Here is a 460,255-nt window from a genome sequence, read left to right on the forward strand (position 1 = left end):
GCCACCGTGCGGCCGAGGCTGATGTCCTCCGCGCGGTAGACGCGCGCCATCCCGCCCTCGCCGATGCACTCGCCCAGCCGGTAACGGTCATCGAGCAGGGCGGCCGTGCCATCGGCATCCATACCGCTCACCGCTCCTCCCTCCGTCGCGGCTCGGGTGCTCGCGACGACCTCCCCAAAACTAACCTGTCGCGGCCCCTCACACCGGTGGCTTGACGCGGCAGCGCCGCCCCCTTCGTCCCATGAGATGCCAGACTGGAACATATTTCCCTGAATACATCAAGCCCTGCCAGCGATAGTCGATCATCGACTAGGGTTCGGGATATGACCGCTCACATCGCCGACGGAATGCAGCTGGAACGCGGCCTTCTGTCCGACCAGATCTACGACCAGCTCAAGGCGATGATCAAGGACGGGCAGCTGCTGCCCGGCGAGCAGGTCGTCGAGTCCAAGCTCGCCCGCAGCTTCGGCGTCAGCCAGGCCCCCGTACGCGAGGCGCTCAAGCGACTCGCTCACGACGGTCTCATCACCCACGTCCGCCACCACGGCAACTTCGTCACCGAGTTCTCGCAGCACGAGGCCGAGCAGGCCCGCGTCGCCCGCGTCGCCCTGGAGGCCGTCGGCGCGCGCGTCGCGTGCACCCGCGTCACGCCCGAGATGCGTGCGAGCCTGCTGAGCATCGTCGACGCCATGCACGCGGCGGCCGACCGCGACGACATCGCCGACTTCCGCGAGAACGACTTCCGGTTCCACCGCATGGTCATCGAGTCCAGCGGCAACGTCTACCTGCCGCGCATGTGGGACATCGTCGAGCCCAGCCTGCGCTCCATGCATGTGCTGTCGGACCCGATGTACGAAGGCGACTGGCATGTCATCGCGGAGAGCCACCGGAAGCTGCTCGACGTCCTCGAGGAGGGCGACGTCGAGGCCGCCGTCGATGCGTTCATGAATCACGCTCTCGGCCTGAGCTCGAAGCCGGAGCGTCCGAGCCTGCCCGCACTCGACCGGCTCATCGAGCGGGCCGCTCGGCCCGCGGACTGACCCAGCCGGTACACGCGGGCGTGTGCAGCAGTCACGACCGTCCCGCGACGGTCACCAGTCGTGGACGGTGCCGTCGGCGAGCCGGTTGAAGGGCAGGTACGCCTGCTCGTACGGGTACTTGCCGGCTGCGTCGACATCCAGTTCAACACCCAGGCCTGGAAGATCGCCGGGGTGCAGCATCCCGTCCGTCCAGGTGAAGGACTGCTGGAAAACCTCGTTCGTGCGGTCGCTGTGCTTCATGTACTCCTGGATGCCGAAGTTGTGGATCGACAGCCCCAGGTGCATGGCGGCGGCCATGCCGACCGGCGAGATGTCGGTGGGCCCGTGCATGCCCGACTTGATCTGGTACTGCGCGGCGTAGTCGAGGGTCTTCTTCAGGTGGCTGATCCCGCCCATGTGGGTGACGGCACCGCGCACGTAGTCGATCAGCTGCTCGCGGATGATCTGCTGGTAGTCCCACACCGTGTTGAAGATCTCGCCGATCGCGAGGGGCGTGGTGGTGTGCTGACGGACCAGGCGCAGCGACTCCGGGTTCTCGGCCGGCGTGCAGTCCTCGAGCCAGAACAGGTCGTACGGCTCGAGCGACTTGCCCAGCTGGGCGGCCTGGATGGGCGTCATGCGGTGGTGGCCGTCGTGCAGGAGCGGAAGCTCCGGGCCGAACTCGTTGCGGACGGCCTCGAACACGGTGGGCACGTGACGGAGGTAGGAACGCGTGTCCCAGTCCTCTTCCTTGGGCAGCGCGCCGCGGACGGCCGGCTCGTAGTCGTACCGGCCCTTCTTCCCGCTGCCCGGTTCGTAGGTCGCGTTGGAGGCGATGCCGTAGATGGACTTCAGGCCCGGCACCCCGGTCTGCACGCGGATCGCCTTGAAGCCCTGCTCCTGGTGCGATCGCACCGAGTCGAAGAGCTCCTCGTTCGAGGTGCCCGAGGCGTGACCGTAGGCCAGGAGGCCGGTTCGCGACGCGCCGCCGAGCATCTGGTACACCGGCATGCCGGCGGCCTTGCCCTTGATGTCCCACAGCGCCATGTCCACCGCGGCGATCGCTGCCATGGTCACCGGCCCCCGGCGCCAGTAGGCGCTGCGGTAGAGGAACTGCCAGGTGTCCTCGATGCGGTGCGCATCGCGGCCCAGCAGCAGCGGCACGACGTGGTCCTTGAGATAGGCCACCACGGCCAGCTCGCGGCCGTTGAGGGTCGCGTCGCCGATGCCGACGAGACCGTCGTCGGTCGTCAGGCGCAGCGTGACGAAGTTGCGGCTCGGGCTCGTGACGATGACTTCAGCTCTGTCGATGATCATCGGGTGTCCTTTCGTGTCGCGCTCGGCGCGCTCTGTGTGGTCGTGATGGCTGCGCCGAGGCGCGTGAGAAGGGAGTCGGTGAGGTCGCGGAAGTCATCGTCTGCACCGAGCACCGGATCGAGATAAGTGATGAGGGAGCGGGTGCCGACACCCGCTGCGGACCCCGCGGGTGCCGGGTAGAGCCCGGATCGGACGGCGACGATCCATGCGGCGACGGCCGTCGCGCAGCCCTCCGCCGCACGGCCGGCGGCGCGTTCGCGCAGCGCGACGGGGACGATCCGCAGCTTCACCTTGGTCGCCGCGTCGCCGCCGATCTGCACGAGGCGGTGCTCGATGCGGGCGTTGGAGAACCGCTCGACGAGCGCGGCGCGGTAGGCGTCGGTGTCGACGCCCGGGAGGTGGCGCGCGTCCTCGTCCCACAGTCGCTCGACGGCGTCGCGGCACGCGGGGTCCGCGATGGCTTCGCTCACCAGCGAGTGGCCACGGAGCGAGCCGAGGGATGCCAGGAGGGTGTGGGCGCCGTTGAGCATCCAGAGCTTGCGCAGCTGCCACGGGGCGATGTCGTCGACGAACCGCGCACCGGCGCTGGCCCAGTCCGGGCGACCGGAGGGGAAGTCTCCCGAGAGCACCCAGTCCGAGAACGGCTCGGTGACGACGGCCGCCTCATCCGTCCATCCGGTGGCGGCTGCCGCGTGTGCGCGGTCGTCGGCGGTCGGCTGCGGCGTGATGCGGTCGACGCTCGTGGACACGACCGAGATCCCGGTGGGCAGCCAGCGGTCGAGCTCCGGGCTGATCGCGCGGGCCAGGGTCTCGAGGGCTCGGCTGAGTACGGCGCCGTTGTCGGGGAGGTTGTCGCACGGGACGACCGCGAGACCGCCGGCACCGGCGCGGCGCCGCGCTTCGAGGCCCAGCACGACCCGTCCGAGCGACGTCGCCGGCTCGAGCCGCCCGAGGTCGATCCGGTCGGCGATCCCCTCGCGAAGGAGCGCGATGTCGGCCAGGGTCCCCGGGTCGGCCGGGTCGAGCAGCCCGTTCGGGTCGAGGCGGTAGCCTGCTTCGGTGATCGTCAGGGTCAGGACGGCGACGGCGGGGTCGGCCACGAGCGCGACGAAGGCCGGCAGATCGGACCCGGGAAGCGCGCGGACGATGTTCGCGACGAGCTCCCAGCGATCGCCCTCGGGACCGCGCTCGACCAGCGTGAAGACGCCGTCCTGTGCGGCGAGCTGCTCGGCGGCGAGCGGCGAGCGGCCGGTGAAGGCGGCGATCCCCCACTCCCCCGCGTCGGAGGCATGCGCGGTGTACCAGGCCTGGTGCGCGCGATGGAACGCGCCGAGTCCGACGTGCACGATCCGCACCGGCGGGGCGACGGCCCGAGCGGCGTCGAGAGCGGAGCGGTTCAGCCGGGGGACGGTCAGGGAAGCGCTCACAGTTTGAACACCTCTCGCGGGATGGCGCTGACCAGATCATCGGCGATGCGCTCGGCGAGCCGCAAGGGCACGCGGCCCTCGGCGACGAGGCGCGCGAGGAACGCGGCATCCGCTCGACGCGCAGTGTCGTGCCGCGCCGGGATAGACAGGAACGCACGCGTGTCGTCGATGAAGCCGGAGGTCCGGTAGAAGCCGGCAGTCTCGGTGATCGCCGAGCGGTAGCGGGCCATCGCGTCGGGGGCGTCGAGGAACCACCACGGGGCGCCGGCGTACACGCTCGGGTAGAACCCGGCCAGCGGCGCGAGCTCGCGCGAGAAGACCGTCTCATCGATCGCGAACAGGACGACGTGGAAGCCCGGCTCGAGGCCGAACGCCTCGAGCATCGGACGGATGCCGCGCGTGAAGGAGGTCTGCACCGGGATGTCGTGCCCCGAGTCGGCGCCCAGCCGGCGCAGGGTCTCGCTGCTGTGGTTGCGGAAGACCCCCGCGTGGATCGTCATGACGAGGCCGTCCTCGACGCTCATGCCCGCCATCTGGAAGAGCATGTGACCCCGGAACAGGCGCCGCTGTTCGGCATCGGCCGTCCCTGCGAGCACGGCCTGGAAGAGCCGCTCCGCCTCGTGCGGGTACAGCGCGGCCGTGAACGCCTCCTCCACCCCGTGGTCGGTCGAGACCGCGCCGTGCCGCACGAAGTGCTCGCGCCGGGCGCGCAGCGCATCGAGGTATCCCGCGAAGGTCGTAGCCTCGCCGGTCGCGGCGAGAAGGGCCGCGACGTTGCCCGCGAAGCCCGCCGCATCGGGATCGACGTAGCGGTCGGGACGGAAGGTGGGGACCACGCGGCCGCCCAGGCCGCTCGCGGCGAGGGCGGCGTGCGAGGCCAGGTCGTCCAGCGGATCGTCGGTCGTGGCGAGGAACTCGATGCCGAACCGGCGGAACAGCGCGCGGGGCCGGAACTCCGGCTCGGCCAGCCGGGCGCCGATCTCGTCGAAGATCGCGTCGGCGGTCTCGGGCGACAGCGACGAGCGGATGCCGAGCACCTCGTGCAGCTCGGATTCGAGCCAGAACGCGCTCGAGGTGCCGGCGAAGCGGTGCCAGTGATCGGCGAGCGTGCGCCACACCTCGCGCGGGTCGCACGTCGTCCCGTCGGTCGTGGTGCGCACGTTGACGCCCGACGCGTGGAGCAGCCGGGTGACGTAGTGGTCCTCGGTGACGAACAGCTCGGCGGCGTTGGGGAATGCGCGGTCCTCGAGGAGGAGACCGGGCGCGACGTGGCCGTGGGGCGAGATGATCGGCGCCGTCGCGACGCGCGCGTACAGGTCGCGCGCGATCGCCCGCGTCGACGGATCGGCGGGGAAGAGGCGGTCGGGATCGCGCCGCACAGGGTCGGCAGTCATTGCCGGGTCAAGTCCACTCACGCGACTCAGTATGAGGATGCGGCATCCTTTTGTCAATCGGTTGCCAACTCCCGAATCCGCCGCCGATGTGCGAGCATGGCTCAAGAAGTCAAGAAGGGAGCACTGCCGTGGCGACAACGGATCCCTCGCGGGGACCGCAGGATGGCAACCGGAAGCCAATCCCCACTATCTACGACGTCGCGCGCGCAGTCGGCGTCAGCCCGTCCACGGTCTCACGCGCGCTGAACAAGCCTGGTCGCATCAATGCGAAGACGGAGGAGCGCATCCGCGCGGCGGCGGAGAGCATCGGCTACCGCCTGAATCCCATGGCCCGCGCACTCCCCACGGGTCGCACCTCGACCATCGCGCTCATCGTCTCCGACATCACGAACCCGGTCTACTTCGACGTCATCCGCGGCGCCGAGCGGGTGACCACCGAGCACGGCCTCACCCTGGTGTTCTCCGAGTCGCAGGAGTCCGTCGAGCAGGAGCTGCACGCCGCCCGCCGGCTGCAGTCCGCGGCCGACGGCCTCATCCTCGTCGCCTCCCGGCTCTCCGACGACGAGATCCGGGACCTCGCCTCCGTCAAGCCCGTCGTCCTCGTGAACCGGCTCGTGCCGTCGATCCCCGCGGTCACTCCGTCACTGTCTCCGGGCGTTGAGGCCGCGGTCGAGCACCTCGAGCGACTGGGGCACCGCTCCATCGCGTACCTGTCCGGGCCCACGACGTCCTGGACCAACCGCATCCGGTGGAGCACGCTCTTCGCCTGCGCGGTGCAGCGCGGCCTGTCCATCGTCGAGATCGGTCCGGGTCAGCCCACGATGCAGGGCGGGCAGGACCTGCTGCCCCGCCTGCGCGCGTCCGGCGCGACCGCCGCGATCGCCTACAACGACCTGATGGCCCTCGGCGTGATGCAGGCCTGCCGCACGGCCGGAATCGAGATCCCGAGGGACCTCAGCCTGATCGGCTTCGACGACATCTTCGGCGCGGCGCTTCCCACTCCGGCACTGACGACGGTGCGGATTCCGCTCGCGGAACTGGGGCAGTCGGCGGCCCGGATGCTGGTAACCGGCGACTACGGCTTTGACGAGCAGTCGCTGGCCACGAGCCTGGTGACGAGAGAGTCCACAGGACCGATTCCGAGTTAATCATTAGCGATAGTCGATTATCGGGTACCGTAGAGGTATGTCCGAGTCCGCTGAGCGCATGCCGGGTCTGGAGAAAGGCCTCCTTTCCGACCAGATCTATGCGATGATCCGCGGCATGATCACGGACTCCACCCTCGAGCCGGGACACCAGCTGGTCGAGTCGCGGCTCGCACGCCAGCTGCAGGTGAGCCAGTCCCCCGTCCGCGAAGCGCTGCGCCGGCTGGCCCATGACGGGCTGGTGACCCAGGTCCGCCACCACGGCTCTTTCGTGGCCGATCACTCCCGGCAGGATGCCGAGGCCGCCAAGACCGCCCGGGTCGCGCTCGAGGAGATGGCGGGCCGCTTCGCCTGCGGCCGTCTCGACCAGGAGTCCACGAACGTGCTCGAGTCGCTGATCGACGACATGTCGGGAGCCGCGGCGCGGGCCGACGTCACCATGTTCCGCGAGCTGGACTTCGCCTTCCACCGTGCCGTGATCGCCGCGAGCGGGAACTCGTACCTGCCGCGCATGTGGGACGTCCTCGAGCCGAGCCTCCGTTCGCTCCACGTGCTGTCGGACCCCGACTTCGACGGCGACTGGGGCGACGTCGCCGAGGCCCATCGCGATCTGCTGCGGTCGCTCGAGAACGACCGGCCTCAGCAGGCGGCCGAGAAGTTCCGCCGTCATGCCAGCGGCGACTCGCAGCTGGAGCGGCGCCGGAAGGTGAGCCGATGAGCATCCGCGCGATCCGGACCCGGCTCAAGCCCGGCATGGAGCAGTCGTACGAGGCCCTGCACGCGACGGTCCCGGACTGGCTCGCCACCGATCTCGTGCGGCGCGGCAACAGCGAGTGGCTCATCTTCCGCCACGGCCAGGACCTCTTCCACGTGATCTTCAGCGATGACGCCGACGCCGTGGCCGGTCCCCCGATCGAGCACGATCCCGCCTGGCACGCCGCCGTCGCCGAACACCTCGAGCCCGTCGAAGGCGACGCGGTCAGCGTCCCGCTCGAGCTCGTGTGGAGCCTGAGCGAGAACGGCGGCCACCCGCCGAGGCCCTGACTGGGGCTCCGCCCCAGACCCCCGGCTTGCTGACGCGAGGCCCTAACTGGGGCTCCGCCCCAGACCCCCGGCTTGCTGACGCGCGCCCCTAACTGGGGCTCCGCCCCAGACCCCCGGCTTGCTGACGCGCGCCCCTAGGTGCGGCAGACACCCCGGCTCACTCGCCGCGGGAGATCGTGACCATCTCGTCGCGCGGCACGACCTTCACCCGCGCGCGTCCGTGCGGGGCGCCGAGGCCGACCTCGTGCTCGTCCAGCAGGTGCCAGCCGTCCAGATCGGTCCATCGCACACCGCGCTCGGCGAGCAGTGCGGGGATCGCCCCCTCGGACGGATCGGCCGGCTGCCACCACGACCCCTGGTCGTTGATGATGTGACGCACCGTCTCCATGGCGTCGGACTTGGTGTGCCCGATGAGCCCCACCGGGCCGCGCTTGATCCAGCCGGTCGCGTACACGCCGGGGACGCGCTCGTTGGAGTCCTTGTGCAGCGCCTGGCCCTCGTGGTTGGGGATGACGCCGTGACGCTTGTCGAACGGCACACCCGGCAGCGGCGAGCCGAAGTATCCGACCGCGCGGTACAGGGCTTGGATGGCGATCTCGCGGATCTCTCCGGTGCCGACGACCCCACCCTCGCCGTCCGGGCGCGTGCGCTCGTACCGGAATGCCGCGACGCGGCCCTCGGCATCCTTCACGATCTCCAGCGGCTTCGCGTAGAAGTGCAGATGGAGGCGGCGGGATGCATCGCCTCCGGCGTTGTTGACGCTCGGGCGCTGGCGCCACGACTGCAGCACGCGGTCGATGACCAGCACCTGCTTGTTGCTGGCGATCGCCGCTTTCGAGGCCTCGTCGTAGTCGAAGTCCTCGTCGTAGACGACCATGTCGACGTCGCGCAGCTCGCCGAGCTCGCGCAGCTCGAGCGGGGTGAACTTCACCTGCGCGGGTCCGCGGCGACCGAAGACGTGGACGTCCGTCACGTTGCTGGCCACGAGCCCCGCATGGACGTTCTCGGGGATCTCGGTGGGCAGCAGATCCTCCGCGTGCTTGGCGAGCATGCGGGCGACGTCGAGGGCCACGTTGCCGTTGCCGATCACGGCGACGGACTCGGCGTCGAGGGGCCACTCGCGCGGCACGTCGGGGTGCCCGTCGAACCAGCTCACGAAGTCGGCGGCGCCGTACGAGCCGGCGGCGTCGATGCCGGGGATGTCGAGACCGGTGTCGCGGATCGCGCCGGTGGCGAAGATCACCGCGTTGTAGTGGTGCTTCAGGTCTTCCAGCGTGATGTCCTGGCCGAAGCGCACGTTGCCGAACAGGCGGATGTCGCCGCGGTCGAGCACCTCGCGCAGCGCCGTGATGATGCCCTTGATGCGCGGGTGGTCGGGTGCCACGCCGTACCGGACCAGTCCGTACGGGGCCGGCAGCTGCTCGAACAGGTCGATCGAGACGTCGAACTTGCGCTCGGCCTTCAGCAGGATGTCCGCGGCGTAGATGCCCGCGGGGCCTGCGCCCACGATCGCCAGTCGGAGCTTGGTCATGGTGGTCCTTTCGGCGAGCCTCAGCTCGAGCGGTCGGCGACGGCCTGGGCGAAGCGGGTGAGCGCCTCGCGCACCGCGCCGTCGGGGAGAGGTTCGAGGGCGTCGACGGCTTCGCGCGACCAGGCGTGGGCGAGGTCGAGGGTGGCCTGCGTGGCCTCGTGCTCGCGGAGCTCGGCGAGCGCGTCGTCGAGGATGGCGGGATCTGCGCCGTCGGCGATGCGGGCGACGCCCTCGTCGATGCGGTCGCGCAGGTCGCGCGACGACGCGTCGGTGCGCTGACCCAGCACGAGGTACGGCATGGTCGGCACGCCCGCGCGCAGGTCGGTGCCGGGCACCTTGCCCGTCTCGTCGGGGTCGGCCGAGAGGTCGATGACGTCATCGAGCAGCTGGAACGCGACGCCGGCCTTCTCGCCGAAGGCGATGAGCGGCGCTTCGTACTCCTCGGGACCGTTGGAGAAGATCACGCCGGCCTGCGCGGCGGCGGCGATGAGCGACCCGGTCTTGTCGGAGAGCACCTGGAGGTAGAACGCGACGCGGTCCTCGCCCTCCTTCGGTCCGACGGTCTCGTGCATCTGCCCGAGCACGAGGCGCTCGAAGGTGTCGGCCTGCAGGCGGATCGCGCCCTCGCCGTGCCGCGCCATGATCTGGCTCGCGCGGGAGAACAGCAGGTCGCCGGTCAGGATGGCGACGTTGTTGCCCCAGATCGCGTGTGCGCTGGGCACTCCGCGGCGCTTGTCCGCGGCATCCATCACGTCGTCGTGGTACAGCGAGCCCAGGTGGGTCATCTCGAGGGCGGTGGCGCCGTCGATGACGCGGTCGGTGGCGCCGTCGCCGAGCTGCGCGGTGAGCAGCGCGAGCATGGGGCGGACGCGCTTGCCGCCGGCCTCGTACAGGTACCGGCTCGTCGCGTCGGCGAGCGAGTCGGCGACGCGCAGCTCGTTCTCGAGCGCGGCGTCGACACGCGCGAGGCCCGCCTCGACGACCGAAAGGAGCTTGCGAGACCTCGGCCCGGCGAAGACGCGGTCGGAGAGGCCCAGCTTGCCCGCAATGCGCGAGCCCGGCGCTGAGGGAGTCACCAGGCCAGCCTACCGGCCGGGCTTGACGGCTCGGTGCAGAGCGACGATGCCCATCGAGAGGTTGCGGTGGGCGACATCGGTCCACCCGGCCTGACGGATCCAGGCCGAGAGCTCCCGCTGATCCGGCCAGTCGCGGATCGACTCGTTGAGGTAGTCGTAGGCCTCGGCGTTCGAGCTCATGGTCTTGGCCACCACCGGCAGCACGCGGTCGTTGTAGAAGCGGTAGAGCCCGTTGAAGGTCCGCGACGGCGGGTGCGAGAACTCGCAGACGACGAGCCTGCCGCCGGGGCGCGTCACGCGCAGCAGCTCGGCGAGCGCCTTCTTGGGCTCGTTGACGTTGCGGAGCCCGAACGACATCGTGACGGCGTCGAACTCGCCGTCCTCGAACGGCAGATCGGTCGCGTCGGCCTCGACGAAGGACAGATTGCGGATGCCGCCGCCCGCCGCCCCGCGGCCGTACCGGCGCTCGCCCTCGGCGATCATGCCGGGCGAGAAGTCGGCGGCGACGACGGTCGCTCCGCTGCGGGCGAGGGCGACGCTCGAGGCCCCGGTGCCGGCGGCCAGGTCGAGGATGCGGTCACCGCGGCGCGGCGCCACGGCGCGCGTCGTGGCGGCCCGCCAGAAGCGGTCGTTGCCCATGCTCAGCACGGTGTTCGTGCGATCGTAGGCGGGGGCCACCTGGTCGAACATCCCGCTCACGCGCGAGGGGTCCTTGCGCAGATCGGCGCGGTTCGGCTCGTGCTCTGAGGGGTGGGCTGCCACCCGTCGAGTCTAGGCCGCGGGCGGAGCGTCGGCCTTGCTCAGCTCTTCGAGCCGCTCGAGCCAGACCGCGGCGGTGCCTTCGTCGAACGGTGCTTCGCCGGACGAGACCCGCCGCTCGAGGTCGGCGGCGAGGGCGTCGAGGTGCTCGACGACCTCGGCCGGGTACGCATACGCGACGCGGTGCTCGTCCCATTCATCGCGGTCGTCGATGTAGATCCCGCGCTCGGCGTGGTCGACGACGTCGAGGTCCATGTCGATGCCGGTGGGCTCGCCGTCCTGCCACCGCAGGTCCCACGCGAGGTCGATGTACGTGCGCGTGCGGTGCGGGGCCGCGTTGCGGGTGAACGCGTAGTCGCCGGTCGGCGGAACGAGGGTGACGTTCGGATGCTGCGGCTCGAACGTGCGTCCGGGACGTGAGCTGTCCCACCCGGGGAGCTGGCCGAACCAGTCGCCCCACTCGTCGCTGCCGAGGTAGACGCACTCGTGCACCCAGTGCGGCCCGCCGTCCCATTTGCGCCAGCGGAACATCAGCCGGGTGCCCGGCTCGGGCCTCGCGGAGACGGCGTTGTCGGTCACCCCGCGAGTCTAGGCTTGAGGGGTGACCTTCCCGCGCCGCCCGCCCCGTCTGGTGGTGCAGACGCGCGAGATCGACCCGGTCGACGACCTCCTCGCGTTCACGGACCCCGCCTCGCCGCTCGCGTGGTTGCGCCGGGGCGAGGGCATCGTCGGCATCGGGAGCGTCGGCGGGTACCAGGCCGGCGGTGCCGGCAGGCCCGATCCCGGCGACGACGCCCGCATCTCCCCGGCGGACTGGTGGCGGGCCGTCTCGGCCGAGGCCGACATCGACGATCCGGTCGGCCTGCATGGCACCGGCCTCGTGGCCTTCGGCACCCTCGTCTTCGACCAGCGCTCCGCCGCCTCGAGCCGCCTGATCATCCCCCAGGCGATCATCGGCCGGCGCGACGGCCGCTCCTGGCTCACCCGGATCCGCTCGACCGTCGCCGACCTCGAGGAACCCGCGGTCGAGCCGGTCCCCTACGGTCCGTACTGGTCGGCGACCCTCGGTCCCGGCGAGCTCAATCCCGAGGGATATCAGGCGGCGGTGCGCGCCGGGCTCGACGCGATCGCCGCCGGTGAGGTGGGCAAGGTCGTCCTCGCGCGCGACCTGGTGGGCACGGTGCCCGCCGGGGCCGACCTGCGCCGGCTGGTGCGTGCTCTCTCGCGGGACTACCTCGACACCTGGACCTTCGCGGTGGACGGGCTCATCGGCGCGAGCCCCGAGACGCTCGTCACGGTGTCGGGCGGCGACGTGACCGCCCGCGTGCTGGCCGGGACGTTCCCGCGCGGAGCCGACTCGGACGATGACGCCGCGGCATCCTTCCGCCTCTCGCACAGCGGCAAGGACCTCGACGAGCACCAGTACGCGGTGCGCAGCGTGCTCGATGCCCTCGCCCCGCACACCGGAACCCTGAGGGCCGACGACGAGCCGTTCGCGCTCGAGCTGCCGAACCTGTGGCATCTCGCCACCGACGTCGCCGGCGAGATCGCCGACCACGCCTCTGCGCTCGACCTGGTCGCGGCGCTGCACCCCACAGCCGCCGTGGCGGGAACACCGACGGATGCCGCGATCGAGGTCATCCGGAGGATCGAGCCCTTCGACCGACGTCGCTACGCCGGCCCGGTCGGCTGGGTCGACGCTGCCGGCGACGGCGAGTGGGCGATCGCCCTCCGGTGCGCGCAGATCGGCGCCGAGCCGTCGCACCGCTTCGCCGAGTACAGCGACACCATCCCGGTGGTCGCCCACGCCGGAGCCGGGATCGTGGCCGGCAGCGACCCCGAGACCGAGCTGCTCGAGACGCGCGTCAAGTTCCGCCCGATCGTGGACGCACTGGCGTGAGCGGATTCGGCGTGCCCGCCGGCCTGCCCCCGGGCGGCAGCCTCACGCTGACGAATCTGCAGCTGATCGACGGCAGCGACACCGGTCCGCGAGAGCACCTGGCCCTTGTGATCGAGGACGGCGTGATCGCCGACGTCGTGGCTGCGGCATCCGTCCGCCCGACGTCCAGGACTTTCGACCTCGGCGGCGCGTACGTCATGCCAGGCCTGGTCAACATGCACAACCACTTCTCGCTCTCGCTGCCGGGACCCGGCGGCGACGCGGTGAGCGCTCTCGGGCCCCACGAGCTGGCGCTGTACATGGCGGATGCCGCACGCCGGACGCTCCTGGCCGGAGTCACGACCGTGCGATGCGTGGCCGAGAAGGCCGGGGCGGACTTCGCCCTGCGACGCGCGATCGACGCGGGATGGACGGCGGGGCCCCGCATCCGCACGGCCGGGCGGGCGCTGTGCTGCACCGGCGGTCACGGTCACGAGACCGAGGACACGATCGAGTGCGACGGCGCGGACGAGTTCGCGCGCGGGGTTCGCGGCCAGATCGCACTCGGCGCCGACCTCGTCAAGCTGATGATCTCGGGCGGGATCGCCGGAGAGCACGAGCAGATCACGACGGCGCAGCTCACCCCCGACGAGACGGCCGCCGCGATCTCGACCGCGCACGCCTGGGGCCGCAAGGTCACCGCGCACGCCGGGCCCGCCGAGGTGATCGCCCAGGCGGTCGAGCTCGGCCTGGACTGCGTGGAGCACGGTTACGAGCTGACTCCCGAGGTCGCGAGGCTCATGGCCGAGCACTCTTGCGCGCTGGTCCCGACGCTGGTCGTCACGAGCGCGCAGGCGTTCTTCGACGACCTCGGCGTCCCGCCGTGGATGCAGGCTCGGTCGCTCGGCGCGGCGGAGCGCCACCGCGCGTCGTACCGATACGCCCTCGATGCGGGCGTCGAGGTCCTCCTCGGCAGCGACATGCCGCCGTACTGGGACTTCGAGGGCACGACGGCCGTCGTGCGCGAGCTCGAGCACATGGAGGCCGGCGGGCTCGCACCCGCGAAGGTCGTGCGCGCCGCCACCGCCGGACCGGCGCGCTGGCTGGGCGACGAGTCGGTGTACGGGATGCTGCGCCCGGGCCTCGCCGCGGACCTGATCGCGATGCCGGACGATCCCACCGCCGGCATCGGCGCCCTTCGGGGACTCGATCTCGTCATGAGCGGCGGCGTGGTCGTGCGCGACGACCTCGGCCGCACGCGCGCCTAGGCGCGCGCCGTCAGCAGCTCGCGCAGCGGGTCGAGGCCCATCGGCCCGAGCGCGAGCGCGTCACGGTGGAAGTCGCGCAGCGAGAAGTCGTCGCCGAGCTGCGAGCGCCTGACGGCACGCGCCTCATTCCACAGGCGGGCCCCGACCTTGAAGGCCAGCGCCTGCCCGGGCCAGCCCAGGTAGCGGTCGACCTCGAACCCGGCGAGCGCCGGCTCGACCATGGCGAAGTCCACCAGCATGCGCCGCGCGAGCTCGGGGGTCCAGTCGCCGGCGGGCACCAGCGGGTTGGACGGCACCGGCATCCCGGTGTGCAGGCCGATGTCCGCGACGATGCGCACGGAGCGCCAGATCTGCCCGAGCACCAGACCGAGCCGCTCGGCGTCGTCGCGCACGAGCCCGAGCTCGTCGGCCAACTGCTCGGCGTAGTGCGCCCAGCCCTCGGCGTACCCGTGGATGTGACACAGGTGCCGCTGCCACGGGTGCAGCTCGGGGTACGAGGCGGTGAGCACGAACTGGAGGTGATGGCCCGGCACGCCCTCGTGGTGCACGCTCGTCACCTCCTGCCACGTCGCGGCCACCGGCACACCGCTGGGTATGGTCCAGACCACGCGGCCCGGCGTCGAGCCGTCCGGAGCGCCGGGCGAGTAGTAGACCACGCCCGCCGACGACTCCGATACGAGGCATTCGACGTCGTGCACCGACGACGGCAGATCGAATGCCGGGCCGACCGCGTCGATGCTCGCCCCAACGCGCTCGGTGAGCCATGCGCGGATCGCGTCGACCCCCTCGAGCCGGTAGCGCGGATCGAGATCGAGAGCGGATGCCGCGGCACGCACGGGGTCGTCGCCCGAGCCGCCGAGACCGCTCGCCAGCACGCGGGCCTCGGTGACAAGCCGCTCGAGCTCGACCCACCCGTACCGGTACGTCTCTGCCACGTCGATCTGGGCGCCGAGCATCGCGGCGGCGATGTCGGCGTACGCGGCCGCCCCGACGCCGTCCGCCGAGGCGAACGACGGCAGCTCCTCCCGAAGGACACGCACGAGCTCGCCGAGCGCCCTCGCCGTCTCGACGCCCGCCGCGCGCACCCGGTCGGCAGCCGGCGCGGCGGCTTCCGGCGACACCGGAACCGACCCGAACCAGTCCCCCGCGATCCAGGCCTCGACCTGGGCGGCGAGGGTGTCGAGCTGGCGCACCGGGGCGACGCCTCCCGCAGCGAAGCGGGCGGAGTGGTCACGGGCCCAGCGCAGTGCCTCGATGTACTGACGCACGGCGGCGGGCACGGCCTCGAGGCGGCGCAGCAGCGCATCGCCCGCGGCATCCGGGGTGACGGTCAGACCCTCGACCGCGTACTTCACCAGATGGACCGGCGTCGCCAGCCCCGCGACCAGGCGCGGCGTGAAGCCGGTGTCGAAGAGCAGTCGCTCGCGCTCCAGGCGCTCGCGCAATGCGAGCCGGAGCACCTCATCGCCCGGGCCGGTGGCCGCCAGCGCTTCGAGGGTCTCGCCTTGCAGCTCGTACTTGCGCTGCAGCCACTGCGGGCCGAGATCGGGGAGCGGCGGTCCGTCATCGAGTCCGAGCGCCTGCGCCGCGTCGGGCTCGTGGTCGGCGAGCTCGCGGACATAGGCATCGGCGACGGCGTGGACGGGATCGGGGGCGCGCACCGGATCAGCCTAGGCCGCCCGGTGCGCGCCCCGCGGGGTCACGCCTTCTTGTCGGGAGCGAAGAGCATGCGGGCGAGCAGCAGCATCATGGCGGCGAATCCGCCGACGAAGGCCAGGGGCGCCCACCACCAGCCGACCGTGAAGACCAGCACCACGATCACGGCGAACGTGACGAGCCAGATGACCGCGGAGTAGATGCCGAAGCGCGCCGCCGTCTCGGGTTCCTCCTCGAAGCGGTTGCGGACGCGGGAGGCGTCGTGCTGCGCCTGCCGCACCCAGGCCTTGTGGCGATTGGTCTGCGAGGCGAAGAGGAACGCGAACAGGATGATCGCGCCGATCACGCCGACAGCGGCGAAGACGATACACCACAGTGGAAGGGCCGCCAGCGCCACCAGCACGCCGATGCCCAGCCCGTACGTGCCGATGAGGGTGGCGAGGAAGTAGCCCGCGGCACGGTTCAGCGGCATCGGGTGATTCGTGGTCGTCTCCTGCGACAGCGAATCGCCGACCAGGTACGCCAGGCCGGTCGACGCCACGCCCATGAGCCCGATGGTGAGCTGCACCGGCAGCGGAAGCACCCCGGTCGCGATGAGGATCGCGACCGTCGCGGCGACGACGAACATGAGCGACCACACGACGGCCCGGACGACGAACCCCGCCTTCGGCTTGACGTGGTGTCTCTGCTGCAGCGCGGCGTAGTCGCTGCGGGCGCGGGGTGCGGCATCCGTGTCCTCGTCGAGGAGATCGCGGACGTCTCCCAGCTCGGCGATGGCCTGACGCGCGGCCTGGGCGGGGGTGCGACCCGCACTCTCGAGCTCGGCGGCACGCGCCATCAGGTTGGCGCGCACCTCCTCCTTGAGGTCCTGCGCGTCGGGCGTCATCGCGACGCCGGCGAAGGCCTCGTCGAGCAGGCGATGGATGTCGGTGTTCTCGGTCATTTGTCCGTGCCCTCCAGGAGCGAGTCGATGATGCGCCGCGTCGCGGTCCAGGCCGCGACGTTGCTGCCGAAGACGGCGCGGCCGGCGTCCGTGATGCGGTAGTACTTGCGGCGGCCGCCCTGGCTCTCGTCGCCCCAGTAGGACTCGACGAGGCCGTCCTTCTCGAGACGGCGATAGGTGGCGTAGAGCGTGGCCTCTTTGATCTCGTGGGCCCCGCCGGTCGCATCGCGGATCGCCTTGTAGATCTCGAAGCCGTACGCGTCGCCACGCCGTAGCACGCCCAGCACGATCGTGTCGGTGTGCCCGCGCAGCAGGTCGGCCGCGAAGGCGTCGTCCTTTGTCATGTCGAGTACTGTATCACATCAAGTACCTGACGACGACTGCATCTATACGCGATCGACCTCTCGCCCTAGACTGCCCGCATGTCGTTCGACGTCGCCGCCGAGGCGTACGACCGGTTCATGGGCCGGTACTCGCAGCCCCTCGCCGGCGTGTTCGCGGATTTCGCCGGCGTGCCGGAATCGGGCCGGGCGCTCGACGTGGGCTGCGGCCCCGGCGCTCGATGGCCGTGCTCAGCGCGAGGCTCGGTCAGGACGAGGTCGCCGGCGTCGACCCCGCCGAGAGCTTCGTCGCCGCCGCGCGGGCCCGCTTCCCGTGGGCCGACATCCGCCATGGCACGGCCGAGGCGCTGCCGTTCGACGACCACGCCTTCGACGCGGTGCTCGCCCAGCTCGTGGTTCATTTCATGACGGATGCCGCGGCCGGCGCCCGCGAGATGGTGCGGGTCGCGCGGCCCGGAGCCGTCGTCGCCGCGTGCGTGTGGGACTTCGCGGGCGGGCGGGCGCCGCAGAGCGCGTTCTTCCGCGCCCTTCGGTCGGTCGTGTCCGGCGCCGACGACGAGACCGATCGAGTGGGGGCTCGAGCGGGCGACCTCGGCGCGCTGCTCGAAGACGCCGGCTGCGCGGGCGTCACCGAGTCCGAGCTGTCCGTCGACGTCGACTACGCGACCTTCGACGACTGGTGGGATCCCTACACGCTCGGGGTGTCGCCGGCGGGCAAGCAGCTCGCCGCGCTCAGCGACGCGGATCGCGAACGGGTCAGGGCGCAGTGCCTCGACCTGCTCCCGCCGGCGCCGTTCACGGTGACCGCGACGGCCTGGAGCGCCCGCGGCACCGCCTGACGGAACGCCGCGATACCCTTTCAGGTCGCGGCGAGACGCTTCTTCTCGGCCTCGACGTCGAAGGTGGCGACCGGCCAGTGCGGGTCGATCCCCTCGAGCGCCTCCAGCAGCAGGTGCTGCACCGCGGTGCGCGCGTACCATTTGCGGTCCGCCGGCACCACGTGCCACGGCACGTGCTCGGTGGAGGTGCGCTCGAACACCTGCTGGTAGGCGTCCATGTACTTCGGCCACAGCTCGCGCTCGTCGACGTCGCCGGGGTTGTACTTCCAGTGCTTCTCGGGGCGATCGAGCCGCTCGGTCAGGCGCGCCTTCTGCTCGTCGGCCGAGATGTGCAGCATCACCTTGACGATGCGGGTCCCGGCATCCGTCAGCTGCTTCTCGAAGGTGTTGATCGCCCCGTAGCGTCGCTCGATCTCGTCGCGGGGGGCGAGCTCGCGCACCCGGCCGATGAGGACGTCCTCGTAGTGCGAGCGGTCGAACACCCCGATGATGCCGGGCTCGGGCACGCGCTTGGCGACCCGCCACAGGAAGTCGTGCTCGAGCTCCTCGGGCGTGGGCTTCTTGAACGCGGTGATCTCGACGCCCTGGGGATCGACCGACCCGACGACGTGCCGCACGATGCCGCCCTTGCCCGCCGAGTCCATCGCCTGCAGCACCAGCAGCACCGAGGCATTCGTCGCATCGACCCGGCTCTGCGCGAACAGGCGCTCCTGGTACTCATCGAGCTGCACGGCGCCCGACGCCAGGTCCTCGGCGGCGTGCACCTTGTCCTTGACATATCCCGGAGTCGATCGGGTGTCCACGTCGGCGAGCACGAACCCCTCGCCCACGCGCAGCAGCTCGCCCACGTCCCCGGTCCAGTGCTTCTGGCTGATCGCAGTCATGTGCCCATCATGCCGACCCGGCAGGTGCCGCGGCGAGGAGATTTCCGGCTACCGCTCCAGCGGGACCTCGATGAGCTGGCGGCCGCCGGCGGACGAGGTGAGCACCTGATCGAGCGCGGACCTGGTGGTGCAGCGGTGGTACTCCCACCCGTAGGCCGTCGCGAGCTGCTCCAGCCGCACGGAATGCGGCGTGTACAGGACGCGGTCCATGGCGTCGGCACCCGCGACACCCGCCACTTCGAGGCCGTCGAAGATCGTCCCGCCGCCGTCGTTCCCGACGATCACCTGCAGGCGCGTCTCGTCCTCGGCCGGCGGCAGGAGCAGGGCTCCGGCATCGTGCAGCAGTGCGAGATCGCCCAGCAGCACGCGGGTCACGCCCGGCCGGCCGTCCGCCTGACTCGCGATCGCTATCCCGGTCGCGGTGGCCACGGTGCCGTCGATGCCCGCGAGCCCGCGGTTGGCGTGGACGGGCACCTTCTTGCCGCCGAGTACGTCGTCGGCCACCCGGACCAGGCGGGACGACCCGAACACCAGCCGGTCGTGCGGCCACGTGGCCCGCCAGACGGCATCCACGAGCGAGGCCCGGTCCAGCGGCGCCCGCACCACGCTCAGCTCAGCGGCGATGGCCCCGAGGCGCTCCTCGGGCACGGCGGAGGTGAGTCCCTCCGGGTCGGGTGCCGGAGGGGAGAGATCGACGGATGCCGCGCGCGACGCCTGCAGCCACGACCCGAGCCACGCGCGGTCGGCGTCGCCGACGGCGACCCCCACGGTGTCGACCGCGGTCGTGGCGCCGTTGAGGTTGAGGGGCTCCCCCGGTCCGCGCAGGGCGAAGACCTCGACGTCGGGATCCGACAGCAGGGCCGCGACCTCCCGGCTGAGGGTCGGATGCCCGAGCACCACGACGCGCTCGATGCGTCCGCCCAGCTCGGGATCTCGCAGCAGCGCACGGTAGCCGTGCACCAGGTTGCGGCCGAAGCGCGCCCCGCTGACGACCTCGGCCACGAGGGGCCAGCCGCCGGCGTGTGCGAGGGCCTCGGCATCCGGTCCGGCATCGGCGCCCGCCACGACGAGCGTGCGCGGACCCCGCTCGAGCAGGAACGGGAGGTCTTCGGGCGCGTCCGGCAGATCGGACTCGCCGATGCCGCCGCCGCCCTGGTAGAGCGCGCCGGAGGCCTCGTCCTCGACCGGCGCCTCGACCGGCGGACCGTCGGGGTGCTCTCCCCCGGCGGAGCCGAGCTCGGCGGTCGGCACACCGAACCACTCCGGCAGGTCGCCGGCGAGCGGCTCGCGGTAGGGAAGGTTCAGGTGCACCGGGCCCGGCGAGCGGAGGCCCGCTCCGAGCGCGGCGGCGTAGGCCTCGTCGGCCACCGCACGCAGCATCGCGCTCTGCTCGTCGTCGCCCGTCGCGTCGGTGGTCTCGGGAACGGGCAGGTCCGCCTCGAACCGGACGCTCGGCGCGAACAGGCCCGGCTGCCGGGTCGTCTGGTTGGCGCCGACCCCGCGCAGCTCGGGAGGCCGGTCGGCCGTGAGCAGCAGCAGCGGCACACCGGCGTGGTGCGCCTCGAGCGCGGCGGGGAGCAGCCCCGCGACGGCGGTGCCCGACGTGCAGACGACGACGGCGGGCGCGCGCGTCTCGCGGCCGATCCCGAGAGCGGTGAAGCCCGCGACGCGCTCGTCGATGCGCACGTGCAGGGTGATGGCCTCGCGGCGCTCCAGCTCGGCCGCGACCAGCGCGAGAGCCTGGGATCGGGATCCGGGGCTCAGGACGACGTGCCTCACGCCGAGCTCGACGAGGCGGCCGAGGAGCGCGGCGGCGGCGTCGGTCGCGGCGGAGGAGAGTCCGCGGGGTTCAGCGCCCACCGTCAGCTGACGGCGCCGCGCTGGCCGCGCTCGTCGTCACCGTCGACCGGGCGGGTCGGCGGGTCGGCCGGCCGCGCAGGCGGGTCGGCCGGGGCATCCGGTGAACCGGCGGTGGAGGCACCGGGAGCCGAGGTTCCGGGCTCGGGGGTCCAGCGCGGATCGTCGTCCTCGGCGTCGAGCTGGGCGAGCTCCTCCTCGAGACGGCGGATGCGTTCGTCCTGGTCGGAGATGACGCCGATGCGGCCGAGGAACTCGGGGTCGTCGTCGGGTGCGCGGCGGGCGGCGGCCGTGGAACGGCGGACGCGGCCGACGATCAGCCACAGCAGGCCGCCGAGGACCGGAAGCAGCACGACGATGAGCAGCCACACGGGCTTGCTGACACCCCGGTGCCGGCTGGGCGGCTGCACCGCGCAGTCGACGATGGTGAAGACCCAGAACGCGGTCGCCACCAGGGCCAGAATCAGCAGCACCCGAGGCATGCCCCCATCCTAGGCGGCGTGGCGGGACAGCGGCCGCCTCGTGACCGAACCGTCGCCGGTGGGGGCCGCGGCGGCGCTTCGCTCCGGCCGCTCGCTTACGATGGACGGGTGAAAGCCCGCTCCGCCCTCGTGTACACGGTGCTGCGGCTCCTCGCGTTCCTGGTGCCGTTCGGCCTGCTGATGCTGCTGCCGATCATGCGGGAGTACTACTGGCTCGCCGCGATCTTCGCTGCCCTCATCGGTCTGAGCCTCTCGGTGCTGTTCCTGCGCCGGCCGCTGGACGACCTCACGTCCGGCCTCGCCGAGCGCCGCGCCCAGGCCCGGACGACGGTCAGCGACGAAGACGCCGAAGACGCGGCGAGCGACGCCATCCGCCCGACGCCGACCGACTGAGCCGCGCCGGTCGCGGCATCCGCTCGGCGCGCCCGTCAGAGCGGCGAGCCGACGAACGCCCACGCCAGGATCGCGCCGTAGGCGACCGAGGTGAGCGAGGTGAGCCCCAGGGCGACGACGAGCTCACGCGGGTCGCGGTAGGTCCACACGATCAGGATGGCCGGCAGCGCGGCGAGCAGCACCAGCAGCGTCAGCCATGCGATGGGGTAGACCAGCGCGAGGAACGCCGCGATCGCGAACGCGAGCAGCACGAAGATCGTGAACAGCCACCGGGTGGCGGTGCGTCCGATCAGCACCGTGAGGGTGCGCTTGCCCGACGCCCGGTCCTGGTCGATGTCGCGCAGGTTGTTCGCCAGCAGCACCGCGCAGGCGAGGAGGCCCGCGGCGACGGCGCCGAACCATGCCTCCTGGGGCAGCGAGAAGGCCTGCACCCACGTGGTGCCGAGCGTGGCGACGAGTCCGAAGAAGACGAAGACGAAGACCTCGCCCAGCCCGTAGTACCCGTAGGGCCGCTTGCCCCCGGTGTAGAACCAGGCCGCGAGGATGCACACCGCGCCCACGGCGAGGAACCACCACTGCTGCGTGCGGATGGAGATCGCGAGACCGGCGACGGCGGAGATCGCGAAGAAGACGAGGGCGACCGTCAGCACCGCGCGCGGCTTCACCTTGCGCGAGGCGGTGAGGCGGGCCGGGCCCACGCGGTGGTCGTCGGTGCCGCGGATGCCGTCGCTGTAGTCGTTCGCGTAGTTCACGCCGATCTGCAGCGATACCGAGACGATGAGGCAGAACAGCGCGATGACCCAGTGCAGCTCGTCCGTCACGAGCAGAGCGGCGCCCGTTCCGATGAGGATCGGGGTGATCGCCAGGGGCAGCGTGCGCAGGCGCGCCGCGGCGATCCAGTCGGCCGTGGTCGCCGGCGCGATCGCGCGCGGGTCGCCGGACTGATGCACCTTCTGAGGGTTTCCCCGCGCCGGCTGCTTCTTCGGACCGGGGTGCTTGCGCTTCTTGCTCGGAGTTCCTGCCACGAGTCGCCATCCTAGGGCTTCGGCTCCGCGTCAACCCTCTGGCACCTCGGAACACGCGGAGCCAGACTGCCCGTCATGTTGACCATCGGAAGCATCGTGCTGACCGTCGAGGACATCGAGCGCGCCGCGCAGTTCTGGCGCGGCGCGCTCGGCTACGTGAACCGGAGCGAGCCGAGCGACGACTGGCTCATCCTCGATCCGCCGGGCAAGGCGAACTGGGCCGCGCCGGGAGCGAGCCTCGCCCTCTCGGTCACGGGATACCCGCAGCACTATCCCCCGCGCATCCACCTCGACCTGTACGCCGAGGACCAGGCTGCCGAGGTGCAGCGCCTGCTGGGCCTCGGCGCGCGCGAGGTCGACTGGGACGACTATCCCGACGACGCCGATTGGATCGTGCTCGAAGACACCGAGGGCAACCGGTTCTGCGTGGTCGACACCGGCGAGTACCCCGCCGGCTGACCTCTCCGGCAGCCAGTCTCAGTGCAGCGCGGCGACCGTCCGGCGGATCGTCTCGCGGTCGGGCTTGCCCGAGGCCAGCATCGCCAGCTCGTCCACGATGATCAGCCGCGAGGGCCGCGCGTGCGGGCCGATCGACTCCTTCACCGCGGCGCGGGCCTCGTCGAGCTGGACCGACTCGCTTCGTCGGAGCACCTCGCCCCGGGGTGCGACGATGACGGATGCCTCGCCCCAGCGCTCGTCCGCAACGCCCACGACGACGGCATCCGACAGCCCGGGAACGGAGCGCACGATGCGCTCGACGCGATCCAGCGAGATGTTCACGCCGCCCGAGACGATGACGTTGTCGAGCCGTCCGTGGACGCGCAGGACGCCGTCCTCGACGAGGCCGGCGTCGCCGGTGCGATACCAGCGCGTGCCCGCGTGGTCGCGGCGGAACGCGGCATCCGTCAGCTCCCGATCCCCCAGGTAGCCCTCCGCCAGCACCGGCCCGGCCACCTGCACCTCGCCGTGCTCGATGCGCACCGACACGCCCCGCAACGGCGTCCCGTCGTACACGCAGCCGCCGGCCGTCTCCGTCGAGCCGTAGGTCCGCACAACCCGGGCCCCCGCGTCCTGCGCGCGATCGAGCAGGGCCGGAGGCATCGCCTGACCGCCCACGAGGATCGCCTCGAACGACCCCACCGCTGTGCGCACCGCGGAATCGTGGTCCGCGGCGTCCAGCAGCCTCGCCAGCTGCGCGGGGACCAGCGAGGTGTACGACGGGGCTCGCGCCGCCCCGAGCATGGCCAGCGCCGCGTCGGCGAAGGCCTGCGGCGAGAACGCCCCGGCGAGGACGCGGGGCTCGCGACCGGCCACCAGCGAGCGCACCAGCACCTGGAGACCTGCGACATAGCTCACCGGCAGTGCCAGCAGCCAGGCGCCGTCGCCGATGCGGTCGGCGGTGGCGAGCGCGCTCGCAGTGAGGGCGTCGCGGCTGAGGATGACGCTCTTCGGGATGCCGGTCGATCCGGAGGTCGTGACCACGACAGCGGTGCCGGGGCGCACCTCGACGGGGAGCTCCCCCACCATGCCGAGGCCGAGTGCCGGTCCGTCGCCGTCGACCGCGGCGCGCAGCGCCCGGAAGACGTCTGCGGGTTCGTCGCCGAGGACGGGCTCGAGCCTCATGTCAGCGCCACCGGGCGCGGGTCAGTAGTGCCACGGGTACGGGGACCAGTCCGGATCGCGCTTCTCGAGGAACGCATCGCGGCCCTCGACCGCCTCGTCGGTGCCGTAGGCGAGCCGGGTGGCCTCGCCGGCGAAGACCTGCTGGCCGACCATGCCGTCGTCGACGGCGTTGAAGGCGAACTTGAGCATGCGGACGGCGGTCGGCGACTTGGTGAGGATGGTGCGGGCCATCGCCACCGCCTCGCGTTCGAGCTCGGCGTGCGGCACGACCCGGTTGACGGCGCCCATCTCGTAGGCGCGCTGCGCCGAGTACTCCTCGGCGAGGAAGAACACCTCGCGGGCGAACTTCTGCCCGATCTGCCGCGCGAAGTAGGCCGACCCGTAGCCGGCGTCGAACGAGCCCACGTCGGCATCGGTCTGCTTGAACCGGCCGTGCTCGGCGCTCGCGATCGACAGGTCGCACACCACGTGCAGCGAGTGCCCGCCGCCGGCCGCCCAGCCGGGGATCACAGCGATCACGACCTTGGGCATGAACCGGATGAGCCGCTGCACCTCGAGGATGTGCAGGCGTCCGGCTCGCGCAGGGTCCGCTACCGATGTCTCGTCGTCGGAGTACTTGTACCCGTCTCGCCCGCGGATGCGCTGGTCACCACCCGAGCAGAAGGCCCAACCGCCGTCCTTGGCGCTGGGACCGTTGCCGGTCAGCAGCACGACGCCGATGCGCGGATCCTGCCGGGCGGCGTCGAGCGCCCGGTACAGCTCGTCAACGGTGTGCGGGCGGAACGCGTTGCGCACCTCCGGGCGATCGAACGCGATGCGCGCGATCCGGCCGTCCTTCGAGACGTGGGAGGTGATGTCGGTGAAGTCGGCGGCGTGCGGGGCCGGCATCCACTCGTCGTCGTCGAACAGCTCGGAAACGGTCACCGGGACAGCCTACGACCGCGGCGCGTCGGCCGTCTCGCCGCACAGCGTCACAGGGCCGTTGCGCCGGTGTCCGGGGCTTTAGCCTGGTTCGGTGACCTCGACTCTTCGCTCCCTGACCGCGGCTGCCGCCGCGGCTCTCCTGCTGACCCTCGCCGCCTGTTCCTCGCCCGCCACCACGACGGCAGAGCCCTCGTCCTCCGCCGCGGCCCCCGCCGCCGAAGGCGAGTGCGCGGGCGTCACGATCGTCGTCGACGCGAGCGCGCTGGAGGGCGACGACGACGTGTCGCTCGAGGAGTGCGTCGAGACCGACGAGGCCGTCGCCGCCGCCGATGCCCTGGCCGAGGCGGGCGTGGAGACCGAGGGAACCGTCGAGTACGGCGACCAGGTCGTGTGCCGCGTGAACGGCGCCCCGGCAGCCGATACCGTGCTGGCCGCCGACGACGGCACCGAGTACAGCGAGACCTGCGAGTCCATGGCCCCCGCCTTCGCGTACTGGTCGCTCTGGGTGAAGACCGCCGAGAGCGAGTGGGACTACGCCCAGGAGGGCCTCTCCACCCTGCAGGTGGAGCCGGGCGATTCCGTCGCGCTGCTGTTCACCCTCAACGGCGAGCCCGCCGCGCCGACCACATAGGCCATGACCCTCCGACCCGGACCACTGCGCGCCGCGGCAGCTCTCGCCGCCGGCTTCGTGGTGGTCCGAGTGGTCTACCGGGTGCTGTTCCACGGTGCCGACGGCTCGGGACCTGTGCTTCTGGCGCTTCCCGAGTACCGGCTGCCGCCGCCGTTCGGGCACGTCGTCATGCTCGGGCCGGTCACCACCGGCGGACTGTGGGATGCCGCGGCCAGCGCCCTTCCGATCGCCCTGACGATCCTCGCCTTCGGTGTGCTGAACGCCGCGGTCGACGTTCCCCGGCTCTTCGCCCGCGGCGCCCGGCGCGGACCGCTGCGCGGCGTCGCCCGCACGCTGGCGGTCGCGTGGGCCACCCTCCCCGCGCTGGCCGAGGCCGTGCGCGCGGTGCGATTCGCGCAGCGCCTGCGCGGCGAGCGCAGCGGGGTCCGCCTCCTCGCACCGGTGCTCGCCCGCACACTGGCGCGGGCCACCGCGCTGGCGGCCGCGCTCGAACTGCGAGGACTCGCCGGCCATCCCGTCTCGGGCGACTGCCTGGCTCCCGTCGAGACCGAAGGACTCGTGCTGCGCCACGGCGACGGGGCGGCCATCGAGGTGCCCGACCTGGCCTTGCGCCCGGGTACGCTCACCGTGGTCACGGGAGCGACCGGGGCCGGCAAGTCCACGCTCCTGCGCGCGCTCGCCGGGCTCCACACCCACGTGGACGGCGGCAGCGCGAGGGGCACGGTGCGCGTCGTCGGCCACGATCGCCTCGCCGTGCCGCCGCGCGACACCGCCCAGCGGGTGGGCGTCGTGCTGCAGCACCCGCGCGAGGGCTTCGCGACCGAGTCCGTCTGCGACGAGATCGGCCTCACTCTCGAGCTGCGCGGCGTCGCGCCCGCGATCGTCGCCGCCCGCGTCACGGAGGTGGCCGAGCGCGTCGGCATCGCCGACCTCGTGCCCCGCACCCTGACCGGCCTCTCGGCCGGCGAGGCCGTGCTCGTGGCGATCGCGGCCGCCATCGTCGAGCACCCGATCCTGCTGCTGGTGGACGAGCCCCTCGCCGACCTCGACGCCGCCAACCGCGAGCGGATCGTGACGCTGCTCGGCGCCCTCGCCAGGGACGGCGGCGTCTGCGTCGTCGTCGCGGAGCACCGGGCGACCGAGCTTGATCGGGTCGCCGATGCGCGGGTCCCTCTGGAGAGCGGTGTGCTCCCGGCACCGGCGACGCCGCCGGCCCCGCCCCGGCGGGCCTCGGCGACGCTCGCCGCGGCCGAGCCCGTGCTCCGCGTGGAGCGTCTCGACGTCCGCCGCGGAACCCACCTCGTCGTGGACGGCGCCACCCTTGCACTCGACCCCGGCGGCGTCGTCGCGCTCGTCGGACCCAACGGCGCCGGCAAGTCGAGCCTGCTGGTCGCCCTCGCGACGGATACTGCGGCCGCGACCGTGGCCGGCGATGCGCCGCGCCGCGGGCGAGGCGTCTCCGGCGTCCGGCTGGTCCCCGATGCGTCCGACGACCTGTTCGTCTGCGACACCGTGGCGGCCGAGTGCGCGCACGCGGACCGCCGTGCCGGCAGCGCCCGCGGCACGACGCTGAGGCGGTGGGCCGAGCTCATGGGCGATCCGCAGCAGGCGGGCAGCCGGCTCGGGGCGCGGCATCCGCTCGATCTCTCGGCGGGTCAGCGGCGCTGCCTCGCGATCGCACTCCAGCTCTCGTCGCGGCCGCGCGTGCTGCTCGTCGACGAGCCGACCCGGGGATTGGATGCCGCGGCCCGCGCCCTCGTCGCCGGAGCGATCGGCGACATCGCGTCGTCGGGAGCCGCCGTGCTCGTCGCCACGCACGACCAGGAGTTCGCAGGCTCCGTCGCGGACGCCGTGCTGCCCATGGCGGACGGTCGGGTCGGGGCGCCGCGTGCCCTCGTGCCGGCCGCAGTCTCGGTCGGCGCGGCTGCGGTCGGCACGACCGCCGCGCGCGATGCGATCGCCGTCCCGGGCGTCGAGCCGCACGTCGGAGCCCGGCGCGCGGGCCCGGACCGCAGGGATGCGCCCACGGCGGCGCCGCCGGCCACGGCGGCCCGCGGCATCCGGAATCCGCGACCGGGAGTTCGCCTGACCGCAGTCGCCGCCGCGAACCTGGTCGCGCTGGCCGCCTTCAGCTGGCCGCTCGTGGCCTACGCGGTGCCGTCGCAGGCTCAGGCGGCCGTGCCGGTCGCCGCCTTCGCGCTCGTGCCGCTCGCCGCGCTCGTGATCTTCGGCGCCCTCGACCGGAGCGTCCGCAGCGCCCACACCCTCGCGCTGCTCGGCACGCTCGCCGCGATCGGCGCGGCCATCCGGATCGTCGGGACCGGCGTCGGCGGGATGGAGGCGGTGTTCATCCTGCTGATCCTCGGCGGACGGGCCCTCGGCGCGCGGTTCGGGCTGCTGCTCGGCCTCTCCACGATCCTGCTGTCGTCCGTCGTCACCGGAGGCATCGGGCCGTGGACCCCCTTCCAGATGTTCGCGTGCGCGTGGGTCGGCGCGGGAGCCGGACTGCTGCCCCGACGGGTGAGCGGGGTCGCGGAGGTGGTGATGCTGTCCGTCTACGGGGTCGCGGCGTCGTACGTCTTCGGGCTCATCATGAACCTGTGGTTCTGGCCGTTCGCCGTGGGCGGCGGCACGGGCATCTCGTACCAGCCGGGCGCTCCGATCGGCGAGAACATCGCCAGCTTCGTGCTGTACTCGCTGCTCACCTCGAGCCTGACGTGGGACACCCTGCGCGCGATCGTGACCGTGGTCGGCGTGGTCGTCGTCGGCCGCGCGATCCTCATCGCCCTGCGCCGCGCGAAGCCCGTCGCCTCACGACACTGATCCCGCGACTCAGACCGAGAAGTACTTGGCCTCGGGGTGATGGAACACGAACGCGTCCGTCGACTGCTCGGGGTGCAGCTGCAGCTCCTCGCTCAGCTCGACGCCCATCCGCTCGGGCCTGAGCAGCTCGACCACCTTGCGGCGGTCCTCCATCTCGGGGCACGCCGGGTAGCCGAGCGAGAACCGGGCGCCGCGGTACTCGAGCTTGAACAGCCCGGCCGTGTCGGCCGGGTCCTCGGCGGCGAAGCCGAGCTCCGACCGGATGCGCGCGTGCCAGAATTCGGCGAGCGCCTCGGTCAGCTGCATCACGAGGCCGTTGAGCTCGTAGTAGTCGCGGTACCGGTCCTCGGCGAACAGCTTCGCGGTGACGCCGTCGATGTTCGCGCCCGCCGTGACCAGCTGCACCGGCATGACGTCGACCTGACCCGACTCGCGCGAGCGGACGAAGTCGGCGAGGCACAGGTGGCGATCGCGGCGCTGACGGGGGAAGTGGAAGCGCAGACGCTCCGCGCCGACCTCACCGCCGGAGCCGCCGTCGGGAGCGAGCAGCCCTGCCGGCCCGAGCAGACCGGAGCGGTCGTCGCCGTGGTGCAGCACCACGACGTCGTCGCCCTCGGACACCACCGGGAAGTAGCCGTACGCGACGGACGCGTCGAGCATGCCCTCGCCGAGGATCCGGTCGAGCCAGTAACGCAGGCGCGGCCGGCCCTCGAGGTCGACCAGCTGCTCGTACGACAGCCCGTCCTCGCCGCGACCGGGCTTGAGTCCCCACTGCCCCATGAAGGTGGCACGCTCGTCGAGGAACGCGGCGTAGTCGGCGAGCTTGATGCCCCGGACGATGCGCGTGCCCCAGAACGGCGGCGCGGGCACCGGGTTGTCCCCGGCGACGTCCGATCGCGCCGGCATGGCTTCGGGCTCCGTGAGCGTGAGCTTCGAGCCGACCGCGTGACGCCGCTTCTTCAGCGCCGGCAGCCCGACCTCATCCGGCGAAGCCCCGCGCGCGATCTTCACGAGCGGCTCCATGAGCGTCAGCCCCTCGAACGCGTCGCGGGCGTAGCGGACCTCGCCGTCGAAGATGCTCGCGAGATCGTCCTCCACGTACGCGCGCGTGAGCGCGGCGCCGCCGAGGATCACCGGCCACTTCTTCGCCAGGTCGCGCGACTGCAGCTCGAGCAGGTTCTCCTTCATCACGACCGTGGACTTCACGAGCAAGCCCGACATGCCGATCACGTCGGCATCGTGCTCCTCGGCCGCGGCGATGATGTCGGCGATCGGCTGCTTGATGCCGAGGTTGATGACGTCGTACCCGTTGTTGGTCAGGATGATGTCGACCAGGTTCTTGCCGATGTCGTGGACGTCGCCGCGGACCGTCGCGAGGACGATGCGGCCCTTGCCCGAGGCATCCGCCTTCTCCATGTGGGGTTCGAGGAGCGCCACCGCGGTCTTCATCACCTCGGCGGACTGCAGCACGAACGGCAGCTGCATCTCGCCCGAGCCGAAGCGCTCGCCGACGATCTTCATGCCCTCGAGCAGGTGGTCGTTGATGATCTGCAGCGGGGTGATGCCGTCCGCGCGGGCGAGGTCGAGGTCGGCCTCGAGCCCCTTGCCCTCGCCGTCGATGATCCGGCGCTCCAGGCGTGCGCCGACCGGCAGCGAGGCGAGCTCCGCGGCGCGCTGGTCGCGCAGCGCAGCGGTGTCCACGCCCGCGAACACGTCGAGCATGCGCGCGAGCGGGTCGTACGTGATGTTGCCGTCGGCGTCGTACTCGCGGCGGTCCCACACGAGGTCCAGCGCCACCTTGCGCTGCTCCTCGGGCACCGAGGCCAGCGGCACGATCTTCGCGGCGTCGATGATGCCCGAGTCGAGCCCCGCCTCGGCGGCCTCGTGGAGGAACACCGAGTTGAGCACGCTGCGGGCGGCGGGGTTCAGGCCGAACGACACGTTCGAGACGCCGAGCGTCGTGTGGATGCCCGGGTACTTCGCGTTCAGCCGGCGGATCGCCTCGATCGTCTCGATCGCGTCGCGCCGGGTCTCCTCCTGGCCGGTGGCGATCGGGAAGGTCAGGGTGTCGACGATGATGTCGGACACCTTCATCCCCCACTCCTCCACCAGGCTGTCGACGAGGCGCGAGGCGATCCGCATCTTGTCGTCCGCGGTGCGGGCCTGCCCCTGCTCGTCGATCGTGAGGGCGATGACGGCGGCCCCGTGTTCCTTGACGAGCGGCATGATGCGGCCGAAGCGGCTCTTGGCGTCCTCGCCGTCCTCGTAGTTGACCGAGTTGACGACCGGACGGCCGCCGATGAGCTCGAGGCCGGCCTGGATGACTGCGGGCTCGGTGGAGTCCACCACGAGCGGCAGCGTCGAGGCGCTCGCGAACCGCGACACGATCTCGCGGATGTCGGCGACGCCGTCGCGTCCGACGTAGTCGACGCACACGTCGAGCAGATGAGCGCCGACGCGGATCTGGTTGCGGGCGATCTCGACGCAGTCGTCCCAGCGGCCCTCGAGCATGGCCTCGCGGAAGGCCTTGGACCCGTTCGCATTGGTCCGCTCGCCGATCGCGAGGTACGAGGCATCCTGATCGAACGGCACGTGCTGGTAGAGGCTGGCGACGCCCGGCTCGCTGATCGGCGTCCGCGCCGGCGCGGGTGCGGCCGCGCGCAGGCGCTCGACGACGGCTTCCAAATGCTCGGGCGTGGTGCCGCAGCATCCGCCCACCAGGCCGAGGCCGAACTCGCGCACGAACTGCTCGTGCGCGGTGGCGAGCTCGGCCGGGCCGAGCGGATAGTGGGCGCCGTTCGCGCCGAGCACCGGCAGGCCGGCGTTCGGCATGCACGCGATCGGCACGGCGCTGTGGCGCGAGAGGTGACGCAGGTGCTCGCTCATCTCGGCGGGGCCGGTGGCGCAGTTCAGCCCGATCGCGTCGACGCCGAGGGGCTCGAGCGTCGTGAGCGCCGCACCGATCTCGCTGCCCATGAGCATGGTGCCGGTCGTCTCGACCGTCACCTCGACGAAGATCGGCAGACGGATGCCGCGCTCGACGATCGCCTGCTTGCACCCGTTGACCGCGGCCTTGGTCTGCAGCAGGTCCTGCGACGTCTCGACGAGGAAGGCATCGGCGCCGCCGTCGATGAGTCCCTGCGCCTGGAGTGCGAAGGTCTGCTTGAGGTTGTCGTACGAGGTGTGCCCGAGGCTCGGGAGCTTCGTGCCGGGTCCCATCGACCCGAGCACCCAGCGCACGCGGCCGTCGACGGCCTCGGCCGAGTCGACGCGCTCGCGGGCGATCCGAGCGCCGGCCTCGGCGAGTTCGGCGATGCGGTCCTCGATGCCGTAGTCGCCGAGGTTGGACCAGTTCGCGCCGAAGGTGTTCGTCTCGACCGCGTCGATACCGACAGCGAGGTAAGCGTCGTGGATCGCGGCGACCACATCGGGGCGCGCGACGTTGAGGATCTCGTTGCAGCCCTCGTGGCCCTCGAAGTCCTCGTCGATCGACAGGTCGTAGCGCTGCAGCATCGTGCCCATCGCACCGTCGGCGATGACGACGTCCGACCGCACGGCGTCGAGCAGCGCCTGGGCGCGGGCGGGGCGGGGAACGCCGTCGATGTCGAGGGCGAACCGGGGTTCGAGGATCTGACCGGTCACCAGTGGAATTCTAGTGATCGGCCGGATGCCGCGTCGCCGTGTGTCAGGCGTTCTTCGAGTCGCGCCAGCGCAGCCACGACCGCACCAGGTCGTAGTCCCAGTCGGGGCCCTCGAAGCCGAGCGTGAACAGCCGCACGCCGGCGTCGTAGAGGTCGTCGGCGAAGCCCTCACCGCGCTGGTGCAGCTCGTTCGAGATGATGAGGCCCGAGGTATCGCGCTCCTCCTTCTCGGCCCAGCGCTCGATCACGCCGATCTTGTGGGCGAGCTCGTCGGGGCGCACGAAGCTGTGCCAGATGTCGGCGTGCCGGGCGACGAGCCGGAGGGTCTTCTGCTCGCCCTTGCCGCCGATCATGACCGGGATGCGGCGCGTGGGCGCGGGGTTGAGCTTCTCCCATCGGGCCTCGATGCGGGCCATGCCGGCGGCGAGGTCGTCCAGGCGCGAGCCCGCGGTGCCGAACTCGTAGCCGTACTCCTCGTAGTCCCGCGCGAACCAGCCCGACCCGGTGGCGAAGATGAACCGGCCGGTGCCGTCCTTCGCCGAGATGTGGTCGATGGTGCGGGCCATGTCGGCCTGCAGATCGGGGTTGCGGTAGCTGTTGCAGTTGACGAGCGACCCGAACTCGACGCGCTCGGTCTGCTCCGCCCACGCGGCGAGCATCGTCCATGACTCGAAGTGCATGCCCTCGCGGTCGCCCGACAGCGGGAAGAAGTGGTCCCAGTTGAACAGGATGTCGACGCCCATGTCCTCCAGGCGACGGACGGCGTCGCGGAAGGCGGAGTACGGAGCGTGCTGCGGCTGCAGCTGCACGCCGAGGCGCACGGGGGTGTCCAGAAGCATGGGGTTCAGCCTAAGTCCCGGTCGGGCGGCCCGGGCCGGCGCGGGTCGTGCCGGGGTCCGGCTCGAGCGGATGCCGAACCGAGGGATTCCCGTCGAACCCGATGGCGACACCACCGGGTTCAGCGGGAATCCCCTGGTTCGCGGCGCGTGGAGGGGCGGGGCGGGGCCTGCCGGATCAGCTCCGGCGGGCGCGCACCGCCTTGACCGCGGCATCGATCGTGTCCCAGACCGCGATCGCCACGATGCCGAAGCCGACGACCACCGTGACGATGCTCTGCACCTCGGCTCCGCTCTCGCCGCCGATGATCGTCGGGAAGTACTCCGGGTTGATCAGCTCGCCCTGCATCAGCAGCCACACCGCGGGAACGGCGATCGCGATGTTCAGCAGCCCGTTGACGATCGCGAGCCCGATCGTCCAGCGGCGGAAGGCGTAGACCGCGATGGCGAGACCCGCCTCGAGCGCCATGAGGCCGAACAGGATGAAGATGCCGGTCGGCCAGAGACCGGGGTTGAGGAACGACAGCCCGGGCTCCGTCGGGACGAAGCCCACGAACAGGTCCCACAGGATCGCACCGGCGCCGGCCGCGAGGAAGACGAGCGAGCCGACCATGTCGCCGAACCCGGCGCCGCGCGAGCTGGGCTCGGGCAGCTGGTCGACGGTCCATGGCGTGAGCGGGGTCTTGCGCTCGCCCTTCGTGGTGCGCTCGACGATCGCGAAGACCAGGACCGTCCAGAACCCCAGGTGCACGGTGACCGAGAGGAGCACCGGGATGACCGTTCCGATGACGACTCCGACACTGTCGGCTCCGGCGAGCACCTGGGCCAGCGTGATGCCGAAGGCGGCGCACGGCAGGACGATCCACAGCAGCAGCTTCAGCAGCCGCCACCAGTCGAGGAAGTAGGCCGGGCCGATGAGGTAGAGAGGCCGTTCGGTGTAGCCCGCGGCGAGCTTGTCGGGGTCGCCGAGGTCGGTCAGCACCGCGCGTTCGGCGACGTCGGGCGCCTCGCCCTCGGCGACGCGCGCCTCGACCTGGTCGTCGATCGAGCCGCGCAGCTCGGCGGCGAGGTCGGCACGCTGCGCCTCGGGCACGGTCCGCATGGCCGCATACACGTAGCGGTCAGTGAGGGTGGTGGCAGTGGTGGCGGTCATGTCAATCCTCCTGGGGAAGGCCGTCGATCGCGGCGGCGATCGAACGGAAGTCGTCGGTGAGAGCGTCTGCCAGGCGGGTGCCGGCGGCGCTGGTGCGGTAGAACTTGCGAGGCCGGGCCTCGTCGGTGTTCCACTCGCTCGTGAGGTGGCCCTGCTTCTCGAGCCGCCGGAGCAGCGGGTACAGCGTGTTCGCGTCGGTGGGGAAGCCGTGCGCCCCCAGCTGCTCGAGCAGGCCATAGCCGTACCCCGGGTTCTCGAGCAGCCGCAGGCACGCGAGCACGATCGTGCCGCGCCGCAGTTCCTGCAGGTGCGTGTCGAGGATCTCGGATTCGCTCATGTCCCACACTGTACTGTGTGTCACACACTATCGTCAAGCGCACATTGTCATTGTCGACACCTTGATGGTGTCAGCCGGCTCCACGCAGCCCGCAAGTGGCTTGAACCCGTCCGTCACCCACCGAAGACTCGGGTCATGCCCTTCGTCGGATTCCATGCCTCCCACGAGCAGCTGCCCCCCAGCGCGCTCCTCCACGCCGTCACCCGCGCCGAACGCGCCGGGTTCGACGGTGCGATGTGCTCGGACCACCTCGAGCCCTGGGGCGTGCGCCAGGGCGAGTCGGGCTTCGCCTGGTCGTGGCTGGGCGCGGCGCTGGCCTCGACATCCTTCTCGCTCGGCGTGGTGACAGCGCCCGGCCAGCGCTATCACCCCGTCGTCACCGCTCAGGCGATCGCCACCCTCGAGGAGATGTTCCCCGGCCGCTTCTGGGCGGTGCTCGGCAGCGGCGAGGCCATGAACGAGCACGTCACGGGCGACCCCTGGCCGCCCAAGGACGACCGCAACCAACGCCTGGACGAGTCGCTCGGCGTGATCCGCCGGCTGCTCGCCGGCGAGCAGGTCGAGCACGTCGGCCTGGTGCGGGTGCACAAGGCCCGCGTGTGGTCGCGGCCCGCGACCCCGCCGCCGCTGCTCGGCGCGGCCGTGAGCGCCGAGACCGCCGGCTGGCTCGCGGGCCGTGTGGACGGGCTCGCCACCGTCGCCCAGGAGCCCGCCGCGCTGCGCCGGGTCGTCGAGGCGTATCGCTCGAACGGCGGCGAAGGACCGTGCGTCCTGCAGGTGCACCTGTCGCTGGCGGAGACGGATGCCGCGGCCCTCGCCCTGGCGAAGGACCAATGGCCCAACGGGCTCATCGGTCCGCCGCGCGCCTGGGACTTCGACCAGCCCGAGGACTTCGACGCCGCGGTCGCGGACCCCGACGAAGGCGAGCTGCGCAAGGCGGTGCTCGTGGATGCGGACGCCGCGGCGCTCGCCGAGCGCATCGCCGAGCTCGCCGCGATCGGCTTCGACCGCGTGTACCTGCACCACGTCGGCAAGAACCAGGACGAGTTCCTCGATCGCGCCGAGTCCGACCTGCTCCCGGCCCTGCGGAGGACCCTGTGAAGATCACCGACACCAGCGACCTGTGGTGGAAGACCAGCGTCGTCTACTGCCTCGACGTCGAGACCTACCTCGACCACGACGGCGACGGCGTCGGCGACTTCGCCGGTCTCGCGCAGCGCATCGACTACCTCGCCGATCTCGGGGTCACGTGCCTGTGGCTGATGCCGTTCTATCCGACGGCCGACCGAGACGACGGGTACGACGTCACCGACTTCTACGGCGTCGACCCCCGGCTCGGCACGCACGGCGACGTGGTGGAGGTGATCCGGACGGCGCGGGATCGCGGCATCCGCGTGATCGTCGATCTGGTGGTGAACCACACCGCCGATACGCACCCGTGGTTCGTCGCGGCACGGCGCTCGCGCAACTCGCGCTACCGCGACTACTACGTGTGGCGTGACGAGCCGCCCGCGAACAACGTCAACACCGTGTTTCCGGGCGAGGAGACGACGCTGTGGGAACTCGACGAGAAGAGCGGCCAGTACTACCTGCACACGTTCTACCGCCACCAGCCCGACCTCAACATCGGCAATCCGGCGGTGCGCGACGAGATCGCCAAGACGATCGGCTTCTGGCTGCAGCTGGGCATCTCGGGCTTCCGCGTGGACGCGGTGCCGTTCCTCATCGAGGTGCCCGAGGGCGAGGATCTCGCCGACCCGCACGAGTACCTGCGCGACCTGCGGCGGTTCCTGCGCCGGCGCTCGCGCGAGGCGGTGCTGCTCGGCGAGGTGAACCTGCCTTACAAGGAGCAGCTCGACTACTTCGGCGACAATCAGGGCGAAGAGCTCACGCTGCAGTTCGACTTCATCGGGATGCAGGCGCTCTATCTCTCGCTCGCGCGCTCCGATCCGCGCCCCCTCGCGAAGGCGCTCCGCGCACGCCCCGCGATCGCACCCGAGGCGCAGTGGGCGAACTTCGTGCGCAATCACGACGAGCTCACGCTCGACAAGCTCACGGATGCCGAGCGCGAGGAGGTGTTCGCCGCCTTCGCGCCGGACGAGCGGCAGCGCGTCTACGGTCGCGGCATCACGCGGCGGCTCCCCACGATGCTCGGGGGCGACCCTCGCCGCATCCGCATGGTCTACAGCCTGCTCTTCTCGCTCCCCGGCGTGCCGGTGCTGTTCTACGGAGAGGAGATCGGCATGGGCGAGAACCCCGACATCCTCGGGCGGACCTCCGTGCGCACGCCCATGCAGTGGTCGGACTCCCGCAACGGCGGGTTCTCCCCCGCCGCACCGTCGCGGCTGACCTCCCGTCCGCCCGAAGGCGGGTATGCGCCCGAGCACATCAATGCGTCCCAGCAGCTGAACGACGACGAATCGCTGCTGCACTTCATCCGCAAGCTCGCCGCCCGCTACCGTATCTCCCCCGAGATCGGCTGGGGCACGGCGGAACTGCTCGAGCATGACGCACCGTCCGTGCTGGTGCACTCCGTGCGCGCGGACGTCGGCCGGATGGTGGCGCTGCACAACTTCGCGGACGAGCCGGCGCGGGTCCGGCTGGCCCTCGAGGACGAGCCCGAAGGCGCCGAGCTGACCGACCTCTTCGGACCGGATCGCCTCGCGCTCGGCCCCGCGGGCCGGGTCGAGCTGGATCTGCCGGCGTACGGCTGGCGGTGGCTGCGCGTGGCGCGGCCGGGCGACGGGCGCCTCGGCTGACCCGATCCGCCCGTTCGGGGCGCCGGACGGGCGCGGCGCGCCGGGCGCCCCGGCGTGGCGTTGCGGGATCGCGCCCCGAACGGACCGGCCAAGGCGGTGCGTGGGGCGGCAGTCGGGCGGCGCGTGCATGATGGACCCGTGACCATCGCTGCGCACGCCCCCTCGCTCGACGACCTCCTCGCGACCGCCCGGGTGGTGAGCCTTCCGCTGGTCACGCGGTTCCGCGGCATCGACGTCCGCGAGGCGATGGTGTTCGAGGGGCCCGAAGGCTGGACCGAGTTCTCGCCGTTCCCCGAGTACGCCGACGAGGAAGCGGCCACGTGGCTGGCAGCGGCGATCGACTACGGATGGATGCCGCAGCCCGCGCTCCTCCGTTCGGAGATCGCCGTCAATGCCACCGTGCCGGCCGTGGCCGCGGCATCCGTCCCCGACGTGCTCGCCCGCTTCGACGGGTGCCGCACGGCGAAGGTCAAGGTCGCGGAGGCGGGTCAGCGGCTCGCCGACGACGTCGCCCGCGTGGCCGCGGTGCGGGCAGCCATGGGCCCGGAAGGGCGCGTCCGGATCGACGCGAACGGGGCGTGGAACGTCGATGAGGCCGAGCACGCGATCCACGCGCTGGCGGAGTTCGACCTCGAATACGCCGAGCAGCCGTGCGCGAGCGTCGAGGAGCTGGCCGAACTGCGCCGCCGTGTGAAGTACATGGGCATCCCGATCGCCGCCGACGAGAGCGTGCGCAAGGCCGCCGACCCGATCGCGGTCGCACGAGCGGGTGCGGCCGACCTGCTGGTGATCAAGGCGCAGCCGCTCGGCGGAGCCCGGCGCGCGCTGGAGATCGTCGCCGAGGCGGGGCTGCCCGCGGTGGTCTCGAGCGCGTTGGACACGTCGATCGGGCTCGCAATGGGCCTCGCGCTCGCCGGCGCACTGCCGAACCTCGAGTACGACTGCGGGCTCGGCACAGCGGCGCTGCTCGCGGCCGACGTGGTCTCAGAGCCCCTCGTGCCCCGTGGCGGAGTGCTGCGGGTCGGACGGGTCAGCGCCGACCCGGCACTGCTCGAGGCGCACGCGGCGAGCGCGGAGCGTCGCGACTGGTGGATCGAACGACTTCGCCGCTGCCACGCCGTGCTCAGCGCGTAGCGACGAGTTCCTGCCGAAAGCGCACGAACGACGAGACCCCGGATGCGGCGCCCGTCGTTCGTGCACTCTGGGCCGCCCTTCGAGGAGGGGGCGGCCCGCGCTCAGCGCGCGGGCGGCTCGATGAGCAGCTGCGCGACGCGCGCGAGCTCCTCGTTGGTGCGGCGGCACATCTCCTCGTAGTCGAGGCCCGCCATGACCGCGCGCACCGAGGCGCCCTCCCAGACGGTGAGCATCACGCGCGCCGCCTCCTCGGCCGGCAGCCGGAACCGCAGCACGTTGGCGCGGCCGATGTCCTCGATGATCTGCGCCACGCTGCGGCGCATCTCGTCGTCCTGCGCCAGGTACGCCCGGGCCAGATCGGGGTTGCGCAGCGCGTGGATGCGGATCTCGCTCATCAGCAGGACCCCGAGCCGGTCGTCGGCCGAGACGTCGAGCACCTGCTGGATGATCGCGAACGCGTCGGCCGGAGCGTGCTCGAACGAGCCCAGCTTCTCGAGCTCGCCCACCCGGCCGCGGACCGCGGCGACCCGCTCGCGGGCCACTCGTCCGGCGAGCTCGAGGAACAGCTCGTCCTTCGTCTCGAAGTTCGAGTAGAACGCGCCGCGGGTGAAGCCCGCGCGATCGCAGATGGCTTCGACGGATGCCGCGTCCAGCCCCACCTCGGCGAACACCTGGGCGGCGGCATCCAGCAGTTTCTGGCGCGTGGCTTCGCGGCGGCGCGAGGTCACGGCGACGGCGTCGGTCATCCGTACTCCTCTCGGCCATCTTCACACGGACTGCCCAGGTTCACTGGGCCAACCCGGCCTACGATACACTCATGTATCCGATACAGCGCTGTATCGAAAATCCCTGATCCCGTCCTGCGGAGGCGCTGTTGTCCACCCTGCTGTATGCCCTCGGGCGCTGGTCCTACCGTCACCCGTGGCGCGTACTCGTTTCGTGGCTGCTCCTGCTCGGCATCGCCGGCGGCGGCGCGCTGGCGTTCAACCAGGGCACCGACAACTCCTTCACGATCCCCGGCACCGAGGCCCAGGCGGGCCTCGAGCAGCTGAACCGGACGTTCCCGCAGGTCAGCGGCACCAGCGCCCAGATCGTGATCGTCGCGGCCGACGGCGAGTCCGTCGCCGATGAGCCCTACGCCGGCGCGATCGGCGACGCCGTGGCCGAGCTCGGCGACATCGACGGCGTTCTGGGCGTCACCGATCCGTTCGACGACATGGTCTCGGGCCTGGTGAACGAGGACGAGAACGCCGCCATCGTGCGCCTGCAGTTCGACGGACAGGCCACCGACGTCACGCCCGAGTCCAAGGCCGAGCTCACCGCCGTGGCGGACGAGCTCGAGGCCGCCCTCCCCGACGACGCGCAGGTCGCGCTCGGCGGCGACCTCTTCTCGATGTCGGTCCCCGGCATCACCATCACCGAAGGCATCGGCATCATCATCGCGCTGCTCGTGCTCATGGTGACGTTCCGCTCGTTCCTCGTCGCGGGGCTTCCGCTGGCCACCGCCCTGGTGGGCGTGGCGCTCTCGATGGCGCTCATCCTGCTGTCCACCGCCGTCGCCTCGATCTCGTCGACCACGCCCCTGCTCGCCCTCATGCTGGGCCTCGCGGTCGGCATCGACTACGCGCTGTTCATCGTCGCGCGACATCAGGACCAAGTGCGCGGCGGGATGGACCCCGAAGAGTCCATCGCCCGCGCCAACGGCACCGCCGGCTCCGCCGTCGTCTTCGCCGGCGTCACCGTGCTGATCGCGCTCATCGGCCTGGGCTTCGCGAACATCCCCTTCCTCACGACCATGGGCATCGCAGCCTCGGTGGCCGTCGCGATCGCGGTGGCCGTCGCCGTCACCCTGACTCCCGCGATGCTCGGCTTCATCAAGGGCCGTGTGGTGGGACGGATGCCGCGTCCCCGCCGCGTCTCGTCGCGCTCCGCTCGCTCGGGCGCTGCAGCTGAGACCACCGAGACCGCTCCGAAGGTGAAGCGCGGCTTCGCCTCCCGCTGGGTGGGCATGGTGACCAAGCATCCGGTCGTCACGACCATCGCCGTCGTGCTCGGACTCGGCATCCTCGCGATCCCCGCATCGAGCCTGGCCCTGGCGCTCCCGAACGCCGGTGTGCAGCCGGAGTCGTCGCAGGCGCGCGTGAGCTACGACCTCGCCGCCGAGCACTTCGGCCCCGGCTTCAACGGGCCGCTGATCATGACGGGCACCATCGTCACCTCCAATGACCCGCTGGGCCTGATGGAGGACCTCGCCGCCGAGGTCGAGGACGTGCCCGGCGTCAAGGAGGTCGCCCTCGCGACCCCGAACGAGACGGCCGACACCGGCATCATCCAGGTGATCCCGACGACCGCGCCCGACGATCCCGCCACGGCCGAGCTCGTCCGCGAGCTGCGCGAACTGGCGCCGGAACTGGCCGACGAATACGGCGTCGATCTCACCGTCACCGGCTTCACCGCCGTGGCGATCGACATCTCCGACCGGCTCGGCGCGGCGCTCGTGCCGTTCGGCATCTTCGTGGTCGGGCTCTCGTTCATCCTGCTGATGATCGTGTTCCGCTCGATCGCCGTGCCGCTCACCGCGGCCCTCGGCTACCTGCTGTCGGTCACCGCGGCCTTCGGCGTCGTCGCCGCCGTCTTCGAGTGGGGCTGGTTCGCCGACCTCCTCCACGTCGCCCGCACCGGGCCCGTGATCAGCTTCATGCCGATCGTGCTCATGGGCGTGCTGTTCGGCCTCGCCATGGACTACCAGGTGTTCCTCGTCTCGCGCATGCGAGAGGACTACGTCCACGCCGTGCGCCGCCAGGGCTTCAGCGACCGAGCCACCTCGGTCGACGCCATCCGCTCCGGCTTCACCGCGTCCGCGCGCGTCGTCACGGCTGCCGCGTTCATCATGTTCGCCGTCTTCGCGGCGTTCGTGCCCGAGGGCGACGCGTCGATCAAGCCGATCGCGCTCGGCCTCGCCGTGGGCATCGCGATCGACGCGTTCCTGGTGCGCATGACACTGATCCCGGCGCTCATGGCGCTGCTCGGCGAGAAGGCGTGGTGGATGCCGCGCTGGCTCGAGCGGATCCTCCCGCGCGTCGACATCGAAGGCGAGGCGGTCGAGCGCGAGATCGCCCTCACCGACTGGCCCGAGCCGAACACCACGGCCGTCGTCGTCGGCGAGGACGTCGCGGTGCGCGCGGACGGCGGCACCGCCGGCGACGTGTCGCTCGTCGAGGACGCCACCTTCCGCGTCGAGGACGGCGGGACGCTCATCGTCACGGGCGACCCTCGCGCGGCTCGCGCGTTCGCGCTGCTCGTGGCAGGCCGGCTCGCGCCGAGCGACGGTCGTGTCCGCATCGCCGGGCACCTCCTGCCCGAGCGCGCGGCATGGGTGCGGGCTCACGTCGGGGTCGCGCTGCTCTCGGGCTCGGACGACCGCGTCGGCGAGCTCCGCCGTGCCCTCAGCGGGCGGGCGAGCCTCGTCGTGATCGACGGCCTCGACACGTTCGACGCCGCCGAGCGCGACCAGGCCGCGGCGCTGCTGAGGGATGCCGAGGCCGCCCTCCGCGCACGGCCGGACGCGGCATCCTCCCGCCTGACCGTCGTCGCGACCGCGAAGGCCGACGGTCCGGCGCTCTCCCTCCTCGCCGACGCACACCGACCCGACGTGACCTCGCTCACGCTCCGGTCGGGCTCGGCGCCCGCTTCCACCACCGTCTCCGAGGTGAACGCATGACCCTCCACATCGAACGCGCGCGCTCGCGCCGGCCCGTCACCTGGCTGACGATCCTCGGCGTGCTGCTGCTCCCCGTCGTGATCGGCGGCATCCTCGTCGCCGCGCTGTACAACCCGGTCGAGCGTCTCGACGGCCTGCAGGCCGCCATCGTGAACGAGGACGAGGCGGTCGACATCGACGGCCAGCTCGTGCCCCTCGGCCGCCAGCTGACCGCCGGCCTCGTCGAAGGATCGGACGAGCAGCCAAGCAACCTGACCTGGACCATCTCGAACGCCGACGACGCGGCGGAGGGCCTCGCCGACGGCACCTACACGGCCGTCATCACGATCCCCGAGAACTTCTCGGCCGCCGCGACCTCGACCCGTCCGGGCGAGACGCCGGAGCGCGCCACCATCGAGGTGCAGACGCCGCCGGACAGCCTGATCGTCGACGACGCCATCACTGCTCAGGTGACGACGGCGGCGGCATCCCTCATGGGAGACCAGCTGTCGCAGGTCTACCTCGAGAACGTGTTCCTCGGCTTCACGACCCTCGGCGACCAGCTCGGCGAGGCCGCCGCCGGAGCGAGCGACCTCGCAGACGGGGCCGGCCAGGCCGGCGACGGCGCACAGGCCCTTGCCGACGGCTTCCCGCAGCTCTCGAGCGGTGCGAGCGGCCTCGCCGACGGCGCCGGCGCGCTGCAGAGCGGGCTGGGAACGATCGCGAGTGGAACACGGGATGCCGCGTCCGGCGCCTCGCAGCTCGCAGCCGGGCTGAACCAGGGGGCCGCCGGACTCGAAGCCACCGGGCTCGTGCCGGCTCAGCTGACTCAGGCCGCGGGTGGCGCCGCTGCGTTGACCGGTGCGGCTGCGACGTCGGCGAAGGCGGCTTCGGACAGTCTCCAGACCCTCGCAGACTCGTGCACCCAGTCCGAGGCGTTCTGCGATCAGCTCGACGCGGCCGCGGCTTCTGCCGCCACGGCGTCCGGGGCGTTGAACGGCGACGGCACGCAGCAGAACCCCGGTGCCGTGGCGCTGACGGCAAGCACGTCGGCGGGTCTGACGCAGCTCAACAGCGAGGGAACCGCGAAGTTCGCCGCGCAGTTCCGCACGATCGCGGGCAACGTAGCGGCGCTCGGCGGCGGGCTCACGCAGCTCGCGAGCGGCGTCGACCAGTCCGCGGCCGGCGCCGGCCAGCTCTCATCGGGAGCGTCGCAGCTCGCGGGCGGGCTCGACGAGGCCGGCACGGGTGCGACCTCGCTCGCCGATGGCGTCGCGGCCATCGCTGACGGAACGGCGACGCTCGCGGACGGCCTGGATCAGGCATCCACCGCCCTGCCCTCCTACACCGACACGGAGGCCTCGAGCCTCGCCGACGTGGTCGCGAACCCGGTCGCCGCAGACGGCGTCGGCACGTCGCTGTTCGGCGCCTCGGCCATCCCGCTCCTGTCGATGCTGGCGCTGTGGTTCGGCGGCCTGGGCACCTACATCGCCGTCCAGGCAGTCTCGCGCCGGGCGCTCACCGCGCGCGAGCCCTCGGCACTGCTGGCGCTCCGCGCCTTCGCGCCGGGCGCCGCGATCGGCGCCGCGCAGGGCCTGCTCGTCGCGGGAGTCGTGCAGCTGGCCGCCTCGTACGAGTGGGGTCAGTGGTGGGCGTTCGCCGGCGTGAGCGTCGTGGCGGGCATCGCGTTCGCCGCAGTGAACCAGGCGCTGGTCGCCGTCTTCGGCGGCGCGGGCCGCTGGGTCTCCGCTCTGATCGGCGTGCTCGCCGTAGCCGCCGGAGTCGTGTCGACCGTGCCGGGCGCGCTGTCCGGCCTTGCGGGACTCATGCCCACTTCGCCCGCCTACGCGGGAATGGTGTCCGCGCTGACGGAGACCCCCGGCGTCGGCGCGGCGCTGGCCGGCCTCACCATATGGGCGGTCCTGTCATTCGGGGCCACCGTGCTGGCCGTCGTGCGCCGCCGCACCACGTCGGCGCGCGCACTGCTGACGGCCGTGCCCGCCGCGGCCTGACACCTGGGCCGCTCTAGCGCTGCAGATTCCTGCGAGTGCTGCGTCGCAAGACGCGGCACTCGCAGGAAACTGGCGCTCGCATGCACCGAGCTCAGCCGAGCAATCCCCTGGTCGCAAGGGAAACGGTCACATGCCCGATCTGGCATGTGACGCGAGATCCGCGTCAGCTCAGGCCGGAGTAGGCGTGGAGGCCCTTGAAGAACATGTTCACGATCGTGAAGTTGAACATGACCGCGGTGAAGCCGATGATCGACAGCCAGGCCGACCGCGACCCGCGCCAGCCGCGCGTCGCACGGGCGTGGATGTAGCCGGCGTAGAGCACCCAGACCACGAACGTCCAGACTTCCTTGGTGTCGAAGCCCCAGTAGCGACCCCACGCGTCGTTGGCCCAGATGGAGCCGGCGATGAGCGTGAAGGTCCAGAAGATGAAGCCGAGGATCGCGAACCGGTACGCCAGCGACTCGAGGGCGTCGGCGCCGGGCAGCGTGCCGAGGAAACGGGGTCCGCTCTTCGGCGGAGCGGTCCCCACGCCCCCTCCAGGCGCCGCTGACGCGTCGCCGGGAGCCTCCGGGCGCGTGGGCCCAGCCGCGGACGCGGCCTCAGCCTCGACCTCGGCCGCCGCGGTGATCCGGCGCTCGCGCCGCGCCTGCATGAGCTGCAGCACCGAGAGGCCGAACGCGAGGGCGAACAGCGCGGTGGCGAGCGAGGCGACGAAGACGTGGATGACGAGCCACACCGACTTCAGCGGATCCATCAGGGGCACGATCTCGACGTAGAAGGCGAGTGTCGCGCCGCCGAGGAGCACCACGACCAGACCGGTGATGAAGGTGCCCAGGAAGCGCAGGTCGTAGCGGAACAGCACGCCGAGGTAGACCGCGACGATCAGCAGCGTGCCGGTGAGGGCGAACTCGTACATGTTCGACCACGGCACGCGTCCGGCCGCGATGCCCCGCGTGACGTCGCCTGAAAGGTGGAACAGGAATCCCAGGACCGTGAGCGAGGTGCCGATGCGCGCCCAGACCAGTCGCTGACGCTGCCCTATCGGGGCGTTGAGCGCGGCATCCGCCTTCGTCTCCTGTGCCGTCATCGACGGGATGATGCCCGCCCGGCCGGCGCCGACGAGCTCGCGCTGGGGCACCTGGGCGTCGACGGCGACCGCGCCGCGCCGCGCCAGGTCGACGGCGTATGCGATGAAGGCCAGCGCGTAGACGGCGATGGCCGTCCACACCAGCAGAACCGAGACCGAGTCCAGCGAGAGTCCAGTCGTTTCGGGCATGATCCTCAGTCTACGCGGGGGTATTTGGAGGCCTGGAGAGAGGCCAGGTGGCGCTGCGCGAACTGCGTCACCGCGTCATCGAGAGTGGGATCCTCGCCGCGCGCGAGGCCGGCGTACTCGAGGCGCAGTGCGCCGTCATCGGCCGTCACCTTGACCCACAGGCGGCGGCGCGGCACGAACAGCGCCGCGAGCAGGCCCGCCGTCGCGAGCACGGCGAACGCGAGCACCCAGCCTGCGGCGTCGTCGCGGTGGATCGACAGCGAGACGTAGCGCTTCACGGCGCCGTCGTAGCCCTCGGCACCCTCAGGCGCCTCGTTCTCGAACGTGATCGAGCCGTAGCCACCGGGCAGGTCCGCGGTCTCGCCGGGGGCGAGCTCGATCGACTCGACGTCGGTTCCGCGTCCGGAGAGCTTGTCCATGCCGGTGGGGTCGAGCGTGTACACCGAGCGGGGCGTGCCGTCGTCGATGCCGAGGTCGCCCGCGTAGACGTCGAGCGAGACGACGGGCAGGCCGAGCGCCGGGTAGGCCGAGGTGAAAGCCCCCGTGTGCAGCTCCGCCTGGGTCGGGTAGAAGAAGCCGACGAGCCCGAGCTGATCGGCGAGGCCGTCGGGAACCTTGACGACGCCGAGCGAGGTCATGTTGTTGTCCTGCGGCAGGAACGGCACGGACTCCGAGAAGACGATCTCGCCCTCCGGATCGCGGATCGTGAGGGTGGGCGCGTAGCCGTTGCCCATGAGGTAGATGCGGTCGCCGGCCATCTCGAGGGGATGATTGACGCGCACCTCGCCGGACTGCGGCTCGCCACCCGAGTGCTCGGTGGTGAGGTTCGCGACGAAGTCGCCCGCCTGCCCCTGACCCTGCGCGCCGAGCGGCTGGTAGGTCACGTCGAACCGGTCGAGGGTCAGCGCATACGGAGCCAGGGTGTCGCCGTCGACGAAGCGCCCCGGATTGAAAGAGGTGTAGTCGAGCAGCGTGTTCACGAAGGTGCGGCCTTCGATGATCACGGTCTGCCCGGTGTAGGTGAAGCCGCCGCCGATGCCGACCGCCAGCAGCACGCCGACCAGGGCGCCGTGGAAGACCAGGTTGCCCGTCTCGCGCAGGTAGCCCCGCTCCGCCGACACCGACAGCGCCGAGCCGCTGTCGTAGCGCTCGACCCGGTAGCCGCTCTTCTTGAGCTGCTGCTGCGCCGCCTCGATGGCAGCGGATGCCGCGGCCGCGGCATCCTCCCCGGAATTCAGCTCGAGCGTCTCGGACCGGTGCACGTCGAGGCGCGCCAGTCGCGCCGGCGTGCGCGGTGGCCGGGCGCGAAGGGCCTTCCAGTGGTGCGCGGTGCGCGGGATGACGCAGCCGATGAGCGAGATGAACAGCAGGATGTAGATCGCCGAGAACCAGGGCGACGCGTACACGTCGAACATGCTCAGCGCGTCGAGCACCGGTGCGAGGTCGGGGTTGTCGGCGAAGTACTGGGTGACGCCGTTGGGGTCGGCACTGCGCTGCGGCACGAGCGAGCCGGGCACGGCCGCGATCGCGAGCAGCAGCAGCAGCACGAGGGCCGTGCGCATCGAGGTGAGCTGACGCCAGCCCCAGCGGATCCAGCCGACGAACCCGAGTGCGGGGTTGGTGATGTCGCCGGATGCCGCGGTGTCGGCGTGGTCCGACGGCCGCAGTGGATCGCTCACGGCGGAGTCGGCGTCAGAGCGGGAGGGGGACACTCGCGAACACCCCCTGCAGCGCCGCCATCATCTCGGTCCAGATGCCCGTCACCATCAGCAGCCCGACGACGATGAGCAGCGCTCCGCCGACGATGTTGACGATGCGGATGTGGCGGCGCACGAAGTCCACCGAGCGCGTCGCCCAGCCGAAGCCGAGCGCGAGCAGGATGAACGGGATGCCGAGGCCGAGCGAATAGGCGACGCCCAGGGCCGCCGCGCGCGCGGCCGAGCCGGAGTCGAAGGCCATCGTGAGGATCACGGTGAGCGTCGGGCCGATGCAGGGGGCCCAGCCGATGCCGAGCGCGATGCCGAGCAGCGGTGCACCGACCAGGCCGAGGTTGCCGCGCACCTGCGGGCGCGCGATGCGCTGCGCCAGGCCGAAGACCCCGATGAAGACGAGCCCCATGGCGATGATGACGACGCCGAGCACCCGCGTGATGAGGTCGGCGTACTCGATGAAGAACCGGCCGAGCGTGCCGCCGAGCATCGCGACGCTCACGAAGACGAGCGTGAACCCGGCGATGAAGAGCACGACGCCGAGAAGCAGGCGCCCGCGTGGCGGGGCCTCGGTCTGGGTGCTTCTCGTTTCGGTCGTTGAGCGAGCGGAGCGAGACGAGACGCCGCGGTCGGTCTCGGGCCGCGCCGACACCGCTCCCCCGATGAAGCCGAGATAGCCCGGCACGAGGGGCAGGACGCAGGGCGACAGGAACGACAGCAGCCCGGCGAGCACGGCGATCGGGATCGCGACGAACAGCGAGCCGTCGGCCACGAGGTCGGCTGGGCTCACGACTCCTCCAGCGCTTCGCTCACGAGCGTCTTCAGGATCGACGCATCCTCGAGCTGGCCGATGAGCCGGGCGGCGACCCGGCCCTCCTTGTCGAGCACGAGGGTCGTGGGCGTGGCGTTGATCGGGGTCTTGTCGGCGAAGGCCAGCTTGATCGCCCCGTCGCGCGCGGCCATCAGGCTCGGGTAGGTGACGCCGTACTTCTCGGCGAAGGCGGCCGCCGTCTCGGGAGCATCGCTGGTGTTGATCCCGAGGAACGTCACCGGCTCGCCCTCGAACGACGCGTGCGCCTCCTCCAGTGCGGAAGCCTCGGCACGGCAGGGCCCGCACGCGGCGTACCAGAAGTTGATCACCACGACGTCGCCGGCGAGGTCGGCGCTCGAGACGTCGTCGCCGGTCTCGGTCGTCCCCTCGAACTCGACGGGCCCGGTGCGTTCGGCGGCGGGGATCTCGACGGCCTCGAAGCCGTTCGCGGCGATGAAGTTCTTGTTGTCGCCGGCGCGGTACTGGTCTGCCAGCGGGTCGTTCGCGCAGGCCGCGAGCCCCGCGATCATCGTGACCGCGAGCAGCGTGCCCACGCTGCGGCGTACCGAACGGTGCAGGCCCCTCATCACACGGCTCCCACGTCGACCGAGCCCGACAGCGAAGCCGGCTCGGCATAGGCGATCTCGGTCCACTTCTTGTCGACCATCTCGAAGCTGGTCACGCTCGACAGCGCACAGCGGCGCTCGCGCGGATCGTGGCGCAGCGGCAGGCCCGCGACAGCGAGGTGCGTGATCCAGATCGGCAGCTGGTGCGAGACGATCACGACGTCACCGGACTCCGCGGCATCCCAGGCCTGGGTCATGGCGGCGTTCATGCGCCCGACGACGTCGGCGTAGGGCTCGCCCCAGCTGGGGAGCGCGGGCTTGCGAAGGTGGCGCCAGTTCCACGGATTCACGAGCGCCCGCGCCATACGGCGGCCCTCGAAGACGTTGGTCGGCTCGATGACGCGCTCGTCGATCTGAGGCTCGAGGCCGAAGAGCTCGGTGAACGGCTCGGCCGATTCGCGCGTGCGCTGCAGCGGCGAGCAGATGAGCGAGGTGACCGGACGATCGAGCGACTTCACGTACTCGGCGGCCTGCCCGGTCATCGTTCGGCCGTCGACGCTCAGCCCGAATCCGGGAAGGCGCCCGTAGAGCACGCGACCCGGGTTGTGCACCTCACCATGGCGCACGAGGTGGAGGCGGTCGGCGGGCACCCGACCAGTCTACGTCGGCCGGTTCTGTGGGGCCGCTGAGCATCAGCGGCTGCGCGAGCTGTCCAGCTCGCGGTCCGGAGTCTGCTCGACCGGCTCGGCATGCTCGGCATGCTCGGCGCCCCGCTCGCGCGACGCCGAGATCAGCGAGCGCGTCCGTGCGAACACGAACCACGCCACGGCCAGCGCGGCGACCCCGATCACGATGTACTGGAGGACGTCGACGTACTGCTCCACGACGTGCCACGACTCGCCCAGCAGGAACCCGGCCATCACGAACACGGTGTTCCACACCAGGCTTCCTGCCGCGGTGAGCAGCGCGAAGCGCCACAGCGGCATGCGCGTCACCCCGGCGGGGATCGAGATCAGGCTGCGGAAGATGGGGATCATCCGGCCGAAGAACACGGCCTTGCCGCCGTGACGCCGGAACCACCCGACCGTGCGGTCGATGTCCTCGGCGTGCAGCAGCGGAACGCGCACCGCGATGCGGCGCAGCCGGTCGATGCCGAGCCAGGCTCCGAGGCCGTACAGCAGCAGCGCGCCGACGATCGAGCCCGCGGTCGTCCAGGCGAGCGCCTCGAAGAGGGTGAAGGATCCGTTGCTGGCGGCGAGCCCCGCCATCGGCAGCACGACCTCGCTCGGCAGCGGCGGGAACAGGTTCTCCAGGGCGATCGCGATGCCGGCGCCCGCCGGACCCACCACGTCCATGAGGGAGACGGACCAGTCCAGCAGCGCGGACAGCCAGGAGCCGTCGGAGGAGATTTCGGTCATCGGGGGCTTCGCTCTCGGTGATCGGGATGCCGCAGCCCGGCCAGGCACGACCCTTCTACGCTACGGAACCCCGATGAACGGTTCCTGGGGGCTGACCCCCGAATGCCCTGGGAGGTCACCCCGAGGTACCGAAAAGGAAGGCGGCATCCCCCGCGTAGACTGCTCCCTCGTGAGTGAACGCGTACTGGTCAACCAGCTCAAGGGTCTCGACGAGGGCCCCGTCTCCGTCTCCGGATGGGTCGAGACCGTCCGAGACCAGAAGAAGGTGCAGTTCGTCATCCTTCGCGATGAGACGGGTGCGGTGCAGCTGGTCAACCCGGCCACGCGCCCGGCAGAGGACGGCTCGGAACAGGATGCCGCGGCCCTCGCCCTCACCGACACCATCTCCGCTCTCGCGACCGGCACGTTCCTGACGGTCACGGGCCAGCTCAAGCACGACGAGCGCGTCAAGCTCGGCGGCGTCGAGATCAAGATCGGCGACCTCGAGATCGCGGCAGCAGCCCTGCCCGAGACGCCGATCGCCGCGGACAGCGCGCCCGACAAGCGCATGGACTGGCGCTTCCTCGACCTGCGTCAGCGCCGCAACAACCTCATCTTCCGCGTGCAGACCACCCTCGAGCACGCGATGCGTTCGTACTGGATCGAGCGCGACTACATCGAGGTGCACTCGCCGAAGCTCATGGCCACGGCATCCGAATCCAATGCCGAGCTGTTCGAGCTGGAGTACTTCGGCGACCAGACGGCGTACCTCGCCCAGTCACCTCAGTTCTTCAAGCAGATGGCCCAGGTCGCCGGCTTCGGCAAGATCTTCGAGATCGCTCCGGCGTTCCGCGCCGACCCGTCGTTCACCTCGCGCCACGCGACCGAGTTCACCTCGATCGACGCCGAGATCAGCTGGATCGACTCGCACGAAGACGTCGCCACCATGCAGGAGGAGCTTCTCGCCGCCGCGATCGGCGCGGTCAAGGAGAAGCACGGCGCCGAGATCGAGGAGCTGTTCGGCCTCGAGATTCAGGTGCCCGCCGTGCCGTTCCCGCGCATCCCGCTGGCCGAGGCGCTCGAGATCGTGAAGAGCCGCGGCTACGAGGTGCCCCGCACCGACGGCGACCTCGACCCCGAGGGCGAGCGCCAGATCTCGGCGTATGTCGAGGAGACCTACGGTCACCAGTTCGTGTTCATCACGGACTACCACCCCGAGATCCGCGCTTTCTACCACATGCGCAACGAGGAGACCGGGCTCACCAAGAGCTACGACCTGCTCTTCAAGGGCGTCGAGATCACGACCGGCGCGCAGCGCGAGCACCGCGTCGACGTGCTGATCGAGCAGGCCAAGGAGAAGGGCCTCGAGCCCGAGCACCTCGAGTTCTACTTCGACTTCTTCCGCTACGGCGCCCCGCCGCACGGCGGGTTCGGCATGGGTCTCGCCCGCGTGCTCATGCTGCTACTCGGCGAGTCGTCGATCCGCGAGGTCACCTATCTCTTCCGAGGCCCCACGCGCCTCGCCCCCTGAACCGCAGCGCGTCCTCCCTGACCCGTCGCGGGTCCCTCACCACGCGTGCCCCTTCGTCGAGACCGCACGAACGCACCCTCCTCGGCCCGAATCCGGTGCATTCGGGCGGTCTCGGCGCGTGGCGCGGCCGTCGCGTCTGGCACCATGGGCGCATGATCGAAGGCCTGCAGAACTTCCGCGACACCGGCGGCACTCCCCTTCGTGACGGCGGCGAGACGCGCTCCGGCGTGCTCTACCGGTCGGAGGCGCTCAGCGCCCTGACGCCCGCGGGTCTCGACAGCTTCGCTGCGACCGACATCGGCGTGATCGCCGACTTCCGCACGGGAGCCGAGCGCGGCATGGCCGCCGACCTCCTGCCGGACTCGCGCCCGTTCACCGTGGTCGAGCTGCCGCTGCTCGAAGGCGCCCTGACCGGAATGGCCCAGCAGGCCCCGATCGCCGACGACCCCGACGCCGCGAAGGCCGCCATCGCGGCCGCGGTCTCGCGGATCCCGGCCCTCGGCGACCTGTACGTCTCGATGCTCGGACAGGGTGCGGCATCCTTCGCGCGGCTCGCGCGCTTGGTCGCCGCGGCGACGGACGACCCGCCCACCGCCGTGCTGGTGCACTGCACGGCCGGGAAGGACCGCACCGGTGTCGCCGTCGCGCTCCTGCTCGAAGCCGTCGGGGCCGATCGCTCCGCGGTCGTCGCCGACTACAGCTCGTCCGCGGCCAACCTGGCCGGGCCCTGGGCGGATCGCATGCGCGCGATGGTGACCGCGATGGGCGTGCCGCTCACCCCGGCGGTCGACACCCTGCTGACCGGCACGCCTCCGGCCGCCATCGAACAGGCGCTGACCTGGGTCGACGCGCAGGGCGGGGCCGCCTCGTACCTGCAGTCCGGCGGTCTCACCGGCGACGAGCTGGCAGCGCTCCGCCTGCGTCTGGTCGCCTGAGGGATTCAGCGGCGCCGTCAGCCGGCGGGGATCGTCTCGGCGAGCGCGGCGCGCAGGCGGTCGGGCGAGACGCGCCAGTGGCCGTGCAGCGATCCGTCGATGAGCACCACCGGGATCTTCTCCCACCAGGCGGCGTACAGCGCGGGGTCGTCGGCGATCGAGAGCTCCTCGACCTCGACGGCGTCCTCGGGCAGCTCCGCCACGACCGTCTCGACGACCTCGCGCGCGACGTCGCAGAGGTGGCAGTCCGGCTTGCCGATGAGGGTGAGGGTCGTCACCCGCCCAGTCTAGAAGCGGGATCGGATGCCGCGGCTCAGGCCTCGACGGGATACCCGGCGGCGATCCACTCGTCGGTGCCGCCCTCGACGTTCGTGACGTCGTAGCCGCGCGCGGCCAGCGCCTCGACGACGCGTCCCGAGCGTCCGCCGACCTTGCAGATCACGTCGAACGCGCCGTCGGGAAGCTCGTCGAGGTGCTCGCCGATCGTCGACATGGGCAGGTTCACGGCACCGGGCACGCGGCCGGTCTCGAACTCCCACGTCTCGCGCACGTCGATCAGCGGCGTGCCGCTGCGCTCACGGAGCTGGTGGACGGTGATCGTCTGCATGGGGGCCTTTCTCGGCGGGAAGCGGGATACACGAAGCGCCCCCATCGACAGGTCAGGACCGGTCGGGGGACGCTTGGTGTCGTTTTGCCGCTTACTTCTTGTTGCGGCGCTGGTGGCGCGTCTTGCGAAGCAGCTTGCGGTGCTTCTTCTTCGCCATGCGCTTGCGGCGCTTCTTGATGACTGAACCCACGGAAAACCTCACAATGTCGGGGTCTGGGCGCAGCTCGTGCGCGCCCGGGTCGGGCAGATCGGAAAATGCCTCGGGACAGTCTAGCCGACGTCGGAGATCGGCCGATGCAGGGCTTCGGTCACCGCCGATTCGGGAACACGGTAGCTGCGACCGAAGCGCACCGCGGGAAGCTCGCCGGAATGCACGAGGCGGTAGACCGTCATCTTCGAGACGCGCATCAGCTCCGCGACCTCGGCGACGGTGAGGAAGCGCACGTCGGGCAGCTCCGCCATGTCAGTCCTTTCCCCAGAGTGCTGTCCACACTGTAGAGCGCCCGAGGGACGCGTGTAAACCGCTGTGACTGGTGGGATTCGTGAGATGTCGGCCGCTCAGCCTGCGGCCCGCCCCCGCGCGAGGCGTTCGCGGGCGTCTCGAGCGGCCTGCCGCTCGATCTTCTGGGCGTCGCGGAGGGCCTTCTCGGCTTCGCGCACGGCCTTGCGCGCCTCGCGGAACTTCTTGTCGGCGGCGATGTCGGCGTCCTCGGCCGCCTGCCACGGCGCGGCCGGTTCGGGCCGCCCTTCGGCGACCGCCGCCATGTAGGTCGCCACGCCGTCGAGCCCCCGCGCGATGCCGAACGAGAACGGGTCGGACGTGTCGAGGAATACGCCGGCATCGATCGCCGCGCGAAGCTCGGGGTACTCGTCGGCGGTAATGAGCTGGCGATAGAGGCCGTCCTCGCGCTTCGCGATGTCGAGGTCGTTCTCGCCCGTGGCCCGCTCCGTGCGCGCGTACCCGGCGAGCACGATCCCGGTCCAGCGCGCGTGCCCGGTCACCAGCAGCACGACGGCGAGCCGGTCGTTGTGCGAGAGCGGGGTGCCGGCGAGCGCGGTGAGTCCGGCATCCATCCACGCGGCGCTGTTGGGGGTCGCCGGCGATCCGCTGATCGGTACGTCGAGCACCCACGGGTGCCGCAGGTACTGCTGCACCTGTGCGTGATACAGCTTCTCGAGTCGCTCGCGCCAGTTCCCCTCGCGCAGGTCGGCCGGCGGAACACCGGTCGCCTCCTCCTGCATCAGCAGGATCAGGTCGTCCTTGGCGGTGACGTAGCGGTACAGCGACATCGGGGTGAAGCCCAGCTGCGCCGCGACCGCGGCCATCGACACGGCGCTCAGACCGTCGGCGTCGGCGATCTCGACCGCCGCCTCGACGATGCGCTCGACGCTCATCTCGCGTTTGGGCCCGCGCTGCGGGTTGGCGGCGACGCCCCAGGCGAGGGCGACGCCTCGCGGGAGCTCGATCTCGGCGTCATCCGTCATGCCGTCAGTCTAGGACTGTATATGAGGTAAACAGTGTGTTACCGTCATAAACAGTTTCACCCATACACACACGTTTCGTAAATACACAGAAGACGGGATGCCGCCATGTCACCAGCAACTCCACAGCCCGCCATCGACGTGCGGGGAGTGCGCAAGTCCTTCGGCCAGCAGATCGTGCTGGACGGGCTTGACCTGACCGTTCAGCGGGGCGAGGTCTTCGCGCTGCTCGGACCCAACGGCGCGGGCAAGACCACCACCATCAACGTGCTGACCACCCTCGCCCGCCCGGACGCGGGCACCGCCACGGTGGCCGGCATCGACGTCGTGCGCGACCCCGCGGGCGTGAAGCAGCGCATCAGCCTCACCGGGCAGTCGGCCGCCGTGGACGACGTGCTCACCGGCGCCGAGAACGTCGTCATGCTCGGACGACTCTCGGGCCTATCCGCCCGCGGCGCCAAGCGCCGGGCAGTGGAGCTCCTCGAACGCTTCGATCTGGCGGATGCCGCGACCAAGCGCGTCGGCGCCTACTCCGGTGGCATGCGGCGGCGGCTCGACCTGGCGCTCAGCTTCGTGGTGACGCCCGAGGTGCTCTTCCTCGACGAGCCGACCACCGGCCTCGACACCCGCAGCCGGCGCGAGCTGTGGGACGTGATCCGCTCCCTCGCCGCTGCCGGCACCACGGTCTTCCTGACCACGCAGTACCTCGAGGAGGCAGACCAGCTGGCCGACCGCATCGCCGTCCTCGACGGCGGCCGCGTCGTCGCCACCGGAACCGCCGCGCAACTGAAGTCCCGCGTCGGCGGCGACACCGTCGAGCTGCACGACGCTCACGGCGACCTGCTCCGCGAGGTGCCCACCGACGGCACCGTATCGGATCTCCGCCGCGCGCTGGACGTGCTCGACGAGTCTGGAGCCGAGGGCATGGTGAGCCTGCGCCGCCCCAGCCTCGACGACGTGTTCCTCGCCCTCACCTCGCCCGCCACCCGCTCCGCGGCATCCCTGAAGGAGACAGCATGACCGCCCTGACCCTGTCCACCGACGCACCGTCGCTGCGCCCGCGCATCTCGGGCCTCCTCGCCGAACGGGTGTTCGTCGAGCGCAGCCTCCGCCACTCGCTGCGCGACGGCGAGTCCCTGCTGATGGCGATCATGCTCCCCGTGATCCTCATGCTGACGTTCACGTGGGTGTTCGGCGGCGCCATCGATCCCACCGGCAGCTACGTCGACTACGTCGTGCCCGGCATCATCCTGCTGTGCGCGGGCTTCGGCGCCGCGAGCACCGCCGTCTACGTCGCCAGCGACATGAAGGCCGGCATCATCGACCGGTTCCGCACCATGCCGGTGCGGGCGAGCGCCGTTCTCACCGGGCACGTGATCGCCAGCCTGGCGCGCAACCTGGTCGCCACGGCGCTCGTGGTGTGCGTGGCCCTGCTGGTCGGCTTCCGGCCGACTGCGGATCTCGGCGGCTGGCTGGGTGCGCTCGGCATGATCGCGCTGTGGATCCTCGCGATCACGTACCTGTTCGCGGCCCTGGGCCTCGCGTCGAAGAGCCCCGAAGGCGCGAACGCCTACGGCTTCGTCATCCTGTTCCTGCCGTACCTGTCGAGCGCGTTCGTGCCCGTGGACACCATGCCGAGCTGGCTGCAGTGGATCGCCGACAACCAGCCGGTCACGCCGATCATCGAGACGATCCGCTCCCTGCTCATGGGCACCCCGATGACCGGGCAGGCCTGGTGGGGCGTCGGCTGGTGCCTGGCGATCCTCGTGCTGTCGTTCGCGTGGGGGGCCTGGCTGTTCCGCCGCAAGGCCGGGCGCCGCTAGGGGTCAGGCCTTGTCGCTACGCGGGCGGCCGGGCGAGCGACTCGGCCTCGGGCTCTGGTGGGATCAACGGCCGGGGAGCTTCTTGAGGGCGCTCTCGATGGCGTGCTTCGCGGATGCCGCGGCGCGACCCACCACATCGGCGGCATGCGCGGCCGAGTCCGTCAGCCCCGACCCGGCGTACTGCGGGGCGTCGTCGTCGCCGAGGAACGGGACGAGCCAGTCGTCCACCTCGTCGAGCGGCTCGGCCGACAGGCTGTAGTACCGGTGCTGGCCCTCCTCGCGCACGGAGACCAGGTGCGCTTCGCGCAGCACCTTGAGGTGCTTGGACACCGTCGGCTGACTGGCACCGAGCTCGTGCACGATGTGCGACACGCTGGTGCCTCGTTCGCCGGCGGTGGCGCGATCGAGCAGGAGCCGCAGGATGTCGCGACGCGTGCCGTCCGCGATCACGTCGAAGATGTCCGCCATGTGCTCAGATTAGTCGGGAGCCCCGCGGAGTACCATGACGGGAGTCTCGCAGCGAAAGGGGCGACGGATGGCGACTGACCCGGCCGGGTCGATCGTGCGCCGCGTGCCCTTGGCACTGAAGGCCGCATGGGACCGCTTGCGCAATCTGACGACGTCGTCGCCCGCGCGATTCGCGGTGCTCGTCTTCGTGATGCTGATCCTGCTGTTCACGGCATTGCTCTCGCTTCCGGCGGCCTCCACGAACGGCCGGCGCCTGCCTCTGGCGGACGCCGTCTTCACCGCCGTCTCGACGATCTGCGTCACCGGCCTCACCACCGTCGACATCGCGACGACCTTCTCACCCTTCGGCAAAGTCGTCATCTTCCTCGGGGTCAACATCGGCGGAATGGGCGTGCTGACGCTCGCCTCGATCCTCGGTCTCGTCATCTCCAAGCGCCTGGGCCTGCGCGCCAAGCTCATCGCCGCGAGCGACTCCAACCCGCTCCGCACCCACGGCGGGCCCGTCAACGAGGGCCAGACCGTCCGCCTCGGCGAGGTCGGCACGCTGCTGCGCACCGTCGCCCTGTCGACGCTCCTCATCGAGGCCGTCGTCGCCCTGGCGCTGTACCCGTCCCTCATCTTCGCCGGCATCAGCCCGCTCGAAGCCCTGTGGGAGGCGCCGTTCTATGCGGCCATGGCGTTCACCAACACCGGCTTCACCCCCAACCCGGGCGGGCTCGTGCCGTTCGCGGACGACTACTTCCTGCTGACGGTGCTCATGGCGGGCGTCTTCCTGGGCAGCATCGGCTTCCCGGTGATCTACGCCCTCTGGAAGCACGTCTGGCACTTCCGCAAATGGGGGCTGCACACGAAGCTCACCATCATCACGACGGTGCTCCTGTTCTTCGCGGGCGCCGCGGCGTTCCTGGCCCTCGAGTACAACAACCCGAAGACCTTCGGATCGATGGACGCGTGGGACACGACCTTCCAGGCGTTCTTCCTGTCGGCCATGACCCGCTCCGGAGGCTTCGCCGTCGTCGACGTAGGCGAGCTGTACGGCTCGTCACTCATCGTCGGTTCCATGCTCATGTTCGTCGGCGGCGGATCGGCCTCGACCGCCGGCGGCATCAAGGTCACGACCCTGGCTGTGCTCGCCCTGGCGGTGTGGTCCGAGGCCAAGGGGCGCCAGTCCGTCGAGGCATTCGGCCGCCGCATCCCGAGCGATGTACAGCGCGTCGCGCTGTCCGTCGTGGCGTGGGGCGCGACCATCGTGGCACTGTCGACGATCACGATCGCCCAGATCAGCCAGGCGCCCGTCTCGGACGTGCTCTTCGACGTGATCTCGGGCTTCGCCACGGTCGGCCTGTCGACCGGGCTCACGGCGGAGCTCAGCGACCCGGGGGTCTATGTCATGGCCTTGACGATCTTCATGGGGCGCATTGGTACAGTGACACTCGCCGCGGCGGTGGCCGCGACATCCCGTTCGCAGCTCTACTCGCTGCCGGTGGAAAGGCCGATCGTTGGTTGAACGGATCCGCAGCGACGCTCCCGTCCTGGTGATCGGACTCGGGCGCTTCGGCGCGGCCTGCGCGGGCGAGCTCGATCGCCTCGACCGCGAGGTGCTCGCCATCGACGACAACCTCGAGCTCGTGCAGAAGTGGTCCGAGCGCGTCACCCACACGGTGCAGGCGGACGCGAAGAACATCGACTCGCTCAAGCAGATCGGCGCGCAGGACTTCCAGGTCGCCGTGGTGGCGGTCGGCTCGTCGATCGAGGCATCCGTCCTGATCACCGCCAATCTGGTCGACCTGAAGGTCCCGCAGATCTGGGCGAAGGCGGTCTCGCAGTCGCACGGCAAGATCCTGGCCCGCGTGGGCGCCAATCACGTGATCTACCCCGAACGCGAGGCCGGCGAGCGCGTCGCGCACCTGGTGAGCGGCCGGATGCTCGACTTCATCCGCTTCGACGACGACTTCGTCCTCGCCAAGATGTACCCGCCGAAGTTCATCCGGGGCGTGGGCCTGAACGAGTCGGGCGTGCGCTCCAAGTACAACGTCACCGTCGTCGGGGTGAAGAGTCCCGGCAAGCCCTTCCGCTACGCCGAAGCAGCCACGGTCGTCACCAACCACGACCTCATCATCGTGTCGGGCACCAACTCCGACATCGAGCGGTTCGCGGCCCTCGACCGCTGATTCGGTCGGGTCCGCTGCGTGGCGGGGTGCCCGACCGCTCCGCTGAGCAGTCGGGGTGAGTCGCCGTCAGGCGCCGGCGGCGAGCTCCTTCGCCCGGGCGAGCGCGGCGTCTGCGGCGCGTGAGAAGACGTCGTCGAGACGCGCCTCCTGCAGCACCGCGATGGCCCGCTCGGTGGTGCCCTTGGGGCTGGTCACGCGCCGCCGCAGCTCTGCGGGGTCTTCTCCGGACGCCGCGAGCAACGCCGCCGCACCGATGAAGGTCTGCTCCGCCATCAGCCGCGCCTCGGCCTCGGCGAAGCCCTGCGCGCGAGCGGCCTTGGTGAACTCTTCGACCACGAGGAAGAAGTACGCGGGACCCGACCCCGAGATCGTCGACAGCGGGTCGATCTGCGCCTCCGGCACCTCCACGACGGTCCCGACGGTCTCGAACAGCCTCCGCACCACCGCTGTCTGCACGGGGTGGGCGTGAGTGCCTGCGGCGAGCCCGGTCACGCCCTTGCCGACGAGCGACGGGGTGTTCGGCATGGAGCGGAGCACCGCGACGTCGTCACTGAGGATTCCCTCGAACGTCGCGATCGTCACCCCTGCGGCGACGCTCACCACGATCGTGCCGGGACGCAGCACCGGAGCGATCTCCCGCAGCAGGTCGGGGACCATGGCCGGCTTGACACCGATCAGCACGACGTCGGCGGAGGCCGCGGCATCCCGATTCCCGTCCGGCTGGTCCTCCAAGGCGACGCTCGTCACGCCACTCAGGTCCGCGAGCTCGGCGGCCTTCGCCGCGGTGCGGTTGGTCACCGTCACACCGCCGGCCGCGAGACCCGACTCCACGAGCCCCTGCAGGATGGCACCGCCCATCGAGCCGGCGCCGAGGATCGCGATGGGGGGCAGCGGGGCGGAATCGGTCATGGCGCAATCCTACGAGGGCGCGCGTCAGCAAGCCGGGGGTCTGGGGCGGAGCCCCAGCAGGACCGCGCGTCAGCAAGCCGGGGGTCTGGGGCGGAGCCCCAGCAGGACCACGCGTCAGCAAGCCGGGGCGGTTCCGTTCACTCCGGCGTCGCCCGCGGCTATAGTCGGGATCACCGGGGCGAGGACGTCTCGCAGGCGGACTAGGGGAGGTCTGGCATGTCTCTCTTCGACGGCATCACGGCGCGAGTCATCGAGACGTCCCGCCTGAGCGTCAACATCCTCGAGCGCGTCGGCGATGACCCGGCGACACCGCACGACCGCACGGTGATCCTCGTCCATGGAAACGTGTCGTCGTCCCTGTTCTGGCAGCACCTCATGCAGGACCTGCCCACCGATCTGCGCGTCATCGCGATCGACCTGCGCGGCTACGGCGGCACCGAGCATGCCCCCATCGACGCGACGCGCGGCCTGCGCGACTTCAGCGACGATGTCCACGCCACGCTGGAAGCCCTCGGCATCTCGCGCGCCCATCTCGTGGGGTGGTCGATGGGCGGCGGCGTCGTCATGCAGTACGCGATCGACCACGGCGCGCTCAGCCTGACGCTCGAATCCCCGCTCTCCCCCTACGGGGTCGGGCCCACCCGGCGGGACGGGTCGCGCCTGACCGACGACGACGCCGGGTGCGGCGGCGGAGGCGCGAACCCCGACTTCGTCCGGCGGCTCATCGATCACGATGCCTCGGACGAGGCTCCCACGTCGCCCCGCAACGTGTTCCGGGCGAGCTACGTCGCCCCCGGCTTCACGACCGAGGACGAGGACGTCTGGGTCGCCTCGATGCTCTCGACCTCGACGGCGACCGGCAACTACCCCGGCGACAGCGCGCCGAGCGAGAGCTGGCCGGGCTTCGCCCCGGGAACGATCGGTGTGCTCAACGCGATGGCTCCGAAGCACTGCGACCTGTCGGGCATCGTCGACATCGCCGACAAGCCACCCGTGCTGTGGGTGCACGGTGCGCTCGACCCGATCATCTCCGACGCCTCGCTCTATGACTTCAACAACCTCGGCAAGCTCGGCATCGTGCCCGGGTGGCCCGGCGATGAGGCCGCCCCGCCGCAGCCCATGGTCACGCAGATGCGCGACGTGCTGGCCCGCTACTCCGCCGCCGGGGGCGACGTGACCGAGCGCGGCCTCGACGATGTCGGTCACACCCCGCACCTCGAGCGTCCGGCCGAGTTCCGCCATGCCCTGCTGACCGTGATCGGGTACGTCGGCCGTCCCGCTGATCCCGCTCCGACGACCGAGGCCATCTTCTTGAGATCCGAGAACTGACACCTCGTCAACCCGGATGCCGCAGCCCGCGCCATCCGTAGACTCATGGCATGAGTGCTTCCGGCGGCGGCAAGGCGATCATCGCGGCGTTCCTGGCGAACATGGGCATCGCGGTGGCGAAGTTCATCGCCTGGGGCCTTTCGGGCTCGGCATCGATGCTTGCGGAGGCGATCCACTCCGTCGCCGACTCGTGCAACCAGCTGCTGCTCCTGCTGGGCGGGCGGCGCGCGAAGCGCGCGGCCGACCGCGAGCACCCGTTCGGCTACGGACGCGAGCGGTACGTCTACGCCTTCGTCGTCTCGATCATCCTGTTCTCCGTCGGTGGGCTCTTCGCCATCTACGAGGGCGTCGACAAGCTGCGGCACCCGCACGCGCTCGACGAGAAGTGGTGGTGGCTCCCGATCGTGGTGCTCGTCGTCGCGATCGTCCTCGAGTCCTTCTCGCTGCGCACCGCGGTCACCGAGAGCAATCACGTGCGCGCCAAGGGCCAGTCGTGGGTGTCCTTCGTGCGTCACGCCAAGGCCCCCGAGCTTCCCGTCGTGCTGCTGGAGGACATCGGGGCGCTCATCGGCCTCGTCTTCGCCCTCTTCGGCGTCGGACTCACCGTGATCACCGGCAACACGGTCTTCGATGCCATCGGCACCTTGATGATCGGCACGCTCCTCGTCCTCATCGCGATCGTGCTCGGCTTCGAGACCAAGAGCCTGCTGGTCGGCGAGGGTGCGACCGAGGACGACCACGCGCGGATCGTCGACGCGATCACGACCGGCCCCGAGGTCGACAAGCTCATCCACATCAAGACGCTCTACCTCGGACCCGACGAGCTGCTCGTCGCGGCGAAGATCGGGTACACCTCCGACAAGTCGCTCGCGGCGGTCGCCGCCGATATCGACCGGATCGAGACCCGCGTGCGTGCGGCGGTGCCCACCGCCCGGGTCATCTACCTCGAGCCCGACATCTACCGCCCGAGCGCCGATCCGGCACCGGCCACCGAGGAATTCGTCATCCGCTCGACGGACTGACTCCTTGCGCCCTCAGGTCCGCGCCGGCGGCAGCCGGTAGGACGGCAGGCCCCGGCGGCGGATGAGCCACTCTGCGAAGACGAGGTTGGGCAGCCAGGCGACGAACGGCACGGCAGCGTAGGCGTTGTCGAAGTCCGGCGTCTGGCCGACCAGCAGTGGGGCGAAGATCATCAGCGGCAGCCAGATCCGCAGCGTCACCGCCGAGTACGTCAGGGCATAGTTGCGGATCATCCACGCCTGGTGGCTCGCGACATCGCGCCGCCGGATCGCACGGTACGCCCGCCACCCCGTGACGAGCCACAGCACCGCGAGCGTGCTGAATCCGAAGAAGCCGACGAAGCCGGCGGTGCTCGTCGGAGCGATCACCAGGCCGCCGAGGCTGCCGACGGCGACGCCGAGCAGATAGATGCGTCCGATCCAGCGATGCACGCGCGGAGCACGGGTCCGCAGGCCGCGCCAGAACTGCAGGGCGCCAAGCGCGAGAGCCGTCGCGCCACCGGCGATGTGCAGATAGAGCGCCGCCAGCACGAACGCCGGCTTGCCGACGTAGTCCGCGGCAAGGCCGGGGGCCTCGGAGAGAGCCTCGAGCGACGCCGTGAAGTACGGCACGGCGGCATAGGCGACGATGGCCAGCGCGGTGAGCAGGACGAACGTCCAGCCGATGCGCGGTGCGACGCGGCCGGTGGGCGTGGTCACCGGGGCGGTGCGGACGGGTTCGATGAGGCGAGTCACGCCTGTCACGGTAGGGCTGGCCCGGACACCGCGGGCAGGGGGCAGGCCCCCGCATGCCAGGGGGCAGACCCCCTGAACTCGGGGCGCGCTTCAGCGCCTCGCGTCGAAGAAATCCCGCAGGAGAGCGGATGCCTCGGCCTCGCGCAGTCCGCCGACGACCTCGGCCCGGTACGGCAGCCGCCGGTCGCGCACGACGTCGTAGACCGAGCCGGCCGCGCCGGCCTTGTCGTCCCACGCGCCGAAGACGAGCCGCGACACCCGCGACTGCAGGACGGCTCCCGCGCACATGACACAGGGTTCGAGGGTGACCACGAGGGTGCAGCCCTCCAAGTTCCAGGAGGCGAGGGATGCCGCCGCCTCGCGCAGCGCGACGACCTCGGCGTGCGCGGTCGGGTCGTGCGTGATCTCGCGCCGGTTCGCACCTTCGCCGATGATCCGTCCGGCGGCATCGACGACGACAGCGCCGACCGGGACGTCGCCGGCGAGCGCGGCGGCTTTCGCGAGGGCCAGCGCGCGCTCCATGGCGTCGAGGTCGGCCGGCGCTGAGGTCACAGCACGAGCGTACGACCCCACGCACTACCCTGGGCGTATGCGCCTGCACGTCGCCGATCATCCCCTCATCACCCACAAGCTCACGGTGCTGCGCGACAAGCGCACCTCGTCGCCGGTGTTCCGCCAGCTGACCGAGGAGCTCGTGACCCTTCTGGCCTACGAGGCGACGCGCAACGTGCGCGTCTCGCCGATCGAGATCGAGACGCCGGTCACGACGACCACGGGCGTCAAGATCAGCGAGCCGCGACCCCTCGTCGTCCCGATCCTGCGTGCCGGTCTGGGCATGCTCGAAGGCATGGTGAAGCTGGTCCCGACCGCCGAGGTCGGCTTCCTGGGCATGGTCCGCAACGAAGAGACGCTCGAGCCCTCGACCTACGCCGAGCGCCTGCCCGACGACCTCAGCGACCGCCAGTGCTTCGTGCTGGACCCGATGCTCGCCACCGGCGGCTCGCTCGGCGCGGCGATCGAGTTCCTCTTCGCCCGCGGCGCGCAGGACGTCACCGCCATCTGCCTGCTCGGCGCTCCCGAGGGGGTCGCCGCGCTCGAGAAGCAGGTCGACGGCCGCGACGTCACCCTGGTGCTGGGCGCCATGGACGAGCGGCTGAACGAGAAGGGCTACATCGTCCCCGGTCTCGGCGACGCCGGCGATCGGCTCTACGGCACGGTCTGATCCCGCGCACGCAGGGTCACGCGACACTCGTCTGTGCGAAATGGTCTCTCCCGCGCCCGCGGAGATCGCACTCGCACAGATGAACCCGCGCACGGCAAGGCCTGCCGCAGACGTGACGGTGCGGCATCCGCCCCTCGCCGAACGAATGCCGCACCCGCGTCTATCCGACGCCTCGCCAGGCTACGGTGACGCGTGAACCCTACGTACGGGGTTGACATGCCGCTCCACGGCGTCTAGTCCGACCGTCAGGTGTCGAGCAGCGGCCCTTGGGGGTTGCGGCGGCCGGTCTCCTGCTCCCAGAACTCGAGCTGCTGAGTGAGCGCCTTGGCCAGCTCGAACACCTGCTCGGGGGGAATCCGGATGCGGCTGACCACGCGTGCCGGGACGACGGTGTGGTGCTCGCCCGTCTCGGGATCGACCTGATCGCGCGGCGGCTGCGCCAGCGTGAGGAAGTCCATCACGAACACCGTCGGCGTATGCCACACGTTCGCGAAGTCGGCGTAGTTGCCTGCGATGTGCTCGGGAGGCAGGTCGATCTCGAACTTCCGGGGCGCCTCGTCGGCCATGGATTCCTCCTGGGGTCGCTGTGTGCGCGAGTCTACGCGCGGCTCAGCCGCGGCCGACCAGGCGGGCGAACCCGCTCAGGCGCGCGACTCCCTCCGGCGTCCGCGGCAGGTCGTCGAGCAGCGCGGGCGAGTGCACCAGGTAGGCGGTGTGCTTGGCGCGCGAGATCGCGACGTTGAGCCGGTTGCGCAGCAGCAGGAACTCAAGCCCCCTCGGGGCGTCGCGTCCCGACGACGCCGCCAGCGACACGATGGCGACCGCCGCCTCCTGACCCTGGAACTTGTCGACCGTCCCGGCGGGCACGTCGGGGAACCCGGCGGCGGCGAGTGCCTCCTCGACCGCGACCTGCTGGGCGTTGTACGGCGTCACGACGATGATGTCGCTCTGCTCCAACGCGCGCGGGGCGACCGGCGTGGTCACGCCGTCATCCTCGATCCGGATGTCGGACCACGAGCGTCCGATGACGTCGCGCACGATCTCGACGACGGCCGCCGCCTCTTCGCGGGACTGCGTCGCGTTACCCCGGTGACGAAGCGGAACCGGCCGCACGCCCGCCTCGACGCCGTCGAGTGCGCGCAGGGCCGTCGACGGGTGCGCGGCGAGCTCGCCGCGGTACGACAGCTTCGACACCGGTTCGGCGACGGCGGGGTGCATGCGCCAGGTGCGCGCCAGGAAGTAGCCGTACTCGGGGGGGACGACGTCGGCGCCGTCCATCACCCAGCCGAGCGCCGACGTGTCGACGGGTTCGGGGTGGGTGCCCTGACTCACCTGCGGCAGCTGCTGCGGGTCACCGAGCAGAAGCAGGCGCGGCGCCGCCAGCGAGACCGCGATCGTCGAGGCGAGCGAGAACTGCCCTGCCTCGTCGATGACGAGCAGGTCGAGGCTGCCGCGCGGGATGCGGCCCTCGTGGCTGAAGTCCCAGGCGGTGCCGCCGAACACGAACCCGGACTCCGCGTGCTGGGCGGCGAACTCGGCGACGCCGTTCTTGCGCAGCGGCGTGAAGCAGTACGTCTCGCGCTCGGTCTTGGGCGCTTTGCCGACGAGCTCTTTCGCCACGCCGGCGGCGACGATGCGCTCGAGCATGTTCTCGACCACGGCGTGCGACTGCGCCACCACGCCGACCTTGAAGCCGCGCTCGCGCACGAGCCGGGCGATGACGTGCGACCCGACGTAGGTCTTGCCCGTGCCGGGAGGACCCTGAACGGCGAGATAGCTCCGGTCGAGGTCCTGGACGGCGCGCACGATCGCGTCGACGTCGTCACCCGTGGAGGCGGGCAGGGCGCCGGTGAGCGTGCGAGGGGGCAGGCGTCGCAGGATGTCGGTCGCCGGGTCGGCGGGCAGGGGCGGCGCCGCGTCGATGACGGCATCCGCCCACGCATTGATCGCGGACTGCTGGTTGCCGGCTGACGGCGGCGCGGCCGGCGTGATCGCGAGCGGCAGCGGCGACCAGGTCACGCCGTCGACGGCGGTCTCTTCGATGAGCACTCCGTCGTCGAGGACCTCGAGCACCGTCACCGACCGGGCGGAGTGGATCCACCGCGGCGAGGCCTCGGACGGGTACGGCGCGGGCAGCTCGTAGAGGACGAAGGGGTTCGTGCCCACGCTGAAGCGCGTGCCCGGTGCCAGCTCGCCCCGGAGCTCGATCGTGCGTCGCTCACCGCCCCGGCCGCTCTCGAGGAAGTGCCAGTCCTCGACCACGCGGGAGCGGGTCGGGTCGACCACGGCGACGTCGCGCGTCTCTTCCCACAGCGGCACGGGCTCGCGCAGGCGGAGGAAGTGCGTAGCCCAGAACGATTTGGACTCGCGCGGGTAGTAGTCGATCGCCGCCGCACCCAGCCGAAGCGCCTGCGACTCGCTCGAGTCGGCCCCGTGCTCGCCGGCCAGCCGCTCGAGGGCGAGCGCCCGGGGCGACGGCTCGTAGGCGCGCTCGTCCGGTTCGGGGTTGGGAGACGGCAGCAGCTGAGCGGCGCGCGCGCGATCAACGAGCCAATCGCGCAGGCGCCGCGTCGACACGCAGTCGTAGCGGTTGTAGTCCGCGAGATCGTCCAGGATCGCGCGGGACCCGGCGTCGTCACCATCGGCGCCGAGCGCACGGGCTTCGACGTAGCGGACGATGGAGTCGTCCCCCTTCTGCACATCGCTCGTGCGCACCTCGTCGCCCATGTAGAGCGGCTCGAGCTTCTTGATCGAGTAGGACCGCGACCCGACCCGCAGCGCGCGGCGCACGATCGGGTAGAGGTCGACGAAGACGCCGTCGCGCAGCAGCCGGTCGACATCGGTCTCGCGCACGCCGTGACGAGCGGCCATCGCCAGCAGGTGCGTGGGCTCGTAGGGGGCGTAGTGGTAGATGTGCATGCCCGGATGCTGCTGGCGGCGCAGGTTGACGATGTCGACGAACGTCTCGAGCGCCCGCTTCTCGTCCGCGAACGAGTGCGCCCACAGCGCGGTGTACTGCTCGCGCTCGTCGACCCAGCCGAACAGATAGTCGATGCCCCACTGCACCGGCTCGCCCTCGCGCCCGGGCGGCTGCGGCTCGGTGTGCAGCGGGTCGCCCTCGAAGTCGAAGAACAGGTCGCCGTGGTCAGGACGGGGAAGCGCCCCCAGCGCGGTCGGCGCGACGACTTCGAAGGTGGGCACCGGCGGCAGGCTGCCATTGGACGACGGCGTCGACGTGAGCGGCGGAGTGCCGGCGGGGCTCTGCAGCTGCAGCCGTGCCTGCGTGCGCAGCATGCCGAACGTGTCGGGGTTCATGCCGGCCGGCCCGGTCGGCGCGACCGCGAGGTCTTCGATCGTGCCGAACCCGGCGGCGCGCAGGCGATCGCGCTGCACCGGCCGCATGCCGGCCACGAGCAGCAGATCGCGCGAGGCCACGACCTCGCTGTCGCACGTGGCGCAGCGTCCGCACGCCACGACGTCGAGGTCGCCGCGCGGGTCGCCCCAGGCGATGGGCGCACCGTCGACGCCGAGATCGATGCGCCGATCGGCGATGAGCGCAGCGAGGCGCTCGCGACGGAGGGCGAACACCGGCATGAGGTCGTCGACCTCGTGCACGCTCGTCGAGCCGTCGCCGAGCAGAAGCTCGACCCGGTCGGCGCGTGCGACGCCGAGGCGGTCGAGCTGATCGACGTACGCCGCCAGCTGCATCAGCGCCGTCACCCGCGCGTGGCGCGCGAGCTTGGTGTCCTGCACGATCCAGCGGCCCTGGTCATCGCGCACCAGGAAGTCGGCGAAGCCGACGAAGTCGCTCGTCGAGAAGGCCGCCTGATAGACGACGTCGGCATCCGAGGCGAGCGCCGCGTTGGTGAGCGCGACCGCTTCGGCCAGGGCCGCGGCATCCGAAGAGCGCGTCTCGGGGATCTCGACGACCCCGCTGCCGAACCGCTCGACGTACTCGGCGAGCACCCGGAGCTCGTGCGCCGTGCCCAGCCGCCCGGCGCGCTTGAGCGTCTCGTCCTCGGGCTCTTCGATCGCCACGATGCGCCCGAGCTTGGCGTCGATGGAACGCACCCACGCGAACTCGCACTCCGCCGCCGCCTTGAGGTCGCTCGCGCTCCATACGACCCGGCCTTCGCCGCCGCCGTCTCCCGGGATGTACCGCATGCCACCGCCTTTCCCCACGACCCTAGCCGCGTGGACCGACAGCACCGTCGCTGTGGAGGGCAATCGCACCGCGGCGGGGAGCCTCCTGCCAGACTGGGGGCATGAGCACGAGCCTCCCCTTCGAGAGCGCGTACCGGCACGGGTTCGCGCGGGTCGCGGCCTGCACGATCCCGCTGACGATCGCGGATCCGGCCGCCAACGCCGACGCGGTCCTGGCCACCGCGCGCGAGTGCGACGCCGAGTCCGTCGCGGTCGCGGTCTTCCCGGAGCTGTGCCTGACCGGGTACTCGCTCGAGGATCTCGTGATGCAGGATGCCGTGCTCGACGCCGTCGAAGGAGCCATCGCGCGACTGGTCGAGGCATCCGAGGATCTCTTCCCGATGCTCGTGGTCGGTGCGCCGCTGCGTCATCGCAACCGCCTCTACAACTGCGCTGTGATCATCCACCGCGGCGAGCTGCTCGGCGTCGCCCCCAAGTCGTACCTGCCGACGTACCGCGAGTTCTACGAGCGCCGCTGGTACGCCCCGGGCGACGACCAGGCCGGTGAGTACGTCCGGGTCGGCGAGCTCGAGGCGCCGTTCGGTCCCGACCTGCTCTTCGAGGCGATCGACGTGCCCGGCCTCGTGGTGCACGCGGAGGTGTGCGAGGACGTCTGGGTGCCGATCCCCCCGTCGGCCGGTGCCGCGCTGGCCGGGGCGACCGTGCTGCTCAACCTCAGCGGCAGCCCCATCACGATCGCCCGCGCCGAGGACCGCAAGGACCTGTGCAAGTCGCAGTCGCTGCGCTGCCTGGCCGCCTACGCCTACGCAGCGGCGGGCATGGGCGAGTCCACGAACGACGTGTCGTGGGACGGTCAGACCATGATCTACGAGGGCGGCAACCTGCTCGCCGAGACCGAGCGCTTCCCCGACGGACCGCGCCGGTCGGTCGCCGACGTCGACCTCGACCGCCTGCGGCAGGACCGCCTCCGGCAGGGCACGTTCGACGACAATCGCCGCACCTACGACCCGCAGTTCCGCGTCGTGCACTTCGAGCTCGACCCGCCCGCGACGGACGTCGGGCTGCGGCGCGCCCTCGACCGGTTCCCGTTCGTCCCCGACGACCCCGCACGGCTCGCGCAGGACTGCTACGAGGCGTTCAACATCCAGGTCTCGGGCCTGGTCCAGCGCATGCAGTCCATCGGCGCGCCGAAGCCCGTCATCGGCGTGAGCGGCGGCCTCGACTCCACGCACGCGCTGCTCGTGGTCGCGCGGGCGATGGACCGCATGGGACGCCCGCGCAGCGACATCCTGGCGTACACGATGCCGGGGTTCGCTACGAGCGACCACACCAAGTCGAACGCGATCGCCCTCGCGGAGTCGGTCGGCGCCTCGATCGAGACCATCGACATCCGGCCCGCCGCGACCGAGATCCTCGAGGGCATCAAGCATCCGTTCGCGGGCGGCGAGCCGGTGTACGACGTGACCTTCGAGAACGTGCAGGCCGGCATCCGGACGGACTTCCTCTTCCGCCTCGCGAACCAGCACGGCGGCATGGTGATCGGCACGTCCGATCTCTCGGAGCTCGCCCTCGGCTGGGCGACCTACGGCGTCGGCGACCATATGAGCCACTACGCCGTCAACGCCGGCGTGCCCAAGACCCTGATCCAGCACGTCATCCGCTGGGTGATCGCGCACCGAGAGGGCGTCGACGACGCCGAGGCCGCGGTGCTGCAGTCCGTGCTCGACACCGAGATCTCTCCCGAGCTGGTGCCGGCCGGGCAGGACGGCAAGATGCAGTCCACCGAGGACCGCATCGGACCGTACGCGCTGCACGACTTCGCGCTGTACCACGTGCTGCGATTCGGCTTCCGTCCGTCGAAGATCGCGTATCTGGCGTCGCAGGCGTGGGGCGACAAGGATGCCGGAGCCTGGCCTCCCGGCTTCCCCGCCGAGGACCGCTTCGCGTACGACCTCGCCGCCGTGGCCAAGTGGCTGCAGGTGTTCCTGCGGCGCTACTTCGCGTTCGCGCAGTTCAAGCGCTCGGCGATCCCCAACGGGCCCAAGGTCTCACCCGCGGGGTCGCTGTCGCCGCGCGGCGACTGGCGCGCGCCGTCGGACGGCAACGCCAACGCCTGGATCGCAGAGCTCAAGGCCGCACTCCCCGAGCTCGTCGAGGAATGATCGAGCGGATGCCGCGGCTGATGGGCCCACACCCCGGAGGCTCCGCGCAGCGCGTAGCGATGCGTGGAGAAGGGTGGGGAGCATCCGGATCATCCGGCGTCAGACCGGCGCGGCCCCGTAGGCGAGCGTGATGATCCAGCTGTCGCGCGAGAGATCGGCGAGCTGGTAGTAGACGCGACGGTCCGGGATCCAGCCCTTGGTCAGCGGCGAGTCGAGGCGGACGTGGTCCGCAGCCACCCGGGCACCGCGCCCGTCGGCGTCGCGGACGGCTTGCACCCGCGTCCAGTGCGCGAGGCGCTTGCCGAGGTCGGCGTCTTCCAGCAGGTGCGAGTGACGCTGCATCTCGTGCAGGGTGGCGTCGTCGGGGTGCGCGTCCCGCAGGTCCAGCCCGAGCGGCACCGCGGGATCGGCGACGGCCACCACGGTCGCGGCCCGGAAGTTCGCGTTGCGGATGTGCAGCGGGACCTCCTTCCCCTCGACCTCGGCGATGAGATGGGTGTGGAAGCCGAAGTCGCGGGGCGCCTCCCGCTCGATCCGCACCGCCCGCTCGTCGACACCGAGCTGCGCGGCCACGATCTCCCGGGCGAGCGCGCGCTTGCGGTCGTGCTCGGGAAGCTTCGGGTCCCAGCCGAGCCGGACCGTGATCCCGGCAGGAGCGTCCAGCAGCACAGATTGCATGATCCACCTCTTCCCGCGGACCCTCCGCTCCTTCATCCTGGCCGCGCGTGCGCCGCGGCGGAAGAGACGCGCCGCGTTCCCCTGCGGCGCCGATTAGCCCCCGACCGGGCGCCGCGCAAGACCGTGGCGGCCCCCGATCGTCGCCGCGACCATGGAGGCCATGGACGGGTTCGCGGCGGTCGACTTCGGGTTCGCCCGAGAGGTCCTCCAACGCGGGATCGCCGCGCTGTACCTCGTCGCTTTCGTCTCGACGCTGAACCAGTTCCGGCCGCTCCTCGGCGAGCACGGACTCCTCCCCGCTCCGGAGCTGCTCCACTGGGCGCGCACGTCCCCGCGGGGCCGGCTGCTGCATCCGACCCTCTTCCGTCATGTCGAGTACACCGACCGGCGTCTGGCCGCCCTGTGCTGGGCCGGCATCGCCGTGGCGGCGGCGGTGGTCTGCGGCATCCCTCAGCTGTTCACGCCGTGGGCGCCGATGGCCTGCTTCCTGGCGCTCTGGCTCGGCTACATGTCGGTCGTCAGCATCGGCCAGACCTTCTACGGCTTCGGCTGGGAGATGCTGCTGCTCGAGGCCGGGTTCCTCGCCGCGTTCCTCGGCTCGGCCGCAGAGCCGCCGCCGACGGTGGTGATCGTGCTGCTGTGGTGGCTCGTGTTCCGGCTCGAGTTCGGCGCCGGCATGATCAAGATCCGCGGCGGCCGGGAGTGGCGCGACCTCACGGCGCTCACCTTCCACCACGAGACGCAGCCGATGCCCGGGCCGCTCAGCAGGCAGGCGCATCTGCTGCCCCGCTGGTTCCACAAGGGCGAGGTCCTCGGCAACCACTTCGCGCAGCTCGTCGTGCCGTGGTTCCTGTTCGCGCCGCTGCTCGGACTGTGGGTGCCCGGGCCGGTTCCCGCGAGCATCGGAGCCGTCGCCGCCGGCATCGTCATCGCGACCCAGCTCTGGCTCATCGTCACCGGCAACTTCGCGTGGCTCAACTGGGCCACTGTCGTCCTGGCCTTCTCCGCCGTCGGGCTGCCCGGCATCGGCTCTCCCGTCGCGCCGCCGCGGCAGGATCCGCCGTGGACGATCGACGGGATGCCGCTGCCCTGGCTTCTCGTGACCTCGGCGGTCGGCGTGCTCTACCTCGTGCTGAGCTGGCCAGCGGTGCGCAATCTGTTCGCGCGCCGGCAGCTCATGAACGCGAGCTTCAACCGCTGGCAGCTGGCGAACGCGTACGGCGCCTTCGGAACCGTGACGAAGGAGCGGATCGAGATCGTCGTCGAGGGCACCACCGACGTGGACCCGGACGGCGCCACCTGGCAGGAGTACGAATTCAAGGGCAAGCCCGGCGACGTGCGGCGGATCCCCCGGCAGTTCGCGCCGTACCACCTGCGGCTGGACTGGCTCATGTGGTTCCTGCCGCTGGGGCGGTCGCTCGAGGACTGGTTCACGATGTTCCTGCTGCGACTGCTGGAAGCGGATGCCGCGACCCTGCGCCTGCTCGCCGCGGATCCGTTCTCCGGCGAGCGGCCACGCTGGGTGCGGGCGGTGTCGTACCGCTACCGCTTCGCCACCCGCGAGGAGCTGAAGGCGGACGGCGTGCGGTGGGTGCGCGACCGGCGGCGTCCGGTGATGGGACCGGTGTCGCTTCGCGGGCGGTGAGCCGCGGCATCCGAGCCGTGAGCCTTCGCCGGGGCAACGCCCAGGCGACCCGGCGACAATGGAACGGTGAAGCTTCTCGTCGCCGCCCTCGATGCCGAACTCGTCGCGTTCCCCGCCGACCTCCCCGGGTTCGACCGGCTCGTCACCGGCCCCGGCAAGCTGCAGGCCACCTATGCGCTGACCCGCGCGCTCGATGCCGCCGAGTACGACGAGATCGTCGTGGTCGGCACCGCGGGCGCGATCGACGCCCGGCTCGACGCCGACGTCTACGAGATCGGCGCCGCGATCCAGCACGACGTGACCGACATCGACGGGATCGTCGGCCAGCACGTCTCGCTGCCCCCGCGCATGGCCGTGACTGACGGCGGCGTGACGATCGCCACCGGCGACCACTTCGTCGACGACTCCGAGGCGGTCGAGGTCATCCGTCCGCTCGGCGCGGGCCTGGTCGACATGGAGACCTACGCCTACGTCTGGGTCGCGGAGCGCTTCGGAGTGCCGATCCGGGTGCTCAAGGCCGTCTCGGACCGCGCGCAGGACGACGCGATCACCGACTGGCGAGCCGCCGTCGCCGCGTGCAGCGAGCAGCTGCGCGCCCGCATCCGCGCCGACTACGGCGTCTGAGCCGTCACCGCTCGCGCGCGAACACGCTTCGCAGGACGAAGAACACGATCGCGGCGACCACGAGGACGACCACGAGCTTGCCGATGAACCACAGCAGCGAGAACAGGATGTTCACGAGGAACCAGGCGATGAGGATCGCCACGACGACTCCGACGATGGTCCAGACCGTGTTCCTGTTCACGGGAACAGCCTAGATAGTCTGGAGTGCCGCGAGGAGCACGTTCCCGTTCTCGCATCCCCCGACTTCTCGCAGCAAGGATTCCGCATGTCCGATCCCACCTCCCCCACGCCTCCTCAGCCCGGCGAGCCCGAGCGCACCGACTCCAGCGCTCCGGTCTCCCCCGATGCCCAGCCCACCGAGGCGTACGACGCACCCGCGGCCCAGCCCACCGCGGCCTACCCGCCGTCGGACTTCCAGCCCACGGAGGCATACCCGCCGGCCGCCCAGGGTGCCTACGGGCAGCCCGGCGCGGCGCCCTACGGCCAGCCCGGCGCGCCTGCGACGGCGTACGCCGACCCGGCCTTCGCACAGGCGCCCGCCGGCGCGACGCCTCCCGGCTCGCCCGATCAGCGTCCGCGTACGCTCGGCTGGATCTCGCTGGCCCTCGCCGTCGGCGGTCTCGCGCTGGTCGGCGCCGCGTACATCCCGCTGCTGTGGGTCTCGGTGATCCTGGCCGTCATCGGCGGCCTGCTGCTGCTGGTCGCGCTCGTGCTGGGCATCGTCACCCTCGCCAGCAAGAAGCAGGGCGGCAAGGGCCTCGGCCTGGGCGCCGTGATCGTCGCGGTGCTCGGCGGCCTGGCCTGGATCGGCGCCATCTCGCTCGCGCTGCTGTTCGTCGGGCTGGATGCCGCGGCGAACAACTCCGCCGCACCCGAGAGCACGCCCTCGTCCTCCGCAGAGGCGACGCCCGATGCCGATGAGGACGACGCCGAGGAAGAGGCCGAGGAGCCCTCGGGCGCCTACGACGAGGCCGCGTATCTCGCCGAGGTCCGTCCCGGGCTCACCGCCATCCTGCAGGAGGTCGACCCGTCGATCACCGAGGAGATGCTCGGGCAGATCTACACCGACGAGATGCTGATCGAGCTGGGCACGACTCTTCTCTCCGCAGACGAGGCCACGCGCGAGATCATCATCAGCTCGCTCGCCTCCAGCGCCGAAGGGCTGTTCACCGAGGAGCAGGCACAGCGGTTCTTCGACGTGATCCTCGTCGCCGCCGAAGCGCACCTCCAGTAGCAGCGATTCCCCCGATGGCGGCGGCCCCTCGGGTCGCCGCCATCGTCGTTCCTGCGGGGCAGAGGGTCACGCGGTTGCCCGCGGGTATCCGTCAGCTCAGGACGGCGCTCCCCTGCCGCACGATGCTCGGACCGTGACCCGTCGCCTGCACGGTCAGCTGCGCCGGCAGCTGCTCCTTCATGGCGGCGACGTGGCTGATCACGCCGACGGTGCGGCCGCCCTGGCGCAGCTCGTCGAGCGTGCGCATCGCGAGTTCGAGCGTGTCGTCATCGAGCGAGCCGAAGCCCTCGTCGATGAACAGCGTGTCGAGCCGTACTCCGCCTGCGCGCGCCGTGACCACTTCGGCCAGGCCGAGCGCGAGGGCCAGGGAGGCGAGGAACGTCTCGCCTCCGGACAGCGATTGAGCCGGCCGCGCCTGCCCGGTGTGGGCGTCCATGATCTGCAGGCCCAGCCCGCTCGAGGCACCGCGTGCGGCGAGAGCGTCGCTGTGCTGCAGCCGGTAGCGGCCCGACGACATGTCGGACAGCCGCAGGTTCGCCGCCTCGACGATCTCTTCGAGCTCGGCGGCGAGCACGAACGACTCGAGCGTCATGCGGTGGGTGTTCGGCGCCCGCCCGGCCACGGTATCGGCGAGCCGCGCGATCACGGCGTGGTCGGCGGCGAGCCCGGCGCTCTTCTCGTGCCCTGCGGTCGCGCGCGCGACGAGCTCGGCCACGCGGGCCGCGGTCTGGGATGCGGCCGCCGCGGCGTCGACGGCGGTGCTCCACCGCTCGCGGGCGTTCGCGAGGCGGGCCGCGGCGGCCTCGACGTCGACGAGGTCCTCCGGCTCGCCGGCGAGCTCCAGCTCGAGGTCGCGCAGCCTGTCGCGCTCCGTCCGCAGCGCGACCTCGTGGTCACGGATCGCCTCCTCCAGCTCGGTGCGCTGCGCGGATGTCCGCAGCGCGGCGGTCGCCTCAGCGGTGTCGTCGAATCCGGATGCCGCGATGCGCCGGTCCCGGTCCTCCGCCGAGCGCTCGGCCGTCGCGCGTGCCGCCTCTGCCGCGACCAGCGCCCCCGCGAGATCGCTCGCCAGCGTACGGCGCCGCTCGGCGTCGGCGATCCGCCCGGACACCGATTCGAAGGGGCCTCGGGCGTCGTCCACGGCCCGGCGCGCCGCCTGCGCATCGGCCGTGACGGCCGCGAGGCGCAGGCGCAAGGCGGTCACCTCGGCGGCGACGGCCTCGCGTTCGATCCGGGCGGCATCCTCGGCGGCGGTCAGGGCCTCGCGCTCTGCGGTGAGCCGGTCGCGATCCCGCACCGCCGTCGCCGCACGGTCGACGGCCGCCTCGGCGGCGTCGCGCCCGGCCTCGAGCGATTCGACGGCGGCCCCGCCAGCTCGCGCGGCCGCGGCGGCGTGGGCCTCGCGGGCGCTCCTGGCCCGTTCTGCCGCCTGGAGCTCCGCGGTCGCCGCCAGGTCGCGCTCGGTCTCGGCGGCGGCGATCTGCTCATCCGACACTCCGTCGTCGGCGGCGGGCGCCGGCGCGGGATGTTCGAGGGAACCGCACACGGCGCACGGCTCGCCGTCCACGAGCGCCGCGGCGAGCTCGCCGGCGTGGCCGGCCAGGCGCCGGCGCAGCGCTTCGGTGACGAGACGCCGGGCGCCGTCGTGACGCTCGCTCGCGGCCAGGTACGCCGCCTCGGCGTCGCGCAGCCCGGACGCCAGCCGGACGGCCTCGCGAGCGGCGGACAGCCTCTCGGCCACGGCGTCGCGCTGGGTGACGGCGCCGTCGATTCCGCCCGCGGCCGCCTGAGCGGCTGCCAGTTCGGTCTCGAGCTGGGCCAGGCGCGCCGGAAAGGCCGCCCGGACCACGTCGAGTTCAACGAGGAGCTGGTCGAACTCGGCGATGCGTGCGGTTCCCGCCGCGAGTTCGTCGCTCATCGCGTCGAGCTCGCGCTCGCGGACCCGCGCCGTCTTCCACACCGCGATGTCACCGGTGAGCTCATCGACCACGGCCCCGAGCGCCGCGACGTCGGAGGCCTCCGCGCCGTCCGCCACGGACTGCCACCCCTCGAGCGCGCGGGCGACATCGGCCAGCGCCGCGTCGGCGACAGCGGCAGCGGCGGTCGCCGCGTCGATCGACGTGCGCAGACCCTCGGCCTCCAGCGCACGGGCGAGCGTCTCGCGTTCGCGGCGGATGAGCGGCTCGGCTTCTTCCAGCGTCGCGAGCGCCAGGCGTGACCGCACCCGGAGCTCCTGCTTCTCACGGAGCGCACGCGTCGCGCGATGCGCACCCTCGGCCGCGGCGTGCACGGCGTCGGCCTCGTCGCGTTCGCGAACCAGCGTCTCGACCCGGTAGTCCGCGCGCTGGACCCCGACGGCGGCGGTCTCCAGGCGTGCCGCGACGTCGGGAGCGGCCGCTGTCACAGCCTCCGCCGCCCCGGCTGCGCCGGACAGCTCGGCAGAAGCCAGCACCCGCTCTGCCTCGTCCAGCAGCAGGATCACTCCGTCGCCGGCGGCGGAGAGCTCCCGCTCGGCGTCACGGCGCCGCTGGTCGAGCGCGACCTGGTACGCCTCGTAGGTGCGGGTGCCGAACAGCCGGCGCAGCAGCCGCTGCCGCTCGTCGTTCTTCGCGAGCAGGAACTCTGCGAACCGGTTCTGGGCGAGCAGGATCACCTGCAGGAACTGCTGCTGACTGAGGCCGAGGATCTCGTCGAGCTCGCGTGCGACGTCCACCGGTCGCGCCGCGATCCCGGTCCACTGATCGCCGAGGAGCTCGTCGAGCTGGGCACGATGCGGCTCGGTCGTCATGCCCGTGCCGCGCTGCTTGGGGCGCTCGTACTCGGGCGAGCGGGTGACGCGGAATCTGCGGCCGCCCGCCGAGAACTCCACGCTCACGCTCGTGGGGTCCTCGGGCGCGCAGTGGTCGCTGCGCAGCCGCCGTTCGGCCCCGTCGTAGCGGGGCACACCGCCGTAGAGCGCGAAGCTCACGCCGTCGAGCACGCTGGACTTGCCGGCGCCGGTGCGCCCGGCGATGAGGAAGATGCCGTCGTCGGCGAAGGCGTCGAAGTCGACGACCTGCCGTTCACGGAACGGCCCGAACCCCTCGAGCTCGAGGGAGTGCAGCCTCACGTGCGCGCCTCGGCGAGCGTGTGCTCGCCGATCACGCCACGGATGACCTCGCTCTCGCGCTCCGACGCTCCCTCGCCCTCGCGGACGTGGGACAGGAAGACGTCGATGAGCTCGGCATCCGATCGGGCGGCCCGCACCCGCAGTGCGTACGTGGAGCCGTCGTCGCCGCGCGCGCCGACGGGCGTGTGCATCACCGTCGCGCAGAACGGGAAGCGCTTCTGCAGCCGCCGCATGGGATCGGACTGGGGAGTGGCATCGGTGTACTGGGCGCACACCCAGTCCGTCTCGACGTCGCCGAACCGCTCGTCGGCGAGCAGCTCATCGAGCGTGCCCCGGATGGTCGACAGCCGGCGCGGCACGGGCAGCTCGAGCCACTCGACCCCCGCCAGGCCGGCGGCGTCGAGGTCGACGAGCCAGGAGCCGCGCGGCTTGTCGGCCTCGCCGAAGCTGTAGTGCAGCGGGGCACCGGCGTAGCGAACCCGTTCGGACAGCCGCTGCCGGCCGTGGATGTGCCCGAGGGCGACGTAGTCGGGGCCGTCGAACGCCGATGCGGGAACGACGTCCAGGCTCCCCTGCCGGATCTCGCGTTCGACGCCGGGGGTGGCGTCCACCCCGGCCGCGAAGCAGTGCGCCATCACCACCGAGCGTCCGCCGCGCACCGCGGCGTCGGCCCGGACGAGTCCCATCGCGTGCTCGATGGTCTGACGCTGAGAGCGCAGCTCGGCGCCCGGCCACAGGTGGCGCACCAGCGCCGGCTCGAGGAACGGGATGCCGTAGATGTGCACCGTCCCGTGCTCGTCATCGAGCGTGATCGGGGTTCCGGTGCTGAGCGGATCCGTCACGACGTGGATGCCGTCGCGCAGCAGCGACGCCTGGAAACCGAGGCGCGCGGCCGAGTCGTGGTTGCCGCTGGTCACGACGACGGTGGCGCCGGTGTCGGACAGTGCCCGGAGCGTGTCGGTGAGCACCGCGTAGCAGGCGGCGGCGGGCGCCGCAGAGTCGAAGACGTCGCCCGCGACGAGCACCACATCGACCTCGTTCTCGCGCACCTGCTCGACGAGCGCGTCAAGCACGCCGCGGAGCGCATCGAGCGTGGCGTGGCCGTGGAACGACCGCCCGATGTGCCAGTCCGAGGTGTGCAGGATGCGCATGATCACACCGTACGTTCGAGTGCCGACATCCCGGCCGAGACAGGCCGCAACGGGCCCGCCCGGACGTATCGTGGACTATGGCGCCGTCATCCGGATCCGCACCCGCCACGGTCGTCGCGCTCGTCGGGACGGGCAGCGATGCACTGCTGAGCGACCTCGGCGACCTGCCCGGCGTGCAGGCTCTCTCCCTGCGGGAGAGCGAACCCGCAGCCGCCGCCAGGGCCGTGGCCTCGGCATCCGCTCCGTACGTCGTCCATGATGCCGACCCGCTCGAGCACGTGGCCGCGGCCTGGGTCGAGCTGTTCGAGGAGCGCGCCACCCTCGGCACCCTCGAGATCGAGGTCGAGACGCTGCTGGGGCTGTTCCAGTCGGGAGAGGCGCTCATGCCGGACTACTACGTCGTCGTCGGGCCGGAGGACATCGAGGGCACATGGCGGCACTGGTGGCTCGGGGCGCTCGCGCTTCGCGCGCCGTCTCGCGTCCTCCCCGTCGAAGCGGCGGCTCCCGCCCTGCGGGCCCGGCTGCGCGCACTCCCGTCGTCGCGTCCCTGGCCTGATCCCGGCTGGCTGCGACGCGTGCAGTTCGAGATCCCCGACCGCGTCGGCCTGCGCGACCAGCTGGGCGCGGCGTGACACCTGCTCGATTACGCTGAACCCGTGCCCCACGCTCGCGAATTCAGCTTCGCCGGGAGCACGCTCGTGGCCGAGCGCCACGGCAGCGGGAGCCCGCGCTACGTGCTGATCCACGGCATCGGCATGGGCAGGAGCGTGTTCAGCGACCTCGTCTCGCAGCTGGACGGATCGGGCGAGGTGATCTCGATCGACCTGCCCGGCTACGGGGAGGCTCCCGAGCCGCCGCGCGTGCTCACGATGGAGCGGACCGCCGATCTGGTGGCCGCTTTCCTGCGCGCGCGGGTCGGTGCGCCGGCGGTGATCATCGGCCACTCGATGGGGGCGCAGGTCGCGCTGGAGATCGGTGCCCGCCATCCCGAGACGGTCTCGGGGCTCGTGCTCGTCGGCCCCACGGTGGATCCTGCGGCGCGCACCGCCCCCAGGCAGCTGTCGCGACTGCTGCGCGACATCGCCGTCGAGAGTCCGAAGGTGATCGCGCTCGGCGCGCGCGAGTACGTCCGTGCAGGGCCGAGACTGCGCCTGAAGTTCCGCGCGATGCTCGTCCATCGGCCGGAGGACGTGCTCGCCGAGGTGGCCGCGCCGACCCTGGTGCTGCGGGGCGAGGACGACCTCGTGACCCCGCGCGCCTGGTGCCGCACGATCGTCGACGGGCTGCCGGACGGGCGGCTGGCAGAGGTGCCGGGCCACGGTCACGAGGCGATGATCCGGGATGCCGCGGCCGCCGCCGCGCTCATCCGCGAGTTCGCGCGCGACCACTGACCGACTGCCGCGTTCCCTCCGATTCCTGCCACCTGTGACCGACCCGGCAATGTCGGAGCCCCGGCGTACGTTCGAGTCATCGGAACCAACGGAGGAAACTATGCTCTCGCTCGTCACCGCCGCCGAACAGCAGTACCGTCACGAGTCCAGCGTCCGCGAACGCGAACACGCGATGCTCGTCGCCATACGCGATCGACGCGCGGGCCTCGCGCTGATCGATCAGCCGGTCACCGTCGTCGCCGCACGTCCGCAGCGCACACCGTGGGCCCGGCCGATCGGTCTGCGTCTCACCGCCGACGATCCCTGCCCCACGGCCTGCGCCATCGCATGAACGAGCCCGCCCCGAGGGCGGGCTCGTCCATGTCACGATGCTTTCACGTCACCGCGAAGGGGCCGCTGAGTCACCCGTCGAGATCTGGCGAGCGAGCTCATCGACCTCCTCGTCGGGGAGGTCGACGCCCGCCTGCTCGAGGCGCTGATGCAGGACTTCGGCGATCCGCTCCTGCGGTTCGGTGCCGACATCCGAGCGCGTCTGCGCCACGATGCCGGCGACCTTGTCGATGGTCGAGGCGTCGTTCTGCGACATGGCGGGGAGCCGCTGCTCCTGCTCGCTGCCGAGTCCGCCCGGTGTGCGCTGGGCGGCGCTGGCCGTGAGCGTCTCACGGCCCTCGTCCTGGCCGTGATGATCCGTGCCGTCCTCCGAGCCGATCACGCCGATGCCGACGGCCTCGTGGTCGGGCTCGGCGGCCGCCGGCGTCGCCGCGCGGTCGTCGAGGGCATCGGGCTCACGGTCGTTCGCAGTGCTGTTCATCACGGCTCCTCATCTCCACGGGTGGTGCTCAGTCCCAGGTCGGGGTCGGCGCCCTGGCGGGCGTCTTCGCCTTCCACCGGGTCATCCGGCTGCAGCGCAGCATCGGTCAACAGCTCGGAATCAGCAGCCGCGGCGCTGCGCTCGGCAGCCTCCGCGTCTCCGGTCTGGTCCCATCCGCCGGGCGGGTCGGCGTTGATCACGCCGTCGGGCAGCTCACGATCCATGAGTCGGTCCTCTCGTCACCCTCCACCCTGGCGGCACTCACGGCCGGGGTGCAGGGGGTTGACAGGCGAATTCAGGTCGGGTCGGGGCCGGCCTTGCGGGCCGCAGCGCGATCGCGCGCGACGGCATCGCCGATCAGCTGACCTCCGCTGGTGAACATCGCGCGCCGCCAGGGGAGGACGCCCTCGATCTCGATCTGGATCGACATCGACAGCAGAGTACGGATGAGGACGATGAGACCGAGGATCGCGGCATCCTCCAGCGAGGGTTTCGACGTGATGGTGCGGATCAGATCGGCCGCGACGAGCACTTCGAGGCCGAGCAGGATCGCCGCGCCCAGGGTCGTCCGCAGAACCGTGAACGCCGCCTGCCCGCCCTCCTGGCGCAGGAGCGAGCGGACACCCAGCACGACGGCGATGGCGAACCCGATGATCATCGCGGCCGCGCCGACGGCCTCGAAGCCGATGGCCACCGCGGTGAAGACTGCCTCCATGTGCACGCGGCCAGCCTAGGGCGGCGGAGGCCGAAGTCGGTCGATCCGCTCAGGCGGACCGGCGCGTCGTGAGGATCCCTCGCCGGGCGGGGTTCGCCTCGAACCAGTCGGCGACGTACCAGCACACCGGAATCACAGTGCGTCCCGGGCCGCGTTCGAGCTCGGTGACGGCCCGGTCGACGAGTTCACCGGCATACCCGTGTCCGCGGAAGGAGGGCACGGTGTAGGCGCGGGTCATCGCGACGGTCCGCCCGTCGTCACGGTAGTCCAGGACGCTCACGAGGTCGTCGCCGCGGTGCAGCGTATAGCGCGAGGCATCCGGTTCATGGGTGAAGCGCAGCTCGGTCACGTCGCCAGGCTAACCCCGGCCTCCCCCACCGGGGCGCACGCGACCGGGATGTCGAAGCGTTCACCCGGCTGCCTCCCGGCCCGCGCTCAGGCGGGCAGGACGCCGGTGCGAGCGAGCTCCGAATACCAGTGGCCGCTGTCCTTGACCGTGCGCTCGAGACTGTCGAAGTCGACGCGGACGATCCCGAAGCGCTTGGCGTAGCCGTAGCCCCACTCGAAGTTGTCGAGCAGCGACCACACGAAGTACCCGCGCAGGTCGACGCCCTGCTCGATTGCGCGGTGGGCGGCGGTGAAGTGACGACGCAGGTAGTCGAGGCGCTCGGCGTCGGGCACGGACCCGTCCTCGGCGACGACGTCGTCGAACGCCGCACCGTTCTCGGTCACCATGAGCGGCTGGTCCGGGAACTGCTCCTTGAGCGAGAGGAGCAGCTCCTCGAGGCCCTCGGGCGCGATGTTCCAGCCCATGGCCGTGTACGGTCCGGGCTGCTCGACGAACTCGACAGCCTGGTCGCTGCCGGGCCAGGCGGTTCCGCCCGCGGTGCCCTTGTGGCCGTCGTTCATCTGCTTCGGCGAGACGCCGTCCCACAGCCGCACGGTCGCCGTGGAGTAGTAGTTGACGCCGAGCACGTCGATCGGCTGGTTGGTCGCCGCGAGGTCTCCGTCGCGGACGAAAGACCAGTCGGTGACGGATGCCGTGTCCTCGAGCAGGTCCGCCGGGTACTCGCCCCGCAGCAGCGGGTGGGTGAAGGCACGGTTCGCGAGTCCGTCGATGCGACGCATGGCCTCGGCCGCACCGTCCCCCACTCCGCGAAGGACGTGGAAGTTGAGCGTGATCGAGTAGTCGGGGTCGCCCGTGGACGTCGCACGCAGCGCCTGCACGGCGCGACCGTGCGCGAGGTTGAGGTGGTGCACCGCGGCGAGCGCGGCGGCCGGCTCGTGACGACCCGGAGCGTGCCCGCCCTGGCCGTAGCCGAGGTAAGCCGAGCACCACGGCTCGTTGAGGGTCGTCCAGGTGTGGACGCGGTCGCCGAGCGCGGCGCCCATCACCTCGGCGTACCGTTCGAACGCGTCGGCGGTCGCGCGGACCGGCCAGCCGCCGGCATCCTCCAGCGCCTGCGGCAGATCCCAGTGGTACAGCGTGGCGACCGGACGGATGCCGCGGTCGAGCAGGCCGTCGACGAGCCGGGAGTAGAAGTCGATCCCGGCCTGGTTCACCTCGCCGGTGCCGGTGGGCATGATCCGCGGCCATGCGATCGAGAAGCGGTACGCGCCGAGCCCGAGGTCCTTCATCAGATCCAGGTCGGCGTCGAGCCGGTGGTAGTGGTCGCACGCGACGTCTCCGGTGTCGCCGTTCCACACCTTGCCCGGCGTCTTGCTGAAGGTGTCCCAGATGGACGGCCCGCGGCCGTCCTCGTCGAACGCGCCCTCCACCTGGTACGACGCCGTGGCCGAGCCGAAGGTGAACCCGGGCGGGAAGACGAGGCCCGAATCGCGGTAGTCCGGCGAGCCCTGGACGGCGGTGGTAGCGGTCACGGAATTCATCGTGTCACCTCGCCGAGGTCGGCGGTGAACTGTTGCGACCTGCCGTCGGGCGTCGTGACGGTGATCGTCCGCTCACCCGCTCCGCCGGGGAAGACCCGCAGCGCGAGGCCGTCGAGGTAGTCGTAGTCGGGCCGGTCGGTGCGCGCGCCCCAGGGCAGCACCGTACCGGGCAGCACGTACAGCGGCAGGCTGTCGAACCCGTGGGTCTCGCGACGCCAGGCGCCGCCGGTGACCGTCTCACCCGTCAGCAGGCTGGTCCATTCACCGGCCGGCAGGTAGAACTCCACCTCGCCGTCCGCCGAGAACACCGGCGCGACGAGCAGGTCCGCGCCGAGCATGTACTGCCTGTCGAGGTGGCGCACCGCGGGATCGTCGGGGAATTCGAGCAGCATCGGGCGCAGCAGCGGCACACCGGTGGCCGCGGCATCCACCCCCGCCTGGAACAGATACGGCATCAGCCGCATCTTGAGGTGCGTGAAGATCCGGGTGACCTCGACGGCCTCGTCGTCAAACGCCCACGGCACCCGGTACGAGCCCGAGCCGTGGAAGCGGCTGTGGCTGCCGAGCATGCCGAAGGCGGTCCAGCGCTTGTAGACCGCGGCATCCGGCGTGCCTTCGAAGCCGCCGATGTCGTGACTCCAGTGCGCGAACCCGCTGTAGGCGAGCGACAGGCCGCCGCGGAGGGTCTCGGCCATCGACGCGAAGGTCGACGTCGAGTCGCCGCCCCAGTGCACCGGCATCGTCTGGCCGCCGGCGGTGCCCGACCGAGCGAACAGCACCGCGTCGCCCTCGCCGCGGGCCTCCACGAGCACCGCGTGGACGGCCTCGTTGTAGAGCTGCGCGTAGAGATTGTGCATGCGCTGCGGGTCGGCGCCGTCGGCCCACTCGACGTCGACGGGGATCCGCTCGCCGAAGTCGGTCTTGAAGCAGTCGACGCCCTGATCGATCAGGCGGCGCAGGTGCGCCTGGTACCACGCCGTCGCGGCGGGGTTCGTGAAGTCCACGAGCCCCATGCCGGCCTGCCACAGGTCCCACTGCCACACCGAGCCGTCGGCGCGCTTCACGAGGAAGCCCTGGTCGGCGGCCTCGTCGAACAGCGGCGAGCGCTGCCCGATGTAGGGGTTGATCCACACGCTGACGCGGAGGTCCTTCTCGTGCAGGCGCGCGAGCATGCCGTCCGGGTCGGGGAACGTGCGCGGATCCCACTCGAAGTCGCACCAGTTGAACTCGCGCATCCAGAAGCAGTCGAAGTGGAACACCGAGACCGGCAGCTCACGGGCGGCCATCTCGTCGATGAACGAGGTCACGGTGGCCTCGTCGTAGTCCGTCGTGAACGACGTCGACAGCCAGAGGCCGTACGACCAGGCCGGCACGACCGGCGGACGCCCGGTGAGGGCGGTGTACCGCGCGAGCACGTCCTTGGGCGTCGGGCCGTCGATCACGAAGTACTCGAGCACCTCGCCGGGCACCGAGAACTGCACGCGTTCCACAGCCTCGGAGCCGATCTCGAACGAGACGTGCCCGGGATCGTTGACGAGCACGCCGTAGCCGCGATCGCTGAGATAGAAGGGGACGCTCTTGTACGCCTGCTCACTCGAGGTGCCGCCGTCGGCGTTCCAGATCTCGACGCTCTGGCCGTTCTTGACCACGGGGCCGAACCGCTCGCCGAGGCCGTAGACGAGCTCGCCGACACCGAGGTCCAGCTGTTCGTGGATGAACACGCGCTCGACCGGCGCGGGCGCTCCCGTGCGGGCGTTGTCGACGATGCCGGTGTCGACCTGCGCGTCGGGGGTGAGCCGGATGTAGCCCTGCGACTTGTGGCCGCTCGCGGTGACGACCTGGCCTTCTCGCTCGAACGAGAGCGACCACGGCTCGCCCGCCGCGATGCGCGCGGTCAAGCCGCCGGTGCTGAGGACCCCTCCTTCAGAGGAGACGGATGCCGCGCCCGCGCCGCCTGCGACGGCGCCGGGCAGTGTGAACCCGCCGTGCCAGGCTCCGCCGGTGTGGTGGGCGATGCGCACGCGCACCACCCCCTCGAGCGGCGACGACAGGGTGACGGTGAGGACCGGGCGGTTCAGGGTGTCGCCGCGCTTCGCGATCGCCATCGTCGGTGCGGTGACCACCAGTCCCGGGCCGTCGGGGGTCGCGTCGGTCTCCCAGACGTCGTACGCCTCGTGCGCATAGAGGGCGGTGACTCCGGGCCGGAGCTGCCAGAACCCGTCGGTGAACTTCATTACTTGACTGCTCCTGCCGTGATGCCCCGGGTGAGGGTGCGCTGGAAGATGAGGAAGAAGATGATCGTCGGGATGATGCTCAGCAGCGCCGCTCCCGCCGTCGTGGTGACGTCCATGAGCCGATCGCCGGTCAGGACGCTGACCGCGACGGGAACCGTCTGCGAGGCGTTCGACGGAAGGAACGTGAGGGGAATGAGGAACTCGTTCCACGTCCAGATGAAGAAGAAGATGAGCAGCACCGAGAGCGTCGGGCGCGTGATCGGGTAGACCACCCGCCACAGGATCTGCCAGCGGGAGGCTCCGTCGATCGAGGCCGCCTCGAGCACTTCCTTCGGGAAGGTGCCGAGCACCGACGCGAGGAGGTAGGTGCCGAACGCCGCCTGGATCACCGTGAACACGATGATGACCGACCACACGTTGTCGTAGAGGCCGACGGACTTGAACATGTAGTAGAGCGGGTAGAGCAGCGCCTCCTGCGGCAGCAGGTTCGCCATCAGGAACAGCAGCACGATCCACGAGCGTCCGCGGACCCGCCCGATGCCGATCGCGAACGCGTTGAGCAGCGAGATGACCACCGCGAGCACCGCGACGATGCCCGAGATGAAGATCGAGTTCCAGACCTTCTGAGGGAAGTTCACGCGCTCCCAGAAGGCCTGGATGCCGCTGAAGTCGATCGCCTGCGGCAGAGCGAACGGACCCGACGTCGCGTAGTCGACGGGCGACTTGAAGGCGTTGACGAGGATCAGGTAGAAGGGCACCATCACGGCGAGGGCGCCGAGGATGACGGCGACGAACAGCAGCCAGTCGATCGCACGCTTCTTCGTCATGCCGCCGCGCGGACGCACCCGGGTCCTGCCCTGCGTGATGATTGCGGTCGTCGCGGCCATCACAGGCCCGCCCTTTCCTTGCGCTCCATCGAGTTCTGCACCCGGATGAAGATGATGGAGACCACCACGACGAGGATCGTGAGGACCGTTGCGATGGTCGCGCCGTAGCCGATGTCCCGCTTCGTGAAGAACTCGGTGTACGCGTAGTACGCCGGCACGAGCGTGGCGCCGGCCGGACCGCCCTGCGTGATGATGTACACCGGCCCGAAGACCTTGAGCGCCGCGATCGTGCACGTCAGCGTCACCACGAAGATCTCGGGCCTGATGATGCTCATCGTGATCGCCGAGAACCGCTGGAACCAGTTCGCACCGTCGAGCTCGGCGGCCTCGTAGAGCTCGGGGTCGACGCGCTGGAGCGCGGCCATGAACACGACGATGGGGTAGCCGAGCTGGACCCAGACGAGGACGCCCATCAGCACGAGCAGAGCGGACGGCATCTGCCCCAGCCAGTCGTAGGCCGGCAGGCCGAACACCGCGAGGATCTGGTTCACGGACCCCGTCGCACCGGGGCGGAACATCCAGCCGATCACGATGCCGGCGACGGCGATCGGCAGGATCTGGGGAAGGTAGTAGGTGGCCCGCAGGAAGCTGCCGACCTTGCCGCCGAACTTGCGGCCGACGACGTCGAACAGCAGGGCCGCGACGACGAGCCCGATCGTCGTGGGGATCACGACCATCGCGAGGACCATCCAGACGGAGTTCGTGAAGGAGGTCCAGAAGTCTTCGTCCGTGAAGACCTTGAACCAGTTCTCGAGGCCGATGAACTCGGGGGTCCGCACGCCGCGCCACTCGGTGAACGTCAGATAGACGTTGAAGACGAGCGGGATGATGACGATGACGAGGAGGAGGACGAACCCCGGCAGAAGATAGAGCCAGTACCCCGCGGTGCCGCCCTTTCGCTGCGGGATCGAGGGCTGTTCGGGGGGAAGCTTCGTGCGCGCGCCCGGTTCGGCGCGGGTGATGACGGACATGGTGCGACTCCTTCTGAGGGCGGTGGGTGGCGTCGCCGCCACCCACCGCCGATCGATCAGCGGAAGTCCGCTGTGCCTTCTTCGTACTCGGCGCCGAGGTTGGCGTTCGTCGTCTGCGCGTCCTGGGTGCCCGTCACGAGACCCTGCAGCTCACGGACGATGACGTCGTAGAAGCCGGCGGCGGGCCAGTCGGGGTAGAACGAGAGGCCGTCGTTGTCGAGGATGCCGTTGAACGTCGCGATCAGTTCGGCGCTCTTCTCGTCGGTGATGTCGTCGGGTTCTGCAGCGACGGGCACGCCGCCGTTGTTGCCGATGATCGCCTGGATCTCGGGGCGCATCGTGATGTCGATGAACTCGTACGCGAGCTCCTTGTTGGCCGCGTTCTCCGGCACGACCCACAGGTTGCCCGACGACCCGAGCGAGAGCTCCGCATCCGGGAACGCCTGCAGCGTCCAGTCGAATCCGGCCTCCTCGACGAAGCGTCCGTACCACCAGGAGCCGGAGACGAAGATGGGGGCGGTGCCGTTGATGAACGACACACCCGCGTCCTCCGCCTTGACCGAGGAGACGTCCGAGGCGATGTAGCCCTTGTCGACGTACTCCTGCAGGGTCTCCGTCGCGGCGGTGAACTCCGGACCCTGCCAGTCGACGGGGTTCTCGTAGAGCTGGTAGTCGTCGACGAACTGGCGGTCCGCCTGCGCCAGCGCGAGCTGGTACCAGAGCTGGCCGAGGGGGTACTCGGCGCCCGCCTCGGCGAGCGGGGTGACCCCCTGAGCGACGAACGCGTCGAGCACGTCGACGAACTCGTCGTAGGTGGTCGGGATCTCGAGCCCCGCCGCGGCGAAGGCCTCTTCGTTGTAGTACACGCCGACGAATTCGCCGTAGTTCGGGATGCCGTACCAGGTGTCGCCGCCCATGACGCCGTCTTCGGAGTACTTCGCGGTCGTCTGCAGCGAGGGCGCGAGCTTGTCGTCCCAGCCGTACTCGTCGACCGCGTCCGAGATGTCGGCGATCAGGCCGGTCGAGGCGAGGAACCCCGCGGTGGCGTTGCCCTTGTTGAACTCCATGAGGTCGGGAGCGGCATCCGAGTCGAGCACCTGGCTCGCGGTCTTCTGGATCTGCTCGAACGACTTCTGCTCGAACTCGACGGTCGCGCCGGTCTCCTCCTCGAAGATCGTGATCGCCTCGTTCCAGGCCTTGGCCATGGCGCTGTCTTCGCCCTCGTAGTGCCAGAGCTTGAGGGTGTCGCCGGACTCGGCCTCGCCCGCGCCCGCCGAGCAGCCGGCCAGCGCGACGGCGCCGATCGTCAGGGCGGCGGCGGCGGTGAGGCCGCGCCGGGTGTTCTTGTGTGTGATGGGTGCCATCGGTGGCATTCCTTTCTCAGTGACCAGCGTTGGTCGAAGGGGGTGGGATTCAGTTGTCGAAGCGCTTCGATAAACGGCGTGAAGCGATGATCGGATGCCGCGGCCTCAGTCCGCTGCGACTCCCGACGATTGCGAACTCGGCGGGGCGACCGACCCCGCCGGGCTGTAGGTAGGGGGAATGAGCCGCACGCCCGGGTCGGGCCTGTCTGCGCTCAGGCACTGGAGTGCGAGGTCCACGGCGAGGTCGCACGATGCCTCGGGCACCAGCGGGATGGAGTCGATGGGGGTCGGCAGCGCGGTCGTGTCGAAGGTCGCTCCGACCGAGATGACCGAGACGTCCTCGGGCACGCGGAGTCCACGCTCGTCGAGCTCGGCGAGGACCGCCGCGTGCGCCTCGTCGGCGCAGTGCAGGATGAGCGCTGTCGCGCCGCCGTCGAGGAGCCGGGCGGCCGTCGCGCGCGCTGCCGCGCGGTCGGCGCGCTTGCCGCCGGACGTGCCGTAGGCCACAGCGGCCCCGCGCTCGGCGCCCCGCGAGATGACGCTCGCTCGCACCCTCGGGGGGAAGTTGGACTTCACGTAGGCGGTCTCGGCCTGCCCGACGAGCCCGATCGCGGTGTGGCCGGCGTCGACGAGCAGATCGACGGCACGAGCGGCAGCGGCCTCGAAGTCGAGATCGACGCAGATCAAGCCGTCGCGGTCGTCGGGGATCCCGATGAAGACCGTTGGGGTGGAGATCTGGCGCGCGAGCGCGACGCGGGCGTCGTCCGGCGCGACGTCGAGGACGAGGATCGCGTCGACGAGCCCGTTCGCCGCCACGCGGCTCATCCCCGCCTGCGCCTGCTCGTCCGTGAGGAGGAGGACGTCGTAGTCGTTGCGGCGCGCGGCGATGGCGGTGGCGAGCACGAACGCCATGTGGGTGGGCGCGTGCGTGTCCTTCCGCAGCGGCTCGGTCAGAGCGAAGATCTGCGTGCGCGACCCTGCGAGCATGCGGGCGCCGGCGTTCGGGCTGTACCCCAGCTCGACCACGGCGGCCTCGATGCGCCGGCGGGTGTCGGGCGCGACAGGGCGCTTTCCACTCAGCGCGTAAGAGACGGTGCTGATCGACACACCGGCGGCCTCAGCCACCTCGTTGATGTTCGCCACGTCGACCTCGTCGTCTGTCGGAAGTTGGTACTCGAAGCGCTTCGCGGAAACGCTTCGACACGCATGTTAGGCAGACTTCCGCCGGGAGCGCAACAGATTTGTGGAATTGAGCAACATATCTGTGCGTCCGAGGTTTGTTCGCGCCCTATACCGAACCCTGAGCAGACTGTTACGTTTTACATCCTTGGACGTCCTCATATTGGGCGATTTGACGCATTGCGACGATCTCAGTCATAATCGGGCGCATGACTGATAACGCACGCTACCTGTCCGCCCGGGAGGCGAACGGAGCTGCCGGCATGATGATGGCCGGCCGCGTTGTCATGTGTTGTCGAATGTGCCACTAGCACGGTGACCCCCGTCGGACCCGCCTGCCGCTTCTGAAACAACGTCAGAGCGAGTCCCCGAAGCACCGGATTCGTGCGTTGATCACGCGCACCCGGATGCCTCGCACATCGCCCGATGAAGGGCAAAGCCCGCCCGGGCTCAGCCCTTCTGTCAGGGCTTCAACACACCCGAACCCTCTTTCGGCCCGTCAGCTGGCCGGGGTTCTCTCCCGCTTAGGACCATCATCATGTCGACCACCGCTCTCCTGGACCGTCCCACCACCACCGAAGCTCCCGTCCGTCACCTCCGCGCCGTGACCCGCCCGGCGCACCCCGCCGATACGACGGCGCCCGCTGCGCCGGCTCCGGCCCAGCGCAACCTGCCCCCGGGCACCGCTCCCCGCGGCTTCGCGCTCTACGTCGGAATCGACGAAGCGAAGGCCGCGGCATCCGGTGTCAGCCTCGGCGTTCTCGTCGACGCCCTGCGTCGCACGCTGGGCGAGCTCGCTCCCGACGCCGAGACGTACGCCACCGTCGCCCTCGCTCCCGTCGGCGCCGGCGGCCGTGACGTCGACGTCGTCCGCCTCGCGCTGCACGAGCCCTCCGCCATCGCCCGCACCAAGCAGGAAGAGCCCGAAGACGAGGACCGCGCCGGCGGCGGCGTCGTCGTCGACATCTCGCGCAAGCGCGTGCTCATCGACGGCGAGTCCGCGGCCTTCACGTTCAAGGAGTTCGAGCTGCTGCAGTACCTGGTGCTGCGCGAGGGCCGCACCATCGAGCGCACCGAGCTGGTGACGTCGCTGTGGCAGGGCGCCACCGAAGAAGAGGCACCGGGCGAGCGCACGATCGACGTGCACGTGCGGCGGCTGCGCGCCAAGCTCGGCCGCTACGAGGACATCGTGCGCACCGTGCGCGGCGTCGGCTACCGCTTCGACCGTCACGCCGACGTCGTCATCCGCTACGGCCACGGCACGCCGTCGCCCGACCGGTTCTGACTCCTCCGCAGCTCGTCTGTGCGGAATCGACCTTGGCGACGCTCGCGACGGTCGTATTCGCACAGATGAGAAGCAGCGGACGGATGTCGGAGCCCCAGGCGTAGGGTGAGGCCATGACCTCCGTCGCGCCCGTGCCGCTCCGCGCGGGCGAGGTCCGCGCGGGTACGCGCGACACCGGGGCCGGCGCTCGTCCGCTCGAGACGGAGTACCGGCCGAGGCATCCGCTCGACCTTCGGCGCACGGTGCTGTTCCTGCGCCGCGGTGCGGGCGACCCGACCATGACCACGGCGGGCTCGGTCATCTGGCGGGCCAGCCGCACGCCCGAGGGCGTCGCCACCCTGGCGATCCGCGAGACGTCTCCCGGGGTCATCCGCGCTGCCGCGTGGGGGCCCGGGCGCGAGTGGGCGCTCGACCAGCTGCCGGCGCTGTGCGGAGCGGACGACGACCCGTCGCCGTTCGACGGGTCGCGGCATCCGCTGATCGCCGAAGCCCACCGCCGCAACCCCGGTCTGCGCCTCGCGCGCACCGGCCTGGTCTTCGACGCGCTCGCCTGCGCGATCTTCGAGCAGAAGGTCACCGGCATGCAGGCCTTCGCCGCGTGGCGCCGGATCGTGTCGTGGCACGGCGAGCAGGCCCCCGGGCCGACGCCGCGGCCCATGTTCGCCCCGCCGTCCATCGAGGCGTGGCAGCGGGTGCCGTCGTGGGCCTGGCATCGGGCCGGGCTCGAACCCCCGCAGTCCAAGACCGTCGTGCGCGCGGCCCGTCGCGGAGACGCGCTGGTGCGAGCGGCGCTCCGCGCCGAGGACGGCGAGGCCGTCGACCGGGTGCTGGTCAGCCAGGCGGGGATCGGGCCGTGGACCTCTGCCGAGACGCGCATCCGCGCACTGGGCGACGCCGACGCCGTGAGCGTCGGCGATTTCCACCTCGCTCACGAGGTGGGCTACGCGCTCACCGGCACACGCGTCGACGACGATGGGATGCTGCGGCTCCTCGCCCCGTGGGCGGGGCAGCGTCAGCGCGTCATCCGCCTGCTCTACGCCAGCGGCGTCAGTGAGCCGCGGCGCGGTCCGCGCCTGCACCCCGAGGACCACCGCGACCGCTGAGAGCCTTGCCGATGTCGGAGGCCACGACGACACTGGACTGGCCACGCGGCCGGGCGCGGCATCCGTCATCCCCCTGACAAGGAGACCGCTATGGCCAGCCTCAATCCGTACCTCTCGTTCCAGAACCAGGCGCGCGACGCGATGACGTTCTATCAGGGCGTCTTCGGCGGCGACCTCGACATCTCGACCTTCGGACAGTACGAGGGCATGGTGCAGGATCCGGCAGAGAACGACCTCGTCATGCACGCCCAGCTGACGAGCCCCGACGGATTCGTGCTGATGGGCGCCGACACCCCGACGGGCATGCCGTACAGCACGCCGGCGGGCATGTCGGTGTCGGTGAGCGGCGACGACGAGGCGGCGCTCCAGGGCTTCTGGGACAGGCTGGCCGACGGCGGCACGGTCGTCATGCCCTTCGACACCCCGCCGTGGGGCGGCCGGTTCGGCATGCTGACCGACCGGTTCGGCATCGACTGGATGGTCGCGCTCAACGCTTCGCAGGGCTGAGCGCGACGACCCTGCCGCGGTCGGCGCTAGGCTCGGTCGGGCATGGATGAGACCCGCATCATCGCCTGGGATCGAGAGCTGCGCGCCGCGCACGCCAAGCTCCGCGCCGCGCTCGAACTCGCGCGCGAGAGCATCGAGGCGGAGACGTACGGGCCACCCGACACCGGCTCGGACCTCATGTTGTTCTGCATCGGCTTCTGCTCGGCGCTCGACGGGCACCACCGCAGCGAGGACGCCGCACTGTTCCCTCAACTGCGGGCGCAGCGTCCTGAGCTCGGAGACGCGATCGACAAGCTGATGCAGGACCACTCGATGCTGTCGCACCTGCTGGCTTCACTGCGGGCAGCCGTGGAGGCGGGGGACGACCGAGACTCTCTGAGCCGCCATCTCGACGGCATCTCGGCGATCATGGAGTCGCACTTCGCCTACGAGGAGCGCGAGATCCTGGCGCCGCTCGCCGCCCTGCGCAGCGACACGTCGACGACCGCGATGCTCGGCCCGCTCTGAGCCGCCCTAGGCTGTCCCCATGAGCACACCTCCTCGCAGGCGCTGGACGCGCGGGCACTCCGGCTGGGCCTTCGGGACCGCGCTGATCTTCGCCGTCGGCATCATCTTCGGCATGATCTGGGGACAGCTGCTCGTCGGCCTGTTCCTCGCCTTCGCGGTGTCGATCGGCTGGCTCATCGCCTACGAGTCGTGGCGAGGACGCAGCGTCGGCCTCGAGAACCGCGACGACAACGGCGCCCAGCTGTAACAGCCGGCACCTACCCCTCGCGCCTCACGCGTCGTATCGTGAGCGCGAGGAGGTGATCCCATGAAAGCCAGTGTCGGCGACCGCGTGATCATCCACGGGCGGACCGTCGGGGCCACCGGGCGCGCCGGTGAGGTGATCGAAGTCCGAGGCGACGGCGACACCCCGCTGCTCGTCGTCCGCTACGACGACGGTCACGAGGCGATCCTCTCGCCTGGCAGCGACTGCGAGATCCGCCACGAGTCCTGACGGACCGGCGACCTTCAGCCGAGCAGTTCCGGGCGCCGCGGCTCCTCGCCCAGCACGCGCTCCGCGAGGAAGGCGAACACCGTCTCGTACCAGATGACGGCATGCTGCGGCTTGAGGATCCAGTGGTTCTCGTCCGGGAAGTATAGGAACCGGTGCGGCATCCGGCCCTCGTCGTCCGCGTGGTGCTCGGCGAGCTCGGACCACAGCCGGAGCCCTTCACCGATCGGGACGCGATAGTCCTTGTCGCCGTGGACCACCAGCAGCGGCGTCCGGATGTCGCGCACGAACCGGTGCGGCGAATGCTCGTGCATCGCCTCGGGAGTGAAGATCTCCTGCCAGTACACCGATAGATCGGTGGTCCCCGCGAACTGGTCGAGCGCCCACAGGCTGGCGTGCGTCACGATCGCCCGGAACCGGTCGGTGTGGCCTGCGATCCAATTGGCCATGTACCCGCCGAAAGAGCCGCCCATCGCGGCGGTTCGGGTCTCGTCGATGTCGGCACGCGCCTCGACGGCGTCGGTGATCGCGAGCAGATCGGTGTAGGGCGCTGCTCCCCACGCGTTCCAGCCGCGCGCGATGAAGTCGAGCCCGTACCCGGTGGACAGCGCCGGGTCGGGCAGCAGCACGGCGTAGCCGCGCGCGACGGCGAGCAGCGGCGCCCACCGCCAGCTCCACGCGTTCCAGCTGTTCAGGGGGCCGCCGTGGATCCACAGCAGCAGCGGCGCCGGGGCTTCCGCCGATGCACCCTCGGGCAGCACGAGCCAGCCCCTGATGCGTGCGCCGTCCGCCGCCGTGGTCTCCACCTCGGTGATCGATCCGGGCGCGGCCGGGGCTGCGACCGGGCTCACCAGCTCCGTGATCGCACGGTCGCGACCGATCCGAACGGGATGCGGGGGCACCACCCACGACGAGCGCAGTGCGACGATGTCTCCGGTCGTCCGGTCGATCGACACATGCGAGTAGGTGAAATCGTCGTCGATCAGTCGCTCGGGCTCACCACCGTCGAGCGGCAGGCGAAAGATCGGACCGCGGCCGTCATGGTCTGCGGTGGCCACGATCGCCTCGTCGGCGGCGTCCCAGGCGAGACTCGTCGCCCACCGGTCCCATCCGCCGGCAAGGCGACGCGCGTTGCCGCCATCGAGGTCGGCGATCCACACCTCCACGTCGGTGGGGCCCGCGGGTGTCGCCTTCTCGGTGCGGCGGTAGACGATACGGCGACCGTCGTGACTGACGACCGGACCCTCGAAGTCGACGCCGACCTCGTCGAACAGCGGGGTGTGCGCTCCCGTCTCGGTCTCGATGGACACGATCGCCTGGCGCCCGCCTCGCTGCTCGGGACGCTGCAGAGATGCGATCAGGGTCGAGCCGTCCGGTGTGAGCGAGGCCCCGGCGATGTCGGCCGTCCGGCCCGGCTTCGGGGTCAGATCGCGGGGACGCGGCAGCGTCTGCGGGTAGGGCTTCTCCTCCGGGTCGGAGTTCTCGCCGGTCGTCCCGTCCGCGGAGGCTGCGACGGCGGCGTCTTCCTCCACCTCAGCGGCCGCATCGGCGACCGCCGCCGCGATCGTGTCGGCGAGCGCGTCGATGTCGATCGCCAGGAGGTGCGGTTCAGCCGGACCCAGGTCGTGATCCCAGTACCGGACGGGGTAGCTCTCGTGCAGGATCGCCGAGACCTTCTTCTCCTTGCGCCGCGCGCGCAGCCGCGCCTCTGCCTCGAGGCTGGATGTGCCGGAGAGGAGGGATGCCGTGACGACGACCCGATCGCTCGCCTCGGCGGTCGCGGCGAGCGCATCGACTCCGCCGGCGAGCCGCGTGACCGGCCGGGCCTCGCCACCCGCGCGCGGCAGCAGCCAGAGCTGCCCGGACTCGTCATCGGGCTCACCCTCGGCATCGGGCCGCGCCGACACGAACAGCAGATCTCCGCTCCCGGTGAACGCGGCTCCCGTCTCGCCCTTCGCCGATCGGGTGAGGCGCCGCGGCGCACCGGATCCGTCGACGGGAACAGCCCACAGAGACCGCTCGTACGCCGTCGCGTCCTTCTTGAGCGCGGCGACCGTGAGGACCGCCGTCCGTCCGTCCGGTGAGAGTGCGAGCGCCTCCACCCGGGGAAGCGCGATGTAGTCGTCGAGGGAGTCGAAGGGCGTCGCCATGAGTCCACGCTAACGGGCGCCGCCGCGGTCGGGTCAGTGCCAGAGCGTGAGCTTGTCGGGGTTGCGGACGATGTAGACGTCGGTGACGCGGCCCGCGGCCACGACGAGCGAGATCACGGCATCGGCTCGGCCGTCGATCCGCACCAGGAACGCGAGCCCGTCCGCCGACACCGTCGGCTCGACCGTCGCGGTGGGCTGCAGGTGCGGCAGGCCGAGCAGGAAGCGGGCGACGCGGTCGGCGCCGTGCACCGGCCGCCGCGCGGCCGAGACCCGTCCGCCGCCGTCGGCGCGCAGCACGACGTTCGGATCGAGGACCGACACCAGCGTCGCCAGATCGCCGGTCGCGGTCGCCACGGCGAAGGCCTGCGCCACGGCGTCATGCTCGGCGCGGGTGGATGCTCCGGCCCGGCGCTCGCGGACCCGGCGCCGAGCCTGCGAGGCGAGCTGGCGCACGGCATCCGGACTGCGCCCGACCGTCTCGGCGATCTCGGCGAACGGAACCCCGAAGACGTCGTGCAGCACGAAGGCGACCCGCTCCGCGGGCGTGAGCGACTCGAGCACCACGAGCAGCGCGGTCGAGACGGAGTCGTCGAGGCTGACGCGGTCCAGAGGATCGACCGGGACGGATCCCGCGATCGCGGACTCCCCCGGCAGGGGCTCGGGCAGCCACTCGCCGACGTAGCGCTCGCGGCGGGCGCGGGCGGAGCCGAGCATGTCGAGGCACACGCGGCCCGCGACGCGCGTGAGCCAGGCCGCGGGATTGCCGATCGCGGCCCGCTCGTCCTCGGTCAGCCGGTACCAGCGGACATACGTCTCCTGCACCGCGTCCTCGGCATCCGCCACCGTCCCGAGCAGGCGGTACGACAGGCCGAGCAGGCTTCGCCGCTCGCGCTCGAGCAGATCGACGTCGTCCATCTTCGGCATCCCTCCCGCATGATCGACGATGCAGCTGCATCGAATGTGAGCCGGCACCTCACATTCTGGGGCGCCGCGTCGTCGAATGGGTGAAGCGGCACCATCGCTCGGAAAGGAAGTGGATCGGATGAGGATCGCCATCGCAGGAGGAACCGGCACGGTGGGCGCACCCACCGTCGACGCGGTGAGAGCCGCCGGGCACGACCCCGTCGTGCTCAGCCGGAGCAGCGGAGTCGACCTCGTCAGCGGAAGAGGACTGGACGAGGCGCTCGACGGGGTCGACGCGGTGATCGACACCGCCAACGTCTCGACGCTGTCGGCCGACGAGGCGACGGCGTTCTTCACCAAGGCCTCGGGTAACCTGATCGGCGCCGCCGCCCGCGCCGGGGTCCGCCACGTCGTTCTGCTGTCCATCGTCGGCATCGACCGCATGCCTCACGACTACTACGCCGGAAAGGTCGCGCAGGAGCGGGTGGTCGAGGCGTCCCCCGTCCCGTGGACGATCCTGCGGGCGACGCAGTTCCACGAGTTCGCCGGGCAGCTGTTCGAACGCGCCAAGCTCGGGCCGCTGCACGTCGCCCCGCGCGCTCGCGTGCAGCCGATCGCGGCGAGCGCCGTGGCCGAGCACCTCGCTGGCCTCGCGGCCGGCGCGGCTCAGGGTCGCACCGCCGACCTCGCGGGACCGCGCGAGGAGAAGCTCGACGAGATGGTCAAGGCGTTCGCCCGGCATTCCGGCACGCGCGGCTGGATCCCCTCGATCAGCCTTCCCGGCGCGCAGATGAAGGGCATGCGAGCGGGGTACGCCCTGCCCCGGCCGGACGCCGTGCTCGCCGGCGAGACCTTCGCCGAATGGCTCGCGGCGCACAGGCACTGAGCTCTCGAGCAGCACGTGCCGGGGCGATGTATCTCGCACCCGGGCCGATGTCTCCATCCCTGTGAGAAGCGGCTCGGGCGCGGGCTCTCCCCCGAGCGTGTCCGAGCCGTTTCTCGCCTTTCGCGTGGCGCTACATCTCCTCGTGCGTCAGGGGATCGCCGTCCCACAGGCGGCCGCGCTCGAGGGCCGAGATCGCCTCGACGTCGTCGTCGGTGAGGGCGAATCCGAAGACGTCGGCGTTCTCGCGCTGACGATCGGCGTCGGCGGACTTGGGGATCGGGGTGCTGCCGACCTGGACGTGCCACCGCAGGACGACCTGGGTGGGCGTGACGTCGTGCACGACGGCGAGCTCCTGCAGCAGCTGCTCGGTGAGCAGCTCGCTGCGGCGGGCGAGCGGACTCCAGCTCTCGGTGCGGATGCCGTGCTCGGCGTGGAACGCGCGCAGTGGGCCCTGCGGGAAGTAGGGGTGCAGCTCCACCTGGTTCACGGCCGGGGCGACCCCGGTCTCGTCGATGAGCTCGGTGAGCATGGCCTCGGTGAAGTTCGACACACCGATGGAGCGCACGAGCCCGCGCTCGCGCGCCTCGATCATCCCCCGCCACGTGTCGATGTACTTCCCCACGCTCGGGTTCGGCCAGTGGATGAGCTGGAGGTCGATCCGGTCGAGCCCGAGCATCCCGAGTGAGCCCTGAATGCTGTCGATCGCCTGCTGGAAGCCGTGATGGCGTCCCGGGATCTTCGACGTCACGACCAGCTCGTCGCGGTCTATCGGACTGCGACGGACCGCCTCGCCCACCTCGCGCTCGTTCTCGTAGTTCACGGCGGTGTCGAGCAGCCGGTAGCCGGAGTCGATCGCGGCCACGATGGCCTCGATGCCGTCCTCGCCGCGGAGGTTGTACGTGCCGAGGCCGAGCTCGGGAAAGGGCGAGCCGTCGTTGAGGGTCACCGTGGGAATCGAGATCATGCTTCCATCCTGGCGCGGTTGGTCGGCTCGGGGGCGACCCGGCTCAGGGCCGGTCGTCGACGTCGCCGTCGAGCGTGCCCTCGGTCGCCGCCCGTTCGTCGGCCTCGGCGCTGTCGAGCGAGTCGTCGTCGAGATCGGGGTCGAGCGGGGCGTCGTCGCCGCCGGCCAGGATGTCGGGACGGTCGGCCAGGTCGTCGTCACCGTCGTTCGGGACGATGGGAGGGAATGCGGGGTTCGACATGATGCGCTCCGATCGGTCGGTTTCGAGGCGAACGTAACGCGCCGACGACCGAGCGCGCACGGGGGTTGCGAAGCACCCACGGATCGGGGTAGCCGTTGCATGCGTCGGAGGTCGGCGCTAGCGTCGCCTCGCGCGGGCAGAGGCTCGCGGGCGAGGAGGGTGGCCATGACCGACGGAACGACAGAAGCGGTCCCCACGCCCAAGCGGATGACCGCTGCGGCGTTCCATGCGTCGGCGGGCGTCGAGGACTGGCGGGTGCTCTTCTGGGGAGCGTTCGCCTTCTACCGCACGTCGTCCTTCGCCGAGGGAGCGCAGTTCGTCGCCGCCATCGCGGAGGTCGCCACCGCGGTCGGGCACTACCCGGACGTGGATCTGCGTCCCGACGGGGTCACCGTCCGCACGACCACACGGCGCAATGGCGCGCTCAGCCCCATCGACGCCGAGCTTGCCGCCCGGGTGTCGCTCGAGGCGCAGCGCCTCGGGCTCGCCGCCGACCCGTCCAACCTGCAGATGGTGGGAATCGCCGTGGCCCAGCACGAGGGCGTCGACACCCGCCCGTTCTGGACCGCTGCGCTCGGCTATGAAGACCTCGGCGACGAGGACGCGCTCGATCCGAACATGCGCGGCCCGCACCTGTGGTTCCACGAGCTGGACCCCCCGAAGCCCGGCCGCGGACGCACCCACATCGACGTCTCGGTGCCGCGCGAGGTGGCCGAGCGCCGCGTCGCCGCCGCGCTCGCGGCCGGCGGGCGGCTCGCGGCCGACAACGGCCCGTCGTCGTGGACGATCGCCTCGCCCGACAACCACGGCGTCGACATCGCCGCCTGGCCCGACTTCGAGGACGGCGAAGAGGGCTGATCCGAGCCGGGTCAGTCGGCCGTGACCGATCGGATCCGTTCGCGCGAGCCCGGGATGCCGTTCTCGACGCGCCGCCAGCCATCGTCGGTGCGCACGTCGTACGCCGTGAACGCGCACGCGATGCCGTTCGCCGTCATGAGATCGGCGGAGTCCATCAGCTGGAAGTGCAGGTGGGGTGACGTCGAGTTGCCGGTGTGGCCGACGCGCCCGAGCACGTCTCCGGCGTCCACGCGCTGCCCGGTCTCGACGGCGAGGGTGCCCGGCGCGAGGTGGGCGAAGCCCGCGTAGACGTCGCCGCGACGCAGGATGACGTGGTTGCCCAGGATGGACGGGATCTTCTCCGGGCGGAACGTGACGCCGTTCCAGATCATGCGCGCCGCCTCGCGGAACGGGTTGATCCACCTGCGCTCGGCCACTCCGTCCACCGCGGTCACGACCTCGGCGTCGAACGGCGTGTGGATGCTCGCTCCCCAGGCATAGCACTCGTCCGTGCGCCCGCCGATCGTCGATGCCATGAGCGTCGAGGTGGGATGCACGTGGACACCCGGGCGATCGTCGACCCGCACGAAGTCGTACGCGTAGCGCTGTCCGAGGATGTCGACGCCGTGGCTGGGCACCCGAGCGGCCGGGGTGGTCACGGCCATCCAGCCTTCACCGCGAAGCGGGAATTCGACGGCCACCGGGTTCTCGAGCTCGTGCGGCACCGTCCGAGCGTAGCGAAGCGCTCAGCCGCGCTGCATGGCCGAGACCTCGTCGCTCGGCACCTCGTCGTCCGGCGCGTCGGCGGTCGCGGCATCCGAGGGATCCGCATCCTCGCCGGCGTCGTCGTCGGTGTGCAGCGACGGCGGCGCGGTGGCGTACGCGGTGGAGAGTTCACGGTACGGCTTCGAGATGAAGGCGAGGAGCACGACGATGAGCAGCAGCGCGCTCGCGCCGAGGAACGCGAGCGCGATGCCGCGCGCCTCGCCGGGGCCGAGAAGCCAGCCGAACGTGTCCTGACCGCTCTGCGTGTTCATGTACGGGATGAGCCAGAACTGCGCGATCGGGCCGATGAGGAATGCCGAGATGGGCGCGGCGGCCGACTCGACGCTGGCGGCGAAGCCGAAGACCCGGCCCTGCTTCTCGAAGGGCACCACGCGCTGGACGATCGTCTGCTCGGACGCCTCGGCGATCGGCATGAGGCACATGAATACCAGGATGCCGAGGGCGTACAGCCACCACCACTCGCGGATCGCGAAGGTCATGCCGAGCACCGCGATGCCGATGTTGACGAGCAGCATCGTGCGAACCGGGTTCTTGCCCAGGCCGAACCGGGCGACGAGACCACCGCCGATGATGAACCCGAAGCTCGTGATGCCCAGGATGATGCCCCACATCTCGACCGAGAACAGCGTCAGCCCGTAGGGGTCCATGAGCGCCATGAACACCCCGCCGACGAGGTTGTTGAACGTCGAGAAGAGGATGAGCGCGAGCAGGCCCGGCACCGCGACGACGGCCGGGATCACTCCCTTGAAGCCGAACCCCTTCGGCGCGCCTTCGACGTGCGCGATGCCCTTCTCGGGGATCGGCACGAAGAGCAGGTGGACGAGGGCGAGGGCGGTCGCGGCGATGGCGATCACGACGGTCCACCCCATGCCGAGCAGGCCGATCGACAGTCCGGAGAACACGCTGGTGACCATGAACGAGATGCCGTGGACGGCGCCGACCAGACCGTTCGCCTTGTCGCGGCGGTCAGCCGGGACCAGCAGGGTCACGGTGGTCGACAGCGCGATGTTGCGCAGGTTCTCGACCACGCCGCCGATGAGGATCACCCCAGCGAAGACCCAGAACCACGGGCCTCCCCAGTCGACCAGGACGCTCTCGGGGAACGAGAGGTAGAGCGCGCCGGCCAGCAAGTAGGCCGAGAGCGTGATCGCGCTCGAGAGGACCATGACGGCCTTCTTCTTCATGTGATCGACGATCACGCCGAACACCACGCCGAACACGGCCACGAGCAGCATGTACGAGCCGCCGATGATGGCGGTGGCGAGCACGGAGCGCGTCTCGAGGTAGGCCCAGAAGGTGAGGCCCCACCAGAGGTAGCTCGTCGTGACGTTGGCCACCGCGGTGTTCGCGAGGACCTGATAGAAGGCGCGCACCGTGCTCGGGCCGGGACGCGCCTCGACGGCGTCGTCGTTCGCGTGCGCCGGGGTCGTCGGCTGGCTCATGCGTGATCCTTCTGCGTGGGGTCGTCGGGGGTGATCGCTGCCGCTGTACTGTCGATGTTGACAGCGTGTACATTGATGTTCACACCGTACACATTCAGACGAGGTGATGCAATGGCACCGCAGGCACGCACCTATCATCACGGTGACCTCCGACGTGCACTCGTCGAAGAGGGCTTGCAGCTCGCCCGCGTCGGCGGGCCGGGCGCCGTGTCGCTGCGCGAGGTGACGCGCGCCGTCGGCGTCTCTCCGAACGCGGCCTATCGCCACTTCTCCGACCGCGACGCCCTCGTCCACGCGGTGGCCGGCGAGGCGCAGCAGGCACTCGCCCACGCGATCGTCGATCGGGTCGCCGCCACCCCACCAGGACTGCCCGAGGCCGAGGCGTCCATCGAACGCCTGCGCCGGGTCGGACTCGCGTACATCGACTTCGCGCGCGCCGAGCGCGGCTGGTTCGAACTCGCCTTCGCGACGCAGGATGCGCAGCCGAGCGAGGCGATCGTCACTCTCGACGACGAGGTGGTCGAGCCCTTCCGCCTGCTGCTGGACACCCTCGACGCGATGGTCGAGACCGGTGCGCTGTCGCCGGAGCGGCGCCCGCACGCGGAGTGGACCTGCTGGTCGGTCGTGCACGGCTTCGCCGACATCGCGGTGCACGGGCCGCTGCAATGGCAGCCTCCGGCGGTGATCGACGCGCTCGCCGCCGCCGTCGTGGAGGGCGCCATCGTCGCCGTCCGCGGGACGACCGAGCCGGCGGGCCTCACTGCCGGCACAGCCTGACGTCACGGCTGGGCCCACGCGCCCGGAGGCTCCGTGTGGCGCGTCGGCGCCGCGTGGAGTGGGCGTGGGGACCGCGTCCGCTTGCCCTCGGCGCACGGCGCGCGCCACACTCGAACGACACAGGGAGGCAGCATGCCAGGCTCACGGACCACGGCACCGGATGCGCCGGCGCGTGACTGACGCGGCTGCCGAGGCATCCGCTCGCCCGCCCGGACGCCTCACCCGCGCCGTGTGGTGGGCGAACGACTACATCTATGCGGCCCGGCGCCAGGCGGCCGTGCTCGCTCCGCCCTGGACCATCGGCCGCCGTCGCAAACCGCTCGCATGGCGGACAGGGTCCGCCGAACTGCCCGAGATCGTGCTGCTGCCGGGCGTGTACGAGCACTGGACCTTCATGCGCCCGCTCGGCGACGCGCTCGCCGCCGCCGGGCATCGCGTGACCGTCGTACACGGGCTGGGGGTCAACCGCGGAGACATCGGCGCGACGTCCGACCGGCTGGGCGAGGTGCTGGCCGACGAGCCGGCGCCCGAGGCCGGCCGCGTGCTCGTCGCCCACAGCAAGGGCGGCCTGGTCGGCAAGCACCTGCTCATCTCATCGGGAGCGGCCGTGGCTGCGGCCGTCGAGGCAACCGCGGGCGGCGACCCCGCCGAAGCCGCGGCGAGCGCTCCGGCCGAACCGGGCACGCCGGCCCTGGGCCTGCTCGGGCTGGTCGCCGTCGCCACGCCGTTCGGGGGCGCCCGTCGCGCGCGGATCCTCTTCGCCGACCCCAGCATCCGAGCCTTCCTGCCCGATGATCGCACGATCGTCATGCTCGGCCGCGAGACGTCGGTGAACGGCCGGATCGTCTCCATCTTCGGGCCGTTCGACCCCCACATCCCCGAGGGCAGCGCACTCGACGGGGCGACGAACATCGCGGTGCCGACGCCCGGGCACTTCCGCGTGCTCGCGTCGAGAGAGACGCTGGCCGCCGTGCGCGAGGGCATCGCCCTGCTGTCGGCCGGGTGACACCGGCGACCCGGACGGGGGATCAGGATGCCGCGGCCGGCCGCCACACCATGGTGTGACCGGTCGCGGCGAAGGACTCGTTGCCTGCGAGCTTGCCGGTCTTCGTCGACTCGAGCACGAAGCCGAGCGCCTCGTAGAACGAGCGCGCCGCATTGCCGTCGAGGACCTCGAGGCTTACCGGACCGCGCGCGCGGCTCAGCATGTGCGCGACGAGGGCCCGGCCCACACCCCGGCGGTACAGCGCGGGATCGACGTACGCCCACGTGATCTCGTCCGCCGAGCCGGCGATGAAGCCGGCGACGCGGCCATCCACCTCGGCGACCCACACCTCCTCGTCGAACAGTCCCTCGTTCTCGAAGGTGGCGGCAAGGTCGAGATAGGCGTCGAGCAATCCCGCGCCTCCCAGCTCGTCCAGCCGCGCGGCGTCGTGGATGCGTGCGATGTCGTCCCAGTCACGAGCTTCGTAGGGACGGATGCCGATGCTCACGTCTCGGCTCCCCCTGCCGGACCGGTCCCGCGCCAGGCCCCCAGGATCTCGATGTGACGCAGCAGGAAGGCGCGCTCGTCGAGCCGCTTGCGGCGCAGCCACCCGGTGACCTCGTCGTTGCTCTTGCTGGCGTTGCATGAGCGGCAGGCCGGCACCACGTTCTCGAAGGTGTATCTGCCGCCGCGCGAGATCGGCAGCACGCAGTCCTTCTGGAGCGATCCGTCGCCGGCTCCGCAGTACGCGCAGGCGCCCCAGGCCTCGACCAGCGAGGCCCATTCGTCGAGGGTGAGGTCGTTGTCGGCGGCGGCCACTCTGCGCGCGCGGCGGCGGGACGCGCGGGCGCGACGGGACTGACTGAGGGCCACTCGGCGAGCGTACCGGGGTGCGCGGACGATGGCTGCGAAGGGTGCCGCGGGCCGCGGCATCCCTGGTCTGACGACGCCTCCGCGGGCCTGTGATCAGGCCTTTCTCAACCGGCCACACTCACGCTTCTGCCAGCCAAACCAGGGGATTCGTCCAGACGGACTGCGCAGACTCGATGTTTTGCGCCCGACCCGAGGGCGCGCGGCGCCGCTCTGCCGGCGCGAAGACCCGAAGGATCCAGCGCTTCACCATGCTCGAGAACCCGTCGTCCACGCCTGCCCGCCCGACCCTCCGCCGCCGCCTCGCCTCGATCGGCATCGGCACCGGCCTCGCCCTCGGCATCGCCACCGCCGCCTGCCTCGCCGCCGCGACCCCGACCTCCGCGGCGCAGGCTGTGGCGGCCGGAGTCGCACCCTTGGGCGCCGCGACCCCCACCGCCCTCGCGGCCGGCGCCGAGTCGCTCACCGGCATCACCTCCGAAGCCCGCATGGCACTGGGCGCGGCGCGCGCCACCCTCGCCGCTGCAGGCGCCGTGCAGTCGGACGTCGCCACCTCGGGGCTCGACCTCGGCGCGGAGAGCACCGCGATCGACACCCTCCCGCTGCTGGAAGCGACGGCGAGGCTCACGGACTTCGAGCAGCTCCCTGTTCTTCTCCTCCCGAGCGCGGCCGACGACGCCATCACCCAGACGAGAGCGGTCGCCGAGCGCGTCGCCGAGCTGCGGGAGCGCCTCGACGTCGCGATCGAGAAGAAAGCGGCCGAGGAGGCCGCCGCGCAGGCGAAGCGCGAGGCCGAGGCAGCAGCGGCCGCAGCCGCCGCAGCGGCGGAAGCCGCTGCTCAGGCGAACACCGTCGCGGGCGCTCAGGCAACGGCGGCGCGCCTGGCCTCGGCGAACTACGGATGGGGCGCCGACCAGTTCTCGTGCCTGTCGTCGCTCTGGGACAAGGAGTCGGACTGGAACTATCAGGCCTACAACGCCGGCAGCGGCGCGACCGGCATCCCGCAGGCCCTTCCCGGCAGCAAGATGGCGAGCGCCGGCTCGGACTGGCAGACCAACGCCACCACCCAGATCACCTGGGGCCTGCAGTACATCGCCTCCGCATACGGCACGCCGTGTGCCGCGTGGGGGCACTCACAGGCGACCGACTGGTACTGATCGCCCGCCTCTCGACGCGGAAATCGATCGATTCACCGAGAATCACAAAAAGATAACGGCAAACCCTTGCCGCCGTTACCCGGCCGTTATAGAGTTATCGCACGGTAACTGTTTTGCTGTGGCAGGTACCGACATGTGATTGCAGGACACTCTTGGTGCAAGGGACAAGGGCCGGTCGGAAGCCTCTCCGACCGGCCCTGACTTGTTCCCGGGCGACCTCTCGGGCGGTCCGGTCAGACGCCGCCGCCGCCTCCCCCGCCACCGCCGCCGCCCGCTGACCCGCCGCCGCTCGAGCCGCCAGAGGTCGATGAGGACGACGCCGTGCTCGCCGAGAGCGTCGAGATGCCCGACGAGAACGCCGCGGCGTCGAATCCGCTCGAGCCGACGTACCAGCCGGGATTCGAGCCGGGGCCGTAGAGGACGGCGAGCTCCCGCGCCCACTCCTTCTCCTGCCCGAAGACGACGGCGTACGGCAGGAGCGTCTCGTACAGCCGCAGCATGACGCGCGGATCGTTCGTGTCGACCGGCATCCGCTCCGCACCTGCGGGTGACTGGAGCATGCGGATGCGGTCGGCCTCGGCCCACTCGATGAACTCCTTGAGCCCGGCGAGGTGGTCCCGCGTCTCGGCTCCCTTGGCCGTGAGCGGCTTGCGCGAGACCAGACCTATGACCACGATCGTCGCGATGCCCGATCCGACGATGAGCGCGATCGGCACCAGTGCGAAGACGCCGTTCTCGAGTGCGGCGATGCCGAACACGAAGATCAGGACCGTCGCCGCGATCGCGGCCAGCAGCGGCCAGACGCGCACCCGGGCGGGCACTTCACGGCGTAGGCCGCGGTTGACCAACTCCTGGTTCGCCGCCTTCAGGATCGACTGGGCGGCGGACGAGAACCGCGTGTCGGAGCGCCCGAACTCGAACTCCTCGCCCGGCCTGCCCGATGGGAAGAGGCCCTGCAGCAGCATCCTCCCGTCGCCGTCCGCACGTTCCGGGTTGATGAGGACGGCCTTGAGCTTGGTCCCGCCGAAGAACTTGCGCTCGCCTTCGACGATGCGGATGCTGCCGCCCACGGCCTGCTCGAGCACCTCCGCCGGGATCGCCTTGGTCGTCAGGCCCAGGAGCACCGCGCTCTCAAGGGCGTCGACGGCGAGCGGCGGTGTGTACTCGGCGATGATCGTCGGCCGGCCGGGCTCGTCACGCAGCCACCGCGTCCTGGCGACGCTCGCGAACACGATGGCTCCGGCGAGGCAGAGAGCGGCGAGCGCCTGCAGCCAGCCCCACACCGAGGCGAAGTACGACGAGTCGAACGGCGTGAACGTCCCCTGCTCGAAGCCCACGGCGATGGTCATGGTCTGGAAGGGCAGGACGTTGGCGGCGGATGCCTCGACAGACGCGCCATCGGCCGAGATCTGGCACGACTGGGTGGAGCCCTCGTACCCCACGTAGCAGGCTTCGGCGCCGGTGAGGGCTTCGGCGAGGTCAGGGCTCATCGTGACGCGGGCCGTGACACGGCCGAAGCTCTGCGGCCACTCGGTGCCGTTGACGTTCCAGTAGAACTCGTCCGAGCCGGTGTCCGTGAAGAACCGGGTCACGTTCTCGAGCGTGTAGGTGAACACGTACGTCTGCCTGCCGTGGACGAAGTCGCCGGCCCGCGAGGTCATGACGTAGTAGTCCTCGTCCTCCTCTGCCTCGGCCTCGCGCTGCCTTCCCTCGCCGTCGGTGATCGACACCAGTTGCGGCCGTACCGGGGCGCCGAGGTAGGAATCGGGGATGCTGCGACGCATGCCGCGGTTCTGGTCGAACTCCGGGAACAGGGCGACGAAGGTCTCCACCACCGTCAGCGTGCTCGTGCCGTCCTCGGCGGTGCCGAGCTGATACTCGACGTCGAGGCTCTCGAAGGTGAAGTCCTCCACGCCGGCGTGCGCGGGCGCGGGCGGGAAGCCGGCGAACAGGAGGCCGGTGATCACGGCGACGACCGCGGCGACCCTCGCAGCCCAGGTCACCCGGCTCGTCGACACGGCCGGCGCGGAAGTCCCCATCATGCGCCTCAGCCTAGGGGTCGCGCATTGGTCGTAATCTTGTCGCTATGACCGACCGTCGCCTCGCCATCGATGCCTGGGAGAGCCTCTTCCGCGCGCAGCACGAGGTGTTCGGCGACATCAGCCAGGACTTCCACGAAGACACGCTCAATCAGGCGGAGTACGACGTGCTCCTCACCGTCACCCGCGCGGACGACATGACCGCTCGCCTGCGTGACGTCACGGCGAACATGCTGATCAGCCAGCCGAGCGTTTCGCGTCTCGTGGACCGCATGGTCTCGCGCGGCCTGATCGACAAGTGCGCCGATCCCGAAGACGGCCGCGGCGCGCTGGTGAAGGCGACGGATGCCGGGGCCTCTCTCTTCCGCAAGCTCGCGAGCGCGCACGGCCGCGTCATCGCCGAGCGGATGTCGCTGCTCAGCGACGACGAGCTGACCCAGCTGCGCGACCTCACCCTCAAGCTGCGCAAGCACCGCCCGGAGTGCTGAGACCGCGCCTTGGTGACGCCACGACTGCTCGGATGAGGTCTGCGAGCGGCGCGGGCACCCGGTCGAGGGGCATCGCAGCGGCGAGAAGACCCGCGTAGCGAAGCTTGTTCCCACTCCTCCCGCCGAAGAAGCGCTCAAGCTGCGCCTCGACGGAGCGACCACGCTGCGCCGGCTGATTCTGGAGACGCCGGAAGGACTCGAGCTCTCCCTGCTCAGCGATGACGGCTTCGACCGCGTCGACACCGAGCGCTCGGACGAGCTCGCCTTCCAGATCGGGGTCGCACACGTAGACCCGCTCGATCACGCGCTCGAACAACGCCCGCTCGTTGGCGTCGACCAATCCCACGACGCTATGATCGCTCAGTCCGGAGATCGCTCGACGCGCCCCGCTCGCACCACCGACCGTCACGATCCTCGGAAGTTCAACTCCCATACGCGCGCCGAGGATCTCGAGCGCGACGCGATCGCTCTCACCTTCGACGATGATGACCGTCATCGGCTACGGCGTGCGGCGTCGCAGCGTCAGCGAAGCGAGGATCAGCGCGCCGACGAGGAAGGCGGCGACGATCAGCAGCGGGCCGTACACGTCCCATCCCTCGTCTCCCGCGGTGACGGCGGTGATCGCGTCGATGGCGTAGCTCAACGGCAGCCAGTCCGAGATCGCGTACAGCGCCGGCGGCATGTCCTCGCGAGGCATGAAGAGCCCGCCCAGCAGGATCTGCGGGAAGACGATGAGCGGCATGAACTGCACAGCCTGGAACTCCGTCCGGGCGAATGCGCTCGCGAGCAGACCCAGAGCCATGCCGAGGACAGCGTCGGTGACGGCGACGAGGCCCAGCTGCCACACCGGCCCCTCGGTCTCGAGCCCGCACACCCACACCGCGAACGACACCGTCACGACGGCCTGCAGCATCGCCATCTGCCCGAACGCGATCGCGTAGCCGACGATGAAGTCAGCCTTGCCGAGCGGGGTCGTCATCAGTCGCTCCAGCGTGCCGGACCGGCGTTCGCGCAGCGTCGTGATCGACGTGATGAGGAACATGATGATGAACGGGAACAGGGCAAGGATCGGCGGCCCGTAGATGTCGAACACGCCCTCCTGTTCGCTGAACAGCCAGGCGAACAGGCCGACGAGAAGGCTCGGCGCGACGAGCATCAGCGCGATCGAGCGCGGGTCGTGCGTCAGCTGACGCAGGATGCGCGTCGCCGTGGCGAGCATGCGAGTGCCGTTCATTCGCCGGCCTCTTCTCGCGCTTCGCGCCGGCTGGCCGGATGCCGATCGGCGGCGCCGGCGACATCGCGCTCGATGAGCGTGAGGAACGCGGCATCCGGATCCGTCGCCCCGGTCTCGGCGAGCAGGCCGTCCGGAGTCGTGTCGGCGATGATGCGCCCGGCCCGCATCAGGATCAGCCGGTCGCAGCGGAGCGCCTCGTCCATCACGTGACTGCTGACGATGATCGTCGCGCCGGTCGCCGACAGCCCGCGGAACAGCTCCCAGAGCTCGGCGCGCAGCACCGGGTCGAGCCCGACCGTCGGCTCGTCGAGCACCAGCAGCTCAGGGCTTCCCAGCATGGCGACCGCGAGCGAGACGCGGCTCTCCTGCCCGCCGCTGAGCGAGTCCACCGTCTGACGCGCCTGGCCGCTGAGCCCCACCTGCTCGATCACCCGATCGACGTCGGAGCGAGGTGCGCCGATGATGCGCGCGAAGTACCGCAGGTTCTGCTCGATGGTGAGATCGCCGTAGACGGAGGCGGCCTGCGTGTCGTAGGCGACGCGGCGCCGCTGCACGGCTGTACCCGCCGGGGCACCGAGCACGGTGACGGTGCCGCCCGCGACCTTCTGAACCCCGACGATCGAGCGCATCAGCGTGGTCTTGCCGCACCCCGACGGCCCCATCAGCCCGGTGATCTGACCCTGCGGGATGTCGAAGTCGAGGCTCGTGAACACCTCGGTCGTGCCGCGGCGCACGTGCAGTCCGCGCACTTCGACGGCGTTGCCGGAGGATTTATTCATCACACGATGAATTATTCGCCCGCGCGAGCCTGCGGTCAAGGCCTCTAGGAGTCGGGGTTGGTCGCCTTGCCGTCCAGCCAGAGCGTGTCGGAGGCATCGGAGTGGGCCGTGCCGGTGCCGACGTGCTTCGAGCTGATCTTGTCGCCCTTCGTGATCACATGCACCAGCGCCATCGCGTGACCGCGCCCCAGCCCGTAGTCCTCGGCCAGCCAGCTCACGATCTCACCGGACTTCGTGCCCGGCCCGAAGCCCTTCTCGGACGCGAGGTCGACGAACTGGCGGGGGGTCAGCCCCGTCTTCTCCTCGATGTTGTCGAGGTATGCCTGGAACGTCATAGGTCTCCGTCTCCTCTTACTCGTACAGGTAGCGCTGGATGGTGGGCGCGACGCGCGACACAAGATCGTCGACGGATGCCTCGGCCAGCGCCGGCAGCTTCAGCACGTATCTCGCGATCAGCATGCCCGCGACCTGCGACGCGACGAGGGATGCTCGCAGCTCGGCATCCGGCACGTCGAGGGACCGGGCGATCCGCGAGAGCAGCTCCCGAGAGAGGAAGCCCGCGAGCAGCGGCGTCGTGAGCTTGTTGCCGAGGGCCGCCCGCATGAGCACCACTCCGCGGCGTCGCACCTCGGGCTGCTCCCACGCGCCGAGGACGAACCGCATGATCCGCTCGCCGACCTCCTCGCGAGGACCGGCCAGGATCTCGGGGAGGGCGAGGTCGGGCCGCATCGGGGCGCCGATGGCCGCGCCGAACAGGTCGGCCTTCGTGCCGAAGTGGTGGTGGACGAGCGCGGAGTCCACCCCGGCCCGTGCCGCGATACCTCGAATGGTGGCGCCTTCGTAGCCGGCGTCGGCGAACTCGTCGATCGCGGCCGCCATGATGCGCTCGCGGGCGTCGGACTCCCCCGCGCGCGGCCGACCGCGACGCCGCTTCGGCGCAGGCATGACGTACTCGACCACGGGGTCAGCCTACGACCGTGGTGCATGATGAGGCATGCCCTTCGGGATGACCCGCGACGTGATGCGTCCACCGGATTCGCCGCGCACGGATCGCGTGACCTACGTCGAGCTGTTCTTCGACCTGGTGTTCGTGTTCGCGCTGACGCAGCTGTCGGCCTATCTGTACGACAATCAGAGCGGCCTGGGTGCGCTCGAGGGCGTCATCATGGTGTGCGCCCTGTGGTGGGCGTGGGTGTCGACCACCTGGGTGACCAACTGGCTCGATCCGGTGAAGCTCCCCGTGCGGGGCGCGGTGATCGCTCTCGCGTTCGTCGCCCTGGTGATCAGCGTGTCGATCGCCGAGGCGTTCGGCGACCGGGCGTGGGCGTTCGCCATCGCGTACGTCGTGCTGCAGGTCGGCCGGACCGGCTTCATCGTGTGGGCGATCGCGCGCCACGATCGCGCGGTGTCGAAGGACTTCACTCTGGTCCTCATCTGGACCGTCGCCGGAGGCGCTCTGTGGATCGTCGGGGCCCTCCTGCCGCTCCCGTGGCAGCTCCCCCTCTGGGCCGCTGCGCTCGGCCTCGAGCTGCTGGGAACCGTCCTCGGGTTCCCTGTGCCGGGCCGAGGCCGGGTGCTCATCGGAGCCTGGGACCTGTCGGGTCCGCACATCGCCGAGCGCACCGCGCTTTTCGTGCTCATCACCCTCGGCGAAGGGCTGCTGGTCACCGGCTTCGCCTTCGCCGCGAAGGAGTCCTCGCCCGAGACGATCATCGCCCTCGCCGCCGCGTTCGTCGCCGCGGCCGCGACTTGGTGGATCTACTTCGACCACGGCGAGCGGATGGGGTCCGAGGCCATCGAAGCGTCGGACGAACCCGGACGCCTCGCGCGGACGGCCTACACGTGGGTTCACCTCGCCATCGTGGGCGGCCTGGTCCTGGTGAGCGTCGGCGACAAGGAGGCCCTCTCGCACCCGCACGAGCACGGGGTGGCTCCGACCCTCGTCGTGCTGGGCGGTCCGCTCCTCTTCCTCGTCGGCACGGTGCTGTTCCGCTGGGTGCTCGACCAGCGCTGGGCCCGCGCACAGCTGGCGGGCGTCGTCGCGCTCGCGGTGCTGATCACCGCCGCGCTGCTGTGGGTCCCGCTCGATGCGCTGACCCTGTCGGTCGCGGCATCCCTCGTGCTGGTCGGAGTCACGATCGGCGAGACCGTGGGCCGCCTGCGCCGAGGCCGACGCAGCGGCGGCTGACCCGGCTGCGGCGGACGCGGCATCCGCTCACCCGTCGTTCAGCGGGTCAGCACTCGATCACATTGACCGCGAGACCGCCCTCGCTGGTCTCCTTGTACTTCGTCGACATGTCGATGCCGGTCTGGCGCATGGTCTCGACGACCGTGTCGAGCGACACGTAGTGCGAGCCGTCGCCGCGGAGCGCGAGCCTGGCCGCCGTGACCGCGGTCGAGGCCGCGATGGCGTTTCGCTCGATGCACGGGATCTGGACGAGACCGCCGACGGGGTCGCACGTGAGTCCGAGGTGGTGCTCCATCGCGATCTCGGCGGCGTTCTCGATCTGGCGGTTTGTCCCGCCCATGACGGCGGTCAGCCCTCCTGCGGCCATCGCGCACGCCGAGCCGACCTCGGCCTGGCAGCCGCCCTCGGCGCCCGAGATGGAGGCGTTCGCCTTGAAGAGCGACCCCAGCGCCGTGGCCGTGAGCAGATAGCGACGGATGCCGCGCCTCCGGTTCGCCTCGGCGACCAGGGGTTCGTCCAGGCCGGCGTCGGCGGCCGGCGCGACCTCGCCGCCGAAGCCGAGGAGCGCACTGCCCACGAGCTCGCCGTACGGGGTCACCGCGTTGCCCGCGCCGAGGCCGGAGTCGGCCATGAACCGCCACCAGTACATCGCCACGGCCGGCACGATGCCGGCGGCGCCGTTGGTCGGCGCCGTGACGACACGGCCGCCCGAGGCGTTCTCCTCGTTGACGGCGAGCGCGAATGCGCCGAGCCACTCGCCGGGCAGCTCACGGCGGCCCTCGGCCTCGGCGTCGTCCAACTGTGCGCGGATGGCACCGGCGCGCCGCTTGACCTGCAGCATGCCGGGCAGGACGCCGTCGGCGTGCAGGCCCGCCTCGACGCAACCGGCCATCGCGTCCCAGATCGCGTCGAGTCCGGCGGCGATCTCCTCGTCGGAACGCAGGGCCTGCTCGTTGCGGCGGGCGAGCTCGGCGATCGTGAGGCCGTGCTCATCGCACAGCGCGAGAAGCTCTTCGGCGCTGCCGAAGTCGAGCGGGAAGCCGTGGGCCTGCACGCGCGGCGGCTCGCCGTCGCGGCGGATGAAGCCGCCGCCGACGGAGTAGTACGTCTCCCGCAGAACGAGGTCGGCGTCATCGACGGGCACGGCTCGGCTCGGCACAGCCAGTGCGAAGGCGGTTCCGGTCTCTCGTAGGAGGGGCGCGGATCCCGTCAGCGACCGCGCCGGACCGGCATCCGATGTCGTCCATGCCTCGAGCGTCATGGCATTGGGGTGCCCCGGCAGCCGGGTGCGCGGCTCGAAGGCGATGTCGGCCCGCGAGAACGGGACTGGACGGGTTCCGCCGAGCATCAGCTCGCGGCCGTCGGTCCACGCGCTCCAGGCCGAGCGCACGGCATCCGGGTCCACGCTCTCGGGCGCCTCCCCGCGCAGCCCCGCCACGATCGCGTCGGGAGTTCCGTGGCCGATCCCGGTCGCTCCGAGTGAGCCGTACAGCGTGCAGGTCACCCGAGCCACACGATCGAGAAGGCCCTCAGCACGCAGGCGCGCGACGAAGTCGAGGGCGGCCCGCATGGGTCCGACCGTATGGGAGCTCGAGGGTCCTACACCGATGGAGAACAGCTCGAACGCCGAGACGTAGGCGCTCACTCCTCCAGCGTACGCTCCCGCGGGTGCAGACTGCGCGTCAGATCAGACGGCACATCATCAGGATGCCGCAGCCGACCGCCACTTGGCGGGCACTCTGCTCGTCCTCAGTGACCGCCGGTGAAGAAGTCGACCGCAGCCTGACGGAAGACCCGTGAGCCGGGGGCGTTGAAGTGGTGTCGATCGGGCAGTTCCACGAAGTCGCCGTGCGGCGTGGCCGAGGCGAGAAGGCGCGACCGCTCGAGGATCGCGTCCTCGGATCCGGTCGCGAAGAGGATCCTCTGCTGCGGCGGGTGTGCGGGGTCGGGGTCGGCATCCCCCAGCCGCATCCCCTCGGCCAGCGCGACCAGCGCGCTGAGGTCATTTCCGGGAACGCGTTCGGCGAGGGTGACGTAGTTGCGCGTGACCTGATCCTCGACCGGCGTCCCGTGATCGGCGTAGGCGCGAGCCTGTTCGAGCTGCAGCCGGGCCAGCGGACGGCCGTCGGGGATGCCGCCCAGCACCGCCCGCTCGACGTGCTCAGGCGCGCTGACCGCCAGCTGCCAGCCCACCCGGGCGCCGAGCGAGTAGCCGGCGTACAGCACGGTGTGGAGCAGATACGTGTCGAGCACGGCGACCAGGTCTGACGCGAGCGACTCCATGCCGTAGGCACGCGGGTCCGTCGGCTTCTCGCTCTGGCCGTGGCCCCGCTGGTCCACCCCGAGCACCCGGAACCCGGCACGCGTCAGATCGCGGACCCAGCCGGTGTTCACCCAGTTGTCACGGCAGCTCGACGCGAACCCGTGCACGCACAGCACCGTCGGCGCGGCCTCGTCGCCCCACGAGTACGTGGCGACGCGATAGCCCTCCGGCGTCATCACGAACTGCGGTGCGGGCATCTCGGTGAGGGCGGGGATCGCGGCATCCATTCGGCCATTGTCCACCCCGAGCGGCGGTACTTCGGCTCGATCAGGGCGTCTGGAACGCGACCAGCCCGACCGTGTTGCCCTCGGAGTCCTTGATGAACGCCTGCCACTCCTGATGCCCGGCGGGTCCGAGCGTGTCGTCCTCGTGCGTGAAGATGACGTGCGGTGGCGAGACGACGTCGACCATCCCCGCCATTCGCTCGAGCGTCCGGTGGACGTTGTCGACCCACAGATAGACGAGCGAGGTCGGCGCGTTGCGGTCGAGCAGCAGCCTCACGCCGTCGAGATCGAAGAACAGCAGCCCGGGCGGATCGAACCTCGCCACCGGGGGCGACTCGAGCAGCACCGTATAGAAGTCGGCGGCGCGGTCCAGGTCCTCGGCGCGCTGCGCGATCTGCACGAGTCTCATGCGCTCATTCTGGCCCGCGCAGCGGAAAAGCAGAACGGCCTGCTTTCGCAGGCCGTTCCGTCACTGTCTCAACACAGTGTGCGCCCGAAGGGACTCGAACCCCTAACCTTCTGATCCGTAGTCAGATGCTCTATCCATTGAGCTACGGGCGCCCGGCCCGCACTCTCGCGCAAGCCAGCGTCCAGAATACCCGACGGCGTCCCCCGGAGCGAATCGGCGCCGGGATGCCCGGATCCCGGGCGTGTCAGCGGTCAGGCGCCGGGCTCGGCGGCGGCGTTCTCGGCCTCGGGGTCGGGTTCGGGCACGCGCCTGCGGTGGGCCGCCAGCCGGGGCAGATCGACGAGCCGGAGGGACTGCATCCGGGCCGCGCGCATCTTCGCGTAGTCCGGATCCAGGTCGGGGCGCATCCCCTCGACCAGCAGCCTGCGCTGCAGGTTCGCCTCGACGTCGCCCCATGCGGCATCCCGTGCCTGCTCCACGAGGGCGCGCACCGCGTGCGGGTCCTCGGCGATGCGGCGCAGCTCTTTGGCGACCCCGCGGTACTGGTTGTGGCGCCGGCGCAGGTTGCGGGTGTCGCGGTCGCGGTAGTCGTGCGTGCCGTCGGGGTCGGTGAACTTGCCCCAGGCCTTCTTTCGCTGGCGCTTCGCCAGGTCGGCCGCTTCTTCCTGCTCGGCGGCGAGCGCTACCAGGGTGTCGTGCGCGAACGGCGCGAATGCGGCGACGTCGAACGGCTCATCGTGCGCGATCGTCTCGACGAGGATGTGGTTGCGGACGGCCATCCGTGCCGCGGCCGACGCGATGGACACGCCCTCTGAGATCGCCTCTGCGGTCTTGCCCATCACACCTCCTGCATCGAGGCTAGCGTCCGCCGGAGGCCGCCGAGTCCGCGACAATCGTAGGAGCAGGTCAAGGGCGACGAGGGGAACGGGCGATGGCCGGGATGCAGCGGCTCGAGGTACGCGGCAGGACGACGGTGATCACCGGCGCGGCCAGCGGGATGGGCGCGGAGGTCGCGCGCGAGCTGGACCGCCGCGGAGCCCGGCTGGCGCTGATCGACCGCAACGGCGAGGGCCTGTCCGCCCTGGCATCGGAGCTGGCCGGGACAGGTCATACGACGCATGCGGTGGACCTCACCGACGACGACGCGGTGTTCGCCCTCGCGGCCGAGATCGATGCGTCTCACCGCCACGTGCAGGCGCTGATCACGTGCGCGGGGTCATCGATGCTCGGCAGCATCGACCAGCTGACCATGGACGAGATGCGCTGGCTGATGGACGTCAACCTCTGGGGCACCGTGAACATCACTCAGGCGCTGCTGCCGGCGATGCGCCGAGAGGATGCCGCGCACATCACGCATCTGGTGAGCATCTACGGCCTCGCGGCGCCGGCCGGGCGCATCCCGTACGCGATGAGCAAGTTCGCCGTCCGGGGCTTCACCGAGGCGCTGCGGCACGAGCTCGAGCGCTCCACCGTGAGCGTCGGCGCCATCTATCCCGCCGGAGTCAAGACCGGCATCATCGGCCGCGGGCGGTACGCCGCCGCGATCGATCCCGCGGTGGCCGATCGGGCCGCAGCAGCGCAGGCTGCGATGTACCACACCGAGCCCGCCGATGCCGCGGTGCGCATCGTCGAGGCCACGATCCGGCGTCGGGCGCGCACGATGGTCGGCCGCGAGGCCCGCCTGGTCGACGTGCTGACCCGGATCACCCCGACCCGGTACTGGGGTCCGATGCGCCGGCCGCTGCGCGACGCGATCGACACGACCACGCCGATCTAGACATCCCGGAATTCAGTGGAATGACCTCGGATGCCGCGCCCGCCCTCCCTGGGCGCTTCCCTGTCCCCGGGTGCGCCCACCCGCGATAGCAAGCGCCGCCACCGCGCGCAACCCCTGCGCCCGGCGGCCGGTCGGCCCGTAGCGTGAGGAACGCAGTTCTTCGAGGAAGGAGCGGGTACATGGGTTTCATGGATGACGCCAAGGAGACGGCCAAGGCCGTCGGCGAGAAGATCAGCGACACCTGGGAAGACACGACGGACCGTGTCGGCGACAAGGTCGACGAGATGAAGGCGGATGCCGACGTCAAGAAGGCCGAAGCCGAACGCGACTCGGTGAAGACCCGCAACGACATCAAGGAAGACCTTCGGGACAACTGATCCCGCGAGTCTCGCCGCGGCTTGCGCGGCGGCCGGCAGAGGACCTTCGAGCTTGCTCGGGGTCCTCAGTCGTCTCCGGATCCGGCTCGGTCCAAACCGATCCCGACGGGACTCCGAACAACACACAGTCGCGGCATCCGCCGCCCAGAAAACAGGAGGAACGCTCATGCGCTCGTCACCGAACCGCCTCGTCGCCACCATCTTCGGTGCCGTCTACATCCTCGTCGGGTTGCTCGGCTTCGCCGTCACGAGCGGTGTGGGCTTCATCGCGACAGAGGGAGGCCTGCTCCTCGGAGTCTTCGAGGTCAATCCGCTGCACAACATCGCCCACCTGCTGATCGGTGCGGCGCTTCTCATCGCCGGGCTGAAGTCGGTGCCCGCGGCCAAGGCCGTGAACGTCACCGTCGGCGCCGTGTACCTGCTCCTCGGTATCGTCGGGTTCTTCCTCGTCGACACGGCCCTGAACATCCTGGCCCTGAACACCGCGGACCATTTCCTCCACCTCGCCAGCGCGCTGGTGCTGCTGGGTGTGGGCCTGGCCGCCGACCGGAACGTGCGCGCCGACGCGCCGGGCCGTACGGTCTGAGCCGGTTCGCATGACCTCCGCGATCCCCACGGCCGAGATGGCCCCCGGCGCGTCCGCACGGACGCCCCGGGCGCCGCTCGCGCTGCGCGGCGCTGCCCCTTCGTGGGCGGCTGTCGCGGCGTGGGGCGCGGGCCTCATCGAGGTCGCGCTCGGCGCCGGCGCTCTGATGCAGGACGATGCCGCCCGGGGGGCCGGCGTCGTGCTCATCGCGCTGGGAGCCGGGTCGCTCGTGTGGGGAGCCTGGACGCTCGCCCGTGGACGCATCGTCGTGCCACGGGCGGGCGTCGCAGGCGCACTGGCCGGGATCGTGGCCGCGGTCGCGGCACTCATGGCGGATCCCGCGCGCACGAGCGTCATAGCCGTCGCCGCGCTGACGGCGCTGCTGATCTCGGCGGCCATCGCCTGCGCGGGGCGTCTGCGCCGCCGCGGAGCCGGTGCGGACGATGCGCCACCCCGGCTCTGGGTCCTGCTCGCGGCCGCTGTCATCGTGGCAGCGCTGGTCACGCCGGCCCTCGCCGCGACCGAGGCCGGTCGCAGCGCGTCGCCGCACGGAACGCACGGCATCGTGGATCCGGGGCACCACTAGCGCAGACGACAGAGGAGATCCGCCGAACCGAGGAATGACTGGGGAGAACGTCCTCGTTTCGGCAGATCTCCTCTTCTGCGCCTGGCTCGCGGCAGTGAGATCGCGTGATTCGCCCGAGACTCGTGGCAATGCCCTGAGTCTCGGGCGAATGCGCGAGTCTCGGCGACCTCACGGAACGAGCCGCCCGGTCGTCGGGGTGGCGGCATCCATCCGTCGCAAGCGGTCGCCTGGTGCGCGGCGCGTCGACCACATGCGACGGCTGGGCGCCACGCCTGAAGTCAGCCGCGCGTCACGCGATCGCGGCGATGCGCCACGACGCCTCGGCGACGTCGCCGGGCTCGAGCGTGATGAGTCCGGCGTCGAACGAGTAGTTCGCCGCGTTGAAGGCGTCCGGTGCGCACGTCATCGGCTCGACGGCCAGGCCCAGGCGGCTGAGCGCGGCCTCGGGCTTGTCGGCGGTGTGGATCTGCACCCACGGGCACGCGGCATCCCACGACATCTCGACGCCGCTCCCTGACGGGTCGGTCACACGCACGACGGCGGCACCCGCCTCGTCGCGCACGAGGCCGGAGTAGGCGTGGTCGATGAAGGCGTCGCCGATCACTCGAGGCGAGCGGAAGTCGAATCGCTCCGGCTCGTCGGAGTCGACCGCGACGAGCTCGGTGGGGATGAGTCGGTCGGGGGTGACGGCGAGGACCTGGGCGGCGGGCAGCTCGAGCGTCCAGTCGTCGACGTGGCCGTCGCCGGCCTTGAGGTACGGATGCGGGCCGGTCCCCCACGGCGCGGCCTCGTCGCTGTCGTTGCGCGCCGTGACGGACTGCGTGAGACCGTCGGGGCCGAGCGAGAACGTGGTGGTCACCACCACGCGCCACGGGTAGGCGGTCTGCGGCTGGATGACCGCGGCCAGCGTCACGTGGTCGGGGCCCTTGTCGATCGCCTCGAAGTCCAGCCACGCGGCGAGGCCGTGCAGCGCGTGCGAGCGCGCCGGCTCGGTGAGGGGCAGCTGGTACTCGGCGCCCCCGAACGAGTATCTGCCGTCGACGACCCGGTTCGGCCACGGCGCGAGCGTCGCGCCGCGGTACGACGGACGGACCTCGTCGGAATCGAAAGGCACCACCAGGTCGCGGCCGAGGTGGGTGAGAGAACGCAGGGTCGCTCCGACGCTGGCGATCACCGCCTCGTAGTCTCCCGCGCGGAGCGCGTGCTGGATGCCGGACGTGGGGGTGCGTGCCATGGATTCAGATCCTCGGTCGGTGGGGTGGATGAGATCGCTCCCAGTATCCCGCGACGGCCGGAGGGCCCGCGACCATGTCACGGGCCCTCCGGTCGTGCGATCTACCGGCAGTCGGCGGCGGGCACGGTCACGCTGGAGGCGTGGGCGCGGCCGTCGGTGGCCGTCGCACTGACCGACACCGCGTGCGATGCGATCGATGCGGCGCGGGTGGTGAATGCCGAGGCGACGGTCTTGCCCGGCGCGACCGTGATGGTCTTGGTCCCGTAGGCGCCGGTGAGCGTGACGGATGCCGCGATCTCGTCGCCGTTGGTGACGCTGACGGTCTCCACGACCTTGCCTGCGACGCACCGGGTGGCGGCCGTGGCGGTCAGCTCGAGCGCGAACGACACCGCCGACGACGTCGACGTGCTGACGAGCGCGTCCCGGTAGCCGTCGTAGTGCGCGGTGACGGTGCCGACGCCTGCCGGAACCGTCACGGCGGCGGAACCGTCTTCGAGAGCGACCGTCTCGTTCCACTCGCCGCCCGAGAAGGTCACAGTGCCCACGACGTCGCCGCCGTCTGCCGCGGTGACCTCTGCGGTCGCGGTGCGACCCTCCGCCGTCAGGACGGTGGTCGAGGCGACCGCGGCGACCGGAGACCACGTGTTCAGTGCGGTGAGCACCGACTGCGACACGCTCACGAACGAACCGTGGCGCGGGCTCGCGGGCAGCCCGCCCTGGGGCCTGACGACCCACTCGGCCCGCTTCGACAGGCGGTCACCCTGCGCACTCGATGCGATCGCGTCTGCGTCCGTGAGGAAGGCGCGGTAGCCGCCGGCTCCGTAGTTGTCGACGAGGAAGACGTAGCCGTCACCCTCTGCCGTGTTGTTCGGGTCGCCGGCGTTGAGCTTGACGATCTCGGGGCCTTCGCCGACCTGGTTGGTCTCGAGCCTCGTCATGTTCGTGTCGGTCAGCTGCCACGTGGTGGTGGGGTCGGCGGTCCAGCTCGACTGCGTGGTGGGTGCGGTCAGCACCTTGGAGCGCTCGAGGAAGATGTCCTTGCCGGCCTCCAGCGTGCTGGCGGCGCCACCGTCCTCGTTCTTGGTGAACCGGTAGTAGTAGTCCTCGATCTTCGTGACCGTCGAGTCGATGCGCGCGTAGCCGGTGTCCTGCCACGTCGTCGGGGGGTACGTGAACGTCTTGAAGTCGCGCGTGAGCACGTAGAACATGCGGGCGTGCCCGGGGCCACTCGTGTGGGCGACATCGTCGTACAGCCGCGATGCGAAGAACACGACGTACGACTGGAGGTCGTCGTCCCAATACGCCTCCGGCGCCCAGGTCATCCCGGCTTCCGGCTGGTTGATCGTGATGCCCGCGTTCTGGCCGTTGGTGCGGACCCAGCTCTTCATGTCGGGCGACTCCCACACCTCGATCTTGAGGCTGCCGTTCGACTGCGCAGCTCCCCAGTCGCCGGTGCAGCCGATGCAGAGGTCCGTGGCGATCATGTAGTACTTGTCGCCCTCGGCGGAGCGGATCACGTACGGATCGCGGAGACCGGTGGTGTCGGCGGTCGAGACGATCGTCGGGGCACCGCCGTTGACCGGTGCGAAGGAGAAGAAGTCGTTGCCGGCTGTCGCCGCCTGGTAGATCTTCTCGTCGTTGTCGGCCTTGAAGTACGCGGCCGCGTAGCCCGCGTCGGGCGCCTGGCGACCCTTCTCAGCGACGGCCACGGTGAAGGTGCGCGACGTCGTGGCGCCGTTGAGCGTCGCGGTCGCGGTGAGCGTCACCGAGGCGTCGCCGGTGCCGTACGCGGGCCGTTCGATGAGCCCGCCGCCCTTGAACGGGTCGGGGGCGCCGACGGCGGGTGCCGTGTACGAGGGGTTCGTGGGCGTGACGAGCGCGGGGTCCGAGGACGTCCACGTGATCGGCGCGCCGTTGACGGAGCCCTTCGTGATGAGCGGCAGGTTCTCGGTCGTGCGCGTCGTCAGCGTGATCGCGTCGAGGTCTGCTGCGAGCACGGGGGCCTTCACGACCACCTCGAACGTGATCGTCGTGCCCAGCGACGTCGTCGCGGTGATGGTCAGCGGCGCGTCGCTCGTGAGGGTGCTGCGCGAGACCACTCCCGTGTTCGAGACCACGGCCGGGTTCGAGCTGGCCCACGTCAGCGTGACGCCGTTTGCGGATGCCGGGAACGTGAGGTTGCTCGTGACGCTGTCGAGAGACGGGTTCGCGCCCCGGACGGTCGACTGGATGTCGAGACGAATGATTCCGTCCGTCGTGGCGGCCTTCTGCGCTGCGGTCGGCATGCTGTCGGTGATCTCCTGGGGAGTGAGCGCGACGTCCCAGAACTTGACGTCCGACACGTCCGCCTTCACCAGCGCGTCGTTCGAGTAGAGGGAACGGCCGAGGTAGCCGAGCACGCCGGTCGAAGGCACGATCGCGCTCATCAGCTTCGTGTGCGTCACCGTCGAGATCTGCGCGCCGTCCCGGTAGAGCGTCAGGGTGTTGCCGTTGCCGACGAGCGTCAGCGTGGTCAGTCCGGGGTTGAGGCTTCCGCCGGCCGGAAGGCGGGTCTCACCGTTGCCTCCGTCGTAGACGCGGATGCCGGCGAGCACACGGCCACTCGGAGCGTCACTCGACCGCGGGTTGACGAACACGTGGTTGCCGAGCTGCGTCGTGTTCCAGGCGCCGATGCCGTTGCCGATGACCCACCCGAACTGGTTGCGGGCGGTCTGCGTCGTCACCGTGTACTCGACCGTGAAGTTGTTGTCCGTACCCGTGACGAGGCCCTGGGGAAGCGAGGCGTAGCCGTCGCCGTTGAACCGGAGGACACTGTCGCCGGCGACCTCGACGAAGGATGCGTCGGTCAGGGTGGTGAGGGCTGCGTGCCGGCCGTTGCCCGATACGTCGAGCAGGCTCGAACCCGAGTGGGACATGTCGTAGTGAGCGGTCGGCGCGGGGACCGCGGCCGCCTGCGCCGCCATCGGGGCGGTGAGCCCCAGCAGCGAGACGGCCAGCGCGGCGACGGCGGTCGAGGCGATCGCGCGGCGTACGGGTCGCCGCGCGTGGGTGCGCGCGGACTGGATCGAATGCGGTCTCATCGGCGAGATCCCTTCGGGTGGGGTGCGGGAACGCTCAGAGGCCCTGAGCGAGTCGGTAGTACGCCTGGTTCCACCGCAGTTCGCGCTGGAAGCCGCGCACGGTGGTGTCGTCGTCGATGACGACGAGCTCGGTCTTGGCGATCTCGGCGAAGTCGCGGAAGACGTCGATGCCCACGGCCGTCGTCATGACGGTGTGGTGGGCGGCGCCGGCGGCGAGCCAGCAGGCGGCGGAGGTGGCGAAGTCCGGTGCCGGCTCCCACACCGCGCGGCCGACCGGGAGGTTGGGCAGGTCGGGGGCGTCGACGTTCTGCACCACGTTGGCGACGAGGCGGAAGCGGTCGCGCATGTCGCTCATGGCCACCACGAGGGCTGGGCCGGGGTCGGCGGTGAAGACCAGACGCACGGGGTCGTCCTTGCCGCCGATGCCCAGCTGGTGGACCTCGAGGCGCGGCTTGGCGGTCGTGAGCGAGGGCGAGACCTCGAGCATGTGGGCGCCGAGGATGCGCTCCGAGCCGGGGACGAGGTCGTAGGTGTAGTCCTCCATGAGGCTCGCACCGCCGGGCAGGCCGGAGCCCATCACGTTGGCGACGCGCACAAGGATCGCGGTCTTCCAATCGCCCTCGGCGCCGAAGCCGTAGCCCTCGGCCATGAGCCGCTGCACCGCGAGACCCGGAAGCTGCTTGAGCGTGCCGAGGTCCTCGAAGGACGTGGTGAAGGCGCCGAAGCCGCCCTCCTCGAGGAAGGAGCGCAGGCCCAGCTCGATGGCGGCGCCGTCGCGCAGCGACTGGTGCCGGTCAGCGCCGGGGCGCAGCTCGTCGGCCACGTCGTACGCCTCGAGGTACTCGGCGACGAGGGCGTCGACATCCGCGTCGGAAGCCGCATCGACGGCCTCGACGAGCTCGTTCACGCCCCACGTGTTGACCTGCACGCCGAAGCGCAGCTCGGCCTCGGTCTTGTCGCCCTCGGTGACCGCGACGTAGCGCATGTTGTCGCCGAAGCGGGCGAGCTTGAGCGTGCGGGCGGCGGCCCAGCCGGCGGCGGCGCGCTCCCAGTCCTCGACCTGCTGCAGCACGGCCGGGTTGGAGACGTGGCCGACGACGGTCTTGCGCGCCACGCCCAGACGGGTCTGTATGTAGCCGAACTCGCGGTCGCCGTGCGCGGCCTGGTTCAGGTTCATGAAGTCGAAGTCGATGTCGGCCCAGGGCAGCTCGACATTGGCCTGCGTGTGCAGGTGCAGGAGCGGCTTCTGCAGGGCGTCCAGGCCCGCGATCCACATCTTCGCCGGGCTGAAGGTGTGCATCCACGCGATCACGCCGATCACGTCGTCACGCGAGTTCACCTCGAGCGCCAGGCGGCGGATCGAGTCGCTGTCCTTGAGGACCGGCTTCCAGACGACCTTCACCGGCATCCCGCCGAGGCCGTCGGCCACCGCCTGCGACTGCGTCGCCACCTGCTGGAGCGTCTCCTCGCCGTAGAGGTTCTGGCTGCCGGTGACGAACCACACCTCGTACGAGTCGAGGGAGGTGGCGAGTGGCTGACGGGTCATGACGGTGTCCTTTTGGATCTTGCGGGGGAGGGAGTGAACGGGTCAGAGCGCCTGCACGGCGGATCGCACCACGGCGAGTCCGTCGCGATAGCGCGAAAGGTAGGCGGCGAAGCCGGGGACGTCTTCGGGGTCGGGCTCCACGGTGTGGACCTGCGCGCCGGCGAAGACGCGGTCGCGGAGGAAGCCGTCGAGATCCTGCTCCGCTGCCGCGGACAGGTAGGCGGCCAGCACCGCGATGCCCCACGCACCGCCCTCGGATGCCGTCTCGGCGACGACGACCGGAGCATCGAGCGAGCCGGCGAGGAAGCGCTGGGCGACACCCGCGGTGCGGAACATGCCGCCGTGCGCGAACATGCGGTCGAGCTTCACGCCCTCGTCCGCGAGCACCCGCATGCCGAGGCTCAGCGTGCCGAAGACGCCGTAGATCTGCGCGCGCATGAAGTTCGCGAGCGTCAGCCGGCTGTCGGGAGTGCGCACGAACAGCGGCCGCCCCTCGGACATGCCGGCGATCGGCTCGCCCGCGAGGTGGTTGTAGGCGAGCAGCCCGCCGGCGTCGGGGTCGCCGTCGAGGGCCTCTCTGAACAGCGCCTCGAAGACGTCGTCCGACTTCAGGTCGCCTCCGCTGACCCCGGCGAACCGCGCGAACAGGCCGACCCAGGCGGCGAGCTCGCTCGCGCCGTTGTTGCAGTGCACCATCGCGACCGGGTCTCCCGCCGGAGTCGTGACGATATCGAGTTCGTGGTGGACGTTCGCCAGCGGCTGTTCGAGCACGACCATCGCGAAGATGCTCGTGCCCGCACTGACGTTGCCGGTGCGCGGCGCTACCGCGCAGGTGGCCACCATGCCGGTGCCGGCGTCGCCCTCGGGCGGACAGAGCGGGATGCCGGACTGAAGCACGCCGGAAGGATCGAGCAGCGCCGCTCCCGCAGGCGTCAGCTCGCCGGCCGACTGGCCTGCGGTCAGCACCTCGGGCAGAAGGTCCGCGACGTGCAGGCCGGGGGCCCGCTCGCCGACGAGGGAGTCGAACTTGCCGAGCATCGCGGCGTCGTAACCGCCGGTGGCGGGATCGATCGGGAACATGCCAGAGGCATCGCCGACGCCGAGCACCTTGCGGTCGGTGAGCTTCCAGTGCACGTAGCCCGCGAGGGTCGTGAGGAAGCGCACGTCCGAGACGTGAGGCTCCTCGTCGAGCACCGCCTGGTAGAGATGCGCGATCGACCACCGCAGCGGGATGTTCACGCCGAACAGCTCGGACAGCACGCCGGACGCGCGCCCGGTCGTGGTGTTGCGCCAGGTCCGGAACGGCACCTGCAGTTCGCCTGAGTCGTCGAAGGCCAGGTAGCCGTGCATCATCGCCGAGACGCCGATGGCCCCGACCGTCGTCAGCGTCGCGTCGTGCCGCTCGTCGACATCGGCCGCCAGGTCGGCGAACGCCGCCCGCAGCCCGCTCCACACGGCATCCAGCGAATACGTCCACACGCGGTCCTCGAACTGGTTCTCCCACTCGTGGCTGCCCACGGCGAGGACCGTCGACGGATCGTCGGCCAGCACGAGGCAGGCCTTGATCCGCGTCGAGCCGAGCTCGATGCCGAGCGCGGTCCGGCCATCGCGGATCGCGGCGGCCGCGGCATCCGCAGTCGTCTGCGCCTGTTCCGTCATCGCCGTTCGTCCCCGCTCTGGCCGTACACGTTCTGGTACCGGTCGTAGAGGCTGTCGATGGCCTCCTGCGGGATGGGGATGAGCGGGCCGGCCTCACGGGCGACCTGCACCGTGCGCGCGACGTCCTCGACCATGACGGCGGCCTTGACCGCGTCCTTGGCCGATGTGCCGATCGTGAAGGGTCCATGGTTCTGCATCAGCACGGCGCGGCTGCGGTGGCCCGAGAGGGTCTCGACGATGCCCCGGCCGATCGAGTCGTCTCCGATGATCGCGAACGGCCCGATCGGGATGGGCCCGCCGAACTCGTCGGCCATCGCCGTGATCACGCACGGGATCTCCTCGCCGCGTGCCGCCCACGCCACCGCGTAGGTGGAGTGCGTGTGCACCACTCCCCCGACCTCGGGCATGTTCCGGTACACGTAGGCGTGGGCCGCCGTGTCGCTCGAGGGACTGCGGTCGCTGCCGGGCGAACCCGGGATGACATTTCCGTCCAGGTCGCACAGGATCATGTTCTCGGGCGCGAGGTCGTCGTACGAGACGCCGGACGGCTTGATCACGAACAGGTCCGCGCCGGGCACGCGGCCCGAGACGTTCCCGCCGGTCCAGACCACCAGGCCGTAGCGGACGAGCTCACCGTGCAGCTTCGCGACGTCCTCACGGACGGCGTCGACAGATGCCTGGACCTCAGGCGTGAGCGCGGCCATCAGTCGGCCTTCCGCCGCGTGAGCGCGCGCTGCAGCAGCACGAACACGAGCAGGACCGCGCCGGTGATGATCGTGAGGTACTCGGGATTGATGGTGCCGTCCTTCGTGATGATGAGGCGCAGCGCCGCGATCACGAAGACGCCGACGACCGAGCCGAGCACGTAGCCGTAGCCGCCCGTGAGCAGCGTGCCGCCGATGACGACCGCCGCGATCGCATCGAGCTCCCAGCCGATACCGGTGACGTTCTGAGCCTTGCCGCCGACTTCGGCGGTGTACACGACCGCTGCCAGGCCGGCCAGTGCGCCCGAGATGATGTAGATCCCGACGCGGGTCCGCGCGACCGGGAGGCCCATCAGTCCCGCCGACGACTCGTTGCCGCCGATCGCGTAGACCGTGCGGCCGCTGCGGCTGCGGTGCATGTAGAACATGCCGCCGAGCACGACGAGCACGGCGATGATCAGACCGGGCGTGATCGTGAGGTCGTTGACCTTGGGTCCGTCGATGATCTTCCAGTCCGTGGCGAGCAGGTGGATCGGGGAGTCCTCGGGCGCCTGGACCGGCGTGGTCGAGAGGATCGATGCCAGTCCGCGCGCGAGGAACATCATCGCGAGCGTCGCGATGAAGGGCTGCACGTTGAAGTACTGGATCATGACGCCCGCGATCACGCCGAAGAGCGCTCCGAACAGGATCATGAGCAGCATCGAGGCCCAGCCGTTGATGCCGATGTTCATGAGCATCACGCCGGCGACCGAGCTGAACGCGACGACCGCGCCGACGGACAGATCGATGCCGCCCGAGACGATCACGATCGTCATGCCGACGGCGAGGATGATCGTCGGCGCGAAGCTGATGAGCAGGCTCGACATCGTGCCCGCGTGGAAGACGCGGCCGTAGGCGACCTCGGCGTAGATGAGCATGCCGAACAGCAGCACCAGGGCGGCGAGCGTGGGGATCAGCGTCTGATTGCGCTCCCACAGCCGCGACAGTGCAGCGCCGCTGGCGGTGTTCCTGCTCTCCGGCAGGTCGGGGATGGGGGGAACGGCATCGGCGAGCGTGCGTGAGGAGCTCATGCGACGACCTCCTTCGAGACGGGTGCGGCCGGTTCCGCTGCGGGCGGCGCGGGCGTGCTGGGCGTGCCCGGCGACTTCGCGCGGCCCATGGCCCACGAGCGCACCCGCTCGGACTGCAGCAGCACCAGGACGATGATGACGAGAGCCTTGAACGCCGGTGTCGCGGCGGCAGGGATGCCGAGGAACAGCACGGTCTTGTTCAGGGTCGCGATGAGGAGCGCACCGATCGTGGACCCCACGATGGAGAACTTCCCACCGGCGAGCGACGTGCCTCCGATGACCACCGCGAGGATGGCGTCGAGCTCCATCAGGTTGCCGGTGCCGCCGACGCTCACCGTCATGACTTCCGAGACGCTGAACAGGCCGCCGACCGCCGCGAGTGCCGCCGAGAGGATGTAGACGCCGATCAGGATCGGGCGGGGACGGATGCCGGCGAGCCGGCTCGCGTGCGGGTTGATCCCGATCGACTCGATCATCAGTCCGAGCGCGGTGCGCCGCATCGCCAGGGCGATGAGCACGACGATCGCGATGGCGAGGACGAAGCTCGTCGGGATGCCGAAGATCTGCCCGTTCGCGAGGAGGCGGAACGGCTCGTTCTTGGCGTCGGTGTTCTGGCCGCTCGTGATCACACGGGCGATGCCGCGCGCGGCGAGCATCATGATCAGCGTCGTGATGAACGGCTGCAGCCCGACGACGGCGACCAGGAAGCCGTTGATGGCGCCGAGCACGATCGCGAGCGCGAGTGCGAGGCCGATCGCGATCAGCATCTCGCCGACCGGCTGCGACCCGTCCATGCCCGACATGGTCTGCATGGCGACTGCCCCGCCGACCGCCATCATCGAGCCGACGGAGAGGTCGATTCCGCCCGTGGCGATGACGAAGGTCATGCCGAGGGCGATCATGATGATCGGCGCCGAGATGCGCAGGATGTCGAGGACGTTGCCGGTGAGCATCCCGGTCGTCGGGTTCACGCTGATCGCCAGGTATGCCGGATTCTTGATCGTGTTGATCAGCAGCAGCACCGCGATGCCCACGATCGCCCAGAACCAGGGCGTGCGCAGTGCGGACTTGACGCGATTCATGACGCGCTCCCTTCATGGTTGTCGGCGGTCTCTGCGGCGGTGACCTCTTCTGCGAGGGCCTCCGCGGTCTTCTCCGCCTCATCGCCCGACTCGGTGGCGATGACCGAGACGATGCTCTCGGCGGTGACTTCCGGTCCGTTGATGACCTCGCCCACCTTCTGATGATCCTTGAGGATGACGATCCGCTCGGAGAGCCGGACGACCTCCTCCAGCTCGGACGAGATGAAGACGACGCTCATGCCGCCCTCGGCGAGCTCGGCGACCGTCTCCTGGATGTCGGCCTTCGCGCCGACGTCGATGCCGCGCGTCGGCTCGTCGAGCAGGAGCAGATCGGGGTTCGTAGCGAGCCAGCGGCCGAGCAGCACCTTCTGCTGATTGCCGCCCGAGAGCAGGCGGATGGGGCGGTCGGGGTCGTTCGGCCGCACGCTGAAGCGCTCCATGTAGGTCTTGACCAGCTGGTCGACCTCGCGGGCGGGCACCCGGCGCATCCAGCCGCGGCGGGCCTGCACGGCGAGCATGATGTTCTCGCGGACGCTCAGATCGCCGACGATGCCGTCGTCGCGACGGCTCTCGGTCGAGTAGGCGATGCCCTGCGCGAGGCCGGCGACGGGAGTGTTCAGCGAGACCTTCTTGCCGCGCATGCGGGTCGTTCCGGTGTCGGCCTTGTCGGCGCCGGCGATGAGCCTGGCGAGCTCGGTGCGACCGGCCCCGAGGAGTCCGGCGAACCCGACGACCTCGCCGGCGTGGATCTCGAGATCCGTGGGCTCGATCGCTCCCTTGCGGCCGAGGTTCTCGGCCGCGAAGAGCGGAGTGACCGTGCGGTCGCGCTGCTGCGTCTGCCGGTTGGAGCCGAGGGCACGGAGGGCCTCGAAGTCCTTGCCGATCATCTTCGAGATGAGCTGCGTGCGGTCGAGGTCGCGTTTGAGGTACTCGCCGACGAACTGGCCGTTGCGCAGCACCGTGATGCGGTCGCTGATCGCGTAGACCTGGTCGAGGAAGTGGGAGACGAAGAGGATGGCGACGCCCTGGTCGCGGAGTCGGCGGATGACGCCGAACAGCACCTCGACCTCGTTCGCGTCGAGGCTCGAGGTCGGCTCGTCGAGGATGAGGACCTTGGAGTTGGTGACCATCGCGCGGCTGATGGCGACGAGCTGCTGGATCGCGATGGAGATCGACGACAGGGGAGCTCGCGGGTCGAGGTCGCCGAGACCCATGCGGGCGAGGGCTTCGGTGGCACGGGCGTAGGTCTTGCGCCAGTTGATGCCGGTCCAGTCGTGCACCTCGTGCCCGAGCATGACATTCTCACCGATGGTGAGGTTCGTGCACAGGTTGACCTCCTGGTAGACCGTGGAGATCCCTGCGGCCTGTGCGGATGCCGTGCCGTTGAAGTGGCGGACCTTGCCGGCGACGACGATCTCGCCGGAGTCGATCTGGTAGACGCCGGTGAGCGCCTTGATGAGGGTGGACTTGCCGGCGCCGTTCTCACCCATGAGGGTGTGGACTTCGCCGGGGAGCAGCCGGAAGCTGACGTCGTCGAGCGCCTTCACTCCTGGGAAGGTGATGGACGCGTTGCGGACCTCGACGATCGCGATCGGTTCGATCATGGCTTCTTCATTCCTCTTTGCTGCGGGGAATCCGTACTGGATGGAGACGAGCACGAGCGGGGGCCGCCGGAACGGCAACCCCCGCTCGCATCACTTCTCGTCTAGTCGAGACTGGGCTGGATCAGAAGCCCTTGCCCTCTTCGATCGCGGCCTGAGCGGCCTCGGGCGAGTTGAACGTCTCACCCTCGACGATGATGGTCTTCTCGACGTCGTCGCCCGCGAGTGCGTCGTTGACCGCCTGGACGGCCAGGTCGCCGAAGAACGGGTTGTACTGAGCGACGAAGCTCAGCTCACCGGCGGCGAGCGCCTCGAGCGCCGGCGTGGTGCCGTCGATCGTGGCGATCTTGACGTCGGTGCCCGGGGTGAGGCCGGCGGCCGTCACTGCGGCGGCAGCGCCGATGCCCATCTCGTCGTTCTGAGCGAAGATGAACTGCAGGTCGGGGTTCTCGCGCAGCACGGTCTCGATGACCGACTTGCCCTCGTCAGCGGTCCAGTTGGCGGTCTGAGCGCCGATCTTGTTCCAGCCGTCCTTGCCCTCGATGACGGCCTCGAAGCCCTCGTTGCGCTCGTTGACGACCGAGAGGCCGGGAACGCCCTCGAGCGTGAAGTAGTTCGCGCCCTCCGGGAAGCTCTCGACAGCCCACTCGCCGACGGTGCCGGCGACGTTCACGTTGTCGGGGGCGATGCGGGTGACGTAGAGCTCGTCGCTGGCGTCGACACCACGGTCGAGCAGGATGACGGGGATCTCGGCCTCCTGGGCGAGCTCGAGCGAGTCCTCCCAGCCGGAAGCCTCGGTCGCGGTGAGGAGGATCACGTCGACCTCGTCGTTCACGAACGTCGCGAACGCGTCGAGCTGCGACTTCTGGTCGGTCGGGCTCGCCGCGGGAGCGTACTTCAGGTCGAAGCCGGCGTCCTGCGTGAACGCGTCCTTGATCGCCTGCTCGTTGGCATCGCGCCAGCCGCCCTCGGGGCCGACCGCGACGAAGCCGACCGTCGTGAGGTCGTCCCCACCGGTGTCGCCCGAGTCGGTGTCGCCGTTGCCGCCGCCGGCGCAACCGGCGAGACCCAGGGCGAGCGCCCCAGCGCCGACGAAGCCGATAAGGCCGAGCATCCGCTTCTTGTTAGCCATGTCTTCTCCTCCTTGAGACTCCCCGACGCTCTCGGTCGGGGAGGAAGTCCCTGTGCCCCAGGCGGGACACTCTCGGGTGTGTGCGAGACCATTGTGCGCGCTAACATCGCTCCGCGCAACTAAATCCACGAGATTCGTTACGATCCCGTTACCGCGAACATTAACAGCCCGTCACCGTCGGCGGAAGTCCGGCTGGGAGCGCTCCCCCGTCGAGGTGGCTTTGCTCGCCTGGAGCGGTTTGTCGAACCGTCGCGAACGGTCGCCGGCCCGGCGCTCAGCCGACCACACGCGACGGACCGGTACGCGTTCGGGGTGACCGGCGTACCGGGTCAGGAGCGCGGAGCAGCGCTCGAACCGCGCACGATCAGCCGCGGCTCGATGATATCGTGCTCGGCGATGTCTTCGCCCTCGATGGCCGCGATGATGATCTGCAGCGCGAGCGCGCCGAGCGCCGTGAAGTCCTGGCGGACCGTCGTCAGCGGCGGCAGGAAGTGCCGCGCGTCGGGAAGATCGTCGAAGCCGACCACGCTGATGTCGCCGGGCACGGTGAGGCCCCGCTCCGAGAGCCCGTGCACGAGGCCGAGCGCCATCTGATCGTTGGCCGCGAACACGGCGGTCGCGTCGGCGAAGTCGTACGTCTTGCCGAAGCTGTAGCCGTAGTCGGAGGTCCAGTCGCCGACGACGGGCGGAGCGATCGTCAGGCCCGCGTCGGCGAGGGCGTCTCGCCAGCCCTGCTCGCGGGCGCGGGCGTCGTACCAGTCCAGCGGTCCGGACAGGTGGACGATCGAACGATGCCCGAGCTCGATGAGGTGCATCACGGCAGCCATCGCGCCCGCGCGCTGATCGACGGCGGCGGTGTGCATCTCGGCATCCGGTTCTGCCTTGATCACGAGTGTCGGGAGCCCCGTGCTCTGCTGACGGAGCATGTCCAGCGACGACGCGCGCGGTGCGATCACGCACAGCGCATCCACTCCCTGCGTGACGAGCTCGACCACGCCGGTGTCGATCTGCGACTCCTCGTCGTCCGAGATCGAGAAGGCGCTGATCGCGTAGCCGGCATCGCGCGCGGCGCTCTCGATCGCGCGGAGTGTGCTGTTCGGTCCCCACTGCACGGGGCTGTCCACGAGCACGCCGATGCGCATGGCGCGGCGGGTCGCGAGAGCGCGCGCGATCGAGCTGCGCGTGTAGTTCATCTCGTCGATGGCCTGGAGCACGCGCTCGCGCGTGGACTCGCGGATGTTGGGGTGGCCGTTGAGCACGCGCGACACGGTCATGTGCGAGACGCCGGCCTGCTTCGCCACGTCGTAGATGCTGGGCCGCTGCCAGCCCCGCGTCGCCTGTTCCGACATCCTGCTCCTCAATCGACCCTGCGGTCGCCGGCGGCTCCTCGCGACGAAGCCGTCATATGCGAGGAGGACGGCAGTCCGTCGTGCGCCTGGTGCGCGCGACGTCCGCTGACCACATCGTAAGGTGTCGCGGCGAGGCTCACAGGCGCCGCCCCGCGAACCGTCCGACCGCTCATGATCCGAGCCCGATCACGACTGCGCGCCTCGCCGTCCGCGACCGCGACGATCCAGTCGGCGGAGACCATCTGCGTTGCGGGCGCCGGAGCCGGAACGCGGCTTGCCTGGACCGCGCTGGCCCGAGTTGCCCGGCTGGCCATTGCCGTTGCCATTGCCGTTGCCGTTGCCGGGATGGCCCGGTGTGCCGGGTGCGCCGTTGCCGGGCCGAACAGGCTCACCTGGATCGCCCGGGTATCCCGGGTTTCCGTTGCCCGGATGACCCGGATGGCCGGGGTAGCCGTTCCCCGGATTGCCGTTCCCCGGGTTGCCGGGGTTGCCGTTCCCCGGGTTGCCGGGGTAGCCGTTCCCCGGGTTGCCGGGGTTGCCGTTCCCCGGGTTGCCGGGGTTGCCGTTCCCCGGGTTGCCGTTCCCCGGGTTCCCGTTCCCCGGGTTGCCGTTCCCCGGGTTCCCGTTCCCCGGGTTGCCGTTCCCCGGGTTCCCGTTCCCCGGGTGACCCGGGTGACCCGGGTGACCCGGGTGACCCGGGTTGCCGGGGTTGCCGGGGTAGCCGGGGTTGCCGGGATGACAGTGCTTCTCGCACTCGAGCGGGGCGATCTCGACGGAGACGCTGATGCCCTCGGAATCGGTGTCGAGCTCGTCTGCCGACGCCGACGATGCGAAGCCGAGCGTCAAGAGGGCAGTGAAAAGGATTGCTCCGCCGATCGCGCGTGGGATGCCGCTCATGAGGCGTCCGTCTCGGAGTCGGTGGAGATGGCGGCGGCTCGACGGCCTTCTTCCCGGGCCTGCTCCAGCGCCGTCGCGAGCTTCGCCTTCGAGCGCCGGCGACCCCACACGAGCGCGCCGATGATGAGGGCGATTCCCGCGAGCAGCAGAAGCTGCGGCCACGGTACGGCCCACACGAGCACTTCAGCCTCGACGGGCGTCATCGCCGTGGTCTCTCCGTCCATGGTGACGACGACCGGGCTCAGGACGACCTTCGTGGGCACGAGAAAGAAGGGCCACACGCCGTCGACGACCGCGGTCATCGTGCGGGTGTCGCCGGGCAGCAGCTCCTGCCGGATGTCGCCCTCGGCGGGGAAGACAGCCTGCTGCCCCCCAGCCAGGGTGACGCCTTCGGCGATCAGCCGGGTGTTGCCTTCGTTCACTACCTCGAAGGTCACCGTCATCTCGCCGGGCCGGAACGGATTCCACGACAGGGCATAGGTCGCCGCCAGCGATTCGACTGCCGCGGCGGGGGTGATCTCGCCGGTGACGCGGGTGAGCACGCGGAAGCCGACACGACTCTCGACGCCGACGCTCGCGCCGTCCTCACCGGACTGAACCGACAGGATGGAAGCGGTGATGCCGGCGGCGTGGTCGCCGGGCTCCGCGGTGTCGGGCACATCGATCTCGAAGGGGATGACGACCGTCTCGCCCGCGGGCACGGCGACCTCGTCGGGAAGCGAGATCCACGTGCCCGAGTCGACCGACTCCTGGTCGGCAGGGAGCATGTCGAAACGGCCGGTGCGGGTATAGAACCCGTCCGCGGCCGCGAGCCGGAACGTGACGTCGGCCTCGCTGACATTGCGGACCGCGAAGTAGTCGGACACCGACTCGCCGGGGTCGATGTCGTGCTCGACCGCAGTCCTTCCGTCAGGGCCGGACTCGTCAGCCGGAGTGACAGACCAGCGGATCGCGGGCTCGTCGGCGTCGTCCGCCGCGCTCGCCGGGATGGCGGCGGCCGACGTGAACGCTACGGCGAGGACGCCGCCCAGGATCGCGCGGCCGGCTCGGCCGATGCGCGAGGTCAAGTGAAACACGGTGGTGCGTCCAGACGTCAGGGTCGGGGCCGTGATTCACGGGTCAGCCGATGGGGTCTTCCCACAGCGTCAGCGTGATGGTCGCCTTGTAGGCACCGGGTGCCACGTCGACCGGCGTCTTCAGGAACAGGTTGGCGTTCGCCGTCCACGAACCGGTGGGAAGCTCGCCGAAGTTCGGTGCGATCGCCAGCAGTTCCTCACCGACGAGACCGACGGCGTTAGGGCCCTCATCGAGAACGGTGTCGACCTGCGGACCGGCTGCGACGTCACCGTCGCTGTCGTCGCTCGTCAGAGCAGGGGTCCAGCCGAGGTGCTCAGCGCCGATCTCGGGCAGGCCCGTCCCCGTGAACGCGGACGACTGTCCGTTGACGTACCAGAACGTGTCCGCCGGAACCTCTGCGCGGTCGTCGGTGACGGTGACCGTCGGAAGGACGCCGTCGAACTGGCGAACCTCGGGGTCACCGGAGTCGACCTCAGCCAGCGACGTCGAGCTCTGGGCGACGCTCATCGTGAGAGCACCGACGGGCTCGATCGCCGCGATGTTCACGTTGACGTCGACCTGGTCGTTGTCAGCCTCGTCTGCGAATGCGGCTCCTGCGACGCCGGCGAGCAGCACCCCTCCGACAGTGGCAACCGCGACTCGTGCGGTCATCGCCTTGGTCATCTTCATCGATCTACTCCAATCCCCGAACGGCTTCGGTGCCGTTGGATCTGCGAACGGTCGGACTGTCCGATCGTCTGGTCTATGCGCCGCTGTGCGCGACGGGCGGGTGTTTGAATGTTACCGGGAACAGTTAGCGGGAACAAGTGTCGAAATGGTTTTCGTCGATCAGTTGCACGACTGAGCTGCGTAGCTCGCCGAAACCGTCGCCGTGACCGGCTGTCCCTCCACCGTCGCCGTGGCCGTGACCGTCGCCGTTCCGGGCGACACCTGGGCCAGACGTGTGGTGAACGCGTGCGTCGTGCTCTTGCCGGGGTCCAGCGAAGCGATCTGCTTGCCGCCGAACTCCGTCGCGATCGAGAGGGCGACCGGCACCGCGGAGGCATTGGCTGCCTTGACGGTCAGCACCACCTTTCCGGCCACGCAGCGCGACGTGACGACAGCCGTCACCTCGAGCGGCGGCTCGGGGTCCTCACGCACGATCTCGATGCGATACGTCGAGCTCGTCGTGTGGTCCTGGGCGGTGCTGCGCAGCGTCAGCACGGTCGGCTCGTCTCCCGCGGCGAGCGCCACGGTCCGGGGAAGGGTGTCGTCGATGAGCACGTCGCCGACGAAGACCAGCCCGCTGGGCGTCGCCGGGTCTGCGTCGAACGTCGCTGTCGTGGCGTCGCTCGGCACGGTGGCCGTGTACGAGTACACGCCGTCCGCCAGCGCCGGTGTCAGCTCGCCGTTCTCGAACGAGAGCGTGACGAGATCGGCATCCGTCCCGAAGGTGGTCGTCGAGGCGGTGTACACGCCGTAGACGCCGCCGACGTAGCTCGTCCCGTTGCTCTGGAAGCGCACCGTGACGACCGGGATCTTCTGGCCGGCCTCGTCCAGGACGTACTGCCCGTTCTGGTCGCGCTTGTAGCTGTCGGCCGCCGGGATGCCGGCGAGCACCGCCGCGGGGATCTCGTCGTACTGCACGTACCAGCTGGTGGCACCGCCGGCGTTGGTGATCCGCTCGTGCTTGAGCAGCACGTCGTTGACGTAGACGTCGAAGGTGCGCCCGTTGTCGCCGCCGAAGTAGCGGACGCCCAGGTAGTTCTTCGGCAGCGTCGGGTCAACGATCATGTCGTACTGGAAGTACGCGTCGGCGGCTGTCTGCGCGTCGCGGTATCCCTCGCCCAGCCAGACACCCACGGCCGACTTGTTGACCTCGTAGTTCTTGTCGGCCTCGCTGTTGTTGTTGTCGAACGACGTCAGCGAGTCGATGGTCGTCTCGGCGATGCGCCGCTGCTCCTTCTCCTTGCGGATGAGGGCCTGCGCCTGCGCCGAGTCCGGCTCGACGAGGTTCATGTACATCGCGTAGCGGGCGTCGTACAGGCTGTACCAGGGCTCGAACGTGAGAGCTTCGGATGCCGCGTCGACGCCTTCGAGCGTGAACCTCATGGTGGTCATGCCGTTGAGGTTCGGACCATCCTCGATCCGCACCAGGCGCTCCTCGATCGCGGCCTTGAAGTCGTCGGCATCCGGAACGACGATGTCGTTGCTCACGGTCTTGTCGGCGGTGCTCATGCGCACGAGGACGCCGGCGGTGTACGTGGCCTCCACGTTCGTGCGGTTGAGCTCGGTCGCCAGCAGGACCGGGCCGTAGGTGAACGCCACCCAGTTCGGGTCCTCGGTCTCGTCGTTGACACGCACCTCGGCCGGCAGGACGTAGCTGAGCTCGTCCCCGGCCTCGACCGGCACGACGAGATAGCCCTCGGACTGGAGGGCGGCGACATCCTGCACCTGGCCGTTGACGCTCAGCGTCGGCGATCCCGCGATCCAGCCGGGTACGCGCAGGCGCAGGGTGGTCCCTTCCGCCAGCGCCCCGCCGTCGAGGGACTCGACCGTGTAGGTCGCGGTGTCTTCGGCGGGGATGTCGGCGGTCTGGGTCAGCCGCAGGTTCTGCTCCTCGGACGTGTACACCGAAGACCGGTACATGTTGACGTAGACCGTCGAGCCCTTGCGGAAGTAGATCGAGTCGCCGAGCTTGGTGAAGCTCTCGGTCGCCGTGCCGTGGTCGCACCAGAACTCGTCGTACGGGCGCCCGAAGACCTTCGCGTAGCCCGCCGTCATCGGCTGGAAGTACGTCATCATGCCGGTTTCGGGGTTCTGCTGCGCGAGGATCGTGTTGATGTACGTGTGCTCGTAGAAGTCCGCGTACTTCACGTTCGGTGCGATCTGGAACAGCGCCCGCGTGAGCTTGAGCATGTTGTACTCGTTGCACACCTCGGAGGTCGAGTTCTCGCCGTAGCCGGAGGTCGTGCCGTTCGTCGCGTGCTGGTGCAGCGTGTCGGGCGCGTGGAAGTGCTCGGAATGGCTGTTGCCGCCGTTGGCGTAGGAGTGGTCATCGACCACCATCTGCCAGAAGTTCTCGGCCGCGGCGCGGTACATCCCGAGGTTGCTCTTCTCCGTCGCCGTGAGCGTGGCGTACAGGTGCGGGTTGTCGGTGAACAGCGTGTAGCGCTTGAGCGCTCCGACGAGCTTCGGGATGGTGGTGTTGGCGTGCTTGCCGTTGAGCACGTCCTGCCCGGCGGCGAGCTGCTGGAACAGCGTGACCTCGTCGAAGTACTCGGCGGCGCGCTTGTGCGCGGGGTTCTCGGTGATGCTGAACAGCTCGTACAGCGCCTCGTTCATGCCGCCGTACTCGGTGTTCAGGATGGTGGCGGGGTTGGCCTGACGGCCCGCCCAGTCGCGCACCCAGGTGCCGAAGCCGCTCGCGACGGTGAGCGCCTTGGCGGCCACCGCCGGCGGTGCCTGCTCATGCGCCTCGAGGAGTCCGGCGAGCACCTTGTGCAGGTTGTAGAACGGCACGAGGAGTCCGCCGCCGCCGCTCGGCAGCACGCTGGTCGAGAACGGCGAGACGTAGCCGGCGTTCGCCGGGTCGATCGCCGCGTAGGCCTTCTGCGCCCGGTCGAGGCCGTCGACCGCGGTGGTCAGCTTGGCGAGCAGCGCCGCCTTGATCGCGGTGTCGCTCGAGCTCGCGTACGCCTGCGACAGCGCCGAGATGTAGTGGCCGAAGAAGTGGCCCTGGAACCGGGTGCCGCTCGTGCGCTCCCAGCCGCCGTAGGGCTCGGCGGTCGTCGGCAGGCCCGCCTGCGTGTAGAACGCGTGCAGGAACCGCTCCGGGTCGAGGCTCAGGAGGTATTCGACCATCTTCTGGTTGCCGTTGACGAGGTACGGGTCCTCGAGGAGCACCTCGCTCAGCGCGGTCGACTCGAGGTAGATGGACGTGGAGGCGCCTTCCTTCGGGACGGCGACCTGGAACGTCTTGGTCACGGGAGCGCTGCCTCCGTATGTCGCGGTCGCGGTGAGGGTGACCGTCGCGTCGGCCGCGGCCGGGCGGGTCACCGTGGCAGCACCGCCGTCGATCGCGATGACGCCGGCGTCGGAGGAGGCCCAGCTGATGCGCGCGCCGGTCACGGCGTCGGTGGTGAGGCCGAAGTCCGCGGCGACCGTGCTCGGCACCGACAGGGCGTCGAGCGCGGACTGTGCGACGGTCGCCGGGTCGAAGGCGGGGTCGCCCTGCTGCGTGAGCGAGACGACGTCGTCGATGGTCGCGACGCCGTTGTACAGCGTGTAGTCGTCGAGCAGGCCGTTGACGTGCGCGCCGTTGTACTGCGGGCCGTTGTAGCCGAGGGTCTTCACGGTGGTGCTCTCGCCCACGATGACGCCGGTGGCCGTGCCCGTGGCCGCGTACTTGACGGTCGAGATCTGGCGCACGCCGTTGCGGTAGAACGTCACGGCCTTCGTGGCCTGGTCGTAGGTCACGACGACGTGGGTCCACTGCCCGGCCGGGAAGAATCCGGCACGCGGGGTGTCGACGGCCACCTTGTAGGGCTGACCGGATGCCGGACCCACCGACAGCACGAGCGGCGACGTGTCGTTCTCCGACGTGAGGTACCACCCGGGCGAGTTGTAGGCGGCCTTGCTCCACGCGAAGACCTGCTCGCCGGTCATGGTCGCGCCCGGCTTGAACCAGAACGAGGCCGTGAGATCGGCGGGCTGGAGGTAGGCGGCGGTGCCCAGGCGGATGGCGTTCGAGCCGTTCAGGGCGAACGCCTGGCCGCGGACGCCGGTGCCGTAGCCGGCAGTGCCCTTCTGCATCGTCACGGAGGCGGCGTTCGTGCTCGCATCGACGAGGTCACCGTCGAAGCGGAGGTCGAGCACCTTGGCGGACTCGATCGACAGCGGAGCGGCCACAGCGGCCGTCGGGGTGACGACGGCGAGCAGGCCCGCGGTGAGGGCGGTGGCAGTGGCGAGCGCAAGGGCTCTGCGTACGGTGTTCATGGGTGCCGATCTCTTCAGGCGACGTCTTCGTCACGGCTCAGGGCTTCTTCGTCCTGCGACGCCCGCGTTCATGCTGTTAGCGGTATCAGGCGTACGGGGTTAATTGTTAGCGCGAACGAAGATCCACGTCAAGAGCGAGTCCGGTAACGATTCGAGCCTTGCCCCGACATTAGGTGAGCGCTAACATTCCCAGGCGCGCCGCCCGCACAGTCCGTGCCCGAACTCGCCGGCGCTCAGCAAAGGAGCTGGAGTGATTCCCCTGCCTCGTTCGCCTCACACCATCGAGGGACGACCCCCGCGCGGCCGCACCCGCGGTCTGCTCGCCGCCGCCCTCGGCTCGGCCCTCGTGATCACGGCGCTCTCCCCCGCCGCTGCGGCGCCCGCCGTCGAGCCCGGCGCGGTGCCCACCGCCGGGCTGATCGCCGACTACCTCTTCGACCAGACGACGGGCTCCAGCATCCCGAACCGCGTCAGCGGAGCGCCCGCCGCCACCGTCGTCAACGGCACCGACGCCCAGTGGACGGGATCGTCGCTGGTGTTCGCCGGTGGAGCGAAGACCAGCCCCACCGCGAACTGGGTGCGGCTGCCCGACAACGTGCTCAGCGGAAAGACGTCGGCCACGGTGACGATCGAGACCAAGCTCGACCCGACGATGAAGAACAACTGGAACTTCCTCTGGAACATCGGGAGCGACTCGACCACCCAGTACTACTTCGCATCGGTCCGCGACAACGCCCGCACCGCCATCACGGCGTCGGGCGGAGGCGGCGAGGTGAACGCGCGCTCGGGCTCCGCGCTCGACGCGGACCGCTGGTACAGCCTGAGCTCGGTCATCGACGGCGCAGCCGGGCGCATCAGCTTCTATGTCGACGGCGAGCAGGTCGCCTCCACCCCGACGACGCTGACTCCGGCATCCATCACGAATCAGACGCTCAACGCCATCGGACGTGCGCCGTACCCCGACCCGATGTACAAAGGCGAGGTGTCTTCGTTCCGCGTGTACGACCGCGCTCTGACGGCCGCCGAGGTGGGCGACGTGTCGGTGGCGGATGCCGCGCTGCACGCCGCCTCGCACCAGCAGGCCGCGCAGACCGTGGTCGACGGCGTCGCCGCGCTCACGCTCGACGAGCCGCTCACGACCCTGCCGGACTACGGCGGGCGCGTGAGCTGGTCGTCTGCGGACCCGGCCGTCGTGATCGGCGAGGACGGCGTCTCGGTCACGGCCGAGCAGCCCGCCGCCGGCTCGCCCGCGCTGCAGACGACGCTCACCGCGACCGCCACCGTGCGCGGAGCGGAGGCCACCCGCGAGGTGCCGGTGACCGTGCTCCCCGCCGCCGGCGAGGACGACCCGTACGGCTACGCGATGGTGCACTTCATCGAGGACTCCGCCGGCTACGCCGAGAAGATCTACCTCGACGTCTCACGCGGCGACAACCCCGAGCAGTGGGATCCGCTCAACGGCGGCAAGCCGATCCTGGCGTCGGACCTCGGCACCACCGGCATCCGCGACCCCTACCTGACGTACAACCCCGAGACGCAGACGTACTACATCATCGCGACCGACCTGCGCGTGTTCGGCGGCGACCGCGGCGTCGCCGGCTGCATGGACTGGTGCTACTGGAGCTCGAAGGGCAGCACGAAGCTCAACGTCTGGGAGTCCAAGGACCTCGTCAGCTGGAGCGACCTGCGCCAGTTCGACGTCGCCGTGTCGGACGGGGCGAAGGTCGCCGAGCTCGGCATGGCCTGGGCGCCCGAGGCGACGTGGGTGCCGGACTACTACGGTCCCGGCGAGGGCGGGTTCATCCTGTACTGGTCCTCGAACGTCTACGCGAACCCGGAGCACACGGGATCCTCGTACTCGCGCGTCCTGTGGGGCGCGACGCCCGACTTCACGCAGGCGACGTACGAGTACGGCGGGGTCTTCATCGACGCCGGCGGCAACACCATCGACACCACGATCATCCAGAACGAAGGCAAGACCTACCGGATCACGAAGGACAACTCCGCCGGCAAGGGCATCTACCTGGAGTCCACCGCGGCGGTCGAGTGGTGGAAGCCCGCCGCGGCCTGGACGCAGCTGCAGACGCGCATCGGCGCCGAGTGGTCCGGCGGCAACGCCGGCGGCGTCGAAGGTCCCGCGGTCTTCCAGCGCCACGGCGAGGACAAGTGGTACCTCTACGTCGACGTCATCCCCTCGACCGGCTACCGCCCGATGCAGACGACCGACCTCGACGCCGGCTTCACCCAGCTGGTGAGCCCGAGCTTCTCGATGGCACCGAGCACCAAGCACGGCGGCATCGTGGGGCTCACGAAGGCCGGCTACGACACGCTGCGCGAAGCGGATGCCGCGGCCGCCGTCACGACCGACCTCGGGTCCGTGGCGGTCGAGGCCGATGCGGTCGAGGCCGATGTGCGGTCCGCGCTCCCGGCCGTCGCCGAGGTCGTCATGGCCTACGGCCGCGGCACGGCATCTCAGCCCGTGGAGTGGGACCTGTCGGCCCTCGACACCGGCGCGCCCGGCACCTACGAGGTGACCGGCACGGTGCGCACCATCGGCGCGAACCTCAACCAGTGGGTCGGAACCGGCGGCTCGACGGCCTGGAACGCCCCCGGCAAGGAGCTCTACAGCTCGACCGCCGTGACGGTCACGGCCGACGTGATCGTCGCCGCGCCGGTGCTTCCGGTGACGGTGACCGCCGACACGCGCTGCGTCGCGGGCAAGCTCGTCGTGACCGTGCGCACCACGAACGACGGCGACGTCCCGGTGGCGCTGGCGGTCGCGACGGCGTACGGCTCGAAGTCGTTCGCGGCCGTGCAGCCCGGCAAGACCGCGAGCGCGGCGTTCTCGACCCGAGCGGTGTCCATCGGCACCGGCACGGCGACGGTGACCGTGAGCGCCGGCGGAGACAGTGCCGAGGCATCCGCCTCGTACGCTGCGGCAGCCTGCGGCTAGCTCTGGATCGCGCGAACGCCCCGTCGGCTTCGGCTGGCGGGGCGTTCTCGTGCGCGTGGTTGCGGCATCCCTCAACAGGAGAACCGTCCTTCCACAGGACTTCTCGCGCGGATTCCTCCTGTAGAGAGACCGAAGTCCTGTCGGGCGCGCGGGGCGCGGTCAGTGCCGGATGCTGCGACCGCGGCATCCCTCAACAGGAGAACCGCCCTTCCACAGGACTTCTCGCGCGGATTGCTCGTGTAGAGGGCACGAAGTCCTGTCGCGCGCGGGTGATTCCGGATGCCGCGGCCGCGGCATCCGCTCTGCACAGGCGAGGAGATGGGCGCTCGAGCGGAGCGATCACGGCGAGGAGTCCTCTCCTGCGCAGATCTCCTCGACAGCACGGACGCGCGACAGCGCGCCGCGGGGTTCGCACACACCCGCGACGCGCGTCGCATCGACCGCTTGCGCGGCCGGGTCTACAGGTCAGCCGCAGGCCACCGCAGGGTAACCGGCAGGGATGGTCACGGTCTCGCCGCCGGCCGTGGCAGTCACCGAGATCGTGCCGGGGAGGATCGCACCCAGGCGCGTGGTGAACGAGGCCGACGCGCTCTTGCCGGCTCCGACAGTCGCGAAGGTCTTCGTGCCGTACGAGCCCGCGGCCGTCGCCGAGACCGGAACGGATTCGCCGTTGGTCACGGTGAGCACCTGCACGACCTTGCCGGCGACGCACCGCGCCGTCACGACCGCCGTGACGTCCAGAGCCGGCTCGGGCTCGGCCTCGACGGTCACCGTGACCGACACCGTGCGGTTGCCGGGGGCGACTTCCTCGTCGGCCTCCATGTCGAACACCGGCAGGCCGTCGGCGGCCCAGTGGACGCGGCGGACGAACATGTCACGTCCGCTCAGTCCGTCGTGGTCGGTGCGCGCGTGGAAGACGTAGAGCAGGTTGTCGTCCTCGTCGTGCGACCACATGCCGTGACCGGTTCCCAGCTGCCAGGAGCCGTTGAAGACGCCGGACTTCTGGATGGGGTAGTTCAGCTTGGACCACGCTGCCGGATCGGTGAGGTCGGCGCCCGCGCCGGCCGTGGCGGTCGCCAGGCCCGTCGTGTAGCTGTCGCCGACCGTCGAGCCCGAGTAGATCAGGTACAGCACTCCGTCGTGGGCGAACACGTTCGGCCCCTCGGCGATCGTGTTGTCCCACGCGTACTCCGGAGCGAGGATGCGGACCGGCTCGGAGGTCAGCCGCGTCGGGTTCGCCGGATCCATCTTCGCGATGAAGAGCGAGCCGAGCATCTGCCAGATGTAGTACGACTGGCCGGAGTCCTCGAGGTAGGTCATGTCGAGCGAGATGCCCTGCACCGTGTTCAGTGCGCCGCCTCCGGAGCGCAGCACCTTCTGCGGCTTGCTCCAGTTCGCCGGGACGGCCGGATCCAGGTCGTTGCCCGCGGCATCCTGCTGCAGCTGCATGATGCTGGCGCGGCCGGTCCACATGTCGGGCTGCCCGTTGGCGCCGTTGTAGCAGGGCATGAAGAGAATCGACAGCTTCCCGCCGATGACGTGGTACTCAGGAGCCCAGAAGCACCCCGTCATGACGCCGCCGTCGGCATCCGTGTCGCCGCGGCGAAGCAGGTCGATCTCGACGTTGCGGCCGGCGTCGATCGCCTCGTCCGAGAGGTCCTCGATGCTGTCCGCGATGCGGATCGGCATGTGCCCGCCGCCCTGCGGGTTGATGTTGCCGCCGTAGATGTCCTCCGTGGCGATCATCAGGAACTTCTCCTGGCCGTTCCAGTCGTACCGGAACACGGACGGGTCGGCGCGCTCGTCGGCGAACGGCGTCGCGTACTCCGTCTGCTTCACCGTGCCGGTGACCTCATAGGTGCCGGGGGTGGAGGTGTCGACCGCGTCGACGGATGCCGCATCCCAAGCGATCGCCCGTGAGGCGTCCGAGCCGTCGTCGTACGACAGCCCGGCGCGCTGCGGCAGGTCGGCGGCGCTGAACTCGGCGCCCTCCTCGACGGTGACCGCGTCGAGCTCGGCAAGGCCGGTGTTCGCGATGCGTCCGAAGCGGACCTGCAGTGCGTCGACGGTGGCGGCGTCGACCGGAAGCGCGTTGCCGGTCGCGTAGTTCGGGATGCCGCTGCCGGCTGCGCCCGCGGTGGCCGCGATCGTGCCGCGCTGGGCGGTCGTCCGGCCCGCGCCGGTGGCGAGGTCGGTGAACGTCGTGTACATCGCAGCCCCCGCATCGGAGGTCCACGTGACGACGTAGCGATCGGAGGCGGTGTCGTACACCGCGGCCGGCTGGTTCACGCCGCTGGTGACCCCGAGGTCGATCATGCCGACCTCCTCGTACGAGCGCAGGTCCGCGCTGCGGGCGAAGAGGACCCGTGCGCTCTGCGTGCCGTCGGCGGCGCCGCCGCGCGCGGTGCGGGTCGCCACGACCCCGAACCCGCCGTCGGCGAGGCGGAAGAGGTGCGGATCCTTCAGGCTCCGGATGATGCCCTCGCTCGTGCCGTTGGCAGGCGGGGGCGTCGAGGTCTTGGCGAAGAAGATGCCGTAGTTCTCGTTCAGCGGGGTCCAGCCGTCGCCGTCCTCGAGCGCGAGGTGCATGCTGAGCGCGACGTCGGCGTTGTTCGCCTCGGTGACCGAGGTGGGAACGCGGTTGTAGGCCAGCAGCTGCGACGTGGTCGCCGCCGGAAGAACGCGCACGTCGAAGGTGCGGTCGACGGTGGCGCCTGTCGACTCGTCGGTGACCCGGACGGTGATCACGGCATCCGTCGCCTCGTCGGACTCCGAGACGATCGTGCCGTCCGCGGTCACGCCCGCGCTGACCGACGTGACCGCGACCGTCGCACCGTTCGGTGCGTCAGGAAGGGCGGTGCCCGATTCCACTACCGACGGGATGACGAAGCGACCGGCCAGGCGCTCCGCGCGCTGCTGCGCGGTCTCCGTCGAGGCCAGGACGGTGACGGTGATGGTCTTGCTCGCCGAGACGCCGCGGATCGAAGCGGTCGCGGTCAGCTGGGCCTGGGCAGCGGGCTCGCCGGCGAGCGGCGGCGCGACGGTGCCGTCCGCGGCCACGACGGCAGGGTCGCTCGAGGTCCAGGTCACCCGTCCGCCCGCGGTCGGCAGGTCGAGGTCGGAGCTGGTCTCGCGGTCGACGAGGCCGAGCCCGTCGACGATGGCCTGGGCCTGCGCCTGGAGCTCGGCGGCGTGCGCCTGCGCGTCGGCGGCCGAGACCTCGGCGACCTCGGCGGCCGAGAGCGCCCGGTCGTACACGCGGAAGGCCGAGACGGCGCCCTGGAAGAGCGGATCCGGCCAGGGGGCACGACCGATCGTGTTGAGGGACTGGTCGACGACGTCGGCGGGGGTCGCGGCGACCGAGCCCTGAGCGACGCGCACGCCGTCGATGTACAGCGAGGCCGTGCCCGTCGCGCCGTCCACCACCGAGGTGACGTTGACCCACTGGTTCGCGGTCACGCCGCAGGATCCCGACTGGACGAGCTGCTCGATGCCGCCGGCCTTGATACCGACCAGGGGCGAACGGCCCGAGCCGCAGTTGAGCGAGGCGAAGAAGTACTCGGTGGCCGAGGACTCGTTGCCGATGTTCCAGAGGAAGTGGAAGCCGTTCAGCATCGCGGCCGACGCCTTGACCTCGGCGACGACGGTGGCCGACTCCGCTCCGGACAGGATGTTGTCGGGCAGCTCGACCCAGTTGCCGGTCGACGTCTTCGCGCCGCCTCGCAGGGTGAGGGAGGATCCGGTCCAGTCGGCGGCCTGCACGTTGCGCACGGTCGCAGCCCCGAGGGCGGCATCCGGAGCGGTGTTGGGCACCGACGACCCGGTCGTCTCGTCGAATAGATACTCGGCGACGAGGCCGCCGGCAGGCACCTCGGCCACCGCGGGCGCCACGCCCATGCCGAGGACCATCGCTCCGGCGGCGGTGAGGACAAGGGCGCTTCTGCGAGCGCGTGAAGACAGACTCATTTCCACTCTCCGTCAAGTGACTGAACGTCATCGAACAGGCTGTTATCGCTCACATTAGCCGGAACGCGATGAGATTCACCAGTCGGAAATGAATCGTTCTTCGGGCGCGGCCGCGTGAGACCGCTCCCGCGCTGTTACCGATAACCCTTTTCTCTTGACAGTGGTCCGCCGACCGATCTACCGTGGGCGGACCGGTGAGTGTTTCCGGTAACACCAAGAGTCCGCAGACCGCACCAGCGCGGTCGCAAAGATTGCGCGATGACGCACAACGAGTCTGCCGAGACGGCGACGTCCACGGCCTGGGGTTCCTCGCATCGCCGCAGTCGACGAACAGCGAGGAAGCAGAGCGTGACAACGCGCACCCGATCCCGAATCCTGGCACGAGGTGGAGCGGTCGCCACCGCGATCGCCCTGGCCCTCACCGGAGCCGTCGCGCCGACGGCGGCCCACGCCGCCATCAGCGCAACGCCTCTCATCCACTACACCTTCGACGCGCCCGCGGGCACGACGATCACCGACTCGAGCGGCAACGGGCACGACGGCACGCTGCGTCAGAGCGGCGGCAGCGTTGCCGACGGCAGCCTCTCGCTGCCCGGCGGCGCGCGTGGCACCGCCGCGTACGTCGAGATCCCGACCGCGCCTCTCGTGGGCAAGAAGGACCTCACCATCTCGACGTGGCTCACGCCGCGATCCGGGCCCGGCAACACCGCCGCGGCATTCATCGGCGCGCCCGTCGCGTCGGGGGCCTCATTCTCGTCGGGCTACTGGCTGCTCAACCCCGCCAATCCGAGCGGCTACGTGAAGTCCGTCGTGACCAACGCCACCAATGCGGGTGCGCCGTGGAGCACCGAGGTCGGCGCGGGCGGAACGAACTCCGCCACGACCGGCGCCCGGACCCCGGCGGGACTCAGCCTCTACACGACGGTCATCGACGGCACGACCGGCCAGCTGCGCGTGTACATCAACGGCGCCCGCATCACGCAGACCGCGATCGTGCGGGATGTCGCGTCCTTCGGTTCCAGCCTTGTGGCGAGCCTCGGCCGCTCCACCTACAACGACACCAGCTGGAACGGTCTCGTCGACGACTTCGCGGTCTACGGGCAGGCGCTGACGGACGCCGACGTGCAGTCCCTCTACAGCTCGCAGGCGCTCGACCGCGCCGTCGCCGCCGTCTCGGTTCCCCAGACGGCCACGGCCGACTTCACCGTTCCGCTCACCAGCGCAGGAGTCGCAGTGGCATGGAGCTCGGACAGCCCCGCGATCGCGCTGAACGGGGGGACGGCCGACGTCACTCGCCCGGCCGCGGGCTCCGGCGACGCGAACGTGATCCTCACGGCCACCTTCACGGTGGGCAGCGAGACGCGGACGCAGACGTACGGTGTCCTGGTGCCCCAGGAGATCCCCGACGCCGAGAAGGTCGCTCAGGACCTCGCAGCCATCGAGATCCGGAACCTCGACAACATCCGCAGCAACTTCTCGGTACCCGCCGCGGGAGCGCAGGGTTCGTCGATCGAGTGGACCATCACGTCCGGTGCCGCGGGCGCCACGCTGCGTGACGGCGTGCGGGCTGACTCCCGCACGGTCGAGGTGCAGCGCCCGGCCGCCGGCTCGGAGGAGATCGTCGTCGAGCTCACCGCCACGGCCGTGAACGGCAGCGCTTCGGCCAGCCGCACCTTCACGGCGCGGATCCAGCCGATGCCGGGCGGCACCGACAAGACCGAGGCGTACTTCTGGACGTTCTTCACCGGCGAAGGTCAGGGCGCCGAGCGCGTCAGCATCGCCGCTTCGAAGGGCAACGACGCGCTCAGCTGGAACACCCTCAACGGGGGTCAGCCGATCTTCACGTCGACGGTCGGCACGGAGGGCCTGCGCGACCCGTTCATCATCCGCGCACCCGAAGGCGACCGGTTCTACATGATCGCCACCGACCTCAAGGTCGCGGGCCTGGCGGGTGGGTTCACCACCGCGCAGATCTCCGGCTCGAAGTACATCGAGGTGTGGGAGTCGGACGACCTGGTCACCTGGTCGGAGCAGCGCCACGTGAAGGTCTCCACCGACTTCGCCGGCAACACGTGGGCGCCGGAGGCGTACTGGGACGAGGAGCTCGACACGTTCGTCGTGTTCTGGGCCTCGAACCTCTACCCGACGACGAACACCGCGGACCGCACGGGTGTGACCTACAACCGCATGATGTACGCGACCACCGACGACTTCGTCACCTTCTCGGAGGCGAAGATCTGGACCGACGTCCAGCGCGGCACCGGCCGGGGCATGATCGACTCGACCGTCGCGAAGGTGGACGGCGTCTACCACCGCTTCACCAAGGACGAGGCGAGCATGACGATCCGTCACGAGAAGTCGACGGACCTGCTCGCGACGATCACCGGCACCCTTCCCGGCACGACCGGCGCGGCGGACCAGTGGACGCTCGTCAAGGATCGGGTCGCCAGCGGCCTGCCCAACGGTGAGCCCGGTGGCACGTACTCGAGCGGTGAGGGCGCGAACATCTTCGCGGCCAACGAGGGCGACGTGAACGGCCTCGACTGGTTCCTCTTCATCGACCAGCCGGACTACCACGGCGGACCGAACCACTACGTGCCGTTCGGGACGAACAACCTGAACGACGGCGACGCGTGGCAGCCGCTGGCCGCCAAGCTCCGTCAGGGTCTGCCGCAGAACGCCGACGGCGGCAAGCCGCGTCACGGCACGGTGATCCCGGTCACCCGCGCCGAGTACCAGAAGGTGCTCGAGGCGTATGCGCCGAACATCGCCGTCTCCTCGGTCGCCGCGATCGACGTCACGACGACCACCGGTGTCGCACCGGGCCTGCCGCAGGCTCACCTGACCAAGGCCGACGGCTCGCAGCAGACCGTCGACGTGGTGTGGGACGACATCCCCGCGTCGGAGTACGCAACCCCGGGCACCTTCACGGTGTCGGGCATCGCTCAGGACGACTCGCGCATGCCGGTCGAGGCGACGGTGACGGTCGAGGCCGCGATCGACGTCGACGTGACCACGGACTCGCGGTGCGTCGCCGGCAAGGTCGTGCTGACCGTCAAGGTCACCAACGGCGGAACGGATGCCGCGGCGATCGAGGTGTCGACCCCGTACGGCGTGAAGTCCGCGACCGTGGCGGCCGGCAAGTCGGCGTCGTACGCGTTCACCACCCGCCTGGCTTCTATGCCGGTCGACGAGGTGAGCGTGGCCGTCACGCAGGGCGAGGGTGCCGGCACGGTGACGGCGTCCTACACGGCGCGCAACTGCGGCTGAGCCAGCCCTGAAGGAACGAGGGGCCCGTCCGATCCGTCGGACGGGCCCCTCGTCGTGCGGTGCGCCGCGGCCGCGGCATCCGTCTTCCACAGGAGAACCGATCCACAGCAGGACGAATCCCCGCGAAGTCTCCTGTTGAAGCGCGGTTCTCCTGTCTTCGCGGGCGGGTGGAGGACCGCCCGGATGGATGCCGAGGAAGCACTTCCACAGGAGAACCGACCCACAACAGGACGAATCGCCCAGAATCCTCCTGTCGAGAGCGAGACCTCCTGCAGAACCACCTGGGCCGAGGCACACTGGCCCCGCGCACACGAGCACGCGGGGCCATCGCCGGGGCGGCGGGCGCCCGCGTCGGGAATTCAGGAGACACGCGGGCGAACCGGCCCGGCACGCCGCCCACCGACCGGATCTCCTGAATTCTCCACGCCGGGGCACGCGGAACGGCCCGCGATCCGAAGATCGCGGGCCGTTCCGGAGGGGATGCCTCAGCCGCAGCTGTGCGCCGGGTACGACGCCGTTCCCTCGTAGGTCGCGTCGTCGCCGGCCGATCCCGTGACCGAGACCTCGCCCGTTCCGATCGAGACGGTGCGGGTGCTGAAGGTCGTCGAGGTCGTCCCGCCGGCATTCACCGACGCGATCGTCTTCGACCCGTAGTCCGACGAGATCGTGACCTCGGCCGCGACGTCGTCGGCGTTGCGCACCGACACGACGAGGTAGACCTTGCCGGCCACGCACCGCTGGGTGACGGTCGGCTGGAGGTCGAGGGTGTCGCCCGTCAGCATCGGCAGCTCCACCGTGGCGTGCGTCTCGACGTTGCCCGCGGCATCCTGTGCCTGCACGTGCACGTAGCGGGGCTCCTCGGTGAGCTGCACCGAGAAGGGCTCCTCGTACGTGGCGTACATGTTGTTCGTCTCGCCGGTCGGAGAGGCGTCGGGCCCGTCCGACCACACGGTGCGCGTGACGCCCGAGCCGGGTTCGGCGTCGGTCGGCGTCAGCGTGACGAGAGCCGAGGTGCCGTCCACGACGATCCAGTCGATGCCGGTCTCGGGGGCGATCGTGTCGACCTTGATGGTCTCGGATGCCTCACCCACCGCGTCGTCCTCGCTCGTGGCACGCGCCGCGACCGTCACCTCGCCCTGTGCCGAGACCGCGAACGGCTCGGTGTACGGGGTCCAGGTCTGGCCGTCCAGCGAGTACTCGATGGTCTCGACCGGGCTCGCCGTCTCCTCGGCGGCGATGGTCACGGTCGGGGCGGTCGTGTACCAGCCCGATCCCTGCGGTGCCGAGTCGAACTCGATCGAGACGATCGGCTCGGCCTGGCTCAGCGGCTCGACGACGAACACGGTCGCGATCGCGCCGGGCTCGTACCCGTCGACCGCGCCCTCGACATCGAAGATCGCGTCGGCCGCGGCGTACTGCCCGGGCTCGATCGCGTCCCACACCACCGGGACCCCGCTGCTCGCGGTGCCGTCGTCGTACGTGGCGACGACCGTTTCGGGCAGCACCGGCTCGACGCCGGGGGTGGTGATCGTCACGGCGTACTCGACGTCCTCGATCACCTCGGACAGGGATGCCGCGACGTGCACGGTGGCGGTCACGGACTGCCCGTCGTAGCCGGCCGGATCCCCGAGCACCTCGAAGCTTCCGGCACCGGCATAGCTGGATGCCGCGACTGGCGCCCACTCCACGTCGACGTAGCGCAGCGGTCCGTTCTCGCCGATCACCCACAGGCGCTCGGGAAGGTCCGGGGCGGTTCCGGCGACCGTGCGGACCGCGACCCGCTCGGAGTCGATGAACGCGTTGGGGTCCTCGGGCTCGGGCTCTTCGATCGGGGCGTTGACTCCCCAGACCTCCCACTCGATGACGCTCGTCGCCTTGCGCTGGCCTGAGAACACCACGCGATCCAGCACCAGCCGGACGGCCGTGGTCGTCACGGGGTCGAACGTCGCCTGCACCGCGGGCTGCGACGTGACCGGGGCGGCCTCGTTCAGCACCGGCAGCGGATACGTCAGGCCGGCGCCGGTGACCGGAGCCCACTCGCCGGCGGCGTTGCGATACTCGATCTTCCACGCCGACGGGATCATGACGCCCGAGTCCCCGCCGGGGGTGAGGTGGTTCTGCCACAGAAAGAGCTTGGACGAGCTCACCGTCACCGCTCGCTCCCACGTGTAGGTCGCGATGTCCTGGGTCGGGCTGCCCGGAGCGCCCCACGTCCCCCACATCGCCGACAGCGTGTTGGTCGGAGCCGAGGCGCCGTTGTTCAGCGCGGCGGCCGAGTTCCAGCCCGGCACGTAGCTCACCTCGACCGTGGGCGGGTTCTCACCCGCGGCGAGCGCGACGTTGAACGGATCCTCCGCCGCCGTCGCGGGCGCAGCGACAGCGGCCGCGCCCACGAGGGCCAGCGTCACCGCGATCGCGAGCGCCATCCTCCGCACACCGGCCCGTCGAGCACCGATCGCTTGCGTGATCGTCGTCATGTCAGTTGCCCCCGTCGATCGGCGCCTGTCCTGCCGCGAGCAGGATCTTCTGTCGATTGCGGGCTGTCAGCAGCCCATCCGCCACGTAGGAGGCCGTCACCGAGCCGACGGCGCCCAGGAACGCCGATCTGCTCGCGAACGGCGCCTGCTCCCAGATGTCGTCGAGCAGCGTCGAGCCCGACCGGCGGGGGTTGGCCACACCGGCGTCGCGACCGGCGAAGGTCACCGTGGGCTCGTTGCGCTGGAAGTACATGTGGTACGCGACATCCCGTCCGTTGTAGGCCGGTTCGAAGCTCAGGCTGCCGACCGTGAACACGTTCGAGGCCGTCTTGGAGATGCCGCGGCTCACGCCGCCGGTGAGGTCGAGGCGATCGGCCAGCGACACCTTGAGGTAGCTCGTCGCGGAGCTGGTCGCCGTCAGCACGACCGGGCCGTACATCAGCGTCTGGATGTCGGCGCGGTCCGGAGCGGCCTCGACGCGCACGGCCAGCGGGATGCGGACCGTGAACGTGTCGCCGACGGCCCAGGCGCGGTCGATCGTCGCGTAGGTGCCCGGCTCGGCCGCGACGCCCGCGGGGGCGCCGTTGACCTGGATCTCGACTCCCGACGACCACGCGGGCACGCGCAGGTGCACGGTGAGCGGACCCGACGGCGCCGCCTTGACGGTCAGCGTCGAGGTCTCACCCTCGGGGTACGACGACGTCTGTTCCAGCTCGAGCCCCGTCTCCTCCCACGTGAGCGTCGAGGCGATGTAGAGGTTGACGTACAGCTCGCTCTGGTCGGCGGACCGGAAGTAGATGCCCTCCTGGTACTTGACGTGGCTCTCTAGGCCGGTGCCGCCGCAGCAGGTGCCGATGTTGCCGTTGCCGTACTCCTTGCGGGCACCGGGGTGGACCGGGAACATGTACAGGTTCTCCGGACCGCTGGTCGACTCCTGGTTGCGGCGTCCGCCGAGGATGTGATTCAGCACCGTGCGCTCGTAGTAGTCCATGTACTTCGGGTCCTGCTCGTTGAAGAACAGGTAGCTCGCGACCTTGAGCATGTTGTACGCCGCGCACGACTCGGCGTTGCGGGGTCCGATGTCTCCCGCGACCGCGCCTGCCGGACCCCACAGCTCGCCCTCGCCGGTGCCGCCGTGGGCGTACGACCGCCCGGGCACGACCATGTCGTAGAAGCCCTTGGTCGCGTCGAGGTAGTGGGCGTCGCCCGTCTCGGCGGCGAGCTTCACGTAGCCCGGGAACTGCGGGATGTGCTGGTTGGCGTGCTTGCCGTTGAGCGTGTCGGTGCCCGCGGCGCACGCGTCGACGAGTGTGTGCAGCGTGAACAGCTTCGCCGCCTCGAGGAATTCCGCCTTCTGCGGGTCTGCGGAGCGCCAGTAGAGCTCGACGAGCACTTCGTTCATGCCGCCGTATTCGCCGGCGATGTACGACCCCCACATCCGTGCCAGCTGCGCGGGCGTGCATTTCGACAGTCGGCTGAAGACCCAGTGGCCGATGCCCTCGGCGAGAGCGAGCGCCTGGTCGTTGCCGGCGAGGGCGTGGGCGTCGAGCAGCCCCGCGAGGATCTTGTGCAGCGTGTAGTACGGCGCCCAGATCTCGCCGTAAGGGGCGAACTCCTCGAGGGCCGAGAACTGCCACTCGCCGTAGGCCGACAGGAAGCCGGGGTGCGAGTAGCGCGGTGCGCCGTTGAACTCCTGGGCGGCGAGAGCCGCCCGGCACTCCTCGAGCCCGGTCACGATCGCGTTCACCTTGTTGAGCAGCGCGAGCTCGCCCGTCGCCGCGTAGGCCATCGAGATGCCGCTGAGGAAGTGGCCGCCGTAGTGGCCGCGCAGGCAGCCGCCGGCGCCCGCGGTGTTCTGGCCGCGGGTGTACTCGGCCGGACCCCAGCGCTGCGCGTCGGGGTTGGAGCCGTACTCCTCCCAGCCGCCGGGAGGCGTGGCGCCCTTGGTGTCGAGACCGGCGTTGCGGCGGAACACCGCGAGGATCTTGTCGACGTTGTAGGCGCGGTAGAGCAAGAGGTGCTGGTTCAGCGCGCGGGTGAAGACGCTCTGCCCGAGCTTCACCGAGGTCAGCGGGAACGGCCGGACGCTCCACGCGTCGGGATACACCAGCGTCTGGCCAGCACGCACGACCTGTGCCGAGCGGGCGATGCCGGCGGCGCGGAAGGGCGCCGCGTTCGCTGTCGAGGCGGCCGCTCTGGCCTGCGTGGGGTCGAGGAGCGCGACGGCGGCGGCCATGCCGGCGAGCGCGATCCCTCCACCCACGACGATCTTGCGTCGTGAGATCCCGGTGTCGATTTCGGGGGTCATCGTTGTTCCTCTCGATGGACGGATAGGACGGACGGGGTCGACGGATGCCGCGGCGCAGGGTCCTCGGACGGCCCGGCGCGAGCGGGCCGCAGGTCGCGGGAAGGTCTCGATCGTGGACCTCCTCGTGCACGACATCGGCGCGTCCCCGAAAGCGGTTTCGGAGGCGCGAACTTAACGGTAGCGCTAACAGTTACCGGAAACAATCCTGTGTTTCCGAAACGGTTTTCCGTCCTCGGGCCGTCGCGGCGTGCCAACCTGGATCCATGCGCATCGCTCTCACCGGGTCCACCGGCAAGCTCGGAACCGTCGTCGCCCGCGAACTCCGGGAGGCCGGCTACGACGTCGTCGGCATGGACGTGGTCGGCACCCGCGGCCCCTCATTCGTGCAGGTCGACCTCACCGACTACGGACAGGTCATCGATGCCTTCGGAGGCGTCGGCGACCGTCACGACGGGATCGACGCGGTGGTGCATCTCGGTGCGATCCCGGCGCCGGGCATCCGCAGCGACGTGGCCACCTTCCACAACAACATGGCCGCGACGTTCAACGTGTTCTGGGCCGCCGTGCGTCTCGGCATCCGTCGCATCGTCTACGCGTCGAGCGAGACGGTGCAGGGCTTGCCCTTCGACTCGGCGCCGCCGTACATCCCGGTCGACGAGGAATACCCGCCGCGACCCGAGTCGGTGTACTCGCTCGTGAAGACCCTCGAGGAGCAGCTCGCCGTCGAACTGGTGCGCTGGCACCCGGACCTGTCGATCACGGCGCTGCGGTTCTCGAACGTGATGAACCCCGAGGACTACGCCGAGTTCCCGTCGTTCGACGCTGACGCACGACTGCGCAAGTGGAACCTGTGGGGCTACATCGACGGCCGCGACGGCGCGCAGGCGGTGCGGCGGGCGCTCGAGGTCGCACCCGCCGGCTTCGATCAGTTCATCATCGCCGCGGCCGACACGGTGATGAGCCGCCCTAATGCCGAGCTGATCGCCGAAGTCTTCCCGGGCGTTCCGGTGACCGCCGGGGTAAGCGACCACGAGACGCTGCTGTCGATCGACAAGGCCCGGCGTCTGCTCGGCTTCGCGCCGCAGCATTCCTGGCGCGACCACGTGGGCTGAGCGCGGGGTTCGCAGACCCGGTTCCGTCGTAGGCTCGAAGCGGACCCTCGGCCCCCGGGAGGTGTGCGATGACCGAAGATCCGCGGGTGACTGCCGCCCGCTACCGCCAGGAGCGAGACGATCCGGATGCCGCGCCCTCCGAGGCCGAGACCGAACGGGCCGCCGCCGCCAACGCAGTGGACCGCGAGGCCTACGTCGAGACCGCGATCCAGCAGGCAATCCGGCGCGGTGAGTTCGACGACCTGCCCGGCGCGGGCAAGCCGATCCCCGGCCTCGGCGAGAGCCACGACCCGGACTGGTGGATCCGTCGCAAGATCGAGCGCGAGCAGTTGAGCGGCCTCGGGCCTCCCGCCCTCCGGCTGCGCGTCGAGGCGGCCGAGCTCGAGGACCGGCTCGACGCCTTCTCGCTGGAATCCGACGCGCGGGTCGAGCTCGAGGACTTCAACCGCCGCGTGATCGAGGCGCGCCGGCAGCTGCAGGGCGGTCCGCCCGTCGTGACACCGACCCGGGATGTCGAGGCCGACGTGTCCGCGTGGAGACAGCGCCGCGAGGAGCGCCTGCGGGCGGCATCCGTCGACGAGGAATCCACCGGTTCGCGAGCCTCCCGCCGCCGCTGGTGGCGACGACAAGCCTGACCAGCGACCTCTGCCTCGCCGAGTTGCCGGTCGACGTCGTTCTCACGGCCCCGAGCCCGCCTCGAGCGGCAACTCGCCGCGTGGCTCAGCGCCGCGTGGCTCAGCGCCGGGGGATCGTCGAGCCCCGGATGACCAGTCGCACGGGCGAATGGTGCTCGCCGCTGCCGATGTCGACGCCGTCGATCGCGTCGAACACCCGCTGCGCGGCCTGGCGCCCGAGCATCTGCAGATTGGCGTCGATGCTCGTGAGCTCAGGGCGCGAGTTGGTCGCGAGGACTTCCCAGTTGTCGTACCCGATGATCGCGAGGTCGTCGGGAACGACCCGGCCGAGGTCGCGCGCGGTGTCGAGCGCGCCGCGGGCGATCTGGTCCGAGCCGCAGAAGATCGCGTCGATGTCGGGGTGGCGCTCGAGCAGCATGGCCGCGGCATCCCTCCCCCAGTGCTCGGTCCACTCCGAGAACATCGGCTCGCCGACGAGCGAGAGCCCGGCGGCCTCGAGCCCGGCGCGGGCTCCGGCCAGGCGGTCCTGCGCGGCGGCGTAGGAGGGATCTCCGGTGATGTGGGCGACGCGGCTGCGGCCGCAGGCGAGGAGGTGCTCGACGGCGAGTCGCCCGCCGGCGTAGTTGTCGGGCGTGAGCGACAGGTCGCGCGGGTCGTCGGAGGGGGCGTAGGCGTAGACCACGGGCACGGGCAGCTCCTGTCCGAGCGACGGACGCGGGTCGGTCGCCCGGCCGACGACGATGATGCCATCGACCCGCCGGCTCAGGAGCGCCTTGAGGTGATGCTGCTCCCGGATGGCGTCGCCGCGCGCATCGCACAGGAACACGTTGATCTGCCCCGCCCCGAAGGCGTCCTCTGCGCCCATCAGGATCGGGATCATGAAGCGGCCCTCGAGGTCGCTCGTGAGCAGACCGACGGTCCCGGTGCGCCCGGCGAGCAGCCCCTTCGCCATCGCATTCGGCGTGAACGCGAGTTCATCGGCCGCGCGGAGCACGCGCTGGCGCGTCAGGACCGCCACGTCGTCGCGGTTGTTGAGCGCTTTCGACGCGGTGGCGATCGACACGCCTGCGCGCTTGGCCACATCGCTGAGCGTCGCGGCGCGCGACCCGATCTCGTTCGCTGTCACGTCGGCCTCCTCTGGTGCTGAAAGGTTATCGGAGAGGTCGCTTGACCTCGCGGCGATTCACACGATAACTTACCGAAAGGGGTTTCGTAGCTTTCGAACACGGGAACCCCTCACCCCCGCAGCGGTGCCGACTGGGGTCGGCGTCACCCGCTCGAAGATGAGCTGAAGGAGACTGTTCAATGATCACAACCCGACGCCGCGCGGCACTGCGCGCGGCCACAGCGTTCGTCGCGGCGGGCGCGCTCGTCGGCGGCCTGACGGCCTGCGCCGGCGGCGACGACACGCCCACCCCCGCCCAGGAGATCCCCGCCGAGGGCATCGACGACGGCTCGACGCTGACGCTGTGGACCCGCGCGCCCATGGAGCGTCAGGCCAACCTGCTCGTCGACGCCTACAACGCGTCGCATGAGAACCAGGTGGAGCTCACCGTGGTCCCCAACGACGACTACGTCGCCAAGGTCGGCGCCGCGGCCGGCTCGGACGGCCTGCCCGACCTGTTCGCCGCAGACATCGTCTACGTGCCGAACTGGGTGCAGCAGGGGCTGTTCACCGACATCACCGAGCAGATCGACGGCCTGGACTACAAGGACTCGATCAACAAGGGCCACCTCTCGGCGGGCACGTACGAAGGCAAGGAGCACGTCCTCCCCTTCGTGCTCGACCTCTCCATGCTGTTCTGGAACAAGGAGCTCTTCGCCGAGGCGGGCCTCGACCCCGAGAAGGCGCCCGAGACGCTCGCCGAGTTCGCCGATGCGGCCAAGGCCATCCAGGCGCTCGACAAGCCCGACACGTACGGCACGGCCTCCGGCCTCAACTGCGGCGGATGCCTCGTCTTCACGTGGTTCCCGTCGATCTGGGCCTCGGGCGACGAGGTCATGAACGAAGAAGGCACCGAGTCCCTGCTCGCCAGCGACACCGCGAAGGAGGTCTACTCCACGTGGAAGGACCTCTACGACGAAGGCGCAGTGCTGCCCGGCTCGGCCGAGGAGACCGGCCCCACCTGGACCGCGGCCTTCAGCGAGGGCAAGGTCGGCCTCATGCCGTTCCCGGCGACCCTGCTGTCGTCGCTCGAGTTCGACGCCGGCGTCGCGGGCCTGCCCGGTGTCGACGGCGGCGCCTCGACCTTCGTCGGAGGTGACGGCATCGGCATCTCGAAGGACTCCGAGCAGTCGCCGCAGGCGTGGAACTTCCTGCAGTGGATGATGTCGGAGGAGGCACAGGTCGACGTGCTCGCCAAGGACAACAACGCCGTCTCGCGCGATGACCTCGCCGACAACCAGTACGCCGCCGAAGACCCGCGCCTCGTGACGATCAACGAGGTCGCCGGCATGGGCGACACCCCCGTGGCCCTGCAGTTCCAGCAGGCCTTCAACGCACCCGGCAGCCCCTGGCTGACGCTCGTGCGCAACGCCGTGCTCGGCGACGACGACTCCGTCGACGCCGACAACGACGAGATCACGGCAGTACTGGCGCAGTAGCGCCGACACCCGGGGCGGCCGCCGGCCGGCGGCCGCCCCTTCTCTCCCCCGACCTCTCCGAGAAAGGCCGCGACATGGTCGTCAGTGCCCTCGCGAACACCCGCGTGCGCAACAGACGCGGGCGCAGCAGTCGCTCCGCCCTCGGCGGACCGCTGCAGGGCTGGCTCTACGCCGCCCCCACGGCGATCTTCGTCCTGCTGCTGTTCATCGTCCCGCTCGCGCTCGTCTTCCAGATGTCGGGCAGCGACTGGCCGCTCATGACCGGCAACCAGGGCCCGAACTTCCCCGAGAACTACACCGACGCCGTGAACCTCCGACTGTTCTGGGAGTCCATCCGCTTCACGCTGGTCTACACGGCGCTGACCACGGTCATCCTCATCGCCCTCGGCCTGGGCCTCGCCCTGCTCGTGCAGGAGTCCACGCGCTGGAAGGGCTTCCTGCGCACCGCGTTCCTCGTGCCGAGCGCGCTGGGCCTGGCCTCGGCATCCCTCCTCTTCTATGTTCTGTACTCGCCGATCGCCGGACCCTTCGCGGACCTCATGGCGTCGTGGGGCATCACCTTCCTCGGCACGCCCGAGGGCGCGCTCTGGTCGACGATCTTCCTCATCGTCTGGCGGTACGCCGGGTTCTACATGCTCCTCATGCTCGTCGGACTGCAGGGCATCCCCGACGACGTCTACGAGGCCGCCCGCATCGACGGCGCCTCGCGCTGGCAGACCTTCCGCGACATCACCGTCCCGCTGCTGCGCCCGACGTTCGCGCTGACCACGATCATGTGCGTGACCGGCTCCCTGCTGGCGTTCGAGCAGTTCTACATCCTCACCAAGGGCGGACCCGACAACAGCACGATGACGATCGTGCAGCTCATCTACAGCGTCGCCTTCCAGGGCCAGAACAACCTCGGCATCGCCGCGGCGCTGTCGGTGCTGGTGCTCATCGCGCTGATCGTCGTCAACGCATTCCAGCTGCGCGCGTTCCGCCGCCCCGAGGAGAGCTGAGCCATGACCCAGACACTGACGCGCACCATCGTCGCTCCGAACTCCAAGCCCACGCCGTACCGCCGTCGCCGGCACACGGCTGCGCGCATCGCGTTCGGCATCCCGTACTGGGTGTTCACCGCCGCGCTCGCCGTGATCTTCCTCTACCCGCTCATCTGGACCGGCGTCTCATCGTTCCAGCCGCTCGCGGGCACGAGCCAGACCGACGGCTGGGGCTTCGGCAACTACATCGCCCTCGCCGACTACCAGGCCGGCATCTGGGTGTACCTCGGCAACTCGCTGTTCGTATCGCTGCTGACCGTCGCGCTGACCCTGTTCATCTCGCTGCTGGGCGGCTACGCGTTCGCGCGCTTCTCGTTCCCGGGCAAGAACGTGCTGTTCCTGGTGACGTTGGCGATCCTGATGGTGCCCTACGCGACGCTGCTCATCCCGCTGTACGTGATCCTCAACGAGGTCGGCCTGCAGAACTCTCTCGTCGGGGTCGCCCTGGTCATCACGATGTTCCAGCTGCCGTTCTCGATGTTCATGATGCGGATCTCGTTCGAGTCGATCCCGCGCGAGATGGACGAAGCGGCGCTCGTGGACGGCTGCTCGAGCTTCGGCGCGCTGTGGCGCGTGCTGCTGCCGGCCGTCAAGCCCGGCCTCGTGACGGTGGGCCTGTTCGCCTTCCTCACCGCGTGGAACGACTTCATGGCGCCCCTCATCCTCATCAGCGACACCAACCGGATGACGCTGCCCCTCGCCGTCGCGAACCTCCGGGGTCAGGTGCAGGGCGTCGTCGACTACGGCGCGACCGAGGCGGGCGTGGTCGTCCTCGCCCTCCCCTGCATCGTGCTGTTCCTCATCCTGCAGCGGCACTACGTCCGCGGATTCATGTCTGGAGCGTTCAAGGGATGACCATCCACACCATCAGTCCGGCGCCCCTCGCACCGGCTGTCCCCACCCGCGGCCGCCTCCGGCCGCTCGGCCTCGGCGACGTCCGCATCACCGGCGGATTCTGGGGCGAGCGCCAGGACGTCAACGCCCGGCACACGCTGGCCCACATCGGCTCTCGTCTCGAGTCCGAGGGGTGGCTGCCCAACTTCGACCTGGCCGTCTCGGGCGGGCTGCCCGAAGGTCGGCGCGGGCGCGAGTTCTCGGACTCCGAGGTGTACAAGTACCTCGAGGCACTGGCCTGGGAGATCGGACGCTCGGACGACGACGAGCTCGAGGAGCGCTTCCGCGCCGTCGTCGCCCGCGTCGCCGCGGCGCAGGAGGAGGACGGCTACCTCAACACGAGGTTCGGCCGGCCGGGCCAGGGCGAGCGGTGGTCGGACCTCGAGTGGGGTCACGAGCTGTACTGCCTCGGCCACCTCTTCCAGGCGGCGGTCGCGCGCGAGCGCACGCGTCCGGGCTCGGATGACGGACTCCTCGGCATCGCACGCCGCGCCGCGGATCTCGTGTGCGGCGAGTTCGACGCCGATGGCCGTGACGCCATCTGCGGGCACGCCGAGATCGAGGTCGGCCTGGCGGAGCTGTCGCGCGTGACCGGCGACCGGCGCTACCTCGCCCAGGCGCGTCTGTTCATCGAGCGCCACGGCCGCGGGTCTCTGCGCGACATCGAGTGGGGCCGCAAGTACTTCCAGGACGACCAGCCCGTGCGCGAGGCGCGCGTGCTGCGCGGTCACGCCGTGCGGGCGAACTACCTGGCGGCGGGCGCGGTGGACGTCGCGGTCGACACCGGCGACGCCGAGCTGCTGAAGGCGCTGCGCCGCCAGTGGGAGCGCACCGTCGCGCGTCGCACGTACATCACGGGCGGACAGGGATCCCATCACCAGGACGAGGCCTTCGGCGACGACTGGGAGCTCCCGCCGGACCGCGCCTACTCCGAGACCTGCGCCGGCATCGGCTCGATCATGTTCTCGTGGCGGCTGCTGCTCTCCGGTGCCGACCCCCGGTACGCCGACCTGATCGAGCGGACGCTGTACAACGTGCTGGCGACCTCGCCCGCGCCCGATGGACGCTCCTTCTACTACGCCAACACGCTGCACCAGCGGGTGCCCGGCACGCCGGCCGACCCCGACGGCACGTCGCCGCGGGCATCGTCGTCGCTGCGCGCGCCGTGGTTCGAGGTGTCGTGCTGCCCGCCGAACGTCGCGCGCACCCTCGCGAGCCTCGACGCCTACGTGGCCACGACCGACGGCGAGGGCATCCAGCTGCATCAGTACGCGCCGTCGTCGATCCGGACGGTGCTCGACGACGGGCGCGAAGTCGCCTTCGACGTCGAGACGAACTACCCCGCCGACGGCCGGGTGACGATCACCCACACCGGCGATGCCGACAAGGCGTGGACGCTGAGCGTGCGCGTCCCGGCGTGGGCCGAGGGTGCCACCCTGCGGATCGTGACGGCGGACTTCGTGCAGCAGCGTCCGGTCGAGCCCGGGGTGGTCGACATCCGGCACGCCTTCCGCGCCGGCGACGTCGTGCAGCTCGACCTGCCGGTCACGCCGCGGATGTCGCAGCCCGACCCGCGCATCGACGCCGTCCGCGGCTGCGTGGCCGTCGAGCGCGGTCCGGAGGTGCTCGCCCTGGAGTCGGTCGACCTGACCTCGCTCCGCGTCGAAGACGTCGGCCGGGTCGCGATCGTACCCGGCACGGCGCCGGTCGAGCGCGACGGACGGGTGTGGGTGAGCGTCACGCGGCTGCCCGTCGGCGAGGGCCGCTGGCCCTATGGCGAGGAGCCGCAGAGCGCGCAGACGGAGCCGGTCGAAGTGGCGCTGGTGCCGTACCACGACTGGGCTCAGCGCGGTCCGTCGACCATGCGCGTGTGGATTCCGCTGGCGCCCTGACCCCCGCCCAGCCTCCGGCCAGGTGCCCCCGGTAGAGTAGGGGCACCATCCCGGATGTGTATCTACCTGGCCCGCTGCGGACCAAGGCGGCACGACGTGCCGCAGACCGCGGCGTACATACACAGGAATTCAGATGCACACCACTGCCGTCCTCGAGCGGCGTCCGAGCCTCATCCGTGAGGCCGGTTTCGCCTATTTCCCGATCGCCCTGATCGCCCGGCTGCCCTTCGCCATGATGGTCGTCGGCATTTTGACGCTCGTCGTCTCGGCCCGCGGCTCACTCGCCCTCGGCGGCCTCACGTCCGCGATGACGGGCCTCGGCACCGCCCTGATCGGCCCCCTGCTCGGCGCCGCGGCCGACCGTTTCGGTCAGCGCCGCGTGCTGCTCATCTCGGGCACGGTCAACAGCCTGCTGCTGCTCACGATCGCGTGGCTCGCGTTCGCGACGGTTCCGGATGCCGCGCTCCTGGTCGTCGCCTTCCTTATCGGCGCCTCGATGCCGCAGGTCGCGCCGCTCTCGCGCAGCCGCCTCGTCGGCATCATCGGCCGCACGTTCAGCAAAGCCCGCCGCGCCTCGGCCGTCGGCGGCACCATGGCGTACGAGTCGGCGGCGGACGAGATCGTCTTCGTCTTCGGCCCGGTCATCGTGGGCCTGCTCGCCACGACGATGAGTCCGGCCGCCCCGGTCATCGGCGCCGCCGTGCTGGCGCTCGTCTTCGTCAGCGCCTTCGCCCTGCACCCGACGGCCACGATCGCCGCCCCCGCGAACGGGGTCAAGCCGCCGCAGGCGCCCGCACGCGAGCTCGCCCGGCCGGCGCTGGTCGCCGCCGTGGTGGGCGCCCTCGGCATGGGGCTGTTCTTCGGCGCGATGCTCACCTCGCTGACGGCGTTCATGGCCGAGCGCGGCGCACCGGAGCAGGCGGGACTCGTCTACGGCGCGATGGGCATCGGCTCGGCCGCTCTCGCCCTGGGCGTGGCGCTGTTCCCGGCGCGGTTCACGCTGGCTGCGCGGTGGCTGGTCTTCGGCGGCATCCTGGTCGCCGGCACGCTCGCCCTCCCCTTCGTGCAGAGCGTCGGCGGGATGACGCTGAGCCTGCTCGCGATCGGGATCGGCATCGGTCCCACGCTGGTGACGCAGTACAGCATCGCCGCCGCGCGCAGTCCCCTCGGCCGATCGGCGACCGTCATGACGATGCTCGGGTCGGCGATCGTGGTCGGCCAGTCCGCGGCATCCGCTCTCACGGGGCTGCTCGCCGAGAACGCCGGCGCGACTGCGGCGCTCATTGCGCCGATCCTGGCCGCCGGGCTGGTCCTCGCCGCCGGCGTCGCGAACGCGGTGCTCACGCGCACGCGCTCCTGAGCCAGGACCGACTCAGAGGGCGGCGATGCGCGTCTTGAGCTCTTCGAGCGTGTCGGGCGGAAGCTGACCGCCCGCCATCTTGAGCACGGCCGCGGCGGGCATGCTCTTGGCGAAGCCGATCATGGGGTGGTCGGGCAGCTCGGGCACGAGTTCGACGATGATGCCCCGCGCCTCCGGATCGTCCAGCAGCTCACCGAGCGTCGTGGTCTCGAGGTCGTACTTGCCGGGCATGCGGTCCCCCTTGTGCGAAACCGGGCCGGTCGGCCCGGGGTCGCTACAGGATGTCAGACTTCGCGGCATCCGCCCACCGGTTGCGGGCCTCGGCCACGATGTGCTCCACCGGAGCGTCGATCGACACGACGGTGCCGTGCTCGTCGGCTTCGAGCGGCTCGAGCGTCGCCAGCTGCGAGGCGAGCAGCGCGGGCGGCATGAAGTGCTCCTCGCGCGTGGACATGCGGGCGGCGAGCAGCTCGGGCGGGCCGTCGAGGTGGACGAAGAAGACGTCTCCGCCGGCTTCGCGCAGCACGTCGCGGTAGCGGCGGCGCAGCGCCGAACAGGCGACCACGGCCAGGCGGCCGGCAGCGGTCTCGGCCGCGATCGCGGCGGCGACGAGGGCGAGCCACGGCATCCGGTCCTCGTCGGTGAGCGGGATCCCGGCGGCCATCTTCGCGACGTTCGACGCCGGGTGCAGGTCGTCGGCGTCGATGTACACGCCGCCGATCTCGGCCGCCAGCCCGATCGCGACGGTCGACTTGCCGCAGCCGGAGACGCCCATCACGACGACTGACATGGGGGTCTCCTTCATCGGCGGGCGAGCTGCCCTCGCATCCAGGCTACCCGCGCGATGGCAGCGGGCACGCCCCGTTACAGGCGCTCCCCGAGCCAGGCGCGGGCACGGATGAGCAGCTCTCGCGCGAGGTCGGTGTCGGCCGCGTACGCCTCGAATCCGTGGGGGACCCCCGACACCACGTCGAGCGTCACGTCGACGCCTGCCTCCTGCAGACGCCGGGCGTAGTCGAGGTCCTCGTCGTAGAAGAGCTCGACGTCGGAGGTGTAGATCCAGGTCGGCGGCAGGCCGTTGAGATCGGTCCGGCGCGCGGCTGCCGCGTAGGGCGGCAGCTCCGCCGCCCCGGGCTCGGCGCCGAGGTAGGAGCGCCATCCGACGAGGTTGGACCGGTTGTTCCAGACGAAGTGCGCGTCGGCGTCGCGCCCGCGGTCGGCGGCCGTGCGGTCGTCGATCATCGGGCACAGCAGCCACTGCCCCGCGAGCTTCACGCCGTCGTCGTGCAGGCGCTGCACGAGCGAGGCCGCGAGACCTCCGCCCGCGCTCTGGCCGCCGACCGCGAGCCGGGAGACGTCGAGCCCGAACTCGGACGCGTGGCGCAGCATCCATTCCCAGCCGGCGTAGGCGTCATCGAGGGCGGCGGGGAACGGATGCCGCGGCGCGAGGCGGTAGTCCACCGAGACGATCGTCACGCCGAGGTCGCGGGCGGTCTCCCCGGAGAACGTGTCGTCCATCGCCGCGGCGCCGAGCACGAGCCCTCCGCCGTGGATCCACAGGAGCCCGGCACCGGAGGGGTTCGGCGGCACGTACACCCGCAGCTTCAGCCCGCCATCGCGGATGACGCGACGCTCGACGCCGTCGACCCGCTTGCCGGGGATGAACCTCGACCCGTTGCTGATCAACGACAGCATCACGCGGTTCTCGAGGTTCAGCACAGGAGCCTTGGTGGTGGCCTCGCGGAGTGACGGGTCGATGCGGGCGATGTCCATGGGGCTCCTCGGGAAGGGACTGGCGGGACGGACCGGACAGGATAGTCCGGTCCACCTTTGCACAAGATCGGACGCCGCGCCGCCGGGGTGCTTGCCTCGACGTCGCACTGGGTCGAACGTGCTCACATGGCCTATTCCTTCCGCGGCGCGGCGCGCAGAGGCACCTTCTGGCAGCGGCACAGCCTCTCGCTGGTCCTCGCCGCGATTCTCATCGTCCAGACGGCGATCGCACTCTGGGCCGGGCACACGGTATGGGTGGGCGAGCAGGAGGCTCATGGCGTAGAGCTCGTCGCCGGCGACTTCTGGGTCTGGTTCATCTGGGAGTACAACATCAGCCTCGTCGCCGACACCTTCGGCGTGATCCTCATCGTCCTGCTGTCGAAGCGCCTCGAGGAGCAGGACAGCGCCGAGTCGACCCATGAGCAGACGGGCGGCGAAGACCGCTCTTGACCCCGGGTCGCGGCATCCGCGATCCTGACCACGCACCCTCCCCGACGACTTCCGTCGCGCCAAGTAGGACGCCGACTCCGGCCTGATCCGAAGGAACCCTCGCATGCTGCACAAGAAGGACGACGTCCGAGACGAACTGCTCGACGAGGTGTTCGCCTCGGGAGACCTGTCGGTCTCACTGCCGAAATACCGGATGCCGCAGAAGGAGCACTTGGCTTCCCACGCGTACCAGGTCGTCATCGACGAGCTGATGCTCGACGGCAACTCGCGCCAGAACCTCGCGACGTTCTGCCAGACCTGGCTGGAACCCGAGGTGCGGTCGATCATGGCCGAGACGCTCGACAAGAACATGGTCGACAAGGACGAGTATCCGCAGACCGCCGAGATCGAGGCGCGCTGCGTCCACATCCTCGCGGACCTCTGGAACTCCCCCGACGCCGAGAACACCCTCGGCACGTCGACCACCGGATCGAGCGAGGCGGCGATGCTCGGCGGCATGGCGCTGCTGTGGAACTGGCGGGCACGTCAGCGTGCAGCCGGCAAGCCGATCGACAAGCCCAACCTGATCTGCGGCCCCGTGCAGGTGTGCTGGCACAAGTTCGCCCGGTACTGGGACGTCGAGCTGCGCGAGATCCCCATGGAGGGCGACCGCTTCATCATGACCGCCGACGAGGTGATCAAGCGCGTCGACGAGAACACCATCGGCGTGGTCCCGACACTCGGTGTCACCTTCACCGGTCAGTACGAGCCGGTCCACGCGGTCAGCGACGCGCTCGACAACCTGCAGGAGGAGACCGGGCTCGACATCCCGATCCACGTCGACGGTGCGAGCGGCGGGTTCATCGCCCCGTTCACGATCCCCGAGATGGTGTGGGACTTCCGGCTGCCGCGCGTGAAGTCGATCAACACCTCGGGTCACAAGTTCGGACTGGCCCCGCTGGGTGTCGGCTGGATCGTCTGGCGTAATGCCGCGGAGCTGCCCGAGGACCTGATCTTCAACGTCAACTACCTCGGCGGGAACATGCCGACGTTCGCGCTGAACTTCTCTCGCCCCGGTGGCCAGATCGTCGCGCAGTACTACAACTTCGTCCGGCTCGGCCGCGAGGGCTATCGCAAGGTGCATCAGTCGTGCCACGACACCTCGATGTACCTCGCCGAGGAGATCTCGAAGCTCGGGCACTTCGACATCATCAACAATGGCAGCGCCGAGTCCGGCATCCCGGCGGTCTCGTGGAAGCTCAAGGACGGCGTCGACCACCCGTTCACGCTCTTCGACCTCGCCGACCGCCTGCGCACGCGCGGGTGGCAGGTGCCGGCGTACACGATGCCGGCCGATCGGCAGGATCTGCCGGTGCAGCGCATCCTGGTGCGACAGGGCTTCGGCCGGGACGAGGCGTCCCTGCTCATGAGCGACTACCGCGCGGCCATCGAGCACTTCGACAAGCACCCGATCGTCAACTCCATGACCGAAGAGGAAGCCGGCAGCTTCCACCACTGACCGGCGCGGGCCCGCATGGTCGCGGCGCTGCCGCTGGGCGAACGGACGCAACATGCCGCTACGGGAGCGCGGTGACGGCGTGTCGCGTCCGTTCGTCGCGACAGAGACGGATGCCGCGGCCGTCAGCGCTCGAGCACGACGGCGAGCCCCTGACCGACGCCGATGCACAGAGCCGCGACCGTGACGCCGCCGCCCCGGCGACGCAGCTCGTGCGCGGCGTGGCCGATGATGCGGGCGCCCGAGGCGCCGAGCGGATGCCCGATCGCGATCGCGCCGCCGTGGACGTTCACCCGCTCGGGGTCGAGCTCGGGCCAGCCGGCCAGGCAGGCGAGGCTCTGCGACGCGAAGGCCTCGTTCAGCTCGACGAGGTCGACGTCCGCCCACGTGCGTCCGGCGCGGGCCAGCGCGCGGTTGGCGGCCTCGACTGGTGCGACGCCGAACACGTCCGGATTGTTGCCGAAGACGCCTCGACCGGTGATGCGAGCCAGGGGCTCGGCATCCACTTCCCCCTCCGCCCCGAGCAGCACCGCAGCCGCACCGTCGTTGATCGGCGACGAGTTGCCGGCGGTGACGGTGCCGTCCGCCGCGAACAGCGCCTTGAGTCCGCCGAGCTTCTCGAGAGTCGTGTCGTCTCGGATGCCCTCGTCGCGAGCGAGCTCAGCTCCGGGGACCTGCACGATCTCGCCGTCGTAGGCGCCGTCCGCCCACGCCGCCGCGGCCAGGCGGTGGCTTCGGAGGGCGAAGGCGTCCTGCGCTTCGCGGGAGATGCTGTAGATGCCGGCGAGCTTCTCGGCGGACTGGCCGTTGCTGATGGTCCACTCCGCGGGCAGCCTCGGGTTCGTCATGCGCCAGCCGATCGACGTGTTCCACATCGTCGGGTTCCCGATCGAGGCGAACGGCCGCTGCGGCTTCTCGACGACGTACGGCGCGCGGCTCATCGACTCCACTCCGCCGGTGAGCACCACCGCGGCGTCACCGGTCTCGATCGCCCGCGACCCCTGCATCACGGCTTCGACGGACGATCCGCAGAGCCGGTTGACGGTGACGCCGGGGACCGTGGTGGGGAAGCCGGCGAGGAGGGCGCCCATCCGCGCGATGTTGCGGTTGTCCTCGCCCGCCTGGTTCGCGTCGCCGAAGATGACGTCCTCGATGCGTGCCGGATCGAGGCCCGTGCGCTCGACGACGGCCCGCATGACCACAGCCGCCAGGTCGTCGGGACGGACGCCCGACAGCGCACCGCCGGCACGCCCGAACGGCGTCCGGACGGCGTCGTAGATCCAGGCAGCGGGCATGTCGATCTCCTTCGAACGGCTTCCTCGAGAATACGTCCGCGGGGAAGTCGCCGTTTCTCCCGAGATCGCCACTTCGCAAGAGGAATTCGTGCGAATCCGGCTTGCGAAGTGGCGATCTCCTGCGAAGTGGCGGGCTGCCCCGGCCGGTGGTACGTAGGCAGTATTCTTGAACCCGGTCCAGATTCCCGCACCGAAGGCGAGACGTTGCTCCGCACCCTGCTCAAGTCCAAGCTCCATCGCGCGACGGTCACCGGCAGCGACCTGAACTACGTCGGGTCGATCACCATCGATGCCGACCTGCTCGACCTCGCCGACATCCTGGAGAACGAGCAGGTGCACGTCGTCGATGTCAACAACGGCGCGCGCTTCGAGACGTACACGATCGCCGGCGAGCGCGGGTCCGGAACCGTGCAGATCAACGGCGCAGCGGCACGCCTGGTGCACACCGGTGACATCGTGATCGTGATGTCGTACGCGCAGTACGACCGCGACGAAGTCGCCGTCCACCTGCCGACCGTGGTCGACCTCTCCGAGTCGACGGGCGAAGGCCTCAATCGCGCGGTGCGCGTTCTCAGCTCCGCGGGCTGACACACAGACCGGACAGTTACGTCCGAGTTGACACACGGCATCTCGTCATCCAAGTTAGGTAAGCCAAACCTAACCTAAGGAGTCGCTCCGGTGTCCGAAGTGCTGTCCCGTTCCACCGCCGACCTGTACCGCTCGCTCATCGCCCAGACTTCCACGGTCGTCGCGGATCGCTTCGCCTCCGTCACGCGTCCCGCGTCCGGCGCCTCGCGCGCCGAGCTGCAGCGACTGGTCGACGACGTCGACCTCGACGGCGCCGGAGTCGGCACCCCGGATGCGATCCGCGAGATCGACGAGCTCTTCCTGGAGCATGCGGTCTGGTTCCATCACCCCGCCTACGCCGCGCACCTGAACTGCCCAGTCGTCCTGCCCGCCGTCGCCGCCGAAGCCGTGCTCGCCGCCGTCAACACCTCGGTCGACACCTACGACCAGTCGGCGATCGGCACCCTCATGGAGCGCCGGCTCATCGACTGGGCCAGCGGCCTCGCCGGCTTCGACCATGGTGACGGCGTCTTCACCTCGGGCGGGACGCAGTCCAACCTGCACGCGCTGTTCCTCGCCCGCGAGGCCGCACTCGCCGGCATCGACGCACCTCGCTCCACAGCGATCGCGAGCCTCGTCGTCCTCGCCACCGCCTCGAGCCACTTCAGCGTCGCGAAGTCCGCGCTGCTGCTCGCCCTCGCCGACGACGCGGTCATCGCGGTAGAGGACGACGGCGAAGGGCGGATGGATGCCGACGCCCTCGACTCCGCGCTGCGGCGGGCCGCGGCATCCGGTCGTCTCCCGATGGCCGTCGTCGCGACGGCCGGGACCACCGACCGCGGCGTGATCGACCCGGTCGGAGCCATCGCGGCGGTGTGCGACGCTCACGACGTCTGGCTGCACGTCGACGCCGCGTACGGCTGCGGGCTGCTGGTGTCGCCGCGCCACCGCCCCCTGCTCGCCGGCATCGAGCGGGCCCGGTCGATCACGGTCGACTTCCACAAGAGCTTCTTCCAGCCGGTCTCGTCGAGCGCGCTGCTGGTGCGCGAGCCCCGCGACCTCGCCGCAGGCGCCTGGCACGCCGACTACCTCAATCCCGCCGACAGCGAAGAGCCCAACCAGGTCGACAAGTCGCTGCAGACCACGCGACGCTTCGATGCGCTCAAGCTGTGGGTGACGCTGCGAGCTCTCGGCGCCGACGGCATCGGCGACATGTTCGACACCGTGCTCGACCTGGCCGCTGCGGTCAGTGATGAGGTCGCCGCCGACCCCGAGCTCGAGCTCGTCGGCCGGACGCAGCTGAGCACCGTTCTCTTCCGCGTGCTGCCGGGCGCCGGCCCCGAGGTGCAGGACGCGCTCGTCGCCCAGGTGCGCCGGGTGCTGTTCGAGTCGGGTCGTGCGCTCGTCGCGAAGACGGTGATCGACGGGCGCCCTTGCCTCAAGCTGACGCTGCTCAACCCCGAGACGACGCTGGAGGATGTGCGCGCGATCCTCGCGATGGTCAAGGATGCCGCGGCCGCCCTCGCCGGGATGGACCCCGACCTCGACGACATCCTCGTGGGATCGGAGGCCTCGGTATGAGCGGGCACGTCCACGACGTCGTCGGCATCGGCATCGGGCCGTTCAACCTCGGCCTCGCGTGCCTGACGCCGCCGACCGGGCTGGACGCGGTGTTCCTCGACGGCGCCGACGGCTTCCGGTGGCACCACGGCATGATGATCGAGGGCGCGACGATCCAGGTGCCGTTCCTCGCCGACCTGGTGACGATGGCCGACCCGACGTCGGAGTACTCGTTCCTCAACTGGCTGAAGCAGACCGGGCGGCTCTACCCGTTCTACATCCGCGAGAGCTTCTCGGCCCTCCGCGTCGAGTACGACGCCTACTGCCGCTGGGCCGCGGAGCGGCTGCCGAACCTGCGCTGGAACTCCGAGGTCGTCGCCGTCGAACACGACGCCGCCGAAGACGTCTACGTCGTGCGCGTGATGCGCACCGACACCGGCGAGGAGAGCGAGGTGCGCGGCCGGCACGTCGTGGTCGGCGTGGGCACCCGCCCGGCCGTACCGCGAGCGCTCCAGGGACTGGCCGGCCCGGTGATCCACAGCTCGGAGTACCGCGAGCGTCGCGACGCGCTGCGGGCCTCCGGCTCGATCACGGTGGTCGGCAGCGGCCAGTCCGCGGCCGAGATCTACCGTGATCTGCTGGAGGGCACCCGCGCGGACGGGTATCGGCTCGACTGGATCACCCGGTCGCCGCGGTTCTTCCCGATGGAGTACACCAAGCTCACCCTCGAGATGACCTCGCCCGAGTACACCGACCACTTCCACGCTCTCCCGCTGGACGTGCGCAGCCACCTCGGCCGCGAGCAGCGCAGCCTCTACAAGGGCATCTCGGGCGATCTCGTCGACGACATCTACGACACGCTCTACCGGCTGAGCGCCGAAGGCCCGGTGCCGACGACGCTGCTGACGGACACCGAGGTGACCTCGGCCGAGTGGGACGGCGAGCGCTACCGGCTGCGCCTGCGCCACGGCACGCTCGACAGTGAGCACGAGCGCGAGACCGAGTCGCTCGTGCTCGCCACCGGCTATGCGGCCGAGACTCCTGCCTTCCTCTCCCTCGTCGCAGATCGCCTGGACTGGGACGCCCGCGGGCGCCTCGCGGTGGCCCGCGACTACAGCATCGACGGCGGCCGCGGTCGCATCTTCGTGCAGAACGGCGAGGAGCACACCCACGGCCTGACCGCACCCGACCTCGGCTTCGGGGCCTGGCGCAACTCCTCGATCCTCGCGTCGATCACCGGGCGCGAGGTCTACCCGATCGAGCGTCGGATCGCGTTCCAGGACTTCGGCGTGCCCGCCGATGCGAGCGCGCCCCGTTCGGCCGAAGGGCTGGAGGTCGCGCGATGACGACGCTCACCGGACTCGACGTCGCACTCGTCCCCGCCGACCCACGTCGCGACGCGTCGACCCTGCAGGGCTGGCTGTCCGACCCCCACGCGGCGTTCTGGGGCATGGGGGACCTCGACGTCGCGGCCGTGGCCGACTACGTCGCCGCCGTGGCGACGGACCCGTATCAGGATGCCTGGCTCGGCCTGGTCGACGGCGAGCCGACGTTCTTCGCCGAGACGTACGACCCCGCCCGGGTGCTGCTGACCGACGTGCACGACGCGCTTCCGGGAGACGTCGGCATGCACGTGCTCATCGCACCGCCCACCGGTCATCCCCGCCACGGGCTCACGGATGCGGTGTTCGCCGCAGTCATGTCGTGGTGCTTCGACGAGCTCGGCGCGCAGCGCGTCGTGGTCGAGCCGGACGTCCGCAATGCGGCCATCCGCCGCAAGAACATCCGGGCCGGGTTCACCGAGCTCGCGGTCGTGCTGATTCCGGAGGGCGCCGACCGCAAGACGGCCATGCTCTCGGTCTGCACCCGCGAGGACTTCACCGGCTCCGAACTGGCCCGCACCGAACGAGAAGGACGCGCATGATCGCCGCGGCGACGCACCTCACCCCCGACAACCTCGAGTCCGCCCAGCGGCACCTCGTCGCCAAGGCGATCGCCGAGTTCAGCCACGAGCGCCTGCTCGCTCCCGAGGGGCACGGCGACGGCTGGCGGATCGAGACGCCGCTCGGCGGCGCGGTCTACCTGTTCGACGCGGAGCGCACCGAGCTCGAGCACTGGGTCATCGACGAGGCGAGCCTGCGCCGGCTCGTGGACGGCGAGCCCGCGCCCCTCGACGCACAGGCGCTGATCCTCGAGCTGCAGCCGACGCTCGGCCTGTCCGACGCGCTGCTGCCCACCTACCTCGAGGAGATCGCGTCGACACTGGGCGGCGCCGCGTTCAAGATCGCCCGCGGCGGTCCGTCCGCTGCGCAGCTCACCGAGGCCGACTTCCAGACCGTCGAAGCGGCGATGACCGAAGGGCATCCAGGGTTCGTCGCGAACAACGGGCGGATCGGGTTCGGAGTCGCCGACCACGCGGCGTTCGCGCCCGAGGCCGGCCAGCCGTTCCGGATGGTCTGGGTCGCGGCCCGCCGGTCCGCATCGCATCTTGCCCTGGGGGCGGGCCTGGACGAGGCATCCCTCCTTACCACCGAGCTGAGCACCGCCGAATGGGACACCTTCCGCACGCGCCTCGAGGACGTCGGCGAGGATCCCGCGGACTTCCACCTGCTGCCGGTGCACCCCTGGCAGTGGGAGAACCGGGTGGCGATCACCTTCGCTCCCGACCTCGCCCGCCGCGATCTCGTACTGGTCGGCGAGAGCGCCGATGAGTATCGCGCGCAGCAGTCGGTGCGCACGATGTTCAACCTCACCCACCCCGAGCGGCACTACGTCAAGACCGCGCTCGCCGTGCAGAACATGGGGTTCCTCCGCGGGCTCTCGCCGGCGTACATGCGCGTCACGCCGGCCATCAACGACTGGGTCGCCGACCTGGTCGCGAGCGACGCCACTCTCAGCGATGCGGGGTTCCGCGTCCTGCGCGAGCGGGCGTCGATCGGCTACACGGGTGACGCCTACCACCGGACGCCGGCGCCGTCGGCACACCGGAAGATGCTCGCGGCGCTGTGGCGCGAGAGCCCCGTGCCGCTGGTCGCGCCGCACGAGCAGCTGGCCACCATGGCCTCGCTGCTGCACCGCGACGCCTCGGGCGCGTCGGTGGCCTCGGCGCTGATCGACGCGTCCGGCATCGCCGCGGCCGATTGGGTTCGCGCGTACCTGCGCGTGTACCTGCGGCCTCTCGTGCACTGCCTGCTGGCGCACGACCTCGCGTTCATGCCGCACGGCGAGAACCTCATCCTGATCCTCGACGGCCACGTGCCCACCGGCGTCTTCATGAAGGACATCGGCGAAGAGGTCGCCGTGCTCGCCGACCGCGACCTGCCCGAGCAGGTGCGGCGCATCGTCTCGCCGGTCGATGACCGAGAGAAGGCGCTGGCGATCTTCACCGACGTGTTCGACGGCGTGCTGCGCCACCTTGCCGGAATCCTCCACGTGGACGGCACGCTGCCCGAGACGGAGTTCTGGCGGATCGCGGCCGACACGGTCGACGAGCATGCGGCGCAGCATCCGGATCTCGATTCCCGCGTCGACCTGCGCGCCGACTCGTTCGCGCATTCGTGCCTGAACCGCCTCCAGCTGCGCAACACGTTGCAGATGGTGGACCTCACGAACCAGTCCGCGTCACTGATGTACGCGGGCACTCTCGCCAATCCGATCGCGCGCGTGCGCACCGGACGCGCGGATGCGCGGGAGTCCGTGGGAGTCTGACGGCATGGCGCAGGTGTACCGTGACGACCTCGGCATCCCCCACATCCGCGCGACGGATGCCGGGGACCTGGCCGAGGCGCAGGGCGAGGTGACCGCGCGCGACCGCGGATGGCAGATCGAGGTCGACCGGCTGCGCGCGTCGGGGCGCCTGTCGGAGCTGATCGGCGAGGCAGGCACGACGTGGGATGTGTTCGCCCGGCGTGCCCGCCTCGACGACACCGCGCGGCGCGCGTTCGCCGGGCTCGATCCGGAGACGCGCGACTTCGTACAGCGGCACACGGTCGGCGTGCGCCGGGGGATGGCGGATGCCGGGCGCAAGGCGACCGAGTTCGCGTCGCTCGACGCGCTGTTCGGCGATGCGGTCGCGCTGACACCCTGGGACGACCACGACCCGCTCGGCGTGCTGCACGTCGCGCACGCGCTGTTCTCGACGTTCCCCATCGTGCTGTGGCGGCAGCACGTCGCGCAGACCCTCGGCGACGACTGGGTGGAGGTGCTGGCCGGATACGGCGACGAGACGGTGCCGACCTCGGGCAGCAACGCGTGGGCGCTGCACGGGTCACGCACCGCGAGCGGTCTGCCCCTGCTGGCCGGCGACCCTCATCGCATCTTCGAGCTGCCCGGGGTCTACCAGCAGATCCGCCTGGCGTGCGACGAGTTCGACGTCGTCGGCCTGGCCTTTCCCGGGGTCCCCGGAGTGCCGCATTTCGGGCATGCCGGGCACGTGGCCTGGGGCGTGACCAACGCGATCGCCCACGCGGTCGACGTGTTCCGCGAACGGCTGCGGGTCGTGCCCGGCGGCTACGAGGCGCTCGGCCCGGACGGCTGGACCGCGGCGGATGTCGAGCGCTCCGTCGTGCGCGTGCGCGGCGGCGCGGACGTCGAGGTCGAGGCGATCGAGACCGAGCGCGGCACCGTCGTCACCGACCTGCACGAGGTCGGCGACGAACTCGTCGGCTGGAGCGTCCGCATGCCGGCGCGGGCCGACGCCGACCTCGGTGCACGCACACTGCTGACGCTGCTGCGCGCACGCACGGCCGACGACGTGATCGACGCCTTCTCGACCTGGGTCGATCCGGTCAACCGCGTACTCGCGGCCGATCGGGAGGGCGAGGTGCGGTCGGCGACCGTCGGACGCGTCCCCCACCGCGAGCCTGGTGCGCGCAGGCTGCCGCTGGACGGGGCCTCGACATCGCCGGTGCCCGATGCGCCGGCGCCCCCGCGCGCGGTGGTGCACGACATCGCCGTCGACGCGAACGAACGCCCCGCCTCGACGGACATCGACCTCGGCTGGGCCTATCCCTCGCCGCATCGCGCCCGCCGCATCCGCGAGCTGCTCGACACGACGCGACCGCGCACTGCCGCCGAGTTCGTTCCCGTGTGGGGTGACACCGAGAGCGGATCCGCGCGGGCGCTGCTGCGGCTCCTGCCCGCCGGCGACCTCCCACCCGAGGCCGCGCGCGTGCGCGACGAGCTCGCCGCCTGGGGCGGGCGAATGGATGCCGCATGCGCCGCCGCGGGCTTGTTCGGCGCCTGGCGCACCGCCCTCGTCCGTCGCGTCGCCGCGCACCCGGTGCTGGCGCCCCTGCACACGCCGCACGGGTGCGGGGCGGTCTTCACCCCCTGGCTCGGAGCGACCGCCCAGGTCGCTGCCGCACTCCCGCGCCTGCTCGCGCACCCCGCGCTGCGCGACGACGTGGCCACCCTGATCGTCGGCGCCCTCGAGGATGCGGCCACGGCCGGCACCTGGGGCGAGACCCACCGGCTCCTGCCGCTCCACGTTCTCGTCGACGTGCCCGGAGCCGCCGATCCCGGCGCGGACCTCGGCGTCGCGCTCTCGGGCGACGGCGACGCGGTGCGCTGCACCGGCTCGACTCCCGGCGTGACCGACCGCAGCTGGCGCGGCTCGGTCGCACGCTGGGCGTGGGACCTCGCCGATCGCGACAAGAGCCTGTGGAGCGTGCCGTTCGGCGCCTCCGGAGATCCCGCCTCACACCACTTCGCGGACCAGCTCGCGGCATGGGCCGATGTCCGGCCCACTCCCGTCGTGACCGACTGGGCGCGCCTGCGCCACGACGACCCCACCGGAGCACCATGACCGCCGCCCCTCCGTCGACCCAGCGCCTGGTCGCCGGCCGCGCCGGCGAGAGCGTCCACGTCATCCACGACGCCGAGCTCGGCGAGATCACCTTCACCGTGCTGGATCCGGATGCCGACCTCGATGTCGTGCACGCCTGGGTGAGCGCACCCGGCGCGCAGTTCTGGGGGCTCGCTGAGCTGCCGCGCGACGAGCTGCGGGACCTCTACGCGTACGTGGACGAACTGCCGAGCCACCACGCCTTCCTCGTCCGGCGCGATGGGCTGCCCATCGTGCTGCTGCAGACGTACGAGCCCGAGAACGATCCGCTCGGCGAGGTCTACGCGACCGAGCCGGGCGATGTCGGCATCCACTTCCTGCTCGGCGCGCGCGGCGCACCAGCGCGCGGCTTCACCACACGGATCGGGCACCTCATCGCGTCGTTCCTCTTCTCGCGGCCCGAGGTCGATCGCGTCATCATCGAACCGGATGTCGGGAACGACCGCGCGGTCGCCCGGGTGCGGCTCTTCGGCTTCGAGCTCGGCCCGCACGTCGAGCTGCCGCACAAGACCGGGCAGCTCGCGTTCCTCACGAGGGCCCGCTGGCGCGAGCTCAGCGCGAGGCAGGCGGGCTAGGAGCCCTGCCGCCGGACGATCTCGTTGATCCAGATGGGCGCGAAGGGGGAGGTGCAGCCCGGCGGGGTCGGATAGTCCTTGAGCACTTCGAGCCGCTCGCCGATGTCGAGCGCTCGCGCGCGCAGCGACGGGTGGTGGATGCCGATGGCCGCCAGGCAGCTGTTCATCTCCCACTGCTTGCGGGCAGGTGCCGTCTTCATCTCGGCCTCGATCGTGTCGAGCAGGCCGTCGAGGTCGAGCAGCTCCGGACGCTTCGCGACGGCGTCGGCGGTCAGCGCCCAGCCGGCGCTCGCGACGACGGGATCGGCATCCTGGATCCACAGCACCCGGAGCTCGTCGGCGTGGGGCCCCTTCTTCACGATGTAGTTCACGAGCCAGTCGTGGACTTTCACCGCACCGGCTTCGCGCAGCATCGCGTCGAGGTCCGCGGCGCTGTACGCCTTGGGCCGGCTGATGAGGAGCGCCACGAGCCGCGAGGGCGTCTCGCCGGTCGCCCACAGCCGCAGCGCGAGGTCCTGGTCGGTCTTCAGCGGCTTCGCCACCCCGCGCAGCTTGGTGAGGTTGACGCCGTGATCGTCGCCGTGCCGCTCGTTGACCTCGCGCATGCGGGGGTCTTCGAGGGCCGCGAGCTCCGCCCGGATCGCCTCGACCGTGGTGTCCGCCATGTTCTCCTCCATGAGTCGGAAGAAGCCTACGACGGCCGACTCGACGTAGGTTGAAGGGATGGCAGGCGCTGGTCACCACAGGCGACGCGGCCCCCTGGGCGAGTTCGCCCACGGGGCGGCGCTGCTCGGCCGCGGATTCTCGTACTGGCGTCGCAGGCCCGGCACGATGGCGCTCGGCCTCATCCCCGCCGCGATCGTGGGGGCGCTGTTCCTCGCGGGGCTCATCACGCTCGGCGCATTCCTGCCCGCGATCACCGAGGCCATGACGCCGTTCGCGGACGGCTGGCCAGGTGTCTGGGCGACGGTGATCCGCGTCACCGTGGGCACCGCACTGATGGGAGCCGCCCTGGTGCTCGTCGCGGTGTCGTTCACCGCGCTGACGCTCCTGATCGGCGAACCGTTCTACGAGCGGATCTGGCGAGCCGTCGAAGCCGAGCTCGGGACGGCTGACATCGACGCGCCGTACGGTTTCTGGCGTTCGGTCGCCGACACCCTGGCGCTCCTGGCCCGGGGCCTCGGGGTGGCGGCACTGGCGGCACTCATCGGTCTCGTGCCGGTCGTGGGCGGCATCCTCGCCACGGTCTTCGCCGTGCTGTTCACGGGGCACCTTCTCGCCACCGAGCTCACCTCGCGCGCACTCACCGCTCGCGGGATTCCGCCTGCTGCCCGGCGTGCCCTGATGAAGCGGCATCGCGCCCGTGTGCTCGGGTTCGGCGTCGCGACGCAGCTGTGCTTCATGGTTCCGCTCGGAGCAGTCGGGACGATGCCGGCCGCCGTGGCGGGCGCCACCGTGCTCGCGCGGTCACTGCTCGAGCCGGCTGTGGTCCCGGCGACCGGCCGCAGCTGAGCCCGGACGCACGATCGCGCCGGCCCCGCAGCGTGGCTGCGAGACCGGCGCGAGGGCCGTTGCGTCAGACGCGGTCGGTGCGACGACGCGCGACCGCGACGTAGATGCCGAGCACGATGACGGCGCCGATGATCGAGCCGATGATGCCGGAAGGCTGCAGGAAGCCGCCGTTGGGGTCCGCACCGAAGATGAGGAACCCGAGGAAGCCGCCTACGAACGAGCCGACGATTCCGAGGACGATGGTCATCAGGATGCCGATGCTCTGCTTGCCGGGGATGATGGCCCGAGCGAGAAGGCCTGCGATGAGGCCGATGATGATGAGGCCGAGGATGGTCCAGAGCATGATGTCTCCTTCATGTGATTCACGCCGCTTTGTGGACGACGCGCCGGGTGGTGCGCCGCTCAGGCTAGCAACGGCCCGGATTGCACGGCTCTGGCCTTGACAGACCCTTCCTTTCGGCGGTACGCGCGTCCGAGAGCCTCCTGCAAGGCACCGGACGCCCACATTTCGCTGGTTTGCACAACATGACGAAACATCTCAGGGCGCCTGTCGCCGCCGTCACCGGCTCAGCCACGCTCAGTTCATGAGCAACCTCATCGACACCTCGTCGCTGGCTGACGCGCTGTTCGCGCGCCAGAGCGTGCGACTGCTCGACGTGCGGTGGCGGCTCGATGCCCCAGAAGGGCGACCCGCCTACCTCGAGCGCCACATCCCGACGGCGGTATACGTCGATCTCGAACACGAGCTCTCGCGGCCCGGCAATCCGCAGGACGGGCGCTATCCGCTGCCCGACGTCGGCGAGCTCGAGACCTCGGCGCGGCGCTGGGGCATCAACGACGGCGAGCTCGTCGTGGCCTACGACGACAATGATGGGGTTGCGGCCGCCCGGGCGTGGTGGCTGCTGCGCCGGCGGGGAGTCGACATCCGCGTGCTCGACGGCGGCATCCGCTCGTGGATCGGCGCCGGGCTGCCGCTGCAGACCGGCGACTTCGTCCCGCGGCCCGGGAACGTGCGGCTGGCGAACGTCGACCCCGGCACCGTCACCCTGAGCGAGACCGCTCGCGCGCCGCATCTCGGCCACCTCGTCGATGCCCGCGCTCCGCACCACTACCGCGGCCGCGTGCAGGGTCAGGATCCCTACGCCGGGCACATCCCCGGGGCCGTGAACATCCCGACCGTCGCCCACATCGGCCCGGACGGCACGCTGCGCCACCCCGAGCTCATCCGGCAGACGTTGCGCAGCGCCGGCATCGACGACGACCGGCCCGTCGTGCTCTACTGCGGCGCCGGCATCGCCTCAGCCCTCTCGGCCCTGGCCTTCGCCGAGGCGGGGATCGAGACCCGGGTCTTCCCCGGGTCGTGGAGCCAGTGGTCCCGCACGCCCGGAGTTCCGGTCGCGGTCGGCGCGGCACCCGGCGACCTGTTCAGCCGCGAGCTCTGACCCGCCGCCCGCAGCGAGCGCGCCAGTTTCCTGCGAGCGCTGCGTCGCGCGACGGCGCGGTCGCAGCGAACTGTGGCGGTCGCCCAGAGCACGCGTGCACAACGTCGGCGATCCGCGACGACACGCCGGGAATCGGATGCCGCACCCGGCGTGTCCGCGGGAATCGCCGACGTTGTGCACATCGAGGCGGTCGGAGACCGGGTCAGGGCTGCTGCCAGGCCATCCGGTTCGCCCAGGCGTGGCGGTAGTAGTCGGCGAGCGCGAGCTCGGAAGCTGCGGCCTCGTCGACCACGACCGTGGCGTGCGGATGCAGCTGGATCGCCGAGCCGGGCTGCATCGCCGACAGCGGACCTTCCAGAGCCGCTGCCACCGCCCGGGCCTTGCGCTCGCCGAACGCGAGCAGCACGAGGTGCCGCGCGCGCAGGATGGTGCCGATCCCCTGGGTGATGCAGTGCATCGGGACGTCGTCGGGTGAGTCGAAGAACCGGGCGTTGTCGCTGCGCGTGGCCTCGGTCAGCGTCTTCACTCGGGTCAGCGAGGCGAGCGAGGACCCGGGCTCGTTGAAGCCGATGTGGCCGGTGCGGCCGAGGCCGAGGATCTGCAGGTCGACGCCGCCGGCGGCGAGGATGGCGGCCTCGTATTCCTCTCCCGCGGTGTCGATGGTCGCGGCATCGCCGTTCGGGACGTGCACGAGGGACGGATCAAGGCCGAGCGGCTCGACCACCTCTCGCGTGATGACCGAGCGGTAGCTCTCGGGATGCCCGGCCGGCAGCCCGACGTACTCGTCCAGCGCGAAGCCACGGACGTGGCGGACGTCGATCGACTCGTCGCGGATCCGCTGCGCGAGCGCGCGGTAGGTGCTCAGCGGCGTCGACCCGGTGGCGAGGCCCAGCACGGGCTGCGGCGTGGAGCGCAGCAGCTGGACGATGGTGTCGGCGACCAGGGCGCCCGCGGCATCCTGATCCTCGACGATGATGACTTCGGCCACGGCCTACTTCACGCTCCCTGCGGTGAGACCGCCCACGAGACGCTTCTCGATGAGCATGAACAGGACGACGACGGGGATGATCGCGACGAGCGAGACGCCGAAGACGTAGTGCCAGCTGGTCTCGTACTGCCCGACGAACTTGGTGAGCGCGACCGAGAGGGGCTGGTTGCCGGCGGTCGAGAGGATCACGAGCGAGGCGGCGAACTCGTTCCAGCAGGCGACGAACGTGAAGACGATCGCCGTGACGATGCCGGGCCAGACCAGGGGGAGGTTGATCTTGAAGAGCACCGTGAGCCGGCCGGCGCCGTCGATCTGGGCCGCCTCGTCGACCTCCTTCGGGATGCCCGCGAAGAAGGAGTGCATGATCCACACCGCGAACGACAGGTTGAACGCCGCGTTGATGAAGATCATCGCCGCCCAGGTGTCGACCAGGCCGAGGCTGACGAACTGACGGAACAGGCCCGAGGTGAGCACGGCCGGCTGCAGCATCTGCGTGATGATCACGAGGAACAGGAAGAACATGCGGCCCGGGAACAGGTACCGCGCCGTGTAGTAAGCCGCGGGCATGGCCACCAGGAGCACGAGCAGCGTCGCGACGACGGCGATGATGATCGTCGAGATCGTGTTCTGCAGCAGCGGCGTCTCGGGCGTGGACCACATGTTGACGTAGTTCTCCCAGTGCCATTCTGTGGGGAAGTACGTCGGTTCGACCGAGCGGATCTGCGCCTTGGTCTTGACCGAGCCGAAGAACATGATCGTGTACGGCAGCACGAAGATCAGCAGCACGACGAAGCCCGCGACCATGCGCAACACGACCTTGCCGAGCGGCACCTGGTCTTCGGTGTACCGGCGACGGCGAGCGGATGCCGCGGCCGGCGCGGCCCGGTCGGGAGCCGGTGCGGGAGGGGCGGTGAGCGTCATCGTCAGACCTCCTTCATCGGCTTGACGATCTTCACGTAGGCCGCGACGATCAGCATCACGATCAGGAAGGCCACGACCGACAGGGCGCTGGCGACGTCGACCTTCTGCTGGTTCTGGATGTATTTGAAGATCATCGTCATGATCGTGTCGGCGTCGTAGCCGGGTATCGAGCCGGTCATGACCTTGAGGATCGGCAGCGAGTTGAACACGTTGATGATGTTGATCAGCACGGCGACGGCGATGGCGCCGCGCAGCTGCGGCAGGATCACCGAGAAGTAGGTGCGGGTCGGGCTGGCGCCGTCCATCTTGGCGGCCTCGAGCACCTCGCCGGGCACTGTCTGCAGGCCGGCGAGGATCGTGTAGGTGGTGAACGGCAGCGACACGAACACGGCGACGACGATCGACCAGGCGAAGGCGGTCTGCGGATTGCGGGTCCAGCCGAAGCCCTCGGGGGTGTCGACGAGGCCGACGTCGACGAGGAACTTGTTGATGATGCCGAAGTACGGCTCCAGGCCGTAGTAGACGACCATCGTGGTCATGACGACCGAGGCGGCCCACGGGATGATCACGGCCAGGCGCACGATGCGCCGGCCGGGGAAGGCCTTGTTGAGGATCTGGGACAGGCCGAGCGAGATGATGACGGTCGCCGCCACCACCACGACGACCCACACGATCGTCCGCAGGAAGATCGGCCCGAAGTGGGGGAACGAGAAGACCTCGATGTAGTTGTCGAAGCCGACCGAGCCCTTGTCGAGGCCCGACACCGAGATGTCACGGGTGGAGTTGTAGAACATCACCGCGGCGGGGAAGACCACCACGCCCGCGATCAGCAGCAGGCAGGGTGCGATCCAGGGCAGTGCGTGAAGGAGATCGCGCCCGCTGGCCTTGGGCTTGTGGGGCTTGGTGCGCGGCCCGCCGGAGCGGGGGCGGCCCTCGGCCGCCCCCGCCTGGGGGATCGACGACGCGTCGGTCGTGGTGCTCATGATTCGGCGGTCACCGATCTCTCCGGGTTCGGTCGTGCGAGGTCGTGCGTCAGCCGGCGTCGGTCTGAGCCTGGACCTCGGTCAGCACTTCCTGTGCGGACTTCGTCTGGATCTGACCGAAGAGGGCCTTGAACGCGCCGTCGGCAGCCGACCACTGGGGGTTGGTGCTGGGGTAGAACTTCGCGTTGGGCAGCACGTCCAGGAACGGCTTGAGCGATTCCTCACCGCCGAGCGCCTCGGCGCCGGACTTGGTGGTGGGCAGGAAGCCCTCGGTCTGCACCCACGGCACGTACACGTCGGCCGAGTAGTAGTAGTCGAGGAACTTGGTGATGGCTTCCTTCTTGTCGCCGTCGTTCTCGAAGGCCATCAGCTGGTCCATGACGCCGACCGTGATCGGGTCGCCGCTCTCGGTCGGGATCGGGACGATCGAGTAGTCGAGGTCGGGGTTGCCCTCTTCGATCTGACCGACGGTCGGCGGCAGGCCCACCTGCATGCCGATCTTGCCCTGGACGAAGATGTCCATCAGCGGCGAGCGGTCCGTCGAGCCGGGGTCGGCCTGCGTCGCGCCGGCGTCGATCATCTTCTTGATCTGCTCGGCACCGGGAAGGTTCGACGGGTCGTCGATGGTGATCGCGTCGGCGTCGCCGAACGTGCCGCCGCCGCCCCACAGCCACACAGCGGCCTCGGCCTGAGCCTCCTCCGAGCCGAGCGGCATGCCGTAGCCGGCGACGCCGCCGCCGAGCGCGGACACCTTCACCGCGGCATCCAGCAGCTCGTCCCACGTCGTGGGCGCTGCCGCGACGCCGGCCTGCTCGAGCAGGGCGTTGTTGACGAACAGCGCGCGTGCGGACGCGATGAGCGGCAGCGCGTAGGCGGTGCCGTCGACCTCGGCGTTGGCGACGAAGGACTCCTGGAAGTCGCTGAAGGTCTCGGGCGAGACGACCTCTTCGGCGGGGTAGAGCAGCTCGTCGGCGGCGAAGCCGGCGAACGGTCCGCCGTTGTAGATGTCGGGGGCTTCGCCACCCTGGATCTTGGTGGCGATGACGCTCTCGAGGTTGTCCCACGACTGCACCTCGAGGTTGACCGAGATGTCGGGGTTCTCGTCCTCGAACCCGGCGATGACGTCTTCCCACAGCCCCTGGGTCGCGTCCGAGTAGCTGGGGACGAGGAGGTCGAGGGTCGTGCCGTCGGAGTCGGCGTCTCCGGATCCGCCGCCGCCGAACCCGCACGATGCGAGCGTGAGCGTGGCTGTGGCGGCGATCGCGATCGTTGCTCCCGCGCGTAGCGACTTCTTCATTCGTGTTTCCTCACTGTGTGGTGGATCACGGGCGCCGCTGTCGCCGCGCCGGTGCGGATGGCGGAGATCCGCCGATGCGTGAATCTGACGGAATGTCGTCAAACCAATCAGTACGCGTCATGCAATGGTCACGATGATGTCCTGCCGCACTCCCTGCGTCAAGTCGTTTCACGCGATCGTTACCGAAATTGTTCGGATGCCTCGCAAACTCCAATACGTCAGACACTTGATCGCTGGACAGATGTCCCAATCATTTGCAATCATGTAATCGCCCCATCTGCACCACCCGGAGGACCTTCATGACCACTCACATGGCGCGCGAGCTCGCGTCTCAGCCCGACACCTGGGCGCGCGCAGCCGGCCTGCGCGCGGAGCAGTCCCTCCTTCCGGCGCACGGGGCGCGCATCGCGGTCGCCGGCTGCGGCACCTCGTGGTTCATGGCGCAGTCCTACGCGTGGCTGCGGGAAGCGGGCGGGTACGGCGAGACCGACGCCTTCGCGGCATCCGAGGCGTTCGTCGATCGCGGGTACGACGCGGTGGTGGCCCTCACACGCTCCGGCACGACGACCGAGGTCCTCGAGCTCGTGGAACGACTCCGCGGGCGCGTGCGCACGGTCGGCGTCGTCGGCGACGCGGACTCGCCGCTCGTCGAACTCGTCGACGATGTCGTGACGCTGCCGTTCGCCGACGAGGAGTCCGTCGTCCAGACCCGGTTCGCCACCACGGCGCTGGCGCTCTTCCGCGCGTCGCTCGGCGAAGATCTCGGCCGGGCCGTCGACGACGCCCGCCGGGCGATCGACGGCGACCTCGACCCGGCCCTCATCGAGGCCGAGCAGTTCACGTTCCTCGGGACGGGCTGGACGGTCGGCCTCGCCCACGAGGCGGCGCTGAAGATGCGCGAGGCGTCCCAGTCCTGGACCGAGTCCTACCCGGCGATGGAGTACCGTCACGGTCCGATCGCCATCGCCGCCCCCGGGCGCGTGACGTGGCACTTCGGCGCCCCGCCCGCGGGCCTGGCCGACGACGTGGCCGCGACCGGTGCGCACTTCGAGGCCGACGCTCTCGACCCGATGGCCCAGCTCGTGAGCGCCCAGCGCGTGGCGCTCGCCCGCGCGCTGGCGCGCGGGCTGAACCCGGACTCGCCACGCAGCCTGACCCGCTCGGTCATCCTCGGGAGCTGACACGGTGACTTCCCCCGACAGATCGCGACCCGGTCTCGGTGCCGGCGAGGTGGTGCTGGCGTTCGACGTCGGCGGCACCGACACCAAGTCCGCGCTCGTCGACGCGGACGGCGTGGTGCGGGGACTCCGCCGCACCCCGACGCCGCTGGACGGCCCGCGGTCGGCCGAGTCGGTCGTGGCCCACGTCGCCGAGCTCGGCGACGCGCTGCGCAGCGCTCACCCCGGGACGACGCCGGTCGCGGCGGGGCTGCTCGTGCCCGGCATCGTCGATGCGGAGCGGGGCATCGGGGTGTACACGAGCAATCTCGGCTGGCGCGACGAGCCGATCCGCGATCTGGCGTCGGCGGCCTTGGACCTTCCTGTCGCGTTCCACCACGACGTGACGGCGGCGAGCTGGGCCGAGCATCGCCTCGGCGCGGCACGGGCGTTCGACGACGTCGTTGTGCTCATCATCGGCACCGGCATCGCCGGGTCGCTCATCCTCGGCGGACGTCCCCACCTGGGCGGCGGCTACGCCGGCGAGATCGGGCACTCGCCCGTGGCGGAGGAGCCGCCGTGCGTGTGCGGCGGGCGGGGATGCCTCGAAGCCATCGCCTCCACCGGGGCCATCGCTCGCCGCTACTCCGAGCGAGCGGGCGTGACCGTCTCGGGCGCGCGCGAGGTGCTCGAGCGTGCCGCGGCGGGGGATGCCGAAGCCGACGCCGTCTGGAACAGCGCGCTCGATGCCCTGGCGTTCTCGCTGGCGCAGATCACCGCGACGGTCGCTCCCGGCGCCATCGTCATCGGCGGCGGCCTCTCCCGGGCGGGCGACGCCCTCTTCGTGCCGCTGAGCGAGCGGCTGGACGCACGCCTGAGCTTCCACCGCCGCCCGCCGCTGCTTCCGGCCCAGCTGGGCGACGACGCCGGGCTGCTCGGCGCGGCCCTGATCGCGCGGGAGCGCGTGACCCGATGATCCTGACCCTCACGCCCAATCCGGCCGTCGACATCACGTGGCACGTGGATCATCTGACGCCGGGCGGCACGCACCGCGTTCCGCCGGCCGTCGCGCGGGCCGGGGGAAAGGGACTCAACGTGGCTCGCGTGCTGCACGCCTCGGGCGTTCCGGTCATCGCGCTGACGACGGCCGGCGGCGCGACCGGCGACCAGTTCCGCACCGAGCTCGCCGCGGCAGGCGTTCCGTGCGAGCTGGTGGCCACGGCATCCGCCACCCGCCTGTCCGCCGCGATCGTCGACGCCGGCAGCGGCGAGACGGTCGTGCTGAACGAGGTCGGCGCAGCCATGACCGCCGAAGAGGCCGCCGAGCTCGTCGCGACCGCTCTGCGGCTCGGGCGCGCCGCCGGGGTCGTCGCGATCAGCGGCAGCCTGCGCGACGGCTTCGGCCCGGACGAACTCGCCTCCCTCGTGGCATCGCTCGCCGGCGTGACGCGGGTCGTCGTCGACACCAGCGGTCCGGGGATGCTCGCGGCCGCACGCGCCGGAGCCCACGTGCTCAAGCCCAACCGAGAAGAGCTCGCCGCCGCGACGGGCCTCGCCGACCCCCTGGCCGGAGCGCACGCCCTGCTCGAGCTCGGCGCCGGACTCATCGTCGTCTCGCTCGGCACCGAGGGGCTCATGGTCGTGCCGCGCGACGGCGCGCCCGTTCGCGCCCGCCTGCCCCGGGTGCTGCACGGCAACCCGACCGGCGCCGGCGATGCCGCGGTCGCCGCAATCGCCGCCGCCCTCTCGGCGGGAGACGACCTCTTCTCCGACACCGCCGCTGCGCATCGCGCCCGGCTCGAGCTCGCCCGGCGGGCCACCGCCTGGTCGGCGGCGGCCGTGCTCATGCCCCAGGCCGGCGAGCTGAGCCCCGAGCACACGCGACTCGCCGGCGAGGTCGAGCTCACCACGATCGACGGGGACCCCCGATGACCCTCACTCCCACCCGGGTTCTCCTGGACGACGCGCGCGCGGCACGTCGCGGCATCGGCGCATTCAACGTCGTGCACCTCGAGACCGCCGAGGCGCTGATCGGCGGTGCCGAAGACGCCGGGCTGCCCGTCATCCTGCAGTTGTCGGAGAACTGCGTGGGCTACCACGGCGCGTTCGAGCCGATCGCCGTCGCCGTCCTCGCCGCCGCCGAGGCGTCGACCGTGCGTGTGGCGGTGCACCTCGACCACGCCGAGGAGGTCGAGCTCGCCTACCGCGCGATCGACCACGGCTTCGGCTCCGTCATGTACGACGGCGCGAAGCTCGAGTTCGCCGACAACGTCGCGAACACCCGGCTCGTGGTCGCGCGCGCGAACGCTGCCGACGTGCTCGTCGAGGCGGAGCTGGGTGAGATCGGCGGCAAGGACGGCGCCCACGCGCCCGGCGTGCGCACCGATCCCGCCGAGGCGAGCCGGTTCGTCGCCGAGACCGGCGTCGAAGCGCTGGCCGTCGCCGTCGGCTCGTCGCACGCGATGACGGAGCGCGTCGCCTCACTCGACCTGGACCTGATCGGACGGCTGGCCGCGGCGGTGCCGGTGCCGCTGGTGCTGCACGGTTCGTCCGGGGTTCCCGACGAGACGATCGTCGCCGGGATCCGCGCCGGACTGACGAAGATCAACGTGTCGACACACCTGAACGCCGCGTTCACCGCCGCGATACGCTCGCACCTGGCTCGGCATCCTGAGATCGTCGACTCCCGGAAGTACGTCGCAGCGGGCCGGGCCGCCGTACGCGAAGAGACTGCCCGGCTCCTCGCGCTGTTCGCCTCGGCCGACAAGGAGACCCGATGAACCGTGCCGACCGGCTCAGCGCCGTGCTCGATCTGCTCGCCGAGAACGGCCAGGTCGAGGTGGAGCAGATCGTCGAGCTGCTCGACGTCTCCCCCGCCACCGCGCGGCGGGACCTCGACGCCCTGGCCGAGCAGCAGCTCCTCACCCGCACGCGCGGGGGCGCCGTCGCCCACTCCGTCGCGTACGACCTGCCGATCCGGTACAAGAACCAGCAGAATCCCGAGGCGAAGGCGGCGATCGCCCGTGCGGCGAGCGCGATGGTTCCGCGCGGCGCCGTGATCGGGCTGTGCGGCGGCACGACGGCGACGGCCATCGCGGATGCGCTCATGTCGCGCGGCGACATCATGGAGCCCTCGCACGAGCCGAGCCTCACCGTCGTGACGAATGCCATCAACATCGCCATGCAGCTCGCGATGCGACCGCAGATCAAGACGGTCGTCACCGGCGGGGTCGTGCACGCGCGGTCGTACGAGCTCGTGGGCGCCTATGTCGACGCCGTGCTCGGCTCGATCACGCTCGACCTCGCCTTCGTAGGCGTCAACGGCATCGATCCGGTCCTCGGACCCACGTCGCACGACGAGCGCGAGGCGGCCGTGAACGCGCTGATGGCGTCGCGAGCGACGCACGCCGTGCTCGTCGCCGACTCGTCCAAGATCGACAAGCGCGCGTTCGCCGCGATCGGGCATCGCCGCATCTTCTCGACACTGATCACGGATGCCGCGGCCACGGCCGATCAGCGGCAGCGCCTGACCGACAGCGGCTACGAGGTCGTCATCGCGTAGCCTGCTCAGCTGTTGAACTGGGCGAGCTGCAGCAGGTTGCCGCAGGTGTCGTCGAGCACGGCGACGGTGACCGGGCCCATCGACGTCGGCGGCTGGGTGAAGACGACACCCTGCTCGACCAGGCGGTCGTGCTCGGCCTGCACGTTGTCCACGCCCAGCGTGCAGTAGGGCAGCCCGTCCGCGATCAGCGCGTCGGTGAACGCGACCGCGGCGGGATGGTCCTTCGGCTCGAGCGAGATCTGCGTGCCGTCGGGGCGGGCAGCTTCGACGACCGTGAGCCAGCGGAAGTCGCCGACGGGGATGTCGCTCGCCACGGCCAAGCCGAGCTTCTGCGTGTAGAACTCGAGGGCGCGCTGCTGATCGTCGACGAAGATCGACACGGTCTGGAGCTTCATTGGGATGCCTTTCGGAGGGGCCACCGCTGGGAGATCTCAGCGAGTGGCGCGGTGTCGATGGTGTGGAGCTTGTAGCGCCCCCGCCGTTCGGTGCGGATGAGGCCGGCCGCCTCCAGCACGTCCAGGTGCTGCGAGACCGCCTGCCGGGAGGGCGTCAGGTCGTGGTTCATCGCGAGCCGCGAGCACAGCTCGAACAGCGTCTGCTCGTTGCGCTGCATCAGCTCGTCGAGAAGCAGGCGCCGTGTCTCATCGGCGATTGCCTTGTAGACGTCGGCCACGGGCTCACCGTATGCAAGTATCCACTTGCCTGTCAACCCCGCGCATTCGAGGTGCACGAGCGTATTCACAGGTGCCGCACGTCTCCGCCGTGAGAGCGCGGGATATGACAGCCTTCAAGGAGCACGTGCTCGCGCGCGCCGGCGACTCGCCCTCACCAAGGAGACCCCATGACCGCACCCCTGGATCCCCGACCGGCGGAGCCCGCCGCCCCCGGCGTCAGCTCCGGCCGTCGCACCCTGCTCTACATCATCGTCGTCGGTCTCGCCGCGGCTGCGCTCGTCAGCGCCGGCTTCGTCGTCTTCGGCGACCAGAGCGCCATCGTCGCGCGCGCGCTGTGGACCGTGCTGATCCTCATGGCCTTCGCCCTCATCGTGCTCGCCGAGACGCGGTACCGCCCGGCCGAGAGCTGGATCGTGCCGCTGCGCGTCGGCGGCTGGGTCCTGTCGGCGTTCGTGGCGATGTTCAACACGTGGGACTACCGCACCGAGCTTTCGGACACCGTCTTCCTCCTGCCCGTCACGATCATCTCGATCATCGTCATCCAGCTCGCGGTGCTGTTCATCCAGCTCCACGGTCGCGCGTTCTGGAAGGACCCCTCGCCGATCGTCAGGATCTCGTCGCTGATCGCGACCGCCGGCGCGGCCGTGCTCGCCATAATGATCGTGCTGCCGCTCACCCTGCGGCCCGACGACCTCTTCGGCGAGACCTACTGGCGCATCGTCGCCGCCCTCGCGATCATCGGCGCGGTCGCGGCCATCATCAGTCCTCTCGTCCGCGCCATCACGCGCCCGCGCGAGCCTCGCCCGGCCTACGCACCCCAGCAGGGCTACACCGCGCCCGCCGTTCCGGTCGCGCCGGGCTACGGCGGTCCTGCAGCTCCGGCCGCGCAGGGGTACACCGGTCAGGCGGCCCCCGCAACCCCCGCGTCACCCGCTACCCCCGGGTACACCGCCCCGTCGGCTCCCGTCGCTCCCGAGTACACGGCACCGGCCGCGCCAGTGGCACCGGCAGCGCCCGCATACCCGCAGGCCTCCGCGCCGCTCCCGCCGTGGCCGACGTACTACGGCACGAACGTCCCGCTGCCCGTCATGCCCGACGGCCAGCCCGACTTCGAGGCCTACCGCACGGGCCGCCCCTCCCCGGGCTCACGCTCGTACTGACCCCTCCTAGCCGAAGGCCCCGAACGCCCTTGCGACCGGGGCCTTCGGCATCCCCGTCTCTTCTTCCCGCCCACCCGCCGAAACCGCACGAATGCACCGGAACCAGTGCGAGAACGGTGCATTCGTGCGGTCTCGGCGTCACGCCGATTCCGGATGCCGCCGACCGGCGTGTCCCGCGCGCGTTGTCGACGCCGTGCACGGCGCCCGACCCAGACCTGCCCAAGCGCCGAGATGCCACTTGATGCGGCCATCGCCGCGGTTGAGCCGCCGCGAGTGGCAACTGGGTGGAACCCCGGACGCTCATGCGACCGGGGCCTTCGGCATCCCGGGTCCTCCGCCCGCCCGCCGAAACCGCACGAATGCACCAGAACCGTTGCGAAGACGATGCGTTCGTGCGGTCTCGCGAAGAAGCGGCTACGCGGAGGGCAGGGAGACCGCGACCGTGAGCCCGCCTCCGGGCCGGGGACGGATCGCGAGACTCCCGTCGTGCGCCTGGGCGATGCTCTTGACGATCGCGAGGCCGAGACCCACGCCGGCTTGATCCTTGCGGATGCGCTCCGTGCCGCGCTGGAACGGCTCGGCCAGGGTCGTCAGCAGGGCCGGCGCGAGATCGTCCCCGGTGTTCTCGACGGTCAGGGTGGCGAGCCCGTCTTGAGCGGATGCCGTCACCCGGACGCCCCCGCCTGAGGGCAGGTTGTGCACGATGGCGTTGTGCAGGAGGTTCGTCGCCAGCTGCAGCAGCAGGGCCGGCGAGCCCGAGACGGGCGTGACGTCGCCGGAGGTCGTGACCATGACACCTCGGGCTTCGGCGAGGGGAAGAAGCGTCTCGGCGGCCTGCTCGGCGACCAGCGACAGGTCGACCCGCTCGCGCGCGAACGAGCGCTGGTCGGCGCGGCTGAGCAGCAGGAGCGCCTCGGTCAGCTCGATCGCACGCGCGTTCACCTCCTGCAGCCGGTCGATGAGGAGGTCGACGTCGCGGTCCGGGTCGTTGCGGGCCACCTCGAGCAGCGCCTGCGAGATCGCGAGTGGAGTGCGCAGCTCGTGCGAGGCGTTCGCGGCGAATCGCTTCTGCTCGGCCACGTGGGCCTCGAGGCGGGCGAGCATCGCGTCGAAGGTGTCGGCGAGCTCGCGGAACTCGTCGTTCCGTCCCGGAAGCTCGATCCGCTGCGACAGCGAGTCGTCCGTGACGCGGCGCGCGGCATCCGTGATCCGCGTCAGCGGAGCCAGCATCCGACCGGCGAGGATCCACCCGCCCAGCAGTCCGAACGCCAGCAGGAAGACGAGCGCCCACGCCGCCGGCCCGACGAAGGCACGCACGAGATCGCCGCGGTTCGGGATGAACGGGCCGCCCACGTTGATCGGTCCGGCGGGCACGTAGCGCAGCAGGAACATCCACACCACCGAGAGCAGGAGCACCCCCGCGACCATCAGGAATCCCGCGTAGCTGAGGGTGAGTTTGAGGCGGACGCTCGGCCCGGGCTCCCTAACCACGCGCGTCCCCGTCGTCGATGCGGTAGCCGACACCGGCGACCGTCGCGATCAGCCACGGCTCGCCCAGTCGCTTGCGCAGCGCGGAGACGGTGATGCGCACCGCGTTCGTGAACGGATCGGCGTTCTCGTCCCACGCGCGCTCGAGCAGCTGCTCGGCGCTCACGACGCCGCCCTCCGCCGCGACCAGCACCTCGAGCACCGCGAACTGCTTGCGGGTCAGGGCGACGTAGCGGCCGTCGCGGAACACCTCGCGGCGGAACGGGTCGAGCCGGAGCCCCGCCATCTCGTGGACCGGCGGCCTGCTGTGCGCGCGACGGCGGTCGAGGGCGCGCAGTCGCAGCACGAGCTCGCGCAGCTCGAAGGGCTTCGTGAGGTAGTCGTCGGCACCGAGCTCGAACCCCGACGCCTTGTCATCGAGCCGGTCCGCCGCGGTGAGCATGAGAATCGGGATGCCGCTCCCCGACGCCACGATCGCCTCGGCCACGTCGTCGCCCGACGGTCCCGGGATGTCGCGATCGAGGACGGCGATGTCGTACGCATTGATGCTCAGCAGCTCGAGCGCGGTGTCGCCGTCGCCCGCGATGTCGGCCGCGATCGCCTCGAGGCGGAGCCCGTCGCGGACCGCCTCCGCCAGGAGGGGCTCGTCCTCGACCACCAGCACACGCATGAGCCCATGCTACGAACCGCGCATATCGTCCGCGTATCGAGAACCGCATACGGCCTCGCAACGCGCCGCTTCGTTGACTGGGCGCATGACGAAGAATCGACAGGCGATCCGGCGCGCACGGGCAGGGGTCGTCCTCGGGGCGCTCGGCGTCGCGGCGGTGATCACGGGCACGCTGGCGATGCAGACCGCATCGACGGCGGCATCCGCGCCGTCCGCCCCATCCAGCATTTCTGCCGCGCCGATGGCACCGCCGACGGGCGAGATCCCACGCGGCGGAGCCGGCGTGCTGACCGAGAGCGACGGCTTGCTCCCGCCTGCCGTCTCGGTCTTCGACGACCGGTATCCGGCAGTGGGCAACCTCGAGCCCGCGCTGCTCGCGGCAGTGCGGCAGGCTGCGACCGATGCCGCGGACGAGGGCGTCGAGTTCGTCGTCAACAGCGGCTGGCGTTCCGCGCTGTACCAGGACAAGCTGCTGCGCGACGCCGTGTCGGAGTACGGCTCCGAGGAGGAGGCGGCGCGGTGGGTCGCGACTGCGGACACCTCTGCCCACGTGTCCGGCGATGCCGTCGACATCGGCTCGGACGACGCCCAGTCGTGGCTGGCCGATCACGGCTCCCGCTACGGCCTGTGCCGGATCTACGACAACGAGCCGTGGCACTTCGAACTGCGTCCGGCCGCGATCGACCAGGGCTGCCCTGCGACATACGACGATCCCACCCAGGATCCGAGGATGCAGCGATGACCGCTGTGGCCCGGCCGGCGGCCGGCGTTCCGTCGGCGCTGACCGCGACGCTGTTCGCGGTCTACCTCGCGGTGCTCACATGGCTCGTGGTGTTCAAGCTGCAGCTGCCCCACATCGGGCCGGACTCGGCGCGCGCACTCAAGCTGATCCCGTTCGTCGCCACGTCCAGCGCAGGAGCCAGCGCCACGTGGGAGGTCCTCGCGAACATCGTCGTTTTCGTCCCGTTCGGCGTGTACCTGGGCCTGCTCGTCCCGTCCTGGCCGTGGTGGAAGGCGGCGGGCGCGGCGGCCGGCGCGAGCGCGGCACTGGAGGTCGCGCAGTTCGTGCTGGCCACGGGGAAGACCGATGTCACCGACATCCTCATGAATGCGGCCGGAGGGCTGGCCGGGTTCGGCCTCGCTCTGGTGACGCGCCGGGCGTTCGCGGGTCGGGCCGCCGGCGCGCTGACCGGTGTCCTGACCATGGGGACCGTGCTCGTGCTGCTCGCGGCAGCGACGGTCGTCCTGGGGCCGCCGGGCGGTACCGCGCCGCCACGCGGGCCCGGGGTGATCGGCATCCACCCCTGACGCGCCGCGCGGCGGCGAAGGGCTCAGTCGAAAACGCGCAGCAGGCGCCGTTGGGACTGCTCGATGTGACGGCGCATGGCACCCTCGGCGGCATCCGGATCACCCGCGGCGATCGCGCCGACGATCGCCGCGTGCTCCCGCACCGTATCGGGCACGTACGAGCCGGTATACGCGAGACGGAACGTATGAAGGTGGCAGTGGGCACGGGCATAGGCCAGTCGGAGCGTCTCGTTCCTGGCGGCGACGAACACCCGGTCGTGCAGCCGGACGTCGTGGCGTGACAGCACGGCGTACGCGTCGTCCTCGTCGACGGCGGTGCGAGCGAGATCGATCTCGCCGCGGAGCACGTCGATGTCCTCCTGAGACCGGCGCTGCGCCGCGCGCGCGGCGCCGCCGGGCTCGAGCAGCAGCCGCAGTTCGAACAGGTCGACCAGCTCGTCACGGCTGAGCAGATCCGTCGTCCGGTACCCCTTGAGCGGATGCTTGTCGACGAGGCCGTCGGATTCGAGCCGGGCCAGCGCCTCGCGGATCGGAGTCGGCGAGACGTCGAACCGCCGCGCGAGCTCTCCGGCGTTGAGGCGGGCGTCCGGAGGGATGGTGCCGTCCATGATCGCCTGCTGCAGCAGGCCGTAGATCTCGTCGCCGAGCATGACGCGTGCGCTCTGGCCGAGAGCGGGCAGTTGGTCCATCGCCACGGGTACCTCCATCGTCATCGACTTGACAGGACGAGCATCTGGGATCACTATAGCGTTTGAAAGATCAAATACGATCTTTCAAATCACATTCAGTCATGGAGGACTTGGGATGAGAAACACACAGCGAGCGCGGGCAGGAGCGGCGCTTCTCGCCGCAGCCGCCCTGTTCACCCTCACCGCCTGCACGTCCGCGGCGGACAACGGCTCCGGCGATGGCGGCGCTGCGGGCGGACTGTCCGACGTCAAGGTCGCGCTGGTCCCCGGTGGCGCGCACCCCTACTTCCAGCCGTGGATCGAAGCCGGCGAGGAAGCAGCGGAGGAGTTCGGTCTCGGCGAGGTCATCTTCAACGAGACCGCCGAGTGGGATCAGACCAAGCAGAACGACGTCATCAACTCGCTCGTCGCCAACGGGTACAACGCATTCGGCATCTTCGGCGTCTCCCCCAGCGACATCAACTCGACGTTCGAGAAGCTCAAGGGCGCCGGCATCGCGGTCGGCTCGATCGCCTCCTGCCCGGCGGGCGACGAGAACCTCGCCGACTTCTGCCTGTCCACCGACACCGAGGAAGCCGCCTACCAGGCCGCAGTCGCGACGATCGAGGCGATCGGCGGCGAAGGCAACATCGTGCACATGACGGGCAACAACGTCGACTCGAACACGCAGCGCCGCATCACCGGCGTGGAGCGCGCCGTCGAGGAGACCGGCGGCAAGGTCACGCTGCTGCAGAACATCACCGACGTCGACACCGACCTCGCCACCGCGCAGAAGGCGGCATCCGACCTCCTGGCGGCCAACGGCGCCGAGATCGACGGAATCGTCACGACGGCGTACAACCCCGCCGTCGCCAGCGCCGAGGCCATCGCCGAGTCGGGTCTGCCCATCCAGCTCGTGGCGATCGACGATGACGAGATCATCCTCGAGGGCATCCGCGACGGCTCGGTCTACGGCACGGTCGCGCAGAACCCGGCCGGTCAGGCATACGTCGGCAGCTGGGTTCTCGCTCAGCTCGCCAGCGGCGCCTGCGAGGTCGCCGACCCCGGCGTGGTCGTCGACTCCGGCTCGTTCGTCGTGACGAAGGACAACGTCGAGACGTACGGCGACGAGCAGCGCGCGTTCGCCGAGGACACGCTCAAGAAGTTCGAGGACGAGCTGCTCACCTGCAGCTGATCCGTCCCCCACACCAGGAGATATGCCATGGGCCACACGATCACCGCCGCCAGCGCGAGACTCGTCGACATCGCCGTCGAGACAGAACGGACCGATGCCGTACAGAGCTTCGTCAAGCAGGAGACGATCTTCGTCGACGTCACCACCAGCGACGGGCTTCACGGCCGGGGCTACTCCTACACGATCGGAACGGGGGGTCGCGCAGTGCTCTCCATGCTGCGCGACCACCTGATTCCGCTCCTGATCGGCGAGGAAGCGGACCGGATCGAGGCTGTCTGGCACCGCCTCTTCGCCTCCACCCGCGCCACCACGACCGGCGCGATCACGTCCCTCGCCCTCGCTGCGGTGGACACGGCGCTGTGGGACGTCGCATGTCAGCGCGCCGCCCTGCCGCTGTGGCGTCTCGCCGGCGGCTTCCGCCGCGACGTGCCGCTCTACGACACCGAGGGCGGCTGGCTGCACCTGTCGACGGAGGCGCTCGTCGAAGGCGCGCTCGCGTCGCAGCGCACGGGACTCAACGGCGTCAAGGTCAAGGTGGGCAAGCCCCGCGGCTCCGAAGACCTCGAGCGGCTGCAGGCCGTCCGCGACGCCGTCGGCGACGACTTCGACATCATGGTCGACGCCAACCAGTCGATGACGTCCGCCGAGGCGATCCGTCGCGCGCACCTATGGAAGGACCTCGATCTCGGGTGGATCGAGGAGCCGCTCCCCGCCGACGACATCGAGGGCCACGCCCGGTTGACGCGATCCACGAGCACCCCGATCGCCGTCGGCGAGTCGATGTACTCGATCGCGCAGTTCCGCGAGTACCTCGACCGAGGTGCCGCCAGCATCGTCCAGGTCGACGTCGCCAGGGTCGGCGGCATCACGCCCTGGCTCAAGGTCGCGCACATGGCGGAGGCGTACAACGTCAGCGTGTGCCCCCACTTCCTCATGGAGATCCACGTGAGTCTCGTCGCCGCGGTGCCCAACGGGCGCTACGTCGAGCACATCCCGCAGCTGCGGGCCATCACCCGCACCGAGATGAGCATCGAGGACGGCCGCGCGCTGGCCCCGGAGTCCATCGGGCTCGGGATCGACTGGGACGACGACGCCATCGACGACAGGGTCGTGGAATGAACTCCGAACGCCTCCGCCACGCGGTGCAGGCCGAGCTGCGTTCGCCGCGGCCCCTGCTGGTCGTCCTGATCATCGTTCTCACGATCGTCTTCGCGATCCTCAAGCCGGCGTTCCTCAACGGCCCCTTCGTCATCGCACCCCTGCTGACGTCGATCGCGATCTTCACCGTCGTCGGGCTGTCGCAGATGGTCGTGCTCTCGGTGGGCCACATGAACCTGGCGGTCGGCCAGCTCGCCGGCATGGGCGCACTGATCACGGGGGCCTGCTTCGACAACCTCGGGCTGCCCCTCATCGTGGGCGTGCCGGTCGGGCTGCTCGCCGGCGCCGTTCTGGGCGCGCTCGCGGGCTGGATCATCGCCCGCACCGGCGTGAACTCCTTCATCGTCACGCTGGCCATGAGCTTCACGCTCATGGGCCTGATCCCCGTGCTCTACAAGCAGTGGAGCGTCGGCAACGCCTTCAGCGTCAAGCCGGCCGGGCTCGAGGAGATCGGCCGCGGCACGTTCGCAGACATCTGCTTCGGCGACGTGTGCGGCTCGGACGCCGTGCCGCTCATGATCCTTCCCGCCCTCGCCTGCATGGCGATCATCGGATACTTCTACGCGGCCACCCGCACCGGCCGCGAGGTGCTCGTCACCGGCAGCAATCCGCTCACCGCGGAGCTGTCCGGAGTGCCCACCGCCCGCCGCGTCATCCTGGCCCACGCGCTCTCCGGTGTGCTCGCCGCCGTCGCGGGCATCATGCTCGGCGCCAGCACGGGTTCGTTCACCCCGGCCATCGGCGGCGAATTCATGCTGCCCTCGTTCCTCGGGCCGATCCTCGGCGGCACGCTGCTCGCCGGCGGTGTGGTGTCGGTCATCGGCACGGCGCTGGGCATCACCCTGACCGCCGTGATCCGCAAGGGCCTCGAGCTGTTCGGCGTCGGCCTCGAGACCCTCAACGTGCTGCTCGGCGTGATCCTGCTGGCTGCGCTCGCAACGGACCGGCTTCGCGGCGTCTTCGCCCGGAAGCGCGCTCCTCGCGAAGAGGAATCGGCGGCGACCCTCGCCGCCGAGCTGAAGGATGCGGAGGGAGTCCGATGAGAAAGCTCGTCAGCGCCAACAACCTGCTGCTCATCGGCGTCGTCATCGTCGGCGCCGCGATCCTCGCCGTCGCGAGCTCGGGCCAGTTCCTCAGCCCCGTCTCGATCACCAGCTTCTTCCGTTTCGTCAGCGTCCCGATCCTCATCGGCCTCGCGCAGATGGTCACGCTCTGCGTCGGCCAGCTGAACCTCGCGGTCGGCGCCATCGGCGGGGTCGCCGCGTGCCTCTCCGGCGTCATGATCTCCTCGTGGGGAGTCAACCCCTGGATCGGCGCGCTTTTCGCGGTCGTGACCGGCGCGGTCCTGGGTCTGGTCAACGGACTCCTCATCGTGGGCACGCGCATCAACGGGTTCATCGTCACCCTCGCGATGTCGCAGATCCTCATCGGCCTCCAGTACGCCCTGGTCGGCACGAGCACCATCAGCCGCAGCGCGTGGCCGGAGGTCGCCGCCTTCGGGCGAGCCGAGATTCTCGGCATCCCGGTGATCTTCATCATGACGCTGCTCGTCGCAGCCGTCATCGCCCTCTTCTTCGCCCAGTCGGTCACCGGCCGTCAGCTGCTCGCCAGCGGCGGCAACTCGTCGGCGGCCCAGCTCGCCGGCATCTCGATCGACCGCTCGATCGTGATCGCCCACGCCCTGTCGGGCCTGCTCTGCGGTGTCGCGGCGTTCGTGAGCATCTCGTTCCTCCCAGGCGTGAACACGACGGTCGGCGGCGACTGGCTGCTGCCGAGCTTCGCCGCCCCGATCATCGGCGGAGTCGCGCTGGTCGGCGGGTCGGTCGCCGTCCTGGGCACGGTGCTCGCCGCCATGGTCGTGCGCCTCGTCGATGCGGCCAGCCCGATCTTCAAGTTCGACGCCGCGGTCGTCAACTTCGTGGTCGGCGCCGTGGTCCTCGGAACCGTCGCCCTCGGTCGACTGCGCGAAGTCCAGACCGCCCGACGCGTGAGCCAGCTGCGCGCACGCCGAGCCGAAGCCGCACTCGCGGAGGTGAACCGATGACCGCTGCACTCGAAGTCCGGGGACTGCGCAAGACCTTCCCCGGCGTCGTCGCGCTGGCCGATGCCAACCTCGTCGTCGAGCGTGGGTCGATCCACGCCCTGATGGGCGAGAACGGCGCAGGCAAATCGACCCTGATCAAGATCGTGACGGGCGTCCAGCCCGCCGATTCGGGCGTCCTCCTGCTCGACGGCGAGGCCGTGTCGTTCTCGAATCCGCTCGAGGCCATGAAGGCCGGCGTCGGCGTCGTGCACCAGGAGCGCAACGTCGTTCGCGGCTTCACCGTCGGCGAGAACATCGCACTGTCGGGGATGCCGCGCCGATCCGGGCGCGTCGACTGGCCCGGGGTCTGGCGTGAGGCGAAGCGCTGCCTCGACCTGCTCGAGCTCGACATCGATCCCCGCACTCCGATGCGGGACCTGTCGGCCGCCCAGACCCAGCTGGTCGAGATCGCGCGCGGCCTCTACCGCGATGCCCGCGTGCTGCTCCTCGACGAGCCGACGGCCTCGCTCAGCGTGGACGAGGCCGAGCGGCTGTACCAGGTCGTGCACCAGCTGAGCGCGAAGGGCACCGCGATCGTGCTCGTGAGCCACAAGCTCGACGAGGTGTTCACCCACTGCGACGCCATCACGGTGCTGCGGGACGGCAGCACGGTCATGGAGTCGCAGCCGATCAGCCTGACCACGCGCGACGAGGTCATCAGCCGGATGGTCGGTCGTTCGCTGGCGACCCTCGAGGCCGAGCAGCGCATCGTGGACCGGACCGGAGCTCCGGCGCTCGAGCTGCGCGGCGTCAGCACCGACGCCGGTCACCGCGAGGTGTCGCTGGCCGTGCACCCGGGTGAGATCCTCGGCATGTACGGACTGGTCGGCGCGGGACGCACCGAGCTCGCCCGCTCCATCCTGGGGCTCGATCGCGTGATCGCGGGCGAGGTGCGGGTGCAGGGCGAGCCCGTGCAGATCCGCTCGGTACGCGATGCCCTGGGCCGTTTCCGCATCGGCTACGTCACCGAGAACCGCAAGGAGGAGGGGGTCTTCCTCCTGCAGCCGATCACGCGGAACATCGCGGTGACGGTGTGGTCCACGCTCAGCCGCTTCCTCGGGTTCGTGCCGTACCGCAGCGAGCGCTCGACCGTGCAGACCTACGTCGACGCGCTCGACATCAAGATCTCGTCCCAGGACCAGCTGGCAGGGCAGCTCTCGGGCGGCAATCAGCAGAAGGTGTCGCTGGCCAAGTGGCTGGCGGCCCAGACGCGGATCCTCATCATCGATGAGCCGACGGTCGGCATCGACGTGCGCACCAAGCGTGCGTTCTACGAGCTGATCTGGAAGCTGGCCGACGAGGGCCTGGCGATCCTGCTGATCTCCAGCGACCTCGCCGAGATGGTCACACTCGCCGACCGGGTCGTGGTGATGGATCAGTTCATCGTCCGCGGCGAGGTCGACAACACCCACGACTACGACGCCATGAGCAAGGCGATCATCGACCACATCCACGGCACGGAGACCCACGTATGACCCGCATCACCGACGTCGAGATCCATGACCTCCGGTTCCCGACTTCGAAGACCGCCGACGGGTCGGACGCGATGAATCAGGATGCCGACTACTCGGCCGCCTACGTCGTGCTGGTCACCGATGAGCAGGTCCAGGGCGGGACGCTGCGCGGCCACGGATTCACGTTCACCATCGGACGCGGCAACGAGCTCTGCGCCCAGGCCGCGGGGCTCTACGCCGAGCGGCTGATCGGGCTCGACCTGGACAGCGTCGTCGACGACCTCGGCGGCGTCTACCGGATGCTGACCTCGGACTCGCAGCTGCGCTGGCTCGGCCCGGAGAAGGGCGTCGTGCACCTGGCGCTGGCCGCTGTGATGAATGCAGCATGGGACCTCGCCGCGCGCCGGGCCGGCAAGCCGCTGTGGCGCTATCTCGCCGAGCTCGACAGCAAGACGCTCGTCGATGCGCTCGATCTGCGCTACCTGTCGGACGAGCTCACGCGCGATCAGGCGCTCGCGATGCTCCGGGCGTCCGAGCCGCTGCGCGCGGCCAGGATCGCCGAGCTGGATGCCGCCGGCGGCTACCCCTGCTACACGACGAGCGCCGGATGGCTCGGCTACGACGACGACAAGATGGTGCGCCTGCTGCGCGAGGCCGTCGACGAGGGGTACCGCCACGTCAAGCTGAAAGTGGGTCGCGACCTGGCCGAGGACCGCCGCCGGGTCGCGCTCGCGCGCCAGACGGTCGGCCCGGACATCAAGCTCATGATCGACGCGAACCAGATGTGGGACGTCCCCGAGGCCATCGACTGGGTCCGCGAGCTGCAGGAGTACGACCTGCACTGGATCGAGGAGCCCACGAGCCCCGACGACGTGCTCGGCCATGCCGCCATCCGCCGGGGCGTCGCTCCGACCGGCGTCGCGACCGGTGAGCACGGCATGAACCGGGTGCTGTTCAAGCAGCTCCTCCAGGCGGAGGCGATCGACTTCTGCCAGATCGACTCGGCCCGGCTCGCGAGCATCAACGAGATCCTGCCCGTGTATCTCATGGCGGCGGGACGCGGCATCCCGGTCTGTCCTCACGCCGGTGGCGTGGGACTGTGCGAGCTCGTCCAGCACCTGTCGATCTTCGACTACGTGGCGATCACCGGGACGACCGAGGACCGCATCACCGAGTACGTCGATCACCTGCACGAGCACTTCACGGATCCGTGCATCGTGGAGAGCGCCCGGTATCGGATGCCGCAGCTTCCGGGCTACAGCGCGCAGATCTTCGCGGATTCGATCGCGACGTACCGCTTCCCCGAGGGCACGTACTGGGTGGCCGACGCGTCCTGACCCGACGGCAGTGGCAGACTCGTGCCATGGTCTCCATCCCGGAAGCGCGGCAGCTTCTCGAGGCGTACTTCGCCGAGCATCCGCCGGCGATCTCCGGCGACCTCTACATCGCACCGGAGTGGTACGAGGACGCGCAGGACTACCTGCCCGTGTGGGGTTCGCGGCAGTTCTACATCGACGGCGACACCTCGTTCGCCCGGTGGGACAACCTCGCGGTGTTCGTCGATCGCACCACCGGCGCCGTCCGGGTGGAGCTGCACACGCTGAACTTCGACAAGATCCGGCGCATGACCCCCGTCGCCGCGCCGGCCTGACTTCTCCGGCCGGCGTCGGCGACGGCGCGGCTTACGCCAGCCGTTCCAGCAGGGCGCGGGCCACGGACTCCGACGACTGCGGGTTCTGACCGGTCACCAGGTCGCCGTCGACGACGACGTGGTCCGCCCACGGCTCGGCCGCTTCGACCACGACGCCGCGCTCGCGCAGTGTCGACTCGAGCAGCCACGGCGCGCGATCGGCCAGACCCGCCTGGATCTCTTCGGCGTCGGTGAAGGCGGCGACCCGCCGGCCCGAGGCGGCCAGGGTTCCGTCGGGGCGAGCGGCGGCGAGCAGCGCGGCCACACCATGGCAGACGAGCGCGAGCGGCAGCCCGGCGTCCAGTGCGCTCACGAGGAGCCGGCCGGAGTCCTGGTCGACGGCGAGATCCTCCATCGGGGCGTGCCCGCCGGGATAGAAGACCGCGTCGTACTCGGACAGGTCGACTCGCGCGAGATCGAGCGGTGCGGCGAGACCTGCGATGGCGGCGAGCGCCGCGCGGTCGTCCTCTTCGTCCGCCCCGAACGAGGCCGGGTCGGCGACGGGAGCCAGGCCGCCGGGCGTCGCGAGGGCGACGGCGTGACCGGCCGCCGTCAGCACGCGGTACGGGGCCAGCAGTTCCTCTGCCCAATAGCCGGTGGGGTGTGCGGTGCCGTCGGACAGTGTCCAGGTGCGCGCGGCGCTGACGACGAAGAGGACAGAAGACATCGGGGCTCCTTCGGAGAGGGTGCGTCGCCCGGTCGGCCGACACAGAAGAGAACAGATGCCACTTCCCTCGCCTTCCGATACCTTCACGATGTGAGCTATAGCGATTCTGATGGGTTGTCGAGCCTGCCATTGTGGCGGACCTTCCTAGCCGTGCACATGACCGGGTCGCTGTCGGCGGCCGCCCGGTCTATGGGCATCACGCAGCCCGCCGTCTCCGCGCAGCTCCAGTCGCTCGAGCGCTTGGTGGGCGAACGGCTCTTCGACCGGGGCGCCCGTGGCGTCACGCCGACCCCGCGGGCCGACGAGCTCGCGACCCGGCTCGCGGTCCCTTTCGGGGCTCTCGCCGACGCTCTCGCAGGCGCTCGCCCGGCGGAGGCGCCGCACGAGCAGCCCGTCCGGCTCGGCGGCGCGTCCGAAGTCCTCGGCGAGGTCGTGGCCCCGGTGGTCGGTCCGCTGATCGCCGACGGCCTGCGCCTGCAGATCGTCCCGGGCCTGACTGACGCGCTCGTCGATGCGCTCCGTAGCGGCTCCCTCGATCTGGTCATCGCCTCCCAGCGCCCTCGCGGGCGCGCGCTCGTCGCCGCTCCACTGGTGGACGAGACTTTCGTCCTCGTCGCGAGCCCGGCGATGGCGGCTGGACTGCCGGCGGGAAGAGCAAGCGCGCTCCGCGCCGCCGACCTTTCGCGCGTGCCTCTACTGGCGTACGCGCATGATCTGCCGGTCCTGCGACGCTATTGGCGGCACGTCTTCGGTGACCGGCTGGAACGTGAACCGGCGCTGATCTTCCCCGACCTTCGCGCGCTGCGGGACGCCGCTATCGGCGGCGCGGGCGTCACGGCGCTTCCCAGCTACCTCTGCCGCGCCGCGCTGGACTCCGGCGCCCTGGTCGAACTGAATCCCACGGACGACCCGCCCATCAACACGCTGTATCTGCTGCGCCGCCCCGGCGGTCGGGCACTGCCGCACGTGCAGCGCGTCATCGACATGCTCCGCGGGCCGGTCGCCGCATCAGTGGCCGGCGACCGCTGAGAGGGTCCGTCCGATCTCGAGCCAGACCTCAGTCCGACCACGTGCGCACGGCGCCGGCGATGGCTTCTGCCGTCGCACGGTCCGGCTGGGCTCCGACGCCGCCGGCACCCCGCGTGGACGCGGTGCCGCAGGCGACGCCGAGCGCCAGGCTGCGATCCGTCGCGAGTCCCGAGAGCCGGCCGGCCAAGAAACCCGCGGCCAGACTGTCGCCCGCGCCCACGGTGTCGACGAGCACACCCGAGACCTCCGGAACGGCAGCATGCACACGGCTCACGGCGACGGAGTCCAGCGTCGCGGCGAGCGCGCCATCCGCTCCGAGCTTGCGCACCACGATCGCGCCGGCGGGCATCCGCTCCAGGAGAGCGCGGACAGCGGATTCGGGATCCGAGAGTCCCGTGATGCCCTCGAGCTCCTGCTCGTTGCCGAAGAAGACGTCGGTGTGCGCGATGACCTCCAGGATGCCGCGGTCCCACGTCTGGTCCGGGTCAAAGTTGCCGTCCAGCGACGTCGATAGACCGGCGGCCCGGGCACGGGCGAACAGCGGGGCGGCGTCCCCCCAGAGCGCGTGCTGCAGAAAGTAGCTGCCGACGTGCAGGTGCGCGGCGCCGGCGAAGTCTTCGGGAACGTCGGTCGCTGCGGTCATCCCGATCGAGCCCATCGCGGTCAGGATCGCCCGGTCGCCGTCCGGCCGCGTGAGGTGCGTGGATGAGCCGGTCGGCACAGAAGCGTCTACCCGGATGCGCGAGACGTCCATCCCGCGATCGGTCAGGGTGCGCACGATGTAGTCGCCGAAGTCATCCCGGCCGACGACGCCGACCATCGTGGTCGGCACGCCGGCAGCCGCGGCTCCGCATGCGGTGATCGCGGAGGAGCTGCCCATGGTGAGCTCAGTGAAGGGAACGAGCTGCTCGTGCTGGCCGAACCGGATCGCCTCTTCGGTGAGGCCGACAATGAGGTCGACGCACAGCTCGCCGACCACGAGCAGCCGATCCGTCACGGCGCCAGCGGCTTCAGCCATTGGGCCCACACTCCTTCGCACGTCACGTCGTTCCGCTCGCACCAGGAGCGGACGGATGCCTCAGCCGCCCGCATCGCCGACTCCATGTTCTCGCGTCCGCGGTCCGAGCCGTGCACCTTCACGAGGTGCCAGGTCGATACGGCGGCCGCGGCATCCGCTCCGCTCGTCGCACTCGCGCCGGTCGGAGTGTGCACGGCGATGACGTCACCGTCACCGAGCGAGAGCTCCCCCGCCACCTCAGCGGCCACCTCGACGAGCAGTTCGCCCACCGCGGCGTGAGGCGGGACCGCGACCGTGATGACCGGCATCAGCTCGTGGCGAGGACGGAGCGGTTGAGGAACGGCGGAGTGTCGGGGTTGCGCCCCACCTCGCGTGCGAGAGCGAGTGCGAGGCGGTGAGCCAGCACGAGGTTCGCCTGCGGGTCGAGGTCGTCCGTGTAGACAGTGGCACCGGTCGCGCGCACGTCATCGGCGATCACGTCTGGCAGATCTCCCAGCACCCAGACGAGCGAGTCGGGACCTGCGCACGAGATGGGGCCATGCTGGTACTCCCAGACCGGGTAGGCCTCGGTCCACGCGCCCGCGGACTCGCGCACCTTGAGCGCCGCCTCGTGGGCGAGCCCGACGCTCCAGCGGTGGCCGAGGAAGACGATGTGCTTCACGCGAGCGGGGTCCGCCGGAAGAGGAAGCTCGAGCGCGGTCCGGGCGTCGTCGACGAGGGTGTCGGGGATGAGCCCGATCGAGGCGCGCAACGTGGTGAGGACCGTCGTCGCGAAGCGCGTCTGCACGATGGAGGTCTCGTCGGCGAAGCCGAGGTGGATGACGCGGTCGCACAGCTCGCCCAACGGGGTGTCCAGGTCGCCCAGGATCGCGGTGACGCGGTGTGAGTCCTTGAAGCGCTCGACGATCTCGACGACATCGGCGGTCGTTCCCGAGCGTGAGATGACCACGATGTGCTCGTCGTCGTCCACCCAGTTCAACTCGGTGGGGATCGCGGCGCGGGTGCGGCCGAGTCCGGCGTCATTGCGCAGATAGGCGTAGGAGTCGCCGATGTAGTACGACGTGCCGCAGCCGATGACGATGACGTTCTCACCGTGCCGGGGAAGGAGATCGAGCTGCTCCGCAGGAAGCGCGATCGCCTGCGACCACATCTCGGGCTGGCTCGTCAGCTCCTGCTCCGTCACCAAGCCCAAAGCGGTTGCGTGATCGTTCATGCGGGTTCCTCCTGGATCGGACTCGACCCCGAGGGAACGAGCGAGTGAGCACATTCAACCAGAAATGAGCAGGCAGTGGAAGTTCTTGACTATTTGACGGAGATGGGTGAATACTTTCCATCCAAGAGGCGCAACGCAGCACCGCGGTCGCGCCGCACAGAATCCGAAGGGATCGCAGCGTGAATCTCACCACCAAGCGTGTTGTCGGCGGGGCGGCCATGCTCGCCGCCGGAGCACTCGCACTCTCCGGCTGCGCCGGTTTCGGCGGCGGGGGCGGCAACGACGACGCCGACTCGCAGTCGCTCACGTTCACCACGTGGGGCAGTGAAGCCGAGGAGATCCAGTTCACGGAGCTCATCGAGCAGTTCGAGACCGAGAACGAGGGCGTCGACATCAAGCTGAACGTCGTGCCCTACGACCAGATGTTCTCCAACATCGACGCGCAGCTCGCCTCGGGCGACGCTCCCGACCTGTTCCGCGTCGACTACGGCAACCTGGGCGTCTACTCGAGCCAGGACCAGCTCCTCGATCTCAGCGAGTACTTCACCGAGGACGAGGTGGATGACTTCGTACCCGCCATGTGGGAGGCCGTCTCATACGAGGGAGCCCCCTACGGCGTGCCCCACCAGACCGATGTGTCGGCCCTGCTGATCAACACGGCGATGGTCGAGTCGGCCGGCGTCGACCCGTCGACCTTCCCGACCACCCAGGAAGACGCCTGGACGTGGGACGAATTCGCGGAGGTCGCCGAGCAGCTGCGCGCCGGACTGCCGGAGGACAAGTACCCGTTCGTCTACAACTGGCAGCTGGGCGGCGCGCCGCGCTGGCTGAGCTGGCTGTTCCAGTCGGGCGGCACCTTCATCAGCGAGGACGGCACCGAGCCGACCATCGACTCCGCCGAGGGCGAGAAGGCGCTCGACTTCACGAAGAGCTTCTTCGAGAACAACTGGGTTCCGCCGACCAGCTCCACCAAGGGCACGGTCTACGCCGACAACCTGTTCACCGAGCAGAGCGCGGCCATGGCCTTCGTCGGATCGTTCCTCGTTCCCGACCAGGAGTTCCTCAACGAGTTCGAGTGGACCGCCATCCCGATGCCCCGCGACGAGCGCGGCGCGACCGATCTGGGCGGCAACGCACTCGTCGCCACGAAGGACGCCGCCAACCCCGAGCTGGCTGCGGACTTCCTGAAATTCATGGTCTCGGCAGACGCCATGTCGTCGTTCTGCGCGGCCACGAACGAGCTCCCGACGCGTCTGGACCTCGCCGGCGACGCGATCACCTTCGAGATCCGTCCCGACGTCATGCCCGTCTTCGTCGACCAGGCCGCGACCATCGAGGCGAGCGACGTCAAGCAGCTGACCTCTCCGGCCATGGCCGCGATCAACACCGCGCTGCAGGACCAGCTCGAGGCGGCCTTCATCGGCGGTCAGTCCACCGCGGACACCCTGGCCAACCTCACCACGGCGATCCAGGAAGCGATCAACTGATGAGCGTCGTGACCGCACCCGACCGGACGGATGCTCCGGCGCCCGTCCGGCCGGGTGCGGCGCGCCGCACCGCGCGCCTGAAGGAGTCCCTGACCGGATGGGCGTTCATCAGCCCGAACCTGATCCTGCTCGCGCTGTTCCTCTTCTTCCCGATCCTGTGGGCGATCCAGCTCTCGTTCCAGGAGACGCGGGGCTTCGGCGATCCGGAGTGGGTGGGCCTCGCCAACTACACCCGGATGATGACCGACCCGGTGTTCTGGCTCAGCATGGGCAACACCATCGTCTTCACGATCGTGACCGTGCCGGTCGTGATGGCGGCCGGTCTCGGCCTCGCCGTGCTGGTCAACTCGGTCCTACCCGCCCGGGGGATCTGGCGCACCATCATCGTGCTTCCCATGGTGATCTCGGGCGTCGCGTCCGGGATGATCGCGGTCGCGCTCTTCTACGAGAGCAACGGGCTCATCAACAAGGTCCTCGCCGCGATGAACCTCGAGCCGATCTCCTGGCAGTCCGACGGAACGGCGGCGATGATCTCCGTCATGATCGTCGCGGTCTGGCTGCGGGTCGGGTTCAACATGATCATCTACCTCGCCGGCCTCCAGGGAATCTCTCCTGAGCTGTACGAGGCCGCCCGCATCGACGGCGCGAGCCGGTGGCAGCAGTTCCGCTCGGTCACCATCCCGCTGGTGGGGCCCAGCTCGTTCTTCCTCCTGATCATGAACGTGATCGCGTCGTTCCAGGTGTTCGACCTCATCTTCGTGATGACCGGCGGCGGACCGGGCAATGCCACCTCCGTGCTCGTGACGTACGCCTACCGCAACGGCTTCCAGATCCGCGAGCCCGGCTACGGCGCGGCGATCGGCATCGTCATCCTTCTCATCACGCTCGTCTTCACCTTCATCCAGTGGAAGACCAGCCGTACCCGCGACATGGTCGAGTAGGGACCCCCGATGGCTCAGACAACCACCCTCCTCCAGATCGCCGAGACGGACATGCTCGGCGAGCGGAAGGCGAAGCGCCTGCAGCGACGTCGTCGCCGCTCGCAGGGCGACCGCAAGGGCATCGTGCTGAGGACGATCGTCGCGATCGTCGTCTGCGTGATCGTCGTCTTCCCGCTCTACTGGATGGTGGTGATGGCCTTCTCGCCCCGGGGCGAGGTGTTCTCCGAAGAGCTGCGCTTCTGGCCGAGCGAGATCACCTTCGACAACTTCGACCGGATCTTCCGGCGGTTCAACGTCGGCCTCTGGTTCCAGAACTCCGTCGTCATCGGCCTGTTCGTCACGGCGCTCACGGTGTTCGTGAACCTGCTCGCCGGGTACGCGTTCGCGAGGCTCCACTTCCGCGGCCGGAACACGCTGTTCCTCCTCACGCTCGCGACGATGATGATCCCCGTGCAGGCGATCATGGTCGCCCAGTTCAAGCTGGTGTCGGGACTGGGCATCTACGGCACCTACTGGGGGGTCATACTCCCGGGCGCGGCGGCGGCCTTCGGCATCTTCCTGGCACGGCAGTTCTTCATCGGCATCCCGGAAGAGATCATCGAGGCGGCGAGGATCGACGGCGCCGGACAGATGCGGATCTTCCTGCAGGTGGTGCTGCCACTGTGCAAGCCCCTGATCGCCGTGCTGACCCTGCTCACGCTCATGTCGAGCTGGAACGACTTCGCCTGGCCGCTCATCGCGCTGAAGGACAACGAGCTCTTCACGTTGCCGATCGGCCTGCTGTACCTGAAGAATCAGACGTCGCCGGACTACGAGTCGATCATGGCGCTCGCCCTCATCTCGGTCCTGCCGATGGTCATCCTCTTCCTGGTCTTCCAGCGCTACTTCGTCCAGGGCTTCGCCCGGAGCGGGATCAAATGACACTGACGTACCTGTGCACGCTGGGGCTGCCCGACCAGTGGTTCGCCGAGCTCGCCGAGCGCGTTCCCGGCGTGCGGATCCACCGGCTGGCCGCCGGCGAGCAGCCGACCGCCGAGCTGCTCGCCGATGTGGATCTGCTTCACACCAGCGAATGGTTTCCGGATGCCGCGGCCGTGCCGTCGCTGCGATGTGTGCAGCTCGACACCTCCGGCGTCGACCACGTGCGGCAGACGTCGCTGTGGGACACCGACATCCCGATCGCCACGCTCGGCGGGATCGCGCCGGTGCCGATGGCGGAGTACGCCCTGATGACGATCCTCGAGCTCGCACATCGGATGCCGCTCATCCAGCAGCTGCGCGACGGGCGGGTGTGGCCCTCCAACGCCGACCGCCTCGCCCGGCTGACGCCGCGCCAGCTGGCCGGTGCGACCGTCGGCGTCGTGGGGTACGGCCGCATCGGGCGCGAGATCTCTCGCCTGGCTTCGCCGTTCGGGATGCGGGTGCTCGGTGTGAAGCGGACCGTCTCGCCCACCGCCGCGAGCGGGAAATTCGACACCGGCCGGAGCACGGCGGACGAGGACCCGACCGAGGTGTTCCCGATGGACCGTCTGGACGACGTGCTCGCGCAGAGCGACATCCTGGTCGTGGTCGTACCGCTTACGGCGCTGACCCGCGGGATGATCGGCGCGGCCGAGCTCGATCAGCTCCCGCCCGGGGCGCTCGTGGTCAACATCGCGCGCGGCGGCATCGTCGACGAGCAGGCGCTGCTCGAGCGCCTGCGTGACGGCCGGATCGCGGGAGCGGCGCTCGATGTCTTCGACGACGAGCCCCTCCCGGCCGACTCGCCGTGGTGGTCGGAACCGCATACCCTCGTCACGCCGCACGTCGCCGGGCTCGCTCCGCAATATCATGCACAGACACTCGACCTCGTGGTCGAGAACCTGACCAGGCTCGCCGCGGGGCAGCCGGTACTGAATGAGGTCGACCGTGTCTCCGGCTACTGAACCCCTGCTCGGCGCCAAGCGCCAGCGCGAGCTGCTCAACTACATCCGCGCCTACGGTGCCGGATCGGTGACCGAGATGTCGCGCCTGCTGGGCGTCAGCGCGTCCACGGTGCGGCGCGACCTCAACGAACTTCAGGACAAGGGGCTGATCGAGCGCGTGCACGGCGGAGCCGCGCACGTGAGCGATGACGTCGAGCCGCTGCGCCCGCTGCGCGAGATCGCCTTCGCCGACGAGAAGCGACGCATCGGGCAAGCCGCCGCGTCACTGGTGTCCGACAACTCGACGGTGCTGATCACCGGAGGCACGACGACCGAGGCGATGCTCCCGTTCCTCGGCATGGCCACCGGCCTGACCGTGCTCACGAACAGCCTCAGCGTCGTCAATCGCCTGTCGCAGTACAGCGACATCGCCATCATCGTGCTCGGTGGCGTGCTCCGCCGGCAGGAGATGAGCCTGCTCGGCCACCTCACGATCGCGGGGCTGGACGAGTTCGGCATCGATCAGGTGTTCTCGGGCGCGTTCGGCATCGACCCCGACATCGGCGTCACGGGCACCAACCTCAACGAGACGCAGACGGACCGGTCGCTGATCTCCTCCGCTCGCGAGCTCGTCCTGCTCGCCGACCACAGCAAGCTCGCCCAGCGCGGCCCCGCCCGCCTGGTGCCGACGACTGCGGTGACGACACTGGTCACCGATGAGGGCGCCGACCCCGAAATCCTCGCGCGCTTCCGCGCGGCGGGGGTGACCGTCCGGACATGCTGACCACTGCTTCCCGCCTGCTGCAGGCGGGGGATGGCGGGAGCCTGCCCGCTATCGCCGCTTTCAACGTCATCACCCTCGAATACGCCGAGGGAATCGTCGCGGGCGCCGAGCGCGCCGGCCTCCCGGTGCTCCTCTCCGTCAGTCACAACGCGGTGCGCTTCCACGGAGCACTGGCACCGTTGGCGGCCGGGTGCCTCGCGCTGGCCGAGTCCGCCGGTGTGCCGGTCGGCCTGCACCTGGACCACTGCGAAGACGCGGATCTCGTCGTGGAGGCCGCGGGTCTCGGGTTCGGATCGGCGATGTTCGACGCCTCCACGCTCCCCTATGACGACAACGTCGCCGCGACGGCGGCCGTTGCGGAGCGCGGCCGTGAACTGGGGATCTGGATCGAGGCAGAGCTCGGTGAGATCGGCGGCAAGGACGGAGCCCACGCTCCCGGCGTCCGCACCGATCCGCTCGAGGCCGCGCAGTTCGTCGAAGCCACCGGCGTAGACGGGCTGGCCGTCGCGGTCGGCACGTCCCACGCGATGACCGAGCCCACCGCGCGCGCCGACACCGACCTGATCACCCGGATCGCCGCTGCGGTCCCCGTCCCTCTGGTGCTCCACGGCTCGTCCGGCGTCTCGGACGCCGGCATCCGGGCAGCCGTGGGCGCCGGCATCCGCAAGGTGAATGTCGGCACGCAGCTGTCGGCCGCCTACACCGGCGCTCTGATCGCGAGCCTCGGTCCCGGCCCCGACCCGCGCAAGGCGCTGCACGCCGCCCGCGAGGCGATCGCGGCGGATGTCGAACGCCTGCTGCGGGTCATCACGAACCCCTCCATCTCCTGAGCTCTCGAAAGGAGCATCCATGTCCGCAACCGTGAGCGGCCCGTCGTCCCACGAGGGCGAACCCACTGCCGCCCAGCTTCTCGAAGCCGGCGACATCGTCGGTCTCATGCGCGCTTGCCATGACCGTCGCCTCGAGCGCGAGGGCATCCCGATGGTCATCGGCTTCGTCGATGAGCGCGGCGCCATCCCCGCTTCCACAGACCCGAGGCAGCTCGCCGAAGGCGCCGTCTACGCCGAGGTGTTCGACCGGTACACCGCCGCGCTCGTGCCGTTCGCCCGCGACGAGGACGAAGGTGCGGTCATCGCCGCGATGCAGGTCGTCGCGTACACCCACTTCGCGCCCGGTGCGGCGCCGATCACCGAAGGAGCCTGACGTGACCCAGCCGTCTTTCACCGCCCAGCGCGAGCAGCTTCAGCGCGGGCACTTCATCCGTGTCGTCAACTACCACTCGACGCCGCGAGGCGCTCGCGGCGAGCTGGCGAAGGAGCTCGCCGGCTTCGCGCGGGACTACGCCCCGGTCACCCTCGAGGATCTCGACCGCCTGTTCGAGACGGGAACGTGGCACAAAGACAAGCCGGGACTCATCCCGGTGTTCTACGAGGGCTACCGCAACTCGGCGACGGTGGCCGCTCCGCTGTGCGACGAGTTCGGGCTCACCGGATGGTTCCCCATCGCCACGTCCTTCGTCGACTGCGATCCCGAGTACCAGGAGGCCTTTGCGCGCGCCCACTGGATCTCGCTGGTCGAGGAGGACACGCAGGGCGGCCGAATCGCCATGAACTGGGACGAGGTGCACGACCTCTCGCGCACGCACGTCATCTACCCGCACACCGCTCACCACGAGGGCTTCGACACCGTGCTGTCGGACGCTGACATCGAGCGGGAGGTCGTGGAGTCCAAGCGGCAGCTCGAGGCCGTCACCGGCCAGATCGCGCCGGCGTTCGTCTGGCTCCACGGCTCCTCCTACGGACAGAGTCCGCGCCATGACGCGGCGGTGAAGGATGCCGGCTACCGCTACCAGTTCGCCAACACGATGATCCACCGCGTCAACTGAGGGACGCCGAAGGAGCGCCGCCCGCGGGGCGGCGCTCCTTTTCGTGCTGTCAGAGCGTCGGCACGCCCAGATGGCGGATGGCGCCGGAAGCGTCGCGCCAGGTGAGCTCGGTCGTCCCTCCATCACGGGTCGACGAGGCGGATCGTGCGGTGCCGGGCTGGACGGTGTCGGAAGCGATACCGGCGTCGATGACGGCACCGGCGGCATCCTCGGGGAAGCCCGGGCCATCGACGGCCTCGAACCACCCGCGCGACGGATAGTCGGATGTGCACGAGACGAGGTGCGACCGTGCGCCGTCGACGCGCTCGACGGTCACGAACAGCGCGCCCTCGTCGTGCGTCGCGTGGAACCGCGCGACGGCGGTCGCGGCATCCGTCACGCGTCTTTGGAAGCCTGGTCCGGGCGACCAGAACCAGCTCTGCAGCACACCGTCCTCGGTGAGGGCCAGCACCTCGAGATGGTTCGGGCCAAGAGCGGACTGCAGGATCTGCGCGTCGACGTAGCGGTGCCCGGCAGCGAAGGCGAGTCCCGCGCTCCAGGACCCGGGCGGCACGTCGGGGGTTTCGAGCGGGTCCGTGTCGAGGTCGGCGTTGAACCAGAACACCCAGAGTCCGTCGCGGGCGTCACAGGCCAGCAGCTCCAGGTTTCCCCGGACGCCGTAGACGCCCTGGACCAGGCTCACCGGCCCGGCAGTCGGGCGCTCAGGGCCGACGAGATGAGGTTGTCGTGAAAGCATATGGACATTCTTGCTCATTTCTGCGCATTTGTGACAGACTGCTGACAAGCCATCTGGTCCGAAGGAGAATCATGAGAATCGCCCGCGCCGTCATCGACGGAAGCCCCCGCATCGTGGTGAAGGACGCGGCCACCGTCCGCGTCGCACCCCTTGTCGGTCCGGCTGACGCACTCCAGGCGATCGACGCCGTGCGCTCCGGCGCATCGGCCGAGTGGGAAGTCGTGGACGAGAGCTCGCTCAGCCTCACCTCGCCGGTCGCGACGGCCGGGAAGATGATCGCCGTCGGCCTGAACTACGCCGACCACACCAGCGAGACGGGCTTCACCCAGCCCGAGCGCCCGCTCACCTTCGCGAAGTACACCACCTCCCTCACCGGCCCGGACGACGACATCGTCATCCCGGGTCACCTCACCCGCCAGGTGGACTACGAGGCCGAGCTGACCGTCCTCATCGGCCGCCGGTGCGGCGGCACGACGCCCGCCACGCTCGACGACATCGCCGCCTACACAGTCGCCAACGACGTCTCGGCCCGCGACGTCCAGTTCGGCGACGTGCAGTGGACGCGCGGCAAGTCGTTCGACACCTTCACGCCGCTCGGGCCCTGGCTCGTCACCGCAGACGAATTCGGCGACCCGGCCGGCCACCGCATCTACACGACGGTCAACGGCGAGACGCTGCAGGACGACTCCACGTCCGAGCTCATCTTCGACATCCCCGCACTCCTCGCGTTCATCTCCGACGGAGTGACCCTCGAGCCGGGCGATCTGATCCTCACGGGCACCCCCGCAGGGGCCGGGGCCTTCCGCACACCCCCGCGCTACCTCCAAGATGGCGACGAGGTCGTCTGCGGCGTCGAGGGAATCGGCGAGCTCCGCAACCGCGTCACCGTCCGCTGACCGCTTCGACACAGGAGAAACGAATCATGGCCACTGACGCCCGCGTTCTCGTCCTCATCGGCGCCGGATCCGCCGTCTTCACCCGCGGCCTCCTCGCCGACCTCATCGGCGCCGACGACCTCGGCAGCTGGGAGATCCGGCTCGTCGACGTCGACACCGAGAACCTGAACATCGCCGCGGACCTCGCCGAGCAGATGGTGGCCGCCCGTGGCGCGGGCGACAAGATCCGCGTCACGCGCAGCACCGATCGCCGTGCAGTCCTCCCCGGCGCCGACTTCATCGTCACCTGCGTCGGCGTCGGCGGACGCCCGGCGTGGCAGCTGGATCACGAGATCGTCCAGAAGCACGGGATCTACCAGCCGGTCGGCGACTCGATCATGCCCGGCGGGATCTCGCGGCTGCTGCGCACGACGCCGGTCCTCGTCGAGATCGCGCACGACATCGCAGAGCTCGCCCCCGACGCCTTCTTCTTCAACTACTCCAACCCGATGACCGCCAACGTGCAGGCCATCCACCAGGAGACCGGCCTGGACGTCGTCGGCCTCTGCCACGGCATGCACCACATCCAGCGGGAGCTGGCGCAGCTGATCGATGCACCGTTCGAGCGCACCTCGACGCTGTACGCCGGCATCAACCACCTGACGTTCATCTACGACTTCCGCCTCGACGGCAAGGACGCCTGGCCGCAGATCCGCGAGCGCGTGCACCGCGAGCTGGCCGAGGCGCCGGACCCCGCCGACATCGGCAACATCTTCTACGAGAAGCCGACCGCATGGCACAACCCGTTCGCATGGGAGCTGTTCGACCGCTACGGCGCCTTCGCCGCAGCCGGCGACCGCCATGTCGTTGAGTTCTTCCCGGAGCGCTTCTGGCAGGGCGACTACTACGGCAAGAAGCTCGGCATCGACGCGTTCTCGCTGCCCGAGATCCTCGAGTGGGGCGAGGACCGCTACCAGGGCATGCGCCGGCAGGCCACCGGCGAGGAGCCGCTCGACGAGTCGATCTTCCACCGCTCCGGCGGCGAGCAGGAGCAGCTCATCGCGATCATCCGCTCGATCACCCTCGACTCCCGTGAGATGTTCAGCTGCAACGTCATCAACAACGGGCTCGTACCGGGACTGCCGGACTGGTCGGCCGTCGAGATCCCGGGCGTGGCAACGGCCCGCGGCATCCGTCCCATCTCGGTCCCGGATCTCGGCAAGCCGCTCACGTCGATCCTCGCCCGCCGGCTGACCTCGGTCGACCTCGCCGTCGAAGCCGCGCTCCAGGGCGACCGCAACCTCGTCATCGAGGCGATGATCGCCGACGGCGCCCTCTTCGACGCCGACAAGGCCGCCGCTCTCACCGACGACCTCATCGCCGCTCAGGCGCAGCACCTGCCGAGGTTCTCATGAGCGCCCGCAATATCGGCAAGGAGGAGCGCGAGGCCGCAGCCGCGACAGCGCCGGCCGCCGCTTCGGCCGCGGCGACCGACTCGGCGCTCGGCGTTCCCACGGCCGAGTGGGGCGAGGGGCTGCGGAGCCAGGTGTGGTTCGGCGACCCCGGCAAGACCGGGTTCATGCACCGCTCGTGGCTGCGCAGCGAGGGCCTTCCGGACGACACCTTCGAGGGTCGCCCGGTCATCGGCATCGCCAACTCGTGGTCCGAGTTGACCAGCTGCAACATCCACCTCCGCGCCCTGGCCGAGCACGTCAAGCGCGGCGTCTGGCAGGCCGGCGGGGTGCCCTTCGAGTTCCCGACGACGTCCGCGGGCGAGCCGCTCGTGCGGCCGACGGCGATGCTGCTGCGCAACCTCATGGCGATGGATCTCGAGGAGACCCTTCGCATGAATCCGCTCGACGGCGTCGTGCTGCTCGCCGGGTGCGACAAGACCACTCCCGCGTACCTCATGGGCGCGGCATCCGTCGACCTGCCCACCCTGCTGATCACCGGCGGGCCCATGCTCAACGGCAAGTACCGCGGCACCGACATCGGCTCGGGCACCTCGGTATGGCGCTTCACCGAGGCCTACCGCGCCGGCCAGATCTCGGCCGACGACGTGCGCGAGGCGGAGGGATGCATGGCCCGCAGCCAGGGCCACTGCATGACGATGGGAACCGCGTCGACCATGGCATGCGTGTCGGAGTACATGGGCATGCAGCTGCCCGGCACGGCGGCGCTCGGCGCGAACGACTCCCGCCGCGCGACCGCCGCCCACCTCGCCGGCCGCCGCATCGTCGAGATGGTCGCCGAAGATCTGCGGCCCTCGAAGATCCTCACGCGCGAGGCGTTCGAGAACGGCGTGCGCGCCAACGCCGCCCTCGGCGGATCGACGAATGCGGTCATCCACCTCCTCGCCCTCGCCCGTCGCGTCGGCGTCGAGCTGACGCTGGACGACTTCGACACGCTCGTGCGCGACATCCCGGTCCTGGCCGACATGATGCCCTCGGGCCGGTTCCTCATGGAGGAGTTCCAGGATGCCGGCGGCACGGCAGGCCTCGCAGAGACCCTCGGCGACCTCCTGCACCGCGACACGCTGACCGTCACCGGCGGAACGCTCGGCGAGAACTACGCCGGCGCCGAGGTCTGGAACCGCGAGGTCATCCGTCCGCTCGACAACCCGGTCAAGCCGGTCGGCTCGGGCATCGCGGTGCTGCGCGGCAATCTGGCCCCGCGCGGCGCGGTGATCAAGCAGTCGGCGGCGTCACCCGAGCTCATGGTCCACACCGGCCGGGCGTTGGTGTGGGACTCCCTCCAGCAGTACCTCGCACAGGCCGACGACCCCGATCTCGACGTCACGCCCGACGACATCCTCATCGTCCGCAACGTCGGGCCGAAGGGGTACCCGGGCATGCCCGAGGTCGGCAACATGCCGCTGCCGCAGAAGATCCTCGAAGCGGGCGTGATGGACATGGTCCGCATCTCGGATGCCCGGATGAGCGGCACCTCGTACGGCACCGTCGTGCTGCACGTCGCGCCGGAGGCCGCTGCCGGTGGACCGCTCGGGCTGGTGCGCACCGGCGACGTCGTGACGCTCGACGTGCCGAACCGCACGCTGTCGATGGCCGTCGACGACGACGAACTCGAACGCCGTCGCGAAGGATGGGCGCCGCCCGTCGTCGCCGGCAGCGACCGCGGCTGGACCCGTCTGTACGTCGAGCACGTCGTGCAGGCCGACGAAGGGTGCGACCTCGACTTCCTGCAGGGCCGCAGCGGCGCCGCCGTCGGGCCGCAGGCGTTCTGAATGACGACGCGCACGGTCCTGGTCATCGGCGCGACGGGCATCCTCGCACCGGCGGCCGGTGTGCTGCGCGAGCGGGGTGATGAGGTGATCGGGATGTCGCGCCACGGCGCAGACGGAACGATCGCCGTCGATGCGCAGCGGTGCAATGAGCTCGCCGCAACACTGGCAGACAAGCGGTGGGACGACGCGCTCGTCTACGGCCGGGCCGTCACGGACTCCTCGCTCGGGTACCTGCGTGCGGCGACGCCGGGCCGGTGCGTGCTCGTGCGGACGTCGGCCGCGGCCGATCCGGCGCACGGCATCCTGATCGTGCCGCGAGACACCGTGCAGCTGGGCTGGACGGCAGGCTCCGAGCACCGCTGGCACACGCCGGAAGAGGTCTCGGAGGCGGCGCTGACCGCGCTCGACGACGGCGATCCCCGCACACTGGGGACCGTGCGACCGTGGAGCGACCGACCGTGATCGTCGCGCTCGCGCTCTCCCCCAGCCTCGACGTCACCTACGAGGTCGACGAGCTCCGACGGGGGGAGATCACTCGCCCGACCACGGTGACACGGGTCGCCGGCGGCAAGGCGCTGAACGTCGTCCGCGTCGCGCATGCGCTCGGCGCGCCGGTGCAGGCAGTCGCGGCGCTCGGAGGTCACAGCGGCGCCTGGGTCGCGGAGCTGCTCGCAGCGGACGGAGTCCCAGCCGACATCATCACCCTCGCCGCAGAGACTCGCGTGAGCTCGGCGATCGTCGAAACGGGCGACGCGACCTCGAGCACCGACCTGTACGAACCGGCGACACCGCTTCGCGCTGCAGAATGGACCGCGTTCAGCGGTGCAGCCGTCACGGCCGCAGGCGATCGCGGTGCGTGGGTGGCGATCTCGGGGTCGCTCCCGGCCGGGGTCGGCGCGGACGACGTGGCCGGATTGCTCCATGCGCTGCGCGACTCAGGCGCTCGGGTAGCGGTCGACAGCTCCGGGGGAGGGCTGCGTGCGATGGCGCCCGCAGCCGACCTGATCAAGGTGAACCGTTCCGAGGCCGAGGCCCTGCTCGGCGAGATCCACCCCGATGCGGCGAGCGCTGCCCGTTCCCTCCACGAGCGGTACGGCTGCGATGCCGTCGTCACCGACGGAGTGCGCGGCGGCGCTGCCGTCTTCGACTCACACGAGTACGAGGTTCCCCGGCCGGGAGCGCTCGGCCGGTACCCCGCGGGCAGCGGCGACGCATTCCTCGGCGGACTTCTGACCGGCCTCGACCGCGGGGATGCGGCATCCGATGCTCTCGACCTTGCACGAGATGCGGCCGAACGCAACGCGCGCGTGGCCGGCCAGGGCATCCTGGAGCCATGAGCCCCTTCGACACGATCGTGGTCGGCGCGGGTATCGCCGGCCTCGCCGCCGCCCGCGCTCTGACGGATGCCGGTCGGAAGGTCGTCGTGCTCGAGGCGCGGGACCGCATCGGCGGCCGGGTCTGGACCGACCGCAGCGACGGGTTCGTCACCGACCTGGGTGCATCGTGGATCCACGGCGTCACCGACTCCCCCGTGGCTGTTGCGGCCGAGGCCTTCGGCATGCGGATGGTCGAGTTCACCGTCGGCGGGTATCAGCCCGACAGCCGCCCGATCGCCTACTACGGTCCGGACGGCACACGACTGACGGATGCCGCGGCCCGCCGTTTCGCCGACGACATCCGCGCGGTCGATGCCGCACTCGCGGGATTCGTGGCCGGTTCGGCTCCCGATGCCTCGTACCGCGACGTCACGGAGCAGGCGCTGGCCGCACAGGGGTGGGACGCCGAACGGACCGAGCGCGCGCGCGAGTTCCTCGAGCACCGCTCGGAGGAGCAGTACGGCGCCTGGATCGAAGACCTCGCCGCGCACGGACTCGACGACGACTCGATCGCGGGGGACGAAGTGATCTTCCCCGACGGCTACGACCGGCTGGCAGCCGGCCTCGCGGCCGATCTCGACGTGCGCCTCGGGACCGTCGTCTCGCGCGTCGCCTGGGCGGAGGGTGGGGTGACGGTGACGACGGATCGCGGCACGTTCTCGGCGAGGGATGCCGTCATCACCGTGCCCGTCGGAGTGCTGAAGTCGCCGGGCTTCGCGTTCGACCCGCCGCTGCCCGAGCCCAACGCGGGCGCGCTGGGCCGGCTCGAGATGAACGCCTTCGAGAAGGTCGTGCTGCGGTTTCCGGCGAAGTTCTGGGACGACGACGTCTACGCGATCCGGCAGCAGGGACCCGAGAGCCGCTGGTGGCACTCCTGGTACGACCTGACCGCGCTGCACGGAACCCCGGCCCTGCTGACGTTCGCCGCCGGGCCCGCAGCGGTCGCGACCCGTTCCTGGGACGACGACCGGATCGTCGAGTCCGTCCTCGCGCAGCTGCGGCGCCTGTTCGGCGCTCGTGTCGAGCAGCCGTCCCACGTGCACGTCACGCGGTGGCAGGACGATCCGTTCACGCTCGGCTCGTACGCCTACATGACGGTGGGCTCGACCACCGACGACCACGATGTGCTGGCAATGCCGATCGGCGGCATCCTCCACCTGGCCGGTGAAGCGACCTGGACCGACGACCCGGCGACGGTCACCGCGGCGATGGAGTCGGGGCGACGGGCAGCCGAGCGGATTCTCGGCCGCTCGATTTGAGACTTGAGACTCTCAGTCTCTAAAGTGACGAGAGTGCGAAGCCGGGGGGCGATTCGCACATGACGAGCCGCGCCGGATGCGCACCGTGCGGAACGGGTCGGTGCCGGGCTCTGGGGAGCCCGGCACCGCAACTCCCCGCTGCCTCGGCGAGGACGCAGGCAACGCGCTGTCGACGCAGCGATAATCGGAGCGTGCGGCAGTCCGAACCCCGATCACGGAAGCCCGCCAGCGAAACCCGGGCGCGGCTGCTGGCGGTCGCTGTCGACCGCGTCAGAGGCGAGGGCCTCCTGCTCGATTACTCGAACATCGAGCTGGAAGATCTGATTCGCGTCTCCGGCGTTCCGCGCTCGACCGTGTTCCGCATCTGGCCCGACCGCGTCGCCTTCGTGGCCGATCTCGTACGCGCGCTCTTCGAGGCCGATCCGGGATTCCAGACCGGGTTCGACGGCGAGACCCTCGAGCTTCTGGAAGGCACGCTCGCGCAAGCGGGCGACCGGGCACGATCCCAGGAGGATCAGCAGATCGCGCTGAGATCCATGGTGCAGGCGACGGTGGCTCACAACATCGTCGCAGTCGACGGATCTGTCGCGTGGCGCGCGTACAGGACGATGTCTGCAGCCCTTGCCAGCGGCGACTCCGTGCCGGGGGGCGCTGAGATCCGCGCGCTCCTCAGCGAGATCGAGGGCGCGTACGTCGATCGGATGGCAGTGATGTACGCGCGCGTGAACGGCGCCATCGGATTCCGGATGCGTCAAGGAGTCACAGAACGCGACCTTGCGGTCGCCATCATGTCCGTCATCGACGGCATGAGCGATCATCGCCGCATCGATCCGGCGTTCGTCGATGAACCTCGCTTCGTCGACATGGGGGCCGAAGGCGCGCAAGGGTGGCATCTCGCAGCCCTAGCCGTGTACGGCGTCTACTCCTGCTTGACCGAGCCGGTATCGAACGACACTGCGTGAGGGCTGACCGAGCGTTCCGGCATTCGCGAAGACCATGCACGGCAGGGCAGCGGCAGGTCCGACTCTTTCCTATCGACCGGTGGCGTCAGTCGTTGACCATCGGAGGTAGGCGAAGGGAGCGGCCGGCGGTCCGTCGTCGCGGGCCTCCCCTTCGGGCTGCTGATCCCTGCCTTCCACGATCACCCGTGCCCCGCTCAAGAGAGCGGCGCGGGCCAGTGCGTCCGCCGCCGGAACCGAGGCGATCACCGTCGCAGACAGCGAGTCCTCCTCGCCCAGCGACACCCAAGGCGGCGCATCGAGCGCGTCCAGTGAGCCGCCGGCGTCCGCCAGCCGCGCATCGAGGATCAAGGTGTCGACCTGAGCGGCCTGGAGCGCTTCGACGACCTCTTGGCGCCCCTCCGCGGCTGCGCGATGATCGCCGGCCGCTGCACGATCCCGCACGTCGGCGGCGGCATCCCGCAGCGTCCGCTCGATGGCGGCGTGGATCGAGTCCTCGAGAACGCTGTCATCGGACCCGTCCGCGCGGGTGTTCGCGTCGACCTCGACGAGGAGCTGCTTCGACTCGCGGTTGAGCCGATCGGTCAGCAGCTTGCGCGCGCGCATGTCGCCGGACAGGACGATGAAGGCCGGATGCCGCTGCCGGACGAGCTCGTCGACGACCTCGGCGACCTCGGTCTGGTTGTGCTTCCAGACTTCCTCGCTGCGTCGCTGAATGCCCGCCTGAGCCATGTTGCCCGCACGCACCTTGGTGATGTCGGTCGTGTCGCCCTCGATCTCCTCCGTCAGTTCCGGATGCCGCGTGCCGGAGCGCTCGAGATGCACGGTCGCGCCGTCACGGCTGGTCTCGACCACGAGATAGAGCACGCTCTCGTACTCCTCCTGCAGCAGCGGGAGAAGATGAGGAACCGGTCCATGGCCGAGCCGCTCAGGCCCGGTCCGTGCTCCGGCGAAGCTCTCGTCGACCTCGACCCGACCGTTGCGGATGAGCAGGAATCGGGCGGACGGACTCGCGAACCCGGTGCGCCGGGCGACCGCAGCAGTGGCGGCGTCCACGTCCGCTTCGGGTGCGTCGACCTCTTCGAGCCGGTCGCGGACGGAGCGCTGGCGCGCGAGTTCTTCCGGCTCGGGCTGGTCGCTCGGGCCGTCGATGTACGCGAACGTCCACGGCCCGGGATCCGCGATGAGCTCACTCACTCGGCCGATGTCAGGCATCGGATGCCTCCCGGGTGCCGTCGGCCGGCTCGCCGGCGTCATCGTCGGTCAGCTCGCCTCCGAACGCGCGCTCGACGTCGGGAGCATCGGTGTCGTCGGGGAGGGGTTCCGTCTCACGGAAGGGTTCGACGTGCGAAGTGCCGCCATGCCCCTGCACCATGGCGCGCGTCTCCTGCTCCATCTGCTCGTCGAGCGCGGGGCGTGCTTCGTGTTGCCTCGTTGTGAGTCAGTCATGTCTCTTCCTCCTGTTCGCCTTCCAGGCTTTCCCGGGTGCGAGAAGAGGCGCGACAGGGTTGACAAACCCGTGGCGACGGGCCAGGCGTGGAGTCCTGCCGAGTCGCTGGTGTCCCCCAAAGTGGGGACAGACACGCTCAGGTGCTTCGCGTAACCTCGATACAAGGTGTCCCCAGCACCTCGAGTGACGTGCCTACGGCACTCACTCTTCATCGCCAGACCGAGCGTCCGCAAGGACTGCTCCATCTCGACGGTGACAGGCCCCGCGAGTCCCCAGCTCCGGGGCCTTCTCCATTCCCGCGAGAAGCGTGTTCGCGAGCCTCTTACGCGCCATCGGCTTTTCTGGCTAGACTCACAAAGCGTTCACTGATCGTTCACCGGTCGCGCGATGTCCAGCTTGGGGCCGGACACCGCAGATGTATCACCAAAGCGGCCGTGATGCTCAGAGAACGTATCCGTGGGGGGGCCCACGGATCACTGGGGACAATCTGGGGATGCATCGATGCTTCGATGGTCGCGCGTTTTCGCGCTTTCAAATAATGGGGACAAGCGGTGAGCGCCGTCGAAAGCGCGCTCCCGGTCGGCCTGCGCGCTCTGCCCGTGCCGACTCTGGGCACCATCACCGCGCTTTCGCCGGGCGACCGAGCGGCGCCGCCGAGCACGGGCGTCACGCCCCGGTCGACGCCGACGCTGCAACGCCGTCTGCTGTGGGAACGGCGTTATGCCCGTCGACTGCGTGCCACCGACACCGGGGTGGTCCTCGTGGCCACGTCGGCGGCGACCTTCCTGCAGATGCCACTGTCTGCACCCCTGGGTCTGGTCGCAGCGCCGATCGTCTTGGTGCTGATCCCGGTGGTCGCCGCAGCGTTCTGGCTCGTCTTGCTGACCGCCTTCCACACGCGCGAGCGCCAGGTCATGGGAGCAGGGGCGACCGAGTACAAGCGCGTCGCCCACGCGTCCGGACTGGCCTTCGGCATCCTGGCGATCGCATTCGTCGTCTTCCAGTGGCAGGGGATCCGCGCCCAGCTCATGATCGCGGCGCCGCTCGGACTGCTGGGACTGCTGATCGGACGCTGGTCGTGGCGGCGGTGGCTTCGACTCCAGCGTCGCTTCGGGCACTACGTGTCGCGCACGCTGGTTGCGGGCAGCCGGGATGATGTCGAGTACGTCATCCGCACCCTCCAGCGCGACGGGCAGCTCGGGTACCTCGTGATCGGGACGACGGTCGCCGACTCCACCGATCAGGCGGTCATCGTCGACGGACACTCCTACAGCTCCGTCGGCGATCTCTCGAGCGTCGCGCAGACGGCGAGCGCACTGGGCGCGGACTCGATCATCATCGCGAGCCGACCCGATACGGATCCGGAGTACATCAAGCGCCTCAGCTGGGAGATCGAGGGAACCGCCGCCGAGCTCATCCTGTCGAGCCGGCTCGCGGACGTCGCCGGTCCCAGGATTTCGCTGCGTCCGGTCGACGGGCTTCCACTCATCCACGTGAACATTCCGGTGTTCGAAGGCGGCCGGCACACCCTGAAGCGGGCGATGGACATCGTCCTCGCGGCTGTCGCGCTCATCCCGATCGCGCTGATCACCCCGTTCATCGCGCTCGCGATCCGCATCGACTCGCGCGGTCCGATCTTCTTCCGGCAGACGCGCATCGGCCGCGACGGCCAGGAGTTCTTCATGATGAAGTTCCGGACGATGCGCGTGGGCGCCGAGTCGGAACTGGCCATGCTGCAGGCGCAGAACGAGGGATCCGGGCTCCTGTTCAAAATGAAGCAGGATCCGAGGATCACGCGGGTCGGGACGATCCTGCGCAAGTACTCTCTGGACGAGCTGCCGCAATTCTGGAACGTGTTCCGCGGCGATATGAGCGTCGTCGGCCCGCGGCCGCCACTTCCCCAGGAGGTGCGCGAGTACGACGGCAAGGTCTACCGGCGTCTATTCATCAAACCGGGCATCACCGGGCTCTGGCAGGTCAGTGGCCGCAGCGATCTTTCGTGGGAGGAGAGTGTACGGCTGGATCTCCTCTACGTGGAGAACTGGTCCGTCGTGACCGACCTGATGATCATGTGGCGCACCGCTAAGGTCATGATCCGCCCAGATGGCGCATACTGAGCCCATCGGCGAGTCCGGCGGGAGCCCCGTTCGCCGTGCGCGCTTCACACTCTGAACTTGGAAGGCCTTTCTCTCATCGTGGTTTCTACTGTCCGAATTCTCGGAACCCATGGGGTCCCCGCCGGTTATGGCGGATTCGAAACCGCAGCGGAGAACATCGGGCTGTACCTGCGAGACCGCGGGTGGGCTGTCGAGGTGTACTGCCAGCTCTCGGGCTCCGGTCCCATCGAGACCGACGAATGGAACGGACTGAAGCGGACGCTGATCCACGAGCCGAAGGAAGGATGGCGCGGAACGTCCGCCTTCGACCTCACGTCCGTGCGGCACGCGGTGGCCGCGCACGAGCCGGGCGATGTCTGGCTGACCTTCGGCTACAACACCGGCGTCTTCGACGTGGTGCCACGACTGCGCGGCATACCGAATGTCATCAACATGGACGGCATGGAGTGGACTCGCAGACGTTGGGGCCTGATCAAGCAGGGCATCCTGCTCGCCAATGAGCGGCTCGCCGGCTGGGTCGGCGATGTGCTCATCGCGGATCACCCGGTGATAGCGACCTATCTTCGGCGTCACTTCGGACGCCGGCGCGTGCACACGATCACGTATGGCGCACACGAGGTGACGGAGGCGACCGCTCAGCCTGTCGAAGAACTCGGTCTCCGTCCCGGTCGGTATGCGATGGTCGTCTGCCGCCCGATTCCCGAGAACTCCATTCTCGAGATCGTCACCGCCTGGTCCGCTCAGGAGCGCGGGATGCCGCTGGTGGTGGTCGGGCCGTACGGCCAGGAGGATCCGTACCACGTCCAGGTGCAGGCAGCGGCGTCCTCCGAGGTCGTGTTCCCCGGCGCGATCTTCGAGCAGGATCGGCTGCAGTCGCTGCGCTTCCACTCCGCGCTGTACATCCACGGGCACACCGTCGGGGGCACCAACCCCTCTCTCGTCGAGGCGATGGCCGCAGGAAACGCGATCGTGGCGCACGACAATGCTTACAACAGCTGGGTGGCCGGCCCCGAGAACGCATACTTCTCGGATGCCGAGGACCTGGCCCCCCTGCTCACGTCCTTGTTGGCCGATGAAGGCCGGCGCCTGAGGATGGGCCAGGCCAGTCGCGCTCGATTCCGAGCCGAGTTCACTTGGAGCAAGATCGGCGGCGAGTACGAGCGCGCACTGCTCACGGCACTCGAGCGCCATGGGCACGCGCCCCAGAAGATCGGAGTCACCCCGTGATCGATGTCGCCGTTGTCGGGCTCGGCAAGATGGGCCTGTCGCATCTCGCGATGATCAAGGCCCACCCAGATGTGAATCTCGTCGGGGTGTGCGATGCGACCGGGTATCTCCTCGACATCCTCGCGAAGTACACGGGCGTGAAGACCTTCAAAGACCTCGACAGGATGCTCGACGAGGCCGAACCTCAGGCGATCATCATCGCAACACCGACGCACCTCCACGCCGGCATGATCCGATCAGCGCTGGAGCGCGGCATCCACGTCTTCTGCGAGAAGCCGCTGGTCATCGATCCGGGCGAGAGCGTCGTGCTCGCCGAGGCTGCCGCCGCGCGGGGACTCGTCACACAAGTGGGCTACCACAACCGCTTCGTGGGCGCCTTCCGCGAGGTCCAGCGGCTCCTCGAACTCGGCGCCATCGGGCCCGTCAACACCGCCTTGGCGGAGGCGTACGGCCCCGTGGTGCTCAAGCCCTCGGGTCGCACGTGGCGCAGTCAGCGTTCGACCGGTGGCGGCTGCCTCTACGACTACGCCGCTCATCCGCTCAACCTCCTCACGTGGTATCTCGGAGCGCCCGAGTCCGTCAGCGGCAGCCAGCTGACGAGCATCTTCTCCGCTCAGATCGATGACGCCGTCGCCAGTACCCTCCACTACCCGGGCGGGACCGCGCAGATCGTCGCGAACTGGTCCGATGAGTCGCAGCGGAAGATGACCACGAAGGTCACACTGTGGGGTACGCACGGACGGATCTACGCGGACCGGCAGGAGATCCAGGTCTACCTGCGCGACACGGCGCCGATCCCCGAGGGTTACCGGGTCGGCTGGAACGTTCGGTACACCACCGAGCTCAGTGAGGCGCCCTGGTTCTACCTCCGAGGGGAGGAGTACAGTGCTCAGCTGGATTCGTTCGTCAAGCGAGTGATCGCAGGACAGGCCGACGGCGAGAACGACTTCACCTCGGCTGCGCTGACCGATCGGGTCATCTCGATGATCAGCGAGGACTCGGCGCGCGAAGAGACGCGCCTCACATCGGAGGTGTCCGCCACCTCACCGACGCCGGCACCGGCGTCGCGGCGCCGGATCGGCGCCGCGCTTCGCCGACTTCGGGTAGGGAAATGATGACAACGACTGCTGCACCCACAATGGACCGGCTCCTGTTCGGCGACAACCAGTTCTTCGGCGTGAACCACATGTCCGAGGAGAAGGCCCGCGCTCAGCAGATGCGGTTCCAGGACCTCGACTCCATCATGCGCGTGCTCGATGACGCATACGACGAGGGCGTCAGGACGTTCATGTGCACGACGCACGACCGCATCGCGGAGGTCACTGACCGCGTGCGGGCGAACCCCGAGCGCTATGCGCAGATGAAGTTCTTCCCGTGCATGCCTTATGCGCACAAGTACGCCAATGCGGTGACCGAGGACGGGTTCCTGGGCGCGATCCGCAAGTTCCTTCCCGAGGAGGGATTGCTCGACAGCATCGCGCGCGGCACCTCGTCACTGGCCCGCAAAGACATCGAGGGCGTGTCCACGCTGCTCGTCGACGCCGAGCTCAAGATGTTCGCCGGCCTGGAGACGCCGGTGATCTGGATGCAGAACGTCGTCGTCGATCTGCTGTCGGGGCTCGGCTTCACTGACGCGCTGCGGATCTTCGCCGATCACGTCCGCAAGCGCTACAACGCCGAGCCGGGATTCATCACGATGAATCTGCCGCGCTTGCTGGATGACCTGGATCGGGCCGGCGTCGAGAACCCGATCGTCTGCTCGAACATCAACAAGCTGGGGTTCCGCATGTCGGGCGGCGTCGACGCATACCTCGACGCAATGGACAAGCGTCCGTTCCGCGCCGTCGCGATGTCCGTTTTCGCCAGTGGCGCTCTGCCCGCACGTGAGGCGATCGAATGGGTGTGCGGGCTCCCCAACCTGGAGTCCATCGTCTTCGGCGCGTCCAGCCGCGGCAACATCGCCTCGACCGTGAACCTCGTGGACGAGTACTGGGCATCGCGCTGAGATGTCTCCCACCGGCGAAGAGCAGGCGGCCTCTCGCACTGTGCTGATCGCGAACCCGTCGGCGGATCTGTACGGTTCGGATCGCATGGTGCTCGAAGCCGTACGGGGGCTGACGGGGCTCGGCTGGCGAACCGTCGTCACCTGCTCCATCGACGGCCCGCTCGTGGCGCAGCTGCGCACCGCCGGGGCGGAGGTGCGGATACTTCCCGTCCCCGTGGTGCGCAAGAGCGCGCTGAGCGGGCGGGGCATGCTGGCGCTCACGCGCGAGGTCTTCACACAGCTTCCCGCCATGCGGCGTCTCATCAAGGACGTTCGGCCAGACGTGGTGCTCGCCAACACGGTGACGATTCCGTTCTGGACCCTCGCTGCACGCTGGTGCCGGCGGCCCGTCGTGGTGTACGTCCACGAGGCCGAATCCGCGCTCTCGCGCCCCGCGCGCACGCTGCTGACGGCTCCGCTGCGTTTTGCGAACGGGATCATCTTCAATTCGGAGACGAGCCGGCGCGTGTCCGGATCGGCGTGGCTCGAGAAACGCGACCGTGCACGCGTCGTGTCCAACGGCGTGCAGGCGCCCGCCGCCCCCAGTCCTGCCCGCGAGTCCCTCGACGGGCCGATGCGGATCGTCTATGTGGGGCGCCTGTCCCCTCGCAAGGGCGTCGATCTCGTCGTCCGAGCGGCAGCGCGCCTGCGGGATTCGGGCATAGAGCCCCGCGTGGAACTCGTGGGGGCGGTCTTTCCCGGCTACGAGTGGTACGAAGAAGAGCTCCGCGGGCTCGTCGCAGAGCTCGACCTCGGTGACATGGTGAGCTTCACGGGATTCCGCGAGGTGGTCTGGGACGAATTCGCCGCTTCGGACGTAGCGGTCGTTCCGTCACGGTTGGACGAGTCGTTCGGCAACGTCGTCATCGAGGCGCTCATGAGTGAACGTGCGGTCGTCGTGGCAGACCACACCGGGCTGCGAGAGGCGGCCGACGGCTTCGCGTCGGCCGTGCGGGTCGTGCCCGATGACGAGATGGCGCTGACCGAGGGACTGCGGCGCGTTCACGAGCACTGGGGCGACTTTCGCGGGCACGCCACTGCCGACGCCGAGCGCGCACGCCGGCTCTACGGCACCGGCACGTTCCACAGGCGTCTCTCGTCGGCCCTGGCCGAGCGCGCGACTGCCCCGCACTGAGGTTGCAGATCGGAATGTCGTCATTCCGAGATGAAGGGTGCGCGATCCGCCTTCGTGGCAGTATGCTGAGCCTGCTGGGGGTGTGGATCACTTTGGGGGTGATCCATCGAAAGTGCTCCGCTTCGCGCGGCGCCGGGGGAACCTCCAGCTCAAGACTGGGGAGTCTGCAATCGTGGGGATTGTACGAGCGTGCGCATCTATTGCCGCAGCACTGCTGTGCGTGAGCCTTGTCGCGTGCTCGAACGCATCGCCCGACGAGAGCACATCTGCGCCGGTGTCGAGCGCGTCAGCCTCGGCACCGGCGACGGATGAAACCCCGAGCCCGAACCCGAGCGACTCCGCGACCGAGGGGTCCGCCGCTCCCGACATCGACGCCGATCAGCCCGTTGCGAAGGTGATGCGGCCCGGATCCACCGAGGCGCCCAGTCACACGGCAGAACCCGCGTCCACGTCCGAGCCGGTCAGCTACACCGACGGCGTCACGCTGCAGATCATGGACGTCACCTGGGCCGAGGAGACCTCTCAAGGCCCAGGCAGCTTCCCGGGCCGCCCGTACGCCCGATTGACTCTCCGCTTGGCGAACGCATCCGACACCGCCATCGACCTCGGCACCGCCGTGCTCACGCTTCTCGATCAGACGAGCGGAGCGGTTCCCCGGGTCTACGCGGCGGAGGCCGACGTACAGGACTTCTCCGGCACCCTCGAGCCCGGTGAGACCACCACCGCCGTCTACGCCTTTGCGGTGCCTGATGAGTCCCGTTCCCAGATCACGCTCGTCGTCGACTTCGACGCGACGCACACATCCGCCGTCTTCCGCGGAGCTCTGAGCTGAGATGCCTTCGATCCAGGGTCACCCGTTCACAGCACCCGCATCACCTACCCGAGGAAGCTCCATGTCAGGCAACACCCCGGCACCACGGAGCACTCGTCTCCGCCGCACACTCGCTTCGCTGACGACCGCCGCCATCGTCCTCTCGGCCCTGGCGATGGTGGTCATGCCGCCTGAGCGGGCGACGGCCGCAGAGACCCCGGCGCTGCCCGCCACGGTGACTGCAGATGTGCTGCCCACCTGGCAGATCAACGGCGTGGTCTGGAGCCAGACCGTGGTCGGGAACACGGTGTACGTCACCGGCAGCTTCAGCAAGGCGCGCCCCCCCGGAGTGGCCGTCGGCGGCGCCGGCGAGATCGCCGCGAACAACGTGTTCGCGTTCGACATCCGCACGGGCAACCCGATCCCGAACTTCTCCCACTCCTTCGACGGACAGGGGCTCACGGTACGCGCGGCACCCGACGGCAGAACGGTCTACTTCGGCGGCGACTTCACCGCGGTCGATGGTCAGGCCCGTTCGCATGTCGCCGCCTTCGACGTCGCGTCCGGTGCGCTCCTCTCGTGGGCGCCCCGGACCGACGGCCAGGTGCGGGGCTTCGCCTTCTCGGGGACAAAGGTCTTCGTCGGCGGCAACTTCCGCTCCAGCGGCGGGCAGCCCCGCACCCAGCTGGCCGCCTGGGATTCCACGACGGAGGCGATCACCCCGTGGGCGCCCACGGCCACGGGCGACGGCTTCGTGTGGGACATGGTCTCCAGCCCGGACAGCTCGCGCATCATCGTCGCCGGAGGGTTCACGGAGCTGAACGGGCAGCCGGCCTACGGCATGGGCTCGATCGACGCGTCCACCGGCGCGGTGTTGCCTTGGGCTGCGGTCGACAGGATCAGGTCCGCCGGGCTGAACGGCGCGATCTCCAGCCTGAGCACCGACGGCGTGCAGGTCTACGGCACCGGCTACGCGTTCGGCGCCGGCGCATCGTTCGAGGGAACGTTCGCCGCGGACCCCTACACGGGCGAGATCAAGTGGGTGAACGACTGCCTCGGCGACACGTACTCGAGCTACCCGCAGGATCAGGTCCTCTACTCCGTCGGCCACCGCCACGATTGCACCGTCGTCGGCGGCTTCCCCGACACGAACCCGCGCGCCCGGTGGCAGAAGGCCACGGCCGAACCGACCTTCCCGATCGGCACGATCACGAAGAAGGACGCCTACGGCTGGGACTTCACGGGTCTTCCCTACTCCGGCCTGCTGCACTGGTACCCGGACCTCGAGTTCGGCACCTACACGTCCGCGAAGCAGGCAGCGTGGTCGGTCACCGGCAACGCGGACTACATCGTGCTCGGCGGTGAGTTCCCCAAGGTGAACACCACGGCACAGCAGGGTCTCGTGCGCTTCGCGAAGCGGGCGAGCTCGCCCCACGTCGTCGGCCCCATCAACAACGCCTCCTTCACGCCGGCGCCGTACTCGAACGAGTCGGGAGTCGTGGAGGTGCCCTTCGGCAGCGTGTGGGACCGCGACAGCGCGACGATCACCTATGACGTCTTCCGCAGCCCGGCGACGAAGATCGCGACGTTCACCCGCAGCGACAGCGAGTTCTGGTCGCTGCCGAACCTGAGCGTCACCGACACGGGACAGGTCCCCGGCAGTCAGGTCCGGTACCAGGTGCGGGCCAAGGATGCCGACGGCAACGTCCAGTGGAGCGCCTGGTCGCCCTACATCACGGTGTCCGCGGCTGCTCCCTCGGTCTACCGGTCGGCGATCCGCGACAGCGGCGCCACGCACTACTGGCGCCTGGGCGAGGCATCCGGAAAGCTCTACGACGACATCGGAGACGCGCCCGGAACACTGCTGAGCCTGACCCTCGGCACGGGTGGCGCGATCCTGAACGATACCGACAAGGCCGTGACGTCAGCGGGTGGCAGCAACCCCCGCATGACGACGACCGACGCCGTTCCCGCGGGCACGGCGACGACCGTCGAAGCGTGGGTGAAGACCACCAGCACGCGTGGCGGACGGATCGTCGGCTACGGCGACTCCGCCACCGGCACATCGACGTCGGGCAACACCGACCGTGTGCTCTACCTCGACACGTCGGGTCGCGTCAACTTCGCGATCCACAGCGGCTCGTACCGGACGATCTACAGCCGCTCCGGCATCAACGACGGTCAGTGGCACCACGTCGTCGGCACCGTCGGCGCCGGCGGGATGGAACTGTACGTCGACGGCGAGCGCGTCGGCCGCGACCAGAGCTACACGACTCCGAAGGCGCTGCTCGGCTACTGGCGGATCGGCGCGGACCAGATGACGGGCTTCGCGAACCGGCCGAGCGACGCGGCGCTGGCGGGCAGCATCGACGACGTGGCGGTGTACGACAAGGCGCTCGCGAAGAGCGAGGTGCAGTCGCACTTCCTCGCCAGCTCCCGCGCTGCGGGCTGGACCGCTGCGCCGACCGATGCCTACGGCGCAGACGTCTCGACCGACCAGCCCGACCTGTACTGGCGCCTCAACGAGACGGCCGGGACCACCATCGGCGACTTCGCCGCCGGCGGCACGACGGGCACGCAGGCAGGCACCGTCACCCGCAGCCAGGCCGGCGCGATCACCGGCGACACCGCGATGCGCTTCAACGGCACTTCTGCGGTCGTCGTCGCACAGGAAGCGTGGAACGCGCCGAGTGCGTATTCGGCCGAGGTCTGGTTCAAGTCCACCAGCACGAGCGGCGGCAAGCTGATCGGGTTCGGCAACACGACCAGCGGCCTGAGCAGCAGTTATGACCGCCACATCGTCCTGCAGAGCAACGGCCGGCTGAACTTCGGAGTCGACAACGGCTCGCGCGTGACGATCGTCAGTCCGACCGCCTACAACGACGGTCAATGGCACCACGTCGTCGCGACGCAGGGTTCGCAGGGGATGAGGCTCTGGGTCGATGCGCAGCTCGTGGCCAGCAACGACGTCACCGGGTCGCAGAACTACCGGGGCCATTGGCGGATCGGTGGCGACCGCACCTTCGGCAGCACATCGAGCAACTACCTCAACGGAACGCTGGACGAGGCCGCGGTGTACCCCACCGCCCTCACTGAGGAGCGCATCCGCTCGCACTACGCGGCCAGCGGACGCACCCCGAACAACCGGGCTCCGGTCGCGGCGTTCACCGAGGTGACCGACGAACTGGCGGTCTCGGTCGATGCGACCGGGTCGACCGACCCCGACGGCGACATCGTCACCTACCAGTGGACGTTCGGCGATGGTTCGGTCGCGACGGGTATGACCGCTTCGCACACGTACGAGACAGCCGGCACTTACTCCGTGATGCTGAAGGTCACAGATGCCACATCGCTCGTGAGCACCGCGACGCACTCGGTCGTCGTCGCCCCCAACGTCGCTCCCGTCGCGGCGTTCACGTCGACGCCCACGAACCTCTCGGTGACTTTCGACGCCGCCGGGTCCTCGGATGCCGACGGCACGATCGCCGGCTACGAGTGGGACTTCGGCGACGGCGAGACGGGCACCGGCGCAGCGGTCACGCATGTCTACGACGCCGCGGGAACGTACTCCGTGGAGCTCACCGTCACGGACGACGACGGCGCCGCCTCCACCGAGACGAAGTCGATCACGACGATCGCGGCTCCGAACCAGGCACCCGTCGCTGCCTTCTCCGCGGCGAAGGACCTGCTCGTCGCCTCGTTCGACGCGTCGGGTTCGTCCGATCCCGACGGGACGATCGCCTCTTACGCCTGGGCGTTCGGAGACGGCGCCTCCGGCACCGGCGTGGCGGTGCAGCACACGTACGCGGCCGCCGGCACCTACTCGGTCACCCTTACCGTCACCGACAACCGCGGCGCGACCTCTGCGCTCACCCAGGATGTCGCGGTCGTCGCCAACCAAGCACCGACCGCGTCGTTCACTCCGACGGTGACGAATCTCACCGTGGCCGTCGACGCTTCGGCGTCGACCGACCCCGACGGAACGATCGCCACGTACGCGTGGGACTACGGCGACGGCACCGCCGGTGCCGGGGTCACCTCATCCCACGCCTATGCGGCGGCCGGGACCTACACCGTGGCCCTGTCGGTCACCGACGACCGGGGCCTCGTCGCCACGGCCAGCGCGCAGGTCACGGTCACCGCACCCCTGGTGTGGGCCAAGGACACCTTCGAGCGCGTCGCCTCCAACGGCTGGGGCGCCTCGGAGATCGGTGGCACGTGGACGATGAACCCGAGCACCACCACGGCGCTCGGCAAGTTCTCCGTGTCCGGCGGGCTCGCGAAGGTCAACCTGTCAGCGGGCAACAGCTACACCGCTTCACTGCCGGCCGCCGCGCCGTCGACGAACACCGAGGAGCGCTTCACCGTCGCGCTGGGTCAGGCTGCGACCGGAGGCGGTTACTACTTCTCGGCGATCGGCAGGCAGATCGACAATCAGACCGACTACCGTGCCAAGTTCCGGGTGGCTGCCAACGGGGCTGTCGCCGTGTGGCTCACCCGCACGGTCGGCGGTGCCGAGACGGTCCTGAACAGCCTGACCATCCCAGGCATGTCCGTCACGGGAGCAGACTCGCTCGACGTCCGCGTTCAGGTGACGGGCACGAACGCGACGACCGTCAAGGCGAAGATCTGGCGCACCGGGACGGCAGAACCGGCGAACTGGGTGCTCACGGCATCCGACAGCACTCCCGTACTGCAGGCACCCGGCTATGTCGGCATCAACAGCTACCTGTCGGGCAGTGCCACCGCTCCGCTGGTGTACAGCTACGACAACTTCTGGGCAGGACCCGCCCAGCCGTAGCGCGAAAGCCGACGAGGGCCCGGCACGCTGATCGCGTGCCGGGCCCTCGTCTCTTCAGCTGTGTCGAGCAGTCCGCTGTATCAGCGGAACAGCGCCCCCATCGAGGCCGTGCCCGTTCCGAGGAAACCGACGACCGATGCCGGCGGAGCGAGGGCGACGGTCGCTGCCTGGGGCGCGAGATCACCGAGCACGCGGCCACTCTGGTCGGTCACCGCGCGTCCTTCGAGCGCGAGCGAACGTGCGTCCTGTCCGGTCGTCGACTGGTAGGCGCCGAACGTCGAGAAGACGTACGGGTTGACATTGGCCGCACCGCGCGACCAGACGACGAACCATGTGGGCGCGTTGGCGGCGTTGCGCTGGATGACGTTGCCGTTGGAGCGGATGTTCAGGTCGCTGGCGGCGTACTGGTGCGAGTAGTCCTCGACGCAGACGGTGCAGTTGCCCGAGCTGCTCGCGATGACGTTGTTCCCGATCGAGATGTCGCGGATGACCCACGGCATCGTCGGGTCCGGGAAGGGCTGACGCGGGTCGTGACCCGGCACCGACGGGTCGCTGGCACTGCGCTCATCCTGAACGATGTTGAGCACGCGGTTGCCGCCGACGATCGTGTTGTTCCAGATGTTGACGCCGCCGGTGTTGTTGATCTTCATCGCGTTGCCCGCGTTGCGCAGGACGAGGTTGTTGACGAAGTCGATCTTCTGCGACAGCTCGAGGAACACCCCGGCGCCGGCGTTCTCGACGAAGTCCGATCCGGAGATGTCGATGTCGTACACCGACTGATCCGTCCACAGTCCCGGTCCGTTGTTCCGCAGGAACGCGGAGCCGGTGACGGTGAGGCCACGCGTCTTCGCGATCTTCAGGCCGCCCGAGACCGGGGCGTGGTTGAAGTGCTCGCTGTTGTTCTCGACGGCGAGCAGTCCGTCGACGGCCAACCGGTCGGCGAGGTTCGCGCCGAGGCCCATGAGGCCGTTCCGAGCCAGCGTGACGTCGCGAACGACCGCGTCGGCGGCGCCCACGAACAGGCCGGTCGACGCCGAATCCTGGATCTGAACGTTCTCGATCGAGATCTTCGGAGCCTCGACGGTGACTGTGCCCATCATCCAGACGGACGTCGCGTAGTTACGGACGCCGATGCCGCGGATGGCCGTGCCCTCGCCTCGCAGCGACAGAGCCTTGGTGAGCGTGCTCGCTCGGACATCGTGCCCCTGCGGGCTCGATCCGAGGTAGAGCCGGTCATTGGCGGTGTCGGTGAAGAACGTTCCCGGCGTGAGCGCGGCGAGCGACCCGACCTCGCGCTGTGCGATGCCGTCGATCCAGACCTGCTCGGGGTGAGCGGCCATGGGATAGGCGGGGTCGAGCCATCTCCAGCCCGCCGCAGTGCCATCGGCCTCACCCTTGGTGAACGAAGGTGTGGAGTCGAAGTCGTGGGTCCAGCTGCCGCTGTACCACGCGTTGCCGGAGGGGCTCCACGCGGAGATCTTCTCCGAGCCGTCGAGCCAGACGGATTCGTTTGGGTACGGCTGGATCGTGACGCGCTTCCCGTTCGGAACGGTCACGCTCTGGTGGTATTCGCCGCCACGGAGGACGATCACCGTGCCGTTCGGCGATCGGTCGACCGCTGTCTGGACCGAGTTGTACGGTGCGGCGAGGGTGCCGCTGCCTGCGCCGGCATCGGCGTCGACGTAGACGGCGCCCGCGGGGACCGGGTACTGCGTCGTCCCCACCGCGGCCGCGCCCGTGTCGGTGCGAGCCCACTGCTCGCTCCACGTCGGGTCGCTGGGGCTCGGGGGCTCAGGCGTCGTCGTCGGCGGCGGGGTGGGCTCCGGGGTAGGGGTCGGAGTGGGCTCCGGCGTCGGAGTGGGCTCCGGCGAAGGAGTGGGGTCCGGGGTCGGAGTGGGCTCGGGGGTCGGAGTGGGCTCCGGGGTCGGATCGGGCGTTCCGCCGAGGTCGCTCACGGTGAGATCGTCGAAGCGCACGGCCTGCGCGGGAGAGCTCGACGAGAGATAGGCGCGGACGCCGACGGCGCCGGCGGCGACGATCCGGCGGGAATCGGCATCCTTCACCGACAGCTGCCACGCTGTCGACGGAGCATCAGCGGCCGTGACACGAGCGTCGATCGCGACGGTGTCGCCCGCGATCTGCATCTCGAGTCGGAAGGGGACTCCGGCCTCGACCTGGAAGTCAGGCACGAAGAGCCGGCCGAGGGACTGCTGCTCCCGCCCGTTGACACGCAGCGCTTCCAGAAGCACCCGGCCGAGCGGATCGACTCTCGCCTGCACCTGATAGAAGCCCGCCTGGGTCCGGCGCGACTGGAAACTGAGGTAGATCCCTCCGCCCACCTGCGGCAGCTGGTCGAGGGTGAACTCCACACCGCCCGAGACGTCCGCGAGCGAGACGTTCGCCGCACGCGCCGACACCGAGGTGCCCGGCGTGCGCACCGTCGCTCGCGCCTCGCCGGCCGCGACAGAGAACGCCGACGGATCCGACAGGTTGTACGAGCCGCCGCTCGTCGTCGTACCGAGGCCGGCCGCGACATCGCGGCTCATGTCGTCGGCGAACAGGGCGGGCGTGTCAGAGGCGGTTGTCGCGTTCAGGGGGGCCTGGGCTGCGGCGGCGGCGTTGGGTACACCGATCACCAGCGCCAAAGCCGCGACGATAGAGGGAATTGTGGATCTCAAAGGGGGGCTCCAACGGGTTCGGGTTCTCGTTGCGGGTAGTGATGGCGTGCGCCACCCTCGGGGGTACCCGGAAAAAGATCTCGAAACGATAACATCCCCACCTGCGTGTCGCCTTGACATGAGACCTTTCTCACGCCAGGCCCGTGGACGGCTAGCCCAGCGCCTTCATCTTGCGGAACCACACCGTGACCGCCGCGGCGAGATAAAGCACCGCCGCCAGGGCGAGCAGCGAATAGACCAGCATGAACGCCTGCGGCACGCCCCAGAGCACGAACGCCAGGCACCACACACCGTAATCGGTCGGCAGGCCCAGCAGGGAACGACCGAGCGAGGAGCCTCCGGCTTCCGCCGACTGCGGCACGCCGCGCTTTCCACGCAGGAGATCGTTGAGGATCATTCCGAAGAACGTCACGGTGGACACGATGGCGAACCCGAGCGGCACGAGCAGCCACAGCGCATCCGGCAGGTCGAAGAAGCGGTACGCGCCGATCGCGACGGCGATGTGCAGCGAGACCAGCTTCGCCGAGTCCAGGATGTGATCGAGCCATTCGCCCGCCAGCGATCCACCGCCGCGCAGGCGTGCGACCTGGCCGTCAGCGCTGTCCCAGGCATAGCCGAGAGCGAGAAGGAGCCACACGACGACGGCGAGCGCGAACGACGGCGGCACCGTGGCAAGAAGGACGATTCCGGTGAAGGTCAGTCCGGCGCTGATCAGCGAGACCTGGTTCGGGGTCAGGCCGATCGAGTACGCCGCTGCGGCGAAGACGCGTCCCAACGGCCGGTTGACGAAGATCGAGTATGCCGGAGCACCTCGCCCCCGCCCTTTCTGGGCGGCGGCGAGGCGCTCGTAGGCGGCTGTGTACGTCAGGGCGTCACTCCTGCCGCTCGGTAGTCGTCGAAGAGGATGCTGAACGGCACGTTCGAGAGCGTGCTGCCGGCGTAGGTGCTGATGCCCGTGTGCCCGGCGACCTGCAGACCGGCGGTCGCGTCGGTGGTGCTCAGCTGCCAGGCCGCAGGCTCCGTCGTCCCCTGCGCCCAGATCTTGCTGCGCAGAGTCGTCGGGCTCGTGCCGAAGACCTGCACACGGACGTTGTACTTCACCCCGGGCGTGAGCGTCACGCCGGCGAGGTCCTGCCAGACGATGACGGTCCCGCCACGCGACAGCTGGGCCTGGACAGCACCGTTCGTGCCGATCAGCCAGCGTGCGCGGTAGTCCTCCGCGCCGACGACGCGGCCCAGCGCCGAGATGTACACGCGACCGCCCGCGGGGACCGCCGGCGCACTGAACGAGAACGTCAGGTCGGTGCTGGTGGCCGTTGCAGTGTTCAGTGTCGCGGTCAGTGTCTGACCTGCCGCGAGCGTGGTGAACTTCGCCGCGCCGTTGTCGATCGCGATGCTCGCCGGTCCCAGGTTCTGCGTCCAGGTTCCGCCCGTCGGAGCAGCTCCGAGCGCACCCGCCGCGCGCCCGAAGTCATCGAGTGCGAACGGCGCTCCCGCAGGAGCCACGACGGTGACCGGCTTGGTGATGGTGTTGGTAGCGCCGAGGTTGTCGGTCACCGTCAATTCGACCGTGTATGTTCCGCCAGCGGCATACGTCCGCGATGCGGTCGCTCCGGTGCCCGTGGATCCGTCTCCGAACTTCCAGGCGTAGGAGGCGATCGTCCCGTCGTCCGTGGAAGCGGACCCGTCGACCGAGACCGTGAGGTTGGTCGGCGTGGCGGTGAACGCCGCGACGGGGTTCTGGTTGACCGGGCCGCCGGCAGTCACCGTCACCGGCTTGGTGATCGTGCCCGTCGCACCGTCGTCATCCGTCACCGTCAGCTTGACGGAGTAGGTACCCGCCGACGCATACTCGTGTGCCGTCGGCGTGACGCCGGTGGCTGTGCCACCGTCGCCGTACTCCCAGGCGTAGGACGCGATCGTGCCGTCGGAGTCCGTGGACGTCGAGGCATCGACCGTGGCCGAGAGGCCGTTGGGCGTCGCGGTGAAGGCCGCGACCGGAGCCGCGTTCGCAGGCGGGTTCGGCCCGCCTGCGGTCGATCCCGCCCACAGGTTGTCGAACCGCGTCTGGAACGGGACGTTCGAGACGGACCCGCCCAGGTACACGCCCAGACCGATGTGACCGGCGGCCTGAAGCGCCGCTGTCGAGTCGGTCGTGGACGAGGTCCAGGCGGCCGGCTCCGTGGTGCCGACCTTCCAGACCTTGACCCGGATCGTGGTGGGCGAGACTCCGGTCGCTTCGGTGCGAACGTGCAGTGCTTCGCCCGCTGCGAGGTTCAGCGAGGTGCCCACGTTGGTGAGGACCGCGCCGGTCTGCTGCAGCTGGACGGTGACCGCGCCGTTCGCCGCGACGATGACCCGCGACTTGTAGTCGACCGTCCCGACACGACGCGCGAACATCGTGTAGTAGGCGCTTCCGCCGACCGGACGCTGCGGCAAGGCGACGTCCACGTCGAGCGCGGTGTCGGTCGATGCGACGCTCGGCAGGTACGCGTACCGCTGGACCCCTCCGGCGGTCTGCACGAAGGTTCCGGCCGAGCCGTTGACCAGGTAGTTGGACGCGGGGTTGGCCAGCTGCCAGGCGCCACCGACGTCCGCGGTCCCCAAGCCGCTCGCGACCGTCCGGTTGAACGCGTCGCTCGCATAGGTGACTGCTCCCACGGGTGCGGTCACATTCACTGCGGCCGTCGTGGTCGTCGAGGCGCCCTCGTTGTCGACGACGGTGAGGGTGATCGTGTATCCGCCGTCCGCAGCGTAGGTGTGCGACCTCGTGACACCGGTCTCCGTGGCCGTGCCGTCGCCCCAGTTCCAGCTGTAGCTCGCGATCGTTCCGTCGCCGTCGTTCGATCCCGAGGCGTCGGCGTTGACCGTCCGCCCGTTGACTGCGGAGGTGAAGGAAGCCGTCGGCGCCTGGTTGGCGACCGCGTTGACCACGGTCTGCTCGGTCGCCGTGGCGCCGTCGTCGTCGGTCACGGTCAGGGTCACCGTATAATTGCCCGCCGATCCATAGGTGTGCGTCGCGGTCTCGCCCGATCCCGCCGGTGAGCCATCGCCCCAGTTCCAGCTGTAACCGGTGATCGTGCCGTCGGGGTCATCCGACGCGGAGGCGTCGACATCCACCTTCAGCTTGGTCGGCACGGCCGTGAAGTCGGCCGTCGGAGGCACGTTGGCCGGCTCCCCGGTCGATCCGAGTCCGTAGTGGGCAGCGACATCAGTGGGCGAGATCGGACCCAGGTAGACCGCGACCTCATCGATGGTTCCGTCGAACTCCCAGTCACCCGGGCCCCACGTGACGTCACCGCCGACGTGCCAGTACCCGGTGTAGTCCTGGGCGTTCGTCTGACCGTTCGTCCCCTTGAGAGCACCGTCGACGTAAAGGCGCATGCCTTCGGCCCCCTGCGTCGCCACGACGTGGTGCCATTGGCCGTCGTTGTACGAGTCGGAGGTCTGCAGCGTGTCACCGAAGCCCACCCAGACGCCGTAGATCAGCTTGCCGTCCGGCGTCATGTAGACGTGGCGGTCGTAGCCGCTGGAGTTGCCGTCCGAGCTGTTGCCGAAGCCGATGAGCTTTCCACCGGTCGTCGTCGACGTCTTGAACCACGCCTCGAGCGAGTACGAACGCGGGTTGGTGAACGAGTTCTGGCTGATCACCTGGCCGCCTGCGAACGTCGCCGCGGTGTTGGACACACCGGTCAGCGCGCCGGTCGTGCCCTTGGCGACGGCACCGAAGTAGGTGCCGCGCTGGTTCGATCCGGACGCGTCCTCCGCCACGCTGCCCGACGACTCGCCGAGACGCCAGTACAGGGCGGGCTCGAGATCGTAGACGGCGGCGCCGTAGGCGTCGGCCGGAGGCGTGGAGCCGACCAGCGTGCGTCCCGAGGCGTTGTAATGCGCCGCGGTCTGCTGCTTCGTGAGCGGGGCGCCGTAGACCGCGACCTCGTCGATTTGACCGTCGAAGAACGCGTTGCCCGACCAGGGGCTGTCGCCTCCGACTCGCCAGTAGCCGTTGTACGGCTGCGCCGAGGTGATGTCGGTCCGCTGCGCGACGCGCACTCCGTCGATGTAGAGGATCATCCCGTTCTCGCTCATGCCGGCGGTCATGTGGTGCCACTGACCGTCGTTGAACGTGCTGCCCGACGAGATCGTCTGCGACGAACCGGGGTAGACGCCGAACGTGATCTGGCCGCTGGGCTCCATATAGACGTGACGGTCGTAGTTCGACGACGTGCCGGTCGAGCTGTTGCCGAAGCCGATGATCTTGCCGCCGGAGTTCGTCGTGGTCTTGAACCACGCCTCGAGACCGAAGCTGTTCGGACCCGCGATCGCGTTCGTCGTCGAGGCGAAGCCATCCGAGTTGCCGTTGAAGTCCGAGCTCGCACGGGGCTCGCCCAGGATCGCTCCCTCGGTTTCCCGGGTGACGCCGCCGCGAACGGCGAGATCCGATGCCCCTGCCCAGTCGTAAGAGACGGTCGACGACGAGTCATCCAGCGGCCAGTAGCTCAGCGGGGTGTCGGTGAGCACCGCGCTGCGATACGCGCTGGCGGTCGTCGTTCCGGACGCGGTCACCGAGACGGTCGCACCGGTGATCGAGTGATTCTGGGCGTCGGTCGCCCGGATCTGGTACGTGTACGAGGTGCCGTTGGTCACACTGGTGTCGACGAAGGCCATCGGGGGAAGTCCCCAGTCAGGGGACTTCGACCGCACGTTCTCGAAGGTCTTGATCACGACGTTGTTGCGCAGCACCTCGTACTTGAGGAACTCGCTGTCGCGGTCGTAGTTCAGCGGCCAGCTGACCCGGATCGATCCGCCGCTCAGCGCGAGCGCGGTCGGCTGCCAGGCCGTGTTCCACAGGATGGGCCCCTGCGCGTTGGTCGACTTGGAGGGGACGGCGAAACGCACCAGTCCCTGCTGGCCGGTGTTGTTCACGCGCGTGAACTCGCCGCCGAACACGACATAGTCACCGCCGGCCGTGACGGTCCACGGGCCCTGCCACGCGCCGCTCACGTTGGCGGCGTTGAACGTGGGGTACCAGTGGAGCAGCTTCGGTGCAGGGTTGCCGCCGAAGTCGTAGTAGCCGAGATTGAGGCCGTACGGAGTGATCCGTTCCACGTCCCGCGTCACTGCGGTGCCGCGGTAGAAGGTCCACGGGTCGCTCTGCGGGAATCCGCCGACGAGGCTGCCGCAGTAGTGGGGATGGCCGGCCTGATAGACGGTGTCGCCGAAGGGATGCACGTCGTAGAGGTCGCCGTGGCAGTCGTTCACCCACGTGAGATCGCCTGTCGCCCACGAGGAACGGAAACTGCCCTCGAGGTTGCCGCCCTCGCCGAACACGTAGCCGGTGCCGTAGATGTCGTCGCCGCTGGACTTGAGCGAGAGGATGGCGGCGTCGTTGCCGGCGTTGCGGATCACGTTGTTGGTCGCGAAGGGCAGGAGCGAACCATCGGCTGCACTGACCATCGCGAGCCCGTAGCCCGGGTTGCTGCTGTTGTTGAGCGTCTGGAAGTTTCCGCCGATCACGACCTTCGCGCCGTCCGGCGAGACGACCACGACGCGACCCTGGCGGCCTTCGAGAACGGGTGCCCACGGCTGCAGACTGCCGTCGCGGTTGATCGCGGCTGCGCCGAAGCGGTCTTGTCCGCCCACGCGGCCGAACGTGCCGGCGATGTACACGGTGGTGTTCGTCGCGTCGACGCCGATCGTCGTGCCGTTCGAGTTCGGGTTGAAGGACGACAGCGCCCCGCTCGGCAGTTCGAACGCTGCGACGCGATTGCGGTTGCTGCCGTTGACGGTGGTGAAATCGCCGACGATGTACAGCCGCGTGCCGTCCGGGGACGCCTCGACCTGTCGCACCTGCGCGTTGATGGTCGGAGCGAACGATGTGATCAGCGCCCCGGTCGTGAGGTTGAACGCGAGCAGGTTCGAGCGTGGCGTCTCGTTGGTTCCGGCTGCCGCGCCCGCGGGCCGGGCGCTCGAGAAAGAGCCGGCGGCGTACACGACGTTGCCCACGATCTCCTGGTCCCACACGATGCCGTTGATCTGCACCGTGGGCAGGGCATCGCCCGTGACCGTGGGCGGATCACCCTCCGGTGGACTCACGTCGGCGTTCGCGGCCGGCGCCGTGAACGCCAGCGAGCCGATGATCAGTGCGATCGAAGTCGTGATGGCGGCGATTGCCGACCGCTTGCGACCATTGCCGGATTCAGCGAAAACGCCCATCCTTGCATCTCCCCAGATGATGGACCGCGACGCACTACACCCCTGTAGCTTGCGCGAAAATTCCCCAGTTTACATCGCGTTGCCGGGCCGAGGCCCGACGAAGACGACGTCTGGCGTAGTCGCCAGCAGGTCGACGATAACACGGATGTCCCCCTCCGGGGCATCCGGAACTGCGAAGAAGAAAGTCGCGGTCGCGGTCGCGCCCGGCGCGATAGTGGTGGGCCACACGGTCGCATCGTCATCGGTGACGGCGACCGCGGGGACCCGCTCGTCTCCGCCGTACGTCAGGTTCACGTTCGATCCGCCGGTGTCCAGCGGAGTCGCGCCGTTGTTCGAAATCCGCACCGACACCGCGACGGCTGGACCGCTCGACTCTCCGGGCAGCTCGCGCCCGGCCGTGACCGCCTCGACCGACGTCACGTCGACGACGACGTCCTCCACGGGCTCTGCGGGCTCATCGAGGGCCACCTCGACCGGCTCATCGGGTTTCGAGACCGAATCCGTCGCCCCGGGAGTCGGCGCTGTGAACTCGGTCGGCTGCGGAGACGCCGTGGCGGTCGCCGTCGCCGTCGAGGGGGCGGTCGGCGTGGAGCCGGTCGCCTCGGCGGCCGGACGGAAGCTGATCATCGCCCACACCAGCAGGCCGAGGACGATCGCCGCTGCGAGGCCGATTCCGACCCAGGCCTTCCAGCCCATCCGCCGGCGTGGATCTTCACGCGTGTCAGCCATGATCGTGCTCCCCTTGCACTGAATCGCCGCGCTTCCCCCGAACCGCGATCGTCGCCATCCTATGTCACCGCCGCCCGGGGAACACTCGGAGTCCGCTGAAGGTCGTGAGGGGCGGAGGGGTCATCGGCGTGCCGGGATCGATGCGTCAGGAGAGTCGCGATCACCAGGAACTGGATGAACGGCATCGCACTGTCGACGAGTCCACTCTCGGTGACCGATCGCATCACCAAGAGGACGAGGAGCGGAAGCAGAACACCCCGTCGAGAACTGGAGATCAGGGCCGCGATGAGACACCACGCGACCAGTCCGGCCGCCAGCGCAGTTCCCAGCAGGCCCGTCTGCGCAAGCAGCGACGCCCAGCTGCTGTCGAGGACCTGCTCGTCGCGCCACTGGATGTCGACCTTGACCTGTTTCACCGACAGTCCGAGCCCGATCCACTTCTCCCAGGACGCCCAATCCCAGCCGAGCACCACCTTCCAGGCATCGAACCGCGAGTCGAGGGCGGACGTCGTGTCCGTCGACCCGCCCCGCGTTGCGAGGTCGCTCACGATGCCGGTGAACAGAGCGATCGCGTACGCGAGCGGCAGTCCACCGAGGAGCAGGTAGACCACGCCGCGGTTGCGGATCCCATTCGTGATCACGGCGACGGCGATCGTCACGATCACGCCCAGCAGCGCTGTCCGCGAGCCGCTGGCGATCAGGATCGCCAGGAGGACGACGGCGGCCGACATGCTCCATGGCCGCACTCTCGTGCGCAGCATGAGCACGACGAGCGCCACGAGCGGCGGTCCTGCCAGTCCGGCGAGCTCGTTCGGATGGATCTCAGGCACGCCACCGCCGAGCCGGCCCTCGGAGGCGAGAGACGGGAGTCCGGTGACGGCGGCGACGATCGCGATCAGGCCCATCGCCGCCATGAGCGACCCCAGCCCGATGTGCCAGGGTACGCAGGAGAGCAGAAGCAGGACGGTGACCATCACCATCACCACACGGATGACGAGCACGAGGGTGGCGCTCACGTTGCCTGAGACGACCGAAGCGAGCAGCGACACCAGCAGGATCACGAACAGGATGCCGGCAGGGCCGAGGCCGATCGGAACCTTCGTCGTGGTGTGCACCCACAGCAGGAACGCACCGCCGAGCGTGATCAGCGCCACGAGTGCCTTCGCGATCACGACCGAGTCGATCCCGCCTTCGTAGACCATCGCGCTGCGCCACGGAATGACGCTGATGATCAGCAGGAGGAAGATGAGCCCGACGACGAACATCCGCTCACGGCTCGGCTTCCTGCCGTCCCCGTGATGCGGCGGCGGGCGATCAGCGGCGCGCACGGCCTTCGTCATCGGCGAACTGCACGGACGTCGTGGCGGCCGGGTCGCCCGGCCGATCGGAGCCGGCGACGGATTCCCTGGGACCCGAGGCCGGATTCCGCTCTTCGGCGCTGTGCCACGCGGCCGCCACATGATCGAATTCGTCGATGTCGCCCGAAGCGGGCCCACCCGGGACCAGGACGGCGTCGACGCGGTCGGACTCGCGCCAGGACTCGGCCGCCGCACCGACCGAGCGGGAAGCCGCCTGCGTGATCAGAACGCCGAGCGGTCGGATGCCCATGACTCGCAGGCGGGTGGCGACCGCCACCAGCTCCGTCGCCGACGTGGCGTTGCGTCGCACCGAGAGCAGCACATGGGCGCCCGTCTGCGCGGCCGCCTCGATCAGGCCCGATGCGCCTGGGTCGGCGACCAGCAGCACGATGTCGAAGTCGGCGGCGAGACGCAGGATCGCCCGCGGCAGCTCGCGCTCGAGAGTCGCCGTAGGAATAGGACTCGTGGATGCATAGATCACCGCTCCGGATTCGGCGGAGGATGCGACGGCCGTAGCGGCGGATCTCGCCACGAGCGCGTCGGCCAGCGAGCGGAAGTCGCCGTCCTTGCTGATCTCGGCGCGCGTGTCGAGCACACCGACTCGTCGCCCGGCGGCAGCGTATGCCTCGAGCAGACCGTTCAGCTCGTCCTGGTCGACTCCTCCCTCGGACACCGGCACGAGCAGAAGTCTTGAGAGCCCGCGGCCGCCCAGGGTCGAGAGGTTGTTGAGCGCATCCGCGTACGCAGCATCGGCAGCGGCCTCCGCGCGCTTGCGGAACCTCGCGAGCGGCACTCGGGACGGCCGGGGGATCTGGCCGACGACGGGCAGGCCGGATGCGCGACGCACGTCGGAGATCGTGCTGATCCGCCGACTGGTCGTCGTCCGGTAGACCGCGACGATCGCACCCAGGGCGAATCCCCCGATGAGCCCGAGTCCGGTGATCGCGAGAACCTGCGGAGACGTCGGAGCGAGAGGTTCGACAGCGGGAAGGACCTGCTCGAGGATGACCTGGTAGCGCTCGTCGTCGCCGGAGTTCTCGGTGCCCTCGATGAGCAGCGAAAGATTGGCGGCCGCTGCGTTGGCGAGGTCGGCGGCGAGCTTCGCGGTGGGAGCATCCGCCCGCACGGCGAGAAGAACGGTATCGGCCGTGTTCTCGGCCGAGAGCATGCGCCTAATGTCGCGGTCGGTGTAGTCGTCCGCGCTCAGTCCGAGTTCCTCACGGACGCCCTCGATCACGCTCGGGCTGTCGACCAGAGCCGGGTAGGTCTTGATGCGCGCGAGGCTGAACTGGTTGCGCTCGAACAGCGAGGCTTCGGTCGAATCGACCTGAAGGAGCAGGCCGGAAGTCGCCGTGTAGGTCTCGGGAAGCAGCTTCGCGACGCCGTACGCCGCGCCGGCCCCGATCAGCGCTGCGAGAAGGATGATGAGCCATCCTTCACGCAGAATCCGCCCATAAGGAACGTCCTCCACCGACACCACCCCCTTGCCTGAGATGCCAGACGAATCTTGAACCTATCACTCGCCTCCGGGAGTTCCCTGACGGTCCGGATCCCCGGTCTCCCGTGCATTCGCGGCCAGCCACCGCAGACCGACCCCACCCAAGAGCGAGGCGACAGCGAGGCCGAAGGGGAGCGCCGCAGGCGCCAGACCGGCGATCAGCATGACGGCTGCAGCCAGCAGACCGAGGATCGTGTCGATGAGTCGGATCGCGAACACAGCGGTCTGCCGACCCGTCGCCGCACCGAGTGCGCCGTAGGGAGTCACCGCGGCCACCGACGCGCCGTAGACGATCCAGCCCAGCACGGCGACGACATCCAGCTCCTCGCCGAAGATCAGTGGGCCCACCACCGGCGCCAGGGCGACCGCCACAGCACCCATGACGACAGTGAGCCCCAGCAGCACGAGGACGACTCGGTCGGCCTCGCGCAGCGAGCCGGAAGCCCCCTCGCGGTGCTGGCCGGCGAAGCGCACGAAGAGGAAGGATGAGAAGCCGCCGACCACCAGGATCAGCGGCGACGTGTACGTGCGAGCGAGTTCCAGTTCACCGACGGCGACCAGGCCGGCCGCCGCCAGGACGAGAAGCCGGACCCCGGTGAACATGAGCGGACGAAGAGTCTGCTGGAGCCCGCGCCATGCGCCGTACCGCCACACCGTGCCGTAGTCGGCGCCCGCGAAGCCGACGAGGACGCGATCCTTCCGCGCGACCAGGAACCATCCGATGACGGACGCAGCCGTCTGGCCCGCGGCGATCGCTCCGACGAATGCTGCGAGGCTCAGCGGCTGCGACAGCCACACACCTCCCAGCACGAGCAGTGTGACCATCAGCCCCGCGAGATCGATCACCGCCACCCGCACGAACGCCATGTCGGCCATGAGCAGTCGCCGCACGATCTCCTCCACCGCGAACGCGCCGAGCGCGAGGGCGAACAGGAGCGCCTCAAGCGGGGAGACGAATCCGATCACGGAAACAACGACGCCGGAGACCACGGCGAGCGAGACGGCGGCGAGCGCAAGCGTGCCCTGGAGCGCCGCGCGGATTTTCGGTTCCGAGCGATCGACGACGACGAGGGTGTCTCCGACCACGCCGGTGATCACCGCCGTGCCGAGCACGATCACGCCATAGAGGATGGCGAACTGCCCGAAGGTCTCGACACCGAGTATCCGAGACACCATGATCTGCAGAATCAGGCTGATCGCGGCCTGGGTCGATTGCGCGGCGATCGCGCCGACAGCCTTTCGCCTCACGGTCCCCCCATTCCGACCTGCCGCGTCCATCCTGCCAGGCAGCGCCCGGTCGGCTTCGGATCGAATCCTTGCCGCAGCTCCGTCCCAGTGCCATGATGGCGCTACAGCGCGGCTGGGGAGTTGCGCGACTGGGGAGTCACCATGCGCGAAGACGCGCGGGAATCGTTCGTGCTCAAGAGGCTGGCCGCCGGCGTCGTCTGGGGGCTGGCCGTCGGCTCGCTGAGTCTCGTCGCGGCGGCTCCCGCTCAGGCCGCGCCGCCGGCGGTGACCCTCGTCTCGCCCGCCGACGGCGCAGCCGTCGGCACCAGCACACCGCTGGTCGTGTCGGTGGCGGATGCCGACGGGGATGCCGCCAGCGTGACCTTCGAGGGCCGGAAGAAGGGGCTCACCGTCCCCGGACCCACGAGCAGTGAGCCTTTCTCGATCGCGGTGGTTCCGGACACGCAGAACTACACCTACAACAACCGCTGGCCCACCATGAACCAGCAGTCGCAGTGGCTGGTCGACAACCGTGAGCGCCTCGACCTCGCCTTCACCGTCCACGTCGGCGACCTCGTGAGCGAGTACACGAATCCTGCGCAATGGCAGCTCGTTTCGGCGGCGCTGAAGATCCTCGACGACGCGAACATGCCGAACTCCGTCGTGCCGGGAAATCACGACTTCGACAACGCGACCGGTGCAGTCGGACCGTTCGACCAGTACTTTCCGGTGAGCCGCTACGCAGACGCAGTCTGGAACACGGCGAGCACCCGCTACGGCGGTCACCTCGGTCAGAGCCAGTTCGGCGCGGACCCGATCGACCGGCGCAACTTCGACAACTACGCCCTCTTCACCGCCGGAGGAACGGACTTCCTCGTCCTCAATCTCGAGTGGGAGGCTCCGACCTACGCGCTCGAGTGGGCGGATCGCGTGCTGGCCGCTCATCCCGATCGCACCGTGATCATGGTCACACACAGCTTCCTGACGGTCTCCGGCAGCAGGTGGACGGGCACGCAGCGACCGGGTGGAACCTCACAGGCGCAGCTGTGGAACAACTTCGTCTCGACGCACTGCCAGATCCGCGTAGTGATCGCCGGACACGAGCACAACGGCAACGAGGGCGAGGCATCCCGCACCGACGCGAACACGTGCGGCCGGCCGGTCCATCAGCTCATGACCGATTACCAGGACCGTCCGAACGGCGGGGACGGGTGGCTGCGGTATTACACGTTCGACCCCGCGGCCAACACGATGACCGCTACGACCTACTCGCCCAAGCTGGACCGGTACGAAACGGACGCCAACTCGTCGTTCGTCCTGCCGTTCGAGCTCACCCCGCCGGTTCCCGCGCCCTTCGAGACCATCGGAACAGCGACGGTCAGCGGTGGGACGGCGACCGCGACCTGGGGCGCACTGGCCGCAGACACCGCGTACGAGTGGCGTGCTGTGGTCTCCGCCGGAGGCGACACCATCACCTCTCCCGTCTACACCCTGCGCACCGCCCCGCTGCCGCCGCGCCTGACCGACACCTTCACTCGCACCACGGCCTCGGGCTGGGGGACCGCCGACACGGGACAGACGTGGGTTCCGGCATCCGGAGCATCGTCGTTCACCGTGGACGGCGCGAACGGGCGGATCACGACCGCGCCCGGGCAGAGTCGCTCGGTCGATGCGACCGTGTTCCGGTCGACGGATCTGGCGGTCGACGCAGAGCTGACCACCTCCGTCGCGCCGGGCGGTTCGGGGGGATACATCTCTCTCCTCGGCAGAGACACCGGTTCCAGCGATTACCGAGCGACTGTCCAGCTGTCGACCACGACGACCGCCGTGACACTCCGGCGCGTGGTGAACGGTGCCGAGACGGTGCTCGCGACTCAGCGCATCAGCGGAGGTGTCACTGCCGGCACGGTGGTGCGGGTCCGGTTCGAGCTGAGCGGGACGGCGCCGACGACTCTGCGCGCCAAAGTCTGGACCGGCGCGGTCGAGCCGTCCGCGTGGAGCGCGACCACGACGGACGCGACTGCGGCGCTGCAGACGAGCGGCGGGGTCGGCGCCTATGTGTACCTTTCGAGCACCGCGGGGGCGAGCGTCAGCACGCTTCTCGCTTCATACTCCGCGGTGGGCGGCACAGGGAGTCCCCCACTCCCTGCGAATACTCCGCCCACCGCGGTCATCTCCACACCCGCGATCACCGGCCGCGCCGTGACGGTCAACGGTTCCGGCTCCACCGACACCGACGGCACSATCGCCACACACGCCTGGAACTGGGGAGACGGCACACCSGCCGAGACCGGYGCATCGAARTCKCACACCTACGCCGCCGACGGCACCTACGTGATCACCCTCACCGTCACCGACGACAAGGGCGCCACCCACAGCACCACCCGCAGCGTCACCGTCACCCAACCGCCACCGATCCAGGCGCTCGTCGCCGACGACTTCGGCAGATCAGTGACCAACGGATGGGGGGCGGCCGAGGTCGGCGGCGCCTGGACCGCGACTGGAACCGCTTCGCGATTCGCCGTGGCCGACGGCGTGGGCCTGCTCCGGCTGACGACGCCGGGAACATCCGCGCAGGTGCAAGCCGCCGCGACACCTGCGGCATCCGCAGAAGTCCGCCTGAACCTCTCATGGGATCGAACGGCGGCGGCCGGCGCGCTCTACACAGTGATCTCGCCACGAGCGGTGAGTTCCTCGGCGGACTACCGGCTCAAGGTCTACGTGAGCGGAACTGTCCCCTACCTGGACCTCATCCGTCGTACCGGCGGAGTGGAGACGCTGCTGAGCCGCACCGCGCTGCCCGACCGGATCACCACGGCGGGCACCTGGTACAGCGTCGCCGTACGGGCGACGACCGTCAACGGCGTCACCACCCTGTCGGCGAAGCTGTGGCCGAGAGCCGCAGCGGAGCCCTCGACATGGCAGGCGACGACCACGGACTCGACTGCCGCGCTGCAGACGACCGGGACCATGCTCCTCTGGAGCTACATGTCCGGCAGCGCGACGGCTCCGGTCGCCACGTCGTTCGACGGCATCCGCTTCACTTCGGTCACACCATGATCACGACCGAAATCAGGTGCATTGCGGACGTGCATGGGAGTAGACTTCCGACGTCGTGTTCTTTGGGAGAACAGGACATTTCTGGGGAAACAGGCGATGGGGATCGCCCAACTGAGTTCTGGGGGCTCATTCAATGGCTCAGCGTATCGGCTATGCCGCGGGTGCTTTCGACCTTTTCCACGTCGGACACCTGAACATTCTTCGTCACGCGAAGGAGAACTGCGATGTGCTCATCGCAGGCGTCGTGAGCGACGAGATGCTGCGTGCGGTGAAAGGCGTCGACCCGGTCATTCCGACCCTGGAGCGCGCCGAGATCGTCCGGCACATCAGCTTCGTCGACCGCGTCCACATCGAGACCGTTCCGGACAAGCTCGCGGTCTGGGGTGAAGTCGGTTTCACGCACTTCTTCAAGGGCGACGACTGGCGCGGCACGGAGAAGGGTGTGCGCCTTGAGCGCGACTTCGCCGCAGTGGGGGTCGAGGTCGTCTACTTCCCCTACACCGTCCACACGTCGAGCACCGCGCTGCGGCGCGCACTCGATGCCATTTCCGGGTCTGACCGCGGCGAGCTCGTTGAGCGCGCCGCGGCGACCCGTCTCTGACTTCCGCCTCTGACGGCGGAAGCCCGGAGCGAGCCGTCCTTCGGGACGCTCACGACCGGGCGGCTCCACCTCGATCTGCCATCGCGTCGCCCCCCTGGGCGCGATCGGCAGGCATTCCCCCATATCGGGGTGGAGCCGGCACCAACCGGTGGGTGCGGGTGCATCCAAATCATGTGCGGGCACGGAACAAGTCACCAGCGGGTGACAGGCACTCGCCATGAGGAGGGGAAAGTCCAATGAAGCGCATTCTCGCTACCGGGGCCATCGTTGCACTCGCCGTGTTCGGCGTCGCCGGCACCGCCAACGCCGCACCCGCCGATGCCGCGTGCTTCGGTCAGATCCACAAGACCATCAACACGGAAGGCGCGCTCGGCTTCACGAACGTCGGAGACGTCGTGAAGGCGATCGGCGGCCAGGCGAAGAACGCCACCGCGACCGGGCTCTGCGACTGAGGTCAGAGCTGATTCTCGCCGCACCGCGCGGCGGATGGCGAACGAAAAGCCCCGGGCGACCGGGGCTTTTTCGTGCCATCCAATACCTACCCTTTGCTCGATGTCGCCCGTAGCGGCGGTCGTGCGGTCAGCGCGGATGTGCCGTCGACGCGCGGGGAACCAGGCTCGGGAACGCCAGCCTCACCGCGGTGTTCGTCGGCTCGTGGAGCAGGTCGAATGCCGTCGCAGCGATCTGGTCGAAAGGCACTCGAACGGATGTCAATGGAACGGAGAGCCGGCTGGCGAGGGGGATGTCGTTGTAGCCGACGATGGAGACGTCTTCGCCGATCGTCAGCCCGGCGTTGCCGGCGGCGCTGACGACTCCGAGCGCGATGTTGTCGTTCGCGGCGAAGATGGCTGTGGGCGGGCTCGGCTGGCCGAAGAGGAGCTCACCGGCGATGACGCCGTCGTCGACACCGTAGCCGCCCGAGACGACCCGTCGCGCGTCGAGCTCGAGGCGAGCCTCTGCTGCGGCGCGGCGAGCTCCGGCGAGTCGCGAGCGAGCGCTGGAGGTGAAGTCGGGGCCCGTGACGACGGCGATCTCGCGGTGTCCGAGGTCGACGAGATGACGGACGGCGAGATAGCCCCCCATCTCATCGTCTCCGAGCGATGAAGGGCTCACGCCATCCGTGCGGAGGACCAGCACATGAGGGATGCCGCGTTCCCGCAGCGACGCCGGGAGCGTGTCGTCCAGGCGGGCAGTGGCCAGCATGACGGCGTCCACCCCCCTGTCGAGGAGTGTCTCCGTCGCCCGGCGCTCGTCATCCGGCTCGTCGCCGGCAGTGGCGACGACGGCGAAGTACCCGCGTGACCGGGCGACGCGCTCGATCGCCTCGAACATCAGCGCCATCACGGTGTCGGTCAGCCGCGGCACGAGTACGCCGATCGTGCCTGTCGCGCCGCGGCGGAGGCCGGAGGCGGCGGCATTGCGGCGATAGCCGAGGGAGTCCGCCGTCTGCCTCACGCGATCGGCTGTCGCGGAGCGCGAGCTCGGCGTGCGGTCGTCGAGGATCCGGCTGACGGTCGAGATGCTCACACCGGCGGCTTCGGCGACGTCGCGAAGAGTCACTGAACGCCTGTCCATTGCTGCAGCCTCCGATCGACGCTTCGGCGAGTCTATTGCGCCGCCCTCGCGCGGATCGCGAGAGCCGCGCGGAGCGATTTTCGCCGCAGGAGTTGACATGACAGCATCCTAGTCGCATACTTGCAATCGTTCCTGCAAACGTTCCCGATAACGTTCCCATGGGATCGGGCCCTCGACGAAGAGAAACAAGGAAAGGCAGATCATGACTCTCGACATCCGCGGACTGAACCCCGCTCCCGTCACTCCGTTCACCGAAGACGGCGACGTCGACTTCGCGGCCATCGAGCGCCTCGGCTCCTGGCTGGGCTCGATCGACGGCGTGAAGAGCCTCGTCGTCCTCGGCCACGCCGGTGAGGGAACCTTCCTCACCGACGAGGAGCAGCTCGATGTCATCCGCGCGTTCGTCGCTTCGACGGATGGCCGCGTGCCGGTCATCGCGGGCATCACCAAAGAGGGCAACAAGACGGCAGCACTTGAGGCGAAGGCCGCTGTCGCGGCCGGCGCAGCCGCCGGCCTGGTGTACCCCTCGCACGGCTGGCTGCGGTTCGGATACCAGAAGGGCGCCCCGCAGACCCGGTACCAGGAGATCTACGACGAGTCGGGCCTGCCGCTCATCCTGTTCCAGTACCCCGATAACACCAAGGCCACCTACGACCTCGACACGCAGCTCGAGATCGCCGGGCAGGAGGGTGTCTTCGCCACGAAGAACGGCGTCCGCAACATGCGCCGCTGGTACACCGAGATCCCCGCACTTCGCGCCGCCTATCCCGACCTGCAGATCCTCTCGTGCCACGACGAGTACCTGCTCCCCACGATGTTCGACGTCGACGGCCTCCTGGTCGGCTACGGCAACATCGCCCCCGAGCCGCTCATCGAACTGATCGCCGCCGGCAAGGCCAAGGACTATGAAGCGGCTCACGCGATCCACGAGCGTCTGCTGCCGGTGACGAAGAACGTGTACCACCGCGGCTCGCACATGGAGGGCACCGTTGCCCTCAAGTGGGGCCTGGTCAACCGCGGCATCCTCGACCACGCAACGGTCCGCACTCCCCTGCTCCCGCTGCCCGACGGCGCCCCCGCCGAGATCGCGGCCGCTTTCGCCTCCGCCGGACTGGGCACCGTCACCGTCCCGGCCTGAACCCCAACGGGGTGGCGGCGCCGTGCCGCCGCCACCCCGCCCCAGAACATCCGCCACCGAGTGGCGCACAGTCAACGACGACTCGCGGCTCTGCCGCCCTCCAATGAAGGAGACCACCATGAGCGAGCGCACCACCACCCGTCACACCTCCACCACACCCGGCACTGGCTACGGCCGCGTCTCGACTGAGACGATGAAGAACATCGTCGACACGCGCAGGACCCGCCGGAGTTTCTGGCAGCAGCTGGCCCTCATCGGGCCCGCGTTCGTCGCGGGCGCCTGGCAGTTCGGTCCCGGCAACCTCACCACCGCAGTCCAGGCGGGAAGCGGCTACCAGTACGCCCTGATCTGGGTCATCGTCGTCTCGACGATCCTCATGATCTTCCTCACCGACATGAGCGTCAGGCTCGGCATCAAGTCGCCCGTGTCGCTCATCGCCTCGATCAAGGACCATCTCGGAAAATGGGTCGGCGTCGTCGCCGGCATCGGCATCTTCCTGATCACGCTCTGCTTCTCGGTCGGAAACGCCGTCGGCTCGGGTCTCGGCCTGTCGATGCTGTTCGGCGGCAACCCCGTCATGTGGACGATCGTCTGCACCGTCGCCGTGGCAGCACTTCTCCTGCTGCGCAACGTCTACCGAGTCGTCGAGAAGGTGCTCGTCGCGATCGTGGCGCTCATGGCGATCGCATTCATCGTGTCGGCGTTCCTCTCCAACCCGTCATGGGCGGCCGCGGCATCCGGTCTGATCCCCACCGTCCCGGACGGGGCCTGGCTGCTGATCGTGGCGCTGGTCGGAACGAACTTCTCCATCAACGCCGCGTTCTACACGTCGTACGGGACCAAGGAGCGAGGTCGCACCGAAGCGGACTACCGCGACGTCACGATCGTGGACACCGTCCCCGGCATCGTCGCACCCGGCATCATGACGGCCCTCGTGATCGTCGTCGCTGCGGCTGTCCTGGGCAAGACCGGCGAGGCGGCACCGACCATCGTCGCCCTTGCGGGCATCTTCGAACCCCTCGCGGGCCCGATCGGCTCCACCGTGTTCGCCCTCGGATTCTTCGGAGCCGCCTTCTCGTCGATGATCGCCAACGCGACTGCCGGCGGCACCATGCTCTCGGACGGTCTCGGCCGAGGTGCTTCATCCAGTTCACTCACCGCCAAGCTCATCAGCGCGAGCATCCTGGCGTTCGGGATCGTGATCACTCTGATCTTCCAGGCATCGCCCGTCGAGCTCATCGTCATCGCCCAGGCGCTCACGATCTTCGTCGCACCCGTGCTGGCGGCGCTCATCATCATCATGGCCAACCGGTCCTCGCTGATGGGCGACATGAAGAACCATTGGTGGCAGAACCTGCTCGGGATCATCGGCCTCGCCGCGGTCCTCGCCCTATCGGTCCGCCTCTTCGTGACGCTTTTCCTCGGCTGAGGCTGAGGCGACGAGGCTATTAGCCCGCCAGATGGGCCTTTCGGACGCACAGGCTCCGGAAGGCCCATCTTGCGGATTACATCCAGAGTGCCGCGGTGGGCACCGGTCGGGACGCGACAGGACGATCCGAACTGCATCTCAAGCGGCCGTGGACGACCGCGAAACTCCAGGAAAACTGCGGAGACGGAGGGATTTGAACTCCGTCGGGGTGGTCAGCTTGTACAGACGATGAGGGTGTTTCAGGCGGTTTTACGCGTTTCGCGCGGAGTTTGAATGTGGCTCAAGGGACGTCTGCGGCCACCAGGGTTTTCTCAAATCTTTCTCACGCTCGCAGTCCGCGCGATGGTCCACCTTGCTCTGTCCCAAGCCTAATCTTGGCCCTCGCAGCACGGGCGCCTACGGTGAGATTTGAACCCTTATGGGATCACCTTTCGGAGGTGCGCGGAGGTGAACTTTCCGCGTCATTCCGCGGATCTCGACCTTTCGGGAGTGCGCAGCGATGCACCGCTTCTTTCGACGGTTTTTCCCATCATTCCGCACGTCGCTCCGTCGCGTCCTTCTTCCTGGAGCATGCCGAGGTGATGCCACACCCCGGGTGGCCCTACGTCCGTTACGCGAAGACCGATCGCCATTGCCAGCTTTGATTACAGGCAGATGCCCCGGTCCGCGTGAGCGGTCCGGGGCATCCTCTTGCGGCTGTCGACTTAGAAGTCGAATTCGCCGATGTTGTCGGCGTTGAACTCGAACGGGTCGCCGAGCAGGACCGCGCCGTCGGCGCCGACCTCGAAGTCGCCCAGCTTGCCGGCCTCGAAGGTGTCGCCTTCCTCGCCGGTGATCTCACCGGTGATCAGGGCCTGCGTGGCGTACGCGGCGAGGTAGCCGAGGTCGGCCGGGTTCCACAGCGCGAACGCGGTGACGGTGCCGTCCTCGACGTACTCGCGCATCTGGTTCGGGGTGCCCAGGCCGGTCAGGGCGACCTGGCCCTTGTACTCAGAGGTCGACAGGTAGCGTGCCGCTGCGGCGATGCCGACCGTCGTGGGCGAGACGATGCCCTTGAGCTCGGGGTAGGTCTGCAGCAGGGCCGCGGTCTTGTCGAACGAGGTCTGGTCGTCGTCGTCGCCGTAGACGACCTCGACGAGCTCGACGTTCGGGTGGTTGGCCGCCAGCTCCTCCTCCATCATCTCGATCCACGCGTTCTGGTTCGTCGCGTTGGCCGAGGCGGAGAGGATCGCGATCTGGCCCTCGTCGCCGATCTGCTCGGTGATGAGGTCGACCTGCACCTTGGCGATGCCCTCGGAGGTGGCCTGGTTGATGAACAGGTCGCGGCACTCGGGGTTGGTGTCGGAGTCGAACGTGACGACCTTGACGCCCGCCTCGCGGGCCTCGTCGAGCGCGTCGCACAGCGCCTCGGGGTCGTTCGCCGAGACGATGAGGCCACCGGTGCCCTGCTGGGCGGCGGTCTGGATGTACTGCACCTGCGACGTCGGCGACGCCTCGGTGGGGCCGACCTCCTCGAACGTGCCGCCGAACTCCTCGGTGGCCTCTTCGGCCCCGCCGGTGGAGGTGTCGAAGTACGGGTTGCCGAGGTTCTTGGGCAGCATCGTGATCGACAGGTTCGCGTCGCCGTCGCCCCCGCCGGTGTCATCGCCGCCGGTGCCGCCACCGGTGCAGCCGGTCGCGACGAGGGCGACGCCCATGGTGAGGGCCGCGGCAGCGAATGCCATGCGCCCCTTGCGCTGAAGTCCGAACATCATTGTTTCCTTCCTTGGTGCAGTAAGCGGGTGCGTAGCTGCGGTGGTGTGTGGTGCGCGGGTGGTCACGCCGGGTCGGCTGACTCGGCGGATCGCCCCTTTTTCTTCCCGATCGCTGCGGCCCTGCGGACCTGCAGCCATGCGAGCAGGCTGGACGAGATAACGGAGACGATGAGCAGGAGGCCCGTTATGACGTTGATGATGTCGCTGCTCACGCTCGCCAGGCGCAGGGCGCTGCCGAGGGTGCCGATGAGAAGCACACCGGCGATCACGCCGTGCAGCGCGCCGCGGCCGCCGAAGATGGAGACGCCACCGAGCAGCACCGCCGCGATCACCTGCAGCTCCATGCCCATGGCGTTGTCGCCTCGGGCGTTGGAGTAGAGCAGCGTGAAGTAGACGCCGGCGAAGCCCGAGACCGCGCCGCTCAGGACGAACAGCTGGAACTTGGTGCGTCCGACGTCGATCCCCGAGAACCCCGCCGCCTCCTTGCTCAGGCCGATGGCGTAGAGCGAGCGGCCGAACGGGGTGAAGTGCAGCAGCACGGCGAAGATGATCGCGAGGATCACGAACGGGATCATGATCACCGGGATCGGGGTGCCCGGGATGTTGGCCTTCGCGAGGTCTGTCCACTCCTCGGGGAACTCGGTGATCGCAGTGGTGCCGAGGAGGCCGACCGCGATGCCGCGGAACAGCGCAAGGGTACCGATCGTGACGGCGAGCGACGGGAGGCCGACCACGGTGATGAGGAACCCGTTGAACGCGCCTGCGACGGTGCCGACCGCGATCGCCGCGAGGGCGGCGAGCGGAAACGGTACGCCAGACTGGGTCAGCAGCCCCGTCATGACGCTCGAGAGGCCGACGATGCTCGCGACCGAGAGGTCGATCTCCTCCGTGATGATGATCAAGGTCATCGGGAGGGCGATCAGCAGGATCGGCGCGATGTCGCGCAGCAGGTAGGTCACCGTGAGCGGGCTGTCGAAGTTGCGCACGCTCGCGAGGGCGACGACCACGACGAGGATCAGGAGCGCGATGATCGCGGCCTCGCGCGTGAGCAGGAAGCGACGCCAGGCGGGCTTGGCGTGGGCCTTATAGACCCGGGCGGTCGCGGCATCCGTCAGAGCGGTCATCGGGTCTCCTCCCGCTGGGCGACGAGTCGTCGGTGCTGCCGGACCGCGAGCACCCGGTCGAGCACGATGGCGCCGAGGATCAGCACGCCCACGACGGCGCGCTGCCAGAAGTCGTCGATGCCGAGGATCGGCAAGGCCCGGTTGATCGTGAGCAGCAGGAAGGCGCCGATGGCGGCGCCCCAGACGGTGCCCACGCCACCCGAGATCGCGACGCCGCCGATGACGGCCGCGCCGATGGCCTGCAGCTCCCAGCCGAATCCGGCGCCAGAGCTGACGGTGCCGTAGCGGGCGGCGTAGAGGACGCCGGCCAGTCCCGCGAGCGCACCGCTGGTGACGAAGGCGCCGATGACACGGCGCGTGACCCGCAGACCGTACAGGTGTGCGGCGGCGGGATCGGATCCGATCGCGTACAGCTCGCGGCCGCTGCGCAGATTGCGCAGGTACCAGGCCGCCACGACGAGGACGACGACGGCGATGATCGTGAGGATCGGGATGCCGAGGATCCGGTCCGTGCCGAGCGCCCGGAAGTCCGACGGCAGGTCGGAGGCGTTGATCCGGTCGCTGCCGGTCCAGGCGACGTTGATGCCGCGGTAGACGTACATCGTGCCGAGCGTGATGACCAGGGCGGGGACGCGGGCGAACGCGACGAGCGCGCCATTGATCAGTCCCAGCAGTCCGCCAAGGAGCACGCCAGCGGCGAAGACCCCGATGATCGGGACGCCCGGGATGTCGACGAACATCGTGCCGGTCAGGTAAGCGGTCAGGCCGACGATGGATCCGACCGAGAGGTCGACGTTGCGCGTGATGATGACGATCGCGGATCCGACCGCGACCAGCAGCAGCAGCGACGGCGTGAGTAGCAGGTCGCGGAACCCGTCGCCTGAGAACAGGAACGTCGGGTTGCTGACGGTCGCGAAGACGATCACCAGGAGAAGGGCGATCAGGATGCCGGTCTCCCGGGCGGTCGCGATGCGCTTGACGAGCTTGGACGCGGCGCTCGATCCGGGCGTGACGACCGGGGTGGCGGTGGCGGTCATCGGGCGACCTCCGCGTCGGCGGTGGCGGCGTACATGACGGCCTCCGGGGTCGCCTCCGCACGGGTGAACTCGCCGGTCAGGCGGCCCTCCCGCATGACGAGGACACGGTCGGCCATTCCCAGCACCTCCGGCAGCTCGGACGAGATCATGAGGATCGCCATGCCCTGCTGGGCGAGCTGGCTGAGCAGGCGGTGGACTTCGGCCTTCGTGCCGACGTCGATGCCGCGCGTGGGCTCATCGACGATGAGCACCTTCGGTTCGGTGGCGAGCCACTTGCCGAGCACGACCTTCTGCTGGTTTCCGCCCGAGAGGGTGCCGGCCTCGGCATCCAGTGCTGCGGTCTTGACCTCGAGACGGCTGGCCCAGACCTGCGCGGCCTCGTTCTCGAGTCCCGACCACAGCAGCCCCCACTTGGAGAGCTTCGAGCGGATCGCGAGCGTGATGTTGCGCGAGACGCCGTCCTCGAGGACGAGGCCCTGCTTTCGGCGGTCCTCGGGGACGAGCGCGATGCCGCGGTTGGTGGCGAGGCGGGGGTTGCCCTTCGGGAGGTTCCGGCCCGCGAGGGTCACTGCGCCGGACTCGTAGACGTCGACGCCGAAGACGGCGCGGGCGACCTCACTGCGCCCGGCTCCGACGAGGCCGGCCAGTCCGACGATCTCACCGGCCCGCAGCGTGAACGAGATGTCGCGGAAGACACCCTTGCGAGTGAGGCCTTCGACCTCGAGCACGACATCGCCGACTTCGGCAGGCAGCTTCGGGAAGAGCTCGGTCACGTCGCGGCCGACCATCTGCCGCACCAGCTCGTCGACGGTGGTGTCGGCGATGGGCGTCGTGTCGATGTACGAGCCGTCGCGCATGACCGTGACCGTGTCGCACAGCGCGAACACCTCGTCGAAGCGGTGCGAGATGAACAGCAGCGCACGGCCCTCGTCGCGCAGGCTGCGTGCCACGGCGAACAGCCGCTCGACCTCGACGCCCGAGAGCGCCGCGGTGGGCTCGTCCATGATCAGCACGCGGGCGTCGAGCGAGATGGCCTTGGCGATCTCGATGATCTGCTGGTCGGCGATCGAGAGGCCGTCGGTGACACGGTCGGGATCGAGGGTGACTCCGAGGCGCTGGAAGATCTCGACCGCCTCGGTGCGCATCGCCTTGCGGTCGATGCGTCCCAGCGCGGCGGTGGGCTGACGCCCCATGAAGATGTTCTCGGTGACCGAGAGATCGGGGAAGAGCGTCGGCTCCTGGTAGATCACGGCGATCCCCGCACCCTTGGACTGCGCCGTGCTGGTGAAGTCCACTGGCTCGCCGTCGAGGAGGAAGTCGCCGGCGTCGCGGCGGTAGAGCCCGGCGACGATCTTGACGAGCGTCGACTTGCCGGCGCCGTTCTCTCCGATCAGGGCATGGATCGAGCCGCGGTGCAGGGTCAGGCTTCCGGAGCGCAGTGCGACGACTGGACCGAACGACTTCACCACCCGGCGAAGCTCGAGCGCGGGGTGCTGCGCGGCGGATGCGACATCTGCTGCCACGGCGGCCTCCTCGTTGAGGTGAAAATGGATGAATCGATTCAGGCGGGTTTCAGGCTACTCTAAGTACGCAGACGGAACCGGTCAAGTCACGCGACAAGACCGGACCGCGAACCGACGAAGAAGTGGGGGTGTCCGTGCCGGTCAGCATTCGCGACGTCGCCGTGCGGGCGGGCGTGTCCGTCGGAACCGTCTCCAATGTGCTCAACCGCCCGGACGAGGTGTCTGCCGATTCGGTCGATCGCGTGAGCCGGGCGATCGAGGAACTCGGCTACGTCCGCAACGATGCCGCCCGCAAACTCCGTGCCGGCGTGAGCACCACCGTGGGCTTCGTCGTGCTCGACGGGCAGAACCCGTTCTACAACGAGGTCGTGCGCGGGGCCGAGGACGAGGCGACCAAGCACGGCATCGCGATCCTGTACGGCAACACCGATGAGGACATCGGCCGCGAAAAGCTCTACCTCGATCTCTTCGAGGAGCAGCAGGTCCGCGGGCTGCTGATCGCTCCTTACGGCGACGTCACGGCCCGACTTCAGCGGCTGCGCGCACGAGGGATCGCCGCCGTGCTGGTCGACCGCTTCAGCGGTGACGGGCGGTTCTCGTCGGTCTCCGTCGACAGCGTCGTGGGCGGGCGCATGGCCGTGGAGCACCTCATCGAGGGCGGCCGGCGTCGCATCGCCTTCGTGGGCGGCCCGTTCGACATCCGGCAGGTCACCGACCGCCTCGCCGGCGCCCGCGTGGCCGCCGAGAACGCCAACACCTCCGTCGAGGTCGAGGTCGTCGCCACCGCCGCCATGACCGTCGAGGACGGTGTCGCGGCAGGGGCCCGCATTCTGGCGCGCCCACGCCGCGAGTGGCCCGATGCCCTCTTCGCGGCCAACGACCTGCTGGCGCTGGGACTGCTGCAGTCGCTGGTCGTGGACGGACGGATGCTGGTGCCCCACGACATCGCCATCATCGGGTTCGACGACATCGCGTTCGCCGCGGCGGCCGCTGTGCCGCTCTCGTCGATCCGCCAGCCAAGTCGCATGATCGGGCGCACCGCGCTGCGGATCGTGCTCGAGGAGGCGTCGGACTCCGAGAGCCTCGCCCGTCAGACAGTGTTCCAGCCCGAGCTCGTTGTGCGGGCGTCGTCGCGTCAGCACGAACGTGGTCCTTACTCGTCATTGCGCGGAACTTGACATTTCTACGGGGCGCCGTCGTGCATCACCTCCTTCATCGGTCTCCCCCCGGGACGGCGGCAAACCTCGACGATGGAGAAAGGGATCTGGAGTCGTAGGTGACCTCACGATTACGAGGAGTCGCCTGGCACGGCGGCATGGGGTCGCTTGTGAGAAGTTGTGCGGATTTCCGCGGTTCATGGTCGTTCGGGTCGCGGGTGATGGTCACAGACGGCAGCCCGAACCAGTGCAGAAGTGGGCAAATTGTGGGCACGCATCACGCGAGCTTCATGCTGCGCATGGACAAGCGAAAGTCGAGCGGGAGTTGGCGGCACCCCAGCCAGCCGACGCCTGGTAATCGGTGGCTGCTAGCGCAGCGCAGTGGATGGCGGCGAGAAATGCCGTCCACAAGGCGTCTGGCCGGGCAGTGACGCCATGATGACGAAGAACGCGGGAGAGCGCGCGGAAGAGGTCATGATCTCCTACGATGACATTCCTGTTGGCTCCGATGTGCGACTTTTCGCTCGCAGTTTCAGCGGCAAGCTGCGCGACCGTCAGAGGAGTATCCGACCGACTAATCACCGCATCGGCGAGGTCCTGCAGGTTGGGGCGGATGTCGTCGAGGTGAACTACTTCGGTGTGGTCGAGCTGCTCGAGGGCTTCCGCGACGCGCTCACCAAGACCGAGCGCGCGAAGGTCCTCGTCTTCGCATCGAACGCGACCACCACCACGCCCGCCGTGCCCGGCCGCGCCATCCGCGCGATGCTCGCCGGGCACTCCGAGAGAGCCGTCCGGGCTACCCGCATCTTCGGCAATAGCGCGCCCGCGATGGCGTACGGCGCCGCGAAGATCGCAGTGAGCCGCTGGGTGCGCCGACAGGCGGTGACTGCGCGGTGGGCGGGGGCGGGGATCCGTCTCAACGCGCTCGCCCCCGGCGCTATTCTCACGCCGCTCCTCCAGAAGCAACTGGCCATGCCCTCCGAGGCGAAGGCGATCCATTCGTTCCCGGTGCCGATCGGCGGCTTCGGGGTGCCGGGCCAGCTGGCCGACTGGGTGGTCTTCGTGCTCTCCGACGCCGCCGACTTCCTGTGCGGCAGCATCGTGTTCGTCGACGGCGGGTCCGACGCGTGGTTCCGGGCGGACGACTGGCCTCGTGCCGTGCCGGCACGGAGGGTGCCGTGGTATCTCAAGCGCATGCTGGCGTTCGCAGAGCGAAGGTGACCGCCTCTGCACTGCGGTGCGGCCAGAATGGACAGATGTCTCTTCCTCGACTGATGCGTGCCGTGCGCAACATCGACAACACCGGACCCGCGGGATTGCAAGTGACGGAGATCCCCGTCCCGGCACCTGCCGCCGATCAGGCCCTCATCGAGGTGCACTGCGCCGGCGTGACCTTCCCGGATGTCTTGCAGACCCGCGGCGACTACCAACTGCGGATCCCGCTCCCGTTCACGATCGGCTGCGAGTTCGCGGGGGTGGTGGTGGCTGCGGGACCGGACGCCGGCGTGACGCCCGGGCAGCGCGTCGCCGCGATCGGCGCCTTCGGTGCGTTCGCGGAGTACGCTCTTGTCGGCCGCAAGCAGGTTCTGCCGCTGCCCGACGAGATTTCGTTCGAGGATGCTGCGGCCCTGCCGATGAACGTTCTCACGGCTGATTTCGCCCTGGCCCATCGCGGCGGCATCCGCGCCGGCGAGTCGGTCCTCGTGCACGGCGCCGCCGGCGGGCTCGGCACGGCGCTCGTGCAGCGGGCGAAGCTCGCATCGGCCCGGGTGATCGCGGTCGTCTCTTCCGACGAGAAGGCCGCCGTGGCCCGCGCCGCCGGAGCCGACGAGACGATCGCACCGGACGGATTCCTGCAGGCGGTCCGTGAGCTCACCGACGGCAGGGGCGTCGACATCGTCGCGGATCCTGTCGGCGGAGACCGTTTCACGGACTCACTGCGCAGCCTGGCCACCGACGGGCGCCTGCTCGTTCTCGGATTCACCGGGCGCAGCATCCCGACGGTCAAGGTCAATCGCCTTCTACTGACGAACACCGCAGTCATCGGCGTCGCGTGGGGCGGGCTCATGGCGACCGGCGCTATCTCACCGCGCGACCAGTGGGAATCGCTGCGCGAGGCGATCGGCTCGGGGGCGTTCCGCCCGCCGGCCACTGCCATTCACTCGCTCGCCGACGCGCCCGCTGCGGTCGCCAGCCTCGACGACCGCAGCGCCGTCGGAAAGCTGATCATCCGGACACGCGAGGACTGAGCGCCCGCCGCGCCGGCCATCTCCATCCGGTCGGCGTCAGCGCGGCGCGGTCGAGCGCGCGGCGAACGCGGCGACGCGCTCGCGCGCATCCGGCGTGTCGAACGCGGCTCCGATGCTGCGGGCCTCCTCAGCCAGCTGCGCCGCGAACGTACGGTCCTCGCGCGTGCGCACGAGCCGCTTGGCGTGCCCGTACGCGCCCGCGGCACCATCGGCCCACGCCCGCGCGATCTCGTGCGCGCGAACAGCGACAGAGTCGTCCGGCACGATCTCGGCAACCATGCCCCACTCGCGGGCTTCATCGGCCGGCAGCATCCGATCGCTCAGGAGCAGCTGCAGCGCGCGCCGCTGGCCGACCGCCGCAGCGAGGTGCGCTGAGACCGACAAGTCGGGGGTGAGGCCCACCTGGGCGTACCGGCTGCCGATGCGCGAGCTCTCCCCCACGACCGCGTAGTCACTGGAGAGCAGGATGCCGATGCCCCCGCCCGCGGTGGCTCCGTGAGCGGCAGCGACCACGGGGATCGCGGATTCCGTCAAGGCGAGGATGCCGACGTTGATGAGCGCGGCAAGCTCCTCGAGCTGGGGGCCACGGGTCATGGTGGCCGCCATGGCGACGACGTCGCCGCCGGCGCAGAAGGCCGGACCCGCGGCATCCACGATTATTGCCCGCACGTCGTCGCGGGAGACAGCCTCCGTCGTCGCGGCCACCCACGCGTGCGCCATCTGCGTGTCGAACGCGTTGAGCCTGTGCGGCCGGTTCAGGGTCAGACGAGCGATGCCCGCCTCGAACGACACGCGCACCGGCGACGTGGGGACGGCGAGATCGGCGGTCACTTCGGTGCCATCCGGATTGCGCCGTCCAGGCGGATCGTCTCGCCGTTGAGGTAGCCGTTATCGACGATCGACATCACGAGCGCGGCATACTCGTCCGGCCGGCCCAGGCGCTGCGGGTACGGCACCTGCTGGCCGAGCGAGTCCTGCGCCGCCTGCGGGAGTTCCGCGAGCATCGGCGTCTCCATGATGCCCGGCGCAATCGTGCACACCCGGATGCCGTAACGGGCGAGCTCGCGCGCAAGCGGCAGCGTCATCGCGTGCACGCCGCCCTTCGACGCAGCGTAGGCGGGCTGGCCGATCTGCCCATCGAACGCGGCGACCGACGCCGTGTTCACGATCACCCCACGACTGCCGTCGGCCTCGGGCTCAGCCCGGGCCATGGCCGCGGCTGCCTGAGAGACAACGTTGTAGGTGCCGACGAGGTTGATCTGGACGGTCTTCGCGAACCCCGCGAGCGGCGAGGGCACACCCTCGCGGTCCAGCACCTTCGCGGGCGGGGCGATGCCCGCGCAGTTCACCACCACGCGCAGCGGGCCTAAGGCAGTGGCGGCGTCGACTGCGGCGGCGACGGCCGCCGGGTCGGTGACATCCGCGGCGGCGAACACGCCCCCGAGCTCTCCCGCGACCGCGGCGCCGGGCGACGAAGGCAGGTCGACGATGACGACCTTCGCCCCTGCCGCTGCGAGGCGCTTCGCAGTGGCGAGGCCCAGACCGCTCGCGCCGCCGGTGACCAGTGCGCTGGAACCGCTGATCGACATGTGCTCTCCTTCGAGCCGCCTGGAACTGCGGCATCATCATGGGCCGAGGTGGCGAGCATATCAAAAATCAGTAAACTGATCGGGTCGATGAGGAGGTGCGGATGCCTGACCAGGCCAGCGTGCGGGTGGCGCAGCCCGAAGAGGACGGCGTCGGAATCGTCGAGATCCTCCGCGGGCCAGAGAGCTATCTCACCGTGTTCGTCCTGCGGGATCTGCTCAACGGACTGCAGACGCTGGACGCCGACCCCGCCTGCGGGGCGATCATCGTCCGCAGCGAAGGCAAGCACTTCTGCGCTGGGCGCGACTGGGACACCGCGCGCGACCCCGAAGACACCGCCGAGGCGATCTACGCTGTCGCCCCAGAGCTGCTCGAACTGCGCACGCCCTGGATCGCCGAGCTGACCGGCGGGAGCATCGGCGTGGGCATGGGGCTCGCCCTCTGCGCCGACTACCGTGTGGCCGCCGACACCGCGTACCTGTGGCCGAAGTTCGTCAAGATCGGCATTCATCACGGGTTCGGCCTCACCGCGACCCTCCCGTGGCTCGTCGGACCACAGCGCGCCACCGAACTGCTCTCGCTCGGCGCACGCATCGGGATGGAGCAGGCTCTCCGGTGGGGGTTGGTCGACCGGGTCGCGCCGTCGGAGGCGATCGCGAATGCCGCGCACACCCTCGCGGCGGAGCTGGCCGCGCAGCCCCGCGAGGCGCTCGCGGCGATCCGCGACACGATGAGGTCCCCGCTGCGCGCGCGGTTCGCAGAGGCGATCGTGCATGAGCGCACGACGCAGACTGCACTGCACGACTCGAAGGACTTCCAGCAGGCGACGGGCGGCGGGTACCGCTACCAGACAAGCTGAGCGCGCCCGCTCCGCACGACTGCCTCTATTCCGATCAGCCGGTCCTCGGCACCGTCCCGCCGGTCGCGTACCCGTGGGGCGTGACCCAGGACGAGGACGATCAGGTTGTACTCAGCCTTCGAGCGCCAGGTACTCGAGTTGCGCACGCACCGACGCCCGCGCAGCCGGAAGCACGCCCTCCGGAGCATGGGTGTATGCCGCGGCGATCACGCGCTGGACCAAGTCGACGTCGCCCGGGTCCGCCCGGCGACCGGAGATCACGCTGCGGACCAGCTCCAGCTTGTCGCGACGATGGGCGAGATAGATCTCGCAGATCGCGGCGAGGTCGGGTAGCGCAGGGCCATGCGCCGGGAGCACGTGGAGACGCCCTAGGCGGCGCAGCCGCTCGATCGAGCTCAGGTAGTTCGAGAGCGACCCGTCGGGGTGGGCGATGACTGTGGTGCCGCGTCCGAGAATGGTGTCGCCGGTGAGGATTGACGGGCACGACCCGGCACCCTGGTCGGGACCGGCGTCACCCGGGAGCACGAAGCAGACCGAGTCGGAGGTGTGACCGGGCGTCGCCACGACCTCGATCTCCGCGCCGGCCGCAGCGACGACGTCGCCGCCGCGGAGCGGGTCGCCGCCGATGCACCACCGCTCATCCACCGCGCGTGCGACGGCCCCAGTCTTCGCGGCGAGCTGCGCCACCGCGTCGGAGTGGTCGTGGTGGCCATGGGTCAGGAGAATCAGCTCGACGGTGCCGAAGCGTTCGATCTCGGCCAGGTGCCCCTCGTCGAGCGGGCCGGGGTCGACCACGACGACGCGCGGCGATCCAGGCGCGCGCACCACATAGGTGTTGGTGCCGTCGAGCGTCATGGGTCCGGCGTTGGGTGCGCGCACGCAGGTGGCCAGGCGCGTGAGTCGTCGGCCGGTGCTCATCATCGTTCAGCGACTGCTGACGGTCCCGAACAGGCGCGCGATGGGGGCGAGCACGAGGGGGCGTGCGGCGACCCAGGCTACGGCGATCACGGCGAGCGAGGCGACGAAGAACCAGAAGCCGGTCCAGTTGTCGGCGTACGCGCTCGGATCCACCGAACCCTGCGCGGCGTACATGTGGTTGAGGTTGCGCAGCGCACCGGTCGCGAAGACCAGGAAGACATGCACCGCGATGAACGCCACGAAGTACAGCATGGTCGGGAAGTGGACCGCGCGCGCCCACTCGATGGGATACGCCTTGTTCAGCCCCGCCGCGTTCTTCGGCCAGAACCCGCTCATCCGCACGCCGGTCGCGATCGCGAGGGGCGCGGCTATGAAGACGGTGGTGAAGTAGGCCAGCTGCTGCAGTGCGTTGTAGTTGACCCAGCCGTTCTCGGTCGGCCAGTCCAGGGAGATGTACTGCAGGGCCGCGCTGACGGCGTTGGGAAAGACCTCCCACGCCGTGGGCACGATGCGCACCCACTGCCCAGAGACGAAGAGCAGAACGATGAACACGAGTCCGTTCAGCACCCACAGCACGTCGAGCGACTGGTGGAACCAGACCGTGAGGCTCACCTTTCCCTGTGCTCCACCCCGCCGCGGCGTCAAGTACGCCGGTGGCTTCTTCTGCGCACGCACCTGCAGGCCGGAGCGGATGATCAGCACCATGAGGAAGACGTTGAAGAAGTGCTGCCACCCCAGCCACGCCGGGAAGCCGACCGGTGCGCCCGCGGGCAGGTGGTACTCGCCCGGGTACGCGGCGAGGAAGTCCACCCCCCATGGCGTCGAGAGCAGCCACCGCACCGCGAACACCGCCATTGCGGCCGCGAACAGCAGCCCGGCGCCGCCGACCGCGACCGCGCCGGCCCACTGCGCTCTGGTGAACGGGCCGATCCGCTTCGGTTCCGGCTGGGCCGTGGCGCGCGACGCCGCGTGGGCGCCCGCCCATACGGTGCGGGGAAGGGACAGCGGCTGCGAGAGAGGAGAGCCTGTGGAGGTAGCGGGCGCTCTGGTGTGGGCTGCGGATGGCGTCACCCCGGCCGCGGGCACCTCGGGAGCCTCCGCGATCGGGGCGGGCGCGCCATTCGTATCCGCGGCGGTTGCGGCGGGCGCGGGCGCGGCCGGTGCGGACCCGGCCGGTGGCCAGGGCTCGCCGCCCGAGGCCCTGGGAAGCCCTCGTCGCAGCGGCGTCGCGTCGCCGGGAGGCGTCATTTCGGGTTGCGCGACCGCGGGGGAAGCGGCCACAGGCGCCGCGCTCGCGGCCAAGGGGGTCGGCGAAGGTGTCGCGGTGGTGCGCACGGCGACGAGAACCGAGGATGCCTGCGGCCACGGCTCGCCGCCGGGCGCACGCGGCAGACCACGGCGCACGACACCTCCCCCGGCCCCGGGTGCGGCGAGCACCTGGGGCGTTTCGACCGGCTCGTTCCTCCCCGGCTCGACGACCGGAATGACTTCGGGAACGATGGTCACGGCGGGGCCGTGGCCGTTCCTCGCCGGGGCGGCGCCGTCCGGCGGCCAGGGCTCACCGCCGGGAATGCGCGGAAGACCGCGCCGCAGCGTCGAACCGAAGGTCACCATGGCGGACTATGCCTTCTTCGCCTCGAGAGCCGCGATCAGCTGCGGCACCACCGTGAAAAGGTCGCCCACCACTCCGAAGTCGGCGACTTCGAAGATCGGGGCGTCGGGGTCCTTGTTGATGGCGACGATCGTCTTCGCGGTCTGCATGCCGGCCTTGTGCTGGATGGCGCCTGAGATGCCCAGGGCGACGTACAGCTGAGGCGAGACCGAAACCCCCGTCTGGCCGACCTGGTGGGCGTAGGGGATGTATCCCGCGTCGACGGCCGCTCGCGAAGCCCCGACCGCCGCGCCAAGCGCGTCGGCGAGCTGCTCGACCAAGGCGAAGCTGTCCGGAGAGCCGAGTCCGCGCCCGCCGGATACGACCTTCGCAGCGCCGCGCAGCTCCGGACGCGTCGACGCTACTGCGGACTCCTCGACCGCGTCGATGCGAGCAGCCGGCAAGCCGGACGGCGTCACCGCGAGGGGTTCGACCGTCGCCTGGGCGGACTGCGCCCTCGCGTCGATCGCGCCCTGGCGGACGGTGATCACGAGTGGCCCGAACGTCGCGGCACTTGTGACGTTGTAGGCGCCGCCGTACACCGAGTGACGGGCGACAACCCCATCGTCGTCCCGGTGGACGCCTACGGCGTCGACCGCCAGCGCGGAGCGTGTGCGAGCAGCGAGGCGGCCGGCGACGTCACGGCCCTCTGTGGAGTTCGAGATCAGCACGGCCTCGGGGCGCACGAGCTCCACGGCCGCGGCGACCGCGTCGACGGCGGGTACTCCGAGTGAGCCCCGGTCGTCCGACGCGGTGAGAACCACCCCGGCGCCCAGGGCCGCAGCGGCCTGAGCGAGATCGTCGAGCCGGTCGTCGGGCGCGACCACGACCGCGATCGGTGAGCCCACCGCTGCGGCCGCGCCGAGAAGGCCGGCCGAGCTTCTCGCGAGCACGCCGCCCGGCTCGACGTCGAGGAGGACCAGGATCGAATCCGCTGAGAATGCCACTGTCATGCTCCGTTCACGCGAGCCGGTTGTCGACGAGGTACTGCGCAAGCCTGTCGCCGCCGTCTCCCTCATCAGTGATCTTCACGCCCGCGGCTCGGGGCGGCTTCTCGGCGATGTCGACCATGATCGAGCGCGCGACGCCGGATTCGTCGGCGTCGAGGCGGAGGTCGGCGAGCGTCAGGGTCTCGAACGGCTTCTTCTTCGCCGCCATGATCCCCTTGAAGTTCGGAAATCGGGCGTCGGGGAGCGCTTCGGTGATCGAGATGACCGCCGGCAGGGGGCTCGTGACCTGCATCGTCGCCCCGTCCGACACTCGCACTCCCGACACGCTTGCGTCGGCGATCGTCACCTCGGACAGCCCTGTCGCCGCCGGCACAGCGAGCAGCTCCGCGACCATGGCGGGGATCACGCCGGCGGTGCCGTCGGTCGAGAGGTTGCCACCGATGACGAGATCGAAGCCGGTTCGCTGTACGGCGGCGGCGAGCACCTGCGCCGTCAGGCCGAGGTCCGCGCCCCGCAGCGCGGGGTCCGCGATCTGGACCGCCGAGGAGGCGCCCATCGCGAGCCCCTTCCGTACGGTGGCGGCGGCGCTCTCGGCGGTCATCGACAACACCACGATCTCGGTGCCGGGCACGGTGTCGGCAAAGGAAAGTGCGACCTCGAGGGCACGCTCGCCGATCTCGTCGAGCACGGCCTCGGACGCGCCGCGCTCAGCGAGGCCGGTCTCGAGCGACAGCTTCCGTTCACCGTAGGTGTCGGGAACTTCCTTGACGAGAACCACGATCTTCATCGCGGGCTCCTGGCGGCGGCATCCGGCATGAGAACTCCTTTTGTCTGAATATCAAATATACATTATCGGCTTTCGGGGTTGAGCTCGTAAGGTGAGGATACTGATCAAAAATCGCATGGGCTGATGCGACCACGAGCGAGGAGAACGGCGTGAGTGCGATGTTCCGGTCGTTGCGTGCTCGCAACTACCGGATCTGGTTCCTCGCCGGCATCGTGTCCAACGTCGGCACATGGGTCCAGTCGACGGCGATGAACTGGTTCATTCTGACGGAGCTCACCGATGGTGACGCGACGGCGGTCGGCATCGCTCTCGGCCTGCAGTTCGCGCCGCCGCTGCTTCTGCTGCCTCTGACCGGCTGGCTGCCCGATCGCTTCGACCGACGCCGCCTCATCATCGTGATCGATTCGCTCCTGCTGCTCCTGGTCGCGGGGATGGGAGCGATCACCGTCGCAGGCGGGATGACGCTGGCGCTGATGTACGGCCTGTGCCTGGTGTTCGGCATCCTGAACGCGTGCGACATTCCGGCACGCCAGACGTTCGTCACGGATCTCGTCCGGCAGGACGACCTCGCCAACGCGATTGCGCTGAACTCGGCCTCGTACAATCTCGGGCGTCTGGGGGGTCCGGCTGCGGCAGGCGCACTCCTCGTCCTCGTCGGAGCCGGGTGGGCGTTCGTCGCGAACGGGGTGACCTACCTCGCCCTCATCGTCGGGCTCCTCCTGATCCGGCCGCGCGAGCTGGTGCCCCGTGCACGGCCGCCGCGCCCCCCGAGTGTGTGGGGCGGAGTGCGATACCTGGCGAAGCGCCCGGACCTCATTTTCGTCTGCGCCACCATCTTCGTGGTGGGCGCCTTCACGATCAACATCCCGCTGACTTCGTCGATCATGGTCGCGACCTTCGGTGGCGATGCTGCAGATTTCGGCATCGTGAACTCCATCGTCGCAATCGGCTCACTCGCGGGTGCGCTCTACGCCGCAAGGGCGAAGCGGGCGAGGCTCGGCGTCATGGTCGCCGCTTTCGCCCTGCTCATGGTTGCGGCGATCGGAGGCGCGCTCGCTCCCGACATCCGCTGGTACACGGTCGCCGTCGTCTTGACGGGTTTCGCGGTCATCCTGGCGCTGGCGACCGCCAACGGGTACGTGCAGTCCACGACGCACGTGCTGGTGCGCGGTCGGGTGCTTGCCGCCTACATGGCAGTGCTGATGGGAAGTTCGACGGTGGGATCCCCGCTACTGGGCGTGATCGCCGACACGTGGGGCGGGCACTGGTCGGTCGCCGTCGGTGCGGTGGCCGCCGGCGCGGCGACCATCGCAGGCGTCGCATGGCTGCGCTGGGGCCCGCGCACCGAACTCCCGCCGGTGAACTCGGCGACGGCGGGCGCGCCGTCCTTGCCAGAGCCCCTCATCCCCGGCTCCGCTCTCGAAGCAGGGAGCCCGTTCACCGGCCCGAGCAGGGTGGTCGATGGAGAAGAGGATGATGACGAGGGAGAGCCCACAGGCACGCGGAAACCTGTTTTTGATACTTGACATTTTATCAAAAATGACGTTTGCTGAGCCGAGATGAGGAGGGGATTCGATGGGGAACCTTGCAGTCGTGAGTTACGCCGACCTGCCGTTGCTGACCCCCGGCCGTGACGAACGGCACGCATGGGAGCACTGGGGGGCGGGCGACCCGCTCGGGACGTTGAACCGCATCACCCCCTCCGTCCGACGCGACGCCGTGGCCACCGTGCGCACCGGCGAGACGATCAACCTCGACCTTCCGCTCGACGAGCCCTACCCCACCCTGTTCGGCCGACGGCCCTACCAGCACACCTTCACCGGCCCGAGCAAGCGGGACTTCATCGACGATCGCATCGACGATCTGTTTCCGCAGGCCTCCACGCAGTGGGACGGATTCCGCCACCTGTTGATCCCCGACCACGGCTGGTTCGGCGGGGTTCAGATCGACTTCGAGACCGATCGCGACACCATCGGCATTCAGCACTGGTCGGCGGGAATCATCGGTCGTGGCCTGCTGGTCGACGTCGCCGAGCGCACCATCGCCGCCCTCGCCGAGGATCCCTCCGCTCCGATCGACCCCATCGAGGCCGATGAACTGCAGGCCGCGATCGACGCCACGGGAGAAACGCTGCGCCCGGGCGACATCCTGTGCGTCCGCACCGGGTGGATGCAGTACTACCACAACGCCGACGCCGCAGAGCGCGAAGCCGTCGCGGGCCGCTTCACCTGGCCCGGCCTCTCTGGATCGAGTGAGATGGCAGAGCTGCTCTGGGACGGCGGCATCGCCGCCGTCGCAGCCGACAACCCCGGCGTCGAGGCCGCCCCGGGGCGTCGCGGGTCAGGAAGCCTGCACCGTCGCGCCCTGGCACTGCTGGGGATGCCGTTCGGCGAACTCTTCGACTTCGACGCCCTCGACGCCGCGCTCCGCGCCCAGGACAGGTCGTCGTTTCTCTTCATGGCCGTCCCTCTCAACATCCCCGGCGGGGTCGGTTCGACCGGCAACGCCGTGGCGATGCTCTGACCGTTCGCAGACAGAAAGAAGAAGCATGATCGACACGCCGTACAGCCAGCGCCTCCAAGGACTGCGGATCGTTGTCGCCGGAGGTGGCGGCGCCATCGGCGCGCCCATCGCGCTCGCGTGCGCCGCACAGGGCGCGCGCGTGGTGATCGCGGACATCTCGGACGGGTACGCACAGGAGACCGTCGACGCGATCGTCGCTGCCGGCGGCGAGGCGCACGCGGTGCACATCGACGTGGCCGACCTCGGGTCCATCTCCGCCGGCATGGACGAGGCGAAGACGGCCCTGGGCGGAATCGACGCCTTGGTCAATTCGACCGGCGTGAGCGGCTCGGCCAACACGCTCGAGGTGACCGAAGAGCACTGGGATCGTATTCACACCATCAACCTCAAAGGCGCGTTCTTCGTCATTCAGGCGGCGGCGCGGGTCATGGCCGAGCAGGGCACCGGCGGCGCGATCGTCACGATCACCTCGACGAATGCCGAACGCGGCGTCCTCGGCCATGTCCCGTACGGCGCGACGAAGGGGGCCCTCCGCCAGATGGTGTTCGGGCTCGCCGCCGATCTCGCCGAGCACAACATCCGGGTGAACAACGTGGGCCCCGGGATGATGGCCACCACGATGCGCAACGACGGCGAGTCCACAGAGCGCACGCATGTCCCCCGCAAGGTGCTCCGTCGGCGCCTCCCCACGGGCGCCGACGTCGCCAAGATGGTCACCTATCTGCTGAGCGACGACGGCGAGTACGTGACGGCGACCAACCTGTACGTCGACGGCGGCGCCCTGTCGGGCCTGTTCTGACACCTGCCCAAGGAGAAACGACCATGACCGATACCAAGAATGTCTTCCGTCAGGTGCTGGGTCAGTACCCCACCGGTGTGACGGCCGTGACGGCCCGCACGGCCGACGGAACGCCGGTCGGCATGGCCGTCGGCTCGTTCACCTCGGTTTCAATGGATCCCCCCATCGTGGGTTTCCTGCCGACCAAGACGTCGAGCTCGTGGCCGAAGATCGAGGCCGCCGGTTCGTTCTGCGTGAACGTGCTCACGTCGGCCCAAGAGAACGTGTGCCGGGCCCTGTCCGCCCGCGGCGAGGACAAGTTCGCCGGCCTGTCGTGGACAGACGGCGTCACCGGCGCCCCGGCCATCGAAGGCGCCCTCGCATGGATCGAATGCACTGTGCGCGACGTGCTCGACGCCGGCGACCATTACATGGTGCTCGGCGATGTCGTCGACCTCCGCATGGGAACGCCGGCATTGCCGCTCGTCTTCTTCCGCGGCGGCTACGGGAAGTTCAGCTCCGGTCCGCTGGTGGCCGAAGACTTCCACGACCAGCACCAGGTGCGGCTCGTCAACGCCGTCCGCGATCAGATGCAGGCGATCGCCTCCGAGCTCGGCGTGGAGGCGAGTGCCACGGCGGAGATCGACGGCAGGCTCGTGCTCGTGGCAACGACGTGGTCTCCGTTCAGCGACCGCGCCGCGGTGCGCGCCGGCGACCGCGTTCCCTTCCGGCCGCCCTTCGCCCTGCCGTTCGCGGTCTGGGGCACCCCGGAACGTCGTCAGCAGTGGCTCCAGGGAGTGCCCGACGATCAGCGCGGGGCAGCCCAGACGGTCCTCGACATCTCCGCGGAGCGCGGCTGGGCCGTGTCGGTTCGTCCGGAGCCTTCTGCCGACGCGGTGCAGCGCATGATCGCGGCCAACTTCCACGAGCCGCTGACCGTCGGCCCGGACGGAATCGACCCGCGCAACGTGAGCGTTCCGGTGCTCGGCCCGGACGGCTCGGTGCGACTGTCCCTCGCGCTGTCGGGAATGAAGGCCGAGTTCGCTCGCCACCATCTCGCCGACGCCGCGGACCGCCTGGTCATGGCCGCCCGAAAGGCCGAACGAGCGGTCGCGAACCAGCGGACGGACGACTGACGGCGCCGCATACTCACCACCGACGAAGAAGCGGGCCTCCCTTCCGGGGGCCCGCTTCTCGTGTCCGCTGTGTCAATCAGACGCCGGCAGCGCCTTGGCGGCCTTCACGGTGAGTTCGATTCCGTCAGCGGCGAGCGTTCCTGGGCCGGCCTTGACGCACAGCAGCTCGAGATCGCCCGAGTCGTCGGAGTAGCGCTTGCCGACGAGTACCTCGCCGGCGAGACCGGACGCGGCCGAATCGACCGGCGCCTCGATCGTGACGGGCGCGCCGCCGTGCGTGAGCTCGATCTCTCCGGCGCCGCGGATCACGACGAACTGAGCGGGTGAGACGCCGCTCGCCAGCTTGAGTCCTGGTTTGATCTGCATGGTGGTTTCTTTCCTTCCTGAATCGCGGGCGGCGACGCCACACGAATGAGTTGTGGTCTGAGAAAGCGACGCGCGCTGGGTCAGCCGTACATCCCGACGTTCGAGCCCACATCCTTGGTGAACAGGATCTCGTTGTCTAGTCCGGCGGCGTCCGTCGGCAGCCGCACGGATGCCGTGCCCGAGGTCGTGGTGACGTCGGACTGGTTGACGACTTCGACGGCCACCTCGGCGATCCATTCGTCGCCCGCAGCACGGATGCCGGTCACGCGACCCTGGACTCGATTGGTGTCGCCGACGATGTTGGGGCGGTGCAGCCGGGCTGTGAACGATTCGAGGGTGCCGTGGTCGCCCATCCAGTCGGTCACGAGCTGGATCATCCAGCAGAAGCGCTGCGGACCGAAGTCGAAGCTGCCCTCCTGCGCGCGTTCCTTACGGGCGTACTCGGGGTCGGCCCGGCCTCCCGCACCGACGTCCACCGCACCGGGAGCCACTTTCCGCGCGCGACGTGTGCTCAGCGCCCCGTGAGCGAACAGGTACAGCTCGGTGCGGGTGAATGTGCCCTTCGCGAGTTCGGGCAGCTCATCGTCGACAGCCACCTCCGCGCCGTAGCGCGGCATCCCACCCCGGCGCTCGCGCGACCACACCAGGGGGTCCGGCGCTATCTGCGCACCGGGGTCGCGGTCTGCAGCTTCGACGCCGCGACCTTGGTTCGGGAAGCGGAGCATGTCATTGTGCAGCGTCGCGATCTTCTCACCGCGATGGTTGAAGTACTCGGTGCGGCCGGTGCAGACGAGCGCGTCGGGGATCTGGCGGAGCGACTTGCGCGTCACCGACTCGGGTGTCTCGATGGCGCGCACGCGGTCTCCCACCCAGATGGGACGGTGCCACTGGATGCGCGCGCCGCCGTAGAGGATGGTGAGGGCGCTCATCGGCACCGATCCCGGGGCGAGATGACCCCAGATGGATGCCATCGCGCCGAAGTTGATCGAGAAAATGAAGGCCGGGGATGCGACGAGCTGGTGGAACCGCGCGCCGTCGGCGTAGTCCTCGTCTCGGTACAGCGGGTTGTAGTCGCCGACGCCGTCGGAGAAGCGCTGCACCCACTCGGGAGTGACGGTGCGCCACGCGCGGGGGGTCAGCGGCACGCCCAGGCCGTCGCGGAACTCTCGTTCGAACTCATCCAGCGTCGTTATCGTCGCCGTCATGCGACTGCCTCCTTCGGTTTCGCAGTTTCGGCTGTGCGCGGTCCATGCCGCAGGTATACCCACGGGCGCGCGCCGAGGGTGATGCGGTGGCGGGCTCCGGGCGGGCCGGGGTGGTAAGGGTGGTGTTCGTCGCCGTGCCACGCCAACACGGTGGGATCGGCGCCCACGACGTGGGAGTGGAACTCGTCGGGCCCTTCCACCTCGCCGTTGCCCGCGCCCGCGAGTCTCGCCAGCGTGACCCAGGTCGGCGGCATGAAGTCCCACGCGCCCTCGGCGTGGCGTGCGAGCGCGGCATCCGCGGTGATCCAGGCATGGTCGACAACCTCGTAGTCGTCGGTGCGCACGTCGCCTTCGACGAATTCCGCCCGGTAGAACCGCGTGTCGAACCGCGCGCGGGCGGTGGCCGGTGGAAGCCACTTCGACAGTGGCTGAAGCTCCTCTGGTGCGATGACCAGGCCGCACTCCTCCGCCGCCTCGCGGACCGCCGCCGCACGGAGCGGATCGGCGTTGTCGCGATCGGCAGACGACACGGTGCCGCCCGGAAAGACCCACATTCCTGGAAACGCCGGCGAATCAGGCGATCGGCGCAGCATCAGCACCTCGGTACCCGCCGGGCCGAGGCGTGTGATCACGATGGTCGCAGCTTCGCGCGCAGCATCCATGGTCATCCTCTCATCTCGCCATCGTCAGGAAGAGGCCATATGCCCGCGCGACGACCGCACCGTCGACGGAGATGGTCGCGCGCACATGGGTCTTGCGCCCATCAACCCGCTCGACGTTCGCGCGCAGGTCGAGTGGAGCGCCGAGCGGCGCCGCGGCGACATAGTCGATCTCGAGTCGTGCGGTGAACGACGGGCGTCCGAGGTGGAAGAGCAGAGCCCCCATGGCGTGATCCAACAGCGTCGCGACTGTTCCGCCATGCACACGTCCCGGAGGACCTGTGTACGCCGGCCCGAGCGCCACGCGGCCCACATGCTCCTCGCCGTCCATCATCATGTCGATGGGCGGTGCGATGGGATTGAAGCTCGACCACGCCCGACCTGCCGGACTCGCCGTATCGCCGCCGGTCAAGTGGATCAGCAGCCGCTTCTGCTCCGGGTCGAGCACGTAGGACCACGGCAGAACGTCGTCGAGCGTGTGCTGTGACAGCTCCTCCACGATCTCCTCGAGGCGATCCGCTGCGGCCGCTGTGTGGGCGCCGGGATGAGATCGTACGGCCGTGTCCGCGAGCTCCCTCAGGGCCGCGGTGAGCCGGAGCGCGTCATCGACGTGACCGGCTTCGAGAACTCGTTCCGGCGTCATCGCGTCGTCCCTGTGCTGAGTAGGCGACCGGCCCCGGTCGGCACGCGCGCGCCGGTCTCGTGCACCTTGGCGCCGTCGAGATCCAGAATGGCGTCGATGCTGTCACGGACGCCCTCCGGGGTGAGGTGGGGATCACGGATGCCGGGCGTGCGCACCGTCACCAGCCGTGACACGCCACCGCCCGAGGCCGCGAGCACCTCGCCGGTGAACGCGCAATCGCGCGAGGCGAGGAACGCCGCGACGGGGGCGACGAGCTCAGCCGGCATGGTGCGCTTCATGGTCTCGGCGAACCCCGGCGGCAGCGCGTCGCCGGTGGCGTCGACCATCCTGGTCCCCGCCCCGGGAGCGATCGCATTGACGAGGATGCCGCTTCCCTCGCCGACGACGGCCAGGTTGTGGGTGAGCGCGAGGACGGCACCCTTCGCACTGCCGTAGGGCACCATGCCGGGCACGCCCCACAGCGCGGACGACACTGTGTTCACGATGCGCGGGGCAGCGCTGCGCTCGAGGTGAGGCCAGGCGGCGCGTGCCAGCTCGAGCGAGCCGAACAGATGAACGTCGAGGAACCGCTGCACGGTCGCGCGGTCGATGGCGGGGAAGTCGTGCACTGCGAAGTTGCCCGCATTGCAGATGAGGGCGTCGATGCCGCCGAAGGCGCTTACCGTCTCGTCCACGATGCGGGCCACGCCGTCTGGGTCGGCCACCGAGGCCCGCACGGCGAACGCCTCGCCGCCGGCCGCCAGGATGTCGGCGACCGTCTCGACCGCGGGATCTTCCGCGGTCTGCGCGGCTCCGTCGACGCTGGCGCCGAGGTCGACGACGCACACGCGCGCTCCGCGCTGCGCCAGCAGGAGGGCCTCCGCGCGACCGATACCGCGCCCCCCGCCGGTGACGATGACGGATGCCCCGACCACATCGATCTCGTCAGACATCCGCGTGCTCCTCCTCTGCCACGACGGCCACACCGGCTACGACCAGTCCGTCGATGCGCTCCTCGGACCAACCCAGCCCGGACAAAACGAACCGGGTATCGGAGCCCTGCGCGCGCGCGGCATGCGCCTCGTCGAGCGACTCGCGCGCATAGCGGGGCACAGGCGCGGGCTGAAGGTGCCCGCCGACCCTCCGCAAGACGCCTCGCGCCGCCATATGTGGGTGGGACGCGGCATCCCTCAGCGTCATCGCGGGGGCGACGCAGGCATCGACGCCGTCGAAAGCCTGGAGCCACTCTGATTGAGAACGTTCGGCAAAGGCCGCCGCGAACAGTGCGGAGAGCTCGGGCCACCGAGCCTTGTCCCGTTGTGGGGCGTCGGCGGGGTCGATGCCGAGCACCCGCAACAGCGCCGCATAGAAGACGGGCTCAATCGCGCCGACCGTCAGCCACCGCCCGTCGGCCGTCTCGTAGGCGCGGTAGAAGTGAGCCCCGCCGTCGATCGTGTTCGTGCCTCGCTCTCCCCACACGTCGCGCTCGGCGAGGCCGTAGAAGAGCGCGCCGAGGTAGGCGGCACCGTCGACCATCGCCGCGTCGATGATCTCGCCTTCACCCGTGGCCCGAGCGCGCATCACGGCGCAGACGACGCCGAATGCGAGGATCATGCCTCCCCCGCCATAGTCCGCGACGAGGTTGAGCGGAGGCACGGGCGCGCGTCCGGGCTCGCCGATCGCGTCGAGGAGGCCGGTGAGCCCGAGGTAGTTGATGTCGTGCCCCGCCGCGAGCGCGAGCGGGCCGTCCTGGCCCCAGCCTGTCATGCGTCCGACGACGAGGGCGGGGTGCGCCGCGAGGAGGTCTGCGGGGTCGAGACCCATGCGCTCCAGCACCCCCGGCCTGAATCCCTCGAGCAGCACGTCCGCGCTCGCCACCATCTCGCGGAGCGCCGCGACGCCGCGCGGGTCCTTGAGGTCGAGCACGACCGTCCGCCGGGAGCGGCCGAACACGTCGGAGGCCGGGTCCAGGCGATCGGGAACCCCGGGTCGGTCGATGCGGATGACCTCCGCGCCATTGTCGGCGAGCAGGGTGGCCGCGAGGGGCAAGGGGCCCTGGGCTGCGAGCTCGATCACCCGGACGCCGGCGAGCGGGCCGGTACGGCCGGTCACGGCCTGGCCTCGCCCGCGCCGACCGGAACGTCGGCCGCCCAGATGGACCCCTTCCCGCCGCGCACGGAGGCGTCGAAGTCCCACACCTCGAAGCCGCAGCAGACGTAGAGCGTGCGTCGGTCCTCGCCACCCAGGCCGCATGCCGTGGTGCGGCCGCCGCGCTCCGCGTCGATGGTCACACGGGCGGTGATCTCCCCGCCCTCGACCACCCGGATCGCCGCGCCGCCGCCGGGCTGTGCCACCCACACCGCACCCTCGGCGTCGAAGCAGACGCCGTCGGGAAGCAGATCGAGTTCAGCGAAGACCCGCGGCGCTGTGAGGGTGCCGTCGGACGCGCGATCGAACGCGATGAGCCGCTTCTCGGGCGCCTCGGCGGTGACCACCGTGCCTCCGTCAGCGCTGATGGTGATGCCGTTGGCCGCCGTGAGCAGGCCCGCTTCCTCAAGCTCGCGTACCGATCCGCCGGTCTCGACGAGCAGGATGGCGGTCTGCACCGGCTCCTCCTTCTTCCACAGGTCGTACCCCAGCTGCGTGACATACGCGCGACCCTCGGCGTCGACGACCATGTCGTTGACGGGACCGGGCGCGAAGGGCCGGAGATCCGCGTAGACCTCGGCGCGCTCTCCGTCCCACACGAGGACTACCCGCTCGAACATCGAGTTCGCGATGAGGCGGCCGTCCGGCAGGAAGCCGATGCCCACCGTCACCACACGGGCGCCGTCGAGCCCGACCCGATCGGAGAAGTCGGCGAAGACCGACCACGAGCCGTCCGGCGCGACGCGGATGACGCGCGCGGCATACATGTCGGAGAAGTACAACGCGCCGTCGTGCCACCGCGGGCACTCCGTCCAGCTGAAGCCGGTCGCGACCTGGGCGGCCGAATAGTCCTGCACCACTTCGTGCATGTCGCTCCTACTTCCTGCGGGGTTCGGTCATGGGCACGGTCATCTGCGCGCCGGCTCGGTGCCGATCACGCCGGCCTCGAGCAGCGCCGCGATGTCGGCGTCGCCGAGTCCGAGCACCTCAGTCAGAACGACGGCGTTGTGCTGACCGAGTCCCGGCGGAGGGGTGCGCGACCAACGGTCGATGCCGTCGATCTGCAACGGGAGCGTGGGGACGGGCAGCGTGCCGGCCACGTCGTGCGCGATCTCTTCGTAGTAACGCGTGGCCTGCACCTGTGGGTCGTCGTGGGTGAACCGCGCATCGACCGCGAAGGCGACCGGGATGCCCAGCCCCCGCAGCGCATCGCGCAACGCCTCGCCGTCCTGGGTCGTGGTCCAGGCTGCCAGCAGCCCGTCGAGCTCCTCCCGATGCTCCCGGCGTCCCTCGAAGGTGGCGAAGCGCGGATCGGTCGCCCACGGCACGTCGCAGGCGAGCGAGACAAGGCCCTGCCACTGGGCGTCGTCCAGCACCGAGAACGCGAGGCCCTGAGACGCGCCGCCGGCCGGGTACACCCCTTGCGGTGCGGCGGTGGAGGCGTGGTTGCCGTCGCGGCCGAGCAACTCGCCGGTGCGGCTGTACACGATGGCCTGCTCTGCGGCGAGCACCACAGCGCCCTCGGCGAGCGCGGCCTCGACCAGCGTGCCTTGTCCGTCGGCGCGCGCCGCGTGCAGCGCGGCCAGCGTCGCGAAGGCGGCATTGAACCCGCCCATCGGGTCACCGGGACCGTTCGGGTTGAGGGGCGGCCGGTCGGCGTAGCCGGTGCGGGCGCACAGGCCCGAGAACTGCTCGACGGTCTGCGCGTATGCGACCTGGTCTCGGCGCGGCCCGGTGAGGCCATAGGCGGGCATGCGCACCATGACGAGACGCGGGTTGAGTTCGTGTACGCCGGGCCAGTCCAGTCCAGCGCTCTCCAGTACGCGCGGGGCATAGTTCTCGATGAGCACGTCGCTGGAACGGATCAGCTCGTCCACGAGCGCTTTCCCCTCGGGGTGGGTGAAGTCGAGCGTGACACCGCGCTTGTTGTGGTTGTTGGCTAGGTAGTAGTGGCTCACCTCCCACCACTGCTCAGGGCGATGCTTCATTCGCAGCGCCCCCATCATCGAGCGCGCGCCGTCCATGCGGCGGGTGGATTCGACCTTCACGACCTCGGCGCCGTAGGCGGCGAGCACCTCGCTGGCGAGCGCTCCTGCCCACCACGATCCGAAGTCCGCGACGCGCACGCCGTCGAGCGCCGGGTCGAACCTCGCGGGCCGGGCGGCGAACCCGAGGTCTGCAGCGCTCACGGTTGCGGCCGCAGCACGGCTGGTTCCGGGCCGGTCGCCGTCGAACAGGTAGGGCGCGACGGGGTGCACGCCGACGCCGTCCGGGGCAGGTCGGAAGAACTTGCGGGCTACGATCTGGGGGTCCTCCAGGATGCTGCAGCCGTCATGGACGGGGGCGACGGGCACGCGGAACACCGTCGCCGTTTCGAGGATCTCCTCCACGGTGTGGGCGCTGGTCCACGCTCGCACCATGTCGTTCCACTCGTTCCCACTGTCGTAGCGGCCCGCCGCCGAGCGGAATCGCTCGTCGGCGAGCATCTCAGGACGGTCGATCATCACGAGGAAGTCCTCGAGGTTCTGGGCCGATCCCAGGTTGAATCCGACCCAGCCGTCGCTCGCCGGCTCGACCGACGGCAGCAGCCGACGTCGTGCGCGAGGAGTGGCGGGCGTGTCCTCCGACAGCGACGAGCCCAGGTCGATGAAATTGTTCGTGGCGCAGATGCCGACGGCCAACAGGGAGCAGTCCGTGACGCTTGCGCGTCCGAGGGTGAGCGCTGCGAGAGACGCGGTGGCCGCGACCGCGCCCGCGAGCCACAGCGTCTCGCCGCTGCCCGTGCGCACGGCGTGGCGGTCGTCGTCGCCGCGCAGATGCACCGAGCCCGACTCGGCCTGGAGGGTGAACTCCGTCCACGGCTGATCCGAGCGAGGCCCGGTCATCCCGCGGGGCGTGATGAGAACGAGCGCGCGATCGGAGCCGATACGGGCGATCTCCTCTGCTGCCGGAGGGACCGCGCATTCCCACACGACGACGTCGGCGCAGGCCGCAAGGGCGGCGAACACCTCAAATGACGTGTCGTCCACCACCAGCTTGTCGGCATCGAGATAGCCGCGCAGCTCGTCGCGGACGTCTTCGGTCCACCACTCTGGCGCCTCGGGACGCACCACGACGACGTCGGCACCGGCATCGGCCAGTTGCCGACCCGCGAACCCGCCGGCGATGCCGCGGGAGCGCTCGACCACGACGAGACCGGCAAGAGGAGACGCCCCGCTCACTCGGACGACTCCGGCCAGTCCACGAATCGCTCGCGGAAGTCGCCTTCGCGCGCGGCGGTCAGCACGGCGCTGCCGAGCTCGCGCAACAGGTCCCGCGACGCGCCGAAGCGCAGCCGCTGCGCTTTGGTGCGTCGGTAGAAGTGGTGCAGCGGGTACTCCTTGATGAAACCGACCCCGCCGTGCAGCTGCACCGCGTCCTTGGATACCCGCTCCCCCGCCTCGGATGCTTGCCAGGCGGCCATGAGCGACGTTCGGATGGTGTCGTGGCCGTGCGCGGCGCGCCAGAGCCCTGACCACACCAGCAGCGAGGTCGCCTCGATATCCAATCGCATGTCGGCGGCGCGGTGCTGCACGGCCTGGAAAGCGCCGATGGGGCGGCCGAACTGATTGCGCGTCTTCGCGTTCTGCACGGTCAGATCCAGAGACCGGCGTGCGGCGCCCAGGATGTCGGCCGCCCGCAGCAGCCGGTCGACGGCTCGCCACTCCTGCCAGTCCGCCTGGGTCAGGCGCCCGATCTCCTCGCCGTCGGCGCCTGCCCCCAGCACCTCGTCAGTCCGCTCCGCATCGAACACGGGGACAGGATCGATGCGGACGGATGCTGCGTCCACGGCCCGGACGACTACCTCGTCTCCGTCCTGCGTGGCGACGACGAGCACGCTTGCCGCACTTGCCCACTCCACCAGACGCGGGCGATCGACGCCTCGGGTGGCGTCGACGACGACGACGATCGCGCCTTCGGAGATCTGCTCGAGCAGCGCCGCTTCGGCACCACCGGCCCGGGCAACGAGGTTCGCTGACGACATCACGGCGCGCAATGGCGTCGGCACGCCGAAGTAGCCCAGCCGTTCCACCACGAGCCCGAGCTCGACGAGGGTCGATTCCTCATCGGTTTCGAAGCCGAGGAATGTCCACCCCAGCTCGACGAACAGGGCGTACAGACGCACGTCGTAGCCGCCCGACAAAGCCACTGTCGCATCGATCGTGTCGATGTCGGCGTGCTTCTCGAGTGCGGCGTTCGCCGCGGCGACCAACTCCTGTTGGATCTCCGACAGACGCGTGTCCACGCGATTCCTTCCCTCAGCGATTCCGCGGCAGCCCGAGGGCACGCTGCGCGATGATGTCGCGCTGCACCTCGTTGGTGCCCGCGGCGAACTTACGTACCGGGGACTCCCGGTAGTCGAGCTCCGGGAGGCCATGCACCGGCGCTCCGGGTGAGCCCACCGAGCGCAGCCCCTCTGGCCCGATGAGATCGAGGATCACGCTGGGAAGCTCCTGGAACGTCTCGGAGCTCCACACCTTGGCCATCGAGGCCTCCGACGCCAGCGGCTCCTGGCGGGCGATGAGCGACGCCACCTGCGCCGACATCAGCCGGACGATCTCGACGCGCGCGGCGAGCATGCCGACCTCGACCCGAACGAGGTCGTCGTCCGCGGGACGCTGACCGTCGGCATCCGCTTCTTCCGACCACCGGATGATCTCGTCGAGCTCCCGAACCTGCAGGTTGGCGTTGAGGTTTCGTTCCAGATCGAGAGAGAGCGCGATGACGGCCCAGCCGCCGTCCTCCTCGCCCACGCGGTTCGCAAGCGGCACCCGGACATTGTCGAAGAAGACCTCGTTGGTGCGGTAGTCGGCCTGCGTGATCATGGGGCGGATCGTGATGCCGGGTGTGTCGATGGGCACGATGAGCAGCGTGATGCCGCGATGACGCGAGTCGGGTGCGCCGGTGCGCACGGCGAGCCAGATGTGAGTCGCGTACTGCGCGCCCGTCGTGTACACCTTCTGGCCATTGACGACGTACTCGTCGCCCTCGAGCACGGCCCGTGTCTGCAGCGCCGCGAGGTCCGTTCCCGCACCCGGTTCACTGAACCCCAAGCAGAACTCGATGTCGCCTGCGAGGATGCCGCCGAGGTACTGGCGCTTGTGCTCTTCGGAGCCGGCGCGCATGAGCGTCGGGCCGATCATCGTGACCGACATGAGCATCTCGGGGAGCTTGCGCCACGACAGCTCTTCGATCACGAGCCACTGCGCCAGGTAGCCGAGGTCGCGGCCGCCGAACTCCTCCGGCCAGGCGATGCCCAGCCAGCCGTCGCGGCCGAGGCGCTGGATGAAGCGCCGGCGCTCGGCGATCTCTTCGGGCGCCATCGCGTGGTCGGGCCGCACCAGCGGCGGGACGGCAGGCGTGAAGCCCTCCGCGTGCAGGTCGTCGAGATACGCGCGGAACTCGGCCAGGACCTCGCGCTCGGCGCGTTCGATTCCGAACTCCATCGGCTATCGCCCCTCGTACGGACGCGGTTCGCGCTTCTCGGCGAACGAAGCCGCGGCTTCCGCGTGATCGGTGGAAAGCATGGTGAGGGCCTCGAGCGCGTATCCCTCGGAGGCGTACTGCGCGATCGCCGCCTTCAGCCGGTTGTTGAGAGCGCGCTTGGTCCAGCGGAAGGCGAGCGGTGGAAGCATCGCCAGTTCCCGCGCCTGCGACAGCGCGCGCTCGAGCACCTCGTCCCGCGCCACCGCCTCGTCGGCGAGGCCCCACTCGACGACCTCCTCGCCCCGCAGCAGCCGCCCGGTGAGCACGAGGGAGCGCGCGCGACGGGCGCCGATGAGCTCGCCGAGGAGAACCGCCTGCGGCGCGACGAGCCCCCGCATGACGTGCGGATCGCCCACCTTGGCGTCGTCCGCCACGACGACGTAGTCGCAGAGCATCGCGATCCGCAGTCCCGCGCCGACGGCATGACCGTTCACTGCGGCGACCACGGGTACATCGACCTCGAGGAGGGCGGTCATGAAGTCGGTCGCCCGATCGACGGGCAGGCGCTTGACCCACGCCGGGTTCGCCGAAGGGTCCATTCGCCGGGAGCGCTCGCCCATGACCTTGACGTCGCCGCCGGCCGAGAAGACCTTGCCGCGCCCGACCAGGACGACGGCGCGCACCGTCGGGTCCTCGCGCACGATGCGGAAGAACTCCAGGAGCTCCGGCGTCATGGCCGTGGTCGGGTTCGGGCCATCGGGGTCGGCACCGAGGGTGACGACGGCCACGCCGTCGTCGACGCCGACCTCGATGGCCTGGAACGCGGGATACCCCGGCACCGGCGACTCCTGGAACACTCGGTCCTCAGACTCACTCACCATGGGGGGCTCCTTCAGTGGGGATGGTCTCTCGAGCGGATGGGTCAGCGGATGGCAGTCGTCCCGAACAGGGCCGGCTGCGAGACGTCCGACACGAACTTGATCTCTCGGAACGTCACGTCAGCCGTTCCCGCCACTGCGGAGACAGGATACGTCGGCATGACGCCCCCTCGACCCCATGCCTCGGGTACGAACGCGTCGATGCGCGGGCGACCCAGGTCTGCGCTGTGGAACGTCCAGTCTGCTCCCGCCTGGACGAGCTTGGGCCCGAGCGGCGTGTGTGCGATGTTGACGTTCGCATTGAGACCGAACGACGTTCCGTTCGTCGGCCACGGCTCCACCATGCGGACCTTCAGAATCGTCCTGCCCTCGTCCTCGACGTCGAGGACGGTCTCGTCGGCCCATCGGCGCAGACTCACCCGGTCCGCGACGCGGAGCCGGTAGCCCCAGCCCTCGGCGAGGGCCTTCGCCGCCTCGGCGTTGTCGGTGCGACCCTCGATGAGGAACACGCGGGGACGGAAGCCGGCACGGCAGACGAGTCGCGTCTCGGCCAGCGTGACCGGTCCCCACGGGGTCTCGGGAAGATGCAGCCCACGCCAGGAAACGAAGCTCGGGTTGGTCGGTGCCAGCGCCGGCGGGATCTGCTCCTCGAGCGAACCCATCGGGATCTCCGCGAAGACCTGTATGAGCTCGGCCCGCTCGAACGTGATGGGCTCGACATCGAGGTGGGGCATCACCGGGGCGTCCGCGAGCAGGAGCTCGGGGTCGAGCTTGCCGAACTCTGCATAGTCGGCGATGTGCTTGATCGTCTCGGAGCTGCCCGTGATCTTGGGCGCAGCGGTCTGCGACATGGCTTACACCTTCCTCATACCCGTGGCGACCGGCGCAGCCAGCTCCTCGGGAGTCTTGAACTGGGGCATCACGTAGGTCGCGAAGTTCCGAAGGCTCTCCATGACTTCCTCGTGCGACAGGACCTCTGATGCCTGGATGACGAAGTTCATGCCGTCGACGCCGATCGACTCCCAGTGCTTGACGACCTCGATGATCCGATCGGGCTCCCCGATCGCCAGGCCCTCGGGGATGCCCGTCGCGTCACCGGGGCCGAGCGCCTCCTGGCGCAGGGTGGGTAGGAATCCGCCGATCTGGTACAGCGGCGATGGGTACACCTCTTTGACGGGTACCGTGTGGGCCGTGTTGTGATTGAAGGTGTCGAGCATCACTCGCCCGCGCTGAGCAGCCGTCTCGTCCAGACCGCAGTGCATGAAGTTCACCACGTGCACCTGCTCATTGACCGCGGGACCGATCGGCTCGCAGTTCTGGATGCGCCGGCGGTAGTTCTTGATCTTCTCTTCCTGAGCCTTGTAGTTGCCGATGCTCAAGCCGAAGACGCCCAAGCCGCGGTCGGCCGCATCGAACTCCGTGCCGGGGCTCGTCACCGCGACCCACAGCGGCGGGTGCGGATCCTGCAGCGGCTGGGGCACGATGGCCCGTTCCGGCATCTTGAAGAACCGCCCGTTGGGGTTCGAGTACGAGGGGTCGGTCCACATCTTCGGCAACGCCCGCACGTACTCGTCCCATGACTGCTTCGTGTCATGCGGCTCGGCGGCGTACCCACCCAGTTCGAGCCAGGTGTTGGAGCGTCCGGTGCCGACATCGAGCCGGCCGTTGGACACGATGTCGAGCACCGCGGCACGCTCGGCGATGTGCGCCGGGTGGTTCACGGGGGGCGTGCACACCACGATGCCGTGACCGACTCGGATGCGCTTGGTGCGCACCGCTGCCGCGGTGAGGAACACCTCGGGCGCCGTCGAGAACGAATGCGGCGGAGAGAAGTGGTGCTCAACCGCCCACATGTGGTCGAAGCCCAGTTCGTCGGCGAGGGTGATCTGGTCGAGGGCGTCGTCGTAGATCTTCTTGACGTCCTCGCGGGTCGAGCCGGGAGGTCCTCCGAGCTCGAAGAGCAGACCGAACTTCATGAGTGGCCTTCTTTCTGTGGATTCAGGGTGCCGGAGACGATCATCGGCCCGCGCGCTCGTCCTGCGCGTCGAGGATCCGCTTCATGTTCGAGTACATGAACTTTTCCAGCACATCCTCAGGGAGGTCGAGATTGCGCGCGTCGGTGACGGCCTTGGTGAGGTTGATGAGCGGGTAGTCGGTGCCGAAGATGACCTTCTCGGCACCGGGCTGGGCGTGCCAACGGCCGTTCATGAACTCCAGCAGCTCTTTCGGGTAGCGCTTGGGCGACCACGCTGAGGTGCAGATGTAGAGGTTCTTGTGCTTTGCCGCGAGGTGCGTCATCATGCCGACCCACGGGTCGCCGATGTGGTGGCCGACGACGGTGAGCTCCGGGAAGGCGAGGCAGACGTCGTCGAGGTGAAGCGGGTAGTTGGGGTACGTCGGCCAGAGCGGGCCCGGCATGCCGATGTAGGTGAATACGAACAGGTCCAGCTCGACGCACTTGGCGAACAGCGGGTAGAACCAGCGGTCGTTCGGCGGCAGGCCGTACGGGCTGGGAAGGATGTGCACGCCTCGGATGCCGTACTTCTCCTTGTGCTCCTCGAGGATGCGCGGGTTCTCCATCACGTCCCAGAAAGTGGCGGGCCCCTGCTTCGGGGGCAGGATCGTGCCGGCATGCTCGTACTGCCCGGGGAACTGCTTCATGATGTCGACGTGCTCGACGATGCGGCTGTCGAGCTCTTCGCGCGTGCTCTGGTAGTACAACGACGCTTGGAAGATCGCCAGCTCCACGTTGTTGTCCACGAGCTCCTGGCGGCTCTCGGCGGCCGTGGCCGGCTTCGTGACGGGCTTGTCGCCGCCCTGGTCGAAGAAGCGCATGGCGCGGGCACGCTGGGGATCCTGGCGCCACGACTCCTGGTCACCGAAGGTGTCGGCGGTGGTCGCCGCCCATCCCGGGTGATAGAAGGCGTCGATGACGGGTCCGTTGTAGGGCACGTTTTCTCCTGTTCAGTGGGTCTTGATCGTGACGTCGGCGTCAAGGTCGGTCGCGGGCTCGGCGGGCTGTGCCATCAGCTCGAGGACGCGTGCGAGGTACTCGCGATACTCGCCCGATGCCGCGGCCGCGTACTGCTGGACGCCTTCGGCTCGGACGCCGGAGGTGAGGTCGCTGAGCGCGCTGGCATCCACGAGGTTCTTCACCATGCCCAGCGCTCCCGCCGGCGAGTAGCGCAGCTCGGCGATGATTCCCTGCACGGTCTCGTCCAACGTGCCGGGATCGCACACCCGTGCGATCATCCCGCGCCGGCACGCTTCTTCGGCTCCGATCCAGCGACCGGTGAAGAGAAGGTCGCGCGCGACCGCCGGACCGAGAAGGCGAGGGAGCATCACTGTCGTGCCGGCGTCGGGCAGGAAGCCGATGCGGGTGAAGGTGAAGCGCATGCGCGCATCACTCTCGACGACGACCATGTCGCTTGCGAGAGCAACCGCAGCCCCCGCCCCCACAGCGGCACCCCGCACACCGGCGACGACGATCTGGGGCATGGCCCGCAGAGCCAGGATGGTGCCCGACATGCGCTGCCAATAGTCGGTGACGTAGTCGTCGGGAAGGCCGTCCGCCAGTTCCCGCAGGTCACCGCCACTCGAGAACACTCGTCCTGCGCCACTCAGCACGACGAAGCGCAGGTCCGTGCGCCGAGCGATCTGTGACAGCACGAACGCGAGCTCGTGATACATCGTGCGAGAAACCGCGTTGCGGGTCTCCGCATGGTCGAGGGTGACGTGAATCGTGTCGCCGTCGGTGCGGACACGAACCCGGTCCGTGCCGACGACCGTCATCGATTCATTCACGCATTCATCATTTCTGATCAAACATCAAATGTCAAACCTCGACCGGAGGCGAGATGAGCGGAAAGTGGCAGGCCACCGAATGGGTATCGGAGACCGGCGTGAGGCGCGGCTCGACCCGCGCGCAGATCTCCTGCGCGAGCGGGCAGCGTGTGCGGAACCGGCAACCCGACGGCGGGTTCACCGGCGACGGCGGATCGCCGGCGATCGCCGCTCGCGGCTCCGGGGCGAACGGGTCGGGTTCCGGGATCGACTCGAGCAGCGCGAGCGTATACGGGTGGGCCGGTGCCCCGTACAGCGATTCCGAGTCGCCGATCTCGACGACCTTGCCGAGATACATCACCATCACGCGGTCGGAGATGTTCTTCACCACGGCAAGGTCGTGCGCGATGAAGAGGATTGACAGGTCGAACTCCGCCTGCAGGTCCTCGAGCATGTTCAGCACCGTCGCGCGCAGCGACACGTCCAAGGACGAAACGGGCTCATCGCACACGAGCACCTTGGCGCCCGCGACGAGCGCGCGCGCGATCGCCACGCGCTGACACTGCCCACCCGACAGCTGCGTCGGCTTGCGGTCGCCGTAGTCGTCGGGGTTCAGCCCCACCGCGCGCAGCACGTCATCCGCTCGGGCAAGTCGCTCCGCGCGAGTCCCGCGCCGCCAGATCGTCAGCGGTTCGGCCACGATCTGCCGCACAGTCCGGCGCGGGTTGAGGGACGACACGGGGTCCTGGAACACCATCTGGAGTTCCGGACGTAGCCGTCTCACCTGCTCGGGGTTGAGTGTGGTCAGATCCGTGCCTTCGAAGGTCACCGACCCCGACTTCGGCGCCGGCAGTTGCAGCACGGCGCGTGCCATCGTCGACTTGCCGCACCCGGACTCACCCACGACGCCGAGGGTCTCGCCCGCCTTCAGGTCGAAGCTCACCTCGGACACCGCATACACGGTTCCCGACCGTGTGGCGTACTCGACGACGAGATCCTCGACCGCCAGCCGCACCTCGGAATTCGAATGCACACTCATGCCGGCTCCTCGATCAGCTGGTGCGCCACCGCGGCGGCGGCGGCGATCTCCTCGTCCTTCGCGGCCGCGCGCGCCTCGGTCTCGGCGCGGGCTGCCTCGTACTCCGGGGTCCCGACCGGAAACCAGCACCGATACAGATGCTGTGCATCGTCCTGGCTCGCGATGAGGGGCGGAGCGACGGTGCGGCACTTATCCTGCGCAGCGGGGCAGCGCGCCGCGAAGCGGCAGCCGGCCGGCGGAGCCGCGAGGTTCGGAGGGTGCCCCGGGATCGCCTTCAACCGGGTGTGGCTCGGCTGGTCGAGCTTGGGAAGCGCGTCCAGCAGGGCGCGGGTGTACGGCATCTTCACGTCGGTGAACAGCGATCGGGTGGGCGCACTCTCGACCACCTGGCCGGCGTACATCACCACGATGTGGTCGGTACGGGTCGCAACGACGCCGAGATCGTGGGTGACCAGGACCATCGTCATCTGCCGCTCGCGCTGCTGAGCGGCGAGGAGATCGAGGATCTGCATCTGGACGGTGACGTCGAGGGCTGTCGTCGGCTCATCGGCGAACAGCAACCGCGGATTTCCCGCGAGGGAGATCGCGATGCCCACGCGCTGGCGCATCCCGCCCGACATCTGATGCGGGTAGACCTTCATGCGTCGCTCGGGTTCGGGGATCCCGACGCTGCGCAGCAGTTCCACGCCACGTGCGCCGGCCTGCCTCGTCGACAGCTTCGGATGATGCCGGCGCACCGTCTCGATCACTTGAGCGCCGATCTTCTTCACCGGGTTGAGAGAGGTGAGTGGATCCTGCAGCACCATCGCGATCTCGCTGCCCCACATGCGCCGCATCTTCTTGCGCGGCAGACTCGCGAGGTCCGTGCCGTCGAAGACGATCTCGCCGGTGCGCTCCACTCGGGTGCCCGGCGAGACGAGTCCCATGATCGAGCGCGCGAGCACGGACTTGCCCGAACCAGACTCCCCCACGACGCCGAGCGTCTGGCCGAATCGGGCCGTGATGCTCACGTCGTCGACGGCGGTGACCGGGTTCTCGCCGGCCGTGAACACGGTTGTGAGGTGGCGCACGTCCAGGATGACGTCGCCCACCGTAGTGGTGGATGCGGGTGTGTCGTTGCGGAGGCCGGCAGTCACAGGGTCACTTCCGTTCGTCCCGCGGTCCGGCCGCGGAGGTAGTCGCCGATGAAGTTGAAGGACAGCACCGTGAGCAACAGCACCAGCGAGGGGAAGAGGACGATGTAGGGGGCGCTGTACAGTAGTGTGCGACCGCCCGCGATCATGCTCCCCCAGCTGGCGGTTGGCGGTTGGATTCCGAAACCGAGGAAGCTCAGCGACCCCTCGGCGACCATGACGACCGCTACGACCACGAACGCGTAGGCGAGGATCGACGGCAGCACGTTCGGCAACACTTCGCGCGCCAGAGTCCGTTGACGACGAGATCCGAGCACGGTCGCCGCGGTGACGAAATCGCGCTGGGTCCACACCAGGGTGTTCGCTCGCGCAAGGCGCGTGAACGTGGGGACCATGACCGCGCCGAGTCCCACGATCAGCACCGGTGCGCTGGATCCACGGATGGCGACGAGCACCATGATGAAGATCAGGGACGGAAAAGCGAGCACGATGTCCACGAGGACGCTGATCACGCTGTCGATCCAGCCACGGTAGTACCCGGCCAGGAGGCCCAGTGCCAGGCCCAGGGTGAGCCCGAGCGCGACGGCGACGAATCCGACCTGCAGCGATGCCTGGGCACCCCACACCAGGCGCGACAGCATGTCGCGGCCGAGTTGATCCGTGCCGAGAGGATGCCCGGGCATCGGCGGTGCTGCGATGTTCTCGTAGTCGGGCGTGTTCGGGTCTGGCAGCGGAAGGAGCGGAGCCAGTATCGCCGCCAGGACGATCATGGCCGACCAGGCCAACGCAATCCAGACGGAGACGGGCACGCGGGCACCGCGCCGAATCGGCTTGACGGGCACCAGTACTTCAGAGACCGGCGCCTCCTCGGCGATCGTTTCGGTGTCAACCACGATCGGACCTCACTCTCGGGTCGAGCACTAGATAGAGCAGATCGATGACGATGTTGACGAACACGTAGAACACTGCGATCACGGCCACGATCGCTTGGATCATGATGAAGTCGCGCGCGCTGATGGAATCGACCAGAAGCCGCCCGACGCCCGGCAGGGCGAAGAGCGTCTCGATGACCACGGCACTGCCGATGAGACGCGCGGTGTTGATGCCGGCGAGCGTGACGAGCGAGAAGGACGACGGGCGGAACACCTGGCGGAAGAGGATGTTCGGAGTCGACATCCCCTTGGCCTGCGCGGCGAGCACGAAGTCCTCCTTCATCGTCGACTGCATGTCGCCGCGCAGCAGCCGCTGATAGACACCCGCCGGCTCAAGCGACAGCGCGAGCGCGGGAAGGATCATCGTCGACAGGTTCGGGCCAAGGCCCTCGCTCAGCGGGATGAAGCCCGAGGCCGGCAGCCAGCCGAGCGTGACTGCGAAGACGAACACAAGGAACAGGCCGACGACGAAGTGCGGCGCCGAGATGGCGGCGAACGACCAAGCCGTGCTCACGCGGTCGACCATGCCGTTCGGACGATAGACGGCCCACACCGCGAGGATCACGGCCGTCACGAGCGCGATCACCTGCACCATCAGCATGAGCTCGATGGATACGGGAAGACGCTGCAGGATCGCCTCGCCGACCGGCTGACCAGTGCGGTACGACGTTCCCAGGTCCCCCTGCAGGGCCGAAGTGACCCAGTCCACGTACCGCACCATGACCGGCTCGTCGAGGCGCAGTTCGGCTCGCAGCTGGGCGATCTGATCGGGGGTGGCGTCCTCGCCGAGGATGGCCTGCGCAGGGTCGCCAGGAAGGAAGTCGAGCATCAGCGAGACCAGGAACGTCACCGCGACCAGAACGATCAGCAAGTGACCGATCTTCTTGGCGGTGAATCCCACCCAGCGCGGCGGCACGAAACGGCGCCTGACCGTCCGCGTGGAGATGGTTGCGGTCGCGGGCGGGCCAGACCGCTTGGTGGTGGGCGGTGCGATCGACGGCGGTTGGGCTGTCATCCGTTCGACACCTCTCTGTGTTCGTGGATAAAGAAAAATATATCTGATCAAGCATCGAATGTGAATCCAATCCCGGGTAGCGCGTGCTAGCTCGGATGTCGCGAGGGCACTACATGGACTTCCGTCCATGCGTTGCTATCGTTCTCCTCGACAGCATTCGATACCTGATCAAGGACTCGACGATGGCCACAACCCACGCACGGCTCGATCGCCCGGCGGCTCGACCCAAGCTCGCCGACGAGGTAGCCGACTCGCTGCGTCAAGCAATCCTGCAGGGCGCATACGAGAAGGACGCGAAACTCGGGATGGAGGAACTCGCCGAGGAGCTCGGCGTCAGCATCATGCCCGTGCGCGAAGCGCTCATCGCGCTGAGCAACGAGGGACTGGTCAACGCAGAGCCTCGCCGCGGATTCCGCGCGAATCCGCTCACCCAAGCCGACCTGGACGACATCTTCCAGATCCAGGCGCAGCTGGGCGGGGTGCTCGCCGCGCGGGCCGCCCGGGAGGCTACCCCAGAGGACGTCGAGACGCTGCGGGTTCTCCACGCCGAGCTCGAGGAGGCGAGCAGACTGCCGGCCGGTGAAGAGCGCTCCGCCCGACTCGAGCATCTCAATGGCGCCTTCCACCGTCACATCAACAAGATCCCGACGGGAGACCGGCTCCGCTGGTTCCTTCGCCTGACGAACCGGTTTGTTCGGCGCGACCTGTTCGACTCCGTCCCCGGCATGACGGAGGGCGCGCTGCGCGACCATCCCGCGATCATCGACGCGATCGCCGCGGGCGACTCCCAGGCCGCGAGAAATCTCATGGAGGCGCATTTCATCCAGGGATCCGACCTCGTGGGCTATACCCTTCCGGCAGATACGCAGTAGCGGCGCGACCTTCGTGCGGCAACCCGGGAGCTCACCAGCTTCGGCCGCCGTTGCAGTGGATCACGGCACCTGTCGTGTACGACGCCGCATCCGACGCGAGATAGAGCACCGCTGCCGAGACCTCCTCCGGCCCGCCGATCCGCCCCATCGGAATGCCGCCGCTTTCCAGCAGCGAGCGGCCGTAAGCGAAGCGCGGCTGCCCGTCCTCGGTCACGATCCCAGGGCACACCGCATTCACTCGGATGAGCGGGCCGCATTCCTCCGCGAGGTGGCGCGTCAGCATCCACAGTGCCGCCTTGCTGGACGAATACCCCGGCAGGCCAGGAGTGGTGCGGAAGGCGGCGCCCGACAGGACATTGATGACGGATGCCGATCGCCCGGCTTCGATCGACGGCTTCAGGAGCCGCCCGGTGAGCTCCAGCGGGCCGAAGAGGTTCGTATCGAACACTTCACGGAAGACTTCCCGCGGAATGTCGAAGGTGTGGATGTCTCGCGTCGCGCCCGTGAGGTGGGCGTTGTTGACCAGCACATCGACGATCTCGTAGCGCCCGTGGACGGCATCCGCGATCCGTTCCGGACCGTCCGCTGCAGAGACGTCCCCGACGACCGTCGTCACTTCGCCGCCGGGGACCAGCTCGAGGAGCCCCTCTCGCGCGGCGATCAGCTGGTCTCTCTTCCGACCGGTGATGACGACGTGCGCTCCCGCCTGAAGCAGCGCCGCGGCGATCTCGAGGCCGATGTTCTTCGACCCGCCTGATACCACGGCGACCCTCCCATCGAGCCGGAATGCGTCGCCCGCGAGGCCGCGCGGCTTATGGATGCCGGCGATGCCCGTCGCAGCGTCGCTCATTCCGCAACACTCGTGACGGGGAGGTGCTCGATGGCCTCCGACATCGTGTCCATCTGCGAGACCGGCTCGCCCACCACCCGCAGAGCCGGGAACCGGCGAAACAGCGCGGCGAGCGACACCTGGAGCTCCAGGCGCGCGAGCGGCGCGCCCAAACAGGAATGCACTCCATAGCTCAGTGTCAGATGCGGGTTGTCCTCGCGCCTCAAGTCGAGCTCGAGCGGGCGTTCGAACACGCTGTCGTCGTGATTCGCGGCGTTGCGGTTGATCAGCACGATCTCGTCTTCTCGGATCGTGATGTCGCCGACCACGATGTCCTCCAGCGCCACGAAAGGCATTCCGATGTTTCGGACTCCGCTGCCCACCGACTGCCGGCCGTGCCGCAGGAGCTCCTCGACGACGGGGATGACGCGCCCGTCGATGTCATCGAGGAAGTACGAGAGCTGCGCCGGGTGACGAAGGAGAGCCAAGGCGCCGTTGCCGATGAAGTTCGCCGTGTTGTCGAAGCCCGCCACCAGGATCAGCATCGCGATCGAGATCATCTCATCGTCGGTGAGCGCGCCCTCCCCTTCCGGAACGTTCGCGAGTGCGGACAGCAGGTCGTCACCGTCGGCGCCGCGCTTGCGAGCGATCTCCGCGCGCAGGTACGCGACGCACTCCGCCTCTACCGCCGCCACCTCCGCCGCGCCCAGCGAGGCGCCGGTGCCGAAGAGCACCTGGTTCCAGCGGAGGAAATCGGCGGCCATCGTGCGATCCGCTCCCAGCACCCTGGTGAGCGCGAAGATCGGCACCGGGACTGCGTACTCCTCGACCAGGTCGAAGTCTGGTCCGCGCTGCTCGATCTCATCCAGCAGGCGTTCGCACTCGACCTCGATCTCGGCCTGCAGCGCGCGGATCTGGCGCGGCGCGAACCACTTGCCGACGGAACGGCGAAGCCGCGCGTGCTCGGGATCGTCCTTGAACAGCAGGGTGCGGGTGAGGTACTCGGGGAACCTCGCCTTGTAGGGGATGTCTTCGCGGCTCACGAGCGGCTCGCGCCCGACACGCGGATCGGCCAGCAGCTGACGTGCCAGCTCGTGACTCAGGACCATCCACACGTCTCCGCCGGTGGGGACGGAGACGCGCGCCAGCGGTGCCTCGTCGAGGATGGCCGTGGCCTCCTCCAGCGTGGTCGGGGTGTCGTACACGGCACTTTGGTTCGACGTCATCGTCACTCCTGTGTCTGGGCGGGAGCGATGGCCACCACCGTGGAAGGGATTGCGGTTCAAGCCATGAGTTCGTCGCGCAGGGAGGCGAGGCGATCGAGCGTCTCGGCGTATTCCTCGACGATCTGGAGGATGATCTGGTTGCACGACTTGATCGCGTTCATGCGGCTGACGCCCTGGCCCACGGGCCCGCCGACGAGCTCCCACACGCCCGCGCGCCGGGCGCGGGCGGTGTATTCGGAGTACAGCATCTGCTGCAACGGCATCGGGAGATTGCCGGGACTCTCGGGGCTGTCCCACGCCTCGGTCCACGGTGTGCGGATCTGACGGTTGTACTTGCCCGTCTGCGACTTCGAGCGCACGGTGTCGCTCGAAGTCATTTCGAGCATGCGCTCTTTCACGCGCTGGTCGGTGGACGATTCCTGCGACGTGAGCCAGATCGAACCCGTCCAGATCCCTTCGGCACCCAGCGCCATCGCGGCAGCCATCTGCCGGCCGGTCGCGATGCCGCCCGCGGCGAGAACGGGGGTGCCGTCGGCGGCGTCCACCACGTCCGGGGTCAACACCATCGAGCCGATGTCGCCGGTATGGGCGGCGGCCTCGTATGACTGGGCGATGTAGACGTCGATGCCGGTGCCGGCGCTCTTGGCGATGTGCTCGGGCTTTCCGACCAGCGCACCGACCTTGGCACCGTTCGCGTGCGCGCGCTCGATGGTCTCCAACGGGGGCGCGCCCAGGCCGCTGACGAGGAACGGGATGTCGTGGGCGAAGACGGCCTCCAGCTGGGCCGCGCCGTACGAGGCGCTCAGGCCTTTGGCGCCGAGGCGGCGGGCGGCGTCTATCGGCACCGGTACGTGATACCGATCCATGAGGGCCTCAGCGAACGCCCGGTGTCCGTCAGGGATGAGTTTGTCGAGATCGTCGACGAGGCTCGACGTGTCCGTGAGGCCCCGCTCGCGGTCGGCGGTCTTGGCCGGCATCACCACATCGATGCCGAACGGCACGTCGCCGCACTGCTCCTTCAGCCATGCGATCTCGACGTCGATCTCCTCGGGCGACATCGCCACCACGCCGAGCACACCCATCCCGCCTGCCTTGGAGACGGCCGCCACGACATCGCGGCAGTGACTGAAGGCGAAGATCGGGTACTCGATGCCGAAGTCACGACTGAGCTTGTTCATGTGCGGTACATCCTCGGACGCTCGGAAAGATTTGATATTCGATCATAATCGGTGGATGCTGAGGTCTCAACCCCGTCGCGCGCCACAGGCAGAGTCAGCGACCCTCGAACCCCGGGGTGCGCTTCTCCATGAATGCGGCGGTCGCCTCGCGATGATCGTCGGATAGGAACGTCACGGCTTCGCTCCATAGTCCGTGGTCGAGGACGAGCTCGACCTTCTCGCGCACGATGCGGTTCAGCGTCGACTTGGTGCCCTGCACGGCAAGCGGAGCGAGCGCTGCGAGCTTGGCGACGACGCCCCGCGCCTCCTGGTCGACGGCGTCGGCCGGGACCGCTCGGTAGACCAGCCCCCACTCCGCCGCCAGCGCACCCGTCACTCGTTCACCGGTCAGAAGGTGGAACCGGGCACGGCCGAGCCCGGCCAGGAGCGGCCACATCACGGCGCCGCCGTCGCCGGCGACGACCCCGATGTTCACGTGGGTGTCGGCGAGCACCGCGTCGTCCGCGGCGATCACGACGTCCGAGAACAGTGCGATCGTCGCCCCGAGTCCCATCGCATAGCCGCGTACGGCGGCAACGATGGGCTGCGGCACGGCCAGCAGCGCGTCGACGAGCTCGCGCCCGCCCATGACGGCGAGCGCACGCTCGGCGGCGGTCGGGGGCACTGCCGGCGTCTGGAAGTCGGCGACGTCGGCGCCGGAGCAGAACGAGCGACCCTCGCCCCGGATCAGCACCACGCGCACGTCCTTGTTCTGCCTGGCCTGTTCCAGCGCGGCGACGAACTCCCGGTGCATGCGGCCGGTGACGGCGTTGTGCCGCGTCGGACGGTTGAAGGAGATCGTCATCACCCCGTCGGCGACATGGATCAGAACCGGCTGCTCCTCGGCGTCGGTCATGGTTTCTCCTTCTCCGGGGTGCGTGAACCCATGTCGTCCACGGCGCGGGCGCGCGCCGCGGCACGCTGGGGGTCGGAGACCGCAAGGTGCTGCAGGTCTACCTCGACATCGAGATTCGCGGCGAGCAGGCGCCGGCCTTCGGCCCACAGCATCCGCTTGGTGAGTCCGTAAGCCCGCCCCGGGGTGGAGGCCAGCCGCGTCGCCAGAGCGACAGCCGGCGGGACCGGGGCATCGGCGATGGCTTCGAACACGCCGCAGGCTAGCGCCTCGTCGGCCAGCATCGGCTCACCGCCCGCCAGCCATCGCAACGCCCGGGCTTCGCCGAGCACGCGCGCGGCGAGGTAGCCGACGCCGGAATCCGGCACCAGGCCGATCGTGGCGAACGCCGGCACGAGCTTCGCGGCGGGTGCGGCGATCCGGGCGTCGGCCGCGAGTGCGAGCGCGAGTCCCGCCCCAGCCACGGGGCCATTGACGGCCGCGATGACCGGCTTCTCCAACGCCGTGAGCGCGAGCACCATCGGGTGATAGGTGGCACGCAGGCCTTCGCGGGCGACGTCGCCGGTGCGTGTGTCGCGCAGATCGGCCCCGGCACAGAATCCCCGGCCGGCACCGGTCAAGACAACGGCGCGCACATCGGGCTGCGCGGCGCGGGCGAGGGTGCGGGTGAGCTCGTGCGACAGCGCCACGGAGAGTGCGTTCATCGCCTCGGGTCGGTTCAGCGTGACCACGAGGACGCCGTCCTCGAGGCTGGTGAGCACGATGCCGTCCGTCATCACCGCTCCGCCGAGAGGATCGCGGTGACCTGGCTGGACAGCTGACCGCCGTTGCCGTGGGCGAGTGCGGTCGTCACGCCGGCGACCTGGCGCTCTCCCGCCTCTCCGCGCACCTGACGCACGGCCTCGATGAGGGCGAAGATTCCGTACATGCCGGGGTGGCAGAAGGACAGTCCGCCGCCGTTCGTGTTGACCGGCAGCGCGCCGCCGGGTGCGATGCGCCCGCTCTCGACGAAGGCCCCGCCTTCGCCTTTCGCGCAGAAGCCGAGGTCCTCGAGGAACAGGATCGGATTGATGGTGAACGCGTCGTACAGCTGGAGCACATCGATGTCGGCCGGGGTCAGCCCCGCCATCTCGAACGCCCGCCTGCCGGACTCGCGCGCCGAGGTCGTCGTCAGGTCCGCCATCTGCGAGATCGATCGGTGCGAGTGCGCCTCCCCCGCGCCCAGCACGTACACGGGCGCTTTGGCGCGATCCGTGTACGCGTCCGCGCGGGTCATGACCAGGGCACCGCCGCCGTCGGTGATGAGGCAGCAGTCGAGGGTCGTGAAGGGAGTGGCGACGACGCGCGCCGACAGTACGTCGTCGATCGTGAGCGCGTCACGCTTGAAGGCCTTCGGGTTCAGCTGCGCCCAGCGCCTGGCGGCGACCGCGACCTCGGCGAGCTGCTCGCGCGTCGTGCCGAACTCGTGCATGTGACGTGCTGCGGCCAGGGCGTAGCCGGTCACGGGATGCACCGGGCGGGCCGGAGCCTCGTAGCTGGGCACCTCCGGCGGGTACGGCCGACGACCCGGCCGCCGCGCATCGGTGCGCTGCGTGCTGCCGTAAGCGATGACGGCGACGTTGCAGGCACCGGCCTCGAGGGCGAGGGCTGCGTGGTGCACATGGCTGACGAACGAGCTGCCGCCGATCATCGTGCCGTCGGTGAACGACGGAGCGATGCCGAGGTACTCGCCGACGTCGAGGTTCGACATCATGCGGCCGGGGACGGCAGTGAACAACCCGTCGACCTCCGACTTCGCGATGCCGGCGTCGGCGAGTGCGCCGGCCACCGCCTCGCCGAGCAGATCGAGCGGGTAGCGATCGGGGCCGACCTCGCCGAGCTCGGACTCCGCCACTCCGCGGATCACGGCGGCGCCACGCAACATGTGCGTCATCCCTGCTTCTCCTCGGTGAAGACGAAGCGTGGCTCCGCCTCGGGGTCGCTCGTGTCGACCGCTCCGCGCACGCGCGAGCCGATCGCGTACGCTCCGGTGTCGTCGGTCGACGAGCCCATCACACGGAAGCCCTCGTCGAAGTCGACCAGCAGGACGTAGCGGCCGCCACCCTCGCGAGTCGGCAGGAACGTCTGGGAGTACACGACGCCGGCACCGATGCTGTCCCGCCACTCGAGCTCGAGCGACCCGCAGTGCGGGCACAGCACGCGCGGGTAGAACACGGCACGCTCGCACGAGGTGCAGTACTGGAACGGGATACGCCCTTCCCCCCGGCGCCGGACGAAGCCGGCCCAGGGCGCGGGTTCCGCCGGAGCGAGATCCGCGGCGCTCATCGGTCCGCCTCCGCCGTACCGGTGATGACGACGCGGCGATGCCCGTCGGCTGCGACCGCCTCGACGGTGACCTCGAAACTGCGGCGGGCGGATGCCGCGGCATCCGTCTCCTGCACGGTCACGGTCACGGTGTCGCCAGGCCAGACCTGACCGACGTAGCGCACCGCGAAGCGACGCAGGGCGAGCGGACCGACCGCTTCAGCCAGCGCCGCGCCGGCGAGCCCGGCTGTAAACAGGCCGTGCGCGAAGACAGACGGGTAGCCGGCCGCCTGCGCGAACCCTTCGTCGTGGTGAATCGGGTTGAAGTCGCCGCCGGCGCCGGCGTAGCGCACGAGATGCGTGCGGGTGACCGGACCGAAGTCCTTCTCGAGCACGACGTCGCCTACGCTCATGCGCTGCTCTCCTCGTCGACGGCGCCGAACTGGATGATGTTCGAGGTGTAGCGCTGCACGATCTCGCCGTCGCGCGCGAAGTCGGTGCGCACACGGATGACCGCCATGGGTCCCCGGCTTCCCTGCTTCTCGAGGACGGACTCGACTGTGGTGACCACCTCGAGCTCGTCGCCGGCGACGACAGGCGACAAGTACTCCCACTCTCCCCCGCCTGCCAGCACGCGCTTGAGGTCGAGTCCCAGCGCGGGCGACGATGCAGGACCCGACCAGTGCGCACTCGCGGTGCTGAACGTAGGGGCCGCGAGGACCCCCGAGAGACCTGCGTCTGCCGCCGCTGCCGCATCGTGGAACAGCGGATCGGTCGCCTGCACCGCACGGGCGAACTCGGCGACCTTGCCCTCCTCTACGAGGAATCGGAAGGGCTGTGCAGTCGTGCCGACGAGCTCGGTGAGCCGACTCACGACGCGTCGCCCGTCCGTTCGAACACGATGAGGGCGTCCGCGGCCACCGCGCGGCCATCGTGGACGCACACGGGGTTCACATCGATCTCGGCGATCTCGGGGACGTCGATTGCGAGGCGCCCGACGGCGACCGCGGTGTGCGCCAGTTGCGAGAGCTCTTGCGCGTCGAGCCCGCGCGCGGCCGAGGTGATCCGGCCGTCGAGGAGGTCCGCGATCGTGCGGACGGCCATCTCGTGCGAGAAGGGCGCGTGCAGCAAGACGGCGGCCGCCATGATCTCGACCGCGACGCCACCCAGGCCCACCGCGACGACTGGACCGAAGACCGGATCCCGACGCATGCCGACCGTGAGCTCCAGGCGCGCGGGGACCATCTCCTGGGCGAGTACGCCGACGATCTCGGCGTGCGGGGCCCGGCGGGCCACCTCCGCGAGCATGTCGGCCGTGGCATCGTCCACGTCGACCGCGCGCACGCCGAGCCGGATCGCTCCGTACTCGGTCTTGTGCGGCAGGTCGTAACTCATGGCCTTGAGCGCGACGGGGGCGCCGTGCTCAGCCGCGAAGGTCGCGGCATCCGCCGCCGCCTCGACCAGGCGCTCACGCGTCACGACGACGCCGTACGCCGCGAGAAGTGCCTTCGCGTCGTGCTCGAGCATCGTGGCCCGGCCGGCGGCCGGGGCGAGCAGGCGCGTGAGGTCGACGGGGCGGGTGGCGCCGGCGCCGGGCTCATCCAGCGGCGTGCGCCTAGAGTGACGCGCGACGGCCGCGAGGGAGCGCATGAGGCGGTGGGGGTCGAGGTACATCGGCACGCCTGCGGCCTGGAACTTCTCCATGTATCCCGTGGTCAGCACGAAGAACGGCTTGTCAGTCGACTGGTAGGTCTCGACGATGCGGTCGTTCGAGGGGTAGTCCCCCTGCCACGTCACGACGGCCATGCAGTCGAACGTGTCGAGATCGCGGACCGCGTCGAGTACGAGTCCGAACGAGTGCGGGGACGCGGTGCCCTGCGCCGTGATGTCGACCGGATTCTCGATGCTGCCGTAGAAGGGCTGAGGCATGACCGCGGTGATGCGCTCAACCGCATCGGCCGGCGGAGCAGGCACCTCCAGACCTGATGAGGCCGCAGCATCCGTCAGCAGAACGCCGGCGCCTCCCGATGCTGTGACGATGGCGACCTCGCCCACGGGGGCGCGGCGGCCGTCCTGGAAGGCCAGGCCAAGGTCTATCAGCTCTTCCATGGAGTAGGCGATATGAATGCCGTACTGACGGCACACCGCATCCAGCACGTCGGACGAGCCCGTGACGGACGCCGTGTGACTCATCGCCGCCCGCGCGGCCTCCTCGGTGCGCCCGGCCTTCAGCAGCGCGATCGGCTTGTCGAGCTCGTGGGCGCGGCGCGCGGCGCGGATGAGCGTCTCCGGTTCTTTCAGCGATTCGCTGAAGACAAGCACGGTGCCCACTTCGTCGCGCTCGACGAGATGCTCGACGGCATGCGCGAGCACGACGCCGGCCTCGTTGCCGGTTGAGACGAAGTATCCGAGGCGAATGCCGGCACGCAGCGAGGCGTTCGTGAGGTACGACGCGAAGCCGCCGCTCTGCGACACGAGCGCGACGGGCCCCGGCTCAGGCAGCGTTACTGCGCCCGACATCGCGAAGTTGGCCATGACCCCCTCGTGGAGGTTCATGAACCCGATGCAGTTGGGGCCCAGCACGCGGATGCCGGTCGACTCGATGATGCGAGCGAGTTCGGCCTGGCGTTCGATGCCCTCGGGCCCGGACTCGGAGAAGCCCGAGCTCAAGAGGGTGACGCCGCCGACGCCTTTCGCTGCGAGCCGGGCCACGGTCGGCACGGCCTGCTCGGCCGGAACGGCAACGACGGCCATGTCGACGCCGTCGGGAAGCGCGTCGACATCAGCCACAACGGGAAGACCCGCCAGCACGTCGGCACGGGGATTGACCGGATGGATCTCGCCGGGGAACAGCCGCGCGATGTTGTCGAGGAGCTGGGTGCCGATGCGCCCCGGCTTGTCAGAGGCACCGACGACCGCGATCGAGCGCGGCGAGAGCAGCCGGGTGAGGTCCGACGAGGTGACGGTGAAAGCTTCGGCGCTCATCGGACCATCATCGATCCGCCGTCTACCGAGAGCACCTGGCCGGTCATGTAGCTGGAGGCCGAGCTAGCGAGGAACAGGTACGCCGGCGCGATCTCCTCGGGCTCCGCGAAGCGGCGGAGCGTGCTCTTCGAGGGGTCGGCGCCGAACTTCGGGTCAGTCATCACGGTGCGCGTCATGTCGGTGAGGGCTGCCGGTGCTACGGCGTTGACGAGGATGTTGTATCGGCCCAGCTCTTTGGCGGCACTGCGCATGAGACCGAGCATGCCGGACTTGGCGGCTGCGTAGTTGACCTGACCGATCGACCCGTTCTGCGCCGTCGACGAAGACGTGAAGATGATGCGCCCGCCACCGGCCTCGATCATGGGCTCGACGACCTCCTGGAGCCAGTAGAAGGAGGCGTTGAGGTGCACCCCCACCACCTGATCCCACTGTTCGTCGGTCATCTTGCGGATCATGGCTGGACGGGTGATGCCCGCGTTGCTGATCAACACTCGGATCCCACCGAGGCTGTCGGTGACCGCCCCGACTGCCGCCCGCACACTCTCGCGCTTCGAGACGTCGCACGCCACGGCGACCGCGCGGCCGCCGCCGGCTTCGATCTCGCGGACCACAGCCTGGGCCGCGGCCTCCTGGACGTCGATGACAGCGACGTTAGCGCCTTGCGCGGCGAACGCGAGGGCGATCGAACGGCCGATGCCCTGGGCTGCTCCGGTGACGGCGACGACAGCGCCCTCGAACTCTGACGGGGACCACGGACTCATGGGGCAGCTCCTTCGATGCTGAATCCGATTCGGGTGGAATCGAGCAGTTCATTCGTAGTCTGTGCGGTGTTACAGTGTCAAATACTTGATCATGAAATTGGCCCGCCCAATTATGGGTTTTGAATCTCTGACCTGGAAAAACTTGCGGGTTACAAATGTGCCTTCGGCGCATCGTCCACGAGTCGGGACAGCCCATCGGGTCGCACTGCGGAGTCCGTGTGACCCCAGCACCAGGTTCCGCGATGAATCCGGTTCATGCATAATCGAAGTCCAGCACACGCACGAAGGAGTCGCATGCAGGCCCTCATCGACGAGACACAGCAGGAGTTCCGCGAACTCGCGAACGACATCGCGGCGTCCATCGGGATCGCGAATCCGTCTGATATCGACGGTGCCGATCCCCTCGCGGGATGGAGCACCCTCCAGTCGTCAGGACTGCTCGAACTGCGCGAGCGCACCGACGAAGTTCCGCTGGCGGGCGGTGTCGAGATCGCGCTGCTGTCGCAGGCGCTGGGCGCCGCGCTCGCGCCAGCCCCGTACCTGGCCGGCGGCGCGCTGGCCGTGGATCTCATCAGCCGCTCCGGCGATGTCGGCGGATGGCTGCCGGGCCTCCTCGCAGGAGACGACCACTACAGCCTGCTCATGCACCCGGGCCTCGAGGCGATCGGCGATACGGCCGGTGACCGTGGCGTGCTGTGGGGAGCATCCCGGGAGGCCGGATTCGCACTGTGCGTGCTCCGCGATGACGACGGCGGGACGTTCATCGCGCGCCGGGCGATCTCGGGCGCACGCCGGCTCAACTCGATCTCGCTGACCAACGAGCTCTGGGAGCCCACCGACGACGGTGAGTGGGAGCGGGGCGGCGCCCTGACGCAGGACGACCTGGACCGTTTCACCGCGCTCGCGCTCACCGGCCTCGCGGCCGACGCCGCGGGAACGCTGCGCGCGGCACTCGCCGGAGTCGTCGAGTACTCGAAGCAGCGCGTCGCTTACGGCGTGCATATCGGATCCTTCCAGGCTGTGCAGCACATCGCAGCCGAGGCGCACGTGGCGATCGAGGCGATCGCCGCCGCCGTGAACTACGCGGCGTGGTCGGTGGACGAGCTCGCGCCCGGCGAGGCACTCCTCGCGGCACGCACCGCGAAGGCCATCGCCGCACGCAACGCCCTCCCCACCGCCGAGGCCGTGATGCAGCTCTACGGCGGAATCGGCCAGACCTGGGAGCACATCGCCCACTTCTACACGCGCCGCGCCATGTTCGACTCCATGCTCTTCGGCGGAGAAGAAACCCAGCTGCGCGCGATCGCGGACGCCCGACTCGGAGGAGAGTGACATGGACTATCGCGACAGCCCGGAAGAGGCCGAGTACCGAGCAACGCTTCGTGCATGGCTGACCGACAACGTGCCGCCCCGCCACGAGGGCGAGCGCAGCAACGCCGACCTCGCCGCCGAGCGCCTCGCTTGGCACCGCAGCCTGTACGAGGGCGGTTACATCGGACAGTCGTGGCCCGTCGAGTGGGGTGGCAAAGGGCTCAGCCCCACGATGGACGCGATCCTCAACGAGGAGAACGGCAACGCCGACGCGCCGTCGCTGCCCGCCATGGTCGGCTATATCGGCCGCGCCCTCCAGATGTTCGGGAACGACGAGCAGCGTGCGCGGTTCATCCCGCCGACCCTGAGCGGCGAGATCCAGTGGTGCCAGGGCTTCAGCGAGCCGGGCGCGGGGTCGGACCTCGCTTCGCTCACGACCAAGGCGGTGCGCGAGGGGGACGAGTACGTCATCTCCGGTCACAAGATGTGGACCTCGGCCGGCCAATGGGCCGACTGGTGTCTGGTGCTGGCGCGCACCGACCCCGACGTTCCCAAGCACAAGGGGATCTCGGCGTTCCTCGTGCCGATGGACTCCGCCGGCCTCGTACTGCAGCCGATCGTGCTGGCCAACGGCGATCCCGAGACGAGCGAGGTCTTCTACGACGGCGTTCGGGTCCCTGCGTCGGCCCTGGTCGGCGAAGAGGGCGACGGCTGGAAGATCGCGATGACCACGGTCGCTTACGAGCGCGGACCGTCGGACGTGGGCGCGATCTCGACGCTCAACAAGCAGCTGGCGAGCCTCGAGCGACACGCAGCCGCGATCGGCGCCACCGACGACCCCCGTCTGCGGCTCGAGCTCGCGCGGGCTTACGTGCGAGGCGAGGTCGTTCGCCTTGTCGCCCTCGAGCAGCTCAGCTCGCGTGCTACCGGTAAGCTCGTCGGCGAGGAGGGCTCGGTGGCGAAGATACTGCAGACCGAGGCGAGCCAGGAGCTTGCGCATCTCGCGCTGAAGCTCCACGGCGCCGACATCCTCACCGGACGAGCGCCCGAAGTCGTGAGTCAGTACTTCCAGACCCGCCCCATGAGCGTGTACGGCGGCTCCGCGCAGATTCAACGGAACATCATCGCCTCGCGCATCCTCGGCATGCCGCGCAGCTGAGCGGAGCACGACGATCACTGCCGCCACCAGCAGGTCCGCCCCCGCCGCGCCTACGACCGGCGCAGCGTTGGACGCAGCCGCCCAATTGTTCGTCGAGCACGGCTACCAGGGCACCGCCATGTCCGATATCGCCCGTCGAGCGGGGATGAGCGTCGGCACGCTGTACAACCGATTCCCGAGCAAGGAGGACCTCTTCCTGGAAGTGTTCCAGTCCTACGGTCGGCGGCAGGCGGAACGAGTGCGCGACGCCATCGCGAGCGCGCGCAGCGCCGGTGTCGTCGACGACGTAGCACTCTTCGTCGCCGGCACGCACGCCTATCTCGTCGGCGCCTTCCGCGAGGCCGCGCTGGGCCGGCTTTTCCAGACCATCGGCACCACCGACATCGACGTCTCGTCGATCCGCTCCGGCCAGGAGATCTGGGTGGAGCGCAACGCCCGCCAGCTGGGCCTCGCGATGGGCACCCCCCGCGCGGACGCGATTGCCGCCGCTATCACGGGAGCCCTCGGCGGCTGGGTGCGCGGCGTTCAGAGCTGCCACGACGACGAGCAGGCGCAGGCCTACATCGCCGAGGTCGTCTCGATCGAGCGGGCGATGCTCCGCGCCGTCATGGGCTGATCGCCTCATCGAGAAGCGCGGCTTGCGGCGAGCTGTCACCAGCGTTCGCGAGGCTCGTCCGGCGCGCCGCCTGCCGATGCGACGACCGCCTGGCGGCCGTCTCCACCTGCATACAGGGGTCTTCCTCGGTCGGCCGCTGAATCGGCGCCACGCGGTCGTGGATCAGCCATGCTGGAGCGGATACCGCTCGAGCACCGAGGCAGCCATCGCCGGGTCCACCTTGAAGAAGATGTTAATCCGCAGGATCCGCCCGTCGGACGCGAACGTGTATTCGAACAGCTCGTCGATCTCGCGCCGACGCGCGCCGCGAAGGAAGACCTCGTGGCAGCGCATGAACGCGTGCGAGCCGTCGTCGCTGACGTGGATGGGTCCCGAATCGATGTGCCACTCGGTGAAGGACGGGATGATCTCGCGCAGCGTCGCGAGGTACGCATCGCGGCCGGTTCGGGTGTCGGGGCCGCCGTACCAGAGCACGATGCGCTCGACGTCCTCGTGCAGCAGCGGGACGAGCTCATCGAACCGGTGCGCGTGCACGTTGTCCCAGAACGACCGGATGGTCGCTCGCCGTGCCTCGGCGCCGGCGGCGTCGATGCTCATACGGTCCCGGGCTTCGTGATCGGCAGGTGCACGACGCGGACGCGGGTGTACTCGTGAAGGCCCAGACGTCCGTTCTCAACTCCGAGGCCCGAGTGCTTGTGCCCGCCGAACGGCAGCGTGGGCGAGAGCGCCAGGTGAGCGTTCACCCAGACGGTGCCCGCCTCGAGTCTGCCGGCGACGGCTGCGGCGGCATCCGTGTCCGTTCCCCAGACCGATGCGCCGAGCCCGTAGTCTCCCGCGTTCGCCCGCTCGACAGCCTCATCGACGTGACGGTAGCGGATCACCGGGAGTGCGGGACCGAACTGCTCCTGCGTCTCGAGCTCCGTGCCCGAAGACAGATCCGCGACGATCGTGGGTTCGTAGAAGTAGCCGTCGCGGTCGATGCGCCTGCCGCCGGACGCGACGCGGGCTCCATTGCGTGCTGCATCGTCGACGAGCATCTCGACGCGGTCGCGCTGGGCCTCGTTCGCGAGGGGTCCGAGGCGCACGCCGTCGTCGAAGCCGTTGCCGACGACCGTTTCGGCGGCGATCGCGGCGAGAGCCGCCACGAGCTCCTCGTAGACGTCGTCGTGAGCGTAGATGCGCTTGATCGCGGTGCAGACCTGGCCGTTGTTCGCGAAGGCCGCCGTGAACAGCCGGGGCGCGATGTCGGCCACGTCGGCATCCGGGAGCACGATCGCGGGATCGTTGCCGCCGAGCTCGAGCGTGACGCGCTTGAGTTCGCGTCCAGCGGCCACGGAGACCTTGCGCCCCGTCTCAACCGATCCCGTCATCGTGACCTTGCGGGGAATCGGATGCTGCGTCATGGCAGCGCCGAGTTCATCACCGCCCGTGATCACAGTGAGCACGCCAGGCGGAAGGATGTCGGCGACGAGCTCGCCCAGGCGTGCGGTCGCGACCGGCGTGAAGGGCGACGGCTTCAGCACCATCGTGTTGCCCGCCAGCAGTGCCGGCACGAACTTCCACGACGCCAGCCCCAGCGGCACATTCCACGGGGTGATCGCGGCGATCACGCCGATGGGCTCACGCCGCAGTTCGACGATCTTCTCCTCGGTGCGCTCGATCACTTCCGGCTCGAGGTCATACTCCGACAGCGCTGCGATCCAGCGCAGCACCGTGCCGACCTCGCCGCGCGCATTCGCGAGCGGCTTGCCCTGTTCGTGAGTGAGCAGCGACGCGAGCTCGTCCGTATGCTCTTCCAGGCGACGACCGACGTCGCGCAGCATCGCGACCCGGTCGGCGTGGGAGCGCGCCGCCCACCCGGGCTGCGCGGCGGCCGCCGCGGCGAACGCGTCGTCGAGATCAGCCAGCGTCGCGTCCGCGACGGTCGCGAAGACCTGGCCGGTCGCGGGATCCTCCACCTCGATGCGCCCGCGGGTCTCGCGAGCGACCCCGTTGATGACGAGCGTCATCTCGATCAGTTCGGCTACAGCGTCCATTCAGCGAACTCCACTCCTGCCAGGTAGCCGCCGTCGACGACGATGTTCTGGGCGTTGATCCGCGATCCCGCGTCGCTCAGCACGAAGCGCATCACCGATGTGATCTCGGACGGGACGATGGGCTCGCCCACGATGTCGTTCATGCGCTCGCGGGTCGCATCCGACATGGCACCCTCGAACGCGGCCCGCAGGCGCGTGTCGACGAGGCCGGGGCCGACGGAGTTCACCCGGATACCTCGGGGCAGCAGCTTCGTCGCGAGCACGCTGGTGTACGCCCACACCGCTTCCTTCGATATGCCGTACACCGGGCGGTCCTGGATCTCGCTCGTCGTTCGCAGCCAATCCAGGCCGGCCTCGAAAGAGCCCGCGGCGAGCAGGCGTCGGTAGGCGTCCGCGCGATCCTTCCAGCGGTGGCCCGCCATCGAGCCGATGCTGAGCACCGCTCCTCCAGCCGGGATCTTCGGCACCAGCACGTCGGTCAGCGCGCGCATGCCGAGGTAGTTGACCGCAAACACGGTCTCGTCCGGCGCCGAACCGCCGCCGGGGATGCCCGCACAGTTGACCAGCGCATCGAGGGAGGGGATCCCGGATGCAGCAGCCTCTATCTGCGCGGGATCGGCCAGGTCGATGCGGATGAACTCATCGACCTCCACACTGGGATCCGCCACGTCGAGCGCCACGACCTCGACGCCGTTCCGTCTCACTTCGCTCACGAACTGCGCACCCATTCCCGTGGATGCCCCGGTCACGACATAGCGCACTCGCGCTCCCGTCTTCTTCGTCGGTCAGGCGTCTTCGCTCGCCTTGAGGAGTGCGGGGCACCGAACCGGTCGGCGCCCCGCGGCCCTCAGGCGTCAGGTCACTGCTCGATCCACGCGGTGTCGAGGTACACCATCGTGCTTCCCTGATAAGGGTGATCGGGCGTGCCGAGATGAAGCTTGGTGCTGTGCGCCATCGCGGCGGTGTACGGCGATGTCCAGAACAGCATGGAGTTGTCGTGGATGATCTCGGCGACGTCCTGCCAGGCCTGGTTGCGATCTTCCAGGGTCAGCTCGTCACGAGCGCGCAGCAGCGCCTCGTCCAGTTCGGGATAAGTGACCTCGCCCCAGTTCGTGCCACCGGAGTAGTAGCGCGTCCACACCGTCGGGAATCCCGCCGACGCGGTCGAGCCGAGGAAGATGCCGTAGTCGCCGGCTGCCTGCCGCTGCGCGAGGGTGGCGGCATCCACCGATGCCAGTGTGACGTTCAGGCCGATCTCGCTGAACTGCTGCTGGTAGTAGGTGGCCTGGTCGGTCAGCGTCTGGAAGTAGACGAGTTCCGTGTCAGGACTTCCACCCTCGTCCAGGTACTCCTGGACGAGCGCCTTGGCCTTCTTCATATCCTGGTCGTTCGTCATTCCTTCCGCGCACGCGGGCGAGCCCTGAGCGAACGGAACACAGGAAGGGTCGGCGTTCCAGATCTGGGTGCCGCCGAACAGCACCTGAGCCGTCACCTCGGGATCGAGCGCCATCGTCATGGCCTCACGGACGCGCTCGTCGCTGCCCGGCTCCGTCGTGCCGTTGGGAATCAGAGCCTGCCCGCCGGTCGGCACCGGAAGCAGCACCAGGTTCGGAAGATCAGCGACGGCATTCCATGCGTTGCCCTGGATGAGACCGAGATCCTGACCGCCTGAGACCAGCGCGTCGGTACGCGTCTGCGAGTCGACCATGACCGTGTAGACGACGCCGTCGAGATACGGCTTGCCGTCATCCCAGTAGTCGTCGTTCTTCGCCAGCACGAGCTTGTCGTCGGGGACCCAGGACTCGAAGATGAAGGGACCGGCCCCGACAGGGTTGGAGTTGAACGCAGCGGGATCCGCGAGAGCCTTTGGTGAGCCGATGAGGCTCGCCGATGACGAACCTGTGAGCGCGAGCGGGAAAGAGCCGCTCGGCGCGGACAGCGTGATCGTGACCTCATACTCCCCCGTCGCGTCCATCGTCTCGATTCCCGAGAGCATCGCCTTGGCGGTGCTCGTCGAGTCGGGTGCGATGTGACGCTGGAGGTTGAAGATGACGGCCTCGGCGTTCAGAGGTTCGCCATCGGTGAATGTCACGCCGTCGCGCAGTTCGAGCGTCCACACCTTGGCGTCGTCCGACGAGATCGACTTCGCCAGCTTCGGGTAGACCTCGTCCGTGAGGTCGTCGCGCATCAGCAGCGTGTCCATCACCTGCGCAGCGCGCTCGATGCCGGTGCCCACGTTCGCAAGCTTCACGGGGTCGAAGCCCGGCATCTCGCCCAGAGCGGCGACCTGCGCCACACCGCCCGGCATGATCTCGGCCGCCGCGCTCGGCTCTGCGGGAGTGCCGCTGTCAGAGCCCGCACACGCGCTCAGCGTGAGCGCGAAGACCGCTGCCGCTCCCGCAAGTCCCAGGCGAATCCGCTTGTTCTTCATCGAGCATCCTTTCGGCCGCCCCACATTGCACGGCGCTTCCCGGCCGCTGCTCTGCGGCGTCACGATCAGTCTGGCGGATTTTTGATCAAAAGTCACCCCGTTGCATGATAAACATCATGTAACGAATTCCGCTCGGCGGGAGCGGCTCTTGTCACACCGATCGGGGCTGGAGGCCGATCAGGCCATTCTTCGTCCACGCGGCGAGCTGCGCGTCGGCCACCCCCAGCATCTCGCCCAGCACGCGCGCGTTGTCACGCCCGAGCGTGGGTGCCGGAGTCCGGGGCACGCACGGCGTTCGTGAGAGCCGCACCGGCGACGACGGATAGGGCTTCAGGCCGACCCACTCCCGGTCCTGCTCGTGGAACGCATCGGCGAGGAACTGGTCGGCGAGGATATCGGCAGCCGACGCCACCCGTGCCGCCGGCACCCCCGCAGCGCGCAGCTCGGACGCGGTGCCGGCCGCCTCACGCGTCGCGCAGCGCGCGGCTGCCCAGGCGCGCACCTCGTCCGCCCACTCCATGCGCATCTCGGCGGCGTCCCATGCGGGATCAGCACCGCCCAGGACCCGCGCCACCGCCGCCCACTCGGCGTCGTCCGTCGCCGAGAGCACGATCCATTCGTCCTCGCCGGCAGCGGCGAAGCACCCGCTCGGCGACGCACCCGGCACGGTGCTCCCCCTCCGCTCGGGAACGGCGCCCCGCAGCTGGGTCGCGAGCAGCTCGGCGCCCACGTGCGTGACGAGGGCCTCCAGCTGCGCGACTTCGATGCATCCGCCGTGCCCTGTTCGCCTCCGGTCCCGGAGCACGAGGGCGGCCGCGAGGGCGCCGAGAAGACCGGCGTTCGGGTCGGCGTGCTGCTGTGCGATCACCTGAGGAATGCCGTCGGGGTACCCGCACCGGCTGGTGAGGCCGGCCACCGCCTCGGTCACCAGCGCGGTGGCCCGGAAGTGAGACCACGGCCCCTCGCGACCCATCCCGGGCATCGAGACGATGACGAGATCCGGCCGCGCCAGTCGCAGCGCGTCGTCGGTGAGGCCCAGGTTTCCCATCACGCGGGGCGTGAAGTTCTCCACGAGCACGTCGGCAGAAGCGACCAGCTGGAGAAGGATGCTGCGGCACTCGGCATCCGTCAAGTCCAGCGTGATGCCGAGCTTGCCCTCGTTGACGCCGTTGAACATGGGCGAGGTCTCCCACAGCTGCTCGACGGCTTCGTCCGGCCCGGTGAAGAACCGCCGTGCGGTGCGCACCCAGTCCGTGCGTCCGACGGACTCGACCTTGATGACCTGGGCGCCCAGGTCCGCCAGGAGCTGGGTCGTGTAGGGTCCGGCCCACCCCGCCGTGAGGTCGACGACACGGGTCCCCTCGAAGGGGAGCGATGACGTTGTGGCGTCGCCCGCGGCCGGCGACTCGCGCACCGCATCCAACCAGTCGGCGTCCACGGCGGCGTCGTGCTCGCCGGGTCGGGGCGCGACCGCAGCGGCCGTCCAGGGAAGATGCGGAATGCGCACCGGCGCGCCTGTCGCCCTCACCACGACCGCTTCGCGGCCCATGCGCACCGGGAGCCGGTCGAACCAGTCGCGGGCGACGAGCTGCGGAAGCTCGAGCACCTCGTCCAAGGTCGTCACCTCGCCCACCAGATGGCCGAGCAGCTGCGCGAGTTCCATCAGCTCTCGCTTCTCACGCGTGACCAGCAGCGCCGCGAGCCGTTGGAGATCGTCGGAATTGGACGGCCGTCCCTCTCGCGCGGACGGGTCGGCGCCGACGGCGTCCTCGCCGAAGACAACGGCCCACAGCGACGCCCAGGCCCGCGCGGCGGACGAGCTGACGCTGACGTGGCCGTCTGCGGTCGCGAAGACCCCCCAGGACTGCCCGGGCTCCGTCGTCCGGCGGGGGCGGAGACGCCCCGTGCAGGCGTATCCCGTCACATCGAACATCGTGGAGCCGAGCGCGACGTCGATCTCGCGCACCTCGACGAGCTGTCCGCCTCCGCCCGCTTCGGCGACAATCAGCGCCGCGATGGCGGCGAGCGCCCCCGCCGCGCCGCTGAGGTGCGCGACGTAGTCACCACCTGCCGCCACCGGCGGGCCGTCGGAGGCGCCCTGCACACTCATCCATCCGGCCATCGCCATGAGCGTCGGATCCGTGGCGGGTTCGCCGGCCCGCGGCCCCGTCACCCCGAACGGTGTGATCGCCACGAGCGGGGTTCCCGGGCAGCGCGCCGCGAACTCGCGCGGATCCACGCCCAGCGCGTCCGCGTCGGCGCCGACAGCAGAAGTCAGCACGAGGTCCGCGGCTTCCTGCAGGCGGTGGAGCCGCCGCAGGGCGCCGGGATCGCCCGGGTCGATGCCCACGCTGCGCTTTCCCGCGTCGCCGTGCAGACGACGCGCCTCGACGTCGACGTCGACGGGTGCGTCTTCGCCAGCGACTCCGACGCGATCGACGCGCACCACATCGGCTCCGAATCCCGCCAGCAGGCGCGCGCACCACCTCGCAGCGAGATCGGAGCCGAGCTCGAGCACGCGGACTCCGGCGAGTGCGCGCGGCGTCCGGTCGTCGGTCACGCTCGCGCGGCCCCTACCGGGCTCCCGCCTCGGGGTTCAAGGAACTCGGCGTCGCCGTCGCCGCGTCGCCGCTGGATCTCCAGGCGCAGCTCCAGCGCGGCGTCGACCAGCTCTTGCGGCACCGGGGGCGCAATACGCCGGAGCAGTGCGCGGTTGTCGCGGATGACCTCCTGCGGCATGGCAGCGATCTCGCGAGCCGCCGCCAGTGCGGTGTCGAGCAGCTCGCCGTCGTCGCAGACGCGGTTGACGAGGCCCATGTCGTACGCGCGCTGGCCCGGCACCTTCATGCCGAAGGCGAGCTCCTGCGCCGCGGCGCGGCTCAGATTCATCCAGAAGCCGGTCTGCCAGCCGTGGAGGATTCCGCGGGGTACCTCGGCGATCTGGAACGTGGCCGAGCGCGACGCCACGCTGAAGTCGACGGCCCGGGTCCCGAGGTAGAACCCCGCGCCGCCGGCGTAACCGTTGACGGCCGCGACCAGCGGCTTGGGCGAGTTGTTCTCCATGAACAGGTCGGTGTTGGCCGACGTCGCCTGGTCCTGCAGCCGGGCGCCCGCCTCGGCGCCCTCCTTGATGTCTCGGCCCGCGCAGAACGCGCGGCCGGTGCCGGTGATGACGGCAACCCGGAGGTCGTCGTCCTCGGCGAGGGTGCGGTACGCCTCACGGAGCTGGCCGAGCATGACGGCCCCCATGGCGTTCATGCGCTCCGGGCGGTTGAGCCGGATGACGGCGACTTCACCGGATCGCTCGAACTCGACGAACGTCTCTTCGGCGTCTGTCATTGCGGATTCCTTTCGTCGGGGGCCGACTGGCCCTGGGCGGACGGCCACCGCGGCGTCCGTTTCTCGAGGAAGGCGCACGCGCCCTCGCGCGCGTCGGCCGAGCGGACGGCCTCCATGAGGATGGGCCGCTGCTTCTCGAAGAACTCCGACTCCGCCCAGTCGGCGGAGTCGTCGATGATGCGCTTGGTCGCGGCGACGGCCACGGGCGAGTTGGCGGCGATGACGGCGGCGAGCGCATGCGCGGCGGGGAGGGCTTCGCCGTCGTCGACGACCCGGTTGAGCACTCCCCACGCACCGAGCTGTGCGGCCGTCACGGTGACGCCGGTGAGAAGCAGCTCGACGGCAACGCTGCGCGGGGCGCGCTGCAGAAGCCGGAGGATGCCGCCTCCGCCCGCCACCAGGCCCCGCGACACCTCCGGGAGCATGAAGCGCGTCGACCGGCCCGCCACGATGAGGTCGCAAGCCAGGGCGATCTCGAACCCACCGCCGGCGGCGAAGCCCTCGACGGCGGCGATGAGCGGCTTGCTCGCAGGACGCTCGACGATGCCCGCGAAACCGCGTTCTGTCATCGGCGAGTCGTCCGGGGATCCGAGATTCTTGAGGTCGTTGCCCGCGCAGAATCCCGCACCCGCACCGTGCAGGATCCCGACGCTGAGCGTCGCGTCCGTGTCGAGTTCATCGAGCGCTGCATGGATGCCACGCGCGACGGCGCCGTTGACGGCGTTGCGCGCGCTCGGCCGATTGAGGGTGATCACGAGGGTGCGGCCGTTCCTGGTCGTCATCACCTCGGGCACCGCGGCGTCCGGCATCACGGCTGCACCACCTTCCCGCCCCGCGAGCCGCGAGGCTCGGTTCCGCTGAGACCGTGAACCTCGAGGTCGTCCACCGTCTCCGAGTCGATGCCGAGCCAGTCGTCGAGCACAGCTCGGGTGTCGGCCCCGAGCGTGGGGGCCGGCTTCCGCGGCACGATGGGTGACCCCGACAGCCGGAACGGCGCTGAGGGGTACGCATGCTCTCCGACGAAAGCCCTGTCGGTGCGATGGAAGAATCCCGATGCTGCGAGCTGAGGGTCCGAAAGCACCTCGCGGGCCGACTGCACCGACGCCGCCGCGACGCCCTCGGCTTGCAGCGCGTTCGCCGCCGAGCGGCGGTCGCGGGCTGCGACGAAGTGCGCGACGGCTTCCGGCGCCGCCGAGCCGACGACCCGCTCGAGGGCCGCCGCATCTGTCGTGGACACCACCACCCATTCGTCGGCGCCGGCCGCGGGCCAGCAGCCGGACACGACGGCGCCCGGCATCGAGTTGCCGCGCCGGGGCGGCTCCTGTCCGGTCGCCTGGAACTCGAGCAGGTCGAACGAAAGGTGGTGTGTCATCGCCTCCACCTGGGCGATCTCGATGTGCTGCCCGCGCCCCGTCCGCCGCGCCGCGCGCAGGGCGCCGATCACCGCCCACGCGGCGACCAGGCCCGCGTTGGGGTCGGCGGGGCTCGTCTGGATCACTTGCGGAGGCCCGTCGGGGTGGCCGCCCCGCCCGGTGAGCCCGGCCATGGCCTCGGTGACGAGCGCGGTGCTGCGGAATGCTCCCCAGGGTCCGCCGGCACCGAAGCCCGGCATGGAGACCATCACCGCGCCGGGATTGAGCTCGTGGATCGCATCGTACGAGAGGCCGAAGGACGCCATCACGCGCGGAGTGAAGTTCTCGATCACGATGTCGGCCGCGAAGGCGAGCCGGCGGGCGATGTCGCGACAGCGTTCATCGGCCAGGTCGAGCGTGATGCCGCGCTTGGACTCGTTGACGCTGTTCCACAGCGGCGACATCTCCCACAGCCAGTCGGGGTCGCCCACTCCCCCGGTGAACATGCGGCGTGCCGTGCGCCACCAGTCGGTGCGAGTGATCGACTCCACCTTGACGACGTCGGCTCCGAGGTCAGCCAGCAGCTCCGTGGCGTAGGGCCCCGCCCAGCCCATTGTGAAGTCCAGCACCCGCACCCCCCGCAGCGGCGGCTCGGACTGGTCGGGCTCGGCGGTGGCCGCCAGGCCGATTCTGCCGGAGGATCCGCGCGACGCGCGAGCGGCGAGTGGAGGCGGCGCGAAGACCGTTCCGGTACCCGGGCGCGCGGCCCGGACCTCTGCGAGCACGTCCGCGGTGTGCTCTCCGAGCGCAGGCGCGCGGAGTCCGCCGTAAGCTGCCGTGCGCCACGGCGTGTCGGAGAATCGGACCGGCGGACCGGGCTCGCGAACCCGCTGCGAGGGGTAGTCCACGTCGTCGAAGAAGCCGCGAGCATCGTGCTGTGGCGAGTCCAGCACCTCCGGGATCGTGAGGACTTCGCCGACGATATGGCCGAGCAGCTGGCACAGCTCGACGAGGTCACGCTTGTCGCGGCTGGCGATCAGGGCACTGAGCGCAGCGCGCACCTCCTCGCCGCTGGCCGCGACGGTCGGGTCGATCACCCACTCCGGCACCTCGTCGCCGAACACCGGGATCCACAGTTCCTCCCACGCGATCATCGCCGAGCGGGCCGCGGCGATGTGGCCGTCGCGCGTGGCGAGTATCGCCCAAGGCTCGGCGGGATCGTTCGCGCGGCGGACACGCTCCACGCCGGTGTACGAGTATGCGACGGTGTCGAAGATCTGCGTCGCGACGGCCACCTCCAGCGCCCGCACGTCGACGTGCTGCCCCCGCCCATCGCAGTCACGGGCCGTGAGCGCCGCCGAGATCCCGACGACCGCGGCGTTGCCGGACAGGTAGGACACGGCATCCGTTCCCGTCGACATCGGCTCGCGCCCGCGCTCGCCCTGCACGGCCATGAGGCCCGAGAGCGCGGCGATGACGAAGTCGTCCGCCGCGTGGCCGGCATACGGCCCTCGATCACCGAACGGGGTCAAGGAGGCGTGCACCAGATGCCGGTGACGGGAGGCGATCTCGTCAGATCCGAGGTTCAGCGCCGTCCGCTGCTCCGCGCCTGCGGACTCGATGAGGACATCGGATGCCGCGAGCAGCCGCTCGAGCGCGGCCGCATCCGCCGGCGAGTCGGTGTCCAGCAGCACCGAGCGCTTCCCGGAGTTGCAGGCGGCGAAGCCTGTCGTGATGTCGGCGCCGAGACCCGCGCCGAGGTCACGCAGCGGATCGCGCCAGCGGACGGTCTCCACCTTGATGACGTCCGCGCCGAGGCCCGCGAACACCCGCGCAGCGTACCCACCGGCGATACCGGTCGAAAGGTCCACGACGCGCAGCCCTGCCCATATGCCTGCACGTGTGCCGGCAGGGCCGCTCAAGGATGGATCCTCACGGTCTCCTCGATCGTCGCCCGCTCGGTGCGGAACGCGTTCGCAGGGTGTGCGAGATCTTCGAAGCCCAGTGCGATGCCGCACACGAGGTGGCGGTCTTCCGGGATGGCGAGAACGCTGCGCACCGCACGCGGACGCAGCACCACCGCCGCCTGTGCGATGGCGCCGATGCTGAGGCTCTGCGCAGCGTTCAGCACATTGGCGACGAATCCGCCGCAATCGACGTAGCCGTACGGACCGAGGGCCGCCGGGCTCGAGACGATCGCGACGTGGGGCGCCCCGAAGAACTCGTAGTTCCGCAGCATCTGCCGGGTGCGCCCCGGCCGGTCGCCGCGCTCGATACCCAGCGCGTTGTACAGCGCATATCCCGAGCCGCGACGACGGTCGGCGTACTCGTTCTCGTAGCTTGCAGGCGGAGGGATGTCGCTGCCTCCCGCGGGGTTCGAGCGCACGTCCTCCAGAAGGGCATCAGCGAGCCGCCGGGTCGTCAGCGGTCCTGTCAAGTCGACCCGCCACGACTGCGCGTTGCACCAGGACGCCGTCTGCTGCGCGACGACGAACACGCGCTCGAGCCGGTCTGCGGGTACAGGGTCGGGGAGGAAGGCGCGCACGCTGTGACGGGCGAAGGCGAGATCGGCGAAATTCAGTGTGCTGACGTCGTCGGCAGTGGAGGTCATGGTCCAGTTATATGAGATTTGGCAAGTAGTTGCAAGCGGCAAGTATTGTGGTCACGTGCGATCGCAGCTCAGGCATCCAGTGCTGGATTACTTCCGCATCCTGGAACTCCGGGCGCGCGGCACGGCCGTGCGGGACCGGGTGGCCGATGAGACCGGGCTGCCGATCACCCCCCTCGACAACGCCGCGCTGGTGGTCATCGAGCGCGAGCGCGATCTCACCATCTCGCGCTTCGCCGCGGCGACCGGCGTGAGCGTGGCACGGGCCAGTCGCCAGGCGACCAGGCTCGAGGATCTCGGCCTGATCTCACGGGCGACCTCCCCGCACGACGGGCGCGCCGCAGTGCTCGTCCTCTCGACCGCCGGGGAGGAGGTCCGCAGCCGCTGGGGAAACCGCTGGCCTGCGGACTACGAGGCCGCCCTCGCTCCTCTTGACGCCACAGCCCGCGAGGCGTTCTGGACCAGCGTGACGCGCCTGCACGCCGACCTCGCCCTGCAGCCCGAGCTGGGCCGGCTGAGCACGGGCGTCCCGCCGGCCGTGGGCGCAAGCGACATCTCGGCGCTCGTGGCCTTCGCCCAATGGGCCGCGCCGATCGTCTATCACCCCTCGTATGCCCGCGCGCTGATCGAGCGCACCGGCGCGCGGCTGAGCCCGCAGTCGCTCTACCTCCTGCGGGTGTGCGCGGGATCGCCGCCCATGGACCTCGGCGACCTGGCTGCGCGGGCGCACATCGACCCCTCGTCCGTGAGTCGTCATATCGCGAAGCTGGCGGAGGACGCGCTCGTCGTCCGCTCTCCCAACCCGGCCGACGGGCGAAGCACGGTCACGGAGGTGACCGTCGGCGGTCGCCACCTGCTCCAGATCATGGAAGCGCTCGAGCTGGCGCCGATCGGGCGCGCCCTGAGGTCGTGGGATCCCGCGACCCTCGACGCGACGCTGGCGTCTCTGGCCGTCCTGGCGGACGGACTGTTCGAGCAGTCACTGGCTGGCCCGGTTGATCTTTGATCAGCTAGGGTAGGCGCAGGCACCCGCCCGCACACTTCGACGAAGAGGAGCACCGTGGCGTCACTGGAATGGCCGATACGCCGGTCGCTGCTCGCGTACGTCGAGGAACTCGACGACGGCGAGGTCACCGTGTCGGACGGTGCAGAGAACTCCCCCACAGGGTTCCGGTTCCCTCACGAGGGCACGAACGACGGGGTGCTCCGGTTCCGTGGCTCAGTGATGGTCACCGGCTATGAAGGCGCACTCACCTTTCCGGTCGTCGCCCCCTGGATCGAGCCCGATGGCGACGCCTTCCAGCTGACGATCCAGGATCCCGGCGATCCGGGCGGCCGCATGCGCCTCGTCTCGATCGCATCCCTCGAACCGCAGCTGGACGGCTCCACGTTCGCCACCGGGGTGGCACTCGCGCCGCCGGGGTCGCAGCTTCTGCAGTTCGGCCCGTACATCGCCGGCACCCCGTTCGACGACATGCGGATCATGGTGTGAGCACAGACCGGACGAGGGCGCTCGCCGGAGTCCGAAGCCTCATCGGCCCGGTGGGACTGTGGGCCGGCGGATTGACCCGTGCCCCCGCCGGCGTGCCTTCGGCAGCGGCGAGAGTCGCGGAGCGTGCCGGCTTCGGCGCGCTCTGGGGAGGCGAAGTCCTCAACGGCCGCGACATCTTCGAGGTGCACGCCGAGATGCTGTCGGCGACGACGTCGCTGACCACCGCCACCGGCATCGCGAACATGCAGGTGCGGGATGCCGCCACCGCCGCACGGCGCGTCTGGGCGCTGCACGACAGCCACCCCTCGCGTTTCATCGCCGGGTTCGGTACGAGCCATCGCGAACTCACGAACGCGTCGACCGCCCCCTCCGTCCTCGACACGGCTGCCGAGTATCTGCGCGCGTTCCGCGCCGCATACGGCGACCCGGTCACACCTCCGGTGCTGCTGGCCGCGCTCGGACCGCGGATGCTGCAGCTCAGCGCCGAACGGGCTGACGGCGCGCACACGTACTTCGCTTCACCCGCACACACCGCCGAGGCCCGCGCCGCGCTGGGCCCGGACCCCATGCTCGTGCCCCAGATCGCCGCCGTCTTCGCTCGACACGGGGAGGTGCCGGAGGCCGCGCGACGCCACGTGACTGCCCTCCTCGCCAAGCGCAACTATGCGCGCAGTGTCATGCGGATGGGCCTGAACCCCGCGGATGCCGAGACGGTGGCCCGCGCTCTCGTCGCTGTCGGCGACGCCGATGCGATCGCCGAGGCGATCATGGCGCATCTCGATGCTGGAGCCGACCACGTCGCGGTGCAGCTCGTGGGCGTCGCTGCGGAGGATCTGCCTGCCTGGGAAGGCCAGTTGACCGCGCTATGCAGTGCGGTGCGAAGGGTGGCGGCATGACCGAGGATGCGGGGCAGATCCTGCTCGTCGAGGACAGCGGTCCGGTGCGGATGCTGACGCTCAACAGGCCCGCGTCGCTCAATGCCATCTCGCGCCCGCTGGGGAACGCGCTGATCGAGCAGTTCCGCGCAGCCGACACCGATCCCGACGTACGCGTCGTCGTGCTGACAGGTGCCGGTCGCGCCTTCAGTGCCGGGGGCGACCTCAAGGAACGGATCTCGGACAACGAAACGCCCGCACAGCGTGAGCGATTCACCCACGAACTGCTGGAGCGGCGGCGCTCGACGCTTTCGATCGCGGCCATCAACGGTCTCGCATACGGGGGCGGCCTCGAACTCGTGCTGAGCTGCGACTTCGCGATCGCGGCGGCCGAAGCACGGTTCGCGCTCCCCGAGGCGACGCGCGGCATCTTGGCGAGCGGAGGCGGAATCGTCCGGCTCCCGCAGGTCATCGGACGGCAGCGAGCCCTGCGCTTGGCGACGACGGGCGAATCCATCGACGCCGAGACCGCCCTGGCGTGGGGCCTCGTGTCGGAGGTCGTACCCGGCGAACGGTTGCGGCCGGCCGCGCTCGAGCTGGCGGAGCGGGTCGCCGCCGCCGCACCGCTCGCGGTCGAGGCGACCCGCCGGATCATGCTCGCCCTCGAGCACGACGAGCGTGCGTGGGAGCTCAACTCGGGTCTCCGGCGCGACGTGGGCGCTTCGGCCGACGCACTCGAGGGGCGTCGGGCGTTCTCAGATAAGCGTCCGCCGCGGTGGGAGGACCGCTGACCGCTCCGCTCGGCAATCACGCTGTGGTGTCACTGCGAAAGCCACGCCTCGTCGAGGTAGACCATGGTGCTGCCCTCCCACGGGTGGCCCGTGACTCCGAGGTGCAGATCCGTGGAGTGGGCCATGGCCATCTGGTAGGGGGCGATCCACACCAGGACGGCGTCGTCGCGGAGGATGCCGGCGACCTCCTGCCAGGCGGCGTTGCGGTCGTCGAGGTCGACGGAATCGCGCGCCTCGAGCAGGGCGGCATCCAGTTCCGGGATCGCTACGCGACCCCAGTTCTGCCCGCCGGAGTAGTAGCGGCTCCACACTGTCGGGAATCCGGAGGATGCCGTCGAACCCTGAAGCAGCTCGTAGTCGCCGTTCGCCTGCGCCTGCGTGTGAGCGGCGGTGTCGACCGCCCGCAGGTTGGCCGTGATGCCGACCTCTGCGAGCTGCGACTGCACGTACTGCGCCTCGGTGGCGAACGAGGGGATGGCGTAGTGGACGTAGTCGACGACAGGTTCGCCGTGCTCGTCCGTGTACGACTCGACGAGCTCGCGGGCCTTGTCGAGGTCCTGGGGGTACGTCGCGCCATCGAGGCAGGCCGGCGAGCCCACCGGGAACGGAGTGCAGTCGGTCGTCCCGTCCCAGTTGTCGGTGCCGCCGAACAGCACGCCTGCGGTGGTGTCACCGTTGAAGGTGTACAGCAGCGCCTCCCGCAGTCGCTGGTCGCCGAACGGCCCCCTCGACGCGTTGGGGATCACAGCCTCACCACCCGTGGGAATCGGCTTGAGCTCGATGGAGGGGATGTCGCCGACCTGAGCCCACGCTGACCCCGGTACCAGGGCAAGGTCCGTCCCGCCGGAGATGAGATCGTCCGTACGGGTCTGCGGATCCACGCGCACGTGGTACTCCACCCCATCGAGGTACGGCTTGCCCTCGTCCCAATAGGCTTCGTTCTTGACCAGCGTGAGCGTGTCGTCCCGGACCCAGGACTCGAGAGCGAACGGACCTGCGCCGACCGGCTCGGAGTTGAAGGTCTCGGGGTCGGCCAGCGCCGTCGGCGACCCGATGAGACTGGCCGGCGACGAACCGGTCAACGCCAGCGGAAACGAGCCGCTCGGCTGCTTCAGGGTGAACGTGACCTCGTGCTCCCCACTGGCCTCCATCGTGTCGATCGCCGACAGCATCGCTTTAGCCGTGCTGGTGGAGTCCGGTGCGATGTGACGCTGGATGTTGAAGACGACGGCTTCCGCGTCGAGCGGTGTGCCGTCGGTGAATTCGACTCCGTCACGGAGCTCGAGGACCCACGTCTGCCCGTCCGTCGACGAAATGCCCTTGGCGAGCTTGGGAGACACTTCATCGGTGAGCTCGTCACGATAGAGCAGGGTGTCCATGATCGCAGCCGCACGCTCCAGCCCGGAGCCGACGTTCGTGACCTTCACGGGGTCGAAGCCCTGCATCTCCGTCAGGGACGCGATCTGCACGACGCCGCCGGTCTGGATCTCCGCCGCGGAAGTGGGCTGTTCGGGGTCACCGACCGCACCACCTCCTCCGCAGCCACTGAGCACCACGACTGCGGCGGTCAGACCGATGGCCATCGACAGGGCGGCAGGACGCGATCTCGGCATGGGTGCTCCTTGGATGAGGACATCGACGTCCACTTATCTTTGATCAGATTAGTGTCGCTTGCGAGCACCAGGCAAGCCAGACTTCCCGATTATCTGATGTTCCACAAGCTGATTGCCCTGACGGGACGACAACGCGAATCGGAACTTTTCAGCGTGATTGAGGGATTCCGGCGAGACCCGAGCTCGCGGGTGGAAACCTGCTGTAGATCATGTAGCGAGCAGGATCAGCCGACCCGGTGAAAGAGTTCCACGCCTGCCTCTATGCGGCGCTCCGCGCGACCGGTCGTGACCAGGCGGCGCAGGCGCGCGAACCCGTCGGCGAACGCGAGGAACAGCTCATCACCCTCGAGGTCGGTCAGCGTCGCCGATCCGCCGTGCCAGGGCATCCGGGAGACAACCTCGAACGCCGTCCGCGGCGTCGCGTCGAGCGCCCTCTCCGCGACGCCGAGCTTGGCCTCGGCATATGCCAGATGATCGTCGATCATTGCGAGGGGATCCTCGACGAGCGGTCCGTGGCCTGGGAGGCACACGCTGATCTCGCCGGCTTCACTGCGCAAGCGCTCGATCCCGGCGACATAGTCGGACAGCGGATCGGGTGGCGTGAACGCCCGAACGGTCACGTGCGGGTTGCCGTGCCCGCGCGGCAGCAGCGCATCGCCGGAGAAGAGGATCCCCGTCGCCCGCTCCAAGAGGCAAACGTGACCGGGAGTGTGCCCGGGGGTCTCGAGGATATCGAAGCTGCGCGCCCCCACGTGGATGGAGTCATCCCCGGTCAGCCAGCGCGGATCGGGGACGTCGAAGGCGCGATCGGGCTCCTTGCTCGAAACGATGCGCTGCGCCTCGTGCGGCGGGAAGCCGTGGCCCTCGTACCAGCGGACAGCGGATGCCTCATCAGGAAGCCCTTGATATCCGGCGAGGGATTCCACGGTCGCACGCTCGGCTCGATGCAGCGCGACCGTCGCGCCCGTCTGGGACGCGAGCCGCCGGGCGAAACCGGCATGGTCTCGGTGAGCGTGAGTGAGGACGATGGTCGACACGGCGATGGGGTCGACACCGGATGCTGCGAACAGCGCGTCCAGGTGCGCTCCCTCGTCGTGCCACCACGCGGTGTCCACGAGTGCGGCCTCGCCGCCGTCGACGATCAGGTAGGCGTTGTTCGACAGTCGGTACCGGCCGCTCACCACCTCGTTCGTGGCACGCCAGATCCCCGGAAGCACCTCCGCCACCGGGGACCCGACGGTCGTCTCGGTCACGCGTAGAGGTGCACCTTCGCGTCGAGCGACACCACGCGCCCGGTCGCGTCGATGACGAGCGGGTTGAGGTCGATGGACTCGATGCGTCCATCGCGCAGCATCAGCGCGGACAGGGCGTCCAGCACGGCCCGGAATGCCTCGTGCCCGGCGACACTCGGGGCATACCGCGCGAGGGCCACCTCCTGCTGGCGCCGCGAGAGGGGCAGCAGCCGAAGTCCCACGTCCTTGTCCTCCACCCCGGATCCGCCGGGACCGACCGCGAGGAGCGTCTCGCCGTCCGCGCCGCGCGAAAGCCCCACGAAGTACTCGTCCGAGAAGACGACCCGCTCCGAGAAGGTGACTGGCGAGTCGAAGAGCGCTCGCAGGTACTCCGTCGCGGCGACCGCGGCGTCGGCACTCGGGATATGCGTGAGCACACCACCCGCCTTTGCGCGGTGCGCGAGCCCGGCCTCGGCCTTCGCGACCAGCGGGAAGCGCGCCTCGGCGAGCGCCGCGGCCGGATCGGCATCGCGGGCGACCACCCAGTCCTCCGGCCAGGCCAGCGGCACGCTGGCAAGGAGCGCCCGCATCTCGTCGCCCAAGACCACGCGGGTCTCAGGGGCATCGCGTGCCGCGGTCACCGCCGGCACCGGTCCCGCATCACCGCGGGACCACGTCGACAGCGCCTGGAGCTTGGAGATCGTCTGACGCATGCCGAGACCGACGACGACGTCGGGCCCGAGAACCTGCGAGGCGAGCAGCCCGCGGCGGTCGATGCCCGTTCCGAGCACGGCGAGCTTGCCGGCCTCCTGCGTGAGGCGTGCCCCCTCGGTGATCCATGCGTACTGCGCGGCGAGCTCCTTATCGGGCACGTCGAAGATCTGCACCGCGATGTCGATATTCGGGTCGGCCACGAACGTCGACACGAGGCGACGGAACTCCTCGGGCGCGCCGAGGAGCCCGGCCCCCATGTCGAACGGGTTGAGCGGCGCGTCGGCGTGACCCTCGCCGGCGAGTGCCACCACCGTCTCGCGCGTGGGCTGCGGCACGGCGATGTCGCTGCCGGCGACCTCGTCACTGAAGGTGATGCCCAGCCCGCCGCTGCCGGTGTAGACGCCCACGCGTCCATCGCCCCAGCGCCGGAAGCCCCCGCTCTGCAGTCCCTCCAGGCTCGACGCGAGGTCATCGAGATTGGTGACCAGGGTGACGCCGTACTGCTCGGCGACGCCGCGTACGAGGCGCAGCGGGGTCGCGATCGCGCCTGTGTGAGACGCGGCGAGAGCCTGCCCCTGCTCCGAGCGGCCGGCGAACTGCATCACGAGGGGCTTGCCGGCCTCGGCGGCGCGTCGCGCGAGGGCAGCAAACCCCTGGAGCGACCCGATGCTCTCCACGTAGAGGCCGATCGCCGACACCTCGGGGTCCTCCAGCAGGACGGTCGCGAGGGTGACGTAGTCCATGACCGCGCCGCCACCCAGTGTGAACGCCGAGTGCAGCCCGATACGGCGCTCGATCACGGTGTTCGTCATCTGGATCAGCACCGCGCCGGACTGGCTGACCAGCGCGACCCTTCCGGGGATGATCTCGCCGCGCAGCGACCCGTCGAGAACGTTCACACCGTGTATCGGCGCAAGGAAGCCGATCGACTGGGGACCGAACAGCGGGATGCCGGTCGTACGCGACCACTCCGCGAGGCGTAGCTGGTCGGCGGCATTGCCCTGCTCGGCGAAGCCGCCACTGAAGACGATCACACCGCGCGCACCGCGCGCGGCCAGCTCGTCGAGCGTCGCCAGGACGATCTCGCGCTTGACCAGCAGCCATACGATCCCGAGTTCGCCGTCGACATCGCCGAGGGTCTCGGCCACCGAGTAGCCGTACACGGTGCCGCCGCGCGGATTGACGAGGTTGAGCGCGCCCTGCCATGGGCGATCGAAGCGCTCGATGGAATCCAGGATCAGGCGGGTCGTGCCGGCCGATTCGTTCGCGCCGACGATCGTGATCGCCGGGGTCTGCCACATCCGGGCGAGAGCGGCATCCCATCCCGTCTGAACTGCTGACTCCAACGTCATCGCTTGCCTCCGTAACGCTTCAGGACGTCTTTGCCGACGATCATCTTCTGCAGCTCGATGACCCCTTGCCCGACCTCGTAGAACTTGCCCTCCCGATAGAGGCGCTCGAGCACCATTTCGTGGGTGAACCCGTACGCGCCGCACACCTGCATGGCAAGGCTTGTAACCTCGCGTGCCATGCGGGAGCAGATGATGCGCGTGGATGCCGCGATGGTCTTGAGATTCGGATCGCGTCGATCCACCGCCTCGGCTGCCGCGTGCACGACCGCGCGCGCTCCGTCCACCTGCGCGGCCATCTCGCCGAGGATGCCCTGGATCGTCGGGAACTTCACCCCGATCGGCTCGCCGCGATGCTCGCGGCTGAGCGCGTAGGTCGCAGCCTCTTCGAGGGCACGGCGTCCTATCCCGATCGTGATCGCGCTCGCGCGCACCTTCGCCTCGGATTCTGTGCCGACCATGATGTCGAATCCGCCGTCCTCGGCGCCGAGCAGTGCAGTCGTGGGCACGCGGACGTCGATCGAGACCGGCGCGGTCCCCTGGCCGCCGAACGCCAGCATCTTGATCGGGGGTCCGGGCTGCCAGCCGGGGTCGCTGGTGTCGACCAGGAACGCACCGAGCCGCCGCTCGCTCGTCTTGGCGAAGACGAGCGCGACGTCGGCATACGGCGCGAACGAGGTGAACATCTTCGAGCCGGTGAGCACCCACTCATCGCCGTCGCGGCGCGCCCACGTCTGAATCTGCTGCGGGTCGGACCCCGTCTGGGGCTCGGTGAACGACCATGCGCCGAGCAGCCCGCCGCTGACGAGGCCCGTGCCCCACCGCTCCTTCTGCTCAGGGGTGCCGAATCGGTCGATCGCCGTCGCCACCTGCACGGTCGGGCCGGAGTAGAGCGCAGCGCACGCGCCGTGGCTGGCCACTTCTTCTATGCCCTCCACATACGCGCGGAAGGAGCCGACGTGGCCGGCCTCTTCGTCGACGAACGGCATGGTGGGGAGCCCCAGCTCGCACAGCAGCTCCCACAGTTCGCGAGAGAACTCCTGGGTGCGGTCCACGTGGGTGGCGAGGTCGCGGATGCGCTCCTTCCCCACCTCTCGCAAGATGTCGAGCAGGTCGGGGTCAAGCGGACGGGATTCGACGATCACAGGGGGCCTTCTGCGTCGGGCCGTGTCAGAGCACGGCGATGGGAGAGAGCGGGCTTCCGGTTCCGCCGCGCAGGCGCAGCGGAAGAGCGACGAAGAGGAAGGACGTCGCTCCCCGGCGGCTGAGCTCTTCGAGGTCGAGGAACTCCAACAGGTAGATGCCGCAGTCGCGGATGAGGAACTGGTGCACGGGGCACACGGTGCCGGGCGCCCACGGAATCACCTCGACGCCGCTGTTGTCGGCGCCCACCAGCGTGACATCGTGCCGCGCCAGGTACTCTGATGCGTTCAGCCCGATGCCGGGGCGGTCCCCGTGATACCCGGCGCCCTCCTCGCCATAGGCGGTGATCCAGCCGGTGCGGATGAGGACGGCGTCGCCCGCCTGAAGGCCGATGCCCTGGGCATCCAGCGCGGCGGCGATGTCCGCGGCGGTGATCTCATAGCCCGGATCGAGTCGCGTGACGCCCATGCGGCGCGGAAGGTCGACGAGCACACCGCGCGTGATGAGCGGCGGCGCCTTGTCGATGCCCAGCTTGCGCAGCCCGTTCGAGCGCACCTCGGTGTGCGAGTAGCCGTTGTAGAGGGTGTCGTCGTACCAGACGTGGCCCAGGGCGTCCAGGTGCGTGGTCCCGCCGTGCACGGCGAGGCTCATGTGGTCGGTCGCCGACTGGAAGCCGTGCGGCGCCGTCATACCCGAGAGGAAGTCGCCGGCGTCGCGCATCATGAAGTGCTGCGGCTCGGCGCCGTTTCGCGGGGCGTCCCGGTCGCCGATGACCTGTCCGAGCGGCACGATCTCGCCGGACTGCGCGAGCGCGAGCGCAGCGAGAACTGCGTCGGGCGTCACGTGGTTGGCCGCGCCGAGTTCGTCGCTCTCGCCCCACCGGCCCCAATTGCTGAAGCCGGGGCGGGACGGGGCATCACCGTCGGCTGATCGCGGCGAGAACTGCGGCGTACTCACGATCTGCTCCGTTTCGTTCTGCTTCGAACCTCTTGATCGAGCTTATATGATCAAAGATCAAGTGATGTGAAGGAACTCATATGGACATCGTCGTCGATTCGGGCGGAGTGCACATCGCGGCGCCCGAGACGCTCACCTCGTTCTCAGTGCTCAGCAGCCTGCCCCTCGACGAGATCGACGCTGCTCTGCGTGCCGCCGAACTCGGCCACGTGCACGACGGGCACGCATGGATCTCGGCCCACCGCCTCGAGACGCGCGCCGCCGCGCTGGTCACCGAGCAGAGCTGGACCGGGAAATACCGAGGCATGCTCGCCTACGCCGTCTCCCGCGGATGGTGGGACGAGGAACACTCGCTCATCCGGGCGCACGTGCGCCGCGCCTGACCCTTCGGCTCGCTGCATCACGAAAGGAAGCCGCATGTCCGCCACCTCCCTCGACGTCGGCGTCGAATACCCGTTCTCGGCGCGGCCGGCCTCCGAGGCAGCCGCCCAGCTTCATCGTGTGGCCGCCGACCGACCCATGACGCGCGTCACCATGCCGTTCGGCGGCGACGTCTGGGTGGTGCATCGCAACGCCGCCGCCCGCGAAGTGCTGACTGATGCGCGATTCGTCCGCGAGCCCTTCCGCACCGGGCGCCGCGAGGTGCCGTACTTCGTGCAATTCCCTGCTTTCCTCACCACCACGCTGCAGTTCGAGGACCCGCCGCAGCACACGAAGCTCCGCCGCCTCGTGCAGCGTGCGATTTCTCCGGCGGCCGTCAAGGCGATGCGCGAATCGGCCGCGGACTACGCCGACGAACTGCTCGCGACGATGGCGACAAAGGGGCACCGCGCGAATCTCGTGTCGGAGTACGCGCTTCCCCTCCCGATCCAGATGCTGTCGAACCTGCTAGGGGTTCCCGCCGGTGATCGCGCCGACTTCGAGCGGTGGGCGTCGTCGACGCTGGCGGTCGCGGGCGTTGCGCCTGAGGACATCGCGCGCGACATGGCCGATCTGCATGCTTACCTCGCCAGCCTCATCGCCGCCCGCCGGGCGCGCCCGCGCGAGGACCTCATCTCGAGCCTGGCGCGCGCGCAGGACTCGGACGAGTCACTCGCCGACGGAGAGATCCTGACGATCGCCATGCTGCTGCTCGTCGCCGGCTTCGACAACACCGCGAACTTCATCACGATCGGCGTCTCGTCGCTGTTGCACAACCCCGATCAGCTCGCGGCGTTCCGCGAGGACCCTGCCGGACTCGCAGCGTCGACGGTGGAAGAGGTGCTGCGCCACGGGCGGTTCTCGCTCGGCACCCCAGTCGCGGGCATCGGCGGCCTGGTGCCGTTCGTCGCGACGGAAGAGATCGAGATCGACGGCGTGGTGATCGCGGAAGGCGAGGCCATCCTGATCGATCCAGCATCGGTCAACCACGACGGCGTGGCGGCCGACCACGACGATCGCCTCGACGTCACCCGCGAGCAGAACCCTCACCTCACGCTCAGCTACGGACTGCATCACTGCCTCGGCGCGCCGCTTGCCCGCATGGAGATGCAGGTCGCCCTGGAGCGCTTGTTCACGCGATTCCCGCACCTGTCGCTCGACGGCGACCCCGTGGTCAACGCGAACCACCTCAGCCGGCCCATCGTGGAGCTGAACGTGACCTGGTGACCGCGGCTCCGTTCCGATGACCGGGACGACCACCTTCACGCGCGCACAACGGGGTGCGAGGATCCGGCCATGACAGAAACGATCGAAGATGCTCGTTGGTCCCGCGAAGAACTCGAGGGCGCCTATCAGAACTGGTACAGGACGATAAATGCCGCGGCGGCCGGCGAGGCGAGCTGGCAGGAGTTCGTCGCGCTGTACACCGCCGACGTGGTCTACCACGATCAGATCCAGGGGGATCTCGTCGGGCGCGACGCCGTCTCGGAGTGGGCGACCACGGCGCTGGAAACCTTCCCCGGCGACCGATTCCGCTTCCCCGAGATCTGGCACGCGATCGACGAGACGCAGGGGCTCGTCATCGCCCAGATCAAGAACGAGATGGTCGACCCTGGCGACGGCGTTGTGTCGTGGGAGCCGCACATCAGCGTGCTGACCTACGCCGGCAACGGGACGTTCTCGGCGCAGACTGACGCGTACGACGTCGATCGCTTCCTCACCATGATCAAGAGGTGGGGAACGCGCGCCATGAAGGCCGGCACGCTCGACGCGGAGCAGCGCAACTGGTATGCGGTGGTCTACCCCGAGACTGTGCCCAGTGAGGCCACGGTCTGAGACCGGCCCCCGCTGAAAGCTGAGGCGAAGACCCGGACGGCATCGCCGTCCGGGTCTCTTCAGCGGCAGCGTGCCCGGCCAGCACCCCGCTGCCTCCCCGTCAGTGCATCGTCGGGATCACGAAGCTCGCGCCCTCCTTGATACCCGAGGGCCAGCGGCTCGTGACCGTCTTGGTCTTCGTGTAGAAGCGGAAGGCGTCCGGGCCGTGCTGGTTCAGGTCGCCGAAGCCCGACTTCTTCCATCCGCCGAACGTGTGATAAGCGATCGGCACCGGGATCGGGACATTGACGCCCACCATGCCGACGTTGACGCGGGCGGTGAAGTCCCGAGCGGCGTCGCCGTCGCGCGTGAAGATCGCGACGCCGTTACCGAATTCGTGGTCGCTCGCCATCGCGAGCGCCTCTTCGTAGTCCGCTGCGCGGGCGATCACGAGAACGGGTCCGAAGACCTCTTCACGATAGATCGTCATGTCGGTGGTGACGTGGTCGAACAAGGTCGGGCCGAGGTAGAACCCATTCTCGTGGCCGGGCACGACGTGTCCGCGCCCGTCGGCGAGCAGCGTCGCGCCCTCGTCGATCCCGGTCTGGATGTAGCCGCTCACGCGCTCTACGGCGTCGCGGCTGACGAGGGGGCCGTAGTCCACGTCGGCGGCGAGCGCGGGACCGATCCTGAGGTGCCCGACCCGCTCGGCGAGCTTCGCCGCGAGGGCGTCCGCCGTCTCGTCACCGACCGGCACTGCGACCGAGATCGCCATGCAGCGTTCACCGGCGGACCCGTACCCTGCGCCGATCAGCGCGTCGGCAACCTGGTCGAGATCGGCGTCGGGCATCACGATCATGTGATTCTTGGCACCACCGAAACACTGCGCTCGCTTGCCGTGCTGGGCGGCGGACGTGTAGATGTAGTGCGCGATCGGGGTGGAGCCCACGAACCCGATCGCCTTGACGCGGTCGTCTTCGAGGAGCGTGTCCACGGCCTCCTTGTCTCCGTTGACGACGTTGAACACGCCGGCAGGAATCCCTGCCTCGAGGAAGAGTTCCGCGATCCTGAGCGGCACCGAGGGGTCGCGCTCACTGGGCTTGAGCACGAAGGCGTTTCCTGCCGCAAGGGCCGGCCCCGCCTTCCACAACGGGATCATCGCGGGGAAGTTGAACGGCGTGATCCCCGCCACCACTCCCAGCGGCTGGCGCATCGAGTAGACGTCGATGCCGGTTCCGGCGGCCGACGTGTATTCGCCTTTCAGGAGGTGGGGCGCACCGATGCAGAACTCGATCACCTCCACGCCGCGTTGGATGTCGCCGCGGGCGTCGTCGATCGTCTTTCCGTGCTCGCTCGAGAGCAGCCGCGCGAGGGCCTCGATGTCCCGCTTGATCAGGTCGACGAATCGCATGAGCACGCGCGCGCGGCGCTGAGGGTTGGCAGCCCCCCACGCGAGCTGGGCATGCTCCGCATCGGCGATGACTGCGCGCACTTCGTCCGCGCTCGCCAGCGGCACCCGTGCCTGCACCTGTCCGCTGCTGGGGTCGAAGACGTCGGCGAAGCGCCCGGACGTCCCTCCGACATGGCGGCCGCCGATGAAGTGCGTGAGTTCACGGACCATGAGTGGTCTCTTCCTATCTGACCGCAACGCGGTCGCTGTCGTGGTATTCGTTCGGCCTCAGCGGTGCTGGAACACCGCGGGCCGCTTGTCGAGGAAGGCGGCCATGCCCTCCTTCTGATCGGCGAGCGAGAACAGCGAGGCGAAGATGTGGCGCTCGAGCCGCAGGCCCTCGGCCAGGGCGCTCTCCTGCGACGCTCTCAGCATCTCCTTGGCGGCGTAGGCGACCGGGAGCGATCTCGATGCCACCGTCTCGGCGATGTCCGCTGCGGCGGCTTCCAGCTCTGCGGCGGGCACGACGCGCGAGACCAGCCCGGCGCGTTCGGCCTCTTCGGCGCGCAGTGAACGACCGGTCAGGATCATGTCGGCGGCTTTCGGAAGCCCGATCGCACGCGTGAGCCGCTGCGTCCCACCGAGGCCGGGGATCACACCGAGCGTCAGTTCGGGCAGCCCGAAGCTGGCGGTGTCGGCAGCGAGAATGATGTCGCACATCAGCGCGAGCTCGCAGCCGCCACCGAGCGCGTACCCCGCGACGGCGGCGATGAGCGGGGTGCGGACGCGGGCGAACCGCTCCAATGCGGCGTAGGGGCTCGCGAGCCTCATCGCGACCGAGCTCTTGCCCGCCATCTCTGCGATGTCCGCGCCGGCGGCGAACGCACGCTCGGACCCGGTGATCACTATCGCGCCGATCCCGTCGTCTGCGTCGAGGCGCTCTGCGGCGTCGGCCACCTCGGTGACGAGCTGTGAGTTCAGCGCGTTAAGGGCGTGGGGTCGATCGAGGGTGATCCACCCGACTCGGCCGGTCGTGGACACCCGGATCGTCGTATAGCGCAGGTGGTCAGGCGGTGTCACACCGGAGACCTGCGCGGCGTCCGCGGCGTGCTCAGCGATGGCGTGCTTTGTCATTCGGGCGCCTCCGGATGGGATCAGGCGCTCACCGCGTCGTGGAGCACGACGGCGAGCTTCTGGGATGTGTCGGCCAGCCGGCGCGGGTCTACGCGGACGTCACCGGCGAGGGCGCGGCGTACCGCGGCGAAGTCTGCAGGCGAGTTGACGCAGTCGGCGGCGATGAGGCGCCCCTCCCGCAGGTAGAGGAACGCGACGCGGTCGGCACCGGGGTCGCCGCGCACGACGACCTGGTCGTGGCCGCTGGACAGCCCCGCGATCTGCAGCTTGAGGTCGCCCTGGTCCGACCAGAACCACGGCACGCTGCGGTAGGGCACCGGCGCGCCGAGGATCGTCTGGGCGGCGTGATTGGCCTGCTCGACGGCGTTGTTGACGCTCTCGAGCCGCACACGGGTGAGCAGGGGATCGATGGGGTACGGGCTCGGCAGATTCGCGCAGTCGCCGATCGCTATGGTCCAGCCGTCAGACGCGAGCGAATGGTCGTCGACCACGATGCCGTTGTCGACGTGCAGGCCGAGCTGGTGCGCGAGCTCCACCCGTGGCGCGACACCGACTCCGAGGGCGATGAGCTGCGCGGGGATCATGGTGCCGTCCGCCAGATCGACGCCCGACACTTCGCCGTTGTCGCCCGTCCGAATTCCCACGATCCGCGCATCCAGCATCACCGCGATGCCACGGCGCCGCGTGGCGCCCACGTAATAGGCGCTGGTCTCGGCGCCCACCGCGCGCCCCATCAGCTGCGGCGCGGCCTCGAGCACCGTGACCCGGCGACCGAGCTTCTTCGCGCTGGCGGCGACCTCCAGCCCGATGAATCCGCCGCCGATGACGACGACGTCGTCAGCCACCGCCAACCGCGCGCCCAATCGCTCCGCGTCCGCCGCAACGCGCAGGGTGATGACGCCGTCCGCGTCCACGCCCCGGAGAGGAAGACGCCGCGCGGAGGCGCCCACCGCGAGCACGAGCCGGTCGCACGTGATCGTGCGGCCCGTCGCCGTCTGGACGACCCCGCCGATCGATGTGCGGCGGGCCGACTCGACCCGCTCACCCATCAGCACTTTGATCCCGCTGTCGGAGAAGAATTCCGATGAACGGAACTCCAGCCCGCCGAGCGACTGGTCCCCGAGCAGGTAGCCCTTCGAGAGGGGCGGTCGCTGGTACGGCAGGTGGGGCTCGTCGCCCACGATCGTTATCGGCTGATCGTACCCGGCATCGCGCAGGGTCGTGGCGAGCTGAACGGCCGCCTGACCAGCGCCCACGATGAGCACGCCGGTGTCGAAGTCCGCATCCTCGACGGGTTCATACGCCATGCTGCGCCTCCATGATCTCGGACCTCAGCGATCGCCGGAGGAGCTTGCCCGTCTCGTTGTAGGGCAGCGCCTCCCGGAAGAGCACGCGCTCCGGAACTCGGGTGCTCCGCAGTTGTGAAGCCACCCAGCGCTTCAGCTCGTCCTCCGTGACCTCGCGTCCGGCTGCCGCGACCACCGCCGCGACAGCCACCTCGCCCCACTGGTTGTCGTGCACGCCGACCACGGCCGCTTCCGCCACCGCGTCATGCGCCGTGAGCACCTCTTCGATCTCTCCGGGCGACAGGTTCTCGCCGCCGCGGACGATCACGTCGTCGAGGCGCCCGTCGACGAAGACATAGCCGTCCGCGTCGATCCATCCGGCGTCGTTGGTGTGGAACCATCCGTTCGCGTCGGTCACCGAGGAGTGGGAGTACTCCCCCGACACCTGCGGTCCGCGCACCCACAGCTCGCCGCGCTCGTCGGGGCCGAGCACATGCCCGGAGTCGTCGCACGCGATGAGTTCGACCGACGGCAGCGGCCGACCGACCGATCCGAGACGGCGGCGCACGGCCGGGTCCTCCGAGGCGATCGCCTGACGATGATCGTCCGGTCCGAGCACTGCGATCGAGGACGTGGTCTCGGTCAGCCCATAGCCGTTGACGAAGTCGACGTGCGGCAAGAGCTCGAGCGAGCGGGTGACCACGGCCAGCGGCATCCGTCCTCCGCCGTACGAGAGGTTGCGCAGATCCGGGAGGGTCTCGCCGGTCCGCTCGAGTACCTCGACGATGCGCGCCAGCATGGTCGGCACGACCATCGCGTGCGTGATGCGCTGCTCGCGCGCGATCCGCACCCACTCGGCAGCGTCGAAGTTGGGCAGGTAGACGATGCGTCGCCCGCTGTACAGGGCGGTGAGCAGTCCCGCGACGCCGGCGATGTGGTACGGCGGCACCGCGACCAGCTGGGCTTCGCCGGGGTCCGAGGAGAGGAAGTCGACCGACCCCAGGACGTAGGACGTCAGGTGGCGGTGACGGAGGATGGCGACCTTCGGCTTGCCCGTCGTGCCGCTCGTGTGCAGGAGCACGGCGGGCAGTTCGTCATCGTCGGGCGCGTCGCCCTCGAGCGGCGCGGTGTCGCGCACGGCCGATCGGAATCCGCCTACGTCGAACGGCAGGAAGGCCGCCCCCGCAACCTCGTCGCCGAGGGCGAGCACATCCGCCTCGGCCACCAGCAGAGCGGGGCTCTGCTCCTCGAGAATGGCACCCAGGGGCCGCGCGGCCAGACGGTAGCTCACCGGCACGAAGGCCGTGCCGGCGAGCGCGGCGCCGAAGAGCGCCACGGGGTAGGCCTCGGACGCGACTGTGACGTAGACGACGGCCCGGCGGCCGTTCGTCCGGGCGAGGCTTGCGGCTCGGCGCGCTTCCTGGCGCAGGACGGAGTAGGTCATCCCCCCGGTGCGGTCACCCACGATGACGCGATCGGGATCGGCGTCCGCGAGCATGTCCAGCAGCATGAACACATTCATCCGCGGCTCCTTCTCGGCCTCGAGCGGGTGGGGGACCGACCTTCGTCATGCGTCGGCAGAGCAAACAATATCATTTATCGAATATCGGGGCGGCTCGATGTCGCATCCGGTCACCCGAGAACGTCCACCCCGCCCACGATCACGCGCCGCGGCAGGAGCGGCGCTCGTCGGTCGCATACCGTCCGCTCGAGGTCGTCGTCGACCACGATCAGATCGGCCGGTGCGCCGATCCGCGGGGGCGCGCCCAGTGCGCGCAGCGCTTGGCTCCACGAGAGCCGCTGCCGCTCGACGACCACCTGTCCCGCGACGCTGCGCCGCTCCACAGCGTCGCGCAGCCACCGAGCCGGATCGAGCGGCCCGTATGGCGCATCGCTGGAGAATCGCACGCTCACGCCGGCGTCATGCAGATCTCGCAGCGGATACAGCGCCGGCAGATCGGCCGGATCGACGTCGCGCAGGTAGGCGTCCCCGCGCTCGGACAAGAACCCGGGTTGAGTCACCACCGCGACCCGCTGCGCCGCGAGCCGCTCGACGACGCTCGGCGGCAGGACCGAGCCGTGCTCCACACGATCGCCGGCGCGCACGCCGGCGAGCTCGAACGCCAGCACCAGCAGATGCGCGCTGGCGGCAGTCACGCAGTGCACCGCCACGGGTCGTCGAGCCGCGTGGATCCGCGCGATGTCGGCCGTGAGCGTGTCGAGGTCGGGGAGCGCGCTCTCGTCGAGCACGAGCTTGAACGCCCCCACGCGCAGACGCCGGACATCGGTGCTCCAGCCGAGAGGAGCACCGAGGAGGGTGACGCGCTGCGGCAGGTCACCGTTGCGGATCGCTCCCTCCAGCAGCCGCAGCGAGGAGTCGTCCAGGTCGGGCGTGGCATCCGTGACCGACGTGATGCCGTGCCGCAGCAGCCGGCTGCCCACCGCCGCCAGGTCGGGTTCGCGTCGCGGCACCCGTTCGCGCAGCCAGGCGTCCGCCCGCCAGAGCCGCCCTGTGGGGACGCCGCGCGAGTCCCGTTCGATCCCCGCGTGATCGAGCGGTCCGAGGCGTCCCAGCGCTGCGTGGTTGAGGATCCACAGCATTCCGGTGCGGTGCTGCACGCGCACCGGGGCGTCCGCGCGCAGTGCGTCGAGCGCATCCGCGTCCAGATCACCCGCGAACGATTCGTGGGCACCGGTCACCCGCAGCCATCCGTCGGGGCCGGCGGCGCTGCCGCGAATCGCTTCGCGCCACTGCTCGGCGGACATATCGGCCGGACAGACGACGGATGCCGCGGCCGCCGCCATCGCGAGCAGGTGCAGGTGTCTGTCGTGTATCCCCGCGATGACACGCGCGCCGCGCGGCTCAGCGGCGACTCGTCCCTCGCGTTCGGCGACGGATGCCTTCACGCTCGCGATGCGCCCGCCGTGGATCTCGACGTCGACGAGACGCCGGGAGTGCGGACCCCACGTCACGCCGACCAGCCGGGACTCGGCGGGACGCGACGTCACCGCGGCACCTCGGGAGACGGCCGCCCTGCGGTGCCGCGGAACGCGCCGTGCTCGAGCGTCGCCTGAACCACGGCGGTCATCGAGCAGTCCCACACCACGCCGCCGTCGGTGGCCGACGCCGCGAGCGCCGCGGCCGTCACCCCGGTCAGCGGGTCGGCGATCGCGTCACCGGCGAAGACCGGCGCGCCCGATGCATCGACCGCGAGCAGGCCGGCCGCAGCCGCGACATCGTCGCCGAAGCCCACTCTCTCGCTTCCCCGTCCCGCGGCCGTGATGGACACCCATGTGCCTCCACGGCGCGCGTGGGCCTCGGCATCCAGCCCCCACGCACGCAGTGCGCGGGGTCTCGAGGCCTCGATCACGATGTCGGCCGCGGCGACGAGGTCGCGCAGCATCGCGCGGTCGGCGCCCGCATCCGGATCGACGAGGCGCAGCTCATGATCCTGATGCAGCTCGGCATGCAACCTCGGGTCGCCCCGGCGTGATCCGTCCGGCCGCCCGATGGCCTCGATCGTGGTGACCCGTGCGCCGGCTCTGCCCAGCAGGCAGGCCGCAAGCGGGCCTGCCCACATCGCGCTGAAATCGACGACTCGCAATCCGGCGACCGGCCGCGCCCGACGGACGTGCACCTCAGTCGGCACCCCCCGGATCGCTGAGGACTCGGGGGCGTCCTCCCACGGCATCCATCGCACCGGCGCCCCCGCGATCCCGAAGGTCTCGAACACCTCCGCGATCTCCTCGGCCTCATGCTGCGCGGCCCAGGCCGCGAGCTCGCGCCACGGCACCGTCGGTTCCCGGATGGCGGCACCGACGGCCGCTGCAAGAAGCCACGCGTCGTCCTCGCGCGCGGCAGTCACAGCGATCCACCCGTCCCGGCTCGGCAGCAGCCGACTGCCGCCGCCCGCCGAGACCCGCCCTGCGCGGCGGAGTTCGCGGTGCCGGCTGCGCTGACCGAGGAGCGCCGCTCCGTCGGACGATACGGCGAAGCCGCCGAGTGCGCCGGCTTCGGCTACGCGGCGGGCCATGGCATCGGCCACGATCGGGGCGGTGCCGGGCGGCAGCAGCGGCGGCCCGTCAGAACGGCCGGTCAGGTGTCCGATGCCGGTGCGGGCCCATGCCTCTGCGAGGTCTGCGGCGGACTGGTCGACCGGCCCTTCCCCCGCCCACGGCCGGACAAGGCGAGCGCCGCCCCTCGACATGCCTACCATCGTAGACACCGGCCATCGGCAAGAGGAGAAGCATGTCCCACACCGTGCAAGCGGCCTCCGACGTCCTGGCGGATCGGCTGGCACCGCCTGCCCCGCTCGCGTTTCCGGCGACCGCGATGTGGATCGGCGAGGCCCCGGACGAGGCTGCGGCGGCGGCCTCGCTGCGCGCACGTCAGCGCGTCGTCGTCGGAGTGATGCGCGGGGCCGGCGCCCCGTCGGCCGAAATGGTCGCGGCCTGCGACCTCATCATCGCGGCCGAGGAGGGGCATCCCTCCTCCGTCGCCGCTGCGGACCCCGCAGCCGAAGCGAATCGAGTTCTCGCGGCCATCGGCCGCAGTCCGAAGGCGGCGACGGCGCTGGCCGACGTGCTGCGAGCGACCGAGTCGGCTTCTGTGATCGATGCCCTCCACGTGGAGTCCCTCGCGTACTCCGCGCTGCTCGCCGGCTCGGAATTCCACGCGTGGCTTGAGGGGCGCGGAACCCGGACTGCCGTCATACCCGACCGCGCGCCGGTGCGCGTCGAGCGCAGCGGCGAGGAACTGCACGTCACGTTCGATCACGCCGAGCGCCGCAACGCGTACTCCGCAGCGATGCGCGACGGACTCGTCGACGCCCTGAGCCTGGCCGAAGCGGACGACACGATCGCCTGCATCGTGCTCGCGGGCGAAGGCCCATCGTTCTGCGCGGGGGGGGACCTGGCCGAATTCGGAACGAACTCCGACGGCGCACAGAGTCACCTGCTGCGCACGCGAAGCGGTGCAGCAGCACCGCTTCATCGCCTCACGGCGCGCGTGGAGGCGATCGTGCACGGCGCCTGCATCGGCGCCGGCATCGAACTTCCGGCCTTCGCGGCGACGGTGCGCGTCCGCGGCGAGGCCACGTTCCGCCTGCCCGAGGTGCAGATGGGCCTCATCCCCGGCGCGGGCGGAACTGTCAGCGTCCCGCGTCGCATCGGCCGCCACCGCACGTACTGGCTCGCCGTCACCGGAGCGGCGATCGACGCGGCGACCGCGTTGCGATGGGGCCTGGCTGACGCAGTCGAGCCCGCGTGACGGGACTCGCCGCGGTTCGCGACCCCGGCACTCCCAGCGAGACCGCGGGTACCCGTGGGACCCCGGCGCGTCGGTCATACGGGCGCCACGACCTCCGCGATGTGTCGCGCCGCCCGGTACCCCCACACCATTCCGGTGCCGATCGGAGCGCCCGGGCCCGGGTAGATCGCCCCGGTCACGTTCGCGGCGGTGTTGCCGGCAGCGTAGAGGCCCTCGATCGGAGTCCCGTCGACGCGCACCACGCGTGCCGCCTCGTCGATGCACAGTCCGCCCTTGGTACCCAGGTCGCCGAGCACGATCTGGACCGCGTGGAAGGGCGGCTGGTCGAACGGGTGAAGTGCCTTGGAGCGGTCGAACCGCACGAAGAACAGATCGTATGGGTCTTCGGCTCGGTGGAACTCGGTGTCGGCTCCGGCGGCGGCGTCGGCGTCGTACCGTGTCAGCGTCGCGACCAGCGCATCCACCGGCACGCCGATGAGCTCGGCCAGTTCCGGTGCGGAGTGCGCACTGACCCAGAGCCCCGCCTCGCGGAAGGCGGCTTCGTCGGGCGCGGGCTGCATATACGACGGTGGGCTCGGATGGCGTGAGTCGAGGATCCACCACACGCGCTGGTAGCCGCCGCGCTTGTCGTAGTAGTCCTTGAGAGCGTGCCCCATGCGGTCATAAGGCTGGAGCTCGTTGGCGAACCGCTTGCCGTCCGGACCGACGAAGATGCCGTCCTGGATGCCGACATTGAATGCTGCACGTCCGTTGGGGAAGAGCACCGCCGGCATCCACCATGCCTCATCGAGGAGGTCGGTGGCCGCGCCCAGGGCGATCCCGGCAGAGATGAGGTCACCTGTGTTCACACCGACGGGACCGGCGGTCCAGTCGCTCCCAGGGAGGTTGTGCTGGTCGCGGCGCGCCTGGGCATCCGATTCGAATCCGCCTGCAGCGAGCACGACGCCGCGCCGCGCGGCGATGCGGCGCGGACCGTCGGCGGCGTCGACCACCACGCCGACGACCCTGCCGTCGACCTCCACGAGCTCAGTCACGGGTGAGGACGCGCGAAGTTCGACGTTGTCGACGTCCTTGAGAGCGCGGAGGAACCGGCCGATGAGCGCCTGGCCGCCGACGAGCGTGTCCGCCGGGTGACCGGCGGTGAGTCCGAACGTGTCGACCGCGACGGTCGCGCGCAGCTGATCGACCGCGTCGCCCAGGTCTGCCCTCTCTACGGGAGCCGGAAAGAGCCCGCGCCCGAGATCGAATCGGCCCTTGCCCGGGAAGTAATCCGGGAACGGCGTGTGGATGAACCGCAGCCACGGGCTGGTGTCGGTGAGGAACCGCACCAGCTCGGGACCCGTTTCGACGTACGTGCGCTGCAGGTTCTCGGGCGTTCGCCCGCCGACCAGCGCCGTGAGGTACTCGAGGCCCAGTTCGACGGAGTCGTCGACACCGGCCTCGCGGACCACGTGGTTGCCCGGCAGCCAGATGCCTGCGCCGGAGTAGGCGGTCGTCCCGCCGAAGGCCCCGCTCTTCTCGAGCACCAGCACGTCGAGGCCGGACCGGCCGGCGGTGTAGGCGGCGCTCAGGCCCGCGGCGCCTGACCCGACGACGACGACCTCGGCCTCGTCGTCCCACTCGAGAGAGGTCATTGGGCTTCCTTGCTCTGGTCGGTGTCTTGGATATGCACGTCTTCGCTCGACCAGATAGCGCGCATCGAGGTGATCCGGCCCGATGCGTCGAAGGTCATGACGTCGATGGGCGCGGTCGTGATGCACCGTCCCGGTACGAGGACGTCGACTTCGAAGCGGAAGGCGGCGGTGTAGCCGGTGGCGCGGAAGTCCTTCAGACGGGTTCGCCGGTCGAGCACCGAAAGGGGTCGGTAGAAGTCGACGATCGCATCGCGCCCTTCGTGGGGCGCCGTACCGGCCGGGTCCTCAACGGTCGCATCGGGGGCGTAGAGGTCGGCGATCTGGTCGGGAGTCCCGTCGGAGATCGCAGCGAGATACCGCTCGACGGTGTCGCGCATCTGATCCCTGGAGGGAAGGGTCGTATCTGTCATGGGCTCGGTCGCGGCACGCCGAACGCAGCGGGAGCGCTGCCGCGGTGATCCGCGGTCAGCGCTCCCCCACGTTCACAGCGCGTTGAGGCGCTCCTGCAGGCTGGTGATCTGCTCGTCGCTCAGCTGCCCGCCCGAGAGCTTGATGATCTGCAGAACGGGCATGCCCATCGCCATCTTGATCATCGGGTGCTTGCGCAGGTCGGGAACGACCTCGTCGAAGATCACCTCCGCCTCGGGGTCCTTCAGGATGTCGCCGAGCTTGGTCTTGGCGAGGTCGTACTTTCCGGCCATCTCTGGTCCTGCCTTCACATCGTCGTTGATGCGTCCCTGCGGGTGCAGGGACGTTGCTGCGGGCCCGATCGGGGCCCGACGTTTTCGCGTTTCGCAACTATCGTTGCGACTTCTTCCGAGGTCCGGAAGTCACAGCTGGGTCGGTGGGATCGTGACGTGGATGATCTGACCGTCGCCCACCTTGACCTGACAGGACAGGCGCGAGCAGTCCAGTCGGTCCGCCGCGGTCGTGTCGAGCATGTCGTCCTCGAAGTCGGCGAGCGGACCGCAGTCGGCCAGGTCCCTCTCGTCGACGTAGACGTGACACGTCGCGCATGACAGGGTGCCCCCGCACTGGGCGAGAATGCCGCGGACTCCGTTCTTCGTCGCCAGCTGCATCACAGACTGACCCGGCTCGGCAAGTAGCTCCCGCACCGTGCCATCCGGCTGCGTGTAGACGACGCTTCCCATCCGATTCCCTTCCCAGCGGTCCTACCAGGCCACGGGGAGATCCGTGACCGGAATCGTCAGAACGTGCATGTTGCGCACGATCTCGCCGTTCAGCCGAAGCGTCGGCAGACGACGGAACAGCTCTGCGATGCCGACCTGCATCTCCATGCGCGCAAGGGGTGCCCCGAGGCAGCTGTGGATTCCGTAGCTGAGCATCATCTGCGGGCTGTCCTCACGCAGAATATCAAATATCTGCGACTCGGTGAAGACGGCCGGGTCGTGGTTGACGCTCGCAGGATCGACGTAGACGGCTTCCCCGGCCTTGACCAGTACGCCATCGAGCTCGACGTCCTCGGTGGCCACCATGGGAACAGTGCCCATACCGCCGGCCATCGGGGACCCCACCTCGAACATCGCGTGACGCAGGATCTCCTCTACTGCGGGCCCGACCCGTCCGTCGAGGTCCTCCAGCAGCCGAAGACGCTGGTCGTCGTTGCGCAGGAGCGCCGACACACCGGCCGCCAGGAACCCGGCGGTGTTGTCGAAGCCGGCAACCAGGAGGATCATCGCGATCGGCATGATCTCGGCGTCCGTCAGGGTGTCATCCTTGTCGCGAGCGTTCGCGAGCGATGACAGCAGGTCCTCGCGCGGCTCCTCGCGGCGGGCGGCGATGAGTTCGAGCAGGTAGGAGTACAACTCCATCCCGTTCATCATCACCTCCTCCTCGGGGGTGTCCAGCGACAACACCGTCGTCGCCCATCTGATGAACTTCGGCTGGTCCTCCACGGGGACTCCGATGAACTCGCTGAGCACGCGGATGGGCAGCGGGGTGGCATAGTCTTCGGCGAGATTCGCGGTGTCGCCCTTGCCGATCATCTCGTCGATGAGCTCATTCGCGATCTCCGTGGTGCGCTCGCGCAGGGCCTGAACGCGACGCGGGGAGATGGCGACCTGGACGAGACGGCGCAGCTTCTTGTGCTCTTCACCGTCCGCGAACTGCAGCGTGTCGAGCAGGAACTCCGGGAACTCGAAGGCCGCCGGAACGACCCGCTCACGTCGTGCGAACGGACCGCGCACGAACCGCGGGTCGGTCAGCACCTTCTGCGCGACGTCGTACCGGTGGATGGCCCACGCCTCGTCGCCGTACTGCATGGCCACGCGGGTGAGCGGCCGGTCGACGGCGATGCGCTGCTGGTGGGCGACGGCCTCGGGGGCGGGACGGAGGTCGAACGGATAGGTGGTCAGGCTGTCAGACATCGGTGTCCTCTTGTGGGTTGTGGATAGTGCGGGCTGGGTTCGCCGCGGTCACTCGGGAATCTCGACCAGCTGCGGGAAATTCAGGTCGAGGTCCATGATCTGGTCGATCTGTGCGGCGACGTCCTCGACGGTCTGGTCCTGCTGGACGATGCCCATCGCCTGCGTGAACACCTGACGGGCGACCGATCCGCCCGCCGTGAAGATGATCTCTCCGGTGATCGCCTGTGCGTCGGGGTGGGCGAGGTAGGCCACCACGGGCGAGATCTGCTCCGGAAGCACGGCCTCCTTCATCCACTCGATCACATCCTCGGGGATGGAGCCGCTGGTCGCGTCGAGCATGCGGGTGGCGGCGCCGGGCGAGATGGCGTTGGCCGTGATGCCGTGGGGCGCTCCTTCGATCGCCAGCGTGCGCGTCAGCGACACCAATGCGCCCTTGGAGCCGGCGTAGGCCACGAGCCCCGACACCCCGAGGAACGCGGGCGAGATCGTATTGATGACCCGGCCCGTCCCCGACTTCTTCAGGTGTTCCCACGCAGCCTGCGTGACGAGGAAGGGGCCGAAATAGTGGACGTTGAGGTACTTCTGCAGATCCTCGGTCGTCGTCTCTTCGAACGATGCCTGCGAAACGATGCCGGCGTTGTTGACGACGACGTCCACGCCTCCGAAAGCGTTCACGGCCGCATCGACGATCGCCTGGGCGCCCTCGGCGGTGCTGACGTCTGCGCGGACGGCGACAGCCGAGCCGCCGGACTCCGCGATCTCCTTGACGACGTCCGCAGCGGGGTCGTCCCCGGCCAGTCCGCCGTCGATTCCGGATCCCAGATCCGCGACGACGACGTTCGCGCCGCGGGACGCGAAGAGCAGGGCGTGTGCGCGGCCGATGCCGCGCCCGCCCCCGGTGATGATGATGTTCCGGCCGGTGAAGTCGAGTTCGGTCATGAGTTGTCCCACATTCTCGGGTAAGGGGATGGATGAAGCGGGCGGGTCAGGGCCGGGCGGCGCCGGCGCCGACGGGGACCTGGACGGTCCAGACCGTGCCCTCGGATTCTTCGACGGACTTCTCCCTGTCCATGACCTCCTGGCCGGCGGTGATGAACAGCGTCCGGCGGTCCTCGCCTCCGAGCGCACAGGCGACCGCGATCCCGTCTTCCCACGGCAGCCGCACGACGTAGTCCATGACGCCGTCGGCGGTCACATGGACCACGTGCTCCGATCCCGGCAGTCCGTACCACACGCCGCCCGCTTCATCGACGGCGATGCCGTCCGGACCGACACCGGGCGAGATCGCCGGGCTGGGCGCGATCAGGCGCCGATTGACGGCCTCGCCTGCCTCGTCGAGGTCGAACGCGGTGATCTTCACGCCGAAGTTCTCGGCCGTGACGACCGTCTTGCCATCCGCGGTGATTCCGATGCCGTTCGCGCCCCCGAACGTGCCGGCCGACTCGAGAACGCGCGCCGACCCGTCGGGCTCGATGACGATGATCGGAGAATCCTCGGGCAGCTCGCCTGCCCAGAGGTCGAAGCCCATCTGGGTGATGTAAGCGCGCCCGTGCTCGTCGACGACCATGTCGTTGATGGGGCTCTGAGCGACCTCACGCAGGTCGGCGTAGACGTCGAGCGCATCGCCGTCCCACACGAGTACGACCTTCTCGTTCATCGAATTGATGAGCAGTCGTCCGTCGGGCAGCCATCCGGTGCCGATCGTGACGAGCTCTGCCCCGTCGATCGTCTTCCGGCTGGTGGCATCGACGATCGTCTCGATCGATCCGTCGTCGCCGATGCGGACGACGCGGCCGGCATACATGTCCGACAGGTACAGCGAGCCATCGTGCCATCGGGGCGCTTCGGGCCAGCTGAGGCCACCGGAGACGAGAGGTGCAACGGGCAGAACTTCGGCTCCGTCGAACGGTCCTTCGGTCATCTGACTATTCCTCCTTGAACAGACGCGCGGATATTGCACAACGGGTGTTTAGCAACAGTCGTTGCGACTGTAGGTCCGCACCGGTCGGCTGTCAAGCCACGGAACGCGCCGCCGCCTCCGAGCGTCGCGATACGCGACGTGTAGTGTTCCTGATGCCCGATCAACGAGGGGGACGTTTGGCCCGCACACCCAGGCCCGCCACGCTCGAGCAGGCGCGCGCGATCGTCGACGCCGCCGCGCGGCTGTTCGCCGAGCGTGGCTACCACGCCACGTCCATGCGCGACATCGCCCAGGAGTTCTCCCTGAACCCTGGGAGCCTCTATCTCTACATCCGGTCGAAGGAACAGCTCCTCCAGTCCGTCTGCGAGTTCGTGCTGGACCTGCTCGAGCGCAACCTCGACGATGTCGAATCTCTCGGCACCGATACGACGACCGCGCTGCGCCTCATCGCCCGTGGAGAGCTGGGCATTCACGTCGAGCACCGCGACTGGTATCGCGTCTACGACACCGAATACCGCCATCTCACCGGCGACGCGCTCGAGAGGGTTCTCAAGGGACGCCGCCGTCTGGACGAGAGACTTCAGGACATCCTTCGAGAAGGTGAACGGCGCGGCGTCCTGCGCTCCCTGGCCCCGGAGCCGATTGCGAGTGCGGCCTTCAGCGAGAATCTGCACCGCGTGTTCGAGCGCGTGGGGTCGACCGGGGGCATCTCGGTCTCGCAGTTCGCGGACGCCTACACGGAGATGGTGCTGGAGGGCTGGCGACCGAGGGCCGCCGAGACCCAGTGACTGGCCGCGCCCCAATCGTCGGAGAGCAGATAGCCCCTCGCGCGATCGACGAGTCCTTCCACCGGTGAAAGCGCACCTCCGATCATCGATGCCACCGAGCGGATCGTGAAACCGGACAACGGACGCAGAGTGTCGAGCGGCAGACCCGCCTCGGCAAGTGCTGATGCCAATGCAGCCTTGCCCCGGGGGTCGATCAGCCAATCCCGCACCGTCTGCTCGGCTGTCAGCTCCGCGCCCTGCTGATCGTGCACGAACGCCTCGTCGATCATCGCGCCGCTCCTTTCGGGCGCCGTCCCCCGCGGACGACCCAGTCCCCATCGACCGCTCAACAGCCCATCGATGGGTGCTGATGCGGAACATGCTACCGCGCGCTAGCGGTTCGGGGAAGATCTTCACAGCCGTCTCTGGGCGACCTAGCGAGCGACGAGCTCGGCGCCTTCCCGAGCGAGGCTTGCAGCGATCTCGATCAGCTGGTCCTCCTGTCCTCCGACGAGCCGGCGTCGCCCCGCCTCGCGGAGCACGAGCGCCCCGGAGACGCCGTAGCGCGCGGCTTGCCGCTCCGCGTGCTTGAGGAAGCTGGAGTACACCCCGGCGTAACCCATCGTCAGCGAGAGCCGGTCGAGGCGGCAGTCGTCGTCCATGATCGGACGCACGATGTCTTCGGCGACGTCCATCATCGCGATCGGGTCCACGCCGGTGCGGTATCCGAGACGTTCGGCGACGATCGCGAGCGCCTCCGTGGGCGTGTTCCCGGCGCCGGCGCCCAGTCGACGGGTGCACGCGTCGATCTGGACCGCGCCCGAGCGGATCGCGATCACCGAGTTGGCCACCGCGAGCGCGAGGTTCTCGTGCCCGTGGAAGCCGACCTGCGCATCGTCACCGAGCTCGGCGACCAGAGCCTGGACGCGAGCGGCCACCTCGTCCAGCACGAGTGCGCCCGCCGAGTCGACGACATAGACGCATTGGCATCCGGCATCCGCCATGATCCGCGCCTGCGCGGCGAGGGCGTCCGGCGCGACGCTGTGAGACATCATCAAGAAGCCCACGGTCTCGAGCCCGAGTTCGCGGGCCATGCCGAAATGCTGGATCGAGACGTCCGCTTCCGTGGCGTGGGTGGCGATGCGGCAGACCGCCGCACCGCGGTCGGCCGCGGCCTGGATGTGATCCTTGGTTCCGAGCCCCGGCAGCATCAGGAACGCGATCTTCGCCTGCGTCGCCGTGCGCACGGCGACATCGATGAGATCGAGGTCCAGCGAGGCCCCGAATCCGTAGTTGAAGGAAGCCCCCCCGAGCCCGTCGCCATGGCTGACTTCGATGACCGGAACGCCGGCGTCGTCCAGACCCGCGACGACGTCACGGACCTGGTCCGCGGTGAATCGATGCCGCATCGCGTGTGACCCGTCGCGCAGCGTCGAGTCGGTGATGCGGAAGTCGAGGTTCTCGCTGAAGGGCATGATCACTCCGTCTCTGCCGGGACCGACTCGTCGAGCAGGCGACGCGCGATCGCCTCGCCCGCACTCGTGGCGGCGGCGGTCATGATGTCGAGATTGCCCGCATACGGCGGGAGGAAGTCGCCGGCGCCGGTGACCTCCAGAAAGACCGCGACGCGCGCAGGCGAACCTGTGTCGGGATCGGCCTCGAAGAACTGCGGATCGGCGCGAAGACGGTAGCCCGGCACGTACCCGGCGACCTGCTCGACGCGCGCGCGGATGGCCCTGTCGATCGCATCGGTGTCCGCGTCGTCCGGGATCTGACAGAAGACGGTGTCCTGCATGAGCATCGGCGGTTCGGCCGGGTTCAGGATGATGATGGCTTTGCCACGGCCCGCCCGGCCGATGGATTCGATGCCCTTGGCGGTCGTCCGGGTGAATTCGTCGATGTTCGCGCGGGTGCCCGGCCCCGCCGACGGCGAGGCGACGCTCGCGACGATCTCGGCATACGGCACGTCCACGACATCAGAGACCGCGGCGACGATCGGAATCGTCGCCTGGCCACCGCACGTGATGAGGCTCACGTTGGGCTCGGATGCCGCGTCCGAGAGGTTCACCGCCGGGACGATGGCGGGGCCGAGCGCGGCGGGGGTGAGATCCACAGCCGGGATGCCGAGATCCTTGTACTTTGGGGCGTTCGCGATGTGCGCGTAGGCCGATGTCGCCTCGAAGACGATGTCGGGCAGCTCGTCCTGTGCGAGGAGCCAATCGACGCCCTCGTACGATGCCGTGAGGCCGTGGTCGCGAGCACGGCGCAGCCCTTCGCTGTCGGGATCGACCCCGATCATCCACTTGGGCTCGATGACGTCCGAGCGCAGCAGCTTGTACATCAGATCGGTGCCGATGTTGCCCGATCCGACGATCGCTGCGGTGACCTTGTTCATTCCTGTCCTCTCGCCGGCCGTGGCCGGATCATTCGAAGTCGACATCGACCGGGCTCAGCCCCTCGAAGCGCGCGCTGACCCGGTCTCCCGGGCGCACGTCGATGGCCCGGGTGCACGAGCCCGACAGCACGAGGTGCCCGGCTTCGAGCGGCACGCCGAACTCGCCGAGCGCATTCGCGAGCCACGCGACCGCCTCGGCCGGATGCCCGAGCACGTCCGCCGTCGACCCTTCGGCCACGAGCTCACCGTTGACGAGCAGCGTCGCGGTGCGCGGGTCGCGGATGACGTCCGGGGGGTACTGATGCCCGCCGAGAAGCACTGCGGCCGACGAGGCGTTGTCGGCGATGGTGTCCATCAGCCCTATGCGCCAGTTCTCGATGCGACTGTCGATCAGCTCCAGGCACGGCAGCACGTGACTGGTCGCCGCCTCCACGTCTTCACGCGTGATGCCCGGACCGCGTAGCTCCGCCCCGAGCACGAAGGCGATCTCCACCTCGACCCGCGGCTGCACGTAGCCGCTCAGTGACACCGGCCGGCCGGCGTCGGGCACCATCGTGTCGAGGAGATGCCCGAAGTCAGGGATGTCGACGCCCATCATCTGCTGCATCGCCGGCGACGTCAGGCCGATCTTGTGTCCGACGATGCGGGCGCCGCCGTCGATCTCGCGCCGGATGTTGATGCTCTGGATCTCGTAGGCGTCCGCGACCTCGAGGCCCGGCTGGGACTCGGTCAGCGGACGGACGGCTCGTACACCCACCCGGGCATCCCAGAGTCGGCCGGCCAGTTCGTGCCTCATTGCAGCGTCGATCACGCGCTCATGCTGACACGACGCGCGCACGGGGTACGCAGCGATGTCCCGCTGATCGGGACGGGCTCGGGCGCTGTCCACGTGGCGATCACGAAGCGGGGAGGGGCGCCCACTCGCTGCCCGTGACCCGCCTGGAGATCTGGGTGGCGACATACTGCACGTTGCGGCGGACCTGCGTTGTGTCGACCTGACGGGCCGGGCCCGACACCGAGATCGCCGCTTCGACGACGCCGACGTCGAACACGGGCGCCGCGATGCACGTGAGCCCCGGAACCGCCTCGCCGCGATCCATGGCGTAGCCCAGCTGCCGGATCCTCGCCAACTCGGCGGTGAAGGCGTCGGGATCGACGATGGTGGCGGTCGTCCGAGGGGTGAGCCCGACGCGGAGGAAGTCCGTCAGCACCTTCGCGGGCGCGTGAGCGAGCATCGCCTTGCCGACCCCCGTGCAGTGCGCGGGCAGACGCCCGCCGACCCGCGACGGCAGACGCCCGGCGAGCGCTCCGCCGACCTTGTCGAGATAGACGACGTCCTGTCCGTCGAGCACGGCGAGATGCACGACGAACCTGCCGGACTCGCTGAGCTGCTGCATGAAGGGCCTCGCTGCGGCCACGATGTGACTGCGGTGCGCGACCAGCGATCCGAGCTCGAAGATCGCCAGACCCAGCCGGTAATCGGCATCGACGCGCTCGAGCCAGCGCGCCGCGGTGAGCTGCTGCAGGATGCGGTGCACCGACGAACGCGGGAGTCCGGTGCGCGCCACGATGTCGGCGAGGTTCTGACTCTCCCGCGACGCGAACGCCGAGAGGATCAGCGTCACGCGGTCCACCATCGCGGCAGGCGTGTCGCTCACGGCGTCATCATTCCTGGACGACCCGACTGTTCGGCATCCGATTCCCTGCCTTCTCAGCCCGCCGGCTCCGCGTCCGCCGGGCGGCCGAGGAACTCGCACACCACTCGCGCGAAGGCCACGGGGCGCTCGATCATGACCCAGTGGCCGGCGTTCGACATGACGTGCAGCTCGGAGCGGCGCAACAGCCGCAGGGGAAGGAAGGCGCTCTCGAGCGGCGTGACACGGTCATCGCGACCGTAGACGAGGAGCGTTTCGCTTCTGACCTCGCCCAGGCGCGCCCAGAGCGGCACCGCGGGGGTGGCGCCCGTGGCCATGGCGCGCATGGCGGCGGCGTAGAAGGACCGCGTGAATGCCAGCGCCTGAGGCGTGCTCGCCGTCTCCCACCGGGCCTGTATGCGCTCCTCCGTGACGAACGAGAGGTCGCCGACCATCGATTGCATCCATGCGACCAGGCGCTCGCGTGTCGGGTCGGCCGTGAACTCCACGAGCCGGCGAATACCTTCCGTCGGCTGCGGGCCGAACAGCGGGAACGTCGCACCGCCCGGTCCCATGGCGACGATCCGGTCGACGAGCTCGGGGTGCTCGATCGCGAGCCGGAACGCGATCATGCCGCCGAGCGAGTTACCCAGCACGTGTACGCGGTCCACTCCTTCGGCCTCGAGCACCCGTCGGATCGCCGCGATCGCGATAAGCGCGTAGTCGCCGTCGAGCTCGGGAACGTAGCTCGTGCCATACCCCGGGAGATCAGGCGCGATGATGCGATGCTGCGCGCCGATCGGCGGGAGGAGGTCGCCGAAGTTCGCCCATGCGCTCACGCCGGGACCGGATCCGTGCAGAAGGAGCAGCGCAGGACCGTCGCCGAAGACGTGGTAGTGGACAGGCTCGTCGCCCTCGAGCGTTCGCGAGGTCGCGTCGAAGTCCGCTGCGGCGCCGGTCATGCAGTGATCACGCTGTCCGATGGGGCATCGACGTCGAGTCCGGCCACGTCCATCGTCTCCAGGTACGTGCTGGAGTCGGGGTCGACGTCGGGAAAATCGCCGTACCAGGTCATCCCATATCCGAAGTCCTGCTGTTCCCACACCTGCGTCGGGTGATCGGGATCGACGAATGGGTAGCCGCCCGAATACAGCTCGACGCGGTAGTTCGAGCCGGGATCCCGCACGTAGAGGTACATCGCCTGACCGATGCCGTGCTTGCCCGGACCGGCGTCGATCTGGATGTCGAGGTCGCGCAGCTTGTCCACTGCCGTCAGCACGTCGTGCAAGTTCTCCAGTGAGAAGGCGACGTGGTGGAACTGCGAGTTCTTGCCGTTCATCGAGGCGCCGATCGCGATGTCGTGCATCTTCGAGTTCACCGACAGCCACGACACCATGGGCACGTCGGGGTTGCCGGGAAGCACCATCGCCTCACGGCGTTTCATGCCCAGCGCGCTGCGCAGCCAGCCCTCGGCCTCGGCCATCATCTCCGGAGCCGCCTGCACGTTGAGGTGGTCAATGCGCTGCACGCCCAGCCCCCTGCGGCGGGAGCTGTTGCCGTGGAGCTTCGAACGGATGCCCTCGGGGGCGGTCGGCCGCTCGATGTCGTAGAAGAGCTCGATCGGGTGCTCGCCGCCGGGAAGGAGGAACCGGATCGCCTCGCCGCGACCGACCTCGGCGCCGGCGGTGACGTGGCGCACGTCGATGCCGTCTTCCACGAACTGGTCGTGAAAGAGTTCCACGTCCTGCGGACGGCTCACGCGGAGGCTCATGGTGTTGACCTTCGCCTCATCCTGGCGGGTGAGCACGAGCGAGTGGTGGACGTGCTCCTGATATCCGCGGAGGTATGCGGCGCCGTCATCTTCGGCGGTGACCTCCATGCCGAAGATGTCGCGGAAGAACCACAGCGACTTCTCGAGGTCCGGGGTGCCGATGTTGACGCCGCCGGCGTGCGAGATCGTGGGTCCGGGGTCGTAGGCGGGACGGGGTGCCATGAGCACTCTCCTTCGAGTTCGGTGGTCGTGGGTCAGGGTAAGTCGGGTCGGGCTACATCATGACGAAGGCACCGGCGGGAAGTTCCGCGCCGCCTTCGAGGGTGGTCGATGCCGAGAACACGCCGCCGGGCGAGTGGATCGCGTGCTGAAGTCCGGTGTTGATGTCGCGGAAGTACTGCTGCAGCGGATTCGAGCGGCGGATCGAGTTGCCCCCGGACCGCGCGAATATGTCGTTCGCGGCGCGCGCGGCGCGCCATGCGCAGCTCACCTGGTTGCGGCGCGCTATCGCGCGGTCGACGAGCGTGATCTCCTGCCCCGCCGCGACCAGGTCGTACATCTGCGTGACGGTGTCGATGAGGAGCGCGCGCGAGGCGGCGATATCGGATGCCGCAGACCCGACCGCGTAGGTCGTGTGCGGCTCATGGAGATAGCCCTTGCCGTCCCAGCCGTGACGCGCCTTCTGCTGCTCGAGGAAGATGCGCAGCATCCCCTCGGCCATGCCGATCACGGCCGAGGTGATGCCGATCGGGAAGATCGAGTAGAAGGGGAGGTTGTACAGCGGCTCCGGGCGGATGCCCGTGGCTCCGCCCATGACGTGGGAGCCGATGGTGCGGTACGCGGGCACGAAGACGTTCTCGACGACGAGATCCTTCGATCCGGTGCCGTGGAGGCCCATCACGTCCCAGGAGTCGTCCTCGATGCGGTAATCACTGCGCGGGAGCACGATGTGCATGCCGCGTGGCGGCTGAGCCGGCTTGCCCTCGGACGTGCCGAGCATGACGCCCAGGAACGCCCACTCGCAGTGATCGGTTCCGCTGGAGAATGGCCAGCGCCCCGAGACGGTGTAGCCGGAGCCGTCCTCGGCGGGGATGGCGAGGCCGCCCGGCGCGTAGGGCGAGGCGATCCAGGTGTCTTGGTCCTGGCCCCACACTTCGTGCTGCAGCCGCGGATCCATGAGTGCCATCTCCCAGGGGTGCACGCCGACCACGCCGGTGATCCACCCCGCCGACGGCGAGTAGTTCGCCGTGGCCATGACCGCCTCGGCGAAGTCGGCCGGATGCACCTGGATGCCCCCGTGCTCCTCGGGCTGCAGCAGCCGGATCGTGCCGGCCTCGCGGATGATACGCACCGCGTCATCAGAGAGTCGCCCGGACCGGTTGCTCTCGTCTACGGTCTCGGCCAGTGCGGGCCCGGAGTCGATGATCTTCTGCACGACAGGGTGCGTCATTGCGTAGTGTCCTCTCGCGGTGCGACGGTGCACGTCCCCCGCCGGACGATGGCGGGATCTCGACATTACGGGCGGGAAGGCGCAGATCGCGCTGGGGTGTCCCGCTCAGCGGGAAGCCTAAACACTCGTTGCGCTATCGTCAACTCCCACCTCGCGACAGAAGGTGGAACGCGTTGCTTTGCTTGGGCACCAGGCGAAACCATCGACGCGCATCGCTCGTTGCATTTTCCAGTGAGCGGGATACGATGTTGCGCTAACGGAGCCCAGCGAGGTTTGCTTTCTGATCCCCAAGGGGCGGAGCGCACGTGCGACTACCGCGCGGTTCCGGGTCGATCGGTCGAAGGAGACGGACATGTCCATTGCTGAAGCACCGGGTGCGCGCATCATCGAGACCACGGCGCCGCCCTCGAGGTTCGCTCGAGGATGGCATTGTCTCGGTCTCGCCGAATCGTTTCGCGACGGCAAACCGCGCGGCATCCAGGCGTTCGGGACGAAGCTCGTGGTTTTCGCCGACTCCACCGGTGCACTCAGCGTCCTCAACGGCTACTGCCCCCACATGGGCGGCGACCTCACGATGGGCACAGTGAAAGGCGACGCGATCGCCTGCCCGTTCCATGACTGGCGATGGGGCGGCAACGGCCGGTGCGCCGGCATCCCCTACTCCAAGCGCGTGCCCCCGCGCGCCCGCACCAAAGCCTGGACCACGCTCGAGCGCAACGGGCAGCTCTTCGTGTGGAACGACCCCGAGGGCAACCCGCCCCCCGACGACGTGACGATCCCCGAGATCTCCGCGTTCGGCGACCCCGAGTGGACGATGTGGACGTGGGATTCGGTGCTGATCGACGGATCCAACTGCCGCGAGATCGTCGACAACGTCGTCGACATGGCGCACTTCTTCTACGTGCACTACTCGTTCCCGACGTACTTCAAGAACGTCCTCGAAGGGCACACCGCCTCGCAGATCATGACCTCGTCGTCGCGCGAAGATGTCATGCTGTTCCCGGGCCGCAAGCCCGGCACGTCGACCAGCCGCTCCGAAGCCGCCTACTACGGGCCGTCGTACATGATCGACTACCTCTGGAGCGAGTCGCCGACACACAAGTCGGAGTCCGTGCTCATTAACTGCCACTACCCCGTGACCCCGACGAGCTTCATGCTTCAGTGGGGCATCATGGTGAAGAAGTCGCCCGGCATGACCGACGAGATGGCCGAAGCCGTCGCCAGGGCCACTGCCGACGGCGTTGCGGTCGGCTTCAAGCAGGACGTCGAGATCTGGCAGAACAAGGCCAAGATCGAGAACCCGCTCCTGTGCGAGGAGGACGGTCCGATCTACCAGCTGCGGCGCTGGTACGAGCAGTTCTATGTCGATGCGGACCAGGTCACCGAGCAGATGGTCGAGCGATTCGAATTCGAGATCGACACGAACCGCGCCGTGCAGTTCTGGCGGGACGAGGTCACCGAGAATCTCAACGCGCACCACCTGCTGAAGATCGGCGAAGACGGCAAGATGCACGCCGTCGAGTCGTTCGAGGACGCCTGATGCCCCCCCGCCTTTCCATCGAGGAGGAGCAGTTCGTCAGCTGTGGCGCCGGCGGGGAGCAGCTCGACATGACGCCGTTCGCCTGCCCGAGCTGCGACAACCGGGTGCTGGTGCGCAAGAACGGCCCGGCTCAGACATCCGTGCAGTGGACGGAGCACCTGCGGTGCCCCGTGCTGCGCTCGGCGTCGACGGCGGCCGAACGAGCCCTGATCGACAGCTGCCCCACCCTGAACAACGCCATCGACGAGGCCGTCCTCGCGGGAGACATCCGTCTGTCTGCGCAGCTCGACGTGCCCCAGGAGTAGAGACACACGCAGTGAACATCGCGATCGCAGTGGAGACGGACATCGACGAGACAGAGGAGGTCGTCCTCGCAGAAGTTGCGGCGAGCGGACCCGGGCACCGGCTCACGGTCCGCGAGGTGATCGTCGAGACGGAGGACGCTCGATCGATCGTCTTCGACATCCCGGAGGCCTCGACCGAGGCGTTCGCCTACCGGCCGGGCCAGTTCCTCACCTTGCGCGTGGTGCTTCCCGGCGGCTCCGCCGTCGCAAGGTGCTATTCGCTCAGCAGCACACCCGGCCTCGACGCCGCTCCCAAGATCACCGTGAAGCGGATCGCGGGCGGCGCGGCATCAGGCTGGCTGTGCGAGAGCCTCGAGGCGGGAGCGCAGCTGGACGTGCTTCCGCCGACCGGGATCTTCACGGTGCGCGACACGTCTCGCGATCTCCTGCTGTTCGCCGGCGGGAGCGGCATCACCCCGGTGCTTTCGATCCTGCGCGATGCGCTGCACAACGGGACCAAGCGTGTGATCCTCGCCTACGCCAATCGCGACGAGCGCTCCGTGATCTTCGCGGAGGAGCTGAAGCACCTCGCTCGAGAGTTCCCCGACCGGCTGCTCACGATCCACCTGCTCGAAAGCGTCCAAGGTCTGCCGTCGGCGACCCTCCTGGCGGGGATCGCCCGCATGGCAGACCTCGAAGGGTCGACCGCGTTCGTCTGCGGTCCAGGTCCGTTCATGGACGCGGTGGAGCGCGTGCTGCGCGAGGCCGGCATGCCGCGCGATCACATCGTGATCGAGCGCTTCGTCTCGCTATCGGCCGATCCCTTCGCCGCCGTGGACGTCGAGGCGGTGCAGGCCGCGGAGGCGGCAGGCGACGCGATACCCCTCACCGTGGAACTCGACGGCGAACAGCACGAGCTCGCCTGGCCTTCGGGCGTGACGCTGCTGGACTTCCTCCGGTCCAAGCAGATCGAGGCGCCGTTCTCCTGCCGCGAAGGGGCCTGCAGCGCTTGCTCCTGCCGCGTGCTCTCGGGAAGCGTGTCGATGATCAACAACCAGATCCTCGAGAAGGAAGACCTGGACGAGGGCTGGATCCTCGGCTGCCAGTCCGTCGTCAACGGCGACGAGCCGGTATCCGTCACGTACGACTGAGGCGCCGTCCCGTCACGCGGGGCGATGAAGCGGAGCGAAGGCGTCCAGCCAGTGGTCGCTGAGTGCCGGCCCGCACAGCCAGTCCTCCATCGCGTCGAACCCGCCGGCGTCGAGCCGATGCAGGACCGAGTGCTGTCGCCGCGTGGCCGACACCAGCCCTGCCTCGCAGAGGACGCGCAGATGCCGTGATGCCGAGAACCGCGTGAGGCCGATGGACTCCGCCACGCGCGAAATGGACACTCCCGCGGGCTCGTCCTCCACGCACCCGCGCAGCAGATCGACGATGGCGATCCGATCGGCATTGGCCAGCGCAGCGAAGACGCGCCGGAGGCCGCGCTCTTCCTCGGATATATCCTGCCCGTAGGTCATGCACACTCCCGAATGGTTTGATCTTTGATCAGATTACTCTATTCGTTCCGCATCTTCATGGAGCTCCCGATCAGCGGGACCGGCCATGGCGGGGATCGGAGCGCGATGCATGCTGGCGGCTCATCCAGTTCAAGGAAGTGCTGATGCCTATGGCCGTCGTTCCCTATCGTCCGTGAGGAACACAGCGCCGACGTGGTCGTCATCGGGATCGGCGCGGCCGGCGCAGCCGCGGCGATCGCCGCCCACGATGCCGGCGCCTCGGTCATCGTCCTGGAGAAGACGGACGCTGCCCACGCCGGCGGCAACACGCGCGTCTCAGGCGGCTCATGGTTCCACCACGACGATCCGGATGGAATCGCCCGGTATCTGCGGGCACTGTCCGGCGAGCGCGTCCTCCCCGAGCCGTCGTGCAGGCTGGGCGCACGGGACCCGCACCGTCACGGAATGGATATCAACTCTCGGCGTGGATGTCGGCATCCCCGGCGAGTTCGCTCCCGAGTACCCGGAGCTGAGCGGCAGCGAGGCCTTCGGCGGCTACCGCAGCGTGGACGGCGTCATGGGCGATGGGCACCTCCACCGCGCCCTGTTGCGCGCACTCGCGGACCGCGGCATCCCCATTCGATACGACTCCCGCGCCGTCGACCTGGTCACTGACCAGCACGCTGCCGCGGTGGTCGGCGTCCGCACCGAGGACGGTGCTGTGCTGCTCGCCCGCGGCGGTGTGATTCTCGCGACCGGCGGGCTCGAGGCCGACGCCGAACTTGTTCGCGAGCACCTCGGTCTCGAAGACGCATCGATCTGGGGCAGCCCCGCCTGCACGGGCGACGGACTGCGCATGGCCCAGCGCATCGGCGCCGACCTGTGGCACACCGACAACATGATGGCCGTCACAGGCATCACGCCCCCTGGAGCGCGGCATGGACTGTTCGCGATGATGCTGCGACGACGCGGGTACATCTGGGCCGACACGAACGGCGAACGTTTCGTCAACGAGACGGCACCCGCCGGACACGGCCAGGCGCTCATCGACGGACAGTACAGGCTCAAGCCCGACCGGCCTACATGGGTCGTCTTCGACGAGGCCACGCGTCGCGCCGGCCCGATCAGCCCCGACGCCTCCGTCTACCCCGTCGGTTGGTCGGTCGTGATGGACGGGTACGCCTGGAGCGCCGACAACCTCGCCGAGATCACTGCGGGCCGGGTGCTGCGCGCCCACACGATCGACGAGCTCGCCGACGCGATGGGCGTCCCCGCGCCTGCCCTGGGCGAGTCGGTCGCCGCCTACAACGCCGACTGCGCAGCGGGGCTCGATGATCGCTTCGGCCGCGCGGCGGCAACACTGGACCCTCTGGCCGAAGGCCCGTTCCACGCGTTCCTCAGCAAACCCGTGCTCGCCTGGACCAGCGGCGGGCCGCGCCACGACGAGTACGCGCGTGTCCTGCGCACCTCGCAGGAGCCCCTCGCCGGGCTCTATGCGGCCGGCGGCGTCAGTTCGACCTACAGCTGGGCGAACGACGGCGGCTTCCACATCGCCGACGCCATCGTCTTCGGTCGTATCGCCGGCGAGCATGCGGCCGTCCGCGCGCGCCAGCAGAGCGCCGCCACAGGCGCAGGAGTCCACTGACCGGGATGCGACGTTGTCGCCGCGCGGGGCCGGGCACTTTCCTGAAAGCACTCGCGCAGACATTCCCACGCCTGCCGGCTCAGACCATCCCCGCCGCACCGACGCGGCTCATCCGAAGGAGCGCAATGACGCGTCACCGTCCACTCCACCGAGGTCGCAGCATGCTGCGAGGCTCGCTCGTGCTCATCGGGGTCGCCGCTCTGGCCCTCGCCGGCTGTTCATCGACCGGGCAGTCCAGCGACGACCAGTCCACCGGCTCCACCGACGAGATCGTGACCGGCGGCGTCGCGGAGGTCGCCACCGGGGCCGAGATGCCCGGGTTCGACCCTGTGAAGGTGCGGGGCGTCGGCGCGGGAACCGAGAAAGTCGTCCAAGTGCTCGACATCCTGATGGACTACGACGAGGTGTCGGGCGAGATCACGCCGCGCCTCGCCGAGTCGATGGTCAGCGACGACGGCATCACGTGGGTCATGACGCTGCGCGATGGAGTCACGTTCACCGACGGCGAGCCGCTGAACGCCGAGGCGGTGCTCTTCAACCTCGAGCGTCACATCGCCCCTGACTCGGTGAGCGCGGCGAAGGCGTCGCTCGCGCCGGTGCAGCGGATGGAGGCGACCGGCGAATATGAGGTGACCTTCACGCTCGCGCAGGCGAGCGGCTCGTTCCCACTGGCGTTCACGTGGGCCTCGCCGGCCGGACTCATCGGCTCGCCCAAGGCGCTCGCAGACGCCGAGGCCTTCAACATTGCACCGGTCGGCGCCGGTCCTTTCACGGTGAAGTCGTGGACGCCGGACGACGAGCTGGTCCTCACTCGCAACGTCGACTACTGGGACGAGGGCAAACCGTACCTCGACGGCCTGGTGTTCCGCGTCCTGCCAGACTTGCAGACCCGGGCCGACGAGCTGGTGTCGGGAACGATCGACAGCGCGCTCGTGCCATCGATCCGCTGGAACGCCATCGGCGCCGATCCAAATGTCGAGATCGTGCCGGTGGAGGGCATCGCTCAGGTCATCGTGCCGAACGCCTCCAAGGGCGCCGGCGCCGACGAGCGGGTGCGCGCGGCGATGGCGATGGCGCTGAACGGCGAGACCACGGCTCAGGTGCTGTTCGGCGGCACCGAGTACTGGGACGGCGATACGACGTGCCTGCCATGGGCGACGGGGTCGCCGATCTGCGTCAACGGGTCGGTCTACGAGCAGGACCTCGACGAGGCCAGTCAGCTTGTCGCCGACTTCGTCGCCGACGGAGGCGACACGACCATGACGATGACCTACCACCAGGGCCTCGTGGATCAGGCGACCTACTACCAGCAGCAGCTCACCGAGATCGGCCTCGACGTCGAGCTCGACCCGGTCGACGTGGCCGCCTACTTCCAGGCCGAGGCGACGGGCGACTATGACATCTTCGTCGGGTCCGGTGGTTACCCCTACCTGTTCAGTCGGCTGTACTCCGGCTCAGCGCTGCAGTGGGGTCGGGTCGCGTACCCGGAGCTCGATGAGCTCCTGCTGCATGCGCGCGACGACCTGTCGCTCGGCGAGCGGAACGAGGCGTGGAGCGGGGTGGTGAAGTTCCTGCACGACAACGCCGTACTGCAATGGCCGGCCCCGTACACCTCGGGAGTGGGCTATTCGACGTCGCTGCACTTCGGCGACACCGGCGACTACAAGGGAAGCCTGATCGTGTACTTCGACGACGCGTGGTTGTCTTCCTGACACGCTCATGAATGCGCCCGCACCTCGATCGGGGTGCGGGCGCATCCATCTGTTCCTCGAACGACTGGTCTACCAGCTGATGCGCAGCCGGGGGTGCCCATCTGTTCGGATGCCGCCGCCCCGTCAACCGCGTTTGCGCTGGAGGAACCCGAGCAGCCGGGCACGCTGCTCAGGGTCAGAGCCAGCCGCGCGCTCCCACCGCTGAGTAGCCTCCAGTGGCGTCTCCTCCGCGGGTCCGAGCCCGTCGATGAACTCCTTCGCGGCAGCCTGACTGAGAGGGGCGAGTTCGGCGAGCTTCGCACAGAAGGCCTCGACCGCGGCGTCCAACTCGTCATCGCTGTGCACCCAGTCGACGAGCCGCGCTGCCCGGGCGTCGTGCGCGGAGAACACCTCGGACGCGATCAGCAGCCGTTTGGCCACCGATGGCCCGCACAGGTGGGCAAGTCGACGCACCGACGTCGATGGATAGATGACCCCGAATCGTGCCGGAGTGACCGCAATGGATGAAGTGGAGGAGGCGAGGCGGAAGTCGCACGCGCAGGCGATCATGGCACCGCCGCCCACGCACTGGCCCCGCAGCACCGCGACAGTGGGGGTCTGAGCATGAGTGATCGCGCGTTCGGCGTCGGTGGTGAGCTCGGATGGGTTGACTCCCTGTCTATCCGCCCATGCGGCTACTAGATCCACCCCGGTCGAGAAGTCGCTGCCATCGCCCCTAATCTCGATAACCCGCACTGAATCGTCCGCGTCCAGTCGCTGTACCTCTGCGGCGAGATGGGACCACATGGCGGCGTCAAGTGCGTTCTTTCGAGTCGGGCTGCTGAGGGTAATTTGAGCGACCGGACCGACGCGGTTCGAGAGGATTCGTCCGGTCACGAGCAGCCCTTCACTGCGCCTCGCTCGATCAGCGCATCGACCTTTGCATCACTCCAGCCGAGCTCGATCAAGATCTCGCGGGAAGAGTCACCCAACCGCGGGGGATACGCGGCGATGCGGGGACGCTTGCCATCGAACCGCAACGGGGCCGCCAACAGTGGGCGGGAACGGGTTGCGTCCGCTGTCGCTACCTCGTTTACGAGCTTCAGCGCAGCAACCTGCTCTTGTGCCAGCGCATCGGCCACACCGAGAACGGGACCTGCGGGAAGCCCTGCACTGGTCAGTCGGTCAACCCACTGACGCACGGTGGCAGTTTCCAACCGCTTCTCTAATTCCGCTGTGAGCCGCTCACGGTTTTCAACGCGAGCGGCGGGACTCGCGAACTCGGGCCTGCCCATCAGTTCCTCTGCCCCGATGACCTCGCACAGCCAGCGCCAGTGTCGCTGGCTGCTCGCGGCGAGAACAATCTCGCCATCGGCGGCGCGATAGGCCCCGTATGGCTGAATGCTCGGATGCATGTTGCCTTGCGGTTCCGGGTTCTCACCGGTCGACAGCCCCTTTTGGGCCTGGAACACTAGCGAGTACAGCGCGGTTTCAAGGAGTGACGTCTCGACACGCACACCTTCATCCTTCCTAGCCAGGATGGCGGCGAGAACGCCTATGACCGACACAAGACCCGTCATGAAATCGACGATGGGCACGCCGACTCGATAGAACGCGCCGGCGGATGGGCCAGTCACGGACATCAGACCTGACATCGCCTGAGCAATCTGATCGAGTCCAGCGGAGTTCCGCAGGGGACCATCAGAACCGAACCCACTGACGCTCGCGACCACCAAGTGCGGATTGGCCGCCCGAAGCGCTGCGGCGTCGAGACCCATTGCGCCCATTACCCCGGGCCGAAAGCTCTCTATCAGAACGTCGGAAGTACCTATCAGCGAGCGGAGGATCTCCCCCGCCGCGGGGTCCCGGAAGTCGAGCGCGAGCGCCCGCTTCCCGTGGTTCGCCGACGCAAAGTAGAGGCTTTCATCCCCATCGAATGGACCCCACGCGCGCGCCGGATCACCGTCGAGTGGTTCCACTTTGATGACTGCCGCGCCGAGATCAGACAGGAGGCTGGCGCACAGCGGCCCAGCCAGCGCCCGAGACAGATCCAAGACTCGGATTCCGTGCAGCGGTCTGAAACTCTCTGACGACATCTTCAACCCCTCCATCGAACGGCTCGGGTAGTATTTGATCATATATCGGCGAAACCTTGCGACCAGAACTTCCGGGATCACATCGGCTGGCCGCGATCGCTCGACTGAAGGAGACCTGCCGATGCGGCGAACGATGCTGAAGTCCAAGATCCACCGGGCTACGGTGACCGGCAGCGATTTGAACTATGTGGGCTCCATCACCATCGATCCCCAACTCCTCGCGGCAGCCGACATCCTGGTTAACGAGCAAGTCCACGTGCTCGACGTCGACAACGGCGCCCGCTTCGTGACCTACGCCCTCGAGGGGGTCCCCGGATCGGGCGAGGTCCAAATCAACGGAGCGGCCGCGCGGCTCGTGCACCACGGCGACATCGTGATCGTGGTTTCGTACGCCGAATACGAGGTCGCCGAGCTCGGGGACTTCGACCCGCGTGTCATTCACGTAGACCGGACCAATGCGATCATCACCGTCGACCACGCCGTCGGCGAGTTGGCGACGAGCGCGTCAGAAACATGAGCGCTCACCCCGTCCCGCTCCAGCCGTCCGGCGACCGGCAGCGCATCACGATCGGAACCCTCGCCGAGTTGAAGGACGCACGCACCTCGATCGTGATGGTCACCGCCTACGACTTTCCGGGCGCGCTGGCCGCCGAGGCTGCCGGCGTCGACGTGGTGCTCGTGGGCGACTCCGGTGCGATGACGGTGCTCGGCTACGAGAGCACGGTACCCGTCACAGTCGATGAGATGCTCATGCTGACGGCCGCCACCCGGCGCGGACTCCGAACTCCTCTGCTCGTCGGCGATCTGCCCTTCGGCAGCTACGAGCGCTCCGACGAGCAGGCCGTCGCGACCGCGCAGCGATTCGTCAAAGAAGCAGGGTGCGACGCCGTGAAGCTTGAGCGCGGCGGCACATCGGTCGCACGCGCGCGCGCGATCATCGGGGCGGGGATCCCTGTGATGGGCCACGTCGGCCTCACGCCGCAGACGGCCGCGGCCTCCGGCGGCTTCCGTTCTCGGGGCCGCCATGCGGATGAGGCACTCGAGGTGTGCCAGAGCGCGCTGGCTCTGCAGCGTGCAGGCTGCTTCGCGGTCGTCTTCGAGGCGATCCCCTCTCCCGTCACGGCGGCCGTGATGCCGCGGATGACCGTGCCCGTCATCGGAATCGGCGCTGGTCCGACGACGGACGGTCAGGTGCTCGTCCTGCACGATCTGGTCGGCATGTACGAGGGGCACAGTCCGCGCTTCGTCAAGCGCTACGCGGACGTCGGCTCGCTGATGCGGGATGCTGTGGCCGATTACGCGCACGACGTCCGCACGGGGGCGTACCCACTCGCAGAGCACTGCTACGGCATGCCGGACAATGAAGCGGATCGACTGCGAGATCTCCTCAACTTGATGTGACCCTGGGAGGGCTCTGCCGGTCGCGGAAACCGCGCGCTCAGACCGATCAGGTGGTCTCGCGGCGCACCAGCTGAACCTCGGCAGACGGTCCCGCCGAGGGAGGTGTGCCGCCCTCGACTGCGGCCACCGCAACGAGTGCCAGGTAGCGACCGAGGCCCGCAGCGTCCACGCGAACGCTGGAGACGGCAGGGACGAGAAGGCTCGCCAACGGCGTATCGTCGTGGCCGACAATGGCTAGCTGATCGGGAATTGCGATTCCCTGCCTCAGCGCAGCGGCGACGACGATGGCCGCCACGTCGTCGTTGTACGCCACGACGGAGTCGGCTCCTGCAACGACCCACCCGCGGACGGAATCGCGAGCGTTGCCGGCGTTCACCGTAGCGACCGCCACGAGATCCGCGTCGGCACGATCGCGCAGCGTCGCGGCCGCAACCTGTCGACGCTGCTCGGCGAGGCCCGCGAGCCGTTGGTCGTCGGGCCCGGCGAACACGATCCGCCTGCGTCCCTGCGCCAGGAGGTGCTCGACCTGAACACGTGACCCATCCGCGAACAGCTGATTCTGCTCGAACTCCAATGAGCCACGATCGGGTACCAGCGCAATCGCACCAGACGACGCGATTGCAGCGTAGTGATCATCGGGCAGGGGCGTCAGCGAGAGAACGACATCCGGATTGAGGCTCTCCCAGAGCGGGACTGCCTGGCCGTCGGGGTGCGGGCTGGTCGTCACCAGTGAGTACCCCGCCCGGTCCAACGTCAGCGATGCCTCGTCGATGTTCGCGCGCATCGAATGACCCAGCGGCCAATCCGGCAGCACCAGGAGCACGATCCGACTGCGACCGCTTGCCAGAGCGCGAGCCGCGGTGTGCGGTCGATAACCCAGCTGTTGCGCCTCGTCAAGGACACGGCGCTTGGTCGCCTCCGAGATGCTCTGACCGGGGGTGCTGTTGAGCACGAAGCCGACAGTCGCGCGAGACAGCCCGAGCGATCGAGCAACATCGGCTGCGGTCACGCGCCTACTCACCCGCTTTGTCTGAGCGCTCATCGATCTCCTGTCGATCCGCCTGCACTCTACTCTCGCGCTCGAGAATGGATGCGCCCGGCCCGCGCACGCCCTGGGCGCGGCGGAAGCGTCGCTCCACGCGAGAGACGGATGTTCCGGGGTGCAGGGTGGGGTTAGTGCGCGAACGGGAACCGAGCAGGTGGGAGCGCGTGCTCGCCTGCGCGACGCCCGCTGAAGACGCAGTCCGCAAGCGAGAGACCCGACACGTACCCATTCGCGCAGATGCCCACCGCGTTGCGTCCGGCCGCATAGAGGCCGTCTATCGACGTTCCATCCTCACGCAGCACGGCGCCCGTGCGCTCGTCGACGAGCAGACCGCCCAGGGTGAGGCCAGGGAGCGGGTAGTACATGACGTTACGGGCCGAGATGTCGATCGCGTAGAACGGTGCGCGCTCGATGGGCGCACAATACTCCGGCGCCTTATGGAACGGGTCGCCGAGTTTCGAACGCAGCCCGAAGTTGTAGGCGTCCACCGAGGAGCGTAGACCCGCCGAGTCCACGCCGATCTTCGCCGCGAGGCTGGTGAGCGTGGCAGCCCTGCTGTGGCCGAACAGGAAGAGGGGGATGAGCTGCAGAAGCTGGAAGGACTGTGTCTGGGTGCGCAGCTGCGAACGCGCGCGCCGCCACGTCGACGAATCGCAGACCAGCCATCCTCGGCCGTCATGGTGGCGCATCATGACGTCGCCGTGCGCGGCGCCGTACAGATCCTCATTAGCTATGCGGGTTCCATCCTGACCGATCGCGACACCTTCGAGCAGGGCACTCGGAGGTGTGAGGAATCGCCATGCGGTGACGTTGCCCATCTTGCCCGTGGCGGCGCCGACGGCTTGACCCAGGCGGATCCCCGCCCCGTCGTCACCAGGTGTGCCGAGCGGGCTGATGTCGACGAACTGGGGTGCGTGTTCACGGACCCACTGTGAGTTGTGTATGAAGCCACCGGCGGCCAGGATGACGGCTTCGGCACGCGCAGTATGCGGCTGCGCTCTCCGCTCCCACAGAGCGTCAGCTCGGTCGTTGAACAGACGGCCGATGGGAGGCATCCAGTTCCCGATTTTCCCGCCCCACGTTAGCAGGCGTCGGTGCCTCGAGGCGCCCCTAGCCTCGGACGACAGTGACCGGAACCTAACCCCGACAACTCGCGATCCGTCGAGGACGAGTTCTTCGACCCGCGCCGCGGTGATCGATTCCACGCCTTTCGCTGCGGCAGACGCCGCGAGCGCCGCCCACATCGCCTTGCCAGAGGACAGGCCCTTCGCGAGCGCCCTGTGCCCGCGGGGAGCGGGCACCGAGATCTCGGGGTACGGATGTGCCTTCTCATTACCCGAGTAGTAGAGATAATGCTTGTCGGTGGGGTACGAGGTCTTGTACTCCGGCACGCCGTCGGCGAAACGGACTCCCTGGGACTCGAGCCAAGCGATCATGTCGACGCTGGTGTCGCAGAATCTGCGGAGTGTCTCTGACGAGACCGCGTCCCCGATCTCATGTGCGAGGTACCGGTACATCTCATCCACAGGGTCGTCGTACCCGGCGGACCGCTGGTAGGGCGTCCCGCCGCCCGCATACACTACGCCTCCTGAGAGCGCGCTCGCTCCCCCGCCGTAAGCGCGGTCGATGACGAGCACTCGTGCGCCGCGGTCAGCTGCTTCGATCGCGGCGCATGCGCCGGCCGCGCCGTACCCCACGACGATCACGTCGAATTCGAGCGGATCGCGCGGTCCATCTTCTCCGCGCTTCATGCCGGCATCACGGACTTCATCTGACGGGCGACGAAGCGTGTGGCCCCGCCCGGGCTGATCCTCACCAGCGCGTCGAGCATCGTCGCGTCCCGTCCCACCAGGATTCGGAAGCGCCCCTTCTCGAGGCCCGCGACGATTTTGCGGCCGGCGACAGCGGGCGTCGAGGCGCGTACAGTGCGCGTTCCCGCGTCGATCATCTGCACACCGGAGTTTCCCGTCAGGTCGGTGCTGACGTTCCCTGGGAAGATCGTGCAGACTTCGACTCCGGAATCGTGGAGTTCTGCGTAGAGGCCTTCGCTGAACTGCTTCACGGCCGCTTTGCTTGCTCCATACATCGTCTGTGACGCGAAGGGGATCAGCGCGGACAGGCTCGACATGTTCGCCACGAGAGCGCGGGGACGTTCCCGCAGCAGGGGAAGGAAGGCGCGACAGATGTTGACGGTACCGTCGAAATTGATCCGCATCACTCGGTCGCTCTCGGCTGAATCGAGATCGGCGACGTAGGCGAACCGATGGATGACGCCGGCGATGTTGACCACACCGTCCACAGCTCCGTGGCGGGCGATCACCTGCTCCGGCAGCGCATTCACCGCTGTCCGGTCGGTGACGTCGACGACGTGTGTGGACAGTCGGTCGCCGGCGGCGGCGAGCCGGGAGGTTTCGGCGAGCCCTTCCGGTCTCACGTCGACGACGGCTACCTCCGCGCCCTTGCGGATGAGGCCCACCGCGACCTCACGGCCCATCCCGTTGCCCCCTCCGGTGACGACGAAGACTCGGTTTGCGATTTGCATGTCAACTCCTTCGTTGATCGCGGCCTTTCTAGAGGCCAGCGCGCGAGAGGTTGCAGTGCCTCCCGAGGCGGTTGGGTCCAACCAAGCAGACCCGGGCCGGGGGCGCGCGACGCCCTCCCGGTCAGCGGGACGCACACCGTACGCCGCGCGTCGAGGTATAGTGCCGGCACCGGAGCCCCAATCGCTGGAGCCGCACTTCCCGTGCGGAAACCGCGTCGCAGATCCCGCTCAACGGCGGCTGGGCATCACCCCACGGATGCCTCCTATACGCCCATGACCAAGGTCGGGCCGCCCACGCAGACCATCCCGCGCCCGAATCCCGTCAGCGATGGTGGTTCGCGGTCTTGCTTGCCAGCACCCTGATAACAACGATATTCTCGGCAGCGGCGAAGCTGGCAGCCATCGCCCCGGAAGCCAGGAGTGGCAACTCCGGATCGTCGCGGCCGTGGCGGCTTTGACCTTCACCGTGCGTCGCGGCGACAACTCCCAGCGGCCGTCAAGCGCGGTCCTGTCGCGGGATGACCACCCGCTCGATGACCACCAGTGCTGCGGCGGCGGCCGGGACTGCCACGAGTGCGCCGAGGATGCCGCCCAGGGCTGCGCCGGCAAGGGCCGACACGATGACCAGAACGCCGGGAACGGCGACCGCGCGGGCCATGACGCGTGGCGTCAGGACGTACGCCTCGACTTGCAGGTAGACGAGCAGGATCCCAGCGGCGACCAGCGCCCCGACGGGGTTGACGGAGAGCGTGGCGAGGACGGCGATGGACGCTCCAATGAGAGGTCCCACGATGGGGATGAGCGCTCCGATGAATGCAATGACGGCGAGCAGAAGCGGTGCCGGACTTCCCAGGAAGCTCATCAGCAGGAAGGTGAACGTCGCGTTGGCGAACGCCAGCACCGCCTGACCCGCGACGTACCTTCCGACGGAAAGCAGGATCTCCTCGACCGTGGCGACCACCTGTGCTCGGCGCGATCGGGCGATGAGGGCATACGCCTTCGTCTTGATGCGAGGCAGGGTGAGCGAGAAGTAGAGGGTGAGGATGCCGACGGCGATGATGCCGGTCACGGCGTCGATGATGCCGGTGCCGATCCTGAGGATGCCGCCGGCGAGCGCGAGGACCTGATCGGGGTCAGCAACGAAGGCGAGGACGCCGTCCAGAAGGCCGTGCATGTCGATGGTGCCGCCCCCACCAACTATCGGTGGGCGTTGTGCGGAAGTTTGGCCTCGGGTTCGATCGTCACGCCTTGCGCCACTATGCCGCATCGACGTGGCTGCGGTTGGGGACGCCGGTGAATGAAGTCGCCGAGTATCTCGGCGACGACGCGCGCACAGTGTTGGCCGTGTACGCGCACATCCTCGGTGAGGATCAGCGTCGCGCTCATGCGCAACGACTCGCCCTCGCGGAGGGACACGGACCCACGGGGGACACCTGGGGGACACCTAGAACAGAATCGGGCCGTAGATCCGGCCCTGCTCGCTTCTAGCGCCGCGCACAAATCCGTGGGCTAACCAGGCATTTTGTGGCGGAGACGGAGGGATTTGAACCCTCGGTCCCCGTGAGGGGACTCCACCTTAGCAGGGTGGTGCACTAGGCCGAACTATGCGACGTCTCCAGGCATCCGCCCGCAGAACGCGCGGATGCACTCGGCAATCATACCCGGTGCGGCAGGACTGCACGCACGAGCTCTCAGCCAACACTCACGCCGCGATTCGCCCGCGGCGTAGACGATCCGAGGAGCCCTGTCAGGCGACGAATCGCGCGCCGACGAGCCGCTCGGACTCACTCCACAGCCGAGGGCCGTCGTCGACGCTGCTGAACGGCATCCAGAACTTCAGCAGGGCGGGCGGGCCGGCCGTCACCCGTTTCGGTCCGTAGAACTGGTCGCCGTGCGAGTCGGGACCGGTGGCGGCGAGGAGAGCCGGCTGCGCGGCGCTTTCGACGCTGCCGGCCAGGCCGACCCGTGACAGCAGGCGGATCACACGACGTCCGCCCATCTCCCGCGGCCGCCCCAGGTCGGGCTGGGCAGCGAGGAGGTTGGTGGGAGAGACTCCCGGGTGGGCGAGATTGCTCGAGACACCCCAACCGCCTGCCTTGCTGCGCGCATCGAGCTCACGAGCGAACAGCGCCACCGCGATCTTGGACTGGACGTAAGCCCTCATCACGTCGTACGAGCTCTCCCAGTTCAGGTCTTGCCAGTTGATGGCGCCGCTGCGGGCGGCAATGCTCGTCTGGTGCGTCACGCGGCCGCGCCCCGCCCGCAGAAGCGGCAGCAGCCCGGTGGTGAGCGCGAAGTGACCGAGGTGATTGGTGCCGAACTGCAGCTCGAACCCGTCCTTCGTCACCTGTCGCTCCGGCGGCTGCATCACGCCGGCGTTGTTGATCAGGAGGTCGATGGGACGCCCTTCGGCGTTGAGTTCCCTGACGAGTTCGGCCACCGAGTCGAGTGAGGACAGGTTGAGCGCGCGGGTCTGGATCTTTGCGCTCTCGATCTCCGTTCGGATGCGGTCGGCAGCGGCCTCACCTTTGGAGAGCGTGCGGACCGGCATGACCACTTCAGCACCGGCCCGCGCGAGACGCGTGGCGATGACATGCCCGATTCCGTCGCTTGCTCCCGTCACGACGGCGAGCTTTCCGGTCAGGTTCGGGACCTCGGTAGTGCGTGGCATGAGAGCTTCCTTCGTTGCGCGGCGGCCGGTGATCGGCATGTAAGCCATGCTCGGTCGTCGCGGCGAAGCGATTCAGTGCCTACTCATCCACTGTTCGCCGGTCCACCCTTCGCGACCAGCGCGCATTCATGACACGCGCTGTCCGCTGATGACAGCGAGCAGCTGGAGCTTCTCCTGACTCTCGCTCCCGGGGGCGGCGGTGTAGACGAGGAGACGATGTGACTGCTCAGGATCGAGCAGCGTCTGGCAGCTGAGTTCGAGCTCCCCCACTTCGGGATGGAGGAAGCGCTTCAGGTTCGGCGACGATACACCGACCTCATGTGTCTCCCACAGCGCCCGGAACTCCTCGCTCTGCTCGTTGAGCAGGTGCGCAAGCTGCGCCGCCCGGGAGTCGGCGCCGCGTATCCCGACGATCTCTCTCAGCCCCGAGACGTAGACCCTCGACAGGACGGCTCGCTCTTCCGGCGGGTACGCCTCACGGGCCGCCGGCTCGACGAACCACCGATAGCCGAGACTGCGAGAGGGACCGGTGTAGCGAGACACGTCGCCGAGGAGGGCAACGCCCAGCGCGCTCTGCCGGAGCGTCTCGCCGAGTTCGGTGACGATCTCGGCAGGAGTGTCTTGCAAGCGGTCCAGGATGCGCAGCATGCCCGGACTGACGTGATCGCTGGTGGCACCCCGGGCGGGCGGGTTGTGTCCCGCCAGCCGGAACACATGGTCGCGTTCGCTCAGCGACAGGTGGAGACCCTGGGCGATCGACGCCACCATCTGCTCAGACGGCTGCGGACCGGTCCCCCGTTCGAGACGCGCGTAGTAGTCGGTCGACATATGGCAGAGCGCCGCAACCTCCTCTCGCCGCAAGCCGTCGGTTCGCCGCCGATGACCGCGAGGCATCCCCACATCCTCAGGCTGCAACGACGCTCGCCTGGTGCGAAGAAACTCCCCCAAGCCCTGGCGATCCATCACGTGTCTCCCTTCCCCGCGGAACGACGGCCAAAGGCCTTCCTCGTTCCTATCGCGGGCGCTCGTTCCTCGCCAGGACCTGACGATCCACCCCTCGCGCTCACATCAGCGAGGAGGGGACGAGCTGCACAGCAAAAGGAAGCCCTCAGGCCGGTTCCAGTTCCCGCTTCCAGGGCAGGTCGGCCCCGGCCCGCGAAACCGTGATCGCCGCGGCCCGAGCGGCCGCCTGCCCGAATTCCTCGAGCTCGTGGCGCCGCAGGTCGGCGCTTCCCCGCTCGAGGAGGGAGTGGATCAGCGACGCCATGAAGGTGTCGCCGGCGCCGATCGTGTCGACCGCATCGACCGCGGTCGCAGGAACCCTGACGCGCCCGGCGCCGCTCGCCATGATGGCGCCCGCTGCTCCGAGCGTCATGACGACGAGGCGAGGGCCGAGTTGCAGGACCGCATCGACGGCGGCGTCGACGGAGAGACCCGGGTAGAGCCACGCCGCATCTTGATCGCTCAGCTTCACGACCGTGGCCAGCCGCGCGATCGCCTCGAAGGTGGCGACGGTCGCCGCATGCTCTCCCACCAGGTCCGGCCGGATGTTCGGATCGAACGTGATCTCCGCGGCATCCGCTTGCGTGAGTGCACGGAGCACGGACGACGCTCCCGGCTCCATGAACGCGGCGATCGACCCGGTGTGGACGATCCGCGCGGCCGTCGTGGGCGGCTCGAAACGGTCCCAATGGACGTCGAAGGTGTACTCCGCGTGGCCGTCCGCGTCGATCGCGGCCGCAGCCACCGACGTGGCGGCCCCGACCAGCGACTCGGGCAGCACCTCGACACCGGACGCCCGCAGGTGCTCGATGATCGCGTTCCCGCGCGCGTCGTCCGCCACCTGCGTCAGGAGCGAGACCGCCACCCCGCGGCGCCCGAGGCCGAGCGCGACGTTGGCGGGACTGCCGCCCACATGCTCGATGGCCACGGTCCCGTCGTCGACGACGTCGATGAGCGCCTCGCCGATCACGAGCACATCGCGCACGGCGGGGCGCGCCCCGGCCGCGCTCATCGCGTGACCGGGGTCAGGAAGTGCAGATCGCTCCCCGCGCCCTCGATGTGCTGCACGAGCACCTCGTTGAACGCACGCCCCGGCTCGGCCCCGAGGTGGGCCTCGAACGCCGCGCGATCCCGGTAGATCTCGAACACCACGAACTCGGCCGGCGACTCCTCGCGGCGGTAGACGTCGAAGGTCACATTGCCGGGCTCGGCGCGCACGGTCTGGGCGTAGTCCGTGATGAGCCCCTCGACCACAGCGACCGAATCCGCCCGCGCCGTGAACTCGGCGTAGAGGACGACGGGTTCGGCATCCTGATCCGCGGCGGTCATGCCTGTGCCGCGCCGGTCATGATGGCGACCGCGTCCGTCATGGAGTGCGACTGCGGCGTGATGGTCGCTGCCCGCTTTCCGAGACGCTGGATGTGGATGCGGTCCGCGACCTGGAACACGTGCGGCATGTTGTGCGAGATGAGGATGACGGGAACTCCCTGCTCGCGCAGCCGCCCGATCAGCTCGAGCACCTGGTTCGACTCGCGCACACCGAGAGCCGCCGTGGGCTCGTCCAGCACGACGACCTTCGAGCCGAAGGCCGCGGCACGCGCGACGGCGACGGCCTGGCGCTGACCGCCGGACAGGTTCTCGACCGCGACGCTGACGTCCTGCAGCGTCGAGATGCCGAGCTTCTGCACCTGGTCGCGGGCCTCCTTGCGCATGCCGGAGATGTCCAGCGCGCGGAAGACCGACCCGGCGATGCCGGACTTGCGTCGTTCCCGCCCGAGGAAGAGGTTGGCGGCGACGTCCAGCGCGGGCGAGACGGCGAGGTTTTGGTAGACCGTCTCGATGCCCGCCGCGCGCGCATCCTGCGGGCGCTTGAAGTGGACTTCCTGACCGTCGAGCAGAATGGTGCCCTCGTCCGGGATGTAGGCGCCCGTGAGGCACTTCACCAGCGTGGACTTGCCTGCGCCGTTGTCGCCGATGATCGCGAGGACCTCTCCGGCGTGCAGCTGGAGGCTGACACCGTCGAGGCCGACGACGCGGCCGAACGTCTTGACCAGGCGCCGCGCTTCGAGCACGGGCGTCTGCGGCGGCGTAGGCGCCGGGGTGACGGCGTCTTCGATGAGGCTCACTTGCGTACCTTTCTGATCCACTGATCCACCGCGACGGCGACGATGACCAGGATGCCGATGGCCAGCGTCTGGTAGAGACCGTCGACGCCCGCGAGGAAGAGGCCGTTGCGGAACACGCCGACGATGATGGCGCCCAGCAGGGTGCCCCAGATCAATCCGCGCCCACCGAAGAGGGACGTGCCGCCGATGACGACGGCGGTGATGGAGTCGAGGTTGAGGTCGGCGCCGGCGTTGGGGCTGGCTGCTCCCGATCGCCCGATCTGGATCCACGCCGCAACCGCGAGCACCGCTCCGGCGGCGATGTAGACGCTCATGAGCACGCGCCCGGTCGAGATACCGGCGAGACGCGCGGACTCGGCGTCGTCGCCCACCGCGTAGACGTGGCGGCCCCAGGCGGTCCGGCCCAGGATGTACGCGACGATGGCGTAGAGGACGAGCATGATGATCACGCCGACGGTGAGCCTCACGTCTCCGAGGGGGATGGCGGTCCCCGTCCACGTGAGGAGCTCCGGCATCTCGGCTCGCCGGATCGTCTGCCCGCCGCTATAGAGAAGCGTGAGCGCGACGAACACGTTGAACGTACCCAGCGTCGCGATGAACGGGGGGAGCTTGACCCTCGTGACGAGGAAGCCGTTCAGTGCACCCGCGGCCAGAGCCGCGAGCAGGCCGGCGAACAGCGCCAGTGGTGCCGGAAGCCCGTTGTGGTACGCCGTCTGCGCCATGACCATCGAGGCGAGGATCATCGCGGCGCCGACGGAGAGGTCGATGCCCGCGGTGAGGATGATGAGGGTCTGCGCGATGGCGACCGTGCCGACGACGGACACCTGGTCGAGGACGAGCGACAGGTTCGCCGGGGCGAAGAATCGGGGGTTGATGCTCCCGAACACGATGATCGCGAGGACCAGCACGATGGCCGGGCTGATCGCGGGATAGCGGTGGAGCACACCGCGGATGCGGTCCAGCGGTGTACGCCGGTCGAGGAACTCGGCCGCGAGGTCGAGAGTCGAGGTGGGCGGTACTTGTTGTTGGGTCACAGGTTCACTTCCGTCGGTACGACGCGTCATCGCGCGTGATGTGGGGTGAGGATGCCGCGCCCGGCGCGGCCGGTACGCGGCATCCTCACTCGAGAGGGGTGTTTACTCGCCGCCCCAGCAGATCTCCGCGGCCTCGGCCGTGTCGATGGACTCGACGCCGTCGACCGGGCTGTCGGTGACCAGGGCCACACCGGTGTTGAAGAAGTCCAGTCCGTCGGACGTCTCGGGGGCGGTGCCGGTCTCGACCAGCTGCACGATCGCCTCGACTCCGAGCTCGGCCATCTTCACCGGGTACTGCTGGCTCGTCGCGTCGATGATGCCGTCGGCGACCTGACCGACGCCAGCGCAGCCGCCGTCGATCGAGACGACGATGACGTCCTCGGGGCTCTTGCCCGCGGCTTCGAGCGCCTGGTGCGCGCCGTAGGCGGCCGGCTCGTTGATCGTGTAGACGACGTTGATGTCGGGGTTCTTCGCGAGCAGGTTCTCCATCGCGGTCCGGCCGCCGTCCTCGGCGCCCTGCGACGCCTCGTTTCCGACGAGCGTGTAGCTGCCGCCCTGGCCGCCCGAGTAGGTGCCGGTCGACTCCTCGTCGCCGTTCACCGTCTCGTCGGCGAGGTCGATGCCCATGCCGTCGAGGAAGCCCTGGTCGCGGTTGTAGTCGACGCTCACGGCCTTGTCGTCGAAGAGATCGATCATGCCGATGACGGCATCCTCTCCGGCGAGCGTCTCCGCGGTCCACTGGCCGATGTACTGGCCGGCGAGGAAGTTGTCGGTGGCGAACGTGATGTCCACCGCGTCCGCGGGGTCCGGCACGGTGTCCAGCGCGATGACGAACAGGCCGGCGTCGCGCGCCTTCTGCACGGCGTCGAGCACGGCGGGGCCGTTCGGCGTGATCAGGATGCCCGCGTCGCCCTTCGAGATCGCGGCCTCGATGGCCTGGATCTGGGTGTCCTCGTCGCCATCCTCCTTGCCGGCGGCGAGCGTCAGGTTCACGCCGCTCTCTTCGGCCGCGGCCTGAGCGCCTTCCTGCATGGCCACGAAGAAGGGGTTGGAGTTGGTCTTCACGATCAGCGACACACCGATGCCGTCGGCATCGGCATCCGCGGAGCTTCCACCGGCTGCGCCGTTGCCCGCACATCCCGTGAGCCCCAGAACGGCCACAGCAGAAACCGCGGCGAACGTGAGCGCGGAGCGCTTCGCCTTCATGTGATTCCTCATTGAATTCCTCTCGGCAGGTCGTCGTCGACATGACAACGATGTCAGTTAAGGATTTAGTCGACTTGTTCGCTAGTGTCAAGTGCGAACAAGGAGCGAAACCAAACCGTGACATCGATGTCGAACTCACCGCGCGTGACCATGAAGCAGGTCGCCGCCCTCGCCGGCGTGGGGATCAAGACGGTGTCCCGCGTACTGAACAACGAGCCGAACGTGGCCCCCGAGACGGCGGATCGAGTGAACGCCGCAGTGCGCGCGTTGGACTACCACCTCGACCTTCAGGCGGGCAGCCTGCGCCGGATGGACGGCCGTACGCGGACCCTCGGGCTTCTCGTGGGCAGCGTCGACAACCCGTTCTCCGGCGCCATCCACCGCGCCGTCGAAGACGCCGCCGTGGAGCGCGGCATCGCCGTGTTCGCCTCCAGCCTCGACGACGACCCGCGCCGAGAGGAGTCCGCCGTCCGGGCATTTCTTCAGCGTCGCGTCGACGGACTCGTCCTCACCACGGCGCGACCCCGGCCCGACTATGTCACGACGCTCGGCGACCGCGGCATCCCGGCGGTCTTCGTCGACCGAAGGCCCATCGATGTCGAGCTCGACAGCGTGACCAGCGACAACCGCGAGGGCGCGGCCAAGGCGACGGCGCACCTGATCGCCCGCGGGCACCGGCGCATCGCGCTGCTGGCGGACCGCAGCGACCTTCAGACCGCTCACGAGCGTCGGGAAGGCTTCCTCGAGGCCATCGGCCAGGCCGGGATCCCGACATCAGAGACCCTCACCGTGATGGATCTCCACGACGCGGCCTCCGCGGAGGAGGCGACAGCGCGCCTGCTGACGGGCCCCGACAGGCCGACGGCGGTCTTCAGCGCCCAGAACCTTGTCACGGTGGGAGCCGTGCACGCCCTGCGCGCCGCCGGCCTGCAGCATTCCGTCGCCCTCATCGGGTTCGACGACATCCCCCTGGCCGACCTCCTCGAGCCGGGCGTGACCGTCGTCGCGCAGCACCCCTACGAGATCGGCAGGGTCGCCATCGAGCACGTGTTCGCGCGGCTCGAAGGCGACTCCGGCCCTGCTCGCCACACGGTGATCCCCACCACGCTCATCCCTCGCGGCAGCGGAGAGATCCGCCCCTCGTAGCCTCCGCGTTTCGGCTGCCATCGTTGTCGGCATCCGATCTGGGCTCTTGCATTGTCCGCTGGACAGTGTCTAGCATCGCTCCCGTCCGCATGACATCGATGTCAGTCGGCTGCGACAGGCAGCCACGCACAAGGGAGAGCGAGTGAAGGACTCCACGATGACGCACCACCGGAGAGCCGGAATGCGTCCAGGAACGAAGAAGCAGGCGGCCGTCGCGGTCGCTGCGACCATGGCCCTCATCACGACGTTGGGCATGGCCGCCCCCGCAGCATCCGCCGAGGTGCCACCGGGCGATGAGGCGTATCGCCCGCTCGTCCACTTCTCACCGGAGAAGAACTGGATGAACGACCCCAACGGTCTCGTCTACGCCGACGGGCTGTATCACCTGTACTTCCAGCACAACCCCAGCGGCACCCGGTGGGGCAACATGAGCTGGGGTCACGCGACCAGCAGCGACCTGCTCACGTGGACCGAGCAGCCGATCGCGATCCCGCAGACGTTCAACGAGCAGGGCCAGGCGATCGAGAGCATCTTCTCTGGGTCCGTCGTGATCGACGAGAACAACACGTCCGGGTTCGGCGAGGGCGGCGAAGCGCCGCTCGTCGCGATCTACACGAGCGCCTACGAGGCTGCTCACCCGACGCTCGCCGGTCGGCAGGCGCAGTCGCTGGCGTACAGCCTGGACGGCGGCTACACCTGGGAGAAGTACGCGAACAACCCGGTCCTCGACCGCGCGTCGGCGAACTTCCGCGACCCGAAGGTCTTCTGGTACGACGGTCCCGCCGGGCAGTACTGGGTGATGGCGGCCGTCGAGGCGACCGACCACAAGGTCGTGCTCTACAAGAGCTCCAACCTGCGCGACTGGGAGCACCTGTCCGACTTCGGGCCCGCCAACTCCACGAGCGGGATCTGGGAGTGCCCCGACCTGTTCGAGCTGCCCGTCGACGGTGACCCGAACAACACCAAGTGGGTGATGGTCGTCAACCTCAACCCCGGCGCGGTCGCCGGAGGCAGCGGGGGCCAGTACTTCGTCGGCGAGTTCGACGGGACCACATTCACCAGCGAGAGCACCGAGGGCGCTCAAGCGCTTCCTGAGGGCGACGTGCTCGCCGGCTTCGACGGCGGCACGTTCGAAGGCTGGACCGTGTCCAACGAGCCGGGCAACTGGCTGAACGGACCGTGGGGCCTTCAGCCCCCGGCCGGCACCCTCCCCGGCCAGAACACCGTCACGGGCTTCGTCGGCGCCGGACTGGTGAACGGCTTCTACGACGGCGACTGGCCGATCGGCACCCTCGAGTCGCCGGCGTTCACCGTCTCGGACGACTACGTCAACCTGCTCGTCGGCGGCGGCCGGCACCCCCACGTCGCGGGATCCCAGTTGACCAACGATCCGCCGGCCGGCACCACGATCTTCGACTTCGAGCTGCCCGACGGCCAGACCCTGGCCGACTCGGGCTGGCAGATCACGGGCGACTTCGCCACGGATCCGGCGCGCAATCCCTCGACCAACGGAGGTGAGCAGTACCTCGGCGCCAAGCGGCTGAACACCTGGGAAGGCGGACCGCGCGGCGACGACAACGTCGGCGAGCTGCTCTCCCCCGAGTTCACGCTCGACGGCGATTACGTCTCGTTCCTGATCGGCGGAGGCAAGCGCACCGACGGCACGCTTCAGGCGGAGCTCGTCGTCGACGGCGCCGTGGTCAGGACCAAGACCGGCCCGGAGTCGGGCGCTCTCAACTGGGCGTCGTGGGACGTGTCCGAGTTCGCGGGCGAGCAGGCGCAGATCCGGATCCGCGACGAGGCGACCGGCGGGTGGGGCCACCTCACCTTCGACCACGTCGTGGTCGGCGATGTCGAGTCGAAGCTGCGCAGCGACGAGACGTCCGTGAACCTCGTCGTGGACGGCGAGATCGTCCGGTCCGCCACCGGCTCGGACAGCGAGCACCTCGACTGGACCAGCTGGGACGTGAGGGAGTTCGCCGGGAAGCAGGCGACCGTCCGCGTCGTCGACAACAACCGCGGTGGGTGGGGGCACATCCTGATCGACCAGGTCATGACATCGGATGCCGCGGCCCCCACGCGCCTGGAGAGCTACGACTGGCTCGACTGGGGCCGCGACTACTACGCGACCGTCTCGTACTTCGGCACGCCGGACAGCACGACGCGCATCATGCAGGGCTGGATGAACAACTGGGACTACGCCAACGACATCCCCACGTCGCCCTGGCGCAGCTCGATGACCCTGCCCCGCGAGGTCTCGCTCACCGAGACGCCCGAGGGACCGCGGCTCACGCAGAAGGTCGTCTCCCAGATCGACGAGCAGCTGCGGACCGACGTCGCACAGACGCGCTCCGACGTGGCCGTGACGGGCGACACCGGGCTGGACCTGTCGGGCGAGGTCGTCAAGATCGACCTGACGCTGCAGCCCGGTGACGCCGACCGCGCCGGCATCGTCGTCTTCGGCGACGGCGAGACGGGCACCCGCATCGGCTACGACGCGAACACCGAACGCGTCTTCGTCGACCGCCGCGACTCGGGCAACGTGGGCTTCCACCCCGCGTTCGCCTCGGTCGAGGACGCGCCCGTCGCGCTCGACGAGGACGGGACCGTCACCCTGGAGCTGTATCTCGACCGGGCATCGGTGGAGCTGTTCGCCGCCGACGGCCGCGTCACGATCACGGACCAGGTCTTCCCGAACGCCGGGGCGGACGACATCACGGCGTGGTCCGAGGGCGGCAGCGCGATGATCCAGGCGATCACCGTCACCCCGATCACGCCGACGATGTGGAAGGTCCCCGCACCGCTGGAGGTACCGGGTGCTCCGACGGAGGTCACCGCGACGGCCACGGCCGACGGGGCGACGGTGGCGTGGACCGCGCCGGCGGAGGACGGCGGCGCACCGGTCAGCGAGTACCGGGTCTACCGCGAGGGGGTCGAGGCCCCCGTCGCGACGGCGTCGACGACGTCTGCTGCGGTCACCGGCCTGGCGCCGGGAACGAGCGCCCGGTTCGCCGTCAGCGCCGTCAACAGCGCCGGCGAGGGACCGAAGTCGGAGTGGAGCGCGGCGGTCGTCGTCCCCGACGGGGCGGCGTTCGCCCCCGCCAAGGGAGTCCTGTCGCACGACAACGGATGGGACACCGGGCTGGCCGACGGCGACTACAACGTCACCATGAACCTGTGGTGGGGTCAGAACGCGACGGAGTTCCGTCTGTTCGAGAACGGCGTGCTCGTCGCGGCCGTGCCGCTGCCGTACGGCGGATTCTCCGCTCAGCGCGCGAGCGTGCCGGTGTCGGGCAAGCCGAACGGGACGTACGTGTACACCGGTGAGCTCGTCAACTCGAAGGGCGTGACAGCGACGACGAGCCTCAAGGTGAAAGTCAGCGACGCCGCCCCGGCGAAGCCCGTCCTGAGCCATGACAACCACGACGGCGACCGCACGTTCACGCTCACCGCCAACCTCTGGTGGGGCACCAACGCGACGTCGTACCGCTTCCTGGAAGGCGATGCCGTGATCGGCGAGGGTGTGCTCACGGCGAACACGCCGGGTCCGCAGAGCGCCCTGCTCGACGTGGTCGGTGCGACGAAGGGCAAGCACGTCTATCGGGTGGAGTTCGCCAATGCGGCCGGCTCCACGGTGAGCGCACCGGTCACCGTGACCGTGCGGCGCTAGCCGGCGAGACACGACATCGTGCCCGGGGCAACCGCCTGCCCCGGGCACGAGCAGCGCATCAGACGACGCGCGCCATGAGAAGTCAGGACAGGCCGCGGAAGAAGGAGCGGATGTCGTCGGCGAGCAGCTGCGGCTCCTCCATGGCGGGGAAGTGGCCACCCACCGAGTACTCGGTCCAGTGGCCGACCGCATTCCACGGGTCCATCGCGCGTCGCACGAGCGGGTGCGTGTTGAACACGACCCAGCCGGTCGGCACGCCGGCGGCCATGGCGATCGGGAGTCCGGAATGCTCCGCCTCGTAGTAGAACTGCGCGCTCGAGGCGCCGCTGCGGGTGAACCAGTACAGGCTGACGTTCGTGAGCAGCTGATCGCGGTCGACGGTCTCATCCGGCGACCGGTACCCGTCGTCCGTCGCGGTCTTGAACTTCTCGACGATCCACGCCAGCTGAGCGATCGGTGAGTCCGTCAGCGCAGGCCCGATCGTGTCAGGACGATGGTCCTGCATCGCGAGATAGCCCTTCTCAGCTGCGGCCTCGGTGCGCATCGCCTCAACCTCGGCGATCTCGGCCGCGGACAGTCCGTCCGGGTGGTAGGGGAACTTGTCGCCGAGCAGTCCGAGCACGAGGCGATCGGCACCGAGGTGCATGCCGATGACGCGCTCCGGGTAGACGGCGGCGAGGCGTCCGGAGGTGCCGGCACCGACGTCGGTGCCGTGCACCGCGAACCGCTCATAGCCCAGACGCGTCATGATCTCGGCATAGGCGTCCGCCGTCCGCGACAGCTCCCAGCCGGTGCCGGACAACGGTGTCGAGAGGCCGAATCCGGGCAGCGAGGGGATGACGACGTGGAAGTCGTCCGCGAGCAGCGGGATCAGTCGCTGGTAGTCGACGAATGAGCTCGGCCAGCCGTGGTTCAGGACCAGCGGGACGGCATCCGGATTCGCCGACCGCACGTGCACGACATGGAAGGTCTGGCCGTCCACGACGGTCAGCACCTGTTCGAACGCGTTGAGCCTCGCCTCCTGCGCACGCCAGTCGAACCCGTCGCGCCAGTAGTCGGCGAGCTCCTGCAGGTACACCAGCGGGATGCCGCGGCTGAAGTCGGCGCGATCGTCTCGGCCGGGTGTCGGGTGCGGCCAGCGCGTGTGCTCCAGCCGGAGGCGGAGGTCGTCGATGTCCGTCTGCGCGATGTCGACATGGAAGGGGGTCAGTGCGTTGCTCTGGATCATGACTTCCACTGTTCCGATCAACGCGGAAGATCAGCTTCCGCGATTGCTGAGATGATCGGACCATGCTGGAGACCTCGGCCCGCCTGCTCGAGCTGCTCTCACTGCTCCAGGTCAGGCGCGACTGGACGAGCTCAGAGCTCGCCGACCGCCTGAAGGTGAGCACGCGGACCGTGCGCGCCGACATCGGCAAGCTGCGCTCGCTCGGCTATCCGGTGGACGCGCGTCCCGGCGTCGCGGGCGGGTACCGGCTGGCCGCGGGCACCGCGATGCCGCCGCTGCTTCTCGACGACGACGAGGCCGTCGCCGTCGCGGTCGGGCTGGGAGCGGTCGCGACCTGGCGGCTGGGCGTCGCGGAGACATCGCTCACCGCGCTCGCGAAGCTCGAGCAGGTGATGCCCTCGCGCCTGCGCCGGCGGGTCGACGCGGTCCGCGGGGCGACGAGCGTCGTCCCGGGAGCCGAGCCGCCACTGGACCTGACGGTGCTCAGCGCGGTCGCGACAGCGATCCGCGGCCACGAACGGATCCGCTTCGGCTACACCAAGCCCGGGGGCAGTGAGGAGGGGCGCCACGCCGAGCCGCAGCGACTCGTGAACTGGGGGGCGCTCTGGTATCTGTTCGCCTGGGATCTCGACCGCGACGACTGGCGGGTGTTCCGCGTCGATCGCATGGTGCCGCGCGGACCGACGGGTGTCCGTTTCCGGCCACGAGTGATTCCCGAGGCCGATCTCGTCCGGCACGTCGTCGGACGCGTCATGCGGGCAGGCTGGACCTACCGGGCGCGGGTGCTGGTGCACGCGTCCGCCGCAGAAGTCGCCGCGAAGATCGTCGTTCCCGTCGACATCGAGGCGATCGACGAGTCGACGTGCCGAATCGAGGTGGGGTCGGACGACCCGGACCGCCTCGCGCTGTGGATGGCACAGCTCGGCGTCGACATCGAGGTGATCGAGGGAGATGAGCTGAGCCTCGCGCTCGACCGCCTCGCGGCGAGGTTCCGCCGCGCGACCGACGGCGCGCCGACTGCATGACCACGACATCGTGCCCGGGGCAACCGCCTGCCCCGGGCACGAGCCGGTGTCAACGGGTCAGCAGGTGACGCCGTCGTAGGCGACGGTGTACTCCCGCGTCACGGTCTCGCCGTCGACCACGGCGGTCGCGACGACCGTCACGGTCCCGGGCTCGACCATCGCACGGCGCGTGGTGAACGCGTGCGCCGAGCGCTTGCCCGGGTCGATGGCGGCGACGGTCTTGGCGCCGAACGGCGTCTGGACCGCGAGGCCGACCGGCATCTCGCTGTCGTTCGTCGCCGAGACGACCAGCGTGACCTTGCCGGCGACGCAGCGACCGGTGACCGCGAACGCGACGTCGATCGCCGGCGGCGCCGCGGCGGCCCACGCCTGGAACTCGAGGATCCCGCTCGAGCCCCCGCCGCTCGCCGTGCCCCATGCCTGCATGACGGCGCGCAGCTTCGTCGTGGTGACCGCGGCGAACGTGACCTCGTTGATCGTCGTCGACGAGCGGCCGTAGGCGCCGTCGGCGGCGACATCCACCCACTGCCCTGTCGCCAGGTCGACGTACTGCAGCTTCCACTCCTTCGGCGGGATCATGCCCGCGTTGGCGGTGTCGGCCGCATCGCGGAAGAACAGCACCCCGGCCTTGTCGACGGTGACGACGCGGTCCCATTCGAGCTGGACCCACTGCTCTCCGACGTTCGGCCAGGTGCCCCACGAGGCGCCCGTGAGCGACTCGTCGTTGACCGCGTTGACCGAGTTCCACCCGGAGGTGTACGAGGCGGTCGGCGTCGCGATCGGCGCGATGTTGCCCTCGAGGGGAGCCGTCGACGACAGCGGCACCGACACCGTGGACAGCGCCGAGACGTTGCCCGCGGCATCCTTCGATCGCAGATACACGACGTGCCGCTGCTCGTCCATCACCACCGCGCCGGTGTAGGCCTGCCACCCGGTGGGAGCGTCGACGGCGTACTCGATGCCCGTGATCCCCGATCCGGCGTCGGCGGCAGTCGCACTCACGGTGCGGGCCGCGACGTCGAACGTGCCGGCGACGCTGGGCTTGGTCGCGTCGATGCGGACGGTGAGGGATGCCTCGGCCGACGTGTTGCCCGCGGCATCCGTCGCCCGTGCCGTGACCGCGTGCGAGCCGTCGCCCGTCACCGCCGCCTCGGCGAAGCGCACGTTGTCGGTGGCCTGCCACGCGCCGCCGTCGACGGCGACCTCGATGCGCGTGCGCACATCCCGGTCATCGGTGGCGGTGGCCCGCGCGGTCACGGGTGAGAGGTACCACCCGTTCGCACCCTCGACCCCGGTCGCCGTCAGCGCCACCTCGGGCGCCGCGACGTCGAGGGTCTCGCCGAGGACCTGCAGCTCGCTCAGGCCGACAGCTGCGGAGATCGTCCCATCGGACTGCGCGGTGAGCACGGCACGGATGCCGGTGGCCACGACCGCGTCGAACGTCACGGCGTTGGGCGCCTCTCGCTCGGTCGGGTAGCCGCTCGCTCCGGTGACGTCCCGCCACTCGTCGTCGACGAGCACCTGCACGGTCCACGACTCAGGAGCCGCGGTGCCCTCGCCCGCGTCCGGTCCGGCGACGTCGCTCCAGAAGTGCGCCGTCACGCCGTCGACCCGCACGGGCTCGGCCCACGTGTAGCCGGCCCAGGTCGTGTCGGCGTCGCCGGTCGACCGCCACACCGGGTGCTCAGACCCGGTGTACGCGATCGCGCCGTCGTTCAGCGCGGCCGTCGATGACCCCTCGGCCGTCGATTCGGCAGCGGCGTCGCCGGTGAGCGCCAGGTTGGCACGCCACGGGCTCTCACCGAGCACGGTCACCGTCGCGGTCGCGCGGCCCCCGGCATACCCCTCGACGAAGCCGCCGACGGTGAACTCACCCGCTGCGGCGAAGTCCGCCGGGTCCACGGCATCCCAGCGCACGGGCGTCGCCACGGACTCGGCGCCGTACTGCAGCGCCACGGTCTCGGGCAGCTCGGGTGCGGTGCCGACGACGGTCTGCACCTCGACCGGCGCGACGGCGTCGGGCTGTGCCGCGTGCACCTCCCACTCCTCGACGGCGAGCGCCGAGTACTGCGGAGGCGTCGCCGAGTTCGGCGAGGCGTTGAGCACGGCGCGCAGCCGCGTGGTCGTCACGGCGCCGAAGGTCACTTGATGCACCGCGGTGGTCGTGGTCGGGTAGCCGCTCGGGTTCGGGACGTCCTTCCAGACGCCGGCATCCCAGTACTGCAGCACCCACGACGACGGATCCGAGACGCCGTTGCCGGTGCCGGGCGCCAGGTCGCGCCAGAACTTGATGCGGGCACGGTCCACGCGCACCGGGGCGTCCCAGTCGTACTGGATCCACTGCTGCGCGGGGCGCGTGCCCGTCCAGCTGCCCCACATGTCCGGCGGCAGCGGGTTGGGGCGGATGATCTCGTCGTTGAGCGCCTTGATCCAGTACTGCGTCGGGATCGGCTCGTTCGACGCGGATGCCGTGGCCCACGGTGCCACGTTCGACCGTGGCGTCAGGTTCACACCGCGCTCGGGCGTCGTGACGACGGGCAGGATGCGCGCCGGGGTCTGGGTGTCGTCCCACTCGAGCTTGTCGATGGCGACCGAGCGGCGGAAGTGGTTGCCGCCGACGGCGTCGGCCGTGTGGTACGCCATGTACCACTGCCCCTGGAACTCGGCGATCGCCGGGTGGCTCGTGGTCGACGAGACCGGAGCCAGGATGCGGCCGCGGTAGGTCCACGGTCCGAGCGGGCTCGAGGCCGTCGAGTACGAGATGCATGCGTGGTAGTTCGCGGGTGTGCACGTGCTCGTGGGCCCGGCGTTGTTGCCGGCGTACGCCAGGTAGTAGGTGTCGTCGCGCTCGAACAGCCACGGGGCCTCGAAGAACCCGGTGATGCCGCCGGAGATCGTGGCGTGGGTGCCGATGCGGGTCTTCATGTCGGCCTGCAGCTCGGTGGCCATGAGTCGCCCGAAGCTGCCCCAGTACATCCACACGCGGCCGCCGTCGACGAGGACGGTCGGGTCGATGTTGTGGGCGTCGTTGCCCAGGATGCTCTGCGAGACGATGGGGCCGCCGGCGTGGTCGGTCCATGGGCCGAGCGGGGTGTCGGAGACCGCCACGCCGATGCCGAACTTGTCGGCCGAGGCGCTCGCCGCCTCGTGGACGGGCACGTACCAGTAGAAGCGCCCGTCTACGCCCTTCACGACCTGGCCGGCATAGGCGCGGCCGGGCGTCGCCCAGTCGAACACGGTCTCAGGGCGCATCAGCGAGGGGTGGTGCTGCCACGTGCCGCTGTCGACGTCGCTGGTCGAGAACGCCTGCCACTCGTTCATGATGAAGTCGTTGGTGGTGGCGCCCGCCTCGTCGCGGCCGGCGTGGATGTACAGGGTCTCGCCGTCGGCGAGCAGGCTGGGGTCGGCGGAGTACACCGACCCGTCGCCGATGATCGGGTTCTGCGTCGCCGCGACGGCCGGCGACAGGGGCACGAGCGACACGATCAGCGCCCCCACGGCCGCCGCCGCCAGAGCGGCGACGGTCCTCTTCGTTCTCAAGACCACGGTGTCCTCGTTCCTGGTGCGGGTGATGCGGTGAAAAGTCAGGCGGATGCCCCGCGCCGGCGGCGCAGGGTGAAGAAGGTGACGATGCCCGCCAGCCCGAGGGCTGCCGCGGCGACGATGCCGATCACCACGGGGGTCGCGATGACTGTCGCAGCGGGTTCGTCCGCAGCGGTCGCCGGAGCCTCGGCCTCGCCGGCCGTTGTGTCGCCGGCGCTGCTGAGCGAGCTCGAGATCTGCCGGCCCCCCGCACTCGCGGTGAACTCGACCGACCCGGCGTCGGTGCCGAGCGGCAGCGAGACCATCGTCGTGCCGGTGCCGTCGTCGCCGATGGTCACGGTCCCGACGACGGTTTCAGGTGACGCGATCGCCACCTCCCACACGGCTCCGGCCTCGGCGCCGACGATGGTCACCGGGATCGGATCGCCGACGGCGGCCTGGCGGACGCCGACGTGCAGTGCCGGCTGGGCAGCGGCATCCGTCGAGTGAAGAACAGCGGATGCCGCCGCCCCGGCGTGTGCGGGAGAGGCGGCGACCGGTGCGAGCACGAGGCCCGCGGCGATCGCGAGTGCGGCGACGGCGGACCGGCGCCGATCCGGTGAGGAGGTCATGGGAGATCCCTTCGGAGGAGGTGAGGGGGAGCGCCGGCGCGAGGCCGGCGCTCCCCCGTCGATCAGCAGGTGAAGGCGTCGTGGGCGACGACCGATTCCTCGGTCACCGTCTCCCCGTCGATCTCACCGGTGACGGCGACTCCGAACGATCCGGCCGGGACGTTCTTCACGCGGGTGGTGAACGCCGCCGAGGCCTTGGCCCCGGGCCGGATCACCGCGAACGTCTTCGAGCCGTAGGCCGAGGTCAGCGCGACCTTGACCGGCTCGTCGCCGTTGTTGGTGACGGTGGCCACGAGCGTCGACTTGCCGGCGATGCACCGGTTCGCGACGGTGGTCTCGACGTCGAACTTCGCCGCGGCTCCGGCGACCTCGAAGACCTGCCACTCCTTGATGCCCAGGCTTCCCTGGCCCTCGGTGGTGCCCTTGGCGTCGAGCACGAGCCGGAGTCCGGTCGTCGTGACGGGTTCGAAGGTCACCGTGTTGAAGGTGTCGACCGCGACGCCGTACGCCGACGTGGCCACGACATCGACCCAGGCACCGGCACCATCCCGGTACTGCGCCTTCCACGACTCGGGCACCGCGATGCCCGCACCGCCGGCGTCGAGGTTGCTGATGAAATACACCCCGAGGTCGCCGACCGTGACCGGCTCGGTCCAGTCGTACTGGACCCACTGGTCGGTGATCTGCGGCCAGGCGCCCCACACGTTGACGTTGTCGTTCGGGTTCACGTCGCCCGACGAGGTGGGAGCCACATCGTCGTTGAGACCGTCGACCGAGTTCCAGCCCGCCGTGTACGAGGCGGTCGGGGTGGCCAGCAGCGCCATGTTGCGGCGGTGCGTGCCGTCCGACTCGGGCACCTCGACGGCCTGCGACGCCGAGGCGTTGCCGGCGTTGTCGGTCGCCCGCAGGTGCACGGTCGTCGCCTCGAGCCCGACCAGGATCGTCCCGGTGTAGGCCGTCCACTCCGTCGCGTCGTCGATGCGGAACTGCAGCCCCGCGACCCCCGATCCGGCGTCCGTGGCGGTCGCCTTGACCGTCCTCGCCGTGGCATCGGCGACCGGCGTGACCGTCGGGGCCGTGGCGTCGATCTTGAACGCCGTCTCGACGATCGCCGACACGTTGCCCGCGTCATCGGTCGCCCGGGCCCGCACCGTGTGCGTGCCGTCGCCGTTCACCGGGACCGCCGCCGTGTACGCCGTCCACGCTCCCGCGTCGACCGAGATCTCGATCGTCGGAGTCGTGTCGCGGTTGTCGGTGGCCGAGGCCGTGACCGAGACGGCACCGGTGTGCCAGCCGCCGGCGGGAGCGGCCGGGGTGAACCCGATGCTCGCCACCGGAACGGTGGTGTCGGGGCCTTCGCCGCCGCCCTCGCCGACCGTCACGGTCGCGGTGGCCGCCTTGGTTCCGGCGATCGTGCTCTGCACCGTGCCGGCGACCGTGAACTCGCCGTCGGTGGCGTAGTCCGCGGCGTCCACGGCCTCCCACTGCACCGGCAGATCCTCACGGGAGCCGTCGTTGTACAGCACGCCGATCGTGGCGGGCAGCTGCGGCGCGACACCGGTCGGGGTCTTCACCGCGGCCGCGTCGACCGAGTTGATCTGACCCGGTGCGGTGGCACGGACCCAGACCGACGCCTTGGCCGGCACGGGCGAGCCCGCGACGATGCCGACGACGTCGAAGGTGCCCTCCGAGGCCACCTGCTCCTCGGTGATCGGACCCCACGCGACGAGCTCCGCGGAGCGGCTGCCGTCGGCGAAGATCGCGTCGACCCGCTCGGGCAGCGCCGGGATCGTCCCGACCGCCGTCCGCACGTCGATCGGCTCGATGCCGGCCGGAGCCTCGGCGAACACGCGCCACTCGCTCACGGCCACGCCGGCGTAGGGCTCTGCGCCCGTCCCCGGTCCTGCGGCGCTGAGCACCAGGCGCAGGCGCGTCGTCGACACGGCGTCGAACGTCGTGAGGTTGGTCGCCGTGCGGGCGATGCCGTACTGGTCGGCACCGGTCACATCGACCCACGTGGTGCCGTTCCAGTACTGCGCCTTCCACGCCTTCGGGATGTTGACGCCCGCGCCCGAGGCCGGGTTGGTCTGGTCGGCCCAGAATGCCACCTCGACGCTGTCCACGCGGACCGGGGTCGGCCACGTGTACTGCAGCCAGCGGGTCGCCGGGCGTGCGCCCGACCACGTGCCCCACAGGTCGGTCTGCTGACCGCCCGAGTGCAGCACGCGTCCGTCGTTGACGGCGTTGACGTTGTTCCAGCTCGCCGTGTACTCGGCCGTGGGCGTGGCACCCGGGGCGACGTTCGTGCCCTGGGTCGCCACCGAGCCGGTGACCGTCACGTCCTTGGTCGTGGTCAGCTCGCCGTCGGTCGACGTCAGGCGCAGCACGTACTGGCCCGCTGCGGTGAACCGGGCGATGGTCGACGGCGACGTCGGGGCGTCGAACAGCGCGAGGCCGCCGGCCGGGGCCGAGACCACGCTCCACTGCGAGGTCAGGTCGCCCATGGGCAGGCCGTCATCCTTGGCGGAGCCGACGAGGTCGGCCTGACCGGGGATCGCGACACCGGGCTTGAGCCAGGCGTCCACGAGCGGAGCCTGGTTCGTGCTGGGCGGCGCCTCGACGCCGGTGCTGAAGACCTGGACCTCCTTGACACCGGTCTTGAACCCGGCGGCGTGCGTCACCGTGAGTCGCACGGCATCGCCGGTGACCTCGGGGAACTGGATGTGGTTCAGGTTGCCGCGCGGGTAGACGGGCGTGCGTGCCTGCGACGGCACCGGGTGCCACTCTCCGCCCGAGCGGTACTCGACCGCGTACATCGACGGCTCGGCGTACCCGGCGACCGTGGCCGACGAGGACGTCTTGTAGAAGTACGCGCGCACGTCGTCGAACGTCTGCGGCGAGCCCAGCTCGATGATGAGCGAGTCCTTCGCGTTCGGCGATCCGGCCGTGCCCCAGAAAGGCTCGTTGATCGTGTTCCCGTTGACCGCCGCAGCCGGTGCGCGGTTCGCCGCCGAGTGGGTGGCCGTCACGGCCTTGCCCACGGCGAGGTTGGCGCTGCCGGTGCTCTGGTCGGCGACATCCGCTCCCGCCTTGGCGAACAGGTCGACGACCCGTGCGTCGTTGCCGAACCGCACCTCCTGCGGCGCCTGCACGGAACTCGTCGTCGCCGTGGTGACGGTCAGGCCGTCCTCGGCGGTGACCTCACCGGTCGCGGGGTCGTAGACGACCTTGCCCAGACCGTCGACCGTGAACGCCAGCACGCCGTCGAGGAACACCGAGTAGCCCTCGGGCACCGCGTCGCCGTAGTGGCGCGTCCCTCCGGGTGCGTCCCACGTGACCGTGAGGTCCTTGTCGCGGTAGCGGATGTTGTTCGCGGTGAAGTGATCCCAGTCGATGTCGATCGGGTCGAGCTCGATCTTCGCGTCGGTGCGCGGGCGCAGGCCCATTGCGTCCTCGATCATCGTGAAGTTCGTCGCGCCCAGGATCGTGTGGTGGATCCAGGAGCGATAGCCGATCCGCGCCGGGTCGGCCGAGCCGTCCGACCAGAACTCGTTCTGGTCCGGAAGGCGGTTGTCACCGCCGTTCTGGTAGTGCGCCCAGGCGTTCCAGTACAGGAGCTTCTTGTACCACTCCTCATCGATCGCGTCGGTGGGGTAGTCGCGCAGCACGGAGCTCAGCATCCGGAACGTCACCGTCGAGTTGATGACCGAAAAGTTGTTGCTGCCCGGGTCGCCCTCGGCCGCGGCCTCGGCCTTGTCGGCCTGGTTCGCGGTGTAGAAGGGGAAGATCGGGTACTCCCTGTCGTCGGCGTACAGGCGCAGCGCGTCGACGTAGTCGTCGGCGTAGTCCGCGTCGCCCGGCTTCGGCATGAGGCCGACGGCGTAGGGGTAGTAGTTGTTGATCTCCTTCCAGGGCACGTGCTCGCCGTTGTCGGCCATCGCGTGCTCGAGGAGGTTGGTCTCGGGGTTCCACAGGACCTCGAGGATCTTGTCCTTCACGTTCTCGGCGAACGCGTCCATCTCGTCGGCCTTGGCGATGTTGCCCGCCAGGCGGTACGCCTCGGACGCCGCCTTCGCGTTCGAGTACAGGTACGCGTTCTCGGCGCGGTCCTGGTTGCCGGCACGCCAGTCGAACGACACCGCATCGGCGTCGTTGCCCGTCATGGCGCCCCAGTTGTACTCGATGAGGCCGTTGTCGTTGCCGTCGTAGGCGTCGATGAGGCCCTCGACGTCGAACTCGGCGTACTCGGCCAGGTTCTCGGCGATCGCGGTGGGGCCGCCGTGCAGCTGGTACGAGCGCCACGCGGCCTCGGAGATGTACTGCGTGTAGCTGTTGGACCAGTTGGCCGGGTCGCCGGGGTTGTCGGTGAACTTGTAGCTCTTCGACGTCTCGCCCGCCGAGACCCAGGGGCCGTACGAGTAGATCGGGTCGCGGAAGTACTTGAGGTCGTCGATGAACATGCCCGTCGTCAGGACGATGGCGTTGTTGTAGCCGAGCACGCCCTCCATGGACGTCGGGAACTGGTAGTCGTTGCCCGGGATGTCGGCATCCAGGTAGTTGAACCGCATCAGCCACCAGCGGTAGTAGAGCGTCTTGTCGATGTTGTCTTCGGGCGTGTCCAGGTACGGGATGTTGTCGGCCCACCACTGGTTGTACGCGGTGACGTGCGTTGAGTACGCGGCCGCCGGCGTCGCGGCGCGGTACGCGTCGTAGTCGGTGTGGGATGCCGGGATCTCGCTGGTGACCAGGCCGAGCTGGACCTTCGCCGTGGCCGAGCCGCCGGCGGGCACGCTGAGCGTGCGCGTGAGGGAACCGGCATCCGGGGCGAAGCCGTCGCCCGAGAAGCGCGGGAAGATCGTCGTGAGGTTGTTCAGCGCGGCGACGGTGCCGGTGAGCTCCGCTCCCTCGACGGTCGTCGCATACGGCGAGGTCGCGCGGAGAGTGACGGTCTGCGCGGCGCCGGTGGCCTTGACCTCGAGGTTGGTCACGAGCACATTGGCGTCGGTGATGAACTTCGTCTGGACGATCTCGAGGCCGCTCGCGGCGTTGCGGTGGACGCTCCGCCAGTAGCTGGGGGTCTGCTTGCGCTGGGCGGTGTCCTCGGTGAGGGTCACGTTCGCACCGCCGACCTGCGCGGCGATCGTGTAGCCGCCGCGGTTGTCGATCGACTCCCAGTAGGCCAGCTGTCCCTGGAACCCGAGGGTGCCGGGAGTGTGGGTCTTCATGAAGGCCGCGCGACCGCGCGAGAAGAGCCACTGGTTGTTGTCGTCGAAGCTTCCGGCGGTGCCGGTGCGAGCCAGCATCGCGTCCATCCAGAAGTCCTTGGCGGGGCTGACGCCTGCGCCGGCGGCGAGGTCCGCCTGGAGGATCGACTGCAGCTGGTTGCCGGGCGTGTAGGTCACCCCCGTGCTCGGCACCGGGGTCGGGCTGCCCGTGAACGACGGATAGCCGATGTCGGCGTTGTCTGCGGCCGCCGGGCTCACGACGAGCAGACAGCTGCCCATCACGGCGGCGGCGCTGAGCGCCGCCACGGTCGTCCGCGTTCTGTTTCGGGTGGTTGTCCAGTCCACGTCGCCTGTCCTCTCACGCACCGCTCATCCGCGAGCGGTGTCACATATGAGGTGGACGTTATCGGTAACAGATTTCTCCCGCAACCCTTTTCGAAGTTTTCGAAATGAGCAACGTCTCATCGTCGAAAACCCCGCGGCTGCGGCCGAAGCCGGACCGAAAGCTATTCCGGGACGGTGCAGGTCGTCTGAGCCGCGGTCTGCCCGGCGATCTCGGACGGCAGGTCGACGCGGGTCTCGGGAACGACCGGCTCGACGGGAGCGGCGGATGCCGAACCGGACGGCGCGGGCTCGGGCGTCGTCGCCGGCGTGGGCGGCTGGACCGCCTCGCCGGTGACCTCTACGCCGTAGCCCTGGCTGGCGTCGCCGGTCAGCGTGAGGGGCTGGTTGGCCTGCAGCGCCGCGAAGAGCACTGCCGCGGCATCCTTCACGGGAAGCACCCGGCTGGCACCGTCGCCCGAGGCGTACCGCGTCGGGTACTGCACGAACACGATGTCCTCGTAGGGGACGTCCTTCACGGCCATCGCGATCTGCGCCATAAGAGTCGGATTGGTCAGCGACTGGCTCAGCACGAGCTGCTCCTGCTGCACCTGGCTGATCGCGGTGGTCGCCAGGTTGAGCAGCCGGCCGGGATCGGCCAGCACCGCGTCGGACTGGAGCTTGCGCACCATCGACGACATGAACTGCTGCTGGTTCGAGATGCGGCCGAGGTCCGAGCCGTCGCCGATGCCGTGGCGGACGCGCAGGAACTGGAGCGCCTGAACGCCCTGGAGCGTGTGCGTGCCGGCCGTGAGCGAGAGCCCCGTGTGCGTGTCGCTGATGTCGCCGGCGACGCACACGTCGACGCCGCCGATGGCGTCGGACATGTTGATCACGCCGGTCCAGCGTATGGCCGCGGCGAAGTCGATCTTGTCGCCGATGAGCGCCTCGACGGTCTTCGCGGTGCAGGCCAGGCCGCCGTACTCGTACGACGCGTTGATCATCTGCGCGCTCATGGCCGAGAACTCGCCGCCCTCGGGGTCGGGGCAGGCGGGGATCGGCACCACCATGTCGCGCGGGAACGAGACGACCGTCACCCGGCGAGGCTCGTCCGAGATGTGCACGAGCATGGTGACGTCGTTGCGCTCGCCCTCGGTGTCGCCCTTCTGGCAGGCACCGGAGAGGGCCGCGTTCGCGCCCTCGCACGAATCCGTCCCCACTACGAGCAGGTTCACGCCGCCCTCGATCGCGCCGAGGGACGGCGGAATCGGCTCGTTCTCGTCGAGCACGACGGCGTTGGCGTTCACGGCGGTGGCGGCGTCGGCGAGGTTGAACGCGAGCAGCCCGGTCGCGCTGACTCCCACCACGCCGACGGCGACGGCGACCATCGCGATGAACGAGAAGATCGGATGCCGCTCCCGCCGTATCGCGTGACGCGCGAGCGGTGCCGCCCCCGTTACGTCGGGGCGCTTCCTGCTGGCCATCAGCTCTTGGCCCTCAGATTGCCGGCCGAGCAGGTCTGGTCTGCGGCGGATGTGCCGGGGATGTCATCGGGCAGCTCGACGACCGCCTCGGTCGGCTCGGGGACGGGCGTGCCGGATGCGTCAGGGACGGGCGTCGCCTCGGGCGCAGGAGTCGTCGGCTCGACGGTCGTCACGCCGCCGCCGCGGTTCGGATCGTTGGTCACCTTGATCGGCTCGTTGGCGGCGAGCGCGGCCCACAGCTCGGCTGCCGCGTCCTCGTTCGGGACGACGCGGTTGGGATCGGCCGGGTCGGCATAGACCGGGTACTGCACGAAGACGATCTCCTCGAACGGCACGTTCTTGACCGCGAGCGCGATCTGCACGAGAGTCATGGGGTTCGCGAGCGACTCGCTCGGCGTGATGTTGTCGACGGCCGTGGTGGCGAGCTTGTACAGCTTGGCCGGGTCGGAGAGCGTCTCTTCGCTCACGAGCTTGCGGGCGAGGCTCGACATGTACTGCTGCTGGTTGCTGATGCGCGCCAGGTCGCTGCCGTTCTCGAGGCCGTAGCGCGTGCGCAGGAACTGAAGCGCCTCGACGCCCTGGATCGTGCGAGGGCCGGCGGGCCAGTCGATGCCGGTGTTCCGGTCGCGCATGCCGCCGTTGCCGATGCACACGTCGACGCCGCCCAGCGCGTCGGTGATGTTGATGACGTTCCCGAAGCTGACCTTCGCGGCGCCGATCAGGCTCTGGCCACTGAGGCTCGACACCGTCTTCGCGACGCACGACAGGCCGCCGTGGGTGTAGATGCTGTTGATCTGCGCCTTGCTCATCGCCGAGGTCTGGCTGCCGTCCTCGCGGGTGCACTGCGGCACCTCGATCATCAGGTCGCGCGGGAACGAGATCACCGTGACGCGACGCGGGTTGTTCGAGATGTGGACGAGCATGTTGACATCGTTGAGCTGACCCTCGGAGTCCGCTCCCGTGCAGCGCGCGCCGAACAGGTACTTGAACTCCTCTTCGCACTCGTCGGTGCCGACGAGCAGCAGATCGACGCCGCCCTCGATCGCCCCGATGTCCGGCGGGACCGGCTTCTGGCCCTCGAGCGCGACGGCCTCGTCGGCGATGCCCGCCGAGAGGTCATAGGCCGCGTATGCCGCGACTCCGGCGCCCGAGACGAGGACGACGGCGACGATCACGCCGATGATCTTCATGATCAGCGAGAACGGGTGCGGCGAGGTGAGCTCCCCGTGCCGAGCGACCGTGCGACGGCCGCGCGATGCGGGCTTTGTCGTCTCGGTCACTCGGGGTCCTCTCGGTGCGGGGAAACCCTCAGTCTGCGGAGGGTGTGGGATTCGAACCCACGGGACATTGCTGCCCACTGGTTTTCAAGACCAGGTCCATCGGCCGCTCGGACAACCCTCCCGACCGACGACTCCCGGAGGAGGCATCCGTCGAACAGTCGTCGAGTCTAGCCGAGGCGCTGTCGCCCCATTCTTCCAGTGGCGCCTGAGCAAGCTCTGAAAGGCGCGCTAGAGAGCGCGGAGCACGGCCGCGACGCCGCCCGCCTCGACCGAAGCGGTCACCTCGCCCGCGGCATCCCGAACCTCCTGCGGGCCCTGCTCCATCGCCACCGCGCGGCCGCCGTTCTCGAGCGCCCACCGGAACATGCCGAGGTCGTTGCGGCCGTCGCCGATCACCATGACCTGAGCGGGATCGATGCCCAGCTCGGTGCGCACGAGCTCGAGGCTGGTGCTCTTGTCGACGCCCTGCGGCGCGATGTCGAGCCACGCCGTCCAGCCCACCGCATACGTGACCTGGGTGAGGCCGATGCGGTCGACGAGATCGACGAAGTCCTGCTCGCCCTGCTCGGGCGCCACGACCACGACGCGGCAGACCCGCTGGGCGCTGAGCTCGGCGAACGGCACCTGCAGGGCGTTGATGAGGTTCCAGTCGTCGAGGTGCTCGGTGAACAGCCGGCGGCCGTCCGGCAGCTCGACCAGGTACCGCGCGTCGGGCAGGTGCTCGAGCAGGAGCGTGAGCACCTCGGTGGGGTCGAACGTCTCGACATGCCACCGGTCGTACTGCTGACCGTCCTCGTCCATGCGCTTGAGCACGACGGCCCCGTTGGAGCAGACGACGTAGTCGGGCGAGATGGCAAGCGCGTCGAGGATGCCGTGGGTGCCCTCCCAGCTGCGCCCCGTCGCGATCATGACCTCGTGACCCGACCGGCGTGCGTGCTCGACTGCGTCGACCACGCCCGGGCTCAGCGACTCGTCCTCGAGGATCACGGTGCCGTCGATGTCGAGCACGATGAGGAGCTGCTCGACACGCGCTTCCTGCTCGGTGTCGCGCGCGACCTGCTCGACGAGCCCTGCCGCCGCGTCGGGTCCGACGACTTCGACGGATCCGGTCGAGGGCAGGTGGGCCTCGCTCACGCGATCGGCTCCATGACCTCGAGGCCGCCGAGGAAGGGACGCAGCACTTCGGGCACGGTGACCGAGCCGTCTTCGCGCTGGTGCGTCTCGAGCAGGGCGACGATCCACCGCGTGGTCGCGAGCGTGCCGTTGAGCGTCGCGACGTGCTCGGTCTTGCCGCTCCCCTTGCCGGGCTCGGCGGGAAGGCGGCGACGGATGTCGAGCCGGCGCGCCTGGTAGGTCGTGCAGTTCGAGGTCGAGGTCAGCTCGCGGTAGGCGTTCTGCGTCGGCACCCACGCCTCGACGTCGTACTTGCGCGCCGCGCTGGAGCCGAGGTCGCCCGCGGCGACGTCGATCACCCGGTAGCTGAGGCCCAGATCCTGCAGCAGGGCCTCTTGGAGAGCGACCAGCCGCAGGTGCTCGGCCTCGGCATCCGCTGCCGTCGTATAGACGAACATCTCGAGCTTGTTGAACTGGTGCACGCGGATGATGCCGCGGGTGTCCTTGCCGTAGGAGCCGGCCTCGCGGCGGTAGCACGTCGACCAGCCGGCGTAGCGCTTCGCGCCCTTGCCGAGGTCGAGGATCTCGTCCATGTGATACCCGGCGAGGGGGACCTCGCTGGTGCCGACGAGATAGAGGTCGTCGTCTTCGAGGTGGTACACCTCGGCGGAGTGCTGACCGAGGAACCCGGTGCCGCGCATGACCTCGGGACGCACCAGCGTCGGGGGGATCAGCGGGATGAAACCGGCCTGCAGCGCGCGGTCGAGTGCGAGGTTCATGAGCGCGATCTCGAGGCGCGCGCCGATGCCGGTGAGGAAGTAGAACCGGCTGCCCGAGACCTTGGTGCCGCGCTCCATGTCGATGGCGCCGAGCAGCTCGCCCAGGGCGAGGTGGTCGCGCGCTTCGAAGTCGAAGGCGGGCACCTCGCCGTGCGTGCGCAGGGTGACGAAGTCCTCTTCGCCGCCGGCGGGCACGCCGTCGATGACGATGTTCTCGATCCTGGCCAGTGCTTCATCGGATGCCGCTTCCGCGACTCCGACGGCGTGATGGGCCTGCTTGACCCGCTCGCTGAGGTCCTTGGCCTCGGCGACCAGGGCGGCCTTCTCGTCCTTGGGCGCCTGAGCGACCCGCTTGCCGTGCGCGTTCTGCGCGGCCCGGAGCTCTTCGAACGCCGTGATCGCCGCGCGACGCTCGCGATCGGCATCCAGTGCCGCATCGACCGTGTCGGGCGACTCTCCCCGGGCCTCCTGCGAGCGCTTGACCAGCTCGGGATTCTCACGGAGGAATGCGGGATCGATCACCCTGCAAGCTTAGTCGCCGCCCGAGTGGCGCTTCTCTGCCCGGTGCGAGGGCGTTTCCGTCCGATTCCCGGCGCGGGGTCATACGCTGTAGACATGCCGACCCCTCCCGACGACCGCGACGCCGGCTCGCCGGACGAGGACGCACCCGTACCCGCTCACCCCGCCGACGCGATCTATGTCGACGGACCCGACACCGCAGAGCTCGAGGCGGTCGACGAGGCCATCGAGGAGCAGCTCGAGGAGGCGGAGTCCGGATCCGGGCCGCGAACGTCCCCGGCGGGTGAGGGTTCCGGAAAGCCGGATGCGCCCGATCCGGCGGAGGCAGCCGAACCCGACCAGGTCATCCGCGAGCCCGAGGACGTCGAGCCCGACACGACCGACGGCGAGACCGGCGAGGCACGGCGGGTCGGCCGCGAGGGCGAGACGGAGCCGATCACGGGCGGCGAGGAGCGGCCGAGCCCCAAGGCAGCGCTCATCTACAACCCCATCAAGGCCGACGGCGACGTGATGCGCGAGACGCTCACGCGCCTGTCCGCGGAGGCCGGCTGGTCCGAGCCCCTGTTCTACGAGACCACCGTCGACGATCTCGGCGACGACGTGACCCGCCAGGCGCTCGAGGCCGGAGCAGACGCTGTGCTCGTCGCCGGCGGCGACGGGACCGTCCGCGCGGTCTCGGAGGCGATGAGCGGATCAGGCGTGCCGCTGTCGATCGTGCCGAGCGGCACAGGCAACCTGCTGGCGCGCAACCTGAAGCTGCCGCTCACCGAGCCCGAAGCCATGATGCGGGCGGTCTTCGACGGTGAGACCCTTCCGATGGACATCGGCTGGACCGAGCTGAAGCGGTCCGACGGCGAGGTCGAGGAGCGGGCATTCGTCGTGATGGGGGGCATCGGCCTCGACGCCGCGATGATCGCGAACACCAGCGCTCAGCTGAAGAAGACCGTCGGCTGGGTGGCCTACGTCGACGGCGCGGCCCGCTCGCTGGCATCCGCAAAGCCCTTCCGCGTGATGTACCAGCTGCCCGGAGCTCGCCTGCATTCAGCACGTGTGCAGAGCGTGCTGTTCGCCAACTGCGGGTCGCTGCCGGCGGGGCTCGAGCTCATCCCCGAGGCATCCATCGTCGACGGAGCACTGGACATCGTCATCATCCAGCCCAAGGGAGCGCTCGGGTGGATCTTCGTCTGGCGCCGAGTCGCGTGGGACAACAGCTTCCTCCGCAAGTTCCGCGCGGGGCGGCGAGTGCTTGCCCTGCGCACCAAGGACAACGCGGTGCGGTACTCCCGGGGCACCGGCATCGAGCTCGCCACGCACGACGCCCAGCCGGTGCAGCTCGACGGCGATGAGTTCGGCGAGGCCATCTCGGTGCGCACCCGCGTCGACCCCGGAGCCCTGCTCGTCGTGATCCCGCAGGCGCACGACGTCGGCGACCTTTAGCCCCGGCCGCACGGCCGACGCACGGATCGGCCACGTCCCCGAGGGCAGTGGCCGATCCGCGCGTCCAGGCGACTCCGAGGATCAGGGGAGCAGAGCCTCCTGCCACTCGATGAGATCGGCGATCTTCTCGACCAGCGTCGGGTCCTGGAGCCCGTGCGCCTTGCCGAACGCCTGCTGCAGCACGGCGACCGCGGTCGCGTGATCGTCCGCCGCGGCGGACGCCTCTGCGGCGTCCAGGTAGGCGCTGACGTCGCCCGACAGCTTCTCGACGCGGACCGAGCCGTCCTCGAGTCCGGCCACGACCTCGTCGACCTCGTCGAACGTGACGCAGTCGCCTCCGCCGGTCACGACGCCGGCGGTCCACTCGATGCCGCCGAGGATGTGCTCGAGGAAGAGCGGGTCGCTCCATGACACGTCGGTGTGACCGGCACCCTCGTACCAGGACCGGCCGCCTTCGAAGTTGTGGCACCAGGCCAGCGGGTGGTCCGCACCCATGGCCCCGTTCCCGGGGTTGTAGGTCGACTCGTCGAGCGTGATCAGCACATGGACGTCTTCACGAGGGTTGGTCGTGAAGTTGTACCACTCGTCGAAGCGGACCCACTCGGTCGGCAGCATCGTGGTTGACGGGTGGCCCGGGCTCTCGACTCGCATCGTCGCGGTCTGCTGCGCGGGGTGGTTGCGGAACCGCGCGCCGCCGCCGGTCAGCTCGCTGTACCAGGGCACAGTGTGCATCGAGTCGGTGGCCGCGTGGAGGCCGACGTAACCGCCGCCGGAGCGGATGTACGCCTGGAACGCGGCGAGCTCGGCGTCGTTGAGCAGCCGCGGACGGTTGGGGTCGAGGTTATTGGTCGCATCGACGGGCGAGGCGAAGATGATCGTCGCGTACTGGGACAGGTCCTCACCGGAGGTGAACGGCGAGGAAGTGAGCGTCAGCGTCGGCTGCCGGCTGTCCCAGACGTCGACCGAGAAGCCGTTGGCCTCACCGAGGTCGATGATCGCGTTGGTCGTGTCGTCGATGTGCGAGTGGCGGAAGCCGAGGGTCTGCCCCACGACGAGGACCTTGTACGGGTCATCGTCGGCGGCGAGCGCCGGGACCGCGGCGATGCCGAGCGTGAGCGTGAGCCCGGCGACGGCGACGCCGGTGACCCCGCGACGGAGGTGTCTGTTCATGTGGTCGTTCTCCCCTTCGAGCTGGACCTGCTGTCATCGGCGACCAATATGTTGCTTCCGCCGACATATATCTGGGCTCGACGATAGGGGCCTCATCCGAGGGGTGTCAACGGTGGTGCGGCGGGCCGGCGACGGTGGGACCGGTGTCTTTTGCCCGCCGTCGGCCGAACTCGCGGCCGGTTCGATCAGAGCGCTTTCGCCATATGCCTGACCAGGCGCACGCAGGCGGCTTCGGGCGCCGAATGCGGGCCGGTGGTGCAGCCGTGCCGGACGAAGCGATCGAGGGGAGCGCTCCCACTTGCCGACGACCACGATGAGCCGGGATTAACTTCCACCGCCGGATTCGTCGGCCCTGACACCGTGGCCGAGCGTGCCACGGGTGCCCCCTGAGTCACAGATTCAGGAGACACGCCGTGCGACCCGTCGCCAACTCGTGAGTCGATGCCGTTTCTCCTGCATCTTCAACGCGAGGCGCGTGACCGGCCCCTGCTGCCGGCGTCCACGGAAGGATGGAGGGGTGACGTCCCCGTCGATCGTCTGGTTCCGTGATGACCTGCGCCTGGCAGACAACCCCGCGCTGCGCGCGGCGCTCGACCGCGGCGAGCCGGTCATCGGCCTGTACGTCCTCGACGAGGAGTCGCCCAGCATCCGCCCCCTCGGCGGTGCGGCCCGCTGGTGGCTGCACCATTCGCTGACTTCGCTCCGCGAACGCCTGCGTGAACGCGGCGGCGACCTGGTGCTGCGGCGCGGACCGGCGTCCCGCGTCGTGGCGCAGACCGTGACGGATGCCGCGGCCGGCGCGGTGTTCTGGAACCGCCGCTACGGCGGGCCCGAGCGCGACGTCGATGCCTTCCTCAAGACGTCGCTGCGCGCCGATGGGGTCGACGTCGCCTCCTTCGCGGCGTCCCTCCTCTTCGAGCCGTGGACCGTCACGACCGGCGCCGGCACGCACTTCTCGGTCTATTCGCCGTTCTGGCGGGCCTGCCTGGCGCTGCCCGCGCCGCGAGCGCCGCTGCCCGAGCCGAGGGAGGTCGCGGGGCCGCGGCATCCGCTCGGTTCTGATGAGCTCGAGGACTGGGACCTGCGGCCCGCCCGGCCGGACTGGGCGGGCGGACTCCGCGAGACGTGGGAGCCGGGCGAGCCCGCGGCCCGGCGACGACTGCGGGAGTTCCTGTCGGACGACCTCGACTCGTACGACCGCGCCCGGGACGAGCCGGCGGCAGGCGGGACGTCGCTGCTCTCGCCGAGGCTGCGGTGGGGCGAGCTCAGCCCCCACACCGTCTGGCATCAGGCGCTCGAGGACGGGCGGGGTGGCCGGTTCCTGTCGGAGCTCGGATGGCGCGAGTTCGCGTGGCACACGCTCTTCCACTTCCCCGGCCTCGCCACGAAGAACCTGCGTCGCGAGTTCGACGCCTTCCCGTGGCCGCGGCTGCATCCGACGCAGCTCGAGGCGTGGCAGCACGGCCGCACCGGCGTCGCCCTGGTCGACGCGGGCATGCGCGAGCTGTGGCACACCGGCTACATGCACAACCGGGTGCGGATGGTCGCGGCATCCTTCCTCGTGAAGAACCTGCTGATCGACTGGCGACACGGGGAGGAGTGGTTCTGGGACACGCTGGTCGACGCGGATGCCGCGAACAACCCCTTCAACTGGCAATGGGTCGCGGGGTCCGGCGCCGACGCGGCACCCTACTTCCGGATCTTCAACCCCGAGCTGCAGGCGAAGAAGTTCGATGCGGACGGGCACTACGTGCGGCAGTGGGCGCCGGAGCACCTCGGCGACGACCCGCCCGAGCCCATCGTCGACCTGCGCGCGACCCGGCAGGCCGCCCTGGACGCGTACGACGTGGTGAAGCGGGCGCCGCGGGGCTGATCCCGGTGAAGCAGGCGCGAACAACTGAAGCACGCCGATCAGCGGCATGTCTCGCTCGCCGGCGCCTGCCTCACCGCGTACGACGTGGTGAAGCAAGGCGCCGCGGGACCCCGTCATCGAGGCACGCACGACTGGGCGAAGCACGCGCTACCGGTTGAAGCACGCGCGACCAGCTGAAGCACGCCGATCACCGGCATGCCTCAGTCGCCGGCGCCTGCCTCGGCGGGGACGCTGTGGGTGAGACCGACGGCGTCGACCCGCAGCACCACCGCATTGCCGGGCAGGAGCAGGGGCATCGGCAGACCGAGACCCATCAGCACGGCGCCCGGCAGCGTGACGCCCCCGGCGATCCACGGCGGGGCGGCGTCCTGCAGCACCGAGAACGGCGCACCGATGTCGAGCACCGCGACGCGGTAGCGGCGCTCCGGGTCCAGCCCGGCGAGCCGCAGCGGCGCAGGCAGCGCAGTGTCGGTCGCATCGAGCACGACGTACGAGAAGACCGCCGTCCCGAGATCCGGAGCCACGACCCCGTGCACCAGCACCGAGTCGTCGGCGCCGTCGAGCCGCACCACGCGTCCCGAGTGCAGCAGCGTCCGAAGGTCCTTGTGCACCGAGACCCACCGGTGCACCGCCTCGAGATCCTCGGGCGCCACCCGCGTCAGGTCGGACTCGATGCCGGCGTGCCCGAACAGTGCCGTCACCAGGCGCAACCCCAGCCCCGCCACGCGGCCCGTCGTGTGCGCACGGGCGTCGCCGACGTGCGCGCCGAGGTACTCCGGCGGGACGAGCACGCCCGTCCACCGTTGGATCGCCTGGCGCACGAGCGGATCGTTGGTGTCGCTGGTCCAGACGCGGTCGACGCGACGCAGCATCTCGAGGTCGATCCGGCCGCCGCCCGACGCGCACGACTCGATCTCGACGCCGGGATGCGCCGCGCGCAGGCGATCGATCAGCCGGTACAGCCCGAGCACCTGGGGCCGCGAGGCGTCGACCAGCAGATCCCGGTTGTGATCCCACTTGAGATACGCGATCGCGTACTCGGTGAGCAGGGCGTCGAGACGCTCGAAGAGGTGCTGCTCGACCTCGGGCAGCGACAGATCGAGCACGTGCTGCCAGCGCCAGGTGACGGTGTCCGAGGGCGTCAACAGCCACTCCGGATGCCGCCGCACGAGGTCAGAGTCGAGACTGGCCATCTCGGGCTCGACCCACAGCCCGAACTCCATGCCCGCGGCGTTCACGCGCTCGATGAGCGGCCCGAGACCGTCCGGCCAGCGGATCGGGTCGACGGTCCAGTCGCCGAGCGCACGCCGGTCGTCGGTGCGGCCGAGGGACCAGCCGTCGTCGAGCACGAACCGCTCGACGCCGACCTCGGCCGCGCGCTCGACGAGCGGCTCGAGGCGCTCGAGGGAGTGCTCGAAGTAGACGGCCTCCCAGGTGTTGAGGGTGACCGGTCGCGGCCGGTCGATGGTCGACCACGAGCGGATCCAGGGGTGCAGCCGGTCGGACAGGCCGTCGAGCCCGGCATCCGACCACGTCGCGACGATCGTCGGCGTCGCATACTCCGATCCCGGGGCGAGCGGCCCCGGGGTCACGCGCTCCCCCGCCCCGAGCACCGACGGCCCGAGGTCGGACCGCTCGAACCACTGCCGGGTGTCGCCGCTCCAGGCGACGTGCGTCGACCACACCTCGCCGGATGCAAAGCCGAAGCCCGGGGTGCCGGCGACCATGAGGAAGGGGTCGTCATGCCCGCCGCGGCCGTGCCGGGTCTCACGCAGCCAGACACCCTGGCCCGGCTGCGTGCGCTGCGGGCGGCGCTCCCCCGCCCAGCGGCCCGAGAAGTCGAGCACCTCGCGAGCGCGGTCGGGCACGGGCAGCACCACGTCGCCCGCCGTCAGCAGCAGCGGCTCGGCACCGTCGTTGCGCACGACGTGCGAGAGCAGCAGCACGCCCTGCGCCGTGAGCTCGAGGCGGGTCGTGATGACGGCATCCGCCACCGCACTGCGCACGACGATCACGTCGCCGTCGCGCGTCGTCGACAGCTGCCGGGGCGCAGTGCGCACCTCGGGCAGGGAGACACCGGGATGCCCCGTCCATCCGTCACTGAGGGACGGCAGCAGTGTGAGCCGCAGCGGCACGTCGACCGAACTGGGCGGCACCGCCGGCACCACGGCGTCGGCGAGCGCGGTGCGGTCGGCGGGCGAGAGGGCGCCCGCGTCGCGGCCCCAGTGGACCACGGCGGGAACGCCCGCGCCGCGGGAGTCGAGCACGAGGCTGACTCCCGCGGCGCGGAGGTGATGGATCACGCGGCGGACTCTACTCCGCGACCGGGATCGACTGCGCCTTGAGGGTGCTGATCGTCGACGCCTGAGCCGCCTCGAGCGCCTCGAGCAGCGTGCCCTGACCCGTGACCGCCTTCTGGAAGCCGTCCGAGACGTCCGCGTAGGTCTGGGTCATGGTCGGGCCCCACACGAAGTCGGGGTTGACCTGACCGGCCGCCTCGGCGAACACGTCGTAGATCTTCTGGCCGCCGTAGAACTCGACGCCCTCCTGCAGCGAGGGCAGGTCGAGGCCGGCCGTCGTCGCGGGGTAGATGTTCGCCGATTCGTTCAGCGCGGTCAGCGCCTCGTCCGACGTGTTCAGCCACAGCGCGAACTGGGTGGCCTCGTAGAGGTGCTCCGTGCCCTTGAACACGGCAATCGACGAGCCGCCCCAGTTGCCGGAGGCGGTGTCGCCGGCCTCCCACTGCGGGGAGGGCGCGACCGACCAGTTGCCGGCGGTGTCGGGTGCGCCCGACGAGATCGAGTTGGCGCCCCAGACGGCGGAGTTCCAGGTCCAGACCTCGCCCGAGTTGTAGGCGTTGTTCCACTCCTCGGTCCAGGCCGGGTACGTGGCGACGAGGTCCTCGTCGAGGAGCTCCTGCCAGTAGGCCGCGACCGTCTCCGAGGTGTCGCCGGTCAAATCGACGGTCCACTCGTCGCCGTCGTTGGTGAACCAGTCGCCGTTGCCCTGCCACACGAAGCCCGCGAACTGGTTGATGTCGGCGGTCGAGAAGTTGGTGATGTAGCCACCGGCCTCGCGCACCTTGACGGCGGCGGCCTTGTACTCCTCCCACGTCGTGGGGACGGCGATGCCGTTCTGCTCGAACAGGTCCGAGCGGTAGAACAGCGCCATGGGACCGGAGTCCTGCGGCACGCCGTAGACGCCGTCCTCGCTGCCCAGGGTGACCTGGCCCCAGGTCCAGGGGATGAACTGCTCTTCGGCGGCGACGATGTCCTCGCACGCGGCGAGGTTCTCGAGGCCGTCCTGCACGCGGAAGCTCGACAGCGCGTCGTACTCGATCTGGCCGAGGTCGGGCGCGTTGCCCGCCTCGAGCTGGCTGAAGAAGCTCTTGTACGTTCCGCCGTTGCCGTTGGGACCGGTCTGGACCTCGACCTGGATGTCGGGGTTCTCCTCGTTCCACAGCGCGACGACGTCTTCGATGCCGGGGATCCAGGACGTGAACTCGAGCGTCACGTCGCCTTCGGATGGGGCGCAGGACGCGGCATCCGCGCCGCCGTCGGTGCCTCCGCCGCCGGCGCAACCGGCGAGCGTGAGCGCGCTGAGCAGTGCGACGCCTGTGACGACTGCCCTCTTGGAGTGCTGCATGATCTTCCTTACTGATCGGGTGATGCGGGATTTCAGGGATGCCGGGGCGCGAGCCGTCGGCGTGGATTCACTTCACGGACCCGGTGCCGAGTCCGTTGCGCCAGAAGCGCTGAAGCAGGAGGAACGCGATGATGAGCGGCACGATCGACAGGAACGAGCCGACGAGGACGTAGGTGCGGAGCTCGGGGATCTGGTTGAGCTGGGTGTTCCACGAGTAGAGGCCGAACGTGACGGGGAAGAGCTCCTGGCTGCGCAGCATGATCAGCGGCAGGAAGAAGTTGTTCCAGATCGAGACGAACTGGAACAGGAACACCGTGACGAGGGCGGGGGTCATGAGGCGCATCGAGATCGTGAAGAACGTGCGCACCTCCCCCGCGCCGTCGATGCGTCCGGCCTCGATGAGCTCGTCGGGCACGCTCGCCGCTGCGTAGATGCGGCTGAGATAGACGCCGAACGGGCTCACGATGCTGGGCAGCAGGACCGCCCAGAACGTGTTGGTGAGGTTGACCTGGCTGAACAGCAGGAACAACGGCAGCGCCAGCGCCGTGGCCGGCACGAGCACACCGCCGAGCACCACGTTGAAGAACACCTCGCGGCCCCGGAACCGGTACTTCGCCAGCGCGTAGCCGCACATCCCGGCCACGACCGTCGCGAGCAGCGCGCCGATGCCGGCGTAGCCGAGGCTGTTGACCAGCCAGCGCAGGTAGATGCCGTCGTTGTACGCGAACAGGTCGCCGACGTTCGCGAAGAAGTTCCAGTCCGAGAACCACAGCGCGTTCGTGGTGAGGAGGTCGCCGCGGTCCTTGGTGGAGGCGATGAACAGCCACCAGATCGGCACCAGGAAGTAGAGCGTGAACACGCCCATGACGACGAGGGCGGCGCCGCGGGACAGGATGCTCTCGCGGGGTCCGCGTGAGGGGTTGAGGTCGTCGGCGGTCGCGCCGCGCGTGCGGGTGAGCATGCTCATGAGTCGGCCGCCTTCCGCTGGGTGATCTTCAAGAACGTGAATGACAGGACGAAGGTCGCGAGCGCCAGCACGACCGAGAAGGCCGCGGCAAGGTGCGTGTTGGGGATCGAGCTCGTCGCGTAGATCGTCATGTTGGGCGTGTAGGTGCTCGATACGGCCGCGCTGAATGAGCGGAACACCTGCGGTTCGGCGAGGAGCTGGAGGGTGCCGATGATCGAGAACACGGCGGTGAGGATGAGGGCGGGCGCGATCATCGGGATCTTGATCGACCACGCGATGCGGAGCTGTCCGGCGCCGTCGAGGCGCGCGGCCTCGTAGACCTCGGACGGGATCGCGAGGAGCGCCGAGTAGATGATCAGCATGTTGTAGCCGACGAACACCCAGGTCACGACGTTGGCGATCGACCAGAGCACGAGCTCGGGCGAGAGGAAGTCGATCGTCCGGGTGACGTCGGTGAACGGCGACAGGTTGGGGGAGTACAGGAAGCCCCACATGATGGCCGCGATGACGCCGGGCACCGCGTACGGCGCGAAGAAGGCGAGGCGGAAGAACTTCTTGCCCTTGAGCACGGGCGAGTCCAGCAGCAGTGCGAACAGGAGCGCGAGGCCGAGCATGATCGGCACCTGCACGACGCCGAACACCAGCACGCGGCCGACGGAGTCCCAGAACGGCGCGTTCTGGAAGACCAGCGCGTACTGCGTCAGGCCGCCGAACACCTCCTCGGGGGCGCCGTAGGTGCCGTCGCGCTGCACGACGAGGAGCGACTGCCAGACGGCGTACCCGATGGGGATCAGGTAGAAGAGCAGGAACAGCACGCCGAACGGACCGGTGAAGATCGCGATCGCGCCCTTGTGCGGCGTGCGACGTCGCTCGGGCTTAGCCGGGCGGGGAGCGCGCGCCTTGCGGTCGCTCCGCGTCACGAGGACTTCTGTGGCGGTCATGCGGCCGCCTCCTCTCTGATGATGCGCACGGCGCCGCCGGGAACATCGACGTTCCCTGCGACCGGCATCTCTGTGATGAGTTCGTGTCCGGACACCTCGACGGATGCAGCGGCATCCCCGTGGTTGACGACGAACAGATACGAGGCATCCGCCGCCCGGCGGCGCACGATCTCGATCGCGCCGCCGCCGCCGGTCACCCTCGCGGCAGGACGGACGCCCGCCTCCTCCGCGATCCGGCCCATCAGATCGCGGTAGCCCGCCGGCTCGAGCTGGGTAGCCAGGTACCAGGCCGCGCCATCGCCCCACGCGTTGCGGGTGATCGCGGGGCTGCCCGCGGAAGGACCGTCGGTGAAGGATGCCGCGACCGCCGCGGTCGTGGGCTGGGCGCGCTCCGACCACAGGGTCGAGGTCGAGCCGTCGTCGAGCTGCAGGGTCGTGCCGGGCGCGACGGGCGCGAACTCCTCGACGCGGATGCCGAGCGCCTCTCGGAAGGGTCCGGTGTAGCCGCCGGTCCAGACGCGGTCGTCCTGGTCGACGGTGCCGGAGTAGAAGGTGATCAGCGCCGTGCCGCCCGCCGCGATCCAGTCGGTGACGACGGCGGCCTCGGCCGCGCGGACCAGATGCAGGCCCGGGACGACCACGAGCGCGTAGGCGTCGAGGGCGGCGCCCGGGGCGACGATGTCGACCGTGAGGCCGAGCGCGTGCAGTGCTCCGTACGCCGCGTGGACCTGATCGAGATAGCCGAGCGACTGGCTGGGGCGCGAATCGGTCTGCGTCGCCCACCACGACTCCCACGAGAACACGAGGGCGGCCTGCGCCTCGACGCGGGAGCCCGCCACCTCGCCGAGACGATCGACGATGGCGCCCAGCTCGACGACCTCGCGCCACACGGCGGAATCGGTGCCGGCGTGGGGAAGCATCGCGGAGTGGAACTTCTCGCTGCCCTGGACCGAAGCGCGCCACTGGAAGAAGCACACGCCGTCCGCCCCGCGGGCGACGTGGGTGAGCGAGTTGCGGATGATCTCGCCCTGGGCCTTCGGCTTGTTCAGCGGCTGCCAGTTGACTGCGCCGGTGGAGTGCTCCATGAGGATCCAGGGAGCACCCTGTCCGAGCCCGCGCGACAGGTCTGCGGCGAAGGCCAGCTCGGCGGTCGGGTCGGCCAGCCGATGATCGAGGTAGTGGTCGTTGGCGATGACGTCCATGTCGTCCGCCCACGACCAGTAGTCGAGGTTCTCGATGTGCGCGGTGACCATGAAGTTCGTCGTGACCGGGATCGCGCTGACTCCTCGCAGCACGTCGGCCTCGGCGCGGTAGTAGCCGAGGAGCTCGTCCGAGCTGAAGCGGTGGAAATCGAGCATCTGGCCCGGGTTGCGCGTGGAGAGCGTGGCGCGGGGCGGCAGGATCTCGTCCCATTCGCCGTAGGTCTGGCTCCAGAACGCCGTGCCCCACGCCGCATTGAGCGCGTCGAGGGTGTCGTACCGGGCGCGGAGCCACTCGCGGAAGGACGTGGCCGATGCGTCGCAGTAGCAGAGGGCGTTGTGGCAGCCGAGCTCGTTGGAGACGTGCCACAGCGCGACCGCGGGGTGATCGCCGTAGCGACGGCCGACGGCATCCACCAGCCGCAGCGCGGCCTCGCGGAACGCCGGCGAACTCGGGCACCACGCCTGGCGACCGCCGGGATAGCGGCGGGTGCCGTCCTCGGCGATCGGCAGGATGTCGGGCTCGGCGCGCGTCAGCCACGCCGGCGGGGATGCCGTGCCCGTGCCGAGGTTGACCCGGATGCCGGCCGCGTGGAGCCGGCCGATGATGTCGTCGAGGGCGGCGAAGTCGTATGCGCCCCGGCGAGGTTCGAGGTGCGACCAGCCGAAGATGTTGACGGCCACGAGGTCGACGCCGGCTTCGCCCATGAGGCGGATGTCTTCGTCCCACACGTCGGGCGTCCACTGCTCGGGGTTGTAGTCACACCCGAACGCGATGCCGTCGTGCTCGAAGGGGCGGGCCGCGGACGTCATGTTCTCCTCAGATCTGTGAACGTGCACAGATCTGAGCGAACGTCTCGGCGCTGAGATTCTGTGAACGTGTACACACTAAGCACGGCTCACCGTGTTGTCAACAGTTCCCACAAGGGATGTGCGCGTGCACATACGATGGGGCACGTGGACAGCAACGGTCGCAGGCGACGCGCAACGGTGAAGGATGTCGCGACCGAGGCCGGCGTGTCACGGGGCACGGTCAGCCGCGTGCTCAACGGGCAGCCCTACGTCTCGGACGAGGCCCGCGCCGCGATCGACGCCGCGATCGCCAAGGTCGGATTCGTGCCCAACCGGGCGGCCCGCAGCCTCGTGATGCAGAGCTCCCAGGCCATCGGCCTCATCGTGCACGAGCCGCACTCGCTCTTCGTCGAGGACCCCAACATCGGCTCGATCCTCCTCGGCGCCAACGCCGCGCTCTCCGAGGCCGACTACCAGCTGTCGTTCCTCATCGCCGACAGCACCCGCGACATCGAACGGCTGGCGCGCTACCTCAGCGGCGGTCTCATCGACGGCGTGATCATCGTCTCGGCGCGGGTCGGCGACCCGATCACGCGCGCCGTCGCCAACCTCGATCTGCCCGCGGCATTCGTGGGACACCCGGGCGACATCGGCGAAGCCGCGTACGTCGCGATCGACAACCACGGCGCCGCACGCGAGATCACGACCCGCCTGGCCGCAACCGGCCGCCGTCGGATCGGCATGATCGCCTCGGCCCTGGACCGCGACTCCGGCTCGGACCGCTTGGCCGGGTTCACCGAAGCGCTCGGCGCCGGGTTCGATCCGGATCTCGTCGAGCGGGTGCCGCTGTACTCCTACTCGGACGGCCAGGCCGGCATGCGCGCCCTGCTCGAGCGGGCGCCCGACATCGACGGAGTCTTCGCCTCGAGCGACGCGGTGGCGGCCGGGGCGATGGATGTGCTGCAGGCGGCCGGAAAGGTCATCCCCCGCGACGTCGGCGTCGTCGGCTTCGACGACAGCTCTTGGGCGCTGCGGTGCGACCCGCCGCTGTCGACCGTGCACCAGCCGGCCACCGAGCTCGGCCGCGCCGCCGCCGAGTCGGTGCTGCGCCAGCTGCGGGGTGAGGACCCCGAGTCCGGCGGGCGGGTGCTGGAGTGCCCGGTCGTCTGGCGCGGCTCGGCCTGAGAACGCAAAACGGGCGCGCCGCCTCCGAGGAGACGACGCACCCGTCGGTGCTGATCGGTCAGTCGGTGCCGAGAACCCGACGCCGGGCGAACAGGACGAGTCCTGCGCCGGCGGCGAGCACGAGAGCACCGGCGGCCACGAGACCACTGACGACCAGAGGGTTCTGACCGGTCACAGCGAGACTCTCAGTACCGGATGCCGCGGCTGCGAGCTCACCCGAGCCGGCCGGAGTCGCGGAGCTGCTGGGCTGGCTCGAGCCGCCTGGCTCGGCCGGGTCGGACGGAGCCGCGGGGGAAGTCGGCTCGGTCGGCAGCGTGGGGATCGGCGCCGGAGGTGCCGGCGGGACGGGAACCGTGGGATCGGTCGGCTCACCGGGGTTGCCCCCGTTACCGGGGTTTCCGTTACCGGGGTTGCCATTACCGGGGTTTCCCGCGTTACCGGCGTTGCCCTGGTCACCCTCGTTGCCTTGGTTGCCGTTGCCCGGGTTCCCGGCGTTGCCCGCGTTGCCCTGGTCACCGGCGTTGCCCGCATTGCCCTGGTCACCGCCATTGCCTTGGTTGCCGTTGCCCGGGTTCCCGGCGTTGCCCGCGTTGCCCTGGTTACCGGCGTTGCCCGCGTTGCCCTGGTCACCCTCATTGCCCTGGTTGCCGTTGCCCGGGTTCCCGGCGTCGCCCTCGTTGCCCTGGTTACCGGCGTTGCCCGCGTTGCCCTGATTCCCGGCGTTGCCCGCGTTGCCCGCGTTGCCCTGGTCACCCTCATTGCCCTGGTTGCCGTTGTCCGGGTTCCCGGCGTCGCCCTCGTTGCCCTGGTTCCCGGCGTTGCCCTGGTTCCCGGCGTTGCCCGCGTCGCCCGCATCGCCCTCGTTGCCCTGGTTCCCGGCGTTGCCAGCGTTCCCGGCGTCGCCCGCGTTGCCCTGGTTCCCGGCGTTGCCCGCGTTGCCCTGGTTACCGGCGTTGCCCGCGTTGCCCTGGTCACCGCCATTGCCCTGGTTGCCGTTGCCGGGGTTCCCGGCGTTGCCCGCGTTGCCCTGGTTCCCGGCGTTGCCCTGGTTCCCGGCGTTGCCAGCATTGCCCTGGCCAGCATTGCCCTGGCCGGCGTTGCCGGCGTTGCCCTGGTTGCCGGCGTTACCAGCATTGCCCTGGCCGGCGTTTCCGGCGTTGCCGGCGTTGCCCTGGTTGCCCGGCGTCGCGGGCGTGGCCGGCGTGCCGGCTGTGCCCGGCGTGGCCGGCGTAGTTTCTGAAGCCCCGGCGGCGCCGGGACCGGCGGCGACAGCCGCGGGGACGACACCGAACACACCGGCGACGATGATCGATCCAGTGATCAGCGCCGTCTTCATGGGACCGATCCCACGACCTTGCGAATTGAACATCAGATACCCCCCGTTGCGGGCACGCCGAACGTGCCCTGCGTTGGGACGGCGTCAGCCACGCCCCAGGAGCATGTGGCCCAGCCGTCCTCGATGCGGGCGGCGACTATGTTGTCGCGCAGCCCTGGCCCCCCTGACCCGGCATCTCTTCGCTAATAAGACCACACGAAGACCTTGTCCCCCAAACGGGGGACACCGCTTTCGGTCAATCCTCAGGCGATGCTGAGGAATGGATGCGCGCGAATGGATGCTCAGGAATAGGGGCAGCGCGTGCGCGGTTCGGGTTTCACGATGACTTCCGACGCCCTGGCCCTGTCCGTGCTCGACCTCGTTCCCGTGCGAGCCGGGCAGACCAGCGCCCAGGCGGTCGCGGCATCCCTGGCCCTCGCCGGGCGTGCGGATGCCCTCGGCTTCCGCCGGTACTGGTTCGCCGAGCACCACAACATGCCGGCGGTGGCCTCGACGACACCCCCGGTGTTGGTCGCCGCAGCAGCCGCCCGCACCGCCCGCATCCGCCTGGGGTCCGGCGGCGTGATGCTCCCCAACCACTCCCCGCTGGTGGTCGCCGAGCAGTTCGCCGCCCTCGAGGCGCTCGCTCCCGGCCGCATCGACCTCGGCCTCGGCCGGGCGCCCGGATCGGACCCGGTCATCACGCAGCTGCTGCGCCAGAGCGGCACGACGAGCGACGTCGAGCGGTTCCCCGACCACGTCCGCGACATCGTGTCGCTCGTCTCGCCCGACGGAGCCACCGTGCGCTTCACCTCGGGCGGAACCTACGACGTCCACGCGACACCGGCGGCGACCACGGTTCCCGAAGTGTGGCTGCTCGGCTCGAGCGACTACTCGGCGCAGCTCGCGGCATCCGTCGGTCTGCCGTACGTCTTCGCGAACCACTTCTCGGGCCAGGGCCTCGAGCGCGCGCTCGACCTGTACCGCACGACGTACCAGCCCAGCGAGGCGCACCCCGAGCCGCGCACCTTCCTCACCGCCAATGTGCTCGCTGCTACGACGGCCGAGGAGGCTGAAGCGCGCGCCCTACCGAACCTGCGCATGATGGCGCGGCTGCGCGGCAACCGGCCGCTCATCGCGCTCGAGACCGTCGAGCAGTCCATCGCCGGCGCCGCCGACTTCGACGGGCTCGGAGATTCCCTGATGGCCTCGGCGCGTCAGGGGTGGTTCGTCGGCACCGGAGCGACCGTGGCCTCAGAGCTGCGCGCCTTCGCCGCGAAGCACGGCGTCGACGAGGTCATGATCTCGCCGATCGCGGGCTCGTACGACGAAGAGCCGATGGATGCCGCACCCGGCCGCGTCCAGACGCTCGAGCTGCTCGCCGCCGAACTCCACCTGTCCTGACGACGCTCATCGGTCCGAAGCACGCAAGAGTCGCCGAAGCAGGCCGATCATCCGCATGCTTCGACGGCGCGGGCATGCCTCGACCTGCCTGTCCTCTACCAGGCGATGAGCTTGAGCGGCGTGACCTCGATCATCACGGAGTACTTCTCGGCCATCGTCGCGGTGGTGAGGTTCAGCCGCTGAAGCCACGCGTCGTATTTCGCGGTGTAGGCGTCGCCGATCCGCTCGACCCAGGCCGACGACGGGTCGGGTGAGATGGCCGCGGTGCCGCGCAGCACCGTGAGCTGCTCGCCGTCGTGCCCCGCCTCGAGGTGCAGCAGCACCCGATCGTTCTCGCGGAGGTTGCGCACCTTCGCGGTCGCCGGCTCGCTCATGATGAGCGCACGGCCGTCGCGCCACAGGAACCAGATCGGCACAGCGTGCGGGAACCCGTCACGCCCGATCGTGCCGAACCACGCGACCTGTTCGGTCTCGAGCCGCCGGAGCGTCCTGGCGTGGACCTCGTTCCCGGGATCGAACGCGAACGCGTCGCCCACGCCGGTCATGACTCGTCGGGCTCGCCGCTGAGCAGACCGCGCAGCCAGTCGCGGGCCTCGACGAACACGTCGTCGGAGTAGCGGTCGGGGTAGCGGACCACGGCGCGATCGGCGCGCGGGTACGAGCCGAGGAACACGACCTTGGGGCTGAAGCGGCGCAGCCCCAGCAGCGCGTCGGCCATGCGCTCGTCCTCGATGTGCCCGTCGGCGTCGATCACGAACCGGTAGCGTCCGAGGGCGTCGCCGATGGGCCGCGACGCCAAGAGCGAGAGGTTGATGCCGCGCGTCGCGAACTGCTCGAGCATCTCGAGCAGCGCGCCGGGGTGGTCGTCGGGCAGCTCGACCATGAGGGACGTCTTGTCGGCGCCGGTGGGCGGCGGCGGCGAGACGGTGCGCGAGACGAGCACGAAGCGCGTGACGGCATCGGGGTTGTCGCCGATGGCCGAGGCGAGCAGCTCGAGCGGGTGGTGCTCGAGGATCCCGGGCGGCGCGATCGCGGCATCCGCGTCGCTCGACCCGTCGATCAGGCCCATCGCGCTGGCGACGTTGCTGGCGGCCGGGATGTGCGCGTGCGCGGGCAGCGTGCGTCCGAGCCACTGCAGGCACTGGGCATAGGCGACCGGGTGCGCGGCGATGACCGAGACGTCCTCGAGCCGTGCGCCGGGCCTGCCGACCAGGACGAACTCGACGGGCACGAGGTATTCGCCGACGATGCGCAGTCCGGGCACGGTGGCCAGGGCATCCTGCGCGGTCGACACTCCCCCGTCGACCGAGTTCTCGATCGCGATCATCGCGGCGTCCGACCGGCCTTGGATCACGTCGGCGAGCGCCTCGCCGACGTTGCGGACCGAGCGCCACTCCTGGCCGCGCGCCTCGGGAACCTGCGCGAGCGCGGCCTCCGTGAAGGTGCCGGCCGGGCCCAGATAGCTGTAGGTGCGGCGGGGCGCGGCGTCGAAAGTCACGGGGGCCAGCCTAGCGACCGCCGGTAACCGTCCGACTCTCCCGGTGCGCGTGCCCGCCGGGACAGGCAGACTGGGACCATGACTCGCGCCGGACAGCCTGCCGAAGCATCGGATCTCATCGACATCGATGAGCTGATCTCCGCCTACTACGACGTAAAGCCCGACCCTGGAGTGCCCGAGCAGAGAGTGGCGTTCGGCACGAGCGGCCATCGCGGCTCGTCGCTGGCGGCGAGCTTCAACGAGGTGCACATCCTCGCCACCACCCAGGCGATCGTCGACTACCGCACCGCCCAGGGCATCGGCGGACCGCTGTTCCTGGGGCGCGACACGCACGGGCTGTCCCTGCCGGCCGAGCGCAGCGCCATCGAGGTGCTGGTCGCGAACGGCGTCGACGTGCGCGTGGACTCCCGCGACTCGTGGGTGCCGACCCCGGCTCTGAGCCACGCGATCCTCGCGTACAACAAGGGACGGGATGCCGCCGACCCCGGCCGCGCGGACGGCATCGTCGTCACGCCCAGCCACAACCCTCCGCGCGACGGCGGCTTCAAGTACAACCCGCCGAACGGCGGCCCCGCCGACACCGACGCGACCGGCTGGATCGCCGACCGCGCCAACCAGCTCATCGCCTCGGGTCTCGACGGCGTCGCCCGGAAGGCGTTCAAGGACCTCGATGCCGACGCGATCGGCGACTACGACTTCCGCGACGCGTACGTGCGCGACCTGGCCGAGATCATCGACGTCGAGGCAATCCGCCGTGCGGGAGTGCGCATCGGCGCCGACCCGCTGGGCGGGGCCTCCGTCGAGTACTGGGCCCTGATCGCCGAGATGCACGGACTCGACCTCACCGTCGTGAACCCCGACGTCGACCCGACGTGGAAGTTCATGACGCTCGACTGGGACGAGAAGATCCGCATGGATCCGTCCTCGCCCTCGGCGATGGCATCGCTCGTCGCCCGCCGTGACGAGTACGACATCCTCACGGGCAACGACGCCGACGCCGACCGGCACGGCATCGTCACGCCCGACGCGGGCCTGATGAACCCGAACCACTTCCTCGCCGTCGCGATCGACTACCTGTACGCGAACCGGCCGGGATGGCCGGCGGATGCCGCGATCGGCAAGACGCTCGTCTCGTCGATGATCATCGACCGCGTCGCCGAGTCGCTCGGCCGTCGCCTGCTGGAGGTCCCGGTCGGGTTCAAGTGGTTCGTGCCGGGCCTGCTGGACGGGTCGGTCGCGTTCGGCGGCGAGGAGTCGGCGGGCGCCTCGTTCCTCCGCAAGGACGGCACCGTGTGGACGACCGACAAGGACGGCATCCTGCTCTGCCTGCTGGCGGCCGAGATCCTCGCGGTGACCGGCAAGACGCCCTCGCAGCGGTACGCCGAGCTCGAGCAGCAGTTCGGATCGTCCGCGTACCAGCGGGTCGACGCCCCGGCCACGCCCGCCCAGAAGGCGGCGCTCGGCAAGCTCGCCCCCGAGGCGGTGACGGCCACCGAGCTGGCCGGCGAGCCGATCACGGCTAAGCTCTCGCACGCGCCGGGCAACGGCGCCGCGATCGGCGGCCTGAAAGTTCAGACCGAGCATGCCTGGTTCGCTGCCCGGCCCTCCGGCACCGAGGACGTCTACAAGCTCTACGCCGAGTCCCTCCGCGGGCCCGAGCACCTCGCGGCCGTCCAGGAGGAGGCCCGCGCGGTCGTCACCGAGGCCCTCGGCGGCGCCTGACGGCGAACCCGCGGGGTCCGGCATCCCGAATCGGATGCCGGACCCCGCGGCGCACTACCTGACGGTGACCTTCACCGCCTTGGATGACGTGGCACCGGCCGCGTTGGAGAACTCGGCGACGTAGGAGTACGTGCCGGGTGCGCGGCCGGCGATCGCCGTCGCGGTCTTCTGGGCGTTCGGGGATGCCGCCACCAGGGACTGCTCGTCGATCAGCACGCCGTTTTCGTACAGCCGGTACGTCGTCCCGTTCGTCCCCCACCAGAGGTTGGCGGTGACCACGTAATTGCCGTCCTTGTCCCCGTTGTCGTGCGAGACGACGGGCTGGGCCGGAGCGGCATCCTTCACCCGGACGGTCGTCGACGTCGTGGCCGTCGTGCCCGCGGCGTTCACCAGCTCGCCGGTGTAGACATACGTGCCGTTCTCCTTGCCCGCGATGTCGACGGTCGACATCTGCGCGTCCGGCGAGCTCGGCTCGAGCAGCGTGGTCGAGATCAGCTCGCCGTTCTCGTAGAGACGGAAGACCGACCCGTTCACGCCGTGCCAGAGGTTCATCGAGATGGTGAACGTGCCGTCGTGCAGGCCGTCGGCCCATCCGCTGTTCGCCGACAGGACGCCTCGGGCCGGAGCCTTCGTCGCGCCTTCGTCCTCGAATACCAGCAGCGGCACCTCGACGGCGGTCACCAGCCCGTCGTGGTTGACAGCCCGCACCGTGAAGGTGTGCGGTCCGGCGAGCCCGTCGAGATCGATCGCCTCACCCGGCGCGACCGGCTCGCCGTCGAACGCGATGTCGAGCGTGCGGATGCCGGACTCGGGATCCGCCGCTGACACCTCGACCGTGAAGGTGCTGCTGTCGGCCAGGAGCGCACCGCTCTCGGGAAGGCCCGACAGCACCGGGGCGGTGTCGTCAGAGCCGGCCGCAGGACCGCCGGTCACCGCGATCGACGGCAGCGGCGCGGCATCCATCCCGTCCCCGATGAAGAAGCTCGGGTGCGGAGGCTGGTTGTAGCCGGTGTTCTGCCAGGCGACCGCCACGCGGTACTGCATGTCGTGCATCAGCGTGGGGATGCGCAGCTCGGTCTCGTCGACCGTCGAGTAGATCCGCAGCTCGGTCGAGTCGGCCGAGCGCCAGGCGATCTCCTCGCGCCAGTCGCCGAACAGATCGGCCTGCACATTGGGCGTGCCCTTGGTGCTGTTGTTCGTGCGCGCCCCGTCGTCCGACAGGAGGGTCTCCTGCTGACCCGTCTCCCAGTTCCACTTCGAGATCGTGGGCACACCGGCGCCCTCGGCATCGACGAAGTCGTGGTCGACGATCTCGCGGAGCGGGTCGCCGTCGAACCAGGCGAGGAAGTTCGCGGCCGGGATGGTGGTGCCGATCCGCTCGCCCGACGCGGACATCAGGTTGCCTTCACGCGAGTTCCACGCGGCGTCGCCGCCGACCGCCCAGCCCTCGGCCCCCGCGTGGCGGGGATCGATGTCGCCGGCCGCCGCGCGACCGGTGTCGACGGTGGCGGGGATGCCCCACAGCACCTCCCCGGTGCGCGCGTCGCGGAAGGTGGCCCCGCGGTTGCCGGAGGCGCTCATCGTCTCGTGCGCCGAGAAGATCTCGAGGCCCGGGCGCGACGGGTCGAGGTCCGACACGTGCTGCGCGTCACCGTGGCCGAGCCCGGTGGCGTAGAGCAGCTCGCCGTCGTCGTCGATCGTGGCTGAGCCGTAGATGACTTCGTCTTTGCTGTCACCGTCGACGTCTGCCACCGACAGGGAGTGGTATCCCTCGCCGTACAGCGCCTCGGCGCCCTCGTCGTTCGAGTCGATCACCCAGCGCTGCGAGAGGCTCTCGCCGTCGAAGTCGTAGGCCGCCACGACCGCACGGGTGTAGTAGCCACGGCTGAACAGCACGCTCGGCTTCTCGCCGTCGAGGTAGGCCACGCCTGCCAGGAACCGGTCGACCCGGTTGCCGTAGGTGTCGCCCCACGCGCCGACGTCGCCGCGCGGCGGGGTGTAGTCGATCGTGTCGATCGCTGCGCCGGTGGCTCCGTCGAACACCGTGAGGTACTCCGGTCCGGTGAGCACGTAGCCCGAGCTGTTGCGATGGTCGGCGCTGGCGCTGCCGATCGGCTGACCCGCGCCGTCGATCGTGCCGTCGCCCGTCTTCAGCGCGACCTCGGCCGCCCCGTCGCCGTCCAGGTCGTAGACCATGAAGTGCGTGTAGTGGGCGCCGGCGCGGATGTTCACGCCGAGATCGATCCGCCACAGGCGCGTGCCGTCCTGCCGGTACGCGTCGATGTACACATTGCCGGTGTAGCCGCCCTGCGAGTTGTCCTTCGCGTTGGAGGGATACCACTTGACGAAGTACTCGTACTGCCCGTCGCCGTCCACGTCGCCGACGCTGACGTCGTTCGCCGAGTACGTGTACGGCTGACCGTCCTTCGTGTAGGCGTCGGCCGGCTTGTCGAGCGCGAGCGACCGGTAGGCGGCCGTCTGCACGTCGAACTCGTCGGTCTCGGTGGTCTCCACGTCGCTCAGCACCTTCGTGACGAAGTACGTGGACTCGGCCGTGCCGGTCTCGTCGAGGTAGTTCGTCGACGCGGTGATGGGCTCCTCGGTCACCTTCTGACCGTCGCGGTAGACGTGGAACGCCACCGAGGCGGGGTCGGTGCCGAGCAGTCGCCACGTCACCAGCACACCGTCATCGGTCTGCATCGCGTGCGGCGCGCGGTCGAGGTACTCCGCCTGACGCTGCAGGATCGTGACGGCGTCGGTCTCGAGCTGAGCGGATGCCGCGCCCGCCCCGCCCTCGTTCACACCGACGACCGTGTAGAAGTACGGGATCGTCGTGAGCACCGAGGTGTCGGTGAACCGGTTCGTGCCCGCGATGCCCACGAGGTCGCCCTGCTCCCCCTCGACCTCCGAGCGGAAGACGAGGTAGTACCGCGCGTCGACGGGCGCCGCCCAGGCGATCTCGAGCTCGCGCTTGTCGATCCGCTCGACGGACAGGTCGGTCGGAGCGGACGGGACCGCCGCGTCGGCGTCGACGAACGACACCTCGACGGCAGGGGAGGGCACCGACTCGAGGCCGGTCTGGTCGACCGCGGTCACGTGATAGCTGTAGTCGAGACCGACGCGAGCGCTGGTGTCGACGAACGCCGGCTCGTCGACGGCGCCGATCAGCACGGGCTCCTCGTCGAACGGCGACTGCCGGTACAGGTTCCAGGTGAGGCCGGCCTCGGCATCCCACTCCAGAGACACGCTCGGCGCGTTCGGGTCGGTGTCGAGCCCGGAGACGCTCAGTCCCGTCGGCCCGAGGAGGATCGGCGTCACCTCGAGGCCGTTGAAGCGGGAGCCCGCGGCATTGCCGTAGGCCTCGACGTTGAGCTGGCCGTCGGTCACGAGGAACGGCCCGCGCAGCGTCGCGTTCACCGAGCCGCGCCCGGCGTTGCCCGAACCTGCGGCACGCCCTTCCACGCGGAAGCTGGTCGACGAGGTGCCGATCCAGTCGCCCGAATACGTCTTCACCGAGTACGTGCCGTTGGGCACGTCGAGGGCGAAGGTGGAGCTGCTGCCGGGCAGGACGAAGTCGCGCACGAGGTCGTTGGCGGCGCCGTCCGCGCTGCCGCGGTCGCGGCCGGCGGTGGACGCCAGCGGCGTCTCGAACCCGTAGCCGCGCGCTTCGGTGTAGCCCATGTCGGGCGTCACCTCGGTGTAGCCCGGCATCAGCGGGTTGCCGGCGAGCTGCATGTCGAACTTGTACAGCGCCTGCTTCGTGGTGAAGGTCACGGTCTCGCTCGGCGCGGAGTCGCCACGGCCGTTGACAGCCACGACGCGGTACCGGTAGCCCGTGCCTTCGGCCAGCCCCTGCACGATGGAGCTGTTCTGGGTCACCATGCCCACCAGCGTCCACTCCGGCGCGGGGTCGGCGACGGCTTGGCGGTAGATCTTGTAGATGTCGGCCGTCGGCGAGGCATCCCACTGCAGCGTCGCCCCGCCGTTGCTGATCGCACCGGCGACCAGGTTCTGCGGCGCCACGGGCACTTCGGCGGGCGGCTCGATGTCGACGACCTCCTGCGACAGCGGGTCGTCGAGCTGGGCGACGTCCTGCGCGATCAGGCGTGCGAGCTGGATGGCGCCGTACTCCTGGAAGTGGGTGTCGTCCACCGTCCCCGCGGGCCGATTCGGGAACACGCCCGGGTCGACGTGCAGGAACACGGCCTTCGCCGCCTCGGGGCCGATCTCGTTCAGGTAGGCGCGCGACGAGGCCGACAGGTCGACCAGCAGCACGTCCTCCTCGACGGCGAGCTCGGTCATCTTCGCCACGTACTCGGGGAAGCTGACGTTGAAGATCCCGGTCGCCGGGTCGAAGCTCCGGCGAGAGACGGGCGTCACCAGGATCGGCGTCGCACCGCGCTGACGCGCGCCCTCGACGTAGACGCGAAGGTACTCCTTGTAGTCCTCCGGGCTCGCGTAGCGATCGTCCACGCCCTGAGTGGCGTCGTTGTGGCCGAACTGGATGAACAGGTAGTCGTCGGGACGGATGGCGCGCAGCACCTCGTCGAGGCGGCCCTGGGTGATGAAGTTCTTCGACGATCGCCCGCCGATCGCGTGGTTGGCGAAGGCGATGTCGTCGGCGAAGAAGCGCTCGAGCATCTGACCCCAGCCGGCCTGCGGGGCATAGGCGATCGGGTCGTACGTCTGCACCGTCGAGTCGCCCGTGATGTACGCCGTCGTGAGCGCGCCGGCGAGACGCGCGGGCAGGCGGGTGATGGTGAGAGCGTTCAGGGATGCCGCGTCCCCGGCGAACTGAAGGGTGAGGACCCCGTCGACCAGGGCGATCGTGAACGCCATCTCGAGGTAGGAGCCCGCCGGCTGCGGGTTCGCGAGCACCTTGCCGATGGACTCGGCGGTGATCGTGGTGGTGGTGGCGTTCTGCTGGTCGCCGGCGATCAGCTGCACGGAGTAGTCGCCTGCTCCGAGCGCGACCTCGAAGGTCGAGCCCGCGACGGCGACGAAGTCGCTGCGCAGTGCGTCGTCCGTGCCGCGGTCGACGTCGGCGTCGGCTGAGGGAGCGGTCGTGAAGCCGTAGCCCCACTCCTCGAGGTACGGCGTCGTGCTCACGACGGGCAGTGCTCCCTCGGCGACGGCACCGGGGCCGAAGTCGAAGGTCACGACGTCGCCCTCCGGAAGGGGCGCCGGCGCGGAGTAGACGGGCGACTCCACGGCGGTCGATGCCAACCCTGCCTCATTCCGGGCGGTCACGCGATACGTCCACGCAACCCCGGTGTCGACGCCCGTGTCGGTGTAGCCGGGCACCTCGAGCGTGGCGAGCGGGGCGAATTCGGCCGAGCCCGCCGGAGCCCGCTCCACGAGGTAGGTCTCGGCGTTCGCGACGGCCGACCACGTCAGCGCGACGCTGTCCGCCGTGACCGTTCCGACGGCGAGATCGGCGGGCTCCGCCGGCACGGCGAGTGCCGGGATGACACCGCTCAGAACGGTCGCGCTCGGGGCCGACGGACGGTCGTACGCGCTGACGGCCACGACCGCGTAGGCGTACGAGCCGCCGACGGCGATCGATGCGTCGGAGTACGACGTCGTCGTCACACCCTCCGCGATCGGGGCGAAGTCTCCTACCGAGTCGTCGGCGGCGACGTCTGCGCGCAGCACCGTGTAGGTCGCGGCATCCGTCACCGCCTGCCACGTGAGATCGACGGCGTTGTACGCGACGCGTGCGGCGGCCGGATCGGCCGGAGCCGCAGGGATCAGCGGCGCGACTTCGATGCCGTTGACGACCCCGCCGATGCCGGTGCCGGCGATGCCGACGGTGAGCTGCCCGTCGTCGACGACCGTCGGGAACGACTGGGTGGTGACGGCCTGACGCGCCGTCACGCGGCCCGCCTCGACGCCCTCGAGCGACACGGTCGTCGCGGTGGTGGAGGTGCCCGCCAGCTGATCCCCGCTGTGGATCTTCACGGTGTAGGCGCCGTCCGGCAGATCGACGAGGAACTGCCAGTTCGCACCCGCCACCCAGTCGTTGGCGAGCGGATCCGGCGGCGTCGTCGAGCCGGTGCGGTCGCGGAAGATCATCGATGCACCGTCGGCCAGCACGACGCCGAAACCGCGCTCGGGCCCGTACACGGTGCCGGGGTGGACGCGCTCGAAGCCTTCGGCCAGCGGCGAGGCAGGACCCCCGAAGTCGAAGAGGTAGGCCCCGTCGGCGTTCGGCTCGACGGCGAGGGCCGCGCCCGGCACGGCGGAGAGCAGGGCTCCCACCACGGCGACGGTGGCGGCGCCGGCAACGATCCGGCGGGCGTGGCCGCGAGAGGTGAGTGGGATGGTGAACGTCTCGTGCTCGGATGCTGCGCGCTGGGGGCGCTCAGACGAATGGGGCACGGTTCCTCCTTGTGGCTGCATCGACATAGGAGCGAACGGATGCCGCGGCGATGCGGCATCCTCTCGCGGGACGACGCCGAGACTGGGCTCTGGTGTCGTCCTGTTCACCCGGAGCGCGGCGGGTCGCCCGGCATCGAGAGGAAAACGTATTCCAGCTCGACCTGAGGAGTCTCACACAGCGCCACGACGGTTGGCAAGAACTCTTTGAAACGTTTCGCTCCGGATCCCGCGAGCCACGGCTGATCGACACGATGATCCCGGCGCATACGTGGAAAGCGCCTACCATGGGTCGCACCGACCTCAACGGCAGCGCCGCCGCGGGCGGCAGACGAAGGCAGGACCACGAGATGAAACGAGTCGGCATCCGCGACGTCGCCGAGCGGGCGGGCGTCTCGATCAGCACGGTGTCCAACGCGCTGAATCGTCCGCATCTCGTGAGCGAGCAGCTCGTGCATCGGGTCCGTTCCGCAGCCGACCAGCTCGGCTACGTCCCGCTGCAGGCGGCCCAGCAGCTTCGAGCCGGGCGGAGCGGACTCCTGGGCCTGACCGTCATCAACATCGCCAACCCGTTCTTCGCGGACATGGTCGCCGGTGCCGAGGACGCGGCGTCGGCCGCGGGCCTGCGCGTGCTCGTCGGCAACTCGAGCGATGACATCGCGAAGGAGCGCGACCACCTCGAGCTCTTCGAGCGCGTACAGGTCGAGGGCGCGCTCGTGAGCCCGTTCGGGCCCCTCGAGCCGTGGCTCGAGCGGCTGCGCCGGCGCGGCATCCCCGCCGTGCTGGTCGACGCGGTCGACGACACCGGCCAGCTCCCCTCGGTGTCCTTCGACGATGTCGCGGGCGGCCGACTCGCCGCCGAGCACCTGCTCGCCACCGGTCGCCGACGGCTCGCATTCGTCGGTGCGCGTGAGGAGGTGCGCCAGGTGCGCGAGCGGCTGGAGGGCGCGCGGGCGGCCGTCGCCGCGTGCCCCGGTGCGACCCTCGAGCCCATCTGGACCACGCGGACGACCTCGGAGCGCGGCCGAGCCTTCGGGGAGGAGCTCGCCGGGCGCGACCCGTCCACCCGGCCGAACGGGCTCGTCGCCTCCAACGACCACCTCGCGATCGGACTCGTCCACGGGCTCATCTCGGGCGGGATGCGGGTGCCGGACGACGTCGCCGTGGTCGGCTACGACGACATCGAGTTCGCCGCGATCGCCGCCGTGCCCCTCACGTCGGTGCGGCAGCCGGCGCGGACGATGGGGCGAACGGCGGCCGAGCTCCTGATAGCCCGCATTGCAGGGACGGCCGGGGCCGACCTCGGCAACATCGTCTATCAGCCCGAGCTCATCGTGCGAGCGTCGACCGCCGGCCGCGGCGACGCCTGAGGCGCACGTCGTCCGGTCGCACGGGCCGCGGGCCGAGCCGCGGCATCCGTCTGTACCATTGACGCATGCGGCAGAAAGCGTTTACCCGCGCCCTCGACATCGTCGACGGCGCGCATCCCGCCCGGTCGGTGCTGCGCCTTCTCGCCCGGCGGCCAGGACGCCTCTCGCTCGCTCTCCTGGGCTTCTCGCTCAAGGAGATCCCGCTCTGGTTCCTGCCGGTGATCACGGCCGCCATCATCGACCTCGTCGCCGACGGCGGCGAGGTCTCGACGGTGCTGTGGTGGTTCGGGCTGGCGGTCGTCCTGCTCGTGCAGAACTACCCGAACCACATCCTCTACACGCGCAACTTCATGACCGTCGTGCGCGACACCGGCGCGGACCTGCGCAACGCCCTCGCCGCCCACCTGCAGAGCCTGTCGATCGGCTATCACACGCGGATGAGCTCGTCGATCGTGCAGACCAAGGTGGTGCGCGACGTCGAGAACATCGAGCTGATGCTGCAGCAGGTCACCCATCCGCTGCTGTCGTCGATCATGGTCCTCATCGGAGCCGTCGCGATGACCGCGATCATGGTGCCGCAGTTCCTCCCGGTGTATGCGCTGGCCGTGCCCATCGCGCTCATCCTGCGGTGGGCGCTCAGCCGACGGTCCCGCGCGCGCAACGAGACGTTCCGCCGCGAGATGGAGGGCTTCGCCGCACGTGTGGGCGAGATGGCCTCGCTCATTCCGGTGACCCGCGCGCACGGGCTCGAGGACGCCGCCGTCACGCGCGTCGCCCATGGCGCCGAGAACGTCCGCCGCGCGGGCCTGCACCTCGACATGCTCAACGGCCATGTCGCATCGATCTCGTGGGTCACGATGCAGCTGCTGGGAGTGGGATGCCTGGTCCTCGCCGCCGTCTTCTCGCTCACCGGGATCCTTCCGATCACGCCCGGTGAGGTCGTGCTGCTCTCGACCTACTTCGCGCTGCTCACCCAGGGCCTCACGCAGCTGCTCATGCTGATCCCGGTCGGCGCCCGCGGCCTCGAATCCGTGCGGTCGATCGCGGAGGTCATCCAGGAGCCGGACCTCGAACAGAACGAGGGCAAGCGCCCCGTCGGCGCCGTCACCGGCCGGCTGACCCTCGAGGGCGTGACGCATCGGTACCCCGGAGCCGAGACCGATGCGGTGCGCGGGATCGACCTCGACATCGCCTCCGGCCAGACGGTGGCCTTCGTGGGGTCGTCGGGGTCGGGCAAGTCGACGCTGCTCAACCTCGTGCTCGGCTTCGTGCGACCGACGGCCGGACGCATCCTGCTCGACGGCGAGGACATGCAGGCACTCGATCTGCGCACGGTCCGCCGGCACGTCTCCGTGGTGCCGCAGGAGTCGGTGCTGTTCGAGGGCACGATCCGCGAGAACGTGTCATACGGGATGCCGCAGCTCGACGACGCCCGGATCCACGCCGCGCTGCGCGACGCCAATGCCCTCGAGTTCGTCGAGGCGCAGCCGCAGGGGTGGGACACCGTCGTCGGCGAGCGCGGCGCCCGCCTGTCGGGCGGACAGCGTCAGCGCCTCGCGATCGCCCGGGCGCTGGTGCGGGATCCGCGGATCCTGCTGCTCGACGAGGCGACCTCGGCGCTCGACCCCGAGTCGGAGGAGCTCGTCAAGGAGGCCCTGGGACGACTCATGGCCGGCCGCACGACGCTCGTCGTGGCCCACCGCCTGTCGACCATCCGCCGAGCGGACCGGATCGTGGTGCTCGAGCAGGGCCGCATCGTCGAGCAGGGCGACCACGAGGAGCTCCTCGCACGCCGTGGCCGTTACGCCCACCTGCACGCGACTCAGGTCGGATAGCGTTTTCCTCCGAAACGTTTTAGAGTGGATCGTGACGCTAGGGAGGCCCGCATGCGGTTCGATACCGCGACGCCCGGACGACTCGTCCTGCGCGACGGCGACGTCGCCCTGGCCGAGTACGTCTACGAGCCGGACGACGCCCCCGTCGAATCGCCCCGGCCCTACGCCACGCTGCGCACCCGCGCCGGCCGGGACGTCACCGCCTACCGGCCGGACGACCACGTGTGGCACAAGGGCCTGTCGCTGGCGCTGCCCTACGTCGGCGACGCCAACTTCTGGGGCGGACCGACCTACGTGCACGACGAGGGGTACGTCCAGCTCCCGAACAACGGCGCCCAGGTGCATCGCGGGTTCGCGGCATCCGACACCCCGCTGGCCGATGCCGTCGCCGGGCTCGCCCGGGTCGACGAGCAGCTGGACTGGGTGACTGCGGACGGCACGACGATCCTCACCGAGGCCCGCACGCTGACCGCGACCGGCATCGACGACGAGTCCTGGGCGCTGACGTGGAGCTCCCGGCTGACGAATGTCTCCGACGCCCCGCTCGCGTTCGGATCGCCCACCTCGCACGGCCGGCCCGACGCCGGCTACGCCGGCATCTTCTGGCGCGGCCCGGCGGACTTCACCGGCGGCACGATCACCGGCCCCTCGGGCGCCGTCGGCGACGCGGCCCGAGGGTCGGCCTCGCCCTGGCTGGCGTACACGTCCCCGGACGGCGGAGCCGGCGTCGTCGTGCTCGACGCCCGGTCGGACGAGTCGCCGTGGTTCGCGCGAAGCGAGGAGTACGCAGGCCTCTGCCCCGCGCCGTTCTTCTACGACGAGACCGTGCTCGAGCCCGCGGCGACCCTGCACCTCGGCGCAGTGGTGATCGTGGGTGGAGCGGATGCCGCGGCCCACGCGCCGATCACGGGCGCCAACCTGGTCGCGGCGGTGCGATCCGAAGCCGACGTTCCCGGCACCGTCGACCCGGGCCCCGCCGCTCCCCCGACGGAGGACCAGGCATGACCGCCACTCGCTCATTGCGCTGCGCCCTCGTCGGGACCGGCGCCGTCGCGAACCTCCACGCTCGCGCGGTCGCCGCGCATCCCCGCGCCGACCTGGTCGCGGTGACCGATCTCTCGCAGACGGCGGCCGACGCGTTCGCGCAGCGGCACGGGATCCCCACGGTCCACCCCGACCTCGAGAGCCTGCTGGCGGCCGAGCACCCGGATGTCGTGCTGATCTGCACGCCGCCCGCGGTCCACCGCGAGCAGTCGCTCGCCGCCTTCGCCGCCGGCGCGCACGTCATCGTCGAGAAGCCTCCGGCCCCCTCGCTCGACGAGCTCGACGACATGCGCACCGCCGCAGCGGAGGCTGGGCGCGAGCTCGCCGTCGTCTTCCAGCAGCGCACCGGCACCGCGGCCGCCCACGTACGCCGCCTTCTGCAGGACGGCTCCCTGGGCCGTCCGCTGCTGGCACAGTGCCAGACGCTGTGGTTCCGCGACGCCGAGTACTTCGCCGTCCCCTGGCGGGGCAAGTGGGAGACCGAGGGCGGCGGCACGACGCTGGGGCACGGCATCCATCAACTCGATCTGCTGACGTTCCTGCTCGGTGACTGGGCGCGCGTCGAAGCGCGGCTGTGGCGCCTCGACCGCGAGACCGAGACCGAGGACGTCTCGACGGCCACGGTCGTCTTCGAGGGCGGAGTCGTTGCCCAGGTCGTCTCGAGCACCGTCTCCCCCCGCGAGACGAGCTCCATCCGCATCGACACGCAGAAGGCCACGATCACCGTGGACCACCTGTACGGCCACGGGCACGAGAATTGGCGGATCACCCCGGCGCCGCACATCACCGAGGCCGAGGCGGACACCTGGGCGCTGCCCGAACTCGAGGAGCGCAGCGATCACGGCCCGCTGCTGCGGGACGTCTTCGACGCCCTGCTCGACGGGACGCCGCTGCCGCCGACCGCCGACGCACCGGCGCGCACGCTCGAGCTCGTCGCCGCGATCTACGCATCGGCCGCAGCGGACGGTGCGCTCATCACACCGGGCGACCTCGTCGCGCATCCGACGCATCGCCGCGGCTTCGCGAGCCCCGTGAGCGATCTGCGCCCTGCCGACGAGCGCCGCGGCTGAGTCTCGCCGCAGCCCCCGCAGAAGGAGAGCTATGTCGACGCCGACCTCCATCGTCCGCACCGTCCGTCTGCACGACTCGCGGCCCCCGCTGACCGTGCCGACCATGAGCAATGAGATCGATCAGCACCCTCGCGTCCGTCTGAACAGCCGGTGGATCGAGATCGACGGAGCGCCCGGGATCCCGGTGACCGGCGAGCTGCACTTCAGCCGCATCCCGAGTGAGCGGTGGGAGGAGACGCTGCGCGTGATGGTCGCCTCGGGCCTCACATCGGTGTCGACCTACCTGTTCTGGATCCACCACGAACCCGAGCGAGGCGAGATCTCGTTCGAGGGCGACCTCGACATCGCCCGCTTCATCGAGACCGCCGAGCGGGTCGGTGTCGATGTCGTCCTCCGCATCGGTCCGTGGTGCCACGGCGAGGTGCGCAACGGCGGTCATCCCGACTGGGTCATCGCAGCCGCGCCCGCCGCGCGGACGAACGACCCGGACTACCTCGCCCTCGCCGCGGGCTGGTACGCGGCTGTGGCGGAGCAGGTCGCGAGATTCTGCGGTCCGGACGGCCGGGTGATCGGCATCCAGATCGAGAACGAGCTCTACGATCAGCCCGACCACATCGCCACCCTCAAGCAGCTCGCGCGAGACGTGGGGCTCTCGGCGCCGCTGTGGACCGCGACCGGATGGGGCGGCGCGCTGCTTCCCGCCCACGAGGTGTTCCCGCTGTACAGCGGATACGCCGACGGCTTCTGGGCCGGGCAGGGGTCGACATGGGACGACAGCTTCCGCGACCACTTCCGCTTCACCCACGAGTGGGACGACCCGGGCGTGGGCGGCGACTTCCGCGAAGAGGGGGCCGAGATCGTCGTGCGCGCGATCGACCCGGAGTTCCCTCCCGCCACGTGCGAGCTCGGCGGCGGGATGGCGACGGCGTACCACCGGCGGCCGATCGCACGCGGACGCGACATCGCCGCGCTCGCGAACGTCAAGATCGGCAACGGCTCGGCGTGGCAGGGCTTCTACATGTTCGCCGGGGGCATCAACCCCGCCGACCATCTGCAGGAGACCCATGCGACCGGGTACCCCAACGATCTGCCGCGGTTCGACTACGACTTCCAGGCGCCGATCGGCGCGTCCGGCCGGCCGGGAGCGAGCCTCGGCCTCCTGCGCGATCACAATGCGTTCCTGTCCGCCTTCGGGAGCCGCCTCGCCGACATGTACAGCTCGCTGCCCGACGACGCCCCGGTCGACATCCACGACCGCGAGTCGCTGCGCTGGGCGGTGCGCACGGACGGCCACAGCGGGTTCCTGTTCATCAACACGCATCAGCCGCACGAACCCCTCTCCGGCAGCTCCGGCGTCCGGTTCCGGATCGATCTCGCCGGCGAGCAGGTCACCGTGCCCGATCGGGCGATCGACATCCCCAGCGGTCTCATCGCGCGCTGGCCGCTGCGTCTCGAGCTCGCCGGCACACGCATCGAATGGGCGACGGCATCCGTCGCAGGCGTGGTCGGCGGGAAGATCCCGACGATCGTCCTCCGCGCGCACGACGGGATTCCCGCGCGCATACAACTCACGACCGGCGCCCGAGTCATCTCGGGCGGCGAAGAGTTCATCGCCGGTGAGCCCTTCGACCTCGAGCCGGGGCAATCGCTCCTCGTGGACGACGCGCTGCGCGTGCTCACCGTCGACAAGCGGCAGGCGGAGAGGCTCTGGTACCTCGGCGATGACCTCATCGACTCCGCGGACGCGGTCTGGCGCGAACCCGGCGGGCTCGTCCTCCGCGCCGAGCAGCCCCCGACCGCGCATCGCTGGAACGGTGACCGATTCGAACCGCTCGAGGTCACGACGTCATCGGCTCCCGGCATCCAACCGGTCGATCTCATCAGCCTTCGCACCGCGGGGGACCCGCCGACTCGGTACGGCGAGTTCATGGGGCGCTCGTCGGCTCCCTCCGACGCGCAGATCGACGAGCTCGCCGCGGTGTGGAGAGTCGCCGCCCTCGATTCCGGCGCCCACTCCCCGGGAGACCGCGTCGAGCTCGTGATCGAGTGGGAAGGCGATGTCGCACAGCTGCGCCGGGACGGGGTGCCGATCCGCGATCGGTTCTGGGACGGTCTGCCGTGGCGCATCGACGTGACGCACATCGATCCCGCGGCCGAGCTCACCCTCCACGTGGTTCCCCTCACCGCCGGGAGCGAGATCGATCTCGATGCGGAAGCTCGTGCGCGTGTCGAGCGGGGCGGGCGTCTGTGCGCGATCCACGAGGTGACGCGCGTGGTCTCGGCCCGGTGGACCGGGACTCCGCGGTGAGCGGTTACTGAATCGTTCAAATCTTTTTCGGCACAGGCCTTGCGAAACGTTTTTCTGCGAGGTACCGTACCGGGACAGCGCTTTCCTCAACCTTGCACCCCGAGGGATCGCGACACCGCACCAACGACACGGACGTCTCAGCGGGCATGGGAACGCAGACGTTCAAAGAGAGGACAAGGATGTTCAGCAACAAGCGGACCATCGCCGCCATCGCCTTGGCGACCGGCGCGGCTCTGGCGCTGGCCGGTTGCGCCGGCGGCGAAGGCGGAGCCGAGCCGGCTTCGACCTACGACCCCGACGAGAAGGTCACGCTCGACCTGGCGTTCTGGGGCAACGACGTGCGCGCCGAGCTCTACAACGAGGCGATCGCAGCGTTCAACGAGGAGTACCCGAACATCACGGTGAACTCGTCCTTCCTCGGATTCCCCGAGTTCTGGGAGAAGCGCCAGACCGAGGCTGCCGGCGGCGGCCTGCCCGACGTCATGCAGTTCGACTACTCATACCTGCGCCAGTACTCGCAGAACGAACTGCTGCTGGACCTGGACCCGTACCTCGGCGGCATCATCGAGACCGACCCGCTCCCGCAGAACATCCTGGACATCGGCGTCGTCGACGGCGTGACCACGGGCATCCCGACCTCGACCAACGCGTGGGGCCTGTTCACCAACCCCGTCCTGCTCGAGCAGGCCGGCGTGGAGAACTTCGAAGGCGGCACGTGGGAGGACTACACCGACTGGATGGGCGAGGTCACCGAGGCCTCCGGCGGTGCATTCTGGGGTGGCAGCGACTACACCGGCCGCATCCAGAACTTCGAGCTGCAGCTGCGCGCCGAGGGCAAGAACCTCTTCAATGAAGACGGCACCGCCGGCTTCGACGAGGAGCGCCTCGCCGAGTTCTGGGAGCAGGGCGCCGCGATCCGCGACGGCATCGGCGTTCCCCAGCAGCGCGTCGAGGAGGTCGTCCCGCTCGGACCCTTCGACACCGCCAACACGGCCAGCGAGCTCACGTGGGACAACTTCGGCTCGGGCTACCTCGGCAACCTCGGCGAGAGCTACACCGAGCTCAACCTGGTCGCTCCCCCCATCACGGAGGAAGGCGCGAAGGACCTCTACCTGAAGCCGTCCATGCTGCACGCGATCTCGGCCGGCACCGACCACCCCGAAGCCGCCGCAACGCTGGTGAACTTCCTGGTGAACTCGCCGCAGTCGGGTGAGATCTTCGGCACCAACCGCGGACTCCCGGCATCGGAGACGGCGCTCGCGGCTGCCGAGCTCGACCCGCTCAGCACCCAGGTCAAGGAGTACGAGGCATCGATCGCCGACCGCCTCGGCGACGCCCCGCCGGTGCCGATCGTCGGCTACGGCACGCTCGAGGAGAAGTTCCGCCAGATCGGCGCCGAGCTGAACTTCGGCACGATCACCGTGGACGAGGCCGTGGACCAGTTCTTCGGCGAGATGGACGTCGTCCTCAACCAGTAGTACCTTCCGGGGGCCGGTCGTGAGTCACGACCGGCCCCCGGTCACAACCTTCCAGCCCAACCCCCGCGAGAGGTCGACGTGAGCACCACAGCGACGAGAGTGATCGTGACCGGACGCAAGTCCACCAAACGATCCCTGTTCCGCCGGAGCAGCCCCGAGAACCTGGACCGTCCCGAAGCGCGGCGCCGCGCCCGCAAGGAGACCCTCGCCGGGTACGGGTTCCTGATCCCCTGGCTGATCGGCTTCTTCGGCCTGACGCTGATCCCGATGGCGTACTCGCTGTACCTGTCGTTCACGAAGTACAACATCTTCACCGCCCCGCAGTGGATCGGCCTCGACAACTACATCCGGCTCTTCACGAACGACCCGACGTTCGTGCAGTCCGCGCAGATCACGCTGATCTACGTGCTGGTCGGCACCCCGATCACCCTCGCCTGCGCCCTCGGCGTCGCGATGCTGCTGAACTACCGCGACAAGGGCGCCGGGTTCTTCCGGTCCTCGTTCTACGCCCCGTCGCTGATCGGCGGCTCGGTCTCGGTCGCGATCGTCTGGAAGGCGATGTTCAACGAGGAGGGGCCGGTCAACAGCATCCTGTCCTCGATCGGCATCAACCTGGGCGGCTGGGTCGGCAACCCCGACCTGGTGCTGCCCATGATGATCCTGCTGTCGATCTGGCAGTTCGGGGCCACCATGGTGATCTTCCTCGCCGGCCTCAAGCAGATTCCCAAAGAGCTCTACGAGGCCGCCGAGGTCGACGGCGCCGGCGCCTATCGCCGCTTCCGCGCCGTCACGATCCCCATGCTCTCGCCGGTGATCTTCTTCAACCTGCTGCTGGGCCTGATCGGCGCGTTCCAGGTGTTCGCGTCGGCGTACATCATCTCCAACGGCTCCGGCGGCCCCGCCGGTATGACGAACTTCATCACCCTGTACCTCTACAAGCGCGGCTTCTCCGACGGCCAGATGGGCTACGCCGCCGCGATCGCCTGGGTGCTGCTCGTCGTCGTCGCCGTGATCGCCTTCATCCTGTTCCGCACCCAGCGCTCCTGGGTGCACTACTCGGGAGACAACCGATGAGCACCACATCCTTCGGCGAACCGGCCATCGCCACGCTCGAGAACCAGGTCGACGCCACCCCGCAGACGCCGCGCCGCAAGGTCAAGCGCAAGACCTGGCAGACGATCATCTGGCTCGTCGTGCTCCTGGCCATCACCGCCGTCGTCCTGTACCCGCTGGTCTGGCTGCTGCTGTCCACGTTCAAGCCGAACTCGGAGTTCGGCCAGAACCCGGGCCTGTTCCCGCAGAACCCGACGCTGGAGAACTACGCCAAGGTGTCCGAGGGCATCGCCGGCGTGCCGATGTGGCGGTTCTTCGCGAACTCCCTCATCATCGCCGTCGGCTCCGTGATCGGAACCGTGCTCTCCTCGGCTCTGGCCGCGTACGCGTTCGCGCGCATCCAGTTCAAGGGCCTGGGCGTGCTGTTCGCCGCGATGATCGGCACGCTGCTGCTGCCGTTCCACGTGCTGATCATCCCGCAGTACATCCTGTTCCAGCGGCTCGACATGATCGACACGTTCATCCCGCTGCTGCTGCCGAAGTTCCTCGCCACCGAGGCGTTCTTCGTCTTCCTGCTCGTGCAGTTCATCCGGCAGATGCCGCGCGACATGGACGAAGCGGCCCGCATCGACGGCGCCGGGCACATGCGGATCTTCTGGTCGATCATCCTGCCGCTGATCAAGCCCGCGCTCATCACCTGCGCGATCTTCGCGTTCATCTGGTCGTGGAACGACTTCCTCGGCCCCCTGCTCTACCTCACCAGCCCCGAGAACTACCCGCTGCCGATCGCGCTGCGCCTCTACAACGACCAGTCCTCCACGAGCGACTACGGCGCCACCGTCACCGCCTCGTTCATCGCGCTGCTGCCGGTGCTGCTGTTCTTCCTGGTCTTCCAGCGCTTCCTCGTCGACGGCGTCGCCACCCAGGGCCTGAAGGGCTGAGGCCATGGGCGCCATCACGACCAAGCGCGAGTACAAGGCGGCGCGCCGCGCGGATGCCTCGGGCAGCGGCCCCACCCTCGAGGAGCGCCCCGCCGCCCGGTTCCCCGGTGCCACAGGCGCGTTCGCCCTGTTCGGCGAGGTTCTGCTCGTCGGCGTGCTCGTCACCGTCGCCGGGCTCGCTGTGGTCACTCTTCCCGCGGCGCTGGCCGCCGGCATCCGCCACCTGCGCCGGTACCTGAACGCCGAGGCGTCCCCGGCCCGCCTGTTCTGGCGGGACGTGCGCTCGGCGCTGCCGGGCGGCCTCGTGGTGGGCACGGTCGCCCTGCTCGTGGCAGGCATCCTGACCATCGACATCGTGCTGGCGAACTCAGGCGCACTTCCCGGCGGCGCCGCGATCGGCGTCATCGGGTGGATCGGCGCGATCGCCGGGGCCACGCTGCTTCTCGCGATGGCGGGCGCCTGGACGCCCGAGTCCGGCTGGCGCGGAGCCCTGCGCGACGCCCGCACGGCGCTCGGCGCCGACCTCGGCGGCGCGCTGTTCCTCGCGGCCACCGCGGTGTTCGTCGGCGTCGCCGTCTGGATGCTCGTGCCGCTCATCCTGCCCGCGCTGGGCTGCGCCGCACTGGCCGTCGTCGCGATCCCGGCGCGCCGGCGCACCGCGCGCTGACCCCGACCACACGACCAGACCGACCGAGGAGCGAACTGCTGTGCTGTACGGCGCCGACTACAACCCCGACCAGTGGCCCGAAGAGGTCTGGGACGACGACGTCCGCCTGATGCGCGAGGCCGGCGTCAACATCGTCAGCCTGGGCATCTTCGCCTGGTCGCGGATCCAGCCGTCCGAGGACGTGTGGGACTTCGCCTGGCTCGACACCGTGATCGGCAAGCTCCACGCCGGCGGCATCCAGGTGAATCTGGCCACCGCGACCGCCTCGCCGCCGCCGTGGGTCAGCGCGAGCTACCCCGACACACTGCCGGCCGACGAGAGCGGCGCCTCGTACTGGCCGGGCAGCCGCCAGCACTTCGCCCCCTCGTCGCCGACCTACCGCCGGCTGGCGGGCGAGCTCGTGCGCCGCCTCGCGGAGCGTTATGCGGGGCACCCCGCGATCGTGATGTGGCACGTCGGCAACGAGTTCGGCTGCCACCTGCCGATGGACTTCTCGGACTCGGCGCGCGACGCGTACCGGGTGTGGCTGCGAGCGCGGTATGCCTCGATCGACGCCCTGAACGACGCGTGGGGCACGAACTTCTGGTCGCAGCGCTACGGCTCGTTCGACGAGATCTTCCCGCCGCGACTGGCTCCCTACAGCCACAACCCGTCGTCGATGCTCGACTACCGGCGCTTCACGTCCGACATGCTCCTCGAGTGCTACCTCGTGGAGCGCGAGATCCTGCAGGCCGCCGGCGCCACGCAGCCGATCACGACGAACTTCATGGGACCGTTCAAGCCCGCGGACTATCGCCGGTGGGCGCCGTTCATGGACGTCATCGCCGACGACTGCTACCCGGATCCCACGAACCCGAACAGGGTGCGCGATGCCGCGTTCCAGCGCGATCTGGTCCGCTCCCTCAAGCGCGGGGTGCCGTGGATGCTGTGGGAGCAGGCGACGGATGCCGTCAACTGGCGTCCCTCGAATCCCGGCAAGCGACCCGGCGCGCTGATGGCCGAGACCGCGCAGTCCATCGGCCGCGGGGCCGACGGCATCATGTTCTTCCAGTGGCGGCAGTCCCGCGCCGGCAGCGAGAAGTTCCACTCCGCGATGCTCCCGCACGCCGGAACGCGGACGCGTACGTGGGAGGCCGTGACCGACCTCGGCGCCCGGCTCACGGCGCTCGGCGATCTGCCTGCACCCGGCCGCGACGCGCGCGTCGCCCTCGTGTTCGACTGGGAGAGCTGGTGGGCGGTCGAGGAGCGCGACCACCCGACCCAGGTCGACTACCTCGCGCTCGTGCTCGAGTGGTACGGCGCCTTCCACGCACGCGGCATCCAGGTCGACGTCGTCGGCGCCGAGGACATCGACGAGGGCTACGACCTCACGGTCGCCCCCGCGCTGTACCTGCTGCGCGACGAAGGCGCGGCCGCGCTCGTCCGCTTCGTCGAGGCCGGCGGCACGCTGCTGGCGGGCCCGTTCACCGACATCGTCGACCAGCACGACCAGTTCCGCACGGGCGGGTTCCTCACCCAGCTGGGCCCCGTGCTCGGCGTCCGGTTCGAGGACTTCGGCGCCCTCGGGGGCGCCAGCACCGGCGGCACCGGCGTCGGCGCTCAGGTCGCGAGCACGACCGGCCCGGGCGGGACCGTCTCGTTCGGCCTGGACGGCGCCTCGCTGCCCGGCCGCCTGTTCGCCGAGCGCGTCCACTCCGAGGGCGCGACCGTCGTCGCCGCATTCGAGACCGGCCTGGCCGCCGGGTCACCGGCGCTCACCCGTCGCGCGCACGGCGCCGGCGAGGCCTGGTACGTCGCCACGCAGCCCGTCGGCGAGGCGCTCGACGCCGTCGTCGCCGCGGTGGTCGAGGCAGCCGGTGTCCGCCCCGTCGTCGCGGGGCTGCCCGTCGGTGTCGAGGCGGCGCGGCGCGGCGACCTGGTCACGCTCATCAACCACGGGGACGATCGCGTCGAGATCGCCCTCGAAGGGACGGATGCCGAGACCGGCGCCGTCGTCGATCGCGTGGTGCTCGACTCGCAGGAGGTCGCGTTCGTCTACGCTCCCTTAGCCGCCGACGAGGACGTGCCGAGCGAGGAGCCGGCTGACGCCGAGCTGTCCGCCGCGCGGTGAGCCGCGGCATCCGGATTCATGCCATCAGCCGAGAGGACACCATGACCGCCTCCGCCCGCCTCGACCCCCGCGACGAGATCGCCGGCATCGACCGGCGCCTGTTCGGTGGGTTCGTCGAGCACCTCGGCCGGCACATCTACGACGGGATCTTCGAGCCCGGGCATCCGTCGGCGGGCTCCGACGGCTTCCGCGCCGATGTGATCGAGCTCGTGAAGGAGCTCGGGGTCACGACGATCCGGTATCCCGGGGGCAACTTCGTGTCGGGCTACAACTGGGAGGACGGGATCGGTCCGAAGGCGGAGCGGCCGCGCCGGCTCGACCTGGCGTGGCACGCGACCGAGACCAACCAGGTCGGGCTGCACGAGTTCCAGGCGTGGCTGGATCGAGTGGGCTCGGACCTCATGCTCGCCGTCAACCTCGGCACGCGGGGCACGCCCGAGGCGCTCGACCTGCTCGAGTACGCCAACACGTCCGTCGAGACCGCCCGGACGACCGAGCGCGCCGCGAACGGCCGCGAGAGCCCGTTCGCGGTGAAGATGTGGTGCCTCGGCAACGAGATGGACGGCTTCTGGCAGCTCGGCCACCGCAGCGCCGCGGACTACGGCAAGCTCGCCTCGCGCACGGCCAAGGCGATGCGCATGCTCGACCCCTCGATCGAGCTGGTGGTGTGCGGCTCGTCGAGCCGCACGATGCCGACCTTCGGCGCGTGGGAACGCGAGGTCCTCGAGCACACGTTCGACGACGTCGACTTCATCTCGTGCCACGCCTACTACCAGGAGGACGACGGGAACGCGCAGGAGTTCCTGGCCTCGGGCGTCGACATGGCGCTGTTCATCGAGCAGGTCGTCGCTACGGCCGACCACGTCGCCGCGGTCAGGCAGAGCGACAAGCGCATCATGGTCTCGTTCGACGAGTGGAACGTCTGGTACATGTCGCGCTGGCAGGAGGAGGCGCTGACGTACGGACCCGACGAGTGGCCGGTCGCGCCCCGCCAGCTCGAGGACCGCTACAACGCGCTCGACGCCGTCGTCTTCGGCGACCTGATGATCACGCTGCTGCAGCACGCCGACCGGGTGCGCTCGGCCTCGCTCGCGCAGCTCGTGAACGTCATCGCGCCGATCATGACCGAGCCGGGCGGCCCGGCCTGGCGTCAGACCACCTTCTTCCCGTTCTCGATCACCGCGCGCCTGGCCCAGGGCCGGGCCGTGCGCGTTCCGCTCGAATCGGCGTCGTTCCGCAGCGAGCGCTTCGGCGACGTGGCCGCCCTCAACGCCGTCGCGACCGTCGACGACGAGGGCGCGACGCTGTTCGTCGTGAACCGATCGACGACGGATGCCGCGGCCCTGCGCCTCGACCTCGCTCCGCTGGCCGCCGCGCTCGGCCGCGAGCTGCGCGTGGTCGAGAGCCATGTGCTGCACGAGGACGACCTGTACGCCGCGAACGCGCTCGAGGACCCCGAGCGCGTCGGCGTCCGTCCTCTCGACGGAGCCGCGGTGGCGGCATCCGTCCTGACCGCCGATCTGCCCCCGGTGTCATGGACAGCCGTACGCCTCGCCTGAGCCAGGCCGGGCCGGGCCTGTCGGCGGGAAAGCGCTTGCGCGTCCCCGTTTCCCGTGGCACAATATTGGAAAGCGCTTACCCGCAATGAACGCATCACGCGGGAATCTCCCCGAAGACCCTCGACGAAAGCAGCACCCCATGTCTGACACCACGATCGCTCCGGCCGCGGCCGAGGGCTCGGCCACCCGTCCCGCCGTGCGCGAGGTCGGCATCATCATGAACGGCGTCTCGGGCCGCATGGGCTACCGCCAGCACCTCGTGCGCTCGATCCTCGCGATCCGCGAGCAGGGCGGCATCGAGCTGCCCGACGGCACGAAGCTCACCGTCAAGCCGCTGCTCGTCGGCCGCAGCGAGGCCAAGCTCGCCGAGCTCGCCGCCAAGCACGGCATCGAGGACTACACGACCGACCTCGACGCGGCACTCGCCGACCCGCGCTGGGAGATCTACGCCGACTTCCTCGTGACGAAGGCCCGCGCCTCCGCGCTGCGCAAGGCGATCGCCGCCGGCAAGACGATCTACACCGAGAAGCCCACCGCCGAGACCGTCGGCGAGGCCCTCGAGCTCGCCCGCCTCGCACAGGAGGCCGGCGTCAAGACCGGCGTCGTGCACGACAAGCTCTACCTGCCCGGCCTGCAGAAGCTCAAGCGCCTCATCGACTCCGGCTTCTTCGGCCGCATCCTCTCGGTCCGCGGCGAGTTCGGCTACTGGGTCTTCGAGGGCGACTGGCAGCCCGCCCAGCGTCCGAGCTGGAACTACCGCGCCGAGGACGGCGGCGGCATCATCGTCGACATGTTCCCGCACTGGAACTACGTGCTCGAGAACCTCTTCGGCGAGATCAAGTCGGTCTACGCGCAGGCATCAGTGCACATCGCCGACCGCTGGGACGAGAAGGGCGAGCACTACACCGCCACCGCCGAGGACGCCGCGTACGGCATCTTCGAGCTCGAGGGCGGCGTGGTCGCGCAGATCAACTCCTCGTGGACCGTTCGCGTGAACCGCGACGAGCTCGTCGAGTTCCACGTCGACGGCACGCACGGCTCGGCCGTCGTGGGCCTGTTCGGCGCGAAGATCCAGCACCGCAACGCCACGCCGAAGCCGGTGTGGAACCCCGACCTGGCCGACAGCCACGACTACGACGCCGACTGGGCCGAGGTCCCCACCAACGAGGTGTTCCAGAACGGCTTCAAGCAGCAGTGGGAGGAGTTCCTCGTCTCGTTCGCCGAGGGCACCGACTACGAGTTCGACCTCCTGGCGGGCGCCCGCGGCGTGCTGCTGGCCGAGGCCGGTCTGCAGTCCAGCAGCGAGGGCCGCAAGGTCGAGCTGCCCAAGCTGTCGCTGAGCTGAACGAACCGAGCCGCACACGATGACCGATCTCACGCTCCTGTCGGCGGAGGGCGCGACCACCAAGGTCGCGCTCTCCCCCGCCCCGGGCTACGCCAAGCCCACCGGGCCGCTGCGCAGCCGCGTCGCCTACGCCGCCGCCCACGTCGTGCCGAAGACCTCGGCCGACAACACTCCCGGCCAGCCGGCCGACGTGGACTGGGACGCGACGCTGGACTTCCGCCGCTCGGTGTACTCGTGGGGCCTCGGCGTCGCCGACGCCATGGACACGGCCCAGCGCAACATGGGCCTGGACGCCACGGCGACCCGCGAGCTCATCGCGCGCTCGGCCGAGGTCGCCCGGGAAGAGGGCGGCTCGGTCGTGGTGGGCGTCAACACCGACCACGTCGACGAGCAGGCCATCAGCGTCGACCAGGTGATCGACGCCTACAAGGAGCAGCTGCACTTCACCGAGGAGCAGGGCGCGGGCCCCGTGCTCATGGCCTCTCGCCACCTCGCCCGTGCCGCGCAGAGCGCCGACGACTACCGCCGCGTCTACCGCGAGGTGCTGGCCTCGGCCACCGCACCCGTGGTGCTGCACTGGCTGGGCACCGCGTTCGACCCGTCGCTCGAGGGCTACTTCGGCTCGACCGACTGGCGCGAGGCATCCGCCGTTCTCCTCGAGGTCATCGGCGAGAACACCGACAAGGTCGCGGGCGTGAAGATGAGCCTGCTGGATGCCGCGTCCGAGGTGTCGGTGCGCGAGCGCCTTCCCGAGGGCGTGCGCATGTTCACCGGCGACGACTTCAATTACGTCGGGCTCATCGGCGGCGCCGACGTTCCCGCCGCGACCCAGCCCGATCGCGACCCGGCGAGCAGCCGCCAGCACTCCGACGCGCTGCTCGGCGCCTTCGCCGCGCTCACGCCGGTCGCCTCCGCGGCGATCCAGGCGCTGGATGCCGGCGACCCGTCGCGTTACCTCGAGATCCTCGGTCCGACCGAGGAGCTCAGCCGCCAGATCTTCGCGGCCCCGACGTTCTACTACAAGACCGGCGTGGCGTTCCTGGCGTGGCTGAACGGCCACCAGCCGGCGTTCCAGATGGTGGGCGGGCTGCACTCGGCCCGCAGTCTCCCCCACCTGTCCCGTATCGTCGAGCTCGCCAACGCCTCGCTCGCCCTCGAGAAGCCCGAGCTCGCCGCCGAGCGGTGGAACGGGATGCTGCGACTGAACGGAGTGGACGCATGACCGCCGTCGATCCCCGCCTCTCGATCAACCAGGCGACCATCAAGCACGCCGACCTCGCGACGGCGCTGCGCGTGACCGCCGAAGCCGGCGTGCAGGCCATCGGCCTGTGGCGCGAGCCGGTCAACGAGGTCGGCCTCGCCACCGCGGCGCAGATGCTCACCGACTCCGGCCTGCGTTTCACGACGCACTGCCGCGGCGGCTTCTTCACCCTGCCGGCCGGGCCGGCACGCGTGGCGGCACTCGACGACAACCGCCGCGCGATCGAAGAGACCGCGACCCTGGCCGCCGCCGGCGCCGCGGGCTCCACCGCCGTGCTGGTGCTGGTCGCCGGCGGCCTGCCGGAGGGGTCGCGCGACCTCATCGGTGCGCGCGAGCGCGTCCGCGACGCGATCGGCGAGCTGTCGACGGATGCCGCGGCCGCCGGTGTCACGCTGGCGATCGAGCCGCTGCATCCGATGTACGCCACCGACCGTGCCGTCGTCTCGACGCTCGGGCAGGCGCTCGACATCGCCGCGGACTTCGACCCCTCGGTGGTCGGCGCGGCCGTCGACACGTTCCACGTCTTCTGGGACCCGCAGGTGCTCGAGCAGATCGCGCGCGCGGGCCGCGAAGGACGCATCGCGACGTACCAGGTCTGCGACTGGAAGACGCCGCTGGCGGCAGACCCGCTGCTCAGCCGCCACTACACCGGCGAGGGCGTCATCGACTTCGCCTCGCTCACGCAGGCTGTGGAGGCCACCGGGTACGACCGCGACATCGAGGTCGAGATCTTCAACGCCGATGTGTGGGCCACCGACCCGCTCGAGGCGGTGCGGCGCACCGCTGCGACGTTCGGCTCGGCCGTGTCGCCGCACCTACGCGTGCCGGTCGCGGGCTGAGGCCGGCGTGCGTGCGGTGAGACTCGGGCTTGCGCCTGACACTCGTGGCGACGCCGTGAGTCTCAGGCGATTTCGCGGGTCTCACCCGCCCGTGGTGAACCGGGCGCCGGAGTGAGCCGCGTGCTCGTCTTCTCGGGCGGCGGCGACTACGCCGATCCGTGGCATCCCTTCGCCGAGACGAGCGCACGGGTCGCCGAGATCCTGGCGGCGGCCGGTCACAACGACGTGACGGTCGTCGACAGTCTGGCCGAGCTCGAGGCCGAACTCCCGGATGCCGAGGTGCTCGTCGTCAACGCGGGCGGCGGGCCGGAGCCGCACCCCCTCGACGCTGAGCTCGCGCGCATCCTGGGTGCGTACGACGGACCGCTGGTCGCGCTCCACGTCGCCGCGACGCTCCTGCCCGAGTCCGACGCGTGGGAGCGGATGCTCGGCGGACGATGGGTGCGCGGTCGGTCCATGCACCCGCCGCGGGGGCCGCTGACCGTGCGGGCCGTGTCGCGGCATCCGATCGTCGACGGCCTGGCATCGAGCGCGACCGTCGACGAGGCGTACTCGTGGCTGCGGGTCGCGGCGTCGTCCGAGGTGCTGCTCGTCCACGATCTCGAGGGCGGCGCGCAGCCGATGTGCTGGATCGCGGAGTCGGACGGCCGCCGGGTCGCCTACGACGGACTCGGCCATGACCTCGAGGCCTACGAGGCTCCCGTCGCCGTCACGGTGCTCGGGCGACTGGTCGCCTGGGTCGCCGCCTGACCTGTCGCCCACGCGAGTCGCCAAGACACGCCGACCAGCCGCGCGGGTATCCGGCGTGTCTTGGCGACTCGGTGTTCAGGCAGCGGGTCGCCGCGGAGTGACCCGCACGCAGACCTCGGAAAACGGTTCCTGCCGCGCCCTGTCTGGGCTGACTTGCCCCTAGACTCGGCCTGATGAGCGAGACGTACGCGCCACCCCGAGGCGCCGCTACCCTGCACGACGTCGCCCGCGAAGCCGGAGTGTCGCTGGCCACTGCGTCGCGCGTGCTCAACGGCTCGACCCGCAAGGTCGCCGAGAGCTATCGTGACCGGGTCGAGGCCGCCGCCGAGAAGCTCGGCTACACCGCCAACCTCTCTGCCCAGGCGATCGCCCGCGGCACCTCCGCGATCGTGGCGCTGCTCGTCGCCGACATCGCCGACCCGTACTTCGGCCAGCTCGCGTCGGGCGTCGCCCGCGGCGCCGACGAGGCCGGGCTGATCGTCACCATCGCCATCACCGAGCGCGACCCGCAGCGCGAGGTGCGCCTGGTGCGCGCTCTGCGCGGCCAGCGTCCGCGCGGCCTGATCCTCGCCGCCTCGCGCACCGAGGGCCCCGACGCCGCCGGTCTGAAGGCCGAGCTCGACGCCTTCTCGGGCACCGGCGGGCGCGTCGTCATGCTCGGCACGGGCGCCGACGGCGTGCGCTCGATCGGGCTCGACAATCACGGCGGAGCCGCGCAGCTGGGCGCCGAACTCGCCGCCCTCGGATACCGCGACGCGGTGATCGTCGCCGCCGCCGAGGGCATCCGCACCTCCGACGACCGCATCGCCGGGTTCACGCAGGGCTTCACGGGCGGCGGCGGCTCGATCCGCGGCATCCGTCGTGGCGGCTTCACGCGCGATGCCGGGTACGCCGCCGGTCAGGAGCTCCTCGCCGAGGGATTGGATGCCGGCACCGTTGTCTTCGGCATCAGCGACGTGGTCGCCATCGGCGTCATGTCCGCGATCCGCGACGCGGGCCGCGAGATCGGCACCGACATCGCGGTCGCCGGCTTCGACGACATCGCCACGGGCCGCGACATCCGTCCCGGACTCACGACGGTGCGCGTTCCGCTCGAGGAGCTCGGCTTCCAGGCGCTCACCGCCGCCGTCACGGCGGACTGGGATGCCGCGGCCGAACCGCCCCTTCCCCTCGAGGTCATCGTCCGCGGCAGCACCCCGCCGCGCGCCTGATCCAGCCGTGGGAGAACGGATGCCGCGACCGCCGAAGGGCGTGACGATCGCCGACGTCGCCGCCCAGGCGGGGGTCTCGCTGTCGACCGTTTCGCGCGCGCTGAACGGCAACCCCACGGTCGATCCGGCACTGGCCGAACGGGTGCGGGAGGCCGCGGCATCCCTCGACTACCGCGCGAGCCCGCTGGCGCGCAGCCTCGTGCTGGGGCGCACGCAGACCATCGCCGTCGTCGTGCCCGACCTCGGCAACCCCACGTTCCAGCAGGTGCTGCGCGGCCTCAGTCGCGCCGCCGCCGCGGACGACTACCACGTGCTCGTCGCCGACTCCGGCGAGTCCGTCGACGAGGAGCGCCTGCTCGCGGTCGAGACCCGCCGCCGCACCGACGGGATCGTGCTGTGCGCGCCGCGCATGCCGCAGGACGAGCTCGAGCGGCTGGTGGGTGGTGTCAGGCCCGTCGTGCTCGTCAACCGCGAGGCCGGACCGGGCGTGCCGTCGGTGCGCGCCGACTACCGGTCCGCGCTGGCCGACGAGCTCGCGCATCTGCACGGGCTCGGCCACCGCAGCATCGTCTACCTCGCCGGCATCGAGCGCAGCATCGCCAACGCCGCCCGCCTCGAGGCCATCGAGCAGTTCCGTGCCGAGCATCCCGACGTCCGGGTCGCCGAGCTGGCCGGCGGCGTCGACTTCGACGCCGGGGCTGCGGCCGCGCCGGCCGTGCTGGCCTCCGGCGCCACCGCGGTGCTCGCCTTCAATGACCTGGTGGCGATGGGGTTGCAGAGTGCCGTTCAGGCCGCCGGATGCCGCGTCCCCGACGACCTCTCCATCGTCGGGTTCGACGACATCCCGTTCGCCCGGCATACGACGCCGGCCCTGACCACTGCCGCGGTACCGGCCGCCGAGCTCGGCGCGCAGGCGTGGCAGCAGCTGCGGCGACTGCTCGACGCGGACGAGCCCGGGGATCCTCTCGTGCTGGCGCCGACGCTTACCGTGCGCGGGAGCTCGGGCCCGGCCCCGGCGTAGCTTGGTCACTTATCGCTAGTCAAACTAGCGAACCGGACGTATCCTTCGACAATGGGTCGACTCCCGGGGCCGTCTTGGTCCAGATAGTGAGAGTCCGCGTCGACGGTCAGATGTTCATCCTCGACCCGGACCAGGATGCCGCCGAGCTGCAGCGGCAGATCATCGAGGCCGTCCAGCAGGGCGCCGGCTTCGTCGGATTCCGAACGGTCGGACGATCGACGATCTCCGTGCTCATCTCGCCCGGCATCGGCGTTCGGTTCGAGACACTGGAACGCTCCGAGGAGCAGCTGCGGGAGTGGGAAGAGAACCCCCCGTACATTGAGCCGGGCGACAGCGCCTACGACGATCTCATGTTCTGAAACCGCCCCGTCGCCGGCCGCGGGCGTGGCGCACAGAGCGAGCGCTGCACTTTCCTGCGACTGCTGCGTCGCGCGACGCCGCGATCGCAGGAAACTGGCGCGCTCGCGTGATCTCCAGACCGACATGCGGTGCCGACTGATCTCAGGCGGGCTCCTCGTCCAGTCGCCGTTGGATCGTCGTGATGTGCTTGCCCAGATCGCCCGAGGCCAACAGGCCGGAGCCGAGCGGACCCGCCGAATCTTCGCCGACCAGCGGCAGTTGCCGGAGCGCCGCGGCGACAGCATCGCTCATGTGCTCGACTTGCCACTCGAGTTCGGCTTCGGCGGATTCGGGACGGCCGGCGGCCAAGCCGGCGGCCTTTGCGGCGTATGCAGCGGCGCCCAGCGCGTGCGCACCCATGTGCGCCACCCCCGCAGCCTGGGCCGCGGCCCGCGCCGCCGCGATGCCCGCCGGAGTCGTCGCCGAGTGTGCCGCACGACCGGCGGTGAAACGCCGTTTGATCTCACCGGCTGCCGTGAGGTCGCCTCGCGAGAATGCCCGCGCCCGCGCGATCGCATCGCGTGGTCGGTCATCGTCGGGCGCCTCCGACTCGAAAAGGGCGAGCACTCGCTCGGCGCAGTCGGCCGCCCATGCAGCGACCAGGCGCCGATCGGATTCGCTGAGCGACTGCGGGGACGCCATCTCAGCACTCTCGCACAGACGGCTGCGTCACCGTGAGGACCTCTGATGCCTGGCGTTAGGGCGGGACGGCATCCGTGGCATCCATCGCGTCACACGATAGTCCCTCACGCGCCACCGCATCACGCTCCGTGCTACCCTGAGAAAACGTTTCCCGAGCGCCGGAGACGTTCCTTGAGGAGTGAGATGAGCCACCGCCGGTACGCCGTCGTCGGAGCGGGCCACAGGTCCCAGATGTACGTCGACGCGATCACGGGCCCGTACGCCGACCGAGCCGAGCTCGTCGCGATCTGCGAACCCAACCCCGTCCGCGCCGCCTACTACGTCGAGCGCACCATCGCCGCCGGCTCACCGGCCCCGGCGGTCTACGGACCGGACGATCTCGAGGCCATGATCCGGGCCGAGCGCGTGGACCGGGTGATCGTGTGCGCGCGCGATGACCTGCACGCGACCCTAATCGTGCGGTCGCTGGATGCCGGAGCCGACGTCGTCGTCGAGAAGCCGCTCACGATCGACGCCGAGTCGGCCGCGGCCATCGAGGACGCCATCGAGCGCACCGGCCGTGAGGTCGTCATCACCTTCAACTACCGCTACTCGCCCCGCAACAGCGCCCTGCGCGCCCTGCTGCAGGAGGGCACCATCGGCGAGGTGACCTCGATCGACTTCTCCTGGGTGCTCGACACGAAGCACGGAGCGGATTACTTCCGCCGCTGGCACCGCGAGAAGGAGCACTCCGGCGGTCTGCTGGTGCACAAGGCCAGCCACCATTTCGACCTCGTCAACTGGTGGCTGCGATCCACTCCGTCGCGCGTCTTCGCGTCGGGCGGCCTGCGCTTCTACGGCGCCGACAACGCCCGCTCCCGCGGACTCGGCGAGCGCCCGGCGCGGGGCACCCACGACGGAGCCGACGCCTTCGAGCTCGACCTGCGCACCGACGAGCGCCTGGCCGCCCTGTACCTCGGGGCCGAGGAGCACGACGGCTACCTGCGCGATCGCGACGTCTTCGGCGAGGGCATCACGATCGAGGACAACCTCGCCCTCGTCGTCGACTACGCCTCCGGCGCCACCCTCAGCTACTCGCTCAATGCCCACTCGCCGTGGGAGGGCTACCGGGTCGCGGTCAACGGCACGCTCGGTCGCGCCGAGCTCGAGGTCGTCGAGCGGGGAGCAGTGCTCGAGGCCGAGGCGCTGCATCCGGTGCTCGATCCCAGCGCCGTGGACGCCGGTTCGTCCGGATCGCTGCGACCCGAGGGCGAGCGCCTCATCGTGCAGCGGCACTGGGAAGCGGCGTACGAGGTGCCGATCGAGAGCTCCAGCGACGGCCACGGCGGCGGCGACGCGCTGCTGCTGGCCGACGTGTTCGAGGGTCCCGGCGACGACCCGCTCGCCCGCCCCGCAGACTGGCGCGACGGCGTCCGCTCGATCTCGGTTGGCATCGCCGGCAACCGCTCGCTCGAGACCGGCCTGCCCGTCCGCGTGGCCGAGCTCGGCATCCGCCTCCTGGCCGAACCTGCCACGACGTCCGCGTCATGAGCCGCATCGTCGTCACCGGCGGCGCCGGCCGGCTCGGTCGCAGCCTGGTCGCCGGGCTCCACGGCGCCGGTCACGAGCTCGTCTCGCTCGACCGCGAGCTCTCGGGGGCGCCGGAACTGGACGGGATCGAGCAGATCGCGGTCGACCTCACCGATCCGCAGGCGGCGTCCGCGGCCATCGCCGGCGCTCGTGCCGACGCGCTCGTGCACCTCGCCGCGATCGCCGTTCCTTTCAGCGCGCCGGAGGACGTGATCCTGACGACGAACGCGGCGCTCGCACTGAACGTGCTGTCGGCGGGCGTCGAGGCGGGCATCGACCGGATCGTCGCGGCCTCGAGCCCCACTGTGCTCGGCTATGGGGCCCCGGCCGGCTGGCTGCCCGACCGCTTCCCGCTCGACGAGCAGACGACGCCGAAGCCCTGGCACGCGTACGGCCTGTCCAAGCTGCTGATCGAGCAGACCGTCGCGATGCTCGCACGCCAGACCGGCGACGCCACGCGGTTCGGCGTCTTCCGCCCGTGCTTCGTCATCGCCCCCGAGGAGTGGGCGGGCGCGCCGACGCAGCAGGGCCACACCGTGCGCGAGCGCCTCGACGACCCCGCGCTGGCGGCCCCGGCGCTGTTCAACTACGTCGATGCGCGGGATGTCGCGACCTTCGTCGACGTGCTGCTCGAGGCGCTGCCGTCCATTCCCAACGCCGAGGTCTTCTTCGTCGGCGCCGACGACGCGCTCGCCCGACGTCCGCTGGCCCAGCTCATGCCCCGGTTCGTCGAGGGGTCCGATGAACTCGCCGCCACCCTCACCGGCACCTCCCCCGCGTTCAGCAATGCCAAAGCACGTCGCGTGCTGGGATGGCGCCCGCAGCATAATTGGTCTGATGAGTTGCTCGCCGCTGGCGAGAAAGAACGCCCCGCCCAAACCCGAAAGGACGTGCTGGCGTGAACTTCGACGGCATCCTCTTCTTCCCCGTGACGCCGTTCGACACCGCCGACCGGATCGATGACGATCTGCTGCGCGAGCACGTCTCGACGACCCTCGACCATGCCCCCGGCGGCGTCTTCCCCGCCTGCGGCACCGGCGAGTTCCACGCCCTGTCCGAGCGCGAGGCGGCGCACGTCGTCGCGGTCACGACCGAGGTCGTGGCGGGTCGCGTGCCCGTCGTCGCCGGCACCGGCGGCCCGCTCGGGCACGCGACCGCGCTCGCAAAGTCGGCGGCGGATGCCGGAGCCGACGCCCTCCTCGTCCTTCCGCCGTACCTCGTCGGCGGCTCGCAGGCGGGGCTGCGGGCCTACGTCGAGGCGGTGGCCGCGGCATCCCCTCTTCCTGTCGTGATCTACCACCGCGGCACCGCGCAGTACTCGGTCGACACCGTGCGCGCTCTCGCGGCGAACCCCAAGGTCGTCGGGTTCAAGGACGGCGTCGGCGACGTCGGCCTTGCGCAGCAGATCGTGCGCGCGGTCGCCGAGACCGGGCGCGAGGACTTCGCGTTCTTCAACGGCCTGCTGACCGCCGAGCTCACGCAGGGCGCGTACCGGGGCATCGGCATCCCGCTGTACTCGTCCGCCGCGTTCGCGATGATCCCCGAGGTGGCGAACGCTCACTACCGCGCGTACGTCGACGGCGACGAGGACCGGCGCCTGGCACTGCTGGACGGGTTCTACTCCCCGCTGGTGCGGCTGCGCGACGAGACCCCCGGCTTCGGCGTCTCGCTCATCAAGACCGGCCTGCGCCTCGGCGGCCTGCCGGTCGGCTCGGTGCGCGCGCCGCTGGTCGACCCGACGCCCGAGCAGGAGGAGCGGCTCGCCGGCATCCTCGAGGCAGGACGCGCGCTGCTGTGACCACGATCGCCTCGTTCGACGCCCGCCTGCTGCGCGTGCCGCTCACCCGGCCGTGGGCTGCCGACGTGACGTCGGTCGGCGTGGTCGCCACGCACGTGGTGCGCTCGGACGGCGCCGAGGGCTGGGGCTTCTCGTGGACGCCGCAGATCGGCGCCGAGGCCGTGCACGCCCTGCTCGCGAACGACATCACGAAGTTCGCGATCGGACGACCGGCCGATCCGGGATCCGAGTGGCTGGACCTCTGGCGGCACCTCCACGAGGCCGGAGGCGGCGGGCTCACCACCATCGCGATGGCCGGTCTGAACACGGCACTGTGGGATGCCGAGATCCGCGCCGCCGGAACTTCGCTGACCGGCTTCCTCGGTGCGCAGCGCGACCGCGTCCGCGCGTACGGCAGCGGCGTGAATCTGCACTACAGCGCCGAGGAGCTCGTCGCTCAGGCGCGGCGCTGGGTGGACTCCGGGTTCGACGCCGTCAAGGTCAAGGTCGGCAAGCCCGACGTCGCCGAAGACCTCGACCGCCTGCGCGCGGTGCGCGAGGTGCTCGGCCCCGACCGGGCGCTCATGATCGACGCGAACCAGCGCTGGGAGCTCGACCAGGCAACGCGCGCGCTCGAGGTGCTCGCAGACGTCGCGCCCGCGTGGATCGAAGAGCCCCTGCGCGCCGACGACCTCTTCGGGCACGGCGAGCTGGCCACGCGCCTGCGAGCCTCGAGCGGCATCCCGATCGCCGTGGGCGAGAACCTGCACAATGTCTTCCGCTTCGACGACTTCCTGCGCACCGGGGCCGCGCAGATCGTGCAGCCCAACATCGTGCGCGTCGGCGGCATCACCCCCTTCCTCGGCATCGCGGCCATCGCGGCCGAGTACGGCGCCGCCGTGCACCCGCACCTGCTGCCCGAGCTCTCCGGGCAGCTCGCCCTCACCCTCCGCGCCGTCGACGGCGTCCCCGAGCCGATGGCCGAGGACGTCGAGGATGCCGGCTTCGGCGATCTCGGCGCGCTCGCCGATCCGTCGCCCGTGCGCATCGCCGACGGCACCCTGACCGACGTGCCCCACGCCGGGCTCGGCATCCGCTTCTCATGAAATCCCCAAAGGAACTCCGATGACCACCACCACCGCTGAACTCGACGCCCTCGCCGACGCGGCGGCCGCCGCTGCTCCCGTGTGGCGGGAAGCGGATGCCGCGACCCGGGCTTCCTGGCTGCGTGCCGCCGCCGATGCCCTCGACGCCCACATCGACGAGCTCGTCGCGATCGCCGACGAGGAGACCCGCCTGGGCGAGACCCGCCTGCGCGGCGAGGTCGGCCGCACCACCGGTCAGCTGCGGCTGTTCGCGACCGCCGTCGAGGAGGGCTCGTACCTCGAGCTCACGGTCGACGACGCCGATCCGTCGGCGGTTCCGCCGCGCCCGGAGCTGCGCCGCACCCTCACCGGCGTCGGTCCCGTCGCCGTGTTCTCGGCCTCGAACTTCCCGTTCGCGTTCTCGGTCGCCGGCGGCGACACGGCCTCGGCGCTGGCCGCCGGCAACCCGGTGATCGTCAAGGCTCACTCCGGCCACCCGCGCCTGTCGCAGCGCACCGCGGCCGTCGTGGCCGAGGCGCTCACGTCCGCCGGGGCGCCCGAGGGATCGCTCGGCCTCGTCGAGGGCCGCGAGGCGGGCAACGCGCTGGTGCAGCATCCGCTCATCCAGGCCGCCGGTTTCACCGGCTCGGTCGGCGGTGGCCGCGCCCTCTTCGACCTGGCCTCGGGACGCCCCGACCCGATCCCGTTCTACGGCGAGCTCGGCTCGGTGAACCCCGTCGTCATCACCGCGGCGGCGCTGGCGGCTCGGGGCGAGGTGCTCGCGGAGGGCCTCGTCGCCTCGTTCACGCTCGGGGTCGGCCAGTTCTGCACCAAGCCGGGCGTGGTGTTCGTCCCTGCGGATGCCGGCTTCGAGCAGCTCGTCGCCGCGGCCGTCGCCGGGGCCAAGGGCGGCGCGCTGCTGACCGACCGCATCACCGCGGGCTTCCCGGAGGGCATCGCGCATCTCGAGGCGGACCCTTCGGTCGCGATCATCGCCCGCGGCGAGGACGGCATCGGCGCCCAGCCGGTGGTGCTGACGACGGATGCCGCGTCCGTCGCCGCCCGCCCCGAGACGCTGCTCGAGGAATGCTTCGGACCGGTCACGCTGCTCGTGCGCTACTCGTCCGACGACGAGCTGCTCGCGGCGCTGCGCGCCGTGCCCGGGTCACTCACCGGAACGATCCACAGCGAAGCCGGCGACGACGTGAACGCCGTGCTCGCGGTGCTCGAGCGCAAGGTCGGGCGCGTGCTCTTCGCCGGCTGGCCGACCGGGGTCGCCGTCACGTGGTCACAGCACCACGGCGGACCGTGGCCCGCCACGACCTCGCTGCACACGTCGGTCGGCGTGACGGCCGTGCGCCGGTTCCTGCGTCCGGTCGTGTTCCAGGACGCGCCCGCGCACCTGCTGCCGCCGCAGCTGCGCGACGAAGAGCTCGCCCGCCTGCCGCATCGCCGCAACGGCGTGCTGCGAGTGCCCTGACCTGCGTCTCCCGCGCCGACTTGCCACAGGACGCCGGATCCCGGCTCTCGTAGGCCGCGAATTCTGGCAACTCGGCGGCAGAGCGGACCCGGGTCGCGGCCTCGGCCTCGGTCTCGGGCGCGATGCGGCCTCCGGCTCGGCGCGAGCGCGGGCGCGAGACACGCCAATCCGCCTGAGGCGGCCGGCGACGCCAGGAGTATCAGGTGCCGCGGGGAGTCTCAGCCCAGCGCGCTCGCGAGGGCGGCGCCCGCCTCGGTGAGCCACCGCGCCGGGTCGGTCATCGCCGCAGCGCCTGAGCCGGCGAGGTCGGTCAGCGACGCGGTCGCTGCGAATGACGTCAGCTCGACGTCCGGCGCGATGCGGCCCGCGACCAGTGCCACGGGCACCCCGGTCTCGGCGGCGATCGCACCCACGCGCGCCGGCACCTTGCCCGCGGCGGACTGGCCGTCGTACGATCCTTCGCCGGTGATGACGACGGATGCCGCGCCCACCGCCGCATCCAGACCCACCAGTTCCGCGACCGCGGCCGAGCCGGGCACGAGGGTGGCGCCCCACGCGAGCAGTCCGAACCCGGTGCCGCCAGCGGCTCCCGCGCCGGGCGTCTCGGGATCGGCGGGGAGCAGGTCACCGAGGCGCGCGAGCGCGGCGTCGAGCGCCAGCACCTCCGCGTTCGAGGCGCCCTTCTGCGGACCGAAGACGGCGGCCGCGCCCCACGCGCCGACGAGCGGATTGGTCACGTCGGTGAGCACCGAGACCCCGCCGGCCGGAAGCGCCGGCAGGCCGGAGAGGTCGGCGACGGCGACGTGGGCAAGGCCCCGACCGCCGGGGACGACTGGCGTGCCGGACGCGTCTGTGAAGCGGGCGCCCAGGGCGGTGAGGGCCCCGAGGCCACCGTCGGTCGAGGCGCTCGAGCCGATGCCCAGCACGAGCCGGCTCACGCCGTAGGCGAGAGCGGCGGCGATGGCCTGACCGAAGCCGGTGGTGTCGGCATCCATCGCCCGCAGTTTGGGAGGGGTGCCGAGCAGCTCGATCCCACTGGTGCTCGCAAGCTCGACGACGCCGATGCCGTCGGGGTCGGCCGCCGTCGGCGGCAGCAGCAGCCAGGTGGCGTCGATGGTCCGGCCGTGGGGTCCCGTGACACGGACGGGCATGCGGCGCGAGCCCGCAACGGCGGTCTCGAACGCATCGAGCGTGCCTTCGCCGCCGTCGGCCATCGGCACCAGGCGGATCGCGTCATGGGGGCGGACCCGGTTCCATCCGGCACCGAGCGCGGTGGCCGCAGGGGCCGCGCCGATCGTCCCCTTGAAGGAGTCCGGGGCGACCACGACGGTGTGCACCATGTCGTCATTCTCCTCGGTTCGGCCGCGACGCGCTCGGAAAGCGCTCTCCGCTCATCGTACCGGGTCTGCCGCCCTCGACCGAAGGGCGCTCTCCGTCACAGATTCAGGAAACACGCCGCGCAGCAGTTCGACAGCGCCGCGGTTCGCGGCGTGTCTCCTGCATCTGGTTCTGCACGGGGGGTGTCGGCGTGCAACGCGACCGACCGCCACCCCTGGCCCGAGGACCGCTCCGACGACCAGGATGTCGGCATGAGCGATGAGCACAATGTCGTCCGCATGTGGCGCGGAGTCATCCGCACGGACGACCGCGATGAGTACGTCGAGTACGTCGAGCGCACGGGCATCGAGCAGTACCGCTCGACTCCGGGCAACCGCGACGCCTGGACCCTGACGCGCGACCTGGGTGACGGCCTCACCGAGATCGTGACGATCTCGCGATGGGACAGCCTCGACAGCGTCCGAGGGTTCGCCGGCGACGACATCGACAAGGCGGTGTATTACCCGGAGGACGATCGCTTCCTCGTCGAGCGGGACGACACCGTGCGCCACTACCTCCAGCGCAGCTGAGGCACCGGGCCTCGGCATCCGTCAGCCGTTCGTCTGTGCGAAACCGACCTTCCTGGGCGCCACCGACCTCGGAATCGCACAGACGAACCCGGGCGCAGCGCCCGCTTCAGCCCGCCACGAGGGGGAACCGCCGCCGCAGGACGATCCGCTGCACCAGCGTCCACACCACGGTCGTCGTGAGGTACAGCGCGGCCGCGAGCGGCACGAACAGCGCGAAGACCGCGGTCGTGAACTGCAGCGCACCCATCGCGCGGAGGAATCCGGGGTTCGCCAGCGGCGAGGCATCCGCGTCATCGGTCACCGGCACGGGCGGGCGGAAGGCCCGCCGCGTGACCTCGGCGGAGACCACGATGACGGCGATGAGCACACCGAACACCGCAAACGTCGCAGCGGTCGCCGTGCCTGCGGCGAGCGCGCCGACGACGCTCGCACCGAGCGGCACCCCGAGCAGCTGTTCCGTGAGCAGCCCATTGGCGTGGCCAGAGATCGCCGGATACGCGAACAGGGCGTACACGATCGCGATGACCGGCGCCTGGGCGAGAAGCGGCAGGCACCCCGCGAACGGCGAGGTGTTCTCGTCGGAGTAGAGCTTCATCGTCTCGCGCTGCAGCCGCTCGCGGTCGCGTCCGTACCGTTTCTGCAGGGCTCGGAGTTTCGGCGCGAGGCGGCTGCGGGTCTGCTCGGCGCGTGCCTGCGACACTCCCGCGGGCACGAGCGCCGCGCGGACGAGCAGGGTGACAAGCAGAACGGATGCCGCGGCCGCGGCTCCGCCCGCGAGCGGTTCGAGCAGGGCGATGAGCTGCATCAGCCCGGCATAGGCCGCGTCGAGGATCGCGGCGATGGGTGGGAAGGCGTAGATGTCCATAAGTTTCCGTCCGGTCGGTGTCGGGTGGGCGCGTGGCCACGAAGACACAGGCGAACGCCGAGGACACCCCGGAGGACGGGGAGGGGGCGGAAGCGGGTCAGGCGGCCGAGGCCGCGTACCCGGGAGCTCGCGGGCGAGCATGGCCCGCGGCATCCGGATGGCTCTGCGCCAGCTGGACGGAAACGTCGATCGCCCGCTGCGGATGGGGCGCGGAGCCGATGGCCGAGGCCGGGAGCTCGACCAACGAGAGGCTGATCGCGATGACCGCCACGGCGACGGCAGCTGCGGCGAACGCGATGGCGCTCGGCTCGCGGACGGCGGCCACGCCGAGGATCTCGAGGAGCAGGCGCAGGACGACGCCGATCGACTCGGTCATGCGCACCTCCTTCTGACCTGTTCCGCCCACGGTAGCACCGGCGGTTCGGCGGGTGCCGGCGACGGTGCGCTACGGCATGCGGTTCACTCGTAGGTGTCGGTCCAGGACGCGAT

At 69.8% G+C, this 460,255-nt stretch carries 404 protein-coding genes, 3 tRNA genes and 1 pseudogene (2 of these 408 cut by a window edge); 173 read left to right on the plus strand and 235 right to left on the minus strand.

From position 1 onward, the window contains the following. Nucleotides 1–122 carry the 5' end (the start) of a serine/threonine-protein kinase gene (locus ASD56_RS01020; protein WP_157535810.1) on the minus strand. The gene continues 1,201 nt to the left of window position 1, outside the view, so the window shows 122 of its 1,323 coding nt (coding positions 1–122); its start codon is at nt 120–122; its stop codon lies off the left edge, out of view. 201 nt (nt 123–323) lie between these two features. Here ASD56_RS01020 and ASD56_RS01025 point away from each other — a divergent pair, with 201 nt between their 5' ends. Next, the gene (locus ASD56_RS01025) at nt 324–1,040 is read left to right on the plus strand and encodes a GntR family transcriptional regulator (protein ID WP_082541157.1); all 717 of its coding nucleotides are present in this window, start codon (nt 324–326) and stop codon (nt 1,038–1,040) included. A gap of 51 nt (nt 1,041–1,091) precedes the next feature. Here ASD56_RS01025 and manD read toward each other — a convergent pair whose 3' ends face one another. Genes manD through uxaC form a run of 3 tightly spaced genes read right to left on the minus strand, consistent with a single transcriptional unit; the run spans nt 1,092 to nt 5,157 of the window. Continuing rightward, nucleotides 1,092–2,336: a D-mannonate dehydratase ManD gene (gene manD, locus ASD56_RS01030; protein ID WP_055960232.1), complete on the minus strand. Its 1,245-nt coding sequence runs from the start codon at nt 2,334–2,336 to the stop codon at nt 1,092–1,094. Beyond that, on the minus strand, nt 2,333–3,763 hold the full coding sequence (locus ASD56_RS01035; protein ID WP_082541158.1) for a mannitol dehydrogenase family protein: 1,431 nt from the start codon (nt 3,761–3,763) through the stop codon (nt 2,333–2,335). Before ASD56_RS01035 ends, manD begins: the two co-directional genes overlap by 4 nt. Then, on the minus strand, nt 3,760–5,157 hold the full coding sequence (gene uxaC, locus ASD56_RS01040) for a glucuronate isomerase (protein WP_055960235.1): 1,398 nt from the start codon (nt 5,155–5,157) through the stop codon (nt 3,760–3,762). The genes ASD56_RS01035 and uxaC overlap by 4 nt, the downstream gene beginning before the upstream one ends. A 128-nt stretch (nt 5,158–5,285) precedes the next feature. Between uxaC and ASD56_RS01045 the strand changes: the two genes are divergently transcribed. From ASD56_RS01045 to ASD56_RS01055, 3 genes are read left to right on the plus strand one after another with little or no spacing between them, the layout of a single operon-like run. Beyond that, nucleotides 5,286–6,305, plus strand: coding sequence for a LacI family DNA-binding transcriptional regulator (locus ASD56_RS01045; RefSeq protein ID WP_055960237.1), 1,020 nt, complete (start codon nt 5,286–5,288; stop codon nt 6,303–6,305). Nucleotides 6,306–6,342: 37 nt separating this feature from the next. Further along, entirely contained in the window at nt 6,343–7,020 is a 678-nt protein-coding gene (locus ASD56_RS01050) for a GntR family transcriptional regulator (RefSeq protein WP_055960240.1), read from the plus strand. Further along, nucleotides 7,017–7,346, plus strand: a complete 330-nt coding sequence (locus ASD56_RS01055; protein WP_055960243.1) for an L-rhamnose mutarotase — start codon at nt 7,017–7,019, stop codon at nt 7,344–7,346. The genes ASD56_RS01050 and ASD56_RS01055 overlap by 4 nt, the downstream gene beginning before the upstream one ends. A gap of 157 nt (nt 7,347–7,503) precedes the next feature. On the opposite strand, the gene ASD56_RS01060 is transcribed toward ASD56_RS01055, so the two are convergent. The 4 genes from ASD56_RS01060 to ASD56_RS01075 form a co-directional block, all read right to left on the minus strand. Then, entirely contained in the window at nt 7,504–8,877 is a 1,374-nt protein-coding gene (locus tag ASD56_RS01060) for an FAD-dependent oxidoreductase (protein WP_055960246.1), read from the minus strand. A gap of 20 nt (nt 8,878–8,897) precedes the next feature. Continuing rightward, the gene (locus tag ASD56_RS01065; protein ID WP_055960249.1) at nt 8,898–9,953 is read right to left on the minus strand and encodes a polyprenyl synthetase family protein; all 1,056 of its coding nucleotides are present in this window, start codon (nt 9,951–9,953) and stop codon (nt 8,898–8,900) included. 9 nt (nt 9,954–9,962) lie between these two features. Further along, on the minus strand, nt 9,963–10,643 hold the full coding sequence (ubiE, locus tag ASD56_RS01070) for a bifunctional demethylmenaquinone methyltransferase/2-methoxy-6-polyprenyl-1,4-benzoquinol methylase UbiE (RefSeq protein WP_235565564.1): 681 nt from the start codon (nt 10,641–10,643) through the stop codon (nt 9,963–9,965). 81 nt (nt 10,644–10,724) lie between these two features. Beyond that, on the minus strand, nt 10,725–11,291 hold the full coding sequence (locus ASD56_RS01075; RefSeq protein WP_235565461.1) for a DUF402 domain-containing protein: 567 nt from the start codon (nt 11,289–11,291) through the stop codon (nt 10,725–10,727). Nucleotides 11,292–11,313: 22 nt separating this feature from the next. On the opposite strand from ASD56_RS01075, the gene ASD56_RS01080 reads away from it, so the two are divergent. Both ASD56_RS01080 and ASD56_RS01085 read left to right on the plus strand, forming a co-directional pair. Next, nucleotides 11,314–12,612, plus strand: coding sequence for an isochorismate synthase (locus ASD56_RS01080; RefSeq protein WP_055960254.1), 1,299 nt, complete (start codon nt 11,314–11,316; stop codon nt 12,610–12,612). After that, on the plus strand, nt 12,609–13,859 hold the full coding sequence (locus tag ASD56_RS01085) for a metal-dependent hydrolase family protein (RefSeq protein WP_200947434.1): 1,251 nt from the start codon (nt 12,609–12,611) through the stop codon (nt 13,857–13,859). The genes ASD56_RS01080 and ASD56_RS01085 overlap by 4 nt, the downstream gene beginning before the upstream one ends. Here ASD56_RS01085 and ASD56_RS01090 read toward each other — a convergent pair. The 3 genes from ASD56_RS01090 to ASD56_RS01100 are packed head-to-tail and all read right to left on the minus strand — an operon-like array spanning nt 13,856 to nt 16,802. Then, nucleotides 13,856–15,520, minus strand: a complete 1,665-nt coding sequence (locus ASD56_RS01090; RefSeq protein ID WP_055960257.1) for a DUF885 domain-containing protein — start codon at nt 15,518–15,520, stop codon at nt 13,856–13,858. The genes ASD56_RS01085 and ASD56_RS01090 overlap by 4 nt on opposite strands. Before the next feature lie 38 nt (nt 15,521–15,558). Beyond that, a complete protein-coding gene (locus ASD56_RS01095) occupies nt 15,559–16,458 on the minus strand; it encodes a permease prefix domain 1-containing protein (RefSeq protein ID WP_055960260.1) in 900 nt (299 codons plus the stop codon). After that, complete coding sequence (locus tag ASD56_RS01100; protein WP_055960263.1) at nt 16,455–16,802, minus strand: PadR family transcriptional regulator; 348 nt, start codon at nt 16,800–16,802, stop codon at nt 16,455–16,457. Before ASD56_RS01100 ends, ASD56_RS01095 begins: the two co-directional genes overlap by 4 nt. 218 nt (nt 16,803–17,020) lie before the next feature. Between ASD56_RS01100 and ASD56_RS01105 the strand changes: the two genes are divergently transcribed. Next, nucleotides 17,021–17,638, plus strand: a complete 618-nt coding sequence (locus ASD56_RS01105; protein WP_235565462.1) for a class I SAM-dependent methyltransferase — start codon at nt 17,021–17,023, stop codon at nt 17,636–17,638. A 20-nt stretch (nt 17,639–17,658) separates the two neighbouring features. On the opposite strand, the gene ASD56_RS01110 is transcribed toward ASD56_RS01105, so the two are convergent. From ASD56_RS01110 to ASD56_RS01120, 3 genes are read right to left on the minus strand one after another with little or no spacing between them, the layout of a single operon-like run. Continuing rightward, on the minus strand, nt 17,659–18,522 hold the full coding sequence (locus tag ASD56_RS01110) for a polyphosphate kinase 2 family protein (protein WP_055960266.1): 864 nt from the start codon (nt 18,520–18,522) through the stop codon (nt 17,659–17,661). A gap of 48 nt (nt 18,523–18,570) precedes the next feature. Further along, nucleotides 18,571–20,382 carry a 2-succinyl-5-enolpyruvyl-6-hydroxy-3-cyclohexene-1-carboxylic-acid synthase gene (menD, locus tag ASD56_RS01115; protein WP_055960268.1) on the minus strand — a complete coding sequence of 604 codons (1,812 nt, stop codon included), beginning with the start codon at nt 20,380–20,382 and terminating at the stop codon, nt 18,571–18,573. A 2-nt stretch (nt 20,383–20,384) separates the two neighbouring features. After that, entirely contained in the window at nt 20,385–20,861 is a 477-nt protein-coding gene (locus tag ASD56_RS01120) for a PLDc N-terminal domain-containing protein (protein ID WP_055960271.1), read from the minus strand. 108 nt (nt 20,862–20,969) lie between these two features. Here ASD56_RS01120 and ASD56_RS01125 point away from each other — a divergent pair, with 108 nt between their 5' ends. Beyond that, nucleotides 20,970–21,254, plus strand: a complete 285-nt coding sequence (locus ASD56_RS01125) for a DUF4229 domain-containing protein (protein WP_055960274.1) — start codon at nt 20,970–20,972, stop codon at nt 21,252–21,254. Between the two features lie 35 nt (nt 21,255–21,289). Here the strand turns inward: ASD56_RS01125 and ASD56_RS01130 are convergent, their stop codons facing one another. Further along, nucleotides 21,290–22,279 (minus strand): 1,4-dihydroxy-2-naphthoate polyprenyltransferase, encoded by a 990-nt coding sequence (locus tag ASD56_RS01130; RefSeq protein ID WP_055960277.1) that lies wholly within the window; start codon nt 22,277–22,279, stop codon nt 21,290–21,292. A gap of 75 nt (nt 22,280–22,354) precedes the next feature. Between ASD56_RS01130 and ASD56_RS01135 the strand changes: the two genes are divergently transcribed. Continuing rightward, entirely contained in the window at nt 22,355–22,738 is a 384-nt protein-coding gene (locus ASD56_RS01135; RefSeq protein WP_055960279.1) for a VOC family protein, read from the plus strand. Nucleotides 22,739–22,756: 18 nt separating this feature from the next. Here the strand turns inward: ASD56_RS01135 and ASD56_RS01140 are convergent, their stop codons facing one another. Both ASD56_RS01140 and ASD56_RS01145 read right to left on the minus strand, forming a co-directional pair. Further along, nucleotides 22,757–23,902, minus strand: coding sequence for an AMP-binding protein (locus ASD56_RS01140; protein ID WP_055960282.1), 1,146 nt, complete (start codon nt 23,900–23,902; stop codon nt 22,757–22,759). A 21-nt stretch (nt 23,903–23,923) separates the two neighbouring features. Further along, nucleotides 23,924–24,826: a 1,4-dihydroxy-2-naphthoyl-CoA synthase gene (locus ASD56_RS01145; protein WP_082541160.1), complete on the minus strand. Its 903-nt coding sequence runs from the start codon at nt 24,824–24,826 to the stop codon at nt 23,924–23,926. 91 nt (nt 24,827–24,917) lie between these two features. On the opposite strand from ASD56_RS01145, the gene ASD56_RS01150 reads away from it, so the two are divergent. Both ASD56_RS01150 and ASD56_RS01155 read left to right on the plus strand, forming a co-directional pair. Then, nucleotides 24,918–25,457, plus strand: coding sequence for a hypothetical protein (locus tag ASD56_RS01150; RefSeq protein WP_055960285.1), 540 nt, complete (start codon nt 24,918–24,920; stop codon nt 25,455–25,457). A 3-nt stretch (nt 25,458–25,460) separates the two neighbouring features. After that, on the plus strand, nt 25,461–28,280 hold the full coding sequence (locus ASD56_RS01155; protein WP_055960288.1) for an ATP-binding cassette domain-containing protein: 2,820 nt from the start codon (nt 25,461–25,463) through the stop codon (nt 28,278–28,280). A gap of 9 nt (nt 28,281–28,289) precedes the next feature. Here the strand turns inward: ASD56_RS01155 and metH are convergent, their stop codons facing one another. The 4 genes from metH to ASD56_RS01175 all read right to left on the minus strand — a co-directional run bounded on the left by metH (nt 28,290) and on the right by ASD56_RS01175 (nt 34,247). After that, nucleotides 28,290–31,922 (minus strand): methionine synthase, encoded by a 3,633-nt coding sequence (gene metH / locus ASD56_RS01160; RefSeq protein WP_235565463.1) that lies wholly within the window; start codon nt 31,920–31,922, stop codon nt 28,290–28,292. 43 nt (nt 31,923–31,965) lie between these two features. Then, nucleotides 31,966–32,760, minus strand: a complete 795-nt coding sequence (locus ASD56_RS01165; RefSeq protein WP_055960291.1) for an LLM class F420-dependent oxidoreductase — start codon at nt 32,758–32,760, stop codon at nt 31,966–31,968. Nucleotides 32,761–32,935: 175 nt separating this feature from the next. Further along, on the minus strand, nt 32,936–33,910 hold the full coding sequence (locus tag ASD56_RS01170) for a permease prefix domain 1-containing protein (RefSeq protein ID WP_055960293.1): 975 nt from the start codon (nt 33,908–33,910) through the stop codon (nt 32,936–32,938). Nucleotide 33,911: 1 nt separating this feature from the next. Further along, the gene (locus tag ASD56_RS01175) at nt 33,912–34,247 is read right to left on the minus strand and encodes a PadR family transcriptional regulator (RefSeq protein ID WP_055960296.1); all 336 of its coding nucleotides are present in this window, start codon (nt 34,245–34,247) and stop codon (nt 33,912–33,914) included. 135 nt (nt 34,248–34,382) lie between these two features. On the opposite strand from ASD56_RS01175, the gene ASD56_RS01180 reads away from it, so the two are divergent. The 3 genes from ASD56_RS01180 (at nt 34,383) to ASD56_RS01190 (ending at nt 38,140) form a co-directional block, all read left to right on the plus strand. Continuing rightward, the gene (locus ASD56_RS01180; protein ID WP_055960299.1) at nt 34,383–35,348 is read left to right on the plus strand and encodes a TIGR03885 family FMN-dependent LLM class oxidoreductase; all 966 of its coding nucleotides are present in this window, start codon (nt 34,383–34,385) and stop codon (nt 35,346–35,348) included. Then, complete coding sequence (locus tag ASD56_RS01185) at nt 35,345–37,006, plus strand: alpha-amylase family protein (protein WP_055960301.1); 1,662 nt, start codon at nt 35,345–35,347, stop codon at nt 37,004–37,006. The genes ASD56_RS01180 and ASD56_RS01185 overlap by 4 nt, the downstream gene beginning before the upstream one ends. A gap of 138 nt (nt 37,007–37,144) precedes the next feature. Next, entirely contained in the window at nt 37,145–38,140 is a 996-nt protein-coding gene (locus ASD56_RS01190) for an o-succinylbenzoate synthase (protein WP_082541161.1), read from the plus strand. Between the two features lie 101 nt (nt 38,141–38,241). On the opposite strand, the gene ASD56_RS01195 is transcribed toward ASD56_RS01190, so the two are convergent. Continuing rightward, nucleotides 38,242–38,886 (minus strand): TetR/AcrR family transcriptional regulator, encoded by a 645-nt coding sequence (locus ASD56_RS01195; protein WP_055960304.1) that lies wholly within the window; start codon nt 38,884–38,886, stop codon nt 38,242–38,244. A gap of 128 nt (nt 38,887–39,014) precedes the next feature. Between ASD56_RS01195 and ASD56_RS01200 the strand changes: the two genes are divergently transcribed. Beyond that, nucleotides 39,015–41,861: an MMPL family transporter gene (locus ASD56_RS01200; protein ID WP_055960307.1), complete on the plus strand. Its 2,847-nt coding sequence runs from the start codon at nt 39,015–39,017 to the stop codon at nt 41,859–41,861. Further along, nucleotides 41,858–43,852: a YhgE/Pip domain-containing protein gene (locus tag ASD56_RS01205; RefSeq protein WP_055960309.1), complete on the plus strand. Its 1,995-nt coding sequence runs from the start codon at nt 41,858–41,860 to the stop codon at nt 43,850–43,852. The genes ASD56_RS01200 and ASD56_RS01205 overlap by 4 nt, the downstream gene beginning before the upstream one ends. A gap of 163 nt (nt 43,853–44,015) precedes the next feature. Here ASD56_RS01205 and ccsB read toward each other — a convergent pair whose 3' ends face one another. From ccsB to ASD56_RS01235, 6 genes are read right to left on the minus strand one after another with little or no spacing between them, the layout of a single operon-like run. Next, nucleotides 44,016–45,128 carry a c-type cytochrome biogenesis protein CcsB gene (gene ccsB, locus ASD56_RS01210; RefSeq protein WP_055960312.1) on the minus strand — a complete coding sequence of 371 codons (1,113 nt, stop codon included), beginning with the start codon at nt 45,126–45,128 and terminating at the stop codon, nt 44,016–44,018. Nucleotides 45,129–45,133: 5 nt separating this feature from the next. Continuing rightward, nucleotides 45,134–46,807 (minus strand): cytochrome c biogenesis protein ResB, encoded by a 1,674-nt coding sequence (resB, locus tag ASD56_RS01215; protein WP_235565464.1) that lies wholly within the window; start codon nt 46,805–46,807, stop codon nt 45,134–45,136. 13 nt (nt 46,808–46,820) lie between these two features. Next, nucleotides 46,821–47,627 (minus strand): cytochrome c biogenesis CcdA family protein, encoded by an 807-nt coding sequence (locus ASD56_RS01220; protein ID WP_055960317.1) that lies wholly within the window; start codon nt 47,625–47,627, stop codon nt 46,821–46,823. Next, the gene (locus tag ASD56_RS01225; protein WP_055960319.1) at nt 47,624–48,235 is read right to left on the minus strand and encodes a TlpA family protein disulfide reductase; all 612 of its coding nucleotides are present in this window, start codon (nt 48,233–48,235) and stop codon (nt 47,624–47,626) included. The genes ASD56_RS01220 and ASD56_RS01225 overlap by 4 nt, the downstream gene beginning before the upstream one ends. After that, a complete protein-coding gene (locus ASD56_RS01230; protein WP_055960322.1) occupies nt 48,235–48,864 on the minus strand; it encodes a histidine phosphatase family protein in 630 nt (209 codons plus the stop codon). Before ASD56_RS01230 ends, ASD56_RS01225 begins: the two co-directional genes overlap by 1 nt. Nucleotides 48,865–48,906: 42 nt before the next feature. Continuing rightward, a complete protein-coding gene (locus ASD56_RS01235) occupies nt 48,907–49,632 on the minus strand; it encodes a DedA family protein (RefSeq protein WP_082541162.1) in 726 nt (241 codons plus the stop codon). A gap of 169 nt (nt 49,633–49,801) precedes the next feature. On the opposite strand from ASD56_RS01235, the gene aspS reads away from it, so the two are divergent. Beyond that, on the plus strand, nt 49,802–51,142 hold the full coding sequence (gene aspS / locus ASD56_RS01240; protein ID WP_055960325.1) for an aspartate--tRNA(Asn) ligase: 1,341 nt from the start codon (nt 49,802–49,804) through the stop codon (nt 51,140–51,142). Between the two features lie 152 nt (nt 51,143–51,294). After that, complete coding sequence (locus ASD56_RS01245) at nt 51,295–52,077, plus strand: tyrosine-protein phosphatase (RefSeq protein WP_055960327.1); 783 nt, start codon at nt 51,295–51,297, stop codon at nt 52,075–52,077. Nucleotides 52,078–52,094: 17 nt separating this feature from the next. Here ASD56_RS01245 and ASD56_RS01250 read toward each other — a convergent pair whose 3' ends face one another. The 5 genes from ASD56_RS01250 to ASD56_RS01265 form a co-directional block, all read right to left on the minus strand. Further along, nucleotides 52,095–52,355 (minus strand): glutaredoxin family protein, encoded by a 261-nt coding sequence (locus ASD56_RS01250; protein WP_055960329.1) that lies wholly within the window; start codon nt 52,353–52,355, stop codon nt 52,095–52,097. A gap of 35 nt (nt 52,356–52,390) precedes the next feature. Continuing rightward, the gene (locus ASD56_RS01255; protein WP_055960332.1) at nt 52,391–52,684 is read right to left on the minus strand and encodes a rhodanese-like domain-containing protein; all 294 of its coding nucleotides are present in this window, start codon (nt 52,682–52,684) and stop codon (nt 52,391–52,393) included. Nucleotides 52,685–52,775: 91 nt separating this feature from the next. Next, nucleotides 52,776–52,874: a 30S ribosomal protein bS22 gene (locus ASD56_RS15890; RefSeq protein WP_003792170.1), complete on the minus strand. Its 99-nt coding sequence runs from the start codon at nt 52,872–52,874 to the stop codon at nt 52,776–52,778. A gap of 80 nt (nt 52,875–52,954) precedes the next feature. Next, a complete protein-coding gene (locus ASD56_RS01260; RefSeq protein ID WP_055960335.1) occupies nt 52,955–53,146 on the minus strand; it encodes a helix-turn-helix domain-containing protein in 192 nt (63 codons plus the stop codon). A gap of 96 nt (nt 53,147–53,242) precedes the next feature. Beyond that, nucleotides 53,243–54,169 (minus strand): TetR/AcrR family transcriptional regulator, encoded by a 927-nt coding sequence (locus tag ASD56_RS01265; RefSeq protein WP_055960338.1) that lies wholly within the window; start codon nt 54,167–54,169, stop codon nt 53,243–53,245. A 105-nt stretch (nt 54,170–54,274) separates the two neighbouring features. Here ASD56_RS01265 and ASD56_RS01270 point away from each other — a divergent pair, with 105 nt between their 5' ends. Further along, complete coding sequence (locus tag ASD56_RS01270; protein ID WP_055960340.1) at nt 54,275–55,186, plus strand: ATP-binding cassette domain-containing protein; 912 nt, start codon at nt 54,275–54,277, stop codon at nt 55,184–55,186. Then, entirely contained in the window at nt 55,183–55,989 is an 807-nt protein-coding gene (locus tag ASD56_RS01275) for an ABC transporter permease (RefSeq protein ID WP_055960343.1), read from the plus strand. Before ASD56_RS01270 ends, ASD56_RS01275 begins: the two co-directional genes overlap by 4 nt. A gap of 63 nt (nt 55,990–56,052) precedes the next feature. Here ASD56_RS01275 and ASD56_RS01280 read toward each other — a convergent pair whose 3' ends face one another. Then, nucleotides 56,053–56,457 (minus strand): ArsR/SmtB family transcription factor, encoded by a 405-nt coding sequence (locus ASD56_RS01280; RefSeq protein WP_055960346.1) that lies wholly within the window; start codon nt 56,455–56,457, stop codon nt 56,053–56,055. A 67-nt stretch (nt 56,458–56,524) separates the two neighbouring features. On the opposite strand from ASD56_RS01280, the gene ASD56_RS01285 reads away from it, so the two are divergent. Together ASD56_RS01285 and ASD56_RS01290 are read left to right on the plus strand one after the other, a co-directional pair. Next, complete coding sequence (locus ASD56_RS01285; protein ID WP_157535707.1) at nt 56,525–57,964, plus strand: TrkH family potassium uptake protein; 1,440 nt, start codon at nt 56,525–56,527, stop codon at nt 57,962–57,964. Further along, entirely contained in the window at nt 57,957–58,628 is a 672-nt protein-coding gene (locus tag ASD56_RS01290) for a potassium channel family protein (RefSeq protein ID WP_055960353.1), read from the plus strand. The genes ASD56_RS01285 and ASD56_RS01290 overlap by 8 nt, the downstream gene beginning before the upstream one ends. Before the next feature lie 66 nt (nt 58,629–58,694). Here ASD56_RS01290 and proC read toward each other — a convergent pair whose 3' ends face one another. Then, nucleotides 58,695–59,537, minus strand: a complete 843-nt coding sequence (gene proC, locus ASD56_RS01295) for a pyrroline-5-carboxylate reductase (RefSeq protein WP_055960356.1) — start codon at nt 59,535–59,537, stop codon at nt 58,695–58,697. 216 nt (nt 59,538–59,753) lie between these two features. Between proC and ASD56_RS01300 the strand changes: the two genes are divergently transcribed. Together ASD56_RS01300 and ASD56_RS01305 are read left to right on the plus strand one after the other, a co-directional pair. Next, the gene (locus tag ASD56_RS01300) at nt 59,754–60,866 is read left to right on the plus strand and encodes an alpha/beta hydrolase (protein ID WP_055960359.1); all 1,113 of its coding nucleotides are present in this window, start codon (nt 59,754–59,756) and stop codon (nt 60,864–60,866) included. Between the two features lie 50 nt (nt 60,867–60,916). Continuing rightward, nucleotides 60,917–61,888, plus strand: a complete 972-nt coding sequence (locus tag ASD56_RS01305) for a cation diffusion facilitator family transporter (RefSeq protein WP_055960362.1) — start codon at nt 60,917–60,919, stop codon at nt 61,886–61,888. A gap of 12 nt (nt 61,889–61,900) precedes the next feature. Here the strand turns inward: ASD56_RS01305 and ASD56_RS01310 are convergent, their stop codons facing one another. Both ASD56_RS01310 and tadA read right to left on the minus strand, forming a co-directional pair. Next, nucleotides 61,901–62,620, minus strand: coding sequence for a DUF2306 domain-containing protein (locus ASD56_RS01310; RefSeq protein WP_055960365.1), 720 nt, complete (start codon nt 62,618–62,620; stop codon nt 61,901–61,903). A 90-nt stretch (nt 62,621–62,710) separates the two neighbouring features. After that, nucleotides 62,711–63,142 (minus strand): tRNA adenosine(34) deaminase TadA, encoded by a 432-nt coding sequence (gene tadA, locus ASD56_RS01315; protein WP_055963417.1) that lies wholly within the window; start codon nt 63,140–63,142, stop codon nt 62,711–62,713. Between the two features lie 67 nt (nt 63,143–63,209). On the opposite strand from tadA, the gene upp reads away from it, so the two are divergent. After that, on the plus strand, nt 63,210–63,842 hold the full coding sequence (gene upp, locus ASD56_RS01320) for a uracil phosphoribosyltransferase (RefSeq protein ID WP_055960367.1): 633 nt from the start codon (nt 63,210–63,212) through the stop codon (nt 63,840–63,842). A 245-nt stretch (nt 63,843–64,087) separates the two neighbouring features. Here the strand turns inward: upp and ASD56_RS01325 are convergent, their stop codons facing one another. Beyond that, nucleotides 64,088–64,408: a DUF3467 domain-containing protein gene (locus ASD56_RS01325; RefSeq protein WP_055960370.1), complete on the minus strand. Its 321-nt coding sequence runs from the start codon at nt 64,406–64,408 to the stop codon at nt 64,088–64,090. A gap of 43 nt (nt 64,409–64,451) precedes the next feature. Further along, entirely contained in the window at nt 64,452–68,006 is a 3,555-nt protein-coding gene (locus tag ASD56_RS01330; protein ID WP_055960373.1) for a TM0106 family RecB-like putative nuclease, read from the minus strand. A gap of 101 nt (nt 68,007–68,107) precedes the next feature. Between ASD56_RS01330 and ASD56_RS01335 the strand changes: the two genes are divergently transcribed. Continuing rightward, the gene (locus ASD56_RS01335; protein ID WP_055960376.1) at nt 68,108–70,168 is read left to right on the plus strand and encodes an NAD(+) synthase; all 2,061 of its coding nucleotides are present in this window, start codon (nt 68,108–68,110) and stop codon (nt 70,166–70,168) included. 99 nt (nt 70,169–70,267) lie between these two features. Here the strand turns inward: ASD56_RS01335 and ASD56_RS01340 are convergent, their stop codons facing one another. Next, nucleotides 70,268–70,846, minus strand: a complete 579-nt coding sequence (locus ASD56_RS01340; RefSeq protein WP_055960379.1) for a hypothetical protein — start codon at nt 70,844–70,846, stop codon at nt 70,268–70,270. A gap of 160 nt (nt 70,847–71,006) precedes the next feature. Here ASD56_RS01340 and ASD56_RS01345 point away from each other — a divergent pair, with 160 nt between their 5' ends. Both ASD56_RS01345 and ASD56_RS01350 read left to right on the plus strand, forming a co-directional pair. Next, nucleotides 71,007–72,491, plus strand: coding sequence for a lipase maturation factor family protein (locus ASD56_RS01345; protein ID WP_055960382.1), 1,485 nt, complete (start codon nt 71,007–71,009; stop codon nt 72,489–72,491). A gap of 66 nt (nt 72,492–72,557) precedes the next feature. Continuing rightward, nucleotides 72,558–73,115, plus strand: coding sequence for a phosphorylase family protein (locus ASD56_RS01350; RefSeq protein ID WP_055960385.1), 558 nt, complete (start codon nt 72,558–72,560; stop codon nt 73,113–73,115). 4 nt (nt 73,116–73,119) lie between these two features. Here the strand turns inward: ASD56_RS01350 and ASD56_RS16310 are convergent, their stop codons facing one another. Further along, entirely contained in the window at nt 73,120–73,296 is a 177-nt protein-coding gene (locus ASD56_RS16310) for a hypothetical protein (RefSeq protein ID WP_055960387.1), read from the minus strand. Nucleotides 73,297–73,380: 84 nt separating this feature from the next. On the opposite strand from ASD56_RS16310, the gene ASD56_RS01360 reads away from it, so the two are divergent. Then, nucleotides 73,381–74,349 (plus strand): hypothetical protein, encoded by a 969-nt coding sequence (locus ASD56_RS01360; protein WP_055960390.1) that lies wholly within the window; start codon nt 73,381–73,383, stop codon nt 74,347–74,349. A 91-nt stretch (nt 74,350–74,440) separates the two neighbouring features. Here ASD56_RS01360 and ASD56_RS01365 read toward each other — a convergent pair whose 3' ends face one another. Then, nucleotides 74,441–77,458, minus strand: coding sequence for an AAA family ATPase (locus tag ASD56_RS01365; RefSeq protein WP_055960393.1), 3,018 nt, complete (start codon nt 77,456–77,458; stop codon nt 74,441–74,443). After that, entirely contained in the window at nt 77,455–78,609 is a 1,155-nt protein-coding gene (locus ASD56_RS01370; RefSeq protein ID WP_055963421.1) for an exonuclease SbcCD subunit D, read from the minus strand. The genes ASD56_RS01365 and ASD56_RS01370 overlap by 4 nt, the downstream gene beginning before the upstream one ends. Before the next feature lie 77 nt (nt 78,610–78,686). On the opposite strand from ASD56_RS01370, the gene ASD56_RS01375 reads away from it, so the two are divergent. The 3 genes from ASD56_RS01375 to ASD56_RS01385 all read left to right on the plus strand — a co-directional run bounded on the left by ASD56_RS01375 (nt 78,687) and on the right by ASD56_RS01385 (nt 80,331). Continuing rightward, nucleotides 78,687–79,241 carry a hypothetical protein gene (locus tag ASD56_RS01375; protein WP_055960395.1) on the plus strand — a complete coding sequence of 185 codons (555 nt, stop codon included), beginning with the start codon at nt 78,687–78,689 and terminating at the stop codon, nt 79,239–79,241. A 24-nt stretch (nt 79,242–79,265) separates the two neighbouring features. Then, nucleotides 79,266–80,000 carry an alpha/beta fold hydrolase gene (locus ASD56_RS01380; RefSeq protein WP_055960398.1) on the plus strand — a complete coding sequence of 245 codons (735 nt, stop codon included), beginning with the start codon at nt 79,266–79,268 and terminating at the stop codon, nt 79,998–80,000. Between the two features lie 100 nt (nt 80,001–80,100). Next, nucleotides 80,101–80,331: a hypothetical protein gene (locus ASD56_RS01385; RefSeq protein ID WP_055960401.1), complete on the plus strand. Its 231-nt coding sequence runs from the start codon at nt 80,101–80,103 to the stop codon at nt 80,329–80,331. 48 nt (nt 80,332–80,379) lie between these two features. Here ASD56_RS01385 and ASD56_RS16410 read toward each other — a convergent pair whose 3' ends face one another. The 10 genes from ASD56_RS16410 to ASD56_RS01435 form a co-directional block, all read right to left on the minus strand. Continuing rightward, nucleotides 80,380–80,811 (minus strand): hypothetical protein, encoded by a 432-nt coding sequence (locus tag ASD56_RS16410; RefSeq protein ID WP_055960403.1) that lies wholly within the window; start codon nt 80,809–80,811, stop codon nt 80,380–80,382. Beyond that, entirely contained in the window at nt 80,811–81,035 is a 225-nt protein-coding gene (locus ASD56_RS01395) for a hypothetical protein (RefSeq protein ID WP_055960406.1), read from the minus strand. The genes ASD56_RS16410 and ASD56_RS01395 overlap by 1 nt, the downstream gene beginning before the upstream one ends. Before the next feature lie 71 nt (nt 81,036–81,106). Beyond that, nucleotides 81,107–81,526 (minus strand): DUF1622 domain-containing protein, encoded by a 420-nt coding sequence (locus ASD56_RS01400; RefSeq protein WP_055960409.1) that lies wholly within the window; start codon nt 81,524–81,526, stop codon nt 81,107–81,109. A 49-nt stretch (nt 81,527–81,575) separates the two neighbouring features. Further along, nucleotides 81,576–81,875, minus strand: a complete 300-nt coding sequence (locus ASD56_RS01405) for a GNAT family N-acetyltransferase (RefSeq protein WP_055960412.1) — start codon at nt 81,873–81,875, stop codon at nt 81,576–81,578. A gap of 86 nt (nt 81,876–81,961) precedes the next feature. Further along, nucleotides 81,962–83,416: a glycoside hydrolase family 1 protein gene (locus ASD56_RS01410; protein WP_055960415.1), complete on the minus strand. Its 1,455-nt coding sequence runs from the start codon at nt 83,414–83,416 to the stop codon at nt 81,962–81,964. Beyond that, complete coding sequence (yicI, locus tag ASD56_RS01415; protein ID WP_055960418.1) at nt 83,413–85,650, minus strand: alpha-xylosidase; 2,238 nt, start codon at nt 85,648–85,650, stop codon at nt 83,413–83,415. The genes ASD56_RS01410 and yicI overlap by 4 nt, the downstream gene beginning before the upstream one ends. After that, the gene (locus ASD56_RS01420) at nt 85,650–86,537 is read right to left on the minus strand and encodes a carbohydrate ABC transporter permease (RefSeq protein ID WP_082541163.1); all 888 of its coding nucleotides are present in this window, start codon (nt 86,535–86,537) and stop codon (nt 85,650–85,652) included. Before ASD56_RS01420 ends, yicI begins: the two co-directional genes overlap by 1 nt. Further along, nucleotides 86,537–87,508: a carbohydrate ABC transporter permease gene (locus tag ASD56_RS01425; protein ID WP_055960421.1), complete on the minus strand. Its 972-nt coding sequence runs from the start codon at nt 87,506–87,508 to the stop codon at nt 86,537–86,539. Before ASD56_RS01425 ends, ASD56_RS01420 begins: the two co-directional genes overlap by 1 nt. A gap of 56 nt (nt 87,509–87,564) precedes the next feature. Further along, nucleotides 87,565–88,872, minus strand: coding sequence for an ABC transporter substrate-binding protein (locus ASD56_RS01430; RefSeq protein ID WP_055960424.1), 1,308 nt, complete (start codon nt 88,870–88,872; stop codon nt 87,565–87,567). 105 nt (nt 88,873–88,977) lie between these two features. Beyond that, the gene (locus ASD56_RS01435; protein WP_055960426.1) at nt 88,978–90,015 is read right to left on the minus strand and encodes a LacI family DNA-binding transcriptional regulator; all 1,038 of its coding nucleotides are present in this window, start codon (nt 90,013–90,015) and stop codon (nt 88,978–88,980) included. Between the two features lie 574 nt (nt 90,016–90,589). Between ASD56_RS01435 and ASD56_RS01440 the strand changes: the two genes are divergently transcribed. The 6 genes from ASD56_RS01440 (at nt 90,590) to ASD56_RS01465 (ending at nt 93,946) form a co-directional block, all read left to right on the plus strand. Then, a complete protein-coding gene (locus tag ASD56_RS01440) occupies nt 90,590–91,336 on the plus strand; it encodes a winged helix-turn-helix domain-containing protein (RefSeq protein ID WP_055960429.1) in 747 nt (248 codons plus the stop codon). Between the two features lie 113 nt (nt 91,337–91,449). Beyond that, on the plus strand, nt 91,450–92,439 hold the full coding sequence (locus tag ASD56_RS01445) for a DNA-3-methyladenine glycosylase family protein (protein ID WP_200947435.1): 990 nt from the start codon (nt 91,450–91,452) through the stop codon (nt 92,437–92,439). A 90-nt stretch (nt 92,440–92,529) separates the two neighbouring features. After that, nucleotides 92,530–92,946: a VOC family protein gene (locus tag ASD56_RS01450; RefSeq protein ID WP_055960432.1), complete on the plus strand. Its 417-nt coding sequence runs from the start codon at nt 92,530–92,532 to the stop codon at nt 92,944–92,946. 42 nt (nt 92,947–92,988) lie between these two features. Beyond that, nucleotides 92,989–93,453 (plus strand): hemerythrin domain-containing protein, encoded by a 465-nt coding sequence (locus tag ASD56_RS01455; RefSeq protein WP_055960435.1) that lies wholly within the window; start codon nt 92,989–92,991, stop codon nt 93,451–93,453. A 19-nt stretch (nt 93,454–93,472) separates the two neighbouring features. Next, nucleotides 93,473–93,700: a hypothetical protein gene (locus tag ASD56_RS01460; RefSeq protein WP_055960438.1), complete on the plus strand. Its 228-nt coding sequence runs from the start codon at nt 93,473–93,475 to the stop codon at nt 93,698–93,700. A 60-nt stretch (nt 93,701–93,760) separates the two neighbouring features. Beyond that, nucleotides 93,761–93,946: a DUF1918 domain-containing protein gene (locus ASD56_RS01465; protein ID WP_055960441.1), complete on the plus strand. Its 186-nt coding sequence runs from the start codon at nt 93,761–93,763 to the stop codon at nt 93,944–93,946. Nucleotides 93,947–93,960: 14 nt separating this feature from the next. Here ASD56_RS01465 and ASD56_RS01470 read toward each other — a convergent pair whose 3' ends face one another. Together ASD56_RS01470 and sigJ are read right to left on the minus strand one after the other, a co-directional pair. Continuing rightward, complete coding sequence (locus tag ASD56_RS01470; protein WP_055960444.1) at nt 93,961–96,093, minus strand: S9 family peptidase; 2,133 nt, start codon at nt 96,091–96,093, stop codon at nt 93,961–93,963. 33 nt (nt 96,094–96,126) lie between these two features. Beyond that, nucleotides 96,127–97,008, minus strand: a complete 882-nt coding sequence (sigJ, locus tag ASD56_RS01475) for an RNA polymerase sigma factor SigJ (protein ID WP_082541328.1) — start codon at nt 97,006–97,008, stop codon at nt 96,127–96,129. 127 nt (nt 97,009–97,135) lie between these two features. On the opposite strand from sigJ, the gene ASD56_RS01480 reads away from it, so the two are divergent. Continuing rightward, complete coding sequence (locus ASD56_RS01480) at nt 97,136–97,882, plus strand: SDR family oxidoreductase (protein ID WP_055960449.1); 747 nt, start codon at nt 97,136–97,138, stop codon at nt 97,880–97,882. 130 nt (nt 97,883–98,012) lie between these two features. Here ASD56_RS01480 and ASD56_RS01485 read toward each other — a convergent pair whose 3' ends face one another. Together ASD56_RS01485 and ASD56_RS01490 are read right to left on the minus strand one after the other, a co-directional pair. After that, nucleotides 98,013–98,846 carry an aldo/keto reductase gene (locus ASD56_RS01485; RefSeq protein ID WP_055960451.1) on the minus strand — a complete coding sequence of 278 codons (834 nt, stop codon included), beginning with the start codon at nt 98,844–98,846 and terminating at the stop codon, nt 98,013–98,015. A 43-nt stretch (nt 98,847–98,889) separates the two neighbouring features. Beyond that, nucleotides 98,890–99,087, minus strand: coding sequence for a hypothetical protein (locus ASD56_RS01490; RefSeq protein WP_055963430.1), 198 nt, complete (start codon nt 99,085–99,087; stop codon nt 98,890–98,892). A gap of 165 nt (nt 99,088–99,252) precedes the next feature. On the opposite strand from ASD56_RS01490, the gene ASD56_RS01495 reads away from it, so the two are divergent. Beyond that, the gene (locus tag ASD56_RS01495; protein WP_055960454.1) at nt 99,253–99,945 is read left to right on the plus strand and encodes a VOC family protein; all 693 of its coding nucleotides are present in this window, start codon (nt 99,253–99,255) and stop codon (nt 99,943–99,945) included. A gap of 11 nt (nt 99,946–99,956) precedes the next feature. Here ASD56_RS01495 and ASD56_RS01500 read toward each other — a convergent pair whose 3' ends face one another. Both ASD56_RS01500 and ASD56_RS01505 read right to left on the minus strand, forming a co-directional pair. Beyond that, a complete protein-coding gene (locus ASD56_RS01500) occupies nt 99,957–100,649 on the minus strand; it encodes a M23 family metallopeptidase (RefSeq protein ID WP_055960457.1) in 693 nt (230 codons plus the stop codon). 21 nt (nt 100,650–100,670) lie between these two features. Next, nucleotides 100,671–102,152: an MFS transporter gene (locus ASD56_RS01505; protein WP_055960459.1), complete on the minus strand. Its 1,482-nt coding sequence runs from the start codon at nt 102,150–102,152 to the stop codon at nt 100,671–100,673. A gap of 111 nt (nt 102,153–102,263) precedes the next feature. On the opposite strand from ASD56_RS01505, the gene ASD56_RS01510 reads away from it, so the two are divergent. Together ASD56_RS01510 and ASD56_RS01515 are read left to right on the plus strand one after the other, a co-directional pair. Then, nucleotides 102,264–102,929 (plus strand): TetR/AcrR family transcriptional regulator, encoded by a 666-nt coding sequence (locus tag ASD56_RS01510; RefSeq protein ID WP_055960462.1) that lies wholly within the window; start codon nt 102,264–102,266, stop codon nt 102,927–102,929. 172 nt (nt 102,930–103,101) lie between these two features. Continuing rightward, nucleotides 103,102–103,935 carry an esterase/lipase family protein gene (locus ASD56_RS01515; RefSeq protein WP_055960464.1) on the plus strand — a complete coding sequence of 278 codons (834 nt, stop codon included), beginning with the start codon at nt 103,102–103,104 and terminating at the stop codon, nt 103,933–103,935. A gap of 22 nt (nt 103,936–103,957) precedes the next feature. On the opposite strand, the gene ASD56_RS01520 is transcribed toward ASD56_RS01515, so the two are convergent. Then, nucleotides 103,958–104,422: a GNAT family N-acetyltransferase gene (locus ASD56_RS01520; RefSeq protein WP_055960465.1), complete on the minus strand. Its 465-nt coding sequence runs from the start codon at nt 104,420–104,422 to the stop codon at nt 103,958–103,960. After that, nucleotides 104,419–104,787 carry an HNH endonuclease gene (locus tag ASD56_RS01525; RefSeq protein WP_200947436.1) on the minus strand — a complete coding sequence of 123 codons (369 nt, stop codon included), beginning with the start codon at nt 104,785–104,787 and terminating at the stop codon, nt 104,419–104,421. Before ASD56_RS01525 ends, ASD56_RS01520 begins: the two co-directional genes overlap by 4 nt. A gap of 248 nt (nt 104,788–105,035) precedes the next feature. Here ASD56_RS01525 and ASD56_RS01530 point away from each other — a divergent pair, with 248 nt between their 5' ends. Then, nucleotides 105,036–105,941, plus strand: a complete 906-nt coding sequence (locus ASD56_RS01530; RefSeq protein ID WP_055960469.1) for a hypothetical protein — start codon at nt 105,036–105,038, stop codon at nt 105,939–105,941. Nucleotides 105,942–106,174: 233 nt separating this feature from the next. On the opposite strand, the gene ASD56_RS01535 is transcribed toward ASD56_RS01530, so the two are convergent. Next, the gene (locus ASD56_RS01535; RefSeq protein ID WP_235565465.1) at nt 106,175–107,983 is read right to left on the minus strand and encodes a DUF2207 domain-containing protein; all 1,809 of its coding nucleotides are present in this window, start codon (nt 107,981–107,983) and stop codon (nt 106,175–106,177) included. Nucleotides 107,984–108,027: 44 nt separating this feature from the next. Between ASD56_RS01535 and ASD56_RS01540 the strand changes: the two genes are divergently transcribed. Further along, on the plus strand, nt 108,028–108,468 hold the full coding sequence (locus ASD56_RS01540) for a MarR family winged helix-turn-helix transcriptional regulator (protein ID WP_055960471.1): 441 nt from the start codon (nt 108,028–108,030) through the stop codon (nt 108,466–108,468). Here ASD56_RS01540 and ASD56_RS01545 read toward each other — a convergent pair. The 5 genes from ASD56_RS01545 to ASD56_RS01565 form a co-directional block, all read right to left on the minus strand. After that, nucleotides 108,437–108,814: a hypothetical protein gene (locus ASD56_RS01545; protein ID WP_235565466.1), complete on the minus strand. Its 378-nt coding sequence runs from the start codon at nt 108,812–108,814 to the stop codon at nt 108,437–108,439. The genes ASD56_RS01540 and ASD56_RS01545 overlap by 32 nt on opposite strands. Nucleotides 108,815–108,967: 153 nt before the next feature. Next, entirely contained in the window at nt 108,968–109,702 is a 735-nt protein-coding gene (locus ASD56_RS01550) for an ABC transporter permease (protein ID WP_055960475.1), read from the minus strand. After that, the gene (locus ASD56_RS01555) at nt 109,699–110,481 is read right to left on the minus strand and encodes an ABC transporter ATP-binding protein (protein ID WP_055960477.1); all 783 of its coding nucleotides are present in this window, start codon (nt 110,479–110,481) and stop codon (nt 109,699–109,701) included. The genes ASD56_RS01550 and ASD56_RS01555 overlap by 4 nt, the downstream gene beginning before the upstream one ends. 44 nt (nt 110,482–110,525) lie before the next feature. Further along, entirely contained in the window at nt 110,526–110,816 is a 291-nt protein-coding gene (locus ASD56_RS01560; RefSeq protein WP_055960479.1) for a DUF4287 domain-containing protein, read from the minus strand. Nucleotides 110,817–110,832: 16 nt separating this feature from the next. Continuing rightward, on the minus strand, nt 110,833–111,441 hold the full coding sequence (locus tag ASD56_RS01565) for a TetR/AcrR family transcriptional regulator (protein WP_235565467.1): 609 nt from the start codon (nt 111,439–111,441) through the stop codon (nt 110,833–110,835). A 94-nt stretch (nt 111,442–111,535) separates the two neighbouring features. Between ASD56_RS01565 and ASD56_RS01570 the strand changes: the two genes are divergently transcribed. After that, complete coding sequence (locus ASD56_RS01570) at nt 111,536–112,669, plus strand: low temperature requirement protein A (protein ID WP_235565468.1); 1,134 nt, start codon at nt 111,536–111,538, stop codon at nt 112,667–112,669. A 46-nt stretch (nt 112,670–112,715) separates the two neighbouring features. Here ASD56_RS01570 and ASD56_RS01575 read toward each other — a convergent pair whose 3' ends face one another. The 5 genes from ASD56_RS01575 to ASD56_RS01595 form a co-directional block, all read right to left on the minus strand. After that, nucleotides 112,716–114,314, minus strand: a complete 1,599-nt coding sequence (locus ASD56_RS01575) for an L-serine ammonia-lyase, iron-sulfur-dependent, subunit alpha (protein ID WP_055960483.1) — start codon at nt 114,312–114,314, stop codon at nt 112,716–112,718. A 104-nt stretch (nt 114,315–114,418) separates the two neighbouring features. Next, nucleotides 114,419–115,219 (minus strand): alpha/beta fold hydrolase, encoded by an 801-nt coding sequence (locus tag ASD56_RS01580; protein ID WP_055960485.1) that lies wholly within the window; start codon nt 115,217–115,219, stop codon nt 114,419–114,421. A 40-nt stretch (nt 115,220–115,259) separates the two neighbouring features. Then, on the minus strand, nt 115,260–115,625 hold the full coding sequence (locus ASD56_RS01585) for a VOC family protein (protein WP_055960487.1): 366 nt from the start codon (nt 115,623–115,625) through the stop codon (nt 115,260–115,262). Nucleotides 115,626–115,704: 79 nt separating this feature from the next. Next, nucleotides 115,705–115,777: transfer RNA gene (locus ASD56_RS01590), tRNA-Arg, on the minus strand. A gap of 99 nt (nt 115,778–115,876) precedes the next feature. Continuing rightward, nucleotides 115,877–116,464, minus strand: coding sequence for a hypothetical protein (locus ASD56_RS01595; protein WP_055960489.1), 588 nt, complete (start codon nt 116,462–116,464; stop codon nt 115,877–115,879). A gap of 92 nt (nt 116,465–116,556) precedes the next feature. On the opposite strand from ASD56_RS01595, the gene ASD56_RS01600 reads away from it, so the two are divergent. The 4 genes from ASD56_RS01600 to ASD56_RS01615 all read left to right on the plus strand — a co-directional run bounded on the left by ASD56_RS01600 (nt 116,557) and on the right by ASD56_RS01615 (nt 118,951). Further along, the gene (locus ASD56_RS01600; RefSeq protein WP_235565469.1) at nt 116,557–117,402 is read left to right on the plus strand and encodes an SDR family NAD(P)-dependent oxidoreductase; all 846 of its coding nucleotides are present in this window, start codon (nt 116,557–116,559) and stop codon (nt 117,400–117,402) included. Between the two features lie 179 nt (nt 117,403–117,581). Continuing rightward, nucleotides 117,582–117,779 carry a hypothetical protein gene (locus ASD56_RS01605; protein WP_055960491.1) on the plus strand — a complete coding sequence of 66 codons (198 nt, stop codon included), beginning with the start codon at nt 117,582–117,584 and terminating at the stop codon, nt 117,777–117,779. Nucleotides 117,780–117,945: 166 nt separating this feature from the next. Beyond that, nucleotides 117,946–118,365, plus strand: a complete 420-nt coding sequence (locus ASD56_RS01610) for a DUF4383 domain-containing protein (protein WP_055960493.1) — start codon at nt 117,946–117,948, stop codon at nt 118,363–118,365. A gap of 10 nt (nt 118,366–118,375) precedes the next feature. Next, entirely contained in the window at nt 118,376–118,951 is a 576-nt protein-coding gene (locus ASD56_RS01615) for a hypothetical protein (protein ID WP_055960495.1), read from the plus strand. Between the two features lie 289 nt (nt 118,952–119,240). On the opposite strand, the gene ASD56_RS01620 is transcribed toward ASD56_RS01615, so the two are convergent. The 14 genes from ASD56_RS01620 to ASD56_RS01685 all read right to left on the minus strand — a co-directional run bounded on the left by ASD56_RS01620 (nt 119,241) and on the right by ASD56_RS01685 (nt 140,359). Further along, a complete protein-coding gene (locus tag ASD56_RS01620) occupies nt 119,241–120,185 on the minus strand; it encodes an aldose 1-epimerase family protein (protein WP_055960497.1) in 945 nt (314 codons plus the stop codon). Nucleotides 120,186–120,286: 101 nt separating this feature from the next. After that, nucleotides 120,287–123,265, minus strand: coding sequence for an immunoglobulin-like domain-containing protein (locus ASD56_RS01625; RefSeq protein WP_055960499.1), 2,979 nt, complete (start codon nt 123,263–123,265; stop codon nt 120,287–120,289). 34 nt (nt 123,266–123,299) lie between these two features. Then, on the minus strand, nt 123,300–124,811 hold the full coding sequence (gene araA / locus ASD56_RS01630) for an L-arabinose isomerase (RefSeq protein WP_055960501.1): 1,512 nt from the start codon (nt 124,809–124,811) through the stop codon (nt 123,300–123,302). Between the two features lie 42 nt (nt 124,812–124,853). Beyond that, complete coding sequence (locus tag ASD56_RS01635) at nt 124,854–126,470, minus strand: xylulokinase (protein WP_055960503.1); 1,617 nt, start codon at nt 126,468–126,470, stop codon at nt 124,854–124,856. After that, nucleotides 126,467–127,174 carry an L-ribulose-5-phosphate 4-epimerase gene (locus ASD56_RS01640; RefSeq protein ID WP_055960505.1) on the minus strand — a complete coding sequence of 236 codons (708 nt, stop codon included), beginning with the start codon at nt 127,172–127,174 and terminating at the stop codon, nt 126,467–126,469. Before ASD56_RS01640 ends, ASD56_RS01635 begins: the two co-directional genes overlap by 4 nt. Further along, nucleotides 127,174–128,244 carry an ABC transporter permease gene (locus tag ASD56_RS01645; protein WP_082541165.1) on the minus strand — a complete coding sequence of 357 codons (1,071 nt, stop codon included), beginning with the start codon at nt 128,242–128,244 and terminating at the stop codon, nt 127,174–127,176. Before ASD56_RS01645 ends, ASD56_RS01640 begins: the two co-directional genes overlap by 1 nt. After that, the gene (locus ASD56_RS01650) at nt 128,241–129,326 is read right to left on the minus strand and encodes an ABC transporter permease (protein ID WP_055960507.1); all 1,086 of its coding nucleotides are present in this window, start codon (nt 129,324–129,326) and stop codon (nt 128,241–128,243) included. Before ASD56_RS01650 ends, ASD56_RS01645 begins: the two co-directional genes overlap by 4 nt. After that, nucleotides 129,323–130,930, minus strand: coding sequence for a sugar ABC transporter ATP-binding protein (locus tag ASD56_RS01655; RefSeq protein WP_055960509.1), 1,608 nt, complete (start codon nt 130,928–130,930; stop codon nt 129,323–129,325). Before ASD56_RS01655 ends, ASD56_RS01650 begins: the two co-directional genes overlap by 4 nt. A gap of 121 nt (nt 130,931–131,051) precedes the next feature. Beyond that, the gene (locus ASD56_RS01660; RefSeq protein ID WP_055960511.1) at nt 131,052–132,059 is read right to left on the minus strand and encodes a substrate-binding domain-containing protein; all 1,008 of its coding nucleotides are present in this window, start codon (nt 132,057–132,059) and stop codon (nt 131,052–131,054) included. A 329-nt stretch (nt 132,060–132,388) separates the two neighbouring features. Then, the gene (locus tag ASD56_RS01665; protein ID WP_055960513.1) at nt 132,389–133,408 is read right to left on the minus strand and encodes a LacI family DNA-binding transcriptional regulator; all 1,020 of its coding nucleotides are present in this window, start codon (nt 133,406–133,408) and stop codon (nt 132,389–132,391) included. Between the two features lie 186 nt (nt 133,409–133,594). Beyond that, the gene (locus ASD56_RS16315; RefSeq protein ID WP_235565470.1) at nt 133,595–134,254 is read right to left on the minus strand and encodes a hypothetical protein; all 660 of its coding nucleotides are present in this window, start codon (nt 134,252–134,254) and stop codon (nt 133,595–133,597) included. A gap of 47 nt (nt 134,255–134,301) precedes the next feature. Next, on the minus strand, nt 134,302–135,372 hold the full coding sequence (locus ASD56_RS01675) for a DUF916 domain-containing protein (protein WP_235565471.1): 1,071 nt from the start codon (nt 135,370–135,372) through the stop codon (nt 134,302–134,304). 52 nt (nt 135,373–135,424) lie between these two features. Beyond that, nucleotides 135,425–136,051 carry a hypothetical protein gene (locus tag ASD56_RS01680; RefSeq protein ID WP_055960519.1) on the minus strand — a complete coding sequence of 209 codons (627 nt, stop codon included), beginning with the start codon at nt 136,049–136,051 and terminating at the stop codon, nt 135,425–135,427. A 159-nt stretch (nt 136,052–136,210) separates the two neighbouring features. Then, nucleotides 136,211–140,359 carry a beta-L-arabinofuranosidase domain-containing protein gene (locus ASD56_RS01685; protein ID WP_055960521.1) on the minus strand — a complete coding sequence of 1,383 codons (4,149 nt, stop codon included), beginning with the start codon at nt 140,357–140,359 and terminating at the stop codon, nt 136,211–136,213. Nucleotides 140,360–140,609: 250 nt separating this feature from the next. On the opposite strand from ASD56_RS01685, the gene ASD56_RS15905 reads away from it, so the two are divergent. Next, complete coding sequence (locus ASD56_RS15905) at nt 140,610–143,312, plus strand: LamG-like jellyroll fold domain-containing protein (protein WP_082541166.1); 2,703 nt, start codon at nt 140,610–140,612, stop codon at nt 143,310–143,312. 465 nt (nt 143,313–143,777) lie between these two features. Here ASD56_RS15905 and ASD56_RS01695 read toward each other — a convergent pair whose 3' ends face one another. Further along, complete coding sequence (locus ASD56_RS01695) at nt 143,778–147,209, minus strand: family 43 glycosylhydrolase (protein ID WP_162249492.1); 3,432 nt, start codon at nt 147,207–147,209, stop codon at nt 143,778–143,780. A 417-nt stretch (nt 147,210–147,626) separates the two neighbouring features. On the opposite strand from ASD56_RS01695, the gene ASD56_RS01700 reads away from it, so the two are divergent. Next, a complete protein-coding gene (locus tag ASD56_RS01700) occupies nt 147,627–150,548 on the plus strand; it encodes an immunoglobulin-like domain-containing protein (protein WP_055960525.1) in 2,922 nt (973 codons plus the stop codon). Between the two features lie 485 nt (nt 150,549–151,033). Here the strand turns inward: ASD56_RS01700 and ASD56_RS01705 are convergent, their stop codons facing one another. Together ASD56_RS01705 and ASD56_RS01710 are read right to left on the minus strand one after the other, a co-directional pair. Next, nucleotides 151,034–153,025 carry an OmpL47-type beta-barrel domain-containing protein gene (locus ASD56_RS01705; RefSeq protein ID WP_055960527.1) on the minus strand — a complete coding sequence of 664 codons (1,992 nt, stop codon included), beginning with the start codon at nt 153,023–153,025 and terminating at the stop codon, nt 151,034–151,036. A gap of 1 nt (nt 153,026) precedes the next feature. After that, on the minus strand, nt 153,027–155,333 hold the full coding sequence (locus tag ASD56_RS01710; protein ID WP_082541169.1) for a glycoside hydrolase family 127 protein: 2,307 nt from the start codon (nt 155,331–155,333) through the stop codon (nt 153,027–153,029). 263 nt (nt 155,334–155,596) lie between these two features. Here ASD56_RS01710 and ASD56_RS01715 point away from each other — a divergent pair, with 263 nt between their 5' ends. Continuing rightward, nucleotides 155,597–156,445, plus strand: coding sequence for an NAD-dependent epimerase/dehydratase family protein (locus ASD56_RS01715; protein ID WP_055960529.1), 849 nt, complete (start codon nt 155,597–155,599; stop codon nt 156,443–156,445). Between the two features lie 68 nt (nt 156,446–156,513). Next, the gene (locus tag ASD56_RS01720) at nt 156,514–157,080 is read left to right on the plus strand and encodes a J-domain-containing protein (protein WP_055960530.1); all 567 of its coding nucleotides are present in this window, start codon (nt 156,514–156,516) and stop codon (nt 157,078–157,080) included. Nucleotides 157,081–157,180: 100 nt separating this feature from the next. Here ASD56_RS01720 and ASD56_RS01725 read toward each other — a convergent pair whose 3' ends face one another. Next, nucleotides 157,181–158,206 (minus strand): LacI family DNA-binding transcriptional regulator, encoded by a 1,026-nt coding sequence (locus tag ASD56_RS01725; RefSeq protein ID WP_055960533.1) that lies wholly within the window; start codon nt 158,204–158,206, stop codon nt 157,181–157,183. Between the two features lie 179 nt (nt 158,207–158,385). Here ASD56_RS01725 and ASD56_RS01730 point away from each other — a divergent pair, with 179 nt between their 5' ends. The 5 genes from ASD56_RS01730 to ASD56_RS01750 all read left to right on the plus strand — a co-directional run bounded on the left by ASD56_RS01730 (nt 158,386) and on the right by ASD56_RS01750 (nt 164,870). Beyond that, entirely contained in the window at nt 158,386–159,684 is a 1,299-nt protein-coding gene (locus ASD56_RS01730) for an ABC transporter substrate-binding protein (RefSeq protein ID WP_055960535.1), read from the plus strand. A gap of 74 nt (nt 159,685–159,758) precedes the next feature. Beyond that, entirely contained in the window at nt 159,759–160,682 is a 924-nt protein-coding gene (locus ASD56_RS01735; protein ID WP_055960537.1) for a carbohydrate ABC transporter permease, read from the plus strand. A gap of 3 nt (nt 160,683–160,685) precedes the next feature. Then, nucleotides 160,686–161,579, plus strand: a complete 894-nt coding sequence (locus ASD56_RS01740; RefSeq protein ID WP_082541170.1) for a carbohydrate ABC transporter permease — start codon at nt 160,686–160,688, stop codon at nt 161,577–161,579. Then, nucleotides 161,576–163,510, plus strand: a complete 1,935-nt coding sequence (locus ASD56_RS01745; RefSeq protein ID WP_055960539.1) for a glycoside hydrolase family 127 protein — start codon at nt 161,576–161,578, stop codon at nt 163,508–163,510. The genes ASD56_RS01740 and ASD56_RS01745 overlap by 4 nt, the downstream gene beginning before the upstream one ends. 133 nt (nt 163,511–163,643) lie before the next feature. Then, entirely contained in the window at nt 163,644–164,870 is a 1,227-nt protein-coding gene (locus ASD56_RS01750; protein WP_055960541.1) for an MFS transporter, read from the plus strand. Nucleotides 164,871–164,882: 12 nt separating this feature from the next. On the opposite strand, the gene ASD56_RS01755 is transcribed toward ASD56_RS01750, so the two are convergent. From ASD56_RS01755 to ASD56_RS01765, 3 genes are all read right to left on the minus strand, one after another. Beyond that, nucleotides 164,883–165,101 carry a hypothetical protein gene (locus ASD56_RS01755; protein ID WP_055960544.1) on the minus strand — a complete coding sequence of 73 codons (219 nt, stop codon included), beginning with the start codon at nt 165,099–165,101 and terminating at the stop codon, nt 164,883–164,885. Nucleotides 165,102–165,144: 43 nt separating this feature from the next. Next, nucleotides 165,145–165,660 (minus strand): gluconokinase, encoded by a 516-nt coding sequence (locus ASD56_RS01760; RefSeq protein ID WP_055963450.1) that lies wholly within the window; start codon nt 165,658–165,660, stop codon nt 165,145–165,147. Between the two features lie 74 nt (nt 165,661–165,734). Continuing rightward, complete coding sequence (locus tag ASD56_RS01765) at nt 165,735–166,643, minus strand: alpha/beta hydrolase (protein ID WP_055960547.1); 909 nt, start codon at nt 166,641–166,643, stop codon at nt 165,735–165,737. 126 nt (nt 166,644–166,769) lie between these two features. Between ASD56_RS01765 and ASD56_RS01770 the strand changes: the two genes are divergently transcribed. Continuing rightward, complete coding sequence (locus ASD56_RS01770) at nt 166,770–167,093, plus strand: hypothetical protein (protein ID WP_157535711.1); 324 nt, start codon at nt 166,770–166,772, stop codon at nt 167,091–167,093. A gap of 103 nt (nt 167,094–167,196) precedes the next feature. Further along, nucleotides 167,197–168,591: a glutamate decarboxylase gene (locus tag ASD56_RS01775; protein ID WP_055960551.1), complete on the plus strand. Its 1,395-nt coding sequence runs from the start codon at nt 167,197–167,199 to the stop codon at nt 168,589–168,591. 122 nt (nt 168,592–168,713) lie between these two features. Here ASD56_RS01775 and ASD56_RS01780 read toward each other — a convergent pair whose 3' ends face one another. Continuing rightward, entirely contained in the window at nt 168,714–169,883 is a 1,170-nt protein-coding gene (locus ASD56_RS01780) for a thiolase family protein (protein WP_055960553.1), read from the minus strand. A gap of 204 nt (nt 169,884–170,087) precedes the next feature. Here ASD56_RS01780 and panD (ASD56_RS01785) point away from each other — a divergent pair, with 204 nt between their 5' ends. The 7 genes from panD (ASD56_RS01785) to ASD56_RS01815 all read left to right on the plus strand — a co-directional run bounded on the left by panD (ASD56_RS01785) (nt 170,088) and on the right by ASD56_RS01815 (nt 178,430). Beyond that, nucleotides 170,088–170,471: an aspartate 1-decarboxylase gene (panD, locus tag ASD56_RS01785; protein WP_055960555.1), complete on the plus strand. Its 384-nt coding sequence runs from the start codon at nt 170,088–170,090 to the stop codon at nt 170,469–170,471. A gap of 90 nt (nt 170,472–170,561) precedes the next feature. Next, entirely contained in the window at nt 170,562–172,031 is a 1,470-nt protein-coding gene (locus ASD56_RS01790; RefSeq protein ID WP_055960557.1) for a pyridoxal phosphate-dependent decarboxylase family protein, read from the plus strand. Next, complete coding sequence (locus ASD56_RS01795) at nt 172,028–173,356, plus strand: lysine N(6)-hydroxylase/L-ornithine N(5)-oxygenase family protein (protein WP_055960558.1); 1,329 nt, start codon at nt 172,028–172,030, stop codon at nt 173,354–173,356. Before ASD56_RS01790 ends, ASD56_RS01795 begins: the two co-directional genes overlap by 4 nt. After that, nucleotides 173,353–173,934 (plus strand): GNAT family N-acetyltransferase, encoded by a 582-nt coding sequence (locus tag ASD56_RS01800; protein WP_055960560.1) that lies wholly within the window; start codon nt 173,353–173,355, stop codon nt 173,932–173,934. The genes ASD56_RS01795 and ASD56_RS01800 overlap by 4 nt, the downstream gene beginning before the upstream one ends. Continuing rightward, nucleotides 173,931–175,718, plus strand: a complete 1,788-nt coding sequence (locus ASD56_RS01805; protein ID WP_055960561.1) for an IucA/IucC family protein — start codon at nt 173,931–173,933, stop codon at nt 175,716–175,718. The genes ASD56_RS01800 and ASD56_RS01805 overlap by 4 nt, the downstream gene beginning before the upstream one ends. Before the next feature lie 4 nt (nt 175,719–175,722). Continuing rightward, entirely contained in the window at nt 175,723–177,816 is a 2,094-nt protein-coding gene (locus ASD56_RS01810) for a penicillin acylase family protein (RefSeq protein ID WP_055960563.1), read from the plus strand. Continuing rightward, nucleotides 177,813–178,430 carry a GNAT family N-acetyltransferase gene (locus ASD56_RS01815; protein ID WP_055960566.1) on the plus strand — a complete coding sequence of 206 codons (618 nt, stop codon included), beginning with the start codon at nt 177,813–177,815 and terminating at the stop codon, nt 178,428–178,430. Before ASD56_RS01810 ends, ASD56_RS01815 begins: the two co-directional genes overlap by 4 nt. On the opposite strand, the gene ASD56_RS01820 is transcribed toward ASD56_RS01815, so the two are convergent. Then, a complete protein-coding gene (locus tag ASD56_RS01820) occupies nt 178,427–179,095 on the minus strand; it encodes a DNA alkylation repair protein (RefSeq protein ID WP_055963453.1) in 669 nt (222 codons plus the stop codon). The two genes, ASD56_RS01815 and ASD56_RS01820, sit on opposite strands and share 4 nt — an antisense overlap. Nucleotides 179,096–179,153: 58 nt before the next feature. On the opposite strand from ASD56_RS01820, the gene ASD56_RS01825 reads away from it, so the two are divergent. Continuing rightward, complete coding sequence (locus ASD56_RS01825) at nt 179,154–179,942, plus strand: EI24 domain-containing protein (protein WP_082541172.1); 789 nt, start codon at nt 179,154–179,156, stop codon at nt 179,940–179,942. 64 nt (nt 179,943–180,006) lie between these two features. On the opposite strand, the gene ASD56_RS01830 is transcribed toward ASD56_RS01825, so the two are convergent. Further along, nucleotides 180,007–180,285 carry a GlsB/YeaQ/YmgE family stress response membrane protein gene (locus tag ASD56_RS01830; protein ID WP_055960570.1) on the minus strand — a complete coding sequence of 93 codons (279 nt, stop codon included), beginning with the start codon at nt 180,283–180,285 and terminating at the stop codon, nt 180,007–180,009. A gap of 241 nt (nt 180,286–180,526) precedes the next feature. Here ASD56_RS01830 and ASD56_RS01835 point away from each other — a divergent pair, with 241 nt between their 5' ends. Then, nucleotides 180,527–181,384, plus strand: coding sequence for a sulfurtransferase (locus tag ASD56_RS01835; protein ID WP_055960572.1), 858 nt, complete (start codon nt 180,527–180,529; stop codon nt 181,382–181,384). 202 nt (nt 181,385–181,586) lie between these two features. Here ASD56_RS01835 and nagB read toward each other — a convergent pair whose 3' ends face one another. Genes nagB through ASD56_RS01855 form a run of 4 tightly spaced genes read right to left on the minus strand, consistent with a single transcriptional unit; the run spans nt 181,587 to nt 185,573 of the window. After that, nucleotides 181,587–182,372, minus strand: a complete 786-nt coding sequence (gene nagB / locus ASD56_RS01840) for a glucosamine-6-phosphate deaminase (RefSeq protein ID WP_055960573.1) — start codon at nt 182,370–182,372, stop codon at nt 181,587–181,589. 3 nt (nt 182,373–182,375) lie between these two features. Then, nucleotides 182,376–183,293, minus strand: a complete 918-nt coding sequence (locus ASD56_RS01845; protein ID WP_200947438.1) for a carbohydrate ABC transporter permease — start codon at nt 183,291–183,293, stop codon at nt 182,376–182,378. 2 nt (nt 183,294–183,295) lie between these two features. Continuing rightward, complete coding sequence (locus tag ASD56_RS01850) at nt 183,296–184,276, minus strand: carbohydrate ABC transporter permease (protein WP_055960575.1); 981 nt, start codon at nt 184,274–184,276, stop codon at nt 183,296–183,298. Nucleotides 184,277–184,325: 49 nt separating this feature from the next. Then, nucleotides 184,326–185,573 carry an extracellular solute-binding protein gene (locus ASD56_RS01855; protein ID WP_055960577.1) on the minus strand — a complete coding sequence of 416 codons (1,248 nt, stop codon included), beginning with the start codon at nt 185,571–185,573 and terminating at the stop codon, nt 184,326–184,328. Between the two features lie 299 nt (nt 185,574–185,872). Between ASD56_RS01855 and ASD56_RS01860 the strand changes: the two genes are divergently transcribed. Genes ASD56_RS01860 through ASD56_RS01880 form a run of 5 tightly spaced genes read left to right on the plus strand, consistent with a single transcriptional unit; the run spans nt 185,873 to nt 190,292 of the window. Further along, nucleotides 185,873–186,754, plus strand: a complete 882-nt coding sequence (locus ASD56_RS01860; RefSeq protein ID WP_055960579.1) for an SIS domain-containing protein — start codon at nt 185,873–185,875, stop codon at nt 186,752–186,754. A gap of 4 nt (nt 186,755–186,758) precedes the next feature. Then, nucleotides 186,759–187,706 (plus strand): ROK family protein, encoded by a 948-nt coding sequence (locus ASD56_RS01865; protein ID WP_235565472.1) that lies wholly within the window; start codon nt 186,759–186,761, stop codon nt 187,704–187,706. Further along, entirely contained in the window at nt 187,703–188,662 is a 960-nt protein-coding gene (locus ASD56_RS01870) for a 1-phosphofructokinase family hexose kinase (protein ID WP_055960583.1), read from the plus strand. The genes ASD56_RS01865 and ASD56_RS01870 overlap by 4 nt, the downstream gene beginning before the upstream one ends. Then, entirely contained in the window at nt 188,659–189,510 is an 852-nt protein-coding gene (locus ASD56_RS01875; RefSeq protein ID WP_055960584.1) for a class II fructose-bisphosphate aldolase, read from the plus strand. Before ASD56_RS01870 ends, ASD56_RS01875 begins: the two co-directional genes overlap by 4 nt. After that, nucleotides 189,507–190,292 (plus strand): DeoR/GlpR family DNA-binding transcription regulator, encoded by a 786-nt coding sequence (locus ASD56_RS01880; RefSeq protein ID WP_055960586.1) that lies wholly within the window; start codon nt 189,507–189,509, stop codon nt 190,290–190,292. The genes ASD56_RS01875 and ASD56_RS01880 overlap by 4 nt, the downstream gene beginning before the upstream one ends. 5 nt (nt 190,293–190,297) lie before the next feature. Here the strand turns inward: ASD56_RS01880 and ASD56_RS01885 are convergent, their stop codons facing one another. Both ASD56_RS01885 and ASD56_RS01890 read right to left on the minus strand, forming a co-directional pair. Continuing rightward, a complete protein-coding gene (locus ASD56_RS01885; protein ID WP_055960589.1) occupies nt 190,298–190,687 on the minus strand; it encodes a VOC family protein in 390 nt (129 codons plus the stop codon). Then, nucleotides 190,684–190,965, minus strand: a complete 282-nt coding sequence (locus ASD56_RS01890) for an ArsR/SmtB family transcription factor (protein WP_055960591.1) — start codon at nt 190,963–190,965, stop codon at nt 190,684–190,686. The genes ASD56_RS01885 and ASD56_RS01890 overlap by 4 nt, the downstream gene beginning before the upstream one ends. Before the next feature lie 168 nt (nt 190,966–191,133). Between ASD56_RS01890 and ASD56_RS16540 the strand changes: the two genes are divergently transcribed. Then, nucleotides 191,134–192,126 carry a hypothetical protein gene (locus ASD56_RS16540; protein WP_055960592.1) on the plus strand — a complete coding sequence of 331 codons (993 nt, stop codon included), beginning with the start codon at nt 191,134–191,136 and terminating at the stop codon, nt 192,124–192,126. Nucleotides 192,127–192,540: 414 nt separating this feature from the next. Here the strand turns inward: ASD56_RS16540 and ASD56_RS01900 are convergent, their stop codons facing one another. Together ASD56_RS01900 and ASD56_RS01905 are read right to left on the minus strand one after the other, a co-directional pair. Beyond that, on the minus strand, nt 192,541–193,617 hold the full coding sequence (locus tag ASD56_RS01900) for a sensor histidine kinase (protein ID WP_200947439.1): 1,077 nt from the start codon (nt 193,615–193,617) through the stop codon (nt 192,541–192,543). Beyond that, nucleotides 193,610–194,284 carry a response regulator transcription factor gene (locus tag ASD56_RS01905; RefSeq protein WP_055960595.1) on the minus strand — a complete coding sequence of 225 codons (675 nt, stop codon included), beginning with the start codon at nt 194,282–194,284 and terminating at the stop codon, nt 193,610–193,612. The genes ASD56_RS01900 and ASD56_RS01905 overlap by 8 nt, the downstream gene beginning before the upstream one ends. An 85-nt stretch (nt 194,285–194,369) precedes the next feature. On the opposite strand from ASD56_RS01905, the gene ASD56_RS01910 reads away from it, so the two are divergent. Both ASD56_RS01910 and ASD56_RS01915 read left to right on the plus strand, forming a co-directional pair. Further along, nucleotides 194,370–195,026 carry a M15 family metallopeptidase gene (locus tag ASD56_RS01910; RefSeq protein ID WP_055960597.1) on the plus strand — a complete coding sequence of 219 codons (657 nt, stop codon included), beginning with the start codon at nt 194,370–194,372 and terminating at the stop codon, nt 195,024–195,026. Then, on the plus strand, nt 195,023–195,592 hold the full coding sequence (locus ASD56_RS01915; protein WP_055960599.1) for a VanZ family protein: 570 nt from the start codon (nt 195,023–195,025) through the stop codon (nt 195,590–195,592). The genes ASD56_RS01910 and ASD56_RS01915 overlap by 4 nt, the downstream gene beginning before the upstream one ends. A gap of 23 nt (nt 195,593–195,615) precedes the next feature. On the opposite strand, the gene ASD56_RS01920 is transcribed toward ASD56_RS01915, so the two are convergent. Then, complete coding sequence (locus ASD56_RS01920; RefSeq protein ID WP_055960601.1) at nt 195,616–196,281, minus strand: GntR family transcriptional regulator; 666 nt, start codon at nt 196,279–196,281, stop codon at nt 195,616–195,618. Between the two features lie 115 nt (nt 196,282–196,396). Here ASD56_RS01920 and ASD56_RS01925 point away from each other — a divergent pair, with 115 nt between their 5' ends. From ASD56_RS01925 to ASD56_RS01955, 7 genes are read left to right on the plus strand one after another with little or no spacing between them, the layout of a single operon-like run. Further along, nucleotides 196,397–197,455: a sugar ABC transporter substrate-binding protein gene (locus ASD56_RS01925; protein ID WP_055960602.1), complete on the plus strand. Its 1,059-nt coding sequence runs from the start codon at nt 196,397–196,399 to the stop codon at nt 197,453–197,455. Nucleotides 197,456–197,482: 27 nt separating this feature from the next. Continuing rightward, a complete protein-coding gene (locus ASD56_RS01930) occupies nt 197,483–198,574 on the plus strand; it encodes a mandelate racemase/muconate lactonizing enzyme family protein (protein WP_055960605.1) in 1,092 nt (363 codons plus the stop codon). Then, on the plus strand, nt 198,571–199,656 hold the full coding sequence (locus ASD56_RS01935; protein WP_055960607.1) for an ABC transporter permease: 1,086 nt from the start codon (nt 198,571–198,573) through the stop codon (nt 199,654–199,656). The genes ASD56_RS01930 and ASD56_RS01935 overlap by 4 nt, the downstream gene beginning before the upstream one ends. Continuing rightward, on the plus strand, nt 199,653–200,657 hold the full coding sequence (locus tag ASD56_RS01940; RefSeq protein WP_055960609.1) for an ABC transporter permease: 1,005 nt from the start codon (nt 199,653–199,655) through the stop codon (nt 200,655–200,657). Before ASD56_RS01935 ends, ASD56_RS01940 begins: the two co-directional genes overlap by 4 nt. Next, nucleotides 200,654–202,171 carry a sugar ABC transporter ATP-binding protein gene (locus tag ASD56_RS01945; protein WP_055960611.1) on the plus strand — a complete coding sequence of 506 codons (1,518 nt, stop codon included), beginning with the start codon at nt 200,654–200,656 and terminating at the stop codon, nt 202,169–202,171. Before ASD56_RS01940 ends, ASD56_RS01945 begins: the two co-directional genes overlap by 4 nt. Beyond that, nucleotides 202,168–203,487 (plus strand): enolase C-terminal domain-like protein, encoded by a 1,320-nt coding sequence (locus ASD56_RS01950; protein ID WP_055960614.1) that lies wholly within the window; start codon nt 202,168–202,170, stop codon nt 203,485–203,487. The genes ASD56_RS01945 and ASD56_RS01950 overlap by 4 nt, the downstream gene beginning before the upstream one ends. 26 nt (nt 203,488–203,513) lie before the next feature. Continuing rightward, entirely contained in the window at nt 203,514–203,801 is a 288-nt protein-coding gene (locus ASD56_RS01955; RefSeq protein ID WP_055960616.1) for a hypothetical protein, read from the plus strand. A 31-nt stretch (nt 203,802–203,832) separates the two neighbouring features. Here ASD56_RS01955 and ASD56_RS01960 read toward each other — a convergent pair whose 3' ends face one another. Beyond that, nucleotides 203,833–204,507: a type 1 glutamine amidotransferase domain-containing protein gene (locus ASD56_RS01960; protein WP_055960618.1), complete on the minus strand. Its 675-nt coding sequence runs from the start codon at nt 204,505–204,507 to the stop codon at nt 203,833–203,835. A gap of 90 nt (nt 204,508–204,597) precedes the next feature. On the opposite strand from ASD56_RS01960, the gene ASD56_RS01965 reads away from it, so the two are divergent. Further along, nucleotides 204,598–205,536 (plus strand): LysR family transcriptional regulator, encoded by a 939-nt coding sequence (locus ASD56_RS01965; RefSeq protein ID WP_055960620.1) that lies wholly within the window; start codon nt 204,598–204,600, stop codon nt 205,534–205,536. A gap of 28 nt (nt 205,537–205,564) precedes the next feature. On the opposite strand, the gene ASD56_RS01970 is transcribed toward ASD56_RS01965, so the two are convergent. The 3 genes from ASD56_RS01970 to ASD56_RS01980 are packed head-to-tail and all read right to left on the minus strand — an operon-like array spanning nt 205,565 to nt 207,767. Next, nucleotides 205,565–206,554 carry a carbohydrate kinase family protein gene (locus tag ASD56_RS01970; RefSeq protein WP_055960622.1) on the minus strand — a complete coding sequence of 330 codons (990 nt, stop codon included), beginning with the start codon at nt 206,552–206,554 and terminating at the stop codon, nt 205,565–205,567. Beyond that, nucleotides 206,530–206,862 carry a hypothetical protein gene (locus ASD56_RS01975; RefSeq protein WP_055960624.1) on the minus strand — a complete coding sequence of 111 codons (333 nt, stop codon included), beginning with the start codon at nt 206,860–206,862 and terminating at the stop codon, nt 206,530–206,532. Before ASD56_RS01975 ends, ASD56_RS01970 begins: the two co-directional genes overlap by 25 nt. Further along, on the minus strand, nt 206,862–207,767 hold the full coding sequence (locus ASD56_RS01980; protein WP_162249494.1) for an SIS domain-containing protein: 906 nt from the start codon (nt 207,765–207,767) through the stop codon (nt 206,862–206,864). Before ASD56_RS01980 ends, ASD56_RS01975 begins: the two co-directional genes overlap by 1 nt. A 179-nt stretch (nt 207,768–207,946) precedes the next feature. Here ASD56_RS01980 and ASD56_RS01985 point away from each other — a divergent pair, with 179 nt between their 5' ends. From ASD56_RS01985 to ASD56_RS02020, 8 genes are read left to right on the plus strand one after another with little or no spacing between them, the layout of a single operon-like run. Then, nucleotides 207,947–209,254, plus strand: a complete 1,308-nt coding sequence (locus tag ASD56_RS01985) for an ABC transporter substrate-binding protein (RefSeq protein ID WP_157535719.1) — start codon at nt 207,947–207,949, stop codon at nt 209,252–209,254. Continuing rightward, nucleotides 209,254–210,195 (plus strand): carbohydrate ABC transporter permease, encoded by a 942-nt coding sequence (locus ASD56_RS01990; RefSeq protein ID WP_055960630.1) that lies wholly within the window; start codon nt 209,254–209,256, stop codon nt 210,193–210,195. Before ASD56_RS01985 ends, ASD56_RS01990 begins: the two co-directional genes overlap by 1 nt. A 9-nt stretch (nt 210,196–210,204) precedes the next feature. Further along, nucleotides 210,205–211,116, plus strand: a complete 912-nt coding sequence (locus ASD56_RS01995) for a carbohydrate ABC transporter permease (RefSeq protein WP_235565474.1) — start codon at nt 210,205–210,207, stop codon at nt 211,114–211,116. Further along, a complete protein-coding gene (locus tag ASD56_RS02000; protein ID WP_055960631.1) occupies nt 211,113–212,120 on the plus strand; it encodes a D-2-hydroxyacid dehydrogenase in 1,008 nt (335 codons plus the stop codon). The genes ASD56_RS01995 and ASD56_RS02000 overlap by 4 nt, the downstream gene beginning before the upstream one ends. Next, nucleotides 212,104–212,883, plus strand: a complete 780-nt coding sequence (locus ASD56_RS02005; protein ID WP_055960633.1) for a DeoR/GlpR family DNA-binding transcription regulator — start codon at nt 212,104–212,106, stop codon at nt 212,881–212,883. The genes ASD56_RS02000 and ASD56_RS02005 overlap by 17 nt, the downstream gene beginning before the upstream one ends. Beyond that, complete coding sequence (locus ASD56_RS02010; RefSeq protein WP_055960635.1) at nt 212,877–213,713, plus strand: class II fructose-bisphosphate aldolase; 837 nt, start codon at nt 212,877–212,879, stop codon at nt 213,711–213,713. The genes ASD56_RS02005 and ASD56_RS02010 overlap by 7 nt, the downstream gene beginning before the upstream one ends. A gap of 19 nt (nt 213,714–213,732) precedes the next feature. Beyond that, a complete protein-coding gene (locus ASD56_RS16250; protein ID WP_055960637.1) occupies nt 213,733–214,086 on the plus strand; it encodes a hypothetical protein in 354 nt (117 codons plus the stop codon). A gap of 1 nt (nt 214,087) precedes the next feature. Next, nucleotides 214,088–214,768, plus strand: coding sequence for a polysaccharide deacetylase family protein (locus tag ASD56_RS02020; protein WP_055960639.1), 681 nt, complete (start codon nt 214,088–214,090; stop codon nt 214,766–214,768). A 49-nt stretch (nt 214,769–214,817) separates the two neighbouring features. Here the strand turns inward: ASD56_RS02020 and ASD56_RS02025 are convergent, their stop codons facing one another. Then, nucleotides 214,818–215,504, minus strand: coding sequence for a hypothetical protein (locus ASD56_RS02025; RefSeq protein ID WP_157535721.1), 687 nt, complete (start codon nt 215,502–215,504; stop codon nt 214,818–214,820). Nucleotides 215,505–215,575: 71 nt separating this feature from the next. Here ASD56_RS02025 and ASD56_RS02030 point away from each other — a divergent pair, with 71 nt between their 5' ends. The 7 genes from ASD56_RS02030 to ASD56_RS02060 are packed head-to-tail and all read left to right on the plus strand — an operon-like array spanning nt 215,576 to nt 223,220. Further along, a complete protein-coding gene (locus tag ASD56_RS02030; RefSeq protein ID WP_055960644.1) occupies nt 215,576–216,400 on the plus strand; it encodes a fumarylacetoacetate hydrolase family protein in 825 nt (274 codons plus the stop codon). 26 nt (nt 216,401–216,426) lie between these two features. Further along, a complete protein-coding gene (locus ASD56_RS02035; protein ID WP_055960645.1) occupies nt 216,427–217,794 on the plus strand; it encodes a family 4 glycosyl hydrolase in 1,368 nt (455 codons plus the stop codon). Further along, on the plus strand, nt 217,791–219,623 hold the full coding sequence (locus ASD56_RS02040; protein ID WP_082541176.1) for an IlvD/Edd family dehydratase: 1,833 nt from the start codon (nt 217,791–217,793) through the stop codon (nt 219,621–219,623). The genes ASD56_RS02035 and ASD56_RS02040 overlap by 4 nt, the downstream gene beginning before the upstream one ends. After that, the gene (locus ASD56_RS16255) at nt 219,624–220,085 is read left to right on the plus strand and encodes a hypothetical protein (protein WP_055960647.1); all 462 of its coding nucleotides are present in this window, start codon (nt 219,624–219,626) and stop codon (nt 220,083–220,085) included. Continuing rightward, nucleotides 220,067–220,960, plus strand: coding sequence for a 1-phosphofructokinase family hexose kinase (locus tag ASD56_RS02050; RefSeq protein WP_055960649.1), 894 nt, complete (start codon nt 220,067–220,069; stop codon nt 220,958–220,960). The genes ASD56_RS16255 and ASD56_RS02050 overlap by 19 nt, the downstream gene beginning before the upstream one ends. After that, entirely contained in the window at nt 220,957–222,258 is a 1,302-nt protein-coding gene (locus ASD56_RS02055; RefSeq protein WP_055960651.1) for a flavin monoamine oxidase family protein, read from the plus strand. The genes ASD56_RS02050 and ASD56_RS02055 overlap by 4 nt, the downstream gene beginning before the upstream one ends. A 59-nt stretch (nt 222,259–222,317) precedes the next feature. Further along, the gene (locus tag ASD56_RS02060; RefSeq protein WP_235565476.1) at nt 222,318–223,220 is read left to right on the plus strand and encodes a hypothetical protein; all 903 of its coding nucleotides are present in this window, start codon (nt 222,318–222,320) and stop codon (nt 223,218–223,220) included. A 69-nt stretch (nt 223,221–223,289) separates the two neighbouring features. Here the strand turns inward: ASD56_RS02060 and ASD56_RS02065 are convergent, their stop codons facing one another. Then, a complete protein-coding gene (locus tag ASD56_RS02065) occupies nt 223,290–224,432 on the minus strand; it encodes a baeRF2 domain-containing protein (protein WP_055960653.1) in 1,143 nt (380 codons plus the stop codon). After that, nucleotides 224,425–224,613 carry a hypothetical protein gene (locus ASD56_RS02070; protein WP_055960655.1) on the minus strand — a complete coding sequence of 63 codons (189 nt, stop codon included), beginning with the start codon at nt 224,611–224,613 and terminating at the stop codon, nt 224,425–224,427. Before ASD56_RS02070 ends, ASD56_RS02065 begins: the two co-directional genes overlap by 8 nt. A gap of 605 nt (nt 224,614–225,218) precedes the next feature. On the opposite strand from ASD56_RS02070, the gene ASD56_RS02075 reads away from it, so the two are divergent. The 7 genes from ASD56_RS02075 (at nt 225,219) to ASD56_RS02105 (ending at nt 236,802) form a co-directional block, all read left to right on the plus strand. Further along, nucleotides 225,219–226,784, plus strand: a complete 1,566-nt coding sequence (locus ASD56_RS02075; protein WP_235565477.1) for a sugar transferase — start codon at nt 225,219–225,221, stop codon at nt 226,782–226,784. A gap of 78 nt (nt 226,785–226,862) precedes the next feature. Further along, entirely contained in the window at nt 226,863–228,011 is a 1,149-nt protein-coding gene (locus ASD56_RS02080) for a DUF1972 domain-containing protein (protein ID WP_055960657.1), read from the plus strand. Beyond that, nucleotides 228,008–229,126: a Gfo/Idh/MocA family protein gene (locus tag ASD56_RS02085; protein WP_055960659.1), complete on the plus strand. Its 1,119-nt coding sequence runs from the start codon at nt 228,008–228,010 to the stop codon at nt 229,124–229,126. The genes ASD56_RS02080 and ASD56_RS02085 overlap by 4 nt, the downstream gene beginning before the upstream one ends. Further along, nucleotides 229,126–230,016, plus strand: coding sequence for a hypothetical protein (locus ASD56_RS02090; RefSeq protein ID WP_235565479.1), 891 nt, complete (start codon nt 229,126–229,128; stop codon nt 230,014–230,016). Before ASD56_RS02085 ends, ASD56_RS02090 begins: the two co-directional genes overlap by 1 nt. Nucleotide 230,017: 1 nt before the next feature. Further along, on the plus strand, nt 230,018–231,190 hold the full coding sequence (locus ASD56_RS02095; RefSeq protein WP_055960663.1) for a glycosyltransferase: 1,173 nt from the start codon (nt 230,018–230,020) through the stop codon (nt 231,188–231,190). Nucleotides 231,191–231,464: 274 nt separating this feature from the next. Then, on the plus strand, nt 231,465–232,022 hold the full coding sequence (locus ASD56_RS02100; RefSeq protein ID WP_055960664.1) for a hypothetical protein: 558 nt from the start codon (nt 231,465–231,467) through the stop codon (nt 232,020–232,022). 61 nt (nt 232,023–232,083) lie between these two features. Beyond that, a complete protein-coding gene (locus tag ASD56_RS02105) occupies nt 232,084–236,802 on the plus strand; it encodes a LamG domain-containing protein (protein WP_055960666.1) in 4,719 nt (1,572 codons plus the stop codon). Between the two features lie 80 nt (nt 236,803–236,882). Here ASD56_RS02105 and ASD56_RS16095 read toward each other — a convergent pair whose 3' ends face one another. The 7 genes from ASD56_RS16095 to ASD56_RS02140 all read right to left on the minus strand — a co-directional run bounded on the left by ASD56_RS16095 (nt 236,883) and on the right by ASD56_RS02140 (nt 250,529). Beyond that, nucleotides 236,883–239,438: a right-handed parallel beta-helix repeat-containing protein gene (locus ASD56_RS16095; protein WP_235565566.1), complete on the minus strand. Its 2,556-nt coding sequence runs from the start codon at nt 239,436–239,438 to the stop codon at nt 236,883–236,885. Between the two features lie 193 nt (nt 239,439–239,631). After that, a complete protein-coding gene (locus ASD56_RS02115) occupies nt 239,632–240,255 on the minus strand; it encodes a CDP-alcohol phosphatidyltransferase family protein (RefSeq protein WP_082541181.1) in 624 nt (207 codons plus the stop codon). An 89-nt stretch (nt 240,256–240,344) separates the two neighbouring features. Next, nucleotides 240,345–245,696, minus strand: a complete 5,352-nt coding sequence (locus ASD56_RS02120) for a PKD domain-containing protein (RefSeq protein ID WP_055960672.1) — start codon at nt 245,694–245,696, stop codon at nt 240,345–240,347. Nucleotides 245,697–245,765: 69 nt separating this feature from the next. Further along, nucleotides 245,766–246,425 (minus strand): DUF4352 domain-containing protein, encoded by a 660-nt coding sequence (locus ASD56_RS02125; RefSeq protein WP_082541182.1) that lies wholly within the window; start codon nt 246,423–246,425, stop codon nt 245,766–245,768. A 59-nt stretch (nt 246,426–246,484) separates the two neighbouring features. After that, nucleotides 246,485–247,765, minus strand: coding sequence for an O-antigen ligase family protein (locus ASD56_RS02130; RefSeq protein WP_157535723.1), 1,281 nt, complete (start codon nt 247,763–247,765; stop codon nt 246,485–246,487). Continuing rightward, a complete protein-coding gene (locus ASD56_RS02135; protein ID WP_055960678.1) occupies nt 247,740–249,263 on the minus strand; it encodes a YveK family protein in 1,524 nt (507 codons plus the stop codon). The genes ASD56_RS02130 and ASD56_RS02135 overlap by 26 nt, the downstream gene beginning before the upstream one ends. A 36-nt stretch (nt 249,264–249,299) precedes the next feature. Next, nucleotides 249,300–250,529, minus strand: a complete 1,230-nt coding sequence (locus ASD56_RS02140) for a hypothetical protein (RefSeq protein ID WP_055960680.1) — start codon at nt 250,527–250,529, stop codon at nt 249,300–249,302. A 141-nt stretch (nt 250,530–250,670) separates the two neighbouring features. Here ASD56_RS02140 and ASD56_RS02145 point away from each other — a divergent pair, with 141 nt between their 5' ends. From ASD56_RS02145 to ASD56_RS02155, 3 genes are all read left to right on the plus strand, one after another. Beyond that, nucleotides 250,671–253,568, plus strand: coding sequence for a PKD domain-containing protein (locus ASD56_RS02145; protein WP_157535725.1), 2,898 nt, complete (start codon nt 250,671–250,673; stop codon nt 253,566–253,568). 133 nt (nt 253,569–253,701) lie between these two features. After that, nucleotides 253,702–254,169, plus strand: coding sequence for an adenylyltransferase/cytidyltransferase family protein (locus ASD56_RS02150; protein WP_055960683.1), 468 nt, complete (start codon nt 253,702–253,704; stop codon nt 254,167–254,169). A 236-nt stretch (nt 254,170–254,405) separates the two neighbouring features. Next, nucleotides 254,406–254,621 carry a hypothetical protein gene (locus tag ASD56_RS02155; protein WP_055960685.1) on the plus strand — a complete coding sequence of 72 codons (216 nt, stop codon included), beginning with the start codon at nt 254,406–254,408 and terminating at the stop codon, nt 254,619–254,621. A gap of 127 nt (nt 254,622–254,748) precedes the next feature. Here ASD56_RS02155 and ASD56_RS02160 read toward each other — a convergent pair whose 3' ends face one another. Further along, complete coding sequence (locus tag ASD56_RS02160; protein WP_055960687.1) at nt 254,749–255,744, minus strand: LacI family DNA-binding transcriptional regulator; 996 nt, start codon at nt 255,742–255,744, stop codon at nt 254,749–254,751. Nucleotides 255,745–255,946: 202 nt separating this feature from the next. On the opposite strand from ASD56_RS02160, the gene ASD56_RS02165 reads away from it, so the two are divergent. Continuing rightward, nucleotides 255,947–256,882 (plus strand): dihydrodipicolinate synthase family protein, encoded by a 936-nt coding sequence (locus ASD56_RS02165; protein WP_200947441.1) that lies wholly within the window; start codon nt 255,947–255,949, stop codon nt 256,880–256,882. A gap of 118 nt (nt 256,883–257,000) precedes the next feature. Beyond that, nucleotides 257,001–258,311, plus strand: a complete 1,311-nt coding sequence (locus tag ASD56_RS02170) for an Nramp family divalent metal transporter (protein WP_082541184.1) — start codon at nt 257,001–257,003, stop codon at nt 258,309–258,311. A gap of 704 nt (nt 258,312–259,015) precedes the next feature. On the opposite strand, the gene rhaS is transcribed toward ASD56_RS02170, so the two are convergent. From rhaS to ASD56_RS02190, 4 genes are all read right to left on the minus strand, one after another. Then, entirely contained in the window at nt 259,016–260,062 is a 1,047-nt protein-coding gene (rhaS, locus tag ASD56_RS02175) for a rhamnose ABC transporter substrate-binding protein (protein WP_082541334.1), read from the minus strand. A gap of 65 nt (nt 260,063–260,127) precedes the next feature. Then, nucleotides 260,128–261,189, minus strand: a complete 1,062-nt coding sequence (locus ASD56_RS02180) for an ABC transporter permease (RefSeq protein ID WP_055960693.1) — start codon at nt 261,187–261,189, stop codon at nt 260,128–260,130. After that, nucleotides 261,186–262,226 carry an ABC transporter permease gene (locus ASD56_RS02185; protein WP_055960695.1) on the minus strand — a complete coding sequence of 347 codons (1,041 nt, stop codon included), beginning with the start codon at nt 262,224–262,226 and terminating at the stop codon, nt 261,186–261,188. The genes ASD56_RS02180 and ASD56_RS02185 overlap by 4 nt, the downstream gene beginning before the upstream one ends. After that, nucleotides 262,223–263,749 carry a sugar ABC transporter ATP-binding protein gene (locus ASD56_RS02190; RefSeq protein ID WP_055960697.1) on the minus strand — a complete coding sequence of 509 codons (1,527 nt, stop codon included), beginning with the start codon at nt 263,747–263,749 and terminating at the stop codon, nt 262,223–262,225. Before ASD56_RS02190 ends, ASD56_RS02185 begins: the two co-directional genes overlap by 4 nt. Nucleotides 263,750–263,883: 134 nt before the next feature. On the opposite strand from ASD56_RS02190, the gene ASD56_RS02195 reads away from it, so the two are divergent. The 3 genes from ASD56_RS02195 (at nt 263,884) to ASD56_RS02205 (ending at nt 267,155) form a co-directional block, all read left to right on the plus strand. Then, nucleotides 263,884–264,927 carry a LacI family DNA-binding transcriptional regulator gene (locus ASD56_RS02195; RefSeq protein ID WP_055963471.1) on the plus strand — a complete coding sequence of 348 codons (1,044 nt, stop codon included), beginning with the start codon at nt 263,884–263,886 and terminating at the stop codon, nt 264,925–264,927. A gap of 360 nt (nt 264,928–265,287) precedes the next feature. Beyond that, nucleotides 265,288–266,127 carry an SDR family oxidoreductase gene (locus ASD56_RS02200; protein WP_200947442.1) on the plus strand — a complete coding sequence of 280 codons (840 nt, stop codon included), beginning with the start codon at nt 265,288–265,290 and terminating at the stop codon, nt 266,125–266,127. 35 nt (nt 266,128–266,162) lie between these two features. Further along, a complete protein-coding gene (locus tag ASD56_RS02205) occupies nt 266,163–267,155 on the plus strand; it encodes an NADPH:quinone oxidoreductase family protein (protein WP_235565480.1) in 993 nt (330 codons plus the stop codon). Nucleotides 267,156–267,191: 36 nt separating this feature from the next. Here the strand turns inward: ASD56_RS02205 and ASD56_RS02210 are convergent, their stop codons facing one another. Beyond that, nucleotides 267,192–267,986 (minus strand): enoyl-CoA hydratase/isomerase family protein, encoded by a 795-nt coding sequence (locus ASD56_RS02210; RefSeq protein WP_235565482.1) that lies wholly within the window; start codon nt 267,984–267,986, stop codon nt 267,192–267,194. Further along, nucleotides 267,983–268,744, minus strand: a complete 762-nt coding sequence (locus ASD56_RS02215; RefSeq protein WP_055960701.1) for an SDR family NAD(P)-dependent oxidoreductase — start codon at nt 268,742–268,744, stop codon at nt 267,983–267,985. Before ASD56_RS02215 ends, ASD56_RS02210 begins: the two co-directional genes overlap by 4 nt. Nucleotides 268,745–268,845: 101 nt before the next feature. On the opposite strand from ASD56_RS02215, the gene ASD56_RS02220 reads away from it, so the two are divergent. Next, nucleotides 268,846–269,601 (plus strand): enoyl-CoA hydratase/isomerase family protein, encoded by a 756-nt coding sequence (locus ASD56_RS02220; protein ID WP_055960703.1) that lies wholly within the window; start codon nt 268,846–268,848, stop codon nt 269,599–269,601. A gap of 111 nt (nt 269,602–269,712) precedes the next feature. Here ASD56_RS02220 and ASD56_RS02225 read toward each other — a convergent pair whose 3' ends face one another. From ASD56_RS02225 to ASD56_RS02240, 4 genes are read right to left on the minus strand one after another with little or no spacing between them, the layout of a single operon-like run. Continuing rightward, nucleotides 269,713–270,519, minus strand: a complete 807-nt coding sequence (locus ASD56_RS02225) for an MBL fold metallo-hydrolase (protein ID WP_055960705.1) — start codon at nt 270,517–270,519, stop codon at nt 269,713–269,715. A 6-nt stretch (nt 270,520–270,525) separates the two neighbouring features. Further along, entirely contained in the window at nt 270,526–272,133 is a 1,608-nt protein-coding gene (locus tag ASD56_RS02230) for a cytochrome b/b6 domain-containing protein (protein WP_055960707.1), read from the minus strand. Between the two features lie 6 nt (nt 272,134–272,139). Continuing rightward, nucleotides 272,140–273,117 (minus strand): electron transfer flavoprotein subunit alpha/FixB family protein, encoded by a 978-nt coding sequence (locus ASD56_RS02235; RefSeq protein ID WP_442922370.1) that lies wholly within the window; start codon nt 273,115–273,117, stop codon nt 272,140–272,142. 13 nt (nt 273,118–273,130) lie between these two features. Next, nucleotides 273,131–273,907: an electron transfer flavoprotein subunit beta/FixA family protein gene (locus ASD56_RS02240; RefSeq protein WP_055960712.1), complete on the minus strand. Its 777-nt coding sequence runs from the start codon at nt 273,905–273,907 to the stop codon at nt 273,131–273,133. Nucleotides 273,908–274,065: 158 nt separating this feature from the next. On the opposite strand from ASD56_RS02240, the gene ASD56_RS02245 reads away from it, so the two are divergent. From ASD56_RS02245 to ASD56_RS15920, 4 genes are all read left to right on the plus strand, one after another. Beyond that, nucleotides 274,066–275,433 (plus strand): MFS transporter, encoded by a 1,368-nt coding sequence (locus tag ASD56_RS02245; RefSeq protein WP_055960715.1) that lies wholly within the window; start codon nt 274,066–274,068, stop codon nt 275,431–275,433. A gap of 67 nt (nt 275,434–275,500) precedes the next feature. Further along, nucleotides 275,501–276,430: a cyclase family protein gene (locus ASD56_RS02250; RefSeq protein ID WP_235565483.1), complete on the plus strand. Its 930-nt coding sequence runs from the start codon at nt 275,501–275,503 to the stop codon at nt 276,428–276,430. A gap of 25 nt (nt 276,431–276,455) precedes the next feature. After that, the gene (locus tag ASD56_RS02255) at nt 276,456–277,229 is read left to right on the plus strand and encodes an SDR family NAD(P)-dependent oxidoreductase (protein WP_055960719.1); all 774 of its coding nucleotides are present in this window, start codon (nt 276,456–276,458) and stop codon (nt 277,227–277,229) included. A 23-nt stretch (nt 277,230–277,252) separates the two neighbouring features. Then, the gene (locus ASD56_RS15920) at nt 277,253–278,344 is read left to right on the plus strand and encodes a flavin reductase family protein (RefSeq protein ID WP_082541185.1); all 1,092 of its coding nucleotides are present in this window, start codon (nt 277,253–277,255) and stop codon (nt 278,342–278,344) included. 72 nt (nt 278,345–278,416) lie between these two features. Here the strand turns inward: ASD56_RS15920 and ASD56_RS02265 are convergent, their stop codons facing one another. The 19 genes from ASD56_RS02265 to ASD56_RS02355 all read right to left on the minus strand — a co-directional run bounded on the left by ASD56_RS02265 (nt 278,417) and on the right by ASD56_RS02355 (nt 297,590). Next, nucleotides 278,417–278,710, minus strand: a complete 294-nt coding sequence (locus tag ASD56_RS02265) for a hypothetical protein (RefSeq protein WP_200947444.1) — start codon at nt 278,708–278,710, stop codon at nt 278,417–278,419. An 80-nt stretch (nt 278,711–278,790) separates the two neighbouring features. Continuing rightward, nucleotides 278,791–279,915, minus strand: a complete 1,125-nt coding sequence (locus ASD56_RS02270) for an FAS1-like dehydratase domain-containing protein (protein ID WP_055960721.1) — start codon at nt 279,913–279,915, stop codon at nt 278,791–278,793. Continuing rightward, nucleotides 279,912–280,583 (minus strand): NUDIX domain-containing protein, encoded by a 672-nt coding sequence (locus ASD56_RS02275; protein ID WP_082541186.1) that lies wholly within the window; start codon nt 280,581–280,583, stop codon nt 279,912–279,914. The genes ASD56_RS02270 and ASD56_RS02275 overlap by 4 nt, the downstream gene beginning before the upstream one ends. Before the next feature lie 4 nt (nt 280,584–280,587). Beyond that, nucleotides 280,588–281,217, minus strand: coding sequence for a PaaI family thioesterase (locus tag ASD56_RS02280; protein WP_055960726.1), 630 nt, complete (start codon nt 281,215–281,217; stop codon nt 280,588–280,590). Next, entirely contained in the window at nt 281,214–282,149 is a 936-nt protein-coding gene (locus ASD56_RS02285; RefSeq protein WP_055960728.1) for an SDR family NAD(P)-dependent oxidoreductase, read from the minus strand. Before ASD56_RS02285 ends, ASD56_RS02280 begins: the two co-directional genes overlap by 4 nt. Then, nucleotides 282,142–283,308 (minus strand): CaiB/BaiF CoA transferase family protein, encoded by a 1,167-nt coding sequence (locus ASD56_RS02290; RefSeq protein WP_055960730.1) that lies wholly within the window; start codon nt 283,306–283,308, stop codon nt 282,142–282,144. Before ASD56_RS02290 ends, ASD56_RS02285 begins: the two co-directional genes overlap by 8 nt. Next, on the minus strand, nt 283,305–284,213 hold the full coding sequence (locus ASD56_RS16420) for an SMP-30/gluconolactonase/LRE family protein (protein WP_055960732.1): 909 nt from the start codon (nt 284,211–284,213) through the stop codon (nt 283,305–283,307). Before ASD56_RS16420 ends, ASD56_RS02290 begins: the two co-directional genes overlap by 4 nt. 39 nt (nt 284,214–284,252) lie before the next feature. Then, a complete protein-coding gene (locus ASD56_RS02300; RefSeq protein WP_200947445.1) occupies nt 284,253–286,565 on the minus strand; it encodes a CaiB/BaiF CoA-transferase family protein in 2,313 nt (770 codons plus the stop codon). Next, on the minus strand, nt 286,562–287,629 hold the full coding sequence (locus ASD56_RS02305; RefSeq protein ID WP_055960736.1) for an acyl-CoA dehydrogenase family protein: 1,068 nt from the start codon (nt 287,627–287,629) through the stop codon (nt 286,562–286,564). The genes ASD56_RS02300 and ASD56_RS02305 overlap by 4 nt, the downstream gene beginning before the upstream one ends. 13 nt (nt 287,630–287,642) lie before the next feature. Further along, on the minus strand, nt 287,643–288,830 hold the full coding sequence (locus ASD56_RS02310; RefSeq protein WP_055960739.1) for an acyl-CoA dehydrogenase family protein: 1,188 nt from the start codon (nt 288,828–288,830) through the stop codon (nt 287,643–287,645). A gap of 3 nt (nt 288,831–288,833) precedes the next feature. Continuing rightward, on the minus strand, nt 288,834–289,691 hold the full coding sequence (locus ASD56_RS02315; RefSeq protein ID WP_055960741.1) for an enoyl-CoA hydratase/isomerase family protein: 858 nt from the start codon (nt 289,689–289,691) through the stop codon (nt 288,834–288,836). A 41-nt stretch (nt 289,692–289,732) separates the two neighbouring features. Then, nucleotides 289,733–290,539 (minus strand): hypothetical protein, encoded by an 807-nt coding sequence (locus ASD56_RS02320; RefSeq protein WP_055960743.1) that lies wholly within the window; start codon nt 290,537–290,539, stop codon nt 289,733–289,735. Nucleotides 290,540–290,542: 3 nt separating this feature from the next. Further along, on the minus strand, nt 290,543–291,664 hold the full coding sequence (locus ASD56_RS02325; protein WP_055960746.1) for an LLM class flavin-dependent oxidoreductase: 1,122 nt from the start codon (nt 291,662–291,664) through the stop codon (nt 290,543–290,545). A 40-nt stretch (nt 291,665–291,704) separates the two neighbouring features. After that, the gene (locus tag ASD56_RS02330) at nt 291,705–292,640 is read right to left on the minus strand and encodes an amidohydrolase family protein (protein WP_055960748.1); all 936 of its coding nucleotides are present in this window, start codon (nt 292,638–292,640) and stop codon (nt 291,705–291,707) included. Nucleotides 292,641–292,652: 12 nt separating this feature from the next. Next, nucleotides 292,653–293,492, minus strand: coding sequence for an enoyl-CoA hydratase/isomerase family protein (locus ASD56_RS02335; protein WP_157535729.1), 840 nt, complete (start codon nt 293,490–293,492; stop codon nt 292,653–292,655). A gap of 31 nt (nt 293,493–293,523) precedes the next feature. Continuing rightward, nucleotides 293,524–294,510 carry an ABC transporter ATP-binding protein gene (locus tag ASD56_RS02340; RefSeq protein WP_055960752.1) on the minus strand — a complete coding sequence of 329 codons (987 nt, stop codon included), beginning with the start codon at nt 294,508–294,510 and terminating at the stop codon, nt 293,524–293,526. After that, a complete protein-coding gene (locus ASD56_RS02345; RefSeq protein ID WP_200947446.1) occupies nt 294,507–295,646 on the minus strand; it encodes an ABC transporter ATP-binding protein in 1,140 nt (379 codons plus the stop codon). Before ASD56_RS02345 ends, ASD56_RS02340 begins: the two co-directional genes overlap by 4 nt. Beyond that, nucleotides 295,643–296,536 (minus strand): ABC transporter permease, encoded by an 894-nt coding sequence (locus ASD56_RS02350; RefSeq protein WP_055960753.1) that lies wholly within the window; start codon nt 296,534–296,536, stop codon nt 295,643–295,645. The genes ASD56_RS02345 and ASD56_RS02350 overlap by 4 nt, the downstream gene beginning before the upstream one ends. Further along, on the minus strand, nt 296,529–297,590 hold the full coding sequence (locus tag ASD56_RS02355; RefSeq protein ID WP_082541189.1) for an ABC transporter permease: 1,062 nt from the start codon (nt 297,588–297,590) through the stop codon (nt 296,529–296,531). Before ASD56_RS02355 ends, ASD56_RS02350 begins: the two co-directional genes overlap by 8 nt. Nucleotides 297,591–297,772: 182 nt before the next feature. Here ASD56_RS02355 and ASD56_RS02360 point away from each other — a divergent pair, with 182 nt between their 5' ends. Next, on the plus strand, nt 297,773–298,462 hold the full coding sequence (locus ASD56_RS02360) for a GntR family transcriptional regulator (protein ID WP_162249495.1): 690 nt from the start codon (nt 297,773–297,775) through the stop codon (nt 298,460–298,462). A gap of 31 nt (nt 298,463–298,493) precedes the next feature. Here ASD56_RS02360 and ASD56_RS02365 read toward each other — a convergent pair whose 3' ends face one another. The 11 genes from ASD56_RS02365 to ASD56_RS02415 all read right to left on the minus strand — a co-directional run bounded on the left by ASD56_RS02365 (nt 298,494) and on the right by ASD56_RS02415 (nt 308,637). Beyond that, nucleotides 298,494–299,312 (minus strand): SDR family NAD(P)-dependent oxidoreductase, encoded by an 819-nt coding sequence (locus ASD56_RS02365; RefSeq protein ID WP_055960759.1) that lies wholly within the window; start codon nt 299,310–299,312, stop codon nt 298,494–298,496. Next, complete coding sequence (locus ASD56_RS02370; RefSeq protein WP_055960761.1) at nt 299,309–300,517, minus strand: cytochrome P450; 1,209 nt, start codon at nt 300,515–300,517, stop codon at nt 299,309–299,311. Before ASD56_RS02370 ends, ASD56_RS02365 begins: the two co-directional genes overlap by 4 nt. A 56-nt stretch (nt 300,518–300,573) precedes the next feature. After that, complete coding sequence (locus ASD56_RS02375; protein WP_055960763.1) at nt 300,574–301,695, minus strand: NAD(P)H-dependent flavin oxidoreductase; 1,122 nt, start codon at nt 301,693–301,695, stop codon at nt 300,574–300,576. Nucleotides 301,696–301,789: 94 nt separating this feature from the next. Continuing rightward, nucleotides 301,790–302,590: an enoyl-CoA hydratase/isomerase family protein gene (locus tag ASD56_RS02380; protein WP_055960765.1), complete on the minus strand. Its 801-nt coding sequence runs from the start codon at nt 302,588–302,590 to the stop codon at nt 301,790–301,792. Next, nucleotides 302,587–303,363 (minus strand): enoyl-CoA hydratase-related protein, encoded by a 777-nt coding sequence (locus ASD56_RS02385; RefSeq protein ID WP_055960767.1) that lies wholly within the window; start codon nt 303,361–303,363, stop codon nt 302,587–302,589. Before ASD56_RS02385 ends, ASD56_RS02380 begins: the two co-directional genes overlap by 4 nt. Next, nucleotides 303,363–304,520: an acetyl-CoA acetyltransferase gene (locus ASD56_RS02390; protein ID WP_055960769.1), complete on the minus strand. Its 1,158-nt coding sequence runs from the start codon at nt 304,518–304,520 to the stop codon at nt 303,363–303,365. The genes ASD56_RS02385 and ASD56_RS02390 overlap by 1 nt, the downstream gene beginning before the upstream one ends. Continuing rightward, nucleotides 304,517–304,912 (minus strand): Zn-ribbon domain-containing OB-fold protein, encoded by a 396-nt coding sequence (locus ASD56_RS02395; protein ID WP_055960771.1) that lies wholly within the window; start codon nt 304,910–304,912, stop codon nt 304,517–304,519. The genes ASD56_RS02390 and ASD56_RS02395 overlap by 4 nt, the downstream gene beginning before the upstream one ends. Beyond that, complete coding sequence (locus ASD56_RS02400) at nt 304,909–305,304, minus strand: MaoC/PaaZ C-terminal domain-containing protein (protein ID WP_055960773.1); 396 nt, start codon at nt 305,302–305,304, stop codon at nt 304,909–304,911. Before ASD56_RS02400 ends, ASD56_RS02395 begins: the two co-directional genes overlap by 4 nt. Continuing rightward, complete coding sequence (locus ASD56_RS02405; RefSeq protein WP_055960775.1) at nt 305,301–305,765, minus strand: FAS1-like dehydratase domain-containing protein; 465 nt, start codon at nt 305,763–305,765, stop codon at nt 305,301–305,303. The genes ASD56_RS02400 and ASD56_RS02405 overlap by 4 nt, the downstream gene beginning before the upstream one ends. Continuing rightward, the gene (locus ASD56_RS02410) at nt 305,762–307,876 is read right to left on the minus strand and encodes an acetate--CoA ligase family protein (protein ID WP_055960778.1); all 2,115 of its coding nucleotides are present in this window, start codon (nt 307,874–307,876) and stop codon (nt 305,762–305,764) included. The genes ASD56_RS02405 and ASD56_RS02410 overlap by 4 nt, the downstream gene beginning before the upstream one ends. Continuing rightward, entirely contained in the window at nt 307,873–308,637 is a 765-nt protein-coding gene (locus ASD56_RS02415) for an SDR family NAD(P)-dependent oxidoreductase (RefSeq protein WP_055960780.1), read from the minus strand. Before ASD56_RS02415 ends, ASD56_RS02410 begins: the two co-directional genes overlap by 4 nt. A gap of 294 nt (nt 308,638–308,931) precedes the next feature. On the opposite strand from ASD56_RS02415, the gene ASD56_RS02420 reads away from it, so the two are divergent. The 3 genes from ASD56_RS02420 to ASD56_RS02430 all read left to right on the plus strand — a co-directional run bounded on the left by ASD56_RS02420 (nt 308,932) and on the right by ASD56_RS02430 (nt 311,723). Beyond that, entirely contained in the window at nt 308,932–309,969 is a 1,038-nt protein-coding gene (locus ASD56_RS02420) for an acyl-CoA dehydrogenase family protein (protein WP_055960782.1), read from the plus strand. Between the two features lies 1 nt (nt 309,970). Beyond that, complete coding sequence (locus tag ASD56_RS02425) at nt 309,971–311,107, plus strand: acyl-CoA dehydrogenase family protein (RefSeq protein ID WP_055960784.1); 1,137 nt, start codon at nt 309,971–309,973, stop codon at nt 311,105–311,107. 67 nt (nt 311,108–311,174) lie between these two features. Then, a complete protein-coding gene (locus ASD56_RS02430; protein ID WP_157535731.1) occupies nt 311,175–311,723 on the plus strand; it encodes a TetR/AcrR family transcriptional regulator in 549 nt (182 codons plus the stop codon). A 162-nt stretch (nt 311,724–311,885) separates the two neighbouring features. Here ASD56_RS02430 and ASD56_RS02435 read toward each other — a convergent pair whose 3' ends face one another. The 9 genes from ASD56_RS02435 to ASD56_RS02475 all read right to left on the minus strand — a co-directional run bounded on the left by ASD56_RS02435 (nt 311,886) and on the right by ASD56_RS02475 (nt 323,492). After that, complete coding sequence (locus ASD56_RS02435) at nt 311,886–312,320, minus strand: nuclear transport factor 2 family protein (protein ID WP_055960787.1); 435 nt, start codon at nt 312,318–312,320, stop codon at nt 311,886–311,888. After that, nucleotides 312,317–313,759: an aldehyde dehydrogenase family protein gene (locus ASD56_RS02440; RefSeq protein ID WP_082541194.1), complete on the minus strand. Its 1,443-nt coding sequence runs from the start codon at nt 313,757–313,759 to the stop codon at nt 312,317–312,319. The genes ASD56_RS02435 and ASD56_RS02440 overlap by 4 nt, the downstream gene beginning before the upstream one ends. Then, nucleotides 313,747–314,520, minus strand: coding sequence for an SDR family oxidoreductase (locus ASD56_RS02445; protein WP_055960790.1), 774 nt, complete (start codon nt 314,518–314,520; stop codon nt 313,747–313,749). The genes ASD56_RS02440 and ASD56_RS02445 overlap by 13 nt, the downstream gene beginning before the upstream one ends. 98 nt (nt 314,521–314,618) lie before the next feature. Further along, nucleotides 314,619–316,190 carry an ABC transporter substrate-binding protein gene (locus ASD56_RS02450; RefSeq protein WP_055960792.1) on the minus strand — a complete coding sequence of 524 codons (1,572 nt, stop codon included), beginning with the start codon at nt 316,188–316,190 and terminating at the stop codon, nt 314,619–314,621. 151 nt (nt 316,191–316,341) lie between these two features. After that, on the minus strand, nt 316,342–318,750 hold the full coding sequence (locus ASD56_RS02455; protein ID WP_055960794.1) for a CaiB/BaiF CoA-transferase family protein: 2,409 nt from the start codon (nt 318,748–318,750) through the stop codon (nt 316,342–316,344). After that, nucleotides 318,747–319,529, minus strand: coding sequence for an enoyl-CoA hydratase/isomerase family protein (locus ASD56_RS02460; RefSeq protein ID WP_055960797.1), 783 nt, complete (start codon nt 319,527–319,529; stop codon nt 318,747–318,749). The genes ASD56_RS02455 and ASD56_RS02460 overlap by 4 nt, the downstream gene beginning before the upstream one ends. After that, a complete protein-coding gene (locus tag ASD56_RS02465; protein WP_055960799.1) occupies nt 319,526–320,338 on the minus strand; it encodes a crotonase/enoyl-CoA hydratase family protein in 813 nt (270 codons plus the stop codon). Before ASD56_RS02465 ends, ASD56_RS02460 begins: the two co-directional genes overlap by 4 nt. Beyond that, complete coding sequence (locus tag ASD56_RS02470) at nt 320,338–322,803, minus strand: CaiB/BaiF CoA transferase family protein (RefSeq protein ID WP_162249497.1); 2,466 nt, start codon at nt 322,801–322,803, stop codon at nt 320,338–320,340. The genes ASD56_RS02465 and ASD56_RS02470 overlap by 1 nt, the downstream gene beginning before the upstream one ends. After that, complete coding sequence (locus ASD56_RS02475) at nt 322,800–323,492, minus strand: nitroreductase (protein ID WP_055960802.1); 693 nt, start codon at nt 323,490–323,492, stop codon at nt 322,800–322,802. The genes ASD56_RS02470 and ASD56_RS02475 overlap by 4 nt, the downstream gene beginning before the upstream one ends. A gap of 55 nt (nt 323,493–323,547) precedes the next feature. Here ASD56_RS02475 and ASD56_RS02480 point away from each other — a divergent pair, with 55 nt between their 5' ends. Genes ASD56_RS02480 through ASD56_RS02495 form a run of 4 tightly spaced genes read left to right on the plus strand, consistent with a single transcriptional unit; the run spans nt 323,548 to nt 326,647 of the window. Continuing rightward, complete coding sequence (locus tag ASD56_RS02480) at nt 323,548–324,495, plus strand: MarR family winged helix-turn-helix transcriptional regulator (protein ID WP_162249498.1); 948 nt, start codon at nt 323,548–323,550, stop codon at nt 324,493–324,495. A gap of 54 nt (nt 324,496–324,549) precedes the next feature. Further along, complete coding sequence (locus ASD56_RS02485) at nt 324,550–324,981, plus strand: HtaA domain-containing protein (RefSeq protein WP_055960807.1); 432 nt, start codon at nt 324,550–324,552, stop codon at nt 324,979–324,981. Beyond that, nucleotides 324,978–325,877, plus strand: coding sequence for an LLM class flavin-dependent oxidoreductase (locus tag ASD56_RS02490; RefSeq protein WP_055960809.1), 900 nt, complete (start codon nt 324,978–324,980; stop codon nt 325,875–325,877). The genes ASD56_RS02485 and ASD56_RS02490 overlap by 4 nt, the downstream gene beginning before the upstream one ends. After that, nucleotides 325,874–326,647 carry an enoyl-CoA hydratase/isomerase family protein gene (locus ASD56_RS02495; RefSeq protein ID WP_082541337.1) on the plus strand — a complete coding sequence of 258 codons (774 nt, stop codon included), beginning with the start codon at nt 325,874–325,876 and terminating at the stop codon, nt 326,645–326,647. The genes ASD56_RS02490 and ASD56_RS02495 overlap by 4 nt, the downstream gene beginning before the upstream one ends. A 29-nt stretch (nt 326,648–326,676) precedes the next feature. Here the strand turns inward: ASD56_RS02495 and ASD56_RS02500 are convergent, their stop codons facing one another. From ASD56_RS02500 to ASD56_RS02520, 5 genes are all read right to left on the minus strand, one after another. Continuing rightward, entirely contained in the window at nt 326,677–328,260 is a 1,584-nt protein-coding gene (locus ASD56_RS02500; protein ID WP_082541197.1) for an ABC transporter substrate-binding protein, read from the minus strand. Nucleotides 328,261–328,484: 224 nt separating this feature from the next. Next, complete coding sequence (locus ASD56_RS02505; RefSeq protein WP_055960815.1) at nt 328,485–329,513, minus strand: MBL fold metallo-hydrolase; 1,029 nt, start codon at nt 329,511–329,513, stop codon at nt 328,485–328,487. Further along, on the minus strand, nt 329,510–331,558 hold the full coding sequence (locus ASD56_RS02510) for an acetate--CoA ligase family protein (RefSeq protein WP_082541198.1): 2,049 nt from the start codon (nt 331,556–331,558) through the stop codon (nt 329,510–329,512). The genes ASD56_RS02505 and ASD56_RS02510 overlap by 4 nt, the downstream gene beginning before the upstream one ends. Beyond that, nucleotides 331,555–332,700 carry an acyl-CoA dehydrogenase family protein gene (locus ASD56_RS02515; RefSeq protein ID WP_055960819.1) on the minus strand — a complete coding sequence of 382 codons (1,146 nt, stop codon included), beginning with the start codon at nt 332,698–332,700 and terminating at the stop codon, nt 331,555–331,557. Before ASD56_RS02515 ends, ASD56_RS02510 begins: the two co-directional genes overlap by 4 nt. Nucleotides 332,701–332,725: 25 nt before the next feature. Then, nucleotides 332,726–333,655, minus strand: a complete 930-nt coding sequence (locus ASD56_RS02520) for a cyclase family protein (protein WP_055960821.1) — start codon at nt 333,653–333,655, stop codon at nt 332,726–332,728. Nucleotides 333,656–333,735: 80 nt separating this feature from the next. Here ASD56_RS02520 and ASD56_RS02525 point away from each other — a divergent pair, with 80 nt between their 5' ends. The 3 genes from ASD56_RS02525 to ASD56_RS02535 all read left to right on the plus strand — a co-directional run bounded on the left by ASD56_RS02525 (nt 333,736) and on the right by ASD56_RS02535 (nt 335,911). Further along, nucleotides 333,736–334,038 carry a hypothetical protein gene (locus ASD56_RS02525; RefSeq protein WP_055960824.1) on the plus strand — a complete coding sequence of 101 codons (303 nt, stop codon included), beginning with the start codon at nt 333,736–333,738 and terminating at the stop codon, nt 334,036–334,038. A 34-nt stretch (nt 334,039–334,072) separates the two neighbouring features. Continuing rightward, entirely contained in the window at nt 334,073–335,302 is a 1,230-nt protein-coding gene (locus ASD56_RS02530) for a cytochrome P450 (protein ID WP_055960825.1), read from the plus strand. Between the two features lie 69 nt (nt 335,303–335,371). Beyond that, nucleotides 335,372–335,911: a nuclear transport factor 2 family protein gene (locus ASD56_RS02535; protein WP_082541199.1), complete on the plus strand. Its 540-nt coding sequence runs from the start codon at nt 335,372–335,374 to the stop codon at nt 335,909–335,911. A gap of 100 nt (nt 335,912–336,011) precedes the next feature. Here ASD56_RS02535 and ASD56_RS02540 read toward each other — a convergent pair whose 3' ends face one another. The 6 genes from ASD56_RS02540 to ASD56_RS02565 all read right to left on the minus strand — a co-directional run bounded on the left by ASD56_RS02540 (nt 336,012) and on the right by ASD56_RS02565 (nt 343,908). Continuing rightward, on the minus strand, nt 336,012–337,511 hold the full coding sequence (locus ASD56_RS02540; RefSeq protein ID WP_055960827.1) for a CoA-acylating methylmalonate-semialdehyde dehydrogenase: 1,500 nt from the start codon (nt 337,509–337,511) through the stop codon (nt 336,012–336,014). Nucleotides 337,512–337,568: 57 nt separating this feature from the next. Further along, nucleotides 337,569–338,414, minus strand: coding sequence for an enoyl-CoA hydratase-related protein (locus ASD56_RS02545; protein ID WP_082541200.1), 846 nt, complete (start codon nt 338,412–338,414; stop codon nt 337,569–337,571). 20 nt (nt 338,415–338,434) lie between these two features. Beyond that, nucleotides 338,435–339,721 carry an NAD(P)/FAD-dependent oxidoreductase gene (locus ASD56_RS02550; RefSeq protein WP_055960829.1) on the minus strand — a complete coding sequence of 429 codons (1,287 nt, stop codon included), beginning with the start codon at nt 339,719–339,721 and terminating at the stop codon, nt 338,435–338,437. Then, nucleotides 339,711–341,222, minus strand: coding sequence for a class I adenylate-forming enzyme family protein (locus ASD56_RS02555; protein ID WP_055960831.1), 1,512 nt, complete (start codon nt 341,220–341,222; stop codon nt 339,711–339,713). The genes ASD56_RS02550 and ASD56_RS02555 overlap by 11 nt, the downstream gene beginning before the upstream one ends. Before the next feature lie 110 nt (nt 341,223–341,332). After that, nucleotides 341,333–342,709, minus strand: coding sequence for an amidohydrolase family protein (locus ASD56_RS02560; RefSeq protein ID WP_055960833.1), 1,377 nt, complete (start codon nt 342,707–342,709; stop codon nt 341,333–341,335). Further along, nucleotides 342,706–343,908: a CoA transferase gene (locus tag ASD56_RS02565; protein WP_055960834.1), complete on the minus strand. Its 1,203-nt coding sequence runs from the start codon at nt 343,906–343,908 to the stop codon at nt 342,706–342,708. The genes ASD56_RS02560 and ASD56_RS02565 overlap by 4 nt, the downstream gene beginning before the upstream one ends. A 41-nt stretch (nt 343,909–343,949) precedes the next feature. Between ASD56_RS02565 and ASD56_RS02570 the strand changes: the two genes are divergently transcribed. Continuing rightward, nucleotides 343,950–344,969, plus strand: coding sequence for an enoyl-CoA hydratase/isomerase family protein (locus ASD56_RS02570; RefSeq protein WP_055960837.1), 1,020 nt, complete (start codon nt 343,950–343,952; stop codon nt 344,967–344,969). A gap of 74 nt (nt 344,970–345,043) precedes the next feature. On the opposite strand, the gene ASD56_RS02575 is transcribed toward ASD56_RS02570, so the two are convergent. The 7 genes from ASD56_RS02575 to ASD56_RS02605 form a co-directional block, all read right to left on the minus strand. Further along, the gene (locus ASD56_RS02575) at nt 345,044–346,603 is read right to left on the minus strand and encodes an FAD-dependent oxidoreductase (protein WP_055960839.1); all 1,560 of its coding nucleotides are present in this window, start codon (nt 346,601–346,603) and stop codon (nt 345,044–345,046) included. After that, on the minus strand, nt 346,600–347,013 hold the full coding sequence (locus tag ASD56_RS02580) for a nuclear transport factor 2 family protein (RefSeq protein ID WP_055960841.1): 414 nt from the start codon (nt 347,011–347,013) through the stop codon (nt 346,600–346,602). Before ASD56_RS02580 ends, ASD56_RS02575 begins: the two co-directional genes overlap by 4 nt. Before the next feature lie 72 nt (nt 347,014–347,085). Further along, on the minus strand, nt 347,086–347,304 hold the full coding sequence (locus ASD56_RS02585) for a hypothetical protein (RefSeq protein WP_055960844.1): 219 nt from the start codon (nt 347,302–347,304) through the stop codon (nt 347,086–347,088). A gap of 129 nt (nt 347,305–347,433) precedes the next feature. Beyond that, entirely contained in the window at nt 347,434–347,754 is a 321-nt protein-coding gene (locus ASD56_RS02590) for a 2Fe-2S iron-sulfur cluster-binding protein (protein WP_055960846.1), read from the minus strand. A 21-nt stretch (nt 347,755–347,775) separates the two neighbouring features. Beyond that, nucleotides 347,776–348,990, minus strand: a complete 1,215-nt coding sequence (locus ASD56_RS02595; protein ID WP_055960848.1) for a cytochrome P450 — start codon at nt 348,988–348,990, stop codon at nt 347,776–347,778. 48 nt (nt 348,991–349,038) lie between these two features. Beyond that, nucleotides 349,039–349,929 (minus strand): SDR family oxidoreductase, encoded by an 891-nt coding sequence (locus ASD56_RS02600; RefSeq protein ID WP_055960850.1) that lies wholly within the window; start codon nt 349,927–349,929, stop codon nt 349,039–349,041. Nucleotides 349,930–349,975: 46 nt separating this feature from the next. Then, nucleotides 349,976–350,911, minus strand: a complete 936-nt coding sequence (locus ASD56_RS02605) for an SMP-30/gluconolactonase/LRE family protein (protein ID WP_055960852.1) — start codon at nt 350,909–350,911, stop codon at nt 349,976–349,978. Between the two features lie 176 nt (nt 350,912–351,087). On the opposite strand from ASD56_RS02605, the gene ASD56_RS02610 reads away from it, so the two are divergent. Further along, nucleotides 351,088–351,699: a TetR/AcrR family transcriptional regulator gene (locus tag ASD56_RS02610; RefSeq protein WP_055960854.1), complete on the plus strand. Its 612-nt coding sequence runs from the start codon at nt 351,088–351,090 to the stop codon at nt 351,697–351,699. Here the strand turns inward: ASD56_RS02610 and ASD56_RS02615 are convergent. The 8 genes from ASD56_RS02615 to ASD56_RS02650 all read right to left on the minus strand — a co-directional run bounded on the left by ASD56_RS02615 (nt 351,645) and on the right by ASD56_RS02650 (nt 358,928). Then, nucleotides 351,645–351,968 carry a hypothetical protein gene (locus ASD56_RS02615; RefSeq protein WP_055960856.1) on the minus strand — a complete coding sequence of 108 codons (324 nt, stop codon included), beginning with the start codon at nt 351,966–351,968 and terminating at the stop codon, nt 351,645–351,647. The genes ASD56_RS02610 and ASD56_RS02615 overlap by 55 nt on opposite strands. 144 nt (nt 351,969–352,112) lie before the next feature. After that, entirely contained in the window at nt 352,113–353,153 is a 1,041-nt protein-coding gene (dmpG, locus tag ASD56_RS02620; RefSeq protein WP_055963488.1) for a 4-hydroxy-2-oxovalerate aldolase, read from the minus strand. A 2-nt stretch (nt 353,154–353,155) separates the two neighbouring features. Then, nucleotides 353,156–354,073, minus strand: a complete 918-nt coding sequence (locus ASD56_RS02625; RefSeq protein WP_055960858.1) for an acetaldehyde dehydrogenase (acetylating) — start codon at nt 354,071–354,073, stop codon at nt 353,156–353,158. Between the two features lie 28 nt (nt 354,074–354,101). Beyond that, the gene (locus ASD56_RS02630) at nt 354,102–354,884 is read right to left on the minus strand and encodes a 2-keto-4-pentenoate hydratase (RefSeq protein ID WP_055963490.1); all 783 of its coding nucleotides are present in this window, start codon (nt 354,882–354,884) and stop codon (nt 354,102–354,104) included. A gap of 85 nt (nt 354,885–354,969) precedes the next feature. Beyond that, nucleotides 354,970–355,731: an IclR family transcriptional regulator gene (locus tag ASD56_RS02635; RefSeq protein ID WP_055960859.1), complete on the minus strand. Its 762-nt coding sequence runs from the start codon at nt 355,729–355,731 to the stop codon at nt 354,970–354,972. Between the two features lie 53 nt (nt 355,732–355,784). Further along, nucleotides 355,785–356,669: an alpha/beta fold hydrolase gene (locus ASD56_RS02640; RefSeq protein WP_055960861.1), complete on the minus strand. Its 885-nt coding sequence runs from the start codon at nt 356,667–356,669 to the stop codon at nt 355,785–355,787. Then, nucleotides 356,666–357,700 carry a VOC family protein gene (locus ASD56_RS02645; RefSeq protein WP_055960863.1) on the minus strand — a complete coding sequence of 345 codons (1,035 nt, stop codon included), beginning with the start codon at nt 357,698–357,700 and terminating at the stop codon, nt 356,666–356,668. Before ASD56_RS02645 ends, ASD56_RS02640 begins: the two co-directional genes overlap by 4 nt. 52 nt (nt 357,701–357,752) lie before the next feature. Beyond that, complete coding sequence (locus ASD56_RS02650; RefSeq protein WP_055960865.1) at nt 357,753–358,928, minus strand: hydroxylase; 1,176 nt, start codon at nt 358,926–358,928, stop codon at nt 357,753–357,755. A 352-nt stretch (nt 358,929–359,280) separates the two neighbouring features. On the opposite strand from ASD56_RS02650, the gene ASD56_RS02655 reads away from it, so the two are divergent. Genes ASD56_RS02655 through ASD56_RS02665 form a run of 3 tightly spaced genes read left to right on the plus strand, consistent with a single transcriptional unit; the run spans nt 359,281 to nt 361,903 of the window. After that, a complete protein-coding gene (locus tag ASD56_RS02655; RefSeq protein WP_055960866.1) occupies nt 359,281–360,468 on the plus strand; it encodes a Rieske 2Fe-2S domain-containing protein in 1,188 nt (395 codons plus the stop codon). Continuing rightward, on the plus strand, nt 360,468–360,773 hold the full coding sequence (locus ASD56_RS02660) for a hypothetical protein (RefSeq protein ID WP_055960868.1): 306 nt from the start codon (nt 360,468–360,470) through the stop codon (nt 360,771–360,773). The genes ASD56_RS02655 and ASD56_RS02660 overlap by 1 nt, the downstream gene beginning before the upstream one ends. Nucleotides 360,774–360,784: 11 nt before the next feature. Next, complete coding sequence (locus ASD56_RS02665) at nt 360,785–361,903, plus strand: ferredoxin--NADP reductase (protein WP_235565486.1); 1,119 nt, start codon at nt 360,785–360,787, stop codon at nt 361,901–361,903. 12 nt (nt 361,904–361,915) lie between these two features. Here ASD56_RS02665 and ASD56_RS02670 read toward each other — a convergent pair whose 3' ends face one another. Then, nucleotides 361,916–362,272: an ArsR/SmtB family transcription factor gene (locus tag ASD56_RS02670; protein WP_055960869.1), complete on the minus strand. Its 357-nt coding sequence runs from the start codon at nt 362,270–362,272 to the stop codon at nt 361,916–361,918. Between the two features lie 192 nt (nt 362,273–362,464). Between ASD56_RS02670 and ASD56_RS16425 the strand changes: the two are divergent. The 3 genes and pseudogenes from ASD56_RS16425 to ASD56_RS02680 all read left to right on the plus strand — a co-directional run. After that, nucleotides 362,465–362,686 (plus strand): annotated as a pseudogene (locus ASD56_RS16425) (FAD-binding protein); the annotation flags it as partial. 49 nt (nt 362,687–362,735) lie between these two features. Further along, nucleotides 362,736–363,896, plus strand: coding sequence for an FAD-dependent oxidoreductase (locus ASD56_RS16430; protein WP_235565488.1), 1,161 nt, complete (start codon nt 362,736–362,738; stop codon nt 363,894–363,896). Nucleotides 363,897–364,021: 125 nt separating this feature from the next. Further along, complete coding sequence (locus tag ASD56_RS02680; RefSeq protein WP_162249499.1) at nt 364,022–365,608, plus strand: ABC transporter substrate-binding protein; 1,587 nt, start codon at nt 364,022–364,024, stop codon at nt 365,606–365,608. A gap of 123 nt (nt 365,609–365,731) precedes the next feature. Here ASD56_RS02680 and ASD56_RS02685 read toward each other — a convergent pair whose 3' ends face one another. Both ASD56_RS02685 and ASD56_RS02690 read right to left on the minus strand, forming a co-directional pair. Then, nucleotides 365,732–366,484: an enoyl-CoA hydratase/isomerase family protein gene (locus ASD56_RS02685; protein WP_162249500.1), complete on the minus strand. Its 753-nt coding sequence runs from the start codon at nt 366,482–366,484 to the stop codon at nt 365,732–365,734. Further along, nucleotides 366,481–367,830, minus strand: a complete 1,350-nt coding sequence (locus ASD56_RS02690; RefSeq protein ID WP_235565490.1) for a CaiB/BaiF CoA transferase family protein — start codon at nt 367,828–367,830, stop codon at nt 366,481–366,483. The genes ASD56_RS02685 and ASD56_RS02690 overlap by 4 nt, the downstream gene beginning before the upstream one ends. On the opposite strand from ASD56_RS02690, the gene panD (ASD56_RS02695) reads away from it, so the two are divergent. Continuing rightward, the gene (panD, locus tag ASD56_RS02695) at nt 367,817–368,200 is read left to right on the plus strand and encodes an aspartate 1-decarboxylase (protein WP_235565492.1); all 384 of its coding nucleotides are present in this window, start codon (nt 367,817–367,819) and stop codon (nt 368,198–368,200) included. The two genes, ASD56_RS02690 and panD (ASD56_RS02695), sit on opposite strands and share 14 nt — an antisense overlap. Next, on the plus strand, nt 368,197–369,084 hold the full coding sequence (gene panB, locus ASD56_RS02700; protein WP_055960877.1) for a 3-methyl-2-oxobutanoate hydroxymethyltransferase: 888 nt from the start codon (nt 368,197–368,199) through the stop codon (nt 369,082–369,084). The genes panD (ASD56_RS02695) and panB overlap by 4 nt, the downstream gene beginning before the upstream one ends. A 46-nt stretch (nt 369,085–369,130) precedes the next feature. On the opposite strand, the gene ASD56_RS02705 is transcribed toward panB, so the two are convergent. The 13 genes from ASD56_RS02705 to ASD56_RS02760 form a co-directional block, all read right to left on the minus strand. Continuing rightward, nucleotides 369,131–370,093, minus strand: coding sequence for a LacI family DNA-binding transcriptional regulator (locus ASD56_RS02705; protein ID WP_055960879.1), 963 nt, complete (start codon nt 370,091–370,093; stop codon nt 369,131–369,133). Between the two features lie 164 nt (nt 370,094–370,257). Continuing rightward, nucleotides 370,258–371,880 (minus strand): FAD-binding protein, encoded by a 1,623-nt coding sequence (locus ASD56_RS02710; RefSeq protein ID WP_055960881.1) that lies wholly within the window; start codon nt 371,878–371,880, stop codon nt 370,258–370,260. Then, nucleotides 371,877–372,671, minus strand: coding sequence for an SDR family NAD(P)-dependent oxidoreductase (locus ASD56_RS02715; protein WP_055960883.1), 795 nt, complete (start codon nt 372,669–372,671; stop codon nt 371,877–371,879). The genes ASD56_RS02710 and ASD56_RS02715 overlap by 4 nt, the downstream gene beginning before the upstream one ends. A gap of 496 nt (nt 372,672–373,167) precedes the next feature. Next, nucleotides 373,168–373,845, minus strand: coding sequence for an AI-2E family transporter (locus ASD56_RS02720; RefSeq protein WP_055960886.1), 678 nt, complete (start codon nt 373,843–373,845; stop codon nt 373,168–373,170). Nucleotides 373,846–373,868: 23 nt separating this feature from the next. Continuing rightward, nucleotides 373,869–374,057 (minus strand): hypothetical protein, encoded by a 189-nt coding sequence (locus tag ASD56_RS16260; RefSeq protein WP_162249501.1) that lies wholly within the window; start codon nt 374,055–374,057, stop codon nt 373,869–373,871. Nucleotides 374,058–374,196: 139 nt separating this feature from the next. Continuing rightward, nucleotides 374,197–374,288, minus strand: a tRNA-Ser gene (locus tag ASD56_RS02725). 130 nt (nt 374,289–374,418) lie between these two features. Then, on the minus strand, nt 374,419–375,342 hold the full coding sequence (locus tag ASD56_RS02730) for an SDR family oxidoreductase (protein ID WP_055963500.1): 924 nt from the start codon (nt 375,340–375,342) through the stop codon (nt 374,419–374,421). A gap of 126 nt (nt 375,343–375,468) precedes the next feature. Beyond that, nucleotides 375,469–376,308 (minus strand): helix-turn-helix transcriptional regulator, encoded by an 840-nt coding sequence (locus ASD56_RS02735; RefSeq protein ID WP_055960888.1) that lies wholly within the window; start codon nt 376,306–376,308, stop codon nt 375,469–375,471. Nucleotides 376,309–376,450: 142 nt separating this feature from the next. Further along, nucleotides 376,451–377,356 carry a carbohydrate kinase family protein gene (locus ASD56_RS02740; protein WP_055960890.1) on the minus strand — a complete coding sequence of 302 codons (906 nt, stop codon included), beginning with the start codon at nt 377,354–377,356 and terminating at the stop codon, nt 376,451–376,453. Beyond that, nucleotides 377,353–377,673 carry a putative quinol monooxygenase gene (locus ASD56_RS02745; RefSeq protein WP_055960891.1) on the minus strand — a complete coding sequence of 107 codons (321 nt, stop codon included), beginning with the start codon at nt 377,671–377,673 and terminating at the stop codon, nt 377,353–377,355. Before ASD56_RS02745 ends, ASD56_RS02740 begins: the two co-directional genes overlap by 4 nt. Then, a complete protein-coding gene (locus tag ASD56_RS02750) occupies nt 377,670–378,470 on the minus strand; it encodes an ATP-binding cassette domain-containing protein (RefSeq protein WP_200947448.1) in 801 nt (266 codons plus the stop codon). Before ASD56_RS02750 ends, ASD56_RS02745 begins: the two co-directional genes overlap by 4 nt. Further along, nucleotides 378,467–379,504: an ABC transporter permease gene (locus ASD56_RS02755; protein WP_055960893.1), complete on the minus strand. Its 1,038-nt coding sequence runs from the start codon at nt 379,502–379,504 to the stop codon at nt 378,467–378,469. The genes ASD56_RS02750 and ASD56_RS02755 overlap by 4 nt, the downstream gene beginning before the upstream one ends. Nucleotides 379,505–379,606: 102 nt before the next feature. Beyond that, nucleotides 379,607–380,710 carry a substrate-binding domain-containing protein gene (locus tag ASD56_RS02760; protein ID WP_082541208.1) on the minus strand — a complete coding sequence of 368 codons (1,104 nt, stop codon included), beginning with the start codon at nt 380,708–380,710 and terminating at the stop codon, nt 379,607–379,609. A gap of 126 nt (nt 380,711–380,836) precedes the next feature. Between ASD56_RS02760 and ASD56_RS02765 the strand changes: the two genes are divergently transcribed. Both ASD56_RS02765 and ASD56_RS02770 read left to right on the plus strand, forming a co-directional pair. Then, entirely contained in the window at nt 380,837–381,856 is a 1,020-nt protein-coding gene (locus tag ASD56_RS02765) for a LacI family DNA-binding transcriptional regulator (RefSeq protein ID WP_082541209.1), read from the plus strand. A 181-nt stretch (nt 381,857–382,037) separates the two neighbouring features. Then, on the plus strand, nt 382,038–385,526 hold the full coding sequence (locus ASD56_RS02770) for a GH32 C-terminal domain-containing protein (protein ID WP_442922371.1): 3,489 nt from the start codon (nt 382,038–382,040) through the stop codon (nt 385,524–385,526). A gap of 82 nt (nt 385,527–385,608) precedes the next feature. Here the strand turns inward: ASD56_RS02770 and ASD56_RS02775 are convergent, their stop codons facing one another. Next, complete coding sequence (locus ASD56_RS02775; protein ID WP_055960897.1) at nt 385,609–386,754, minus strand: epoxide hydrolase family protein; 1,146 nt, start codon at nt 386,752–386,754, stop codon at nt 385,609–385,611. A gap of 62 nt (nt 386,755–386,816) precedes the next feature. On the opposite strand from ASD56_RS02775, the gene ASD56_RS02780 reads away from it, so the two are divergent. Next, nucleotides 386,817–387,779: a helix-turn-helix transcriptional regulator gene (locus tag ASD56_RS02780; protein WP_055960899.1), complete on the plus strand. Its 963-nt coding sequence runs from the start codon at nt 386,817–386,819 to the stop codon at nt 387,777–387,779. A gap of 57 nt (nt 387,780–387,836) precedes the next feature. Here the strand turns inward: ASD56_RS02780 and ASD56_RS16325 are convergent, their stop codons facing one another. The 8 genes from ASD56_RS16325 to serS all read right to left on the minus strand — a co-directional run bounded on the left by ASD56_RS16325 (nt 387,837) and on the right by serS (nt 402,657). Beyond that, the gene (locus ASD56_RS16325; protein ID WP_235565494.1) at nt 387,837–391,319 is read right to left on the minus strand and encodes a family 43 glycosylhydrolase; all 3,483 of its coding nucleotides are present in this window, start codon (nt 391,317–391,319) and stop codon (nt 387,837–387,839) included. A gap of 44 nt (nt 391,320–391,363) precedes the next feature. Then, nucleotides 391,364–391,933, minus strand: coding sequence for a hypothetical protein (locus tag ASD56_RS02790; protein ID WP_055960901.1), 570 nt, complete (start codon nt 391,931–391,933; stop codon nt 391,364–391,366). 62 nt (nt 391,934–391,995) lie between these two features. Further along, nucleotides 391,996–397,464, minus strand: a complete 5,469-nt coding sequence (locus tag ASD56_RS02795) for an OmpL47-type beta-barrel domain-containing protein (RefSeq protein ID WP_235565495.1) — start codon at nt 397,462–397,464, stop codon at nt 391,996–391,998. Nucleotides 397,465–397,664: 200 nt separating this feature from the next. Next, entirely contained in the window at nt 397,665–398,963 is a 1,299-nt protein-coding gene (locus ASD56_RS02800; RefSeq protein WP_082541211.1) for an LCP family protein, read from the minus strand. Next, nucleotides 398,963–400,243, minus strand: a complete 1,281-nt coding sequence (locus tag ASD56_RS02805; protein WP_055960902.1) for an LCP family protein — start codon at nt 400,241–400,243, stop codon at nt 398,963–398,965. Before ASD56_RS02805 ends, ASD56_RS02800 begins: the two co-directional genes overlap by 1 nt. A 36-nt stretch (nt 400,244–400,279) precedes the next feature. Next, nucleotides 400,280–400,364: transfer RNA gene (locus tag ASD56_RS02810), tRNA-Ser, on the minus strand. Between the two features lie 107 nt (nt 400,365–400,471). After that, nucleotides 400,472–401,377, minus strand: coding sequence for an HAD family hydrolase (locus ASD56_RS02815; RefSeq protein ID WP_055960905.1), 906 nt, complete (start codon nt 401,375–401,377; stop codon nt 400,472–400,474). Next, entirely contained in the window at nt 401,374–402,657 is a 1,284-nt protein-coding gene (serS, locus tag ASD56_RS02820) for a serine--tRNA ligase (RefSeq protein ID WP_055960907.1), read from the minus strand. The genes ASD56_RS02815 and serS overlap by 4 nt, the downstream gene beginning before the upstream one ends. Before the next feature lie 93 nt (nt 402,658–402,750). On the opposite strand from serS, the gene ASD56_RS02825 reads away from it, so the two are divergent. Beyond that, nucleotides 402,751–404,091, plus strand: coding sequence for a diacylglycerol kinase family protein (locus ASD56_RS02825; protein ID WP_082541212.1), 1,341 nt, complete (start codon nt 402,751–402,753; stop codon nt 404,089–404,091). 81 nt (nt 404,092–404,172) lie between these two features. On the opposite strand, the gene ASD56_RS02830 is transcribed toward ASD56_RS02825, so the two are convergent. Continuing rightward, a complete protein-coding gene (locus ASD56_RS02830) occupies nt 404,173–405,261 on the minus strand; it encodes a ThuA domain-containing protein (protein WP_055960909.1) in 1,089 nt (362 codons plus the stop codon). Between the two features lie 517 nt (nt 405,262–405,778). Here ASD56_RS02830 and ASD56_RS02835 point away from each other — a divergent pair. Further along, nucleotides 405,779–407,134, plus strand: coding sequence for a cryptochrome/photolyase family protein (locus ASD56_RS02835; RefSeq protein WP_055960911.1), 1,356 nt, complete (start codon nt 405,779–405,781; stop codon nt 407,132–407,134). A gap of 200 nt (nt 407,135–407,334) precedes the next feature. Here the strand turns inward: ASD56_RS02835 and ASD56_RS02840 are convergent, their stop codons facing one another. The 5 genes from ASD56_RS02840 to ASD56_RS02860 all read right to left on the minus strand — a co-directional run bounded on the left by ASD56_RS02840 (nt 407,335) and on the right by ASD56_RS02860 (nt 414,699). Continuing rightward, entirely contained in the window at nt 407,335–409,437 is a 2,103-nt protein-coding gene (locus ASD56_RS02840) for an alpha-galactosidase (RefSeq protein ID WP_055960913.1), read from the minus strand. A gap of 10 nt (nt 409,438–409,447) precedes the next feature. Next, nucleotides 409,448–410,779 carry an ABC transporter substrate-binding protein gene (locus ASD56_RS02845; protein ID WP_055960914.1) on the minus strand — a complete coding sequence of 444 codons (1,332 nt, stop codon included), beginning with the start codon at nt 410,777–410,779 and terminating at the stop codon, nt 409,448–409,450. Nucleotides 410,780–410,846: 67 nt separating this feature from the next. After that, the gene (locus ASD56_RS02850; protein WP_055960916.1) at nt 410,847–411,746 is read right to left on the minus strand and encodes a carbohydrate ABC transporter permease; all 900 of its coding nucleotides are present in this window, start codon (nt 411,744–411,746) and stop codon (nt 410,847–410,849) included. After that, nucleotides 411,743–412,687, minus strand: a complete 945-nt coding sequence (locus ASD56_RS02855; RefSeq protein WP_055960919.1) for a carbohydrate ABC transporter permease — start codon at nt 412,685–412,687, stop codon at nt 411,743–411,745. The genes ASD56_RS02850 and ASD56_RS02855 overlap by 4 nt, the downstream gene beginning before the upstream one ends. Further along, complete coding sequence (locus tag ASD56_RS02860; protein WP_055960921.1) at nt 412,684–414,699, minus strand: beta-galactosidase; 2,016 nt, start codon at nt 414,697–414,699, stop codon at nt 412,684–412,686. The genes ASD56_RS02855 and ASD56_RS02860 overlap by 4 nt, the downstream gene beginning before the upstream one ends. 144 nt (nt 414,700–414,843) lie before the next feature. On the opposite strand from ASD56_RS02860, the gene ASD56_RS02865 reads away from it, so the two are divergent. Beyond that, nucleotides 414,844–415,863, plus strand: coding sequence for a LacI family DNA-binding transcriptional regulator (locus ASD56_RS02865; RefSeq protein WP_442922372.1), 1,020 nt, complete (start codon nt 414,844–414,846; stop codon nt 415,861–415,863). Between the two features lie 58 nt (nt 415,864–415,921). On the opposite strand, the gene ASD56_RS02870 is transcribed toward ASD56_RS02865, so the two are convergent. Beyond that, entirely contained in the window at nt 415,922–417,199 is a 1,278-nt protein-coding gene (locus tag ASD56_RS02870; RefSeq protein ID WP_055960925.1) for a hypothetical protein, read from the minus strand. Nucleotides 417,200–417,520: 321 nt separating this feature from the next. On the opposite strand from ASD56_RS02870, the gene ASD56_RS02875 reads away from it, so the two are divergent. Next, the gene (locus tag ASD56_RS02875) at nt 417,521–418,582 is read left to right on the plus strand and encodes an MsnO8 family LLM class oxidoreductase (protein ID WP_055963522.1); all 1,062 of its coding nucleotides are present in this window, start codon (nt 417,521–417,523) and stop codon (nt 418,580–418,582) included. A 95-nt stretch (nt 418,583–418,677) separates the two neighbouring features. On the opposite strand, the gene ASD56_RS02880 is transcribed toward ASD56_RS02875, so the two are convergent. After that, the gene (locus ASD56_RS02880) at nt 418,678–419,127 is read right to left on the minus strand and encodes a pyridoxamine 5'-phosphate oxidase family protein (protein WP_055960926.1); all 450 of its coding nucleotides are present in this window, start codon (nt 419,125–419,127) and stop codon (nt 418,678–418,680) included. Next, nucleotides 419,124–420,080, minus strand: a complete 957-nt coding sequence (gene pheA, locus ASD56_RS02885; protein ID WP_055960929.1) for a prephenate dehydratase — start codon at nt 420,078–420,080, stop codon at nt 419,124–419,126. Before pheA ends, ASD56_RS02880 begins: the two co-directional genes overlap by 4 nt. A gap of 78 nt (nt 420,081–420,158) precedes the next feature. Here pheA and pgm point away from each other — a divergent pair, with 78 nt between their 5' ends. Next, complete coding sequence (gene pgm, locus ASD56_RS02890; RefSeq protein WP_055960932.1) at nt 420,159–421,802, plus strand: phosphoglucomutase (alpha-D-glucose-1,6-bisphosphate-dependent); 1,644 nt, start codon at nt 420,159–420,161, stop codon at nt 421,800–421,802. A 54-nt stretch (nt 421,803–421,856) separates the two neighbouring features. Here pgm and ASD56_RS16585 read toward each other — a convergent pair whose 3' ends face one another. Continuing rightward, nucleotides 421,857–428,183 carry a rhamnogalacturonan lyase family protein gene (locus ASD56_RS16585; protein WP_327043228.1) on the minus strand — a complete coding sequence of 2,109 codons (6,327 nt, stop codon included), beginning with the start codon at nt 428,181–428,183 and terminating at the stop codon, nt 421,857–421,859. Nucleotides 428,184–428,467: 284 nt separating this feature from the next. Here ASD56_RS16585 and ASD56_RS02900 point away from each other — a divergent pair, with 284 nt between their 5' ends. From ASD56_RS02900 to ASD56_RS02985, 18 genes are all read left to right on the plus strand, one after another. Further along, nucleotides 428,468–429,550, plus strand: coding sequence for a LacI family DNA-binding transcriptional regulator (locus ASD56_RS02900; protein WP_235565496.1), 1,083 nt, complete (start codon nt 428,468–428,470; stop codon nt 429,548–429,550). A gap of 65 nt (nt 429,551–429,615) precedes the next feature. Further along, nucleotides 429,616–431,385, plus strand: coding sequence for an ABC transporter ATP-binding protein (locus ASD56_RS02905; RefSeq protein WP_055960934.1), 1,770 nt, complete (start codon nt 429,616–429,618; stop codon nt 431,383–431,385). A gap of 51 nt (nt 431,386–431,436) precedes the next feature. Further along, nucleotides 431,437–432,390 carry a PmoA family protein gene (locus tag ASD56_RS02910; protein ID WP_055960936.1) on the plus strand — a complete coding sequence of 318 codons (954 nt, stop codon included), beginning with the start codon at nt 431,437–431,439 and terminating at the stop codon, nt 432,388–432,390. Then, nucleotides 432,387–433,499 (plus strand): Gfo/Idh/MocA family protein, encoded by a 1,113-nt coding sequence (locus ASD56_RS02915; RefSeq protein ID WP_055960938.1) that lies wholly within the window; start codon nt 432,387–432,389, stop codon nt 433,497–433,499. Before ASD56_RS02910 ends, ASD56_RS02915 begins: the two co-directional genes overlap by 4 nt. A gap of 31 nt (nt 433,500–433,530) precedes the next feature. Beyond that, nucleotides 433,531–435,807: a beta-galactosidase gene (locus ASD56_RS02920; protein ID WP_055960940.1), complete on the plus strand. Its 2,277-nt coding sequence runs from the start codon at nt 433,531–433,533 to the stop codon at nt 435,805–435,807. Nucleotides 435,808–435,986: 179 nt separating this feature from the next. Beyond that, entirely contained in the window at nt 435,987–437,285 is a 1,299-nt protein-coding gene (locus ASD56_RS02925; RefSeq protein ID WP_055960942.1) for an ABC transporter substrate-binding protein, read from the plus strand. Nucleotides 437,286–437,363: 78 nt separating this feature from the next. After that, entirely contained in the window at nt 437,364–438,359 is a 996-nt protein-coding gene (locus ASD56_RS02930; protein WP_055960944.1) for a carbohydrate ABC transporter permease, read from the plus strand. Continuing rightward, nucleotides 438,356–439,279 (plus strand): carbohydrate ABC transporter permease, encoded by a 924-nt coding sequence (locus ASD56_RS02935; RefSeq protein WP_055960946.1) that lies wholly within the window; start codon nt 438,356–438,358, stop codon nt 439,277–439,279. Before ASD56_RS02930 ends, ASD56_RS02935 begins: the two co-directional genes overlap by 4 nt. Nucleotides 439,280–439,283: 4 nt before the next feature. After that, on the plus strand, nt 439,284–439,946 hold the full coding sequence (locus tag ASD56_RS02940) for a DUF624 domain-containing protein (RefSeq protein ID WP_055960948.1): 663 nt from the start codon (nt 439,284–439,286) through the stop codon (nt 439,944–439,946). 40 nt (nt 439,947–439,986) lie between these two features. Next, entirely contained in the window at nt 439,987–442,056 is a 2,070-nt protein-coding gene (locus tag ASD56_RS02945) for a beta-galactosidase (protein WP_055960950.1), read from the plus strand. Nucleotides 442,057–442,097: 41 nt separating this feature from the next. Further along, a complete protein-coding gene (gene arfA / locus ASD56_RS02950; RefSeq protein WP_055963532.1) occupies nt 442,098–443,615 on the plus strand; it encodes an arabinosylfuranosidase ArfA in 1,518 nt (505 codons plus the stop codon). A gap of 139 nt (nt 443,616–443,754) precedes the next feature. Further along, on the plus strand, nt 443,755–444,960 hold the full coding sequence (locus ASD56_RS02955) for a Gfo/Idh/MocA family protein (RefSeq protein ID WP_200947449.1): 1,206 nt from the start codon (nt 443,755–443,757) through the stop codon (nt 444,958–444,960). Nucleotides 444,961–444,979: 19 nt separating this feature from the next. Next, entirely contained in the window at nt 444,980–446,182 is a 1,203-nt protein-coding gene (locus tag ASD56_RS02960; RefSeq protein WP_055960952.1) for a dihydrodipicolinate synthase family protein, read from the plus strand. Then, entirely contained in the window at nt 446,179–447,060 is an 882-nt protein-coding gene (locus ASD56_RS02965; RefSeq protein ID WP_055960954.1) for a sugar phosphate isomerase/epimerase family protein, read from the plus strand. Before ASD56_RS02960 ends, ASD56_RS02965 begins: the two co-directional genes overlap by 4 nt. A gap of 111 nt (nt 447,061–447,171) precedes the next feature. Beyond that, nucleotides 447,172–447,810 carry a ThuA domain-containing protein gene (locus ASD56_RS02970; RefSeq protein WP_055960956.1) on the plus strand — a complete coding sequence of 213 codons (639 nt, stop codon included), beginning with the start codon at nt 447,172–447,174 and terminating at the stop codon, nt 447,808–447,810. A 173-nt stretch (nt 447,811–447,983) separates the two neighbouring features. Next, nucleotides 447,984–449,021 carry a LacI family DNA-binding transcriptional regulator gene (locus ASD56_RS02975; protein ID WP_055960958.1) on the plus strand — a complete coding sequence of 346 codons (1,038 nt, stop codon included), beginning with the start codon at nt 447,984–447,986 and terminating at the stop codon, nt 449,019–449,021. Nucleotides 449,022–449,040: 19 nt separating this feature from the next. Next, complete coding sequence (locus ASD56_RS02980) at nt 449,041–450,042, plus strand: LacI family DNA-binding transcriptional regulator (RefSeq protein ID WP_055960960.1); 1,002 nt, start codon at nt 449,041–449,043, stop codon at nt 450,040–450,042. A gap of 86 nt (nt 450,043–450,128) precedes the next feature. Continuing rightward, a complete protein-coding gene (locus tag ASD56_RS02985) occupies nt 450,129–450,401 on the plus strand; it encodes a hypothetical protein (RefSeq protein WP_055960962.1) in 273 nt (90 codons plus the stop codon). 142 nt (nt 450,402–450,543) lie between these two features. Here ASD56_RS02985 and ASD56_RS02990 read toward each other — a convergent pair whose 3' ends face one another. Beyond that, nucleotides 450,544–451,083, minus strand: coding sequence for a putative immunity protein (locus tag ASD56_RS02990; RefSeq protein ID WP_055960964.1), 540 nt, complete (start codon nt 451,081–451,083; stop codon nt 450,544–450,546). Between the two features lie 183 nt (nt 451,084–451,266). Between ASD56_RS02990 and ASD56_RS02995 the strand changes: the two genes are divergently transcribed. Genes ASD56_RS02995 through ASD56_RS03015 form a run of 5 tightly spaced genes read left to right on the plus strand, consistent with a single transcriptional unit; the run spans nt 451,267 to nt 456,994 of the window. Then, nucleotides 451,267–452,613, plus strand: a complete 1,347-nt coding sequence (locus tag ASD56_RS02995) for a Gfo/Idh/MocA family protein (protein ID WP_055960966.1) — start codon at nt 451,267–451,269, stop codon at nt 452,611–452,613. Beyond that, nucleotides 452,610–453,554 carry an NAD-dependent epimerase/dehydratase family protein gene (locus tag ASD56_RS03000; protein ID WP_055960968.1) on the plus strand — a complete coding sequence of 315 codons (945 nt, stop codon included), beginning with the start codon at nt 452,610–452,612 and terminating at the stop codon, nt 453,552–453,554. Before ASD56_RS02995 ends, ASD56_RS03000 begins: the two co-directional genes overlap by 4 nt. Next, entirely contained in the window at nt 453,551–454,450 is a 900-nt protein-coding gene (locus ASD56_RS03005) for a 5-dehydro-4-deoxyglucarate dehydratase (protein WP_055960970.1), read from the plus strand. The genes ASD56_RS03000 and ASD56_RS03005 overlap by 4 nt, the downstream gene beginning before the upstream one ends. Further along, the gene (locus ASD56_RS03010; protein WP_055960972.1) at nt 454,447–455,535 is read left to right on the plus strand and encodes a mandelate racemase/muconate lactonizing enzyme family protein; all 1,089 of its coding nucleotides are present in this window, start codon (nt 454,447–454,449) and stop codon (nt 455,533–455,535) included. The genes ASD56_RS03005 and ASD56_RS03010 overlap by 4 nt, the downstream gene beginning before the upstream one ends. Nucleotides 455,536–455,554: 19 nt before the next feature. Beyond that, on the plus strand, nt 455,555–456,994 hold the full coding sequence (locus ASD56_RS03015) for an aldehyde dehydrogenase (NADP(+)) (protein ID WP_055960974.1): 1,440 nt from the start codon (nt 455,555–455,557) through the stop codon (nt 456,992–456,994). A 218-nt stretch (nt 456,995–457,212) separates the two neighbouring features. Here the strand turns inward: ASD56_RS03015 and ASD56_RS03020 are convergent, their stop codons facing one another. Further along, a complete protein-coding gene (locus ASD56_RS03020) occupies nt 457,213–458,334 on the minus strand; it encodes a glycerate kinase (protein WP_055960976.1) in 1,122 nt (373 codons plus the stop codon). 249 nt (nt 458,335–458,583) lie between these two features. On the opposite strand from ASD56_RS03020, the gene ASD56_RS03025 reads away from it, so the two are divergent. Then, the gene (locus tag ASD56_RS03025; RefSeq protein ID WP_200947450.1) at nt 458,584–458,901 is read left to right on the plus strand and encodes a hypothetical protein; all 318 of its coding nucleotides are present in this window, start codon (nt 458,584–458,586) and stop codon (nt 458,899–458,901) included. 106 nt (nt 458,902–459,007) lie between these two features. Here ASD56_RS03025 and ASD56_RS03030 read toward each other — a convergent pair whose 3' ends face one another. The 3 genes from ASD56_RS03030 to ASD56_RS03040 all read right to left on the minus strand — a co-directional run. Continuing rightward, nucleotides 459,008–459,766, minus strand: coding sequence for a YidC/Oxa1 family membrane protein insertase (locus tag ASD56_RS03030; RefSeq protein ID WP_055960978.1), 759 nt, complete (start codon nt 459,764–459,766; stop codon nt 459,008–459,010). Between the two features lie 97 nt (nt 459,767–459,863). After that, complete coding sequence (locus tag ASD56_RS16100; RefSeq protein ID WP_055960980.1) at nt 459,864–460,142, minus strand: DUF6412 domain-containing protein; 279 nt, start codon at nt 460,140–460,142, stop codon at nt 459,864–459,866. A gap of 83 nt (nt 460,143–460,225) precedes the next feature. Continuing rightward, on the minus strand, nt 460,226–460,255 hold the final stretch of the coding sequence (locus ASD56_RS03040) for a VOC family protein (RefSeq protein WP_055960981.1). 642 nt of this gene lie beyond the right edge of the window; 30 of the gene's 672 nt are visible here — the last part of the coding sequence; its start codon lies off the right edge, out of view; it ends in the stop codon at nt 460,226–460,228.

The sequence above is a fragment of the Microbacterium sp. Root166 genome (genome assembly GCF_001427145.1).
Taxonomy (GTDB): domain Bacteria; phylum Actinomycetota; class Actinomycetes; order Actinomycetales; family Microbacteriaceae; genus Microbacterium.

Excerpts from the sequence above, each read along its gene's own strand:
- ASD56_RS02935 (WP_055960946.1), top strand. The coding sequence starts at position 438,356 with ATGAGCACCACATCCTTCGGCGAACCGGCCATCGCCACGCTCGAGAAC.
- ASD56_RS01410 (WP_055960415.1), bottom strand. The coding sequence starts at position 83,416 with ATGAATTCCGTGACCGCTACCACCGCCGTCCAGGGCTCGCCGGACTAC.
- ASD56_RS01990 (WP_055960630.1), top strand. The coding sequence starts at position 209,254 with ATGAGCGTCGTGACCGCACCCGACCGGACGGATGCTCCGGCGCCCGTC.
- ASD56_RS02030 (WP_055960644.1), top strand. The coding sequence starts at position 215,576 with ATGAGAATCGCCCGCGCCGTCATCGACGGAAGCCCCCGCATCGTGGTG.
- panD (WP_235565492.1), top strand. The coding sequence starts at position 367,817 with ATGCTGAAGTCCAAGATCCACCGGGCTACGGTGACCGGCAGCGATTTG.
- ASD56_RS01955 (WP_055960616.1), top strand. The coding sequence starts at position 203,514 with ATGGTCTCCATCCCGGAAGCGCGGCAGCTTCTCGAGGCGTACTTCGCC.
- ASD56_RS01925 (WP_055960602.1), top strand. The coding sequence starts at position 196,397 with ATGAGAAACACACAGCGAGCGCGGGCAGGAGCGGCGCTTCTCGCCGCA.
- ASD56_RS02855 (WP_055960919.1), bottom strand. The coding sequence starts at position 412,687 with ATGACCGCCACAGAAGTCCTCGTGACGCGGAGCGACCGCAAGGCGCGC.
- ASD56_RS02955 (WP_200947449.1), top strand. The coding sequence starts at position 443,755 with ATGTCTGACACCACGATCGCTCCGGCCGCGGCCGAGGGCTCGGCCACC.
- ASD56_RS01970 (WP_055960622.1), bottom strand. The coding sequence starts at position 206,554 with ATGGCTGAAGCCGCTGGCGCCGTGACGGATCGGCTGCTCGTGGTCGGC.
- ASD56_RS01760 (WP_055963450.1), bottom strand. The coding sequence starts at position 165,660 with ATGTCAGTCGTCGTGATGGGCGTCTCCGGCTGCGGCAAGTCGACCGTC.
- ASD56_RS02545 (WP_082541200.1), bottom strand. The coding sequence starts at position 338,414 with ATGACAAAGCACGCCATCGCTGAGCACGCCGCGGACGCCGCGCAGGTC.
- ASD56_RS02180 (WP_055960693.1), bottom strand. The coding sequence starts at position 261,189 with ATGACCGCTCTGACGGATGCCGCGACCGCCCGGGTCTATAAGGCCCAC.
- ASD56_RS01715 (WP_055960529.1), top strand. The coding sequence starts at position 155,597 with ATGCGCATCGCTCTCACCGGGTCCACCGGCAAGCTCGGAACCGTCGTC.
- ASD56_RS02605 (WP_055960852.1), bottom strand. The coding sequence starts at position 350,911 with ATGACCGAAGGACCGTTCGACGGAGCCGAAGTTCTGCCCGTTGCACCT.
- ASD56_RS02800 (WP_082541211.1), bottom strand. The coding sequence starts at position 398,963 with ATGGCCAGCAGGAAGCGCCCCGACGTAACGGGGGCGGCACCGCTCGCG.
- ASD56_RS01175 (WP_055960296.1), bottom strand. The coding sequence starts at position 34,247 with ATGAGCGAATCCGAGATCCTCGACACGCACCTGCAGGAACTGCGGCGC.
- ASD56_RS02965 (WP_055960954.1), top strand. The coding sequence starts at position 446,179 with ATGACCGCCGTCGATCCCCGCCTCTCGATCAACCAGGCGACCATCAAG.
- dmpG (WP_055963488.1), bottom strand. The coding sequence starts at position 353,153 with ATGCCCTTCAGCGAGAACCTCGACTTCCGCATCACCGACTCGACGCTG.
- ASD56_RS01605 (WP_055960491.1), top strand. The coding sequence starts at position 117,582 with ATGGGTTTCATGGATGACGCCAAGGAGACGGCCAAGGCCGTCGGCGAG.
- ASD56_RS02275 (WP_082541186.1), bottom strand. The coding sequence starts at position 280,583 with ATGACCATGGATGCTGCGCGCGAAGCTGCGACCATCGTGATCACACGC.
- ASD56_RS02775 (WP_055960897.1), bottom strand. The coding sequence starts at position 386,754 with ATGATCCAGAGCAACGCACTGACCCCCTTCCATGTCGACATCGCGCAG.
- ASD56_RS02790 (WP_055960901.1), bottom strand. The coding sequence starts at position 391,933 with ATGACCTCCTCACCGGATCGGCGCCGGTCCGCCGTCGCCGCACTCGCG.
- ASD56_RS02710 (WP_055960881.1), bottom strand. The coding sequence starts at position 371,880 with ATGAAGCGCGGAGAAGATGGACCGCGCGATCCGCTCGAATTCGACGTG.
- ASD56_RS01370 (WP_055963421.1), bottom strand. The coding sequence starts at position 78,609 with ATGCGCATCCTGCACACCTCGGACTGGCACATCGGGCGGTCGTTCCAC.
- ASD56_RS02025 (WP_157535721.1), bottom strand. The coding sequence starts at position 215,504 with ATGCTTTCACGACAACCTCATCTCGTCGGCCCTGAGCGCCCGACTGCC.
- ASD56_RS01740 (WP_082541170.1), top strand. The coding sequence starts at position 160,686 with ATGACCCAGACACTGACGCGCACCATCGTCGCTCCGAACTCCAAGCCC.
- ASD56_RS01560 (WP_055960479.1), bottom strand. The coding sequence starts at position 110,816 with ATGACGTTCCAGGCATACCTCGACAACATCGAGGAGAAGACGGGGCTG.
- arfA (WP_055963532.1), top strand. The coding sequence starts at position 442,098 with ATGACCGCCTCCGCCCGCCTCGACCCCCGCGACGAGATCGCCGGCATC.
- ASD56_RS01510 (WP_055960462.1), top strand. The coding sequence starts at position 102,264 with ATGGCACCGCAGGCACGCACCTATCATCACGGTGACCTCCGACGTGCA.
- ASD56_RS02550 (WP_055960829.1), bottom strand. The coding sequence starts at position 339,721 with ATGGCGTATGAACCCGTCGAGGATGCGGACTTCGACACCGGCGTGCTC.
- ASD56_RS01995 (WP_235565474.1), top strand. The coding sequence starts at position 210,205 with ATGGCTCAGACAACCACCCTCCTCCAGATCGCCGAGACGGACATGCTC.
- ASD56_RS02285 (WP_055960728.1), bottom strand. The coding sequence starts at position 282,149 with ATGTCTGACGAGATCGATGTGGTCGGGGCATCCGTCATCGTCACCGGC.
- ASD56_RS03015 (WP_055960974.1), top strand. The coding sequence starts at position 455,555 with ATGACCACCACCACCGCTGAACTCGACGCCCTCGCCGACGCGGCGGCC.
- ASD56_RS01960 (WP_055960618.1), bottom strand. The coding sequence starts at position 204,507 with ATGTCTTCTGTCCTCTTCGTCGTCAGCGCCGCGCGCACCTGGACACTG.
- ASD56_RS01305 (WP_055960362.1), top strand. The coding sequence starts at position 60,917 with ATGAGTGCTTCCGGCGGCGGCAAGGCGATCATCGCGGCGTTCCTGGCG.
- ASD56_RS02915 (WP_055960938.1), top strand. The coding sequence starts at position 432,387 with ATGACCGCCACTCGCTCATTGCGCTGCGCCCTCGTCGGGACCGGCGCC.
- ASD56_RS01325 (WP_055960370.1), bottom strand. The coding sequence starts at position 64,408 with ATGGCCGACGAGGCGCCCCGGAAGTTCGAGATCGACCTGCCTCCCGAG.
- ASD56_RS01810 (WP_055960563.1), top strand. The coding sequence starts at position 175,723 with ATGGCGCAGGTGTACCGTGACGACCTCGGCATCCCCCACATCCGCGCG.
- ASD56_RS02595 (WP_055960848.1), bottom strand. The coding sequence starts at position 348,990 with ATGTCTGACAGCCTGACCACCTATCCGTTCGACCTCCGTCCCGCCCCC.
- ASD56_RS01530 (WP_055960469.1), top strand. The coding sequence starts at position 105,036 with ATGCTCGAGAACCCGTCGTCCACGCCTGCCCGCCCGACCCTCCGCCGC.
- ASD56_RS01620 (WP_055960497.1), bottom strand. The coding sequence starts at position 120,185 with ATGGCACGCACCCCCACGTCCGGCATCCAGCACGCGCTCCGCGCGGGA.
- araA (WP_055960501.1), bottom strand. The coding sequence starts at position 124,811 with ATGACCCGTCAGCCACTCGCCACCTCCCTCGACTCGTACGAGGTGTGG.
- ASD56_RS01300 (WP_055960359.1), top strand. The coding sequence starts at position 59,754 with ATGTCTCTCTTCGACGGCATCACGGCGCGAGTCATCGAGACGTCCCGC.
- ASD56_RS01830 (WP_055960570.1), bottom strand. The coding sequence starts at position 180,285 with ATGCTCTGGACCATCCTCGGCCTCATCATCATCGGCCTCATCGCAGGC.
- ASD56_RS02240 (WP_055960712.1), bottom strand. The coding sequence starts at position 273,907 with ATGAAGATCGTGGTTCTCGTCAAGGAAGTTCCCGACACCTACGGTGAA.
- ASD56_RS02040 (WP_082541176.1), top strand. The coding sequence starts at position 217,791 with ATGAGCGCCCGCAATATCGGCAAGGAGGAGCGCGAGGCCGCAGCCGCG.
- ASD56_RS02390 (WP_055960769.1), bottom strand. The coding sequence starts at position 304,520 with ATGACGCACATGTTGCGTGGCGCCGCCGTGATCCGCGGAGTGGCGGAG.
- ASD56_RS03000 (WP_055960968.1), top strand. The coding sequence starts at position 452,610 with ATGAGCCGCATCGTCGTCACCGGCGGCGCCGGCCGGCTCGGTCGCAGC.
- ASD56_RS01135 (WP_055960279.1), top strand. The coding sequence starts at position 22,355 with ATGTTGACCATCGGAAGCATCGTGCTGACCGTCGAGGACATCGAGCGC.
- ASD56_RS02370 (WP_055960761.1), bottom strand. The coding sequence starts at position 300,517 with ATGACGTCGAACCAAAGTGCCGTGTACGACACCCCGACCACGCTGGAG.
- ASD56_RS01915 (WP_055960599.1), top strand. The coding sequence starts at position 195,023 with ATGACCGCTGTGGCCCGGCCGGCGGCCGGCGTTCCGTCGGCGCTGACC.
- ASD56_RS01420 (WP_082541163.1), bottom strand. The coding sequence starts at position 86,537 with ATGGCCGCGACGACCGCAATCATCACGCAGGGCAGGACCCGGGTGCGT.
- ASD56_RS01140 (WP_055960282.1), bottom strand. The coding sequence starts at position 23,902 with ATGAGGCTCGAGCCCGTCCTCGGCGACGAACCCGCAGACGTCTTCCGG.
- ASD56_RS01980 (WP_162249494.1), bottom strand. The coding sequence starts at position 207,767 with ATGAACGATCACGCAACCGCTTTGGGCTTGGTGACGGAGCAGGAGCTG.
- ASD56_RS02340 (WP_055960752.1), bottom strand. The coding sequence starts at position 294,510 with ATGAGTGTGCATTCGAATTCCGAGGTGCGGCTGGCGGTCGAGGATCTC.
- ASD56_RS01910 (WP_055960597.1), top strand. The coding sequence starts at position 194,370 with ATGACGAAGAATCGACAGGCGATCCGGCGCGCACGGGCAGGGGTCGTC.
- ASD56_RS01820 (WP_055963453.1), bottom strand. The coding sequence starts at position 179,095 with ATGGCGGACACCACGGTCGAGGCGATCCGGGCGGAGCTCGCGGCCCTC.
- pgm (WP_055960932.1), top strand. The coding sequence starts at position 420,159 with ATGACTCGCGCCGGACAGCCTGCCGAAGCATCGGATCTCATCGACATC.
- ASD56_RS01665 (WP_055960513.1), bottom strand. The coding sequence starts at position 133,408 with ATGTCGGAACAGGCGACGCGGGGCTGGCAGCGGCCCAGCATCTACGAC.
- ASD56_RS01450 (WP_055960432.1), top strand. The coding sequence starts at position 92,530 with ATGGCCAGCCTCAATCCGTACCTCTCGTTCCAGAACCAGGCGCGCGAC.
- ASD56_RS02645 (WP_055960863.1), bottom strand. The coding sequence starts at position 357,700 with ATGGCACCCCGTCCCGCCTACGACCCCGGACCCACGATCTCGCACGCC.
- ASD56_RS02475 (WP_055960802.1), bottom strand. The coding sequence starts at position 323,492 with ATGACCTCCACTGCCGACGACGTCAGCACACTGAATTTCGCCGATCTC.
- ASD56_RS02385 (WP_055960767.1), bottom strand. The coding sequence starts at position 303,363 with ATGACGGACGGCATCGTGCTCACCAGCCTCGAGGACGGCGTCCTCGTG.
- ASD56_RS01430 (WP_055960424.1), bottom strand. The coding sequence starts at position 88,872 with ATGGCACCCATCACACACAAGAACACCCGGCGCGGCCTCACCGCCGCC.
- ASD56_RS02600 (WP_055960850.1), bottom strand. The coding sequence starts at position 349,929 with ATGACCGAACTCGACTTCACCGGCCGGAACATCATCATCACCGGGGGC.
- ASD56_RS01340 (WP_055960379.1), bottom strand. The coding sequence starts at position 70,846 with ATGCAATCTGTGCTGCTGGACGCTCCTGCCGGGATCACGGTCCGGCTC.
- ASD56_RS02325 (WP_055960746.1), bottom strand. The coding sequence starts at position 291,664 with ATGAAGTTCGGTCTGCTCTTCGAGCTCGGAGGACCTCCCGGCTCGACC.
- ASD56_RS02845 (WP_055960914.1), bottom strand. The coding sequence starts at position 410,779 with ATGCAGCACTCCAAGAGGGCAGTCGTCACAGGCGTCGCACTGCTCAGC.
- ASD56_RS01425 (WP_055960421.1), bottom strand. The coding sequence starts at position 87,508 with ATGTCCGTCATCACCCGCGCCGAACCGGGCGCGCGCACGAAGCTTCCC.
- ASD56_RS01535 (WP_235565465.1), bottom strand. The coding sequence starts at position 107,983 with ATGATGGGGACTTCCGCGCCGGCCGTGTCGACGAGCCGGGTGACCTGG.
- ASD56_RS01780 (WP_055960553.1), bottom strand. The coding sequence starts at position 169,883 with ATGCCCGCTGCCTGGATCTACGACGCCGTCCGGACGCCGTTCGGGCGT.
- ASD56_RS01265 (WP_055960338.1), bottom strand. The coding sequence starts at position 54,169 with ATGACGGATGACGCCGAGATCGAGCTCCCGCGAGGCGTCGCCCTCGCC.
- ASD56_RS02975 (WP_055960958.1), top strand. The coding sequence starts at position 447,984 with ATGAGCGAGACGTACGCGCCACCCCGAGGCGCCGCTACCCTGCACGAC.
- ASD56_RS01170 (WP_055960293.1), bottom strand. The coding sequence starts at position 33,910 with ATGACCGCCACCACTGCCACCACCCTCACTGACCGCTACGTGTATGCG.
- ASD56_RS02365 (WP_055960759.1), bottom strand. The coding sequence starts at position 299,312 with ATGAGCGACGCTGCGACGGGCATCGCCGGCATCCATAAGCCGCGCGGC.
- ASD56_RS01235 (WP_082541162.1), bottom strand. The coding sequence starts at position 49,632 with ATGACCGAAATCTCCTCCGACGGCTCCTGGCTGTCCGCGCTGCTGGAC.
- ASD56_RS01950 (WP_055960614.1), top strand. The coding sequence starts at position 202,168 with ATGACCCGCATCACCGACGTCGAGATCCATGACCTCCGGTTCCCGACT.
- ASD56_RS01935 (WP_055960607.1), top strand. The coding sequence starts at position 198,571 with ATGAACTCCGAACGCCTCCGCCACGCGGTGCAGGCCGAGCTGCGTTCG.
- ASD56_RS02125 (WP_082541182.1), bottom strand. The coding sequence starts at position 246,425 with ATGGCTGACACGCGTGAAGATCCACGCCGGCGGATGGGCTGGAAGGCC.
- ASD56_RS02980 (WP_055960960.1), top strand. The coding sequence starts at position 449,041 with ATGCCGCGACCGCCGAAGGGCGTGACGATCGCCGACGTCGCCGCCCAG.
- ASD56_RS01260 (WP_055960335.1), bottom strand. The coding sequence starts at position 53,146 with ATGGCGGAGCTGCCCGACGTGCGCTTCCTCACCGTCGCCGAGGTCGCG.
- ASD56_RS02910 (WP_055960936.1), top strand. The coding sequence starts at position 431,437 with ATGCGGTTCGATACCGCGACGCCCGGACGACTCGTCCTGCGCGACGGC.
- ASD56_RS02000 (WP_055960631.1), top strand. The coding sequence starts at position 211,113 with ATGACACTGACGTACCTGTGCACGCTGGGGCTGCCCGACCAGTGGTTC.
- ASD56_RS02740 (WP_055960890.1), bottom strand. The coding sequence starts at position 377,356 with ATGAGCGCGGCCGGGGCGCGCCCCGCCGTGCGCGATGTGCTCGTGATC.
- ASD56_RS01645 (WP_082541165.1), bottom strand. The coding sequence starts at position 128,244 with ATGAGCTCCTCACGCACGCTCGCCGATGCCGTTCCCCCCATCCCCGAC.
- ASD56_RS01480 (WP_055960449.1), top strand. The coding sequence starts at position 97,136 with ATGAGGATCGCCATCGCAGGAGGAACCGGCACGGTGGGCGCACCCACC.
- ASD56_RS02990 (WP_055960964.1), bottom strand. The coding sequence starts at position 451,083 with ATGGCGTCCCCGCAGTCGCTCAGCGAATCCGATCGGCGCCTGGTCGCT.
- ASD56_RS02450 (WP_055960792.1), bottom strand. The coding sequence starts at position 316,190 with ATGAAGAACAAGCGGATTCGCCTGGGACTTGCGGGAGCGGCAGCGGTC.
- ASD56_RS02660 (WP_055960868.1), top strand. The coding sequence starts at position 360,468 with ATGCCCCCCCGCCTTTCCATCGAGGAGGAGCAGTTCGTCAGCTGTGGC.
- ASD56_RS02060 (WP_235565476.1), top strand. The coding sequence starts at position 222,318 with ATGACGAGCCGCGCCGGATGCGCACCGTGCGGAACGGGTCGGTGCCGG.
- ASD56_RS15920 (WP_082541185.1), top strand. The coding sequence starts at position 277,253 with ATGACCGATACCAAGAATGTCTTCCGTCAGGTGCTGGGTCAGTACCCC.
- ASD56_RS02655 (WP_055960866.1), top strand. The coding sequence starts at position 359,281 with ATGTCCATTGCTGAAGCACCGGGTGCGCGCATCATCGAGACCACGGCG.
- ASD56_RS02425 (WP_055960784.1), top strand. The coding sequence starts at position 309,971 with ATGGACTATCGCGACAGCCCGGAAGAGGCCGAGTACCGAGCAACGCTT.
- ASD56_RS01385 (WP_055960401.1), top strand. The coding sequence starts at position 80,101 with ATGCTCTCGCTCGTCACCGCCGCCGAACAGCAGTACCGTCACGAGTCC.
- ASD56_RS02940 (WP_055960948.1), top strand. The coding sequence starts at position 439,284 with ATGGGCGCCATCACGACCAAGCGCGAGTACAAGGCGGCGCGCCGCGCG.
- ASD56_RS01165 (WP_055960291.1), bottom strand. The coding sequence starts at position 32,760 with ATGCTTCTGGACACCCCCGTGCGCCTCGGCGTGCAGCTGCAGCCGCAG.
- ASD56_RS02170 (WP_082541184.1), top strand. The coding sequence starts at position 257,001 with ATGAGCGAGCGCACCACCACCCGTCACACCTCCACCACACCCGGCACT.
- ASD56_RS02715 (WP_055960883.1), bottom strand. The coding sequence starts at position 372,671 with ATGCAAATCGCAAACCGAGTCTTCGTCGTCACCGGAGGGGGCAACGGG.
- ASD56_RS02095 (WP_055960663.1), top strand. The coding sequence starts at position 230,018 with ATGTCTCCCACCGGCGAAGAGCAGGCGGCCTCTCGCACTGTGCTGATC.
- ASD56_RS01695 (WP_162249492.1), bottom strand. The coding sequence starts at position 147,209 with ATGGGCGTGGCGCCCGCGGTGGCCGAGGTGCCTGCCGGCGGCCTCGTC.
- ASD56_RS02360 (WP_162249495.1), top strand. The coding sequence starts at position 297,773 with ATGGCCACAACCCACGCACGGCTCGATCGCCCGGCGGCTCGACCCAAG.
- ASD56_RS02010 (WP_055960635.1), top strand. The coding sequence starts at position 212,877 with ATGCTGACCACTGCTTCCCGCCTGCTGCAGGCGGGGGATGGCGGGAGC.
- ASD56_RS01885 (WP_055960589.1), bottom strand. The coding sequence starts at position 190,687 with ATGAAGCTCCAGACCGTGTCGATCTTCGTCGACGATCAGCAGCGCGCC.
- ASD56_RS16420 (WP_055960732.1), bottom strand. The coding sequence starts at position 284,213 with ATGCACGAAGTGGTGCAGGACTATTCGGCCGCCCAGGTCGCGACCGGC.
- ASD56_RS02265 (WP_200947444.1), bottom strand. The coding sequence starts at position 278,710 with ATGCAGATCAAACCAGGACTCAAGCTGGCGAGCGGCGTCTCACCCGCT.
- ASD56_RS02375 (WP_055960763.1), bottom strand. The coding sequence starts at position 301,695 with ATGAACAAGCTCAGTCGTGACTTCGGCATCGAGTACCCGATCTTCGCC.
- ASD56_RS01550 (WP_055960475.1), bottom strand. The coding sequence starts at position 109,702 with ATGAACGGCACTCGCATGCTCGCCACGGCGACGCGCATCCTGCGTCAG.
- ASD56_RS02730 (WP_055963500.1), bottom strand. The coding sequence starts at position 375,342 with ATGCCACGCACTACCGAGGTCCCGAACCTGACCGGAAAGCTCGCCGTC.
- ASD56_RS02415 (WP_055960780.1), bottom strand. The coding sequence starts at position 308,637 with ATGAGTCCGTGGTCCCCGTCAGAGTTCGAGGGCGCTGTCGTCGCCGTC.
- ASD56_RS01055 (WP_055960243.1), top strand. The coding sequence starts at position 7,017 with ATGAGCATCCGCGCGATCCGGACCCGGCTCAAGCCCGGCATGGAGCAG.
- panB (WP_055960877.1), top strand. The coding sequence starts at position 368,197 with ATGAGCGCTCACCCCGTCCCGCTCCAGCCGTCCGGCGACCGGCAGCGC.
- ASD56_RS01585 (WP_055960487.1), bottom strand. The coding sequence starts at position 115,625 with ATGAGACTCGTGCAGATCGCGCAGCGCGCCGAGGACCTGGACCGCGCC.
- ASD56_RS02090 (WP_235565479.1), top strand. The coding sequence starts at position 229,126 with ATGACAACGACTGCTGCACCCACAATGGACCGGCTCCTGTTCGGCGAC.
- ASD56_RS02770 (WP_442922371.1), top strand. The coding sequence starts at position 382,038 with ATGCGTCCAGGAACGAAGAAGCAGGCGGCCGTCGCGGTCGCTGCGACC.
- ASD56_RS01875 (WP_055960584.1), top strand. The coding sequence starts at position 188,659 with ATGACCCTCACTCCCACCCGGGTTCTCCTGGACGACGCGCGCGCGGCA.
- ASD56_RS03030 (WP_055960978.1), bottom strand. The coding sequence starts at position 459,766 with ATGGACATCTACGCCTTCCCACCCATCGCCGCGATCCTCGACGCGGCC.
- ASD56_RS01945 (WP_055960611.1), top strand. The coding sequence starts at position 200,654 with ATGACCGCTGCACTCGAAGTCCGGGGACTGCGCAAGACCTTCCCCGGC.
- ASD56_RS02825 (WP_082541212.1), top strand. The coding sequence starts at position 402,751 with ATGCCGACCCCTCCCGACGACCGCGACGCCGGCTCGCCGGACGAGGAC.
- ASD56_RS01100 (WP_055960263.1), bottom strand. The coding sequence starts at position 16,802 with ATGACAAAGGACGACGCCTTCGCGGCCGACCTGCTGCGCGGGCACACC.
- ASD56_RS01650 (WP_055960507.1), bottom strand. The coding sequence starts at position 129,326 with ATGAATCGCGTCAAGTCCGCACTGCGCACGCCCTGGTTCTGGGCGATC.
- ASD56_RS02420 (WP_055960782.1), top strand. The coding sequence starts at position 308,932 with ATGCAGGCCCTCATCGACGAGACACAGCAGGAGTTCCGCGAACTCGCG.
- ASD56_RS02380 (WP_055960765.1), bottom strand. The coding sequence starts at position 302,590 with ATGACCGACGCCGAGGAGCAGCCGGTTCTGATCCATGTCGCCGACGGG.
- ASD56_RS02650 (WP_055960865.1), bottom strand. The coding sequence starts at position 358,928 with ATGACGCACCCTGTCGTGCAGAAGATCATCGACTCCGGGCCCGCACTG.
- ASD56_RS02590 (WP_055960846.1), bottom strand. The coding sequence starts at position 347,754 with ATGGGAAGCGTCGTCTACACGCAGCCGGATGGCACGGTGCGGGAGCTA.
- ubiE (WP_235565564.1), bottom strand. The coding sequence starts at position 10,643 with ATGTTCGACCAGGTGGCCCCCGCCTACGATCGCACGAACACCGTGCTG.
- ASD56_RS02925 (WP_055960942.1), top strand. The coding sequence starts at position 435,987 with ATGTTCAGCAACAAGCGGACCATCGCCGCCATCGCCTTGGCGACCGGC.
- ASD56_RS01795 (WP_055960558.1), top strand. The coding sequence starts at position 172,028 with ATGAGCGGGCACGTCCACGACGTCGTCGGCATCGGCATCGGGCCGTTC.
- ASD56_RS01640 (WP_055960505.1), bottom strand. The coding sequence starts at position 127,174 with ATGGCCGCGCTCACGCCTGAGGTCCAGGCATCTGTCGACGCCGTCCGT.
- ASD56_RS01815 (WP_055960566.1), top strand. The coding sequence starts at position 177,813 with ATGACCGCCGCCCCTCCGTCGACCCAGCGCCTGGTCGCCGGCCGCGCC.
- ASD56_RS01735 (WP_055960537.1), top strand. The coding sequence starts at position 159,759 with ATGGTCGTCAGTGCCCTCGCGAACACCCGCGTGCGCAACAGACGCGGG.
- ASD56_RS01705 (WP_055960527.1), bottom strand. The coding sequence starts at position 153,025 with ATGACGACGATCACGCAAGCGATCGGTGCTCGACGGGCCGGTGTGCGG.
- ASD56_RS02555 (WP_055960831.1), bottom strand. The coding sequence starts at position 341,222 with ATGAATGTGTTCATGCTGCTGGACATGCTCGCGGACGCCGATCCCGAT.
- ASD56_RS01225 (WP_055960319.1), bottom strand. The coding sequence starts at position 48,235 with ATGAGGGGCCTGCACCGTTCGGTACGCCGCAGCGTGGGCACGCTGCTC.
- ASD56_RS01765 (WP_055960547.1), bottom strand. The coding sequence starts at position 166,643 with ATGGACATCGCCCGCATCGACCCGTCACTCCGCGAGGCCACCACCAAG.
- ASD56_RS01155 (WP_055960288.1), top strand. The coding sequence starts at position 25,461 with ATGACCCTCCGACCCGGACCACTGCGCGCCGCGGCAGCTCTCGCCGCC.
- ASD56_RS16540 (WP_055960592.1), top strand. The coding sequence starts at position 191,134 with ATGACCGCACCCCTGGATCCCCGACCGGCGGAGCCCGCCGCCCCCGGC.
- ASD56_RS01110 (WP_055960266.1), bottom strand. The coding sequence starts at position 18,522 with ATGACTGCGATCAGCCAGAAGCACTGGACCGGGGACGTGGGCGAGCTG.
- ASD56_RS01245 (WP_055960327.1), top strand. The coding sequence starts at position 51,295 with ATGATCGAAGGCCTGCAGAACTTCCGCGACACCGGCGGCACTCCCCTT.
- ASD56_RS02900 (WP_235565496.1), top strand. The coding sequence starts at position 428,468 with ATGGGTCGCACCGACCTCAACGGCAGCGCCGCCGCGGGCGGCAGACGA.
- ASD56_RS02920 (WP_055960940.1), top strand. The coding sequence starts at position 433,531 with ATGTCGACGCCGACCTCCATCGTCCGCACCGTCCGTCTGCACGACTCG.
- ASD56_RS02960 (WP_055960952.1), top strand. The coding sequence starts at position 444,980 with ATGACCGATCTCACGCTCCTGTCGGCGGAGGGCGCGACCACCAAGGTC.
- ASD56_RS02215 (WP_055960701.1), bottom strand. The coding sequence starts at position 268,744 with ATGTCGATCAGCGGTTCCAGCGCACTGGTCACCGGCGGCGCGAGCGGT.
- ASD56_RS01025 (WP_082541157.1), top strand. The coding sequence starts at position 324 with ATGACCGCTCACATCGCCGACGGAATGCAGCTGGAACGCGGCCTTCTG.
- ASD56_RS01880 (WP_055960586.1), top strand. The coding sequence starts at position 189,507 with ATGAACCGTGCCGACCGGCTCAGCGCCGTGCTCGATCTGCTCGCCGAG.
- ASD56_RS01465 (WP_055960441.1), top strand. The coding sequence starts at position 93,761 with ATGAAAGCCAGTGTCGGCGACCGCGTGATCATCCACGGGCGGACCGTC.
- ASD56_RS01360 (WP_055960390.1), top strand. The coding sequence starts at position 73,381 with ATGTCCGATCCCACCTCCCCCACGCCTCCTCAGCCCGGCGAGCCCGAG.
- ASD56_RS02355 (WP_082541189.1), bottom strand. The coding sequence starts at position 297,590 with ATGACAGCCCAACCGCCGTCGATCGCACCGCCCACCACCAAGCGGTCT.
- ASD56_RS02575 (WP_055960839.1), bottom strand. The coding sequence starts at position 346,603 with ATGACCTCTCTCGAGTGGGACGACGAGGCCGAGGTCGTCGTCGTCGGG.
- ASD56_RS01505 (WP_055960459.1), bottom strand. The coding sequence starts at position 102,152 with ATGAGCCAGCCGACGACCCCGGCGCACGCGAACGACGACGCCGTCGAG.
- ASD56_RS02055 (WP_055960651.1), top strand. The coding sequence starts at position 220,957 with ATGAGCCCCTTCGACACGATCGTGGTCGGCGCGGGTATCGCCGGCCTC.
- ASD56_RS01975 (WP_055960624.1), bottom strand. The coding sequence starts at position 206,862 with ATGCCGGTCATCACGGTCGCGGTCCCGCCTCACGCCGCGGTGGGCGAA.
- ASD56_RS16250 (WP_055960637.1), top strand. The coding sequence starts at position 213,733 with ATGTCCGCAACCGTGAGCGGCCCGTCGTCCCACGAGGGCGAACCCACT.
- ASD56_RS02280 (WP_055960726.1), bottom strand. The coding sequence starts at position 281,217 with ATGACGCCGGAACGAGTTCTCGAAGCCGGTCACGTCGATGACGCGCTC.
- ASD56_RS01775 (WP_055960551.1), top strand. The coding sequence starts at position 167,197 with ATGCTGCACAAGAAGGACGACGTCCGAGACGAACTGCTCGACGAGGTG.
- proC (WP_055960356.1), bottom strand. The coding sequence starts at position 59,537 with ATGACCGATTCCGCCCCGCTGCCCCCCATCGCGATCCTCGGCGCCGGC.
- ASD56_RS01460 (WP_055960438.1), top strand. The coding sequence starts at position 93,473 with ATGAGCACACCTCCTCGCAGGCGCTGGACGCGCGGGCACTCCGGCTGG.
- ASD56_RS01330 (WP_055960373.1), bottom strand. The coding sequence starts at position 68,006 with ATGCGGTACATCCCGGGAGACGGCGGCGGCGAAGGCCGGGTCGTATGG.
- ASD56_RS02875 (WP_055963522.1), top strand. The coding sequence starts at position 417,521 with ATGACTTCCGACGCCCTGGCCCTGTCCGTGCTCGACCTCGTTCCCGTG.
- ASD56_RS01485 (WP_055960451.1), bottom strand. The coding sequence starts at position 98,846 with ATGATCTCGATTCCCACGGTGACCCTCAACGACGGCTCGCCCTTTCCC.
- ASD56_RS02160 (WP_055960687.1), bottom strand. The coding sequence starts at position 255,744 with ATGGACAGGCGTTCAGTGACTCTTCGCGACGTCGCCGAAGCCGCCGGT.
- ASD56_RS02530 (WP_055960825.1), top strand. The coding sequence starts at position 334,073 with ATGTCCGCCACCTCCCTCGACGTCGGCGTCGAATACCCGTTCTCGGCG.
- ASD56_RS01625 (WP_055960499.1), bottom strand. The coding sequence starts at position 123,265 with ATGAGACCGCATTCGATCCAGTCCGCGCGCACCCACGCGCGGCGACCC.
- rhaS (WP_082541334.1), bottom strand. The coding sequence starts at position 260,062 with ATGTTCGGACTTCAGCGCAAGGGGCGCATGGCATTCGCTGCCGCGGCC.
- ASD56_RS01920 (WP_055960601.1), bottom strand. The coding sequence starts at position 196,281 with ATGGACCAACTGCCCGCTCTCGGCCAGAGCGCACGCGTCATGCTCGGC.
- uxaC (WP_055960235.1), bottom strand. The coding sequence starts at position 5,157 with ATGACTGCCGACCCTGTGCGGCGCGATCCCGACCGCCTCTTCCCCGCC.
- ASD56_RS01440 (WP_055960429.1), top strand. The coding sequence starts at position 90,590 with ATGTCGACCACCGCTCTCCTGGACCGTCCCACCACCACCGAAGCTCCC.
- ASD56_RS02570 (WP_055960837.1), top strand. The coding sequence starts at position 343,950 with ATGTCCCACACCGTGCAAGCGGCCTCCGACGTCCTGGCGGATCGGCTG.
- ASD56_RS16260 (WP_162249501.1), bottom strand. The coding sequence starts at position 374,057 with ATGAGCGCGACGCTGATCCTCACCGAGGATGTGCGCGTACACGGCCAA.
- ASD56_RS16100 (WP_055960980.1), bottom strand. The coding sequence starts at position 460,142 with ATGACCGAGTCGATCGGCGTCGTCCTGCGCCTGCTCCTCGAGATCCTC.
- ASD56_RS02850 (WP_055960916.1), bottom strand. The coding sequence starts at position 411,746 with ATGAGCATGCTCACCCGCACGCGCGGCGCGACCGCCGACGACCTCAAC.
- ASD56_RS01805 (WP_055960561.1), top strand. The coding sequence starts at position 173,931 with ATGATCGCCGCGGCGACGCACCTCACCCCCGACAACCTCGAGTCCGCC.
- ASD56_RS01600 (WP_235565469.1), top strand. The coding sequence starts at position 116,557 with ATGGCCGGGATGCAGCGGCTCGAGGTACGCGGCAGGACGACGGTGATC.
- ASD56_RS01720 (WP_055960530.1), top strand. The coding sequence starts at position 156,514 with ATGACCGAAGATCCGCGGGTGACTGCCGCCCGCTACCGCCAGGAGCGA.
- ASD56_RS03025 (WP_200947450.1), top strand. The coding sequence starts at position 458,584 with ATGAGCGATGAGCACAATGTCGTCCGCATGTGGCGCGGAGTCATCCGC.
- ASD56_RS02120 (WP_055960672.1), bottom strand. The coding sequence starts at position 245,696 with ATGGGCGTTTTCGCTGAATCCGGCAATGGTCGCAAGCGGTCGGCAATC.
- ASD56_RS02205 (WP_235565480.1), top strand. The coding sequence starts at position 266,163 with ATGTCTCTTCCTCGACTGATGCGTGCCGTGCGCAACATCGACAACACC.
- ASD56_RS01745 (WP_055960539.1), top strand. The coding sequence starts at position 161,576 with ATGACCATCCACACCATCAGTCCGGCGCCCCTCGCACCGGCTGTCCCC.
- ASD56_RS01445 (WP_200947435.1), top strand. The coding sequence starts at position 91,450 with ATGACCTCCGTCGCGCCCGTGCCGCTCCGCGCGGGCGAGGTCCGCGCG.
- ASD56_RS02225 (WP_055960705.1), bottom strand. The coding sequence starts at position 270,519 with ATGAGCACCGGCCGACGACTCACGCGCCTGGCCACCTGCGTGCGCGCA.
- ASD56_RS01400 (WP_055960409.1), bottom strand. The coding sequence starts at position 81,526 with ATGGAGGCAGTCTTCACCGCGGTGGCCATCGGCTTCGAGGCCGTCGGC.
- ASD56_RS01455 (WP_055960435.1), top strand. The coding sequence starts at position 92,989 with ATGGATGAGACCCGCATCATCGCCTGGGATCGAGAGCTGCGCGCCGCG.
- ASD56_RS01095 (WP_055960260.1), bottom strand. The coding sequence starts at position 16,458 with ATGACCGAGAACACCGACATCCATCGCCTGCTCGACGAGGCCTTCGCC.
- ASD56_RS02680 (WP_162249499.1), top strand. The coding sequence starts at position 364,022 with ATGACGCGTCACCGTCCACTCCACCGAGGTCGCAGCATGCTGCGAGGC.
- ASD56_RS02460 (WP_055960797.1), bottom strand. The coding sequence starts at position 319,529 with ATGACAGACGCCGAAGAGACGTTCGTCGAGTTCGAGCGATCCGGTGAA.
- ASD56_RS02860 (WP_055960921.1), bottom strand. The coding sequence starts at position 414,699 with ATGACGTCCGCGGCCCGCCCCTTCGAGCACGACGGCATCGCGTTCGGG.
- ASD56_RS02220 (WP_055960703.1), top strand. The coding sequence starts at position 268,846 with ATGCCTGACCAGGCCAGCGTGCGGGTGGCGCAGCCCGAAGAGGACGGC.
- ASD56_RS02035 (WP_055960645.1), top strand. The coding sequence starts at position 216,427 with ATGGCCACTGACGCCCGCGTTCTCGTCCTCATCGGCGCCGGATCCGCC.
- ASD56_RS01655 (WP_055960509.1), bottom strand. The coding sequence starts at position 130,930 with ATGATCGAACCGATCGCGATCGTCGAGGTCCGCAACGCGTCCATCACC.
- ASD56_RS02185 (WP_055960695.1), bottom strand. The coding sequence starts at position 262,226 with ATGACCGCCACCGCCACCCCGGTCGTCACGCCCGGATCGAGCGCCGCG.
- ASD56_RS01495 (WP_055960454.1), top strand. The coding sequence starts at position 99,253 with ATGACCGACGGAACGACAGAAGCGGTCCCCACGCCCAAGCGGATGACC.
- ASD56_RS02615 (WP_055960856.1), bottom strand. The coding sequence starts at position 351,968 with ATGATCGACGAGGCGTTCGTGCACGATCAGCAGGGCGCGGAGCTGACA.
- ASD56_RS01825 (WP_082541172.1), top strand. The coding sequence starts at position 179,154 with ATGGCAGGCGCTGGTCACCACAGGCGACGCGGCCCCCTGGGCGAGTTC.
- ASD56_RS01730 (WP_055960535.1), top strand. The coding sequence starts at position 158,386 with ATGATCACAACCCGACGCCGCGCGGCACTGCGCGCGGCCACAGCGTTC.
- ASD56_RS01180 (WP_055960299.1), top strand. The coding sequence starts at position 34,383 with ATGCCCTTCGTCGGATTCCATGCCTCCCACGAGCAGCTGCCCCCCAGC.
- ASD56_RS02720 (WP_055960886.1), bottom strand. The coding sequence starts at position 373,845 with ATGCACGGCCTTCTGGACGGCGTCCTCGCCTTCGTTGCTGACCCCGAT.
- ASD56_RS02440 (WP_082541194.1), bottom strand. The coding sequence starts at position 313,759 with ATGGACGCTGTAGCCGAACTGATCGAGATGACGCTCGTCATCAACGGG.
- ASD56_RS01060 (WP_055960246.1), bottom strand. The coding sequence starts at position 8,877 with ATGACCAAGCTCCGACTGGCGATCGTGGGCGCAGGCCCCGCGGGCATC.
- ASD56_RS01755 (WP_055960544.1), bottom strand. The coding sequence starts at position 165,101 with ATGCCCGGCAAGTACGACCTCGAGACCACGACGCTCGGTGAGCTGCTG.
- ASD56_RS02525 (WP_055960824.1), top strand. The coding sequence starts at position 333,736 with ATGGACATCGTCGTCGATTCGGGCGGAGTGCACATCGCGGCGCCCGAG.
- sigJ (WP_082541328.1), bottom strand. The coding sequence starts at position 97,008 with ATGGACGACGTCGATCTGCTCGAGCGCGAGCGGCGAAGCCTGCTCGGC.
- ASD56_RS01580 (WP_055960485.1), bottom strand. The coding sequence starts at position 115,219 with ATGGATGCCGCGATCCCCGCCCTCACCGAGATGCCCGCACCGCAGTTC.
- ASD56_RS02230 (WP_055960707.1), bottom strand. The coding sequence starts at position 272,133 with ATGGTGACCTTCGGTTCGACGCTGCGGCGCGGTCTTCCGCGCATTCCC.
- ccsB (WP_055960312.1), bottom strand. The coding sequence starts at position 45,128 with ATGCCCGAAACGACTGGACTCTCGCTGGACTCGGTCTCGGTTCTGCTG.
- ASD56_RS02870 (WP_055960925.1), bottom strand. The coding sequence starts at position 417,199 with ATGAAGACGGCGCTGATCACTGGATCGATCATCGTCGCCGGTGTGTTC.
- ASD56_RS02500 (WP_082541197.1), bottom strand. The coding sequence starts at position 328,260 with ATGCCGAGATCGCGTCCTGCCGCCCTGTCGATGGCCATCGGTCTGACC.
- ASD56_RS01685 (WP_055960521.1), bottom strand. The coding sequence starts at position 140,359 with ATGAACACCGTACGCAGAGCCCTTGCGCTCGCCACTGCCACCGCCCTC.
- ASD56_RS02640 (WP_055960861.1), bottom strand. The coding sequence starts at position 356,669 with ATGACCGGCGCCGCAGCGGACTTCGACGCGACCTCGCGAACGCTCGAG.
- ASD56_RS01540 (WP_055960471.1), top strand. The coding sequence starts at position 108,028 with ATGACCGACCGTCGCCTCGCCATCGATGCCTGGGAGAGCCTCTTCCGC.
- ASD56_RS01395 (WP_055960406.1), bottom strand. The coding sequence starts at position 81,035 with ATGGATCGTGAGCTGCCCGACGGCGTGATCAACGCCGACCCGCCCGGC.
- ASD56_RS02065 (WP_055960653.1), bottom strand. The coding sequence starts at position 224,432 with ATGCCTGACATCGGCCGAGTGAGTGAGCTCATCGCGGATCCCGGGCCG.
- ASD56_RS02315 (WP_055960741.1), bottom strand. The coding sequence starts at position 289,691 with ATGGTGAGTGAGTCTGAGGACCGAGTGTTCCAGGAGTCGCCGGTGCCG.
- ASD56_RS02745 (WP_055960891.1), bottom strand. The coding sequence starts at position 377,673 with ATGACCGCCGCGGATCAGGATGCCGAACCCGTCGTCCTCTACGCCGAG.
- ASD56_RS01870 (WP_055960583.1), top strand. The coding sequence starts at position 187,703 with ATGATCCTGACCCTCACGCCCAATCCGGCCGTCGACATCACGTGGCAC.
- ASD56_RS01205 (WP_055960309.1), top strand. The coding sequence starts at position 41,858 with ATGACCCTCCACATCGAACGCGCGCGCTCGCGCCGGCCCGTCACCTGG.
- ASD56_RS01930 (WP_055960605.1), top strand. The coding sequence starts at position 197,483 with ATGGGCCACACGATCACCGCCGCCAGCGCGAGACTCGTCGACATCGCC.
- yicI (WP_055960418.1), bottom strand. The coding sequence starts at position 85,650 with ATGAAGTTCACCGACGGGTTCTGGCAGCTCCGGCCCGGAGTCACCGCC.
- ASD56_RS01835 (WP_055960572.1), top strand. The coding sequence starts at position 180,527 with ATGAGCAACCTCATCGACACCTCGTCGCTGGCTGACGCGCTGTTCGCG.
- ASD56_RS02245 (WP_055960715.1), top strand. The coding sequence starts at position 274,066 with ATGTTCCGGTCGTTGCGTGCTCGCAACTACCGGATCTGGTTCCTCGCC.
- ASD56_RS01770 (WP_157535711.1), top strand. The coding sequence starts at position 166,770 with ATGGCCTATTCCTTCCGCGGCGCGGCGCGCAGAGGCACCTTCTGGCAG.
- ASD56_RS01610 (WP_055960493.1), top strand. The coding sequence starts at position 117,946 with ATGCGCTCGTCACCGAACCGCCTCGTCGCCACCATCTTCGGTGCCGTC.
- ASD56_RS02510 (WP_082541198.1), bottom strand. The coding sequence starts at position 331,558 with ATGACGTTGGAGTCAGCAGTTCAGACGGGATGGGATGCCGCTCTCGCC.
- ASD56_RS01710 (WP_082541169.1), bottom strand. The coding sequence starts at position 155,333 with ATGACCCCCGAAATCGACACCGGGATCTCACGACGCAAGATCGTCGTG.
- ASD56_RS02760 (WP_082541208.1), bottom strand. The coding sequence starts at position 380,710 with ATGAAGGCGAAGCGCTCCGCGCTCACGTTCGCCGCGGTTTCTGCTGTG.
- ASD56_RS01750 (WP_055960541.1), top strand. The coding sequence starts at position 163,644 with ATGCACACCACTGCCGTCCTCGAGCGGCGTCCGAGCCTCATCCGTGAG.
- ASD56_RS01375 (WP_055960395.1), top strand. The coding sequence starts at position 78,687 with ATGGCGCCGTCATCCGGATCCGCACCCGCCACGGTCGTCGCGCTCGTC.
- ASD56_RS02155 (WP_055960685.1), top strand. The coding sequence starts at position 254,406 with ATGAAGCGCATTCTCGCTACCGGGGCCATCGTTGCACTCGCCGTGTTC.
- ASD56_RS16255 (WP_055960647.1), top strand. The coding sequence starts at position 219,624 with ATGACGACGCGCACGGTCCTGGTCATCGGCGCGACGGGCATCCTCGCA.
- ASD56_RS01285 (WP_157535707.1), top strand. The coding sequence starts at position 56,525 with ATGGCGACTGACCCGGCCGGGTCGATCGTGCGCCGCGTGCCCTTGGCA.
- ASD56_RS01490 (WP_055963430.1), bottom strand. The coding sequence starts at position 99,087 with ATGTCGAACCCCGCATTCCCTCCCATCGTCCCGAACGACGGTGACGAC.
- ASD56_RS02625 (WP_055960858.1), bottom strand. The coding sequence starts at position 354,073 with ATGAACAAGGTCACCGCAGCGATCGTCGGATCGGGCAACATCGGCACC.
- upp (WP_055960367.1), top strand. The coding sequence starts at position 63,210 with ATGCGCCTGCACGTCGCCGATCATCCCCTCATCACCCACAAGCTCACG.
- ASD56_RS01660 (WP_055960511.1), bottom strand. The coding sequence starts at position 132,059 with ATGGCTAACAAGAAGCGGATGCTCGGCCTTATCGGCTTCGTCGGCGCT.
- ASD56_RS01195 (WP_055960304.1), bottom strand. The coding sequence starts at position 38,886 with ATGACCGACGCCGTCGCCGTGACCTCGCGCCGCCGCGAAGCCACGCGC.
- ASD56_RS01680 (WP_055960519.1), bottom strand. The coding sequence starts at position 136,051 with ATGAAGATGACCAAGGCGATGACCGCACGAGTCGCGGTTGCCACTGTC.
- ASD56_RS01280 (WP_055960346.1), bottom strand. The coding sequence starts at position 56,457 with ATGGCGGACATCTTCGACGTGATCGCGGACGGCACGCGTCGCGACATC.
- ASD56_RS02165 (WP_200947441.1), top strand. The coding sequence starts at position 255,947 with ATGACTCTCGACATCCGCGGACTGAACCCCGCTCCCGTCACTCCGTTC.
- ASD56_RS02905 (WP_055960934.1), top strand. The coding sequence starts at position 429,616 with ATGCGGCAGAAAGCGTTTACCCGCGCCCTCGACATCGTCGACGGCGCG.
- tadA (WP_055963417.1), bottom strand. The coding sequence starts at position 63,142 with ATGGAGCGCGCGCTGGCCCTCGCGAAAGCCGCCGCGCTCGCCGGCGAC.
- ASD56_RS02535 (WP_082541199.1), top strand. The coding sequence starts at position 335,372 with ATGACAGAAACGATCGAAGATGCTCGTTGGTCCCGCGAAGAACTCGAG.
- ASD56_RS01635 (WP_055960503.1), bottom strand. The coding sequence starts at position 126,470 with ATGACGGAACAGGCGCAGACGACTGCGGATGCCGCGGCCGCCGCGATC.
- ASD56_RS01800 (WP_055960560.1), top strand. The coding sequence starts at position 173,353 with ATGACGACGCTCACCGGACTCGACGTCGCACTCGTCCCCGCCGACCCA.
- ASD56_RS02435 (WP_055960787.1), bottom strand. The coding sequence starts at position 312,320 with ATGAGCATCGACGCCGCCGGCGCCGAGGCACGGCGAGCGACCATCCGG.
- ASD56_RS02995 (WP_055960966.1), top strand. The coding sequence starts at position 451,267 with ATGAGCCACCGCCGGTACGCCGTCGTCGGAGCGGGCCACAGGTCCCAG.
- ASD56_RS02670 (WP_055960869.1), bottom strand. The coding sequence starts at position 362,272 with ATGACCTACGGGCAGGATATATCCGAGGAAGAGCGCGGCCTCCGGCGC.
- ASD56_RS01905 (WP_055960595.1), bottom strand. The coding sequence starts at position 194,284 with ATGCGTGTGCTGGTGGTCGAGGACGAGCCCCTCCTGGCGGAGGCGGTC.
- ASD56_RS01595 (WP_055960489.1), bottom strand. The coding sequence starts at position 116,464 with ATGGGCAAGACCGCAGAGGCGATCTCAGAGGGCGTGTCCATCGCGTCG.
- ASD56_RS01275 (WP_055960343.1), top strand. The coding sequence starts at position 55,183 with ATGACCGCCCTGACCCTGTCCACCGACGCACCGTCGCTGCGCCCGCGC.
- ASD56_RS02410 (WP_055960778.1), bottom strand. The coding sequence starts at position 307,876 with ATGAGCGCCGAAGCTTTCACCGTCACCTCGTCGGACCTCACCCGGCTG.
- ASD56_RS02070 (WP_055960655.1), bottom strand. The coding sequence starts at position 224,613 with ATGGAGCAGGAGACGCGCGCCATGGTGCAGGGGCATGGCGGCACTTCG.
- ASD56_RS02565 (WP_055960834.1), bottom strand. The coding sequence starts at position 343,908 with ATGTCGAGGGGCGGCGCTCGCCTTGTCCGGCCGTGGGCGGGGGAAGGG.
- ASD56_RS01845 (WP_200947438.1), bottom strand. The coding sequence starts at position 183,293 with ATGACGCTCACCGCCCCTCCCGCACCGGCTCCCGACCGGGCCGCGCCG.
- ASD56_RS02130 (WP_157535723.1), bottom strand. The coding sequence starts at position 247,765 with ATGACGAAGGCCGTGCGCGCCGCTGATCGCCCGCCGCCGCATCACGGG.
- ASD56_RS01270 (WP_055960340.1), top strand. The coding sequence starts at position 54,275 with ATGTCACCAGCAACTCCACAGCCCGCCATCGACGTGCGGGGAGTGCGC.
- ASD56_RS01615 (WP_055960495.1), top strand. The coding sequence starts at position 118,376 with ATGACCTCCGCGATCCCCACGGCCGAGATGGCCCCCGGCGCGTCCGCA.
- ASD56_RS02585 (WP_055960844.1), bottom strand. The coding sequence starts at position 347,304 with ATGGCCGGAAAGTACGACCTCGCCAAGACCAAGCTCGGCGACATCCTG.
- ASD56_RS01860 (WP_055960579.1), top strand. The coding sequence starts at position 185,873 with ATGACCACTCACATGGCGCGCGAGCTCGCGTCTCAGCCCGACACCTGG.
- ASD56_RS02580 (WP_055960841.1), bottom strand. The coding sequence starts at position 347,013 with ATGACAGATACGACCCTTCCCTCCAGGGATCAGATGCGCGACACCGTC.
- ASD56_RS01940 (WP_055960609.1), top strand. The coding sequence starts at position 199,653 with ATGAGAAAGCTCGTCAGCGCCAACAACCTGCTGCTCATCGGCGTCGTC.
- ASD56_RS02310 (WP_055960739.1), bottom strand. The coding sequence starts at position 288,830 with ATGGAGTTCGGAATCGAACGCGCCGAGCGCGAGGTCCTGGCCGAGTTC.
- ASD56_RS02150 (WP_055960683.1), top strand. The coding sequence starts at position 253,702 with ATGGCTCAGCGTATCGGCTATGCCGCGGGTGCTTTCGACCTTTTCCAC.
- ASD56_RS01855 (WP_055960577.1), bottom strand. The coding sequence starts at position 185,573 with ATGAAGAAGTCGCTACGCGCGGGAGCAACGATCGCGATCGCCGCCACA.
- ASD56_RS01120 (WP_055960271.1), bottom strand. The coding sequence starts at position 20,861 with ATGCCTCGGGTGCTGCTGATTCTGGCCCTGGTGGCGACCGCGTTCTGG.
- ASD56_RS02830 (WP_055960909.1), bottom strand. The coding sequence starts at position 405,261 with ATGAACAGACACCTCCGTCGCGGGGTCACCGGCGTCGCCGTCGCCGGG.
- ASD56_RS02105 (WP_055960666.1), top strand. The coding sequence starts at position 232,084 with ATGTCAGGCAACACCCCGGCACCACGGAGCACTCGTCTCCGCCGCACA.
- ASD56_RS02270 (WP_055960721.1), bottom strand. The coding sequence starts at position 279,915 with ATGACGGCGACGATAACGACGCTGGATGAGTTCGAACGAGAGTTCCGC.
- ASD56_RS01335 (WP_055960376.1), top strand. The coding sequence starts at position 68,108 with ATGAGCACGAGCCTCCCCTTCGAGAGCGCGTACCGGCACGGGTTCGCG.
- ASD56_RS03020 (WP_055960976.1), bottom strand. The coding sequence starts at position 458,334 with ATGGTGCACACCGTCGTGGTCGCCCCGGACTCCTTCAAGGGGACGATC.
- ASD56_RS01050 (WP_055960240.1), top strand. The coding sequence starts at position 6,343 with ATGTCCGAGTCCGCTGAGCGCATGCCGGGTCTGGAGAAAGGCCTCCTT.
- ASD56_RS02765 (WP_082541209.1), top strand. The coding sequence starts at position 380,837 with ATGTCGAACTCACCGCGCGTGACCATGAAGCAGGTCGCCGCCCTCGCC.
- ASD56_RS02320 (WP_055960743.1), bottom strand. The coding sequence starts at position 290,539 with ATGTCGCAGACCGCTGCGCCCAAGATCACGGGCAGCTCCGAGACGATC.
- ASD56_RS02780 (WP_055960899.1), top strand. The coding sequence starts at position 386,817 with ATGCTGGAGACCTCGGCCCGCCTGCTCGAGCTGCTCTCACTGCTCCAG.
- ASD56_RS01345 (WP_055960382.1), top strand. The coding sequence starts at position 71,007 with ATGGACGGGTTCGCGGCGGTCGACTTCGGGTTCGCCCGAGAGGTCCTC.
- ASD56_RS01555 (WP_055960477.1), bottom strand. The coding sequence starts at position 110,481 with ATGAATAAATCCTCCGGCAACGCCGTCGAAGTGCGCGGACTGCACGTG.
- ASD56_RS02395 (WP_055960771.1), bottom strand. The coding sequence starts at position 304,912 with ATGAGCGCCGCGGATCTCGCTCCGGCGGAACCCGCGCCCTGGGCCGGC.
- ASD56_RS02400 (WP_055960773.1), bottom strand. The coding sequence starts at position 305,304 with ATGAGCGTAGGCGACGTCGTGCTCGAGAAGGACTTCGGTCCGGTCACC.
- ASD56_RS01255 (WP_055960332.1), bottom strand. The coding sequence starts at position 52,684 with ATGCAGACGATCACCGTCCACCAGCTCCGTGAGCGCAGCGGCACGCCG.
- ASD56_RS01850 (WP_055960575.1), bottom strand. The coding sequence starts at position 184,276 with ATGAGCACCACGACCGACGCGTCGTCGATCCCCCAGGCGGGGGCGGCC.
- ASD56_RS02880 (WP_055960926.1), bottom strand. The coding sequence starts at position 419,127 with ATGACCGGCGTGGGCGACGCGTTCGCGTTCGATCCCGGGAACGAGGTC.
- ASD56_RS16410 (WP_055960403.1), bottom strand. The coding sequence starts at position 80,811 with ATGAACAGCACTGCGAACGACCGTGAGCCCGATGCCCTCGACGACCGC.
- ASD56_RS02255 (WP_055960719.1), top strand. The coding sequence starts at position 276,456 with ATGATCGACACGCCGTACAGCCAGCGCCTCCAAGGACTGCGGATCGTT.
- manD (WP_055960232.1), bottom strand. The coding sequence starts at position 2,336 with ATGATCATCGACAGAGCTGAAGTCATCGTCACGAGCCCGAGCCGCAAC.
- ASD56_RS02495 (WP_082541337.1), top strand. The coding sequence starts at position 325,874 with ATGACCGAGGATGCGGGGCAGATCCTGCTCGTCGAGGACAGCGGTCCG.
- ASD56_RS01470 (WP_055960444.1), bottom strand. The coding sequence starts at position 96,093 with ATGGCGACGCCCTTCGACTCCCTCGACGACTACATCGCGCTTCCCCGG.
- ASD56_RS02465 (WP_055960799.1), bottom strand. The coding sequence starts at position 320,338 with ATGCCGGACGCCGCGGTGCCCGAGGTGATGACGACCAGGAACGGCCGC.
- ASD56_RS02540 (WP_055960827.1), bottom strand. The coding sequence starts at position 337,511 with ATGGTCCGTGAACTCACGCACTTCATCGGCGGCCGCCATGTCGGAGGG.
- ASD56_RS01105 (WP_235565462.1), top strand. The coding sequence starts at position 17,021 with ATGGCCGTGCTCAGCGCGAGGCTCGGTCAGGACGAGGTCGCCGGCGTC.